362 protein-coding genes, 4 tRNA genes, 9 pseudogenes and 1 riboswitch (1 of these 376 running past the window's edge) are annotated in these 387,857 nt (G+C 68.9%); of the genes and pseudogenes, 166 read left to right on the top strand and 209 right to left on the bottom strand.

The features are described 5' to 3' along the window. On the top strand, positions 1-441 hold the 3' portion of the coding sequence (locus ACIBO2_RS22245; protein WP_397298787.1) for a phosphotransferase. The gene continues 186 nt to the left of window position 1, outside the view; only the last 441 of its 627 coding nucleotides appear in the window; its start codon lies beyond the left edge, outside the window; its stop codon occupies positions 439-441. A 226-nt stretch (positions 442-667) separates the two neighbouring features. Here ACIBO2_RS22245 and ACIBO2_RS22250 read toward each other — a convergent pair whose 3' ends face one another. After that, on the bottom strand, positions 668-1,330 hold the full coding sequence (locus ACIBO2_RS22250; protein ID WP_358558157.1) for a helix-turn-helix domain-containing protein: 663 nt from the start codon (positions 1,328-1,330) through the stop codon (positions 668-670). A 49-nt stretch (positions 1,331-1,379) separates the two neighbouring features. Between ACIBO2_RS22250 and ACIBO2_RS22255 the strand changes: the two genes are divergently transcribed. Further along, positions 1,380-1,871 (top strand): VOC family protein, encoded by a 492-nt coding sequence (locus ACIBO2_RS22255; RefSeq protein ID WP_358558154.1) that lies wholly within the window; start codon positions 1,380-1,382, stop codon positions 1,869-1,871. A 197-nt stretch (positions 1,872-2,068) separates the two neighbouring features. Then, a complete protein-coding gene (locus ACIBO2_RS22260; RefSeq protein ID WP_397298790.1) occupies positions 2,069-3,214 on the top strand; it encodes an alpha/beta fold hydrolase in 1,146 nt (381 codons plus the stop codon). Here the strand turns inward: ACIBO2_RS22260 and ACIBO2_RS22265 are convergent. Both ACIBO2_RS22265 and ACIBO2_RS22270 read right to left on the bottom strand, forming a co-directional pair. After that, a complete protein-coding gene (locus ACIBO2_RS22265) occupies positions 3,172-3,678 on the bottom strand; it encodes a GNAT family N-acetyltransferase (protein WP_397298793.1) in 507 nt (168 codons plus the stop codon). The two genes, ACIBO2_RS22260 and ACIBO2_RS22265, sit on opposite strands and share 43 nt — an antisense overlap. A 212-nt stretch (positions 3,679-3,890) precedes the next feature. Beyond that, entirely contained in the window at positions 3,891-4,571 is a 681-nt protein-coding gene (locus ACIBO2_RS22270; RefSeq protein ID WP_397298796.1) for a class I SAM-dependent methyltransferase, read from the bottom strand. Positions 4,572-4,665: 94 nt separating this feature from the next. Between ACIBO2_RS22270 and ACIBO2_RS22275 the strand changes: the two genes are divergently transcribed. Then, positions 4,666-5,466 (top strand): class I SAM-dependent methyltransferase, encoded by an 801-nt coding sequence (locus ACIBO2_RS22275; RefSeq protein ID WP_397298799.1) that lies wholly within the window; start codon positions 4,666-4,668, stop codon positions 5,464-5,466. A gap of 53 nt (positions 5,467-5,519) precedes the next feature. Here ACIBO2_RS22275 and ACIBO2_RS22280 read toward each other — a convergent pair whose 3' ends face one another. Further along, positions 5,520-6,509 carry a GlxA family transcriptional regulator gene (locus ACIBO2_RS22280; RefSeq protein ID WP_397298802.1) on the bottom strand — a complete coding sequence of 330 codons (990 nt, stop codon included), beginning with the start codon at positions 6,507-6,509 and terminating at the stop codon, positions 5,520-5,522. Positions 6,510-6,570: 61 nt separating this feature from the next. Between ACIBO2_RS22280 and ACIBO2_RS22285 the strand changes: the two genes are divergently transcribed. The 3 genes and pseudogenes from ACIBO2_RS22285 to ACIBO2_RS22295 all read left to right on the top strand — a co-directional run bounded on the left by ACIBO2_RS22285 (position 6,571) and on the right by ACIBO2_RS22295 (position 7,869). Further along, positions 6,571-7,308, top strand: coding sequence for an HD domain-containing protein (locus ACIBO2_RS22285; protein ID WP_397298805.1), 738 nt, complete (start codon positions 6,571-6,573; stop codon positions 7,306-7,308). Between the two features lie 68 nt (positions 7,309-7,376). After that, positions 7,377-7,667, top strand: a pseudogene (locus tag ACIBO2_RS22290) (methyltransferase domain-containing protein); the annotation flags it as partial. Positions 7,668-7,710: 43 nt separating this feature from the next. Beyond that, positions 7,711-7,869 (top strand): hypothetical protein, encoded by a 159-nt coding sequence (locus ACIBO2_RS22295; protein ID WP_397299908.1) that lies wholly within the window; start codon positions 7,711-7,713, stop codon positions 7,867-7,869. A gap of 61 nt (positions 7,870-7,930) precedes the next feature. Here ACIBO2_RS22295 and ACIBO2_RS22300 read toward each other — a convergent pair whose 3' ends face one another. Genes ACIBO2_RS22300 through ACIBO2_RS22310 form a run of 3 tightly spaced genes read right to left on the bottom strand, consistent with a single transcriptional unit; the run spans position 7,931 to position 11,294 of the window. Next, positions 7,931-8,671 carry a succinate dehydrogenase/fumarate reductase iron-sulfur subunit gene (locus ACIBO2_RS22300; RefSeq protein ID WP_358558130.1) on the bottom strand — a complete coding sequence of 247 codons (741 nt, stop codon included), beginning with the start codon at positions 8,669-8,671 and terminating at the stop codon, positions 7,931-7,933. Next, a complete protein-coding gene (locus tag ACIBO2_RS22305) occupies positions 8,668-10,590 on the bottom strand; it encodes a fumarate reductase/succinate dehydrogenase flavoprotein subunit (RefSeq protein ID WP_397298809.1) in 1,923 nt (640 codons plus the stop codon). Before ACIBO2_RS22305 ends, ACIBO2_RS22300 begins: the two co-directional genes overlap by 4 nt. Beyond that, entirely contained in the window at positions 10,587-11,294 is a 708-nt protein-coding gene (locus tag ACIBO2_RS22310; RefSeq protein WP_358558124.1) for a succinate dehydrogenase cytochrome b subunit, read from the bottom strand. The genes ACIBO2_RS22305 and ACIBO2_RS22310 overlap by 4 nt, the downstream gene beginning before the upstream one ends. A 176-nt stretch (positions 11,295-11,470) precedes the next feature. Here ACIBO2_RS22310 and ACIBO2_RS22315 point away from each other — a divergent pair, with 176 nt between their 5' ends. The 9 genes from ACIBO2_RS22315 (at position 11,471) to ACIBO2_RS22355 (ending at position 20,458) form a co-directional block, all read left to right on the top strand. Beyond that, on the top strand, positions 11,471-12,400 hold the full coding sequence (locus ACIBO2_RS22315; protein WP_358558121.1) for a LysR substrate-binding domain-containing protein: 930 nt from the start codon (positions 11,471-11,473) through the stop codon (positions 12,398-12,400). Between the two features lie 34 nt (positions 12,401-12,434). Beyond that, complete coding sequence (locus tag ACIBO2_RS22320; protein ID WP_358558118.1) at positions 12,435-13,571, top strand: SpoIIE family protein phosphatase; 1,137 nt, start codon at positions 12,435-12,437, stop codon at positions 13,569-13,571. Then, positions 13,568-14,722: an ATP-binding protein gene (locus ACIBO2_RS22325; protein ID WP_358558115.1), complete on the top strand. Its 1,155-nt coding sequence runs from the start codon at positions 13,568-13,570 to the stop codon at positions 14,720-14,722. The genes ACIBO2_RS22320 and ACIBO2_RS22325 overlap by 4 nt, the downstream gene beginning before the upstream one ends. Continuing rightward, positions 14,712-15,164 (top strand): response regulator, encoded by a 453-nt coding sequence (locus ACIBO2_RS22330; RefSeq protein ID WP_358558112.1) that lies wholly within the window; start codon positions 14,712-14,714, stop codon positions 15,162-15,164. The genes ACIBO2_RS22325 and ACIBO2_RS22330 overlap by 11 nt, the downstream gene beginning before the upstream one ends. Before the next feature lie 195 nt (positions 15,165-15,359). Further along, positions 15,360-16,145 carry a hypothetical protein gene (locus tag ACIBO2_RS22335; RefSeq protein WP_225300741.1) on the top strand — a complete coding sequence of 262 codons (786 nt, stop codon included), beginning with the start codon at positions 15,360-15,362 and terminating at the stop codon, positions 16,143-16,145. A gap of 25 nt (positions 16,146-16,170) precedes the next feature. Beyond that, positions 16,171-18,060 (top strand): fumarate reductase/succinate dehydrogenase flavoprotein subunit, encoded by a 1,890-nt coding sequence (locus ACIBO2_RS22340; protein WP_358558109.1) that lies wholly within the window; start codon positions 16,171-16,173, stop codon positions 18,058-18,060. Continuing rightward, the gene (locus tag ACIBO2_RS22345; protein ID WP_225300743.1) at positions 18,057-18,809 is read left to right on the top strand and encodes a succinate dehydrogenase/fumarate reductase iron-sulfur subunit; all 753 of its coding nucleotides are present in this window, start codon (positions 18,057-18,059) and stop codon (positions 18,807-18,809) included. The genes ACIBO2_RS22340 and ACIBO2_RS22345 overlap by 4 nt, the downstream gene beginning before the upstream one ends. Positions 18,810-18,929: 120 nt before the next feature. Further along, on the top strand, positions 18,930-19,628 hold the full coding sequence (locus ACIBO2_RS22350) for a helix-turn-helix domain-containing protein (protein WP_358558106.1): 699 nt from the start codon (positions 18,930-18,932) through the stop codon (positions 19,626-19,628). Between the two features lie 11 nt (positions 19,629-19,639). Continuing rightward, the gene (locus tag ACIBO2_RS22355; RefSeq protein ID WP_358558103.1) at positions 19,640-20,458 is read left to right on the top strand and encodes an oxidoreductase; all 819 of its coding nucleotides are present in this window, start codon (positions 19,640-19,642) and stop codon (positions 20,456-20,458) included. 7 nt (positions 20,459-20,465) lie between these two features. Here ACIBO2_RS22355 and ACIBO2_RS22360 read toward each other — a convergent pair whose 3' ends face one another. Further along, complete coding sequence (locus tag ACIBO2_RS22360) at positions 20,466-20,825, bottom strand: hypothetical protein (protein WP_397298815.1); 360 nt, start codon at positions 20,823-20,825, stop codon at positions 20,466-20,468. A gap of 356 nt (positions 20,826-21,181) precedes the next feature. Continuing rightward, positions 21,182-21,562: an IS200/IS605 family transposase gene (tnpA, locus tag ACIBO2_RS22365; RefSeq protein ID WP_397298818.1), complete on the bottom strand. Its 381-nt coding sequence runs from the start codon at positions 21,560-21,562 to the stop codon at positions 21,182-21,184. A gap of 103 nt (positions 21,563-21,665) precedes the next feature. On the opposite strand from tnpA, the gene ACIBO2_RS22370 reads away from it, so the two are divergent. Then, on the top strand, positions 21,666-23,012 hold the full coding sequence (locus tag ACIBO2_RS22370; RefSeq protein ID WP_397299886.1) for an RNA-guided endonuclease InsQ/TnpB family protein: 1,347 nt from the start codon (positions 21,666-21,668) through the stop codon (positions 23,010-23,012). A gap of 39 nt (positions 23,013-23,051) precedes the next feature. Here the strand turns inward: ACIBO2_RS22370 and ACIBO2_RS22375 are convergent, their stop codons facing one another. The 12 genes from ACIBO2_RS22375 to ACIBO2_RS22430 all read right to left on the bottom strand — a co-directional run bounded on the left by ACIBO2_RS22375 (position 23,052) and on the right by ACIBO2_RS22430 (position 39,603). Beyond that, entirely contained in the window at positions 23,052-24,389 is a 1,338-nt protein-coding gene (locus ACIBO2_RS22375; RefSeq protein ID WP_358541438.1) for a hypothetical protein, read from the bottom strand. 74 nt (positions 24,390-24,463) lie between these two features. Further along, positions 24,464-26,161 (bottom strand): hypothetical protein, encoded by a 1,698-nt coding sequence (locus ACIBO2_RS22380; protein WP_397298822.1) that lies wholly within the window; start codon positions 26,159-26,161, stop codon positions 24,464-24,466. Between the two features lie 64 nt (positions 26,162-26,225). After that, entirely contained in the window at positions 26,226-26,618 is a 393-nt protein-coding gene (locus tag ACIBO2_RS22385; RefSeq protein WP_358541444.1) for a (deoxy)nucleoside triphosphate pyrophosphohydrolase, read from the bottom strand. A gap of 42 nt (positions 26,619-26,660) precedes the next feature. Then, positions 26,661-27,761 carry a bifunctional lytic transglycosylase/C40 family peptidase gene (locus ACIBO2_RS22390; protein WP_358541447.1) on the bottom strand — a complete coding sequence of 367 codons (1,101 nt, stop codon included), beginning with the start codon at positions 27,759-27,761 and terminating at the stop codon, positions 26,661-26,663. Further along, positions 27,758-28,387 carry a hypothetical protein gene (locus ACIBO2_RS22395; protein WP_357944126.1) on the bottom strand — a complete coding sequence of 210 codons (630 nt, stop codon included), beginning with the start codon at positions 28,385-28,387 and terminating at the stop codon, positions 27,758-27,760. Before ACIBO2_RS22395 ends, ACIBO2_RS22390 begins: the two co-directional genes overlap by 4 nt. Before the next feature lie 2 nt (positions 28,388-28,389). Then, a complete protein-coding gene (locus ACIBO2_RS22400; RefSeq protein WP_358541449.1) occupies positions 28,390-30,687 on the bottom strand; it encodes a type IV secretion system protein in 2,298 nt (765 codons plus the stop codon). Next, positions 30,684-33,164 (bottom strand): ATP-binding protein, encoded by a 2,481-nt coding sequence (locus tag ACIBO2_RS22405; RefSeq protein WP_358541452.1) that lies wholly within the window; start codon positions 33,162-33,164, stop codon positions 30,684-30,686. The genes ACIBO2_RS22400 and ACIBO2_RS22405 overlap by 4 nt, the downstream gene beginning before the upstream one ends. Before the next feature lie 47 nt (positions 33,165-33,211). Next, positions 33,212-36,052 carry a TcpE family conjugal transfer membrane protein gene (locus ACIBO2_RS22410; protein WP_397298828.1) on the bottom strand — a complete coding sequence of 947 codons (2,841 nt, stop codon included), beginning with the start codon at positions 36,050-36,052 and terminating at the stop codon, positions 33,212-33,214. 56 nt (positions 36,053-36,108) lie between these two features. Next, positions 36,109-36,354, bottom strand: coding sequence for a hypothetical protein (locus ACIBO2_RS22415; RefSeq protein WP_357652102.1), 246 nt, complete (start codon positions 36,352-36,354; stop codon positions 36,109-36,111). An 81-nt stretch (positions 36,355-36,435) separates the two neighbouring features. Continuing rightward, on the bottom strand, positions 36,436-37,185 hold the full coding sequence (locus ACIBO2_RS22420; protein WP_358541458.1) for a conjugal transfer protein: 750 nt from the start codon (positions 37,183-37,185) through the stop codon (positions 36,436-36,438). Between the two features lie 629 nt (positions 37,186-37,814). Continuing rightward, positions 37,815-38,114, bottom strand: coding sequence for a hypothetical protein (locus tag ACIBO2_RS22425; protein WP_358541460.1), 300 nt, complete (start codon positions 38,112-38,114; stop codon positions 37,815-37,817). A gap of 166 nt (positions 38,115-38,280) precedes the next feature. Beyond that, positions 38,281-39,603 (bottom strand): helix-turn-helix transcriptional regulator, encoded by a 1,323-nt coding sequence (locus tag ACIBO2_RS22430; RefSeq protein WP_358541464.1) that lies wholly within the window; start codon positions 39,601-39,603, stop codon positions 38,281-38,283. A 171-nt stretch (positions 39,604-39,774) separates the two neighbouring features. Between ACIBO2_RS22430 and ACIBO2_RS22435 the strand changes: the two genes are divergently transcribed. Next, positions 39,775-39,990, top strand: coding sequence for a hypothetical protein (locus ACIBO2_RS22435; RefSeq protein WP_358541467.1), 216 nt, complete (start codon positions 39,775-39,777; stop codon positions 39,988-39,990). Beyond that, on the top strand, positions 39,987-40,337 hold the full coding sequence (locus ACIBO2_RS22440) for a hypothetical protein (protein WP_397298833.1): 351 nt from the start codon (positions 39,987-39,989) through the stop codon (positions 40,335-40,337). The genes ACIBO2_RS22435 and ACIBO2_RS22440 overlap by 4 nt, the downstream gene beginning before the upstream one ends. A 56-nt stretch (positions 40,338-40,393) precedes the next feature. Here ACIBO2_RS22440 and ACIBO2_RS22445 read toward each other — a convergent pair whose 3' ends face one another. From ACIBO2_RS22445 to ACIBO2_RS22465, 5 genes and pseudogenes are all read right to left on the bottom strand, one after another. Continuing rightward, positions 40,394-41,812: an ATP-binding protein gene (locus tag ACIBO2_RS22445; RefSeq protein ID WP_397298836.1), complete on the bottom strand. Its 1,419-nt coding sequence runs from the start codon at positions 41,810-41,812 to the stop codon at positions 40,394-40,396. 245 nt (positions 41,813-42,057) lie between these two features. Continuing rightward, positions 42,058-43,563: an ATP-binding protein gene (locus tag ACIBO2_RS22450; protein WP_397298840.1), complete on the bottom strand. Its 1,506-nt coding sequence runs from the start codon at positions 43,561-43,563 to the stop codon at positions 42,058-42,060. 221 nt (positions 43,564-43,784) lie between these two features. Next, entirely contained in the window at positions 43,785-43,931 is a 147-nt protein-coding gene (locus ACIBO2_RS22455; protein WP_397299911.1) for a hypothetical protein, read from the bottom strand. A 65-nt stretch (positions 43,932-43,996) separates the two neighbouring features. Continuing rightward, positions 43,997-44,203, bottom strand: a pseudogene (locus tag ACIBO2_RS22460) (PIN domain-containing protein); the annotation flags it as partial. Continuing rightward, a complete protein-coding gene (locus ACIBO2_RS22465) occupies positions 44,200-44,433 on the bottom strand; it encodes a FitA-like ribbon-helix-helix domain-containing protein (RefSeq protein WP_397298843.1) in 234 nt (77 codons plus the stop codon). The gene ACIBO2_RS22465 and the pseudogene ACIBO2_RS22460, both read right to left, overlap by 4 nt. Positions 44,434-44,628: 195 nt before the next feature. Here ACIBO2_RS22465 and ACIBO2_RS22470 point away from each other — a divergent pair, with 195 nt between their 5' ends. Next, positions 44,629-44,904 (top strand): IS66 family transposase zinc-finger binding domain-containing protein, encoded by a 276-nt coding sequence (locus tag ACIBO2_RS22470; protein WP_358541484.1) that lies wholly within the window; start codon positions 44,629-44,631, stop codon positions 44,902-44,904. A 109-nt stretch (positions 44,905-45,013) separates the two neighbouring features. Here ACIBO2_RS22470 and ychF read toward each other — a convergent pair whose 3' ends face one another. Both ychF and ACIBO2_RS22480 read right to left on the bottom strand, forming a co-directional pair. Continuing rightward, positions 45,014-46,090, bottom strand: a complete 1,077-nt coding sequence (ychF, locus tag ACIBO2_RS22475; RefSeq protein ID WP_357944103.1) for a redox-regulated ATPase YchF — start codon at positions 46,088-46,090, stop codon at positions 45,014-45,016. Between the two features lie 11 nt (positions 46,091-46,101). Beyond that, positions 46,102-46,875: a hypothetical protein gene (locus ACIBO2_RS22480; RefSeq protein ID WP_358541487.1), complete on the bottom strand. Its 774-nt coding sequence runs from the start codon at positions 46,873-46,875 to the stop codon at positions 46,102-46,104. A 164-nt stretch (positions 46,876-47,039) separates the two neighbouring features. On the opposite strand from ACIBO2_RS22480, the gene ACIBO2_RS22485 reads away from it, so the two are divergent. Beyond that, positions 47,040-48,242: a DNA recombination protein RmuC gene (locus ACIBO2_RS22485; protein ID WP_397299889.1), complete on the top strand. Its 1,203-nt coding sequence runs from the start codon at positions 47,040-47,042 to the stop codon at positions 48,240-48,242. Positions 48,243-48,256: 14 nt separating this feature from the next. After that, entirely contained in the window at positions 48,257-48,766 is a 510-nt protein-coding gene (locus tag ACIBO2_RS22490) for a DUF6542 domain-containing protein (RefSeq protein ID WP_357944099.1), read from the top strand. A 97-nt stretch (positions 48,767-48,863) separates the two neighbouring features. Here the strand turns inward: ACIBO2_RS22490 and ACIBO2_RS22495 are convergent, their stop codons facing one another. Next, on the bottom strand, positions 48,864-49,829 hold the full coding sequence (locus ACIBO2_RS22495; protein ID WP_358541493.1) for a 4-hydroxy-3-methylbut-2-enyl diphosphate reductase: 966 nt from the start codon (positions 49,827-49,829) through the stop codon (positions 48,864-48,866). A 98-nt stretch (positions 49,830-49,927) separates the two neighbouring features. Here ACIBO2_RS22495 and ACIBO2_RS22500 point away from each other — a divergent pair, with 98 nt between their 5' ends. Both ACIBO2_RS22500 and xseA read left to right on the top strand, forming a co-directional pair. After that, positions 49,928-51,088, top strand: a complete 1,161-nt coding sequence (locus ACIBO2_RS22500; RefSeq protein ID WP_358541497.1) for a hypothetical protein — start codon at positions 49,928-49,930, stop codon at positions 51,086-51,088. Between the two features lie 27 nt (positions 51,089-51,115). Then, the gene (gene xseA, locus ACIBO2_RS22505; RefSeq protein ID WP_358541501.1) at positions 51,116-52,366 is read left to right on the top strand and encodes an exodeoxyribonuclease VII large subunit; all 1,251 of its coding nucleotides are present in this window, start codon (positions 51,116-51,118) and stop codon (positions 52,364-52,366) included. Positions 52,367-52,377: 11 nt separating this feature from the next. Here xseA and ACIBO2_RS22510 read toward each other — a convergent pair whose 3' ends face one another. Continuing rightward, positions 52,378-52,968, bottom strand: coding sequence for a helix-turn-helix domain-containing protein (locus tag ACIBO2_RS22510; protein ID WP_358541505.1), 591 nt, complete (start codon positions 52,966-52,968; stop codon positions 52,378-52,380). An 88-nt stretch (positions 52,969-53,056) separates the two neighbouring features. Between ACIBO2_RS22510 and ACIBO2_RS22515 the strand changes: the two genes are divergently transcribed. Next, entirely contained in the window at positions 53,057-53,467 is a 411-nt protein-coding gene (locus ACIBO2_RS22515) for a nitroreductase family deazaflavin-dependent oxidoreductase (protein WP_358541508.1), read from the top strand. A gap of 44 nt (positions 53,468-53,511) precedes the next feature. On the opposite strand, the gene ACIBO2_RS22520 is transcribed toward ACIBO2_RS22515, so the two are convergent. From ACIBO2_RS22520 to ACIBO2_RS22530, 3 genes are all read right to left on the bottom strand, one after another. Further along, positions 53,512-53,778 (bottom strand): exodeoxyribonuclease VII small subunit, encoded by a 267-nt coding sequence (locus ACIBO2_RS22520; protein WP_358541511.1) that lies wholly within the window; start codon positions 53,776-53,778, stop codon positions 53,512-53,514. A gap of 91 nt (positions 53,779-53,869) precedes the next feature. Further along, positions 53,870-54,406, bottom strand: coding sequence for a DUF4245 domain-containing protein (locus tag ACIBO2_RS22525; RefSeq protein WP_397298852.1), 537 nt, complete (start codon positions 54,404-54,406; stop codon positions 53,870-53,872). Between the two features lie 119 nt (positions 54,407-54,525). Then, positions 54,526-55,125: a TetR/AcrR family transcriptional regulator gene (locus ACIBO2_RS22530; RefSeq protein WP_397298855.1), complete on the bottom strand. Its 600-nt coding sequence runs from the start codon at positions 55,123-55,125 to the stop codon at positions 54,526-54,528. Positions 55,126-55,207: 82 nt separating this feature from the next. On the opposite strand from ACIBO2_RS22530, the gene glpX reads away from it, so the two are divergent. Beyond that, positions 55,208-56,242 carry a class II fructose-bisphosphatase gene (gene glpX, locus ACIBO2_RS22535; RefSeq protein WP_358541520.1) on the top strand — a complete coding sequence of 345 codons (1,035 nt, stop codon included), beginning with the start codon at positions 55,208-55,210 and terminating at the stop codon, positions 56,240-56,242. Between the two features lie 52 nt (positions 56,243-56,294). Here the strand turns inward: glpX and ACIBO2_RS22540 are convergent, their stop codons facing one another. Both ACIBO2_RS22540 and ACIBO2_RS22545 read right to left on the bottom strand, forming a co-directional pair. Next, complete coding sequence (locus ACIBO2_RS22540; protein ID WP_358541523.1) at positions 56,295-56,945, bottom strand: DUF1707 domain-containing protein; 651 nt, start codon at positions 56,943-56,945, stop codon at positions 56,295-56,297. Between the two features lie 86 nt (positions 56,946-57,031). After that, on the bottom strand, positions 57,032-57,583 hold the full coding sequence (locus ACIBO2_RS22545; protein WP_358541526.1) for a TetR/AcrR family transcriptional regulator: 552 nt from the start codon (positions 57,581-57,583) through the stop codon (positions 57,032-57,034). A gap of 73 nt (positions 57,584-57,656) precedes the next feature. On the opposite strand from ACIBO2_RS22545, the gene ACIBO2_RS22550 reads away from it, so the two are divergent. The 3 genes from ACIBO2_RS22550 to ACIBO2_RS22560 all read left to right on the top strand — a co-directional run bounded on the left by ACIBO2_RS22550 (position 57,657) and on the right by ACIBO2_RS22560 (position 60,502). After that, complete coding sequence (locus tag ACIBO2_RS22550; protein WP_397298861.1) at positions 57,657-58,364, top strand: SDR family oxidoreductase; 708 nt, start codon at positions 57,657-57,659, stop codon at positions 58,362-58,364. Next, positions 58,361-59,239 carry an SDR family NAD(P)-dependent oxidoreductase gene (locus ACIBO2_RS22555; RefSeq protein WP_397298864.1) on the top strand — a complete coding sequence of 293 codons (879 nt, stop codon included), beginning with the start codon at positions 58,361-58,363 and terminating at the stop codon, positions 59,237-59,239. Before ACIBO2_RS22550 ends, ACIBO2_RS22555 begins: the two co-directional genes overlap by 4 nt. A gap of 102 nt (positions 59,240-59,341) precedes the next feature. Beyond that, the gene (locus ACIBO2_RS22560) at positions 59,342-60,502 is read left to right on the top strand and encodes an MFS transporter (protein ID WP_358541535.1); all 1,161 of its coding nucleotides are present in this window, start codon (positions 59,342-59,344) and stop codon (positions 60,500-60,502) included. A 3-nt stretch (positions 60,503-60,505) separates the two neighbouring features. Here ACIBO2_RS22560 and ACIBO2_RS22565 read toward each other — a convergent pair whose 3' ends face one another. The 3 genes from ACIBO2_RS22565 to ACIBO2_RS22575 all read right to left on the bottom strand — a co-directional run bounded on the left by ACIBO2_RS22565 (position 60,506) and on the right by ACIBO2_RS22575 (position 63,746). Next, a complete protein-coding gene (locus ACIBO2_RS22565) occupies positions 60,506-61,306 on the bottom strand; it encodes a TIM barrel protein (RefSeq protein WP_397298868.1) in 801 nt (266 codons plus the stop codon). A gap of 67 nt (positions 61,307-61,373) precedes the next feature. Next, complete coding sequence (locus ACIBO2_RS22570) at positions 61,374-62,312, bottom strand: Gfo/Idh/MocA family oxidoreductase (RefSeq protein ID WP_358541540.1); 939 nt, start codon at positions 62,310-62,312, stop codon at positions 61,374-61,376. A 48-nt stretch (positions 62,313-62,360) separates the two neighbouring features. Next, entirely contained in the window at positions 62,361-63,746 is a 1,386-nt protein-coding gene (locus ACIBO2_RS22575; RefSeq protein ID WP_358541543.1) for a PLP-dependent aminotransferase family protein, read from the bottom strand. Between the two features lie 68 nt (positions 63,747-63,814). Between ACIBO2_RS22575 and ACIBO2_RS22580 the strand changes: the two genes are divergently transcribed. Then, positions 63,815-64,678 carry a DMT family transporter gene (locus ACIBO2_RS22580; protein WP_397298872.1) on the top strand — a complete coding sequence of 288 codons (864 nt, stop codon included), beginning with the start codon at positions 63,815-63,817 and terminating at the stop codon, positions 64,676-64,678. A 233-nt stretch (positions 64,679-64,911) separates the two neighbouring features. Beyond that, a complete protein-coding gene (locus ACIBO2_RS22585; protein ID WP_358448808.1) occupies positions 64,912-66,564 on the top strand; it encodes a fumarate hydratase in 1,653 nt (550 codons plus the stop codon). Between the two features lie 178 nt (positions 66,565-66,742). On the opposite strand, the gene ACIBO2_RS22590 is transcribed toward ACIBO2_RS22585, so the two are convergent. Further along, complete coding sequence (locus ACIBO2_RS22590) at positions 66,743-66,931, bottom strand: DUF5999 family protein (protein WP_214639679.1); 189 nt, start codon at positions 66,929-66,931, stop codon at positions 66,743-66,745. Positions 66,932-67,695: 764 nt separating this feature from the next. Between ACIBO2_RS22590 and ACIBO2_RS22595 the strand changes: the two genes are divergently transcribed. The 3 genes from ACIBO2_RS22595 to ACIBO2_RS22605 all read left to right on the top strand — a co-directional run bounded on the left by ACIBO2_RS22595 (position 67,696) and on the right by ACIBO2_RS22605 (position 72,265). Continuing rightward, a complete protein-coding gene (locus ACIBO2_RS22595) occupies positions 67,696-68,805 on the top strand; it encodes a serine/threonine-protein kinase (protein WP_397298876.1) in 1,110 nt (369 codons plus the stop codon). A gap of 35 nt (positions 68,806-68,840) precedes the next feature. Beyond that, on the top strand, positions 68,841-70,748 hold the full coding sequence (locus tag ACIBO2_RS22600) for a serine/threonine-protein kinase (RefSeq protein WP_358541552.1): 1,908 nt from the start codon (positions 68,841-68,843) through the stop codon (positions 70,746-70,748). 125 nt (positions 70,749-70,873) lie between these two features. Beyond that, positions 70,874-72,265 (top strand): class II fumarate hydratase, encoded by a 1,392-nt coding sequence (locus ACIBO2_RS22605; RefSeq protein ID WP_397298879.1) that lies wholly within the window; start codon positions 70,874-70,876, stop codon positions 72,263-72,265. A gap of 84 nt (positions 72,266-72,349) precedes the next feature. On the opposite strand, the gene trpD is transcribed toward ACIBO2_RS22605, so the two are convergent. Next, on the bottom strand, positions 72,350-73,387 hold the full coding sequence (trpD, locus tag ACIBO2_RS22610) for an anthranilate phosphoribosyltransferase (RefSeq protein WP_358541556.1): 1,038 nt from the start codon (positions 73,385-73,387) through the stop codon (positions 72,350-72,352). Positions 73,388-73,647: 260 nt separating this feature from the next. Between trpD and ACIBO2_RS22615 the strand changes: the two genes are divergently transcribed. From ACIBO2_RS22615 to ACIBO2_RS22635, 5 genes are read left to right on the top strand one after another with little or no spacing between them, the layout of a single operon-like run. Then, entirely contained in the window at positions 73,648-74,400 is a 753-nt protein-coding gene (locus tag ACIBO2_RS22615; RefSeq protein WP_397298883.1) for an SDR family NAD(P)-dependent oxidoreductase, read from the top strand. Further along, entirely contained in the window at positions 74,400-76,259 is a 1,860-nt protein-coding gene (locus tag ACIBO2_RS22620; protein WP_358541561.1) for a helix-turn-helix domain-containing protein, read from the top strand. Before ACIBO2_RS22615 ends, ACIBO2_RS22620 begins: the two co-directional genes overlap by 1 nt. A 30-nt stretch (positions 76,260-76,289) precedes the next feature. After that, positions 76,290-77,561: an MFS transporter gene (locus ACIBO2_RS22625; RefSeq protein ID WP_358541563.1), complete on the top strand. Its 1,272-nt coding sequence runs from the start codon at positions 76,290-76,292 to the stop codon at positions 77,559-77,561. Continuing rightward, positions 77,558-78,556 carry an alpha/beta fold hydrolase gene (locus ACIBO2_RS22630; RefSeq protein WP_397298888.1) on the top strand — a complete coding sequence of 333 codons (999 nt, stop codon included), beginning with the start codon at positions 77,558-77,560 and terminating at the stop codon, positions 78,554-78,556. The genes ACIBO2_RS22625 and ACIBO2_RS22630 overlap by 4 nt, the downstream gene beginning before the upstream one ends. Continuing rightward, complete coding sequence (locus ACIBO2_RS22635; RefSeq protein ID WP_397298891.1) at positions 78,556-79,686, top strand: alpha/beta hydrolase family protein; 1,131 nt, start codon at positions 78,556-78,558, stop codon at positions 79,684-79,686. Before ACIBO2_RS22630 ends, ACIBO2_RS22635 begins: the two co-directional genes overlap by 1 nt. Here ACIBO2_RS22635 and ACIBO2_RS22640 read toward each other — a convergent pair. Both ACIBO2_RS22640 and ACIBO2_RS22645 read right to left on the bottom strand, forming a co-directional pair. After that, positions 79,676-81,673 (bottom strand): glycosyltransferase family 2 protein, encoded by a 1,998-nt coding sequence (locus ACIBO2_RS22640; protein WP_358541570.1) that lies wholly within the window; start codon positions 81,671-81,673, stop codon positions 79,676-79,678. The two genes, ACIBO2_RS22635 and ACIBO2_RS22640, sit on opposite strands and share 11 nt — an antisense overlap. Before the next feature lie 70 nt (positions 81,674-81,743). Next, positions 81,744-82,379 carry a lytic transglycosylase domain-containing protein gene (locus ACIBO2_RS22645; protein ID WP_358541572.1) on the bottom strand — a complete coding sequence of 212 codons (636 nt, stop codon included), beginning with the start codon at positions 82,377-82,379 and terminating at the stop codon, positions 81,744-81,746. Positions 82,380-82,732: 353 nt separating this feature from the next. Between ACIBO2_RS22645 and ACIBO2_RS22650 the strand changes: the two genes are divergently transcribed. From ACIBO2_RS22650 to ACIBO2_RS22660, 3 genes are read left to right on the top strand one after another with little or no spacing between them, the layout of a single operon-like run. Then, positions 82,733-83,407, top strand: coding sequence for a response regulator transcription factor (locus ACIBO2_RS22650; protein ID WP_358448785.1), 675 nt, complete (start codon positions 82,733-82,735; stop codon positions 83,405-83,407). Beyond that, positions 83,404-84,816, top strand: a complete 1,413-nt coding sequence (locus ACIBO2_RS22655; RefSeq protein WP_397298896.1) for an ATP-binding protein — start codon at positions 83,404-83,406, stop codon at positions 84,814-84,816. The genes ACIBO2_RS22650 and ACIBO2_RS22655 overlap by 4 nt, the downstream gene beginning before the upstream one ends. Beyond that, positions 84,809-85,321, top strand: coding sequence for a hypothetical protein (locus ACIBO2_RS22660; protein ID WP_358541577.1), 513 nt, complete (start codon positions 84,809-84,811; stop codon positions 85,319-85,321). Before ACIBO2_RS22655 ends, ACIBO2_RS22660 begins: the two co-directional genes overlap by 8 nt. Before the next feature lie 3 nt (positions 85,322-85,324). Here the strand turns inward: ACIBO2_RS22660 and ACIBO2_RS22665 are convergent, their stop codons facing one another. The 12 genes from ACIBO2_RS22665 to ACIBO2_RS22720 form a co-directional block, all read right to left on the bottom strand. Beyond that, complete coding sequence (locus ACIBO2_RS22665) at positions 85,325-86,644, bottom strand: PhoH family protein (RefSeq protein ID WP_357944034.1); 1,320 nt, start codon at positions 86,642-86,644, stop codon at positions 85,325-85,327. A 207-nt stretch (positions 86,645-86,851) separates the two neighbouring features. Continuing rightward, positions 86,852-87,613 (bottom strand): isoprenyl transferase, encoded by a 762-nt coding sequence (locus ACIBO2_RS22670; RefSeq protein WP_214639665.1) that lies wholly within the window; start codon positions 87,611-87,613, stop codon positions 86,852-86,854. A gap of 82 nt (positions 87,614-87,695) precedes the next feature. Beyond that, positions 87,696-88,211: a hypothetical protein gene (locus ACIBO2_RS22675; RefSeq protein ID WP_358541580.1), complete on the bottom strand. Its 516-nt coding sequence runs from the start codon at positions 88,209-88,211 to the stop codon at positions 87,696-87,698. A gap of 19 nt (positions 88,212-88,230) precedes the next feature. Then, on the bottom strand, positions 88,231-89,064 hold the full coding sequence (locus ACIBO2_RS22680) for an amidohydrolase family protein (RefSeq protein ID WP_358541582.1): 834 nt from the start codon (positions 89,062-89,064) through the stop codon (positions 88,231-88,233). 157 nt (positions 89,065-89,221) lie between these two features. Then, entirely contained in the window at positions 89,222-89,704 is a 483-nt protein-coding gene (locus ACIBO2_RS22685) for a hypothetical protein (RefSeq protein ID WP_358541584.1), read from the bottom strand. Then, complete coding sequence (locus ACIBO2_RS22690; protein WP_397298901.1) at positions 89,701-90,609, bottom strand: DUF692 family multinuclear iron-containing protein; 909 nt, start codon at positions 90,607-90,609, stop codon at positions 89,701-89,703. Before ACIBO2_RS22690 ends, ACIBO2_RS22685 begins: the two co-directional genes overlap by 4 nt. A gap of 106 nt (positions 90,610-90,715) precedes the next feature. Beyond that, positions 90,716-91,666 (bottom strand): TIGR04222 domain-containing membrane protein, encoded by a 951-nt coding sequence (locus tag ACIBO2_RS22695; protein WP_397298904.1) that lies wholly within the window; start codon positions 91,664-91,666, stop codon positions 90,716-90,718. Between the two features lie 380 nt (positions 91,667-92,046). Continuing rightward, positions 92,047-93,840 carry a phosphoenolpyruvate carboxykinase (GTP) gene (locus ACIBO2_RS22700; RefSeq protein WP_397298907.1) on the bottom strand — a complete coding sequence of 598 codons (1,794 nt, stop codon included), beginning with the start codon at positions 93,838-93,840 and terminating at the stop codon, positions 92,047-92,049. 250 nt (positions 93,841-94,090) lie between these two features. Continuing rightward, the gene (locus ACIBO2_RS22705; protein WP_358541593.1) at positions 94,091-94,612 is read right to left on the bottom strand and encodes a hypothetical protein; all 522 of its coding nucleotides are present in this window, start codon (positions 94,610-94,612) and stop codon (positions 94,091-94,093) included. Positions 94,613-94,681: 69 nt separating this feature from the next. Beyond that, on the bottom strand, positions 94,682-95,827 hold the full coding sequence (locus tag ACIBO2_RS22710) for a C40 family peptidase (protein ID WP_358541595.1): 1,146 nt from the start codon (positions 95,825-95,827) through the stop codon (positions 94,682-94,684). A 134-nt stretch (positions 95,828-95,961) separates the two neighbouring features. Further along, positions 95,962-96,462: a transcription elongation factor GreA gene (greA, locus tag ACIBO2_RS22715; RefSeq protein ID WP_225296428.1), complete on the bottom strand. Its 501-nt coding sequence runs from the start codon at positions 96,460-96,462 to the stop codon at positions 95,962-95,964. A gap of 105 nt (positions 96,463-96,567) precedes the next feature. Further along, positions 96,568-96,990, bottom strand: coding sequence for a DUF4307 domain-containing protein (locus tag ACIBO2_RS22720; RefSeq protein ID WP_358541597.1), 423 nt, complete (start codon positions 96,988-96,990; stop codon positions 96,568-96,570). Positions 96,991-97,124: 134 nt separating this feature from the next. Here ACIBO2_RS22720 and mca point away from each other — a divergent pair, with 134 nt between their 5' ends. The 3 genes from mca to ACIBO2_RS22735 all read left to right on the top strand — a co-directional run bounded on the left by mca (position 97,125) and on the right by ACIBO2_RS22735 (position 98,532). Beyond that, on the top strand, positions 97,125-98,009 hold the full coding sequence (mca, locus tag ACIBO2_RS22725) for a mycothiol conjugate amidase Mca (protein ID WP_357944021.1): 885 nt from the start codon (positions 97,125-97,127) through the stop codon (positions 98,007-98,009). 64 nt (positions 98,010-98,073) lie between these two features. Further along, positions 98,074-98,238, top strand: coding sequence for a hypothetical protein (locus tag ACIBO2_RS22730; protein WP_358448767.1), 165 nt, complete (start codon positions 98,074-98,076; stop codon positions 98,236-98,238). Beyond that, the gene (locus ACIBO2_RS22735; protein ID WP_358541600.1) at positions 98,239-98,532 is read left to right on the top strand and encodes a GNAT family N-acetyltransferase; all 294 of its coding nucleotides are present in this window, start codon (positions 98,239-98,241) and stop codon (positions 98,530-98,532) included. 28 nt (positions 98,533-98,560) lie between these two features. Here ACIBO2_RS22735 and ACIBO2_RS22740 read toward each other — a convergent pair whose 3' ends face one another. Next, a complete protein-coding gene (locus ACIBO2_RS22740; protein ID WP_358541602.1) occupies positions 98,561-99,712 on the bottom strand; it encodes a hypothetical protein in 1,152 nt (383 codons plus the stop codon). Between the two features lie 160 nt (positions 99,713-99,872). Here ACIBO2_RS22740 and ACIBO2_RS22745 point away from each other — a divergent pair, with 160 nt between their 5' ends. Genes ACIBO2_RS22745 through ACIBO2_RS22755 form a run of 3 tightly spaced genes read left to right on the top strand, consistent with a single transcriptional unit; the run spans position 99,873 to position 102,427 of the window. After that, complete coding sequence (locus ACIBO2_RS22745) at positions 99,873-100,166, top strand: hypothetical protein (protein ID WP_358541604.1); 294 nt, start codon at positions 99,873-99,875, stop codon at positions 100,164-100,166. Next, positions 100,163-100,432, top strand: a complete 270-nt coding sequence (locus ACIBO2_RS22750; RefSeq protein WP_358541606.1) for a hypothetical protein — start codon at positions 100,163-100,165, stop codon at positions 100,430-100,432. Before ACIBO2_RS22745 ends, ACIBO2_RS22750 begins: the two co-directional genes overlap by 4 nt. Positions 100,433-100,456: 24 nt before the next feature. Continuing rightward, the gene (locus tag ACIBO2_RS22755) at positions 100,457-102,427 is read left to right on the top strand and encodes a thioredoxin domain-containing protein (protein WP_358541609.1); all 1,971 of its coding nucleotides are present in this window, start codon (positions 100,457-100,459) and stop codon (positions 102,425-102,427) included. A gap of 72 nt (positions 102,428-102,499) precedes the next feature. Here ACIBO2_RS22755 and ACIBO2_RS22760 read toward each other — a convergent pair whose 3' ends face one another. Then, positions 102,500-104,623 (bottom strand): transglycosylase domain-containing protein, encoded by a 2,124-nt coding sequence (locus ACIBO2_RS22760; RefSeq protein ID WP_397298915.1) that lies wholly within the window; start codon positions 104,621-104,623, stop codon positions 102,500-102,502. 125 nt (positions 104,624-104,748) lie between these two features. Further along, positions 104,749-105,228: an Lrp/AsnC family transcriptional regulator gene (locus tag ACIBO2_RS22765; RefSeq protein ID WP_357944009.1), complete on the bottom strand. Its 480-nt coding sequence runs from the start codon at positions 105,226-105,228 to the stop codon at positions 104,749-104,751. A 103-nt stretch (positions 105,229-105,331) separates the two neighbouring features. Here ACIBO2_RS22765 and hppD point away from each other — a divergent pair, with 103 nt between their 5' ends. Together hppD and ACIBO2_RS22775 are read left to right on the top strand one after the other, a co-directional pair. Next, positions 105,332-106,441: a 4-hydroxyphenylpyruvate dioxygenase gene (gene hppD / locus ACIBO2_RS22770; protein WP_358541614.1), complete on the top strand. Its 1,110-nt coding sequence runs from the start codon at positions 105,332-105,334 to the stop codon at positions 106,439-106,441. Positions 106,442-106,610: 169 nt separating this feature from the next. Beyond that, positions 106,611-108,023, top strand: coding sequence for a M1 family metallopeptidase (locus tag ACIBO2_RS22775; RefSeq protein ID WP_397298920.1), 1,413 nt, complete (start codon positions 106,611-106,613; stop codon positions 108,021-108,023). 93 nt (positions 108,024-108,116) lie between these two features. Here ACIBO2_RS22775 and ACIBO2_RS22780 read toward each other — a convergent pair whose 3' ends face one another. After that, positions 108,117-109,301 carry an FIST N-terminal domain-containing protein gene (locus tag ACIBO2_RS22780; protein ID WP_358542257.1) on the bottom strand — a complete coding sequence of 395 codons (1,185 nt, stop codon included), beginning with the start codon at positions 109,299-109,301 and terminating at the stop codon, positions 108,117-108,119. A 171-nt stretch (positions 109,302-109,472) separates the two neighbouring features. On the opposite strand from ACIBO2_RS22780, the gene ACIBO2_RS22785 reads away from it, so the two are divergent. The 3 genes from ACIBO2_RS22785 to ACIBO2_RS22795 all read left to right on the top strand — a co-directional run bounded on the left by ACIBO2_RS22785 (position 109,473) and on the right by ACIBO2_RS22795 (position 113,647). Then, positions 109,473-110,864, top strand: a complete 1,392-nt coding sequence (locus tag ACIBO2_RS22785; protein WP_358541618.1) for a sigma 54-interacting transcriptional regulator — start codon at positions 109,473-109,475, stop codon at positions 110,862-110,864. A gap of 62 nt (positions 110,865-110,926) precedes the next feature. Then, complete coding sequence (locus tag ACIBO2_RS22790) at positions 110,927-111,661, top strand: hypothetical protein (protein WP_358541621.1); 735 nt, start codon at positions 110,927-110,929, stop codon at positions 111,659-111,661. Positions 111,662-111,691: 30 nt separating this feature from the next. Further along, entirely contained in the window at positions 111,692-113,647 is a 1,956-nt protein-coding gene (locus ACIBO2_RS22795) for a hypothetical protein (RefSeq protein WP_358542259.1), read from the top strand. Positions 113,648-113,658: 11 nt separating this feature from the next. Here the strand turns inward: ACIBO2_RS22795 and ACIBO2_RS22800 are convergent, their stop codons facing one another. Further along, the gene (locus tag ACIBO2_RS22800) at positions 113,659-114,081 is read right to left on the bottom strand and encodes a DUF6292 family protein (RefSeq protein WP_358541623.1); all 423 of its coding nucleotides are present in this window, start codon (positions 114,079-114,081) and stop codon (positions 113,659-113,661) included. A gap of 140 nt (positions 114,082-114,221) precedes the next feature. On the opposite strand from ACIBO2_RS22800, the gene ACIBO2_RS22805 reads away from it, so the two are divergent. Together ACIBO2_RS22805 and ACIBO2_RS22810 are read left to right on the top strand one after the other, a co-directional pair. Further along, positions 114,222-114,347: a hypothetical protein gene (locus ACIBO2_RS22805; RefSeq protein ID WP_263655728.1), complete on the top strand. Its 126-nt coding sequence runs from the start codon at positions 114,222-114,224 to the stop codon at positions 114,345-114,347. Positions 114,348-114,357: 10 nt separating this feature from the next. Further along, positions 114,358-114,789: a hypothetical protein gene (locus ACIBO2_RS22810; protein ID WP_397298926.1), complete on the top strand. Its 432-nt coding sequence runs from the start codon at positions 114,358-114,360 to the stop codon at positions 114,787-114,789. Between the two features lie 16 nt (positions 114,790-114,805). Here ACIBO2_RS22810 and ACIBO2_RS22815 read toward each other — a convergent pair whose 3' ends face one another. Both ACIBO2_RS22815 and ACIBO2_RS22820 read right to left on the bottom strand, forming a co-directional pair. Then, positions 114,806-115,945 carry a cystathionine gamma-synthase gene (locus tag ACIBO2_RS22815; protein WP_358541627.1) on the bottom strand — a complete coding sequence of 380 codons (1,140 nt, stop codon included), beginning with the start codon at positions 115,943-115,945 and terminating at the stop codon, positions 114,806-114,808. Positions 115,946-116,064: 119 nt separating this feature from the next. After that, entirely contained in the window at positions 116,065-116,274 is a 210-nt protein-coding gene (locus ACIBO2_RS22820) for a hypothetical protein (protein WP_358541630.1), read from the bottom strand. 587 nt (positions 116,275-116,861) lie between these two features. On the opposite strand from ACIBO2_RS22820, the pseudogene ACIBO2_RS22825 reads away from it, so the two are divergent. Next, positions 116,862-117,128 (top strand): annotated as a pseudogene (locus ACIBO2_RS22825) (histidine kinase); the annotation flags it as partial. Positions 117,129-117,404: 276 nt separating this feature from the next. Here the strand turns inward: ACIBO2_RS22825 and ACIBO2_RS22830 are convergent. Next, complete coding sequence (locus ACIBO2_RS22830; protein ID WP_397298930.1) at positions 117,405-120,881, bottom strand: BTAD domain-containing putative transcriptional regulator; 3,477 nt, start codon at positions 120,879-120,881, stop codon at positions 117,405-117,407. Positions 120,882-120,944: 63 nt separating this feature from the next. Between ACIBO2_RS22830 and ACIBO2_RS22835 the strand changes: the two genes are divergently transcribed. Beyond that, positions 120,945-121,802 (top strand): NAD(P)-dependent oxidoreductase, encoded by an 858-nt coding sequence (locus ACIBO2_RS22835; RefSeq protein WP_397298933.1) that lies wholly within the window; start codon positions 120,945-120,947, stop codon positions 121,800-121,802. A 183-nt stretch (positions 121,803-121,985) separates the two neighbouring features. Here ACIBO2_RS22835 and ACIBO2_RS22840 read toward each other — a convergent pair whose 3' ends face one another. Continuing rightward, complete coding sequence (locus ACIBO2_RS22840; protein ID WP_358541638.1) at positions 121,986-123,356, bottom strand: cystathionine beta-synthase; 1,371 nt, start codon at positions 123,354-123,356, stop codon at positions 121,986-121,988. Positions 123,357-123,485: 129 nt separating this feature from the next. Here ACIBO2_RS22840 and ACIBO2_RS22845 point away from each other — a divergent pair, with 129 nt between their 5' ends. The 3 genes from ACIBO2_RS22845 (at position 123,486) to ACIBO2_RS22855 (ending at position 127,158) form a co-directional block, all read left to right on the top strand. Continuing rightward, positions 123,486-124,469, top strand: a complete 984-nt coding sequence (locus ACIBO2_RS22845; RefSeq protein ID WP_397298937.1) for an SGNH/GDSL hydrolase family protein — start codon at positions 123,486-123,488, stop codon at positions 124,467-124,469. A 58-nt stretch (positions 124,470-124,527) separates the two neighbouring features. Beyond that, positions 124,528-125,871 carry a PQQ-binding-like beta-propeller repeat protein gene (locus ACIBO2_RS22850; RefSeq protein WP_358541644.1) on the top strand — a complete coding sequence of 448 codons (1,344 nt, stop codon included), beginning with the start codon at positions 124,528-124,530 and terminating at the stop codon, positions 125,869-125,871. A 69-nt stretch (positions 125,872-125,940) separates the two neighbouring features. Further along, positions 125,941-127,158: an acetyl-CoA C-acetyltransferase gene (locus ACIBO2_RS22855; RefSeq protein WP_397298940.1), complete on the top strand. Its 1,218-nt coding sequence runs from the start codon at positions 125,941-125,943 to the stop codon at positions 127,156-127,158. Positions 127,159-127,262: 104 nt separating this feature from the next. Here ACIBO2_RS22855 and ACIBO2_RS22860 read toward each other — a convergent pair whose 3' ends face one another. From ACIBO2_RS22860 to ACIBO2_RS22950, 19 genes are all read right to left on the bottom strand, one after another. Further along, positions 127,263-127,673: a PPOX class F420-dependent oxidoreductase gene (locus ACIBO2_RS22860; RefSeq protein ID WP_358541649.1), complete on the bottom strand. Its 411-nt coding sequence runs from the start codon at positions 127,671-127,673 to the stop codon at positions 127,263-127,265. Positions 127,674-127,734: 61 nt separating this feature from the next. Beyond that, complete coding sequence (locus tag ACIBO2_RS22865; RefSeq protein WP_357943976.1) at positions 127,735-127,968, bottom strand: DUF4287 domain-containing protein; 234 nt, start codon at positions 127,966-127,968, stop codon at positions 127,735-127,737. Positions 127,969-128,135: 167 nt separating this feature from the next. After that, positions 128,136-128,924 (bottom strand): Bax inhibitor-1/YccA family protein, encoded by a 789-nt coding sequence (locus tag ACIBO2_RS22870; protein ID WP_358541652.1) that lies wholly within the window; start codon positions 128,922-128,924, stop codon positions 128,136-128,138. A 170-nt stretch (positions 128,925-129,094) separates the two neighbouring features. Then, positions 129,095-129,167: transfer RNA gene (locus ACIBO2_RS22875), tRNA-Leu, on the bottom strand. 49 nt (positions 129,168-129,216) lie between these two features. Next, on the bottom strand, positions 129,217-129,741 hold the full coding sequence (locus ACIBO2_RS22880) for a peptide deformylase (RefSeq protein WP_358541655.1): 525 nt from the start codon (positions 129,739-129,741) through the stop codon (positions 129,217-129,219). Continuing rightward, the gene (locus ACIBO2_RS22885; RefSeq protein ID WP_357943970.1) at positions 129,738-130,250 is read right to left on the bottom strand and encodes an ACT domain-containing protein; all 513 of its coding nucleotides are present in this window, start codon (positions 130,248-130,250) and stop codon (positions 129,738-129,740) included. Before ACIBO2_RS22885 ends, ACIBO2_RS22880 begins: the two co-directional genes overlap by 4 nt. Positions 130,251-130,343: 93 nt before the next feature. Next, positions 130,344-131,660: an NAD(P)/FAD-dependent oxidoreductase gene (locus ACIBO2_RS22890; protein WP_358541658.1), complete on the bottom strand. Its 1,317-nt coding sequence runs from the start codon at positions 131,658-131,660 to the stop codon at positions 130,344-130,346. Between the two features lie 95 nt (positions 131,661-131,755). Beyond that, positions 131,756-132,550 (bottom strand): uracil-DNA glycosylase, encoded by a 795-nt coding sequence (locus ACIBO2_RS22895; RefSeq protein WP_397298947.1) that lies wholly within the window; start codon positions 132,548-132,550, stop codon positions 131,756-131,758. Between the two features lie 18 nt (positions 132,551-132,568). After that, the gene (locus ACIBO2_RS22900) at positions 132,569-133,420 is read right to left on the bottom strand and encodes a hypothetical protein (protein ID WP_358541664.1); all 852 of its coding nucleotides are present in this window, start codon (positions 133,418-133,420) and stop codon (positions 132,569-132,571) included. Continuing rightward, positions 133,417-133,743, bottom strand: a complete 327-nt coding sequence (locus ACIBO2_RS22905) for a PadR family transcriptional regulator (protein ID WP_358444342.1) — start codon at positions 133,741-133,743, stop codon at positions 133,417-133,419. The genes ACIBO2_RS22900 and ACIBO2_RS22905 overlap by 4 nt, the downstream gene beginning before the upstream one ends. Positions 133,744-133,837: 94 nt before the next feature. Then, on the bottom strand, positions 133,838-135,280 hold the full coding sequence (locus tag ACIBO2_RS22910; protein WP_397298950.1) for a hypothetical protein: 1,443 nt from the start codon (positions 135,278-135,280) through the stop codon (positions 133,838-133,840). Between the two features lie 177 nt (positions 135,281-135,457). Continuing rightward, a complete protein-coding gene (locus tag ACIBO2_RS22915) occupies positions 135,458-136,402 on the bottom strand; it encodes an exopolyphosphatase (RefSeq protein ID WP_397298953.1) in 945 nt (314 codons plus the stop codon). Further along, a complete protein-coding gene (locus tag ACIBO2_RS22920; protein ID WP_358444350.1) occupies positions 136,393-136,881 on the bottom strand; it encodes a DUF501 domain-containing protein in 489 nt (162 codons plus the stop codon). Before ACIBO2_RS22920 ends, ACIBO2_RS22915 begins: the two co-directional genes overlap by 10 nt. Before the next feature lie 111 nt (positions 136,882-136,992). Then, positions 136,993-137,385: a septum formation initiator family protein gene (locus ACIBO2_RS22925; RefSeq protein WP_357943959.1), complete on the bottom strand. Its 393-nt coding sequence runs from the start codon at positions 137,383-137,385 to the stop codon at positions 136,993-136,995. A gap of 110 nt (positions 137,386-137,495) precedes the next feature. Continuing rightward, entirely contained in the window at positions 137,496-138,773 is a 1,278-nt protein-coding gene (gene eno / locus ACIBO2_RS22930; protein WP_358541673.1) for a phosphopyruvate hydratase, read from the bottom strand. A 42-nt stretch (positions 138,774-138,815) separates the two neighbouring features. Further along, positions 138,816-139,754, bottom strand: a complete 939-nt coding sequence (locus ACIBO2_RS22935) for a MazG family protein (protein WP_358541676.1) — start codon at positions 139,752-139,754, stop codon at positions 138,816-138,818. A 2-nt stretch (positions 139,755-139,756) separates the two neighbouring features. Further along, a complete protein-coding gene (locus ACIBO2_RS22940; protein WP_358541679.1) occupies positions 139,757-140,374 on the bottom strand; it encodes a SurA N-terminal domain-containing protein in 618 nt (205 codons plus the stop codon). 27 nt (positions 140,375-140,401) lie between these two features. Further along, positions 140,402-143,890, bottom strand: coding sequence for a transcription-repair coupling factor (mfd, locus tag ACIBO2_RS22945; protein ID WP_358542261.1), 3,489 nt, complete (start codon positions 143,888-143,890; stop codon positions 140,402-140,404). Positions 143,891-144,031: 141 nt separating this feature from the next. Beyond that, the gene (locus ACIBO2_RS22950) at positions 144,032-144,415 is read right to left on the bottom strand and encodes a signal peptidase I (RefSeq protein ID WP_358541682.1); all 384 of its coding nucleotides are present in this window, start codon (positions 144,413-144,415) and stop codon (positions 144,032-144,034) included. Between the two features lie 62 nt (positions 144,416-144,477). Between ACIBO2_RS22950 and ACIBO2_RS22955 the strand changes: the two genes are divergently transcribed. The 3 genes from ACIBO2_RS22955 (at position 144,478) to ACIBO2_RS22965 (ending at position 147,638) form a co-directional block, all read left to right on the top strand. After that, the gene (locus tag ACIBO2_RS22955; protein WP_358541684.1) at positions 144,478-145,194 is read left to right on the top strand and encodes a methyltransferase domain-containing protein; all 717 of its coding nucleotides are present in this window, start codon (positions 144,478-144,480) and stop codon (positions 145,192-145,194) included. Positions 145,195-145,545: 351 nt separating this feature from the next. Then, positions 145,546-146,760: an adenylyl-sulfate kinase gene (gene cysC / locus ACIBO2_RS22960; protein WP_358541687.1), complete on the top strand. Its 1,215-nt coding sequence runs from the start codon at positions 145,546-145,548 to the stop codon at positions 146,758-146,760. Then, complete coding sequence (locus ACIBO2_RS22965; RefSeq protein WP_358541690.1) at positions 146,757-147,638, top strand: sulfite exporter TauE/SafE family protein; 882 nt, start codon at positions 146,757-146,759, stop codon at positions 147,636-147,638. Before cysC ends, ACIBO2_RS22965 begins: the two co-directional genes overlap by 4 nt. Here the strand turns inward: ACIBO2_RS22965 and ACIBO2_RS22970 are convergent. Further along, positions 147,583-148,626 carry a hypothetical protein gene (locus ACIBO2_RS22970; RefSeq protein WP_358541693.1) on the bottom strand — a complete coding sequence of 348 codons (1,044 nt, stop codon included), beginning with the start codon at positions 148,624-148,626 and terminating at the stop codon, positions 147,583-147,585. The genes ACIBO2_RS22965 and ACIBO2_RS22970 overlap by 56 nt on opposite strands. Positions 148,627-148,973: 347 nt before the next feature. Between ACIBO2_RS22970 and ACIBO2_RS22975 the strand changes: the two genes are divergently transcribed. From ACIBO2_RS22975 to ACIBO2_RS23000, 6 genes are all read left to right on the top strand, one after another. Further along, on the top strand, positions 148,974-150,266 hold the full coding sequence (locus ACIBO2_RS22975; protein WP_397298961.1) for a YveK family protein: 1,293 nt from the start codon (positions 148,974-148,976) through the stop codon (positions 150,264-150,266). Next, a complete protein-coding gene (locus tag ACIBO2_RS22980; RefSeq protein ID WP_397298964.1) occupies positions 150,263-151,540 on the top strand; it encodes a hypothetical protein in 1,278 nt (425 codons plus the stop codon). The genes ACIBO2_RS22975 and ACIBO2_RS22980 overlap by 4 nt, the downstream gene beginning before the upstream one ends. Further along, positions 151,537-152,442 carry a hypothetical protein gene (locus ACIBO2_RS22985; RefSeq protein WP_397298967.1) on the top strand — a complete coding sequence of 302 codons (906 nt, stop codon included), beginning with the start codon at positions 151,537-151,539 and terminating at the stop codon, positions 152,440-152,442. Before ACIBO2_RS22980 ends, ACIBO2_RS22985 begins: the two co-directional genes overlap by 4 nt. 5 nt (positions 152,443-152,447) lie before the next feature. After that, complete coding sequence (locus ACIBO2_RS22990; RefSeq protein ID WP_358542264.1) at positions 152,448-153,293, top strand: sulfotransferase domain-containing protein; 846 nt, start codon at positions 152,448-152,450, stop codon at positions 153,291-153,293. Then, the gene (locus ACIBO2_RS22995; protein WP_358541704.1) at positions 153,281-154,552 is read left to right on the top strand and encodes a polysaccharide biosynthesis C-terminal domain-containing protein; all 1,272 of its coding nucleotides are present in this window, start codon (positions 153,281-153,283) and stop codon (positions 154,550-154,552) included. The genes ACIBO2_RS22990 and ACIBO2_RS22995 overlap by 13 nt, the downstream gene beginning before the upstream one ends. 173 nt (positions 154,553-154,725) lie before the next feature. After that, positions 154,726-155,622, top strand: a complete 897-nt coding sequence (locus ACIBO2_RS23000) for a sulfotransferase (RefSeq protein WP_358541706.1) — start codon at positions 154,726-154,728, stop codon at positions 155,620-155,622. Between the two features lie 436 nt (positions 155,623-156,058). On the opposite strand, the gene ACIBO2_RS23005 is transcribed toward ACIBO2_RS23000, so the two are convergent. From ACIBO2_RS23005 to ACIBO2_RS23060, 12 genes are all read right to left on the bottom strand, one after another. Beyond that, positions 156,059-156,916, bottom strand: coding sequence for a WecB/TagA/CpsF family glycosyltransferase (locus tag ACIBO2_RS23005; RefSeq protein WP_397298971.1), 858 nt, complete (start codon positions 156,914-156,916; stop codon positions 156,059-156,061). Positions 156,917-157,452: 536 nt separating this feature from the next. Then, complete coding sequence (locus tag ACIBO2_RS23010) at positions 157,453-158,373, bottom strand: glycosyltransferase family 2 protein (RefSeq protein ID WP_397298974.1); 921 nt, start codon at positions 158,371-158,373, stop codon at positions 157,453-157,455. A gap of 274 nt (positions 158,374-158,647) precedes the next feature. After that, positions 158,648-159,556: a sulfotransferase gene (locus ACIBO2_RS23015; RefSeq protein WP_397298977.1), complete on the bottom strand. Its 909-nt coding sequence runs from the start codon at positions 159,554-159,556 to the stop codon at positions 158,648-158,650. Between the two features lie 356 nt (positions 159,557-159,912). Beyond that, a complete protein-coding gene (gene cysN, locus ACIBO2_RS23020) occupies positions 159,913-161,175 on the bottom strand; it encodes a sulfate adenylyltransferase subunit CysN (RefSeq protein ID WP_357943927.1) in 1,263 nt (420 codons plus the stop codon). Between the two features lie 4 nt (positions 161,176-161,179). Continuing rightward, on the bottom strand, positions 161,180-162,094 hold the full coding sequence (gene cysD, locus ACIBO2_RS23025) for a sulfate adenylyltransferase subunit CysD (RefSeq protein ID WP_357943925.1): 915 nt from the start codon (positions 162,092-162,094) through the stop codon (positions 161,180-161,182). Positions 162,095-162,112: 18 nt separating this feature from the next. Beyond that, positions 162,113-162,877 (bottom strand): 3'(2'),5'-bisphosphate nucleotidase CysQ, encoded by a 765-nt coding sequence (locus ACIBO2_RS23030; protein ID WP_358541720.1) that lies wholly within the window; start codon positions 162,875-162,877, stop codon positions 162,113-162,115. Continuing rightward, positions 162,877-164,229 (bottom strand): sugar transferase, encoded by a 1,353-nt coding sequence (locus ACIBO2_RS23035; protein WP_358542267.1) that lies wholly within the window; start codon positions 164,227-164,229, stop codon positions 162,877-162,879. Before ACIBO2_RS23035 ends, ACIBO2_RS23030 begins: the two co-directional genes overlap by 1 nt. Before the next feature lie 199 nt (positions 164,230-164,428). After that, positions 164,429-165,013, bottom strand: a complete 585-nt coding sequence (pth, locus tag ACIBO2_RS23040) for an aminoacyl-tRNA hydrolase (protein WP_357943921.1) — start codon at positions 165,011-165,013, stop codon at positions 164,429-164,431. 91 nt (positions 165,014-165,104) lie between these two features. Beyond that, the gene (locus ACIBO2_RS23045; protein WP_358541724.1) at positions 165,105-165,719 is read right to left on the bottom strand and encodes a 50S ribosomal protein L25/general stress protein Ctc; all 615 of its coding nucleotides are present in this window, start codon (positions 165,717-165,719) and stop codon (positions 165,105-165,107) included. Between the two features lie 92 nt (positions 165,720-165,811). After that, positions 165,812-166,789, bottom strand: a complete 978-nt coding sequence (locus ACIBO2_RS23050) for a ribose-phosphate diphosphokinase (RefSeq protein ID WP_357943919.1) — start codon at positions 166,787-166,789, stop codon at positions 165,812-165,814. Positions 166,790-166,853: 64 nt separating this feature from the next. Further along, positions 166,854-168,305: a bifunctional UDP-N-acetylglucosamine diphosphorylase/glucosamine-1-phosphate N-acetyltransferase GlmU gene (glmU, locus tag ACIBO2_RS23055; RefSeq protein ID WP_358541727.1), complete on the bottom strand. Its 1,452-nt coding sequence runs from the start codon at positions 168,303-168,305 to the stop codon at positions 166,854-166,856. Positions 168,306-168,424: 119 nt separating this feature from the next. Further along, positions 168,425-168,496 (bottom strand) — tRNA-Gln (locus ACIBO2_RS23060). A 232-nt stretch (positions 168,497-168,728) separates the two neighbouring features. On the opposite strand from ACIBO2_RS23060, the gene ACIBO2_RS23065 reads away from it, so the two are divergent. The 4 genes from ACIBO2_RS23065 (at position 168,729) to ACIBO2_RS23080 (ending at position 173,568) form a co-directional block, all read left to right on the top strand. Beyond that, positions 168,729-169,667, top strand: a complete 939-nt coding sequence (locus ACIBO2_RS23065) for an acyl-CoA desaturase (RefSeq protein WP_358541729.1) — start codon at positions 168,729-168,731, stop codon at positions 169,665-169,667. A 67-nt stretch (positions 169,668-169,734) separates the two neighbouring features. Next, on the top strand, positions 169,735-170,628 hold the full coding sequence (locus ACIBO2_RS23070; RefSeq protein ID WP_397298984.1) for a TetR/AcrR family transcriptional regulator: 894 nt from the start codon (positions 169,735-169,737) through the stop codon (positions 170,626-170,628). A 53-nt stretch (positions 170,629-170,681) separates the two neighbouring features. After that, positions 170,682-172,742 (top strand): RNA degradosome polyphosphate kinase, encoded by a 2,061-nt coding sequence (locus tag ACIBO2_RS23075; RefSeq protein WP_358541732.1) that lies wholly within the window; start codon positions 170,682-170,684, stop codon positions 172,740-172,742. After that, positions 172,735-173,568 (top strand): NUDIX hydrolase, encoded by an 834-nt coding sequence (locus tag ACIBO2_RS23080; RefSeq protein ID WP_358541734.1) that lies wholly within the window; start codon positions 172,735-172,737, stop codon positions 173,566-173,568. Before ACIBO2_RS23075 ends, ACIBO2_RS23080 begins: the two co-directional genes overlap by 8 nt. 20 nt (positions 173,569-173,588) lie before the next feature. Here the strand turns inward: ACIBO2_RS23080 and ACIBO2_RS23085 are convergent, their stop codons facing one another. The 4 genes from ACIBO2_RS23085 to ACIBO2_RS23100 are packed head-to-tail and all read right to left on the bottom strand — an operon-like array spanning position 173,589 to position 177,424. Further along, positions 173,589-174,764, bottom strand: a complete 1,176-nt coding sequence (locus ACIBO2_RS23085; RefSeq protein WP_358541737.1) for a cytochrome P450 — start codon at positions 174,762-174,764, stop codon at positions 173,589-173,591. Beyond that, the gene (locus ACIBO2_RS23090) at positions 174,761-176,251 is read right to left on the bottom strand and encodes a CYTH and CHAD domain-containing protein (RefSeq protein ID WP_358541740.1); all 1,491 of its coding nucleotides are present in this window, start codon (positions 176,249-176,251) and stop codon (positions 174,761-174,763) included. Before ACIBO2_RS23090 ends, ACIBO2_RS23085 begins: the two co-directional genes overlap by 4 nt. A 53-nt stretch (positions 176,252-176,304) precedes the next feature. Continuing rightward, positions 176,305-176,640 (bottom strand): glyoxalase, encoded by a 336-nt coding sequence (locus tag ACIBO2_RS23095; protein WP_358541742.1) that lies wholly within the window; start codon positions 176,638-176,640, stop codon positions 176,305-176,307. A gap of 13 nt (positions 176,641-176,653) precedes the next feature. Then, complete coding sequence (locus ACIBO2_RS23100) at positions 176,654-177,424, bottom strand: trans-aconitate 2-methyltransferase (RefSeq protein ID WP_397298990.1); 771 nt, start codon at positions 177,422-177,424, stop codon at positions 176,654-176,656. A gap of 108 nt (positions 177,425-177,532) precedes the next feature. Here ACIBO2_RS23100 and ACIBO2_RS23105 point away from each other — a divergent pair, with 108 nt between their 5' ends. Further along, entirely contained in the window at positions 177,533-178,033 is a 501-nt protein-coding gene (locus ACIBO2_RS23105) for a MarR family transcriptional regulator (protein ID WP_358541748.1), read from the top strand. Positions 178,034-178,057: 24 nt separating this feature from the next. Here ACIBO2_RS23105 and ACIBO2_RS23110 read toward each other — a convergent pair whose 3' ends face one another. Then, entirely contained in the window at positions 178,058-179,857 is a 1,800-nt protein-coding gene (locus ACIBO2_RS23110) for an ABC-F family ATP-binding cassette domain-containing protein (RefSeq protein ID WP_358541751.1), read from the bottom strand. Positions 179,858-180,242: 385 nt separating this feature from the next. Here ACIBO2_RS23110 and ACIBO2_RS23115 point away from each other — a divergent pair, with 385 nt between their 5' ends. Continuing rightward, a complete protein-coding gene (locus ACIBO2_RS23115) occupies positions 180,243-181,832 on the top strand; it encodes an FAD-dependent monooxygenase (protein WP_397298995.1) in 1,590 nt (529 codons plus the stop codon). A gap of 270 nt (positions 181,833-182,102) precedes the next feature. On the opposite strand, the gene ACIBO2_RS23120 is transcribed toward ACIBO2_RS23115, so the two are convergent. Then, on the bottom strand, positions 182,103-183,005 hold the full coding sequence (locus ACIBO2_RS23120) for a 4-(cytidine 5'-diphospho)-2-C-methyl-D-erythritol kinase (protein WP_397298998.1): 903 nt from the start codon (positions 183,003-183,005) through the stop codon (positions 182,103-182,105). Positions 183,006-183,386: 381 nt separating this feature from the next. Between ACIBO2_RS23120 and ACIBO2_RS23125 the strand changes: the two genes are divergently transcribed. Both ACIBO2_RS23125 and ACIBO2_RS23130 read left to right on the top strand, forming a co-directional pair. Beyond that, positions 183,387-183,845 (top strand): hypothetical protein, encoded by a 459-nt coding sequence (locus tag ACIBO2_RS23125; RefSeq protein ID WP_358541759.1) that lies wholly within the window; start codon positions 183,387-183,389, stop codon positions 183,843-183,845. A 203-nt stretch (positions 183,846-184,048) separates the two neighbouring features. Next, positions 184,049-184,408, top strand: a complete 360-nt coding sequence (locus ACIBO2_RS23130) for a hypothetical protein (RefSeq protein WP_358541762.1) — start codon at positions 184,049-184,051, stop codon at positions 184,406-184,408. A gap of 84 nt (positions 184,409-184,492) precedes the next feature. Here the strand turns inward: ACIBO2_RS23130 and ACIBO2_RS23135 are convergent, their stop codons facing one another. After that, positions 184,493-184,810 carry a hypothetical protein gene (locus ACIBO2_RS23135; RefSeq protein WP_358541765.1) on the bottom strand — a complete coding sequence of 106 codons (318 nt, stop codon included), beginning with the start codon at positions 184,808-184,810 and terminating at the stop codon, positions 184,493-184,495. A 277-nt stretch (positions 184,811-185,087) separates the two neighbouring features. After that, positions 185,088-185,339: a hypothetical protein gene (locus tag ACIBO2_RS23140; protein ID WP_397299003.1), complete on the bottom strand. Its 252-nt coding sequence runs from the start codon at positions 185,337-185,339 to the stop codon at positions 185,088-185,090. A gap of 344 nt (positions 185,340-185,683) precedes the next feature. Here ACIBO2_RS23140 and ACIBO2_RS23145 point away from each other — a divergent pair, with 344 nt between their 5' ends. The 3 genes and pseudogenes from ACIBO2_RS23145 (at position 185,684) to tnpB (ending at position 188,535) form a co-directional block, all read left to right on the top strand. Beyond that, a complete protein-coding gene (locus tag ACIBO2_RS23145; RefSeq protein WP_358541770.1) occupies positions 185,684-186,391 on the top strand; it encodes an arginase family protein in 708 nt (235 codons plus the stop codon). 87 nt (positions 186,392-186,478) lie between these two features. After that, positions 186,479-187,054 (top strand): annotated as a pseudogene (locus ACIBO2_RS23150) (IS607 family transposase). After that, entirely contained in the window at positions 187,051-188,535 is a 1,485-nt protein-coding gene (gene tnpB, locus ACIBO2_RS23155) for an IS607 family element RNA-guided endonuclease TnpB (RefSeq protein WP_397299006.1), read from the top strand. Before ACIBO2_RS23150 ends, tnpB begins: the two are co-directional and overlap by 4 nt. Before the next feature lie 210 nt (positions 188,536-188,745). On the opposite strand, the gene ACIBO2_RS23160 is transcribed toward tnpB, so the two are convergent. Together ACIBO2_RS23160 and rsmA are read right to left on the bottom strand one after the other, a co-directional pair. Continuing rightward, positions 188,746-189,354 carry an NlpC/P60 family protein gene (locus ACIBO2_RS23160; protein ID WP_358541775.1) on the bottom strand — a complete coding sequence of 203 codons (609 nt, stop codon included), beginning with the start codon at positions 189,352-189,354 and terminating at the stop codon, positions 188,746-188,748. A 1,035-nt stretch (positions 189,355-190,389) separates the two neighbouring features. Next, the gene (gene rsmA, locus ACIBO2_RS23165; protein WP_358541778.1) at positions 190,390-191,253 is read right to left on the bottom strand and encodes a 16S rRNA (adenine(1518)-N(6)/adenine(1519)-N(6))-dimethyltransferase RsmA; all 864 of its coding nucleotides are present in this window, start codon (positions 191,251-191,253) and stop codon (positions 190,390-190,392) included. Between the two features lie 71 nt (positions 191,254-191,324). Here rsmA and ACIBO2_RS23170 point away from each other — a divergent pair, with 71 nt between their 5' ends. Both ACIBO2_RS23170 and ACIBO2_RS23175 read left to right on the top strand, forming a co-directional pair. Continuing rightward, positions 191,325-193,316, top strand: a complete 1,992-nt coding sequence (locus ACIBO2_RS23170) for a serine/threonine-protein kinase (RefSeq protein ID WP_397299009.1) — start codon at positions 191,325-191,327, stop codon at positions 193,314-193,316. Positions 193,317-193,318: 2 nt separating this feature from the next. Further along, positions 193,319-194,512, top strand: a complete 1,194-nt coding sequence (locus tag ACIBO2_RS23175) for a hypothetical protein (RefSeq protein WP_358542272.1) — start codon at positions 193,319-193,321, stop codon at positions 194,510-194,512. 112 nt (positions 194,513-194,624) lie between these two features. On the opposite strand, the gene ACIBO2_RS23180 is transcribed toward ACIBO2_RS23175, so the two are convergent. Continuing rightward, the gene (locus ACIBO2_RS23180; protein WP_358541784.1) at positions 194,625-195,482 is read right to left on the bottom strand and encodes a ubiquitin-like domain-containing protein; all 858 of its coding nucleotides are present in this window, start codon (positions 195,480-195,482) and stop codon (positions 194,625-194,627) included. A 142-nt stretch (positions 195,483-195,624) separates the two neighbouring features. After that, complete coding sequence (locus tag ACIBO2_RS23185; RefSeq protein WP_358541787.1) at positions 195,625-196,479, bottom strand: TatD family hydrolase; 855 nt, start codon at positions 196,477-196,479, stop codon at positions 195,625-195,627. A gap of 19 nt (positions 196,480-196,498) precedes the next feature. Between ACIBO2_RS23185 and ACIBO2_RS23190 the strand changes: the two genes are divergently transcribed. Then, a complete protein-coding gene (locus ACIBO2_RS23190; RefSeq protein WP_397299013.1) occupies positions 196,499-199,858 on the top strand; it encodes a BTAD domain-containing putative transcriptional regulator in 3,360 nt (1,119 codons plus the stop codon). Between the two features lie 24 nt (positions 199,859-199,882). After that, entirely contained in the window at positions 199,883-201,106 is a 1,224-nt protein-coding gene (locus ACIBO2_RS23195; protein ID WP_397299016.1) for an FAD-dependent monooxygenase, read from the top strand. On the opposite strand, the gene metG is transcribed toward ACIBO2_RS23195, so the two are convergent. Both metG and ACIBO2_RS23205 read right to left on the bottom strand, forming a co-directional pair. After that, positions 201,051-202,832, bottom strand: coding sequence for a methionine--tRNA ligase (gene metG, locus ACIBO2_RS23200; RefSeq protein WP_397299018.1), 1,782 nt, complete (start codon positions 202,830-202,832; stop codon positions 201,051-201,053). The two genes, ACIBO2_RS23195 and metG, sit on opposite strands and share 56 nt — an antisense overlap. A gap of 62 nt (positions 202,833-202,894) precedes the next feature. Further along, positions 202,895-204,118: a glycosyltransferase family 2 protein gene (locus tag ACIBO2_RS23205; protein ID WP_358541794.1), complete on the bottom strand. Its 1,224-nt coding sequence runs from the start codon at positions 204,116-204,118 to the stop codon at positions 202,895-202,897. A 99-nt stretch (positions 204,119-204,217) separates the two neighbouring features. Between ACIBO2_RS23205 and ACIBO2_RS23210 the strand changes: the two genes are divergently transcribed. Beyond that, entirely contained in the window at positions 204,218-205,762 is a 1,545-nt protein-coding gene (locus tag ACIBO2_RS23210) for a hypothetical protein (protein ID WP_358541796.1), read from the top strand. On the opposite strand, the gene ACIBO2_RS23215 is transcribed toward ACIBO2_RS23210, so the two are convergent. Then, entirely contained in the window at positions 205,698-207,284 is a 1,587-nt protein-coding gene (locus ACIBO2_RS23215; RefSeq protein WP_397299022.1) for a dolichyl-phosphate-mannose--protein mannosyltransferase, read from the bottom strand. The genes ACIBO2_RS23210 and ACIBO2_RS23215 overlap by 65 nt on opposite strands. Positions 207,285-207,294: 10 nt before the next feature. After that, entirely contained in the window at positions 207,295-208,143 is an 849-nt protein-coding gene (gene rsmI / locus ACIBO2_RS23220) for a 16S rRNA (cytidine(1402)-2'-O)-methyltransferase (protein WP_397299025.1), read from the bottom strand. A 189-nt stretch (positions 208,144-208,332) separates the two neighbouring features. Between rsmI and ACIBO2_RS23225 the strand changes: the two genes are divergently transcribed. Continuing rightward, positions 208,333-209,868 carry a phospholipid carrier-dependent glycosyltransferase gene (locus tag ACIBO2_RS23225; protein ID WP_358541803.1) on the top strand — a complete coding sequence of 512 codons (1,536 nt, stop codon included), beginning with the start codon at positions 208,333-208,335 and terminating at the stop codon, positions 209,866-209,868. Positions 209,869-209,981: 113 nt separating this feature from the next. Further along, complete coding sequence (locus ACIBO2_RS23230; protein ID WP_358541805.1) at positions 209,982-211,166, top strand: hypothetical protein; 1,185 nt, start codon at positions 209,982-209,984, stop codon at positions 211,164-211,166. Between the two features lie 124 nt (positions 211,167-211,290). On the opposite strand, the gene ACIBO2_RS23235 is transcribed toward ACIBO2_RS23230, so the two are convergent. After that, positions 211,291-211,689: a MerR family transcriptional regulator gene (locus tag ACIBO2_RS23235; protein WP_358541807.1), complete on the bottom strand. Its 399-nt coding sequence runs from the start codon at positions 211,687-211,689 to the stop codon at positions 211,291-211,293. A 53-nt stretch (positions 211,690-211,742) separates the two neighbouring features. Between ACIBO2_RS23235 and ACIBO2_RS23240 the strand changes: the two genes are divergently transcribed. Further along, positions 211,743-212,531, top strand: coding sequence for an MBL fold metallo-hydrolase (locus ACIBO2_RS23240; protein WP_358541809.1), 789 nt, complete (start codon positions 211,743-211,745; stop codon positions 212,529-212,531). 371 nt (positions 212,532-212,902) lie between these two features. Then, on the top strand, positions 212,903-213,775 hold the full coding sequence (locus tag ACIBO2_RS23245; RefSeq protein ID WP_358541813.1) for a Scr1 family TA system antitoxin-like transcriptional regulator: 873 nt from the start codon (positions 212,903-212,905) through the stop codon (positions 213,773-213,775). A 100-nt stretch (positions 213,776-213,875) separates the two neighbouring features. Here the strand turns inward: ACIBO2_RS23245 and ACIBO2_RS23250 are convergent, their stop codons facing one another. After that, a complete protein-coding gene (locus tag ACIBO2_RS23250) occupies positions 213,876-214,091 on the bottom strand; it encodes a DUF397 domain-containing protein (RefSeq protein ID WP_357943849.1) in 216 nt (71 codons plus the stop codon). A gap of 231 nt (positions 214,092-214,322) precedes the next feature. Here ACIBO2_RS23250 and ACIBO2_RS23255 point away from each other — a divergent pair, with 231 nt between their 5' ends. From ACIBO2_RS23255 to ACIBO2_RS23270, 4 genes are all read left to right on the top strand, one after another. Beyond that, the gene (locus tag ACIBO2_RS23255) at positions 214,323-215,126 is read left to right on the top strand and encodes a BTAD domain-containing putative transcriptional regulator (RefSeq protein WP_397299029.1); all 804 of its coding nucleotides are present in this window, start codon (positions 214,323-214,325) and stop codon (positions 215,124-215,126) included. 26 nt (positions 215,127-215,152) lie between these two features. Beyond that, the gene (locus tag ACIBO2_RS23260; protein WP_358541818.1) at positions 215,153-215,638 is read left to right on the top strand and encodes a MarR family winged helix-turn-helix transcriptional regulator; all 486 of its coding nucleotides are present in this window, start codon (positions 215,153-215,155) and stop codon (positions 215,636-215,638) included. 78 nt (positions 215,639-215,716) lie between these two features. Further along, complete coding sequence (locus ACIBO2_RS23265) at positions 215,717-217,177, top strand: DHA2 family efflux MFS transporter permease subunit (protein ID WP_397299033.1); 1,461 nt, start codon at positions 215,717-215,719, stop codon at positions 217,175-217,177. Positions 217,178-217,265: 88 nt separating this feature from the next. Continuing rightward, positions 217,266-218,159 carry an aminoglycoside phosphotransferase family protein gene (locus ACIBO2_RS23270; RefSeq protein WP_397299036.1) on the top strand — a complete coding sequence of 298 codons (894 nt, stop codon included), beginning with the start codon at positions 217,266-217,268 and terminating at the stop codon, positions 218,157-218,159. Here ACIBO2_RS23270 and ACIBO2_RS23275 read toward each other — a convergent pair. The 14 genes from ACIBO2_RS23275 to ACIBO2_RS23340 all read right to left on the bottom strand — a co-directional run bounded on the left by ACIBO2_RS23275 (position 218,156) and on the right by ACIBO2_RS23340 (position 227,492). Beyond that, the gene (locus ACIBO2_RS23275; protein ID WP_358541825.1) at positions 218,156-218,479 is read right to left on the bottom strand and encodes a gas vesicle protein K; all 324 of its coding nucleotides are present in this window, start codon (positions 218,477-218,479) and stop codon (positions 218,156-218,158) included. The two genes, ACIBO2_RS23270 and ACIBO2_RS23275, sit on opposite strands and share 4 nt — an antisense overlap. Next, entirely contained in the window at positions 218,469-218,678 is a 210-nt protein-coding gene (locus ACIBO2_RS23280; RefSeq protein WP_225296244.1) for a gas vesicle protein, read from the bottom strand. The genes ACIBO2_RS23275 and ACIBO2_RS23280 overlap by 11 nt, the downstream gene beginning before the upstream one ends. After that, positions 218,668-219,477 carry a GvpL/GvpF family gas vesicle protein gene (locus tag ACIBO2_RS23285; protein ID WP_358541828.1) on the bottom strand — a complete coding sequence of 270 codons (810 nt, stop codon included), beginning with the start codon at positions 219,475-219,477 and terminating at the stop codon, positions 218,668-218,670. Before ACIBO2_RS23285 ends, ACIBO2_RS23280 begins: the two co-directional genes overlap by 11 nt. Then, entirely contained in the window at positions 219,474-219,851 is a 378-nt protein-coding gene (locus tag ACIBO2_RS23290; RefSeq protein WP_358542275.1) for a gas vesicle protein GvpJ, read from the bottom strand. Before ACIBO2_RS23290 ends, ACIBO2_RS23285 begins: the two co-directional genes overlap by 4 nt. Before the next feature lie 17 nt (positions 219,852-219,868). Next, complete coding sequence (gene gvpO, locus ACIBO2_RS23295) at positions 219,869-220,258, bottom strand: gas vesicle protein GvpO (protein ID WP_358541830.1); 390 nt, start codon at positions 220,256-220,258, stop codon at positions 219,869-219,871. A gap of 4 nt (positions 220,259-220,262) precedes the next feature. Then, complete coding sequence (locus ACIBO2_RS23300; protein WP_358541833.1) at positions 220,263-220,535, bottom strand: gas vesicle protein GvpG; 273 nt, start codon at positions 220,533-220,535, stop codon at positions 220,263-220,265. 6 nt (positions 220,536-220,541) lie between these two features. Next, positions 220,542-221,342 (bottom strand): GvpL/GvpF family gas vesicle protein, encoded by an 801-nt coding sequence (locus ACIBO2_RS23305; RefSeq protein ID WP_397299042.1) that lies wholly within the window; start codon positions 221,340-221,342, stop codon positions 220,542-220,544. A 1-nt stretch (position 221,343) separates the two neighbouring features. Further along, a complete protein-coding gene (gvpJ, locus tag ACIBO2_RS23310) occupies positions 221,344-221,739 on the bottom strand; it encodes a gas vesicle protein GvpJ (protein ID WP_358541839.1) in 396 nt (131 codons plus the stop codon). A gap of 131 nt (positions 221,740-221,870) precedes the next feature. Beyond that, a complete protein-coding gene (locus ACIBO2_RS23315; RefSeq protein ID WP_397299045.1) occupies positions 221,871-222,908 on the bottom strand; it encodes an SRPBCC family protein in 1,038 nt (345 codons plus the stop codon). Between the two features lie 173 nt (positions 222,909-223,081). Continuing rightward, positions 223,082-223,561, bottom strand: coding sequence for a hypothetical protein (locus tag ACIBO2_RS23320; RefSeq protein WP_358541844.1), 480 nt, complete (start codon positions 223,559-223,561; stop codon positions 223,082-223,084). Between the two features lie 215 nt (positions 223,562-223,776). Continuing rightward, positions 223,777-224,292: a hypothetical protein gene (locus ACIBO2_RS23325; RefSeq protein WP_358541847.1), complete on the bottom strand. Its 516-nt coding sequence runs from the start codon at positions 224,290-224,292 to the stop codon at positions 223,777-223,779. A 60-nt stretch (positions 224,293-224,352) separates the two neighbouring features. Then, complete coding sequence (locus ACIBO2_RS23330) at positions 224,353-225,726, bottom strand: cytochrome (protein WP_358541850.1); 1,374 nt, start codon at positions 225,724-225,726, stop codon at positions 224,353-224,355. A gap of 170 nt (positions 225,727-225,896) precedes the next feature. Continuing rightward, complete coding sequence (locus ACIBO2_RS23335; RefSeq protein WP_397299048.1) at positions 225,897-226,505, bottom strand: dihydrofolate reductase family protein; 609 nt, start codon at positions 226,503-226,505, stop codon at positions 225,897-225,899. Positions 226,506-226,652: 147 nt separating this feature from the next. Then, entirely contained in the window at positions 226,653-227,492 is an 840-nt protein-coding gene (locus ACIBO2_RS23340) for an NAD(P)H-binding protein (RefSeq protein WP_397299051.1), read from the bottom strand. A 173-nt stretch (positions 227,493-227,665) separates the two neighbouring features. Here ACIBO2_RS23340 and ACIBO2_RS23345 point away from each other — a divergent pair, with 173 nt between their 5' ends. Continuing rightward, positions 227,666-228,529, top strand: coding sequence for a pentapeptide repeat-containing protein (locus tag ACIBO2_RS23345; protein ID WP_397299054.1), 864 nt, complete (start codon positions 227,666-227,668; stop codon positions 228,527-228,529). On the opposite strand, the gene ACIBO2_RS23350 is transcribed toward ACIBO2_RS23345, so the two are convergent. Then, entirely contained in the window at positions 228,495-228,887 is a 393-nt protein-coding gene (locus ACIBO2_RS23350; RefSeq protein WP_358541861.1) for a hypothetical protein, read from the bottom strand. The genes ACIBO2_RS23345 and ACIBO2_RS23350 overlap by 35 nt on opposite strands. A gap of 67 nt (positions 228,888-228,954) precedes the next feature. Continuing rightward, complete coding sequence (locus ACIBO2_RS23355) at positions 228,955-230,217, bottom strand: SMI1/KNR4 family protein (protein WP_397299057.1); 1,263 nt, start codon at positions 230,215-230,217, stop codon at positions 228,955-228,957. A 151-nt stretch (positions 230,218-230,368) separates the two neighbouring features. Between ACIBO2_RS23355 and ACIBO2_RS23360 the strand changes: the two genes are divergently transcribed. Together ACIBO2_RS23360 and ACIBO2_RS23365 are read left to right on the top strand one after the other, a co-directional pair. Next, positions 230,369-231,925, top strand: a complete 1,557-nt coding sequence (locus ACIBO2_RS23360; RefSeq protein ID WP_358541866.1) for a serine/threonine-protein kinase — start codon at positions 230,369-230,371, stop codon at positions 231,923-231,925. Between the two features lie 70 nt (positions 231,926-231,995). Further along, positions 231,996-232,337 carry an NUDIX domain-containing protein gene (locus ACIBO2_RS23365; protein WP_397299061.1) on the top strand — a complete coding sequence of 114 codons (342 nt, stop codon included), beginning with the start codon at positions 231,996-231,998 and terminating at the stop codon, positions 232,335-232,337. A 274-nt stretch (positions 232,338-232,611) separates the two neighbouring features. On the opposite strand, the gene ACIBO2_RS23370 is transcribed toward ACIBO2_RS23365, so the two are convergent. After that, positions 232,612-232,902 (bottom strand): hypothetical protein, encoded by a 291-nt coding sequence (locus tag ACIBO2_RS23370; protein ID WP_397299063.1) that lies wholly within the window; start codon positions 232,900-232,902, stop codon positions 232,612-232,614. An 81-nt stretch (positions 232,903-232,983) separates the two neighbouring features. After that, positions 232,984-234,009, bottom strand: coding sequence for a helix-turn-helix domain-containing protein (locus tag ACIBO2_RS23375; protein WP_397299066.1), 1,026 nt, complete (start codon positions 234,007-234,009; stop codon positions 232,984-232,986). Between the two features lie 175 nt (positions 234,010-234,184). Between ACIBO2_RS23375 and ACIBO2_RS23380 the strand changes: the two genes are divergently transcribed. Further along, positions 234,185-235,042, top strand: coding sequence for a polysaccharide deacetylase family protein (locus tag ACIBO2_RS23380; RefSeq protein ID WP_358541876.1), 858 nt, complete (start codon positions 234,185-234,187; stop codon positions 235,040-235,042). Between the two features lie 26 nt (positions 235,043-235,068). On the opposite strand, the gene ACIBO2_RS23385 is transcribed toward ACIBO2_RS23380, so the two are convergent. From ACIBO2_RS23385 to ACIBO2_RS23405, 5 genes are all read right to left on the bottom strand, one after another. After that, positions 235,069-235,800, bottom strand: coding sequence for a hypothetical protein (locus tag ACIBO2_RS23385; RefSeq protein ID WP_397299069.1), 732 nt, complete (start codon positions 235,798-235,800; stop codon positions 235,069-235,071). A 34-nt stretch (positions 235,801-235,834) separates the two neighbouring features. Continuing rightward, positions 235,835-236,950 (bottom strand): NAD(P)/FAD-dependent oxidoreductase, encoded by a 1,116-nt coding sequence (locus ACIBO2_RS23390; RefSeq protein WP_358541880.1) that lies wholly within the window; start codon positions 236,948-236,950, stop codon positions 235,835-235,837. A gap of 81 nt (positions 236,951-237,031) precedes the next feature. Continuing rightward, the gene (locus tag ACIBO2_RS23395) at positions 237,032-238,201 is read right to left on the bottom strand and encodes an MFS transporter (protein WP_397299071.1); all 1,170 of its coding nucleotides are present in this window, start codon (positions 238,199-238,201) and stop codon (positions 237,032-237,034) included. A 109-nt stretch (positions 238,202-238,310) separates the two neighbouring features. Then, entirely contained in the window at positions 238,311-239,108 is a 798-nt protein-coding gene (locus tag ACIBO2_RS23400; RefSeq protein ID WP_397299073.1) for an ArsR/SmtB family transcription factor, read from the bottom strand. A gap of 45 nt (positions 239,109-239,153) precedes the next feature. After that, a complete protein-coding gene (locus tag ACIBO2_RS23405; protein ID WP_397299076.1) occupies positions 239,154-240,341 on the bottom strand; it encodes an MFS transporter in 1,188 nt (395 codons plus the stop codon). Between the two features lie 79 nt (positions 240,342-240,420). Here ACIBO2_RS23405 and ACIBO2_RS23410 point away from each other — a divergent pair. Continuing rightward, positions 240,421-240,744, top strand: a pseudogene (locus ACIBO2_RS23410) (LysR substrate-binding domain-containing protein); the annotation flags it as partial. A gap of 42 nt (positions 240,745-240,786) precedes the next feature. On the opposite strand, the gene ACIBO2_RS23415 reads toward ACIBO2_RS23410, so the two are convergent. From ACIBO2_RS23415 to ACIBO2_RS23425, 3 genes are all read right to left on the bottom strand, one after another. Beyond that, complete coding sequence (locus ACIBO2_RS23415; protein WP_358541891.1) at positions 240,787-241,260, bottom strand: hypothetical protein; 474 nt, start codon at positions 241,258-241,260, stop codon at positions 240,787-240,789. A 64-nt stretch (positions 241,261-241,324) separates the two neighbouring features. Continuing rightward, the gene (locus tag ACIBO2_RS23420) at positions 241,325-241,984 is read right to left on the bottom strand and encodes a TetR/AcrR family transcriptional regulator (RefSeq protein WP_397299079.1); all 660 of its coding nucleotides are present in this window, start codon (positions 241,982-241,984) and stop codon (positions 241,325-241,327) included. Continuing rightward, on the bottom strand, positions 241,981-242,880 hold the full coding sequence (locus tag ACIBO2_RS23425; protein WP_397299082.1) for an alpha/beta fold hydrolase: 900 nt from the start codon (positions 242,878-242,880) through the stop codon (positions 241,981-241,983). The genes ACIBO2_RS23420 and ACIBO2_RS23425 overlap by 4 nt, the downstream gene beginning before the upstream one ends. A 253-nt stretch (positions 242,881-243,133) precedes the next feature. Here ACIBO2_RS23425 and ACIBO2_RS23430 point away from each other — a divergent pair, with 253 nt between their 5' ends. The 3 genes from ACIBO2_RS23430 to ACIBO2_RS23440 all read left to right on the top strand — a co-directional run bounded on the left by ACIBO2_RS23430 (position 243,134) and on the right by ACIBO2_RS23440 (position 245,132). Next, positions 243,134-243,484 carry a hypothetical protein gene (locus ACIBO2_RS23430; RefSeq protein WP_358541898.1) on the top strand — a complete coding sequence of 117 codons (351 nt, stop codon included), beginning with the start codon at positions 243,134-243,136 and terminating at the stop codon, positions 243,482-243,484. 113 nt (positions 243,485-243,597) lie between these two features. Further along, the gene (locus ACIBO2_RS23435) at positions 243,598-244,161 is read left to right on the top strand and encodes a hypothetical protein (protein WP_358541900.1); all 564 of its coding nucleotides are present in this window, start codon (positions 243,598-243,600) and stop codon (positions 244,159-244,161) included. 131 nt (positions 244,162-244,292) lie between these two features. Then, on the top strand, positions 244,293-245,132 hold the full coding sequence (locus ACIBO2_RS23440; RefSeq protein WP_358541903.1) for a hypothetical protein: 840 nt from the start codon (positions 244,293-244,295) through the stop codon (positions 245,130-245,132). 106 nt (positions 245,133-245,238) lie between these two features. Here ACIBO2_RS23440 and ACIBO2_RS23445 read toward each other — a convergent pair whose 3' ends face one another. From ACIBO2_RS23445 to ACIBO2_RS23455, 3 genes are all read right to left on the bottom strand, one after another. Further along, a complete protein-coding gene (locus ACIBO2_RS23445) occupies positions 245,239-246,111 on the bottom strand; it encodes a phosphotransferase enzyme family protein (protein WP_397299087.1) in 873 nt (290 codons plus the stop codon). Positions 246,112-246,153: 42 nt separating this feature from the next. Continuing rightward, positions 246,154-247,065 carry an aminoglycoside phosphotransferase family protein gene (locus ACIBO2_RS23450; protein ID WP_397299090.1) on the bottom strand — a complete coding sequence of 304 codons (912 nt, stop codon included), beginning with the start codon at positions 247,063-247,065 and terminating at the stop codon, positions 246,154-246,156. A gap of 99 nt (positions 247,066-247,164) precedes the next feature. Continuing rightward, complete coding sequence (locus tag ACIBO2_RS23455) at positions 247,165-247,665, bottom strand: MarR family winged helix-turn-helix transcriptional regulator (RefSeq protein WP_397299093.1); 501 nt, start codon at positions 247,663-247,665, stop codon at positions 247,165-247,167. 220 nt (positions 247,666-247,885) lie between these two features. Between ACIBO2_RS23455 and ACIBO2_RS23460 the strand changes: the two genes are divergently transcribed. Both ACIBO2_RS23460 and ACIBO2_RS23465 read left to right on the top strand, forming a co-directional pair. Next, entirely contained in the window at positions 247,886-249,040 is a 1,155-nt protein-coding gene (locus tag ACIBO2_RS23460; protein WP_358541914.1) for a cytochrome P450, read from the top strand. A 126-nt stretch (positions 249,041-249,166) separates the two neighbouring features. Beyond that, positions 249,167-250,531 (top strand): erythromycin esterase family protein, encoded by a 1,365-nt coding sequence (locus tag ACIBO2_RS23465; protein ID WP_397299097.1) that lies wholly within the window; start codon positions 249,167-249,169, stop codon positions 250,529-250,531. 185 nt (positions 250,532-250,716) lie between these two features. On the opposite strand, the gene ACIBO2_RS23470 is transcribed toward ACIBO2_RS23465, so the two are convergent. From ACIBO2_RS23470 to ACIBO2_RS23480, 3 genes are read right to left on the bottom strand one after another with little or no spacing between them, the layout of a single operon-like run. Next, on the bottom strand, positions 250,717-251,304 hold the full coding sequence (locus ACIBO2_RS23470; RefSeq protein WP_397299100.1) for a dihydrofolate reductase family protein: 588 nt from the start codon (positions 251,302-251,304) through the stop codon (positions 250,717-250,719). A gap of 4 nt (positions 251,305-251,308) precedes the next feature. Next, the gene (locus ACIBO2_RS23475; protein WP_397299103.1) at positions 251,309-251,911 is read right to left on the bottom strand and encodes a dihydrofolate reductase family protein; all 603 of its coding nucleotides are present in this window, start codon (positions 251,909-251,911) and stop codon (positions 251,309-251,311) included. A gap of 9 nt (positions 251,912-251,920) precedes the next feature. Further along, on the bottom strand, positions 251,921-252,496 hold the full coding sequence (locus tag ACIBO2_RS23480; RefSeq protein WP_397299106.1) for a YceI family protein: 576 nt from the start codon (positions 252,494-252,496) through the stop codon (positions 251,921-251,923). 207 nt (positions 252,497-252,703) lie between these two features. On the opposite strand from ACIBO2_RS23480, the gene ACIBO2_RS23485 reads away from it, so the two are divergent. After that, positions 252,704-253,777 carry a helix-turn-helix transcriptional regulator gene (locus ACIBO2_RS23485; protein WP_397299109.1) on the top strand — a complete coding sequence of 358 codons (1,074 nt, stop codon included), beginning with the start codon at positions 252,704-252,706 and terminating at the stop codon, positions 253,775-253,777. Between the two features lie 522 nt (positions 253,778-254,299). On the opposite strand, the gene ACIBO2_RS23490 is transcribed toward ACIBO2_RS23485, so the two are convergent. The 3 genes from ACIBO2_RS23490 to ACIBO2_RS23500 form a co-directional block, all read right to left on the bottom strand. Continuing rightward, positions 254,300-254,872 carry a GNAT family N-acetyltransferase gene (locus ACIBO2_RS23490; protein WP_358541936.1) on the bottom strand — a complete coding sequence of 191 codons (573 nt, stop codon included), beginning with the start codon at positions 254,870-254,872 and terminating at the stop codon, positions 254,300-254,302. A 77-nt stretch (positions 254,873-254,949) separates the two neighbouring features. Then, the gene (locus ACIBO2_RS23495; RefSeq protein WP_397299113.1) at positions 254,950-255,453 is read right to left on the bottom strand and encodes an NUDIX hydrolase; all 504 of its coding nucleotides are present in this window, start codon (positions 255,451-255,453) and stop codon (positions 254,950-254,952) included. A 43-nt stretch (positions 255,454-255,496) separates the two neighbouring features. Further along, positions 255,497-256,153 carry a helix-turn-helix domain-containing protein gene (locus ACIBO2_RS23500; protein ID WP_358541942.1) on the bottom strand — a complete coding sequence of 219 codons (657 nt, stop codon included), beginning with the start codon at positions 256,151-256,153 and terminating at the stop codon, positions 255,497-255,499. A gap of 141 nt (positions 256,154-256,294) precedes the next feature. Between ACIBO2_RS23500 and ACIBO2_RS23505 the strand changes: the two genes are divergently transcribed. Beyond that, positions 256,295-257,890 carry an FAD-dependent oxidoreductase gene (locus ACIBO2_RS23505; protein ID WP_397299116.1) on the top strand — a complete coding sequence of 532 codons (1,596 nt, stop codon included), beginning with the start codon at positions 256,295-256,297 and terminating at the stop codon, positions 257,888-257,890. Between the two features lie 111 nt (positions 257,891-258,001). Then, positions 258,002-258,145, top strand: a complete 144-nt coding sequence (locus ACIBO2_RS23510; protein WP_358541947.1) for a hypothetical protein — start codon at positions 258,002-258,004, stop codon at positions 258,143-258,145. Between the two features lie 214 nt (positions 258,146-258,359). Here ACIBO2_RS23510 and ACIBO2_RS23515 read toward each other — a convergent pair whose 3' ends face one another. Then, on the bottom strand, positions 258,360-258,761 hold the full coding sequence (locus tag ACIBO2_RS23515) for a VOC family protein (RefSeq protein ID WP_397299119.1): 402 nt from the start codon (positions 258,759-258,761) through the stop codon (positions 258,360-258,362). A 120-nt stretch (positions 258,762-258,881) separates the two neighbouring features. Here ACIBO2_RS23515 and ACIBO2_RS23520 point away from each other — a divergent pair, with 120 nt between their 5' ends. From ACIBO2_RS23520 to ACIBO2_RS23530, 3 genes are all read left to right on the top strand, one after another. Beyond that, positions 258,882-259,529 (top strand): TetR/AcrR family transcriptional regulator, encoded by a 648-nt coding sequence (locus ACIBO2_RS23520; RefSeq protein WP_358541952.1) that lies wholly within the window; start codon positions 258,882-258,884, stop codon positions 259,527-259,529. Between the two features lie 89 nt (positions 259,530-259,618). Next, a complete protein-coding gene (locus ACIBO2_RS23525) occupies positions 259,619-260,173 on the top strand; it encodes a dihydrofolate reductase family protein (RefSeq protein WP_397299123.1) in 555 nt (184 codons plus the stop codon). A gap of 76 nt (positions 260,174-260,249) precedes the next feature. Further along, positions 260,250-261,422 (top strand): PQQ-binding-like beta-propeller repeat protein, encoded by a 1,173-nt coding sequence (locus ACIBO2_RS23530; protein WP_397299126.1) that lies wholly within the window; start codon positions 260,250-260,252, stop codon positions 261,420-261,422. An 84-nt stretch (positions 261,423-261,506) separates the two neighbouring features. Here the strand turns inward: ACIBO2_RS23530 and ACIBO2_RS23535 are convergent, their stop codons facing one another. The 3 genes from ACIBO2_RS23535 to ACIBO2_RS23545 form a co-directional block, all read right to left on the bottom strand. Continuing rightward, positions 261,507-262,424: a lytic transglycosylase domain-containing protein gene (locus ACIBO2_RS23535; RefSeq protein WP_358541960.1), complete on the bottom strand. Its 918-nt coding sequence runs from the start codon at positions 262,422-262,424 to the stop codon at positions 261,507-261,509. A gap of 173 nt (positions 262,425-262,597) precedes the next feature. Next, complete coding sequence (locus ACIBO2_RS23540) at positions 262,598-262,948, bottom strand: hypothetical protein (RefSeq protein WP_358541963.1); 351 nt, start codon at positions 262,946-262,948, stop codon at positions 262,598-262,600. A gap of 5 nt (positions 262,949-262,953) precedes the next feature. Continuing rightward, on the bottom strand, positions 262,954-263,259 hold the full coding sequence (locus tag ACIBO2_RS23545) for a hypothetical protein (RefSeq protein ID WP_397299130.1): 306 nt from the start codon (positions 263,257-263,259) through the stop codon (positions 262,954-262,956). A gap of 217 nt (positions 263,260-263,476) precedes the next feature. On the opposite strand from ACIBO2_RS23545, the gene ACIBO2_RS23550 reads away from it, so the two are divergent. Beyond that, complete coding sequence (locus ACIBO2_RS23550; protein ID WP_358541969.1) at positions 263,477-263,725, top strand: hypothetical protein; 249 nt, start codon at positions 263,477-263,479, stop codon at positions 263,723-263,725. Positions 263,726-263,866: 141 nt separating this feature from the next. On the opposite strand, the gene ACIBO2_RS23555 is transcribed toward ACIBO2_RS23550, so the two are convergent. Next, the gene (locus ACIBO2_RS23555) at positions 263,867-264,574 is read right to left on the bottom strand and encodes an MBL fold metallo-hydrolase (protein ID WP_397299133.1); all 708 of its coding nucleotides are present in this window, start codon (positions 264,572-264,574) and stop codon (positions 263,867-263,869) included. Between the two features lie 44 nt (positions 264,575-264,618). Between ACIBO2_RS23555 and ACIBO2_RS23560 the strand changes: the two genes are divergently transcribed. After that, positions 264,619-265,626, top strand: a complete 1,008-nt coding sequence (locus ACIBO2_RS23560; RefSeq protein WP_397299136.1) for a LysR family transcriptional regulator — start codon at positions 264,619-264,621, stop codon at positions 265,624-265,626. Positions 265,627-265,704: 78 nt separating this feature from the next. Here ACIBO2_RS23560 and ACIBO2_RS23565 read toward each other — a convergent pair whose 3' ends face one another. The 3 genes from ACIBO2_RS23565 to ACIBO2_RS23575 all read right to left on the bottom strand — a co-directional run bounded on the left by ACIBO2_RS23565 (position 265,705) and on the right by ACIBO2_RS23575 (position 267,999). Further along, the gene (locus tag ACIBO2_RS23565) at positions 265,705-266,523 is read right to left on the bottom strand and encodes a MerR family transcriptional regulator (RefSeq protein ID WP_358541975.1); all 819 of its coding nucleotides are present in this window, start codon (positions 266,521-266,523) and stop codon (positions 265,705-265,707) included. A gap of 28 nt (positions 266,524-266,551) precedes the next feature. Beyond that, the gene (locus ACIBO2_RS23570) at positions 266,552-267,058 is read right to left on the bottom strand and encodes a VOC family protein (protein WP_358541977.1); all 507 of its coding nucleotides are present in this window, start codon (positions 267,056-267,058) and stop codon (positions 266,552-266,554) included. Positions 267,059-267,132: 74 nt separating this feature from the next. After that, entirely contained in the window at positions 267,133-267,999 is an 867-nt protein-coding gene (locus ACIBO2_RS23575) for a type II CAAX endopeptidase family protein (protein ID WP_358541979.1), read from the bottom strand. Between the two features lie 45 nt (positions 268,000-268,044). Between ACIBO2_RS23575 and ACIBO2_RS23580 the strand changes: the two genes are divergently transcribed. After that, positions 268,045-268,692, top strand: a complete 648-nt coding sequence (locus ACIBO2_RS23580) for a TetR/AcrR family transcriptional regulator (protein ID WP_397299140.1) — start codon at positions 268,045-268,047, stop codon at positions 268,690-268,692. Between the two features lie 57 nt (positions 268,693-268,749). On the opposite strand, the gene ACIBO2_RS23585 is transcribed toward ACIBO2_RS23580, so the two are convergent. Next, on the bottom strand, positions 268,750-269,394 hold the full coding sequence (locus tag ACIBO2_RS23585) for a TetR/AcrR family transcriptional regulator (protein WP_397299143.1): 645 nt from the start codon (positions 269,392-269,394) through the stop codon (positions 268,750-268,752). Between the two features lie 102 nt (positions 269,395-269,496). Between ACIBO2_RS23585 and ACIBO2_RS23590 the strand changes: the two genes are divergently transcribed. The 6 genes from ACIBO2_RS23590 to ACIBO2_RS23615 all read left to right on the top strand — a co-directional run bounded on the left by ACIBO2_RS23590 (position 269,497) and on the right by ACIBO2_RS23615 (position 274,068). Further along, complete coding sequence (locus tag ACIBO2_RS23590; RefSeq protein WP_397299146.1) at positions 269,497-269,838, top strand: NADPH-dependent FMN reductase; 342 nt, start codon at positions 269,497-269,499, stop codon at positions 269,836-269,838. Then, a complete protein-coding gene (locus ACIBO2_RS23595; protein ID WP_358541988.1) occupies positions 269,835-270,956 on the top strand; it encodes an erythromycin esterase family protein in 1,122 nt (373 codons plus the stop codon). Before ACIBO2_RS23590 ends, ACIBO2_RS23595 begins: the two co-directional genes overlap by 4 nt. Positions 270,957-271,022: 66 nt before the next feature. Next, complete coding sequence (locus ACIBO2_RS23600; RefSeq protein WP_397299149.1) at positions 271,023-271,535, top strand: NUDIX hydrolase; 513 nt, start codon at positions 271,023-271,025, stop codon at positions 271,533-271,535. 230 nt (positions 271,536-271,765) lie between these two features. Then, positions 271,766-271,894, top strand: a complete 129-nt coding sequence (locus ACIBO2_RS23605) for a hypothetical protein (RefSeq protein WP_397299152.1) — start codon at positions 271,766-271,768, stop codon at positions 271,892-271,894. Continuing rightward, positions 271,891-272,658, top strand: coding sequence for an SDR family NAD(P)-dependent oxidoreductase (locus ACIBO2_RS23610; RefSeq protein WP_358541994.1), 768 nt, complete (start codon positions 271,891-271,893; stop codon positions 272,656-272,658). Before ACIBO2_RS23605 ends, ACIBO2_RS23610 begins: the two co-directional genes overlap by 4 nt. Before the next feature lie 133 nt (positions 272,659-272,791). After that, a riboswitch (ZMP/ZTP riboswitch) is annotated at positions 272,792-272,876 on the top strand. Between the two features lie 34 nt (positions 272,877-272,910). Next, the gene (locus ACIBO2_RS23615; protein ID WP_397299156.1) at positions 272,911-274,068 is read left to right on the top strand and encodes a phosphoribosylaminoimidazolecarboxamide formyltransferase; all 1,158 of its coding nucleotides are present in this window, start codon (positions 272,911-272,913) and stop codon (positions 274,066-274,068) included. A 134-nt stretch (positions 274,069-274,202) separates the two neighbouring features. Here ACIBO2_RS23615 and ACIBO2_RS23620 read toward each other — a convergent pair whose 3' ends face one another. Further along, on the bottom strand, positions 274,203-275,699 hold the full coding sequence (locus ACIBO2_RS23620; protein WP_397299158.1) for an FAD-dependent monooxygenase: 1,497 nt from the start codon (positions 275,697-275,699) through the stop codon (positions 274,203-274,205). A gap of 79 nt (positions 275,700-275,778) precedes the next feature. Then, entirely contained in the window at positions 275,779-276,381 is a 603-nt protein-coding gene (locus ACIBO2_RS23625) for a TetR family transcriptional regulator (RefSeq protein ID WP_397299161.1), read from the bottom strand. A 155-nt stretch (positions 276,382-276,536) separates the two neighbouring features. Between ACIBO2_RS23625 and ACIBO2_RS23630 the strand changes: the two genes are divergently transcribed. Beyond that, entirely contained in the window at positions 276,537-276,977 is a 441-nt protein-coding gene (locus ACIBO2_RS23630) for a hypothetical protein (protein ID WP_397299163.1), read from the top strand. A 279-nt stretch (positions 276,978-277,256) separates the two neighbouring features. On the opposite strand, the gene ACIBO2_RS23635 is transcribed toward ACIBO2_RS23630, so the two are convergent. After that, entirely contained in the window at positions 277,257-277,982 is a 726-nt protein-coding gene (locus tag ACIBO2_RS23635; protein ID WP_397299166.1) for a GntR family transcriptional regulator, read from the bottom strand. Between the two features lie 137 nt (positions 277,983-278,119). On the opposite strand from ACIBO2_RS23635, the gene ACIBO2_RS23640 reads away from it, so the two are divergent. The 5 genes from ACIBO2_RS23640 to ACIBO2_RS23660 all read left to right on the top strand — a co-directional run bounded on the left by ACIBO2_RS23640 (position 278,120) and on the right by ACIBO2_RS23660 (position 283,275). Beyond that, on the top strand, positions 278,120-279,217 hold the full coding sequence (locus ACIBO2_RS23640; RefSeq protein ID WP_358542009.1) for an ABC transporter permease: 1,098 nt from the start codon (positions 278,120-278,122) through the stop codon (positions 279,215-279,217). After that, positions 279,214-279,993, top strand: a complete 780-nt coding sequence (locus tag ACIBO2_RS23645; protein ID WP_358542012.1) for an ATP-binding cassette domain-containing protein — start codon at positions 279,214-279,216, stop codon at positions 279,991-279,993. Before ACIBO2_RS23640 ends, ACIBO2_RS23645 begins: the two co-directional genes overlap by 4 nt. Before the next feature lie 168 nt (positions 279,994-280,161). Beyond that, positions 280,162-281,007, top strand: a complete 846-nt coding sequence (locus ACIBO2_RS23650) for a sugar ABC transporter substrate-binding protein (RefSeq protein ID WP_358542015.1) — start codon at positions 280,162-280,164, stop codon at positions 281,005-281,007. 47 nt (positions 281,008-281,054) lie between these two features. Continuing rightward, positions 281,055-282,236: an aldose epimerase family protein gene (locus ACIBO2_RS23655; protein WP_397299171.1), complete on the top strand. Its 1,182-nt coding sequence runs from the start codon at positions 281,055-281,057 to the stop codon at positions 282,234-282,236. Positions 282,237-282,597: 361 nt separating this feature from the next. Then, positions 282,598-283,275 (top strand): hypothetical protein, encoded by a 678-nt coding sequence (locus tag ACIBO2_RS23660; protein ID WP_358542020.1) that lies wholly within the window; start codon positions 282,598-282,600, stop codon positions 283,273-283,275. Positions 283,276-283,524: 249 nt separating this feature from the next. Here ACIBO2_RS23660 and ACIBO2_RS23665 read toward each other — a convergent pair whose 3' ends face one another. Next, on the bottom strand, positions 283,525-283,989 hold the full coding sequence (locus ACIBO2_RS23665) for an NUDIX pyrophosphatase (protein WP_397299174.1): 465 nt from the start codon (positions 283,987-283,989) through the stop codon (positions 283,525-283,527). Between the two features lie 389 nt (positions 283,990-284,378). On the opposite strand from ACIBO2_RS23665, the gene ACIBO2_RS23670 reads away from it, so the two are divergent. Beyond that, on the top strand, positions 284,379-284,870 hold the full coding sequence (locus ACIBO2_RS23670; RefSeq protein WP_358542026.1) for a hypothetical protein: 492 nt from the start codon (positions 284,379-284,381) through the stop codon (positions 284,868-284,870). 283 nt (positions 284,871-285,153) lie between these two features. On the opposite strand, the gene ACIBO2_RS23675 is transcribed toward ACIBO2_RS23670, so the two are convergent. Next, entirely contained in the window at positions 285,154-285,468 is a 315-nt protein-coding gene (locus ACIBO2_RS23675) for a helix-turn-helix transcriptional regulator (RefSeq protein WP_358542029.1), read from the bottom strand. 72 nt (positions 285,469-285,540) lie between these two features. Here ACIBO2_RS23675 and ACIBO2_RS23680 point away from each other — a divergent pair, with 72 nt between their 5' ends. Beyond that, entirely contained in the window at positions 285,541-285,786 is a 246-nt protein-coding gene (locus tag ACIBO2_RS23680; protein WP_397299177.1) for a hypothetical protein, read from the top strand. A 366-nt stretch (positions 285,787-286,152) separates the two neighbouring features. Then, complete coding sequence (locus ACIBO2_RS23685; RefSeq protein WP_397299179.1) at positions 286,153-287,796, top strand: hypothetical protein; 1,644 nt, start codon at positions 286,153-286,155, stop codon at positions 287,794-287,796. Positions 287,797-288,040: 244 nt separating this feature from the next. On the opposite strand, the gene ACIBO2_RS23690 is transcribed toward ACIBO2_RS23685, so the two are convergent. From ACIBO2_RS23690 to galU, 7 genes are all read right to left on the bottom strand, one after another. Then, positions 288,041-288,117 (bottom strand) — tRNA-Ala (locus tag ACIBO2_RS23690). A gap of 49 nt (positions 288,118-288,166) precedes the next feature. Next, positions 288,167-288,760 (bottom strand): hypothetical protein, encoded by a 594-nt coding sequence (locus ACIBO2_RS23695; RefSeq protein WP_358542035.1) that lies wholly within the window; start codon positions 288,758-288,760, stop codon positions 288,167-288,169. Between the two features lie 124 nt (positions 288,761-288,884). After that, a complete protein-coding gene (locus ACIBO2_RS23700) occupies positions 288,885-289,538 on the bottom strand; it encodes a GNAT family N-acetyltransferase (protein ID WP_397299896.1) in 654 nt (217 codons plus the stop codon). 56 nt (positions 289,539-289,594) lie between these two features. Continuing rightward, positions 289,595-290,113 carry a MogA/MoaB family molybdenum cofactor biosynthesis protein gene (locus tag ACIBO2_RS23705; RefSeq protein ID WP_358542040.1) on the bottom strand — a complete coding sequence of 173 codons (519 nt, stop codon included), beginning with the start codon at positions 290,111-290,113 and terminating at the stop codon, positions 289,595-289,597. After that, a complete protein-coding gene (moaC, locus tag ACIBO2_RS23710; RefSeq protein WP_225296114.1) occupies positions 290,101-290,568 on the bottom strand; it encodes a cyclic pyranopterin monophosphate synthase MoaC in 468 nt (155 codons plus the stop codon). The genes ACIBO2_RS23705 and moaC overlap by 13 nt, the downstream gene beginning before the upstream one ends. Further along, a complete protein-coding gene (gene glp, locus ACIBO2_RS23715; protein ID WP_358542043.1) occupies positions 290,565-291,752 on the bottom strand; it encodes a gephyrin-like molybdotransferase Glp in 1,188 nt (395 codons plus the stop codon). Before glp ends, moaC begins: the two co-directional genes overlap by 4 nt. Further along, entirely contained in the window at positions 291,739-292,641 is a 903-nt protein-coding gene (gene galU / locus ACIBO2_RS23720; protein WP_357943683.1) for a UTP--glucose-1-phosphate uridylyltransferase GalU, read from the bottom strand. Before galU ends, glp begins: the two co-directional genes overlap by 14 nt. 24 nt (positions 292,642-292,665) lie before the next feature. Here galU and ACIBO2_RS23725 point away from each other — a divergent pair, with 24 nt between their 5' ends. The 3 genes from ACIBO2_RS23725 (at position 292,666) to ACIBO2_RS23735 (ending at position 295,151) form a co-directional block, all read left to right on the top strand. After that, on the top strand, positions 292,666-293,235 hold the full coding sequence (locus ACIBO2_RS23725) for a 5-formyltetrahydrofolate cyclo-ligase (protein ID WP_397299185.1): 570 nt from the start codon (positions 292,666-292,668) through the stop codon (positions 293,233-293,235). A gap of 24 nt (positions 293,236-293,259) precedes the next feature. Next, positions 293,260-294,765, top strand: a complete 1,506-nt coding sequence (locus ACIBO2_RS23730; protein ID WP_358542046.1) for a potassium/proton antiporter — start codon at positions 293,260-293,262, stop codon at positions 294,763-294,765. Positions 294,766-294,833: 68 nt separating this feature from the next. Then, complete coding sequence (locus ACIBO2_RS23735) at positions 294,834-295,151, top strand: FmdB family zinc ribbon protein (protein ID WP_358542049.1); 318 nt, start codon at positions 294,834-294,836, stop codon at positions 295,149-295,151. Here the strand turns inward: ACIBO2_RS23735 and ACIBO2_RS23740 are convergent. Then, complete coding sequence (locus ACIBO2_RS23740) at positions 295,148-297,121, bottom strand: DHA2 family efflux MFS transporter permease subunit (protein ID WP_358542052.1); 1,974 nt, start codon at positions 297,119-297,121, stop codon at positions 295,148-295,150. The two genes, ACIBO2_RS23735 and ACIBO2_RS23740, sit on opposite strands and share 4 nt — an antisense overlap. 109 nt (positions 297,122-297,230) lie before the next feature. Here ACIBO2_RS23740 and ACIBO2_RS23745 point away from each other — a divergent pair, with 109 nt between their 5' ends. Together ACIBO2_RS23745 and ACIBO2_RS23750 are read left to right on the top strand one after the other, a co-directional pair. Continuing rightward, positions 297,231-298,037 (top strand): S-methyl-5'-thioadenosine phosphorylase, encoded by an 807-nt coding sequence (locus tag ACIBO2_RS23745; protein ID WP_358542055.1) that lies wholly within the window; start codon positions 297,231-297,233, stop codon positions 298,035-298,037. 419 nt (positions 298,038-298,456) lie between these two features. Further along, positions 298,457-298,903 carry a flagellar biosynthesis protein FlgA gene (locus ACIBO2_RS23750; protein WP_397299191.1) on the top strand — a complete coding sequence of 149 codons (447 nt, stop codon included), beginning with the start codon at positions 298,457-298,459 and terminating at the stop codon, positions 298,901-298,903. Between the two features lie 57 nt (positions 298,904-298,960). On the opposite strand, the gene ACIBO2_RS23755 is transcribed toward ACIBO2_RS23750, so the two are convergent. Further along, positions 298,961-299,980 (bottom strand): D-alanyl-D-alanine carboxypeptidase family protein, encoded by a 1,020-nt coding sequence (locus ACIBO2_RS23755; protein ID WP_397299193.1) that lies wholly within the window; start codon positions 299,978-299,980, stop codon positions 298,961-298,963. Between the two features lie 1,256 nt (positions 299,981-301,236). Between ACIBO2_RS23755 and ACIBO2_RS23760 the strand changes: the two genes are divergently transcribed. The 5 genes and pseudogenes from ACIBO2_RS23760 to fxsT form a co-directional block, all read left to right on the top strand. Next, positions 301,237-301,309 (top strand) — tRNA-Arg (locus ACIBO2_RS23760). 412 nt (positions 301,310-301,721) lie between these two features. Then, positions 301,722-303,050, top strand: a complete 1,329-nt coding sequence (locus ACIBO2_RS23765) for an IS630 family transposase (protein ID WP_397299196.1) — start codon at positions 301,722-301,724, stop codon at positions 303,048-303,050. A gap of 250 nt (positions 303,051-303,300) precedes the next feature. After that, positions 303,301-303,735, top strand: a complete 435-nt coding sequence (locus ACIBO2_RS23770; protein WP_358542066.1) for a hypothetical protein — start codon at positions 303,301-303,303, stop codon at positions 303,733-303,735. Positions 303,736-304,528: 793 nt separating this feature from the next. After that, complete coding sequence (locus ACIBO2_RS23775; RefSeq protein WP_397299199.1) at positions 304,529-307,915, top strand: CHAT domain-containing protein; 3,387 nt, start codon at positions 304,529-304,531, stop codon at positions 307,913-307,915. Between the two features lie 1,243 nt (positions 307,916-309,158). Beyond that, a pseudogene (fxsT, locus tag ACIBO2_RS23780) lies at positions 309,159-311,270 on the top strand (FxSxx-COOH system tetratricopeptide repeat protein); the annotation flags it as partial. 33 nt (positions 311,271-311,303) lie between these two features. On the opposite strand, the gene ACIBO2_RS23785 reads toward fxsT, so the two are convergent. Next, complete coding sequence (locus tag ACIBO2_RS23785) at positions 311,304-313,163, bottom strand: tetratricopeptide repeat protein (RefSeq protein ID WP_358542072.1); 1,860 nt, start codon at positions 313,161-313,163, stop codon at positions 311,304-311,306. Next, on the bottom strand, positions 313,160-314,341 hold the full coding sequence (locus ACIBO2_RS23790; protein ID WP_358542074.1) for a CHAT domain-containing protein: 1,182 nt from the start codon (positions 314,339-314,341) through the stop codon (positions 313,160-313,162). The genes ACIBO2_RS23785 and ACIBO2_RS23790 overlap by 4 nt, the downstream gene beginning before the upstream one ends. 337 nt (positions 314,342-314,678) lie before the next feature. Here ACIBO2_RS23790 and ACIBO2_RS23795 point away from each other — a divergent pair, with 337 nt between their 5' ends. From ACIBO2_RS23795 to ACIBO2_RS23805, 3 genes and pseudogenes are all read left to right on the top strand, one after another. Next, on the top strand, positions 314,679-315,452 hold the full coding sequence (locus ACIBO2_RS23795; RefSeq protein WP_358542077.1) for a hypothetical protein: 774 nt from the start codon (positions 314,679-314,681) through the stop codon (positions 315,450-315,452). 131 nt (positions 315,453-315,583) lie between these two features. Further along, positions 315,584-316,959 (top strand): annotated as a pseudogene (locus ACIBO2_RS23800) (IS1380 family transposase). A 485-nt stretch (positions 316,960-317,444) separates the two neighbouring features. Beyond that, the gene (locus tag ACIBO2_RS23805; RefSeq protein ID WP_397299204.1) at positions 317,445-320,978 is read left to right on the top strand and encodes an NB-ARC domain-containing protein; all 3,534 of its coding nucleotides are present in this window, start codon (positions 317,445-317,447) and stop codon (positions 320,976-320,978) included. Between the two features lie 205 nt (positions 320,979-321,183). Here ACIBO2_RS23805 and ACIBO2_RS23810 read toward each other — a convergent pair whose 3' ends face one another. Next, entirely contained in the window at positions 321,184-321,972 is a 789-nt protein-coding gene (locus tag ACIBO2_RS23810) for a hypothetical protein (protein ID WP_397299207.1), read from the bottom strand. A gap of 259 nt (positions 321,973-322,231) precedes the next feature. Beyond that, a complete protein-coding gene (locus ACIBO2_RS23815; RefSeq protein WP_397299210.1) occupies positions 322,232-323,410 on the bottom strand; it encodes a lactonase family protein in 1,179 nt (392 codons plus the stop codon). Positions 323,411-323,747: 337 nt separating this feature from the next. Here ACIBO2_RS23815 and ACIBO2_RS23820 point away from each other — a divergent pair, with 337 nt between their 5' ends. The 3 genes from ACIBO2_RS23820 (at position 323,748) to ACIBO2_RS23830 (ending at position 326,811) form a co-directional block, all read left to right on the top strand. Continuing rightward, complete coding sequence (locus tag ACIBO2_RS23820) at positions 323,748-324,443, top strand: hypothetical protein (protein WP_397299213.1); 696 nt, start codon at positions 323,748-323,750, stop codon at positions 324,441-324,443. Continuing rightward, on the top strand, positions 324,440-325,309 hold the full coding sequence (locus ACIBO2_RS23825; RefSeq protein ID WP_358542090.1) for a LysR family transcriptional regulator: 870 nt from the start codon (positions 324,440-324,442) through the stop codon (positions 325,307-325,309). The genes ACIBO2_RS23820 and ACIBO2_RS23825 overlap by 4 nt, the downstream gene beginning before the upstream one ends. A gap of 491 nt (positions 325,310-325,800) precedes the next feature. Continuing rightward, the gene (locus ACIBO2_RS23830; protein ID WP_397299217.1) at positions 325,801-326,811 is read left to right on the top strand and encodes an aldo/keto reductase; all 1,011 of its coding nucleotides are present in this window, start codon (positions 325,801-325,803) and stop codon (positions 326,809-326,811) included. A 6-nt stretch (positions 326,812-326,817) separates the two neighbouring features. Here ACIBO2_RS23830 and ACIBO2_RS23835 read toward each other — a convergent pair whose 3' ends face one another. From ACIBO2_RS23835 to ACIBO2_RS23845, 3 genes are all read right to left on the bottom strand, one after another. Then, positions 326,818-327,483 (bottom strand): transposase, encoded by a 666-nt coding sequence (locus ACIBO2_RS23835; protein ID WP_397299220.1) that lies wholly within the window; start codon positions 327,481-327,483, stop codon positions 326,818-326,820. Then, the gene (locus ACIBO2_RS23840) at positions 327,365-327,811 is read right to left on the bottom strand and encodes a transposase (RefSeq protein ID WP_358542096.1); all 447 of its coding nucleotides are present in this window, start codon (positions 327,809-327,811) and stop codon (positions 327,365-327,367) included. Before ACIBO2_RS23840 ends, ACIBO2_RS23835 begins: the two co-directional genes overlap by 119 nt. 86 nt (positions 327,812-327,897) lie before the next feature. Next, positions 327,898-328,491, bottom strand: coding sequence for a TetR/AcrR family transcriptional regulator (locus ACIBO2_RS23845; protein ID WP_397299223.1), 594 nt, complete (start codon positions 328,489-328,491; stop codon positions 327,898-327,900). Between the two features lie 85 nt (positions 328,492-328,576). Between ACIBO2_RS23845 and ACIBO2_RS23850 the strand changes: the two genes are divergently transcribed. From ACIBO2_RS23850 to ACIBO2_RS23860, 3 genes are read left to right on the top strand one after another with little or no spacing between them, the layout of a single operon-like run. Beyond that, positions 328,577-329,803: an amidohydrolase family protein gene (locus ACIBO2_RS23850; protein ID WP_397299226.1), complete on the top strand. Its 1,227-nt coding sequence runs from the start codon at positions 328,577-328,579 to the stop codon at positions 329,801-329,803. Beyond that, positions 329,800-330,654 carry an alpha/beta hydrolase gene (locus ACIBO2_RS23855; RefSeq protein WP_397299229.1) on the top strand — a complete coding sequence of 285 codons (855 nt, stop codon included), beginning with the start codon at positions 329,800-329,802 and terminating at the stop codon, positions 330,652-330,654. The genes ACIBO2_RS23850 and ACIBO2_RS23855 overlap by 4 nt, the downstream gene beginning before the upstream one ends. Beyond that, positions 330,644-331,942 (top strand): NAD(P)/FAD-dependent oxidoreductase, encoded by a 1,299-nt coding sequence (locus ACIBO2_RS23860; protein ID WP_397299232.1) that lies wholly within the window; start codon positions 330,644-330,646, stop codon positions 331,940-331,942. Before ACIBO2_RS23855 ends, ACIBO2_RS23860 begins: the two co-directional genes overlap by 11 nt. 386 nt (positions 331,943-332,328) lie before the next feature. On the opposite strand, the gene ACIBO2_RS23865 is transcribed toward ACIBO2_RS23860, so the two are convergent. The 10 genes from ACIBO2_RS23865 to ACIBO2_RS23910 form a co-directional block, all read right to left on the bottom strand. Then, positions 332,329-333,756 (bottom strand): aldehyde dehydrogenase family protein, encoded by a 1,428-nt coding sequence (locus ACIBO2_RS23865; RefSeq protein ID WP_358542108.1) that lies wholly within the window; start codon positions 333,754-333,756, stop codon positions 332,329-332,331. Positions 333,757-333,786: 30 nt separating this feature from the next. Then, positions 333,787-335,337, bottom strand: a complete 1,551-nt coding sequence (locus ACIBO2_RS23870) for a GMC family oxidoreductase (protein ID WP_397299236.1) — start codon at positions 335,335-335,337, stop codon at positions 333,787-333,789. 24 nt (positions 335,338-335,361) lie between these two features. Beyond that, positions 335,362-336,489, bottom strand: a complete 1,128-nt coding sequence (menC, locus tag ACIBO2_RS23875) for an o-succinylbenzoate synthase (protein ID WP_397299239.1) — start codon at positions 336,487-336,489, stop codon at positions 335,362-335,364. Between the two features lie 2 nt (positions 336,490-336,491). Further along, positions 336,492-337,286, bottom strand: a complete 795-nt coding sequence (locus ACIBO2_RS23880) for a GNAT family N-acetyltransferase (protein WP_358542114.1) — start codon at positions 337,284-337,286, stop codon at positions 336,492-336,494. Beyond that, positions 337,283-340,597, bottom strand: a complete 3,315-nt coding sequence (locus ACIBO2_RS23885; RefSeq protein WP_397299242.1) for a serine hydrolase — start codon at positions 340,595-340,597, stop codon at positions 337,283-337,285. Before ACIBO2_RS23885 ends, ACIBO2_RS23880 begins: the two co-directional genes overlap by 4 nt. After that, positions 340,594-341,394 (bottom strand): ABC transporter ATP-binding protein, encoded by an 801-nt coding sequence (locus ACIBO2_RS23890; protein ID WP_397299245.1) that lies wholly within the window; start codon positions 341,392-341,394, stop codon positions 340,594-340,596. The genes ACIBO2_RS23885 and ACIBO2_RS23890 overlap by 4 nt, the downstream gene beginning before the upstream one ends. Beyond that, positions 341,391-343,250, bottom strand: a complete 1,860-nt coding sequence (locus tag ACIBO2_RS23895) for a dipeptide/oligopeptide/nickel ABC transporter permease/ATP-binding protein (protein WP_397299248.1) — start codon at positions 343,248-343,250, stop codon at positions 341,391-341,393. The genes ACIBO2_RS23890 and ACIBO2_RS23895 overlap by 4 nt, the downstream gene beginning before the upstream one ends. Before the next feature lie 14 nt (positions 343,251-343,264). Then, positions 343,265-344,293, bottom strand: a complete 1,029-nt coding sequence (locus ACIBO2_RS23900) for an ABC transporter permease (RefSeq protein ID WP_397299251.1) — start codon at positions 344,291-344,293, stop codon at positions 343,265-343,267. Beyond that, the gene (locus tag ACIBO2_RS23905) at positions 344,290-345,837 is read right to left on the bottom strand and encodes an ABC transporter substrate-binding protein (RefSeq protein WP_358542127.1); all 1,548 of its coding nucleotides are present in this window, start codon (positions 345,835-345,837) and stop codon (positions 344,290-344,292) included. Before ACIBO2_RS23905 ends, ACIBO2_RS23900 begins: the two co-directional genes overlap by 4 nt. Positions 345,838-345,990: 153 nt before the next feature. Continuing rightward, on the bottom strand, positions 345,991-347,619 hold the full coding sequence (locus ACIBO2_RS23910; protein ID WP_358542129.1) for a helix-turn-helix domain-containing protein: 1,629 nt from the start codon (positions 347,617-347,619) through the stop codon (positions 345,991-345,993). 114 nt (positions 347,620-347,733) lie between these two features. Between ACIBO2_RS23910 and ACIBO2_RS23915 the strand changes: the two genes are divergently transcribed. Beyond that, entirely contained in the window at positions 347,734-348,579 is an 846-nt protein-coding gene (locus ACIBO2_RS23915) for a M55 family metallopeptidase (RefSeq protein WP_358542131.1), read from the top strand. Here the strand turns inward: ACIBO2_RS23915 and ACIBO2_RS23920 are convergent. Further along, entirely contained in the window at positions 348,555-349,742 is a 1,188-nt protein-coding gene (locus ACIBO2_RS23920; RefSeq protein WP_397299256.1) for a M20 family metallopeptidase, read from the bottom strand. The genes ACIBO2_RS23915 and ACIBO2_RS23920 overlap by 25 nt on opposite strands. Further along, complete coding sequence (locus ACIBO2_RS23925; RefSeq protein ID WP_358542136.1) at positions 349,739-350,782, bottom strand: serine hydrolase domain-containing protein; 1,044 nt, start codon at positions 350,780-350,782, stop codon at positions 349,739-349,741. The genes ACIBO2_RS23920 and ACIBO2_RS23925 overlap by 4 nt, the downstream gene beginning before the upstream one ends. A 187-nt stretch (positions 350,783-350,969) precedes the next feature. On the opposite strand from ACIBO2_RS23925, the gene speB reads away from it, so the two are divergent. After that, complete coding sequence (speB, locus tag ACIBO2_RS23930) at positions 350,970-351,953, top strand: agmatinase (protein ID WP_225301984.1); 984 nt, start codon at positions 350,970-350,972, stop codon at positions 351,951-351,953. Between the two features lie 53 nt (positions 351,954-352,006). Here the strand turns inward: speB and ACIBO2_RS23935 are convergent. Both ACIBO2_RS23935 and ACIBO2_RS23940 read right to left on the bottom strand, forming a co-directional pair. Beyond that, a pseudogene (locus ACIBO2_RS23935) lies at positions 352,007-352,147 on the bottom strand (Hsp70 family protein); the annotation flags it as partial. A 311-nt stretch (positions 352,148-352,458) separates the two neighbouring features. Beyond that, positions 352,459-352,824 (bottom strand): annotated as a pseudogene (locus tag ACIBO2_RS23940) (transposase); the annotation flags it as partial. Positions 352,825-352,878: 54 nt separating this feature from the next. Here ACIBO2_RS23940 and ACIBO2_RS23945 point away from each other — a divergent pair. From ACIBO2_RS23945 to prfH, 3 genes are all read left to right on the top strand, one after another. Continuing rightward, the gene (locus ACIBO2_RS23945; protein WP_397299258.1) at positions 352,879-353,118 is read left to right on the top strand and encodes a hypothetical protein; all 240 of its coding nucleotides are present in this window, start codon (positions 352,879-352,881) and stop codon (positions 353,116-353,118) included. Between the two features lie 274 nt (positions 353,119-353,392). After that, the gene (locus ACIBO2_RS23950; RefSeq protein WP_397299261.1) at positions 353,393-354,556 is read left to right on the top strand and encodes an RNA ligase RtcB family protein; all 1,164 of its coding nucleotides are present in this window, start codon (positions 353,393-353,395) and stop codon (positions 354,554-354,556) included. Beyond that, on the top strand, positions 354,553-355,245 hold the full coding sequence (gene prfH / locus ACIBO2_RS23955) for a peptide chain release factor H (RefSeq protein ID WP_358542143.1): 693 nt from the start codon (positions 354,553-354,555) through the stop codon (positions 355,243-355,245). The genes ACIBO2_RS23950 and prfH overlap by 4 nt, the downstream gene beginning before the upstream one ends. Positions 355,246-355,277: 32 nt before the next feature. Here prfH and ACIBO2_RS23960 read toward each other — a convergent pair whose 3' ends face one another. Next, positions 355,278-355,823, bottom strand: a complete 546-nt coding sequence (locus tag ACIBO2_RS23960; protein ID WP_397299264.1) for an FAD-dependent oxidoreductase — start codon at positions 355,821-355,823, stop codon at positions 355,278-355,280. A gap of 24 nt (positions 355,824-355,847) precedes the next feature. On the opposite strand from ACIBO2_RS23960, the gene ACIBO2_RS23965 reads away from it, so the two are divergent. Then, positions 355,848-356,045, top strand: coding sequence for a thiamine pyrophosphate-dependent enzyme (locus ACIBO2_RS23965; protein WP_397299267.1), 198 nt, complete (start codon positions 355,848-355,850; stop codon positions 356,043-356,045). Positions 356,046-356,078: 33 nt separating this feature from the next. On the opposite strand, the gene ACIBO2_RS23970 is transcribed toward ACIBO2_RS23965, so the two are convergent. The 4 genes from ACIBO2_RS23970 to ACIBO2_RS23985 all read right to left on the bottom strand — a co-directional run bounded on the left by ACIBO2_RS23970 (position 356,079) and on the right by ACIBO2_RS23985 (position 363,934). Next, positions 356,079-358,982, bottom strand: a complete 2,904-nt coding sequence (locus ACIBO2_RS23970; RefSeq protein WP_358542148.1) for a BTAD domain-containing putative transcriptional regulator — start codon at positions 358,980-358,982, stop codon at positions 356,079-356,081. Positions 358,983-359,085: 103 nt separating this feature from the next. Further along, a complete protein-coding gene (locus ACIBO2_RS23975; RefSeq protein WP_358542151.1) occupies positions 359,086-359,421 on the bottom strand; it encodes a hypothetical protein in 336 nt (111 codons plus the stop codon). 127 nt (positions 359,422-359,548) lie between these two features. Then, complete coding sequence (locus tag ACIBO2_RS23980; RefSeq protein ID WP_397299271.1) at positions 359,549-360,931, bottom strand: NAD(P)/FAD-dependent oxidoreductase; 1,383 nt, start codon at positions 360,929-360,931, stop codon at positions 359,549-359,551. A 168-nt stretch (positions 360,932-361,099) separates the two neighbouring features. Beyond that, positions 361,100-363,934, bottom strand: coding sequence for a BTAD domain-containing putative transcriptional regulator (locus ACIBO2_RS23985; protein ID WP_358542155.1), 2,835 nt, complete (start codon positions 363,932-363,934; stop codon positions 361,100-361,102). Positions 363,935-364,062: 128 nt separating this feature from the next. Between ACIBO2_RS23985 and ACIBO2_RS23990 the strand changes: the two genes are divergently transcribed. Next, entirely contained in the window at positions 364,063-365,019 is a 957-nt protein-coding gene (locus ACIBO2_RS23990) for a cyclase family protein (protein ID WP_358542158.1), read from the top strand. A gap of 51 nt (positions 365,020-365,070) precedes the next feature. Here ACIBO2_RS23990 and ACIBO2_RS23995 read toward each other — a convergent pair whose 3' ends face one another. The 3 genes from ACIBO2_RS23995 to ACIBO2_RS24005 form a co-directional block, all read right to left on the bottom strand. Continuing rightward, positions 365,071-365,577: a pyridoxamine 5'-phosphate oxidase family protein gene (locus ACIBO2_RS23995; RefSeq protein WP_358542160.1), complete on the bottom strand. Its 507-nt coding sequence runs from the start codon at positions 365,575-365,577 to the stop codon at positions 365,071-365,073. 73 nt (positions 365,578-365,650) lie between these two features. Then, complete coding sequence (locus tag ACIBO2_RS24000) at positions 365,651-366,076, bottom strand: VOC family protein (RefSeq protein WP_358542279.1); 426 nt, start codon at positions 366,074-366,076, stop codon at positions 365,651-365,653. A gap of 155 nt (positions 366,077-366,231) precedes the next feature. Further along, entirely contained in the window at positions 366,232-367,530 is a 1,299-nt protein-coding gene (locus ACIBO2_RS24005; protein WP_358542162.1) for an MFS transporter, read from the bottom strand. Between the two features lie 46 nt (positions 367,531-367,576). Here ACIBO2_RS24005 and ACIBO2_RS24010 point away from each other — a divergent pair, with 46 nt between their 5' ends. From ACIBO2_RS24010 to ACIBO2_RS24025, 4 genes are all read left to right on the top strand, one after another. After that, the gene (locus tag ACIBO2_RS24010) at positions 367,577-368,476 is read left to right on the top strand and encodes a LysR family transcriptional regulator (protein ID WP_358542164.1); all 900 of its coding nucleotides are present in this window, start codon (positions 367,577-367,579) and stop codon (positions 368,474-368,476) included. 43 nt (positions 368,477-368,519) lie between these two features. Next, entirely contained in the window at positions 368,520-369,509 is a 990-nt protein-coding gene (locus tag ACIBO2_RS24015) for an alpha/beta hydrolase fold domain-containing protein (RefSeq protein ID WP_358542166.1), read from the top strand. A gap of 36 nt (positions 369,510-369,545) precedes the next feature. Next, positions 369,546-370,271 (top strand): WYL domain-containing protein, encoded by a 726-nt coding sequence (locus tag ACIBO2_RS24020; RefSeq protein WP_358542168.1) that lies wholly within the window; start codon positions 369,546-369,548, stop codon positions 370,269-370,271. Between the two features lie 120 nt (positions 370,272-370,391). Beyond that, positions 370,392-371,042: a hypothetical protein gene (locus ACIBO2_RS24025; RefSeq protein WP_358542170.1), complete on the top strand. Its 651-nt coding sequence runs from the start codon at positions 370,392-370,394 to the stop codon at positions 371,040-371,042. On the opposite strand, the gene ACIBO2_RS24030 is transcribed toward ACIBO2_RS24025, so the two are convergent. The 3 genes from ACIBO2_RS24030 to ACIBO2_RS24040 form a co-directional block, all read right to left on the bottom strand. Continuing rightward, positions 371,039-373,693 carry a M48 family metalloprotease gene (locus tag ACIBO2_RS24030; RefSeq protein ID WP_358542173.1) on the bottom strand — a complete coding sequence of 885 codons (2,655 nt, stop codon included), beginning with the start codon at positions 373,691-373,693 and terminating at the stop codon, positions 371,039-371,041. The genes ACIBO2_RS24025 and ACIBO2_RS24030 overlap by 4 nt on opposite strands. Beyond that, positions 373,690-374,172, bottom strand: a complete 483-nt coding sequence (locus ACIBO2_RS24035; RefSeq protein ID WP_358542175.1) for a hypothetical protein — start codon at positions 374,170-374,172, stop codon at positions 373,690-373,692. Before ACIBO2_RS24035 ends, ACIBO2_RS24030 begins: the two co-directional genes overlap by 4 nt. 188 nt (positions 374,173-374,360) lie before the next feature. Then, complete coding sequence (locus ACIBO2_RS24040) at positions 374,361-376,727, bottom strand: hypothetical protein (protein ID WP_397299279.1); 2,367 nt, start codon at positions 376,725-376,727, stop codon at positions 374,361-374,363. A gap of 718 nt (positions 376,728-377,445) precedes the next feature. On the opposite strand from ACIBO2_RS24040, the gene ACIBO2_RS24045 reads away from it, so the two are divergent. Continuing rightward, positions 377,446-377,865, top strand: a complete 420-nt coding sequence (locus ACIBO2_RS24045; RefSeq protein WP_358542179.1) for a DoxX family protein — start codon at positions 377,446-377,448, stop codon at positions 377,863-377,865. Positions 377,866-377,976: 111 nt separating this feature from the next. Here the strand turns inward: ACIBO2_RS24045 and ACIBO2_RS24050 are convergent, their stop codons facing one another. The 3 genes from ACIBO2_RS24050 to ACIBO2_RS24060 are packed head-to-tail and all read right to left on the bottom strand — an operon-like array spanning position 377,977 to position 379,756. Further along, on the bottom strand, positions 377,977-379,158 hold the full coding sequence (locus ACIBO2_RS24050) for a serine/threonine-protein kinase (protein WP_358542182.1): 1,182 nt from the start codon (positions 379,156-379,158) through the stop codon (positions 377,977-377,979). A gap of 14 nt (positions 379,159-379,172) precedes the next feature. Beyond that, positions 379,173-379,394 (bottom strand): hypothetical protein, encoded by a 222-nt coding sequence (locus tag ACIBO2_RS24055; protein ID WP_358542184.1) that lies wholly within the window; start codon positions 379,392-379,394, stop codon positions 379,173-379,175. Then, entirely contained in the window at positions 379,391-379,756 is a 366-nt protein-coding gene (locus tag ACIBO2_RS24060; RefSeq protein ID WP_358178760.1) for an STAS domain-containing protein, read from the bottom strand. The genes ACIBO2_RS24055 and ACIBO2_RS24060 overlap by 4 nt, the downstream gene beginning before the upstream one ends. Before the next feature lie 224 nt (positions 379,757-379,980). Here ACIBO2_RS24060 and ACIBO2_RS24065 point away from each other — a divergent pair, with 224 nt between their 5' ends. Further along, a complete protein-coding gene (locus ACIBO2_RS24065) occupies positions 379,981-380,238 on the top strand; it encodes a hypothetical protein (protein ID WP_358542190.1) in 258 nt (85 codons plus the stop codon). Between the two features lie 72 nt (positions 380,239-380,310). On the opposite strand, the gene ACIBO2_RS24070 is transcribed toward ACIBO2_RS24065, so the two are convergent. Together ACIBO2_RS24070 and ACIBO2_RS24075 are read right to left on the bottom strand one after the other, a co-directional pair. Beyond that, positions 380,311-380,568 (bottom strand): lipopolysaccharide assembly protein LapA domain-containing protein, encoded by a 258-nt coding sequence (locus ACIBO2_RS24070; protein WP_397299283.1) that lies wholly within the window; start codon positions 380,566-380,568, stop codon positions 380,311-380,313. Positions 380,569-381,034: 466 nt separating this feature from the next. After that, positions 381,035-381,328 (bottom strand): hypothetical protein, encoded by a 294-nt coding sequence (locus ACIBO2_RS24075; RefSeq protein WP_358542196.1) that lies wholly within the window; start codon positions 381,326-381,328, stop codon positions 381,035-381,037. Between the two features lie 385 nt (positions 381,329-381,713). Here ACIBO2_RS24075 and ACIBO2_RS24080 point away from each other — a divergent pair, with 385 nt between their 5' ends. The 7 genes from ACIBO2_RS24080 to ACIBO2_RS24110 all read left to right on the top strand — a co-directional run bounded on the left by ACIBO2_RS24080 (position 381,714) and on the right by ACIBO2_RS24110 (position 387,083). After that, positions 381,714-382,025, top strand: coding sequence for a UBP-type zinc finger domain-containing protein (locus ACIBO2_RS24080; protein WP_364007124.1), 312 nt, complete (start codon positions 381,714-381,716; stop codon positions 382,023-382,025). Positions 382,026-382,125: 100 nt separating this feature from the next. After that, a complete protein-coding gene (locus ACIBO2_RS24085; RefSeq protein ID WP_358542202.1) occupies positions 382,126-383,094 on the top strand; it encodes an acyl-CoA desaturase in 969 nt (322 codons plus the stop codon). 165 nt (positions 383,095-383,259) lie between these two features. Next, positions 383,260-383,433 (top strand): CsbD family protein, encoded by a 174-nt coding sequence (locus ACIBO2_RS24090; protein ID WP_358542205.1) that lies wholly within the window; start codon positions 383,260-383,262, stop codon positions 383,431-383,433. A gap of 110 nt (positions 383,434-383,543) precedes the next feature. Continuing rightward, entirely contained in the window at positions 383,544-383,741 is a 198-nt protein-coding gene (locus ACIBO2_RS24095) for a hypothetical protein (RefSeq protein ID WP_357943573.1), read from the top strand. A gap of 98 nt (positions 383,742-383,839) precedes the next feature. Continuing rightward, positions 383,840-384,814, top strand: a complete 975-nt coding sequence (locus tag ACIBO2_RS24100; RefSeq protein ID WP_397299288.1) for a LysR family transcriptional regulator — start codon at positions 383,840-383,842, stop codon at positions 384,812-384,814. A gap of 217 nt (positions 384,815-385,031) precedes the next feature. Then, a complete protein-coding gene (locus tag ACIBO2_RS24105) occupies positions 385,032-385,328 on the top strand; it encodes a GlsB/YeaQ/YmgE family stress response membrane protein (RefSeq protein WP_358542211.1) in 297 nt (98 codons plus the stop codon). Between the two features lie 177 nt (positions 385,329-385,505). Further along, positions 385,506-387,083: an SMI1/KNR4 family protein gene (locus ACIBO2_RS24110; protein ID WP_397299290.1), complete on the top strand. Its 1,578-nt coding sequence runs from the start codon at positions 385,506-385,508 to the stop codon at positions 387,081-387,083. A gap of 33 nt (positions 387,084-387,116) precedes the next feature. Here the strand turns inward: ACIBO2_RS24110 and ACIBO2_RS24115 are convergent. Further along, positions 387,117-387,857, bottom strand: a 741-nt coding sequence (locus ACIBO2_RS24115) for a benzoate/H(+) symporter BenE family transporter (RefSeq protein ID WP_397299292.1), incomplete at its 5' end; no start/stop codon positions are given.

Here is a 387,857-nt window from a genome sequence, read left to right on the forward strand (position 1 = left end):
GGGGCGCACGGCCAGGACCTGCTCGACGAGGGCCGCGTGACCGAGGTCCTCGCCGGATGCGGGCGGACGCTGGCCCGCATCCACCGGCTGGGGATCGTGCACGGCGACTACGGGCCGCAGAACCTGCTGTTCGACCCGGCCACGTTCGAGACGGCGGCGATCCTCGACTGGGAGTGGGCGCACCCGGGCGAGCCGATCGAGGACCTCGCGTGGTGCGAGTGGATCGTGCGCATGCACCACGCGGAGCACGTACCGCTCCTGCCGTCCTTCTTCGACGCGTACGGCGGCCCAGTGCCGTCCTGGCCGGACCGTCACGCGGCCATGGTGGCGCGCTGCCGTGCCCTGCTCGACTTCACCGGCCGGTGGGAGCCGGGCGGCGACGGCGAGAAACTGTGGCGCGAGCGCCTCGACATCACCGCCTCCTGGACCGGCGCCGCCTGACGCCGATGCGGGCGGGCATCAGGGCGGCGGGCAGCCCGTCAGAGCGATGGCCGTCGCCGGTCGTCGCAGCGCAAGGTCGGCGGGCGACCGGTCCGAGCAAGCGCGGTCGCCAGTCGTCGCAGCGCAACGGCGGTGTCGGTTTCCGAAGTCGAGTGCACAGATGCGCGAAGTGGTTTGCCCGCCGGCAGGGCGTGCGTGACTGCTCCTCCCGCAGTCGCAGACGCCGTCACTGTGGCGGGGCGGCGGAGGTGGTCGCTGGCCCGGTGGCGAGCAGGCGGGTGAGGGTAATGGTGAGCCAGCGTTCGTAGGCGTCGGCGTCCCAGCCGATCATCTGGCGGGCCAGCAGGTACGTCTCGGCGTGCACCAGGACGGCGGTGGTGTCGGTCAACCAATCCAGGTCATGGCCGGCGGGCAGGAGGGCGTCGTGGGCCATCTTGGCCCAGAAGGCGCGCATGTTGTCGCGGGTGGCCTGGCGGCCGGCCTGGGAGGCGGCGGCCAGGTCCGGTTCGGCGGCGGCGGCCTGCAGGGCGACGGCCAGCAGGCCGCCGGCGCGTTCGTTCATCTGGCGGCAGCCGCCGGCCAGGGCGGCGATGCGCTGCTCGGCGGTGGGGGCGGTGCCGGCGCGGGTGTACCAATCGCGGCCGGTGATGTCGACGGGGGCGGTGTCGCCGGCGAAGGCGACGTCGACGCAGCGTTTCAGGAGCGCGGCCTTGGTGCCGAAGCGCACGTAGACGGTGCGCTCGCCCACCTGGGCCAGCTCGGCGACGGCGGTCAGGGTCGTGGCGGCATACCCGTTGCGGAGGAACAGCGTGGTGGCGGCGGTCAGGATCTTGTCCTCGGTCTCGGCGACGCGGGCGGCGCGCAGATCGCGCTTGACGGGGTCCGACATGCAGTGCAGTATAACTGCATCAATGCAGCGAGACTGCAATGGGGGGATCATGTCGAACATCCCAGCACTCGATGGAGTGCACCACCTCAAGCTCCCGGTCAGCGATCTGGAACGTTCCTTGCATTGGTATCGGTCCCGGCTCGGCTACGAGATCGGCATCGAGTTCACCGAGCAGGGGGTGCTCATGGGCTACGCCCTCGACCATCCACGCGGCGGCCCGATGCTGGCATTGCGCCTGGACCCGGACCGGGCCAAGGCCGCCGCCGGGTTCGACTACTTCGCCATCGGCGTGCCAGGAAAAGCCGCCCTCGAGGAGCTCGCCGCGCGCCTGACCGCGCGCGGCGACGCCCACGCGGGGGTGCACGAGGCCACGATCGGCTGGATCCTGCCGCACCTGCACGACCCCGACGGGCACGAGGTGCGCTTCTACACCACTGAGCACCACACCGAGCCCGGCCCGGAGGGGCTGCGGGTGGACAACCCGCGCGAGAGCGCCGCGGCGCGCGAGACCGGGCGGCGGCAAGGCAACGAGCAGCGGTGAGGCAAGCCGCCTCACTGTCTCTGATCCACGCTCCTGGCGGGCATCACCACTGGTCATGGGCGCTGTTCTGCCCCGCCGGACGGCCTCGCTGAGCCGTACGGGTTCATCGATCGTGATGAGGCCGGATAGTGCCTCGGAGAGGTCTACTTGGTTGGAGGGGGAGGTGCGGGCTCAGGTCCGCGGTGGAGGGGGTTTCGGTGAAACAGGTGGTCAGGTTCGCGGCCACGCCGCATGGCCGGGTGGCGTACTCGGTGGTGGGCAGCGGGCCGCCACTGGTGTTCCTGCCTGGCTGGGTGTCGCATCTGGGTGTGCTGTGGGAGGTGGTCACGCATCGGCGGTTCGTCGAGACGCTGGCCCGCCGCTACACCGTCGTACGGTTCGACAAACCCGGCTGTGGGCTGTCGGACCGCGGGCGGCAGGTGTTCTCGCTGGACTCGGAGCTGGAGGTCCTGGGCGCGCTGGTCGGGCATTTAGGGCTCAGGCGGTACGTGCTGCTCGGGTCGTGTGACGGTGGGCAGGTGGCGGCGGCGTTCGCCGCGCGCAATCCGGACGCCGTCAGCGCGCTGCTGATCTACGGGAGCTGCGCGCGGGGATACGACCTGGCACCGCAGGAGGTCCGCCGGTCGGTGTTGTCGCTGGTACGGGCGCACTGGGGGCTCGGCTCCCGTGTCTTGGCCGACATCTGGTTCCCCCACGCGTCGGCCGACGTGGTCACCGACTTCGTCCGGCTGCAGCGGGCTGCAGCCACGGCCGACACCGCGGCGGACCTGCTGGAGATGTTCTACGGGATCGAGGTCGAGAGTGAGCTGCCGCAGATCCGGGTGCCCACGCTGGTGCTGCACCGCCGAGGTGGCCGGGCGGTGCGTTTCGAGCTGGGCCGGGAGTTGGCCGCGTTGATCCCCGGCGCGCAACTCGCCACGCTGGAAGGGCGGCTGCAGCCCATCTACGCCGAGGGCGGCGACATCGCGGCCGCGGCGATTCTGGCGTTTCTGCACGATCAGATCGGCCGGGTGCCGATCGGTGTCACGCTCACCGATCGCGAGATGCAGGTCGCGGCGCTGATCGCGGAAGGGCTGACCAACGCCGAGATCGCCCGGGTGCTGGGGGTGTCGGCGCGTACGGTGGACGCGTACGTGGAGTGCCAGGACCTCACCGTCGCGCACACGAGTACGGAACAAGACGCACGGGAGCGCAGAGAACTCTGGACAATCCGGTGCTTCACCGTCCTCTGCCTAGATCCCCGAAAGCCCGGGACATCCACGCACACGACTTCGGAAGGTGGCAGGCGGCCAGCGGCCGGTCAGAGCAAGCTCAGCCGCCAGTCGTTGCAGCGCATCGGATGACCGACCGGGTACTCGAAGTCGACCTCCCCGACGAAGGTGAACCCGGCCTTGCGGCAGATCGCGTTGGACGCCGGATGTTCCACCGATGGGTAGGCGTGCAGGTGCCGGTGCCTGCCCTCCGCCCGAGCCTTGGTCGCGATGGCGATGGCGGCCGCCGTCGCGATGCCCCGCCCCTGAAACTCCGGCAAGATCCCCCATCCCGTCTCATAAACGGTCTCACCCTGCCATTCCCGCTCCCAGAAGCCGATCGAGCCGACCGTCTCCAGCTCAGGCTCGACGACCACGCTGAACATGGCGCCCAGTCCCGGATCATCCAGCTTGAGGTAGCGCTCGTGCCGCCCGACCACCTCTTCCTCGGTCTCGGGACCGCCCAGGTGCTCGGTCATCTCGGGAGCGTTGAGGCGGCGCAGCAACCCAAGGTCGCCCTGCGACCAGGGCTCAAGTCGGACAAAAGGTATCTCCATCCCGCGGATGGTACTGAACGAGTCTGACAATCACCGCGCAAACCTTGCGACGTCCGGACCCATCTTGCGGATAACCGATTACCTTCGCCGACGGGAGCGTTGAAGACGCTCCTTGCCGCGCCGGCCGAAGACAGCATCTGGGATGCGCCGAGATGGGGCTGCAGTGCCGGCCGACAAGCCGCAGGCGCGACGGTTCTGCGAGCGATTCGGGATCACATCGCTGGGGCGGCCGGAGGAGGCGCACCACCGGCTGACGCTCGCAGGGAGTACATGAGCGGGACCCTGGGCGCGCCCTCCGGCAGGCGGTAGCCGGTGTGGTCGCCGGACATCGTGGCGAAGCGGCGGAAGAGGGTGTGGTCGTACTCGTGCAGAAACTCCACCCGCAGGCCCGCCGCCGCCACCGCGCTGACGACGTCGCCGATGCTGTGCTGGAACTGCACGGAGGTGTGGGACTCGATCAGCCGGCCACCGGTGTAGGTGTACGGCTCCTCCCAGACGTGCGGACCCCGGTCGAAGTAGTCGTAGGCGATCGTCGTACCGGTCTCCTCATCAAGGACTTGGGGAAAGGGGTGGAATTCCGCGAGGTAGAGGAATCCGCCCGGTTCCAGCAGCGCGGCGACCGCCTCCGCCCAGCGGGTGAGCTCGGGCAGCCACACCAGGGCACCGAGGCCGGTGTAGACGATGTCGTAGGTCTCGCCGAGCGCCTCGACCGCGTCGTACACGTCGGCGGTGACGAACCTCGCCGGCAGGCCGCAGTCGGCGGCGATGGCCCTGGCCTGCTCGATGGCGGCGTCGGAGAAGTCGAGCCCGGTCACCTCGGCGCCGAGCCTGGCCCAGGAGAGCGTGTCCAGGCCGAGGTGGCACTGCAGGTGCGCCAAACGGCGGCCGGACACGTCGCCGACCTCCGCGACCTCGAATGGTCTCAGGACGCTCCGGCCGTGGGCCTTGAAGATGGCAGCTGTGTCGCCGCACTGTCAGCATTGGAGAATGTCCCGCGATCTTCGGCTGATGCGAGCCACCTTCGACAGGGCCGCTGACTCCTATCAGGACGCCCGCCCCGACTACCCGGCCGAGCTGTATTCCGACCTGCTGGCGATCACGGCGATCACGCCACCCGCGCACCTGCTCGAAGTCGGATGCGGTCCGGGGAAAGCCACGCTGCCATTGGCGCGGATGGGCTTCCGGATCACCGCGGTCGAACTCGGCGAAGCTCTGGCGGCGGAGGCACGGCACCGCCTCGCCGAATTCGCCGACGTTTCCGTGATCACGTCGTCATTCGAAGACTGGGAGCCGCCGACAGGAGTCCGCTTCGATCTCGTGTACGCGGCCACGGCGTGGAAATGGGTGGACCCGGCGGTCAAGTACGCGAAAGCAGCCGAGCTGCTCGCCCCGGGCGGCCATTTGGCCGTGTGGAACGCCGACCACGCGTTCCCGGCAGATTTCGACCCGTTCTTCACCGAGATCCAGAAGGTCTATGACGAGATCGCCGAAGGTGATGGCAGCCCGTGGCCGCCGCCACTGCCTGAGAACCAGCCCGACCCCATCGCCACCGAGTGCGATGCCTCCGGACACTTCACAGTGGTCGGAACAAGACTCTACGTATGGGCATTGCGCTACACGGTAGACGAATACATCGCGCTGCTCGACACGTTCTCCGGCCACATCGCCATGGACCCGGCCAAGCGGGAACACCTCTACCGTGAGATACGCCGCCTCCTCGCCGCACGCCCGGACGGACGACTCGTCCGCCACTGGTCGGTCGGCCTCACCATCGGCCGACGCCTGTGACCTGGAGCTAGCCACTACGCCATGACCAGGAGAAAACCCCCTGCGGACTTGGGTCATCCTCCTCGGGTGGTGAAACGCTCCCGATAGGCCGCCGGCGTGACGCCGAAGCGTTGTTTGAACAGCCGGTGGAGCGTCTCGACCGAGCCGAGCCCGACCGCGTTCGCGATGGCTCTGAGCCCGTTGCCGGTGTGGACGAGTTGCCGCGCGACGGCGTCGACGCGGACCGACTCCACATACTGCGCGGGCGTCACCCCGACCTGCTGACGGAAGACTCGCGAGAAGTGCCGGACGCTGAGGTTCGTCCGGAGCGCGAGCGCGTCGTTGGACAGGTCCTCGGTGAGGTGATCCGGAATCCACGCCTGCAGCCGGGCGATCTGCGCGTCAGTGGCCGAGGAGTACGCCAGAAGCTCGCTGAACTGGCTCTGACCACCCGGTCGCCGCATGTACATGACGAGCCATCGGGCGACACGACGGGCCAACTCGTCATTGTGGTCGTGGGCGACCAGGGCGAGCGCGAGGTCTATCCCCGTGGACACGCCGGCCGACGTCCAGATGTGCTCGTCACGCACGTAGATCGCGTCAGGCTCGACGGTCACCTCGGGGTGGTCGGCGGCGAGCTGACCCGCCGTCGCCCAGTGCGTCGTCGCCCGCCGCCCGTCGAGCAATCCGGCGGCGGCCAGCATGTGCGCTCCCGCGCAGACCGAGGCTACTCGGGACGCGCCGTGAGCGCCGGAGGCCGCCAACCACTGGACAAGCGACTCTGCCTCCAGCGCCTTGACCCCACTCTCATCGAATGCCAGGCCGCCAGGCACGACGAGAGTCCCGATCTCGCGAGGCAGTTCCTTCCAGGAGACGTCGGCGGCGATCGAGGTGCCTCCGGCACAGCGCACGAGCCCAGGCTGGGGCCCGGCGACCAGTGTCTTGTAGCCGGGGACGTCCTTGTTCAGCAGGCGATCAGCGGTGGAGAACACCTCGAGCGGTCCGGCGACGTCAAGAAGCTCGACGCCGTCGAACACGGCGACCACGACGAGGTGAGGGGTCATGGCGCCAAGTCTGCAGGATCACCGGGATGTCCGTGGTGACAAGAACATGTCACATCCGGCCGTGGCCCAGCGACACGACCGTGGCCCGGCGACGCGGCCATGGCCCGGCGACGCGGCCGTGTCCGAATATGACATACCAACGTCCTTGCGGCCATCGGTCGCGCCCGCCGACGATGGTGCTCGTTCGATTCCTCTGACGAACGGACCCATCCGAATGATCCCCGCGTTTCCTCAAACCCCCACGACCCGGGCGGCCGCCGACCTCGCCGCCGAGGCAGCACCCGCTTACCTGCTCAATCACAGTTACCGCACGTACCTCTTCGGACGGTGCATCGTTTCCGAGCCCGAAGTCGACGAGGAGGCGGCCTTCGTCGCGGCGATGATCCACGACCTCGGCCTCACCGACACCTACGCCGCCGAGAGCGAGTTCGGACGCGTCGGCGCCGATCTCGCGTGCCGCTTCCTCGAAGGGCGCGGATGGGACCTGGAGCGCATCCACCTGGTCGAGGAGGCGATCCTGCGGCACACCAACCTCGTGGCCGAGCAGTTGCCCGTGTTCCGGTTGGTCCAGGCGGGGGCGACCGTCGACGTCGCCGGACTCGGCTGGGAAGGGCTCGCGTCCGATGATCTCGCCGGCATCTTGGCGGCCTATCCGCGGCTCGATTTCGCATCGAGCATGCGAAACAGCTTCCTCGATGAGGTCCACCGGCATCCGGAGGGCGCCTTCGCCCACCTCGAACAGACCGTCGCGCTCTCCGACCGATTCGGCGGCAACCCGATCGACACTCTGAGAGCGTGAACGCCCGTGCACCGGATCTTGACACGCTCTCCCCGGAAACCGCACACCGACCTGCTTGGCTGATGGTCATGACGACCGTCGCGTACTTGGACCAACTAGCCGCCAGCGCCCCCGGCCGCGCGTACAAGCGGGACCTGCTGACCATGATGGACCTGCGGCCCGGCCAGACCGTGCTCGACATAGGCTGCGGCCCCGGCACCGACCTGGCCGACCTCTCCGACGGCGTGACCTCTTCGGGTACGGTGATCGGCCTCGACCACGACCCGGCCATGGCGGACCAGGCCCGGCTACGGCTGGCCGACCGTACCAACGTGGAGATCCGCGTCGGCGACGCCCACGCGATGCCACTCGACGACGGCACCGTCGACCGGGCGCGTACGGACGGCGACGGCGTTCAGCCCGGTGATCCGGGACCTGGAGACGGCCGAGCAGCTCTTCGGCCTGCGCCGCACCCTCTCCAGGGCTGTGCAGGCGGGCTACCTGGACGACTCCGCCGACCTCGGCTCCGGGCCCTTCCTGGTCAGTTGCCCGCTGTTCATGGTGGTGGCCGACGCACCTTGACGGCGTCAACACGCACAGGCGGGCGGGCCGTACAAAAACAAGTAGTACGGCCCGCAGCCCTCTACTTGGCGTTCGCCTTGAGGTAGTCGCTGTTCATCTGCGCGATCGTGTCCAGAGGGATCCCCTTGGGACACACAGCGGTGCACTCACCCGTGTTCGTGCACCCCCCGAACCCCTCCGCGTCCATCTGGTCCACCATCGCCTTGGCCCGCGTCAGCCGCTCCGGCTGGCCCTGGGGAAGCAGCGAGAGGTGGGTGATCTTGGCGGCTGTGAAGAGCGACGCCGACCCGTTCGGGCAGGCCGCCACGCAGGCCCCGCACCCGATGCAGGTGGCGGCGTCGAAGGCGTCGTCGGCGTCCTCCTTGCGTACCGGGATGCTGTGGGCGTCGGGCGCCGACCCCGCCGGGACCGAGACGAAACCGCCCGCCTGGATGATGCGGTCGAACGCCGACCGGTCCACCACCAGGTCCTTCACCACCGGGAACGGTGCCGCGCGCCACGGCTCGATGGTGATGGTGGCGCCGTCCTCGAAGTGGCGCATGTGGAGCTGGCAGGTGGTGGTGGCGCGCTGCTCGCCGTGCGCCACGCCGTTGATGACCATGCCGCACATGCCGCAGATGCCCTCGCGGCAGTCGTGGTCGAAGGCCACCGGGTCGTCGCCCGAGAGGATGAGGCGCTCGTTGAGTACGTCGAGCATCTCCAGGAAGGACATGTCCGGGGAGACGTCTTCGACCCGATAAGTAGTCATCTTGCCGGGAGCTGACGGGCCGCTCTGGCGCCAGACCTTCAAAGTCAAGTTCACTTGTAGCTCCGCTGGGTCATCTTGACGTACTCGTACTCGAGCGTTTCCTTGTGCAGCACCGGTCCGTCCCCGGAGAACTCCCAGGCCGACACGTGTGCGAAGTGCTCGTCATCGCGCAGGGCCTCGCCGTCGGCGTCCTGCGACTCGGCGCGGAAGTGGCCGCCGCACGACTCGGTGCGGATCAGCGCGTCCAGGCACATGAGCTCGGCCAGGTCGAAGAAGTCCGCGACCCGCCCGGCCTTCTCCAGGACCTGGTTCAGCTCCTCGGCGGTGCCCGAGACCTTGACGTCCCGCCAGAACTCCTCGCGCAGCTCCGGGATGCGTTCCAGCGCCTTGCGCAGCGACTCCTCGGTGCGCTCCATGCCGCAGTAATCCCACATGAGCTTGCCCAGCTCGCGGTGGAAGGAGTCGGGGGTGCGCGTGCCGTTCACCGCGAGCAGCCGGTCGATCTTGGTACGTACCTTGATCTCGGCCTCGGCCACGGCGTCCTCGGAGACCTCTCCGAACGGCCCGGCCGCCAGGTAGTCGCCGAGCGTGGTGGGCAGCACGAAGTAGCCGTCGGCCAGGCCCTGCATCAGCGCCGAGGCACCGAGGCGGTTGGCGCCGTGGTCGGAGAAGTTGGCCTCGCCGATCACGAACAGGCCGGGGATCGTGGACTGCAGGTCGTAGTCCACCCACAGGCCGCCCATGGTGTAATGAACGGCCGGGTAGATGCGCATCGGCGCCTCGTAGGGGTTCTCGCCCGTGATGCGCTCGTACATCTCGAAGAGGTTGCCGTACTTCTTCTCCACGGCGTCCCGGCCGAGACGGTTGATCGCGTCGGCGAAGTCCAGGTAGACCCCGAGCCCGCCGGGTCCGACGCCGCGGCCCTCGTCGCAGACGTTCTTGGCGGCGCGGGAGGCGATGTCCCGGGGGACGAGGTTCCCGAAAGCCGGATAAATCCGCTCCAGGTAGTAATCGCGTTCGTCCTCAGGAATGTCGCCGGGCGCCCGGGAGTCACCGCCGACGAGCGGCACCCACACGCGGCCGTCGTTGCGCAGCGACTCCGACATCAGCGTCAGCTTCGACTGGTACTCGCCCGACACCGGGATGCAGGTCGGGTGGATCTGGGTGTAGCAGGGGTTGGCGAAGTACGCGCCGCGCTCGTGTGCCCGCCAGATCGCCGTGGTGTTGCAGCCCTTGGCGTTCGTGGACAGGAAGAACACGTTCCCGTAGCCGCCGGAGGCCAGCACGACGGCATCGGCCACGTGCCGCTCGATCTCCCCGGTGACCATGTCGCGGACGATGATCCCGCGCGCCCGGCCGTCGTCGACGATCACGTCGAGCATCTCGTGCCGGGTGAACATCTCCACGGTCCCGGCCGCGATCTGCCGCTCCAGGGCCTGGTAGGCGCCGAGCAGCAGTTGCTGGCCCGTCTGGCCGCGCGCGTAGAACGTACGCGACACCTGCGCGCCGCCGAACGAGCGGGTGTCCAGCAGCCCGCCGTACTCGCGGGCGAACGGGACGCCCTGGGCGACCGCCTGGTCGATGATGTTCACGGAGACCTGGGCGAGACGGTAGACGTTCGACTCGCGGGCCCGGAAGTCACCGCCCTTTACCGTGTCGTAGAAAAGGCGATAAATCGAGTCACCGTCGCCGCGGTAGTTCTTCGCGGCGTTGATCCCGCCCTGCGCGGCGATGGAGTGCGCGCGACGCGGCGTGTCCTGATAGCAGAACGACTTGACGTTGTAGCCCAGCTCCCCCAGCGTCGCGGCGGCGGAACCGCCCGCCAGGCCGGTGCCGACCACGATCACGTTGAGCTTGCGCTTGTTGGCCGGGTTGACGAGCTTGGCGGCGAACTTCCGCTTCTCCCACCGCTCCTCGATGGGGCCGGCGGGCGCCTTGGCGTCCTGGATCTCCGGGCCTTCGGTGTACTTCACTTGATCACTCCGAACGTGACGGCGAGCGGCGGCGCGAGGAAGCCGATGACCAGGACCGCGGACACCAGCGCCGCGACCGGGCGAAGGGCCTTGAAACGGGTGGCCCAGCCGAGGGTCTGGAACATGCTCCAGATGCCGTGCCGCAGGTGCAGGCCGACCATGACGACGGCCACGACGTAGAAGAGCGTGACCCACCAGCGCGACAGGTCGAACCCGGCGATCAGCCGGTCGGCCGGCGCGGCGTCGTACCCCTTGGGGTTGACCACGCCGAAGCTCAGGTCGAGCAGGTGCCAGACCAGGAAGAGCAGGATCGTGACGCCGCCCCACCGCATGATGTGCGTGGTGTAGCCCTTGGCCTGCGACTTCTTGGCCACGTACTTCACCGGCCGAGCCTGACGGGCTCGCCGCGCCAGCGAGATCGCGGCCCACATGTGCAGGACCACCGCGACGACGAGGCCGGCCTCCAGGAGCGTCAGCACCGTCCGGTACGGCGCGAGCGGCTCCAGCAGCGTGCGGAGCGCCTCGGCGTACTCGTTGAAGGAGTCCTTGCCGAGGAAGATCTTGAGGTTGCCCAGCATGTGGAGGATCAAGAAGAGCACCATCGCGGCGCCCGTGACGGCCATGATGGCCTTCTTGCCGTTGGACGAGCGCAGGAATCCGCCGCGCTTTCCGCTGGGGGTCGGCTTTTTCGGCGTGGGCTTCAAGACTGGCGCGGTAGCGGCGCCTCGCTCAATCGTGGCTGTCACGTGTTCCGACGCTAGATATCCAGCCATGATCCGTCCAAGTCATGACGGGCCTGGTTTCCATAGCCTTCGGCTATGATGCTTGGTTTGTACGGCCGGCGTAAGGAAATCCCACGAGCCGGTGCGAGGAAAATCACATGCAGCTGCAACAGCTCGCCTACTTCGTCGCTGTCGCGGAGACCAGGCACTTCACCCAGGCCGCCGAGCGGATGCGGGTCGCCCAGCCGTCACTCAGCAAGCAGATCAAGGCATTGGAGAGCGACCTCGGCGCCCCGCTGTTCTCCAGGGCGCGCGGCAACGTCACCCTGACCCCGGCGGGAGAGGCGCTGCTGCCACTCGCCCGCCGGATGCTGGCCGATGCCGGCACCGCCCGGCAGGAGGTGGCCGAGCTCGCCGGACTGCGCAGGGGCCGGGTCCGGCTCGGCGCCACCCCGTCACTGTGCGCCGGGCTGCTGGCCGACGCCCTGGCCCGCTTCCACCTCGCCTATCCGGGCATCGAGCTGCTGGTCGAGGAGGACGGCTCACGCGACCTGGTCAGGGCGCTGGCCCGCGGGCAGCTCGACCTGTCCCTCATCATCACGCCGCTGCAGGGCGACGACCCGTCCCTGGTGACCGAGGAGATCCTGCGCGAGAACCTGGTCGTGGTGACGCCCTCTCACCAGCCGGAACGCAAGCCGTACCTGCGCATGGAGGATCTGCGCGGCCGGGGGATGGTGATGTTCAGGCGCGGCTACGACCTGCGCGAGGCGACGCTGGCGGCCTGCCGCCAGGCCGGGTTCGAGCCCAGGTTCGCGGTGGAGGGCGGCGAGATGGACGCCGTCCTGCGGTTCGTGGAGGCGGGGCTGGGGCTGGCCGTGGTGCCGTCCATGGTGCTCGACGGGCGGCCGGGGCTGACCGGCACTCCCCTGGCGCCACCGGGACTGAGCCGCACCATCGCGCTGGCCCACCGCAAGGACGTGGAGCCGACCAGGGCGGCGCAGGCCTTCCGTACGACCCTGCTCTCCTTCGTCGTCGAAGCCGGACATGAGCACACGCTTCCGCAAGGGGTAGAGCTCATCGCAGAATAATCCCCAACAGCCCGACTTCTATGAAGAGGCGCGTGTGACGGCAACTCTCAACGAAACGCTGACGCTGCTCCTCATCGAGGACGACGCCGGTGACGCGTTCCTCGTCGAGGAGCTCCTGAAGCAGGCCGAGGCACCGCCGCGCATCACCTGGGTACGCAGCCTGGCCGAGGGCAAGGCCAAGCTCGACTCCCGGATCCAGTGCGTACTCGTCGACCTCACACTCCCCGACGCCACCGGTCTGGAGGCGCTGGAGCAGGTGCTGGGGGCGGCGCCGCACGCGGCCGTACTGGTGCTCACCGGGCTGCGCGACGCCCACGTGGGGGTCGCCGCGGTCCAGGCCGGAGCGCAGGACTACCTCGTCAAGCAGGACGTCGACGCGCGGCTGCTGGCCAGGGCCATCCGCTACGCCATGGAGCGCAAGCGGGCCGATCTGGCGCAGCTCAGGCTGGTCGCGGCCGAGCTGACGGCCAAGGAGAACGCCCGGCTGGAGAGCGGCCTGCTGCCCGTCGCCCTGCTGCGCACCGACGCGCTGGAGCACACCACCCGCTACCTGCCGGGCAGCCAGGGGTCGCTGCTGGCCGGCGACTTCTTCGACACCGTGCAGACGCCCGACGGCGCGGTGCACGTCGTGGTCGGCGACGTCTGCGGGCACGGTCCCGACGAGGCCGCGCTCGGCGTGGCGCTGCGCATCGCCTGGCGCACGCTCGTGCTCGCCGGGCAGACCGGCGAGCGACTGCTGCGTACGCTCGACGCCGTCCTGCGCGCCGAACGCCAGGCCCCGGAGATCTTCACCACCCTGTGCATGGCGACCATCACGCCCGACTTGCGCAACGCCAGGATGCGGGTGGTCGGACACCCGCCGCCCGTCCTCGTCCGTGACGGAGTCGTCGGCGTGGTCCCCGGCGCGCCCTCCGGGCCGCCGCTCGGCATCTTCTCCGACGCCGAATGGACCGTCCTCGACGTGCCACTGGGCGAGGAATGGTCCATGATGCTCTACACCGACGGCCTGATCGAGGCCGCGGTGGGCGAGCAAAAGGAGCTGCTCGGCGTGGACGGCCTGGTCGACCTGGTACGCGAGCACGGCTCGATCGATCTCGACCGGCTCATCAGGCACGTGGGCACGCTCAGCGACGACCTCGCCGTGGTGCGCGTCAGCAGGAGGTCGCAGTGAGCATCCATCCGCTGCCCCCGCCGAAGCCGGCGACGGGCGTCGGCAGACTCCCGGTGGGCCGCTGGTTTCTCGCCGTCGGCGTGGTAACCGCTGTGGTGTTCGTGCTGGGGTCCACGCTGATCATGAAGCTGGTCGCCGACGTACGGGAGCGGGGTCTGCGGCCCGACGTCGCGGTCCAGCTCGACCGGCTGAACGTGGCCCTGGTCGTCCTGCTGGCCGTGCTGGCCGCGGTGGGGATCGGGCTGCTGTTCATCATCCGCTACGCCGTACTCAAGCCCATCGCCCAGCTGACCGACCAGGTGCGCAAGGTCGCGGCGGGCGACTTCGACCACCGGCTGAGTGTGGCGCGGCCGGCGGAGCTGGCCGAGCTGTCGAGCCACGTCGACTCCATGCGCGCGCGCATCGTGTCGGCCTGGCGGCGGGCCGAGGAGCAGTCCGACGAGCTGCGCAGGTCCAACGGGGAGCTGGAGCAGTTCGCCTACGTCGCCAGTCACGACCTGCAGGAGCCGCTGCGCAAGGTGGCCAGCTTCACGCAGATGCTGGAGCAGCGCTACGGCGACCGGCTCGACGACCGGGCCAAGGAGTACATCCGCTACGCGGTCGACGGCGCCAAGCGCATGCAACTGCTCATCAACGACCTGCTCGACTTCTCCAGGGTGGGCCGGGTCACCGGCGAGCGGGTGGTCACCGACACGGACGCGGCGCTCACCACGGCCCTGGACAACCTGTCGGCCGCGATCGAGGACACCGGTACGGTCGTCACCCGCGACGCCCTGCCCAAGGTCGTCGGAAACCGTGGCCAGCTCACCCAGCTCTTCCAGAACCTGATCGAGAACGCCGTCAAGTTCCGCTCCGACCTGCCGCCGCAGGTGCACATCGGCGTCAAGCGGGCCGGGCGGATGTGGGAGTTCAGCTGCTCGGACAACGGGATCGGGGTGGAGGCCAAGTACGCCGACCGCATCTTCCTGATCTTCCAGCGCCTGCATCCACGGGACGTCTATCCAGGGACCGGCATCGGGCTCGCGCTCTGCCGCAAGATCGTCGAGTATCACGGCGGCCAGCTCTGGCTGGATGGCGAGGGCAAGGCTGAGGGGAAGGGCGCGACGTTCCGCTGGACGCTGCCCGCGGCTGGAGATGAAAATGGCGACTGACTGGCGGCCGATCGAGGTGCTCCTGGTCGAGGACGACCAGGGTGACGTGCTCCTCACCAAAGAGGCGTTCGACTTCAACAAGGTCCGCAACCGCCTGCACGTGGTCAACGACGGCGAGCAGGCGATGGCGTTCCTGCGCCGGGAGGACGGCTACCAGGACGCGCCGACGCCGGACCTCATCCTGCTCGACCTGAACCTGCCCCGGATGGGCGGCTTGGAGGTGCTGAGCGAGGTGAAGGCCGACGCCGGGCTGCGCACGATCCCCGTGGTGATCCTGACGACCTCGGAGGCGGAGGAGGACATCCTGCACAGCTATCGGCTGCACGCGAATGCGTACGTCTCCAAGCCGGTAGATTTTGAGCAATTTATCCGAGTTGTCCGCCAAATAGATGATTTTTTCGTGACTGTGGTTAAGCTCCCGAGCAAAGGGCAGCCCACGTGACAGGGGTACGTGACAGGAATCACAGCGAGTCATCGAAAAAGTGAGTGACCCTCCTCACAAATCCCGAGGCGGTCGTCGTAACGTATCCCCCACCAAAGCGCTCTGCGAGCGGAGGCCCTGCCCCGCCGTGCACGCGCCAAGCGAACGACCCGGATTCCCTGCGAGCAGGGTCCGCGGGAGGTGGAGAGGTCCGCGATGACCCAAACGACGCCCGATGCTCCTGTCAGAAGGCAGCGTGCGCAGATAAAGGTGCGCACGCTGCGCACCGACAGATGGTGGCTGGCCCCGCTGCTGACGTTCCTGGCACTCAGTGCCTTCCTCGTCTATGGCGTGTGGGCGATCTTCGACGGCAGCTACTACCTCGACCCGTACATCGCCCCGTTCTCGTCGCCGTGTCTGACGACCTCGTGTGCCGAGGGCGCGCGGCTGTTCGGCTGGGCGCCGATCGGTGACTGGTACACGCTGCCGCCCGGTCTGCTGATCCTCGGCCTGCCCGGCGGGTTCCGGCTGACCTGCTACTACTACCGAAAGTCCTACTACCGGTCCTTCTGGCTGTCGCCGCCCGCGTGCGCCGTTCAGGAGCCGCACGGCAAGTACAGCGGTGAGACGCGCTTCCCGCTGATCATGCAGAACATCCACCGGTACTTCTTCTACGCGGCCATCGTCATCGGCGCGATCCTGAGCTACGACGCGATCCTGGCGGTCGTCCACAAGCCGCTCGGCCTGGGCTCGTGGATCCTGATCGCCAACGCCGTCCTGATCGTCGCCTACACGCTGTCGTGCCATTCGTGCCGGCACATCACCGCGGGCCGGCTCAACCACTTCTCCCGGCACCCGCTTCGCTACCGGGCCTGGACGTTCGTCTCCAAGCTCAACGCCAAGCACCAGCCACTCGCGTGGGCCTCGATGTTCTCCGTCATGGGCGCCGACCTCTATGTCCGCCTGGTCGCCAAGGGCATCATCGCCTTCCCGTTCGCTTAAGGCCCTTTCTGTTAGGACAATTTCTGTGGACATCGAGCGTCACGAATACGACGTCGTCGTCATCGGCGCGGGCGGCGCCGGGCTGCGGGCCGCCATCGAGGCCCGGCAGCAGGGCAAGCGGACGGCGATCGTCTGCAAGTCGCTGTTCGGCAAGGCCCACACGGTCATGGCCGAGGGCGGCGCCGCCGCCGCGATGGGCAACGTCAACTCAGACGACAACTGGATGGTGCACTTCCGTGACACCATGCGGGGCGGCAAGTTCCTGAACAACTGGCGGATGGCCGAACTCCACGCCAAGGAGGCCCCCGACCGGGTCTGGGAGCTGGAGGCGTGGGGCGCGCTGTTCGACCGCACCAAGGACGGCAAGATCAGCCAGCGTAACTTCGGCGGGCACGAGTACCCCCGGCTGGCCCACGTCGGCGACCGCACCGGGCTGGAGCTGATCCGCACGCTGCAGCAGCGCGTCGTCGCGCTCCAGCAGGAGGACTTCGAGACGCACGGCGATCACGAGGCCTACATCAAGGTCTTCGCCGAATGTACGGTCACGCGCCTGCTCAAGGACGGCGACCGCATCTCGGGTGGCTTCGGCTACTGGCGCGAGTCCGGAAATTTCGTGGTCTTCGATGCGCCCGCCGTCGTGCTCGCGACCGGCGGCATCGGCAAGTCCTACGTGGTCACTTCCAACTCCTGGGAGTACACCGGTGACGGCCACGCCCTGGCCCTGCTGGCCGGCGCGAAGCTGATCAATATGGAGTTCATCCAGTTCCACCCCACGGGGATGGTCTGGCCGCCGTCCGTGCGCGGCATCCTCGTCACCGAGTCGGTCCGCGGCGACGGCGGCGTGCTGCGCAACTCCGACGGCGAGCGCTTCATGTTCAACTACATCCCCGAGGTGTTCAAGGACAAGTACGCCACCAGCGAGGAGGAGGGCGACCGCTGGTACACCGACCAGGCCAACAACCGCCGTCCCCCGGAGCTGCTGCCGCGTGACGAGGTGGCCCGGGCGATCAACTCCGAGGTGAAGGCGGGGCGCGGCTCTCCCCAGGGCGGTGTCTTCCTCGACGTGTCCAGCCGGCTGCCGGCCGAGGAGATCAAGCGGCGACTGCCGTCGATGCACCACCAGTTCAAGGAGCTGGCCGACGTCGACATCACCGCCGAGCCCATGCAGGTGGGCCCGACCTGCCACTACATCATGGGCGGCGTCGAGGTCGACGCCGACACCGGCGCGGCGGCCGTGCCGGGGCTCTTCGCCGCGGGCGAGGTCTCGGGCGGCATGCACGGCTCCAACCGCCTGGGCGGCAACTCGCTGTCCGACCTGCTGGTCTTCGGCCGCCGAGCGGGCGCCGGAGCGGCCGCGTACATCGACGGCCTGCCCGCCAGGCCCCAGGTGGCCCAGGAGCTCGTGGAGGAGGCGCACGCCGAGGCGCTGGCGCCGCTGGGCCGCTCCGGCGAGAACCCCTACGAGGTGCACCACGAGCTCCAGCGGACGATGAACGAGCTCGTCGGCATCATCCGCAAGGCCGAAGAGGTCTCCGAGGCCCTGGAGGCCGTGGAGAAGCTCAAGGAGCGCGTGCAGCTGGTCGGCGCGGCCGGCTCGCGGATCTACAACCCCGGCTGGCACCTCGCGATCGACCTGCGCAACATGGTCCTCGTCTCGGAGTGCGTGGCGCGGGCCGCGCTGCTGCGCGAGGAGAGCCGCGGCGGGCACACCCGCGACGACTTCCCCGGCATGAACCCGGCCTGGCGCCGCAAGCTGCTCGTCTGCTCGACGGAGGACGGCTCGTCCGTCTCGGTCGAGGAGAAGGTGCAGCCTACGATGGCCGACCACCTGATCAAGCTGTTCGACCGGGACGAGCTGGCGAAATACCTCACCGACGAAGAGATGACCGAGTTCGACGGGATCGCAAAGTCATGAGCTACAAGGCAAAGTTCAAGGTATGGCGCGGTGAGGGCGGTGAGGGCAAGCTCGAGGACTTCACCGTCGAGGTGAACGAGGGCGAGGTCGTCCTCGACATCATCCACCGTCTGCAGGCCACGCAGGCGCCGGACCTGGCGGTCCGCTGGAACTGCAAGGCTGGCAAGTGCGGCTCCTGCTCGATGGAGATCAACGGCAAGCCCCGGCTGGGCTGCATGACGCGGATGTCCACCTTCACCGAGGACGAGACGATCACCGTCACGCCGATGCGTACGTTCCCCGTCATCAAGGACCTCGTCACCGACGTCTCGTTCAACTACGAAAAAGCACGCGAAATCCCGTCCTTCACCCCGCCGGAGGGTGTGCGGCCGGGCGAATACCGGATGAAGCAGGTCGACGTCGAGCGGTCCCAGGAGTTCCGCAAGTGCATCGAATGCTTCATGTGCAACAACATCTGCCACGTCATCCGCGACCACGAGGAGAACAAGCCCGCCTTCGCCGGGCCGCGCTTCCTCATGCGCATCGCGGAGCTCGACATGCACCCGTACGACGTGGCGGACCGGCAGGAATCAGCCCAGGAGGAGCACGGGCTGGGCTACTGCAACATCACCAAGTGCTGCACCGAGGTCTGCCCCGAGCACATCAAGATCACTGACAACGCGCTCATCCCGATGAAGGAGCGCGTGGCCGATCGCAAGTACGACCCGATCGTGTGGCTGGGCAACAAGATCTTCAAGCGCGCCAAGTAGCGTCGTACCCGTACTGAAAAAGGCCGGTGAGGGCTCCCCTCACCGGCCTTTTTCATGAGGCCGGATGACTTTTTGACTTCTTTTGCTAAGCTGGTCAACAAGTCAGATGGAGGTCGCACGATGGCACTGGGAAGACCGAGCGAGGCGGCCGACCGCGCCGACCGGATCCTCGACGCGGCGGCCGAGCTGACCGTGCGCCTCGGCGTTCGCAAGGTGACGATCGACGACATCGCCCAGCGGGCCGGCATCGGCAAGGGCACCGTCTACCTGCACTGGCGTACCAAACAGCAGCTCTTCGAGGCCCTGTTCGTGCGCGAGGCCATCATCTACATCGAGACGCTGCTGCAGGAGTTGCGCCGTGACCCGGCCGTGGTGCTGCCTCACCGCATGCTCAGCACCCTGTTCTTGGTGAGCTGCCGCCGGCCGATGCTGCGGGCGCTCCTCACCGGCAATCTGCCGCTCCTTCAGGGCAGGATGGCCGACAGCGCGACGCGCAGCCACGAACTGCTCGCCACCGCGCGCTTCCACGAGGTGATGATCCGTCACGGTCTGCTCCGCGACGACGTCGAGCACCTGATCTACGGCCTGACCGCGACGCAGGCGAGCTTCTACCTCCTGGGCACCGTGATCACGGTGCCCGACGAGCCGGACCCCGAGGCCAAGGCCAGGGTGCTCGCGCACATCGTGCGGCACGCGTACGAGCCGGCCGAGCAGCCGGACGCACAGGTGATCGCGGCCGCCGCCGCGGAGATCATCGCCGCCTCGGAAGCCCTGATACCGCCCTACCGGGAGTGGCTCTACGCCGCGTACCCCAGATGAAAGGTCGTTCCATGGCAGCCAAGATCTGCCTCGTCACAGGCGCTTCGGCCGGCATCGGCCGCGCCACCGCACTCGAACTGCTGCGCGCCGGCCACACGGTGTACGGCGTGGCCCGGCGCGTCGACCGGATGGAGGACATCCGCAAGGCCGGCGGCCACACCCTCGCGATGGACGTCACCAAGGAGGAGGACCTGCGACGCGTCGTCGACACCGTCCTCGCCGAGCAGTCGCGCATCGACGTGCTGGTCAACAACGCCGGCGTCGGCGTGTACGGGGCCGCCGAGGACGTGCCGCTCGACACCGCGCGTCACCAGTTCGAGGTCAACATGTTCGGGCCCGCCCGGCTGATCCAGCTGGTCCTGCCGGGGATGCGCGAGCGCCGCTCCGGCACGATCGTCAACGTCTCCTCGATCGCCGGGGTGATCTCCCTCCCACTCGGCGCCTGGTACCACGCCTCGAAGCACGCCCTGGAAGGCTATTCCGACACCCTGCGCCAGGAGGTCGGCCGCTTCGGCATCAAGGTGGTGGTCGTCCAGCCCGGCCTCATCAAGACGGAATTCGAGTCGAGCACGCCCCACGACCTGAGGGAGATCTCCGGCAAAGGCGCCTACGCCTCCGTCGCGAACGCGATGGCGGACCGCGCGGAAGCCGCTTTCGCCGGGAAGAACAAGGCCTCGGACCCCTCGGTGGTCGCCCAGACCATTCGCACGGCCATCGACGCCAAGGCCCCCAAGCCGCGGTACGCCGTCGGCTACATGGGCAAGCTCCTGCTGAGAATCCACCGGCTGCTCCCGGACCGCGCCTTCGACAAACTCGTCACCCGTACGTGACGCTGCTTCACCAGCAGCGCATGTCCGTCCAGGTGCGGTCATACATGCCGTCCAGGTGGATGATCACCTGGTTCGCGGCAGAAGTCTCGCCCGGCTCGTCAAACGGCGTCCAGGCCGTGATCTCGAAGTCATCGAGGTCTCCGTCGGGGTCCTCGATCTTCGCCTGGCGGTAGTACTTCAGCACCTCCTCGACGGGCCGGTCGGTGAAGACCTCGAAACGGATGGTGTAGAAGCAGTCGCCGGAGTCGCCGGTCACCTTCACTTGCGGGTCGATGTACCCGAAGTCCGCTCCGGGCGGCGGCGGGTACTCCTGGATGCGGTCCACCATGCGCGCCAGCAGATAGTCGTTGAGCCAAACGGGCGCCATGACCATCGCCCCGACTAACACGAACGGCACCAACGACAAACCCAGGCAACCGATCCGCCGAGCTACGCGTGAATGTCCTGACTTTTCCGATAATGCGGGTTCAGCCGCGGCTGGGGGAGTCGACATGGATGACATACTCGCGTACCGCGCGAAAAACGGGTCATCGAGCGGTCAGGGCGGCGAGTCGCGTGCCGAATCCGACGGCCGGACGCCACAGTCGCGAGATCGTACGACCGCGTTACCGAAGGTCCGCAGAAAGCCTCGGCCTTCAGGCCGGGAATGTATGCGGTCCCCCCTTTGAGGGATGGCCCGCCGTAGGCGGGGCATCCCGGAGCGCGGAGCGCGGATGTGGGACCTCAGGTGGGGCGGCGCTGCTGTTCGATATACGCCTTGATGATCGATAGGGGCGCTCCGCCACAGGAGGCGGCGAAGTAGCTGGGTGACCAGAAGGGGCCGTGCATGATGGCGCAGTTGACGCCGCCGGTGAACTCCTTGCGCAGGTAGTGCGAGGAGACGCCCTTCAACGAGTTGACGAGTTTGCTGATCGCGACCTTGGGCGGGTACTGGACGAGCAGGTGGACGTGGTCGTGTTCGCCGTTGAACTCGCGCAGTTCGGCCTCGAAACTGTCGCACACCTCGATCATGACGTCTTCGCAGCGGCGCAGCATCGCGTCGTCGAACACGTTTCTGCGATATTTGGTGACAAAGACCAGATGGACATGCATCGCGGAAACCACGTGTCTGCCTCGTCAATATTCCGCTTCCTGGCTCATAGACCAGATGATAATGTGTTCGAGTCGGTGAGACGTGAGCATCCCGAGGGAGAAGGGGGTGTTGCGCATGTTGGCGGGCCGGAAGTATCGCCTGGAGTTCGACTCCGGGCAGGCCGCGTTCGCCGAAAGGCTGGGCGGCATCTGCCGGGCCGTGTGGAACACCGGTCTCCAACAGCGGCGGGATTACCGGCGGCGCGGGCAGTGGATCACCTATGCCGAGCAGTGCGGGCAGCTCGCCGAGGCGAAGAAGGACCCATACTGCGACTGGCTCGCCGACGCCCCCGCCCAGGTGATCCAGCAGACCCTCAAAGACCTGGACCAAGCGTGCCGCACGCACGGCACGTGGAAGGTGCGCTGGAAGTCGAAGGCGAAGTGGCGGCCCTCGTTTCGCTTCCCCACCGCGAAACACCTGCCCGTAGAGCGGATCGGCCGTAAGTGGGGGCGAGTCTTCCTGCCCAAGTTCGGGTGGGCGCGGTTTCGGATGTCGCGCCCGCTCGGGGGAAGCGTCAAGTCCGCAACCGTGTCCCGGGACGGCGAACACTGGTTCATCAGCTTCCTGGTCGAGGATGGGATCGCGGAGCGTGGGGAACATGCCTGCCCTGGATGGGTGGGGGTGGACCGGGGGGTGGTCACGGCCGCCGTGACGTCGGACGGGGAGTTCTTCGACCGCCGCCACGCCGGAACCGGCGGGGTCTCCTCCCGGCAGCCGCCACAGGAGACGAAACGGGAGACGAAACAGGACCGGCAAGACGACCTCGGGTATGTCACACCCGGCGAAGCGGAACGGTATCTACGTATGCAACGCCGACTCGCCCGCACGCAGAAGGGATCGAAGCGGCGCAAGAAGGTCAGGGCCGCGATGAGTGAGATCATGCGGCGGGTGCGGTGGCGGCGCGCTGACTTCAACGCCCAGGCCGCGCACCGGCTCACCCGCGCCTACGGGCACGTTGTCATCGAAGACCTGAACACCAAGGCCATGAGCACGGCCGTCAAGCCCAAGCCCGACCCCGACCGGCCGGGCAGGTTCCTACGCAACGGCGCGGCGGCGAAATCCGGGCTCAACACGGCGATTCTCGACAAGGGCTGGTACGGCCTGGAAGTCGCTCTCCGCGCCAAGGCGCGCTACACCGGCAGCGTCATCCATAAGATCAACCCTGCGTACACGTCCCAGACGTGCCCGGAACCTGCGTGCGAGAAGGTGGACGGGAAGAGCCGCAAGAGCCAAGCGATCTTCTCCTGCACTTCCTGCGGGCACAGCGAGCACGCCGACATCGTCGGGGCGAGGAACATCAAGAGCAAAGGACAGGCGGCCGGGCTGGTCGTCTCAGGGCGTGGAGACCCACCCGGGTCCGCGAAACGTCAAGCACCCCGCTCCACAGCGCGGGCCGCGCAAGCGGCACGAGCTGCCGCATAGCGGCACGGGAATCCCCATCCCTTCAGGGCGGGGAGCAGGTCAAGAGCGACGTCCCCAGCGGCGCTTGGGCTTCTGCGGAGGCAGCGGCTGGATGGCGGTCACATCGGCGGGCGCCCCATCGGCGGCCAGCCCTTCGAGTGTGGGCCCTTCGAGGGTAGGCCCTCCGGCACCAGGCCCTTCGGCACCAGGTCGAGGCTGGCCAATGCTCTGCCACGGCTCGGCGTCGCCGGTCTCGGCGGCTGAGGCGGCGCCCAGCGGGCGCTCAGGCGAGTCTTCGTACGGACCGGCACCACCGGGCGGGATGTCCGCGGGCGGCTGCTCAGCAGGGACCAGAGCCTCGAACGGGGCCCGGTACGACTCCCCCTGGGGCTCGGGACGACTGAAGGCATCGAAGTCGGACTTGGCCGGCTCCTGGCTGAACGTGTCGAACTCGTCCGGATGCAGCACCATGGGCTCGCCCGCCGCCATGGGCGGCTGCGCGGGCTGGCCGTACATGTTCGGGTCCTGATAGACCGCGCCGTACTGGACCTGTCCCCCCGGATAGGTCTGTACGGGGACGAAGCTGATAATCGGCGCATACGCCGTACCGCCCGGATAACCGGGCGCCGCGAAACCGGCAGTGGCATAACCGGGGCCCGCCGGATAGCCCATCCCGCCCGGTCCACCGGGGGCTCCCGGGAAGCCGGGCTGACCAGGGCCGCCCTGTGGACCCGCCTTGCGTACGGCCGCCGCGTGGGCCATCCGGCGCAGCCGCCCCTCGAAGATGAGCACCGCGAACAGCACCAGCAGCACCAGTACGAGCGCCGGGATGCTGAGCTGCTGCGTCAGCGTCCGCTGGTCGTACTCGGGGGCCGCGTTACGCAGTTCGAGCGGGACCGACTCCTCCGTCGAGCTCTCCGTCAGACTCGGCGACGGCGTCGTCGAAGGGGTCTCGACGGGCGCCACGGTGGGCAGGACGACGTCCGTGTCCGTGGGCTCGGGCGTGGACGAGGTGGTGGTCGCGGTCGGCACCTCCACGTTCTGCGACGGCAACGACTGCAGCTGCGAGGGCGTGGTCTTGGGCGTGCTGGGGGTCGAGCTCGGCGTCTTCGACTGCTTCGGGGTGCTCGTCTTCGTCGTCGTCTTCGTGGGCGCGGTGACGGTCTTGGTGATCGTCGTTTCCGGGTCCGGAGTGGGGGTGTCCAGCGTCGTGGTGACCGTGACGGTGGTCTCCGGCGTGATGTCGCACACCTCGCCCGCTTCACAGGGCTCGACGGCGGGGTCGTAGGCGACCGCGGAGGCGCTCGCGCTCTGGAGGACGAAGGGAACCGCACCGGCACCCGTCAGCCCTAAGGCCAGGATCAGTGCGGACACGGCCGTCGCTCGCGTACGTGCCACCTGTGCCCTCCGCGCAGTCCCGGAACCATGGTCAAGGGAATCCTAGCCGGGTAAAAGTAACAGTAAAGACGGAATTACAACACCTTTCGTCGCAATCGCGCCCGTTGTGCCCTGGCGACCAGCCACAGCGCACCGAGCAGCACCGCGATCCCGCCCGCGACCCATGGCAGCCCGCGTACGCCTGCCAGGGGATTCACCCGCTCGGCCGGTTGAAAGCGGTTACCCGTAATGGCGAATGGCAAGGGCGGCCCAACTTCTTCTGCCGATGTCATGGCCCCCCAACCGGTGCCCGCACCGGCGCCGAAACCCGGAGCACCAAGTCCGGGAGTGCCGCCTTGTGGGGCTTGTGGGGTGCCGCCTTGTGGGGTGCTCACTTCTGGAGCCCCGGCTCTGGGCGTGCCGCCGACGACTCCTGAAGTGCCGCCGACTCCCGGCGTGCCGAGCCCCGATGTCGGCGGCGGGAGGACCTGGGGCAGGCTCAGTGCGGGCCCGCGCCGCAGCTCAGGCGCCGGGACCTGGACGGCCGTCCCGTTCGGTACGGGGCTGGACGCGTGCGCATGACCGGCTGAGACCATCCGCAGATGGGACTTCGCGGTATGCCCGTTTCCAGGGCGTACCCTTCCGGCGACCGCCGTCTTGTCTGGGCGAGCGTCCTTGGCGCCGTGTTCGACGCGTACCGCTCGGCCGCTCAGCGTGACGTCACCACGCGGGATCTCGACGAACGTCCCCGCGCTGTCATCGCCGGACTCCCCGCGGCCGCTCGCCCCGACAGGCACGCTCACTGGGGCCTTGACAAAGGTCGTGGTCGAGCCGACGACGGTCGCGACACCGCCGCCCGCCGTGTCACGCGCTCGAGCCGCCGCCGTGAGTACGACCTCCTTCGGCCCGTGCGGCACGGTGAGCAGCACGTCCACGAACCGATCCCCCGCCGCATCACCCAACGCACACACCCGCGCCACGGGGACCACGCCCGGAGCCACCCCGCCCGCCGCGACTGCGCCCCCTGGGCGCGTCCCGCCGGGCGCGGTCCCATCCGACCCGCTCACGCCGTGCCCCGCCACACCTTGCGCCATCGCACCCGACGCGTTGACCACTGGCGCGGTCGGCACCAGCGCGGTCCTCAGCGACGGGGCCGGCGCCGACGACGGCCCGGACGCCAGGACGCCTCGCGACGTCGCCGCCTCGGCGACCGGTCGCCCATCCACCGACGCCTGTCCGTCAGTCGCCTCACCAGCGACCAGGGCGTTCAGCGCGGCAGTCCGAGCCGCCAGAGCACCGCCCGGGGTAGCCTGCCCGCCCGCAACCCGCCCATCGCTAGCCGGCCCACCCGAAACCGCCTGTCCACCCGAAACCGCCTGCCCGCCCGGAATCGCCAGCCCACCCGGGGCTGCCTGCCCACCCGGAATCGCTCGCCCCTCAACCGCCTGATCCCCCGGCCCACCCACGATTCCCGGAGCCGTGTCCAGCAACCCACCAGCAGGCAAGCTGGGGCACGTCATCGACGTCAGCGCGTTCGCCGGGCTGGTCGCCACCGCGAGCCGGGCGTCGCTGCCCATCCCCTCCAGGCTCACCCGAAACCGCAGCGCATCCCCCGTACGTACCCATCGCCCGATCCCGCCGGCATCGCCCAGTCGCTCGAAGACCAGCGCGATCCCAGCCCCGCCAGCGGCCCTGAAGACCTCGGCCGCCACGGGCTCGCACTGGATGCCCGCCAAAACCGACGCCCCCGCGAAGGCCAGTGCCCCCGCCACGATCCAGCCATGTCTGACCACGTCGCCTCCCCTCAGGCCGCGTGACATTACACTCAGTAATCGTTATGTCACCCAGGGGAGATGGTTAACCCTGTCGGAGCAGATCTTCCACGGCTTCCATGACCGGCAGATCCGCCCCGAGCCAGGCCACGTCGTAATACTCGCCAGGTCCGAGCCACCGCAGCGCCAGATGCTCCTTGGCCTCCGGTACGCCCGAGGCCAGGGAGGCCAGCCAGGCCCGCATGACGTACCCCTCGGACAGCGGCCAGTCGCCGCCCACCCGCGCGCCCACCGACACGGTCACGCCAAGCTCCTCGCGGCACTCCCGGATCAGCGCCTCGATCTCGCTCTCGCCGGGATCCACCTTGCCGCCCGGGAACTCCCACCCGCCGGCGAGGGCGGGCGGCTCGGCCCGCTGCGCGGCGAGTACGCGCCCATCCGAGGAGACGATCGCCGCCGCCACCACGATCACCGTCATACCGCCACCACGACCATCATCACGCCGTCACCACGATCACTGTCATAGTGCGGCATTCTGCAGCTTCTTGAGCTGTTCGAGCACGTCGGGGTTCTGTAACGGACGGGTGAAACCCATAATATTGCCGCGCGCTTGATACGTCGTCACCTTGATCGGCCCGCACAGCGTGCAGCGGGCCTCCACCATCTTGCCCTTCGACACGATCATTCCGACGTGCCCGGGGTTGTCCGGCCCCGTGCCCGGCCCGGCGTTGAAGAACACCAGGTCGCCCGCCTGCTCGTCACCCTGCGGGATCTTCACGCCGAACGGCCACTGCCCGAACGTGGTCCGCGGGATCGACAGCCCGGCCGCCCGGTAGGCGGCGTAGATGATGCCCGAGCAGTCGAAGGCGTCGGGTCCGGTCCCGCCCCACAGGTACGGCTTGCCGCGCTGGGCCAGCGCGAACTCCAGGATCTTGGCCACCACGTCACTCGGCGCGGCCTCGACCAGCGGATCGTCGCAGGCCTCGTCGGCCTGCGGCGGCACCTCGACGTCACCGGACTTGGCGTAGCCCTTGGCGATCTGCTCGACCTGGTCGACGTACCACCAGGCGCGGTTGTAGATGAACAGCGCCTGGCGTACCTTCTCCGGAGCGCCGTTGCGCTTGAGCATCTTCGCGGCGCCCAGGATCGCGTCGGCGGGGTTGTAGATGTCAGCCACGCCGTCACCGTCGCCGTCGGAGGCGTACCCGTTGAACTTCGACGACATCGCGATCCGCGCCTTGCCGCCCCACGTGCCGATCAGGAACTGCATCGGCCCGGCCGCGCCCGCGTAGTTGGTGCCGCTCTTGACGCCCGCCATGTTCGAGCGGCCGTGGTCGGTCTCGCGCTTGCCGACGGCGGCCAGGATGTTCCACTGGACGCCGATCTTCGTGCCGAACTTCTTGTAGAGCTCCAGATAGTCGGCCGGAATGTCGGAGGCGCCGGTGTCGGACACCTCCTGTACGGGCGTGTCGCCGTTGACGCAGTCGGTACGGGCGGTGCTCCCGCTGCCGAGGAACGACGGGATCGAGGTCATGAGCATCGGCGACATGATGACGACGGCGAGAAGCAGCACCCCGGCGGCTCCAAGCGCCAGGGCGACGCGAGCGCGGGAGGTGTTCACCCTTGGGTGTCTCCGTCCTGGCCCGCGTCGGCGGGTTGCAGGTCGAAGACCCGCCAGTCGGCGCCCATCTGACTCACGGTGACCGCGTAGTCGTCCACGACCTGCTTGTTGCCGCTCTTGGCGGTGATCTGCTGCGTGCCGGTCACCACGAAGATGACGGACGACTTCTCGACCTGCCTGATCTCCTTCATCTTGGCCGTCCCCGCCGCCACGAGTTCGTCGGCGCGGTCGCGCTCGACGGTGCCGGGCGAGGTGCGCGTCCTGGCGAGCACGTTGCCGAACTCGGCCGTGGTGAACACCTTGACCCGATCCACATAGGCCGAGGGCTCCTCGTCGTAGCGGAACGTTCCGTACGCGGCGGTGAACCGCTCGGCCAGGTCGGACGCCGCGGCGAGCTGCTCCTTGGTCATCGGCAGGTAGGAGTAGATGTCGAACGGCTTGCCGCTGGCGGTCGCCAGCGGCTTGCTCGGCGCGGCCGGTGAGACGGTCGTGGTGTGGCCGGCGGGCGCCTTCCCTGCGTCCGGTTCGCCGGAGTCCGGCCACATTGTCAGGTAGATGCCGACGGCGGCGATGACCACCACGATGGCGGCGAAGGCGACGCCCCGCCTGTCACCCGGCTGCGCCATGATCAGTCCCTGTCCGGATTGCTGGGCTTGAGCCAGAAGGGCACGGACGGCTCGCCCTCACCGGAGCCGCCGCCACGGCGGCTGCTCGGCAGCCAGAGCGGCGGCGCCTCCGAGGAGCGGCCCTTCGGCTCGTCGGCCGGACGCCGACCACCTGAACCGCCGCCCCCGAACATCCCGCCGCCCGACGACCCACGACTCGCCGACCGGGACCCGCCAGAACCGCCGGAACCCCCCGAACCGCCCGAGCCACCCGAACGACCGGAGCCACTCAGCCAGGACCCACCCGACCCTGACCCGCCCGACCTGGAGCCGCCAGAACCGCCGGAACCACCGAACCGCGTGCCACCCGACCTGGAGCCACCGGAGCCGCCCGCGCCACGCCGTGACGCCCAGCCACCCCCGGAACCTCCACCGAACCAGCCACCTCCACCGGCCCCGCCACTCCCCGCACCGGCGCTCCCGGCACCGGCGTTCCCAGGACCGGCGGCGGACCCGCCTGACGGCCGCGCTCCACCAGGCGACGGAGTGCCACGAGTGCGGGTCGGCGTGCCGCTCAGGTTGAGCGGCGGCGCGGCCCCGGCCCGCGGTGCGGGAACCTGCCGGCCCGCGGCCTTCCCGTCCTGCTTGTCGGTGTTCAGCGGCGCCGCCGTGGCGGGGACCCGGGTGCCGGACGCGGCCACGCCCTCCGCGCTCTCCTGCCCACGGGCCCGCCCCTGGGCGACCGTGGACGCCGCCGCCGCGGTGCCCGCCGACGCGCCCATCGCGGCCGCCTGGATGAGCGGCTCGGCCTTACGCGCACCCCAGCGGCCGATCCTGGCCGCCGCCACCGGCGGCAGCGCCGAGGACGACCGCTCGAGTACGGAGGAGGACGCGGCGTCGCCGAGCATGCGCGTGGTCAGCGTGTGCCCGTTCATCGAGGCGAACAGGTGCTGGAACGGCCGCCGGTAGAAGAACACCGCGATCGTCAGCAGCGCCATGAACAGGATCTGCAGCCCCCACGGCATGGCGGTCGAGATGATCAGCGCATAGCCGTACACCAGCACGCCGAGCACGAGCGCGAGCACGGCCTGCCGGAGCAGCGTGCCGATCAGCATCTCCACCCAGCGCATGGCGATGATCCGCCCGCTGCCCGGATGCACGCCGATCAGCAGGAACACCGGCCCGAGTATGAGCAACAGCAGGAAGCCGACCTTCAGCACCAGCAGCGAGACCGCGACCAGGAAGATGAGCACCCCGGCGACCAGGGCGGCGATCAGCGCGCCGATGGCCACGCCGAGCCTGCTGGTCCAGTCACGGCCGGAGAAGATCATGTAGCGGGAGTCGTTCTTCAGCTTCTCGGCGATCTCGGCGTACTTGGCCTGATGCGCGCCGACGTCCGGCGCCGGTTGGTTGGCCGTCGCGGCGGGGATCGACTGGGTCTCCAGCATCGTACGGCCGAAGTCGCGCACGATCGGCTGGTTGGGGTCGGCGGTGCCGAACAGGCCCATCAGCCACGGCTTGCAGACCAGCGTGGACCACAGCGCCTCGGCGTTCTGGTCGACCCCGGGCGTGCCGGTCTGGCCGTAGCCGCCCGCCTTGACCTGCGGGTTCGTCTGGCCGGGGCCGGGCAGGCAGGAGGCGCCGCCCGCGCCGGGCAGGCCGGAGAAGGCGGAGTTGACGACCTCGCCGGTCTTGTCCGTGACGATCGTGCCGAGGCCGGTGAAGTCGCCGGGCCGACTGAAGAACCAGGTCGCGACCGTGACCGCGAGCACCATCCAGATCACGCCTTCGGCGGTGGTGGTGGCCCGCTTGCGGATCAGTCCGTACCAGGCCAGCCAGATGGCGCCGAGGATGACCAGCGGCCGGAGCAACGGCCAGTACATCGCGTTGGACAGGTTCGTCACGATGTCATCGACCACGTCCTTGATGGACTGCAGCGGCCCTTCCGTGGCCGCTGCCTGGTAGGTGGTGATGGTCACCCGGTCGATCGCCTTGGCCCACAGGAAGATCGTGTTGGCCCAGGTGTTGCCGAGCACCGCGGCGAAGTCGGAGCAGCCCAGGTCATAGGTGTGCCAGAACTGGCCGCTCATGCCGAACTGGGCGTAGTTGGTGGTCGGCGCGGCCGTGGCGCCGCCCTCGGGCGCGGGCGGCTGCATCATGCCGTCGGAGCCGCTGCCGATCACCTCGGGCGCGAGCGCGCCGGACAGGTCACACGGGGCCGCGGCGGCGGGTGAGAGCGAGCCCACCACGATCGGCACCACGAGGATGCCCACGAGCAGGGCCAGAGCGAGCGCGAGCCGCCTGGGTAGCCGGATCTTCATGACCGCACCTCCTGCGCTCTGCCGCCCACTCCCCCTTGAAGATCATGATGCCCGTTGTCGCTGGGTTTGTCGTGTGTCGGATTGGTGTCGAGCCAGCGGAGCAGGTCTTCGGAGATCAGGTCTACTCCGATGCGGCCCGCCCTGCCATCCAGATCACGGAAAATGCATTCGCCGTTGCCGAGCGATCTCAGCACCGCCTTGTGCTCTTCCGATGCCTCCACGCCCAGCAGGGACATCACGTGATCGACCTCCACCCGCTCGGTGGACCTGAACGCGAAGACCGAGGACAGACAGTTGGTGACCTGCTCGTTCAGCAGGTCGCCGGCATTCTGTGAGACGAGCACCAGCGCGGTGTTGCGAGAACGACCCATGCGGCTGACCTCCGGCACCAGCTTCGCACCCTCGGGCGTGGACGTGATCGCCCATGCCTCGTCCAAGAAGATCGCCTTGGGCGCGCGGCGGTCCAGGCTGTTCATCAGCCGCCGGGCGAACTGGGAGACCAGGTAGAGCAGTGCTACCGACAGCCGCTGCTCATAGGAGTAGTCGTCGCGGCCCGTCGCCACGTCGGGCAGCGTCAGGCCGCCGAGCGTGAACACGGTCGTCCAGCCCTCGGTGTCGACCTGGTCGCCTCCTGAGGGATCGAAGCAGAGTTTGGCCAGCCGCATCTCCGACATGGAGCGGAGTACGGCGCCGAGGTTCTTGGAGGCGGCGTCCGTGGACTGCTCCAGGAACTCCACCACCTTGCCGAGCGACGGGTCCACGCCGTTGGAGACAGCCGCGACGGCCTGGATCATCGCCGACTCGCGTTCCTCCGACATCCGGGGCAGCAGCAGGCGCAGCGTCTCGGTGGCCATGGTCTTCTTGGCCGCGATGTCGTCGCCGAACGAGAACGGGTCGAGCAGACCGGGCGCCGCCGAGCCGAGCGGGATGACGCGGGCCTTGCGCTCGCGCTTCTGCAGCAGCTGCACCAGCGACTCGGCGTCGCCCTTGGGGTCGATCACGGCGACGGTGACGCCGCGCAGCGCCATCTGGTAGATCATCAGCAGCGCGAGCGTGGTCTTGCCGCCACCGGGCTCGCCAGTGATCGCGATGGCCGTCGGCCGGTTGCGGGTGGCCGCGACCAGCGGGTCGAAGTGCACGATGCTGCGGGCCCTGCCGACGGTCTCCCCGATGTACGGCCCGAGCCAGCCCTCGCTGCCGTCGCCCAGCCGGTCGCCCAGGTCCACGGTCGCCGTGGCCATGCCGCCGGCGATCGTCCGCAGCGGCTGCCGCTGGGCGTAGGCGTTGACCCTGACCTTCTCGCCCGGCAGCGCCTCGCAGAACAGCGAGAACTGGTCGCCCGTCGAGCTGACCACGTCGATGCCCATGTCACGGTAGTGCTCGACGACCGCTTCGACCCGTTGTACGCACAGGTCCTCGGTCGGGGCCGACACGATCAGCCGGTGCCAGCCGTACACGAAGGGCAGCCGCTCCTTCGTGATGCCGTGCTCCAGCATGCGGGCCGCGTCGATCTGCTCGGCGAGCGCGAGCGGCGCCTCCGCGCCGGCCTCGCGGATGTGGATGTCCATGTCGCGCGCGTGCGCGAGCTTGCGCGCGACGTCCTTCGACGCCTTGACCGGCGGGATCAGCCGCATCCTCGACGAGATCTCGACGGGGAAGGGCAACTGGTCGGCGAAGTGCAGCCACGGCTCGCCGTCCGGGAACGGCATGATGTCCGGGAAACGGGCGAACGACAACTGCGCCACATAGGAGTCGCCCTGCGGCTGCACGATACGCAGCAGCGACCTGCCGTTGTGGATCTCTCCCTCGACCAGCGACTCGATCTCGCCCTTGCCCCAGCGCCGCTTCGGGCTCGCCGACGGCGGCGGATCGCCGAGCGCGCCCGCGGCCGAGTGCTGGAACAGCCACGCCACCTCCACAGAAGTGGCGTGCCTGGCGTAGAGGGCGCTGGAGGCGAGTGCCCGGCCCAGCCGTTCGGCCTGCTCGGTCCATCTGCCGATCTCGCCGTCCGGCACATGGTCGTCCTCGAGCCCGAGTGCCTTCTCCGTACGCTGATAGAAACCGAACAACTGCCCCAGCACGCCCGCGCCCACCTGCTTGCCCCGGGGACCGAGGCGGACACCGATGTAGACCTCCTTGGACCAGAAGTCCTTGGCCCAGACGTGCCGGTACATCTCCTCCAGATAATCGCGCCAGCCCGACCCTTCGTCGGAGGTGGCGTTGAGCGCCATCGCCCATTCGGCCGCGGGATAGGTGCGGTGCGCGACCCTCAGGTGTACCTCGGCGTCGGGCATCCGGATCGTGGCCAGCGCGATCGTGATGTTGGTGGCCAGCGCCTCACGCTCTTCGGGCGTGACGAACTCGTAGCTGATCGTCGGAAGTCGGAAATACGCCCATGCGCAGGTGTTGGTGAGCAGGATGCGGTCGTCGAAATAACGGACCGCCAGGCGCTGATGCGCTCGGGACCCCCTGCTCATGCCGCCCCCTCGGCGCATGAACAAGTCAGACCTGCTCGCATGTTCACTTATCGCTCACCGATTCTCGTGCCCGGGGGGTCACTCGCCAACTCCTCTTCGCTCGGACGGACCGTCTGTGCCGCAAAGCCCGCGACCACGACCCCGGCGAGGGCGAGGTAGGCCCGCCGCCCGGCCGCGCGCAACTGCCCAGGATCGACCACCCCGTCGCCGCCCGGCGCCAGGTCGTCCTCCCAGGGGACCCTGACGATGGCCCGGCACCTGCCGCTGGCCACCGACTCCGCCTGCTCGACATCGGCCATCGAACGCCTGCTCACGCCGTTGACCACCATGACCGCCCGCCTGCGCAGGTCCGCGCAGCCGTGCCCGTCGAGCCACTCGTACGTCATCGCCACCGCCTCGGGCGCCTCCTCACTCGCGGGGACCACCAGGACCAGCTGGTCGGCGTACGGAAGCACGCGAGCCGCGAGCGCGGCGGCCGGGTCCATGACGGCCAGCTTGTAGTGCCGGTCGAGCAGGTGCATGGCCTGGCCCAGCCGGTGATCGGAGAACAGCGTCCGGTCGGACAGCCGCTGCTCGGCCTCCGCGTCGGTGTCGGCGCCGATCACCTCGAGGCCCGACCCGGTGCGGGTGGTGTAGCCCCGCATGGTCAGGTAACCGCTGACCCGCTCCAGCCCCGCCAGCAGCGAGGCCAGCGTCTCGGGGGTCTCCGGGTCGATCCTGCTGGTCAGGGTGTTGCCACCGATGTTGGCGTCGATGGCCACGACCCGGTCGTCGCGATATTGGGCGAAGGTGTGCCCCAGCATCAGCGCGGTCGTGCTCTGCCCGGCGCCACCGGTGCAGCCGAGCACCACGACGCGGCGACTGCCGCCGAACACCGCCCGCGTCCGGGCCTCGTCGATCTCCGATCCGTCGGTCCGCACGCTGCCGCCGCCGACGACCACCTGCGCGATCCGCCGCCAGCCACCGGAGTCGCGACCGACCACGGACTCGACCCGCCGCACCCGCTCGCCCGGCGTGGGCCCCTGGGTGATCTGCCTGGCCGCGGGCGGCCGCACGACCTGCTCGCTCTGCCCGCTCTCGAACGGCCCGATGCCCGCTGCCTCGTCCGCGTACGACCTGTTGGCCGCTGCCTCGTCCGCATACGCCCTGTTGGCCGCTGCCTCGTCCGCATACGCCCTGTTGGCCGCTGCCTCGTCCGCATACGTCCCGCTGTCGCGGTCGCTTGCCGACGCGGCTCGCTCGCCCTTCGCGGAGCCGGTCCCTTGACGGCCTCGCTCGCTCTTCGCCGGGCCGTTCTCCTGACGGACCCGCTCGCTCTTGGCGGGGCCGATCTCGTGGACGGAGGCGGTGGTCTCGGGCCCTTGGAGGGCCGCGGTGGTCGCGGACTCGTCGCGTCCCACGGGAGCCGTCCCGGCCTTCTGGGCCTCGTCGTCGCGCGTCACCGGCCGGATGAACCGCACCGGCTTGCTGTCGGGGCTGAGCGGCGGCCACAGCCGTTGCACATCCGGGAACACCAGCGGCGGGCTCTGCCTGGGCGGCTTCCCCTTCCTGTGCTGATCCCGCGCCACCTCATCCGCCCCGGCCGCACGCACCTCCTCGGGACCGGCCACACGCACCTCATCCGCCCCGGCCGCACGCACGTCCCCGGAACCGGCCACACGCACCTCGTCCGCCCCGGTCGCGCGCATGTCCCCGGGACCGGTCGCACGCACCTCTTCGGGGTCGGCGCCGTCGCCTCGCCGCGATCCCTCACTCCGGCCCACTCGCGAGGACCCGCCCGCCTCCGCCACTCCACCAGCCACGGCCTCACGAGCCGCGGCTTCGGTGTGCGGCGCCTCAGCGCTGGTCACGTCTTCGGAGGGAGTCACGTCAGCGGAGGTCACGTGAGCGCGCGCTGCCTCAGCGCGGGCCGCGTCGGAGGGGGCTACCTCAGAGGGAGCCGCCTCAGTGCGGGCCGCCTCAGCGCGGGTCGCCTCGCTGGACGCCGTCGTGTCGGCGCTCGCCGCCAGCCTGCGCAGCCGCCGCAGCGCCTCCGTGTCGATCGGCTTCCCGGCCTCTCGGGCGACGTCTTCGCGGCCCTCATCCCCCTGTACGGCGATCAGCGGCCGCTCTGTAGGCCGTGAACCGCTGTCAGCGGTCTTGCCCACCCTCGGCCCCACACCCGATGTCTTGTCCGCCGACGAGCCCGCCTTGGCCGGCCGTGAGCCCATCGCGAGTGTCTTGTCCGGGAGCACGGAGGGCTCAGGCTGGAGTACGGGCGGCTGGACCGCGAGCTCGGTGCCCAGGGCGGGCGCGGTGCCGCGGCGCGTGACCGAACCCCAGCCGGGTCGGGCGGGCCTGGGCTCGGCGACCGGGGCCTGGGCGGCCGCCGCGGCGGCGGCTGCGACCGCGGGGCGGACCTGGCGCGGGCCGGTAACCGGCTCGGCGCCGACGGCTCGCCTGGGCTCGGTGGCGAACTCCAGCGCGGCGCGGCGCTTGCGCTGGGGCTGGCGTGCCTTGCGCGGCGCCTTGACCCGCTTGGGCGTGACCCGCCAGACGCGTCCCGCGAAGGTGACCGTCTCGGGCTCGGAAGTCGGCGCCATCCGGCACCAGGCCCGCGGCTCGCCCACGTAGCGCAGTTGCGACTGCAGGAGCTCGGTCAAACGCTTGCTCTCGATCACCGGGCGGGTGGACAGCCAGGTGACTACACCCGGTGGCACCAGGTAAAGCACATGCCATGGTGCGGCGAAAGGGATGTGCAGGAGCATGAGGAGCAGGGACCATGGAGCCAGCACGCCGACGAACACGCCGATCCACACGATCGGGAGGGGCATCGGCAGCCGTAGGTCGTACAGCTTGTAGAGCCGCTTCTCAATTCGCCAAATATTGGTATACGTGGGCAGGTCCACGCGGTCCTCCTCTCCACCCGCTCGTACAATGACCGCCCTTGAGCGGTCTCAACCCTTTACTTGATGCCCAGTGCTCCCGCGATCGCCTTCGCCGTCACCTCGATGATGTTGGGCACGTAGAAGATCACGCCGATGGCGATGGCCAGGATGAGGAACTGCACGAACCTCGTGATCTCGCGCGTGAAGAGGAAGAAGAGCGCGACCACGGAGACGACGACAAGGAAGAGCGGGGCGAAGAAGGCCCGCAGGAAGTTGGCGAGCCCCTCGGAGTCGATGCCGGTGGGGGCGGGCGTTGGCGTCATTTCGATCAGGTTGAGCACTATCGTTTTCAAGATCACTTCTTTGTCCTCCCGGGGGTACCGATCAACAGGGCGTTCGTGCGTCTACCCAACGGCCCGACCGGCACCGCGGATGTCGTCGACGTACCATTTGTCGCCCTGCTTCTCGACGGTGAGGCGATATGCCTGCTCCAGGCGGGCGCCGACCGCGTTGGCGTCGGCGGCGTCCGGTTCGGCCGACGGCGTCGCGCCGCTCGGCACGCTCCACACCACGACCACCTGGATCTCTCGAGTGGCGCCCCCCACAGGCACCACGATGTCCTTGAGCTCGGCGAAGGTGAAGGCGCCGCCGAAACTCGTGATGCTCTTGCCCTGGGCGACATAGCGCTGCAATCCCGTCGTGTCGCCTGAGCCGTAGTTCTTGAAGAAGTCTTCCATCTGCGGCTTGAGCTCGGCGGCGACGGCGTCGTCGTTCTCGGGCTTGGCGAGCTGGGGCAGATCCGCCCGGCCGGGCGCGGGCAGTATGGCGGGCCGGCCGGAGACGACGAAGCTGCCGCCGTCGGCCGAGTAGTAGATCGGGACCGACAGCATCATCCGGCGGGAGCCCGACTGGAAGGCCACGGTGACGATCGCGTCGCTGGCGCTGGTGGCCTCGATGTCGTACGGCTGGATCGCGACGGCGGCCAGCTTGCCGTTGCCGTCCCAGCCCATCTGCTGATCCATGCCGTCCGCCAGGAACGCGGCCAGCTTGCCCGCCCTGCTCTGCGCGTCGGCGGGAGTGAAATTCAGATAGACGCCGGCGAACTGGGCCGCGAACGCCATGCCGCGGTCGGCCGGGAATCCGTGATTGGCCACGGGCGCCTCATTCGGAGCCGCCGCGCCACTCTGAGTAAACCTCTCAAATGGGGCACGGACCCCATTAACCACGATAACTATGATAAGCGCCCAAAGAACGATTCGGCCGGTCCACACCAGCCATCTCCCGCCGGCGCCAGACCAGCCGCCACGGCGCGGCCTGCGGGCAGGCGACACGTCGAAGTCGGCCATGTCATGGCGAGCCGAAAGCTCGGGGTCGCCAGGGATCCGAGGACCCTGCTGGACGGTTGACCTACGAGCCATCACGCCTCCGCTCGCGCCGATCCCCCGGGCTGGCGCGGTGTCGTCCGTTGCCGATCCCCATCATCCGCGGTGAAGCAGTCACCCTACCGGTCTCCGCCATTGTTCCAGGAAAGCCACGCCCATGCTGCAGGCATCGCCGTCCATGGGCAAACCAGGTTGTGTATGCCACGCTGGAGTGCCAACTCTTGTCACTTCCCCTGCCAAATGGGCATTTGACCAGGCCAGAGGCCGGTAATGGCATAGCCCTGCGGCCATGGATTCCTGTCCAAACCAGCCATGGACTCTCTTTGACCTGCGGAATTGGTATAACACGCGAACGGCCGCATGCCCGCCAAGGGGCCTGCGGCCTGGCGCGTGGCGCGCCCTCAGGCGGGCTCTGGGCCCTGTCCCAAGTCGCGCGGTCTCCTGCTACGCAGATCGACCACTGTGGGCGCCACCGACCGCTCCAGCGAACCACGCAGGCCTTCGAGCATCGTGGCGGCGTCCTGCCCACGCACCCGCATGGCGAGCTCTTCGCGCTCGTCCACTTTCCTGCGCAAGTACGCCTCGCGATTGACGCGCAGACCGTACATGAGCTCGACCCGCAACAGTGCGAGCTCCTCTTCGAGGCTGATGCCCGCCAGCGAAGGTGCGGGACGTCGTTTCCGGATGATGCGACGGATCATGAGGGCCCTCCCGAGTCAGCGTAAACGCTGTGACGATTCGACGCGTAGGGGCCCAAAGTGGTTGACAGCTCACTTATCTAAGAATCAGGCGTCGAAGCAGACCTCCCGGCCGCGGTTCGTCTGTCCGCGGCCGGTTATCCACCAGCGGGGCATCGTCGGGTCCGGCTCAGGCTGACCGGGCACCCACCGTCAGGGCGCGCAGTTCCCGTGCCGAAGGCAGGGCGCGGGCCTTCTCCGGCAAGCCGTCGATGATCAGACGGGCCGCTGAGATCACTCGGGTATCGTGTCGCGTGGGGGGTAGTGCGTCGAGGAGTCGCAACGCCTGATGCGTGCCCTCGACGGGATCCGTTCGAGCGTGGAGCGCGGCACCGTGGAGCGCGAGCAGGGTCGCTGTGCGATGCCCCGCCGGGTAGAGACTCTCGGCCGTACGGCGGGCATCCTCGGCGCGCTTGGCGTCCCCCGCGAGAGTGTGGATCAGCGTTCGGTCGTACCACAGCGCACGGCCTTGATGTGGGTCTGCCGAGGAAGACAGCCGCTCGTATGCCTCCTCACTGCGGCGTAGCGCGGTGATCGCCTCAGCGTGACGCCCGATCATTGAAAGGATCATGGCCTCGACTGCGAGAGCGGACACGAGTGGCGCGTTGGGGGCATCTCCCGCGAGACGACGTGCTTCGCGCGCCACGAGAAGCACGCTGTCGAGATCCTCGCCCGGATCATATAGCCGGTAACTCGCTTCCCAGCTTCTCAGCAACGACGCCAGGAGGTCATCACCGGACCGTTCGCTCAACTGCCGGGCTTGTGCCCACCAGCGCTGCGCCTCGCGGCGGTTGCCCAGGTCGAACCACTTGCCACCGATCAGGGCCGCGTGACGCGCGGCGGCATGGGAGAGGTCACGCTGCACGGCATCGGGTTGAGCACGGCCCAGATGCGGAGCCATGTCGGTGTAGTCGACCGCGAGCGCGGCGAGAACGGCGGCGGCCGGCTCGAAGCGTGCTCGCTGCGCGTGGACATCGGCGGCATGTTCCCAGTCGTCGATCATCCCCTGTGACACGCTCGCGCCCGGCACCGGCCGTTGCGCAACAGCCAATGCGTCAGTCAACGAGGTCAGCACAGGAGCCAGCACACCTACAGCGGCGATGGCAGCCGCGTCCCGCATCAGTCGTCTGCGCTCCACATCCTCACCCTCATCCCGTGTTGAGGCGTTTCCTTGGACGGTACCCCTGCGCAGCCGATCGGTATCGGCCATGGCCGCACGAAGCGCGTGGGCCACCAGTTCGCCCCCGGCGCCGAGTTCGGCGTCAAGGGCCGTGATCGCCTCGACGGGCGGGCGGTTCTTCCCCTGCTCCCACTTGGCGATCAATGAGTAGTCCCATCGAATCCGCCCGGCAAGGTCACGCAGGCTCAGTTCGTGCCGTTCGCGCCATGCCCGCAGAGCACAGCCGAACTCCTGCCAGGTCGTTGAAATCGTCGATGTCGATTGTCTGATCACGGCTGCCTCGCGATCCGTTGCACGCGTTGCACCGACCCCAGAGCAACGCTACGTGTCTTGTCCAACACGCTGAGTCGCTTCAACTATGGCACCAGTCAGCGCTACGTAAAGCGGAACCCCGCAGGCGGGCAGGCCATACGGGGTTCCTTGATCGCAAAGGAGTTGCGATCCATGGACGATGCTAAGACCGCTACGCCCGAACCGACGATTCCCGGTTGGCGGCTGATCCTCAGCGACAGGGGCCGCTTCTGGGCCGTCCGCCGTGAGGCGTTCCCTCCGGACGCGTTGCGCGCAGGGGCGGAGCCCACTGTGGACGCCGACACCTTCGACGCGCTGAAGGTCGAGGTCGCCCGGCAGGAAGAGATCGCCGAACGGGTGGACTCATGATCCGGCGACGCCCTGCCCGCGCCCCCGGCCGCCACCGTAAGGGCCAGGCTCACACGAAGGCGTACCGCCGCCTGTGGGATGGCCCGGCCCCCGCCGAGGCCGAACTACTCGATCAGGCATGGCCCGGCTGGAGCGTGCTCTACAGTCTCGGCAACCGCCGTTTCTACGCCATAGCGGCCTGGCCGGCACCGAGCCCGTTGATCGTCGAAGACGACACTCCAGAGGGCTTGGAGGAGCGGATGCGCGAGGCAGAGTCGGCCTTCACCTGGTACGCGCCCCCCATCCCTCCCCAGAGCAGGCACGTCCGAAGACCGGCCACTCTGGAGCTCAGCTGCCATAGAGGATGAGCAGATCGACCAGGGGGAGGCCGTCACGGCGGTCGGCCAGGGTGGCGATCCGCCGCTCACAGCGGCCAAGCGGTCAGCAATTCGCCAGGGCCGTAGGCGGCATCGAGCCCCGGGCAGTCGACTCCGCTGCGCGAGACAGCCACGACCGGAACGGGTTCGTCGGTGAGCGCGGCGCGGTGCCGGTGGAGGGCTGCCAGGTCGTGCCGGTCGAACGGGGATTGCTCCAACCACTTGATGGAGCCGACGAAGAGCGGTTCCTTGGCGATGGGGGCGCGGTCCGCCCCGACGATGTCGATCTCGATGTCGTTGGTGCGCGTCCAGTAGCCGCCCACCACAGGGGCCCCGGGCAGCCGGTCGTCCGGCAGTATCCGGGCGAGCGCCTCGCGGACGAGCGACTCGACCGCCCGGCCGCGCCAGCTGGTCCAGTTGTCCCGGATCCGCGCCAAGGCCAGATCTCCCCGTCCCCGCTCGATCTCCTGCATGGAAGGACCGAGTAGATGCAGCCAAAACCGCAGGTACGGATCCGTCACCCGGTAGCGGCGATCCTTCGACGGGCGCAAGGACACGGGCAGCTCCGCGGCGATGATCCGCTTGTTTGCGAGCAGTTCCAGCGCTCGCTGCAGCGGCGTGGCGCCGATCCCGCCGACCGCGCGGGCGATGTTGGCGAAGGTACGCTCGCCACTACCGATCGCCGCCAGCACCGCGCGGGCCTGAGCCTGCGGCGGGAACTCCGCGGCCAGCGAGCGCTCGGCGGACACCAGCAATGCCGAGACCGGATCGTTCAGCGCCTCGCCGAGGAAGTCCCACAATCCCGCGCCGTGCGGCCACTCCGCGCAGATCAGCGGCAGCCCGCCGGTGACCAGCGCGGCGTCGAAGGCTTCGGCCGGGCTCAGTCCCAGCATCCGCCCGACCTCGGCGGGGTTCAGCGGCCCGAGCACCATCTCCCGGCCACGCTGGTGGAAAGGGCGTCCGTAGCTGTTCAGCGCCTCCATCATCGACAGATCTGAGCCGATGAGGACCAGCAGCACCGGCTTGGTCTCCAGTCCCCGGTCCCAGGCCCGCTGCAGCATCCCCTCAAAGGCGCCATCGGCATCCATCAGGTACGGCACCTCGTCGATGACCAGGACGCTGACCCGGTCGGCGGGCAGCGCCGCGGCCAATACATCGAACGCCGTATCCCAGCTCTCCGGCCGCGCGGCGGCCACCAACTGCGCGAGAGGCAGCGTCGACGCCCGGGCGTCCCGGGCCAGCCGCGCCAGATCGACCTCCGCCGACGCACCAGTGGCCGCATAGAACAAGAACGGTGCCCCGGCACGCTCCACGAACTGCTCGACCAGCCGCGACTTGCCCACGCGGCGTCGTCCGCGCAGCATCACGCATCGACCGGGCCGCTCCCCTCCGATCCCAGCCGCCACCTTCCGCAGCTCTCGCTCCAGCGTCGCCAGCTCCTGCCGACGCCCTACGAAATCCACCACGCCCACTCACCTACTCCCTCAGCGCTCTCGGCGCATGTTAGTAACATTAATGTTAGTAACATCAATGTTAGCAATGTCGTATCGGCGCGGGAAAGCGCCAGAGGCCCGACATCGCGAAGCCGGACCCCATCTGACCTGCGTACTTACAGAAGGCGGCGTCGTGGAATCGCGCCTGAACCCTGGAGCGGAACTCGCCCGTTAAGGCACCCGCGCTTGCCTCGCCCGAAGACTGATCGCTCTTGGAGTCAGTCGCCGTAGAGGGTGAGCAGATCAACCAGGAGGAGGTCGTCACGGCGGTCGGCCAGGTCGACTAGGTCGGGGTGGAAGCCATGCAGGGAGTACAGGGCCAGAGTGGTGGCGGCGGTGTCGTACCCCTGATCTGCGAGCAGGCCACGAATGCGTTCCAGGCGCTCCAGGTCACCGGTCCCCCGGCGGGCGACCGTCGCCTTGGCCTCACCGAGGAGCGCGATCCTCGCCCGGGGGGCCTGCGGGCCCTCGCCGGCGGCCAGGGCGATGACGTCGACCTCATGCTTCGTGCGGGCGGCCTGGTCGGCGACCTCGGTGGTGCCGACTGGACCGGGCAGTCCACCGGGCAGCAGGGTGGAGGCGTATCGGCGAGTGAAGGCACGGGCCAGGTCCTCGAAGTGCGGTCCGAGGATCTTGGAGTTGAAGGTCGGAGCGGCCTGCTGCCACACCTGCTCGGCGAATCCCTGCTCGACGGCGGCGGCCTGCGGGAGAGTGATGAGCTGGTTGAAGCGGATAACGGGGTCGGCGAGGGTGATGACGGGGTGCCTGGAGCGGAGGATGTCCTGTTCCCGCCGGATGTAGCCGGTGGATTCCAGCACTCCGAGGGGGTGAGCGACGGCGTTGCGCGGGCGCTCCAGGGCAGCACCGATCTTGCTGGGGGTGGTGGCGCCCCGCGCGATCGCGGTGAGGATGTCGTAGTACAGGGTGTGCTGCGTGATCCTCGGGTCCTCGCGCAGCAAGTGCTCGGTCTCGGTGCGCGAGTACACCGCACGCCCCGGATCGAGCAGCGTCCGGGTCAGCCAGGCGTCGAAGCCGTCGTCCGGATGCGGACGGGCAGCCACCGACCGGTAGCCCGGGGCCCCGCCGAGGACCGCGTGCACCTTCAGCGCGGTCAACGGGTCATCGATCCGCCAGAAGGCCCGGCTGTCCCGATAGCCGAAGGCACCCAGTCGCAGATCGACCACCGCACGTCCGCGCAGCGGATTGGTCCCCGAGAGCAGTTCGTGCATGACACTCATCGCGGAGCCGCACAGGATCAATCGCGGGCCCGGCCCGGCACCGGGCAGGGCGCCGCGCTGGCGCTCGTCGTAGAGCTGCTGCAGCAGTCCCGGGATTTCGGGCGAGTGCTGGAGCAGGTACGGCAACTCGTCGATCACCAGGAGCGGGTGCGACGAACGGGCGGTCACATCAAGGGCGTTGGACAGGACGTCACGCCAGTCGGTCAGGCGCAGGCTCCCCGGCCGCAGACCGGCGTGGGTGGCGACCGCGTCACTGAACCGCTGGATCGCGGGCAGCCGCCCTTCCTCTCGCACGGCTGTGACATACAGGCCGCCGACCTGCTGGGACAAGGCCTGCAGAAGGTACGACTTCCCATGCCGCCGCCGCCCGGACACGATGCCGAGCCGCATCGCCGGGTCCGGATCGGTGAGGAACTCCGCGAGCAGGCCCCACTCCCGGTCCCGATCGACGACGTCATCCGGCTTGGTCGGCAGGCTCGTCTTCACTGCCCCTCCAGCATCTCGACTGCGACGGAATTCGTCTAAGTCTACTTCGACGCAATCCGTCGTACTGGGATTCACCCCTGAGCCGCGACAGCCGGGGTCGGAGGTCCGGCGGGATGCCGCGACCGAGGGAAACCCTCGGCTTCAAGGGCCCATCGCACCCACCGAGCCCGCGCGCTTCGGGGGCAGACTCGGGCAGCGTCGGGCCCAGCGAGGGAGCCGGCTCAGTCTGCCCTGGGGTCGAGCAGTTCGATTCCCGTCTGCACGAAGTCCTTGATGTTGCGGGTCGCGCACGCGGCCTTGTGGGACCGGCAGATCGCAGCGATCTGGGCGTCTGCCGTGCTGATGGGCAATCCGGCCTGTTCGCGCACACGAGGACGTCGGCGTAGTGCGCTGCCGCCTCTTCGTCGAACGACAGCACTGCCCTGGTCTCCCGGTAGGGCTGCAGCGCGAATTCGATCGTCGCGCTTTGCGCCGACCTGCGCTTGCTGTCTGGGAGACCACGCACGCCGGCCAGAAGCTCGGCGAGCGTGACGGAGGTGATGGCCACATCGCCGGCGAGAGACTCCAGCCATGCCACGACGCGGGCATCGGGCTTCGGTCGGAAGATCTCCGAGATGACGTTCGTGTCAAGGACGATCACTCGAAGTCCACCGCTCGCGCGACGTCGCTGCGCTCAGGGATAACAAGATCGCCGATCCCGCCAGCCTCCTGCGCGGCCCGCATGAGCGCCAGGCCGATGTGGGGCCGGCGCGCGGCCTTCGTAAGGATGTCGCGGACCTCGGCTTCCATGGAGCGGCCATGCTCCTTCGCCTGAACGGCGAGCTGCTTCTTTACGGACTCCTCGAGCCCGCGGACGACGATGGATGACATCAGAACCACCTCCTCAGCCGATATCAGTCATGATCGCACTCGGGTCGTATCAACCAACAGTGAATCGGCTGACCGCCGCGCGGGCCCCTCTCAGTGGCGAGCGACCGGACTCAGGAACCGACTCCGCGCGCGACCAGCCACTCCCGTGCGCTTCTGGCCGTGGAGCGGAGCTGCGGATGCTCCTGCACGAGTGAGGTGGAAGACCACATCCCCGCCGCGTGCAGCGGATGCGGGAAACCGCTGTCGGCCGAGGAGAGTGTCGGCTATTCGCGCCGTCAGGTACGTGACATTCCCCTGGTCACCATGACGGTGACCGAGCACCGGGCGCATCGCTGCCGGTGTGGCGGGTGCGGCCACCTCACCGGCGCGGACCTGCCGCGGACGGTGGCGGGCGCGCCGTCGTCGTACGGGCCGAACCTCCGCGCGCTGGCTGCCTACCTGCTGGTGTTCCAGCTCACCGAAGCAGCGTAGCCGCTAACCCCGCGCGCTGACCGAAGTCAGCACGCTGCGGACTCTGCGCCGACCGCAAAGGCCGCCCAACCCACTCCGCCACAGGTCAGACGGACTTTCGCCACACGTATTAGACGTTGAAGCGGAACTCCACCACGTCTCCGTCGCGCATGACGTAGTCCTTGCCCTCGATGCGGGCCTTGCCCACCGAGCGGGCGCTGGCGATGGAGCCCGCCTCGACCAGATCGTCGAACGAGACGACCTCGGCCTTGATGAAGCCGCGCTGGAAGTCGGTGTGGATCACGCCGGCGGCCTCGGGCGCGGTGGCGCCCTTACGGATCGTCCAGGCCCTGGTCTCCTTGGGGCCGGCCGTCAGGTAGGTCTGCAGGCCGAGCGTCTCGAAGCCCACTCTCGCCAGCTGCGACAGGCCGGACTCCTCCTGGCCCACCGATTGCAGCAGCTCCAGCGCCTCCTCGTCGTCGAGCTCGACCAGCTCCGACTCGATCTTGGCGTCGAGGAAGACCGCCTCGGCCGGGGCGACCAGGGTGGACAGCTGCTCCCTGAGCGCGGAGTCGATCAGCTCGTCGGCGTCGAGGTTGAACACGTAGAGGAACGGCTTGGCCGTCAGCAGGTGGAGCTCGCGCAGCTCCTCGCGGTCGAGGCCGCTCTCGAAGATGGTCTTGCCGGTCTCGAGCACGGCCAGAGCGGCCTCCGCGGCCTCCAGGGCGGCCTTCTTGTCCTTGTTGTGGCGCGCCTCCTTCTGCAGGCGCGGCACGGCCTTCTCGACGGTCTGCAGGTCGGCCATGATCAACTCGGTGTTGATGGTCTCGATGTCGCGCTTGGGGGAGATCTCGCCGTCGACGTGCGTGACGTCGGGGTCGGTGAAGACCCGGATCACCTGGCAGATCGCGTCGGTGTCGCGGATGTTGGCGAGGAACTGGTTGCCCCGCCCCTGCCCCTCCGAGGCGCCCTTGACCAGGCCGGCGATGTCGACGAACTCCACCTTGGCGGGCAGCACCTTCGCCGAGGAGAAGATCTCGGCCAGCTTGGGCAGCCGGTCGTCGGGCACGCCCACGATGCCCACGTTGGGCTCGATGGTGGCGAACGGGTAGTTCGCGGCTAGGGCGTTGCCGGTCTTGGTCAACGCGTTGAACAGCGTGGACTTGCCTACGTTGGGCAAACCGACAATGCCGATGGAGAGGCTCACGTTCGCTGAGTTTACTTGCTCACAAGACTCAGGCAGGTCACGGGCCGATAGGCGCCCCGAGCCTCCAGGTAGCGCTCGGAGCTGCCCGGGCAGCTCGCGGCGGACTCGGCGAAGGCGGTCACCCGGGCCCAGGCCCTCGGCGACGCGCAGGCGACCCGGTCGATCGCCGACCTGGTCACGGCGCCGGGGCCCGGCTCGGCCACGCACATCCCCCGGCCGAGCACCTTGCCGCCGCGGCCCAGGCAGATCACGGCGTCGCCGGACGGTGTGCCGGGTGCCGGACCGTCCAAAGTCAGCGTGTCGAGCGTGGTCACGGGGCAGCTCGACGGCGAACGGACGAGAGCGACGGCTCTGCCGTACCAGCCTGATCCCGCACACGGCCGCTCGCGGCCGTCGAGCGCGACGCAGTCGCCCGGTCTGAGCACTCCCCCGCCACCGCCCGGCGCGCCGGGGTGCGGTTCGAGGAAGTTGCGTACGCAGGCGGCGCGCCCTCCGTCGATGCGCAGAACGTCGTCGACGTCGTCGGGGCAGGCGCCCGGCCCCGGCGGGTCTGCGGACAAGGCGACCACCTCGGCGTCGCCGCCGTTGCAGGGCGTCAGGTCGTAGCGTTCGGCGGATCGGCGTACGCACGCGCCGGCCTCCCACCGCAGCGCCGGCCGGGGGTTCTGGGCGGCGACGGGGCGCGGGGAGCCGGCGCGGACGACCACCACCGCCAGCGCGACCACGCCGGCCGCCACGGCGAGCGCCGCCACGAGCGACAGCGTCGGCCGCCATCGGGTAATCATACAAGTACTGTGGGTGACTGATGATGAGGCGCACAAGCGGAATGCCCAAGCGTGTCGGAGAGATCCGCGATCGATGACCTGCCATCATCGTTGGAGTGGACAGCGAAGGAGTGGATGTCGTCTCGCTTCTCATCGGCCTCGCCGTTGGGTTGGCCATCGGGTTCATGATCGCCCGCACCCGGGCGGCGGTGCGGCTGGCCGAGTCCGACGCCAAGGCCAGATCGGCCGCCGACAAGCTCGTCTACGTCGAGGAGCAGCTCGCCGAGCGCTTCCAGGCGCTGTCCACCCGGGCGCTCGACGTCAACAACCTCCGCTTCCTGGAGCTGGCCGAGACCCGGCTGGCCGCCAGCCGCGCCGAGGCCAGCGGCGACCTCGACCAGCGCAGGCAGGCGGTCGAGCACCTCGTCGAGCCGCTGAAGGACGCGCTCACGCGGGTGGAGGCCCAGCTGCGCGACACCGAGTCGGCCCAGCGCGCCGGCCGGGCCGAGCTGGCCAAGCAGATGGAGTTCGTCCGGCAGAGCAGCGCGGAGCTGCGTTCGCAGACCATGGCGCTGGTCCGGGCGCTGCAACGGCCCGAGGCGCGTGGCCGGTGGGGCGAGCTGCAGCTGCGCAGGGTCGCCGAGATCGCCGGGATGCAGCGCTACTGCGACTTCGACGAGCAGGTCACCGAGGGCGCCATGCGGCCCGACATGATCGTGCGGCTGGCCGGCGGCAAGAACATCGTGATCGACTCCAAGGTGTCACTGGCCGCCTATCTGGAGGCCGCGGAGGCGTCCGACGACTCGCTGGCCACCGTGCGGCTCGACGCGCACGCCAGACACGTACGCGAGCACGTCGACCGGCTGGCCGCCAAGACGTACTGGCAGGGGTTCAACCCGTCGCCGGAGTTCGTGGTGCTGTTCATCCCCGGCGAGGCGTTCCTGGCGCCCGCGCTGGAGCGGGATCCGGCGCTGCTGGAGTACGCGATGACGCGCCGCGTGCACATCGCCACCCCGACCACGCTGATCACGATGCTGCGCACCGCCCAGTACGCCTGGCAGCAGGCCGCGCTGAGCGAGAACGCGCGCGCGGTGTTCGAGCTGGGCAAGGAGCTGTACGAGCGGCTCTCGTCGTTGGGAAGGAATGTCGAGTCCCTGGGCAAGTCCCTGACCCGGGCCGTCGAGGCATACAACAAGACTGTGGGATCGCTCGAAAGCCGCGTGCTGGTCAGCGCGCGCAAGCTGCACGATCTGGGCGTCGTCGACCGCGAACTCGACGCTCCGGAGATGCTGGAGGGCCTGCCCAGGCCGCTGGCCTCGCCCGAACTGCTGGAAACCTCGTCTCTGATCTCGCACGCGAACGGTAAGTTGGCCAACGGGTCGCAGTAAGGGGGCGGGGGCCAATGAGTGAGAGAGGCAAGCGATCAGCCGTCAGGCTGACCGCTCGCGGTGCCATCGCGCTCGCCTTGATCGCCACACTGGCGGCCTATGTCGTGGCCGCCGTGATCAACCTGCCGATCGTGGTCGGGCCGGTGTTCGTGGTGGCGAGCCTGCTCGGCGTGCTCCTGGTCAACCCGCGCGAGCTGTTGTCGCTGGTGGTGACGCCGCCGCTGGTGTTCTTCGTCGCGACGTTCTTCGTCGAGCTGGGCCGGGCGTTCGGCGCGCTGTCGATCATGCAGTCGCTCTTGGTCGGTCTGTTCAGCTCGTTGTCGCGTGGGGCGCCCTGGCTGTTCGCGGGCTCGGCGATCGTGCTGGTCGTCGCCTGGCGTCGCGGGCTGCGCGACAACGTACGGGATCTGCGCGAGGAGCTGCGGGCGGGCGCCGAAGCGCCGCGCCCGCGCCAGTCGTTCGTACCGGAGCCTGAGGGCTACTTCGAGCCCAAGGTGTACGGCACGGCGCGCACCGAGGAGTAACCCGGGCGCCGGGAACTGACCAAGCCGCCGGGAACGCCGAGCGCCCGACCAGGCCCGGACCCGCCGGACACGCCGACGAGGTTGAGTGCGTCCGAGGTCAGGAGGCTCGAAGGTCCTTGCGGAGCTCGTGCGGCAGTGCGAAGCGCACGCTCTCGTGGACCGGCTCGACCTCCGCGACGTCGTCGAACCCGTGCTCGGCCAGCCGGGCCAGCACCTCGGCGACCAGCTCTTCCGGCACCGAGGCGCCACTGGTCACGCCGACCGTGGTCACGCCCTCGAGCCACTCGTCACGGATGAAGGTGGCGTTGTCGACCAGGTAGGAGGCGTCGGCGCCGTAATCCTTGGCCACCTCGACCAGGCGCTTGGAGTTGGAGGAGTTTTCCGACCCGACCACGATGACCAGCTGCGACTCGGCGGCGATCTCCTTGACCGCGACCTGGCGGTTCTGCGTCGCGTAGCAGATGTCGTCGCTGGGCGGGTCGATCAGCGTGGGGAAGCGTTCCTTGAGCTTGGCCACCGTCTCGTTGGTCTCATCGACCGAGAGCGTGGTCTGCGACAGCCAGACCAGCTTGGACGGGTCCTTGACCTGGATCCGGTCGACGGAGTCGAGGCCGTCGACGAGCTGGATGTGGTCGGGCGCCTCACCGGCGGTGCCCTCGACCTCTTCGTGCCCCTCGTGCCCGATCAGCAGGATGTCGTATTCCTGGCCAGCGAACCTCTTTGCCTCGTTATGCACCTTGGTGACCAGCGGGCAGGTAGCGTCGATCGTGCGCAATCCGCGTTGCCTGGCCTCGTTGTGCACCGCGGGTGAGACACCGTGGGCCGAGAACACCACGATCTCGCCCTCGGGCACTTCTTCGGTCTCCTCGACGAAGATCGCGCCTCTGGCCTCCAGCGTCTTGACCACGTGTGTGTTGTGGACGATCTGCTTACGCACGTAGACGGGCGCACCGTACTGCTCCAGTGCTTTCTCGACCGCCACCACGGCTCGATCGACTCCGGCGCAGTAGCCGCGTGGCCGGGCTACGAGGACTCGGCGGGAAGTGGGGGTCTGGGGCTCCATACTTCTTATGCTACGTGGAGCGGCCAACAGGCCCGCGCGTGCGTGGTTGCCCGCCGTGCCAGACTGGCCGTCCAATACAGACCTCCCAGGGAGACGTCATGTCCCTCAGCGACGTGATACGCAACATCACGAAGACCATCACCAACAAGGACGAGCTGAAGGAGAAGGCCAAAGACCTTCCCCTCCTCGTGATCCAGACCACTTTGAGCGCGGCCGGTCAGGCGCTGCTGCTCGTCGACCGGATGAAGAACTCGATCAAGGGAATCGGCGGCAAGGAGGACAAGGAGGCGGACCACGACTCCCGCCCGTCCGCCGCCGACCAGGTGACGCCGCCCGTGACCGCGGACGAGGAGGTGGCGAAGCCCGCTCGCAAGGAGCCGGTCATCTTCGCGCCGCGCCCCACGCCGTCCGACACCCCCGCGTCCAACGGCTCCCCCAAGACCAAGCCGGACCCGGTCATCTTCGCCCCGGCGGCCAAGCCGAAGCCCGAGGCCACCACCACCGAGACCGCCGCAGAGGCTGCTGCCGCGCCCGCCCCGGTGACCGCCCCCGAGCCGGTGGCCGCGACCGTTGAGCCCGCTGTCGCGCCCGAGCCCAAGACCGTGCCGGAGCCCGCGTCCGCCACCGTCGAGCCCGCTGTCGCCCCCGAGCCGGTGGCCGCGTCTGAGGCCGCGACCGTTGAGCCCGCTGTCGCGCCCGAGCCCAGCGCCGTCCCTGAGCCCATCGCCGTCCCTGAGCCCAAGATCGCGCCCGAGCCCGAGGCCGCCACCGTCGAGCCCGCTGTCGCCGCCGAGCCGGTGGCCGGAGCGGAGCCGGTCGCCGCGCCGGAGGCCGTCGAGGTCAAGCCCGCGCGGGCCACCAAGCCGCGTACCCCTGCCAAGCCCCGGGCCGCCGCCAAGCCGAAGGCCGCCCCCAAGGCCAAGGCCGCCACGGAGACGGCGACCGCCACCGAGGCAGAGGCGACCACCGAGGCGGAGGCAAGCCCCAAGGCAAAGGCCACCCCCAAGCCGAAGGCGACTCCCAAGGCGAAGGCCACCGCCGAGGCAGTGGCAGTCACCGAGACGAAGGCCGCCACCGACCTGGCCGAGCCGCTGCCCGGCTACTCCGAGCTGACCGTCGCCTCCCTGCGCGCCAGGATGCGCGGCAAGTCGGCCGAGCAGATCACCGAGCTCATCGCGTACGAGCAGGCCACGAGCGGGCGGCCCGAGGTTGTCCGGATGTTCGAGAACCGCCTGGTCAAGCTGCGGGCCGGGGAATAAGTCGTCCTGGCACCGTAGTCTTCCGCCATGACCTCGAAGACCTCGCCCGAGTCTCCGCTGCCGATCCGCACCGTCCTGCAGATGGTGGGCGGCTGGATCGGCAAGCTGGGCACGGTCTGGGTCGAGGGCCAGATCACCGATCTGAGCGCGCGTGGCGGCACGGTGTTCATGACGCTGCGCGACCCGGTGGCCAACGTGTCGGCCCGGGTCACCGCCCCGCGCGGCGTCTACGAAGCGACCATGCCCCGCCCGGCCGACGGCGCGCGGGTCGTGGTGCACGTCAAGCCCGACTTCTGGGTCAACAAGGGCTCGTTCGCCTTCACCGCGCTGGAGATCAGGCCGATCGGCGTGGGCGAGCTGCTCGCGCGGCTCGAACGGCTGCGCCAGCTGCTGGCCGCCGAGGGCCTGTTCAACGCCGACAGGAAGCGGCGGCTGCCGTTCCTGCCCGGCACGGTCGGGCTGATCTGTGGCCGCGACTCGGCGGCGGAGCGCGACGTGCTGGAAAACTCCAGGCGCCGCTGGCCGGCCGTGCGGTTCAAGGTCGAGGAAGTGGCCGTACAGGGCCCGTACGCCGTGGGCGAGGTCACCGAGGCGCTGCGTAAGTTCGACGCGGACGCCGAGATCGAGGTGATCGTCATCGCCCGTGGCGGCGGCTCCCTGGAAGACCTCCTGCCGTTCTCCGACGAGACGCTGGTGCGCTCCGTGGCCGCCTGCCGCACTCCTGTCGTGAGCGCGATCGGCCACGAGCAGGACAGTCCGCTGCTCGACCTGGTGGCCGATGTGCGGGCCTCGACACCGACCGACGCCGCCAAGAAGGTGGTGCCCGACGTGGGCGAGCAGCTAACACTGGTGCGGCAGCTGCGCGACAGGGGTCGCAGGGTGCTCGGCGGCTGGCTCGACCGGGAGATGTCCTGGCTGACGTCGGCGCGCTCCCGGCCCTCGCTGGCCGACCCGGTGCGCGAGCTCGAACGCCGGGCCGAGCAGGTCGAGGCGCTCCGCGACCGGACCAGACGCTCGCTGGGTGGCTCGCTCGACCGCGCGGAGGACTCGCTGTCGCATCTCCGCGCCCGGCTCGTCGCCCTTTCACCCGCCGCCACGCTCGAACGCGGCTACGCCATCGTCCAGGATCCGTCCGGGGAGGTCGTCCGGCTGGCCAAGGACGTGGCTCCCGGCTCCCTACTGACGATCCGGCTCAGCGACGACCGCCTGACTGTCCGTACGGAAGATCCCACCAAACCCCGCAAGCCTCGCAAGAAGGCTTCCGACGAAACCGCCTGAAACGGCTTGCCTCATGTCCTGATCGCCTGGGTCAGGGTGTCGAATCCGGCCTTGATCTCCTCGATCGACATGCCACGTTCGTCCCGCTGGTATCGGAGCAGATGGGCGTTGATCGGCGCCAGCAGCGCGTCGGCCAGGAAACTCGCGCCTTCCGGGCGTACCTGGGCGAGGAGCCCGGCCAGGTGAGTGTGATGCGCCCGGTACGCCCCACTCAGCTGCGCGGTCGGCGGCCCGAGCAGCAGGAACAGGTCCATCTGCGCCACCACCCGATCGATCAGCGCGTGCAGGAACGCCCTGATCCGCTCGGCAGGAGGCGCGCCCGGCCCGATCGGCGGCGGCCCGTGCAGGAAGTCCTCTTGGAAGCGCCGCTCGCGGTCGTCGATCAGCGCCAGCACCAGCCCCGCCCGATCCCCGAAGCGACGGTAGACGGTGCCGACTCCCACGCACGCCTCACGGGCGACCTCGTCGAGGGAGAGCCGGCCGATACACCCGTCGGCGACCATCTTGGCGGCCACCTCGATGATCTTCTGCCTGTTGCGGGCCGCGTCAGCCCGTTCGGGCTGGGGCTGCCCGATGATCGGCAGGGATCGGCGCTCGCACACAGACTGAGCATAAACGTGGTAAACGGAAATTTCTCCGGCTAGGCTTTGGCTGCCATAAATGGAGAAATTTCCGATTCGAGGAGCGATCATGGCGAACGACTTCAACGAGCAGATCATCGCCGAGTTCCGTGCCAACAAGGGCAAGGTCGGGGGCATGTTCGAGGGTGCCAACCTGGTGCTTCTGACGACCACGGGCGCCAAGAGCGGCAAGCGCACGACCAGCCCGGTGATGTACTTCGAGGACGGTGACCGCTACATCGTGATCGCCTCGTACGCCGGCGCGGACCGCCACCCGGCGTGGTACCACAACCTGGTCGCCAACCCCGAGGTGACCGCCGAGATCGGGACGGAGACGTACGAGCTCACGGCCGAGGTCGTGGGCGAGGAAGAGCGCGACAGGCTCTATGCCCACGTGGTCTCGATCGCCCCGGGTTTCGCGGAGTATCAGGAGAAGACCACCCGCCGCATCCCGGTAGTGGCCCTCCACCGCTCCGCCTGACGAGCATCAGCGGCCAGAACGAGCGTCGTCCGACTGCGGGGTGGCTAGAACGGGGCGTCGTCCGACTGATTGGTGGTGGGGTCGGCGCGGCGGGCCATGGCGGCGGCGAGCTTCACCCGGGCGCCCTGCAGCCACTCCTCGCAGATGGCGGCCAGCTTCTCGCCGCGCTCCCACAGCTCGATCGACTGCTCCAGGGTGAGCCCGCCCGTCTCCAGGCGGCGCACCACCTCGGTCAGCTCCTCGCGGGCCTGCTCGTATGAGGGTGCCTTCTCTTCTGCCACGGGCACCACCCTAGGGTCAGGCACCGACATCCCGCGCCCTGGCCCGCCGAGGAGCCCCGGCGAGGAGCGGCTCAGCCCATCGCCACGCGTCAGCCCTTCGCCTCCGAGTCGGGGGTGCGGGTCAGCTCGTCGGCTTCGGTCGCTGCTGCAGGATGGCGGCCAGTTCGCCCAGTTCGGTCCAGTCGGCGGTGCCGGTGACGACCAGTGTGACCTCGGGCAACACCCGGATCAGCGAGCGCTGTTTCTTGTCCTCGCGGAAGCGCTGCTCCCAGGGCTGCCCGGCCACCTGCTGAGTGCCCACGGCCCGGTTGGAGTTGGCCATCCGGTCGGCGAACCCGGCGGCCGGCTTCTCGTCGCTCTGCACGAACATGGCGTGCTGCCTCTTGGCCGTCGCATAGCCCAGGTAGAGGACCTTGGCCCCGCCGGAGCCCTTGGCGATCCTGTTGCTGTTGGGGATCCAGCCCGCCGGGTCCTTCGCGGGCGCCCACACCTGGTAGGGCACGTCATGCCCGAAGTTGGCGACGGTGATGGAGTAGTCGAGCTTGGGGATGTGCTCCTCCCGGCTCTGCGGCGTGACCAGCAGAAACAGCCCTACCCCCACAAGACAGACGAGCAGGGCTACCGCGTAGCCGTAGAAACCTTCCGTGAACCGTCGCACAACTGGCGAGATTACCCGCTGGTGGTGCCGCCCGACGAAGTGGCCAGGCGGATCTACCCGCCGCCCGACCGAACGGGCGGGCGGATCTACCCGCCGCCCGACCGAACGGGCGGGCGGATCTACTCGCCGCCCGACGAAGCGGCCGGGCGGATCTGGCCGATGATGGCGAGCACGTCCTCGGCCAGCGCGGGGTCGTCCGACAGCACCACCTCGGAGACGGCGGCCGCGAGCGCGCCCGTGAGGACGACCACCAGCGCCCCCTGGTCCTCGAACAGCGCGGCGTTGCGCTCGGCCCATTTGCGCAGCCGGGCACGCATGACGAGCTCGAAGCCGGGCGGCCCGTCGCCGCGCAGGAACAGCGCGGCGAGCTCGCGTTCCTCGATGCACCCGTCGAGGTAGGCGCGGGCGGCGCGGATGAAGACCCGCATCGGGTCGTTCTCTCCTTCGGCGCGAGCCTCGCGGGCGGCCTGCTTGGTCCGCTGGGCCTGCCTGCCCTGCCACTCCTCGAACAGCGTGAGGTAGAGGTCGGCCTTGCCGGAGAAGTGGTGGTAGAGGCTGCCCACGCTGGCATCGGCCTTGGCCACCACATCGGTCACTCCGGCCTCGGCGAAACCCTTGGAGACGAAGACGTCTCTGGCGGCCTTGAGTAGCGCGCTGCGCGTGGCCGCGCCTCGCCCGGAGGTGCGGGCTGTCGCCGGTTGTTCCACATCGCTGCTCATGGCAGGCACATTATCCTCCGGTGACCGGGGATACAGGGACAACTACGATCGAGACAGTTTGTCCACGAGGAGGCCCTTCATCATGTCCGATCAGACGTCCGTACCCGCAGCGCTGGCCACGGGAGAGCGCGCCCCTGATCGCAACCTGGCCCTGGAACTCGTACGCGTCACCGAGGCGGCCGCGATGGCGGCGGCCCGCTGGGTGGGCCGGGGCGACAAGAACGGCGCCGACGGCGCCGCGGTCAACGCGATGCGCCAGCTGATCAACACCGTGTCGATGAACGGGGTGGTGGTCATCGGGGAAGGCGAGAAGGACCACGCCCCGATGCTGTTCAACGGCGAGCGCGTCGGCGACGGCAGCGGCGCCGACTGCGACGTGGCCGTGGACCCGATCGACGGCACCCGGCTGACGGCGCTCGGCATGCCGGACGCGGTGTCGGTGATCGCGGTGAGCGAACGCGGCTCGATGTACGACCCGTCGGCCGTGTTCTACATGGAGAAGCTGGTCACCGGCCCCGACGCCGCTGACGTGGTCGACATCGAGGCTCCGGTGGCCACGAACATCCAGGCGGTCGCCAGGGCCAAGGGCTGTTCGGCATCCGACGTGACGGTCGTCGTACTCGATCGCCCGCGGCACGAGCAGATGGTCAAGGAGATCAGGGAGACCGGGGCGCGGATCAAGTTCATCGTCGACGGCGACGTGGCGGGCGCGATCATGGCGGCCCGCGCCGACACCGGCATCGACCTGATGCTGGGCATCGGCGGCACGCCCGAGGGCATCGTGGCCGCGTGCGCGCTCAAGTGCCTGGGCGGCGTCATCCAGGGCAAGCTGTGGCCGCGCGACGACGCCGAGCGGCGCAAGGCGCTCGACGCCGGACACGACCTCGGCCAGGTGCTGACCACGAACGACCTGGTGCGTTCGGAGGATGTGTTCTTCGCGGCGACGGGCATCACGCAGGGCGAGCTCATGCAGGGCGTACGGTTCAGGGGCGGGGTGGCGCTGACGCACTCGCTGGTGATGCGCGGGCGTTCGGGCACCATCCGCAAGGTGGACAGCGAGCACCAGCTCACGAAGCTGCGCGCCTACAGCGCGATCAACTTCGACACGGCAGGATAGGGACCGGTTAGGGATAGGGCCGGTTAGGGATAGGGCCGGTTAGGGATAGGGATCAGCGGCGGCGCTTGCGGCGGGGCGGCTCTTTGACCTTGACGTCGCCCGCGAAGTTCGTGGTGCGTACCTCGACCACCGGCGCTTCGGGCTCGGTCGGCTGCTTGGTCAGCCGGACCGTGTTGCCCTTGGCGACGCGGATCACCTCAAGGCCCTCGGGCACGTGGATCTCCAGGCCACCGAAGACCAGCGTCGCGTTGATGATGACGCGCCGGTTCTGCAGGATGGCTTCGCGGAGGTCCAGCTTGGTGGTGCCGAACATGGCGGTCACGCTCAGCTCGGCGGGCACCACCCAGCGTCCGCCGCGCTGCTCCTGCTTGAAGAACGCCGACACCGGCCTGCCGTCGAGGTTCAGCGGTTGCTGATCCGCCGGCAGCAGGTCGGCCGTCACCGCGGCGAGCTCGCCCAGCGTCCGGGCCGCGTAGACGACGCCGAGCCGTTCCTCCAACTCGTCGAGCATGAGGCGGCCGTCGGCGTGGGCGTCCTGGAGCACCTGGACGAACCGCTCGCGATCGTCGTCGGAGGCGCGTAGTTCGTCCGGGCGTGGGCCGCTGTCGCCCTCTTTGGGGCGGCGTGCCGAGACCCATTCCTCGGCCAGCCGTTCTCCGACTTCTTGCAGGCGTGGCAACCAGGATCCCGGGCGTTCATTCACACTTCTGACGATATCCGGCAGTCGGCCACTTCGCTCGCGCCTCGGTCGCCGCGCCAGCCGAAAGTGCCTCGAAAGTCAGCCGAGAATCAGCCGAGCCGCGCGACCAGGGCCGCGATCTCCTCCGCGAGCCTCTCGTCGACTTCGGCGTGGCGGTTGAGCAGGCGGTACCACATGGCGCCGAAGATCAGATCGACCGCGAGCTCCACGTCCACGTCGGCCGGGAGCGCGCCGCGTTCCAGCACCGAGCGCAATGCCTGCCGGCGCGGGCCGATGAGCTTGTCCCGCAGCTCCGCGGCGAACCGGGGGTCGGCCTGGGCGTCGGCCATGAGACCCACGACCACCCGCCCGGCCACGCCATGGGCCACCGCGAACGTCTCGCGCAGGAACGCGACCAGGTCCGCCCCCGCGTCCCCGCTCATGGGCGGGGGCCGCATCTCGGCTCCCACCAGGTCGGTCATCGCCTCCAGCAGCACCTCGCGCTTGGTCGGCCACCAGCGGTAGAGGGTCTGCCTGCCGACGCCCGCCGCGGCGGCGACGCCCTTCAGGGTGACATTCGGGTATCCGTCGCGCTCGCACAGGTCGAGCGCGGCCTTGAGGATCGCCTTCCTGGCCACCTCGCTACGCGGTCTGCCTACCATGCCCGCCACTTTACAAGACACGATGCCTCGATATAGTTTCGAGGCAAGATGTCTTGAATTAGGAGGAAACACGATGCGAGTCGTGATCATTGGCGGCACCACGGGCATCGGGCTGGCTACGGCGGCCCGGCTGGCGGCCGACGGCGCCGAGGTGGTCATCACCGGCCGGTCCGCCGAGCGGGTGGCGGACGCGGTGAAGCTGCTCGGCGACCGGGCCTCGGGCGAGGCCGTGGACGCCCGTGACACCGAGGCGATGCGCGATCTCTTCGCCCGTACCGGTGCCATCGACCACCTGATCATCACCGTGACCGGCCGCGGGCCCGCCGGGCCGCTGCGCTCACTGACGCGGGAGGCGCTGGTCGAGGCCGTACAGAACAAGCTGATCCCGCACCTGCTGGCCGCGCAGGCCGCTCTGGACGTACTCGATCCCGAGGGTTCGATCACGTTCGTGACCGCGGCGTCGGCGGGCTCGGCCTTCCCCGGCGTCTCCGCCCTGGCGGCGGTGAACGGCGCGATCGAGGCCGCGGTGCCCGGCCTGGCGGTCGAGCTCGGCCCGATCCGGGTGAACGCCGTCTCCCCCGGCGTGATCGACACCGAGTGGTGGTCCGGGCTCCCCGACGACGCGCGGGAGGCCCTGTTCGCCCACGCGGCGGGGAGCTCGCCGGTCGGCCGGGTGGGCCGGCCGGAGGACGTGGCGGCAACGATCGCCTACGTGGTGGGCAACTCCTTCGTCACCGGAACGGTGCTGACCGTCGACGGAGGGGGCAGGCTCAAGGCATGAGGACGGTCCTGATCACCGGCGCGACGGACGGGCTCGGGCGGGAGCTGGCGCGACGGCTCGCCACCGACGACCGGGTCATCGTGCACGGACGCGACCCGGAGCGGGTACGGCGGGCGCGGGCCGACGCGGAGCGGGCCGACCCGGAGCGAGCCGACGCGGAGCGAACGCGGGCCGACGTGGGAGGCACCGGCGAAGGCGTGCTGGCTGATGCGGGCGGCACCACCGAAGGCGTGCTGGCCGACCTGGCCGACCTGCGCCAGGTGGACCGGCTGGCCGACGAGGTGCTCGGCCGGTTCGACCGGCTCGACGTGCTGGTCAACAACGCCGGGATGGGCGGCGGTCCGCCCGGCTCCGGCCGCGCGGAGAGCCAGGACGGCATCGAGCTCCGCTTCGCGGTCAACTACCTGGCCGGATACCACCTGACCCGGCGGCTGCTCCCGCTGCTCGTCAGGTCGGCGCCGTCGAAGGTGGTGAACGTCGCCTCGGCCGGGCAACAGGCGATCGACTTCGCCGACCCGATGCTGACCCACGGCTACGGGCGCCAGCGCGCCTACAGCCAGAGCAAGCTCGCGCAGATCATGTTCACCTTCGACCTGGCCGAGGAGCTGGCCGGGCAGGGCGTGACGGTCAACGCCCTGCACCCGGCCACGTACATGGACACCACGATGGTCCGTGAAGCGGGTGCGCCGGTGATGAGCACGGTCGACGAGGGCGTGGCGGCGACGCGGCAGTTGATCGACGGGCTCGACGGCGTGAGTGGGCGTTACTTCAACGGGCTGCGGGAGAGCCGGGCCGACGCCCAGGCATACGATCTCGCGGCGCGGAAGCGGTTGCGCGAGCTCAGCGACGATCTCGTACGGCGAGCACTGGGCTGATCCGCGAGCCACCACCGTCCCAGGGCCGTGGGATGGTGGCGAAAGAGCTGGCCAAGCGGCTAACCTGACCCCGCCTCACGTTCCCCCCATCAGGAGGCCGCCGTGCCGACTCCTCGTGATCGCCAGGCCCGCATAGCCACGTTCGTCGTGTACGCGGTGCAGGGCCTCTCGTTCATCACGCTGCTCGCCCAGGTCGCGAACCTGCAGACCAAACACCGGCTCGACGAGGGCGCCCTGACGATCCTGCTGCTCATCGTGCCGATATTCGCCGGGCTGGGTAGCGTGGGCGCCGGGTGGTTCGCCTCGCGCAAGGGGAGCAAGCCGCTGCTCCGCCTCGCACAGCCGGTCGTGGCCGTCGCCGTGGTGCTCATCAGCCTCGCGCCGAGCGTGCCGCTGCTGGTGCTCGCGTTGCTGCTGTTCGGCCTCGGGCTCGGCGCGGTCGACGCGGGCATCAACATGCAGGGCGTGGCGGTCGAACGTCGTTACGGGCGGGCCGTGCTGAACGGTTTCCACTGTATGTGGAGCGTGTTCAGCACGGCCGGGGCGCTGTGGGCATCGGTCGCGGCCGAGCTTCCCTTGATCGTCACGATGACGGTTCCGATGGTCGTGGCGGTGGCGGGCTCCCTGTACGCCGGGCCACAGTTGTGCACCGTCGAGGAGGAGAAGGTCGAGGAGAGCGCCGCGACGGCCGCCGGCGGGTTCCCGTGGAAGCCGATCATCCCGCTCTGCCTGGCGATGGCCTTCCTGTACGTCGGAGACGCCTCCGTCTCGAACTTCAGCACCGTCTACATGCAGCAGGTGCTGACCGCGACCCCCGCGGTCGTCCCGCTGGCCTACGCCGCCTACCAGGCCACCACGCTGCTGATCAGGCTCGGCGGCGACGTCGCCGTCAGGAAGTACGGACCGGCGGCGATCGTCAGGATCGGCGGCGGGATCGCCACCCTCGGTTTCCTGGGCATCGTCCTGGCGCCCAACCAGCCGCTGGCCATCCTGGCGTTCGGCCTGACCGGGGTGGGGCTGTCGGTGATCGCGCCGCAGTCGTTCTCGGCGGCGGGGCGGCTCGACCCGGCGGGGACGGGGGTGGCCATCGCGCGGGTCAACATGTTCAACTACGTCGGCTTCATCGTAGGCGCGGCGCTGGTCGGCGGCATCGCCAGCGCCAGCGACATGCAGGTGGCGTTCGCCGCGCCGCTGGTGCTGTCCGCCGTGATCATCGTCCTGGCCAGGGGCTTCGAGCCGCGACGGGTCAAAGAGGCCGCATGACAGTCAGCCGACCCCTAGGTAGGCGAGGCTACGCCGTACGTCGTGGACCGGCTCGTCCCCCGGACCGGACAGGACCACGTCCTGCTCCATGACGTACCAGCCCTGGTAGCCGCTGCTCTCAAGGCCGGAGACGATGCCCGTGATGTCCACATCGCCCTGCCCGAGCGGCCGGTAGACGCCCGCCCGCACGGCCTGCGTGTACGTGAGCTCGCCGCGGGCGACCTGCCGGGCGAGCGACGCGTCGACGTCCTTGAGATGGACGTGCGCGACGCGGCCGGGATCGGCCGCGGCCAGGGCGGCCGGGTCGGTTCCGCCGATCAGCAGGTGACCGGTGTCGAGGCAGAGCGGGATCGAGCTGCCGCCGAGCACCCGGTCGACCTCCTCGCGGGTCTCGATCATGGTGCCGACGTGCGGGTGGAGGGACGCTCCACGGCCGTACGCCGCGGCGATCCGGTCGAGGTTGGCCAGCAGCGTCGCCCAGCCCTTCTCGTCGAGGACCGGCCGGGTGTCGTAACCGTCGGCGCCGGTGGCCGCCGCCAGGACGAGCATGCCCGGCGGGTCGGGGGGCAGCCCGGGGAGCGGGTCGTGACCCGGATCGTGCAGCACCACGGGCACGAACCCGCCCGCGACGCTCAGGCCGTACTCCTCGATGAGAGCGGGTGTCAGGAAGCCGTCCGGGCCCAGCTCGGTCGCGGTGAGGCCGAGGTCGCGCATCTCGGCGAGCACCCGCTCGGGCGGGAGCTGGAAGCCCCAGCCGGGCACCTCGCACACGCCCCACGAGATGGGCGCTCCAGCCAGGTTCATGACGCTACCTCCACCACTCCGACGGGCACGCTCACCGCGCCACCTCCACCACTTGCGACAGACGAGCTCACCGCGTCACCTCCGCGACCTCGACGGGGCGGTGTTCGCGGCGGGAGAGCTCGGCGGCCTCGGCGACGTACAGGGCCGCCAGGGCGTCTTCGATGGAGCACAGGCTCACGTCGCTGCGCAGGAAGCAGTCGATCTCGGCGGCGTACGCGTCGGCGAAGCGGGTGACGAAGTCGGGCCACGGCTCCCCTGGCGGTTGCAGGCCCTCCGAGCTGCTCAGGGGCGCGCGCGGCCCGAGGCCGACGGCCCGGGTGCCCTTCGTGCCGGCCAGTTCCATGCGCACGTCGTAGCCGGCGCCGTTGTAGCGGGAGCCCTGCAGGGTGGCCAGCGTGCCGTCGTCGAGCGTGAGCAGCGCGGCGCTGGTGTCGATGTCGCCCGCCGCGCCGAAGAAGGCGGCGCCCCGGTTCGCGCCGGTCGCGTAGACGGACACCACCTCGCGTCCTGTCACCCAGCGCAGGATGTCGAAGTCGTGGATGTGGCAGTCGCGGTAGAGACCACCGGACAACGGGATGTACTCGGCGGGCGGCGGCGCCGGATCCGCGGTGATGAGGTGAACCCGGTGCAACTCCCCCAATTCGCCACCGCGCAGCGCCATCGCCGCGTCGATGTAACCGGGGTCGAACCTGCGCTGGAAGCCGATCTGCACCCGGTTGCCCCGACTGGCCGCGAGCACCTCCACGGTCTCCTTGACGCTTCCCGCGACCGGCTTCTCGCAGAACACCGGGATGCCCAGCCCGCACGCCTTCAGCAGCAGCTCGGCGTGCGTGCTGGTCGGTGAGGCGATGACCAGCGCGTCCGCCTCGAAGGGGTCGCCCGGCCTGCCGTACGGCGACTCACGGACGGGATCCGAGACGATCAGCTCGTCCACCAGCGGATGTGCGGCCAGGGTGGCCGCGTGAAACGCGCCGATCCTGCCCAAGCCCAGCAGTCCCACGCGCATGGCGCCTCCAATGAGATGGGGATTTCTTTCTAAGCGCGACCTTCTCCATCAGTCAATATTTTGTCCTGACATTCTGACCTTTAAGCCTTGGATGACCGCCGCGGCACGGTGGGCCGGGAGGCGGGCGAAGCCGACCACGACCCCGGGCGGTCCGGGTGTGAGGCGTGTCGGGCCGACCGGGTCGGCGGCCAGGCCCAGCTCGCGCGCCGGCCGTACGAAGGCGTCCTCGTCCGAGCCCGGCGGCAGGTCCAGATAGGCGTGCAGGCCCGCCGCGATGCCCCGGACACGCACTTCGGGCAGGTGCTCGGCCACGGCCTTGACCAAAGCGTCCCTGCGGCGCCGGTACTCCCGGCGCATCCGGCGCAGATGCTTGTCGTAGCCGCCGGTACGCAGGAAGTGGGCCAGGGCGTACTGGTCGATGACCGGCGAGCCCAGATCCAGCTCGCCTCTGGCCTGCCGCATGGACTCGGCCAGCTCGGCGGGGGCCGCCACCCAGCCGAGCCGCAGCCCGGGGGCCAGCGCCTTGCTGACGCTGCCGGACAGGATCACCCGGGCGGGAGCGAGGCCCTGCAGACAGCCGACGGGGTCGCGGTCGAAGCGGAACTCGGCGTCGTAGTCGTCCTCCAGCACGACCCCGCCACTCTCGGCGGCCCACTCCATGAGAGCGGCCCGCCGCGCCGGGGAGAGCACGACGCCGGTGGGGTACTGGTGGGCGGGAGTGATCAGGACCGCGTCCGCGCCGCGCGCCCGCAGTTCCGTCACGACGAGGCCCTGGTCGTCCACCGGGACGGGGACGAGCTCGGCGCCCGCCCGCAGGAGGAGGGGGACCTGGCGGTGGCTGTTCGGGTCCTCGACGGCCAGCCGCAGGCCGCGGGTCCCCTGGGTGAGCACGTGGAGCGCCAGGCTGATCCCCTGGGCCACCCCGCCGACGATCACCAGGTTGTCGGCGCGTACGTCCGCCGCCCGGACCCGCCGCAGGTAACCGGCCAGCTCGTCGCGCAGCTCCGGGACGCCGCCGGGGTCGCCGTAGTCGAACACGTCCGAGGGCATCGTGGTGAGCACGTGGCGTACGGAGGCCAGCCACCGCTCCCGGGGAAAGCAGCCGAGGTCGGGAGAGGTGGGGCGGTGGCCGTAGTGGGGGCTGTAGACCGGGCCACTCGCGGGGACCACGTCCATCGCCGAGCGGGCCGAGGTGGGGGCCACCTGGGTGCCCGCGCCGACGCGGGAGATCAGGAAGCCCTCGGCCACCAGCTGCTCGTACGCCTCGACCACGACGCCCCGCGAGACCTGGAGGTCGGCGGCCAGGTCGCGGCTGGCGGGCAGCCGGGTGCCCGGAGTGAGGCGGCCCTGCCGGATGGACGCGCGAATCTCCGCCGCGATCTGCCCGGCAATGCCCCCTTGATCACGATTTATCGTGACATGTAGGTCAGCCACATTGGTCCATCCTTTTAGCGGGACATTGGACTGCTGCTATGAGCCATTGTGTCCCTAGTCTCCTTTTTATGAGAAGCGGAGTCGCCGGCGCCGCCACCGCCATGTTCCTCATGGGGACGCTGGCGGGCGTGTCCGGCCTGATCCAGGACTACCCCGTGTACGGCGGGCAGGCGGTGCGCTACCTGGTCGCGGCGGTGATCTGGCTCGTCGTCATCCGGGTGCTCGGCCTGCGGTTCGTCCGGCTGACGTGGCGCGAGACGCTGTTGCTCGTCGGCCTGACGCTGCTCGGGCTGGTGCTGTTCAACATGTGCGTGATCGAGTCGACCCGTACCTCCGGCCCCGCGCTGGTCGGGACCGTGCTGGGCACCGTGCCGCTCGCCCTGGCCTTGCTCGGCGGCCGCCCCGCGCCCCGGCTGCTGACCGGCGCGGTGGTCGTGGTGGCGGGCGCGACGCTGGCCACCGGGCTAGGCAGCGGCGACCTGCCCGGCCTGCTGTGGGCGCTGGGCGCGTTGGTGGGCGAGGTCAGCTTCTCGATGCTGGCCATCCCGCTGCTGCCGAAGCTGGGGGCGATCCGGCTGTCGGCGTACTCGACGGTGCTGGCCGTCCCCATGCTGGCCACGATCGGCCTGGTCAAGGAGGGCACCGGCATGCTCAGGACACCGACCACGGCACAGGCCCTCGGCTTCGTCTACCTGGCGGTGGTGGTGACCGTCCTGGCCTTCTTCCTCTGGTACACCGCACTGCCCAAGCTCGGCCCGGGCCACGCGGGCCTGTTCGCCGGCCTCATCCCGGTCGGGGCGATCACCACCGGCCTCGCTTTGGGCATCGCCACCCCAACGGTCTTCGACCTACTGGGCGCCTCATTGGTGATCGCGGGCATCCTGGTCGGGCTGACCACCACGAGGAAACGGGAACCGGTTCACATCGGCTAAGACCACCCAGATGGCCGACATCACGCACGTCACGGCGCCCGGCCACCTCCACCGGAGGAGCGTGCCCCTGGACAGGGCCCAGCTTGGGCGGCGGGTGGGGCTCACCGGGGCCGGCCGTAAAGAGCGTGAAGAGCCTGAAGGCCATGTGAGACGGCGCCCAGCCACCTCCGCCGGGGCGGCCGTAAAAAAGACTGGTAGAAAAGATAGGCTCTGTGCGGCGAATGGGGAGGATCATGGGCGAGTTCGATTACAGCGAGTTGCTGCCGCTGGGGGCCGACGAGACGCAATACCGGCTCATCACGCCGGACGGCGTGCGGCGGGTCGAGGCCGCCGGGCGCAGCTTCCTCGAAGTGGAGCCCGAGGCGCTGCGGCTGCTCACCGAGACCGCGATCCACGACATCTCCCACTTCCTCCGTCCTTCGCACCTCGCCCAGCTGCGGAAGATCGTCGACGACCCCGAGTCCAGCGGCAACGACCGGTTCGTCGCGCTCGACCTGCTGAAGAACGCCTCCATCTCGGCCGGCGGCGTCCTGCCCATGTGCCAGGACACCGGCACCGCCATCGTCATGGGCAAGCGCGGCCGCCACGTCCTCACCGACGGGCGCGACGCCGAGCACATCTCGCGCGGCGTCTACGACGCCTACACGCGCCTCAACCTGCGCTACTCGCAGATGGCGCCGCTGAGCATGTGGGAGGAGAAGAACACCGGCAGCAACCTGCCCGCCCAGATCGAGCTGTACGCCGAGGACCCCTACGGCCACGCGGACGAGTACAAACTGCTGTTCATGGCCAAGGGCGGCGGATCGGCCAACAAGTCGTTCCTGTACCAGGAGACCAAGGCCGTCCTCAACGAGAAGCGGATGCTCGCCTTCCTGGAGGAGAAGATCCGCTCGCTCGGCACCGCGGCCTGCCCGCCGTACCACCTGGCGATCGTGGTCGGCGGCACGTCGGCCGAGTACGCGCTGAAGACGGCCAAGTATGCCAGCGCCCGCTACCTCGACTCGATCCCCACCTCCGGCTCCCCCTCCGCCCACGGCTTCCGCGACCTGGAGCTGGAGGCCAAGGTCTTCGAGCTGACGCAGAAGCTCGGCATCGGCGCCCAGTTCGGCGGCAAGTACTTCTGCCACGACGTACGCGTGATCCGCCTGCCCCGGCACGGCGCGTCCTGCCCGGTGGCCATCGCGGTGTCCTGCTCGGCCGACCGGCAGGCCCTGGCCAAGATCACGCCGGAGGGCGTCTTCCTGGAGCAACTGGAGACCGATCCGGCCCGCTTCCTGCCGGAGACCACCGACGAGCACCTCTCGGACGACGTCGTCACCATCAACCTCAACCGGCCCATGCCGGAGGTCCTGGCCGAGCTGTCGAAATATCCGGTGAAGACGCGGCTCTCACTGACCGGCCCGCTCGTGGTCGCCCGCGACATCGCGCACGCGAAGATCGCCGACCTGCTCGACGCGGGCGGCGAGATGCCGCAGTACCTGAAGGATCACGCCGTCTACTACGCGGGCCCGGCCAAGACGCCGGAGGGCTACGCGTCGGGTTCGTTCGGCCCCACTACCGCCGGGCGAATGGACTCCTACGTTGAGCGTTTCCAGGCCGCCGGCGGCTCGATGGTGATGCTGGCCAAGGGCAACCGGTCGAAGCAGGTGACCGACGCCTGCAGGGAGCACGGAGGCTTCTACCTGGGGTCCATCGGCGGGCCCGCGGCCAGGCTGGCCCAGGACTGCATCAAGAAGGTGGAGGTCCTGGAATATCCGGAGCTGGGGATGGAGGCGGTGTGGAAGATCGAAGTGGTCGATTTCCCCGCGTTCATCGTCGTCGACGACAAGGGTGATGACTTCTTCACCGATCGCACCGGGCCGGTCCTGTCGATCGGCCGCCGCTGACGCTCTCCGCGAACCGGTCGCCGAAAGGATGCCGGGTGAGCCGTCTCCGGCCGCTCGGCACCGACGGTCGGATGACGCTCAGGCGGCACCCGTCAGGTGAAGCTCAGACGACACCCGTCGTGTGACACTCAGACGGCACTGGTCAGGTGGCACTCAGACGGCACTGGTCATTAACGGATCAAGCGGCCACGAGACCGCGGTGGGGCGCGACCACGGAGCCGTCTGGAAGGAGCAACCCGGTGTCCTCGAACAGCACCACGCCATTGCACAGCAGGCTCCAGCCCTGATCAGGGTGAGCCGAGATCACGTGTGAAGCCTCACGGTCGGGTGAGTCGGCGGTGGGACAAAGCGGGTAGTGACTGCACATCGTGCACCTCTCAGGTGGCGCTCCTGTTGTGGGTTTCAAAAGGGCAGCTGTCGCCCCGACGGCGTGCGAAGGTCCAGTGCGGGTGCGACCGGCCTCTTTGCCGGTCGGCGACGAACCTGACTCTGGCGCATCCTCATCACGTCCCTCAACGAACTCGTCTCGGTTATTGGTTCCGGTAAGCACCAGGGCGTTTGTCCCCAGTGTGACCGCCGCCACTGACAGTTTCGGCCGCCTCCGGGTTCATCCGATCCCCTTAACTTCAGTCTGCCCCTGGGCCCTTACGACACCCTTACAAACTGCTGACGGCTGCGTCAGACCCCTATGAGCAACCCTGCCGGACGCCTGCGAACTTCTTGCGGGCATCGCGCACAATCCTGGTGACCAACTTGGGCCGGATGCCATATCCGCAGGTCAGCGACCAGAGGCAGATTCGGACTGACGCCCTGCCGAGGCCCTGGGGGCACGACAAGGGCGAGCTCGGCGGCCGTAGATCTTGGCGCGTTCCCGAAGCGGGCGGGGGTGCGAAGCCGGGGTGTGGGGCCGGGGAGCCGCTGGCGGACGCTGGTCATCGAGCGCGTTTACCACCATCATGGGAACGCCGCTGGTGTTCGACGCCTGGGAGCACGCCTACTCCCTTATCAACCGGACCGATGTGGACGGCAGGTTTGCTGACGTCACGAGTCAGACCAGTTGACTTAACTTCGCAACATTTTATCGGCCCCGCCTCTACTGGTCGGTTTAGACAAATAGGTAAGCTGCCTGCCATGCGTGCGCCCTCCGGTTACCTACTAGCCGCGCGCTACCGGCTTCTGGAGCCGGTCGGCCGCGGCGGCATGGGTACCGTTTGGCGAGCGCACGATGAGCTGCTCGACCGGGACGTGGCGGTCAAGGAGGTCCGGCTGCCGGCCGTGCTCGACGAGGAGCTGCGGGCCGAGCTGTGCGCCCGCACCGAGCGCGAGGGCCGGGCGACCGCGATGGTCGCGCACCCGTCGGTCATCACCGTGTTCGACGTGGTCACCGAGGACGACCGGCCGTGGATCGTGATGGAGCTGCTTCAGGCCAGGTCCCTTGAGCAGCTGATCCTTGAGGGCGGACCGCTCCATCCCCGCAAGGCGGCCGAGATCGGGCGGCAGATCCTCGGGGCGCTGCGGGCCGTACACGCCAAGGGGATCCTGCACCGCGACGTGAAGCCCAGCAACGTGCTGGTGATGGAGGACCGCGCGGTCCTGACGGACTTCGGGCTGGCCGCACTGGAAGGTGACGTTTCTATTACCCAGGCGGGCATCGTGCTGGGTTCGGCGGGATACATCGCTCCAGAACGGGTGCTGGGGTCGAAGGCCAGTCCGGCCGGTGATCTGTGGTCGCTCGGCGCGACCCTCTACACCGCCGTCGAGGGCCGGGGGCTGCACGGGCGCCGTACTGCCGCCGCCGCGCTGGCCGCGCTCACCAGCGGCGAGCCGATCCCGATGACGAAGGCCGGGCCGCTGGCGCCGGTTCTCGACGCGCTGCTGCGCATCGACCCGCAGACCAGGCTCGACTCCGTACGCGCCTCGTTGATGCTGGCCAGGGTCGCGGCGGGCGGCTCCGCGGAGGAGCCGCTGGCCCCGAGCAGATCGGTACGGCCGGCGCCGGTGATCACCACTCCCTCTTTCGCGCGCCGGCCCGCGCACCGCGGGCTGCACCGAGCGGAGGCGACCGCGGCCGCTTTGGCGGTCCCGCCACCACATCAGGAACGTAAACCGGGCGAAGGCGTCCATCGGAAACGGGGCGAACCCCGACCTACACCATCCGCTTATGCCCGTTTCAAAGCGACGGTGATAAAGTTGTGCCTTCCTCGACGGTTCTGGCCAAGAGAACTTCGCAAGCGAGGGTAAAGCACTTCCCAAGCGAGAATCGATATCTTCTTCTCATGCCGGAACAGCAGACACGCCTGCTCGCGGAGCGCTACGAGCTCATCGCGCCCCTCGGCCGAGGGACCATGGGCACCGTATGGCGCGCCCGCGACCGCGCGCTCGGGCGCGAGGTGGCGGTCAAGGAAATCCGCCAGGACCCGGGTCTCACCGAGGAACAGCGGTCTGAGCTGCGCGAGCGCATGGTCCGGGAGGGGCGCATCGCCGCCCGGATCCAGCACCCGTCCGTCGCCGCCATCCACGACGTGCTCATCCACGACAGCAGCCCGTGGATCATCATGGAGCTCATCGAGGCCCGCTCCCTGGAGCAGGTGATCGACGAAGAGGGCCCGCTGCCGCCCCGGCTGGTGGCGGAGATCGGCGTCGACCTGCTCGGCGCGCTGCGCGCGGCGCACTCCCAGGGCATCACGCATCGCGACGTCAAGCCCGGCAACGTGCTCATCACCGAGAACGGCCGCGTGGTGCTGACCGACTTCGGCATCGCCAAGGCCGAGGGCGACTCCCGGCTCACCAAGACCGGCATGGTCATCGGCTCGCCCGGATACACGGCGCCGGAGCGGGCCAGGGGCGAATACACCGGGCCCGAGTCCGACGTCTGGTCGCTGGGCGCGACGCTGTACTTCGCGGTCGAGGGCCGTCCCGCGTACGAGCGGTCCACGATCGCGGAGACGCTCGCCGCGCTGCTGAGCGAGAACGCCGACCCGCCGACCCAGGCCGGGCAGCTGCGGCCGGTGCTGACCGGGCTGCTGGACAAGGACCACAAGCGGCGACTGTCGGCGGCCAAGGCGGAGACCTTGCTCAGGATGATCGCCGACACGCCCACGAGCGAGATGCCGGCGATCACGGCGGAGGCCCTGATCGCCCAGGAGGCCGGCGTGCCCGACTCGAACGACACGGCGCCCGCCGTACAGCCTCCCAAGGCGGCTGGCCCGTGGGGTCCCCCACCCGCCGCCCCCGGCCGAGGAGCTCCAGCCGGTCGGGATGCGCGGACCCCGCACGCCGCGACGGGCCCGAGCGGAATGACGCCGGGCGAAGCGGGTTCTAGCGGCCAGGCGCCGGGCGGGGCGTTCGGTCCCGGCGGGCAAGCCGGTCCGCGCGGGCAGGGGCCGATGGGCGGGCCGCAGGGGCCCGGGCCCGGTCCGAACGCGTTCGGCACGCCCCCGCAGGGCCCCCAGACAGGAGCACAGGCCGCGCGGGCAGGCGGGGCGCCTGGCGCGCAGGCCGCCGGTCCGGCGACCGGAGCGCGGCCACACAGCCCTGCGGGTGCCCCTCCCGGATCTCCCGGGTCTTCCGGATCCACGGGCGCGCCATCCGGCCCTGTGGGCGGCCCGCACGGCTCCACGGGCGCTCCGTCCGGGCCCGGTGGCCCTCAGCGTGGTGCCGGAGGAGCTGGCGCCCCGACCGGGCCTCGTCCGAGCGGTGCGTACGACCCCGAGCGGACCATCAGCGTGGCGCGTCCGAAGACCCCCATGCCCCAGGACCCGTCGCGGCGTGGCTCCGACGAGCAGAGCACCGTCACCACCCGCATCCACCACCCTCCGGGACAGCAGGTCTACCCGGTGCCGCCGCCCCAGCAGAGCCCGCGGGGCCCCCAGCCCGGACCGCCGCCCGGCGGCCCGCAGGCAGGGCCGCCCTACATGGGACCGCAGGCCGGACCCCCCATGGGACCGATGGGGCCGCAGCAAGGGCCGCCGACCGGCCCGCACCCGGGCCCGCCGCGCCCGGCGGGGCAGTCGGGGCAGGAGCGCCAGGCCGGGCAGGGGCTCGGAACGGACCTGTTCGCCATCGCGAAGGAGCCCGAGCAGAGCCCCACGGGCAACCGCAACGGGATGCTGGTCCTGATGGCTGTGGCCGCGGCCGCCGCCGTGGTGATCGCCGTCCTCATCGTGGCGCTGCTGTCCAGCTGAGCCGAGACAACCGCGTCCTGTCGAGCTGAGCCGACACGACCTCACCCTGTCCGACTGAGCTGGCACGGCGTCGTCGTGGCGCCCCTTTCGGGCTGTTCCGGGATGCGTGAGCCAGACTGGGAGGCATGAGCGAGTTCCGCATTGAACATGACTCCATGGGTGAGGTGCGCGTTCCGGTCGGAGCCAGGTGGCGCGCGCAGACGCAGCGGGCGGTGGAGAACTTCCCGGTGTCCGGACGGCCACTGGAGCCGTCGCATATCGCCGCGCTCGGCCTGATCAAGGCGGTCGCCGCCGAGGTCAACGGCGAGCTCGGCGTGCTGGAGAAGGACGTGTCCGAGGCCATCGCCCAGGCCGCGGCCGACGTCGCGGAGAACGAGCACGACGATCACTTCCCGATCGACGTCTTCCAGACCGGTTCCGGCACCTCCTCCAACATGAACGCCAACGAGGTCGTCGCGACGCTGGCCGAGGAGCGGCTGGGCCGTCCCGTACACCCGAACGACCACGTCAACGCCTCGCAGTCGTCCAACGACGTGTTCCCGACGTCGATCCACGTGGCGGCGGCGACGGAGGTGACCTACCACCTGCTGCCCTCCCTGGAACACCTGGCGGCGGCACTGCGGGCCAAGGCGATCCAGTTCGACCAGGTGGTGAAGTCCGGGCGGACGCACCTCATGGACGCCACGCCTGTGACCCTGGGGCAGGAGTTCGGCGGCTACGCCACGCAGATCGAGCACGGCACCGTACGGGTGAAGACGGCGCTCGGCCACGTGCTGGAGCTGCCGCTGGGCGGTACGGCGGTGGGCACCGGCATCAACACCCCGCCGGGCTTCGCGAAGCTGGCGATCGAGAAGCTGCGTGAGGCGACCGGGATCCCGTTCAGGGAGGCGATGGACCACTTCGAGGCGCAGAGCGCGCAGGACTCCATCGTCGAGCTGTCGGGGCAGCTGAAGGTGGTCGCGGTCTCGCTCAACAAGATCGCCAACGATCTGCGGTGGATGGGCTCCGGGCCGCGCGCCGGGCTGGGCGAGATCAACCTGCCCGACCTGCAGCCGGGCTCGTCCATCATGCCCGGCAAGGTCAACCCGGTGATCCCCGAGGCGACGGCCATGGTCGCGGCGCAGGTGATCGGCAACGACGCCGCGATCACGTTCGCGGGCGCGTCGGGCAGCTTCGAGCTGAACGTGCAACTGCCGGTCATCGCGCGGAACATCCTGGAGTCGATCCGGCTGCTGGCCAACGTCTCACGGCTGCTGGCCGACCGGTGCGTGTCGGGGATCACGGCGAACGTGCCACGGCTGCGGGAGTACGCGGAGTCGTCGCCGTCGATCGTCACGCCGTTGAACCGGTACGTGGGCTATGAGGAGGCGGCGAAGATCGCCAAACAGGCGTTGGCCGAGCGCAAGACGATCCGTGAGGTGGTCATCGAACGCGGCCACGTGTCGGCCGGCCGGCTCACGGAGGAACAACTCGATGCCCTGCTGGACGTACTCTCCATGACCCGGCCCGCCGAGTGACGACAGCCCTCAGACCATCCGCCGAGTGACGACGGGCCTCAGACCGCCCGCCAAGTGATGGCAGCCCGCCGAGCGATGGCGGCCTCAGGCCGCTCTGTGGGTGGCCTGGGCCCAGCGGGTGAGCAGGGTCTCGGCGGCCCCTGAGTCGACGGCGTCCGCTGCCCGCTTGTAGGCGTGGCCGAGGGCCCCGGTGAGGTCGGCGGCGGGCGGTGTGCCGTCGGCCGCGACCAGGGCGGCGGCCGCGTTCAGCAGGACGATGTCGCGGACCGGCCCCCGCTCGCCCGCGAGGACCGCCCGTGCCACCGCCGCGTTGTGCGCCGCGTCGCCGCCGGCCAGGTCCGATGGGCGGGCTCGTGGGATCGACAGGTCCGCCGGGTCGAAGCGGGTCTGGGTGACCGTGCCCTTGCGGACGAGCCAGATGGCCGAGGGTCCGGAGGTGGTCAGCTCGTCGAGGCCGTCGTCGCCGCGGAAGACGAGCGAGGAGCCGCCGCGCTCCGCGAGGACGCCCGCGATGACCGGCGCCAGGTCGGGGTGGAAGACGCCGACCGCCTGGGCGGCCGGGAGGGCGGGGTTGGTGAGGGGGCCGAGGAAGTTGAAGACCGTGGGCACCCCCAACTCCCGCCGCGCCCCCGAGGTGCGTCTCAGCGCCGGATGGAAGGTGGGCGCGAAGCAGAACGTGATGCCGACCTCCTCCACGACCCGTGCGACGCCGGCCGGAGACAGGTCGATGACCACGCCGAGCTCTTCCAGCAGGTCAGCGGCTCCGGTGGTCGAGGAGGCGGCCCGGCCGCCGTGCTTGACGACCTTGGCCCCGGCCGCCGCCGCCACGATGGCCGCCATGGTCGAGACGTTGACCGTGTTGGCCCGGTCGCCGCCGGTGCCGACCAGGTCGACCGGGTCGCCGGGGATCCTGATGGCCGCCGATCTGGCGAGCATGCCGTCGGCCAGGCCCGACACCTCCGCCACCGTCTCGCCCTTGGCGCGCATGGCGATGGCGAACGCGGCGATCTGGGCGTCCGTGGCGGCGCCCGACATGATCTGGTCCATGGCCCAGGCGGCCTGGCCCGAGGTGAGCGAGGTGCCGTCGAGGAGAGTGCTGAGCAGCGCTGGCCAGGTTGTCACTGGACGCCCTTTCGTCTGAGGTGCTCGACAAGGGGGTCCTGACATGACGACGGCCGCCTCGTCGAGGCGGCCGGGGTGCGTATGCGCTAGGAGGACCGCCTAGAAGGCGGGCCACCAGGAGTACGAATACGCGTGCATGGGAGAAACCGTACCAGGCAGGCGGGTGCCGTGGCTGCCGAGACACACCACATAAGGGGCCAGCGATCTATGTCGTGGACACCCATGCCGCCCTCGGCCCGCGAGCGCTTAGGCTCGGAGACATGGCGAACGAGCTGACGGGGCGGACGGCGCTGGTCACGGGGGGCGGAGCCGGCATCGGGGCCGCCTGCGCGAGACGGCTGGCCGCCGGCGGGGCGAAGGTGCTGGTCGTCGACCGGAGCGCGGAGTCGGCGGAGAAGGTGGCCGCCGAGGTCGGCGGGGTGCCGGTGGTGGCCGACCTGAGCGATCCGGAGTTCGTCGGCGTGCTGCCGGACGGGCCCGTCGACATCGTGGTCAACAACGCGGGGTTCCAGCACATGGCGCCGATCGAGGAGTTCCCGCCCGAGGTGTTCGCCACGATGCTGCGGGTCATGGTCGAGGCGCCGTTCCGGATCGCGCGGCACGTGCTGCCGGGCATGTACGCGCGGGAGTGGGGGCGGTTCGTCAGCATCTCCTCGGTGCACGGGTTGCGGGCTTCGCCGTACAAGTCGGCGTACACGGCGGCCAAGCATGGGCTGGAGGGGTTCTCCAAGGCCCTCGCGCTCGAAGGGGCGCCCCATGGGGTGACCTCCACCTGCGTGTGCCCCGCCTACGTACGGACCGGGCTGGTCGAGGGCCAGATCGCCGACCAGGCGAAGATGCACGGCATCGACCCGGGCGAGGTGGTCGAGGACATCATGCTGCAGCCCGCGGCGATCAAGCGGCTGATCGAGCCCGACGAGGTGGCCGAACTGGTCGCCTACCTGTGCGGCCCCGCCGGGTCGTTCATCACCGGCGTCTCCGTGCCCCTCGACGGCGGCTGGACGGCACGCTAGTGAGCAGACGCTTTCTGGAGCTGCTTGCCAGGGAAGCGTCGGCAGTCGAGTTCGAGGGGCCGATCATCCAGGCCCGGGCCGAAGGTGCCGACGCGGCGACCGTCGAGGAGCTGGAGCTGGCCAAGGTCGACGCCCTCAAGGTGCGCGCCCTCCTGAAACGCCGGGCCAGGCGCGAAGCCGAGCTGTCGGCCCTCTACGACACCGCCAACGACCTGGCCGCGCTGCGCGACCTCGACGCGGTGCTGGAAGCGATCGTGCACCGGGCCAGGCAGCTGCTCGCGACCGACACCGCCTACCTCACGCTGCACGATCCGGCCCGCGGCGACACGTACATGCAGGTGACCGACGGCTCGATCTCGGCCAAGTTCCGGGCGCTCAGGCTGGCGATGGGGGCGGGGCTCGGCGGGCTGGTGGCGCAGAGCGCCACGCCGTACGCGACCGCCGACTACTTCGACGACGCCCGCTTCCACCACAAGAACCACATCGACGAGGCCGTCACCGAGGAGGGCCTGGTCGCGATCCTCGGTGTGCCGTTGCGGCTGGGGCAGCGGGTGATCGGCGTGCTGTTCGCGGCCAACCGCAGCCGCCGGCCGTTCCTGCAGGAAGAGGTGTCGCTGCTGGCGAGCCTGGCGGCGCACGCGGCCGTCGCGATCGACAACGCCAGGCTGCTGCAGGAGACCAGGAACGCCCTCGAAGAGCTGTCCACCGCGCACCGCACCGTCAGGGAGCACGGCCAGGCCGTCGAGCGGGCCGCGCTGGCCCACGACCGGATGACCTCCCTGGTGCTGCGCGGCGGCGGCATCGAGGACGTGGCCGCCGTGGTGACGGACGTGCTCGGCGGCTCGCTGGCCGTACTCGACGACCTGGGGCGGCCGATCACCGGAGACGTCGGTGAGCTGGACGCGGGCGTGTTCGAGGCCGCGCAGGCGTCCAGGGCGCTGGGCCGTACCGTGCGCAAGGCGGATCTGCTGATCGCCTCGGTGGACGTCGGCGGTGAGCCGCTCTGCACGCTGATCCTGCGCAGCGACGACGCCGACGAGCGCATCCTGGAGCGGGCGGCGCTGGTCTGCGCGCTGCTGCTGCTGTTCCGCCGGAGCGTGGCCGAGGCGGAGGGCCGGGTGCGGGGCGAGCTGCTCGACGACCTGATCTCCAGGCCCGGCTCCCCCGGCCTGGCCGACCGGGCCCGCCGGCTGGGCGTGGACCTGACCGCGCCGCACGTCGTGGTCGTGGTCCGGCATGACGGGCAGCGCGAGCGGGCCGCATTCTGGGCGTCGTCGCAGGCCGCCGTACGTCATGGGCTGGCCGCGGGGCGAGCCGACGAGGTCGTGCTGCTACTTCCCGGCGGCGACGCGGGCGCCATCGCGCAGCGCGTCGCGGCCGAGCTGAGCACGTCGCTGCACACGCCCGCCACGGCCGGAGCCTCGCGCAAGAGCGACGTGGCCGCCGCCTACCAGGAGGCCAGGCGCTGCGCGGAGGCGCTCATCGCGCTGGGCCGGGCGGGTGACGGCGCGAGCGCGAGCGAGCTGGGCTTCGTCGGCCTGCTGGTCGGCGACGGCCGCGACGTGCGCGGCTTCGTCGGCTCGGTGCTCGGCCCGGTGGTCGAGTACGACGCCCGCCGGGGCACCGTCCTGGCCGACACGCTCGCCGCCTACTTCGGCTCGGGCGGCTCGCCCTCCCGTACGGCCGAGGCCATGCACATCCACGTCAACACCGTCACCCAGCGGCTCGACCGCGTCGGCAAGCTCCTGGGCGACGGCTGGCTGGAGCCGGAGCGTGCGCTGGAGATCCAGCTCGCCCTCCGCCTGCACCGACTCGGCCACACATCAGCGCCACAGACTGTGGGTCGCGACGCCATATGAGTGACGCCGGTCACTCCCTAGCGTGACGGCATGGCCACTTCCATCAAGAAGATCGTCGCCGCGAGCCTGATCGGCACCACCATCGAGTGGTACGACTTCTTCCTGTACGGCTCGGCAGCCGCCCTCGTCTTCAACAAGCTCTTCTTTCCCGACGCCGACCCTCTGACCGGGACGCTCCTGGCGTTCCTCACCTACGCCGTCGGGTTCATCGCCCGCCCGCTCGGCGGCCTGATCTTCGGCCACTTCGGCGACCGGCTCGGCCGCAAGCAGTTGCTGGTGGTCAGCCTGCTGCTGATGGGCGCCGCCACGTTCCTGATCGGCTGCCTGCCGACGTACGCGGGCGTGGGCGCCGCCGCGCCGCTGCTGCTGACCCTGCTCCGGCTGGTGCAGGGCTTCGCGCTGGGCGGCGAGTGGGGCGGCGCGGTGCTGATCGTCTCCGAGCACGGCGACGCGGCGCGGCGCGGCTTCTGGGCCTCCTGGCCGCAGGCCGGCGCGCCGGGCGGCAACCTGCTGGCCACCGGCGTGCTGGCGGTGCTGGCCGCCACGCAGTCGGACGAGGCGTTCCTGGCGTGGGGCTGGCGGGTGCCGTTCCTGCTGTCGGGCGTGCTGGTGCTGATCGGCCTGTGGATCCGGCTGTCGATCAGCGAGTCGCCGGTGTTCCAGCAGGCCGAGCCGGAGGAGACCGCGCCGATCATCGGGGTGCTGCGCCACCACTGGCGCGACGTCGTCGTCGCGATCGGCGCGCGGCTGGCCGAGAACATCTCGTTCTACCTGCTCACGGTCTTCGTCATCACCTACGCAAAGGCGAACAAGATCGAGAACACCACCGTGCTCAACGCCGTGCTGATCGCCTCGGCCATCCACTTCGTCACGATCCCGATGTGGGGCGCGCTGTCGGACCGGATCGGCCGCCGCCCGATGTACCTGGCCGGGGCGGCCGGCATCGGGCTGTGGATCTTCGCGTTCTTCCCGCTCATCGACACCGGCAACTTCCTGGCCATCACGCTGGCCATCACCGTGGGCCTGCTCTTCCACGGCATGATGTACGGCCCGCAGGCGGCCTTCTTCGCCGAGCTGTTCGGCACCAGGATGCGCTACACCGGGGTGTCGATCGGCGCCCAGCTGTCGGCCATCGTGGCCGGGGCGCTGGCCCCGATCATCGCGGTCGCGCTGCTGAAGGGCTACGGCAGCAGCCTGCCGATCTCCGTCTACCTCGGCCTGGCGGCCGTCCTCACCCTGGTCGCCGTCTACGCCGCCAGGGAGACCCAGGGCCGCGACCTGGCGGAGAAGGTGAACGCGTGAAGGTCACCACGCCTCGCCTCACCCAGCACGTCCTGACCGTGGCGGGCCGGGACAGCGGCGAGCCCGTGCTGTTCGTGCACGGCAACGTCTCCTCCGGCGCGTTCTGGCGGGACACCATGGCCGCGCTGCCCGAGGCGTACCGGCCGCTCGCGGTGGACCTGCGCGGGTTCGGCGAGACCGATCCCGAGCCGGTGGACGCCACGCGGGGCCTGCGCGACTACTCCGACGACCTGAGCGAGCTGATCGACCGGCTGGGCCTGGAGCGGGTCCACCTGGTCGGCTGGAGCATGGGCGGCGGCATCGTCCTGCGGCTGCTGCGCGAGCGTCCCGGCCTGGTCAGGAGCGTCACGCTGGTCAACCCCGTCTCGCCGTACGGCTACGGCGGCACGGAGGGCGCGGACGGCCGGCTCACCCACGCCGACGGCACCGGAGCGGGCGCCGGGGCCGCCAACCCCGACTTCGTGTCCCGCCTCGAGGCGGGCGACATGACGGACGAATCCCCCACGTCCCCTCGCTCGGTGTTCCGGACCACGTATGTGAAGAATCCGGTCCCCGACGAGGACTTCTACGTCCGCTCCATGCTCACCACCCGCGTCGGCGAGGCCCACTACCCGGGCGACCCTGTCGGCTCGGCGCAGTGGCCGGGCGTCGCGCCGGGCAAGCACGGCGTGCTCAACGCCCTGGCCCCCACCCATTTCCGGCTCGACGACCTGCACGAGATCGACCCCAAGCCGCCCATCCTGTGGATCAGAGGCGCCGATGACGTGATCGTCTCCGACACCTCGCTGTTCGACCTGGCCCATCTCGGCCAGTTGGGCGTGGTGCCCGGCTCGCCCGGCACCACCGCGCAGCCCATGGTGACCCAGACCAGGGCCGTGCTCGACCGCTACGGCCGTTACCGGGAGGCCGTGCTGACGGAGTGCGGCCACAGCCCGCACCTGGAGCGTCCCGAAGACTTCCAGCGCCTGCTGGCCGACCATCTCGCGGAGTCCTGATGTTAGTCGCGTTAACCCTGGTGGCCAGCCTGCTGACCCCTGCCCAAGGTCTTATGGTGCCGGGCGCCGAGCACACCATCAGCGCCCGGCTCGACGACCTGACCACGGCGGGCACCGTCAGCACGGGCCACACCGACCCGGCCGACTGGGCCGGGCTGCACTCGGCGGCCACCGTCAACCCCACCGGCGTCCCCGGCGTCCAGATCGACGGCTACTTCCCCGACACCTCGGCCACCAACACCAACCAGGGCTGGAACCACGACGCCCAGTTCGTCATCAGGCTTCCCGAGAACTGGAACGGCGGCCTGGTCGTCACCGGCACCCCGGGCAACAGGGAGCAGTACGCCAACGACTTCACGATCTCCGACTGGGTCCTGTCGAAGGGCTACGCGTTCGCCGCCACGGACAAGGGCAACACCGGCCTGGAGTTCTACGCCGACGGCCGCCACCCGGGAGACGCGATCGCCGAGTGGAACGAGCGCGTCACCCAGCTCACACTGGCCGCCAAGGCCGTCGTCAGGCAGCGGTACGGCCACCAGCCCCGGCGCACGTTCATGGCCGGCATCTCCAACGGCGGCTACCTCGTCCGCTGGCAGCTGGAGAACCGCGGTTGGCTCTACGACGGCGGCGTCGACTGGGAGGGCACGCTCTGGCGGGTCAAGGGCGACAACCTGCTCAACTTCCTGCCCCAGGCGCTGAAGGGGTCGCCGGAGCAGGCCGGCTTCGCCGCGGGCTCGGAGTTCCTGTGGCCCTTCCACCGGCAGTACTACTGGGAGCTCACCCAGCGGCTCTACCAGAAGGAGCTCGACCCCTCCTACGAGGGCGCCCCGGCGGACTACGACTACGACGCGCGCAAGCCGTACGCGGCCGTCGCCAAGATCGCGCTGACCGGCCGAATCACCAAGCCGCTCATCACGATCCACGGCACACTCGACTCGCTGCTGCCGATCTCGCGTGATTCCGACGTCTACGCCAAGATGGTCGGCCCGCACCGGCCGTTCCGCTATCACCGGGTCGAGGGCGGCAATCACCTCGACAGCCTGGTGGACGTCTACCCCGACAAGCTGAAGCCGATGCTGCCGGTCTTCAGAGACTCCTTCACCGAGCTGGAGGACTGGGTCAGTCCCTGAGGTAGCGATGCCTGCCCGCGCGCGCCAGCCGGACGATGTGCCGCGCGCCGGGCAGGCGCCGGCCGATCCGGTGCAGCAGCGTGTCCGTGCCCATCGCCGAGCGCCGCTCGGGGTCCACGGCGGCCGACGGCCGCACCTCGATCCTGCCCCTGCGCACCTCCAGCCCGAACCGCAGACCGATCTCGTCGTCGGCGGTACGCAGCGAGGAGAGCCAGGCCCCGGGACCGAGGCTGTCCTTTCCCGGCATCATCCGCTTGACCGGCACCTTGGCCACCAACTGGCCGGCGATCTTGCCCGGCACCCCCGGCTCGACCAGCGCGGGCGCGCTCACCTCACGTGGCCGCCGCGCGGTGTTGCGCAGCACCAGCTCCAGCGCGGGACCGCCGCTCGGCGGCACGTACGGCACGGGCAGCACGACGTACAGATGTCCCTCCTGCCGCCGGATGATCACGCCGGGCGACACCAGCGCGATCGACTCCGAGAACGAGCGCGGCTCGACGGCCAGCCCGAGCTCGCCCGCATCGCTCCAGCAAGGCACCACCAGGCGCATCCTGGGCCGCTGAGCGAGCACGCCGAGGCAGTTCAGCGGGCCGTCCGGGCGGCGGACCCGGCTCCTGGCCTGGTGCGCGCCGCCGAACATGCGTACGTGCACCTCCCACTGGCCAGCCTTGAGCGGCTCGCCGTGCGCCGCGGCCGTCACGTCGACCCTGGCCTCGCCGACGATCCGTACGCGGACGTGGCGGCGCCCGTCCTGGACCCGTTCGACCCGGTAGGCGACCGGCAGGTAGTGGATGACGCTCGTCTCGCTGTGCCGTACGTACACCTCGATGCGGGCCCGCTCGATGGCGGCGGTGACGTCCAGGACGCTGTCGGGCAGCAGCCTGGCGTCGACCGATCGGGGTGGCTGCCAGAGCAGCCGCTCACCGTCCGTACGGAACCTGGTGGGCCACCCGTCACCGCCCAGGACCTCCACGGACAGGCCGAGCACCAGCACCTGCGCGTCCCAGCGGACTTCGCTCAGGTCCGCCCGCAGCCCGGCCCGCCCGGAGGAGTTGGCCAGGACGACGAGCTGGTCCAGCCGCCCGGTACGGACGAAGGTGGCCACGGCCCGCAGCTGGACCGGCAGGTAGCGGTCGAGGCGCTCGGGGAAGCTGTCGAGCACGAGCTGCCTGATCAACCTGAAGTGCATGCCCCGGTCCACGGACGAGGCGAAGAACCGGCTGCTCAGCAACGGCTTGAGCACGGTGGTGCGCAGCCAGTGGCCGTACATGCGGTCGCGCTGGCGCCCGTCGCTCACGTAGGCGTCGATGTCGGCGAGCAGGATCCGCAGCTCGGCCACGGTGGTGCGCGGGTCCTCCACGACCTCCTCGCGCTCGCCGATGTGGCAGCAGATCTGATCGGCCAGCACGGCGACGACCTTGGCCTGTAGGTAGGCCCGTACGGCGAACGCCTGCTCGGCCACCTGCCCGCCGGGCACGGCGAAGCCCAACTCGTGCTCCTCCAGGAAGGCGCGGCGGTAGAGCTTGTGCGGGGTGAGCAGGCTGAGCAGCCGGTCGCGCAGGAGATCGGCGCGCCCCCGGCTGCGCACGAACGCGGTCACCGGTGGCCCCACGTCCCGCACCAGGCGGCCGACCAGCACGTCGGCGTCGGTCTCCACGGCCCGGTCGTACATGCTCAGCAGGGCGCCGCGCTCCAGCCGGTCGCCCTGGTCCATCAGGTAGATGTAGTCGCCCTTGGCGGCGGCCATGCCGACGTTGCGGCCGCGCATCGGTGAGCCGGTGTGGGGCAGGTGCAGCACCCGGACGTTCCTGCGGACCGCGGCGACAGTGTCGAGCCGCTCCGCGATCCCGTCCATGGAACCGTCGTCCACGAAGATCACTTCATAGTCGTCCGCGGGCATGCTCTGCTCCAGGACGGAGCGGATGCACGCGTCGGCACGACTTCCCGGGTTGTGGACATTAACGATCACACTGACCTTCACACCCATGTGGTCAGCGTGCGCCGACCTATCTCATGGGGCGCGGCGGCTTGCCGATTGCAGAAGAAAAGATGGTTCGTTAATACCATCCGCTGGCCTGCGAGTGCCCCCAGGCGGCGCAGGGCGTGCCGTAGCGGCCCTTGATGTAGCCGAGCCCCCACTTGATCTGCGTGGCCGCGTTGGTCTGCCAGTCGCCGCCCGCGCTGGCCATCTTGCTGCCGGGCAGGGACTGCGGGATGCCGTAGGCGCCGGAGTAGCGGTTCATGGCCCGCTCGTTCCAGCCGCTCTCCTTCTGCCAGAGCGACTCCAGGCAGCCCCACTGGTCGGCACCGAAGCCAGCCCCGGACAGCATCTGCTTGGCGACGGCCTTGTTGCTGCCCGGCGAGGGGTTGCTGCCCGGCGGGAAGTTGGCCGGCGGGAACCCGTCGCCGCCCGGTGACTTCTTCTTGACCACGATCCAGTCGAGGTCGTCGGGCTTGCCGCCCTTGCGGCTCTCCTTGAGCTTGCGCGCCTGGTAGGCCTTGACCCCCGCCTCCTTGAGCGCGTCGCTGTCGGGGTCGGGCGCGTAGAGGTCGCCGCTGGCGATCCGGCCGAAGTCTTCCGCCGAGATGGGCGTGGGCGGCGTGTTGGCGTTCTGGATCGCTCGGTAGGCGACGAAGGCACCGCCGCCACAGACGACCACGACGGACAACCCGATGACCACCACGCGCTTCACTGTCCGCGAGGACGAACGGGCCGGTCGACGTGCCGAGCGGGGGGTTTCCGGCGCGGGGCGCTCACTCAACTGCGGACCAGGGCTCACGACCCATGAGCTTGCCCTGTCATGGGGGGTGGTCCGCAACCGAAACGGGATATCCGATTGGCGCCACATTTACTAACAGGCTGGTTGGCGCCCAGATTTACCAGCGGTGTGATTTTCATCACATCATCCGGCCCGCCCTTCGGGCGCCCGTCACCGAAGGGAGGGCCGCTTCTAGCGTGCCTGGCGTTGTTTTGGGTCTTGTGCGCGCCATGTCACAGTTTCATGACAGAACGCAGATAGTCGCAGCTGGGAAGAATAATGTCCGCGTGGCTGGCATCCTCCTCGTCGAAGACGACCCCTCCGTCCGCACGGCTCTAGAGCTGGCGCTGACCAGGCAGGGGCACTCCGTCACGTCGTACGCGACCGGCGAGGAAGCCCTCGACCACGTCCGGTCCCGCCGCCCCGAGATCGCGATCCTCGACGTCATGCTGCCCGGCATGGACGGGGTCGAGGTGTGCCGGCGCATCCGCCGACTCGACCAGCTCCCGGTCATCCTGCTCACCGCGCGCGGCGACGACCTGGACGTGGTGGTCGGGCTGGAGGCGGGCGCCGACGACTACGTGGTCAAACCGGTCGAACCCCGGGTCCTGGACGCCCGCATCCGCGCCATCCTGCGCCGGGCCGAGTCCGCCGCCTCCGACCGGATCTCCTTCGGCGACCTCATGATCGACCGGGGCGCGCTGAAGGTCACGCTCGCCAGCAAGGAGATCCACCTGACGCCGACCGAGCTGCGGCTGCTGCTGGAGCTCGTACGGCATCCCGGCCAGGTGCTCAACCGGCGCTACCTGCTGCGGGCCGTCTGGGACCACACGCACGTGGCCGACTCGCGCCTGGTCGACGCCTGCGTACAGCGGGTACGCGCGAAGATCGAACCGAGACCGGCGGAGCCGGTGTTCATCCACACCGTGCGCGGGTTCGGTTACCGGTTCAGCCCTCCGTGATCCCGCTGCCCACCGGGCTGCGCGCGCGCCTGGTCATCACGTTCACCCTGGTCGCCGTCACCGCCTCCTTCCTGGTCGCCACCATCGGCTTCGAGCTGGCCAAGTCGGCGCTGATCAAACGGGCCGAGGACACCTCCATCGACCTGGTGACCAGAGAGCTGGGCCGCATCACCTTCCCGGTCGGCACGCTCCGGCAGGGCGAGGCCCCGCCCACCACCAAGAACCTGGAGAACGTCGCCCAGTCCCTCAACGGCCCCGGCCGCAGCGTCGTCGTCGAGTACAAGAACCTGGCCTACGCCGAGGGCCCGCTGAACATGAACGACGTGCCCAACGAGCTGTACGGCCGCGCCAAGCGGAACGTCGTCACCCAGCGCACCCTCATCCACGACGAGCTCTGGCTCATCGTCGGCGCCGAGGTCTACCGCAGCACCGACGGTGGACCCGAGGCCACCGGCCTGCGGGCCTTCGTGTTCTTCCCGCTGCGCGACGACGAGCGCCAGCTGTCCACGCTCAGGGGCAAGCTCACCCAGGGCGGCGCGGTCATCCTGCTGATCGCCCTGGTCGTGGCCTTACTGTCGGCCAGGCAGGTGCTGCTGCCCGTCAGGCGGCTCAGCGCCGCCGCGCAGGCGCTCGGTCAGGGCCGCCTGGACACGCGCCTGCCCGTACACGGTCAGGACGAGCTGGCCGAGCTCACCTCCAGGTTCAACGACGCGGCGGCGGCGCTGGAGCTCAGCGTGTCGGAGCTGCGCTCGCTGGAGGCGCTGTCGCGCCGCTTCGTCGCCGACGTCTCGCACGAGCTGCGCACCCCGCTCACCGCGATGACCGCCGTGGCCGACATGCTCTCCGAGGAGGCCGAGCGGCTGCCCAGCGAGCCCGCGGAGGCGGTACGGCTGGTGCTGCGGGAGATCGAGCGGCTGCGCGGCCTGGTCGAGCACCTCATCGAGATCAGCCGCTTCGACGCGGGCACGGCGACGCTCAACCTGGAGCCGGTCAACGTCTGCGACGCCATCCACGACTGCCTGGAGGTACGCGGCTGGAGCGAGCAGGTGGAGGTGCACACCTCCCGCATCCTGACGGTCAACCTCGACCCGAGGAGGTTCGACGTCATCGTGGCCAACCTGGTCGGCAACGCGCTCAAGCACGGACTGCCGCCCGTGGTGGTCAACGCCAGGGCCACCAAGAACGGGCTGGAGGTCAAGGTACGCGACCACGGCAAGGGCATCCCGGTCGAGGCGATGCCCCATGTGTTCGACCGCTTCTTCAAGGCCGGCGCGGGGCGGGCGCGCAGCCAGGGCAGCGGTCTGGGTCTGGCCATCGCGCGAGCCAACGTACACCTGCACGGCGGCACCATCTCGGTGCGCCGGCAGGAGCCGGGCACGCTCTTCACCGTCTGGCTGCCTCATGGCTGACCGTCGGGCCCTCGTGGCCGCGCTCCTCGCTCTCTTCGCGGTGGCCGGCTGTGGCATCTCCCCCACGGACGTCGAAGAACGGGCCGCGCCGCCGGTCATCGAGGTGCCGCCGCCGTCGAAGACCATCTACCTGCTCAAGAACGGCAAGCTGACGCTGGAACCCGCCGACGTAGACTCCGACACGGTCAGCAGCCTGCTCACCGCCCTGTTCGACGCCTCCGGGATGCCGCTCGGCGACCGGGACACCGCCCTGCGCGGCTTCACCTTCGAGCGCATCGAGGACTCGCTGAACCCCATCCAGCGCGACGAGATCCAGCTGCCGCGCACCTCGACACTGACCGTCTTCATCAGGGGCGAGGGCACGCTCAGCAAACTGGCCAAGGCCCAGATCGTCTGTACGGCCCAGCAGGACGCCGCGTTCGAGCAGGTCAAGATCATCCACCAGTACCCGGACGACCGCCCCTCCAAGACGGAGGGACGGTTCATCTGCGGCGACCTGAAGTGACCTCTACAGGGTGATGTCCTCCAGCATCTCGGTCACCAGCGCGGCGATCGGCGAGCGCTCCGACCTGGTCAGCGTCACGTGCGCGAACAGCGGGTGGCCCTTCAGCTTCTCCACCACCGCCACGACGCCGTCGTGCCGGCCGACCCGCAGGTTGTCACGCTGGGCGATGTCGTGGGTGAGCACCACCCGCGAGTTGGCGCCGATCCTGCTCAGCACGGTCAGCAGCACCCCGCGCTCCAGCGACTGCGCCTCGTCCACGATCACGAACGCGTCGTGCAGCGACCGGCCGCGGATGTGCGTGAGCGGCAGCACCTCCAGCATGCCGCGGTCGAGCACCTCTTCGATCACCTCGGGAGAGCTGACCGCGCCCAGGGTGTCGAAGACCGCCTGGGCCCACGGGCCCATCTTCTCGCCCTCGGAGCCGGGCAGGTAGCCGAGCTCCTGGCCGCCGACTGCGTACAGGGGGCGGAAGACGACGACCTTGCGGTGCTGGCGGCGCTCCAGCACGGCCTCCAGACCCGCGCACAGTGCCAGCGCCGACTTGCCGGTGCCCGCGCGCCCGCCCAGCGAGACGATCCCGATCTCCGGGTCCATCAGCAGGTCGAGCGCGATGCGCTGCTCCGCGGAGCGGCCGTGCAGGCCGAACACCTCCCGGTCGCCGCGCACCAGCCGCACCGACTTGTCCGGCAGCACGCGGCCGAGTGCCGAGCCCTTGGCCGACAGCATCCGCAGGCCCGTGTGCGTCGGCAGGTCTCTGGCCTCCTCCAGATCCGCCGTGCCGTGCTCGAAGAGTGTTCCCACGTCCTCCGTGGTCACCTGGACCTCGGCCATCCCGGTCCAGCCCGACTCGACCACCAGCTCGGCGCGGTATTCCTCCGCGGACAAGCCGATCGAGGCGGCCTTGACCCTCATGGGCAGGTCCTTGGAGACCAGCACGACATCGCAGCCCTCGGCGGCGAGCGAGCGCGCCACGGTCAGGATGCGGGTGTCATTGTCGCCAAGGCGGAACCCCACGGGCAGGATGGATGGATCACTGTGGTTGAGCTCAACCCTGATCGTGCCGTCTCCCGTGGGCATCGGCTCGTCCAGCCGGCCGTACTGAACTCGTAGATCGTCGAGGTAGCGCAAAGCTTTCCTCGCGAAATAGCCGAGTTCGGGGTGGTGTCGCTTGCCCTCCAGTTCGGTGATGACCACGATCGGGAGGACCACGTCGTGCTCCGCGAACCGGGTCATGGCCGCCGGGTCCGCTAGCAGGACCGAGGTGTCCAGCACGTACGTGCGCTTGGCCGGGTTGATCGAAGGGTTGCTCGAGGACACTGCCACACGTTCTCCCCCGGGCGCCCATCGAGACGGGCACCCTGCAGACGAGGTGGGAACCGGACCGGACCCGCGTCCCCGACCACGATCTGCCGGCGGCGCCGGATTCCGGCCCCCCGCGGCAGGTGTTGGTGCAAAGGCGGGCCCTCTCCGGAGTGTCCGGCCTGTGGCCGGACACTTATCACGTTACGTCCTGGATACCCAGTTGTCCGGTCAGGAACCGTAACGTCGGTGTCTCGCGGCGTAATCGCGCAGCGCCCGCAGGAAGTCCACCCTGCGGAAGTCGGGCCAATATGCCTCATGGAAGTAGAACTCTGAGTGAGCGCTCTGCCACAGCATGAAGCCCGACAGGCGTTGCTCGCCTGAGGTCCGGATGAGAAGATCCGGGTCGGGTTGGCCGCGAGTGTAGAGATGCTCCGCGATGTGCTCGACATCGAGTACCTCGACGAGGTCCTCGATGCTGGCACCCTTGCTGGCGTGCTCCTGGAGGAGTGAGCGCACCGCATCGGCAATCTCACGCCTTCCTCCATACCCAACTGCAACGTTCACAATCAGGCCGGGACGGTGCGATGTGACTTCTTTTGCGTTTTTGAGGACATTCGCCGTGCGGTCGGGGAGCAGATCCAGCGCGCCGACCGGGCTGATCCGCCAGCCCGCCTCCACCAGTTCCCGCGTCACGTCCTCGATGATGCGCAGGAGCGGCTCCAGCTCCTCGCTCGGCCGGTTGAGGTTGTCGTTGGACAGCATCCAGATGGTGACCACCTCGACGCCGGTCTCGCGGCACCAGGTGACCAGCTCGGCTATCTTGTCGGCACCCTTGCGGTGACCGCTCGCGACATCACGCATGCCCATGGCCCGCGCCCAGCGCCGGTTGCCGTCGATGATGACCCCCACGTGCCGGGGGACGCTGTCCTTCGACAGCTTGGTCTCCAGCCGGTGCTCGTACAGCCGGTAGACCAGATCGCGCAGGCCCACGGAGTCCTCCCCATCGGTGCCGTGCCTATGGTCGAATGACCCAACAGGCAATTATCACCGCGTTTCACCCCAGCCTGCCCCCTCAACCGGAATCCCGGCCGCCCAGGCAGTCCTCCGCCTCGTCGACCAGACCGTGTACGAACGCGGCCAACTCGGACGATGTCAGGACCGCCCGCATCCCCACGCCGCTGGAGCCCCAGGCTTCGACGTAAGCCCTGCGGGTCACCCGCCACTCGCCCTGTGCGGGTAGCCAGATGGGGATGGTCCTGAGCTGGCAGCGTAGCTCCCCGCCGTTCACCGCGCCGGACCTCGCGCGATATCGGAACCAGAACAGCTCGCTCCCGCCTTCGTCGCCGGGGAACCTGTCATCAGGATCCGGCCATTTGCCCGCTTCGCCGTTTTCCTGCGCCTCGCGTGCCCGGCTGACGCCGCGCGCCAGCCGTTCCAGCAGCCAGCCGCACCGCTCGCCGACGATCCCGTACGGCGCGCCGTCGCGGCGGAGTTCCAGGGTGATCTCGTAGGGCATGCCGACGCTGTCCGTGCACGCGACGGGCGTGACGGTCAGGTATGAGCCGTCAACACAGCGGAGTCCTCCCATGTCAAGAGGGTATCCCCCGTCAAACTCCGCCAAACCCGTAGAAATACCCAGCTGTACCACCGAATACCTGGTCTCGATCGGTGCCGCCGAGCAGGGCCGTCGCCACCTCCCAGACCGTCCGGTAGTCGGCCGCCAGCAGGGCCACAGGCCAGTCGCTGCCGTACATCAGCCGCTCGGGCCCGAACGCCTCCACCGCGTGCTCCACGTACGGCCTGAGGTCCTCCACGGTCCACTCCTGGTGGTCCGCCTCGGTGACCAGCCCCGAGACCTTGGCGTACACGTTGGGGCACGCGGCGGCCCGGGTGAGCTGGGCGGCCCACGGCTCCCACTCATGGTCCTTGATCCGCGGCTTGGACAGGTGGTCGATGACGATCTTCAGATTCGGCTGCCGCTCGGCGAGGGTGACCACGTGGTCGAGGTGGCGCGGCAGCAGCGACGGCACATCGAGGGTCAGACCGGCGTCGGCCAGCAGTCCCAGCGACTCCAGGACGCGCTCTTGGACCACCCAGTCGGGGTCGGGCTCGTCGTGGATGAGGTGGCGGACACCGGAAAACTTCGGATGTCTCCCGTAGCGATCGATGGCCGCCGCGGCCTCCTCAGGGCGCTCCAGCGGCACCCAGCCGACGACCGCGGCGATGAAGTCGTGCGCCTCGGCCTGGGCCAGCATGGCGTCGGTGTCCTCGTAGCAGTCGGCGGCCTGCACCAGGACCGTGGCTTCTATGCCGATGGCGGCGAGCTCCGGCCGCAGGTCCTCGGGGGCGTAGGTGCGGTGCAAGGGGCCTAGGTCGGGGGTCAGCCAGGTGTACCAGCCGGTCTCGACATTCCAGAAATGCTGGTGCGCATCCACTATCACCCGACAAAACCTAGGATGTCTGGACATCCCAGATCAAGAGCCACCGACCACACGGGCGACCACCGACCACGCGGACGCCCACCGCACCGGTACCGACCACGCGAGCGCCCACCGCACCGGTACCGACCACGTGGCTGGGGACCCCACTCAGGGGGCGTCAGCTGCGCGGGCGCGAGCTTCGGCGACCGGTGAGCCCCATTCCGCGGCGGCGGGACGACCGGGGCCCTCGAAAGCGAGACCACCAGCCGCGCCCGGCCTGAGCGTGCGTCTGCCCGCGCCCGATCTTGGCGAGCAGCTCGGGCATCCAGCCGCGCCTGGACTGGGCGGGTGTCTCGGGCATCCGGCCGTGATCACGCAGCCAGGCGGCGAAGTCGTCGGCGTCCGCGCGGTAGCCCGGGGGCGGCGCCTCGCGCGCAGTGGCGTACGCGGCGAACTCCGCGATCAGGTCACCTCCGGCGGCCCGCGCGGCGTCGGGGCGGAGCCTGGCCACGATGCTTCGCCGCTTGCCGATCAAGCTCCCCGCCTGGACGCCGAGCCGTTCGGGATCGAAGCCGTCCGGCACGTCTCCCCCGGCGATCAGGGCCGCGACGAGCCTCGCCTGAGCGGCGGCCAGGCGCTGCCTGGCGGCTTCCGTGCTCATCGCGGACGGCCCACGCCGTCCTGGGACAGAACGGTCGCGTCCGAGGCCATGACGGCGCCGTCCCGGACCATGGCTGCGCCGTCCCGGGCCATGACTACGCTGCCTCGGGCCATGGTGGTCCTGATTCTGGCCAGCTCCGACGACAGCACCGCGTCGCTGGGGTACTCGTCGTCCCACTCCAGCAGCACGCCCGGCGGTGTGGTGCGGGCGCACAGCTCGGTCAGCAGGTCCAGGACGGGCTCGGGCGCCGCGGTGGTGTGGGTGTCGTGCCAAATCCCTTTGTGCTCATACCCGCCGGCCACGTGGACGTACGCGAGGTGATCCAGCGGTAGCGCGTCGAGTGCTTCCAGCGCCGACAGGCCGAGGTTGCGCTGGCTGGTGTAGAGGTTGGCCACGTCCACGAGCAGTTGTACGCCGGTGCGTGCCACCAGCTCGGCCAGGAACCGCGCCTCCGTCAGCTCGTCGCCCGGCCAGCCGAAGATGGCGGCCACGTTCTCCAGGGCCAGGGGTACCGGGAGGGCGGCCTGGGCCTGGCGGATGTTCTCCGTCACCACGTCCAGCGACTCTCGGGTGCGGGGGATCGGCAGCAGGTGACCGACCTCGTGCCCGCCGCCCCTGACGAACGCCAGGTGCTCGCTCACCAGCGGCGAGTCCAGAGCCTCCGCGCAGCCCGCCAGATGCGCGAGCCTGGCCGGGTCCGGCGGCTCCGCGCCGCCGACGCCCAGGGACACACCGTGCGGGATCACCGGCACGCCCTTGGCCCGCAGGACGCGCAGGGACTCGGGCAGCCGGGCCGGGGTGATGTTCTCGGCGACGACCTCCACGAAGTCGACGTCCGCCATCCGCTCGATCGTCAGGTCCAGCTCCCGCCGCCAGCCGATGCCCACGCCAAGAGCAACCCCCACGTCAGCCTCCTTCACCACCAGCCTCCTTCACCACCAGCCTCCTTAACGTCAAGCTCCCTAACGCCAAGCTCCTTAACGTCGGCTCCTTAACGTCGGCTCCTTAACGTCAACCGCCCCCGCAGCCCCCGCCGCCGCAACCGCCGCCCCCGCAACCAGAGGAGCCTCCGCAGCCCGACAAGCCGGAGTCGCCACCGGAACCGAAGTCGCCACCCGCGCCGAACGCGCCGCTCGATCCCGGATTGCCGCCACCGCAGACCCCGGCGGCGCAGCCAGAGCCCTCGTCGGCCTCGTGGGCGTTGAGCTCGGCCTCCAGGCTCGGGTCATGCAGCTCCCCTATCCCGTACAGGGCGACGGACAGGGACAACGCCTCGCCCCCGGAGCTCGCGGATCCCATGGGCGCCCACGCCTGCCTGGCCCGGCGCAGCTCGTCGTGCCCCGCCGAGCTCAGCGCGTCGCGCATGGCCCGCTGGTGCCTGGCCACCGCGATCAGTCCGGCGGCGCCGGTGAACGCGAAGACGAGGCCGCCGACGAAGGTGAACGGCCCCATCGACAGGAAGATCACCGCTGCCACCGAGAGCGCCGCGCCGGCCAGGGCCAGCCACGACAGCAGGCGCAAGCGGCGGAGCAGCGTCTGGACCGGCACCAGCGTCTCGCCGGGAACGAGCAGGCCGAGCCCGGTCAGGTGATGCCGGATCTCGTCCATCGCGACACCGCCGCCGATCTCGCGTCTGATCACGGGCGCGGAGACGCCCTTGGAGCCGGCGGCGACGGCGGCCAGCACCGCCTCCTCGACCGGGTGGCTCGCACGGGCGCCCGCGACCGCGTGCAGGTTGCCGCCGCGTGAGACGCGCAGTCCGCCGGACTTGGCCAGCAGCGCGATGGCGGTGTTCGCGACCCGGCGCGGGCCGCCGGCGAGGTAGGCGATCTCGTAATGGCCGAGCTCATGAACGCGGAAGTTCACGGCACGCACCCTGGCGTGCTCGCGCTTGATCGTGGCCGCGGTGGTCGCGATGACCAGCGCCAAGACCACGGACAGGACCAGGGGGATCAGATCCACTTGCGGCCTCCTCTCCGGTGCGACCGGGAGACGGACGATGCCGGGTATCCGATTGACGCCTAAGCCCGACATAAAGGTTCCCCCCCGCAGGACACCTTTCTGTGGCCTACCGGACGCCTGCCTGAGCCTCGCCAGCACCGCCCGGACACGCGACCGCGCCGGCCGTCACGAAGACGGCCGGCGCGGTCGATGCCGGTTGGTGCCAGCTGGTGCCCGGCTGGTTCCGTTCGGTGCCTGGCTGGTTCCGTTCGGTGCCTGGCTGGTTCCGTTCGGTGCCTGGCTGGTTCCGTTCAGTGCCTGGCTGGTTCCGTTCAGTGCCTGGCTGGTTCCGTTCAGTGCCGGCGAATCAGCTCACCCGGTGAATCAGCTCAGCCGACGAGTCAGCTCAGCCGGTCGAGGAGGGCGTTGTACTCCTCCCACAGCTCCTTGGGCAGGTGCGAGCCGAACTTGTCGAAGTGGGCCGGGATCAGCGCCGCCTCCTCGCGCCACACCTCGCGGTCGACCGTGAGCAGCGTACGCAGGTCCTCTTCCGCCAGGTCCAGGCCCTCGACGTCGAGCGCGTCCGGCAGCAGGCCGATCGGGCTGGACACGGCCTCGGCCTCGCCGTTGAGCCGGTCCACGATCCACTTGAGCACGCGGCTGTTCTCGCCGAAGCCGGGCCAGATGAACTTGCCGTCGGCGTTCTTGCGGAACCAGTTCACGTAGTAGATGCGCGGCAGCCTGGCGTTCTCGCGGCGGCCTATCTCCAGCCAGTGGGCGAAGTAGTCGCCCATGTTGTAGCCGCAGAACGGCAGCATCGCGAACGGGTCGTGACGCAGCTCACCGACCTTGCCCTCGGCGGCGGCGGTCTTCTCGGAGGCGACGTTGGCTCCGAGGAAGACGCCGTGCTCCCAGCTCAGCGACTCGGTGACCAGCGGCACCGCGGTGGCGCGGCGGCCGCCGAACAGGATCGCCGAGATGGGCACGCCCTTGGGGTCCTGCCATTCGGGGGCGATGGTCGGGCACTGCGCGGCGGGGGTGGTGAAGCGCGCGTTCGGATGGGCGGCGGGATCGTCGGACTCCGGCGTCCACGAGCGCCCCTTCCAGTCGGTCAGGTGCGCGGGCGGCTCGGCGGTGAGCCCCTCCCACCACACGTCCCCGTCGTCGGTCAGCGCGACGTTGGTGAAGATGCTGTTGCCCCAGAGCGTCTTGACCGCGTTGGCGTTGGTGACCTCGCCGGTGCCGGGCGCGACGCCGAAGAAGCCGGCCTCGGGGTTGATGGCGTGGAGGCGGCCGTCGTCGCCGAACCGCATCCAGGCGATGTCGTCACCGACCGTCTCGACCTTCCAGCCGGGGATCGTCGGCTGGAGCATGGCGAGGTTGGTCTTGCCGCAGGCGCTCGGGAACGCGGCCGCGATGTAGCGGGTCTCGCCCGAGGGCGGGGTCAGCTTGAGGATGAGCATGTGCTCGGCGAGCCAGCCCTCGTCGCGGGCCATGACGCTGGCGATGCGCAGGGCGTAGCACTTCTTGCCGAGCAGCGCGTTGCCGCCGTAGCCGGAGCCGTAGGACCAGATCTCGCGGCTCTCCGGGAAGTGGCTGATGTACTTGGTCGAGCTGCACGGCCACGGCACGTCCTCCTGGCCGTCGGCCAGCGGCGCGCCGACGGAGTGGACGGCCTTGACGAACTCGCCGCGCTCCTCGATCAGGCGCAGCGCCCGCTCCCCCATGCGGGTCATGACCCGCATGGAGACGGCCACGTACGGCGAGTCGGTGATCTCGACGCCGAGCTGGGAGATCTCCCCGCCCAGCGGTCCCATGCAGAACGGCACGACGTACATGGTCCGGCCGCGCATGCTGCCGGCGAACAGCTTGTCGAACGTCCGGCGCATCTCGGCGGGCGCGACCCAGTTGTTCGTCGGCCCGGCGTCCTCCTCGCGCTCGGAGCAGATGAACGTGCGGTCCTCGACCCGGGCCACGTCGGTCGGGTCGGACTTGGCGTAGAAACTGTTGGGCCGCTTGGCCAGGCGCGTGCACGTGCCCTGCTCGACGAGCAGGTTGGTCAGGCGCGTCCACTCCTCCTCCGAGCCATCGCACCACTCGATCCGGTCGGGCTGGGTCAATGCGGCGATCTGGTTCACCCAGGCGACCAATTCGGCATTGCTCGTCGGGGCGGGTACTTCCACGGAAACGGACACGGCGGCGGCTCCTCCACTCTTCAGGGCCCAAACATCATTCACGACGACGGCGCGAAAAAGCCAATTGGCATAGACCTATGCCTGGATCCGGCCGTCGCCGCAGGCTGCGGCCTCGATGATTGGGGGAGCCTACCCCGAAGAAGCGGTTTCAAAAGAAAGCGACCCGCCCACTGCCCGGCGAATGAAGTTGGTCTAAACCAATTTCGCAAGAGGTTTAGTCCATTCGCCGGAGAGTTTCTCCTGCGTACTCTCAGGAATTGACGTCAGGCCCGGCGGAGCGAACTCGGTCGACGTGTTGCAGCGCGTCTCGCAGTTCGGACAGCCAGGTGTCGGTGTGCTTTCCGACCAGTCGTACGCACCAGGCCAGCGCGTCGCTGCGGCTACGGGCCACGCCCGCGGCGACGAGCGTGTCGAGCACCTGGCGTTCCTGCTGTCGCAGGCGTGTCATGACGGGCACCGAAAGAGTGGTGAACATCACAGTGGTGTCGCCGCAGACGACACCCCAGGACACCTTCTGCCGGAACCGCCGCTCGGCCTCCTTGGCGATCTCGATGCGGCGCTCGCGCGTCTCTTCCCTGAACCGCCCGATGAGCCCCTCGATCAGGGCCGCCTGCTCGACGTCCGATCCCTCGGAGCTGGGCTCCGGCAGTGTGCCGAGCACCGCGATCTCCTCGCGGTCCAGGACGATCTCCGGCGCCTCGGTGAACCATTCCTCGGGCAACCGCCCGGTGAACCAGCCCTTGATCTGGGCCGCTGCTTCATCACTTGCCATGTAATTAGAATTACACGGTTGCGGGGAAAAAGCACGTACGGAAGGGCTGCCTCTTTATGAATGAAGCCGTCAGCGAACGCGGGCCGCGAGCATCGGGCTGACCCTGACGATCCCGGCCAGGTTCCGGGTGCTCATCGGGGCGATCTTGACCACGTCGCCGGTGCGCGGGGCCACCACCATCTTGCCGTCGCCCCAGTAGATCGCCACGTGCGAGATGTAGCCGGGATTGGTCGGGTCCAGGCGCCAGAAGATCAGGTCACCTGGCTGGATCTGGGCGAGGGGCACCTGCGGCCCGGCCATCCATTGCTGGTGCGTCACCCGCGGCATGCGCACGCCCGCCTGCGCGAAGGCCCACTGGACCAGGCCCGAGCAGTCGAACGTGTCAGGGCCTTCCGCACCCCACACGTACGGCCTGCCCAGCTTGGTGGCGGCGGCCCTGAGCGCGACGGTGATCTGCTCGCCGCTCATGAACGAGCCGGCCGCCCAGGTACGGACCTTGGCCTGCGCGGGGGGCAGCACCGGGTTGACCATGGCCGTCTGCGTGCCCTTGGGCAGCACCTTGAGCAGGGCCTTGCGCAGCTTGTCGGAATTGGCCTTGGGCGCGCTCACGATCAGCGCGTTGTCGCGCGGCAGGCCGAGCGTACGTCCGACCTCGCGGGAGACGACTGCGTCGACCGCCCCGAAGCCGGTCGTGGCGTAGGCCCCGATGCGCAGCGGCCCGGCGGGGCCGCGGACCCGGCTGTGCAGGCTGAGGCCCCCGTCGCTGCCGAGCACGAACGAGACCGCCACGTCGCCGGCCGCCACGTTGTTCCACAGCGCGTCGGAGGCCGCCGTGACCTTGGGCGTATAGGCGCGGAAGGTCGAGGGGTCCACCGCGAGGGTCTGCACCCGCTTGTCGTCGAGCATGATCGAGGCCGCGTCGGCCAGTTCGAGGGCGGTCACCCCTCGCAGCCGCGCCACCTTGCGCAGCAGTTCGTTGGTCAGCGGCTTGCGGGTGACCACGAAGAGGTTGGGCTTGTGTAATTGGCCGAGCGGCTTCACCGGCTGCGTCACCGATTGCGCGGTCTTGCCACTCTCGGCCGCAAGGGTCTGCTGGGGCGCGGGGCGGTGCTGCGGGCGTACGGCGGCCGCGGGCAGCTGGCCGCCCACCTGCCGCTGGCCCACCTGCGCGAGCAGCAGCAGGTCGGCGGTCAGCACCGCGACGAGCGAAACCACGATGAACGGGACCAGCTTGTGGTGGTCACGCCGCTTCCTGGAGCGGACCAGGAAGCTGAGATCCTGCCGAATACCGGAGGAACGCGAAAAATCCGCCGGACCGTCGTGGGCCCGGCGGGTTGTGTCTTCGGAAGTCAGTTGCCGATGTACGGAACGGCCTCGAGGATCTCGACGGTGTTCTGGCGACCGTTGGGCATGGAGTAGGTCGCCTTTTCGCCGATCTTTTTACCATTGATCGCCGCACCAAGGGGCGATTTCGGCGAGTACACGTCGATCGGGGCGCCGCTCTCCTCACGGGACGCCAGCAGGAAGGTCACCTCATCGTCGTCACGGACGAACCGGATCGTCACGGTCATGCCGGGGCCGACGACCCCTTCGGTCTTCGGTGCCTCTCCCACCTGGGCGTTGTCGATGATCTGCCGGAGGTGGAAGATGCGGGCCTCCATCTTGCCCTGCTCATCCTTGGCCGCGTGATAGCCGCCGTTCTCCTTCAGGTCACCTTCCTCACGGGCGGCCTCGATCTTCTTGGCGATGTCGACGCGCCCTGGGCCCGAGAGGTATTCGTACTCCGCCTTGAGACGGTCGTACGCCTCCTGCGTCAGCCATGTGACGTTCTCATCGCGAGAGTCGGCCACGGGTTCTCCTTGCTTGCCTAGGGGGCCCTGAGATCACTTGAGGTTGCGTGCGGTTGAATTGCGAAAGGCTAACAACTCAACAGCTCGTACGCTTCCTCAAACGTCTCATTCTACGAGATTGCAGTACTGGATGTGGACGGACGTGGCCTGGGCACTCGTGTCCAGGCGCTCCTTGAGCTGCTTACTACCCCCACCAGCCGGAATTCTTACTTCCCTGCTGCCCACTTCTGCGTGGTTGACATCTGTGGCCCTGATCCGGCATACGGCGACCCGGTCGGCCGGCTTGCTCACCTCGAAGGTGATCTCGGCCTCGTCCGGGCGATTGGCCTGGAACGACACCACCTGGGGGATGGCCCCGGTGTTGCCGCCGGTCATCGACCACATCACGTAGCCCCAGCCACCTGCGATGATGGCCACCAGCACGCCGATGACGACGTGCACGACGAAGCGGCCCCTGCGCTCAGGACGATCGGGGAAGTCGTCGGGTGTGCCGAGAACTGGACGGCTCTCGACATCTTCGGTGGCCATGGCGGAATCTCCCTGCACTCCCTCAGCGTTATCCGAGACAATTGTTCCCTGCGGGGGTCACGCCCTCGCGACTGCCCAGCTGAACCTAACCTCTCTGGGCGAGTGATCGGTCCAACTGAGGAGACATCGAGCCCGTGAGTGCACCGTTGAGACTGATGGCCGTCCATGCCCACCCCGACGACGAGTCGAGCAAGGGCGCCGCCACCATGGCGCGCTACGTCCGTGAAGGCGTTGACGTGCTGGTTTGTACGCTCACAGGCGGTGAGCGAGGCTCTGTGCTCAACCCCAAGATGGACCGGCCGGAGATCGTCGACAACATCGGCGAGGTCCGCAAAGCGGAAATGGCCCGCGCGCGGGAGATTCTTGGAGTTCAGCAGGAGTTCATGGGCTTCGTCGACTCCGGCCTGCCGGAGAACGAGGAGGAGGAGCTGCCCGAGGGCTGCTTCGCGGTGCAGAAGCTCGAAGACGCCTCCGCGCCCCTTGTCGCCGCCGTGCGCGCGTTCAGGCCGCACGTCATCGTCACCTACGACGACGACGGTGGCTACCCGCACCCCGACCACATCATGACCAACCGGGTCTCGGTGGAGGCGTTCGAGGCGGCCGGCGACCCCGACCGCTACCCGGGCACCGGCGACCCGTGGCAGCCGCTGAAGCTTTACTACCAAATGGGCTTCACCAAGGAGCGGTTCGAGGCGCTGCACGACGCGATGACCTCGCGCGGCATGGGCTCCCCCTACTCCGACTGGATCTCCCGCTGGGAGGACCGGCCCGCCAAGTGGCCGGTGACGACCCGGGTGCCCTGCGCGGACTACTTCGAGCTGCGCGACGAGGCGCTGCTCGCGCACGCCACCCAGGTCGACCCCGACGGCTTCTGGTTCGTCTGCCCGCGTGAGCTCCAGCAGGAGATCTGGCCGACCGAGGACTACCACCTGGCGCGTTCCCTGGTCGACACCGAGCTGCCGGAAGACGATCTGTTCGCCGGGATCCACGCCGACGAGGTCTCCGCCGCCTGCCACTGACCGCGATCCACGCCCGCCGCCTGCCGCTGACCGGAGCATGACCCCCCGGTGGCAGACTGGAGGAGTGATAACTCTCGCAGCGGGTGATGTGAGTCCGGGCCTGCTCGGCTTCGTCGTCGTCGCCCTCATCGGGGTCGCCCTGTACATCTTGATCAAATCGATGAACAAGCAGATGTCGAAGATCCAGGTGCCCCGGGCGGCCGACATCGACGACAAGAAGGCCGAATAGATGCCGGTCGAAATAGTCGACAACGCGGCGGAGAGCCGGTTCGAGATTCTCGTGGATGGCACGGTCGCCGGGTTCGCCGACTACCGCCTGCTGCCCACGAAGATCGTCTTCACGCACACCGAGGTGCTGCCCCAGCATGAGGGGCAGGGCCTGGCGGGCAAGCTGGTCGGGCACGCGCTCGACGCGAGCAGGGACACCGGCCTGCGAGTGGTGCCCCTCTGCCCGTACGTCGCCAAGTACATCCAGCGCCACCCCCAGTACAAGGATCTGGTCGACGACTCAGCCGCTGGGTGACCACGCGCTTTCAGCCGCTCAGGCGACGTCAGTCGCTGGGTGACCAGGCGCGTTCGAGGGCCTTGGGCAGGCCCCACCAGCCCAGCGGGGTGAGCACGTCCTCGGTGTCGACGATGCCCAGATAACCCCACAAGGTGACCACCGGCACGAACAGCCGCTCGGTCGCGTCGAGGTCGTCGGCGTCCTGGTCGTCGATGTCGATGTCCTCCGACTCGGCGATGAGCCGGGCCAGCCGCTCGGGCGAGGCGAGCACGCCGGGCCCCAGCCTGGTCAGGGCCGCCACCGCGGCCAGCCAGTCGGCGTGCTGGATGGCGCACAGGTTGGCCAGCACGGTGTCCTCGTGGCTGAGGTCACCGTCGATGTCCGCGAACTCCTCCAGGCTGTCGCCGGCCTCCGACAGGTCGGAGATGGGCCCGGCGATGCCGGCCGCCACCGACAGCCACAGCTCGCCGTCGTCCTCGGGCATCAGCCGGTCGTCGAGCCCAGCGCAGGCCCGCAGCACGTTCGCCGGGTAGCCGGGCAGGCCGAGCAGCTCACGCAGCAGCGCCCCGGCCCGCCGCAGCTCGTCGGCGGGCAGCTCGGGCGGCTTGGGCAGCTCGCCGACGATCCGCCGCAGCTCGGCCAGCGCGAACGCCTCCTCCTCATCCCACGCGGCGAACAACTCCTCGTCCTGCTCGTCACTGACCGCGAACCCGGGCACCCGGCCGTCAGGCTGCGGCTCGCTCAGCCAGCGCTCCTGAAGCTCCTCGTACGTCCTGCGGGCCCCCGAATCACCGGCGACCAGCGCGTCGGGGTCGATCTCCCCCGCGCTGACACGTTCCTCCAGATACCGCACGAGCAGCGAGAACATCTCCTCGGCCACCGGCCCGCGCTCGTCCTCCTCCGGCCAGACGAAGTAGCCGGGCGTCATCAGCATGGGCTCGGTGCCGGTCGACTCGACCCAGCGCTGCACGTCGCCGACCGTGGCGACACCCGACTCGATCGTGCTGAGTGTCGTCCTGGCCGACTCCCAGAACGCCAAGGAGAGCGGGTTGCCCGCGGCCATCAACGCGCGCCGCAGGTCGGGCAGCGCCACCAGCGCCACCCCGGAGGGCACGGCGAGCAAGGCGCGGGCCACGTCCCTGCGGGTGAGGGCGGCGGCGGGGCGGCCGGCATGCGTGCACACGAAGTCCAGATCCACGCTCCGTAACCTACGCCCCCGCCGTCCCCACCACACGTGTTGCCACCGACCCGACGAGCCGCTGCTGATCGGCGTCGGCTTCGCCGTGCCACCGGTGCCACGGGATTCCTGCGGACAACTGAGATCAGGACGTACGCTGAACAGCGTGAAAGGTGGTGTCATGAGCGCTCAGCCTGTCCACGGTGGCACAGCGGACCACCCCAGGGTGCCACGGACGATCGGCGGCATCTCCAGCGCGCTGCGGGGTGGCCGCCGTGCGCAGTTCTTCGCGGAGCTTCTGGAGGCTCAGCAGGGACCTGAGCTGGACGGCGTGCTCAACGCCTGGTGGGGACGGGCGATGCTCGACACCGACCCCAATCGTGACCGCGTTCGCGCGGCGGCCGAAGCAGGCACTCTGCCCACCACGACCATGGACAAGATCGTGCGCCGACGGCAGGAGCGCGGCGCGAAGTGAGCGAGGACGACAACCTACGGCCCGTGGTGCCGTCGGAGGTCGTGGCGGACACGCTCGCCGACCCGTCGGTCTCGGCGGAACTGTTCTCGACCGTGGCCGCACTCACTGTTGCCATCTGCCAGGACCCCTGGCTGACGGGAAGCGATCAAGTCGGCGCTGATCCCGACTGGCGGGAAATCCTCATCCCCAAGGGACACGGCATTGCCGAGTATCGGATCGACCGGAAGAATCAACAGGTGCTCCTCACCCGCATCGTCCTGTTCTGACGGCGTTGTGAGAGCCTTGGCCGTATGAACCGGCTAGCTGATGCAACGTCGCCGTATCTGCTTCAGCACGCTGACAATCCGGTCGACTGGTGGCCCTGGACGCCGGAGGCGTTCGAGGAAGCGCGCCGGCGCGATGTACCCGTTCTGTTGTCGGTCGGCTACTCAGCGTGTCACTGGTGTCACGTGATGGCGCACGAGAGTTTCGAGGACGCCGACACCGCGCGGCTGATGAACGAGCACTTCGTCAACGTCAAAGTGGACCGCGAGGAGCGGCCCGACGTCGACGCCGTCTACATGAGCGCCACCCAGGCCATGATCCACCAGGGCGGCTGGCCGATGACGGTGTTCGCCACGCCCGAGGGCCATCCGTTCTACTGCGGCACCTACTTCCCGCGGCTCCAGTTCCAGCGGCTGCTGCGTGGTGTGCGCGACGCGTGGGCCGGTGACCGGGCGAGCGTCACCGAGCAGGGGTCGAAGGTGGTCGAGGCGCTCAACGCGCACACGACGCTGCCCACCGGGCCGCTGCCCGGCGAGGAGACGCTGGCGCTGGCCGTACGGAATCTGCGGGAGTCGTTCGACAGGGTCCGCGGCGGGTTCGGCGGGGCGCCCAAGTTCCCGCCGTCGATGGTGCTGGAGTTCCTGCTGCGCTCCGGCGAGACCGAGATGAGCGGCCGCACGCTGGAGTCGATGGCGCGCGGCGGGATGTACGACCAGCTCGGCGGCGGTTTCGCGCGCTACAGCGTCGACGCGGGCTGGGTGGTGCCGCACTTCGAGAAGATGCTGTACGACAACGCGCTGCTGCTGCGGGTCTACACGCACTGGTGGAAGGCGAGCCGGGCGCCCCTCGCCCGGCGGGTGGCGCTGGAGACGGCGGAGTGGCTGCTGCGCGAGCTGCGTACCGCCGAGGGCGGTTTCGCCTCGGCGCTCGACGCCGACAGTGAGGGCGAGGAGGGCCGGTTCTACGTCTGGACGCCGGAGCAGCTGCGTGAGGTGCTCGGCGAGGAGGACGGGGAGTGGGCCACGCGGCTCTTCGAGGTGCGGGGGACGTTCGAGCACGGCACGTCGGTGCTACAGCTGCTCACCGACCCTGACACGGATGACGCGACGCGGTTCGACGACGTACGGGCGCGGTTGCTCGCCGCCAGGGAGCGGCGGGTCCGGCCTGGTCGTGATGACAAGGTCGTGGCCTCGTGGAACGGTCTGGTCATCGCCGCCCTGGCGGAGACCGGCACGGTGTTCGACCGGCCGGACCTGGTGGCGGCCGCCCGGCAGGCGGCGGAGCTGCTAGAAGACGTGCACATGGACGGCGGCAGGCTGCTGCGGACCTCGCGCGACGGGCGGGCGGGCCGCAATGCCGGAGTCCTGGAGGACTACGCGAACCTGGCCGAGGGGCTGATCGCCCTCTACGGCGTGACCGGGGAGACGCGCTGGCACCGGCTGGCGGGCTCGCTGCTCGACACCGTGCTCGACCGGTTCGGGGACGGCGAGGGCGGGTTCTACGACACGGCCGACGACGCAGAACGGCTGTTCCAGCGGCCGCAGGATCCCACCGACAACGCGACCCCGTCGGGACAGTACGCCGCGGCCGGGGCGCTGCTGTCCTACTCGGCGCTGACGGGGTCCACACGGCACCGTGAGGCCGCCTACGCGGCGCTGGGCACGGTGTCCGTGCTGGCCACGGGGCACGCGCGGTTCGCCGGCTGGGGGCTGGCTGTGGCGCGGGCGGCGCTCAGTGGTCCCGTCGAGGTGGCGGTCGTCGGGCCGATGGACGACCCGCGTACGCGGGCGCTGCACCGCGAGGCGTTGCTGGCCGACGTTCCCGGTCTGGTGGTCGCGCTGGGCGACGGCGAAGGCGTGCCACCGGGCGGGCCCGAGCTGCTGGAAGGCCGCGGGCCGGTCGGCGGCGCCCCCGCCGCGTACGTGTGCCGGGGCTTCACCTGCCGGATGCCCGTCACCACCCTGGAGGAGCTGCGGGCCGAGCTAGCCGATCGGTGACGGGCCTAGCCGACCAGTCACCGGCCCAACCGACCGGTGACCGATGACCGGCCTGGCCGACCCGCGATCGGCCTAGCCGACCGGCGACCGGCCGGTGTCGCTCCACCGACCGGTGTTGTTCTCGTCGGGTCCGGTCGTGGGGACGTCCGGCTGGCCGGTGGGCGGGCCGCCGGTGTCGTTCTGCCGCGGCGGATCCTGCTGGGTGTCCGGGCCCTGCGTGGTGGGCTGCTCCGTGCTCGGCTGCTCGGTGGCCTCAGGGGTGGGCGAGGACCACGGGTCGGGTGCCTGGGTGTGCTGCGGTTCCTGCGGCATGTCCTGGCGCTGATCGGGGCGGGCCCAGTCGTCGGAGCCATAGCCGTAGTTCGACGGCTCGGGGAACTCGATGACCGGCTTGCCCGCCATGGCCTCGGTCATGAACGCCCGCCAGACCTGGGCGGGCAGCTGCCCACCGAACTGCACCCCGTAGCCCGGGATCTCCACCGGCTTGTTGTCCTCGCGGAACATGTCGACGGCGACGGCGAGCTGCGGCGTGAAGCCGTTGAACCAGACCGCCTGGGAGTTGTCCGTGGTGCCCGTCTTGCCGGCCACCGGGCGGTCGTACAGCCTGGCCGCGGTGCCGGTGCCGTACTTGACGACCTGCTGCATCGCGTACGTGGTGTCGGCGGCGGCCTGTTCGCTGACCACCTGGGTGGACGCGCCCTTGATCACGTTCTTCTTGCTGTCGGGGGCGGTCACCGACTTCACGACGTGCGCCTCCATGTGGACGCCGCCGTTGGCGAAGGAGGAGAAGCCGGAGGCGTTCTGCACGGCGCTCAGCGAGGCGACGCCGAGCGGGAACGTGGCGGCCGCCTCGTGCTGCTTGAGCTGCGTCTCCGGGATGCCCGCCGCGACGGCGGTGGCGGCCACCTTGTCGAGGCCGACCTTCTGGCCGAGGTCGACGAAGGCGGTGTTGACGGAGTTCTGGGTGGCGCTGATCAGGTTGATCTCGCCGTACGAGCGGTCGCTGTCGTTGGGGATGGGCTTGCTGGCCGAGGCCACGCGCATCGGCGAGTTGCCGTTGACCCTGGTGGACAGGTCGAAGCCGTTGTTGAGCGCGGCGGCCAGCGTGTAGGGCTTGAAGGTGGAGCCGGCCATCACCTTGGCCGAGAAGGCGTTGTCGTACTCGGAGCGGTCGGGCCGCCCGCCGTAGAAGGCGACGACCTCGCCGGTGGCCGGATCGACGGCCGCGAGCCCGGTGCGCACCTTCTTGGGCGTCGAGTCGGGCAGCACGGTCTTGACCGCGTTCTCGGCCGCCTGCATGAGCTTCTTGTCGAACGTCGTGACGACCCTCAACCCGCCGCCGTTGATGTCCTCGTCGGTGTAGCCGCGCCGGTTGAGCTCGGCCGTGACCTGGTCGAGCATGTACTGGGCCTGGCCCTTGAGCTCGAACGGCTTCTTCGGCGCCTTGAGCACCGGGAACGTCTGGGCGGCGGCCTGCTCGGCGGTGAGCGTGCCCGTCTGCCGCATGGCGTCGATCACGGCCTGCCAGCGGGCCTCGGCGGCGTCGAGGTCGGCGCCCTTGGGGTCGGCGAAGCGGCTGGGCTGCTGGATCACCGCGGCCAGGTAGGCGCCCTCGGCCACGCTCAGCTTGCCGACGTCCTTGCCGAAGTACGCCTGCGCGGCCGCCTGGGCGCCGTTGGCGCCGCGGCCGAAGTAGATCGTGTTGAGGTACTGCTCAAGGACCCAGTCCTTGGACTTGGACTGGTCGACCTTGATGGAGATCATGATCTCCTTGAACTTGCGGGTGATGGACCGTTCCTGGCTGAGGCCGCTGTAGTAGTTGCGGACCAGCTGCTGGGTGATCGTCGAGCCGCCCTGGAGCTGCTGCCCGGAGATGGTGGACCACACGGCTCGCGCGGTGCCTTTGACCGAGACGCCGCCGTCTTGGTAGAAGGAGCGATTCTCGGCTGCTATCACCGCGTCACGTACGTGCTGGGGAACCTTGTCCAGCGGAACGTTCATGCGATCGATGCCCTTCTTGGCGAGCACGCTCTTGCCGTCGCGGTAGTAGATCACCGACCCCTGGGCCGTGGCGTCCTTCTGGGTGCTGTCGGGGATCGGGGTCATCGCCCACGCGACGGCGAAAAGCCCTATGGCCAAGAGGATCCCGGCGCCGAAAACGATCAACAGCCGTTTAAGGATTCGCCGCTTTCGCATGCCCTTTTCACCACCGATCCGCACCCAAAACCCCCGATCGCGCCTCGCCAAACCCCCGTCAGCTGGGCGAATGTCAAGGTTAAGCGATCGATAACGGTGCCTCGTCCCCTCCCGCGATAGTACGGCTAGCGCGTTTCGCGCTGGGGAACATTCGCCACCAATGGCAAAACGCGGTAGGGAACAGGTGTGTCGAGGGCGATGATCGAAGAAGTCCTGAGAACACCCTGAACTTCGACGATCTGGTCGATCACCCGCTGCAGATCGGCGTTCGTCCGCGCCACCACCCGGCAGAGCAGGTCGCTGCCGCCGGTGATCGTGTGGACCTCCAGCACCTCGGGGATGTGGGCCAGCCGGTGCGCCACCGGGTCGTGCCCGGCGACCTGCCTGATCTCCATGGTCACGAACGCGGTCACGTCGTAGCCGAGCGCCACCGGCGAGATGTCGGGCCCGAACCCGGTGATCACTCCCCTGGCGATCAGCCGGTCGAGCCGGGCCTGCACGGTGCCGCGGGCCACGCCCAGCCTGCGCGAGCACTCCAGCACGCCCAGGCGCGGCTCGGCGGCCAGGAGGGCGATCAGCCGGGCGTCCAGTTGGTCGATCGTCATGGTGTACAGATCTCCTGCCTTACGCGAGGGTAGGCCGTACATATTGTCTAGTCAAAAAAGTAGCTGTTGCGCAACTCGTCCAGAGAATCCAAGTATTGATGCTATGACTGATGTCTTTCCGGTTAACGGGATGCACGCCGTGGTGTTCGCCGTGGGCAACGCCAGGCAGGCGGCTCACTACTATTCGACCGCGTTCGGCATGCGGCTGGTGGCCTATCACGGGCCGGAGAACGGCAGCCGCGACGAGGCGGCCTATGTCCTGACCTCGGGAAGCGCCAGGTTCGAGTTCAGGGCCTCGATCCGGCCGGGGACCGACCTGGCCAGGCACGTCGCCGAGCACGGTGACGGGGTGATCGACCTGGCCATCGAGGTGCCGGACGTGGAGGCCGCCTATCGGCACGCCGTCGAGCAGGGGGCCCGCGGGCTGGCGGAGCCGTACACGCTGGAGGACGAGCGGGGCAAGGTGGTGCTCGCGGCGATCGCCACCTACGGCGAGACGCGGCACACGCTCGTCGACAGGACCAACTACAGCGGCGCCTACCTGCCCGGGTACGTGGCCGCCGAGCCGCTCGTCGCCCCGCCCACGACCAGGTCCGGACGGCTGTTCCAGGCCATCGACCACTGTGTGGGCAACGTCGAGCTGGGCCGGATGGACGAGTGGGTGGAGTTCTACAAGCATGTGATGGGCTTCACCAACATGGCGGAGTTCGTCGGTGACGACATCGCCACCGAGTACTCGGCGTTGATGTCCAAGGTCGTGGCCGACGGGAGCCGCAAGGTCAAGTTCCCGCTGAACGAGCCGGCCGTGAGCCGCAAGAAATCGCAGATCGACGAATATCTGGAGTTCTACCGCGGGCCGGGCGTACAGCACGTCGCGCTGGCCACCAACGACATCCTGACCACGGTCGACCACATGCGCGCGGCCGGGGTGAGCTTCCTGGACACCCCCGACTCCTACTACGACGACCCCGAGTTGCGCTCGCGCATCGGGCGGGTCAGGGTGCCGATCGAGGAGCTGAAGAAGCGCAAGATCCTGGTCGACCGCGACGAGGACGGCTACCTGCTGCAGATCTTTACCAAACCCGTGCAGGATCGGCCCACGGTCTTCTTCGAGCTCATCGAGCGGCACGGCTCGCTCGGGTTCGGCAAGGGCAACTTCAAGGCGTTGTTCGAGGCCATCGAGCGGGAGCAGGAGCGAAGAGGCAACCTTTAGCTCGCGCCGCCGTTGCCCTGACGGCGCAGGGGGAGTCTGCCCGACTTAGGCTGGATTCTGGTCGACCCGCGCCAGCAGGCTGCGCATGCCAAAGCCGCGAAGACGGTCGTGGTCGATGCCTGACTCCGCGTAGAATTCCTGTCACTTAGCGAAGGGAAGAGCGCAGCCTATGGGGTTTGACCAGCGCAGGGCCGCTTCGCTCGTGGCGCTTCTGAGCATCCTCGCCTGCGCGCCGTCCAACGGCGCCATGGCGCCCACAGCGGCCCGGCCGGTGAGCGGAGACACGGGCGCGCCCGGCATCGGCGACCCCGACTTCCCCCTTGACGGCAACGGCGGCTACGACGTCTCCCACTACGGCCTCGAGCTCGGCTACACGCCGAGCAGCAAGCGCCTCGACGGCGTGGCGACGATCAAGGCCACGACCACGCAGGCGCTCTCGCGGTTCGACCTCGACCTGTCCGGCCTCGACGTGAGCGAGGTCACGGTCAACGAGGAGAAGGCCATCTTCTCGCGCAACGGCACCGAGCTCGGTGTGCTGCCCGCCACGCCGCTGGGCAACAAGGCCGACTTCACCATCAAGGTGAGCTACTCCGGTGTGCCCAAACCGATCAAGGACTCCACCAACCTGGGCACGTTCGGCTTCGTCCCGACGCCCGACGGCGCGTTCGTGGCCTGTGAGCCCGACGGCGCCAAGACCTGGTATCCGGTCAACGACCACCCCGCCGACAAGGCGGCCTACGACTTCGCGATCACCGTGCCCGACGGCGTGACCGCGCTGGCCAACGGCGAGCAGGTCGGCGAGCCCACGACCGCCGACGGCAAGACCACCTTCCGGTGGCGCGAGCGGCATCCGATGGTGAGCTATCTCGCGACGGCCACGATCGGCAAGTTCGAGCTGCGCAAGGGCCGCACGCCGGGCGGCATCCCCAACCTCGCGGCGGTCGATCCCAAGCACCGCGCCTCGCTCGACGACCTCTACAACATCTCGGGCGAGGTCACCGACTACTGGAGCAAGGTCTTCGGGCCCTACCCCTTCTCCTCCACGGGCGGCATAGTCGACGACTTCTCGGCCGGCTACGCCCTGGAAAACCAGACCAAGCCGCTCTACGGCGGCTTCGAGCCCGACCAGAGCATCATCGCGCACGAGCTGGCCCACCAGTGGTTCGGCGACAGCGTGAGCATCAAGCGCTGGCGCGACCTGTGGCTCAACGAGGGCTTCGCCACCTATGCCGAGTGGCTCTGGGCCGAGCACAAGGGCACCAACACCGCCGACCGGCTCTTCCAGACCTTCTACAACCGCGCCGCGAGCGAGCCGATGTGGAAATATCCCCCGGGCCGGGCCCAGCCCAAAGACCTGTTCAACGACTCGGTCTATACCCGGGGCGGGCTGACCCTGCACGCCCTGCGCAAGGCCATCGGCGACGAGACCTTCTTCACGCTGCTGAAGACGTGGACGGCCGACCACAAATACGGCAACGTCACGACGGACGAGTTCATCGCGCTGGCGGAGAAGCTCTCGGGCAAGGATCTCAAGCCGCTGTTCGACGCCTGGCTCTTCCAGCCGACCAAGCCCGCCACCTGACCGCCTGACCGCCTGACCGGCTGACCGCGAGCCTCACGGGCTGACCGCGAGCCTCACGGGCTGACCGCGAGGCTCACGGGCTGAGCGCGAGGCTCACGGAGCGCCGGGCGTGCCCGTGGGGGCCGAGAAGACCAGGACGGACGCCGTGAAGCCGTGCACGTGGTTCTGGCCGCCCACCGGCCCGACCTCGCCGGCGGCGAAGAAGCCCGCGATCCCGATCGGCCCGAGCGTGTCGCGCAGCGCCACCGGATCGTGGTCGGCGGTGCCGAACATCGCCGACCCCCGGCCGTTGCAGGAGAACAGCAGCGCGCCGTCGATCCGGCCGAGCTCCTCCCGGTGCGCGTCGAGCAGGTCGTAGAGGTCCTCGTCCGCCGTGGCCGCGTCGCGCACGTGGAAGCGTACGGTCCTGCCGACGTCCACGACGTCGCCGATGGCCACGGCCTCGCGTTCCGGGTCGATGCCGATCACGCCTCTGATGAGGAAGTCGCCGCGTTCGTGCCGTTCGGCGTACTCGTCCATGGCCACGCCGATCTGCAGGCCGGCGGCGACCAGTTCGCGGTCGTCCTCGTCCAGCTCGCTGACGATGTCCTCCAGCCGGGCCAGGGCCGGTTGGCCGGCCAGCTCCAGCAGCAGGTTCTCCTCGGAGCGGGTGACGACCATGGTCGGGCCGATCGGCCGGCAGCCTTGGCTGACCACTGTGCTGACGCGTACGGAGCCGCTGAGCAGCACGCCGATGGCGCCCTCGGTGTAGACCTCGCCGTCGGCGAAGAGCCGGACCGACCCCCGGCCCCGCATCCCGTTGGCCAGCCCGCCGATCAGCGGCAGATTACCCAGCACGTCCACAGAACGTTCCACGAACGCGTCCGTGGGGAAGGTGTACGGATCGGCCAGCAGGATCGCCACGTGATCCTCCGCCGTCCGCTCCGGCAGCCCCACCACCACGAACCGGTCCTCGGCGGTCAGCGTCTCCAGCGCGAACGTGGTCAGCTCGGCCCCGTCCAGCGTGGCCGCCCACGCGCTCACGGCGGACGTCAGCTCGACCCCCTGCCCGTCACCGATCACGCCGGTGGCGCTGCAGCCGATCACGTGGGCCTCGGGGGCCAGCCTCATCGCGCTCTCCCCCGCCCTGGCGACCTCGTCCGGATCGTCGCCGCAGATGAAGAAGCACACCAGGTCCGCCTCGCCGCTGAGTCTCGACACGGCCTGACCGACAGCACGTTCTGCGGCCTCCACCAGGTCGGGACCCACGGCGAGGCCGTCGGCGAAGCGGCTCGTCATCACAGCCACGGATCTCGCCTCCTCAGCGGCTCGAAGTTCCCTAGGAACCGATTCTCCCCATTAAAGGAACAAGCACGCGCATGAACCGTCACGCAATAGTCAAGATCCGAAATCTCCGCCAGATGCGAAAGTGTCTGCCGCAGTGGTCCCAGGGGACGTAGTCTCGTTCCCGTGCATCAGCCTCTAAACATCCGCGAGCTGCGAGAGAGCGGTCACGTTCATCGCACCGTGAAAGCAGAGGTCCGCGAAAACCTGCTGGCCAAGCTGCGGGCAGGTGAGCCCCGTTTTCCAGGCATCGTGGGCTTCGACGACTCCGTCCTGCCCCACTTGGAGCGGGCGCTACTCGCCGGGCACGACCTCGTCCTGCTCGGTGAGCGGGGCCAGGGCAAGACCCGACTCATCCGCACCGTCACCGGGCTGCTCGACGAGTGGACCCCGGTGGTCGACGGCTGCGAGATCAACGACCATCCGTACGCGCCGGCCTGTACGCGCTGCATCGCGCTGGCGCGGGAGCTGGGCGACGAGCTGCCCGTGGCGTGGAAGCATCGCGACGAGCGCTATGGCGAGAAGCTCGCGACCCCCGACACCTCCGTCGGCGACCTGATCGGCGACGTGGACCCGATCAAGATCGCCGAAGGCCGGACGCTCGGCGACCCGGAGACCGTCCACTACGGGCTGGTGCCGCGCACCAACCGGGGCGTGTTCTCCGTCAACGAGCTGCCCGACCTGGCCGAGCGCATCCAGGTGTCGCTGCTGAACGTGCTGGAGGAGCGCGACATCCAGGTGCGCGGCTACAACCTGCGCCTGCCGCTCGACATCCTGCTCATCGCCAGCGCCAACCCCGAGGACTACACCAACAGGGGCCGGATCATCACCCCGCTGAAGGACCGCTTCGGCGCCGAGATCCGTACCCATTATCCGCTGACGGTCGAGGACGAGCTGGTGCTCATCCGCCAGGAGTCCATGCCGGACATCGGCGCGGACCTCCCCGAGCACCTGGTGGAGGTGATCGCCCGGTTCACCCGCCTGGTCCGCGAGTCCACCGCGGTCGACGCCCGTTCCGGCGTGTCGGCGCGGTTCTCGATCGCGGCCGCCGAGACCGCCATGGCTTCCGCCGTACGCAGGGGGGCGATCGCCGGCGAGGAGCAGGCCGTCGCCCGCGTCTGCGACCTGGCCAGCGTCGTCCACAGCCTGCGCGGCAAGGTGGAGTTCGAGGTCAGCGAAGAGGGCAGGGAGACCGAGATCCTCGCCCACCTGCTCCGCCGGGCCACGGCCGAGACGTTCAGGAGCCGGTTGGGCGGCATGGACCTGTCGCCGCTGACGGACAAGTTCGCCGAGGGCAACCAGGTGGAGTCCGGAGAGCTGATCCCGGCCGCCGAGCTGCTGCGCCGCATCGGCCCGGTCAGCGGCCTGGCGAAGGTCATGTCGCGGCTGGGCATGGGTGAGGGCGAGGAGTCTCCGGGGCACGCGGCGGCCGCGCTGGAGTTCGCCCTGGAGGGCCTGTATCTCATGCGCCGCCTGTCCAAGGACGACGTGGACGGGGTCTCCGTCTACCGGACGTGAACATTCGGGCGGTCTCACACGTCGAACGTGATAATTGATCACGCTGTCGGGGGAGACCGCCCATGCGTCTGCTTGTCTGTGCCACCGCCCTGAGCGCCACCGCCTTGTGCGCTTTCGCCGTACCCGCCAATGCCGCGGACACCACGATCGTGTACGGGTACGCCTGGGCGGCCGGCGCGACCGAAATCCGCATCACGCCCATGACCGCCACGTACCGCAAGCCGCTCCACACCTTCAAGGCCGTCTCCGGCGCCAAGGAGGTGCGGCTCGACTACGCCAAGGCGGCGTTCCGGCGGGTGACCGTCGCCTGCGACCTCAAGGAGACCGAGGGGCGTGTGGCGATCGACCGCAAGGGTCTGGGCACCACCGTCTGCAAGGCCGACGCCTTGACCGACAAGCTGGCGTCCGGGCCCGCGCCGGTCCGCGTCGAGTATCGCGGTACCGAGGCCGTCAAGATCAATGAAGTGCTCGCCAAGTGGCCCTCGCCGCGCACCGTCCGCGGCACGGTCAAGCGGGTGGACGACACGACGGTCCTGTTCACCGGGGCGGGCAGGACGCTCAAGCTCGGCTACACGAACCTGATGTCGTTCGCCAGGACCACCAAGCGCTGCGGCGACGGCTGGCTGGCCGGCAAGCCGGTCAACGCCGACAAGCACGGCCTCGGCAAGAAGGCGTGCCAGAGCCGCTACTTCACCAAAGCCCTCAAGTCGGTCAAGCATCCGGTGCTCGTACAGGTCGATTACGTGCCGGATGTCAACGAACTCTCCGGTGTGCGTGAGGTCTTCGGGGACGCGTAGCCCCCGTTCTCGGGTTAGCGTGTGTTCGTGATGGCCTACCGCTATGGCGAGTACAACGATGGCCCCGACCCCCTCGCCCCGCCGTACGACGTGCGCGCCGCGCTCGACGAGATGGGCGACGCCATCCTGTCCGGCTCCACCCCCGTGCACGCCCTGCGCGACCTGCTCAAGCGCGGGCTGCCCGGGGCCCAGGACCGCCGGGGTCTCGACGACATGCTCAGAGAGGTACGACGGCGCCGCAGGGACCTGCGCGAGAGCGGCCGACTCGACGGCACGCTGGAGCGGGCCCGGGCGCTCCTCGACAAGGCCATCGGCCAGGAACGGGCCGAGCTGTTCCCCGACCCGTCCGACGACGCGCGGCTGCGCGAGAGCGAGCTCGACTCGCTGCCCGACGACACGGCCAGCGCGATCCAGCAGCTGACCCCCTACGAGTGGCGCTCCGCCGCCGCCCGGCAGACCTTCGAGGAGCTGCGCGACCTGCTGCGCCGCGAAGTGCTCGACAGCCAGTTCAGAGGGCTGCGCGACGCGCTGGCCCAGCCGGACCCGGCGGCGATGGAGCGCGTCCGGCAGATGATGTCGGACCTCAACGACATGCTCGACAAGGACGCCAGAGGTCAGCACACCCAGCAGGACTTCGATGCGTTCATGAAGGAATACGGCGATCTCTTCCCGGAGAAGCCGCGCGACCTCGACGAGCTGGTCGACGTCCTGGCCCGGCGGGCCGCCGCGACCCAGCGCATGCTCGCCTCGATGACCCCGGCCCAGCGCGAGGAGCTGGCCAACCTGATGAGCCAGACGCTCGACCAGGCGGGGCTGTCCGACGAGATGCGCCGGCTCGGCGAGTCCCTCCAGGCCCGCCGGCCCGACCTGGCCTGGGACACCCCCGAACGGCTGACCGGTGAGGAGCCGCTGGGCATGGGCGACGCCGTCACCGCCCTGGAGGAGCTGGCCGACCTCTCACAGCTGGAGACCTCGCTCCGCCAGGACTATCCGGGCGCCAGGCTCGACGACGTCGACGAGTCCGCGGTCCGCCGCGCACTCGGCCGCTCCGCGGTCGACGACCTGGAGGCACTCAAGCGGATCGAACGCGAGCTGGAGGAGCAGGGCTACCTCCTGCGCCGCCGGGGCAAGCTGGAGCTCACCCCCAAGGCCGTCAGGAGGCTCGGCGAGACGGCGCTGCGCCGGGTGTTCGCCTCGCTCGACGCGGGCCGGCGCGGCGACCACGACCAGCGCGACGCGGGCTCGGCCGGGGAGCTGACCGGCTCGTCACGGCCCTGGCGCTTCGGCGACGAGCAGCCGATCGACGTGGTCCGCACGCTGGTCAACGGCGTCCGCAACGGCGGCGTCCAGTCCGAATCAGGCGCCGTACGCCTGTCGGTCGACGACTTCGAGGTGGCCGAGACCGAGCGGCGCAGCGCGGCGGCCGTCTGCCTGCTGGTCGACCTGTCCTACTCGATGGCCCTGCGCGGGACCTGGGCGGCGGCCAAGCAGACCGCGCTCGCCCTTCAGGCGCTGGTCGCCTCCAAGTTCCCGCAGGACGCGGTGCAGATCATCGGGTTCTCCAACTACGCGCGGGTGCTGCAGCCGGACGAGCTGGCCGGGCTCGACTGGGACATGGTCCAGGGGACGAACCTGCACCACGCCCTGCTCATCGCCGGCCGGCACCTGGATCGCCACCCCGACTTCGAGCCGGTCGTGCTCGTGGTCACCGACGGCGAGCCGACGGCTCACCTGATGCGCAACGGGCACTCGGCCTTCGAGTGGCCGCCGTCGCCCGAGACGCTGGAGCTCACGCTGGCCGAGGTGGACAAGATGACGCGGCGGCGGGCGACGCTCAACATCTTCATGCTGGCCGGCGACGACCGCCTCAAGGAGTTCGTGGACGAGGTGGCGCGGCGCAACGGCGGTCGCGTGTTCTCCCCCAGCGCGGATCGGCTGGGTGAATACGTGGTGAGCGACTTCCTACGGGTGCGCAGGTCTCGCTGAACGCTGGGCGCTCAGGCGTCGACGAGGGGCGCGTAGAAGTCGAGGGCGACGTCGAAGCCGTCGCGGCAGTTGCGGTGCGAGCGGTAGCAGGGGCGCCAGGCGGAGCTGGCGCCCACGCCCGTGCGGGCGTCGCTCAGCGCCGACGGCACGCGCTCGGGCCGGGGCAGCAGGCCACCCCCCAGGTAACGGACACCGTCGAGCTGGGTGTGCTCACCGCGGCCGCCGGAGACGAAGCCGCCGAGCCGCCACCCGCTCTCCTCGTCCCACACCAGCGCGCTGCCGTCCGCCAGACGGACGGTCGCGCCACGCGGCTCACAGGGGCCCTCCCACCAGTCGGCGACCTCGGCTCCGAGCAGGTCGACGACCCGCTGCACGTAGCCGGTCGGCTGCTGCAGCCACTCGTCGGTATACGGCTCGACATGCCTGATGGCCACGGACGGCACCCCCTTGTGCCCAAACGGTAAGGAAAAAGCGACGGTGGTCAACCATACCGGCGCTGAACTTATTCCGTTGCCAGAGCGTCTAGTCATTACGGACGATATTTACGTCCGACACGGGGAAGGAGGGGGGCTCCATGATTGCCATGATTCTTCTGATCGTGCTCATGGTGGTCGCGATCGCGGCCACCGAGCTGATCATGCGCTGCTCCTCAGAGGGTAAACAGAGTGTCGAGTCCACGGGCGAGATCGTCGGGGACTAGTCTCCTACGCATGTCGCCCCTGCTTCTCTGGCTGCACATCGGCTTCGCGATCTTCACGATCGGCCCGCTCACGGCGGCCACCATGGCCGCTCCGCGGGCCATCCGCGGCAAGAACGTGCCCGTCCTGCAGAACATCCAGCGGACCACCCGGATCTACAGCATCGGTTCGCTGGGCGTGCTGATCTTCGGGCTGGCCGTCGGCATGTCGATCGGCGGCGGCGTGCTCGGCAAGTGGTACATGACGGCCTCGATGACGCTGTTCATCGTGGCCGTCGTGCTGCTCGTCATCATCGACCGCGACCTGCGCGCCGCCGTCAAGGTCCTCGAAACCGAGACCCCGGACGACGCGAAGGTGCAGAACGGCAGGATCGCCGCCATCAGCGGGCTGCTGTCTCTGATCTGGCTGGTGATCCTGTTCCTGATGGTCGTACCGGGTTCCTGACCGAACGACCGGGCTCCTAGCCGAGCGCCTGCGTGAGGTCGGCGAGCAGGTCGTCGACCGTCTCGATGCCGACCGACAGCCGCACCAGGTCGGCGGGCACCTCCAGCGGCGAGCCGGCCGCCGAGGCGTGCGTCATCCTGCCCGGGTGCTCGATGAGCGACTCGACGCCGCCCAGCGACTCGCCCAGCGTGAACAGCTTCGCCCGGTTGCAGACCTCGACCGCCTCGGCCTCGCCACCCGCGACGCGGAACGACACCATGCCGCCGAACCGCTTCATCTGCTTGGCGGCCACCTCGTGCCCGGGGTGGTCACCCATGCCCGGGTAGAGCACCTGCGTCACGCGCGGGTGCGCGAGCAGCAGATCGACGATCCGCTCGGCGTTGTCGCAGTGGCGGTCCATCCGTACACCCAGGGTCTTGAGCCCGCGCAGCGTCAGCCAGGCGTCGAACGGCCCGGCCACCGCGCCCATCGCGTTCTGGTGGAAGGCCAGCTCCGCGCCGACCGACTCATCGGCCGCGATCAGCGCGCCGCCGACCACGTCGGAGTGGCCGCCGACGTACTTGGTGGTGGAATGCACGACCACGTCCGCGCCCAGCGCGAGGGGCTGCTGCAGGTAGGGCGAGGCGAAGGTGTTGTCGACGACCAGCAGCGCCCCGTTGTCGTGGGCCAGCTGGGCGAGCGCGGCGAGGTCGGCGATGCCGAGCAGCGGGTTCGTCGGCGTCTCCACCCAGATGATCCGTGTCTTCTGGGTCATCGCCGCGGCCACGGCGTCGAGATCGCCGAGCGGCACCGGATCGTAGTGCAGGCCCCAGCGCTCACCGACCTTCGCGAACAGCCGGTACGTACCCCCGTAGGCGTCGTTGGGGATGACGACGTGGTCCTGGGGCTTGCAGAGAGCGCGCAGCAGGGTGTCCTCGGCCGCCAGGCCCGACGCGAACGCCAGCCCGCGCGCACCGCCCTCGACCGCGGCCAGCGCCTCTTCGAGCGCGGTCCTGGTCGGGTTGGCCGAGCGACTGTACTCATATCCGGAACGCAGGCCACCCACACCGTCCTGCTTGTAGGTGGACGTCGCGTAGATCGGCGGCACGACCGCGCCGGTAAGCGGGTCAGGCTCCTGACCTGCGTGGATCGCCAGGGTTTCGAAACCGTTCGTCATAGGCCCACGGTAACGGAAGCGGCCCGCGGCCCGTTCCCCAACGGACCGCGGGCCGAGGCGGGCGCCGTCCCCAACCGCGCCCGCGTGGCTCGCGCGTCATGCCCCGCGCGAACCGGGTCTCAGGCCGCTTGAGGCTTCTTCCTGTCGCCACCTGCCCGCGATGCCAGCGGAATGACATCGGCGTCACGTGCGGGCACCTGGATGTGGCGGCCGCTGCCACCCTCCGCGTGCTCCCCGTTGATGCGGGAGAGCAGCACCGGGTCGGCCAGCGCCAGCAGCAGACCCACGACCAGACCGGCACCCAGTAGCACGAATCCAAGGACAATCATTTTCCCGTCCCCCTTCCGGACATACATCAGCATCGTCGACGGCCCCCGCCGCCGCCTCCACTGAAGGGCCGGTCCTCGGCGAGCCTCCTCAGCCGAACGGTCGATGCCCGCCATCCGACTTGCGGCTTAGGCTCCTAGGGGTGGGGGAAGCCAAGCACGTCGTCTATTGGATCCGCCGGCTGAGCGACATCGCGGCGATCGGCTGGCTGGCCATGATGCTCCTCATGGACCTCGCCATAGCCGCCACCAGGGGCGGCGTCCAGTGGCTCGTACCGATCTGCGGGGTCGTGGGTGTCGCGGCCGCCATCCTGCGACGCCGTTTCCGGGTCGAGACGTTCGTCGTCATGCTGGCCCTCTCGCTCGCCTCCTCGCTGGTGATCGCCGTCAGCGGGTTCGTGGGCGTGCCCGGCGCGGCGGAGACCGGCGCGCTGATGATCCTGGCGATCGGCGTGCTGCGCCACGTCGAGCCGGTCCGGCGGGCCGCGGTGCTCGGGGGCGCCGCGCTGGTCGTCCTCATGGCGGAGGGCAGCTCACGCGATCCCCAGAACAAGCTGGCCTTCTCGTTCATCCTCTTCACCGCGTGGACGATGATCGCCGCCGTCGGCGGCTACCTCCGCTTCCAGCAGGAGCGCCGCAAGGAGGCCGTCCATTCCGTACGGCGTGCGGAACGCCTGGAGCTGGCCAGGGAGCTGCACGACCTGGTCGCCCACCACATCACCGGCATCGTCGTACAGGCCCAGGCCGCCCGCACGGTCGCCGACCTGAAGCCCGACGCCGTGCTGCCCGCCCTCGACGCCATCGCCAGCGCCGGGACGGACGCGCTCACCTCGATGCGCCGCCTGGTCACCGTGCTGCGGGCCGAGGACGAGGCCGCCAGGACCCCCGGCACGTCACTGTCCGATCTGCGGCTGCTGACGGAACGGTTCTCGGAGAACGGGCCGCGAGTCGCGTTCGAGATCGGGTCCGGCATCGACGACCACACCCTGGCGCCGGAGGTCATGACGACGGTCCACCGGGTGCTGCGGGAGGCGCTCACCAACATCCGCAAGCACGCGCCGGGGGCCAGTTGGGTCGAGGCCGAGCTGCGCCGGTTCGACCAGCTCGTGATGCTGCGCATCCGCAACTTCGGCTCAGCCGCCGATCCCCGGCTCTCGCGCCTGGGCGGCGGGTTCGGGCTGGTCGGGATGGCCGAGCGGGTGGAGGCACTGGGCGGCCGCCTCTACGCCGGGCCCGGTTCCGACGGGGCCTGGGAAGTGGTCGCGGAGTTTCCCGCGTCCTGAGGCGTGCGCCGCGTCGAACTCCGCGCCCATCGCCGCGCGCAGCCTGGCGGTGATCCGGTCGACGTCGGCCCGCTCGGGGGCGGGCAGCGGCACGCCCACCGCCTCCCTGAGCGCGGCTGCCACGCCGAGCATCCCGGCCGCCTCCCGGTACTGCCCGGAACGACTCCATCGGTCCTGTCGTCCCGCCCTGGTCCGCTCGGCCGTGAGCGACAGCGCGCCTGCCAGCCCTTCCAGGGCGAGCGCGACCGCTCTCGGGTCGCCGGTGGCCTGGGCCGCCTCGTAGCCCTGCCGCTGCCTGGCCAGCGCCGTCGCGGCGTCGCCGCGCTGCTCGGCGGCGAACCCCAGCTCGGCCAGAACGAACGCGATGCCGGGCGTCCCCCGCACCTCGCGCAGCCAGCCGAGCCACGGCGTCAGGAGCCCTTCCGCCCGTACGTAGTCGCCCTGCCGCCTGGCGCTCAGTGCCAGCCCGAGCACGGCATGCTCCTCCGCGGCCTTGTAGGACTGCTCCACGGCCAGCAGTCTGGCCCGCTCGTGGAAGTGGTCGGCCCGCTCGTACCGGCCCGCCAGGAGCGCCACACGGCCCAGCCCGGCCAGTTTGAACGCGACCTCGAAGCCGAGCTCCTCCGCCAGCCGCAACTGCTCCTCGCGCAACCTGGCGGCCTCGGCGTAGTCACCCCGTATCTCGGCCAGCCGGTCGAGCGCGTCCATGGCCTCCAACCGCCCCCACGCGTCACCCAGCTCGACGAACAGCTCCAGACTCCGCCGCCCGTCCCGCTCCATCGCGGCCATGTCCCCCCGGCCGACGGCCAGCTTCGCGCGCAGACTGAGCGCGGCGGCGATCCCCCAACGGTCGCCGAGCGCCTCGTACGCGGCCAGTGCCCGGCTCGCCGCCGCCTCGTGCGCACCATGATCGCCGTACGCCCAGCGCACGTGGGTCAGGAACCAGTCGGCCAGTGCCCGCCCCCGGGCGTCGAGCCCGGCCACCCGCACCGGCGGCGCCACCTCCCCGACGGACAACGCCATCCCCGCCAGCCACGCCGACGCCACAGCCGCCTGACCGGCGGTCAGATCAGTGACGGGCACGGCCGAGGTGACTCCGGGCCCCGGGGTGGCGCTGGACGCCGGGTCGGCGTTGGACAGGGCGGTGGCCAGGGAGCGGCGGGCCTCACCCATGCGGCCACGTAGGAACCAGTACCAGGCCAGCGCGTTGACCAGGCGGAGCGGCTCCGGACCCGACAGGGCGAGCCGCAGGTTGGCGGTCTCGGCGTCCAGGCGTTCGAGCCACTGTCTCTGCCTCGGGCCGCGCAGGTCCGCCCGTTCGGCCAGCGCCGTGTAGTAGCGGGCGTGACGTGCGGCGATCCGCCGGTGCTCACCCGCCTCCGCCAGACGCTCGGCGCAGTAGACCCCGACGGACTCCAGCAGCCGGTACCTGGGCCCGGCGGACACCACCACCAGCGAGCGATCGACCAGACGAGCCAGCACGTCCACCACGTCCACGCCGGGCTCGGCGCAGACCACCTCGGCCGCCTCCAGCGCGCACCCGTCCGCGTGTACGGCCAGCCGCCGCAGCACGACCCGCTCGTGGTCGGACAGCAGGTCCCAGCTCCAGTCGATCACCGCCCGGAGCGTGCGCTGACGTGAGGGAGCGTCACGCATGCCGGAGCTGAGCAGGCGGAACCGGTCGTCGAGCCGCTCGGCCACCTCCCGCGTGCCCAACGCCCGCACCCGTGTCGCGGCCAGCTCCAGCGCGAGCGGCAGGCCGTCGAGCCGCCGACAGATGGTCGCGATCGCCTCACCCACCTCGTTCGACTCACTCGCCCTGCTGGTGGCATCTGTGGGGGTGGCGTTCGGCTCGTTCGACTTACCCGGCCCGCTGGTCGCGTCCGCGGTGGTGGCGTTCGGCTCGTTCAGCTTGATTCCGGCGCGGATGGTGAAGAGGCGTACGGCGTCGGGCTCGGTCAGCGGCGGTACGACATGCATGCGCTCGCCGGTCACCCGGAGCGGTTCCCGGCTGGTCGCCAGGATCCGCAGCCCTGGGGCGGCCCGTAGCAGTGCGGAGATCAGCTCCGCCGCTTCCTCCACCAGGTGTTCGCAGTTGTCGAACACGAGCAACGCGCGCTTGGTGGCCAGGGCGGTCGCCAGCCTCGGCGGCAGTGGCGCGGCGTCGTCGTCACGTACGCCGAGCACGTCCGCGACCGCCTCGGCCACATCCGTGATCCCACCCAGCTCCACCAGCCACACCCCGTCGGGGAAGGCGGGGCTCTCGTCGGGGAAGGCAGCACTTGCGCCAGGGAAGGCGGCGCTGTCGTCAGGAAAGGCGGTGCTTTCGTCAGGGAAGACGGCGCTGTCGTCAGGGAAGGCGGTGCCTTCGTCGAGGAGGGAACGGGCGGTTTCCAGGGCGAGGCGGGTCTTGCCGACGCCGCCAGGTCCGGTGAGCGTCACCAGGCGGGCGGCATCCAGGAGCTCGCGAGTCTGGGCGACTTCCACGTCCCTGCCGATCAGCTCCGTGAGCGGCGACGGCAGGTTGGAGCGGGGCGGCTGGGCAGCGGGCGGAGGGTCCCGCCGGACGAGCGAAGGATCCTGCCGAAGGATCGCCTCCTGGAGTGCCGCCAGCTCGGGCGTGGGGTCCAGGCCCAGCTCCTCCGCCAGCCGCTCGCGCAGCTCCCCGTAGCTGGCCAGGGCCTCGCTCTGCCGACCGGCCCGGTACAGGGCCGTCATGTGCTGGGCGCGCAGGCGCTCGCGCAACGGGTGCCGGGAGACCAGGTCGGCCAGGTCGACGCCCTCGCCCAGGGCGAGCCGTACCTCCGCCTGCTCTTCGAGAGCGGCCAGGCGCAGCTCCTCCAGACGTGCGATCTCCGGACGGAGGAACTCCTCGTCGGCGAGGTCGGCGTACGCGGGACCGCGCCACAGACTCAGCGCCTCGTGAAGCTGGGCGGCCCGCTCACGCGGATCCGCGGCACGCTCGCCGACGAGCTCACGGAACCGGTCCGCGTCCAGCGCGACACCGGGGTGCCCCGCCTCCCGCCAACCCCCGGCCCGAGAGGGGTCGGCGAACGCCAGGCGGTAGCCGGCCGGAGTGTGGACGATCAAGCCGGGGTCACCCAAGGCGCGTCGGAGCTGGGAGACGCGCGCCTGGAGGGTGCCGACGGGATTGCGAGAGGGCCGCTCCCCCCACAGGTCGTTGATCAGCCGGTCCATCGAGACCGGCCCGCCCCCGTGAGCCAGGAGGTCGGCCAGCAACGCCCGCATCCTGGGCTCCGTCACCTGGATCGGGCGGCCGTCGTCCGTCCAGGCCGCCAGCGGCCCGAGCACCCCGAAACTCACCACGTCAGAGACAACCCATAGCGAGGCGGAAGGATTTCCGTAGGGGGACGTCCCATGGTGGGGCTCATGAGTCGAGTGACAGTGATCGGAATGGGCCCGATGGGGTCGAAGATGGCGGAGACGTTCCTCGCGGCGGGCCACGAGGTGACCGTCTGGAACCGAACGAGGAGCAAGACGGACCCGCTCGTGGCCAGAGGCGCCCGGCGAGCGGACGAGGCGGCCGAAGGCGAGCTGCTGGTCATCAGCCAGGTGAGCTACCAGGCCATGTACGACAGTTTGGGCGACGCGCGGCTGGACGGGAAGGTGCTGGTCAACCTCAGCTCGGGCACCCCGGAGGAGTTGCGCGCGGCGGCGGAGTGGGTGGCCGGGCGAGGCGGCACGCTCGTCACCGGAGGGATCATGGTGCCGCCGCCGGGCATCGGCCTGCCCATGGCGTACACCTTCTACAGCGGCCCGAAGGAGGCCGTCGACCGGCACGCCAAGACGCTCAAGGCGCTGGCCACGATCACCTATGTGGGCGAGGACCAGGGCCTGGCGATGATGTACTACCAGGCGCAGCTGCTGATCTTCTGGTCCAGCCTGACCAGCTACATGCACGCGCTCGCGCTGCTCGGCACGGCGGGGGTGCCGCCCCGGGACTTCCTGCCGTTCGCCAGGGAGACGTTCACGCAGCTCGGGGGCGACGGGCCGATGGGGTTCGCCAAGATCCTGGCCGAGGAGGCCGAGGCCCGGGTGTATCCGGGCGAGCTCAACTCCCTGCACATGCAGGCGGTCGGCATCGGCCACGCCGTCCACGCGCTGAAGGACGCCGGGCTGGAGACCACGGTGCCCAACGCCCTCAAGGAGCTGTTCGAGCGCGCCGACGCCGAGGGACGCGGCTCGGAGGGGCTCGGCACCGTGATCGAGTCGATCAGAAAGCCCTAGCCCACCGACGTTCGCCGGGGGGTCCGTGCTTTCCTCTTCCCCGAAGGGGGATCCCCTCCAAGGGACCCCAGCCACGACGGACCGTCACGAGCATCGAGACGGTCCGTGGCCACCGCGCCAGTGGTGGAGGCCGTAGTGACTGCGAGGCCGTAGTGACTGCGAGGCCGTAGTGACTGCGAGGCCCTAGTGGTTGGCGAGGAAGGCGAGCAGGTCCTGGCGGGTCAGTAGCCCGGCCGGCTTGCCCTCTTCGAGCACCACCGCGGCGTCCGCCTTCTCCAGCGCCTCCACCGCGCGCGCCACCGACTCGCCGCTGCCGATCATCGGCAGCGGCGACGACATGTGCTCGGCGATCGTGTCCTCGGAGGAGAGCCGGCCGCGGTAGAGGGCTTCGAGCAGGTCGCGCTCGACGATGGAGCCGACCACCTCGGCCGCCATGACCGGCGGCTCCTCCTTCATCACCGGAAGCTGCGACACCGAGTATTCGCGCATGATGGCGATGGCCGTACCGACCGACTCGTGCGGGTGCACGTGCACGAACTCCGGCAGGCCCACCCCCTTACGAGCCAGTACGTCACGGACCAGCCCCTCCTCGGAAGAGGTGGTCAGGAAGCCGTAGTCGGCCATCCAGTCGTCGTTGAAGATCTTGGACAGGTAGCCGCGCCCGCCGTCGGGCAGGAGGACGACCACCACGTCCTCGGGCCCCGCCTTGGCCGCCACCTCCAGCGCCGCGACCACGGCCATCCCGCACGAGCCGCCGACCAGCAGGGCCTCTTCGCGGGCGAGCCGCCGGGTCATGTTGAAGGAGTCCTTGTCGGACACCGCGATGATCTCGTCGCAGATCTTCGTGTCGTAGGTGGCCGGCCAGATGTCCTCGCCGACGCCCTCCACCAGGTAGGGACGCCCCGAACCGCCCGAGTAGACGGAACCCTCGGGGTCGGCCCCGATGATCTTCACGCGGCCGTCGGAGATCTCCTTGAGGTAGCGGCCGGTGCCGCTGATCGTGCCCCCGGTGCCGATGCCCGCCACGAAGTGGGTGACCCGGCCCTCGGTCTGCTCCCACACCTCGGGACCGGTCGAGTAGTAGTGGGAGTCGGGGTTGTTGACGTTGGAGTATTGGTCGGGCTTCCAGGCGTTGGGCACCTCGCGGGCCAGCCGGTCGGACACCGAGTAGTAAGAGTCGGGGTGGTCGGGCGACACGGCGGTCGGGCAGACCACGACGTCGGCGCCATAGGCGCGCAGCACGGCGATCTTGTCCTGGGCCACCTTGTCGGGCACCACGAACAGGCACTTGTAGCCACGCTGCTGGGCCACGATGGCCAGGCCCACGCCCGTGTTGCCGGACGTCGGCTCGACGATCACGCCACCGGGCCGGAGCTCCCCCGACGCCTCCGCCGCGTCGATCATGCGGACCGCGATGCGATCCTTGACCGAGCCGCCCGGGTTGAAGTACTCGACTTTGGCGAGCACCTGGGCGGGTAGGCCGGCGGAGACCTTGTGCATCCTGACGAGCGGGGTGTTGCCCATGAGCTCGACCAGGGAATCGTAAACGCGCACCGAGGTGTTCACCTTCTTTGCCGAAGCTTGGTCAGCTTGCCGAGGGCCGAGCTCCCGTGGGGGTGGCGGGCACTCGGCTAGTTTTCAAGGCAAACGCTACCGCCGTGTTCGGCTGAGGGGAGCACGCACGTGGTCTGGGCAGCGGGCACGGCGCGGGCAGCGCGCAAGATCGCGACGGCGGCGGCACTCGGCGGCGGCGGGCTGACGGCCCTCGGCGCCACCGCGTACGGCCTGCTGATGGCCGAAAGCCTGTTGGCCAGGAAGGTGATCGGCCGCCCCCACGGCATGGAGGGGCCGCCGTCCGACGGCGTCTACGGCGACTTCCCCGGCACCCCGGTCTCCATGGTCCTGCTGGGTGATTCCCTCTCCGTCGGCCTGGGGATGACCGATCCGGCCGGGACCCCGGGCGTGTTGCTCGCTCACGGCCTGGCCTCAGTCGCCGAGCGCCCCGTACGCCTTCACGTGGTCGGCAAGTCGGGAGCCCCGTCGGCCGAGCTCGCCGACCAGGTCGACCGGGCGCTGACGGCGGATCCCCAGCTGGCCGTGATCTTCGTCGGCGCGAACGACGTCACCACCCAGACCCCGCCCGCGGTGGCCGTACGCCACCTGAGCAAGGCCGTGCGCCGGCTGCGCGAGGCGGGCGCCGAGGTGGTCGTGGGCACCTGTCCCGACCTCGGCACCGTACGGCCCATCGCGCAGCCGCTGCGCTGGGTGACGCGGCGCTGGAGCCGCCAGCTGGCCGCGGCCCAGACGGTCGCGGTGGTCGACGCGGGCGGGCGTACGGTCTCGTTCGCCGACGTCCTGGGGCCGGATTTCGCGACAAATCCGGGCGAGATGTTCGGACCCGATCGTTTCCACCCATCTGCCCGAGGTTACGCACAGGCAGCTTACGCAGTGCTACCTTCTGTATGCGCTGCGTTGGGATTGTGGCCAGAGCCTCGACCCGCGCGCGGCGAAGGACTGCAACCGATTTACCTCGCGGCGGCTACGGCCGCGGAGGAGCCCGGCACCGAGGTCTCCGCGACCACGGTCGCCGGGCGGGCGACGGGTCTCCACGGCAAGTGGGCGACGTTGTTCCGCCGCCGGCTGGGAGAGTCGCCCAACGACGCCTGATCCCGGTAACCCTCCGCACCGAAGCCGTCACTCCTCGTCCCTTTGGAGTGGATTGCTCGTGCTTCGGCCCCTCGCGAACGCCGCCCTCACTCTCGCCGGAATCCTGGCCCTGGCCGGCTGTTCCGACAGCGGCGCGGCCACGGCCCACTTCCCGACCTGGCACAACGACGAGATCGACGCGGTCAGCCGGATGTCGGCCGCGGGCGGGGTCGTCACCACCACCTCCATGAAGCCCGACGGCTCGCTGGAAACGGTCGCCGTCGACCTCACCCACGGCAACAAGCTCTGGGCCCAGCCGGCCACCATGGCGGGCCGCCTGCCCGGCATGGGGGTCTCCGCGCCCGCCATCGTCGAGACCGCCCCCGGCCAGGCCGTCGTCGTGGCGGTCGACCCGGTCAAGAAGGGCCGCTGGAACGCCACCGTCGTCGCCCGCGACGCGCGCACCGGCGCGAAGAAGTGGACGCGGCCGGTGCATTCGACGTTCGGCCCCCAGCGCTGCGGGAGCTACATCTGCCTGTCGGAGCACACCGCGCTGTCCACCGCCCGCGTGGTGGTGCTCGACCCGGCCAGCGGCAAGCAGATGTGGAAGCTGCCCGGCATCGCCGAGGTCGAGTGGTCCGATCCCGACCGGGTGCTGCTGCTCCGCCTGGCCGCCAACCCCATGATCGAGTCGTACGAGCTCAAGACCGGCAAGCTGCAGTGGCAGCAGCCGATCGAGCAGGCGCTCGGCCCCGGCATCGACATGTCGGGCGGGTGGGCCTTCGGCGCGACCAGCGACAACCTGATCGGCTACGTCGCCCCCTACACCAACCCGCGGACGAAGAAGGCCTCCACCTTCGGCCTGTTCTCCATCAAGATCGGCGACGGCACGATCAACTGGATGCGTCCCTCGGTCGTCCGCGTCTACCCCAGCGGCAGCCCCGGCTACGCCCCCGTCGTACGCCCGGTCGACCAGCAGGGCACCTACGGCGGCTTCGCCCGGCTCGACTCCGAGAGCGGCCGGGTCATCGGCCAGATCCCCGCCTCCGAGGTGCCCGGCTCCGGCTGGTGGCTGGCCTTCCCCGACCGCATGGAGAAGCTCGGCTTCCTCAAGCACGACGCCAAGGGCGCCGCCTTCGACCTGACGACGGGCGGGCCGGTCCCGGTCGAGGACCAGCGCGGCTGGTCCTTCTGCGTCACGGACCCCAAGCCGCTCCCGCTCCGCGGCCAGGCCCCCGGCTTCTACTCGATAGCCGCCGTCTGCGAGTACGACCTCGCGACCGGCAAGCGGCTCGCCTCCACGACGACCCCGCCCCCCTGGTTCACCGGCAGCCAGGACGGGTGGCGCCTCTGGCGTGACGAGAAGGGCGCCGTCCACGCCGTCAACGACGGCACGGCCACGGCACCCGGCATGTACGGCTGACGCCCCACCCACCGTGCTCCGCCACCAGGACTGGAATATAGTTCTAAAGGCCGACACAGGAGGATGAAGATGGCTGAAGCTGTGATCGTCGCTACCGCTCGCTCGCCCATAGGGCGGGCCTTCAAGGGTTCGATGAAGGACATACGTCCTGACGATCTCACCGTGCAGATGATCCAGGCCGCGCTCGCCAAGGTGCCGCAGCTCGACCCGACGACGATCGACGACCTCATGCTCGGCTGCGGCCTGCCCGGCGGTGAGCAGGGCTTCAACATGGCCCGCGTGGTGTCGGTGCTGCTCGGCCTCGACAACGTGCCGGGCACCACGGTCACCCGCTACTGTTCGTCGTCGCTGCAGACCACCCGGATGGCCTTCCACGCGATCAAGGCGGGCGAGGGCGACGTGTTCGTGTCCGCGGGCGTGGAGATGGTGTCGCGGTTCGTGAAGGGCAACTCCGACTCGCTGCCCGAGACCCAGAACCCGGTCTTCAACGACGCCATCGGGCGCAGCAAGACCTCCGCCGAGGGCGGGCACAGCTGGCACGACCCGCGCGAGGACGACACGATCCCCGACGTCTACATCGCGATGGGCCAGACCGCCGAGAACCTCGCCCAGATCAAGGGCGTCACCCGGCGCGACCAGGACGAGTTCGGCGTCCGCTCCCAGAACCTGGCCGAGAAGGCGCTGGCCGACGGCTTCTGGCAGAAGGACATCACCCCGGTGACGCTCCCTGACGGCACCGTGGTCAGCAAGGACGACGGGCCGCGGGCCGGGACCACCTACGAGGGGGTGGCCGGGTTGAAGCCGGTCTTCCGCCCCGACGGCACGGTCACGGCCGGCAACTGCTGCCCGCTGAACGACGGCGCCGCCGCCGTCATCGTGATGAGCGACACGCGGGCGGCCGAGCTGGGCATCACGCCGCTGGCGCGCATCGTCTCCACCGGCGTCACCGGCCTGTCCCCCGAGATCATGGGTCTCGGCCCGGTCGAGGCGTCGAAGCAGGCGCTGGCCCGCGCGGGGATGGCGATCGACGACGTCGACCTGGTGGAGATCAACGAGGCGTTCGCGGCGCAGGTCATCCCGTCCTACCGGGATCTGGGCATCGACCTCGACCGCCTCAACGTCAACGGCGGCGCGATCGCCGTCGGGCACCCGTTCGGCATGACGGGCGCGCGCATCACCTCCACGCTGATCAACAGCCTCCGCCACCACGACAAGTCGATCGGCTTGGAGACCATGTGCGTGGGCGGCGGGCAGGGCATGGCGATGGTCCTCGAACGCCTTTCCTAAGTCTCACGACCGGGCGTTCGGCGCCCGGGTCAGTGGGCGCCAACCGCCATACGGGTTGGCGCCCACCCAGGAACTCGCGTCAGCCGGGGTAGTCCGGACCGGCCTCAGCCGTGGCGGTCCGGGCCCGCCTTGGTCGGGGTCACACGGACCAGGACCCGCTTGTCGCGGACCATCGCCGCCTCGTAGTCCGGCCAGTCAGGATGCTCGCCCGAGATCCCCCGGTAGTAGGCGATCAGGTGATCCATGGCCTCCGGGAGGGAGATGATCTCCGCCTCGCCCTCCACCTGGATCCAGTTTCCGTAGAAGGCGTCCGTGAAGGCGCAGATCGTCACCTTGTTGTCGCGCCGGATGTTGCGCGTCTTGGCGGCCGTCTCCCTGGTGCTGATGACGAGGTAGCCCTCGTCGTCCACTCCCACCGACACCGGGGACATCTGCGGGCGGCCGTCGCCGTGCTTGGTGAGCAGCACCGCGCGGTGGTTGTCTCGCAGGAAGTCGCGTGCCTTGTCTAGGTCCATCCACCCATGATTCCGCGCCCGTACCGAGGGCACGGGCGCGGGTCGGGTCGGAGTGTGGGCTCTACAGGAAGCCCATACGGTTATGGCGGTACCGCTCGTGTTCGTGCACGATGGCGGCGGCGTAGCCATGGGACAGCCCGTGCTCGTCGGCGAGCCAGTTGGCCCGCTCGTCACACCTCAGGAAGGACGGGCCGTTGTCGATGGCTTGAAACCACTCGGGGAGTTCGCGTCCCGTTATCGTTGGGACCCTTGCGATCAGCTTCGTCTGCGTCTCCGGTGAGTGGTTCAAGGACATGGGCACCTCCACGGATTAAGGTCCTTTGCTCGACACTGCAACACGTCCCCCCGAATGACAAGCCCCAACCTCCGAGGTTTTTGTAACGGCGGGTAGATTTTCGGTCGCGCAAAGAGAAGGACCCCGCCGGATCGACGGGGTCCAGGCGGGGTCCGGGAGGCGAACGGTCAGTCGCTACGCGTGAATATGCTGATGAACCGGAGCACCTCGAGGTAGATCCACACCAGGGTCAGCGTCAGCCCGAAGGCGCACTGCCAGGCGAACTTCTCCGGGGCGCCCTGCCGGACGCCCTCCTCGACCGCGTTGAAGTCGAGCAGCAGGAAGAAGCAGCCGAGCAGGATCATCGCGACGCTGAAGATCCACCCGATCGGGGAGTCGGTGCGCAGCCCGAGGCCGCCCGGGACGAAGAGCCCGACGATCAGGTTGACGAGCACCAGAGCGATGGCCGCGAAGCCCGCGGCCACCACGAACCGAATGAACTTCGGTGTCACCCTGACGACGCGCAGCGCGTAGACGGTCAGGACTCCGCCGAAAGCGAACGCGGTGCCGAGCACCGCCTGGAGGACGATCCCGTTGTAGAGGGATTCGTAGGCGCTGCTGATCGCGCCGAGGAAGATCCCTTCGAACGCGGCGTAGCTGAGGATCAACGCCGGGTTGGTGCTCATCCTGAACGAGGCGATCAGCCCCAGGACGAGCGCCACGATGGCCGCGCCGATGGCGACGCCCACGGGGACATTGAGGTACCAGGCGGCGGCCGCGGCCACGACGAGCGCGCCCAGGGTCATGAAACCGCGCACCACGACGTCGTCGATCGTCATCGTCCGGTGGGCGGTCGGTGCCGGGGGCGCGTACGACGGGGAGTCGTACATGTTCTGCAGTTGTCCGGGGGTGGGCGTCGCGCCCTGCCACCCGCCGGCCTGCCTGGACCGGTTGAAAACGGGGTTCTTGCTCTCCATCGCTGCCTCCTGTGCGCCGAGCTTATTGGACGCGGCGTCACCTAGGTCAACACGCACTCAGATCTATGTGGTTTCGAGACTTCAGCAGGAGGACAACGAACGGATCCGTTCCTGAGTTCCCGCGGTTACTGAGGGTTGTTTAGTGAGGCATTTCCTCTGGTAGATGCGGGTGCCCCCGGCGGGATTCGAACCCGCACTACAACCCTTTTAAGGGGTTTGCCTCTGCCTTTGGGCTACGGGGGCGCCGCAATCATACGAAACGGACCATGCTTCCGAGGAGCACAACTTCGTATCAGGCGTCACAACTGTGAAGTCTGCGGTGAAGTGATAGGGCTCCTGACACTCTGTCCAGGAACAGAACGCCGTCGAGATGGTCCAGTTGATGCTGAATGCACCTAGCTTCGAATGCATCCGCCTCGATGGTGACGGGATCTCCCGTGCCAGGCAAGCTGCCGAGCACTGTGATACGCGTCGCTCGCCGTACGTCAGCCGTCAAACCCGCGATCGAGGCGCAGCCTTCCCGCCCGACGCACCAGTGAGACGCCTCAGCGAGCCGTGGATTGACCACCACGAGCTCGCCGGCCCACGACCTACCCCTTGGGTGCCCGGCGGCGTCAAAGGCGATCAGCCGCCAGCTCAGCCCGATCTGGGGGGCGGCCAGGCCCGCGGTCCCCGGCTCGCCGCGCAGAGTGGCGAGGAGATCGGCCGCCGCGGCCACCACGCGAGGGTCGGTGGGATCCACTTGCCGGGCCCGGGCGGACAGGAGCGGGTGCGGAGCGTCGAGCACTCCGCGGGCGATCCCGTCCGGCGGGGTCACAACAGGTCCGGTTCAACGGGCCGGAAGGTGATCTCGGACTCGAGGCCCGAGCCGACCGTGGCCAGCCCGCGCATCAGCCCGGCCACGTCGACCTCCTCGGGCAGCTCGACGTCGGCGATGAGGACGTACAGCCGGCCGGTGAGCCGGGTGCTCATGCCGGTGATGTTGCCGCCCACCGAGGCGAGCTCGGCGCTGATGGCCGAGATGATGCCCGGCCGGTCCGGGCCGTGGACGGTCAGGACGTAACCGAGCCCGGTCGGCCGGCCGCCGAAGTAGCGGCGGGCCTCGACGGCCGAGGCGGTCACCACCAGGTCCGGCGCGCACAGGTGCTTGGTGAGCTCGTCGGCGCTCAGGTCGCCCGAGACCAGCAGCATCATCGCGACATGGCCGCCGAGCAGCGTCATGGTCGAGTCCTGGATGTTCGCCCCGCAGTCGGCGAGCGAGCCGGTGACCGCGGCGATCACGCCGGGCCGGTCCACGCCGAGCACCGTCACCGCTGAGAGCCCCACTCGTGGATCCCCTCTCGATTGAGACCGAGAATATTGAGTCAAGAATGCCGAAACGCCCCGATGCGGCCGCACCGGGGCGCTGCTGTACGCGGGCTAGCGGCGGGTCGTCGCCACGGCGGCTCTGAACCCGTCGCGCGGGTGCTCCATCTCGCCCAGTGAGATGGTCTCCCGCTTGAAGAACAGGGCCAGAGTCCAGTCGACGACGACACGGACCTTGCGGTTCAGCGTCGGCACCCGCGACAGATGGTAAGTGCGGTGCATGAACCACGCAGGGAATCCGCGAAGCTTGACTCCATAGACGTTCGCTACCCCCTGGTGCAGGCCGAGACCGGCGACCGATCCGACATACTTGTGGCGGTAGTCGACCAGTTCCTGCCCCCGGAGGTGGCGGACCAGGTTGTCGGCGAGCACCTTGGCCTGGCGTACGGCGTGCTGAGCGTTGGGCGCGCAATACTGGCCGGGGTTGGTCACGTCGGGGACACCCGCCGCGTCACCGGCGGCGAAGGCGTCCGTGACGCCCGCGACCGTCAGTTTCGTCGTGGTCTTGATCCGGCCGCGCTCGTCGAGGGGCAGGCCGCCGTCGTTGACCACCGGGCTGGGCTTGACGCCCGCGGTCCACACGAGGGTGTCGGCGTCGAACTTCGAGCCGTCGGAGAGCACCACGTGGCCGCCCTCGCAGGACTCCAGGCGCGTGTCGAGCTTCACGTCGATGCCGCGCTCGCGCAGCTGCTCCAGCGTCCACTTGCCCATCTCGGGGCCGACCTCGGGCAGCACCCGGTTCGTGGCCTCCACCAGCACCCAGCGGATGTCGGAGGGCTTGATGTTGCGGTAGTAGCGGGTCGAGTCCTTGGCCATGTCCTCGAGCTCGGCCAACGCCTCGACGCCCGCGAAGCCCGCGCCGACGACGACGAAGGTGAGCGCCCGGCGGCGCGCCTCCAGGTCCTCGGTCGACTCGGCCACGTCGAGCAGGTGCAGGACCCGGTTGCGCAGCGCGATGGCCTCGCCCACGTTCTTGAACCCGATGCCGATGTCGGTCAGGCCGGGGATCGGCAGCGTCCGCGAGATCGAGCCGGCGGCCATCACGATCACGTCGTAGGCGATCTCGCGCGGCTCGCCCTCGACCGGCTGGAAGGTGACGGACCGCTCGCCGTGGTCGACGGCGGTGACGCTGCCGTTGAGCACGCGCACCTTGGGCAGGACCCGGCGCAGCGGGGCGACCACGTGCCGCGGGGAGAGGTTGCCCGCCGCCGCCTCGGGCAGGAACGGCTGGTAGGTCATGTACGAGTGGGGGTCGATGATGGTGATGCGCACCTGGCCGTCGCGCAGCTCCGAGCGGAGCGTGCGCTGTAGCCGCAATGCCGTGTAGAGGCCGACGTAACCGCCGCCGACGATCAGAATGTGCTTGTTCATCCTCGGTTCCCCATCCCATGGGAGCGCTTGTGAAACTATTCACAAGGCTACGTCAAGGGCACCCCATAAAGCCAATCCCCAGGTGGTGCTACGCGTCACACCCCCAGCGCCCTGGCTCTGACGAAGACGTCGTCGAGCATCTGGGCGGTCACCCTGCCGGTGAAGGTGTTCTGCTGGCTGGGGTGATAGCAGCCCATGAGGGTCACCGGCGCCTGCCCGTAGGAGACCTGGACCTCGACGCCATGCCCGAACGGTGGCCTGACACGCGGCAGCGTGTAGCCCGTGTCCCTCAGTGCGGGCCACATGGCCTGCCAGGCGAACCCGCCCAGCGCGACGACCACCCGCACGCTCGGCGCGGTCAGCGTCAGCTCCCGCGACAGCCACGGCGAACACGTGGCCCGCTCCTCGGGCGTGGGCTTGTTCGCGGGTGGCGCGCACCGCACTGAGGCCACCACCCGGGCGCCGATCAGCCGCTGCCCGTCACCGGCGTGCGTGCTCGTCTCCTGTACGGCCAGTCCGGCACGGTACAGGGAGGCGAACAGCCAGTCTCCGCTGCGGTCACCCGTGAAGATCCGCCCGGTCCTGTTGCCCCCGTGCGCGGCCGGGGCCAGGCCGACGAGCAGGACGCGCGGCCGGTCGTCGCCCCATCCGGCGACAGGCCGCCCCCAGTAGGTCTCCTCCGCGAACGCGCGCCGCTTCACCTCGGCCACTTCCTCGCGCCATTCCACCAGGCGCGGGCAGGCCCGGCAGACGGACTGCGCGGCCGTGAGCTCCGCCAGGGTGCTGCCGGCGGCGGCGATGCGGCGCACGTCCGCGGGGTCGTGGGCGACCGGGGTGTCAGCGGTCGCCGGGTCGCCGGGCCAACCGGTGCCTGGAGGTACGAAGCTCATGGCACCGATGGTGCCCGATCACTTGGTGGCCGAGGGACTCGGGCTGGGGCACGGGGCGGCGGTCTGCGTCTCGGGAGCGACCTCGACCAGCGGCAGCGGGTAGCGGTTGAGAATCGGCTCGCCGCATGAGCGGTCGACCATGTAGCCGTGCTCCTCGGGGCGGGTGATGATCGGGTTGCCGTCCTGGTCGTACAGGTAGACGTCGGTCAGTGGGGTGCCGTCCTTGGCGTACGGCTTGATGTTGTAAAACCCGTCCGACCGCGCCATGTTCCGCACGATCACGGGGGCGTCGGCCACCGCGTAGTCGACCGGCGAGGACGACTCGACCTCCTGCGCCGCCACGAACCCGGCGGCCAGCGCGAGCACGGCCGCCAGATTGACGGCGAAGGCGGTCGTCGCCGCCAGCCGTCCCCTCGACCGCCTGCCCAGCCAGACCGAGGCCCAGACGCACACGGCCAGCACCACCCAGTCCGTCAGGGTCCGCGGCACGAGCCGGCCATCGATGGCCACACTCAGCAGCACCATGGCCACCAGGTAGCCGCGCAGCACCCACCACCCGGGCCGTAACTCGGGCAGGAAGCCCGTGAGGCCCCGGTAGGGCGCCTGTCGCAGGAGCCGGGAATGCACGGTCGCCATCCGCTCCTTCGTCCGGCGGCGGGGCTTCCGGCCGCTCTCCGGCCGGCCCCCGTAGGCGGCCACGAGCTCCTCGGCGTAGGCGGCGGGCGGCCCCAGCCGCTCTTCCAGCGGCACGTCGGACTCGGCCGCGATCTCCGCCAGGTGGTCGTCCAGGTCTTCGAGCAGTTCCTCGCGCTCCGGGTGATCGGCCACGGCATCCCGTACGGCCTGCGCGTACTGTTCGGGCGTGATCATGCTTGCCCCTCCTTGAGCAGGGAGGCCATGGTGGCCGCGAAAGAGGTCCAGGTCTTGGCCGACGAGGCGTACATGCTCCTGCCGACCTCGTTGAGCCCGTAGTACTTGCGGTGGGGCCCCTCGTCGGAGGCCACCACATAGGAGTTGAGCGCGCCGGCCTTGAACAGGCGGCGCAGCGTGCCGTACACGGAGGCGTCTCCGACGTCGTCGAGCCCCGCTTCCCTCAGCCTGCGCACGACGTCGTAGCCGTAGCCATCACGTTCGTCGAGCACGGCGAGGACCGCCAGATCGAGCACGCCCTTGAGCAGCTGGCTACTATCCACGCGATGCACACTACTCCGCAAAGCGCAGTAGTGGCAAACAGAAAAACCGGGCGGCGCCACGAGGGCACCACCCGGTTCAACTCAACTCAACTGATCAGGCACCCTTCGGGCAGCTCACCGAGAAGCTGGTGGAAGCAGAAGCCGAGCCGGGGCTGGTGACAACGAGCTGGACGGAACCCTTGGTCTCGCTGGCGCTCTGCGCACCCGCGATGCCCCAGGTCACGTCGACGCTGCCGTTGACCTGACGCTCAAGGTCCGGGTTCTCCCGCTTGCCGTCGATCACCCAGTAGTACTTGACGGTGGTCGGGGCGGTGCTGGAGATCGTCGCCTTGAAGTCGACGCCGGGGCCGCGCTTGTCGGCGCAGAACTCGTTGCGCTGGCCGGAGACCGAGAGGCTGGAAACCGAGACCTTCGGCTTCGGGGCCTCGCAGGCGGCGTAGGACTGGCTGATCGAGTCGTTGTTCCGCGGACCGGAGACAGCCAGGGTCACCCGGCCACCCTTCGTCGCGGAGCCGGAGAGAACGCGGTCGGACAGCTCGACGGTACGCGAGCCCTCACGGCCGAACCCGACCTCACCACGGTCAACGGACTGGCCGTTGACGTACCACGTGTACTCGACCCGCGCGCGGCCGGTCGAGTTGATGGTGGCGTGCGCGCCGACCTTGCAGCCGTCGTTGTTGGTCGCGGTCACCAGGTTGGTGGCCGACACCCGCGTCGAGGGAGCCTCGTCCCTGCACCAGACCTTGTAGTAGGCCTGGTCCGAGGAGGAGCCGCCGCGCCCGACGACCTGCAGGGTGGCGTAGCCCCGCTGGCTCTCACGCGGCGAGTAGCCGAAGGAGACGGTCTTCGAGTGGTAGACCTTCGTCCGGCCGTAGTCGACGACGCGACCGTTCAGCACCCAGCGGTACTTGACCCACGTCGGGTCGTTGACCTTGATCCGGCCAAGGAAGTTGACCTTGTCGCCGGGGGTACAGGGCCCGACGTACGAGCTCGGGTCGGCCCAGGCGCTGACCGAGATCCTCTTGCCGCTGCTCAGCTGATCCTTGTCGACGACGACGGCGTCCTGGCAGGTGACCGAGAAGTAGCCCTTCTTGGAGGTCACCTTGCGCGGACCGAGGACCTGCACGGCCTCCCAGCCCTTGACGTCCTCGTTGAAGGTGAGCGTCTGGCCGATCTTGACCGACTTGGTGCCGTGGCCCTTGAGCTTCAGCACCTTGACCTTGCCCTTGGAGCCGTCTCCGTGGAGCCAGCGGTAGGCGAGTTCGGTCTTGCCGTCGAGCTTGACGTTGATGTTGGCCGAGATGTCGACCTTCACCGGGCAGGAACCGTCGGTGTCGCGGCTCGACGCCTTGGGCGTGGACACCGAGACCTTGGGCCTGGCCTTGGTGGAGGTCGCCGCGGCGCCGGCCTTGCCCGCGGTGGCCTGGGTGGACGCCTGCGCGGGAGCGGCTGCCAGCCCCGCGACCATGGCGCCCAGCACGGCGGCGGAGGCGCCGAACGCCGCCGCCTTACGCGCTAATGGACGAGATGAGTTCATGTGAGAGTGCTCCATTCCGTTAGGGAAAAGATGCGCTCCGGGAACGGTCGCCACGCCGACACCACCCGTGTCCGGCAATATGACAAAGCCCCCGCAATGCCCCTTTACCTAAGCATAAAACTGATTGCACACTCAACACAGCCGAATCCCAGATTTGTCCGATTTTCCCCGGAAAAATCAGACCATGGAGTAGGCGATTCCGTCGAGGATGTCGTGTTCACTTACGACGACCTGCGGAAACTCGAAACGCCGCACGATGCGGTCCAGAATCAGGGCACCCACGCCAATCACGTCAACTCGACCTGGGTGCATCACTGGAATCTGTGAACGCTCACTATGGGTCATCGCGAGCAGCCGTCGCGTCACCTCGTGGACCTGCTCGGCGGCCATCCGCGAGTGATGGATCCGCTCCGAATCGTAGGCGGGCAGGTCCAGCGCGATGCCCGCCACCGTCGTGACGGAGCCGGCCAGACCCACCAGCGTGTGCGCCTCGTGGACGGGCACCGCCTCGGCGACCCGGTCGAGCGCGGCCTCGATGTCGGCCACGACGGCCTCCAGCGCCTGCGCCGGCGGCGGATCGCCCGCGTCGCGCAGGTGCCGCTCCGTCAGTCGTACGCAGCCGATGTCGACCGACAGCGCGCCGATGACGTGCTCGGAGCCGACCACGAACTCGGTCGAGCCGCCCCCGATGTCGACGACCAGGTACGGCGGAAGCGGCCCCTGCGGCACCCCGGTCTCCCGCGACAGCCGGACCAGCCCCCTGGTCGCGCCGACGAACGACAGCTCGGCCTCCTCCGCGCCCGTCACCACCTCGGGCTCCACCCCGAAGATCTCGCGCACCCCGTCGACGAACTCCTGCCTGTTGGCGGCGTCGCGCGTCGCGCTGGTCGCCACCACCCGGGTCGCCGTGGCGCCGTGCTGGTCGATGAGCTTGCGGTAGGTGCGCATCGCGGCGAACGTCCGCTCCAGCGCCTCGGGAGCCAGCCGCCCCGTCTGGTCGACCCCCTCGCCCAGTCGTACGATCTCCATCCGCCGCTCGATCTCGGTGAGGTCGTTGTCGCCGACGTCGGCGATCAGCAGGCGTACGGAGTTGGTGCCGCAGTCAATGGCGGCTACACGCATGGTCCGTCACTCCACCACTCGGGGAGGGCATCCAGCGCCTCCCGGCCGAACGGGTTGGATCCGGGCACGGCCAGCTCGTGCGCGACGAGCGCGTGCAGGCACTTCACCCGCAGCGGCATGCCGCCGGTGCTCTGCATGTCACGCGGCAGCGGCTCCGTGCCCTGCTCCTGCGCCGCCTTGTCGCGCCTGGCCACGTAGTCGTCGTGGGCGGCCTGGTAGGCGGCGGCCAGCTCCGGGTCGGTGGCCAGCCTGGCCTGCATCTCGCGCATCAGCCCCGAGCCTTCGAGCGTGCCGATCGCGGAGGCCGCCTTGGGACAGGTCAGGTAGTAGAGCGTGGGAAACGGCGAGCCGTCGGGCAGCCTCGGCGCGGTCTCCACCACGTCGGGGTTGCCGCACGGGCAGCGGTGCGCCACCTCGCGCAGCCCTCTCGGCGGGCGGCCCAGCTGCCGCTGCACCGCGTCGACGTCTCTGCTGTCCAACGCTCTCCCCTCACACACCACCGACGCTCCCCCGCGCCGGTGCTCATCCAGCCTTACGGCTCGCGGCTCCGGCCCGAGTCAGTGCCTTGCGGCCCTGGCTTGAGTCGGTGCTCATCCGGCCTTGCGGCCCTGGCCCGTGTCGGCGGCCTCGACCGATTCCCACAGCGTTTGGTACCACGGCGGCGTCGCGGCGGGCTGCTTGACCGTCGTCGTGGTCTTGTCCGGCTTGGCGTCCATGACCACGTAGCACTTCTCGCCCGGCCCGCAGTAGTGAAGCCGTTCCTTGGCCGTCCGCTTGATCCAGTTGGGATCGCGGATCCGCTGCGCCTGCTCGGCCAGCGCCTGGCGGTCGGCCTCGACCCGCGCCTTCTCCGCCCGCAACTCCGCGATGCCGCGGCGCTGCGCGATGTACTCGCGTACAGGGTAGGCAAGGCTCATCGCGATCGCGCACACCACGATCGCCAGGATGGCGGCCCGCCCGGTCAGCTGCGGCCTCTTAGCCAACGGTTCACACCTCCGTGTCCAGTTCGGTGGCCGAACTTAGCGGATGGTGCTATTTGCACCCTTCTGACCGGCTCGCGGCATACCCGCCATGCCGCGAGCCGTACCCGAAACTAGCGCTGGAAACGCGGAAAAGCGCCGCGACCCGCGTAGCGAGCGGCGTCGTCGAGAATTTCCTCGATGCGCAGGAGCTGGTTGTACTTGGCCACGCGGTCCGAGCGGGCGGGCGCGCCGGTCTTGATCTGGCCGCAGTTGACCGCCACGGCCAGGTCGGCGATCGTCGTGTCCTCGGTCTCGCCGGAGCGGTGGCTCATCATGCAGCGGTAGCCGCTGCGGTGGGCCAGGTCGACCGCGTCGAGGGTCTCGGACAGGGTGCCGATCTGGTTGACCTTGACCAGCAGCGCGTTGGCGGTGCCTTCGGCGATGCCGCGGCCGAGCCGCTCCGGGTTGGTCACGAACAGGTCGTCGCCGACCAGCTGGACCTTGTCGCCGATGGCCTCGGTGATGGCCTTCCAGCCGGCCCAGTCCTCCTCGTCGAGCGGGTCCTCGATCGAGACGAGCGGGTAGTTGTCGACCAGGTCCGCGTAGAAGGCGATGAGCTCCTGGGCCGAGACACCCTTGCCGTCGATCGTGTAGACGCCGTCCTTGTGGAACTCGGAGGCGGCCACGTCGAGCGCGAGGGCGACGTCGTCGCCCGGCGTGTAGCCGGCCCGCTCGATGGCGACCAGGATCAGGTCGAGCGCGTCGCGGTTGGACGGCAGGTTGGGCGCGAAGCCGCCCTCGTCGCCCAGCCCCGTGGCGTAGCCCTTCTCCTTCAGCACGCCCTTGAGCGCGTGGTAGACCTCGGTGCCCATGCGCACGGCCTCGCGGAACGTGCTCGCGCCGATCGGCGCGATCATGAACTCCTGGATGTCGACGTTGGTGTCGGCGTGGGCGCCGCCGTTGAGGATGTTCATCATCGGCACGGGCAGCAGATGGGCGTTGGGACCGCCCAGGTAACGGAACAGCGGCAGCTCGGCGCTGTCCGCGGCGGCCTTGGCCACGGCCAGCGAGACGCCCAGGATGGCGTTGGCGCCCAGCTTGGCCTTGTTGGGCGTCCCGTCCAGATCGATCATGATCTGGTCGATGATGCGCTGGTCCTCGGCCTCGATGCCGTTGATCTCTTCGAAGATCTCGTCGGTGACGGCGAGCACGGCCTTCTCCACGCCCTTGCCGCCGTAACGCTCGTCTCCGTCACGCAGCTCCACGGCCTCGAACTGGCCGGTCGACGCGCCGCTGGGCACCGCCGCGCGCCCCCTGCCGCCGTCGTCGAGGATCACCTCGACCTCGACGGTCGGGTTGCCCCGGGAGTCGAGGATCTCGCGCGCGTATACGACCTCGATGGTAGCCACGGGTTTGCGCTCCTAAATCGAAAGGCAATATGCCTTCAGAGCCTATCGGTGCTCCGACTCCCAGCGGAGCACGCGGTCACGGTAGTCGCGAGCGGCGGCGCGGAGCTCGGCTTCGGCGTCGATTCCCGCGTCCTGTGCACGGCGGACGAGGTCGAACAGCTCACGCCCCACACCCTGCGAGATGGCGGCGGCCAGCCCGTCCGGCGCGCCCCCGCGCTCGGCCCGGCGCACCAGCTGGGCGGCCAGCGACAGCGCGGGCTGCCCCATCGGCACCCCGTCGAGCACCGACGGACTCTCGTCCTTCGCCGCCCGCTCGGCCGCCTTGATCGCCTCCCAGTTGTCGTTCACCTCGTCGGCGGTCTCCGCCCGCACCGAGCCGAACACGTGCGGATGCCGCCGCACCAGCTTCTCGACGATCCCCTCGGCCACGTCGTCCATGTCGAACCCGTCGGCCACCCGCGCGTGGAAGACCACCTGCAGCAGCAGATCGCCCAGCTCCTCACGCAGCGCCGGGTAGTCGCCCCGCTCGATCGTCTCCAGCACCTCGTAGGCCTCTTCGAGCAGGTACGGGACCAAGGTCTCGTGCGTCTGCTTGCGGTCCCACGGGCACTCGGCGCGCAACCGCTCCATCACCGCGACCAGGTCGAGCACCCGCGCGCCCGGCAGGTCGTAGGAGCCCGGCACGACCTCGATCAGCGGCGGCTCGGCCATCGCGACGGCCGCGTGGCCGACCGCCCGCATGAAGTCCTCGGAGTCCTCGGCGGCCAGCCAGACCACCGACTCCGTCACCGCCCGCCGCGCCAGGTCGGCGGGGACAGGCGTGATGACGGCCACCTCGACCCCGGCCTCGGCCAGGTAGGGCAGTTGCGGATGATCCGCGGACCCGGTCAGCACGCGGCCCGAGCCGAACGCCTGCCACGCCTGGTGGCTCAGCAGACCCGGCGCGACCCGCGGCGAGGTGGTGACGATGATCAGCGGCACGGCTAGCCCTGCGACTGCTGCTGTTGCTGTTGCTCGCCCTGGCCGGCCTGCTCGGTCGTCGCCGACGGCTTGCCGAAGCGGCCGGCGTCGACGAAGCCCTGCTGACTGATCGTGCCGTAGCGCGGGCTGAAAACCGGGGCGATCGCGTTGTAGGCGACCTTGAACTTCTCCACGGCCTGCTGGTTCTGCGGCCCGCCGAGCTTCTCCAGCACCTTGTTCACGCCGAGCGCCGCCCGCAGGTAACCGCGCGGGTCGGCCGGGGAGACGCCCTTGGACAGCAGGTTCATCTCGGCCGACTGCTGCTCGCCCTTGTCCTGGGCCGCGGCGTCGATCTCCGAGTCGCTGACCTGTACGCCGAACTTGTCGGCCAGCTGCTGCTGCCGGCTCTGCTCCGCCATCCTGGACAGAACGAACTGGTTGACCGACACACCGAGCTGCGACGGCTCGATGTTGACCTTCCGCAGCGCGGCCTCGTACTCCTGGACGTTCTTGTTCAGATCGCGCGACGAGATCCGCTCACTGCCCACGACGGCCGCGGCTCCGGCCTCCATAGGCGAGGAGCAGGCGGTCAGCGCGACACCCACCACGGCAGCGGCCACAGCCACTCGAATCGACTTCACGTGCGTCCTTTCCCGACAAAACCGCGGCTAGCTTACCCTCGCGGGCTCCAAGAACATGGCCTCGACCAGGTCACCGCACCATTTGAGCAGGTCGAGGTCACGCAACGGCTGCCCGCCCAGGGGCTTGGTCTTCGGCGCGGGCACCAGCAGCGTCTCCGCCGCCTGCTTGTAGATGGCCTTCTTGTACAGGCGGTCGAGGCGTACCTGCTGCGACTCCCGCAGCCTGACCGGACCGAACTTGATGTTCTGGCCCTGCAGTGTGACATCGGTGAGCCCGGCCTGGCGGGCGCTGATGCGGAAGCGGGCGACGGCCAGGAGGTTCTCCACCTCGACGGGCGGCTTGCCGTATCTGTCCGTCAGCTCGGCGCGCACCTCGTCGATGTGGATCTCGGCGGAGATGGTGGCGATCCGCTTGTACGCCTCCAGGCGCAGACGTTCGGAGGTGACGTAGTCGTGCGGGATGTGCGCGTTGATCGGCAGCTCGACCTTGACGTCGGGGTGCTCCTCCGTCACCTCCGCGCCCGACAGCTTGGCCTTCTGCTCCTGCACGGCCTCGGCCATGAGCCGGACATACAGGTCGAAGCCGACGCCCGCGATGAAGCCCGACTGCTCGGCGCCGAGCACGTTGCCCGCGCCGCGGATCTCCAGGTCCTTCATCGCGACGTACATGCCCGCGCCCATCTCGGTGTGCTGTGAGATCGTCGCCAGCCGCTCGTGGGCGGTCTCGGTGAGCGGCTTCTCCGGCGGGTAGAGGAAGTAGGCGTAACCCCGCTCCCTGCCTCGCCCGACGCGGCCCCTGAGCTGGTGCAGCTGCGAGAGGCCGTAGTTGTCGGCCCGGTCGACGATCAGCGTGTTGGCGTTGGGCACGTCGAGCCCGGACTCCACGATCGTGGTGCAGACCAGCAGGTCGTACTCGCGTTCCCAGAAGCCGACCATGATCTTTTCGAGCTGGTGCTCGTTCATCTGCCCGTGCGCCACCGCGATGCGCGCCTCGGGCACCAGCTCCCTGATCCGGGCGGCGACCCGGTTGATCGAGGCCACCCGGTTGTGCACGAAGAAGATCTGGCCGTCGCGCATCAGCTCGCGCCTGATGGCGGCCCCGATCTGCTTCTCGTCGTACGGCCCCACGAAGGTGAGGATCGGGTGCCGTTCCTCCGGCGGAGTGAGGATGGTCGACATCTCCCTGATGCCGGTCAGGCCCATCTCCAGCGTGCGCGGGATCGGCGTGGCCGACATGGCCAGCACGTCGACCTGGGTGCGCAGGTGCTTCATGGCCTCCTTGTGCTCGACGCCGAACCGCTGCTCCTCGTCGATGATGATCAGCCCCAGGTCCTTGAACCGGACCTCCGGGCTGAGCAGCCGGTGGGTGCCGATCACCAGGTCCACGGCGCCGGTGCGCAGGCCCTCCAGAGTGCCCTTGACCTCGCCGTCGGTCTGGAAGCGGGAGACCGCCCTGAGCGAGACGGGAAAGCTGGAGAAGCGCTCGGTGAACGTCGACATGTGCTGCTGCACCAGCAGCGTCGTCGGCACCAGCACGGCGACCTGCTTGCCGTCTTGGAGTGCCTTGAACGCCGCCCGCACCGCGATCTCGGTCTTGCCGTAGCCGACGTCGCCGCAGATCAGCCGGTCCATCGGGACGCCGCGCTCCATGTCGCGCTTGACCTCGTCGATGGCCTCCAGCTGGTCGCCGGTCTCGACGTACGGGAAGGCGTCCTCCATCTCCCGCTGCCACGGGGAGTCGGCGGCGAAGGCGTGACCGGGCGAGGCCATGCGGGCGGAGTAGAGGCGGATGAGCTCGCCCGCGATCTCCTTGACCGCCTTCTTCGCCCTGGTCTTGGCCTTGGCCCAGTCGGCGCCGCCCATCCGGTTGAGCGTCGGGGCCTCGCCGCCCACGTAGCGGGTGACCTCGTCCAGCTGATCCGTGGGGACGTAGAGGCGGTCGCCCTTGGCGTACTCGATGACCAGGTATTCGCGCGTCGCGCCCTGGACCGTGCGCTGCACCATCTCGATGTAGCGGCCGACGCCGTGCTGCTCGTGCACCACGTTGTCGCCGATCTTGAGCTGGAGCGGGTCGACCATGTTGCGGCGGCGGGAGGGCAGGCGGCGCATGTCCTTGGTGGACGCCTTCTGGCCGACGAGGTCGAGGTGGGTGAGCACGGCCAGGTTGGGGGTGATGAACCCGTGCTCGATCAACCCCGTCGAGACATGGACGACCTTCGCCTCAGGCGACTTATCCAGATATTTCACCAACCGGGCGGGAACGTCCACGCCCTTGAGGACCTCGACCATCCGCTCGGCCGGGCCGTGCCCCTCGCTCAGCAGCACGACCGCCTTGTCCTCGGCCAGCCAGCCCTTGACGTCTTCGAGCGCCTTCCTGGTGTCGCCCCGGTATGCCTCGGAGTCCTGCGCGTCCAGCTCGACCCCGGCCCCGAACGGCGCCATCGTCCACCACGCCTGCCCCAGCACGTCGGCGTGACCGCGGATGTCGTCGAGCGAGCGGAACGCCGCCGCCCCGAGGTCGATCGGCGCCTCGCCACCGGCCGCCGCGTTGATCCACGACGCCTCCAGGAACTCCTGCGAGGTACGTACGAGCTCCTCGGCCCGGCCCCTGATCCGCTCGGGATCGCAGACGAACACCGCGGCGTTGCCGGGCAGGTGATCGAGCAGCAGGTCCATCTCCCCGGCCAGCACGGGCGCGAACGCCTCCATGCCCTCGACCGGCGTCCCCTCGGCGAGCTGGTCGAGCACCTCGAGCAGCGCCGGGTGCTCCCGGCCCAGCTCGCGCGCCCGCTCCCTGACCTCCGCGGTGAGCAGCAGCTCGCGGCACGGCGGCGCGAACAGCCCGCCGTCCGCCGCCTCCAGCGAGCGCTGGTCGGCCACCTTGAACCAGCGGATCTCCTCGACCGTGTCGCCCCAGAACTCCAGCCGCAGCGGATGCTCCTCGGTCGGCGGGAACACGTCGAGCAACCCGCCGCGTACCGCCACCTCGCCGCGCTTCTCCACCATGTCGACCCGGTGGTAGCCGTTGTCGACCAGCCGCCGTACGACCCCGTCGAGGTCGGCGTCGTCGCCCGCGCGCAGGCGGGTCGGCTCCAGGTCGCCCAGGCCCTTGACGATCGGCTGGAGCAGCGCCCTGACCGGCGCGACCACCACGCTGAGGGGCCCGGCCGCCTGGTCGTCCTTGACCGGGTGCGCGAGCCTCCTGAGCACGGCCAGCCGCTGCCCCACGGTGTCGCTGCGCGGGGAGAGCCGCTCGTGCGGCAGCGTCTCCCAGGCCGGGAAGACGGCCACCGAGCTGGGCTCCATCAGGCTGGTCAGCGCGCTCGCCAGGTCCTCCGCCTCGCGGCCGGTGGCGGTGATGGCCAGCACGGTCCGCTGATCGTGCCCGGCCAGCGCGGCCACCCCGAACGGCCGCAGCGCGGACGGCGCCACCAGCGCGATGTCGCCGCCCTCTTCGAGAGCGGCGGTCAGCTTGGGATCGGTGACGACAAGATCAAGCAGCCCGGACAGACTCATTTTCGACAGCCCCACGACGATTACCCCCAGCCGGCGGGCATGGGGGTTGTGCTACAAGCCTATTCGCATCTACGCCACGCCCCCGTCCGGCTCCGGGACCTTGCCTGGCTCCAGGAGTTTGTCCGGCTGCGGGACCTCGTACTACTCCAGGACCTTGTCCGGCTGCGGGACCTTGTAGCCCGGGACGGACGGCCAGCGGACCGTCAGGACCACCGACTCCTCCTCCGCGCGCCAGGAGTGGTCCACGCCCTTGCCCCAGACCACGTAGTCGCCCCGCTCGGCGAGCAGCACGCTCCTGCCCGGTAGTTCGACGCGGAAGCGACCCGAGATGAGAATGAGCAGCGCCGTACGCTCCTCGCCGCGCACCCACTCGGCGCGTTCGTCACCCGGGGAGTGGGTGCCCCATTTGATCTCCACCCCGTCGCTGTGTCTCGGGTCGCCGTAGGGTTTGAAATGGCCCAGGAGCCAGCCATGGTCCGTCGCGGCGTCGACATTCGCGTTGCCCACGTACACGAGATCACTCACGGCGCAGGACGCTAGCAGGGAAATGGCTTACTAATTGGCGTCGATTGATTACTCTGGGTGACATGTCTGAGGTGCGGTCGGTAGCCCCAAGGGGCGATCTCTTTGGTCAGCGCATCCGCGAGCAGTGGGCCGGACGGCTCGGCAGGCGGCTCGACGTGCTCGTCGCCGGATGCGCGCACGACGAGCCACTGGTCCTGGACCGGATCGACACCAGGGCCACCGGCGTCGACGAGGACCTGCCCCCGATCAGGAGAGTGGTCGGCGAGCGAGCCGATCTCGCCATGTGGTCACTGGGCGACCTGCGCTGCGTCCCGCTGCCCCCGAGGTCGGTGGATGTGATCCAGCTGTCGTTCCTGCTGGAGCGCATTCAGCACGCCGAACTGGTCTTCGACCGGCTGCTGCAGGCGCTGCGCCCCGGCGGGCTCATCCTGCTGCGCATGCGCGACCGGAAATCCGCCTACGGCCTGCTCGACCGGATCACCCCGTGGTGGCTGCGGCGGCTCATCTGGCGGCACCTGGTGTCGGCGGGCACACCGGGCCCGCTACCGGCCGTCTACGGGCCGGTGACCTCGCGCGACGGGATCCACACCTTCTGCCTCACTCGCGGGCTTATGATCACCGACGACCACACGGCGACCAGCGGTCCGGCCATGGGGCGTATCGGACGGATGGCTGTCAGGATGACGGCCAAGCTGACCCGCGACCGGTTTCCGGCTACGCATGATGAGATCGCCATGGTGATCAAAAAGCCGCAGAATCACTTCGCTCGGCTCATCTAGCCCCCTGTGGTTCGTCACGACCGTCTCGGGCACCGTGACGGTCCGTGGTGGCCGACGTCCCTTGAGGTGGGACACCCCCTCCGGGGGCGAAGAAGAAGACGGCACGTCGTGGCCGAGGCCCTCATGGAGGGCTCCACTCCGGGGAGCGGCAGAAGTTCCCGTGGAGGGACGGTCCCGTCGCAGGCGCGGAAGCAAGCGGCCCGCCATGACAAAGTCCTCACGAAGAGACACCCCCATAGTGGGAGCGGAATGTCTGGTGAAGGTTCGGGGACATCGCACTAGCGACACACTTGTACCAAAGGCTAGACTCCTTTCCTACCAAGTCAATCGGAATAGTTGGGATGGCAGACCGTGGAGTGGACCCCAGGGGCGTACGAGCTGGCCGACCTGGAGCTGCTGCTCTCCGGCGCGTTCCAGCCGCTGAGCGGGTTCCTTGGGCACGACGACCTGCACACGGTGCATGAGCGCGGCACCCTCGCCGATGGCACCCCGTGGCCGGCTCCCGTCACGCTCCATCTTCCGGAAGCGGCCATCCCCGGCACCGAGGTCACGCTGCTCGACCCTGAGGGCGTGCCGCTGGCCGTGCTCACCGTCGCCGAGCGCGAGCCCGACGGCCTGGCCTCCGGTCCGGTGAAGGGTCTGGGCGCCCCGGAGCACGGGCCGTTCGCCCGGCTTCGCCGTACTCCGGCGCAGATACGCGAAGAGCTCGACGGGCGGGCGGCGCTCGCCGTCACCATGCGGGGGCCGCTCGACGACCTCACCGAGATCGTCGCCACCGCCAAGGAGCTCGACGCGGTGATCGTGCTGCTCCCCCTCTCGTACGGCGAGACGGGCCCGGCTGTCGTACGCGCCGCGCTGCGCGCCAAGGAGCAACTGCCCGAGGGCACCCTGGTGGTCTCGGTGCCGCTGGCGCCGCGCGCGGAGCCCGAGATCGACCTGGAGCTGCGCGAGCACGTCGCCACCGCCTACGGCGCGACCGAGCACCTGGCGGGCCCCGAGCCGGTGCGCATCCCCGGACCGCCGCACCGGCGCGGGCTCGTGGTCTTCTTCACCGGTCTGTCCGGCTCCGGCAAGTCCACGATCGCCCGCGGCCTGCGCGACTCGCTGCTCGAACTGGGCAGCCGCCCGGTCACCTACCTCGACGGCGACGTGGTACGCCACCTGCTGTCCAAGGGCCTGACGTTCTCCAAGGACGACCGCGATCTCAACATCCGGCGCATCGGCTTCGTCGCCGCCGAGGCCGCGCGCCACGGCGGGCTGGCGATCTGCGCCCCCATCGCCCCCTACGCCGCCACCCGCGAGGAGGTGCGCGAGATGGTCGAGTCGGTCGGGGCCGACTTCCTGCTCGTGCACGTGGCGACCCCACTGGAGGAGTGTGAGCGCCGCGACCGCAAGGGCCTGTACGCCAAGGCCCGCGCCGGGCTCATCCCCGAGTTCACCGGTATCTCCGACCCCTATGAGGAGCCGGACGACGCCGATCTGATCATCGACACGACGCACATCTCTATCGAGGCGGCCGTCACCCAGGTGCTGGGGGCGCTGCGGAGCGGAGGCTGGGTTCGTTGATCGACTTCCCCCTGATCGCCGGGTCCTTTCTGGTCGCGATCGTCGTCGGGCTCACCGGCATGGGCGGCGGCGCGCTCATGACGCCGATGATGATGCTGTTCTTCAACGTCCCGCCGCTGGCCGCGGTCTCCAGCGACCTGGTCGCCTCCGCCGTGATGAAACCCGTCGGCAGCGCCGTACACCTGCGCAGGGGCACGGTCAACCTGCGCCTGGTCGGCTGGCTCTGCGTGGGGTCGGTGCCGGCGGCGTTCTGCGGGGTGTTCATCGCGCGCGCGTTCGCGGTCGGCGACGGTGTGAAGTACGCGCTCGGCGTGGCGCTGCTACTCGCCGTCGCGGGTCTGGTCGCCAAGACGTGGCTGGCCGGGAAGGGTGGCACGTCGAGCGCCCGCGACATTGTCGTGCGCCCAATCCCGACCGTACTGGTCGGTACGGTAGGCGGACTCGTCGTCGGCATCTCCTCGGTCGGCTCGGGCTCCCTGATCATCGTGGCCCTGCTGGCTCTCTATCCGGCGCTCAAGGCCAACCAGCTCGTCGGCACCGACCTGGTGCAGGCGGTGCCGCTCGTCGCCTCGGCCGCGCTCGGCCACCTGCTCTTCGGCGACTTCCAGCTCACTCTGACGGTCTCGCTGCTCATCGGCTCGATCCCGGGCGTCTACCTCGGCGCCCGGATCTCCTCCAGGGCGCCGGGCGGCCTCATCAGGGCGCTGCTCGGGATCGTTCTGCTCGCCTCCGCGCTCAAGCTGCTCGACGTGAACAACACGGTGACGGTGTGGGCGCTGGCGGGCGCCGCGGTCGCGACCGTCGCGGGCTGGCGCTGGCGCGTCAGGGCCGCGGCACGGGCGTCGAGTGAAAGTAGGGATCTCGCGCGAGCTCGCTGAACGCCCGCCCGGCGGCGGGATCGGAGTCGAAGCTCGTGTCGCCGCGCGGCGCGTGCGGCGAGTCGAAGTAGATCAGCGCCTTGATCTGCGGATAGCGCTGAATCTGCGTACGCACCGACTCGAAGAACGAGCGCTTGGCCGCACGGTCGTCGGCTCGCTCGAACACGCCCCATTCCGCGACCATGACCGGCTTGCCGGGAAAGCGCCACTGCATCCACCGGTAGAACCCCGGCCACTGGTCGAAGTCGGGCCGGGTCTTGTTGACCAGGCCGTCGAAGTCACGGACCCGGCTGTCGGCGTAGGGGTCGAGGGCCACCCAGTCGACCACGTCGTCACCCGGATAGAGCTGCTCGAACCAGGGCTTGGCCGCCCAGTTGGGCGCGCCCATGTAGGTCATGACCGTGACCGCGTTCTTGACGCCCTCGTCGCGCAGCCTGAGCACGACATGGCGATACATGGCCGCGTAGTCGGTGGCCTGCATGCCCGAGCCGGGCGCGGCGTCGACGTCGTTCTCCGGCTCGTGGTGGAGGGTGAGGAAGAACCGCTCGGGAAAGGTGCGCCGGATGTAGTCGGCCAGCCGGTCGATCCTGCGGTCGATGGCACCACGGGCGATCTGCGCCCAGGTGTAGTCGAGCGACGGCTTCCAGTTGATCAGCAGCAGCCTGGGCCGGACCGGGTCGCGGGCCAGCGCGACCTCCTCGCTGGTCGGAAACTCCTCCTTGCCCCGGTGATAGACGTGCAGCACGTCGGCGGTGCCACCGATGCGGGATTCGGCGCCGTGGAGCGACCTTTCGATGCCCGCGCCGGTGAAGACCTCCGGGGCGATCCCCCACCAAGCACCGCAAGATGGAATAAGCCGGGCAGTGACGGCGCAGGCCGGCGAGGTCTCCGCGTTCGGCCTGGCGCTCGGCTGGGCGACCTGCGCCGGACTCCCCGCACCCTGCACAGCTGAGCAGCCCGCGAGCACGGCGACGACCAACAGCGCCACACCTTTGACGCTGATATTTACCGCTTTATGAGAAATTCCCCACCGGTTCAAGGCCGTTCAACCCCCTCAACCAAGGACCCCCGTCCTATCAAACCTGAACCATGCCATGCCATTCCCAGAACTTCAGCCGGAGCGGGTGTATCGCCAGGTCAGCAACCATCCGACCGGTCCTCAATTTCGCATTATTTCGGGCTATCGTGGGGCGAATTGCTGGCCGTACCAGAGAAAATCTTCTGGATTCAGCCTGGGTAATATCTGTCCGGCCTATAGTGGGCGGACGCCGCGACTTGTGACGCACAGTCGCCGATCGGCGACACCGCGCACACACTCGAAGGAGATCCGCTCCAATGAGCCTGTCGCCGGACTTCCCGGGCCGCCGCCACGCCAGCGACCTGGCGGACCATCTGTCGCTGGTGCGCAGGCGCTGGCTGCTGTTCCTGGGGTTCCTGCTGGCCGGCGGCACGGCGGGGCTGGCGCTGCTGCGGTTCACCCCGGCCGCCTACACCGCGACCACCCAGGTCCTGGTCGCGCCCGTGGGCGTCCAGGACCAGAACAACCAGGTGACCAACCGGCAGCGCGAGCCGCTCAATCTCGACACCGAGGCGCAGATCGCCCAGTCGTCCGTGGTGGCCGACAAGGCCGCCAAAGAGCTCAAGACGGGCACGCCCGAGCCCGTCGAGGTCTCAGTGCCGCCCAACTCGGCCGTGCTGTGGATCTCCGTCACCGCCGCCGACCCCGCCGTCGCGGCGGCCCAGTCGCGGGCGTACGCGCAGGCGTACCTGGCCAACCGCACCGAGAACGCGCAGGCGACGATGACCGCGCAGCAGAAGGCGATGCTGGTCAAGCTCAAGCAGGTCAACACCGCGCTCGACACCGTGATCAAGGAGCTCGCCCTGACGAGCAAGGGCAGCATCGAGCACACGATCGCCGCGCACCGACAGAGCGTGCTCAACCGGCAGGCCTACAGCCTCACGCTCAAGTACGACGCGCTGCGGACCGTCGCCATCACTCCCGGGTCGGTCATCAGCCAGGCCACGCCGCCGACCGTGCCGAGCTCGCCCAGCCTGCCGCTCTACCTCGGCACCGGGCTCATGATCGGCCTGCTCCTCGGCACGGCCACCGCCTACGCCCGCGACCGGCTCGACACCCGGTTGCGCACCGCCGCCGACGTCGAGCGGCTGACCGGGCTGCCCGTCCTCGGCGACCTGTCGGACCCGCTGCGCCAAGGCCTGCCGCACGACCTGGCCTCGTCCGTGATCGCCGCCTGTCCGGGCAAGCGGCTGCTGGTCAGGGCGATCCCGGCGGAGCTCGGCGCGACGCCGGTGGTCGGGCCGCTGGCCGTAACCGCCCCGCTGTCGTTGCTGACCGGCTCCGACGTGGGCGACCTGGCCCGGGCCGACGCGGCCTTGCTGCTGGTGGGGCTGCGCCGGGCCACCTCGGCACAGGTGGCCGCCGCCGTACGCCATCTGGGCAGGCACAACGTACCGATCATCGGTGTGGTGACGACGAGGGACCTGACCCCGAGGCCCGAGCCGGTCGAGGGCAACCCGCTCGGCAAGCTGGTCGCCAGCGGCGAGCTGGAGTCCGGCGAGGCGGCGCCCATGACCTCGCTCCCCCGCCCGCCGGGCACCTCGGCATGAGAGGTCCGGCGTGGCCGATCGGCGCGCTTCTCATCGGCTATCCCGTGTGGTGGGCGCTCGGCTTCGGCGGCCTGTCGGTGATCGTCCTGGCGGTGCCCATGGCCGTCGTGCTCTGGCGGCGCCGGCCGATCCGGGTGCCGCGCGGGTTCGGGCTGTGGCTGCTGCTCCTGGCCGGTTACACGGTGAGCGCGCTGATGCTGGCCGACATGCCGCCCGACACGTACGGGGCGTTCAACGCCGGGCGGGTCATCGGCTACCTCATACGGTTCGCGCTCTACGCGGCGCTGTTGATCATGGTTCTCTATCTGGGCAACCTGACCGAGCGGGAGCTGCCGCAGCTCAGGCTCGTACGGATGCTCGGGGTGCTGTTCGTCACGACCGTGGCGGGCGGGCTGCTCGGCGTGTTCTTCCCCCGGCTGGAGTTCACCTCGCCGTTGGAGATGGTGCTGCCGGGGTGGATCAGCGACAACGCCTTCGTCCAGAACCTCATTCACCCGACGGCCGCCCAGACCCAGAAGGTGCTCGGCTACGCCTCGCCGCGCCCCGAGGCGCCGTTCGAGTGGGCCAACGCGTGGGGCAGCAACGTGTCGGTGCTGCTCATCTGGTTCGTGGTCGGCTGGTGGGTCTACGGCGGGGGCGGCCGCAAGGCGGTGGCCTTCGCGTTGACCGCCGTGGCCGCCATCCCGATCGTCTACTCGCTCAACCGCGGCCTCTGGATCGGCCTCGGGCTGGCCGGGCTCTACCTGATCGTCCGGGTCGGCGGACGCACCAGGCTGGCCCTGTGCGCCACGGCGGTGGCGGCGACGCTGGCGTTCGCGCTCAGCCCGCTCGCCTCGCTGGTCGGCCAGCGCCTGGACAACCCGCACTCCAACGACATCAGGGCCTTCACCGTGTCGGCGACCATCTCGGCGGCCACGCACTCGCCGATCATCGGCTACGGCAACACCCGCAACGCCATGGGCAACCACCGCACGATCACCACCGGCAAGACCGAGTGGTGCGGCGGCTGCGGCCATCCGCCGCTGGGCAGCGACGGGCAGCTCTGGCTGCTGATCATCACCCAGGGTTTCGTGGGGGCGGCGCTGTATGTGGCGTTCTTCCTGGGCGCGATCCGGCGCCACTGGCCCGACCGCAGCCCGATCGGGCTCGCGGGGGTGCTCGTCATGATCCTCGTGCTGCTCTACATGTTCGTGTACGACGGCCTGGTCACGCCGCTCAGCCTCTACCTCATCTCCTTCGCCCTCCTGTGGCGTAACACCGGGGAGACCGCGTGAACGACGCGAAGGTGCGGCTGCGCTACCTCGACCAGACCGTGCGGGCGCTCTACCCCGGCCCCGGGTCGCCGCGCGCCTACAGCGTGCTGCCGCACCGGCTGCTGCCGCGCCGCCTGGCCCCCCGGCGCCGATGGCACGGGCTGCTGGGCCGGCCGGTCATGGTGCCGGTCGAGGGCTCGATCGAGACGTACCTGAGCGACATTCTCGGCGTCCCCGTCGAGACCGTCCTCCACGTACGCCCGGCTCGCCGGGCCAACCGCAAGCCCATCCTGGAGGCGTACGGCGAGGGCTCCCGCCTGGCCTTCGTGAAGATCGGTGACACCCCGCGCGCCCGCGAACTGGTCGACGGCGAGGCCGCCACGCTCAAGAAGCTGAGCGGTCTGGCGCTCAAGACGGTCGTCGCGCCGACCGTGCTGCGCCACGAGCGCTGGGGCGAGTACTCGGTCCTGGTCCTCTCGCCGCTGCCGATCAGGCGCGGCCGGGTCCCCGCCGCCCTGCTCACCGAGGCCGTCAAGGAGATCGCGGGCACCGGTGGCTCCGAGGGAGCGGCCTGGCACGGCGACCTGTCGCCCTGGAACGTCGCCCCTTCCGGTGACGGGCGGCTGCTCGTCTGGGACTGGGAGCGCTACGCGGTCGGCGTGCCCTACGGGTTCGACGCCGTGCACCACTTCTTCCAGCGCGCGCTGCGGCGGATGGACCCGGCCACGGCCGCGCGGGCCTGCCTGGCGCAGGCCGTACCCGTGCTCGCCCCGCTCGGGCTGTCGGCGGCGCAGGCCAGGCGGACGGCCCTGCACTACCTCATCACGCTGGCCGACCGGCACGCCGCCGACGGCCACGAACCCCTCGGGCCACCGGACACATGGCTCAACCCCCTCGTCGATCACCAGGAGCCGCTGACGTGAACACGATGAAGCAGTCGGTCCTGTCCGTCTCCCGGACCACCGGGAGGTTCACGTCGAGCGTACGGATGCTGCCGTCGTTCCTGATCGCCGGAGCGCAGCGGTGCGGCACCACGTCGCTCTACCGGGCTCTGGCGCGGCACCCGCTGCTGCTCAAACCGGTGCTGCACAAGGGTGTTCACTACTTCGACGCCGACTACGGGCGGGGTCTGTCCTGGTACCAGGGTCACTTTCCGCTCCGGGTGGCCGCCGCGCGGCTCGCTCGCCGCCACGGTACGCATCCGCAGGCGTTCGAGTCCTCGCCTTACTACCTGTTCCATCCGCTGGCCGGGGAGCGTATCGCGGCCGACCTGCCCGGGGTCAGGCTCATCGTGCTGGTGCGCGACCCCGTCGAGCGGGCGTGCTCCGCGCACGCCCACGAGCTGGCCAGGGGCTACGAGACCGAGTCCGACTTCGAACGGGCTCTGGAGCTGGAGGAGCGGCGACTGGCGGGCGCCGAGCAGAGCATCCGCGAACGGCCCCACATCGTCCACCACGCGCACCGCCACCACGCCTACCTGGCGCGCGGGCGCTACGCGGAGCAACTCGACCGGCTGGAGCCGCTGTTCGGCCGCGAACACGTCCTGGTGCTCGACAGCCACCGCTTCTTCGCCGAACCGGAACGCGCCTACGACCGCGTCCTGGACTTCCTCGGCCTGCCCCACCTGGGCTACCCGGTCTTCGAACGCCACAACGGGCGGCCGCTGCCCCGGCCGCTGCCCGATTCGGTCAGGCAGCGGCTCAAGGACCATTTCGAGGCGTACGACACGCGGCTGGCCCGCTGGCTGGGCGGTGAGCCGTCGTGGCGTCGCTGACCACGGGGCCGCTCGGTCAGGTGGCCAGGGGCGGCATCGCGGGCATCGCCGGGGCCGTCATCAGCGCGGGGGCCCAGTTCCTGCTGGTCGTGGTGGTCACCAGGGCGTTCAGCGCGCACCAGGCGGGCACCTTCTTCACCGCCACCGCTCTGGCCCTCATGGTGGCCGGTGTGGCCAAGCTCGACGCGGGCAACGGCCTCATCTATTTCATCGCCCGCGCCAAGACCTACGGCTACCACGGCATTTCCGGATATATCCGGGCGGCCCTGGTACCGGCGGTCCTGCTCGCCACCGCTTGCGGAGCGCTCCTCTACCCGCGACTCGGCCTGCTGGCGGCGGCCCTGCCCGTGATGGTCGCCGCCGACCTCCTGCTCGCCGCCACCCGCGGCTTCGGCGCCATGCGGCCCACCGTGCTGCTCGACGGGATGGCGTTGCCGACGCTCCAGTTCCTGCTCGTCGCCGCGGCGGCCGTCGCCGCCAGGCCGCAGTGGCTGCCGTTCCTCTGGGCGCTGCCGTACGTGCCGGTGGCGCTGCTCGCCGCGATCCAGCTGCGCGAACGGCTGCCGCGTACGCCGTACCTGCCGGGTACCGCCCGCGACCTGTGGCTTTACACGGCGCCGCGTTCGGCGGCGGGTGCCATCCAGGCGGTGTTCCAGCGGCTCGACATCGTGGTCGTCGCGCTGCTCGGCGGCCCGGTCCAGGCGGCCGTCTACACCGCCGCCACCCGGTTCAAGGTCGTCGGCCAGCTCGCCAACCAGGGGCTGGCGCAGGCCGTGCAGCCGCGCCTGGTCAGGGCGCTGGCCGACGGCGAGATGGGGCGGGCGCGGGAGCTGTACCAGGCGGCGACGATCTGGCTGGTGCTGCTCACCTGGCCGATCTGGCTCGGGTACGCCGCGCTGGCGCCGTGGCTGCTGCGCCTGTTCGGGCCGGGTTACGGCGCCGCCGTGCCGGTGGCGCTGGTGCTGGCCGGCACGATGATGCTGGCGACCGCGTGCGGCATGGTCGACGTCGTACTGACCGCCGCCGGACACACCACGGCCAGCCTGCTCAACCTGGTGGCGGCCATCGCCTGCACGGTCGCGCTGGACGTGGCGCTCATCCCGGCCCACGGCGCGTTCGGCGCGGTGCTCGGCTGGGCGGGCGGGATGATCGCCAAGAACCTGCTCCCGCTCTGGCAACTGCACCACCGCTACGGCCTGCACCCCTTCGGCCGCCACAGCCTCCCCGCACTCCGCTTCCGCTCCTGGACCACAGCGTGACCGGCCGCACCCCGCGCTCCGCGAGCGCGCCCTTCTCGCACTCCAGGACCACGGCATGAGCGGCCCCGTCCCGCGCCTGGCGAGCGCGCCCTTCCCGCGCTCCAGGACTGCGACATGAGCGGCCTCGTCCCGCGCCTCGCCAGCGCGCCCTTCCCGCAGTCCTCGCTTGTGGCATGAGCGGTCCCATCCTGGTGACGGGCCTGCCCAGGAGTGGCACGAGCTGGACGGGCAAAATGCTGGCGGCCGGGGGCGACCTCGTCTACGTCAACGAGCCGCTCAACCCCCAGCACCCGCCCGGCCGCTGTCCCGGCGTCCTGCGGGCCCAGGTCACCCACCGCTTCCAGTACATCTGCGACGACAACACCGCCGACTGGCTGCCCGCCTTCCGCGACACGGTCGCGCTTCGGTACCGCTACCTGGCCGAACTGCGTACCAACCGCTCGCCGTACGATCTGGCCCGCATGACCCGCTACGGCACGGCCTTCACCCTCGGCCGCCTGCTGGGACGACGGGCCCTGCTCGATGACCCGTTCGCGGTGCTCTCAGCGGGCTGGTTCGCCAAGCGGCTGGGCTGCAAGGTGATCGCGCTCACCCGGGACCCGGTGGCGTTCGTGGCCAGCTGGCAGCGCCTGGGCTGGACCGTCTACTTCCACGAGCTCCTCGAACAACCCCTGCTCGTCCGCGACCACCCCGAGCTCCTCGACCTCCGCGCCCTGATCGGCTCCCAGGACCGCATCGCCAAGGCGGCGGCGCTGTGGCGGGTCACTCAGGCGATCCTCGCCCGCACCCCCGGCATCCTGCTGACCTCCTACGACGAACTGGCCTCCGCACCGGTCCCGGGCTTCCGGCAGCTGTACGAGTACGCGGGCCTCGCCTGGTCGCCCACGGCCGAGCGCCGCATCACCCGAGCATGCACGGCCCCCGTCGGCGCGGGGAGCGCTTTCGCCTGGTCGGGCCTGTCCCGCACGGCCTTCCGGCCCATGAACTCACGCCGCGCGCTCGAAACGGCCACCCTCGGCCTGACACGAGCGGAAGCGACCCGCGTACGGGAGCTCACCTCCGCCGGATGAGCCACCGGCCAGCTCGTCGCGCCGGAACCGTGGCGCGTCGCCGCCCAGCACCACCTCGGCCCATCGGAGGCCGGTCGGCGTCGGCTCCGCTGGCCAGCCACCGCTCCTGCCACCGGCCCTGTCACCGGGCGGGTCCGGGCAGTTCGGGTGGTTTCGGGTCGTGTCTGAGCATGTCTGGGCGCGCGTGTCTGGGCATGTCCGGGCGCGCGTGTCTGGGCAGTTCTGGTCGGGCGTGGGCGTCTCTGGGGATGTCTGGGCTGGTCCAAGATGGCCCGGTCGAGTCCGGGCGGGTCCGGGCGGGTCTGCGCGGATCCAAGATGGCCTGGTCGGGTTCGAACGGGTCTGCGCGGGTCTGAACCCGACCTAAGACCGCCCTGAAACGGTCTGTGCGGGTCCGGACAGGTCCCTGAGGAGGCGAGACCATCGCCTAGCCGACCTATTCGCCTGCGCTCCCCGACGAGTCGCGTGCGCCTTCCGACGAGTCGTGGGCACTTCCCGACGAGTCGTGGGCACTTCCCGACGAGGCCCGTGCTCTCAGGCAATCACCCAGCAACCGGGCCGCGAACGGCAGGTCGTCGACCAGGTAGCGCCTGGCGAGTCGACCGGGCTCGCTCACCAGCCGAAACGCCCACTCCAACCCCGCACCTCGCATCCACTCGGGCGCCCTGGGCACCGTGCCGGCGGCGAACGCGATCGCCGACCCGCACCCCACGAACCACGCCCCCGGCAGATCCTGGCTCAGCCGCGCGATCAGCCGGTCCTGCCGCGGAAACCCGAGCCCGACGAACACCATCTTCGGCTCCGCCCCCACGACCTTCCGCCGCACCCGCTCACGCTCACCAGCACCGCTCTCGAACCGGTAGGGCGGCGCGTCCACGCCGCAGACCTGAAGCGTGGGATAGCAGGCGGTGAGCTCATGAGCGGCGGACGCGGCCACGCCCGGCGGGCCGCCCAGGAGATAGACGGGCCACCCACGGCGAGCGGCCAGCTTGCTCAACGACCAGATCAGGTCGGCCCCAGTGACCCGCTCGGGTATCGGCGTGCCGAGCAGCCGCGACGCCCACACCAGCGGCATCCCATCGGCCACGACGAGGTCAGCGGAGTTGACGAGGTGACGGAGTTTGACGTCCTTCGCGACGGCGCGGCAGATGTCGACGTTCGGCGTCACGATCCGCCCACCCCTCCCCGCGCCCAGCTCACCATCGACGTGCTCGACGACCTGGCGCTCGGTCAGCGGATCGACGGCAACACCCCCGACCAGCACCCGCACCGGCCTCGCCTGCTCGCCAACCATCCCCGGCCCCTCTCCCCACACCCCGTGAACCCCACCCGTGTCAAACCCCGGTATCCGGACCCCGTGTGACGGAGTCGACATCGGGGCTCCCTGCAACAAGCCCCACACCAGCACGCCTTGCACCGAGCCCCGCCCCAGCACCCCTTACATCGAGCCCCGCGCTGGCATACCTTGCACCGAGCCCCGCGCTGGCACGCCTTGCGCCGCGCCCTGTGTCGGGAGTCCATGCGTCGCGCCCTGTGCCGGGACTTCATGCGTCGCGCCCTGTGCCGGGACTTCATGCGTCGCGCCCCGCGCAGGGGCTCTCTGTAACGACGCTCGCCGTTATGACGCCCGCCGAGACCGCGCCCTCCGAGATGGCGCGCACTGTAACGGCGCCCGCGATGACCACGCCCGTGGCGCCCGCCGAGACCATGCCCGCCGTAGCGACGCCCGAGATAACGACGCCCGCCGTAAGACACGCATTGTAACGACGTCCGCTGTGAACACACCTGTGGTGACCACACCTGCGGTGACCACTTCCGCCGTGACGGCGCTCAAATGCCGTGCCCCCGATCGTGGAGCAGGGCGAGCACCGCCGGCGCGGAGATCAGCCCTGCGGCGACGGCGAGGGCGATCGGGGCGCGTGGTTCGGCGATGCGCTCGGCGAACGTGCGCAGGGCCCAGCGACCGGCCTCACGACGCCGCCCCAGTGCGGCGTGGTGGAAGGCGAGCTGGCCGTAGACCCGCGCCGCGCCGCGCGGATCCACGGCCAGTTCGGGGTGCCGGGCGAGCATCCACTCCAGCCCGGCGATGCGGTCGGCCCAGCAGGCGACATAGTGGGAATTGCCCCAACGGATACGTACAAGTGGGCGATCGACATTCGCGATCGGATGCCGCTTGGCCGCGCGCAGGGCCAGGTCCCAGTCCTCGTTCTGGCCGGCCGGGGCGCTCTCGTCCACCCAGAGGGCCCCGCGCTTGAACAAGAACGTCGACGAGTGCACCATCACCATGCGCGAACGCACCAGGTCGGCCGCCGTGACCGTGTCGCTGCCCGCGAGCCTCGGCACCCGACGTAGGCCGTACTCGACCTCGATGCCGCAACTGACGAACTCCGCGCCATCCTCGATCGCCTGCTGCTGCGCGGCGAGTTTGCCCGGCAGCCACACGTCATCGTCGTCGCAGAAGGCGATCAGATCGGTGTCGCACGCGGAGATGCCGGTGTTGCGCGCACCCGGCAGCCCGGCGCTGAGGGCGTTGGGCAGGACGAGCACGCGGTGGCGGGCGTTCGTGGCGACGCCCGGCGTCACCACATCGGCCACCTGCCCGGCGACTGCGATGGGATCGCCACCGTCGACGACGATGACCAACGAGATCCGGCCGGGGTAGTCCTGGGTCAGGACGGCTCGGGCGGCCGCCCGCAGTTGTTCGGGCCGGTCACCCCGAGTGGGAATCACCACGCCGACGGACGCACTCATGCGATCCCCACTTCGAGAGGTACGGCCCACGCCACGGCGTCGGCAACCCATTCACGCGGCCCGACCACACGACGCTCGACCGCAAAAGACCCGCCTACCTGAGGCCGGGCCGCGCGGGACCCCGCCCCCTGAGACCCGACCACCGAAAGCCCGACCACCGAAAGCCCGTCCGCACGAGACCCGACCACCCAAGGTCCGTCCACACAAGACCCGACCGCGCGAGACCCGACCACCCAAGGTCCGTCTGCACCAGGCCCGACCGCGCGAGACCCGCTCATGCCGCCGCCTCCCCATACCCGTACCGCGACCTGAGCGGCCAGGTGAGTGCCGCGACCAGGTGCCGATGGTGGCGCGGGAGGCCGGAGTGCCACGCGTCGTCCCGTCGCAGTTCGACCGGGCCGACGGTGAAGCGCATGGGGTTGCCCGAGGCGGTGTGGGCGGTGGTCAGGTGGGCGGTCGTGCCGGTCAGGAACGGCAGCGCCGTGCCCAGGCCCAGGATGTCGGCCAATGTCGCCAGAGCGGCCGCTGGGTCGGCCAGGAGGTCCTCGTAGCGAAGCCTCGTCACCGGGACCCCGCGGGCGGCGAGGAGGTCCAGGGCGAGGTTCTGGGCCGTCCAGTGGGCTGCTGTGCGGGCGGGGCCCCAGCGGGTCATCGGGCGGCCGTCCTCGGGGCGTTCGACGGTCTTGCGCCAGGAGTGGGCGACGGCCCGCGGGTCTCTGACCACGTGGACCACATGCACGTCCACCCCGGCCGCCGCCAGGCAGAAGGCCAGGGAGGCGTGTTTGCCGGAGTCGATCACGACCGTCGCGCCGGCGGTCTTGGCCGCGGCGTTGTAGAGGCGCTGGTAGGTGCTGGCGTACTCCGCCAGCTCCGGGTGGCCGATGCGGGGGATCCTGCGGGTACGGTCGACGCGGTGCCGCAGGGTGAGGACGCGTTCGGCCAGAGCCCGCGTCCATCCGCCGAACGCGGTCTCGCCGACCTCGCGCCAGAACGGGCAGGCCGGGAAGGGCTCGCCACAGCCGCATGGCTCGCCGGCCAGTACGCCTCGGGCCCAGAGGTGTACGACCTCGCCGAGGGGTGCCACGCCGGGGATCTCGCCGAGCAGTCTCTCGAGCAGCGTGGTGCCGCTACGGCCGAGGCCGCCCAGGTAGACCACCCGGTAGGCGGTCGAACGGTGCGTCACGGGGGAATGGCCTTCACGTCACGGATACGGAACGTGGAGAGGCTAGCGCGGAGAGTAATCATCGCATCCGCGAAACGACAAAGGATCTACCTAAGCCCCCGAGCCACCTGCGCCAATCCGTCACAGCCCGGCGGACACCCGCGTCAGCCCCTCAGCCACGGGCGCGCAAATGCGGGCGCCCGGCCCACCGGACGCCCGTACCGAACCTCTTAGCCGCAGGCGCGCCGACGCGGACGTCCAGCCCGCTGGAACGCCTGCGCCAACTCCTCATCCACGGGCACGCAGACGCGGGCGCCCGGCCACAGGACGCCCGCGCGCACACCCAGCCCGCTGGACGCCCGTCATGAATCAGTCGGCTACCGCAGGTCCATGATCATGCCGGCCCCGACGGTCGCGTTCGTGGACTCGTCCACCAGGATGAACCCACCGGTCAACCGGTTACGCGAGTAGTCGTCCACGAACAACGGCTGGGTGATCCGCAACGACACCCGCCCGATCTCGTTGAGCGACAGCGAGGTGGCCGTCTCGTCGCGGTGCAGCGTGTTGACGTCGAGCCGATAGTGCAGGTCACGGACGAGCGCCCGAGCGGTCCGCGTCGTGTGCTTGATCACGAGCTTGGAGCGCGGCGCCAGCTTGGCGCTGTCGGCCATCCAGCAGATCATGGCGTCGATCTCCTGCGCGACCTGCGGCTGGTTGTTGGGCCGGGCGATCATGTCGCCGCGCGAGATGTCGATATCGTCCTCGAAGCGGAGCGTCACCGACATGGGCGGGAACGCCTCTTCCACCGGCCCGTCGAAGGTGTCGATCGAGGCGATCCGGGTGGCCAGGCCCGAGGGGAGGTGGACGACCTCGTCACCGGGCTTGAGCACGCCGCCCGCCACCTGCCCCGCGTAGCCGCGGTAGTCGTGGAAGGCGTGGTCGGTGGCCCGCTGCGGGCGGATCACGTATTGGACGGGGAAGCGCACGTCGACCAGGTTGCGGTCGGAGGCGATGTGGACGTTCTCCAGGTGGTGCAGCAGGGACGAGCCGTGATACCAGGGCATGTTCTCGGACCGCGAGACCACGTTGTCGCCGTTGAGCGCCGAGATGGGGATGAAGGTCAGGTCGGCCACGTTGAGCTTCGAGGCGAAGGCCGTGAACTCCTCGCGGATCTCCTCGAAGCGCTCCTCCGAGTAGTCGACCAGGTCCATCTTGTTGACGGCCAGGACCAGGTGGGGCACCCGCAGGAGCGTGGTCAGGAAGGCGTGCCGCCTCGACTGCTCAAGGACGCCCTTGCGCGCGTCGATGAGGATGATCGCCAGGTCGGCGGTGGAGGCGCCGGTGACCATGTTGCGGGTGTACTGGATGTGGCCGGGTGTGTCGGCGATGATGAACTTGCGGCGCGGCGTCGCGAAGTAGCGGTAGGCCACGTCGATCGTGATGCCCTGCTCCCGCTCGGCCCGCAGGCCGTCGGTGAGCAGCGACAGGTCGGTGTATTCGGTGCCGCGGTCGCGCGAGGTGCGCTCGACCGCCTCCAGCTGGTCCTCGAAGATCGCCTTGGAGTCGAAGAGCAGGCGGCCGATCAGGGTGGACTTGCCGTCGTCGACACTTCCCGCGGTCGCGAAACGCAGAATGTCCATGGGTTTAGAAGTAGCCTTCCCGCTTGCGATCCTCCATGGCGGCCTCCGAGGCGCGGTCGTCGGCCCTGGTGGCCCCGCGCTCGGTGATCCGGGTGACCGCGATCTCCTCGATGATCTCCTCGACCGTGGCGGCCGTGGACTGCACGGCCCCGGTGCAGGTCATGTCGCCCACTGTGCGATAGCGCACCACCGCCTCGAACAGCGGCTCGTCATCGCCCCGCTTGACGACCTCGGAGTCGGGCAGCAGCATGCCGTCACGCTCGAAGACCTTGCGGGTGTGGGAGAAGTAGATGGACGGGATCTCGATGCCCTCGCGCCGGATGTAGTCCCAGATGTCGAGCTCGGTCCAGTTGGACAGCGGGAAGACCCGGATGTGCTCGCCCTTGCGGATCCGCGCGTTGTAGAGGTTCCACAGCTCGGGGCGCTGGTTCTTGGGGTCCCACTGGCCGAAGTCGTCGCGGAAGGAGAAGACCCGCTCCTTGGCGCGGGCCTTCTCTTCGTCACGCCGGGCACCGCCGAAGACGGCGTCGAACTCCTGGTCCTCGATCGCGTCGAGCAGCGTGGTGGTCTGCAGGCGGTTGCGCGAGGCGCGGCGGCCCGTCTCCTCGACCACGCGCCCGGCGTCGATCGAATCCTGCACGCTGGCCACGACCAGGCGGGCGCCCAGCTCCTCGGAACGGCGGTCACGGAACTCGATGACCTCGTCGAAGTTGTGGCCGGTGTCGACGTGCATCAGCGGGAACGGGATCGGTGCCGGCCAGAACGCCTTCTCGGCGATCCGCAGCATGACGATGGAGTCCTTGCCGCCCGAGAAGAGCAGACAGGGGCGCTCGAACTCCGCCGCCACTTCACGCATGATGTGAATGGCCTCGGCTTCGAGTACGTCGAGCTGCGACGTCGTGTAGTCGCGCTGGAGCATAGGGGCTTCCTCCGGCCTTCAGCGATGCAGGTCCCGAATCCCGGCGAGCAGGGCAGACGCCAAGTCAGGTAGGGAAACAAGGATATCCGGTAGTGAGGGGTCGGCTTGGTTGTAGGTCAGCGGCGAGCCGTCGATGCGGCTGGCGTGGGCCCCGGCCGCCTGCGCGACAGCGACGGGCGCGGCCGAATCCCACTCGTACTGGCCGCCGGCGTGCACGTACGCCTCGACCTCTCCGGTGAGCACGGCGGAGATCTTCGCCCCGGCCGACCCGATCGGCACGAGGTCGGCGCCGACCAGATAGGCCAGCTTCTGCACGAACTCGGGCGGCCTGGTGCGGCTGACCGCGATGCGGAAGCGGCCCTTGTCGAAGGTGGGCAGCGTGGGCGGCTCGGCGGTGTTGAGCGTGCGGCCCTGGGCGGGCAGCGCCACCGCGCCCGCGCTCAGCGCGCCCCGCTCCCAGAGCGCCACGTGGACGGCCCAGTCGGACCGGCCCTCCTCGGAGAACTCGCGGGTGCCGTCGAGCGGGTCGACGATCCACACCCGTGAGGCGCTCTGCCTGCGTGGGTCGAGGCGTTCCTCGCGGGTGGCCTCCTCGGAGAGCACGCAGTCGCTCGGCCGCAGCCGGGCCAGCGACTCCATCAGGAAGACGTGCGCGCTGCGGTCACCCTCGGCCCGCAACGCGGACGCGTCAGCGAACCCGGTGCGCCGGCGAACCTCCAGCAACCGCTCGCCAGCCTCCGTCGCCAGATCGGCAGCGAGGGCATGGTCGTCCCGAATCGTCATCAATAAGCTCCTTGCCCGCGGGCGACGGCCGACCAGGTTTTCCAAAGAATCTGTAGATCCAGCATGAGAGACCAGTTCTCCACGTAACGCAGGTCGAGGCGGACCGATTCCTCCCAGGACAAGTCGGATCTTCCGCTGACTTGCCATAGCCCGGTCAAACCAGGTCGGACCAGCAGCCTCCGGCGGACGTCGTCGCCGTAGCGGGCGACCTCTTCCGGCAGCGGCGGGCGCGGCCCGACCAGCGACATGTGCCCGAGCACGACGTTGATGAGCTGCGGCAGCTCGTCGAGCGAGTGCCGCCGCATCAGCGTGCCGAGCGGCGTCACCCGGGGATCGTTGCGGACCTTGAACAGCACACCGTCACTGTCGCTGACGAGGGTGATCTTCTGCTGCTCCGAACCGCGCCGCATCGTGCGGAACTTCACGATCATGAAGGGCCGGCCGTCCTTGCCGACCCTGATCTGCTTGAACAGCGCCGCCCCGGGACTGCTCACGCGTACGGCCAGCGCCAGCCCGCCCAGCAACGGAGCCAGGCACACCAGCAGCAGGGCGGCCACCACCCGGTCGAATCCGTTCTTGACCAGCTGCCTGACCCCCGCCAGCTCGGGGTGCTCGACGTGCAGCAGCGGCAGACCGGCGGCCGGTCGGATCATCGTGCGCGGCCCGGCCACGTCCATCAGCGCCGGGGCGACCACCAGGTCGGTGCGGGTGCGCTCCAGCCGCCAGGCCAGCCGCCGCAGCGCCTGGCCGTCCATCTCGGGGCAGGCGAGCACGGCCACGGTGTCGGCGCCGGACTGGTCGACCACGATCGACACGTCACTGAAGCCACCCGCGACGGGCACCTCCCCGACCCGCTCACCGGGCGCGTCGTCGGGCAGGCAGGCGGCCACGACCTCCATGCCGTGATAGGGCTCCCTGCGGAACAGGTGGACCAGCTCGGCGATGGCGGAGGCGTGCCCGACGGCCACCACCTTGCGCATGCACGCGCCCGCGGCCCGGCGCCGGTGGAGCGAGCGGCGCAGGGCGTACCTGCAGAAAAGAGTGAGGAGTGTCACCAGCGGCAGGGCGAGGACCACGTAGCCGCGGGCGATGTCGGTCTTGGTCACGTAGGAGCCGATGGCCGTCGCGGCGGTCAGCGCGACGCCGCACTGTACGACGCGGCGGAACTCCTCGGAGCCGATGCCGAGCATGCGCGGCTCGTAGGCCCGGTTGAAGGCGACCGTGCAGATCCACAGCACCGGCAGGGCCATGCTGACCACGAGGTACGGCGCGGCGTAAGCGGTGAAACCGCCGAACCTGGCGAAGAACGCGAACCCGGACGCCACCCCCGCGCACAGGAAGTCGCCGAGCATGGTGCGCACACGGTAGGCGCGTATCCAGGGGGGCAGGTGCGGACTGAGCCGCCCGGACCTGGCGTGGCCGGACCGGACAGCGGTCAGCAGCCCATCGCCGTCGCGCACGAATCCTCCACGTGACCGATGATCAACGGACAGTCACCAGATCGTAGCGCTGAGCGACGCGTGGGAAACCGCGAACGCCTCTATGCGATGGTCAGCGAGGAGGGCCGGAAATGTGCAGATCGGCGCGGTGGAACTCGTTCTGCGTGGTCTCGAGCCCACGCTCCATCAGCGACTCCACCACGTCGGCCGCCCGGTCGACCAGGAAGCCCAGGTCCTTGCGCTCGGCCGTGGCGAAGTCCTTGAGCACGTAGGCGGCTGGGTCCATGCGGCCGGGCGGGCGCCCGATGCCGAAGCGGACCCGCAGGTAGTCGCGGGTGCCGAGCACCTTGGTGATCGACTTGAGCCCGTTGTGGCCGTTGTCGCCGCCGCCGAACTTGGCGCGCAGCGCGCCGTAGGGGACGTCGAGCTCGTCGTGGACCACGATCAGCCGGTCGGGGCCGAGCTTGTAGAAGTCGGACAGTGCCTTGAGCGGGCCGCCCGACAGGTTCATGTACGTCAGCGGCTTGGCCAGCACCGCGCGACTGGACTCCAGGACCTCGGCCCGGCTCCGGTGCGCCTTGAACCGCCCGCCGGCCCTGGCGGCCAGCTCGTCGAGCACCATGAAGCCCGCGTTGTGCCTGTTGCCGGCGTATTCGGCGCCCGGATTGCCGAGCCCGACGATCAACCAGCGGTCCATATGCCTTCCCTTAACGTGCCTTCCTTAAGGGTGTCTCCCTCAAGCGAAACGGGGCAGCCGGCCGGCTGCCCCGTCGCCGAACAGCGGTGTGTTACTCGCCGGCTTCCTCAGTGACCGTGGCGGTCGCGGCGGCCTCAGCAGCCTCGGCCTCGGCCTCCGTGGGCTCCTCGACCGGCTTGGCGATGACCTGAAGGATGACGGTCTCACCCTCGGCGATCAGCGTGGAGCCCTCGGGCAGCTTGAGGTCGGCGGCGGTGACCACGGTGCCGATCACCAGACCCTCGACGTCGACCTCGACGCCGGTCGGGATGTGGGTGGCCTCGGCCTCGACCGAGACGGAGACGAGCTGCTGGTCAAGCAGGCCCTCGGAGTTGACGGCGCCGACCGTGGTGACCGGGATGTCGACGGTGACCTTCTCGCCCCGCTTGACCAGGAGCAGGTCGACGTGCTCGACGAAGCCCTTGATCGGGTCGCGCTGAACGCCCTTGGGCAGCGCGAGCTCGTCGACGCCGTCGCCCTTGAGGTGGATCAGCACGTTGGCGGTGCGCAGCGCGAGGAGCACCTCGTGGCCGGGCAGCGTCAGGTGCTTGGGGTCGGTGCCGTGGCCGTAGAGGACCGCGGGCACCTTGTTGTCACGACGGATCTTGCGAGCGGCGCCCTTGCCGAACGTGGTGCGCGGCTCGGCGGCGATACGTACTTCAGACACGACATCTCCTAGGGATGCTTTGCGGGATTTGCGTTCCCCCTCACCCGCCCTAGCGGAAGGCGTTACGAACGCAACCGTAAAAGTCTACCGGCTCAGGTGTCGCCCTCGAACAGGCTGGTGACCGACCCGTCGGTGAAGACCTCGGTGATCGCGCGCGCGATCAGCGGCGCGATCGACAGGACCGTGAGCTTGTCGAACCTGTTGGCCTGGGACAACGGCAGGGTGTTGGTGACGATGACCTCGGAGATCCGGGAGTTCTTCAGCCGGTCGACCGCGGGATCGGAGAACACCGCGTGGGTCGCGGCGGTGATCACGTTGGTGGCGCCCTGCTCGTAGAGGGCGTCGGCGGCCTTGCAGATGGTGCCCGCGGTGTCGATCATGTCGTCGATCAGCACGCAGGTGCGCCCCCGCACCTTGCCGACGACCTCGTTGACCTTCACCGAGTTGGCCACGTCGAGGTCGCGGCGCTTGTGGATGAAGGCCAGCGGCGTGCCGAGCGTGTCGGCCCAGCGCTCCGACAGCCGGACCCGGCCGGTGTCGGGCGAGACGATCGTGGTGTTGGCCAGGTCGAGCCGGTTCTTCAGGTAGCTCTCCAGCACCGGCATGGCGAACAGGTGGTCGACCGGGCCGTCGAAGAAGCCCTGGATCTGCGAGGTGTGCAGGTCTATCGACATGAGCCGGTCGGCGCCCGCGGTCTTGAACAGGTCGGCCATCAGCCTGGCCGTGATCGGCTCGCGGCCGCGGCTCTTCTTGTCCTGCCTGGCGTAGCCGAAGAACGGCATGACCACGGTGATGCGCTTGGCGGAGGCCCGCTTCAGCGCGTCGACCATGATGAGCTGCTCCATGATCCACTGGTTGATGGGCCCGGTGTGGCTCTGGATCACGAAGGCGTCGCAGCCGCGGACGGATTCGAGGTAGCGGGCGTAGATCTCGCCGTTGGCGAAGTCGATCAGCTTGGTGGGCGTGAGGGAGACGCCGACGTGCTCGGCGACCTCCTCGGCGAGCTCCGGGTAGGCCCGGCCGGAGAAGAGCATGAGGTTCTTCTCGCCCGGCTGCTTGATGCTGGTCATGAGATCTCCTTCGCCGGTCTCGTGACCACGGTGCGGTTGTTACTGATGACCTCGGCAAGCTCGGTCATTTGCCACTCTCCTGCTGTTCTTGCTCGGCCAACGCCTTTTCGGCCGCCGCAGCCGACTTCGTGCCCGCGCGCCTGCGCAAGACCCATTTCTCGATGTTGCGCTGTCGCGCCCTGGCCACGCCGATCGCGCCCGGAGGGACGTCGCCGTCGATGACCGAACCGGCCGCGGTGTACGCGCCGTCGCCCACGGTCACGGGGGCGACGAGCATGGAGTCGCAGCCGACGAACGCGCCGTCGCGCACCGTGCTGCGATGTTTGTTGACGCCGTCGTAGTTGACGAAGATCACGGCCGCGCCGATGTTGACGTCCTCGCCGATCGTGGCGTCGCCCGCGTACGACAGGTGCGGCACCTTCGACCGGTCGCCGACCTGGGTGTTCTTCATCTCGACGAAGGTGCCCGCCTTGGACTTGTGCCCGAGCACGGTGCCGGGGCGCAGGTAGGCGTAGGGGCCGACGTTCGCTTCCGGGCCGACCACGGCGTGGTCGCAGACCGCGTTGCGCACGACCGCGCCCGCGCCGACCTTGGTGTCGGTGAGCGTGGAGCCCGGCCCGACCTCCGCTCCGGCCTCGATGACGGTATGGCCGTGCAGTTGCGTGCCGGGGTGGACGACCGCGTCGGGCTCGATCTCGACGCCGACGTCGATCCACGTGCTGGCCGGGTCGATGATCGTGACTCCGGCGCGCATGTGGCCGTCGAGCAGCCGCTGGTTGAGCACCTTGCGGGCGATGGCCAGCTGCACCCGGTCGTTGACGCCCTCGACCTCGGTGAAGTCGGCGGCGGCGTGCGCGCCGACCCGGTGGCCGTCCTCCCGCAGGATGGCCAGCACGTCGGTGAGGTATTCCTCGCTCTGCGAGTTGTCGGTGGAGACCCGCTTGACGGCGTCGGCGAGCAACAGCCCGTCGAAGGCGTAGATGCCGGAGTTCATCTCCGTGATGGCGCGCTGCTCCGGGGTGGCGTCCTTCTCCTCCACGATCTCCAGGACGGCGCCGCCGGAGTCGCGGATGATGCGCCCGTAGCCGGTCGGGTCGGGCACCTCGGCCGTCAGCACGGTGACCGCGTTGCCGTCACCCGCGTGCCGGTGGAGCAGCTCGGCGAGGGTCTCCGTACGCAGCAGCGGCACGTCTCCATAGGTGACGAGGACGGTGCCGGCGATCGTGCCGAGCTCTTCGAGCACGGTGCGGACGGCGTGGCCGGTGCCGCGCTGCTCACGCTGGACGACGGCGCGCGCGTCGGGGCTCGTCTCCGCCAGGTGCGCGCCGACCCGTTCGGAGGCATGGCCGATGACGACGATGAGCCGTTCGGGACCGAGGTCTCGAGCGGCGGCGAGCATGTGGTCGACCAGGGTGCGGCCGCACATCTCATGCAGGACTTTGGGGGTCTGGCTCTTCATCCGGGTGCCCTCGCCTGCGGCGAGGACGATGACTGCGGCCGGGCGCGGCACACTCACGGACTGGGGCTCCCTGTGGCTGGGCGGTTCGGGGCGGCAGCTGTCGCACCGCCACCCTCCCGACACCGTGAGGATACCCAACCGACACTCGCGCGCTAGCGGCGGGGAGTGCCTCCAAGCTCCCGGAAGAGGACTCGAACCCCTACAAAGTGGACCAAAACCACTTGTCCTGCCGATTAGACGATCCGGGACCAAATCGGACACCTGAGTGTCCGACGCACTCCTACGATACCGATCCTTGGCCCACGCGCGCGCCACATAACAGACCGCCCGAAAAGCCGCAAGATACAGAAGCTACTCCTCTCATAGGACAGAAGTCGCCTTCGCCACACTCGCCGCTTAGGTCTTACTAACTTACGATGGCGTAGGTTACGGTGGCGTAGCCAGGACATTCATCCTCATACATGTCGTGAGAGGTAGCCCATGACCGTTATCGCCGAGCGCACCTCCCCAGGACCGAAGCCCGACGTCGAACCCGAGCCCCGGACCAAGGCCGAACTCGTCACCTTCGCCCTCGTGGTGGGGCTCCCCCTCATCGCGATCGTGGCCGCGGTGCCGTTCGCGTGGGGATGGGGTCTCGGCTGGAGCGACATCGTCATCGCGTTCGTCTTCTACGTGGTGAGCGGGCTCGGCGTGACCGTCGGCCTGCACCGCTTCTTCACGCACGGCTCGTTCAAGGCCAAGCGACCTCTGAAGATCGCGCTGGGCATCGCGGGCAGCCTCTCGCTGGAGATGTCCGTGCTCGACTGGGTGGCCACGCACCGCAAGCACCACAAGTTCTCCGACAAGGAGGGCGACCCCCACTCGCCGTGGCGCTTCGGGCCCGGCTTCAAGTCGCTGTCCAAGGGTCTGCTGTACGCGCACATGGGCTGGATGTTCGACGCCGACCGCACCAACCGCGAGAAGTACGCCCCCGACCTGGTCAAGGACGACGACGTCGTCAAGCTGCACAAGTGGTTCGGCCCGCTGGCCCTCACCTCGCTCCTGCTGCCCGGCATCCTCGGCGGCCTGGTCACCTGGTCCTGGCAGGGCGCGCTGACCGCGCTGTTCTGGGGCTCGCTGGTCCGCATCGGCCTGCTGCACCACGTGACCTGGTCGATCAACTCGATCTGCCACGTGTTCGGTGAGGAGGACTTCCAGGTCCGCGACAAGTCGCGCAACGTGTGGTGGCTGGCCATCCCCTCCTTCGGCGAGTCGTGGCACAACCTGCACCACTCCGACCCCACCTGCGCCAGGCACGGCGCGCTCAAGGGTCAGATCGACCTCAGCGCCGGCGTCATCAGGATCTTCGAGCGGCTCGGCTGGGTCCACGACGTGCGCTGGCCGACCCCCGAACGCCTGGCGGCGAAGCGCATTGGCTGATTCCGGCTCGTTGATGACCGGTTCGTTGATGACGGGCTCTTCTTCGAGCACCGCCATTATGGAACCCGTGACCGAACCCAGATCTCGCAGGCGGATGACCGGCAGAGAGCGAAGAGAGCAGCTGATCCAGATCAGCCGCACCCTCTTCGCCGAGAAGGGGTTCGACGGGACCTCCATCGAGGAGATAGCGGCAACGGCCCAGGTCTCGAAGCCGGTGGTCTATGAACACTTCGGCGGCAAGGAGGGCGTCTACGCGGTCGTGGTCGACCGGGAGATGCAGAAGCTGCTCAGCATGATCACCGAGGCGCTCTCCGCCTCCCACTCGCTGATCAAGCTGGAGCGGGCGGCCCTGGCGCTGCTGCACTACATCGAGGAGAGCAGCGAGGGCTTCCGCATCCTGGTGCGCGACTCGCACGCCGCCTCGGGCACCGGCACGTTCGCGAGCCTGATCAGCGAGATCGCCAGCCAGGTCGAGGACGTACTCGCCGATGAGTTCGTCTCCCGCGGCTACGACCCCAAACTGGCGCCGATGTACGCGCAGATGCTCGTCGGCATGGTGGCCCTGACCGGCCAGTGGTGGCTCGACGTGCGCAAGCCGGGCCGCGAGGAGGTCGCCGCCCACGTGGTGAACCTGGCCTGGAACGGCCTGACCGGGCTCAACCCGCAGCCGGCCATCACGGCGACCGGACGCGCCCACCCCGTCGTCGCCGCGCCGCGCGCCAGCGAGAAGGAGCTGCGCGAGCTGGAGAAGGCCCGCGACAAGGAGCTCAAGGAGGCCGAGAAGGCCCGCCAGCGCGAGTTCAAAGAGGCGGAGAAGGCCAGGGTCCGCGAGCTGAAGGAGCGCGAGCGACTGCTGAAGGAGGCCGAGAAGGCCCGCGAGCGCGAGGAGAAACTGCGCCAGCGGGAGGCCCGGCTGGTCGAGCGCGCGGCCCGGTTGGAGCAACCTGACCAGGTGGAATAAGCCGTTGCCGCTTAGTTCACGTTCTGTTCAACCAAATGGGGCATATTTCTCATATGTCCGCGGAACCGCTTCATCCCGAGAGTGACCTTCCCCTGCCGCAGGAGAGGTTCCTCAACCGTGAGGAGAGCTGGCTACAGTTCAACGAACGCGTCCTGGAACTGGCTGAGGACTCCTCCCTCCCCCTCCTCGAACGCGTGCGCTTCCTGGCCATCTTCGCCAGCAACCTCGATGAGTTCTTCCGGGTACGCGTGGCCGGGCTGAAACGGCGGATGGCCACCGGACTACTGCTCAGGACGAAGAGCGGGCTGAAGCCGCGCGAGGAGCTGGCCCGGATCGCCGCGATCTCCGACACGCTGGCCAAGCGGCACGCGGCCGTCTTCCACGAGCAGGTCTGCCCGCAGCTGGCCACCGAGGGCATCGAGATCGTCAGATGGGACGACCTGGGCCGCGAGGAGCGCACGGAGCTGCGCAAGCTGTTCAGGGAGCGGATCCGGCCGGTGCTGACGCCGCTGGCCGTCGACCCCGCCCACCCATTTCCGTATATTTCTGGACTCAGCCTGAATCTGGCGGTCCTGGTGCGGAATCCGGTCGACGATCACACCGTGTTCGCCCGGGTCAAGGTGCCTTCGCAGCTGCCGAGGTTCGTCACCGCCTCCAAGGACAGGTTCGTCCCGCTGGAGGACGTCATCGCGGCCCATCTGGGCCAGCTGTTCAAGGGCATGGAGATCGTCCAGCACCACGCCTTCCGGGTGACCCGCAACGAGGACCTCGACGTGGACGAGGACATCACCGAGAACCTCATGCAGGCGCTGGAGCGGGAGCTGAAGAACCGCCGCTTCGGCCCGGCCGTGCGGCTGGAGGTCGAGGACACCATCACGCCCGAGGTGCTCGACCTGCTCGTCGAGGAGCTCGAAGTCGCGCCGCACGAGATCTACCAGCTCGCCGGGCCGCTCGACCTGACCGGGCTGCACGCCCTCGCCGACCTGGACCGGGCTGAGCTCAGCTACCGGCCGTTCGTCCCCGCCGAGGCCGTGCTGGCCGACGACGACATCTTCGCCGCGCTGCGCGAGCGGGACGTGCTCCTGCACCACCCGTACGACTCCTTCGCCACCAGCGTGCAGCGCTTCATCGAGGCGGCGGCCGAGGACCCGAACGTCCTGGCGATCAAGCAGACGCTCTACCGGACCAGCGGCGAGTCCCCGATCGTCGACGCGCTGATCGACGCGGCCGAGTCGGGCAAGCAGGTCGTCGTGGTGGTGGAGATCAAGGCCCGCTTCGACGAGCACGCCAACATCGAGTGGGCGCGCAAGCTGGAGAAGGCCGGCTGCCACGTCGTCTACGGCGTGGTCGGGCTCAAGACCCACTGCAAGCTGGCTCTGGTCGTCCGGCAGGAGCCGTCCGGCGAGCTGCGCCGCTACTGCCACATCGGAACGGGCAACTACAACCCCAAGACGGCCAGGCACTACGAGGACATCGGCCTGCTCACCGCGGACCCGCTGGTCGGCGAGGACATCACGGACCTGTTCATCCACCTGACCGGCTACTCCAACCACTCGGCCTACCGCAGGCTGCTCGTCGCCCCGCACTCGCTGCGCGGCGGCCTGATGGCCAGGATCGAGCGGGAGATCGCGCATCAGGAGGCGGGGCGTCCCGCGCGCATCAGGATCAAGACGAACTCCCTGGTCGACGAGCCGCTCATCGACGCCCTCTACCGGGCATCCCGGGCCGGCGTGCAGGTGGATCTGTGGGTGCGGGGTATCTGCACCCTCCGCCCTGGCATCCCGGACCTGTCGGAGAACATCCGCGTACGTTCGGTGCTGGGGCGTTTCCTGGAGCACTCCCGCATCTACGAGTTCGGCCTGGGCCGGCGGCCCGAGGTGTGGATCGGCAGCGCCGACCTGATGCGCCGCAACCTGGAACGCCGGGTCGAGGCCCTGGTCAAGGTGACCAGCCAGCAGCACCGGGCGTACCTCATCGACCTGATGGACCGCGCCACCGCCGACACGACGAGCGCGTGGCTGCTGAACTCCGACGGCACCTGGGTGCGGCATCCGGGCGAAGACCTGCAGAGCATCCTGATCGGCACCCGCCGCTGGAGGAGCGTTGATGACTGACCCGCTCCACGCGGCCGGAGCCGTGGTGTGGCGCGGTGACGAGCGCCACCCCGAGGTGGCCGTCATCCACCGCCCGGCCTACGACGACTGGACCTTTCCCAAGGGCAAGCTGAAGCAGGGCGAGCACGTGATCGCCGCCGCGCTGCGCGAGGTGCGCGAGGAGACCGGCCTGGTCACAACGCTCGGCCGCGCCCTGCCGCCCGTCCACTACCTGATCACGGACCGGCTCAAGCGGGTCGACTACTGGGCGGCCCAGGCCACGGACGAGAGCGTGGCGTTCGCCCCCGGCGACGAGGTGGACGAGCTGCGCTGGCTGCCGCTCGACCGCGCCCGCGAGCTGCTGACCTGGGAGTGGGACGCGGGACTGCTCCATTCGCTGGAGGCGGCGCCGCTGGCCACCGTCCCTCTTGTCCTGGTACGGCATGGCGCCGCGGGCTCCAGGCAGGCGTGGAAGGGTGATGACGCCCTGCGCCCCCTCGACACGGACGGCCAGGCTCAGGCGGAGACGATCGCCCGGGTGCTGCCCGCCTACCGGCCCGAGGTCCTGGTCAGCTCGCCCAGCCTCAGATGCGTACAGACGCTCCAGCCGTACGGCGGCGACATCAGGACCGAGCCGCTGCTCAGCGAGGAGGGTCAGGACGCCGACAAGACGCCCGCGCTGGTCGCGGAGCTCAGGACGGCGGCGGCGGTGTCCAGCCACGGCAAGGTGCTGCCTGACCTGATCCGCTCGCTCAGCGGCAAGGACGTGCAGCTGCGCAAGGGGGCGTTCGCCGTCCTGCACCGGCTGGGCGAGCGGGTCGTCAGCGTGGAGCGTTACCCGACCTGAAGGTCACCAGGCTCGGACGGTCACCAGGTGACGGGCAGTTCGGCGACGCCTTCGGTGATCCGGCCCTCGTTGCGGCGGAGCTGATCGAGCGGCACGGCCACGCGCAGGTCGGGAAAGCGCTGGTAGAGCCGGCTGAACACCCCTTCGAGCTCGACCCTGGCCAGGCTGGCGCCGATGCAGTAGCGCGGGCCGTACCCGAAGCTCAGGTGCGGGTCAGCGGACTTCCGGCCCACGTCGAAGGCGTCGGGGTCGGGGTAGATCCGCTCGTCCCTGTTGGCGGCGCCGGGCATGATCAGCACGGCCTCGCCTCGGCGGATCGTGACGTCGCCGATCTCGATGTCGCCGTGGGCGTAGCGGGGCAGGCCGTGCAGGCTGGGCGAGGCCATGCGCAGGATCTCCTCGACGGCGGCGGGCGCCCGTCCGGGATCGGCCTTGAGCAGCGCGAGCTGGTCGGGGTTGGCCTCCAGGAACAGTACGCCGTAGTCGATGCGGTTGACCGTGGTCTCGTGCCCGGCGAACAGCAGTCCGCCGGCCAGCTGCGCCACCCTGCCGTCGTCGTCCAGGACCCCGGCCAGGTCCGACAGGACGTCCTCGCCGGGCTCGTGCCGTTTGCGCTCGATGAGCCCGGCCATGTACGCGCCCAGCTCCTCGCGCGCCGCCATCCCCTTGGCCTCGTCCGCGACGTCGCCCATCCGGCTGGAGACGCCGCTGAAGTAGTCCCGGTCCTCGAAGGGGACGCCGAGCAGCTGGCAGATGACCAGCACGGGCAGCGGGAAGGACAGCTCGGCGTGCAGGTCGGCGGGCGGCGTCAGAGTGGCTATGTGGTCCAGCCGCTCGTCCACCAGGGTGCCCACGTGGTCGCTGAGGGCCTTCATCCGGCGGGCGGAGAAGGAGGGCATGAACAGCCGGCGCATCCGCTCGTTGTCGGCCTTCTCGGTCGCGCTCTCGCCCTGGGGCCCGCCGAGCAGCGCGGAGCCGGAGACGCGGGCGGCCTTCTCCGGCTCGGGGTGCGAGCGTCCGAGCCGGGGGTCGGCGAACAGCTTGCGGGCGTCCTCGTAGCCGCTGACCAGCCAGATCTCATCGCCCACCCGGGTGCGTACCCTGGTGATGCCCTTCTCGGCCCGCAGCTCCCGATAGGCCGCGGGGACCTCCAGGGCGTCCTGTCGTTCGAAGGGTATGACTGGTAAGTCACTCATAGTAGTTTCCTAATGGCTCGCGCCGTCTCGGCCCAGACCTTGGGGAAGTCCGCGTGTGCTCGCTCCGCCGTGCCGCGTTCGAGGCCGATGAGCAGGCCGTAGGTGAAGGTGTCCTCACCCGCCTGCCGCGCGGCCTCCGCCTCCTTGGCCAGCGTCTCCTGCGCCACCACGCCGTCCTGATGGGTGCCGAGCACCTCCTGTACGGCCGCGGCGTGCTTGGCCAGCTTGACCATGCTCTTGCCGAGCGTGGGCTGGAGGGCCTCGGCGGTGTAGCGGGCGCGTTTGGCCGCCTTGCGGACATCGTGCATGGCGAGCTCGCGGCGGTCGAGGTCCGGGATCGCCTGGGCGGTGTCGTAGATCTTGGCCACCCGGTCCCAGTTCTCGGCGGCCACGTCGCTGAGCTTGTCGTGCGCCGGCTCCGCCGCGGCCTTGGTCAGCTTCGGGCCGGCCGTCAACGCGTCGAGGGCGTCGAGCAGCGCGTAGTAGCGCTCGCCGCTGAGGGTGTCCTTGATGCGCTCGTACGCCTCCAGCTCGCGGGCGTGCAGGTCGTCGCCGAGCCTGGCCAGGATGCGGCCGGTGACCAGCTCGGGGGCCAGCGCCGCCAGCTCGCGGGCGAACCTGGCCCTGATCACTTCCAGGTCACGCGCCTCGCCGAGCACTGTGGCCAGCCAGCGCAGCTCGTCCTGGACCCGCTTCGTGCCGGTGATGATGCCGCCGAACGCCCTGAGCGCGCTCCGCAGCCGCCGGGAGGCGACGCGCATCTGGTGGACGGCGTCATGTTCCGCTCGCCGTACGCGGGGATCTTGTGAGAGGAGGGCCGTCACCTGGCCCGCCAGGTAGTCCATGACGGTCTGGCCGGCCGAGCCGTCCTTCGTGGGGGCATGGGCGACAGATGGTGGTTCGAGGAGTCTGGCGAGCTTGCTGGCCGACTCCGACGGGGTGGCGCCGGCCTTCCTGAGCCGTTTGCCGACCTTGGCGAGCAGGGCTTGGTCGCCTTCCAGCAGCTCCGCCTCGACCTCGCGCCACCGTACGACCCGCGGCCCGCCTGCTGATTCTTCGGCGTCGAAGACCGTGCCCTTGACGCGGTCGTCGGCGATCTCGACGAGCCCGGTCGGGCCGTCGTGCAGCAGCGTCACGGTCCGGCGGGTGTCGAGCTCGGCCACCACCTGGAGCTCCGCGCCGCGGGTGTAGGCACGGACGAGCTCGGCCAGCTCGGCGGGCACTATCTTCGTGCTCCGGGTGAGCGGGTGGGTGATCTCCTGGCGTACGCCCTTGGCCTTGGGCAGCTTCAGATGCCAGCCGGCGTCGTCACCGCCGCGTCTTCGCCGGAGTGTGATGCCCCGGGTGGCCAGCCGCAGATCGGGCGTGTCGTAGTAGAGCGCCACGAGCTGGTAACTCTTCGGGCCCGAGATCTCTGCCAGCTTGCTCAGGTCGGGTATCGCGTAGTCGGAGGGGACGTCGAACTTGTCCTCAATTTCGATGCCCACAGCACCTCACAGCCTTGGCCGATTTGGACAATCATGCCACCGCTGGACGAACTTCACACGCCTTGGAGGAGCTCGATTCGGTTCCCCACCGGGTCCATGAGGTAGATCCGGCGGTAGCCGGGGAGCAGGTCGTCGGGTGGTTCCGTGCTGAAGGCGCCGAGGTCGTCCACCAGGAACGCCGGGTGCGCCTTCCTGGCGGGCCGAAAGTCGTCCTCGATGCCGAGATGCACCTCAACCCCCCGGCCACGGAACCAGACCCCGCCGCGTTTGTCCAGCTCAGGGGGTTTTGGCACCTCCTGGAGCCCGAGGACTCCGCCGTAGAACTCCCTCAGCAGCGGCTCACTCCCCGCGGGCGCGGCGAGCTGGACGTGGTGCAGGCCGATGATCATTTCTGCGCCCGGATCATTTCTGTGCCACCACGAAGACGCGCCGGAACGGGAACGGCGTCCCGTACGGCCTGGCCGGATAGACCTCGTCGAGCCGCTCCCCCAGCTCGGCGGTGAACTTCTTCTGCTCGTCGGGGTCCAGCCGGTCGAAGATCGGGCGCAGGGCGGTGCCGGAGATCCAGTTCAGTACCGCGTTGTCGCCGTTGTCGCTCTGGAGGAGGTGGACGTATGTCGTCTCCCAGGCGTCGACCCGGCAGCCGCTCAGGAAGTCGACGTAGTCGATGGGGTCGTCCACCGGGCGGCCCCGGTTGAGGTCGCCGAGCCGATCGGACCACTCGGGCGCGGCGCAGAGCTCGCGGATCGCCACGTGGCTGGGGGCGTCGAAGTTGCCGGGCACCTGGAAGGCCAGCCAGCCGCCGGGGTTGAGCGCGTCGACCCAGTGCTCCAGCACGTCGCGGTGCGTCGGCACCCATTGCAGGACGGCGTTGGAGACCAGCACGTCCACCGGCCGGTCGGGCCGCCACGTGGTGACATCGGAGACCCAGAACCGCTGCTGCTGGTGCCGGCGAGCCTCGGTGATCATGGCTGGGGAGGCGTCGAAGCCTTCCACGGTAGCCTGGGGCCATCGGCGGGCGAGTTCGAGGGTGAGTTCGCCGGTGCCGCAGCCGGCGTCCACGACATAATCAGGACTGTCGGCGCCGATTCTGGCGGTCAGCTCGAAGAACGGGCGTGATCGCTCGTCGGTGTACCTGGCGTATATGGTGGGATCCCAGATATCTCTCGACATAGAGATAATTGATATCGAGATATGTATCTCGATGTCAAGACAGTACACTCTGACCATGACGCAGGATGCGCTCCCCCCGACCTGGCGATCTCGTGGCAAGGCGGTGGCATGAACGAGGAGCCGCAGGACGAGGTCGACCGGCTGGTGGCGGCCTGGCGGTCAGAGCGTCCGGACCTCGACGTCGAGCCCCTTCAGGTGCTGTCGCGGGTGTCGCGCCTGGCCAAACATCTCGATCGGGCCAGGCGGGCGGCGTTCGCCGAGCACGCTCTGGAGCCTTGGGAGTTCGACGTGCTGACGGCGCTGCGGCGCGCCGGCAAGCCGTACGAGCTGAGCCCCGGCGCCCTGATCCGGGCCACCCTGGTCACGTCGGGCACGATGACGAACCGCATCGACCGGCTCGCCCAGGCGGGCCTGGTGCGACGCCGGCCGGATCCGGAGGATCGGCGAGGGGTGCTGGTGTCGCTGACGGACAGCGGGCTGGCGCGGGTGGACGCGGCGTTCGCCGGGCTGTTGCGGCGCGAGCACGACCTCCTCGCCGGCCTGCCCCTGACCGACCAACGCACCCTCTCCGCCCTGCTCCGCACCCTCCTCGCCCCGTTCGATTCCTAACGTTGCGTTGCGGTTGAGGCTGCTTCAGTCGCTCAGGCGGTCGGCGAGTTCGAGCCACTCAGCCTCGACCGTGTCCTTCTGGTCGAGGATGTCCCTGAGCTGGGTGTCCAGGGAGCCCAGTTTGGCGTAGTCGCTGGCCGCGTCCGCCATGGCCGCGTGGAGCTTGGCCTCCTGGTCGCCCAGCCGGTCGAGCTGGCGTTCGAGGCGGTTGAGCTCCTTGCGCAGCTCGCGTTCTTCCTTGGCCGACATGCCCTCCTGAGGGGCCGCCGGCTGAATCGGTGCGGGAGCCGACGACTGGGGTGAGGTCGTTCGGGCGGTCAGGGCGGTGCCTTGGGCCCGGCGGGACAGGTATTCGTCCACGCCTCCCGGAAGGAAGGAGAGCTTGCCGTTGCCCAAGAGCGCCACACATTTGTCCGTGACGCGTTCGAGGAAGTAGCGGTCGTGGCTCACCAGGATAAGAGTGCCGGGCCAGCCGTCGAGAAGGTCTTCGAGCTCGTTCAGCGTCTCGATGTCGAGATCGTTGGTCGGCTCGTCGAGCAGCAGCACGTTGGGGTCGTCCATGAGGAGCCTGAGCAGTTGCAGCCGCCGCCGCTCGCCACCCGACAGGTCGCCGACGACCTTCCACTGCGCCTCGCCCTTGAAGCCCAGGCGTTCGAGCAGCTGGGAGGCGGACCACTCCTTCTTGCCGACCTGGATGTACTTGCGGATCTCCTCGACCGTCTCCAGCACCCGGCGGGTGGGGTCGAGCTCGGCCAGCTCCTGCGACAGGTGCGCCAGGCGTACCGTCTTGCCCCTGATCATCCGCCCCGAGTCCTGCTGGACCGAGTCGGCGAGCAGCCGGAGCACGGACGACTTGCCGGAGCCGTTGACGCCGATCAGCCCGACCCGGTCGCCCGGCCCGAACTGCCAGGTGCAGTCGTCGAGCACCAGCGGCCCGCTGCCGGGGCCACCGGCGTGCAGGGTGACGTCTTCGAGGTCGTAGACGGTCTTGCCGAGCCGGACCGCCGCGAACCTCAGCAGCTCCACGCTCTCCCGCGCCGGCGGCTCGTCGGCGATCAGCGCCTGCGCGGCCTCGATCCGGAACTTCGGCTTCGACGTGCGGGCGGGCGGGCCGCGCCGCAGCCAGGCGATCTCCTTGCGCATCAGGTTCTGGCGGCGTTCCTCGGCGGCCTGGGCGATGCGCGCCCGCTCCGCCTTCGCGAGCACGTAAGCGGCGTAACCGCCCTCATATCGCTCGACCCGACCGTCCACGACCTCCCAGGTCCTGGTGGAGACCGCGTCGAGGAACCACCGGTCGTGCGTCACGACCACCAGCGCGCTCTTGCGTCCGGCCAGATGACCGGCCAGCCAGGCGATGGCCTCGATGTCGAGATGGTTCGTGGGCTCGTCGAGCATGATCAGGTCGTGCTCGTCGATGAGCAGCTGGGCGAGCGCGGTGCGCCGCCGTTCGCCACCGGACAGATCCCCCGCCTTGGCGTCGAGATCGAGATCACCGATGAGATTGCCGAGAATCTCGCGGACGCCCTGATCCCCCGCCCACTCGTGCTCAGCCTTCTCACCCAGCACGATCTCCCGGATGGGCATCGCCGGATCGAGCGCGTCATGCTGCGACAGCACGCCCACCCGCAGCCCCCGGGTATGGGTGACCCGGCCGCTGTCCGGGCGTACGTCTGCCGCGATCACCGACAGCAGTGTGGTCTTGCCGCCGCCGTTACGTCCGACGACACCTATGCGCTCGCCGACCTCGACCCCGAGGGAGACGTCGTTGAGCAGCGGTTTGGGCCCGTAGGCATGGGAAACAGACTCGAGATTTACCAGATTCATGGCCCTACCAGGGTATCGGCCTCAAGGGCGCTGTGGTGACGGCACCAGGCCGACCCCACACCCACCGCCGACCCCGCGATACCCGCACGCCCCGAGACCGGCGCGGCGCTCAGATCACCGTTGCGCTGTCGCAGGGGCCGTGAGAGATCCTCCCGTGCCGTTCTGGTCCGTCTACAGCGGGCGAAAAGACAAAGGAACGGAGTGCCTGCTCCGTTCCGCTCCTAACGTATAGCGCCCCCGGGGGCTTGCGGCAAGACCCCGGTCGTCCCGCAGAATCGGCGGCCGAGGCCAGAACCTGCGGAAATAGGAGTAGCCAAGTGCGTGTGTCGATGTCGATGACCGGGTCGTGCGGGGCCGCGACGAAAGACCGCGCGGGGCGTGGCCGATGATGGACGTCGACGTGATCATCGTGGGCGCGGGCCCGTCCGGCCTGATGCTGGCCGGTGAGCTGCGCCTTGCCGGAGTGCGTCCGCTGGTACTGGAGCGGCACCCGCAGCCCGGAGAAACCCACAAGGCCAACGGTCTCGGCGGGCAGATCCTGCGACTGCTGCGCTATCGAGGCCTGCTTGACCGGTTCGAAGCAGCCACTACCGGCCCCAGTCCGGCTCCCAAGTTCCCATTCGGCGGTGTGTATCTGGACTGCACGAACCTGGCCGATCCCCCGCTGCAGGGGCTGCATCTCCCGCAGCGGCGACTCGAGCGCCTGCTCGACGAACGCGCCCGCGAACTCGGTGCCGACATACGCCGCGGACACGAGGTGGTCGGGGTCAGCCAGGACGACGCCACGGTGACCGCGGACGTGCGCGGCCCGGACGGGCCGTACCAGGTGACCGCCCGATACCTGGTGGGCTGCGACGGCCCGCGCAGCCGGGTCCGCGGCGGGGCGGGCATCCCGTTCCCCGGCACCACCTATCCAGAGGTCAACCGGCTGGGTCAGGTCACCATGCCCGATTCGGTGACCCGGCTCGCCAACGGCGACCTCGACGTACCGGGGCTGGGCACGATCCGTGCGGGTTTCACGCGAACAGACGGCGGTGTCTTCGCGTTCGGGACGCTCAACGCCGAGGTTCTGCTCGTCTTCACCACCGAAGAGGAGCTCACCGAAGTCGACGATGACGTGGCGATGACCCTGACCGAGTTCCAGGGCAGCATCCGCCGGGTGCTCGGCGGGGATCTCCCTCTGGGAGAAGTGCATCGACTGTCGCGCTGGCAATTTCAGGCTCGGCAGGCCGAGCGGTACCGCAACGGACGGATCCTGCTGGCCGGCGACGCGGCCCACCTGCTCCCCGCCACGGGCGCGGCACTCAACCTCGGCATGCTCGACACGGTCAACCTCGCCTGGAAGCTGGCCGCCGACATCCACGGCTGGGCGCCGACGGGCCTGCTGGAGACGTATCACGACGAACGCCACCTCGCCGGCGTACGCGCACTGCTACAGACCCAAGCTCAAGTGGCACTGCGGCGCGGAAACAACCCGGCCGCCGAAGCACTTCGAAAAGTCTTCGAGGAACTGCTCGTCGACGAACAGCCCTTGCGCCGCATGTCAGCCCTTATCGCCGGCGCCGACACGCGCTATCCGCTGCCCAACCCCAACCAACACGCCTTGACCGGCACCTTCGCCCCCGACCTCACCCTGCACACCGACCAGGGCACGACCAGCGTCGCGGAGCTCATGCACACCGCACGGCCCGTCCTCCTCGACCTCGCCGACCGCCCGGACCTCCGCGAGACCGCGCAACGCTGGCGGCACCGCGTGGACATCCACACCGCCAAAACCGATCACCACCGACCCGCCGACGCCCTTTTGATCCGCCCGGACGCCCACATCGCCTGGGCCGCGACCATCGACGAACCCGCCGACACCGCCGTGCTCGGGCTGCGAGAAGCGCTCTCCGACTGGTTCGGCGCACCCCTGAAACACAGGTACCGATCACCGATCGACTCTCCTGACCGGCCAGCTCTCCTGACCGGCTAACGCTCCTGATCGCCACGGAAACAGGCTGACGACAAAGAGCACCGGGGCGGCGGTTTATCCGACCGCTATAGCGCGCGGCACAGGCATCCGCCTCTCGCCCCTGGCTCCCGACCTGAGAAAGTCATTACCAACAGCCCCGGACCAGCCCCGGACCAGCAGCCGCCCAGGAGCGGGCCTGCATCCGCCAACCTAAGGGCTGGAGGAGCAGGCTCTGGGTGTCCTGGCCATCGAGATCGAGCGACCAACGAACCGCCCGGCCGAACGATGACCTCAGACCACCACGGCGCCTGGGACAGGGCCGTGAGCGGGGATCGCGGTGCGGGTGACGCCGGACGTGGTGAGGGCGGCGGCCAGGCGGTCGGCGTGGGCGGCGTCGGTCGCGAGGAAGGCGCAGGTCGGACCGGAGCCGGAGACGATCGCGCCGAGCGCGCCGTACTGGCGACCGGCTTCGAGGGTGTCGGCCAGCTGAGGGCGGAGCGTCAGGGCGGCGGGCTGGAGGTCATTGGTGAGGTACGCGCCCAGCTTGCGGGCGTCCCCGGCGCCGAGCGCCTCCAGCAGGGGGTCGCTCAGCTGCGGCCAGGGGATCTCCGCACCGGTCGCGGCACGGAGCCGGTCGCACTCGGCATAGACGGCGGCCGTCGACAGCCCGCCCTCCGCCACCGCGAACACCCAGTGAAACCGGCCACCGGTCGGCAGCTCGCTGAGCTGCTCACCCCGCCCGATCCCCACCGCCGTGCCTCCGAGCAGCGAGAAGGGTACGTCACTTCCCAGGTCGCCGGCGATCTCCATGAGGTCGTCGAACGGCAGGCCGAGCCCCCACAACTCGTTGCACGCCACCAGAGCCCCCGCCGCGTCCGCGCTCCCCCCGGCCATGCCACCGGCCACGGGGATGGCCTTGTGGATCACCAACGCCGCGCCATAGGTGCGGCCCGCGTGCTTGGCCAGGGCTCTCGCGGCCTGAATCGCCAGGTTCTCGTTATCGATCGGGACCCGGTCCGCCCAGTTGCCCCCCACCGTGACGCTGATCGACTCGGACTCGTTGGCGACCACTTCGTCGAAGATCGATACGGCGTGGAAGACGTTGATCAGGTCGTGATAGCCGTCTTCCCGAAGCGGTCCGACGGATAGCTGCACGTTGACCTTCGCGGGCACCCGTACGGTAACCGAACTCATCGATCTTCTGTCACTTTCGTCGTTTGCCGAGGTTGAGGACTCTTCTCGAGCTTGTCGAGGGCTCTCGAGCCTATAGGGGCTCGCTTCCCGCTCACATGATTCTCGGCAGAAGTGGTGACCCCTGTACGGGACCGATGCAACACCAGTACCCGAGGGGGCGATTCTCCGGCGCTGCGGACGCCAGCGGCTACGGTGCCAGATGCCAGTGCGCTGAGGGCTCCTCCGGCCCGCCTGGCGGAATGTCGCACGAGTGCCGCATACGAGAGCAGCTACGCGATCATGCGGGCTGCAGCCACCATGCAAGCGACATCTGATCAACTATCGACATCGGAACGGACAAGGCCGGCTGCCAGACTCTGCCTCTCAGCGTGAGGAAGAACGATGCCATCGATCGTCTTCGGGACATTCGCCGTGATCGCAGTGATCGTGGCCGTGGTGTTGTTCCTCGTGTTGCGGCGAAAGCCGCACACCCGGGTCGGGGCGTACGTCAGCGCGATGTTCCTCCTCCTGGGTGCGGGGCTGCTCGCCATGGGCTCCATCTCGTTCGCGAGCATGGAATCCGCCGCGCTGCGAATCTTCACACCAGAGGAGCGTGCGGTCGCGGTGCCGTGCAACGCGGCGGTCTTGGGGATTGAGGAGACGTCCAACAAGTTCAACGGACGTTACATCTGGCTGCTGCGGCTTCGCGTGACCCCTCAGGCCGGCAGCCCGTACGAGATCGAGCGCACGGCCCGGCTCACCTCGTCCATGGGGGAACACCTGGAGCGGGGGAACGTCGTGCTGTCGTGCCTGGTGGACCCCACCGACCACACCCGGATCGAGATCTCGGCCCTGGCCTGAGCCGTCCATGCGGGAGCCGCAGCCGACTCAGTACCCAGCATCTGGCGCAATGTCCTGCCACTCTGACGAGAGCACGTCGAGAAGCACGCGTGGCAAGATCGGGATAGCGTGGCGCCCGCTGGAGGAGGTCGGCGATGTTCGATGCGCCCAGACATCACCTTCAACCATCGCGCCGACAGAACGTTCTTTGAGAAGGAGGAGGCGTGACAGTGGCACAAGTACTGGTGGTCGGCCTCGATCCCGCCAAGATCCAGGGCTGGGACCCGGAGCCAGTTCAGGCGGCGATGGCACGCGGTCAGGCCCGTTTCGACGATCATGGTATCGAGGCCGACTGGTGCCTGTTGGCACTCGACGAGAACCCCGAAGGAGCGATCGTGGAGGCGCTGACCCGCAAAGACTACGTCTGCGTGGTGATCGGGGGCGGCATCCGCAAGCACGAGCCGTTACTCGAACTCTTCGAGAAGGCGGTCAACCTGGTCCGACAGCACGCGCCCGACGCGGCCATCGCCTTCAACAGCAGCCCCGATGACTGCGCCGACGCGGCTCTGCGGTGGCTGCGCTAGCGGCAAGCCAACCTCGCCGACACCATGCTCCGTGTCCTGCCCGTCTTGGGCACCCACCACCACACCGTCGACCTGGTTCAATGATCAGCGTGGGCGGCTGAGGGCAGCCTCAGCCAGATCCGTCCATTCCTCGGCCGAGGAGTGGGGCACGACCACCCAGTCCTTCATCACCCTGCCCTGCTCCGAGGGGTCGAACAGGGACGCCCCGGCCAGCTGGAGCGCGGCTGCGTGTTCGGGGGTGTCCCTGACCAGCCGGAACACCATCGCGCCGTCGCGCTGCAGGCTCGCGAACACCTTCCCGGCCTGATCTTTGAGCGCGGGACTCCCCATCATCCTGGAGATCCGTACACCCAGGTCGGCAAGCTCGGCGCCGACCTGCTTGAAATCCTCTTCCGCGCTCATCGTCTGTCGGTCCCGAACTCCATGGCGTCGTGGTCGAGCTCATCGTGGTCGGGGCTCTTCCCGCCTGACGCGATCGTCTCGGCCCCGCCTTCCGGCAACACGGCGATCAGGCTAGTCGTCCCAGCGGCACCGATCAAGGCCGGGTACGGGGTGCCGACCGTGCCGAATCCCGCCGCTGGTCCTCGACTATGCGATAGATCACCGTCCGCGACTCGGCGGCAGCGTTCGGTGGTCAAGTGCGGGGAGAAGCTGTCGCACACCGATGGCGATGCGCTTCTCAGCCTGATGGAGTGAGCGCAGGCAGCCACAGCGTGCGCTCGACGATCCAACGCCGGAGGTAGCACCAGGGACCGGCTTGGCCCCAGGGCCGAAACACGATCTTGAGGGTTGGCTGGAGGTGCTCATCGGCCCACACGACCAGCTCGCCACCATAAGCGGTACCGGCCCACACGACCAGCTCGCCACCATAAGCGGTGCCGACCCAGAGCAGGGTGAGTTGCGGGTTGAGCAGGTGCAACCGGGTGAGCACCTCGCGGGCGGTCGCGGTCCCGGGTGTGTTCAGTTGACCGGCCGAAAACCGTCCAGCCCCTCATGCGGCCTGGCAGACGACGTGTCACTACATCGTTGATTCGCTGCTCGGCGGGACACCACTCGGAAGGCACAGACCGCGCGAAGCATGGCGGCAAGTGACTCGACCCGGCCGGCGTTAGATTGGGGGAAATAAGGGCTTTTGGAGAGAAAGGGGGCATTTTGTCGGAAGTGACGGTTGTTGAGGTGCCGCAGTGGCGGGGGTCGGGGTCTGCTACGGCGGAGCGGCTTCGGGAGGGGGCCCAGTTGGTGGCCGGGATGGTGCCTGCGACGCGGCGACTGCGTGTGCAAGTCGATGATGATCTGGTCATCACGGCTTCTCGAATGCGGGCGGTGATGTCGCAAGTGGGCGAGGGGCTCATGGTCACTGCTGGAGGTGATTGCGGGGTCGAGTTGGAGCCGGTGGCGGCGGCTCGGCGAACGTACGGGGATCGGCTGGTTGTCGTCTGGTTCGATGCTCATGGGGATCTCAATACGCCGGCCGACTCACCGTCTGGGGCGTTTCACGGGATGGTGCTGCGGGCCCTCACCGGTGAAGGACCGGAGGGGCTGGTGCCCGAGGAACTGGTCCGTCCGTGGCAGATCGTGCTCGCCGGGGTGCGAGATCTCGATCCGGCCGAGGGTGCGTTCGTTGAGGCGAGTGGGGTGTGCCACCTGGGCATGCCGGACTCCGCGACGCTGGTCGATGCGATCGCTTCAGCTGGTTTCGATCGGGAGCGGGGCGACTTTCCGAAGGAGCGTGCATTCGAGGAGAAGGTCGTCTACCTACATATCGATCTTGATGTGCTGGATCCGGAAGTGTTCGCCAGCGTGGGGACGCCGGCCCCGGGCGGGATGCGACCTGATGGGTTGCTTGGACTGGTCAGCGCGGTGGCGGAGCGGTTCGAAGTGGCAGGGCTGGGGATCGTGGAGTATGAGCCGGGCAGGCCCGAGGATCAGGAGTTGCTCGCGCCTCTGGTCGAGAAGTTGGTCAAAGTCTGCGCTCGTGCTTAAGGAGCCGGGCCGCACCCGGTGAATCGGGGGGCTTCCGGCTGTTGCTTAATGCCTCATCATTGGTCACCAATCATCTATATTGATCTCGTGAGGTTGTCCGATTGGGCCGCTCGTGAGGGCGTGCACTATCAAACCGCTTGGCGGTGGGCGAAGGCCGGGAAGATGCCCGTGCCAGTGTCGCAGTCTCCGACCGGGGTGTGGTTCGTGCACTAGCCCGAGCGGCCCGCGGGCGGCCGTGTGGTGGCGTAGTGCCGTGTTTCCTCCTCCGACCAGAAGACCGACCTTGACCGGCAGGTCGCCCGCGTGGTCACCGAGGCCGCCGGACGCGGCCTGGCCGTGGGTGAGGTCGTGACCGAGATCGGGTCGGGGCTGAACGGCGAGCGGCGCAAGCTGCACCGTGTGCTCGCTGATCCGGATGCCCAGGTGATCGTGGTCGAGCATAAGGACCGACTTGCCCGGTTCGGTGTCGAGCATCTGCAAGCCGCGCTCGCTGCGACAGGCCGGGAGTTGGTCGTCCTCGATCCGGAGGAGAGCACCGACGACCTGGTGCGGGACATGACCGAGGTGCTCACGTCGATGTGCGCCCGTCTGTATGGGCAGCGGGCGGCGAAGAACCGTGCCGAGCGTGCGGTGGCGGTGGCGACCAGCGAAGACGCCGAGTGAGCGAGAGGGCCGAACAGGCGCCGGAGAAGAAGCGGCGCACGTTCGAGCCGCAGCCCGGTTTCGTGGTGCAGGCCTACCGGTTCGCCCTGGACCCGAACAGCATCCAGGAGCAAGCGCTGCGATCGCACTGCGGGGCCGCCCGTGCCGCGTTCAACTGGGCCGTTTCTTGGGTTCGTGCGTCGTGGTCCCAGCGGGCCGCCGAACAGACCTACGGGGTCGGCGAGGATGAGCTGACCGAGTGGCGACCGTGGTCGCTGCCGTCTCTACGCAAAGTGTTCAACACGGTCAAGCACACTGATCCGCGCTTCGCCGACTGGTGGAGCGAGAACTCCAAGGAGGCCTACAACACCGGCCTGGCCGGCGCCGCGGCGGCGTTCGACAACTACGCCACGTCGAAGAACGGCAAGCGCAAAGGGCGTCGGATGGGCAAGCCCCGGCGCAAGTCCAAGCACAAGGCCAGGCCGGCCTGCCGGTTCACCACCGGCACGATCCGGCTCGAGCCCGACCGCAGGCATGTGACCCTGCCCCGGCTCGGGACGATCCGCACCCACGAGTCCACCCGCAAGCTCCAGCGCCGCGTCGGTAACGGCAGCGCCCGCATCCTGTCCGCCACCGTCCGGCACGAGCGGGGCCGGTGGTTGGCGTCCTTCCAGGTCGAGGTCGAGCGCGAGACACAACGCGTGACGCGGCCCGATGATGCTGTGGGCGTTGACCTCGGCGTGAAGCACCTGGCGGTGACGGCCGACAGTCTGGGCGAGATCCGCTACGAGCCGAACCCGGCCCACTACGACATCGCGCTGAAGACCCTGAAGCGCCTGTCGCGCCGTGTCTCCCGCCGACAGGGCCCGGACCGGCGCACCGGGCAGGCCCCATCGAAGCGGTGGCGGAAGGCCGGCGAGCAGCGCAACAAGGTGCACCACCGGGTCGGGAACCTTCGCGCCGACGCCCTGCGCAAACTGACCACCCGCATCACCGGCGAGTACGGCACCGTGGTCGTCGAAGACCTCAACGTCGCCGGGATGCTCAAGAACCGTCGCCTGGCACGGAAGATCGCCGACGCCGGGTTCGGGGAGATCCGGCGCCAACTCACCTACAAGAGCGGCTGGAACAACGGACGCACCGTGGTCGCGGACCGCTGGTTTCCCTCCTCCAAGACCTGCTCGGGCTGCGGCGCGGTGAAAGCCAAGCTGCCGCTGCACGTCCGAGTCTTCACCTGCGACGCCTGCGACCTGGTCATAGACCGGGACGAGAACGCCGCACGCAACCTCGCCGCCCTCGCGGCGGACTGCACCACTGGTACCGGAGTGGCCGGAGACCAGAGCGCGCCAGCGCCGAACCCTCGTGGAGCCGACCAGAAGACCCGCACCACCACCCGCAGCCATCAGGCCGCGGGTGGGCGGGCAGGTGGCGCGATCCCGCAGCAGCGGAAGGAAACGAGAGACCTTCATCAGGACGCTACAACCCAGCTTGGGCTGTCGTGACACCGTCAAGGACCTTCCCGGCCGAAAGGCCGGGATTGCTGAGAGCCGTTGAGGCTTTCAGCAACGGATGGGTGCGGCCGGAACAGGAACTCGTCCTCGTGCGGTGGTGAGGGCCGGGGTGGCTCGGTGGCTGCGGCCCGGGCACGAAAGCCGACCCTCGTGCGGTGGTGGGGGCCAGGAGTGGCTCGGGGGTGCTGTTGGCTGTCGGGATCAGCCTGGGCGTACGGCGCCTCGGTATAGGGGGCGATAGTAGGTGGAGGTTAGGAACGGGGTTCTTCTGACCACGTCGCCGGTTTTGGGGGCGTGGATCATTACGCCGCCACCGAGGTTGAGGCCAACATGTGTGGGGTCGCCGGTGCCGCCACCGAAGAAGACCAGGTCGCCCTTGCGTAGCTCGCCGAGTGTGACTCTGCGGCCCTGGCGGAACTGGGTGCCTGTGTAGTGGCCGAGCCTTATGCCAGCTTTGGACCAGGCGTAGAGGGTCAGGCCGCTGCAGTCGAAGCCCTTGGTGTGGGCTCCCCTGCCTACGCCTGTGGTGGGGCCCGACGGCGTGCCGCCGCCCCACGAGAACGGGGTGCCCAACTGGTCGATGGCGGCTGCCACCGCGATGTCGCCCTTGGTCCGGGGCTTGGTCCCGGGCTTGATCCCAGGCTTGGTGGGTCTTGGCTTGGGCGGCGTGTCTCCGGGGTCTCCGGGGTCTCCGGGGATTGTGGCCGGGGGGTTGGGGGCGGGGCAGGCTTCTGGGGGTAGGGGGATGAGGACGTAGATGGGCTGCTGGTCCGCGCCACCGGGAAGGTCGGCGCCATCAGAATGGTCCACGCCCTCAGGAGGCGGGGCCAAGAGTGTCATTGACGGGACGTCCTGGGGGAGCCTCGTATCGTGTCCGCTGTTCGCGGGACTTGTATTGCGCCCGCCGTTTACGAGGCTCCTATTGCGTCCATCGCTCACGGGGCTCGTATCACGCGCGCCGTTCACGGGTTTGGTGGGTAGGGCGATCAAGTGGAAGCACTGGATGGTCGGTGGCTTGAGTGAGGTCGCGCTGGTGCTCGCGGCGGCAGCCATGTTGGGGAATGCGAGAAGCGCCGCGAGGGTGCCTCCTCCGACCGCGAGCCCGGTAAGAGCAGGGCGGAGGGTCAGGGCGGGGCGAGGATCCAGGGCAGAGCGGGTGTTCAGAGCGGGGCCGGTGGTCACAGCGGTGTTCGCAGCATGGCTGGTGTTCGCGCTGGTGTTCAGGGCGGGGCTGGCGGCTGAGCTGGAGCGGATGTTCAGGCCGGAGTGGGTGGCTGGGCTGGAGCGGATTCCCAGGTCGGGGTGAGGGGTCGGGGCGGGGCTGGTGGCCGGGCTCAAGCGAGTGCCCAGACCAGAGTGAAGGGGCAGGCCGAAGCGGCGGGGCAGGGCGGAGCGGGGGGTCATGTGGGCCTCCTGCGACGTGCGGAACGGAGGCCCCAGGATCTTGCGATCGGGCTTGGGGGCGGGGAGCCGAGCGGGGTTCTGTGGATAACCGGGGTTGTGGAGGCGACTCTCTGTGGATAACTGGGGTGGCCGGGGGTGGCTTTTGTGGCTTCCAGGACCCGAAGTCCGATCGCCTAAGCACGCGGGCCCCTTGGGCGCGAGTCCCCCTCGGGAGCGGGATGATGATAATCCCAGTGGTGTCCCACCCAGTGGTGGATCAACGATCTCGTTGTGCGTTTCCTACGTGGGCGAACAGGGCTGAGCGGGTGAGAAAGTACACCGCCCTGCGGGACGTCATCCGGATCCCCCACACGCGGGGATCTCCTCGGGCACGGATCCCCACAGACGCGGATCCCCTCAAGCGCGCGATCGACCGGGGCTTGCGAGCCGTACCCGCTCGACCTACGAGGGCTTGGCCTCGGCGATTCGGGCGAAGGCTGTTACGTCGAGTTGCTCACCCCGCGCGGACGGGTCCACCCCGGCCGCCCGCAAGGCGGTTTCGGCCTCCGCGGGGCTGCCGGCCCAGGATGCCAGCGCGGCCCGCAGCGTCTTGCGGCGCTGTGCGAACGCGGCGTCGATCACCGCGAACACCTCCTCGCGCGAAGCTGAGGTCTCAGGCGGGTCCCGGCGGGCCATGGAGACGAGGCCGGAATCCACGTTCGGTGCGGGCCAGAAAACCGTCCGCCCCACCGGGCCCGCTCGCCGTACGTCCGCGTACCAGGCGGCCTTCACCGACGGCACTCCGTACACCTTCGACCCGGGGCCGGCCGCCAGGCGGTCGGCCACTTCCGACTGGACCATCACGAGGCCCTTGCGCAGTGACGGCAGCACTTGCAGCAGGTGCAGGACCACCGGGACCGCGACGTTGTACGGGAGGTTCGCGACCAGGGCGGTGGGCGTGTGGCCCAGCAGGTCGGCGGAGGTGATGCGCATGGCGTCGGCCTCCACGACCGTGAGCTTGTCGCCGAGGCCACGGCCCGCCACGGTCAGCGGGAGCTGGCCCGCGAGTACGGGGTCGATCTCGACGGCCACCACGTGCTGGGCCTCGGGGAGCAGTGCGAGGGTGAGTGAGCCGAGGCCGGGGCCCACCTCTATGATCACGTCGTCTGGGGCCAGTGCGGCCACTCTGACGATGCGCCGCACGGTTCCCGCGTCGATCACGAAGTTTTGGCCTAGCTTTTTCGTCGGACGAAGATTTAGCTTATCCGCCAAAATACGTATTTCTGCAGGGCCCAACAGGCTCATCATCCAACCAGTCTCCCGCATCGAAGAACCTGCGATGGCGGATGGGGGCACCACAGGGGAGGATGGGCGTGGAACAGGAAGGGACGTCCTTGATGGAGCCAACGGGCGCCGCGCCGCTCCGCCCGACGGATCTGCGGGAAATCGGCCCGTACCGGCTGCTCGGCCGACTCGGCGAGGGCGGCATGGGTACGGTGTTCCTGGCCAGGGCACCGACGGGGCGGTTTGTCGCGGTCAAGGTGGTGAAGGCCGAGTTCGCCAACCAGCAAGGGTTCGCGGACCGCTTTCACGCCGAGGTGGAGAACGCGCGACGGGTGGCATCGTTCTGTACGGCCCAGGTGCTGGACAACGGCAACACTGGCGACAGCCGCCCGTACATGGTGACCGAATACATCGGCGGCACCCCGCTGTCGGACCAGATCGCCAAGTACGGCGCGCTGGACCCGGGGCCGCTGCACGGCGTCGCGCTGGGAGTCGCGGCGGCGCTGGCGGCGATCCACGTCGCCGGGCTGGTGCACAGGGATCTCAAGCCGGCCAATGTCATATTGTCGCTGTCCGGGCCGCGAGTGATCGACTTCGGCATCGCCAGGGCGCTCGACAGGGAGACCGGGTTCACCATGTCCGGTGAGCTGCTGGGCAGTCCCGGCTGGTGGGCGCCCGAGCAGGTACGCGGGGAAACGGTCACTCCCGCCGTCGACATCTTCGCCTGGGGCTGCCTGATCGCGTACGCCGGTAATGGGCGCCACCCGTTCGGGCGCGGCGACCCCATCACACTCGCGACGCGTGTACTGAACGCGCCGCCGGACCTGGGCGCTCTGCCCGCGCCGCTCGATGAGCTGGTCCGGCGGGCTACCGACATGGATCCGGCTCAGCGGCCCACCGCCCAGGACCTGCTGATCGCCCTGGTCGGAGGCACTGCGCCCGCCCCCGCGGCGACATCGACGGCACCGGCGGTCGATCCGCCGACTCTGGTGGCTCCCGGGCTGCTCGACGACTGGGAGCCGCCGCAGAACGTGGTGAACGAGCCCGACATTACGGCCACGTTCGCCACGCCGCCGCCCAGCGACACCACGGCCAAGGGACCGGCCGTGGCGAACGACCCTTCCCAGCCGCCATCTCGGCCGGAGGCGACGCCGGGGTCACAGCAGGGCTCACAGCCTGGGTCACAGGCGGGAGCGCAGGCGGGGGCGCAGGCGGGAGCGCAGAGGCAGCAAGTGCCTCAGCCGCAGCAGGCGTTCCAGGCACAGTCGTCGCCAGGGCAGGAGCAGCCCGATCTGCAGGAGTTGGCTCGCCGGGAGGAGCAGGCGGCTCGCGAGGAACTGGCGCGCTGGGAGGTGCCCACCCCCCAGCAGCCGACCGCCAAGAAAGCGCTGCTCAAGAAGCCGAGTGCAAAGAAGGAGCAGGCCCGCTTACCCGAGCAGACGCAGCAGCCGGACCAGGCTCAGGTTCAGGTCCAAGCCCAGGCTCAGGTCCGTCAGGAGGAGCTGAACGTACAGGGTCGCCAGACGAATCCGGGGCTCCAGGCAGAGGCGCTGTCCACGGACGACACCCAGGCCCCAGCCCCCGGACGGTCCCTGAGCACCCGGTGGCTCATCGCGGCCGCCGCGGCCGTGGCGGCCATCGCCGTCACCTTCGCCGTCCTCATCGTGACCTCCAGCCGCAACACCACGCTGCCCGTCCAGTCGCAGACCCAGACGGCGTCCGCCTCGGCGCGGCCCAACGACCTCGGTCACCGGTTCGCCCTCGGCAAGTCCTTCGACGACCCGCAGCTCATCGTGGCGGCGGCCCCGCAGTGCGGTCTGAAGGAGTACGAGGGCAAGACCCAGACCCTGGGCCAGTTGTGCGTGGTCCGCTGGACGATGCTGAACCCCGGAGGCGAGCGCCAGGAGATCGGCGACCCGATCGTCTCGCTGCTCGACGACAAGGGCGGACGTCACGACCCGGTGGAGCCCGCGTTCCCGGCCGCGATCACCGCGGGTGACCGCATCGACAACGCGTTCGTGTTCGACCTGCCGCTGTACCGCAAACCGGTGCAACTCCTCGCGACCAGGCTCAAGAACGGTAACCAGATCGAGGTCCGGTTGTGAAGATGATCGGTGCGGCGCTTCTGGCGTTGGCCGTCCTCATAGGCGGCATGAGCACCGCGGCGACAGCCGCTGCCAAGAAGGCCGCGTGCGCGGGTACGAGCGACTTCGACGGCGACGGCGTGGAGGACGTGGCGGTCGGCGATCCGTTCGCCGACGGTGGCAAGGGTGCGGTGTACATCCTCTCCGGGGACAAGGTGATCCCCGTGCCAGTGCCCGCCATCGAGGGCGACGCGCTCGGCTGGTCGGTGACGCTGGCCAAGATCGACCCCGGCAACGCCTGCGCCGACCTGGTGGTGGGCGCGCCCTACGCCGATGTGGACGGTGTCAGGGACGCGGGTGCGGTCTATGTCGTGTACGGCGGGAACAGCAAGGGACCGGAACGCCTGACGGCTGCCGAGCCGCAGCGCAACGCCCACTTCGGCTGGTCTTTGGCCGCGAGGGGCGACGTGGTGGCGATCGGCGCGCCGTACGAGGACCAGGCCCAGATCGCCGACGCGGGCTCCGTCTACGTACGCCAGGGCCTGGGTCGGCTTATCCGGATAAATCAGGACTCGGTGGAGGTGCCGGGCAACGGCGAGGTGGGCGACCAGTTCGGCTGGTCGGTGGCGGTCGGACCGGGCAACAGCCTGCTCGTCGGCGTCCCGTACGAGAACGACGACGGCGCCGGCCGCCAGGTCGACCAGGGCAAGTCCGACTCGGGGGCCGCGGTCCGCATCGACAACGCGCTGGCGCCGAGGCTCTCGGGGGCCAAGCTCGACTCGCCCACCAAGGAGGCCGGAGACAGGTACGGCTACGCGGTGGCCTACGCCGAGGGGTCCGGCTTCGCGGTGACCGCGCCGGGCCGTGGCTACGTCCAGCTCTACGACCAGGCCATGCGCCCGACAAGGCGGGTGGGGCAGGCCGCCGGGTTCGGCTTCTCGCTGGCCGCCTCGGCCGACGGCAGGGTGGCCGTCGGCTCACCCTATGAGGGAGCGGTACGGGTGCTGTCGCTCAAGAACGAGGCCGAGGACAAGAGGCTCCCGACATCGGACGGCCTGTTCGGCTGGTCCCTGGCCTACAGCGGCAACAAGCTCTACATCGGCCAGCCCGACGCCGTCCCGACCGGCAAGGTCATGGTGCTGGCCCGCAACTCCGACGAGCTGCGGCCGCTCCAACCGCCCAAGGGAGCCGACTTCGGCACATCGATCGCCGGTTGATCCAGCCGACTTCCCCAGCGTCCCGAACGGCCGACCGCCGACCGGCCGAACCCAGCCGGGGCCTGGGGAAACGGCCGGAGCCTGGGGAAACGGCCGGAGCCTGGGGAAGTGGTCAGCCGAACAGCCGGGCCCCGCACTCCCGCCACTGCCCCTGCCACCGCCCGCCGACCAGCTGGTAAAGGAGCTGTGCCCGATAGGTCTGCTCCTCCGGCGGCCAGGTGTGCGGTAGCCCGGTGCCGCCGACGGCCGTCCACATGGCCTGGCTGAACCCGTACATCCCGTAATAGGGCCCGGCGGGGTTGACCGCCAGCGGGTCGCCGTTCGACATGCACTGAGCCAGCGCCGCCCAGTCGAGCGCCGCCACGGCCGCCGGCACGACCACGGTGTGCGGCGGCGCGGGCGGGCTGACCCTGATGACGGTCCCCTGTGCCGGGAAACTGTCGAGCGGCGGGCGCACCCGGTAGCCGGGTCGCACCGGAATGCGGCGTTGCCTGAGCACCTCGCGGATGGTCCGGCCGGTGGTCGTGGTCGCCATCCGGAGGCCGCCCGCCTCGACGTACACCTCACGCCGCGTGTACACCGAGAGCGACATCCCGGACAGCGGCACATGCTTGGTCGGCGGGGCCGACAGCCGGCCGCCCGCCGGGCTGATGTCGAGCTCGGCCAGCGCGTCGCCCACGTTCGTGGCGGTCACCAGGCGACGGGTGGTGCGCCCGTCGAGGGTCAGCGTGATCGGGCGGGCGTGGCGTACCACGATCCGCGTTCCGTCGGCGATCTCCTCCTGTCCGGCCGGGCGTACGGAGTCGCCGAACCCCACCGAAACCCCTGCCTCGCCGAGGAGTTCCTGCACCGAGCCGGCGAAGCTGCGCAGCGCCATCGGCTTGCCGTCGACGACCAGCACCACGCTCTTGACCAGCGCCGCGACGGTCCCGATGCCGCCCACGGCCACAACCGCGAGCAGGCAGATCACCGGTGTCCACGGTGATCGCCAGGCAATACGAGGGCGCGGGGCGCGCCTCTTTCCGCGCACGGACTACCTCCGGTAGTGGCTTCGGGCGGCACGACGCTAGTGGCGCCCGCGCCGCCGCCTCTACCGGTTCACGGAAAGATGGTCACCACTCTCCGAAGACCGTGACTCCATTGACACTGATGGCCTCGCACAGCTCATCCGGATGGACCCCCTTGACCTCCGCGAGACAGCGCAGAGTGAGGGGAATGAGGTAGGGCGCGTTGGGCTTGCCCCGATAGGGCACCGGCGGCAGGTAGGGGGCGTCGGTCTCGACGAGCATGAGCTCCGTCGGCGCCACCCGTGCCGCCTCGCGCAGGTAGGAGGCGTTCTTGTAGGTAACCGGCCCGGAAAAAGACATGAAATATCCGGCTTCGGCGCACTTTTTGGCCATTTCGGGGTCGCCCGAGAAGCTGTGGAACACCACCACCGGCGGCGCACCCACCTCGGCCAGCACCTTCAGCACGTCGTCGTGCGCGTCACGGTCGTGGATGACCAGCGCCTTACCGGTGCGCTTGGCGATCTCGATGTGCGCACGGAAGCTCGCGTGCTGGTCCTCTTTGGTCGCCCAGTCGCGGTAGTAGTCGAGCCCGGTCTCCCCCACCGCCCGCACCTCGTCGCGCCCGGCAAGCGCCTCGATCTCGGCCAGCGTCTCGGGCGTGGCCGCGTGCGCCTCGTTGGGGTGGATGGCGACGCCAGCGTAGATCCCCTCGTGCTCGGCCGCCGCCTCGGCGTTCCACCGGGAGGAGGGCAGGTCGTAGCCGATCGTGACGAGCCGGGTCACGCCGACGGCACGCGAGTCGTCAAGGATGCTCCGTACGCTCGCCGAAGCCGCCTGCGCCGCCTGTGCCACGGGATCGCCCGAGGACGCCTGCCGGTTGCCGACCATGATGTCGAGGTGGCAGTGACTGTCGAACACCGGTGCGGACAGGGGCTCGGGCGGGCTGGGAATCTTGCTCACGCCCTCTAAAGTAACGTCCATGCGCTTCGGCATTCTCGGCAGCACCCGTGCCTGGCGCGCGGACGGCGCAGAGGTGCCACTCGGCGGCCGGTCCCGGCGAGCACTGCTGGCCCTGCTGCTCATCCGGCCCGGCGAGGTCGTCCCCTATGACCGGCTCATCGACGTCCTGTACGGCGAGCAGCCGCCCAAGAACGCCCAGCACGCCCTGCACTCCCAGGTGTCGAGGCTGCGCGGCGACGGCATCATGGTCGAGCGGGCGGCCACGGGCTACCGGCTGGCCGTCGATCCCGGCGACGTCGACGCGCACCGGTTCCTGCGGCTGGCCGAGGAGGGGCGGCAGGCGCTCGACATCGATCCCGGCCGGGCCGCCGCGTTGCTGGGCGAGGCGCTGTCCCTGTGGCGCGGCCCCGCGCTCGCCGACCTCGACGCGACGCACGCCGTACCCCTCGAAGAGCGGCACCTGGCCGCCCAGGAGGACCGGATCGAGGCCGACCTGCGGCGCGGCGCACAGCGGGCGGCGATCCCGGAGCTCGGCGAGCTGATCGACCGCCACCCGCTGCGCGAGCGGCTACGCGGCCAGCTCATGCGGGCGCTCAGCGCGGACGGCCGGCCGGCCGAGGCACTGGTCGCCTACGAGCAGGCCAGGCGGCTGCTGGCCGACGAGCTGGGCACCGATCCCTCGCCCGAGCTGTCCGGACTACACCAGCGCCTGCTACGCGGCGAACTCGCCCACCTGGCCCCGCCCAGCGCGCAGACCACACCCGCACAGCCCGCCGCCCGACCAGCCGAGCAGCGGCTGACCGAACAGGGGCCGATTGGACAGGGGCCGACTGGACAGGGGTGGGCCGAACAAAACGGCAGGTCGGGGATACCGGCCCGGCTAACCACGTTGGTCGGCCGAGCCTACGACCTGGCCGCGGTCGACACACTGCTCGACTCAGCCCGCCTGGTGACGCTGCTGGGGCCGGGCGGCGCGGGCAAGACGCGGCTGGCGGTCGAGGTCGCCGGGCGGCGCCCCGACGCCTGCCTCGCCGAGCTGGCCGCCCTCACCGAGGGCGCCGACCTCCCGCGCGCGCTGCTCGCGGCACTGGGCATCCGCGAAGGCGGGCTGCTCGGCCCCCGGTCCACCGCCTCCGACGACTTCTTCAGCCGGCTGGTCACCGTACTGGCCGACCGGCCGTTGCTGCTGGTCCTGGACAACTGCGAGCACCTGATCGCGGACACCGCCGCGCTGGCCGAACGGCTGCTCGAAGCCTGTCCCCACCTGCGCGTCCTGGCGACCAGCCGCGAGCCGCTGGGCATCACGGCCGAGCACCTCTGGCCGGTTCGCCCGCTGGCCGAGGCGGACGCTGTCCGGCTGTTCACCGACCGGGCGAAGGCGGTTCGACCGGATTTCGTGGCTGACGAGGCGGTCGGCGAGATCTGCGCGGCGGTCGACGGCCTGCCGCTGGCCATCGAGTTGGCCGCCGCCCGCGTACGCACGCATGAGACCCGCGAGCTGGCCCGACGCCTCGGCACCGACCGTTTCAAGCTGCTGTCGCGCGGCAGCCGCACCGCCGACGCCCGGCACCAGACGCTGCGCGCGGTCGTCGCCTGGAGCTGGGAGCTGCTCACCGAGGGCGAACGCGCGATGGCCGCGCGGCTCACGGTGTTCGCGGGCGGCGCGACGGCCGGGGCCGCCGCCGAGGTGTGCGGCCTGCCCGACGCCGAGGACCTGCTCGACTCGCTCGCCGACAAGTCACTGGTGACCGTCACGGACGGCCGCTACGGCATGCTGGAGACCATCCGCGCCTTCTGCGCGGAAGAACTGACCGGCGAACCTTCCGTACGGCGTGCGCACGCGAGCTACTTCCTCGCCCTCGCCGAGCGGGCCGACCCGCACCTGCGCGCGGCCGAGCAGCTCGCCTGGCTGGAGTCGCTGTCCGCCGAGCACGACAACCTCCGGACGGCCCTGAGCTGGGCGGCCGAGGCGGGCGATGTGCGGCTCGGCATGCGGCTGCTGGCGGCGCAGTCCACCTACCTGTGGATGCGCGGGATGCGCGGCACGGCCACGGCTCCGGCCATTGAATTGCTCAACCAGGCGGAGCCGGATCCGGACCTCGGCGACGCGTACGTGCTCTGCCTGCTGACCACGGCCAGCGACGAAGCGGCCGGCGAGCTGTGGACCCGCCACTCCGCCGTGGCCGACGCGATCGTGTCGACGGGCGAGGGGGCACGCGAGTATCCCATTCTCACGTTCCTGTGGCCGATGATCACGTCAGCCATGCACGCGCCCGAGGCGACGCTCGCGGTGATCTCCAGGGCCGCGCACAGCCCTGACCCGTGGGAACGCGCGATGTCCCGGTTCATGTGGGCCTATTCGCTGATGGCCCGGGGCGAGCACGCCCAGGCGCAGGCCGATCTGGTCTCGGCGCTCGACGACCTGCGCGCGCTCGGCGACCGGTGGGGCTCGATGCTCGCGCTCGACGCGCTGGCCATGATGGCGGGCATGCACGGCAGCCGGGAGGTCGCGCTGGCCCACACCGACGAGGCGATCGCGCTGGCCGAGGAGCTGGGCGCGACCGAGGACCTGGCCGATCTGCTGTGCAACCGGGGCGACCTCAACCTGCGCGCCGGGCCGGCCGCCGCCAGGGCCGACTACGAGCGGGCCGCCGAGCTGGCCCGGCGCGTGGGCGTGCCGACGAACGTTGCCTCCGCGCTGCGCGGGCTCGGCGACCTGGCGCTGGAGGAGGGCGACCTGGTCAGGGCCCGGGAGCTCTACGAGGGGGCGCTGCGGCGCTCGGATCCCGGGTGGCTCAGGAGCACCGGCAACAGGGTCCGGATCCTGCTCGGGCTGGGCCGCCTCGCGGAGGCCGCCGGCGACCGCGACACGGCCAGGGCCTCATACCGGCAGGCCGTGGAGGTCGCGGTCGCGACGGGCCCGGCGCCGGAGAGCGCCGGCGCGTTCGAGTCGCTCGCCCGGCTCGCACTCACCGACCTCGGCGCGGGCGACAGACGACCCGACCTCAGCACGGGCGACAGGCGACCCGACCTCAGCACGGGCGACAGGCGACCCGACCTCAGCGCGGGCGACGGGCAGCCCGGCCCTGGCGACTCGCGAGCGGCCACTGGCGGCGCGTGGATGGCCGCCAAGCTGCTGGGGGCCGCCACCGTGATGCTCGGCGGGACCCATCCCGTGACCCCCGCCGCCGCGGACGTCTCCGCCCGCGCGCGGGCCATCCTGGGCGAGGAGGCATACGAGCGGGCCTGGACCGAGGGCGCGACGCTCACCCACGCCCAAGCGGCCCTCCTGGCGGGCGTGTCCGAGGCGGCGATCGCCGCCTCACCGTTGCGACTGATCAGCGCTCTGCCCGGTGAGCTCGGGGTGAGCCCGCGGTGAGCGCGCCCGGCGAAGCTCGTCGGCATGGACATCCTGATCTCCGGCGCCAGCGTCGCCGGCCCCGCCCTGGCCTACTGGCTGAACCGCTCCGGACACTCCACCACGATCGTCGAGCGGGCGCCCGCCCTGCGCGAGGGCGGCTACTCCGTCGACTTCCGCGGCGACGTCCACCTGACCGTGCTCCGCAAGATGGGCATACTCGGCGAAATCCAGCGGCAGCAGACCAACATGGGCGCCATGTGGAACGTCAACGAGGCGGGCAAGAAGCTGAGCGCCCTGCCGGCCGACCTGTTCGCCGGCGACGTCGAGATCCTGCGCGGCGACCTGGCCAAGATCCTCTATGAGCTCACCAGGGACCGCACCGAGTACATCTTCCACGACTCCATCGCCGCGCTCGACGAGGACGCCGACGGTGTCACGGTCACGTTCGAGCGGGGTCCGAGCAGGCGCTTCGACCTGGTGGTCGGCGCCGACGGCCTGCATTCGAAGGTGCGTGAGCTGGCCTTCGGCCCCGAAGGGGAGTTCATCTCGTACCTGGGCCTGTACTGCGCGGTCTTCACGACGGAGAACTTCCTCGGCCTCGACCACAGCGGCCACGCCTACAACACACCGGGCAAGATGGTCGCCCTCTACAGCTCCAGGCAGAACACCGAGGCCAAGGCCATGTTCTGGTTCGGCTCGCCGGAGCTGACCTATGACCGCCACGACACCCGCCGGCAGCAGGAACTGCTGGAACGGGCGATGGCGGGTGTCGGCTGGGAGGCTCCCCGGCTGCTGCGCGACATGCGGCGGGCCGACGACTTCTACTTCGACGCCATCGCCCAGGTGCGCATGGACCGCTGGTCACACGGCCGAATCGTGCTGCTCGGCGACGCCGCCTGGTGCCCCTCGCCGCTGTCGGGCATGGGCACCGGGCTCGCCATGGTGGGCGCGTACGTGCTCGCGGGCGAGCTGGCGGCGGCCCGCGACCATCGGACCGCCTTCGCCGGGTACGAGGCGGCCATGCGCGACTACGTCCTCACCTGCCAGAAGTCCGGCGAGGGGGTCAGCAAGTTCATGGTGCCGGAGACCAGGTTCATGCGGTGGTTCATGAACCAGAACTACAAGCTGATGCCATATCTGCCCTTTACCGGGCTGATGGCGCGGACCGCACGAAAGACGGCCAGCGCCATCACGCTCAAGGACTATGACCTCAGTCGGCCAGCCGGGCCAGCTCCTCGTCCACGACCTTCGGGTCGAGCTTCTTGAACAGCGGCACGGGCGGCGCGAGCGGCGTGCCCGGCTTGATCTGCCGGTGCTCCCACTGGGCCGCCCCGTTGTAGTCGCCGGTGATCACCGGGTAGGGGGTGCCGCCGTCCTCGTCGACGTCGTGCATCTCCGGCATGCCGGACCAGACGCCCTCGCCACCGAGCATCGCGTGGACCTTGTTGGACGAGCCGGGCAGGAACGGCGTGAGCATCGTCTTGGCGTCGTCGACCACCTGGAGGGCGACGTGCAGGATCGACTTCTGCCGCTCCGCGTCGTCCTTGAGCTTCCACGGCTCCTGCTCGGCCAGGTAGCGGTTGGCGTCGCGGACCACGTCGAACGCCTCGGTGATGGCGTTCTTGAACCGCGAGCGGTTGAGCTCCGCCCCGACGGGCCCGAAGGCGTTGCGCGAGCGCTCCAGCAGCGCCCGGTCGGCGTCGGTCAGCTCACCGGCCTCGGGGATCGAGCCGAAGTTCTTGGCCGCCATGGAGATCGACCGGTTGACCAGGTTGCCCCACGCGGCGACGAGTTCGCCGTTGTTGCGGTTGACGAACTCCTGCCAGGTGAAGTCGGTGTCCTGGTTTTCCGGACCGGCCACGGCGATGTAGTAGCGCAGCGCGTCGGCGTCGTAGCGGGCCAGGAAGTCGCGGACGTAGATGACGACCTGCCGCGAGGAGGAGAACTTCTTGCCCTCCATGGTCAGGAACTCGCTGGAGACCACCTCGGACGGCACGTTGAGCGCGCCCAGCGCCCCCGGCGAGCCGCCCCTGGCGCCCTGGCCGCTGTAGCCGAACAGCATCGCGGGCCAGATCTCGGCGTGGAAGACGATGTTGTCCTTGCCCATGAAGTAATAGCCACGGGCGTCGGGATTCTGCCACCACTGGCGCCACGCGTCGGGGTCGCCGGAACGCTTGGCCCACTCGATGGAGGCGGACAGGTATCCGATGACGGCGTCGAACCAGACGTAGAGCCGCTTGTTGGGCTGGTCGCGCCAGCCGTCGAGCGGGATCGGCACGCCCCAGTCGAGGTCGCGGCTGATCGCCCGCGGCTGCAGGTCACCGAGCAGGTTGAGGGCGAACTTGAGCACGTTGGGCCGCCACTCGCCCTGCTTGGACTGCAGGTAGGAGCCGAGCACCTCGGCGAAGGCGGGCAGGTCGAGCATGAAGTGCTCGGTCTCGGTGAAGATCGGCGTCTCGCCGTTGATCCGGCTCTTGGGGTTGATGAGCTGGATCGGGTCGAGCTGGTTGCCGCAGTTGTCGCACTGGTCGCCGCGGGCACCGTCGTAGCCGCAGATAGGGCAGGTGCCCTCGATGTAACGGTCGGGCAGGGTGCGTCCGGTGGACGGGGAGATCGCGCCCATCGTGGTCTTGGGGAAGATGTAGCCGTTGTCGTAGAGGCCCTTGAAGATCGCCTGCGTGACGGCGTAGTGATTCTTCGTCGTCGTGCGGGTGAACAGGTCGTAGGACAGCCCCAGGCCGGTCAGGTCTTCGGCGATCACCCGGTTGTAGCGGTCGGCGAGCTCGCGGGCGGTCACGCCCTCCTTGTCGGCCTGCACCTGGATGGGCGTGCCGTGCTCGTCGGTGCCGGACACCATCAGCACCTTGTTGCCCGCCATCCGCTGGTAGCGGCTGAAGACGTCGGACGGCACGCCGAATCCGGATACGTGCCCGATGTGGCGAGGGCCGTTAGCGTACGGCCACGCTACGGCGGTCAAGATGTGCTGGGACATAGGGCCAAGCCTACGGTGCGACCACGGTCGCCTCGTACCGAACACCGGCACGAGGCGGATGATCAACGCGTCTTGGACTCCTCGCGGGACACGGCCTCGGCCGCCTCCTCGGCCACCTTGGCGGCGGCGTCGATCGAGCTCTCGCGGGTGCGGCGGATGCCCAGGATGCTGATGAAAAGCGCCGCGAAGATGGTCTGGAAACTCATGATGAGCGCCGTCGCGGAGGGCACGACGATGCGCAGCGACTCGCGCGGGTCGAGCGAGCCGAAGCTGCGGACCTGCCAGTGCACCAGCGACATCACCAGGCCGACGAGACCGGCCAGGGCCAGCAACCCGCCGACCACCAGGCCCTTCTCCAGGGTGACGATGTCGATGAGCCTGCGCACGCGTGGCGACTCGGGCAGGAAGCCCTCCTCGGCCGCGTAGACCTTGGTGAACAGCGCGAACAACGCCGCCTGGAAGCCGATCACCACCGCCGCCGACGCGCCGACCAGGGTGTCGACGTCGAAGGCCAGCTCACCGATCTCGACCGGGCCGAACGTCAGCGCCGTGCCCGCGACCAGGCCGATGATCATCAGCAGGATGCCGGGATAGAAGAACAGCCACTTGGGGCTGTACAGCAGCAGGAAGCGCAGGTGGCGCCAGCCGTCACGCCAGGAGCGCAGGTGCGGCGGCCGGGAGCGGCCGTCGGGCGACAGCGTGGTGGGCACCTCACGCACGTCGAGGCCGGACAGGGTGGAGCGGACGACCATCTCGGAGGCGAACTCCATGCCGCCCGTCTGCAGCTGGAGCCGCAGGATCGAGTCGCGCCTGAACCCGCGCAGGCCGCAGTGGAAGTCGCCGATGGCCGACGGGAAGAACAGCCGGCCGATGAACGACAGCACCGGGTTGCCCAGGTAGCGGTGGAGCGGAGGCATGGCGCCGGGGGCGATGCCTCCCTTGAACCGGTTGCCCATCACGAGATCGGCACCGTCGCGCAGTTGTTCGACGAATGGGAGCAACGAGGTGAAGTCGTAGGAGTCGTCGGCGTCGCCCATCATGACGTATTTGCCACGCGCGGCACGGATGCCGCCCATGAGGGCGTTGCCGTAACCCTTCTCATCGATGTGGACGACACGCGCACCGGCGTCACGGGCGAGCTGCTGCGAGCCGTCCGTGCTGCCGTTGTCGGCGATCAGGACCTCGCCCTCGATGCCGTGCTCTTCCATGCACGCCAGTGCCTTGCGCACACAGACTTCCACGGTCTCCGCCTCGTTGAGGCAGGGCATGACCACCGTCAGTTCCACGTCTCAACCCTTCAGTTAAGGCTCTTCCAGCCCACCATCATGCCCTGTGCCCGAGGATGGTCGGGTCAAGTCCTAAAAACGACTGGCATTCTTTACAGCATGGTGAGCGCTGCGGAGATGACCCCTGTGGACCCCTCCGCCCCTGGCCGGATAGCGCGCGCATGGGCGTTCGTCGGCCGTCATCGGGTGTTCGCCGCCGCATTCGCCATTGGCGGGGTGCTGCGGCTGATAACCATGCTCGGCTACGGCCCGGCGATGTGGTTCAACGACTCTTACGAGTACGTATCCGTGGCGCTGCACCCCCGGCCGCACCCGATCCGGCCCGACGGTTACGGATTCTGGCTGCTGCTGCTCAAGCCGTTCCACAGTTTCACCCTCGTGACCATGTCCCAGCACCTGATGGGCCTGGCCACGGGCGCGCTCATCTATGCGCTGGTGCGCGCGAAGTTCGGGCTGCCGAAGTGGGGGGCGACGCTGGCGGCCGTCCCGGTGCTGTTCGACGCCTACCAGATCCAGCTCGAACAGCTCATCATGTCCGACACGCTGTTCACGCTGCTGGTCGTGGGCGTGATCACGATCGTTCTGTGGAACCGGCGGATGTCGTGGAAGCTGGGCGTCGTCGTCGGGCTGCTGCTCGCGCTCACCGCGCTCACCCGCTCGATCGGCCTGCCGATCCTCGCCCTGGTCGTCGCCTATCTGCTCATCAAGCGGACCGGGTGGAAGGCGATCGTGGCCGTGATCATGGCCTGCGCGGTCCCGGTCCTCGCCTACATGGGGTGGTTCTCAACAAACTTCGGTAAATTCGCGATGACCAACAGCGACGGGCTCATCCTTTACATGCGCACGGCGATTTTCGCCGATTGCAACAAGATGCATATCGACAAATATCGGGAGCTCCAGATGCTGCTCCTGTGCATCAACGATCCGGTCAATCAGCGCAAGGACTACGCGCAGTGGTATCTCTGGGGCCAGGGCAACGGCGACGGCCAGGGCACGGGTGAGGTGCTGCACCGCTGGGGCGCGGGCAAGAAGTTCACCGACATCACCAACGAGGCCGCCAGCGCGTTCGCCACGCGGGCGATCACCTCGCAGCCCGGCGACTACCTGAAGGTCGTGGCGCGCGACTTCTTCCGCGCCTTCAACTGGGGCCGGCCGCGCTTCCCGGACGAGAAGACGTACAACATGTATCGCTTCATCCCGTTCTACGAGCTGGATGACAGCGGCAACCCCAAGCGACTGCCCCAGTGGCCCTCCTATCAGGGCCGTACGGACACCGACGCCTACACCTACGAGCAGGGCCCGCCCGAGACGAAGATCGTCGCGCCCTTCGCGCAGATCATGAGCGGCTACCAGCAGGTGGTCTACCTGCCCGGCATCGTGCTGGGCGGCGTGATGCTGATCGGCCTGTACGGCACGGTGGTCCGCTGGCGCCGGTTCGGCGGGCCGGTGATCCTGCCCTGGCTCGGGGCGTTCGGCCTGCTGCTCGCGCCCGCCGCGACGGCGGAGTTCGACTACCGCTACGTCCTGCCGGCGGTCCCCCTGGCCTGCATCGCCGCGGCGATCACGCTGCGCCGCGGCGTCACTTTGGCGCGGGTACGACCCAAGCCCGCGTCAGCATCCGAGCCCACCACTGTGCCTGCGTGAGCGTCTCGGCGACCAGCACCGGGTAGAGCCACCAGAAGTTGATCAGGACGATCAGCGTGAACGCCCCCACGACCGCGGCCCCCACCGCCCGGCGCGCGGGTGGGGCGCTCTCCTTCCCGATCACCAGCCCCGCGACCAGGACGAGCGCCAGCACCATGAACGGCACCACGGGGATCATGTAGAAGAGATACATCGTCCGCTGGTCGGCGATGGCGTAGTAGAACCACGGCAGCCAGCCGGCGGCGAAGGTCAGCAGCACCGCCCCGGCCCGCCAGTCGCGCGTGGCGACGTACCAGGCGATGAGTCCCAGCAGGGCGAGCATGGCGGCGTACCAGAGGGCGGGCGTGCCCACCCCGAGCACCGCCTGCGAGCACTTGTCCGCCCCGCACGCCGAAGGCGGCAGGTCCGTCGGGTAGAAGAAGGAGACCGGCCGGAACAGGGCCGGCCACGTCCACGGATCCGACATGTACGGGTGATAGTCGTGCAGCCCGGTGTGGTAGCCGAGCACCTGCACCTGGTACTTCAGCCACGATCGCACCGAGTCGACGACGAAGAACAGCGGCCCCGACGAAGTCGCCTGGTCCCAGTTGCGCCCGTAGCCGCCCGCGGTGACGAACCAGCCCGCCCACGAGGCCACGAAGGTCAGCGCGGGCACCAGCCCGAGCGCGGCCAGCCCAGACGGCACGTCCTTGGCGAAGGCGCCGGAGTAGGGATTGCGCAGCCCGACGGCCCGCCTGGCCCCCATGTCCCACAGCAGGCTCATGACCGCGAACGCGACCAGGAAGAACACCCCTGACCACTTCACCGCGCAGGCCGCCCCCAGGCAGAGGCCCGCGGCGATCCGCCACGGCCGCAGACCGAGCGGTGGCCCGGTCGGGGTGAGCGGCGAGTTGTCGTACCAGTCGGCCAGCCGTTGCCGTGACCAGTCGCGGTCGACCACCAGGCAGGCGAACCCGGCCAGCACCCAGAACATCAGGAAGATGTCCAGCAGCGCCGTACGCGACAGCACCAGGTGCAGGCCGTCCAGCGAGAGCAGCAGCCCGCCCAGGCAGCCCAGCATCGTCGAGCGAGTCATCCGCCGCGCCAGCCGGGCCAGGATGAGGATCGACAGCGTCCCGACCACGGCCGCGGCGAACCGCCAGCCGAACGGGTTCACGCCGAACAGCCACTCCCCCAGCCCGATCATCCACTTGCCCAGCGGCGGGTGGGCGACGAACGAGGCGCAGTCGGTCGTGTTCGGGCAGTGCTTGAAAATGTCGAGGTTGCCGGCCATCAGCCGGTGGTCGGCCTCGGGGTTCTTGGAGTCGCCCAGCGTGACCCGCTCGACGCCGAACCTGAGCAGCGAGTAGGCGTCCTTGAGGTAGTACGTCTCGTCGAAGACGATGGCCCTCGGCTCGCTTAATCTGACGAATCTCAGTATTCCGCCGAAGAGGGCGACCGCGATCGGCCCCAGCCACCCCCAGAGGGCGCCCCCTTGCATGGGCGGGACCAGCCGCTGTGCGGAAATCCCCCATTTCTTCACGATGCGCACCCTATGGGGTGGACGATCTCCTGTGAACCGCGTCGTAGAGCTCCCGCTTGGGCAGACCCGCCTCCTTGGCCACGTCGGCCACGGCCGCCTTACGCTGCTCCCCGTCGGCCACGCGGCGGTCCACCTCGGCGACCAGTGACTCGATATCGGGCTCGGTGTCGGCCGCGACGTGACCGGCGACCACGACGGTGATCTCACCCTTGACGCCCGCCGCCGCCCACGCGGCCAGCTCGCCCAGGCCGCCGCGCCGTACCTCTTCGTAGGTCTTCGTGAGCTCGCGGCAGACGGCGGCCTTCCGTTCCTGACCGAAGGCCTCCGCCATCGCCTCCAGCGCGCTCTGGAGCCGGTGGGGCGCCTCGAAGAACACCATCGTGCGCTCCTCCTTCGCCAGCGCCGAAAGGCGGCGAGCGCGCTCTCCAGGCTTGCGCGGCGGGAAGCCCTCGAAGCAGAAGCGGTCGCTGGCCAGGCCGGAGACGGCCAGCGCGGTGGTGACGGCGCTCGGGCCCGGCAGGGCGGTGACCGTGATGCCCTCCTCGACCGCGAGGTGCGTCAGGCGGTAGCCGGGGTCGGACACACCCGGCATGCCCGCGTCGGTGATGACCACCACCGTCTGCCCCTGCTTGAGCATCTCGACCAGCTCCGCCGCGCGTCCGGCCTCGTTGGCGTCGTAGTAGGAGACCACCCGCCCGCGGATCTCCACGCCGAGGTCGCCCGCCAGCCTGCGCAGGCGCCTGGTGTCCTCGGCCGCCACCACGTCGGCGTTCTCGAGCACCTCGCGCAGCCGCGGCGAAACGTCGCCCGCCTGCCCGATGGGGGCTCCTGCCAGCACCAACCTGCCCTTTACTGTCACCCGGCCATTGTGGCAGGGCATCCCGATAAGACCCTGTTTCCTGGGTAAGCACTGGCTTGAGGCCCGTACGATGTCCGAATGGCGGTGACCGATTTCCCGTACGAAACCTTTGGCCAGTCAAGTGGCCAACCGGCGGCGGACGAGAGCAGTCCCGGGGGGCGATCCATCCGAGATCGGATGGTCCCGCCGATGCGTGGCAGCGTGTTGTGGGGCTGGTTGGGGCCGCTGTTCATCACCATCTTCGGTGGCGTGCTGCGCTTCATGGGGCTCGGCCACCCCAAGGCCGTCGTCTTCGACGAGACCTATTACGCCAAGGACGGCTATTCGCTGATCACGTGGCTCGTGGAGCGGGTCACGATCAAGGATGCCGACAAGGCACTCATCGCCGGCAACACCGACATCTTTCAGAAGTGCACGGAGGCGACGCTCGACAAGTGCGCCTCCTACGTGGTCCACCCGCCCCTGGGCAAGTGGATGATCGGCGTGGGCGAGTGGCTGTTCGGCATGAACCCCTACGGCTGGCGGTTCGCCGCGGCGGTGATCGGGACGCTGTCGATCCTGGTCCTGGCCCGCGTGGCCCGCCGGATGACTCGCTCGACCCTGCTCGGCTGCTTCGCCGGGCTCCTGCTGGCCCTCGACGGGCTGCACTTCGTGCTGTCGCGTACGGCACTGCTGGACATCTTCCTGATGTTCTGGGTGCTGGCCGGGTTCGCCTGCCTGGTGGTCGACCGCGACCGGGCGCGGGAGCGGCTGGTCGACTGGTACGAGACGTCGCCGCTGTCGCCGCAGGGGCCCTGGCTGGGGCTGCGGCCGTGGCGGATCGCCGCGGGCCTGTGCCTCGGTGCCGCCATGGGGGTCAAGTGGTCAGGGGTGTTCTTCCTGGCCGCCTTCGCGGTCATGAGCCTGCTGTGGGACTTCGGCGCGCGGCGGGCCGTCGGCCTGCGCAATCCCTACTCCGGCGCTTTCTCCAAGGACGTGCCGACCGGCCTGGTCGCCTTCGCGCTGGTCCCGTTCGTGACGTACATGGCCACCTGGACCGGCTGGTTCGTCAGCGCGGCCGGCTACGGCCGCAACTGGGACCAGGCCACCTCCTCGGGCCCGATCTACTTCGTCATCGACTCGATGCGGTCGTGGGTGCAGTACCAGTGGCAGGTCTTCTCCTTCCACAGCGGGCTGGCGACCTCACATCCCTACATGTCGGATCCGTGGCAGTGGCCGCTGCTGCTGCGCCCGGTCGCCTTCTACTACGAGGGCAACAAGGGCGGCGCCTGCGGCGCCAAGGACTGCGCCGAGGCCGTGCTCGGCGTGGGCACCCCGGTGATCTGGTTCGGCGCGCTGGCCGCGCTGATCGCCCTGATCGCCTGGTACGTCGCCACGCGGGACTGGCGGGCGGGCGCGGTGCTGCTGGCCTACGCGATGGGCTGGCTGCCCTGGTTCTACTTCGCGATCACCGAGAACCGCACGATGTTCCTGTTCTACGCGGTGCCGATGGTGCCGTTCATGGTGCTGGCCATCACGCTGTGCGCGGGTTTGCTGATAGGCCCCTCAGCGAAGACACCGGGTGGGGCTGTACCGTTGAGGCGTACGCTCGGGGCTGCGGCCGTCGGCGCGTTCGCACTACTGGCACTGATCAACTTCTGGTGGCTGCATCCGGTTTTGTCCGCCGAGCTGATCCCCTACACCGAGTGGAAGGCACGGATGCTCTTCGACAAGCGGTGGATTTGACCCGGTCACAGTTCCATATTTACTAATTTCATAGGGTAGTCGCAGTGCAAGACCCAATACGCACCGGTTTCGGTCATCGTCAGGCCCGGGGTCGATACGGCAAACTTCGAGGCATGAGTGCACCAGACGTCACCGCCCTGCTCGCCGAGTTGGAGCGCTCCGAGCCGGACCTGGCCGAAGAGGCCAGGACCGCTGTGGAGTGGTTGACGGGCGGGGAGCCGCTGGAGACGGTTACGCAGCTCGACGTCTGCGAGTTCCTCTGGTACACACTGCCGCTCAAGGTCGGTGGCGACCATGAGCGGCTGGCCCGCGCGCTCGGGCGGCTGCTGCAGGTCGGCGGGCTGGAGCGCTATGCCGGGTTGTGCGAGTCGCCCCTCACGACCAAGATCCTGCGCACCTACGCCCGTGAGGGCGAGGACGCGGGCACCAACGCCTACCAGGTGGCGCTCGAGGCCACCGGCGTGCTCCCGCCCGACGTGCCCGACCTCCAATGGAGCATGATCATGGGCCCCGAGGAGCTGGGCGCGCACGTCGCCTGCTCCGCGGCGCTGGAGCTGGCGATCGTCTCGGGCGACGACGTCGATCCCGGCGCGCTGACCAAGCGCTGGCTCACCGCGCCCCGGACCGAGCTGGGCGGCGACAGCTGGCTGCATCGCGTACACGGCGAACGGCTCAACCGCTGGGTGCTCGGCCGCGGCCCGGCCCGGCGCGAGCTGGCCCAGCCGTTCGAGGTGCGACTGCACGCTCCCGTCTCGGTCCAGCAGCTGCCCGCGCTGCACGGCCTGCTGTCGCTGGCCGCCTCCGAAGGCAGCCTCCCCATGCGCCTGGCCCCCTCACCGGAGGCACTCCGGCTGCGCGAGCTGGCCGAACGCGAGCTGGGCGCGATCAGCCGCTCCGGCGTCCGGCTGTCGATCACCGACTACGGCCGGCAGCTGCTCGACTCCCCCGAGGCCATGTGGGACGCGGTCACCAAGCTGCTCCTGGCCAGGGGCGAGCACGAGTTCGAGCTCTCGGCGCGTGAGGCCGCGCTCATGCTGCTCGCCGACGGCGCGCTGATGTCGCCCTCCGAGCTGCGCGAGCGGGTGGCCGAGGTGGTCGGCGGCGAGGGCTGGCATCCCGCCACCAGCCTTGAGGACGTCGCCACACCGGTGACCGACCTGGTCGCCCAGCTCAAGGCGCTCGGCCTGGCCTTCGCCGACGACCTCGCCGTACGAGTGACCCGCTCCGGCCAACTCGCCGCCCTGGCCGCCCTCCGCGCCCACGCCCTGAGACCGAGGCAGTACGTGAGCGCAGGCTGACCACCACGGACCCTCTTCGTCCGCTCCCCGAAGGGGGATTCCTCCTATCTCCCCCGAAGGACCCCAGCCGCCACGGGACCGTCACAGGGTCCGAGACGGTCGTGTGACGGACCTCCCTGGGCGCCTACGGGACGCTGACGCGGCGGATGGCCCGCTTGAAGTCCGGACACTCCACGAACGGGTCGTGGTCGCACACCGCCGCGTGGCGCAGGCTGTCGCGCAGCCGGGTGAGTTGCGCGATCCGCTCGTCCACCTCGCGCTCCTTGGCGGCCATCCGTTCGCGCAACACGGCGTCGGACGGCCCGGCCCGCAGGAACGCGGCGATCTCGGTGAGCGTGAACCCGGCGTCACGCGCGCAGGTGACCAGTGCCAGGCGTTCGAGCGTCTCCGGCACGTACGTGCGGCGCAGGCCGTTGCGCCCGTCGGCCGTGATGAGCCCCTTGCGCTCGTAGAACCGCAGTGCCGACGGCGCCAGGCCGGACCGCCGCGCCACCTCACCGATGTCGAGCAACGTCTCGTCCACGGCCCGCTCCTTGACTTGACTTGAACCGCGCTTCAAGTCGCAGTCTAGGGCACATGACAATCCATCACCTGAATCTCGGCTCGATGCGCGAGATCGATTCGACCGAGTCCCTGCCCTCCGCGCCCGCCGTCTGCCACGCCCTGCTGGTCGAGACCCCCGACTCGGGGCTGGTCCTGGTGGAGGCGGGGCTGGGGCTGGACGACGTGACGCGCCCCGGCGAGCTTCTCGAAGCCGAGTGGGTCGAGCTGGTCGGGCCCGAGCTCCGGCCGGCGGAGACCGCCGTCCAGCAGATCGCCGCCCTCGGCTACGACCCGGCGGACGTACGGCACATCCTGCTGACCCACCTGGACGTCGACCACAGCGGCGGGCTGCCCGACTTCCCGCAGGCCGAGGTGCACGTCATGGCGGCCGAGCTGCAGGCGGCGCTGACGGAGGCGCCGAACCGCCGCTATCGCCCCGGCCATTGGGCGCACGGCCCGCGCTGGGTCACCTACCCCGGCACCGGGGACATCTGGTACGGGGTCGAGGGGGTGCGGCCTTCGACGTTCTCGCCGGACTTCCTGATGATGCCGCTCGCCGGGCACACAGTGGGCCATGCGGGCGTGGCGGTCAGGGACGGCGACCGGTGGCTGCTGCACGCCGGTGACGCCTACTTCTACCACCGCGAGCTGTCGGCAGACGACCCGCGACCGCATCCGCTGATGGACATCGTGCAGCTCGACTCGCAGGTGGACGAGGGGTCGCGGCTGACGAGCCAGGCCCGGCTGCGCGAACTGGCGAACGTGCACGGGGTGGAGGTGTTCTCCGCGCACGACCCGTGGGAGCTGCACCGGATGAGTTGAGATCTGGTCAGTTGTCGTAGGGCGCGCTCTACTGGGCATGAACCGGTTGTCGCCCGCGCGCGTACCTCTGGCTGCCCGGCCACCGCGGCGCGCAGAACGCGGTGGCCGGGCTCCGAGCCCGGCGCGCGCCACCATCTCGCTCTCACCGAAGCCGGTCGCGCCCCCTCTGAATCACTGTGAATCACACCGCTACCCCGCCGAGGTGAGCGCGCCCGCGCGTGGACCAGCCATCTCTCCCCCAAACAGGGCAGGACCGGGCACCGCCCACCGGTTTGACGTGTGCGACATTAGCTGATTTAGTGCATCATCAATTGGCATCAAACTGGTTCGTAGAGAATGGTGCGCCGGATGCTGTCGAGGGTGCGGAGCGGATGAACGGTGACGGCGCGGAACAGCGCACCAAGCGAGAACGTCTGGCCACAGAGCTGCGGCGCCTGCGTGACCTGGCCGGGATCTCCGGGCGCGACCTGGCCCACCGGGTCGGCATCAGCCAGTCCAAGGTCTCCCGCATCGAGTCAGGGACCGTGATCCCCTCGCTGCCGGAGGTGACGGCATGGGGCGAGGCGGTGGAGGCGTCGAGTCAGACCCGGGAATGGCTGACCGACCTGACCGAGGCGGCCTTCACCGAGATGCACAGCTGGCGGGCCGCCCTCCAGCGGCAGGCGCACCTTCAGGACGAGATTCGGGAGCAGGAGGACCAGGCACAGCTGGTGCGGGGATTCCAGCCCACCGTCATTCCGGGGTTGTTGCAGACCGCCGAGTATGCCCGGCGCATCTTCGCGTTGTTCGACCCGCCATACACCGAGGGCAATCTGTCCATGGCCGTCGCGGCTCGTTTGCAGCGGCAGCTCGCCCTGTATGAGGAAAGCCGGCGTTTCGAATTCCTCATTACCGAGGCGGCGCTGCGGTGCCGTCCTGGATCGGCCAAACTCCTGCTCGCCCAATTGGACCGGATAGCCTCGCTGAGCACGCTGGAGAACGTCTCCATCGGCTTGATACCGCACAACACAGAAGCACTTGTCTGCCCCCCGCACGGTTTCACCCTCTACGAGAGCGACGGCAGCGCGGCGGACACTTTTGTGGAGATAGAAGTCGCGCACGTGAGGCTGAGCGCCGGCCACGCCGACGACATCGCGGTCTATCAGCGGCAGTGGTCCTTGCTGACCCAGATGGCGGTCTTCGGCGACGAGGCGCGGGAGTTCCTCGCCACGATCAGCGCCGACGTCCGCGCCGCGGATCGGTGACCCCGCCTTGCGCACGGCCGTCCGCCCATCCCCGGGGAGCGGGCACCTCGCGCACTCCCCGAGGCCGCCCGGGAGGTCGCGAACCGGACATGGACCAGGATCACCTCAGGTCGAACTCGCCCGCGTACACCCCGGCGAGGAACGCGCCCCACTCCTCACCGCTGAAATAGAGAACAGGCCCCTCGGGGTCCTTGGAGTCGCGCACCGCGACCACGTTCTCGCCCAGCGCGACCTCTACGCAGCCGCCGCCGTTGTCGCTGAACGTCGCCTTGAACCATTCGGCGCGCCGCGACCGGCCTTCCTTGGCAGTACCCATTATTTCTCTCCTGTCCGTCCGGGGAGACATGTGCCGCCCGCTGTCTGGTCGGCCTGGGTATCGGCTCGGTGCCGCGCCGTCGGTCAGCCATAGGGATTCTATGAACGCCGTTAGTCATATCCAATACACGTAGTACGAAGGAGTGGACCGATGCAGTTTCGATTGTTGAACGGCGTGGAGGCTTACCGGGACGGTGTGCGGGTTTATGTCGGTGACCGAAAACAACGTTTGATGCTGGCTTTGCTCCTGCTCGCCGGAACCCGGCCGGTCACCATGGAGGAGCTGATCGACAAGATCTGGGGCGCGGAGCCGATAAACAGCGCGCGCAAGGTCATCCAGCATTATGCGAGCGACCTGCGTGCTCATTTGGGACATTCCAGCGGGCCGAAATTGGGCGACATGCTGCCCAAGTACCAGAACGGCTACCGGCTGCTGGCCGACCGGAACCAGGTCGACGTCTACCGCTTCCGCGACCTGGTGAACGAGGCGCGGCCGCTGATCGGGCGTGACGACGCGCAGGCCGTACCGATCCTGCGTGACGCCCTTCGGCAGTGGGGCACCCGCGGCCTACGGCCCGGCGAGCCGCTCAGCGGCCTGACCGGCCAGTCCGCGGCGAACGCCCGCGCCAAGCTGCAGGCGGAGCACCGAGCCGCGGTGATCGACTGCCTGGAGGCCGAGCTGCGGCTCGGGCACCACGCGCTGCTCGTCCCCGAGATCCTGGACCTGGCCACCGCCGGGCCGCCCGACGAGCAGCTGACCGGCCTGCTCATGCTGGCCTGCCACCGCGCCGGCCGACCGGCCGAAGCGCTGGGCGCGTTCGCCGCCCTGCGCAAGCGGCTGGCCGACGAGCTCGGGGCCGATCCGGGCGCGGAGATCGAGCGCCTCCATCAGCGCATCCTCAGCCAGGACCCGGCCCTCGGTGATTCGCCGGGATTCGCGCCCTCCGGGGCACCCGGCGAGGCCGACAAGAGCGCCGTCCGCCGCGTGGCCGAAGCCGCCAGGAAGGGCGACGCGAAGCATCGGGATAATCCATAACGGAACTAATTGCTAAACTGGACGACATGACTGCCATGGCCCCTTCCCGCACCGCGCCGGACCTGTCGTACCTGCTGGACCACACCGGCCACATCCTGAGGACCCGGATGGCGGCGGCGCTGGCGGAGATCGGGCTGACGGCGCGGATGCACTGCGTGCTCGTGCACGCTCTGGAAGAGGAGCGCACGCAGATCCAGCTCGCCGAGCTCGGCGACATGGACAAGACCACGATGGTGGTCACCGTCGATGCCCTGGAGAAGGCGGGCCTGGCCGAGCGCCGCCCGTCCAGCACGGACCGGCGGGCCCGGATCATCGCCGTCACCGAGAAGGGCGCGGAGGTCGCCAAGCAGAGCCAGGCCATCGTCGATGGCGTCCACCGGGCGGCCCTCGCCTCGCTGCCCGAGGACGAGGCCGAGGTGCTGCTGCGGGCCATGAATCGCCTGGCGACTGGGCATCTGGCCACACCCGCCGAGGCGCCGCAAGGGGTTCGAAGGGCTCGGCAGAAGGGCTAAAAAGGTCCGAGGCATATCGTCTGCAACGGGACTATCTGTTATGGTTCCTCTTGTTCGCCTTTCGAGCAGGAGATGGCCATGTCATATACCGCACCTTCCCCCCAACCATCGCGCTGGCTGGCGCTCATAGTGCTGTCCGCCGCGATGCTGATGACGGTCCTGGACGGCAGCATCGTGACCGTCGCGATGCCGGCCATGCAGCGGGATCTGGGCTTCTCGCCCGCCGGGCTCAGCTGGATCGTCAACGCGTACGGGATCGCTTTCGGCGGATTGCTGCTCCTGGCCGGACGACTGGGTGACCTCATCGGCCGTAAAAGCATGTTCCTGGCCGGAAACGCGGTCTTCACCGCCGCTTCGCTGCTGGCCGGCGCGGCGACCGGGCCCGGCCTGCTGATCGCCGCCCGGTTCGTCCAGGGCGTGGGCAGCGCGATGGCCTCCGCGGTCGTTCTCGGGATCCTGGTGACGTTGTTCACCGAGCCCGCGGAACGCGCCAAGGCGATCGGCATCTTCAGCTTCACCGGCGCCGCCGGCGCCTCGATCGGCCAGGTTCTGGGCGGGGTCATCACCGATGCGCTCAGCTGGCACTGGATCTTCTTCATCAACCTGCCGATCGGCCTGGCCACCATCGCGCTGGCGATCCGGGCGCTGCCGGGCGACCGCGGGGCCGGACTCGCCGCCGGGGCCGACGTCATCGGCGCCGTCCTGGTCACCAGCGGTCTGATGCTGGGCATCTACACGGTGGTCAAGATCGAGGAGTACGGCTGGCTCGCCGCGCACACCCTCGGCCTCGGCGCGGTATCCCTCGCTCTGCTCGCCGCCTTCGTCATCCGTCAGGCGACCGCCAGAACGCCGCTGATGCCCCTGCGGATCTTCCGTTCGCGTACCGTCTCGGGCGCCAACCTGGTCCAGATGCTGGCGCTGTCGGCCATGTTCGCCTTCCAGATCATTGTCGCGCTCTTCATGCAGAAGGTCCTCGGCTACAGCGCGCTCGGCACCGGCCTGGCGATGCTGCCCGCGGCGGTGGCCATCGGCGCCGTGTCGCTGTTCGTCTCCGCCCGGCTCAACACCCGCTTCGGCGCCCGCCGCGTCCTGCTGGTCGGCCTGGCGCTCCTGTTCGCGGCGATGGGCTGGCTCACCCGCGTCCCGGTGACCGCGAACTACGTCACCGACCTGCTCCCGGTCATGCTGCTCATCGCCGGTGGCGGCCTGGTCCTGCCGGCGCTGACCACGCTCGGCATGTCCGGCGCCAAGGCCGACGACGCGGGCCTGGCCTCGGGGCTGTTCAACACCACCCAGCAGGTCGGCATGGCGATCGGTGTCGCGGTGCTGTCCACGCTGGCCGCCTCCCGTACCGAGGATCTGCTGTCCGCCGGGCAGAGTCAGGCGGTCGCGCTGACCGGCGGCTATCACGTGGCCTTCACCATCTCCGCCGCGCTGCTCGTGGCCGCCTTCATCGTGGCGCTGACCGTGCTGCGCCGGCCCGAACGGGACACCACCGCCACCACCGCTGAGGACCCCGCTGTACTCACCTCAGCCTGACTTTCGCCGGCAACGGCCGGGCCGGTCCCGGCCGTTGCCGGCGTAACTCCGTTGCGACGGTCAAGGCGGTTCACCAAGAATGACGGCGATGAGAGCGACCAAAATGCACGCCGACGAGATCGAGACCGACGTCGCCCTCGTGCGCCGCCTGCTCGCCGGGCAGTTCCCACGCTGGGCCGAGCTGCCGATCGCGCCGGTCGACTCGTACGGAACCGATCACGACATCTACCGCCTCGGTGACCACTTGGTCGCTCGGCTTCCGCGCATCGGGTGGGCCACCAAGCAGGCGGCGAAGGAGGCGGAGTGGCTGCCCAAGCTCGCGCCGCACCTGCCCCTCGCGCTTCCGGTGCAACTGGCCATGGGGCGGCCGGCCGAGGGCTATCCCTACGACTGGTCGGTGTACGAGTGGCTGCCCGGCGCGAACGCCAACGGCACGATCGACGACCTGGACCAGGCAGCCGTCGACCTCGCGGCGTTCGTGACCGCGCTCCGTCAGGTCACCACGGCCGGTGCGCCCCCGCGCTCCCCGCACAGCCGAGGCGGACCGCTCGCGGAGAGCGACACGTCTGTTCGTCAGGCGATCGCCCAGCTCGGCGACCGAATCGACGGCGACGCCACGCTCCGCTCGTGGCAGGAGTCGCTCGACGCCCCGGCCTGGGACGGCCCGGAGGTCTGGCTGCACGGCGATCTGCTGCCGGGCAACCTGCTCGTCGTCGACGGCCGTCTGTCGGCGGTCATCGACTTCGGCGGCCTCAACGTGGGCGACCCCGCCTGCGACCTCCAGCCCGCGTGGAACGTGTTCGCCGGTGAGAGTCGACGCCGATTCCGGCGCGAACTCGGCGTCGATGACGCCTCCTGGGTGCGCGGCCGCGGCTGGGCGCTCGCTCAGGCGGTGATGGCGCTGCCGTACTACTGGGAGACCAACCCCGGCATGATCCGCCAGGCATCCCATGCGCTGGCGCAGGTCCTCGCCGACAGCTAGTCCCGGGGAAGCAGCGTTCCGAGCGGTCCGAGGTCGATGTTGAGGTCGGAGGGCGATAGACCGAATTTGTCGCACATTTCGGTCATTGCCGCTTCCAGTCGCATCAAGGTCACGCCGAGTGCCTCGATCTGTTCGTCCGACAGGTCCCCTTGCTCCATCCGGCGCACACACTGACGCTCCACGAGTTGACGTACGAGCTCGACCAGGGTGAGCACCAGACGCGACAGGTCGCGCTCCACCGCCTCGGCGTCGGTCTCGATGCGCAGCCGTCTCGACGGCACCTTCCGCACCGATGACGCCTTTTCCAGGTCATTCCTCATCGGTGCTCCGGACCGACATGATCAGTGCGCGTACGGAGATGCGCACCAGGTCGATGTCCGCGATGGACAGGACGAGGTCCCCGCTCACCACGACCCCGCCCGCCAGCAGCCGGTCGAGAAGGTCCACCAGCGCCACGCGTTCGGGCGGCAGCCGGTCCTCCCGGGCGAGCACGGCGCCGCGGGGCTCATCAAGCGTCATCGCCGGTCCCCCCTCCCGGCCTCTCCGGTGTCTCGGCGAAGGCGGCGAAGGAGTACGGCGCCCACGGACCGGTGAGCTCCACGTCGATTCCCTCGCCCCGCAGCCCGTCGACGACCCGCGCGAACTCCGCGCCGCGGTCGAGATCGACCAGGTAGGCGCCGTTGAGGATCATCCACTCCGCGCGGCCGGACAGCTGCGGGTCCTGGGGGCGATGCCGCTGGCTGGCGACCGCCACGGACTTGAGGACGTCATGGATGTGCTCCCCACGCGCGGCGGCCTGGCGCCAGGTCTCCTCACGGCTGCGCAGACTCGCCTGCCGCTTCTTGAGGTACGCCAGTCCCGGACTGGTCGCGCTCTCCGCCCCCGTTTCGGCGGGCGGCGGCGCGGCCGGATCGACGTACGCTTTCACCCCCCACTCCTGCCGGTCGGCGATCCGCCCGAGTGTCTCGGCGAAATCGTCATGCCGCCGGTCCAGGAGCTCCCGGATCTGGTCCTCGCCGCTGTAGACCGTGACCAGACGGACCGGGGCCGTCGGCGTCGTCCGCGCCACCGCCTCCACCACGCGATGGTGCGCCCGAGCGGTCTCGCCCAGCCAGTCCAGGTCTTCCATGGACCGCCGCAGCGGCTCTTCGCCGAACCGGTCCAGCGGGACCGTGCTCACGTACGCGACGAGACCGGCGTGCGTGATCGCGCGCACCCCCTCGCCGGCCACACCCTTCAAGTCTTCGGGAAGGGTGACACCCTCGTCGCGGGTGACCGCGTACAGGTAAGTGCCCGCGTCATTCATCACACTCGTCATTCATCATGCTCGTCCACTTCGGCTGCTCGCTCATCGACGTACTCGACCTCCGCGGTCGGTCCGCGCGGCAGTGCGGCGCCCTCCTCCGCGGCGGCGAGCCGTCGCCGGAGCCTGCGGTTCTCCTCGCGCAGCTCCTGATCCTGCCCTCTGAGCCATGGGTCGTGCTCCCACCAGTCGATCCCCATCTCCCTGGCGGTGTCGACCGAGGCGATGATCAGCCGGAGCTTGATGGTCAGCAGCTCGATGTCCAGGAGGTTCACGCGGATGTCTCCCGCGATCACGATGCCTCGGTCGAGTACCCGTTCCAGGATGTCGCCGAGGTTCGCCGGCTCGTGGTTGGACAGCCGCCCGGCGGGGGCGTTGGACTGGCGCATCACAGAGCCGGGCTCGGTCATCGCGAACCGCCCTCCGCGTTGGTGCCGCTGCCCCGCCGGTACCGCTGGATCCGCCGGTAGGACAGCAGATTTCCCTCCGGGTCCAATTCGGCCTCGTAGAGCGCGAGAATGTCGCCGGAGGAGGGAATGCGGTGGTCTTCCAGGACCTCCACGTTCACCACCCAGCCGCGCTCGACCGGCTTCACCATCGTGATGCCTTCCGGCTCACCCGCGACCAGATCGGCGATGTGCTCCAAACCGGCTTCGCCGACGTCCGCCACTGACAGGCCGCGTGGGCGGCGTTTCTGACGTGGTTCCGTCCGTCTCTCGTCGGGTTCCTCCCCTGAGCGCCTTGGTGCCTGGCTGCCGGCCGGCCGCTCTTCGCGGACACTGCGCCTGACAGGCATGCGATCACCCCTCCTCTTCCTCTTCCTCACCTGTCGGCACGACAGCCTGGCCGGGCTCGCCGATCATCGATTCGAGCGTCTGCTTCATCGCCAGCGCCTCTTCCTCCTCGGAGATCAGGCCGGCGGCCCTGGACTGCTCGATCTCCTCCAGCCGGCGCCTGACCACCGCAGGGTCATGCGTCTGCCGCTCCACCTGCTCCTGTATCAGCTCGCCGAGCCGGATCACCCCTTTGACCGGCGCGAGCGGCCAGCCGAAGATCAGGCCGATCAGCCCCATCCGTCATCACTCCTGAGTCCGCGCGGTGATGAAGTCGTACGGTGCCAGCGGGCCCAATATGCGCATCTCAACCCGGCCGGACCAGCGATCGGCGAACTCGTTCACCACCCGCTCCAGCTCCTCCTGCCGGTCCGTCTCCATGAGTACGGCCACGTGAACGGCGTCCTGTTCGTGAGAGGGCTCCCGGATGACGGTGAGGGCGGCGAGCGGGCTCACCTCCTCGGTCAGCGACTGCGTGTCGGCTTCGCGTTTGGCCACGACCGACTGGTTGATCAGCTCTCCGAGCCGGATCCGCGCGTTCCGCGTCAGATCCTCCGATTGCCCCTGGATCTGCTCACGCAACTGCTCGGCCTCCGGGACCTCGCTCAGCACCTCACGGAACAGCGTTTGGCCGACGTAGCGTCCTTTGATGACGTACTCGGCCCGTCCCTCCAGCTCATCCAGCGCGCTGCGGAACTCATCGTGGTGCGGCGTCAGCAGCTCCTCGACGACGGATTCCTCGTTCGTCATCACCGAGCCGAAGCGGAGCGGGATGACGGGCACCTCGGCGGCGGTGGCATCGAGCAGGGCCCCATGCCGGAACAGGTCGTCGGGGGTGCCGAGCGGGCGGTCGAGCGCGACGTCGCTCACCAGAGCGGCGATCTCGCCGTGCCGGATCAGCCTGATCTCCGCAGATTCGTCCCCTACGCCCTGCGCATCGCTGGACACCTCGACGTCCTCGGGTACGAGACCGTAGATGTAGATGCCGGTCTTCTTGGTGACCTGCTCGGGAACATCCTGACCGGCGGCCTTCGCGGATTGCGCCATTTCACCGCTCCTCTCGCTCTTGCCGCCGGCTGCGCGTCTCTTGTTTCTCGCCGAGCTCGCCGACGAAGTCGCTCAGCTTCTCCCCTGCCGCTTCCAGGGCTCCTTGGGCGACGTTCTTGCCCTTGCCCTGCGTCATGTTCTGCATGATCTCGGGCAGCCCTTCTCCCCCGGACTCCTCGAGGTCCAGCCGGTTCACGGCCTCGGCGTAGCGCAAGTAGGTGTCCACGCTGGCCACGACGATGCGCGCGTCGATCGTCAGCAGCTCGATGCCCACGAGTGAGACCCGGACGTAGGCGTCGATGACCAGACCTTTGTCGAGGATCGTGTCGATGACGTCGGCCAGGCCCGACGGAGACGGACGGTCGGCTATTCCGCCTGTCGCGGGTTGCACGGTCATTACTTCTCCCTCGGTCTTGGCGGACGCCGCCCGCCGCTCTTCGGGGACGCTGCCCCGCCGCTCTTCGAGGACGCTGTCCCGCCGGTCTCTGGCGACGCTGCCCCGCCGGTCTTCGCGGACGCCGTCCCGGGTTACGTCGTCCGGGTACCGGCTCTGCGCCGAACCGGCCGCGCCGGTGGCTCCTTGGCGCGCCCCCGTCTCCGAGAGGCCGCGCGAGGCGGCTCTTCTTCCTCCTCCTCCTCTTCCTCTTCTTCTTCCTCCGGCTCCTCCTCTTCTTCCTCTTCTTCCTCTTCTTCCTCGGGCTCTTCCTCCTCCTCGTACTCGTCCTCCGGCAGTTCCTCTTCCTCTTCTCCCGCTTCCGCTTCTCCCACTTCCTCTTCTCCCGCTTCCGCTTCTCCCGCTTCCGCTTCTCCCGCTTCCGCTTCTTCCTCCGGCTCCTCTTCCGGCCGTTCCTCTTCCTCCTCCTGCGCGGCTTCCTCCTCCTGGACCGCGGTCTCGTGGTCCTTGACGACTTCACCGTCGTGGATCACACCGCGCCAGCCGCCGGAGGCGATCTCCTCGGGATGCAGCATGGTCTGCGTCATGACATGCCGCCTGAAGTGCTTGAACTCCAGCCGTGCACGCCTGCCCGGCGCACGCCAGACATTGCCGACGTGCTCCACCAGTCCGCGCGGGTGATATTCGAGTACGAGCAGGACCCGGGTCAGGTTGGGGGTTATGGCATGGAAGCTCACAGCGCCGTCGACGTAGCCCTTGGGTCCCTTGGATCGCCAGATGATCCGTTCGTCGGGCACCTGCTCGACGATGTCCGACTCCCAGTTGCGATGGGACAAGAAGACCTGTGTCTTCCACGACAGCTTCTCGTCGCTCTCGCTCTCTACGTGCTCCACCTTCTTCATGAAGGTCGGGAAGTCCTGGAACTGCGTCCACTGGTTGTAGACGACCCGTACGGGAGCGCCGATGTCGAGCGTTTCGGCGATGTTGACGAACCGTAGCTTCTTGGTCCCCTTGCCCATGCCGCCGAACAGGCCCTTGAGTGCCCCCTTGGCCGCGCCACCCAGCATCGAACCTTTGACGGACTTGCCGCCAGATTCATCCGATCCGGTGAGCGCGCTGAACAGGCCGGAAACTCCGCCGCCTGCCGCCGGATCGGCGAGCCGGCCCGCCATGTCCTCGACCTTGTCACTTACGGACTGCAGCGCTCGCTCGATGAAGGCCTGTGCGAGGTTTTTGAGCTCCTGGGTGAGCGCCTCGGTCGGCAGGGCCTCCGCGACCTTCTTGACGTCTGTCGGCAGGGCCTCAGTGACCTTCTTGATGGGCCGAGCCTTCGATACCTGAGCCATCAAGCTCGCCTCCGTGTCCTCGTGACCGGTCGCGCGGCGCGGGCGGGCTCGGCCTTGGGCTTCCTTCTCCGTGGTGCCGGCTTGGGCGGTTCCTCCTCTGGCGCCTCTTCCTCTTCCTCCTCGTAGCCCTCTTCGTAGTCCTCTTCGTCTTCGGCCGTTTCCTCAGGCGTGCCCGGATGGCGCAGACCCTCGGCCCGCTCGTGCAGCCTCGAGGTCAGCGATTCGAGCTGCCTGCTCGTCATGGCCACGGCTGCCGCCTTGCCGACGTCCATCAGCTCGCCACGCAGGCGGCCGGTGAGCTTGTCCATCTCGGGCGACGAACCGAGCATCTTGATCCCCTGCGACAGCAGGCCTCCCTGGCCGCGCAACCGGCTGAGCACCCCGGCCACGGCCAACGTGGTCGCCCAACGCAGCTTGTGGCGTCGGCCGAGGTAGTAGCCCGCGGCGATGGCCAGCCCCATCTGAACTTTGTCTTTCATGACCAGCGCTCCTTGCCCTCCCGACTCGCCTGGAACAACCGGTCTCCACCTGCCCCACAAAAAAGACAAACAAACACATGATCGGAGAAAACGGACACGCGAGGCGAATCGGGTGCCAGAGGCCCGCAGGGGCCGCGCAAGGAGCGCGATGTGAACTTCGTACAGATATGGTCAATAATTCGCTTTTTACAGCGATTTGCACGCTTTCCGTGCGGCTAGAGAACCCGCTCCGCTCGCCGCCGGACCCGCATGCCCGCGACCAGCATGACGGTCGCGCTGCTGTACCCGAGCATCGGCAGCAGGCGCCACACCAACCACGGCAGCACCCCCGCCGAGCCTGCGCAGCCGAGCATCATGACGTACGACATCGCCATGAACGCCCAGTCCAGCGCGACCACCGCCGCGACCAGAGCGGCCAGCACCCCCGCCAACGCGCCGAGCCGCCGCCCCGCCCAGGCGGAGACCGCGGTCGCCAGCAAGACGCTCAGCGTCGGCAGACCGTTCAGGGCCAGACCCCCCTCGAACGAGTACGCCACGGGCTCACGGAGATGGAGCCACATCCATTCGAGCTCGGACCACACCTCCGCCAGGCCGAACGGAAGAGGGCCATAGCCGACGCAGCCGATCGCCGCCTCGGCCTTGAAGAGCATCGGCAGCCACAGGACCAGGAAGCTCAAGACGCAGGCCGCCAGTGCGGCCAGCCACCATCGCAGGTAACGCCACCGGGGCATGGGTCGCCTTCCTACGCCACATGATCGACTACGGGAGTGCGCCGCCTACCCTAATGGGGACTATTTCCGTGATCCGCGCAGCCCGCGCAGGAAACGCCACAGCGCGGAGCGGGGCGGCTCCTCATCCACGGTGACCGTATCCGCCGACGCTGCCGGTTCGGTGTTCGCCGGGGCGTGGGCGAGTTCGTACTCGACCGGCAGGGACCGCAGCGCCCGCATGAAGGGGGAGGAACGCCACGGGAGCTGGTCGGCGGGCAGCGCGAGCCGCAGCCTGTCGAGGCGATCGAAAAGCCGCTCCACGGCGATGGTGGTGATGCGGGTGGCCAGCAGCCGAGCGAGGCAGGCGTGCGGCCCCGCGCCCCATGCCAGGTGGGCGCGGGTGCTGCGGATGGCATCCCGGTCGATCGCGCTGCCGAACAACGGATCGCTGTGGGCGCCGGCGACGGACAACATGACGGGATCACCCGCGGCGATGACGAAGCGCCCCAGCCGCACATCCGCCGTCGGGAAGCGGAACGTGAGGTTGGCCATCGGCGGGTTGGCCAGCGCGACCCGGTTCACGGTCTCCTCGATCGTCCCCGCGGACAGGCCCGACCGCACCTCCGGATTGGTCATCACCTCGAGGATCGTGTTGCAGATCAGACCCCCGGTCATGTCGCCGACGACCCCCGGCAGCATGAGGAGCTCCCGGGACAGCCCTTCGACGGTGAAGTCGGGATTGGCCGCGAGCATGTAGGAAGGCAGGTCGTTCCCGGGGCGGCTCATCTTGGCGGTGGACAGCTCCATCATCGCGGCGAACAACCGCTGCGAGGCCGCGGCCGCCTCGGGACCGGCGTCCAGCACCCGCCAGGTGTCCATGACCACGTCATCGCCACGCGCGGTCTCGAAGCCGAAGAGCCGGTTGGCGACCATCAACGGGAGCGGTCGTGCGTACTGTGCGGACAGATCCGCCCATCCGGTACGGGATTCGCCTTCTGCCAGCAAACTGATGAGGTCGTCGGCATATCGCCTGATCGCATCTTCCAGCAGTTGCGCCTGAGGGTGGCCGCGGTCCTGGAAGGGCGCGAGCGCCGAGGTCCACGTGTCGCGGAGCCGGTGCAGCGTCATCCCGTCCTGGAAGGCCACGCTGTTGAGCTCGAACGCGGGAAGCACGGGCCAGTCCGGTGGCAACGCGCCTTCCACCCTCGCCCGCCAGTTGTCCAGGCGCTTGCTCCAGATGTCGCCCTCGTTCTTCATGACCCGCAGCACTTCGGCGTACCCGAGGACCAGCCACACGGGCACCCCGAGCAGGTCCACCGGCGCGACCGGCCCGTACTTGGCGCGCAGGCGGTCATGGACGAGCGCGGGATCCGCGTCGTAGTCCCTGGTGAGCAGCGGTTCTACGGATACCGACGCCAGTGGTTCAGGGGTCGATGGGGTCCACGCGCCAGGCATCAAGGTGATGCACGACCTCTCTCTCGGTCCACTGCTTCTGTGAGAGCGGTCGCATCCCGGCGCCCACGTGGAAGACCAAATTGGGGGTTTTGCATCACCACGCGGGCGCGAAAGGGACACTTTCCGGAAAAATCACAGCACAGTACGTGACGAGGGAGATCTGACTTCTGCTATGCGACAGAGCCGTAGGAGGGCTTGCCCGCCCACTCGTAGGTGACGTAGATGACGCCGGCGTCGGTGGTGGTCGACCCGGTGACCTTCAGCCCAGCCGGCGCGGTGCCTTCGGCGAAGAGCCGCTTGCCCTGGCCGAGGACGACGGGGAAGATCAGCAGCCGATACTCGTCGACCAGCTCGGCCTCCTGCAGCGTACGCATCAGGTCGCTGCTGCCCTGCACGAGGATCTCGCCGTCGGTGCGCCGCTTGAGCTCGGCGACCGTCTGGGCGGCCTTGCCCACCAAGACCTGGGTGTTGCGCCACTCGGCGGTCATCGGCGTCCTGGTGGTGACGTATTTCGGCATGCTGTTGATCTTGGCGCCGCCCTCCTCGTCCGGCACGTTGGGCCAGTACGAGGCGAGGATCTCATACGACCTGCGGCCCAGCAGCATCCCGTCCGCCCGCTCGAGCTGGTCGTTCATGATGCGGCCGAACCCCTCGTCCACGTGCGGGGGCAGCCATCCGCCGTGCTGGAAGCCGTGGGAATCGTCCTCGCCGACACCGCCGGGGCCCTGCATGACACCGTCCAACGACACGAACGTCGAAACGACCAGCCTGCTCGCCATCTGTCTCACTCCTTTGAGGGCTGGGCGGGTCCGTCCGGTCCCGCCGTCTTCACCTGCCTTCAGCGTGGCGCGACCCGTTTACGGAATCCTTAAGGCTTCCCTACCGTCGGACGGCAGCCCAGCCCGCTCGCCGGCTCGCTCGCTCGCTCAGCGAAAGTCGTCGGTGTGGTCGAAGGCCCAGTCTCGGAATGTACGCGCCGGAGTTCCGGTGACCTCTTCCACGGTGGAGGTGATCAGTGCTGAGTGAGGCCGCGTTTCGGCACTGGCCAGCAGGGCCTCTACCAGGGCCGGCGGCCTGCCGTCCGCGAGCATCTGCTGCCGAGCGATCTCTACGGGCACCTTCTCGAAACGCAACGGGCGGCCGATCGCCTCCCCGATGGCGTGTACCTGCTCGGTCCTGCTCACCACCTGTGGACCGGTCAGCACGTATGTCGCACCCGCGTACCCATCCTCGATCAGCACACGTACCGCCACGGCGGCGATGTCTCGCGGATCGATCACCGCGGTGGCGGCGATGTCAGGACCACGCACGACACCCGCGCCACGGATCTGCTCGGCCCACCCACGAGTGTTGGAAGCGATGGTGTTCGCCCGCAGGATCGTCCACTGTGGACCGGACTCCTCGATCAGGCGCTCCATGTCGGCGTGGAGCTGGTTGATCGGGTCGCTCTGCCGCTCGGCCTCGTCGTTCACCCCCGACGAGGAGAGGTAGACGACGCGTCGGGCCCGCTCTTGGACCACGTCGAGTACGGCGGAGGCACCGTCCGCGGTGAGGAAGGGCCAGATCAGGAACACCGTCTCGACCTCCGCCAGCGCCCCCTTCAGAGTGCTCGGCCTGGACAGATCACCTTCGACCACCTCAACCCCCTCAGGGAGCCGAGACTGCTGACCGCCTCTCACCAGCGCCCGCACAGGGGCGCCGGCGGACACAAGCTGGGCGATAACCTGCCGTCCGACGTTGCCGGTGGCACCGGTCACAAGAATCATGCCTCGGTCAGCCGGGCCATTTGCGGAAATATTCCGACTCGGGGATGGGTGGTGCGTCGCTTGCGCCAGGCCGCGTCACCCCTTTGTACGGGTTCCGCAGGCCGTTTTGTCGGATCGGGCTGCGAGACTCCGCGCATGCGTGATCACGAGCTCCCAGAACGCCGGCGGCCGACATGAGCGCGTCCGAGCGGTTCAGCCTCCAGCCGAGCCCGGACAAGTGGCAGCCCGCGTGGCTCGCCCGCGGAACACTACGTGCGCAGCGTTTCAACCTTCCTGCCGGAGTGTCCAGTGTGACCTTCGACAAGACGCTGCTGGTGGGCGTGGACTTCTCCGGGATTGGCTTCGTCTCCTTCAGCGCTCACGGCAGCCGGTTCGAAAGCTGCGACTTCTCCGGCACCACCTTCGAACAACTGTCGATGGGGGCCACCGCCGTGCGCGGGTCGTGGAACCGCGCCCGTTGGCCGCAGTCGGTCTTCCGCGACTGCGTGTTCCGCCGCACCCGATTCGCGCCGCTCACCTTCTTCGGCAACGTCCGGTTCGAGAGGTGCGTGTTCGACGGGTCCCGGCTGAGGGACCAGACGTCCACGTCCGAAGCCGAATTCGTCGACTGCGTCTTTCTCGGCCGCGTGCGGGATGTCAACTTCTGGGGCCGTCCGACCCACGACCAGGCGGCACTGGGCAGGGACCGCAATGACTTCACCGGGAACGACTTCACCGGCGCGGAGCTCGACGGCGTCGCCTTCCAACACATCGACCTGCGGGCCCAGCGTTTTCCCGGCCTGCCCGGCTACGCGCTCCTCGACCGGGTCAGCGCGCGGGTGGAGGCGGCACTGCCTGTGGTGGAGCGCTGGCCGGACCCACGTCACCGGGAGAAGGCCCGCTTCAGCTTGGAGTTCCTCGCGGAGAGGGCTCTCAAGTACAACGACGACCACCGGCTGGTGAGCCCTTCGGAGCTGGGCCGGAAACTGCCGCCCGCGCTCCGCGAGGAGCTGTTCGAGGCGCTCAGACGCACGACCAGCGGTACATCCCCTGGTTGAGCCGTACCGCCTCGCGAGCCAGGTCCCGCAGGCCGGTGATGCGTTCGACCTCGAACTCGTCGAGCAGTTCCGCCTCGGCGTACTCGCGCAGCCGCGCATCGTCCACGGCGGCGAGCGCGGCGGTGGTCTCGGGCGCCGCCAGTTCGACGCCCGCCGATTCACCGTCGTCGATGACGACCTTGCTGTCACCGAACTCGCTGAGGTCACGTCCGCTCAGCTCGGCGGCCAGCGTGTCGAGCTCGTCGAGCCAGCCTTTGCAGTCGACGTACGGCAGATTCAACGCCGCCGGCCCACCGGACAGGGCCAGCCGGGCGGACTGCTCGGAGTCCACGGTGAAGTAATCGACGAGAACACCCATAGTGCGCGACTCTACCGATCACGCCCGCACCGGGCGCATCGATCGTCTCAGGCGCTCAGAGGAGGTCTCAGTTGAGCCCTCCGTCGACTACCTTCGGCTTCCAGTAGCCGATGGATCCGCCCTTCTCCAGGGCGTCGGCGGTGGTCTTCAGCAGGGCGTAGAAGGAGCGGATCCGGACGCCTCCAGGCGTGAAGTTCATGGAACCCTCGTGATCGGTTTCGCCGATGTCCTTACGCGCCGAGTCGACCACCAGATGGTCGCCCCCTCCGTCGGCGTCGACAGGGATCATTCGCCCGTCCCACCATTCCGATCGTGGATCGGAGAATTCCCCATCACCTTCCTCCTCGCCGTCGATGTCGCACAGCTCTCGCCACGTGTCACGCATTTCCCGGACGCTCATGTTCGAGTTGCCCAGGAAGCCGAAGGGCCAAGTGTCCTTGAGGTAGACGGCTCCGTCATGCCGCAGCAGTGAGGCCCGCAGAGCGTCGGGGAATCGCATTCCCATATACGCCTCCGCGGCCGCGATGGTTTTCGCGTTTCCGGGCTTACCGAGCGTGCGATAACTCCGGGGAGCGTTGGTCTTCAGCCAGTCCTCGATGCGCTGCCACTGCCGGTCCACTGCCCCCTTGACCTTCGCGTCGATTTTCCGTACGCGCGGTTCGGCGCCCACGGGCCGGCAGTCCGCGTCGGGACGGACCTGCGTTTCCTCACTCTCCGCCGACTGCTGGGACACGTAATCGGCGTCCGGACCGTGCTCCTCCTCGTTTCCGGCGAACGTGCAGGCCGTACCGCTGTCCGAGGTGCTCTCAAGGCATGGCCCCCAACTCACGTCAGATGAGGGCTCGGAGAAGACCGCGGATTCAAGGACTTGAGTACCGAGAGCCAGCATGAGAATCGCGAATCCGGCGACGGCCCAACGAGTCAGGCGGCGACGGGTGGCATCGTCCAGCGGCTCCCTTGGCTCGCCGCGTTCGAAGAACCTGGTGAACTCGGGGCGGTCGAAGAGGGAGGGCTTTTCGGCGCCATAGCGCTGGAGATCCGCAGCGGTGGGAGTGCCGAGGATCGGAGCCGGCGGCCACTGCGCTTTCTCGCTCTGGGCCGGAACCGAACCCCCGGTCGGAACCGAACCCCCGGCCGGAACCGAACCCCCGGTCGGAACCGAACCCCCGGTCGGAACCGAACCCCGGGTCGGAATCGAAAAGGAATCGGAAGCCACCTCCTCCCGCTGGACCGGGCCCCGTCGAGAGCGCGCGATCACCACGACCGCCGCTGCCGCTACGGCCGCCAAAAGCGCGAGCCATAGCCCACGGGATGTGATCAATCGCCGCATGTCCGGCACATTACCCGGAATTGATCTAGACGGATGCCGACTCCGCTCGCGGTCGCCCCTCCGACGATCACGCTCCGAGGGCGAGCGCACACACCCGGGCACCTGTCATTAGGATCATTGCCGTTGCGATGATCCGGCGAGCGGAGCCTCGATGAGTGACCCCGGCGGCTTCGGCCCCCTGGTGAAGGACGAGCGCGAGGCGATCGGTCCGTACCGGATCGTGGGCCGGATGGGCGCCGGCGGCATGGGCGTGGTCTATGCGGGGGTCGCGGACGACGGAGCCCGGGTCGCGGTCAAGGTCATCCATCCGGGATTAGCCGCCGATCCGCAGTTTCTTGCCCGCTTCGTCCGCGAGGTCGATCTCCTGTCCCGGGTACGCGGGCGCTGCACGGTCTCGGTGGTGGCCTCCGACACCGCCGCGATGCCTCCCTGGCTGGCCACCGAGTTCGTCCCCGGCCCGACGATCAGTACGTACGTGCAGGAGAACGCGCCACTGCCGCCGGACGAGCTGCTCTCGTTCGGCGTGGACATCGCCGAAGCGCTCACCGACATCCACCATGCCGGCATCGTGCACCGCGACCTCAAACCCGGGAACGTGATCCTCTCCGACTCCGGCGCGAAGGTCCTCGACTTCGGCATCGCCCGAGCCCTCGACGAGAGCGGCCTCACGGGCACCGGCGCGCTGATCGGTACACCCGGCTGGATCAGCCCGGAGCAGTACCGGGGTGACGAGGCGGACGCCGCCGCCGACGTCTTCGCCTGGGGCGCGCTGATGGCGTACGCCTCGACGGGGCGCCCGCCGTTCGGCACCGGAGCCCCCGACGTCCTCGCCTACCGCGTCATGAGCGTCGATCCCGACCTGTCCGGGGTGCCCACGCAGGTCCGCGACCTGGTACGAAGCGCGCTCGCCAAGGGCAGGACGGCCCGGCCCACCGCGGCCGAGCTGCTCGCCCAGCTCACCGCCCTCAAATCGGGCACGACCCCACTCACGGCGGGCACGATCGTCATGCCGCCCCCATCCAGGTCGGGCACGACCCCCACGCCACCCCCACCGAGGTCGGGCACGGTCGTCATGCCGCCGCCGGTATCACCGCCGGCCAATCGCGTGCCGTGGTGGCCGGCCGCCGCCGCCCTGGCGACGGTCGTGGCCATCGGCGCGCTGGTCTGGGTGGGCTCAGAGGGGATACCGGCGGCACTCCGGAGCCTGAGCGACCCTCCCACGTCCACACCCGCGGAGAACCTGACGCCGGACACGAGCGCGACCCCGACCCCCGAGGAGACGACGGAGGCCCCGACCCCGACTCCCGAGGAGACGACCAGCACGAGCGAGACCCCTGAGGAGACGGAGACCCCCGAGGAAACGCCCGCCACAACGGAGAAGGCGAGCGCGTCCCCCACCACACATCGCTCGGCCACCGGCGTCCCGTGCGCGTCCGCGAGCTCGATCCTGCGGCAGGCCGCCACGCTGAACGGCGGCCTGCCGCAGGACGCCAGGGTCGCCCGCAAGCGGTGCGTGGGCTACTGGGTGGCGGCCGAACTCGACTCCCCGAGCGTCGGCGGCATCGACCTGATCGCGAAGCGGAACGCGACCCGATTCGTCAACGCCGAGATCGGCAGTGACTTCTGCTCGCTGGAGAACGAGTCGGCACTCCTCAAGAGCGCGCCAAACGCCATCAGAGCCTTCCTCTGCCCCAACGGCTTCGGCTGACGGGCTCCGCCAGAGACCCGAAGGAGATCAGGTTGCATCCCGTGCTCGTACGGAGGATGGGGTGGGCCGCTTGATCGCGCGTCCCAGCGCCCGCGTCGTGCTCATCGACGCCGCCGATCGGCTCCTGCTGTTCTCCAGCCGCAACCGGCTCGACGGCACCGTTCGCTGGTACACCCCCGGCGGCGGACTCCAACCCGGCGAGACGCATCAGGACGCGGCACTGCGCGAGCTGTACAAGGACGAGCATCACCGGCCACCGCTGGTGGACAGCGCAAGAGCTGACCGAAACCGCCGACCTCCTGCGACCCGCCGGGCTACCGCACCTGCTGACCGCCCTTCTCGCCGACGGCCCGCCCCGCGACCCGGTCCTTGTCGACGGCTGACGTCTCCCGGCTACCGCCTGACGACGTGATCGAACCCGCCCCAGCAGCTCCAGCAGCGGCGTGCGCTCGGCTTCTGACAGTCGCCGCCTTTCTCTGCCTGGCCGCGCTGACGGTCTTCCTCATCACCGGCAGGCAGGATCGTCCTGGGGCCTGAGGCCGAAGACCGCCTTCCCCGGCACCCGCCGGCCGCGCAGCGCGTCGGCCGCCTCGGCGAAGCGAGTCCCCAGGCCGCGACCAGGTGCGGTCCGCCGACCGTCTCCACGATGATGTCGACAGGCTCCTTGACGTCGTCCAGCCCCACGATCACCTCATCGGCACCCACGTCGGCGAGGCCGTCGCCGCGCGCGAGGGATCCGACGGAGGCGATGACGTGCGCCCCGGCGCGCGCGGCAGGACGATCCCGGCCGCGTCGAGGCCCAGCGGTGCCCCTGCCGCGACGTGTCCAGACTGGGCGTTGTTGAGGTCCGCGTAGTTGAGCGAGGCGTGCAGCACCTCGACGAGCACCTGTCCGGGACGGGCGATCGGGTCGGCGATCTCCCCGAAGCCGACGCCTGAAGGAGCGGACGGTTCGACGATGAGTGCGCGCGTGGACATGGACATCTCCCTATCGGTGGAGCCGTGGTGACAGATAGGAAGATAGCAGATTGTTTTGTAGCGTACTATCTTCTTATGGACTTATGTTGGGCCGCTCGCGCGGATGGCGGCCGGTCCGTGGCCGTACCAGCGGCGGATGGCTCGCCGCAAGGCCCGGGGGTCGGTGAAGCCGACCCGTGCGGCGATGGACTCCACGCTGAGCGTGGTTTCCCGCAGCAGGCGGTCCACTCGTCGCTGGCGCAGCTTCTCCAGCTCCTCTCGCCAGCTGCTCCCCTCGTCGCGCAGGCGGCGTTGGAGTGTACGGGGGCTCATGGCCAGTCGCCGGGCCACCTGGTCAAGGCCCGGCGGGCCGTCGGCGACCGCGGACTCGAGCGCGGCGTGGAAGCGGTCGAGCCAGCCCCGCACCGGACGGGCGGCCGCGGTGGACAGTTGCGCGTGGTTGTCCAGGATCGCGGCGAGCGCGGGGTCGGCGCGTGGCAGGGGCGTGTCGATGTCGGCCTCGGCGAACGTGATCGACGGGTGGGCGGCCTCGTACTCGACATGCCTGGTGTCGTACAGCGCGACCAGGCGTTCGGGGGCGGTCGCCGGGCGGCGCGGCAGCCCCACCCACGCCGGTGTGAGCCGCCGACCGGCCCCCGAGCCGGCCAGCATGAGCAGCATGTACGGCACGAACTCCGCGATCATCGCGTATTCGGGGTAGTCGCGGTAAGGACCCTCCCAAGCGACGGTCATCCCGCCCTCGTGGTGGGTGACCGTGAGCCGGTCGGCCGGGTCGGCGATGGCAGTGAAGCGACGGCCGGCCAGGCGAAACGCGTCGCCGAGGGAGCTCGACACCGAGAACAGGTAATCCCACACACCCAGCGCGCCCGGTCGCCACAGCTCCATGACCTTGTCGCTGCCGCCCGCCTCCCACACCGGGCCGGAGACCAGTTCCCAGATCCGCAGGATGGTGGCGGTGGGGATGCGGATCCCATCCTCATCCAGTACGGCCAGGCCGGGTACGCCGACCAGGCGCGACCGATCCAGGCCCGTCGCGATGCCCGCACGGACCAGCAGGCGGGCCAGGTGGGGCGAGACGGTGCCCTTCACCGCGCTGTCGTCGTGCATCGCGTGATCCATCTCCCAGGGACGGTGCCGACACCCTTGGTATGACATAACCGAAAAGCGGGATATGTCGCAACGGAGATGGCGCCTTCGGCCCTCCTCGTGACGCCTCCAGCCCTCCTGACCCGCGGCTCCGGCTTCTACCTTCGTGGACAGGAAGCCCCCTGGGAGGAACGCAATGCAGAACACCCTGTTCGACTACAGCCCGATCGTCGACCGCGAACCGATCCGCTGGCCGGGCGGTGCCCGCGTCGCCTTCTACGTGGGCCTGAACGTCGAGCACTTCGTGATCGACCGCCCCTCCACCAGCATCAACGAGGCGACCGCGACTCTCGTACCGGATCCGCTCAACTACGGCTGGCGCGACTACGGACCGCGGGTGGCGATCTGGCGCGTCATGGAGGTACTCGACCGGCACGGCATCCGAGCGAGCGTGCTGCTCAACGCCGACGTGTGCGAGCGGTACCCCCAGATCGTCGAGGCGGGCAACGCCCGCGGCTGGGCGTGGCTCGCCCACGGCAAGAACAACTCCACCCTCCAGGCCGACGTCGACGACGAGCGCGCCTACCTGACCGAGGTCGTCGACACCATCGAGAAGGCCACGGGGCGGCGGCCGCGCGGCTGGCTGGGTCCCGCGCTCACCGAGACGTTCCAGACGCCGTCCCTGCTCGCCGAACTCGGCCTGAGCTACGTGCTGGACTGGACCAACGACGACCAGCCGTACCGGCTGAACGTCCCGGGAATGCTGAGCGTGCCGTACTCACTCGAACTCAACGACCTGGGCATCTTCACCATGCACGGCAGGAGCGGCGGCGACTTCGTGCAGATGGTCAAGGACCAGGTCGACCAGCTCTGTGCCGAATCCGCGGAGAGCGGGCGCGTCATGGCGCTGGCGCTGCACCCGTTCGTCATCGGCCAGGCGTTCCGGGCGAAGTACCTCGACCAGGCGCTCGAGTACGTCGCCAGCCGCCCCGACGTATGGCTGACGACCAGCGACGAGATCGCCGAGCACTACACCGGGTTCCCAGGACGCTGAGTCCGAGGTTGAGAGGGAGCGGGGGGTCAGCGGAAGTCGGTGGTCACCTTGGCGGGATCCGGCGCCTTGACCGACACCTTCGCACCCCATCCGCTGTAGCGGCTGTCCACGGCGATCATGGCCTGTCGCCCGGTCTCCGTAGCCGTGAACTTGCTCTGCACCCTGCTCACCAGACCCCCCGAGGTGAGCGTGAGGGTGTAGTCGACCTTCGTGCTGTCGAACGAGTTGTCCGCCTTCGCGCCCGCCCACCAGGCCGAGACCTGCTTGAGGTCCTTGAAGGTGATCGTGCCGGTGATGGAGTTCTTCGTCGACTTGCCGTGCTTGATCAGCGCGGCCAAGGTCTTGGGCTCGGCCGGGTTGACAATCTGGCCGTAGGAGTCGGGCACGCCGTACCTCTTGACCTTGTACCAGGTCTTGCCCTCCGGGAGCACCATGGGCATGACACCGCCGGTGTGGTACGTGATATTGCCGATGCCGACGGCCCTTTGCCGTCCGTAGGTGTCGTCGTCCCAGTGGATGTTGATGTCGAACGCGGCGACGCCCTTCTTGTCGAACTGGAAGACGCCCTTGCGGTCCTGGACCTCGCTCTCCTCTGTGCCGTTCGACCAGGCGACGGTTTCGGTGAAGCGCACGCCGTGCCCGGGTACGAGCTGGGCCTTCAGCGCGCTGACGGGGTCCATGGTCGCCGCCTGAGCGGGGATGGCAACCGCCGATAAGGCGGCTGATAGGGCGGCGCCGGCCGCCAATGCAGTGATCATCTTCTTCATGGTCAGCGATGATGCCGGAGGCGGATCACAAACGGGGCACGGTCGGCGCAGCGGGAAACGAACCGTCTCCGAACAGAACGCGCGCCGCCAAAGCCCGACCGGCGCGACCACGCAGCAACGTCACCACCGCCTCTGCCGCGGCCGGAGATCGGATACCGGCGAACACACGGCGCAGCAACAGGCGACCTCGGAACCGGGCCCGCAACACGCCCCCGTCGTACTGGCTCAAGACGCTTTGATCGCCGGTACGCAGGTACCCGGCGGCGACCGCCGCGGCCCATTCGGACATGCGTAAACAGGGGTCCAACCCGCCGGCCGTCAGCGGCGACACCGCGCCCGCCGCGTCGCCGACGAGCAGCCCGGCGGGGCACGCCAGCCGTCGCAGCACACCACCGACCGGGATCGGACCGCCTCGACGCTCGACCGGACCGGTCGGCGCCGCACGGCCGGGCGCGTTCGCGGCGAAAGCGTCCAGCAGGTGGCGGATGCCGGTGCGCATCGCGGCCGGATATCCCGCGACGCCGACATGCGCGTGCCGGCCATCGTCGATGACCCATCCCAGGTACCCCGGGGCGACCCGGGGGTCCAGCACGCAGTGGAACGCCGGGGTGGCCGTGCCGGGCGCGATCGGGTGCACGATCTCGGCACCGAGCAGGGAGCTCCGGTTGACATCGAGGCCGAGGTCACGGGCCACCCGGGAGCGGGCGCCGTCCGCGCCGACGATGAACCGGGCCGTCACCGGGTCCGCATCTGCGAACCGCACCAAACCCCTCGCTGCGCCGACATACCGTACGCCCAGCAGCACCCGCGCTCCCGCCGACTCAGCGGCGCGCCGCGCGTGCTCGTAGACGGCCGCCATGTCGGCCACGCGGTACTCGTCGCGGTCACTGGTGAGCCGGATCGGTGCCCGCCGCGAGGGCGGATACAGCAGCACATCCCGGATACCCGGCCCGAGCAGATGGTCCGGCAGGTCGAAGTCGTCGAGGGTGCGCCGTACGAAGATCCCCGTCGTACGGATGCCCGCTGACAGCGACCTGCGGCGGTCGACCACCAGCACCTTCAGTTCCCGTCGCGCGAGCGAGCGGGCTGTGCGCAGCCCGGCCAGACCCGCACCCACGACCAGTACATCGACGGCCTGCATACCTGCGACGGTAGGCGCGGCACCTCACCCATACACCCGTTTGCACGCTACCTGCCCCGTATCTCCACGCGGCCGCCACACTCAGCGGGTTTTGGCGTATAGGGATACCGCCATGAGGAGAGCGGCCAGCCCGCCGCAGATCATCACGGTGGAGACCGAGAAGGCGTCGACGACGCGCCCGCCGACGAACGCGCCGAGGGCGAACGTCGCCTGGAAAGAGGAGGTGAAGACGACCGTGGCGGCTTCGGGCGTGTGCGGGGCGGCGGTGATGAACGAGGCCTGCGAGCAGACGGGCACGCCTCCGTAGGCCAGGCCCCAGACCACGAGCAGCACCACGGCGCCGACGGTCGTGCCGCCGACCGAGGGCAGTAGCAGGGTGGTGGCCGCGATCAGGCAGCCGCAGGTCACGAAGGCGGCTCGCAGATGTGTGGCGGTGGCCTTGCCGGCCAGGAAATTACCGGCGATTCCGGCGATGCCGTACGCCAGCAGGACGGCGCTGACCGCCACGGGAGACAGGCCGGTGACGTTCTGGAGGAACGGCGTGACGTAGGTGTAGGTGCCGAAGTGGGCCAAGACGATAAGGAAGGTGGCCAGCAGGGCGATGCCGGCGCCCCGGGCGCGTAGCAGGTCGAGCAGGACGCGCGGGCTGGTGACCTGGTGGGCCGGCAGCGGCGGCAGCAGCATCACCAGGGCGGCGAGGACCAGGATGGCCAGCGCGGCCAGGACCAGGAACGCGGTTCGCCAGCCGGCGAGGTCGCCGATGAAGGTTCCCGCCGGTACGCCGAGCACGGAGCCCAGCGGCACGGCGGAGAAGATCACCGCGGTGGCGGTGCCGACGGCGTGCGGCGGCACCAGACGGCCGGCCAGCCCCGCCCCGATCGACCAGAAGCCGCCGATGGTGAGGCCGACGAGCACTCTGGAGATCAGCATCACCCAGTAGGAGGTCGCCACGGCGGCCAGCACGTCGGCCACGGCGAGCACCGCCATGAGGACGCAAAGCATCACCCGGCGGTCCAGGCGCGCGGTGGTCAGCGTGACGGCGGGTGCGGCGACCGCGGCGACGATGCCGGGCAGGGCCATGGTCAGCCCCGTGGTGCCGTCGGAGATGCCGAAGTCGGCGCCGATGGCGGTCAGCAGGCCGATGGGCAGGATTTCGCTGGTGACGATGGCGAAGATGCCCAGCATGAGTGAGGTGACCGCGAGCCAGCTGATGAGGGGCGGGCGGGGCGGGGCGAGGGTGGTGGTTGACATGGTTCCCGTTCAGGCAGGTGCATGTGGACTGGGACACCCACCCAAGCAGTCATGAAGCCTCTGACACTGGCACGTTTCAGACTCAACCATCACCTTTGCGGCTTCGGCCTCAGGCGTGCGCGCTGTTCATCTCCCATGGCGCCTGCGGGAGGACCTCGCCGGTCTCCAGCAGCGACTTGAGGTTCGCCAGCACGGCCGGCCACCCGTCCGAGATGCCGGTGAGCATCTCCTGGTTGGGGAGGTTCTCGTGGGCCACGGTGAGGCGGACGATGTCCTGGTGGGGTTCGACGAGAAAGGTGACGACCGACGGCTCTCTCGGCGCTTCGGTGTCGGGGGCGTCGTCGAAGGTGATGACCAGGCGCGTCGGGGGTTCGGCCTTGATCACTCGGCCGACGACGTCGATGACGCCTGATCCGTCGGCGCGCCGGTGCTCCCAGGTCGAGCCCGGCTGCCAGTCCGAAACGTTGGCGTGTCCCCAGTACCGCGCCGTCAGGTCCGCGTCGGTCAGGGCTTGCCACACCTGCTCGGCGTTCGCGCGGATGTAGGTGACATAGACGTAGGTGGGTACTTCGGTCATGGCGTACTCCTCTGCCTGGTTCTTGATGGCACTGATCGCTTGCAGGCGGGGCTTGTCGAAGCCCGAGATCCAGCGCTCCTCGATCTCATGGATCGGCGTCGGGTTGAGGTAGTGCAGCCGCTCCCGTCCGCGTCGTACGACGGTGACGAGGTTGGCCCGCTCAAGGATGTCGAGATGCTGGGTCGCCGACTGGCGCGCCATGTTCAGGCGGTCGCACAGCTCGCTCAGTGTCTGACCGTTGTGCTCGCGCAGACGGTCGAGCAGGAGTCGTCGGGTGGGGTCGGCCAGCGCTTTGAAGACCGAATCCATCGCTCTCGCTTCGAGGCTCACGCTCCATTATGCAGGTATTTGCCTGCATAATGTCAATGGCGGCTCTCACCTCACCGCCGGAGCCCGCCCACGCGCGTCCGTTCGGCCGTACCACCAGGTGAGGCCGGCCGCGGCCACGACGAACACGGCCCCCAGGGGCGGGAGAAGCGCGGCTCCGGCGGCGTCGAGCGCGATCCCGCCGGCCGCGCCGGACAACGAGACCGCCAGATACAGCGCGGACTGATTCAGCGAGGCGACCATCGGCTGCGTGCCCGCCGGGGCGTACCCCATGATCAGGTGCTGCTGCGGCGTCGTGACGGTGAAGGAGAACACGCCGCAGGCCGCGACCGCCGGCAGCGCCATCGCGTACGAGAAGCGCAGCGCGGGCACCAAGAGGAAGACGGCGGCGAGGAGCAGCGTGCCGGCGATCACGACGCGGCGGGGCCCGCGACGGTCGGTGAAGTGCCCGGCCACCAGGTTCCCCACCGTGCCGCCCACCCCGAACACCAGCAGCAACACGGCCAATCGGCCACCCTGACCACCGGTGGCCGGCTCGTACACGGCGCTGAGGTACGTGTAGGGGACATAGATCCCGGTGAAAGCCACGACCGTGGTGACGAGCACGCCGAGCACCCGCCGGTCGGCGAGCGGGGCGAGCCGCTGCCGCAGCCCGCCGGCCGGGCCATGGCCGACGTCGGGCAGGCGGCCGGCGATGACCAGGACCACGACCGCGGCCAACGCCGTGACCAGCCACATCGTGGCCCGCCAGCCGAGCGCCGCGCCCACCGCGGTGCCCAGCGGAGCGCCGAGTGCCAGGGACGACGTGAGTCCGAGCATGACGATCGCGATGGCCCGGCCGCGGCGCTCCTCCCCGGCGAGCGCCGCCGCGGTCGCGCTGGCGGTCGCCGCGTAGAGCGACGCGCCGCCCGCGGCGACCACCCGCGCCACCAGCACCAGGCCGTACGAAGGCGCCAGCGCGGTGATCACGTTGCCCACGGCGAACAGCACCAGCCCGGCGGGCAGCACCACGCGCCGCGACCAGCCCGCGGTCAGCGTGGCCAGCACCGGGGCCAGCACGGCGTAGGCGATGGAGAAGACCGTGACGAGCTGGCCGGCCGCGGCCACGCCGACGTCCAGCGACCGGGCGATCTCGGGGAGGATGCCGGCGATGACGAAGGCGTCCGTGCCCACGGCGAAGGTCCCGAACGCCAGGATCGCCGGGTACCCTTGCCATCCCCCGGTGAGCCTTCTCATGCTTCCCCAGCCGGCTCGGCGCGCGCGGCGTTCCGGACCGTGAGGCCGCGCCGACCAGGGCGAGTTCCCGCCTCCGTACGCGACTACCGCCCGGCGCGACGGTGAGCTCCCGCACCACGGGCTCGTGACCGCGTCCCAGCACAGCGCCATGGACATGACGCAGATCTTCAAGCTGGTCGAGCTGGGGAGCATCGTCTGGTTCCTCCCGGCCTCGATCGCACGACGCTACCCGCGGCCCGAGATCGCCTACCGCGCCGTCGCCGACCTTGAGCCGGTCACGCTGTCCGTCGCCTGGCCACAGGAGGCACGCTCGGCGGCCGTCGCCGCCTTCGTCCGTACGGCCACGGCGGTCGCGGAAACCGCTCGCGCGGAGACGGAGGTGCCGCAGCGGGTGGCCACCTGATCACAGGAGCTGTCCGGCACGAGCTGGTCGGCAACTCCTGATCTACGCGGGAAGCCACGACGGCCACCACGGCAGCACGCAGTCACCTTGCGTACCCTCGGTGGCCACGTCGTACAGAACCATCGCTACCGGCCCAGCGGCCGAGACGGCGACGGTAAGAGCCAGCAGGATGAGTTCCAGCCAGATGCGGCCGGCCAGCCAGGGAAGCCGGGCCAGCAGCTGGAATGGCAGCGCGACAAGTGCCGACATCGCGGAAATGACCGGGAAGAGGATAGTCCGGCTCAAGTCCCAGAAGAGTCCGGCAAACTTTTCCCCCGAACTCAGGTCGCCAAGACAGTAGAGCGTCGACCCGGCCACCAAGCGAATATCGAAGAGGGTGCCAAATGTCGCGCATGCTACGGCGATGATCAGCGGGAACGCGCACCCCGTCATCCAGCGCAGGTCACCGGCAGGCGGCGTTCTTCGATCGATCACGTCGCAATACAAGCAGCCATCTATGCGCACAATGCGCAGCAAATGTAAGGATCCGGTGCAGCAGGTTTCACCGATGGTTCCCGGGCCGTGCCGCTGTCGAGACGCCTCAGCGCATGCGGGTGGACTGTTCGAAGCCACTCAGTATCGCGGTGAGCCCCGGCTCGAAGTGGTCGTCGAGGGTGGTGGCGTCGGCGGCTTCGGCGAGCAGGTTGTAGTCGGGGCTGCCGGGCTGGGGTTTGCGGCTGCGCTGGTCGGCGCCGAGCTTGGTCACGGCGATGGCGAGGGTGTGGCCGATGGTGAACTCTCGCAGGCAGCGGATGATGCGCAAACCCTGCGCCGGGGGGATGCCGGCGTCGCTGAGCTTGGTGAGCATCTTCACGCCGGTGTCGATGGAGGCTGGTGAGCGTACCGGGCGGGTGGCGAACAGCGGCACGGCGTGGGGGTGGCGCAGGAGTGTGTCGCGCAGCCGCAGGCAGTAGTTCTGGGCTAGTTCGCGCCAGGGGCCGTCCCAGGGCAGAGTGTTGACATTGACCTCGGTGAACAGCGTCTCGGCGACGCCGTCGAAGAGGTCCTCCTGGTCGTCGTAGTGACGGTAGACGGCCATCGGGTCGAAGCCGACGGCGGTGCCGAGTTTGCGCATGGAGAATTTGCGCAGGCCATGGGCGTCGATGAGGGCGAGCGCGGCGGCGGCGAGGTATTCGCGGGTGAGCGTGGGCCGGGTGGGCGGCTCTGGCAACCTGACCGGTGGGCTGGGGTCGGCCGTCATGGCTGGAAGCCCTCCAAGATCTTCGTGAGCGTCGTGGTGAATTCGTGCGGGTGCTGCATGAATGGGACATGGCCGCCGGGGAACTCCTGGCAGGGTATGCCAAGGCGCTCAGACAACAGGTGTGCGGGCGCGTGGTACGGCTTGCCGACACTGTCGCGGCCGGTGGCCAGGCACCAGGGCGCCGTGGTGGCGGCCGGCGCGGTCAGGTCTGGCTGGTAGTCGAAGCAGAACGCGGGCAGTTCGCGGCGCAGGGTCAGCTCGGCGTTGCGGAGCTGGCGGGTCATCACGTCCGGCGTACGTCGGGTGATCTTTCGTGCCAGGCCGTCGGCGGCGAGCATGAGGTGAGTGGCGGCGGCGATCGTGGCTTGGCCTGATGGCGACAGGAACACGCGCGGCGGGTCCGGTAGCGTCATCGCGCCGAAAGCGGCGTAGGCGCGCATCAGGTGACCGTCTCGGGCGAGGCAGCCGATGTGTTCGATCTCGCGCCGTTCGGGGCTGTCGGGAGCGAGGAGTTGTACCAGCGGCGGCTCGTGCACCACCGCGCCCAGGAGGCGGTCCGGGTGCCCGATCACCATCTCCAGGGCGATGATCGCGCCCCCGCTGTTGCCGAAGACATAGGCGCGTTCCATGCCGTAGTGATCGAGGACGGCGACCGCGTCGTCAGCCTGCCGGGCAACCGTGATCGAGGCGCCGGGATCGGTGAACGGGCTGCGCGAGTTGCCGCGCCGGTCGTAGGCGATCACGGTGAAGCTCCGGGCCAGGAGCGGGATCACGTCCGCGTACATGCCGGCGTCGCCGCCGCCTCCGGAGATCAGTAGGAGCGGGGGTCCGTCGCCGGTCCGCTCGACATGCAACCGCGCTCCGGGCGCCTCCACCTCATCTACACTGTAGTTCATGTCTACAGTGTAGATGGAGTCCAGCCGTCTCAAGAACGGCCCTGAGTGGGGTGTTCAGGAGAGGGGATGACCTGGCGAAATAGGCGAACCCAAAGATCGCTGTGACGGGTTTGGTGTTCGATGATCCCGGAAATGAAAGCCGTGCTTTCCCGAGCCGTCAGCATGCTCAGCCTCAAGAACGAGCGACTTCGCGCGCCAACTCCGACGTCGGGAAGCTCCAAGCCCTCCCACTCGCCCCAGGAGGAATGCCACGATGACGCACTGGTTCCGCAGCCACTGGGCCGACGAGGACACCTGGTTCTACATCGAGGCCGACGACGACGGCTGGGTGACCCGGCAGATCGAATTCCGCGGCCCCGACGAGCAGCCTTTCGCCGCCGCCTCCCTGGCTGAATGGCAGACGGCTTTCGAGAGCGGAGAAGTGGCACGATACGGAGCTTTCTACGACCGCATAGCCGAGCAACCCGTCCATGAATGGGAAGGCCACAACCCCGAGCCGCTGACTCTCGATGCTTTCGACCAAGCGTGGGCAAGGGCCCACGACAGCCTCAGCGGTCCGGATTACGGAACCAGCCCGCTTCGGGTTCGTGATTTCGGGACCTGAGAAGAACCTCGCCCGGCCGCGATGTGCGGGTGTTGTGGAGATTCCGGGCAATTGCGGTTACGGCACCGTCGGCGCTGTCATGATCTCGGTGGCCCCCACCGACGGGATTTACGATGTCTCGCTCACTCGCGCTGCTGGCCGCCTCGCTCTGCGTGGGCGGTCTCGCGGCTCTGGTGTACTTCCACGACTCTGACCTCGTGCTTTTAAGGGAACATCTGCACCATCCGTTCGCGCTCGGCGTGCTGGCCTGCCTCCTGATGGCGTTGGCCGCCGTCGGGCTGCGGTGGAGGTGGTTACGCGTCGTGATCGTCCTCCTTGCCGGGCTGGGCGCGAGTGTCGCGCTGTTCGGGGGGTTGCTCGCCATTGGGTTCTCCTCTGCCGAGGAGGTCGGCTTCGTCGACGGACCGCCCCCGTACAGGATCCGGCTCCAGCGGTCGATGGCGGGTCTCGGGCCGGACATGGTGATGTCGCTCAGCGTCCGCAATGACGGCGGGTTGCTCAGCAGGGAGTGGCATCTCGGCTGCTTCAACGACGACGTCCCCGACGACACCTTCGACTCGGTCAAATGGACGGGGCCGAGTTCGGTTGAGATACGGGTGGCCGACGGGCGGACGTTCCCTGTGGCCTTGGATCCCGACTCGGGCCGGCCCCAGACCACCGCCACTCTCAATTGTTAGTGGCGGCTTCACAAGCCGCAGGCAGCACAGCTCTCCGATTCAGGGCATGCCCATCGAGGCCGATGGGTTTGACAGTTGATCTCGTATGCACGAGATTGTTCGTCCCTCCGACTAATTTCCAGGGGATCGTAATGAAGCGGACCGTCGTGGGTGCAATCCTGATCGCGGGACTGGCACAGCTCGTCGCCACCCCCGCGCAGGCAGCGCCAAAGATCGACCCGGTAAAAGCGCTCCAAGCCGCATTGACCCGCGGTAAGGGCGTCAACATCGTGTCCACCGCAAAGGTTGACCACGGTCGCGGCTTCTACTACACCGTGGACGTGGACGGCACGGTCGGGTTCGGACCGCAAGGCGAGACCGCCGCTGATACGTCCCAGCACCTGCGGTTCAGCAAGACGATGATGAGCGGCCTGAAGAAACTCGGCATGGCGGACGACGCCGCCCTGGAAGAGATGCCCCTGAGGGTGATCTCGTCAGGCTACGACGACTACGTCTCAGGCCCCCAGTTCGCCGACGCGCTGCCACAGGGCACGAACTGGGTGCGCTACTCCGCCACCGATCAGCCTGTCAGCAACCCGCCGCTGGAGGTCTTGGAGCCCGCCACGCTCAAGGCGCTGCTGGCCCACCGCACGTCCTGGCGGGACGGGTTGGTGAAGGGCACGATCAAGGCCGACAAGCTGGTTAAGGTATCCAGTTCCTTCGCCTCTCGCTTCCGTGGCTACTCCATCAGCAAGCCCGTCAGCACCATCTCCTACACCCTCCGGCTGAGTGCGGCCGGACTGGTGGAACGGGTTACGGCCAGGGGCATCCTGCACCACTGGAAGGGTTCCCTGCTCCGCATCGAGTCGGACACCCGCTACTCCGGCTGGGGACGGGAGGTCACCGTTCTGCTGCCGCTGAGAGGCGAGGTGCTCGACCAGGAGCAACTCGAGGACAAGGTGCCCTACCAGGTGCCTGGCGCCTGGAATTAGCCCCGCGTCCTGCCGCCGGTGCTCAGGTGCCGGGGTGGGCGGTGGTCCAGCCGTGTTCGATCAGGTTGAAGATTGCGTTGGCGGCCTGTTCGGGGGCCGGGTGCCGTCAGGGGCGTAGCCGGTGGAACAGCTCTACCCGGGCGCGGTGGTATTCGATGTCCGCCTCGTCATGCGTCACCCCCTTGTGGAAGTAGGCGTACTCCCTGCGGAGCTTGTGCCTGACGAGCTGAGCGAGCGACTCCTCGTCCAGGCGGGCTGCCGTGCCGCCCGCCTCGTGGTACGCGGCCACGAACTCCTCACTCGGCCCGACCAGGTCGTCGCCCCATTCCAGGGCGGCGGCGGCCAGCTCCAGCTCAGGGGCGCCGACGAAGGTCTCGTCCCAATCGAGAACCGCCACTATCCGGCCGCCCCTGGCCAGGGTGTTGCCGGTGTAGTAGTCGCCGTGCAGGGGGTGGCGCACGGGGTGCTCGGCGTGGAAGGCGGCCAGCCAGCGGTCCAGATCGGGGTCGTCCAGTTCGGCGGCGTCTTGAGGCGGATCGCCGTACAGGCCGGACTCCTGGAAGGCGGGCACCGGGCGCGGACCGGGGCGGAAGCCGGCCAGGGAGCTGTGCAGCCTGGCCAGCAGACGGGCACCGGCCGCGCGTTGGGCCGGGATGTCGGAGTCCGGCCAGGCGCCCTCGACGTACGGCCAGCAGGAGATCGGGCGGCCATCCACGACGATGACCGTCGCCCCGTCGGCGGTCGGCAGCGGGGCGACCGCCTCGGGGAGGCCGGCGGCGGCGTGCCGGGCGATCGCGTGGCACCACTCCGACTCGGCGGCGCCGCGCCACACCGGGCCGACGCGGATGACGTGCCCGTCGAGGCGGTAGGCGGCGGATTCCTCTCCGCCGTGCAACCGCTCGCCCTCCCCTGTGACGCCCCAGGTCAGGGCCGCGGCTTCGCGGATCTCACGGGTAAGGGGCGTCTTGACGTAGATCATCCGTACTTCCGTTCGGCTTGCGGGCAGGGGCGTGGCGTGACATCACCGGTGCAGCAGAGTCATGCCAAGGGCGACCTGGGCCGGTTCCAGCGCGGTCTTGCCGTCCTCGATGTCCCACAAGGCGTTCTGCAGGATGCGGCCAAGTGTCCACCCGGTCGCCCGGTGCCGGTCCAGGCCGAGCACCTCGGTAAGGAGGTCGAACCGGCGCAGGACCATACGGGTCACGTCGCCGGTCGCCACCACCGCCTCCTCCCATCGGCTGTCCAGCGCCGGCCACAAGTCGAACCCGGGGTCGCCGGCCAGCGGTTCGGGGTCGATGGCCAGCCATGGTTCCCGCTGCCCGGCGAGGACGTTGTCGTAGTGCAGGTCCCAGTGCAGCAGGCGGTCGCCGGATTCGCCGACCAATTCGGCCACGGCGGACGCGCAGGCGCGTACCAGCTGCTGCTCGACCGGGTCGCGCAACGCCGGTACAGCCCGTGGAGCCTGGTCCAGCATGGCGGCGGCGATGTCGGACAGATGCCGCAGACCGGGCGGGGCGGGCACCGCGACCAGGCGCGCCATCAGTTCGGCGAGGATCCGCATGGCGGCATCGTCATCAACCACCGATGACAGCGGCCGGGCCGCGTCCAGCCGCTCCAGCAACATGGTGCCGGTGTCGGGGTCGTGGTCGAGCAGGAGCACGATGCCGTTGCCGTTCCATACCCGCAGACCGAGCGTGGCGCCGGCGTTGTCTTCGCTGGCTTGCTGGAATTTCAGCACCGCGGGAGCGCCATCCGCGCGGATCACCGGCAGCACAAGCGAGGCCATGCCGTGTGCCGCGGGGCCGTCCGGCCGCAGTGTCCAGCGATCGAGGAAGTCCGCCACCAGCCGGGGCAATTCGGCGATCCAGGCACGGGCGGTCGGGCTGTTGTTGCCGTACGACGCGGCGAACGCGTCAGGGATGGACATGCTCATGTGTCTCCTTCGTAGGTTGTTCGGGATACGAAGGAGGCCATGGGGGTGCCCGACTTCCGGGCAAGCGTCAAAACATGCGTCCACCCTAGCCAAGCACGATCATGTTCGGCCCTGGAGCGTGGCTTGGAGTCGGTGGATCTCGGCGGCGGTGCTGCGCTCGGCCGTTTTCATGAAGCGGACGATGGTGCCGAGCTCCGCGTCGTCGAAGTCGCCGAGGTCGTCTCGCGTACGGGCGATCAGTCCTGCGTAGGCGGCGCTGACCCGGTCGAGGCCTTCCTGGGTGGGTTCGATGAGCACCCGCCTGCGGTCGTGGGGGTCGGCCACCCGTCGGACGCAGCCTGCGGCGACGAGTCGGTCGATCATGCGCGAGGCCGATCCGGTGGTGAGGTTCACGTGTTTGGCCAGGACGCCGGGTGTTGTCGGACCGTGACGGCCCAGCACGAACAGGCATTGCACGTCGGTGTCGGTGACGCCCAGCCGCCCGGCGACAAGGCTGTTGAGCTGAACGACCAAGATCGCCCAGCTGGGCACCACGTCCGTGGTGACCTCGGCAAGTAGCGCCTCCCTGCCCGCCGCCGGCTCCGCCATCGCGACACCCATCCCTTCCATTTCACTGCGTCGTGCAGCGAAGTTTGTGGTAGATTCACTGCGTGGCGCAGTTACTGTGCTACGCAGTCATTCTATCTCATCGCCTCATAGATCGATTCCGTTCAGGCGTACGGCCGCCGTCGTTCTGACCGCGACCGTCAGCATGACGACCCCGGCGATCGGCCAGGACGCCTGCCTCACCATCCGATTCGGACCACCCCATGGAGACTCGATGACCGACGCGCCCCGTGCCACCGTCGACCCGTTCGCCGTCACCGTCCGCGGGATCGGCGAACCCCATCCCGTCCGCGCCGCCCTGCGCGCCACCGGTCCCATCGTCCAGGCCGACGCCCCAGCCGGCGGCCCGGTATGGATCATCACCGACGACGCCCTCGCCCGCGAAGCCCTCGTACACCCCCACATCGTGAAAGACCCCGCCTACGCACCGGCGCACTGGGACCCGCGTACCGCAGGTCTGGAACCGACTGCCGCCGCGCAGCCGTCGCTGACCACCTTCGACGGCCCGGCGCACACGCGGCTGCGCCGAGCGCACGCCCCGCTCTTCACCGCCCGGCGGATGCAGGACTATGCCGAACGGATCACCCGGTTCGCCCGCGATCAGCTCACCGAGCTCGCCGCGACCGGTGAAACGGTCGACCTGATGGCCGACTTCACCACTCGGTTCCCCCTCACCGTGGTCTGCGATGTGCTCGGCGTACCACTCGACCGGATCGACCAGGCCATCACGGCCTGCCGGGGCATGCACAGCGCCGATCCCCAGGAGGTGGAGGCGGCGATGGCCGGCTTCGGACAGCTGGCCGCCGCCGCGCTCAGCGAGGGCCGACCCGGCCTCGCCACCGAGCTACGCGAACGGGTCCCCGACGAACTCACCGAGGAACAACTGCACTACCTGATCTTCACACTGATCTACGCCGGGCAGCTGACCACCGACCCATCGCTGGGGTTCCTGCTCGCCCACGTCTTCGACTCCGACGGCTCTTCAGCGCGGGAGATCACGGTCGAGGAGTTCGTCAAGGAGACGCTGCGCCTGCACGCGCCCGCACCCTTCAGCCTCTGGCGGTTCACCTCCGCCGACATCGATCTCGCCGGAGTACGGCTCCCCGCCCACTCCCCCGTGCTCATCGACATCCAGGGCATCAACACCCATCCCGGCCGATCGATCGGGCCTGACCTCACCTTCGGCGCCGGTCCCCACTACTGCACCGGCGCGCAACTGGCCCAACTCGAACTGAGCGCGGTCGTATCGGTCGTACGGGCCGACTTCCCCGACGCACACCTCGCGGTGCCGATCTCCGAGTTGCAGCAGGTCGACTTCGGCGGCATACAGGGGAGCCGACTGACCGCTCTCCCGGTGAACCTGCGGTGAAATAGACAGCCGTATTTTTGTGCCGGTGTCCCGCGGGGCATCGTCAGCGGACTGTCGCTGTACTGTCAGCGCTCCCGCCGAGGCTTACCCCCGTCAACAACACGCACTCATGCGACGGGACACCATATGCACACCAAGACCTGGGGCGGCGCACTCGTTCTCGGCCTCGCGCTCACCACCGCCATCGGCCCCGCCGCGACCGCCGACGCCGACAGCCCGGCCGCTGTCGTGGCGGCGCTCAACGCCGTGGCCAAGCCCCTCGCCTCCACCTCGCCCCAGGGTGGCCTGCGCGACCTGGACGCGTTCGGCGCGATGGTGGCGGGCGCGAAGGTGGTCGGTGTCGGAGAGGCCACGCACAGCACCGCCGAGTTCTACACGCTCAACCACCGGCTGTTCCGCTACCTGGTGACGGAGAAGGGGTTCACCACCTTCGCCCGGGAGCTGAGCTGGAGCACCGCTGTACGGCTGAACGACTACGTCCTGCACGCCAAGGGCGACCCACGGCAGATCCTGCACGACGAGGTCACCGGCCCTTACGTCCTGTTCAACAACCGCGAGTTCCTCGGCCTGATCACCTGGATGCGCTCCTACAACACCACCCACCAGGCGAAGGTCCAGTTCATGGGCGCCGACCTGCTCTACCCCGGCGACGTCCTGTTCGACAAGGTCCTCGGTTACGTCGCCGAGCACCACCCCGACCTGACACCCGAGTTCACCAAGCTGTACGAGGGGCTACGGCCCACCACCCCGAACGCCGGCCAGTACATGGGCATCGCCCTGTCCCAGCCACTGGAGACCCGCAAGGACAACGCCCGCCGCGCCACCGAGGCCCTCAAACTCCTCCAGCAGCAGAAGCCCGGCGGCGACGACTACCAGTGGGCGGTGCAGCACGCCCGCGCCTTGTCGCAGACCTTCACCGACTTCGCCTTCGACCAGGCCACCGCCGAGGGACGCCGGCAGGCGCAGGAATACCGGGACACCACGCTGGCCGACAACGTCGTCTGGTGGAACAAGACGACCGGCCACAAGATCCAGATGTCCGGCCTGAACGCGCACATCAGCTACACCCCGATCGACACCATGTTCGTCCCCGCCCCGATGGGCGGCGTCCTGCGCGAACGCCTCGGCAACCGCTTCGTCACCGTCGGCACCAGCTTCGACCAGGGCGGCTACAACTTCACCCTCGACAAGGGTGAGTGCCCGGCCGGCTCCACCCCAGCCGAGCGCCTCCTGACCTGCAAGGGCTCGGTCACAGCGGCCGACAGCGACTACAACGAGTACGTCCTGGACCAGGTCCGCTACCGCGACTTCATCCTCGACACCCGCGCCGCACCACAGGCGGCCAGAACCTGGCTCGCCGAGCCCCGCCCCACCCGCCTGATCGGCGGCGGCTTCTGGTCACCCGACCAGGCCACCAAGGCCGCCCTCGGCCAGTCCTTCGACATCTTGATCCACCTGCACAAGGTCAAGGCCGCCGCACTGCTGCCGTGACGCCTCCGGGGAGACAGGCGAGACACACCCGCTCGTCTCCCCAGCCCGGCATTGGCGTCGCCGTAGGGTGGCCGCGGACTTCGATGGCTATCTGGGGTTGCCAAGCGTGCTGGTGGACCGGGAGTCGTTCGCGCTCGCCGATCTACGCAACGAGCTCACACGCTGACGTCGCACAACTTCGCGGGTCACGGGTGGCGGATGCGGTAGCGCAGGTGCATGACGTGCTGTGTGACTTCCTCGACCTGCGGCGTGGTCAACCGGCGGACCGGGTCGAGTTCGATGTGCTCGGCCGGCAGGTCGTCGAACAGCCGGCGTCCCTGCCCGAGCAGGACCGGTACGACGTGTAGTTCCAGCTCGTCCAGCTGCCCTGCCCGCAGCAGCGCCTGCGCCGCCCCGGCACCGTGCACCATCACGTCGCCGTCGCCGGCTGCCGCGCGGGCCTGTGCGGCGCACTCGTTTACGTCGGTGACGTAGCGGACGCTGCCTGGTGGCGGGTCGTCCGGGACGTCGTGGGTCAGGATGAAGATCGGGACGCCGTCGTGATGGTCGCCCTGCCAGCGGTCGGCGTGTTCGTAGGTGCGGCGGCCGGCGATGAGGGCGCGGCTGGCCAGCGCCTCGGCGTACACCTGCCGGCTGGGTCCCGGGTCGTTGCGCCGGTCGAGCCAGTTGAAAAGCCGGAACCCGCCGATTCCCATCGGGGTGTCCAGGCTGTCCTGCGGCCCGGTGACGTAACCATCCAGGGACATGGTCATGTACAGCCGGATGAGCGCCATCGCCTCAGCCCTCCGTCCGCACGCGGTAGCGCAGGTGCGCCACACCCGGCCCGTCCACGGCACGGAGCAGTTCGAGCTCGATGTGGTCGGGCGGCATGTCCTCGAAGAGCGGTTCACCCTGTCCGATCAGGACCGGGATCAGGTGAATCTGCAGCTCGTCGAGGACGCCGGCGGCAAGTGCCAGCCGAGCGGTGCGGGCTCCATGGACCAGTACGTCCTTGTCACCGGCCGCCTCCTTGGCCATGTTCATCGCGGCCGTGACGTCGCTCACATAGGTGACTCCGGGCCATTGCAGTTCGGGATCGGGCTGACGGCGGCTCAGGACGAAGATCGGCACGCCATCGTGGTGGTCGCCGCCCCAGCCGTCGGCGAGCTCGAACGTCCGCCGGCCGACGACGACCGCCCCGGTGGCCATGGCCTCGTCCGTGACCTCACGATTCGCGCCCGCCAGGTGGTCGAGGTCTGTCCTGTGATCGGCGTCGGCATCCGGCAGAAACCACTCATGCAGCCGATGCCCTTTGTCACCGAGCCCGTTGCCCGGCGCCACGTTCGGCCCGGCGATGAACCCGTCCACCGACATCGACATGTACAGCACAGTCTTACTCACGTTTCCGTCCTAATCAGTGTTGGCGAGTTGCCTTGCGGCAGACTCGGTGGCCGTGAACTCGATCTCGATGGCGATCTCGATGGTGTCGGCGACCACGACGTTGCCGGCGCCGAAGCCGAGCTGGATGTCGACGCCGAACGCGGCGCGGCTGATGGTGGTGCTCGCCGAGAACCCGGTCCGCTCCGCGCCGGACGGATCGTCGACGACGCCGAGGAACTCGGCCTCCATCTCGACGGTCCTGGTGACACCGTGCAGGGTCAACTCGCCCACCAGGATGAAGGTCTCGCCGTCGAAGCCGCGGACCTCGGTCGAGGTGAACTCGATCTGCGGGTACTTCTCCACGTCCAGGAAATCGGCCGACCGGATGTGCTGGTCGCGCTGTTCGTTGCCGGTGCGCACCGAGGCGGGGTCGATGAGGGCGGTCACCCGGCCGCCGCCCTCGCCGACGCTCAGCGCCGCCGAGGCGAGCGCGAATCGTCCTCTGACCTTGCCGACGCCCATGTGGCGGACCTTGAACGAGATGTCGGAATGAACGGGATCGCCGACCCAAGTACCGGCGGCGAGGGTGGTATCGACGGTGATCATGGCGTACGGGACCCCCTGTGCTGCCCGGCCTGCCCGGGCGGATACTGATCTGTGCGACCAGCATGCGAGATCGTGGAGCCGGGTTGTATCCCAGATTTCTGGGATGATGCCGTCGATCGCCATAAGCTCCCGATCGTGGTCAACGCATCTGCGGCGCATGCGCGCGTCCGCGACGAAATCGTCAGGCTGGTTCACCGAGGGTTACCCGTGCCGGACTTCGCGCGGGCCGTCGGCGACGCCTTGGGCCGGGCCGTGCCCGCCGAAGGCACCTGCCTGATGACGACCGACCCGGCGACCATGCTCCCGACCGCCGAGTTCGTGGAGAACGGCCTGCCCGCGGCAGAGCTGCTCCGGCTCGTGGAGATCGAGGTGCGTGAGCCGGACTTCAACAAGTGGTCACAGCTCGCCCACGCCGGCCGCCCGGCCGGCAGTCTGAGCGAAGCCACCGCCGGTGACCTCGACCGTAGCCTGCGCCAGCGGGAGATCCGCCGCCCCGGGGGATTCTCCGATGAGTTGCGGGTGGTGCTCGCCGGCGGCACGGGGGCATGGGGGCAGCTGACCGTGTTCCGGGAGGCGAAGCGCCCGTACTTCTCCTTGGCCGAGGTGGAGTTCGTATCGTCGATCGCCCCTCTGATCACTGATGGACTACGGCGGGGCCTGTTGCTCGGTGACGCGCAGGCCGGTGACGACGACGTCGGTCTGCTGATCCTCGACGCCGATGACGGCGTACGCATGTCCAACAAGTCAGCGGATCGTTGGCTGGACGAGCTGGGCACCGGTGACAGAGCGGGCGCTCGGCTGCCGCTGGTGATCTCCGCGGTCGCTCGCCAGACCCGTTCCCTCTGCGGCCCGGCGACGAGTGCGGCACCTGCGCCGACCGATCTCCGGCCGGCTAGGGCCCGAGCGCGCACCCGGGCCGGTCAGTGGCTGATCGTCCGCGGCTCGCTGCTGAATGACGGTCCGGAACCGCAGGTCGCGGTGATGCTGGAAGTCGCTCGCCCCGCCGAGATGGCGCCCCTGATGGTCGATGCGTACGGCTTTACCGACAGCGAGCGCCGGGTCACCGAGCTGGTGGCCATGGGCTTGTCCACCAAGCAGATCGCCGGCCGGCTGCAGGTGTCGTCATACACCGTGCAGGACCACCTGAAGTCGATCTTCGCCAAGTCGGGCACCGGTTCACGCGGCGACCTGATCGCCCGGCTGTTCCTCGATCACTATGCCGCCTCCTTGACGTCAGGAGTCGCGCCGCCGACCGCATCCGATCGAAGGGCCCTGGCGTAAGTTTGATCGTTCCGCGAACAGCGTGATTTGTGCGGTAGGAAAGCATCGTGACTAACGATCAACGACATAGTCGGCGGCGGGTCCCCTTACGCGTTATCCGGTCCGTGGGAATCATGGCAAATGTCCTGGCGATTGGCGCGGGGTTCGGCGCGGCATCTTCGGAGCGCCCTTGGGTGCCGTCGGCGCATGCGTCAAGCGGCCGGGAGTGATGGGTTTGCTCGCGAGATTGACCGTGCCGGTCGGCGCCGCCGTACAGATGGTCGTGCTCCCGCCCGGCAGGAATGAGGTGATCGAGGCCATCGGAAGACGATCGTATGGACGGGGGCTGCCGCGATTATTGGCTTCATCCTTGTCCGTTTCTTCCTCGTTGAGCGACGTCGGCGCACCGTGACGACCGCAGAGTCTCCGTAGGGAAGCTGAGCACCCGCGCTGACCCCTATGGATGGGCAGTGATCGCAGCGGAGGCTGGGCCGCCCGGCGGCCCGAGCCAGTGGACGGAGTCACCGTACGCACCCCTCACGGTCAGTTGACTACACGGCGGTACCGAATTTCAGTGAGCGCGAAGCCGCGTGTCTCGTCCTGTTTGACGGAACCGTCACTGTGCCAGCCGTTGCTTTCGTAGAAGCGCCGAGCGCGTACGTTGGCCTCCAGCACCCACAAGGTGGCCTTCTCATAGCCGGCCTGCGCCATGGTTTCCAACGCCATCGTCATGAGTTGCCTGCCGACGCCGGCACCCCAGAACTCGGGTGCCAGATAGATCGTGGTGATCTCCGCGACGGTCGCGGAATTCTCATCCCGATCTCGTGTGGGGCCAAACCCGGTGAAGCCCGCAACGGAGCCGTCGAATTCGGCTACCAGGATTCCTTCCCAGGGCCACGACGTTTTGGCCAACAGACGCTCCCAGCCGGGTTGCCGTTGGGAGGAAGTCATCCCGTCAAGATATTGCTGGGGTACCAAGCCCTGGTAGGCCGCTTGCCAGGATCGCACGTGGATAACAGCGATCGCCTCGCTGTCAGCGAGTTCAGCTGGTCGAATGCGCATCAAAAGGTCATAGCACTCCCCGTCCATCGCCGTCGACAGGCTGAATTGCCGCAAACTGATAGATCGTCTGCTGTCGCTGCTACGACTTGAAGGGAGCGGCCTTCATCCTGGGTGCCGTCAGGGGACAGGACCTATGTACGCAGGGCGCGCGGCTCGCCTGACGGACGTCCCTCTGCGGCCAGTACATCGGCCAATAACTCCGAAAGTCCCACAGGCCGCAGAGTCTCTGTGCTGGCGACAAGCTCGGCCAAGGACCACCATCGGTGGTCGACGATTCCCTGCTGTTCCTCCGGCTCCAGGTAGGCGCGGGTAACGGCCTGCGTGCCACGCGCCCGCGCCAGAAAGTACCGCTCGTGCATGTGTACGGGCTCGCCGCCCCACCGGACGTCCGCGTCGAGAGTCCATAGGCACGGCCCCCACTCGACCTCCGTCACTCCTGTCTCCTCCAGCAGTTCTCTACAGGCGGCCTGAAGGAAGTCTTCGTCCTCCGCCAATCCTCCGCCTGGGGGCACCCAGAAAAACTCCTGGACCGGAGAGCCAGGGACGACGATGACGCCGTTGTACCTGTGCCGGATCATCAGAATCCGATCGTCCTGATCCAGCAGCACAATCCGGGCACCTCGTCGGGTCCGCATCACTTGCTCCCATCCGGCGTAGCTACCGGCAACGCTCCCATAACTAGGAAGCGGCTGGGCGGTGTGCCTGTCGCTCCACGGCGTCGAGTGCGGGCGTAAGTGGTGCGAGCGTGGTGCGCAGCAGGTCCGCCAGCGAGCCGGACGGCACGACGAGCCCGCCGGCCGTGACGGAGGCGGCAGTGGTGTGCAGCCACTGTTCGATCGCGACGCGGACCGCGGCGGCCACACTGGCCGCGAGCACACGGGCGGTTCGCGGGTCGATATCGCCGAGGCGTCTGGTGATCGCGTCGGTGAGGGGGTGTTCGAGCGCGCTGGTGGTATCGGAGAATGCCTCGCGCAGCGCGGGACGAGTGGTGATCATCAGCAGCGCCTCGCGACTGGGTACGCCCGGATCCGTGTACTGATCCACGATCGCCTCGGTGATCGCGGCGGCCAGGCCGACGTCGTCGGGCCGGTCAGCCACTGCCGCCGCGACCCGCGCTTCCCGTTCGCTGTTGATGGCGGCGACGATCGCCTGTTCGCGGCTGGAGAAGTAGTTGTTGTAGGTCCGGGCTGAGACGCCGACGGCCTCGGCGATGTCGTCGACGCGCACGTTGTCCGGTCCACGCTCAAGGGCCAGCCGCAATGCCGCCGCACTCAACGCCTCCCGGGTGGCCTGCTTCTTCTGCTCACGCAACCCGGTTCGTCTTGTCGTCACCATTTCAGCATCCCAGCTTGAGTGCGTGCGCGCAAATTTGCGTGCACGCACTTTTATGCCTAGCCTCGCGTCTCATCACCATGCGAGTCCCATGCGAGTCCCCTCCGAGTCCCATTGCGAGTCTCATGCGAGCGAAGGAGCAACATGATCACAGATGTCGTCATCGCCGGCGGCGGCCCGAACGGGCTGATGCTGGCCTGCGAACTGAGCCTCGCAGGAGTCCGGCCGCTCGTGCTGGAGCGGCTACCTGAGCCCAGCCAGGAGCCCAAAGCGAACGGACTGCTCGGCCAGGTCGTGAAGATGCTCGACCACCGCGGGTTGCACGAACGTCTCAGCGGCAGCCCGGAACCACCGCGACCGAACTCCGCGTACTTCATGTTCGGCGCGATGGGCCTTGACCTGAGCCTGCTGGCGGACAGCCCCGTCTACGCCCTGCCGGTGCCGCAGCGACGCATAGTGCAGGTCCTGGAGGATCGAGCGATCGAGCTGGGGGTGGAAATCCGGCGGGGACACGAGGTCGTGGGCCTGTCACAGGACGACGACGCCGTCGCCGTCGACATCACGAGCCCGGACGGGGAGTACCATCTGCGGGCCCGATACCTGATCGGTGCCGACGGAGCCCACAGCGCCACGCGCAAGCTGTCCGGCATCGGATTCCCTGGCGTCACCTACGACCGGATGACCGTCCGCTCGGCGCACGCAACCGTCCCCGCGGACTGGGTCGACCCCGCCAACGGCGCGCTGAACGTGCCCGGATACGGCCCCGTCATACCGTTCCTGCCCCACCGCACCGAGCAGGGCGGGTTCTCGTACGCGCCGATGCCCGGCCATCCACCGCTGGTCACCACTACCGAGTGGGACCAGCCCGCGACTGACGCCGCGATGAGCCTGGAGGAGTTGCGGGCGAGCATCCGCCGCGTGCTCGGCGTCGACGTACCACTCGGACCGCCCAACGGCGAAGGGCCGCACGCCTTGCGCCGGCTGACCGGCGGCAACACCCGGGTCGCCGAACGGTTCGCCCACGGCCGGGTGTTCCTGATCGGTGACGCCGCCCACGTGTACGCCGCCACCGGGGGCGGCCCCGGGCTCAACCTCGGACTGCAGGACGCGATCAATCTCGGCTGGAAGCTCGCCGCCGAGATCCGAGGAAGCGCTCCGCCCGGACTGCTGAGCACGTACGAGACGGAGCGGCGATCGGCCGCGCACCGCATGGTGTTGAACGCCCAGGCGCAGTCGGCGCTGATCGCCCCCGGCAGTGACGTCACCGGACTGCGCGAAGTGTTCAGCGAACTGCTCCGCGACCCGAACACGGTACGGCGCCTGGCCGAACTCACCGCGGGCGCCGACGTCCGCTACGACATGAGCGAAGACGTGGCCGAAGACATAGGCGAAGACGTGGGCGAAAACATGGGCGGACCCAAGCCGCACCCGCTGATCGGCCGCTTCGCCCCGAACCTGGAGCTGCACACCCCCACCGGGCCGGTCCGGCTGGCCGAGCTGACCAGAACCGCACGCCCCCTGCTGCTCGACCTGACCGAAGGAGCATCGCTGGCGCGGACACCTGCCCTGCGACACGACCAGGTCGACATCGTCACCGCGCACCCCCAGCCCCACGCGCCCACCGCCCTGCTCCTTCGCCCGGACTGCTACGTGGCCTGGGCTTCCGCATCACCCCAACCAGATTCCGCGGAGATGGAATCGCTCCGGGCGGCCTTGCAGCGGTGGTTCGGCCCCATGTGACCCACACGGGCGCCGGGCGACACGCGGCATCGTGGGCACGGACGGCCACCGCCGAGATCGAAAACTCGACTCTTCACGCTGCGCATTCGTTTTACGAACTTCGGTGGCGGGGTGAACGCGGCGAACAACTGGAACTTCACCGCCACGGCCGTCTGCCTGCAGGAGGTGGCAGTGGTGCCGGCCCTAGGAATGTGGGTGGGCGATCACACGAACAACTGCGCCACCGGCAACGTCATCGATCACAGCGGCAAGTAGGCGCATTTCCTGCGGGCCAGAAGAAGCGCGCGGCCATGGAGCCGGGCGCCGGGCCGGCTCGGCGCCGCAAACGCGTTCGCCGCCGCCACCGATCCCATCAGCCAACTCGCGGACGTGCCGGCGGACGACCTACGTACGGAACTCCTTCGCGGCGCGAGCGCGATCCTCGATCCCGCACCGATCGCCGAGCCTTAGACGCAGCAGGGAGCCTCTTTCATGGGGTCGGGTCAGCGGCGTTCGGGGCGGCCCATTCGACGAACTGGACGATCACGCCGTTGGGGTCGGTGACCTGGAACAGGGCTTCGCCCCAGGGCTCCTGGCGCAGCGGCATGGTGATCTGCGCCCCGGCGTCGCGTAGCCGCTTCTCCTGCTGGGCCAGGCCGCCGGCGAGGGTGAAGGCGATGATCAGACCGCTGGCACGCTGGTCGCGCTGCTCGGGCGGCAGCACCTCGATGCCGCGGGCGAGCAGGACGATGTCGACCGCGTCGTCGCGCGACAGGGAGGCGAAGCCGTCGGCGGCCTGCTGGATGGTGTAGCCCAGGTAAGTGGTGAAGAACGCCTGGGAGGCGGCGACGTCGTCGACGGTCAGTGAGACGGTGGAAGCGATGAACTGCACGGGATCTCCTCTGGCGGGTGGGCTTGATGTTCCATCGTCATAAACTTACGACGGAGGTAAAGTTAGTCCAAGGCGTCCAAGGGTGTCAACATAAAGATGCTACGAGGATAAGATTGCGTCATGGATACCCAGAGTCCCACCCCGGCCGCCGGGCTGCGCGAGACCAAGAAGCACGAGACGCGGCAGCTCATCTCCGACCACGCGACCCGGCTGTTCATCGCCCAGGGCTTCGAGCAGACGACCATCGCCGAGATCGCCGCCGTCGCCCGCGTCGCCAAGAAGACCGTCACCAACTACTTCCCGCGCAAGGAAGACCTGGCCCTGGACCATCAGGAGGCGTTCGCCACCTCCCTGGCCCACGCCGTCACCGCACGACGCCCAGGGGAGTCAGCGCTGGCCGCGCTGCGCCGCGCGTTCGCCGACGCCGTGGCCGTCCAGGACCCGGTCGCCGGATTCTCCGGCCAGGAGTTCGCCCGCATGATCGCCGACAGCCCCACCCTGACCGTCTGCCTGCGCGGCCTGCACGACCAGCGCGAACACCACCTCGCCCAGGTGCTCGCCGACGTCACCGCCGCTCAGCCCGGCGACATCACCGTGCAGACCGCCGCCGCCCTGCTGGGCACCGTCCACCGCGTGCTGTTTCACCGCATCCAGACCCTCACCCTCGCCGGACACCCCAACGACCAGATCGCCCACACCATCGCCGCCGAAGCCGGCCAAGCCTTCGACTTGCTGGAGCCCGCCCTGGCCACCTACGCCTCCGCCTGATGTGAGTGCTGTTGGCCCGGCCTGCGATGAGTTTTAGCGCTCCATCGGGTCTCCACTCCGGACGATCTCTACGACCAAGGAGGAATTTCATGGGCAAGGTCATCTACTGGATGAACACCTCGATGGACGGCTACATCGAGGACCCCAAGGGCGGCATGGACTTCATGGACCCGGACGAGGACTTTCGCCAGGCGGCGAACGACCACGTCCGCCGGATCGCGGCGTTCCTGTTCGGGAGGCGGCTGTATGAGGCGATGGAAAAGCCCTGGACGCAGGACCTCGGCAAGGAAGGTGCCCCGGCCCTCGAGCGGGAGTTCGCCCAATTCTACAAGGAGACGCCGCGGTACGTCTTCTCCGACACCCTCCAGACCGTCCCCGAAGGGGTCACGATCGTCCGTCGCAAGGACGCCGTGTCCGCGGTGACGCGTCTCAAGCAGGAGATCGACGGCACCCTCCAATTCGGCGGCCCCGAGCTGGCCGTCTCCCTGCTGGACCTGATCGACGAGTTCTGGGTGTACGCGCTCCCCGTGATCGTCGGGGGCGGCAAGCCGTACCTGCCCGTGGGGGAAAAGCTGCGGCTGCGCCTGGTCGAGCACCGTTCCTTCGCCTCAGGAACCATGTTCCGGCGCTACGTACGGTCCTGACCGGCCCAGAGGCGGACCCACGAGGCGGCGTTCGGTTTTGCCGCATTGATCGCATTAAAGGGCCATGCTGGGCCTTATGCGGTTGATCCAGATCGTGTCATGTGCCGTCGTCAGCATCCTGCTGCTCGGTTTCGTCGGCTGGCCGGGCGAGACCATGACGCCGATGGGGGACTCCTCCCATCCCTGGCGCCCGGCGGGGTGGGGGACGCCAGGGATAGACGTCGTCGGTAGGGCTCCCTTCGCGGCCGAGGTCTACGGTGACGTGGCGGTGCGCTCGCGGTGGGGCCTGCGTACCGCAGGACTGGTCGGAGAGCGGATCACGGACGGATCCACGGCCTGGCGGTACGAGAACGGCTGGGCCGACGACTCGCTGGATCCCGTCCGGGTGGACGATCGCCGGGTCGCGGCCGTCTGGCGGGACGGCCGGGTCAGCCTCATCGACGTGCCGGACGGCCGCATCGTCTGGCAGGCCGACCTGCCGCCAGGCCCTGACCACGAGGCCAACCGGGCCTACGACGAGGAATGGGGGGCGGCCTGGGACATCTCCATGGCCACGGACGGCTCCGTTCCCCTCGTGGTGGCCCTGCACGAGGGCCGGCTCGACGTACTGGACGGCCGCACAGGCGCGATCCGCTGGTCCTACCCGTCTGATTCGTCCGCTTCCTGCGCCACAGGAGTCTCCAGCCTTGAAGCCCGCGGCGCGGGCGAGACCGTGCTCGTCTTCCAGGACTGCGCGGGCGAGGAGTCGAACGTCGCGCTCAGTGCCGCGGACGGCAGGCGGCTGTGGGGGTTCGACGGTGGAGAGCTGTGGCACGCGCGTGCGCTCGGCGCCGACCGCCTGGCGTCGGTGGACGCCGGCGGCGCTCTGATCGTCCGCAGGGTCCAGGACGGGAAGATCCTCTGGCGCGCCCCGTCGGCGGGGCTCAAGAACAACCCCTACGGGGAGGCGATGGGGGTGTCGGACAAACTGGTGACCGTACGCTCGGAGACCGAGGTGACCGCATACCGGATCGCCGACGGCGAGGTCGCCTGGCGCCGTACCCTGGGCGACGTGTGGAGCCGCACCGTGCTGACGGACGGCGTGGACACCTACGTCGCCGAAGACGCGACGACGCTCGTCAAGCTCGACGCCCGCACGGGACGCATCGTCGACCGGCACCGCTTCGAGGACCACATCACCCCGCAATGGATACGCGACGGACTGGCCGGGATCGGCGTGGGCACCGGCGGCGACGCGGTGATCGGCTGACTCGTCCCGAAAGCCCTGACAATCTGCGAGAGATGCAAGTTGGGACGTACCCCACCGGCTCGGGTCTCGGTCTTCGAGACTCGGTCAGCGGGGACCGGTGAGACGGACGTCGCCCTGCGCGGACAGGACGAAGACCTGCCAGTTGTAGTACGCGTAGAAGCTGCGCGAGTCGCGCTTGATCTGGCGTGCGTGCGCCAGGACGGCATCCACGTACCGGGTGTCGTGGTTGTAGGCGAACACCGCACGCCGGTAATCTCGCGGCGCCCCCGACGCCTTGAGGTAGTTGGCCGCGGCGAGCACCGCGTCATGCGCGTCCTGGACGTTGCCGCCCAGCCCGTACTGCCGCCACGTGCCCGGCATGAACTGCATGGGCCCCTGCGCCCCGGCGGAGCTCGCCGACCTGACCCGTCCGAACTTCGTCTCGACGAGCATGATCGCCGCGAGCACCTCCCACTCGACGCCGAACCGTTTCTCGGCCCGCACCATGTAGCCACGCAAGCGCTCGGCGGGCTGCGGCTCCACCAGGCGCATCCTCTTGCGCTGTGCCGCACTGATCGGACGCGCCAGGGACAGCAGCTTCGCGATGGCCGTGGTGTTGTCGCGTGCCTCAGCGGCCAGCCCCTTGGGCAGACGCCTGACGACCCCCTGGGTCAGCGCCGTACTGCGGGCCATCGCCCGGTAGATGCGCTGCTGATGAAGAGCGAGCAACACGACGTCCTGCGGCGGCCGCTCCTGCGCCCCCTTGGTCCAGCTGTCGATCGCCTCGTTCAGCGCGGTGGTCGTCTTCTTCAGGGCATCGGCCAGCTTGACGGGGTCGCTGGGAATGCGGACATCAGGCGCAGGCACCCCCATGGCCCCCGCCTCCGGAGAGGGCGTCTGGGTGGCACTCGGAGCGGTGGCCTGGGCGGGCCGCTCCGGTGCCGCCGATCCGTCCGCCTCACCACCACATCCCGCGAGGACGGCAACGACGGACGCCGCGATCATGACGTGGACCGATCTCATGATGCCCTACCGTATCGCCCGGATCATCTGCAGGACGGGACGCCGCCGCGCACCACCCGCGCCAGAGCCAACCGCGAAGGAGGTCCTCGGAAGATCGCTTCCCGGGATCGGGTTTCCCGCATCTGATGGTCCTCGCCAGGTGCTCGATGTTAAGTACCTAGGGATTCAGCGCTTCACCTGCCGATTGTCTGAGCGGCGGGCGGGGGTTTGATGGTGAGCTTCATTCCCCAATCCGAGTAGCGGACATCTTCGACGAAGCCGAACCATCCCTGCCCGCCGGTTGCGCCCTTCAGCTTGTCTCCTTCGGGCTGACGCCACTTGGACCAGGCCCGGCGTACGAGACCGTCTTCGCCGATCCACAGCCGCCAGTCGATCTTCCACTCACCATGATCGTCTTTAACGCCCACGCGCAGATCGGGCGCGACGTCCCACAGTTGACGAAAGGTGATCGACCCTTGACGAAGGGTCGTAGGTGAGCCGTCGTAGGTGCCTGAGGCTTTTGTGGTCGTCGTGGTCGCGAGCACGGCTGTCAGCAGATATCGCGAACGCCTGCCTTCCGCACCTGGAAGTCCCATAGGTCGGTCGCGACCACCTTGCCGTTGCCGAATCCGACGACGCCCTTCGTGGGCTTGAAGCGCTCCCAGCCCGAGCCCGAGTTGAATGTGGTGTATCGAAATGTGGTGTATCGAAATGTGGTGTATCGAGTGGTCCGCACCCCGTGCCCTTTGACCAGTTGACGCTGGATCGCCGCAGCCGGGTCATCGGTCGTGGCCGCATCGGAAGCGGGCGCGCCAACGAGGGCCGGTCCGGCCAGGGTGAGGACCACGACCGCCATCCATCGCCTCATCGGGTTCTCCTCACGATGGGCCCGTACTTTTGCCGACATGGGCCGAAGCGCTGACCTTCGCAGAGGGGAGGTCTCGCCGTGATCACGGGAGTGTCCCGCACGAGGACCACGGGCTGGCCACAAGTCCGATCCACGGCCACCAGCACGCTCAGCAAGCGGAGCAGATACCCAGCGACGGTTACAGCGGGTTCCCTGGCAGTTAGATGTGATCAACGCCATCATGGGCATCGTGACTCCGACACCTGGCGCGTTACAGGACGGCGACTTGTTTAAAGCGCCCATCCCTGATGAGTTCTTCCCCATCAAGTCGTACGCTGACTCGCTGGACGAGCCCACCTTTACCGAGCAGGTCGTGGCATGGCTGCCTGTCCTCGCCGGAGTGGCGGCTGGGGTCGTTCTCGGCGTCGTAATCACCCTGATCATTCTTCGGCGCGCTGCTGGATCGTCGAACTGACCGCGCGGATCGGCACCGGCGTGGTCGCCGTGATGGACCAGGTCCGTAGGGCGCCACCCGTTGAAGTGGCGCTCGCCGAATGGCTCGCGCTTCTGCCCCGAGCGGGGCGCTCCTCAAGAAGCGCCAAGTCATGGCCCTAGGTCAGGTCCCCAGGTCGGAGACGGCCGCCGCAGCTGCGGTGAGAGCAGCGTGGGCGTGGGGAAAAGGCTCGCCGTGGCCGACGCAGGCGAGTTGCGCGTCGATCCGGGCAAGTCTGCGGAAGGAGCGGAGCATCTCGGCGTGGTCAAGGTTGAACACGCCGGGCATGATCTGCCCGTTGACGTGCGCGACGGTGTCTCCGGTGAACAGCACGCCGAATCGCGGCAGGTGGAGGGCGATGCTGCCGTCGGTGTGACCGGGTGTGTGGATCACCTGTGCGCCGCCGCCGAAATCGATCACGTCGCCGTCCTCCAGTTCGCGGTCCACCCTGCAGGCCGGTGCAGGGGGCAGCAGGTGGGCGCCGAGGCTGCGGTGGAGAGCGGCCTCCTCGTCCGTGAACCGCGGAGCGGGGGCGGGCTTGTCGCCGCGGATCACCGGTGCCTCCAGGCAGTGGGCCAGCACGATGACGTCTCCCCAGCGACTGATCTCGGCCGCGCCGCCGCAGTGATCCTCGTGGAAATGGGTGAGCACGACGCGCTTGACGTCGCTGGTACGGAAGCCCAGCTTTTCGATCGCGGCCGCGATATCGCCGCCGGAGGTGGCGATCCCGGTGTCGACCAGGGTGAGTTCGCCGCCGTCGTTCCACAGATACGCCTGGCCGAACTCCAGCAGGAGCAGGTGCAGCTCGGAACGGAGTTCCACGGTTTTCATCTCGTGCCCCTTCGGTAGGACAACAGCAAACCCGCGGCCGGCCGGTGACGTCCAACAACGATTTCCATCGGATTGACAACCAACGGTTTCCAATCCAGGCTCGGCACGTGGAAGCGGACATCGAGGGCCTGCGCGCGTTCGTCGTCACCGCGGAAGAGCTGCACTTCGGGCGGGCCGGCGGGAGGCTGTTCATCACCCAGCAGGCACTGTCGAAAAGGATCCGCCGGTTGGAGGAGGCTCTGGCGGTTCCGCTGTTCCGGCGAACCACCCGCGCGGTAGAGCTGACCGAGGCGGGACGGCTGCTGCTGCCGCGCGCGAGCGAGGCGGTGTCCGCCTTCGACCGGGCCGTGCAGACGGTCCGCGTAGTGGACGACCCCCTGCGAGTGGACGTCTACGACGAACGATTCACGCCGCTGCGGATGGTGCGCCGGGTGTGTGCGCGCGACTCACGCGTGCGGATCGAGCTGAGTATGCGCCAAGGGCTGTCCGTGGCGTTGCCGGCACTGCGGCGGCAGGAGATCGATGCCGCGTTCGGCCGGGTCCACGACGCGTCGGCACCGTGGCCGGCCGAGCTGGCGTACAAGTTGGTGCACTTGGAGCCGCTGCACGCATTCGTACCCGAGGATCATCGATTGGCCGACAGAAGCGTGCTGCGGCCGGCCGACCTGCGCGAGGCGGGCATCGCGATGCCCGACCCAGCGGGCGCGGCCGAGTGGCGGCATTATCTGAGACGGCTGGCCCACCGGTTCGGCGTGCCGTTGCGGTTCAACGCGCCGGCCATCGGTCAACGACATCTGGTGGAACAGTTCTTGGCGGAGAAGGCGGCGGTGGGGTTGGGTGAGATGAGTATCGACCCGGCCGGCAGCGGTCTGCGCCGTATCCCGGTCGTCGACCCGATGCCCCTGATGCCCTGGTCGGTGGTCTGGCACCAACGCAACCCCCGCCCCCTGCTGCGAGCCTTTCTACGACAACTGCGCCCATCCACGCTGCCTTCGCCGTCCGATCCGACGGTATGGCTGCCGGAGATCGATCTGACCCCCATGCGGCCCTGACCGGCAGGGCGGGCGGCTTGGTCCCGCGCCCCAGCCCACGTGTCTCGATCGTCACTTGATGACGCGGGCGCGGGTGCGTCAGGTCCAAGTCGCCGAATCCGGGTCGATGCCTCGATCGCGGGCGTTGGCGTCGATGATGTCACGGAGCCAGATGGTCAGGCCTGGCTCGATGGCGTCGTGGTATGCCGTGAACCCGGGATCGGCGGCGTACTTCCTTCCCAGGCAAACATGCATCGAAAGGGTGCAGTCGAAGTACGCGTCAATGGAGGCCCTGTGTCGTTCCGCCAACGCGTTGGCTTCGGCACTGCCTGGCCTGACGCCGGCGCGCTTGGCTTCCGCCAGGTCGTGCTCGAGCGTTGCGATGTTGTCGGCGATCCGCTGCCAGTCCTCGGGGGTCATACCCGCGGCGCGCTCGGCGTACTGTGCCCATTGAACTGTGTCGCCCCATCGGTCACGTGCGTCCGCGACCAGTGACGGCTTCCAGCGCTGCCCGAAGATCGCGACTTGTTCCTCCGCGGAGAGCAGGATGCCGGCGTGTGCGGCTTCGATCATGCGGTCGACCGCGTCGACCATTGCCTGCAAGCGGGAGATGCGATCGAGGAGCTGGGTGCGCTGTTGTCTCAGCGGCACGGTCATATCGACCGTCGGAGCATCGAGAAGTTCACCGATGTCGTCGAGCGACAGGCCGAGCTCGCGGTAGATGAGCACCCGGTGGATGCGTGCGATATCGGCCGCGGAGTAGAGCCGGTAACCGCCGGTGGTTCGCCCGGACGGGCGGACGAGCCCGATCGCGTCCCAATGATGGAGGGTGCGGACGGTGACTTTCACGTGCGATGCCGCGGCCCCGACGGTCAGCCCGCCGGGCCCCGCGGCATCGTCCATCGCGGCGTTGGTCACGCCGTCGAGTCTGACATGCGCGGCGGTTTCACCCTTTGGGGAGGGTGAAGCCGTTTGCTTCGAGGTAGCGTGCCTCGGCGCTGTCGGGGTCGAGGGGACGGGCCGCGGTCATGATCACGCGAGCGTTCTCCGGCGTGATGACTTCCAGTTCTACGGTGTTCCACGGAGTCTGTCGTGGACCCGTCGTGCATCCGGGCACCAGCGCGGTGCACGCCCGCGCGATCTCGTCGACCTGGCTCAGCACGCAACTGAAGCCGATGCTCACCGTTGAAGGGGCCGGCAGGACGTCGGTCGGGACGAGCAGAGTGTCCTGGAACGCCCACCGTCGAAGGTGCGTGACCTGGCCCGGGACCGTGAACAGGTCGATGAAACCGAGCCCGCGGGTCCAGAAATTCACGGACGCGGCCAGGTCCGGCGTCGGCACGGTGACGAACATCGGCATGCCGTAGATGCCCCGGTAAATCTCGGGTGGCGTCGCGTCGGGCCCGGGCGGAGGGACAGGGCTGATATCGAATGCCTCGTAGTACTCGGTCATGCGCTCATCGTGGAGCCTGACGCAAGGTCAGGGTCAAATCCGGATCAGCATGCAGATAGATCGAGCGACGGGCGTTACAGCATGCCCAGAAGTACGGGGCCGGCGTTCATGGCACCGTGGACAACGAGGATGGGCCACATCAGTCGGTATCGGCTCCACAGATAGCCGAGGAACAACCCCTGCACTCCTTGATTGACGAAGGCCGAGGAGAGGTCCGCAGGAAGGTGTCCCGTGCCTTGGATGCCGACATGCCAGGCCGCCCAGAGCAGGGAAGTCAGCACGATGGCGGGCCGGCGACCGATGATGTGCTCCCATCGGGTCTGCAGCCAGCGCCGGTAGAAGACCTCTTCGAGCAGGCTGTTGACGCTGAACACCACGACGATGGTGAGCACCAGCGTGACGGGATCGACCCTCGCCGCGTAGTCGCTGGGCGGCACGGCCAGCGGACCTGTGTAGGTGAGAACGAGCCAGGCGGTCACCGCTGCGATGGGGCCGTAGTGACGCCAGGCCGCGAGCCGCTCATGGATCTGGCCGCGATCCGCGCAATCGCGCCGTGACAGCCAGAACAGCAGTGCGGGTACGGCGAGCAGCAGGATGAGCTTCAGCAGCGTGTGGGCAGGTTCACCGCCGCCCGACAACCATAACCCCGCCGCGAAGAGCGTGGCTGAGACCAAGAGGAGGATGGCCTGGAGGTAAAGGCCGCCGCGTGCCGGCGCGGCGCCGGCGGGCGTCGCCTTGGGGGGCAGCAGCCGTATGAGCACCAGTCCGGTGAGGGCCGGGATCCAGCGGTGCCACATGGGCACGGTGCCGGCGTGGTCGGCCGAGTAGCGGATGCCGGTGTTGCCGTTCAGTGCCAGCCATAGTGCCGCTCCGGCGATCAGGGCCAGGCCGGCCACCAGAATGCTCAGGCCCAGCGTCGGTTGCCATGCTTTATTTCGCACGCCTGTACTTTATAGGAGACCGTACAGGTGTGCTGTAATAGAGGCATGCCGAAGATCGTGGACCACGAGCAGCGGCGCGAGGAACTCACCCGGATCGTGTGGGGCATCATCAGCCGGGATGGAATCGAAGGGGCCACCGTCCGCAAGGTCGCCGAGGCGGCAGGCGTCTCAGTCGGCGGGTTGCGCCACTATTTCGACAATCAGCGCGGCCTGCTCAGCTTCGCGGCGCAGGCGGTCGCCAGAAGCGTCACCAAGCGCATCACCGGCCACCTCGACGCGGACCTTCCAGGCATGCGGCGCGCCCAGCTCATCCTCGAAGAGCTCCTTCCGCTCGATGACAACCGCCGCGTCGAGGTGGACGTATGGCTGGCATGCCTGGTGCGCTCGCATGTGGATGAGTCCCTGGCGGAGTTGCGTGACGCGAGTTGGCCAGGGGAACGCCACATCTGCCGCCTGGCGATCGCCTCTTGCCACGGCCTGCCGCTACCCGATCGCGCGGGACAGGAGTTCGCCGACACCGAGCTGGAAGGCCAGGCCACGCGCCTCCACGTGTTCGTGGACGGGCTGACACTCCAGACAGCGACCTTCCCGCACAACTTCACGCCTCAAGCCATACGTCGAATCGTGCACGACGAACTGCGCCTCCTCACCGAGGCGCCGTCCAGGTCGCCGCGGCCCGGCACCGACCGCTGACGGGTCGAGCACTACCTCCCGCATTTGGACTGATCGTTTCCCGTCCCGATCACTGCCTCACGAGCCGTGCGCGGCCCGTTCCGCATAGCCGTACAGGAAGGTCAAAACGCCTGCGGTGACCATCTCTCGGAGCGCGTCCTCGTTGTGGAGATCCGCCCGGTCGGTGAGGTTGTCGGCGGAGATGAGCAGCATCAGGTGCCCGGCCGCGCGAGCGGGGTCGTCGATCGTGAGGTCGCCGCGCCCGGCGATCCTGCGCAGGCGTTCGGCCAGTTCACGTCGGGTACGGCCGGGGCCGGTCTCCTGCCAGAGCTTGAGCGCGGCCGGCGGGATGTGCTCAATCTCGGCGTTGACCTGGCGGATGAGCGCGAAGTGCGGGGCCAGGTCGGAGGTCAGCACGCCGAGCCAGGCCAGTCCGAAGTCGATCAGGTCGCTCTCGAGATCGATCACCTTGGTCAGATGGCGGTCGATGATGTCGACCATGGCGTCCGCGACCCGCTGCGTGCTCTCCTGCATCACCGCCTGGAACAACTCGGCCTTGTCGGTGAAGTGGTTGTAGATGGTGCGGTTGGACACCCCCGCCTCGACGGCGATCGCGTCCAGCCCGGCGCGCGTGTAGCCGTCGCGGGCGAACAACGTCAGCGCCCCGGCCATGATCGCCCGGCGCTTGTCCGGCTGGCCGACCGGCTTCTTTCTCTCGGTCACGCTCCCCGAGCCTAGCCGATTACACCGATGTTTGCATTGACTACGCCGATCGGCGTAACGTCTACACCGATCGGTGCAACGCCTATTGTTGAGGAGACGTCAATGACCAAGATCGGCATCATTGTCGGCAGCACGCGCCCCGGCCGCCGTGGCCGCGCCGTCGCCGAGTGGAACGACAAGGCGGCCGGCTTCGTCGGCTACGGCCTGCATGGCGCGACCCGCGCGGTCGAGCACCTCCGGTTGATCCTGGCCGAGCTGAAGGTCGCCACCGTACGCAGCCAGGTGGCGCTGTCCCTGCACCACGACTTCACCTTCTCCGCCCCCACCGAGCCGGGCGACTTCACTCCTGGCCCGCACCAGCACTCCGCCCTCACTGCCTTGCTGAACGACGTCGTCGCCTGGTCGCGGGCGCTCGAACCGATCCGTGAAGGAGTTCCGGCATGACCGCCTTGACGACCGAGACCGCGCTCGACGACCTGGCCGACGCGATCGCCACCGGCACGACCGTCGCCGGACTCGGCGAGTCCACCAGATTCGCTCACGAGACCTTCGAGGTGCGTGACCAGCTCTTCCGCCGCCTCGTCCGCAGGCACGGCTTCCGTGCGCTGGCCGTACAAGACCACGTCTCCGTCGGGGCGACCCTCGACGCGTACGTCACCGGGGGCACGGGCACGGCGCGGTCCGCCCTGGCCAGTGCCTGGCGGCCCTGGCGCACCGCCGAAATGGCCGCGGCGCTGGAGTGGATCCGCGCCTTCAACCAGGACCACCCGGACGACCCGGTTCGGATCTTCGGCGTCAAGCCCGCCCAGGCACAGCCCGCCGACTACGACGTCATCATGGAGCACGTTCGCCGTGCCGCCCCGCACCGGCTGGCCGAACTGGCCGTACACCTGGAGCCGATCCGTACCGCGCATGAGATCGACGAGCACGTGCAGCGGGCCAGGGGCCTGCACCCGGGCCGCCCCTTCGCCGAACACGCCCGCGACGCACTCGCGATCGTCGAGCAGTCGCCCGGCGACTCCGCCCTGGAGCGGATGCTCCTCATCGTGGACTTCCACCAGCGCAGCGTCGCCGGACGCGACAACTATGCCGGCGACGCCCAGACCTGGGCCGATACGATCGTCGACCACCAGCACCGGACCGGCCGCCGCGTGGCCTACTGGGACGGCATCGCGCACACCTCGGCGGCTCCGGCGACCCTGGGCCTGGCGCCTCAACGCGGCCCCCAGCCCACGGTCGGCAGTGTGCTGCGCGACCACTACGGCCCGCGCTACGTCTCTGCGGCGATCGGCTTCCACCACGGCGACCTCGGTGCCGTCACCATCCCGGAACCGGCCTCCGACTGGCTCGACGCCCGCCTCGGCGCCACGGACGAGCCCGCCCACTGGCTCGACCTGCGTGACGACGGATGGGACGGGCCGATGAAAGCACGCGTCATCAGCGGCGTTTACCACCCCTCCAGGGACGCGGCCGAACACCTCGCCGTCGCCTCCCTGCCCGATGCGTTCGACGTGCTCGTCCACCTGCGCCAAGTGTCCCCCGTGCACTGGTTGACGACGTAGAGGTGCGCCGAGAGAAGATCGCTTCCCAGCGCCCATGGTTGCAGGGACCGCCTTATGATCTCGTTCATGAGCGAAACGATCTTCCGGTCAACCGCTCGCGTGCTGCTGGTAGATGCCGTCGATCGGCTCCTGGTCTACCGCGGGCTGCTGCTTCAGGTTGAGGAGCCTTTCTACGCCTGGTTCACGCCGGGGGGCGCCGTTGATCCTGGTGAAAACCTGCACCAAACCGCCGCTCGCGAGCTTCGAGAGGAACTGGGCTATGCCATCGCCCCCTCGACTCTTGGACCGGTCGTCGCCACCAGTTCGGGAACATGGTCACTGGGCGGTGAGACGTTCAGCTCAGTGGATTCCTACTTCTTTCTTCGCGTCGGCGAGCTGGAGGTGGATACCTCCGGCATGGACGATGAAGAACGGCGGGTGACTGACCGTTTCGAGTGGTGGACGGTTTCGCAGCTGAGGTCGGCGGCCGAGCTTGTCGTTCCAGCGGGCCTGGCCACGCTGATGGAGCTCCTGCTGCCGGGGGATCTTCCACCTCAGCCGGTCGCGCTGCCGTGGCATTTGCCCGGCGACAACGTCTGAATGAGCGTGACTTCCCGTCCCTCGGGGGTTCACGAGTACAGCTGACCTGCGGCGCGAGACCTACTTCGAGGATCGATCTCCGCGGAGAGCGCGAGGGTGAGGCGCCCGTTGACGCGCCACTCGTCGCTAACTAACTTGAGTTCAGTTTGTTTCTGAGGTTCGGACCAGGAAGAGAGCAGTGCGTGAGCGGAACGGAGTCGGGCGCCGGGCCAGCGGTGGGAGGAACGCTCATGCGTGCTCTGCAGTACATCGAGATCGGAAGGCCGTCGGAACTCACCCGAGTGCCGCGGCCGGCGGCCGGCCCCGGACAGGTCGTGCCGCGGGTGCCGGCGGCGGGCGTGCGCGGCGCCGCACGATGACGCACTGGAGAGCGAGGTTCGACGACCGGGTGGCCGTGGTCACCGGCGCCGCATCGGGACTGGGGCTGGCGGTGGCCGAGCGGCTTGCGGAGGAGGGGGCCCACGTCGCGCTGCTGGACGTCGACGCGGCCGGCCTGGAGGAGGTGGCCGCGACACTCCCTCGCGGCGTGCCGTACGTCGTCGACGTGAGCAGCGCCGCCCAGGTGCGCGAGGCCTTCGCCGCGGTGGTGGCCGCACACGGTGGCGTGGACCTGCTGTTCAACAACGCCGGGGTGGTCGGCGAGCAGACACCGGTGCACCTCACAACCGACGAGACCTGGGCACGGGTCATGGGCATCAACGCTGATGGTGCCTTCTACGTGCTGCGCTCGGCGTTGGAAGCCATGGTCGCCTCCCGAGGCGGTGCGGTCGTGAACACCTCGTCGAGCTCGGGTCTGTCCGGCAAGCGCAACATGGCGCCGTACAGCTTCAGCAAGGCCGGGCTGGTCGGACTCACGCGCTCCGCCGCGATCGAGTACGCCGACCGGGGCATCCGGGTCAACGCGATCGCGCCCACGGCTGTGCGCACCCCGCTGGTCGAGGCGCACATCGCGCAGGCGCCCGACCCGGAGGCCATGGAGCGGTCGCTGACCACGCAGACGCCCATCCCCGGGCTCCCGACGCCCGAGGATGTGGCTGCGGTCGTCGCCTTCCTGCTCTCGGACGAGGCCCGTTGGATCACCGGGCTGACCGTCCCCGTCGACGGCGGCTACCACGCCATCTGACGGCCTGCTCCCGTCCTGCGGGCGCTCTGCCACGCGATTGGCAAACAATCTGAATCGAATCGGATGGCCGACTGTGGCGCGGCCGTGTTTGCTCTGGTGGCGCAAATTCGTCCGAACGGGTGTGGTTAAGATCGTGTCTGGCCGCGACTGGCGAGGGTGGACAACCACCGGGGAGCGTCCGCATTCTCGCGTGAGCGTCGACCGCCTGGGCGCCTGCGTCAGTGATGTTCAACTGACACAGGAGGTCGTGACGTGGACCTGCGCTACGGAATGAATCCGCAGCAGCGATCGGCTATCGCCGCACCGGTGGATCCTGGCCGTTGGCCGATCAGGGTGCTGCATGGCAGCCCGTCCTACATCAACATGCTCGACGCGCTGAACAGCTGGCAACTGGTGAGCGAGGCGAGTAACGCGCTGGACAGACCGGCAGCGGCGTCCTTCAAACACGTATCGCCCGCCGGAGCGGCAGTCGCCGGGCCCGTGGACGAGGTCACCGCCGAACTCAATGGCGTCGACCGCGCCGCTGTCGGAGCGCTCACGAGCGCCTACCTGCGAGCCCGCGACGCTGATCCCAAATCCTCCTACGGCGACTTCGTCGCGGTCTCGCAGCCTGTCGATGCCGAACTCGCCGAGTTGCTGACCCGGCTGGTCTGCGACGGCGTCATCGCCCCCGGGTACGCTCCGGGCACCGTGGCGGCGCTCAGCCAGAAGAAGGGTGGCCGGTTCCTGGTCATGGAAGCGGACCCGGCCTACGTCCCGCCGCGGCGGGAGGCGCGGGAGGTGTTCGGGTTGCGGCTGACCCAGGAGCGCGATGAGGTTGTGCTCTCGGCCGCGCTTCTGGACGACGTCGTGTGCGGGACGCTACCGGCCACCGCGGCCGAGGACCTGCTGTTGGGCTTGATCGTTCTGCGCTACACCCAGTCCAACTCCGTGTGTTATCTGCGTGGTGGCGCCACGTTGGGTATCGGTGCCGGTCAGCAATCGCGTGTGGATTGCACCCGCTTGGCCGGCGCGAAGGTCGATACCTGGTGGCTGCGGCGCCATCCGATAGTGCACGCGCTCGCGTTCCGGCCGGACGTCCGGCTTCAGGATCGGATCAACTGGCAGATCCGCTTCATCGAGGGCGACCTGACCGCGGAGGAGAAGCTGCGCCTGTCGGGGGCGCTCTCCTCGCCGATGCCTGAGCTGACGAACGAGCAGCGCACATCGTGGCTCGCGGCCCTGGACGAGGTGGCGTTCGTCTCCGACGGCGCCCTGCCCTTCCGCGACAACGTCGACCATGCCTACCGCCACGGCGTCCGCTATATCGCCGAGCCGGGTGGTTCGATTCGGTCCGCGGAGGTACAGGACGCCTGCCGGGAGCACCAGATCGCGCTCGCCCGTACCGGCCTTCGACTGTTCCACCATTGACGATGCATGGCCTCAGGTCACCTTGTCGCAGCACCCAGCCCGGAGTCGGGGTCGGCATGCCCAGCAACAGGAAAAACTCACGATCGCAAAAGCCCAGCTCAGGTGCTCACCTAGGACGAGGTGCGCCCATCCGGTCATCCCAGCCATCGTTGGATCGCCGTCCGGAGCGATGCGCGGGACTCCTCGTCCGGCTGCGGGACGTCGGAGGCCCATGCCACATATCCGTCGGGCCGCAGCAGCAGCGCCGAACACGGTACAGCGGAGCCGGGCAGTGCTGCGGTCGCGGGGTACCCCCAGTCGCCGCCGGTGAAGTCGATCAGGTGCGGGCGGGCGTCCCTGGTCAGCTCAGCGAGCCGGACACCGTCTTTGAGGTCCAGGTCGGGAGCCCACCGACCGGCCAGTGGATGGTTAACGCCCACGTCGTAGCGGATCTCGGCGCCCGACATCAGGTCGGCGATACGGCGGACATTGCGCGGGTCGCCGAGGAATTCGGTGAACAGCGCGCGCAGGCCGCTGACCGCGCTGCCCGGGGCGATCAGCGCGGACTGGGCGCGCGAGGACATGACCACCCGCTCGGCGACCGGGCGTCGCTCGGACTCGTAGGTGTCGAGGAGGCCGGTGGGGGCTGCGCCGCGCACGTCGGCCGCGAGTTTCCAGCCGAGGTTGACCGCGTCTTGCAGGCCGAGGTTGAGCCCGGGCCCGCCGATCGCCGAGTGCACGTGGGCGGCGTCGCCGACCAGCAGCACCCGGCCGTGTCGGAAACGCTCGGCCAGGCGGGTGTTGCCGCCGTTCAGCTTGCGCATCAAGTGCGGCCCTTGGCCGTCGGGCGGGCCGAAAGCGATGTCGACACCGAGCACGCGGCGGGCACTGGCCCGCAGTTCCGCGAGCGTGAGCGGCCCCTCGGCGTCCTGTCCGTTCCACTCCGTGGTGGAGATCAGCGGCGCGGGGGCGCCCAGCAGGGGCGCGTACACGAACAACCCGTGCTCGGTCCGGTGGTGCAGCAACGGCGGGATGGGTCCGTACCCGGGAATGTCGAGCCCACCGGTGACCGGATCGACGAGCTCGGCCGGCACGGCGGCGTGCGCGGTGCGCGCGATCGTCTCGTCGGTCGTCACACCGGGAAAGGCGATCCCGGCCAGCTTGCGCGCGATGCTGTGCCCGCCGTCGGCACCGATCAGGTAGCGCGTTTCGATCGTGTACGGCCCGGCCGGCCCGCTGACCTGGAGGGTCACACCATCCGCGTCCTGGGTGAATCCGGTGAGCTCGTGGCCGCGCCGGATCTCAACATGGAGCTCGACGGCCCGTTCCTCCAGCATCTGCTCGATCCTGAGCTGCGGGACCTGGAGGAGGTAGAGGGGGTTGTCGTCCAGCACACTCAGGTCGAGGGGCAGCGCGCCGAAGACGAATCCGGGAGCGGGCCGGGGTGGGTCCTGGTTTCCGGTGAGTCGCTCGTACAGGCCTCGCCGGTCGAGCATCCGTACCACCTGGCCGACCAGGCCATTGGCGCGGTTCTCCTGGGTGCGCTCCGGCAGGCGCTCCAGGACCAGGGGGCGGACTCCGGCCAGGCTGAGCTCGCAGGCCAGCATCAGGCCGTTGGGCCCGGCTCCGGCGATGACGACATCGGTGACCATGGCGCTCCTTCGGGCATGACGGATCGACCGGCGACAGGCCGGCTGATCCTCGATAGGAAAATGGGGAAGGTCTGGGAAATCAGGGCGTGGGCAGGCCGGCGGCGACCTGGCCGAAGGCGTCGCGCAACAGCTCCTCGAACGGCGCCGGCGCATCGCCGTGGAGCCACAGATGGATGGCCGCGAGTATGGCGGCGCCGACCGCGCCGGCGACCAGATGCGGATACAGATCACGATCGATATCGGTGCCGGTGCGCTCGGCGACCGCCGCGGCCAGCGCATCCACCGCGGCCATGTGGGCCTTGAGGAACTCGCCCCGGTGCTCCGGATGCTGGGTCATCAGCTTGACCCCGGCGATCCAGCGCTCGTCGGCCGGGCGCTCGTCCTCTTGCATGCCAAGTGCGAACCGGGCGAACACGGCGTTGGTGATGGCCTCCCACAGGGGTTCGCCGTCCGGCCTCGACCGCAGCTCCTCAGCGATCTGGACCGCTCGGTCGAAGTGCCTGGCCGTGATCGCCTCGCCCTTGCTGGAGAAGTAGTTGTTGAACGTACGGTGCGAGACACCCGCCTCGGCGGCGATGTCCTCCACCTTGACGTTGTCGAAGCCACGCTCGACGGCCAGCTTGATCGCCGCCCAGCTCAGCGCGATCCGGGTTTCTTCCTTCTTGCGCTCTCTCAGCCCCATGCGCACAACCTACCAAAATTTGCGACTCGCGCAAAGATGCGAGCCGCGTAAAAATGCGTGACTCGCATGCATGCCGTGGCCTTGCTCGACATCCCCTCCTCGCGCCGCCGAATCGAGCGGCTCAGCCACGCGCACTCGCTCGCCCGGCACCTCGAATGACTTCCTCACCGGTCTGGTTAACGCATGGCCAGCTGGACACGTCGGCGGCATCGGTCGCTACGTCCCGCCGCGGCAGGAGGCGCCCGCCCGCCAATATCGGGAAGGACCTCGGCCTGGTCGCCAAGGGCAGCGCCACCTGGCCCGGCACCCGCGAGGTGACGCTCACCGTGCGGAACAGGGGCCGCGGCCTGGCCATCGTCACCTACTGCGGGGACGGCCTCGCCGAGCGGCTCAGCCAAAGGCTGTGGGTGAACGGGCGCCTGGTCAAGGGCCCCACCCACTGCTCCTTCCCGCCGGGGGCCGGGTACCTCGACATGGGCAAACGAACGCGCAGTGAGAAGACGACAACGGTCAGGGTCCGGCTGGAGACGTCCATCCCCGAGTACCTGCGGCGCCCTGGAACGCTGACGGTGGCCGTTTATGACGGCGACCTATGACAGGGCGTGATCGTGCCATGCGGTAACCGGCTCAGGGGCATGGTCGGCACCAGCGTCCTCAGCCGGTGACGGTGATGGCGAGGCTGCCGGAGTGAGAAGATGCCTACCGGACGAGGCGACTGCAGTCACCGGCGCAGTAGACGTGCGCACGAGCTACCGGATGAAGCTCGACGAAGGTGCCGACGGTCGCGAACCCAGGGCGATGATCACGGGGAATCCGCAGCCGAAGGCCCAGCGAATGTCGACGGCTTCCGTAGCTCATGAGCACCGACAGCGGGGCTAACCCTGAGGGGGAAGCTCCAGTGTTCCAGAGGCGAAGACGTCGTCGATCCGTTTCATCGCCGTGGTCAAGTGTGCTCGCATCGCTTCCGCGGCGGCATCCGGATCCCTTTGCGCGATGGCCTTGGCGATGGCGACGTGCTCGGGCTTGGTCGCCGCGGCCTGCTGGGCGTGGTGGTAGAGCCGGTACATGTGCAGGTGGCTGCGCAGATGGACCAGCGAATCGCGTAGCCACGGGTTGCCGCTCAGCTTGGCGATGGTGTCGTGAAAGGTGGCGTCGTAGATCATGTCGAGCCGAATGGCGGTGCTGTCCTGGCCACCCGAGCCGCCACTGCGCGCGAACGCCTTGAGCGCCGTGGCCTCGTCGGTCGAGGTGTGCCGGGCAGCGGCGGCAGCCGCGGCGGGCTCGACCAGCAGCCGGAAGTCGATCAGAGCCCGGAGATCGTTCAGTCCGATCAGCGGCGCCACCGTGTAGCTGCGTCGGGGCTCCTTGACGACCAGGCCTTGGGCCTCCAGGCGAGCCAGCGCCTCGCGGACCGGCGTCGGGGACACTCCCAAGGTGCGCGCCATGCTGTCGATGTTGAGCCGCGACCCGGGCTCCAGGGCATGGTTCATGAGCATGTCAATGAGCACCTCGTGAACGTCGTTCACGAGGGGCTGCCGCGTGCTCAGGCGCTGCGCGGCTTGCGTGGCGTTCAGCGCGTGCGTCAGGCCGGTCTGTTCCACGGATCTCCAGGCTCTCATCGCTGAGCGAAGCGTAGTCACGATCCCATTACGTGTCGATCCTATAGGAAATCAAAAATTGACTATAGGGATCGCTGTGCTTATGGTGTGCCCATCGGGGCCAGAGAAGGAGAGTTCAGGTGACTGAACACGGCCACGAGGCGTTCGCCCCGGTGAACGAGGTGCACCCGGCCGAGCCGGGCCTGCCCGCTCGAACGCCCCCCTTTAGATACCACCGCCTCACCCTGGCCTTGGCCGTCCTGGGCATCGGGCCGGCGGCGATCCTCGCCCTTCTGGTGGTCGTGCTCAGCTTGTTGTCCGATGTCTTCCTGTCCCTGGAGAACATCGGAAACGTACTGAAGCAGTCGGCCGTCATCTGCGTCCTGGCCCTGGGACAACTCCTCGTCGTCGTGACGCGGGGGATCGACCTGTCCGTAGGCTCCAACCTCTCCCTCAGTGCCGTCGTCGGCGCCCTGGTCTGGCGTGACCACGGCTCGGCCACCCTCGCGGTGCTGGCAACGCTGCTCACCGGCACGTTCATCGGGCTCGCGAACGGGCTGCTGTACGTCAAGGGGAGGCTGCCGCACCCGTTCATCCCGACGCTGGCGATGCTCGCGGCGGCGGCGGGGCTCGCCCTCTACTTGTCCCACAGTGAGACCATCCAGGGCGCTCCACCGATCGTGGACGAGATCGGCGCCGGCCGGATCGCGGCCATTCCCGGGGGCGGCGAGGTCGGCTGGTTTCCGGCCGCGGCCGTCGTCGTGATCGTGGTCGCCCTCCTGCTGGCTCTCGTCACCCGCCGCCTGATCTGGGGACGTTGGATCTACGCCGTCGGCGGCAATCCGGAGGCAGCCGTCCGGAACGGGATCCCGGTGCCTTCGGTGCTGATCTCGGTGTACGTCGTGTGCGGCCTCCTCGCCGCGGTCGCGGCGCTGCTCACGATGGGCAAGGGCGATGCCGGATCGCCGACCGCCGGCGCTCTGGCCGAACTCGACGCGATCGCGGCCGTCATCATCGGCGGTGCGAGCTTCCTCGGAGGGCGGGGCACGGTGCTCAACGCCCTCACCGGCGCCCTCATCATCGCGGTGCTGCGCAACGGCCTCAACCTGCTCGGGATCGACCCGAACTGGCAGTACATGGCAACCGGCGTGGTGATCGTGGTCGCCGTCGAGTTGGACGTCATGCGCGGCCACCTCGAGCGCCGCTTCCGCAGCCTGCAGGCGGTGAGTGCCGCATGAACGACGTTCTCGCCACGGCACCGGTGCTGCGGGTGCGGGCGGCGTGCAAGCGGTTCGGCGCGGTCATCGCGCTGGACGGCGTGACGTTCGACGTCGCTCCGAGCGAGGTGCTCGCGCTCCTCGGCGACAACGGCGCCGGGAAGTCCACGCTGATCAAGGCGATCAGCGGCGTGCATCGGCTGGATTCCGGCTCCATCACTCTGGACGGGGTCGACATCACGGCCGCCAACGCCATGGCGGTGCGGGCGCATGGGGTCGAGACCGTCTACCAGGACCTCGCACTGTTCGACAACCTCGACCCCGCGGCGAACTTCTTCGCCGGCCGTGAGCTCGCCGGACCCAGCTGGCTGCCGCGGAGCCTGCGCGTGATGCGGCGCCGGAAGATGGCCGATCGGACGCGGGAGCTACTCGACCGGTTACAGGTCACGCTGCCCGATCTGGAGGCGACGGTCGCCCTGATGTCCGGCGGTCAGCGGCAGGCGGTGGCAGTGGCACGAGCCGTCGCGTTCTCATCCCGGCTCGTGATCCTGGACGAGCCCACTGCGGCGCTCGGCCTACGCGAATCGGCACGAGTGCTGGATCTTGTACGCCGGCTCAAGGATGACGGGGTGGCCGTGATCCTCATCTCCCACAGCATGGACCACGTCATGGCCGTGGCGGACCGGGCACTGGTGCTGCGCCGAGGCCGGGCCGTAGGGGAAACCGTGCCCACACCGGACAACCACGAACAGCTCGTGGCCTGGATCGTCGGCGCCGCCGGCAGCCGGGCCATCTGACCTCGTCATCCCGCTACACCAAGCCAACGGGAGTTCGCTATGAGAGCGCGACAGATCCTCGTGGTGTGCATCAGTGCCCTTGCCCTTGCCCCCGCTGGCTGCGGCAGCACCGGCCCCTCGACCTCGGCGGTTTCCACCGCCTCCGCTTCAGCCTCGGCTGGTGGAGCGGTGAAGGTCGCCTTCATCACGAAATTCTCGGTGGCGTTCTTCACCGCCATGGAGGACTCGGCGAAGGCGTACGCGGCCAAGAACGGCGGAGTCGACGTCACGTACTTCAGCTGCAAGTCCCCCTCCGACGTGGCGTGCCAGACCGCGCAGATCGAGGACGCCGTCGCCAAGGGCTTCCAGGCGATCGTCATCACACCCATGGGACCCGAGGTGATCCCGGCGATGAACGCCGCCGCCGACAAGGGCGTCAAGGTCATCCTTGCCGACAACAACCTCGAGGCCTTCACCAAGAAGACGGCGGTCGCCGCGACCGACAACGTCAAGGGCGGCCAGGCGGCGGGAGTGTACCTGAAGTCGTTGCTCAAGCCGGGCGACACGATCGGGTTGATGGAGGGGGTGCGCGGCGTTCCCGCGCTGGAGGCGCGGATCAAGGGCGTCAAAGACGCGCTCGAAGGGACCGGTGTCAAGGTCATCATCGGCGGAGCGGAGACGAAGTGCGACTCCGCCAAGGGAGCCACCGTCGCCGAGGACCTGCTCACCCGTGCCCCCGACCTGACCGCGATCTACTCCGCCTGTGACGACCCCGCGATCGCCGCGGCGAAGGTCGCCAAGCAGAAGGGCAAGAAAGTCCTCGTGATGGGGTACGACGGGCTTCCCGACGCCGCCAAGGCGATCCAGGCGGGCGACATGTCAGCCACCATCGCCCAGTTCCCCGGCAAGATGGCCGCCCTCGGGGTGGAGGCAGCCGTGAACGCGGTCCAGGGCAAGTCCGTCGAGCCGTTCATCGACACCGGCACCGAGCTGGTCACCAAGGACAACGCCGCGAAATTCCTCACTTTCCAGTGAGGCGACAGACGCGGACGTAGATCAGCGCATCCGAAAGGAGATCGTCCATGCCCACCAGTACCCTCATCCGAAACAGCTTCGCCGCTGCCTTCAGGGTTGTCCTCGTGGCCGTGGTCGCTCTGGCGCTGAGCCTGGTGGCCGTGCCCCCCGCACAGGCCGCGGGCGGCGGGCCGAGCATCACCAAGAAGTACTTCGGGACCCTGTCCGGCGGCAAGAAGATCGACATCTACACGCTGCGGAACTCCAACGGGATGCGGGTGAAGATCCTCACCTACGGTGGCATCCTCCAGTCGATCGAGGTCCCAGACAGTCGGGGCAGGTTGGCCGACGTGGCTCTCGGGTTCGACAAACTGTCCGACTACGTCAAGCAGAGTCCGTACTTCGGCTGTATCACCGGCCGGTACGCCAACCGCATCGCCAAGGGCCGGTTCACCCTGGACGGCAAGACGTACCAGCTGGCCACCAACGACGGCCCCAACCACCTGCACGGCGGCAACAAGGGCTTCGACAAGCGGGTCTGGCAGGCCGAACCGTTCAGACGGCACAACAGCGTGGGGCTCGCGCTGACCTACACCAGCCCGAACGGCGAGGAGCACTACCCGGGGACGCTGCGTGCCAAGGTCGTCTACACGCTGACCGACGACAACCAGATCCGGATGGACTACCGCGCCACCACCAGCAGGCCCACGGTCGTCAACCTCACCAACCACACCTATTTCAACCTGCGCGGTGAGGGCAACGGCAGGATCCTCGGCCACGAGATGCGGATCAACGCCTCTCACTACACGCCGGTCGACAAGACGCTCATCCCCACCGGAAAGATCGCCCGGCTGGGCGGGACGCCACTGGACTTCCGCGAGCCCACCGCCATCGGCGACCGCATCAACAGCAAGAACCAGCAGATCGTGCGAGGCGGCGGGTACGACCACAACTACGTACTCGACAGCCGCGGACATGGCCTCGACCTGGCGGCCAAGGTCGTCGAGCCGGAAAGCGGACGCGTGCTCGAGGTCATCACCGACCAGCCGGGCCTGCAGTTCTACTCCGGCAACTTCCTGGACGGCACGCTGCGGGGCACCAGCGGCCACCTCTACCCGAAGCGATCCGGCTTCGCCCTGGAGTCGCAGCACTTCCCGGATTCTCCCAACCACAAGAACTTCCCCTCGACCGTCCTGCGGCCGGGCGACGTCTACCGGACGACGACGATCTACGCGTTCTCCACGATGTGACAGCCGCGTGAAACGAACACCTCCATCCCCCGCCGATCTCATGAGGCAGGACCATGAAAGACATCCATCCCAAGGTCGAGGAGGCCCTCGACACACTCAACCTGAACCGCGTCGCACGGCGTCGCCGCGACATCGGTCGGCTCTTCCTAGGTGCCAGCACCGCCTTGACCCACTTTGATACAGGCCTAGACGGAAGTCATGCGTTCCTGAACCAAAGACGGAAGCCCGACCACCGACGGCATTTCTAGCGTGACCGGACCGGTGACGACCCGGACCTCTGGACCCCCACGCGCAAAAGATCCTCATGCCCGCACTCTCCACTCCTGGCGCACTCCCGCGGCTTCGGCACCGCTGGGCGGGCGTGGCCGGCCTGCTGGTACTGTCCCCGATCAGCGCGGAGTACCTCATCGGCTACGGCGACAGCACTGATCGGCCGCTGGAGCTGCTGGCGGGCCTGCTCATCCTCGCGCCGCTCTACGGAACCGTCGCGGTGCTGGCCCGTGAGATCACTCGACGCACCGGTCGTGGCTGGCCGACGATCCTGCTGTTGAGCGCGGCCTTCGGGGTGATCCAGGCCGGCTTGATCGATCAGACCCTGTTCGACAATGAGTTCGACGCCGATGACCCCGGCTGGGCGACCCAGGCGCTGGTCACTCTCATCCCGGGCCTGGGAGCCGATGCGGCGAGCTTGCTGAACTATGTCGGGGGGCATGTGATCTTGAGTTTCGCCGCTCCGATCGCGGTGGTCGAATCCTGTGCCCCGCGCATCGCCGACCGGCGGTGGCTGAGCACTGTCGGCGTCGGCGTCATGGTGCTGCTGTGGGCGCTGGGCGCCACGCTGATCTTCAACGACACCGGAGCGGACTCCACCGCCAGCCCGGCGCAGCTGATCGGCGCCGCCGTGGCCGCCATTGCCCTGATCGCCGCCGCCTTCGCCATCCGGCCTGCGAGGACCCGGTCGCCTGCGAAGGCGCCGTCGTGGTGGCTGGTCGGCGGTGTCACAGGGGCCGCATACGTCGGTGAACTCATCGGCCAGTAGGGGTTCACGAGTAGGGCTGGCCAGGAGCGCAATGGGGGTCACGAAGATCGCTTCCCGAAGGGGAAATGATCGTTTCCCGTACTTGCCGCGTCACTCTGCCGCCGCCCGATGCTCATCGACGGGGGAAAGACGAGTGGATGGGTGTTCATGGGGGCTGGCCGGGCGGGCAGAGGCGGTGGCACATCACGTCTCAACTAAGCGAGTTCGATTTGAGGCCAACCGGCCACGCTTACTGCAGTACTTCGCCTGCTATGGCGCGCCCGACAGGTCCCCACGGTGAATCCGCTGGTCGAGTTCCCACAGCGCTGTCTTGTCGTCGTCGTAACGCAGCAACTCGTATGCGGCCTGATACGGCAACCACTTCGTGTCTCGATGCTCCGAGGAGAGCACCATCTGGGCCTTTTCTCGGGTGACGTCACAGGCGAAGAAGTGCTTGGGCACGATATAGACGTTCTCGGGCCAGAGCCTGCTCGCCGCAAAGCAGCTCTTCTCTACTCCGCTTACCATGTCGAGCTTGAACAGCGGTACTGCCGCAGGTAGGCCGGTCTCCTCGGCGAACTCGCGACGGGCCGCGCTCTCCAGATCCTCGTCTTCCTCGACACCGCCGGCCACGCTCTGCCAATGGGAATCATCCGCTCTCTGGAAGAGAGCGTATTCCGGCATACCTGCTGTTTTCCGAAAAGGAAAAACGAGCACGGTGTAGGGCTGGCGCATATGGCGTGTCCGATCTAAGAGGCAATGTCTTGAATGCGCCGAACAGCGGGAGAGTGACAGCTCAGCGATTACTCCCTGACGATGGACGGTCTCTTCTCTCCCGGCCCACAGGCCGCCAGACCTTCCACTTTGCTTCGCTGGCGGGCCGCTCGTCCTCAACAAGCAGTTTGCGATCCTACTGGGCCGGGCGCGGCACCGCTGTCGAGCCATCCGGCAGGTCTGTGGTCGCGAAGCAGAGCTGCGCTCGGCTGTGAGGGGCCTGTTGCAGATGTGTCTCTTCACGCGAACTGCAAAGCCATCTACAGTTACGTTCTGCAGGCACTGTGTGACTCTTTGAAGTCGCAGACTTTCTGCGGGTTGCGCACGGCGCCAGTACGTGGAGGTCGGGCATGACGTTGGGCGAAGCATCGCTGCTGGAGCGGCTGGCTGCGGACGAGAAGTCCGTCCGCGGCCAGCTTGAGTCGTTGCGTGAGCAGGTGGCGGCCCTGGAAGAGCAGTTGAAGGACCTGGCCACCGCCCAGAGGATAGTCGCGCCGATACTGGCCGGGCATTCCCAGCCTGAGCAGCCGCTTCCCGACGGAACACCTGATGCCCCGACGCACGCCTCGTCGGCGGGAGCCGCGCCGACGCCGAAACCGGTCGCCGGGCTCGACAAGCAGGTCGTTGTGATCATGGCGAGCTCCGGACGGACGATGCGCGCCAAGGAAGTGGCTCAAGCGCTGGGCGAGCCCGACGTGCGGGGGCGGGTGGAGACGACCCGGGCACGGCTCAAGCGGCTGACGGCGCTGGGCTGGCTGACCCAGCATGAGCCGGGCCTGTTCTCCATCGCCGCGGGCATCAATGGCCACGCGCTGGGGGGAGTCGCCAACGACGAGGCATAGAGCAACAGACACATCGCAGGTCAGGCGCTCAACGACGACGGTCGTGCGGGCGCCGGGCCAGACGAGCAGGGTGCCGCCGAGATTAGGCCCTCGGCGGCACCCGAGGTTGCGTGAGCACCCTCCAGGTTCTAACTGACAGTGTCTCGCGCACTCCCGAGAGTAACTCGAATGGGGGCCTTTGGGGAGGCGTCGAGCCTGGATTTCGCCTGCCCTGCGATCGGCAGGGCCGGGGCGGGAAGGATCGACGATGCCCTCATCAGGGCGAGAAGGAGTCCAGCGCGGGTCAGCTTCCGCCCGTCCTGGCGGGCGAAGCAGGCCACAACCGGACGGCCAGGCCGACCTCAAGTTGGGCGATGGTGGCCACGTCCGGCCAGCAACGCCCGGCGGCCACGTCGTTGACGGTCTGCCGGTTCACCCCACTGATCTCGGCCAGCCGACGGAAGCTCAGCCTTCGCTCGGCCATCACTGCTTGCAGAGCTGCGGCGATGGCCTGGACGACGGCAGCGGCCGGATGGCCGGACAGATCCGCGTGGGGCCAGTTCTCCGGGTCGTCGGCCAACTCCCGGGGAGAGCGGGAACGCCCGCGTCCTCCGACCATGACAAACGACTCCTTTCGGTAGATGTCGTCGCCCTCCGTAACGGCAGGTTGTCCTGTCGCTATGGACGGGGTATGACCCTCGACGCGGAAACCTCGGCGAAGATCACCGGCTACCGGCCGCAGCAGGCCCTGCCGGAATGGGAACAGATTGCCGGGCACGTGCGGATGTTGGTCGCCGCCAGCGCCGACCGCTCCCCTACCGAGTGCAGCGGCTGCTCACCGCGACCACCCATCTGGCCGTGTGGTGTCACCGCTCCGGCCTGCCGGATGACCTGGAAGTGTGGCTGCGGCACGAGACGATCGACGCGTTCGTCCTGACCGGCTGCACCGACCTGGCCCCGAGCTCGGCGCAGACCTACCGCAGCTGGTTGCGGCACATGCGCGCCACGCTGGCCTGGCTGGAACGCGGTGAACAGGCGCCGCCACCGATGAAAGCCCCCAAGACGGTCAGCCCGCCATACTCGCCGGCCCAGCTCGGCCGCCTTCGCGGCTGGGCCGAACGCCTGCCCGGCCAGGCCAGAGGCGACGCGCTGGCGTTGATGGCGCTCGCCTGCGGCTGCGGCCTGACCTCTGGAGAATTGGCCGCCGTCCGCACCGGGCATCTGCGCCGCCTGGCCTGCGCGCGGTCGTGGTCGCCGTCCCCGGCACCGAGCGTACGCCCGACTGCTGGACAACTCCGGCATCATGCCGCTGATCGACGCCGAACTCGGCCCGAGGCCCGGCCCGCCCGGGCTGCCCATCGCCGCGGTGCTGACCTGCCTGCTGCTGTCCATCAACCACACCGGCAAGGCCACTCTCATCGAGGCCTGGCGGATCGCCGCGTTCTGTCTGACCGCCGCCGCACGCCACAGGCTCGGCCTGCCCGACATCAACCCCGAAGACATCCACCAAGTGCTCGCCTCCTCCCGCCGCTTCTACCGGCCCTTCGACCGGCTGACCACCATGCTGGATCCGGCCCGCCACGATCGGCGCGCCCGCCTACCCCAGCAACAGGCCGACGCGCTGGCCACCGCCTGGGAGGATGACGACCCCGAACACTCGCGCAAGCGGGAACTGCTGCAGGACATCGTCACCGCGCTGGTGCTCACCCCGGTGCGCTGGGCCAAAGGCCAGGGATACCTCCGCCACTTCCGCGGCGATGTCGGCATCGACACCACCGCCACCCCGGTCTTCGCCCGCCCACCCCGCGCCCGCCGCTCCACCGGCGAACTGATCGCCTCCACCGAGATCACCGCAGGCTGGCACCACTCGGCCGGAAACGGCCCACCCGAGTACGGCTACAGCGCCACCCTCACCGTCGCCGCCCGCACCCGCTCGGTTCTCGGGTCTTTTCCGCAACTGGCGCTCGGCCTGGTCCTGGACACCCCGCACAAACGCATCGGCGCCAACGCCATCACCACCCTCAAACCCCTGGCCACCCTCGGCTTTCCCACCGCCTTCGCCGCCGTCGACCGCGCCTACACCGACCAGCAACCCGCCCACTTCGCCCGGCCCGCACGCGAACTCGGCTACAAGCTCGCACTCGACTACAAAGTGGATCAACGGGGAGTGCAGGGCAGCGCCCACGGCGCGCTGCTCATCGACGGTCACCTGGCCTGCCCGCTGATACCCGGCCGACTCGCGCAGGCCACCACCGGCCTGAACGACGCCGCCATCCGCACCCCATTGGAAGAACTCACCGCGTTGATCGCCGCGCGAGAGCCGTACTTGCTGCGTCTCAAACAGAGCGCGAACGCAGACCGCGCCATCCGCTTGCAGTGTCCGGCAGCAGGAACCTCCCCGTCGGTCGCCTGCCCCCGCTTCGACCAACTCCACCAGCGCGGGCCCAGTCGGCCCGCCGCGGTCGACCTGACCGATGCCCGGCAGCGAGCCGCCCACCCTGCGGCCAAACCCCGCGTCTTGCCCCCAACCCCCGACCACAAGACCGGCGAACTGCCGAGGATCTGCCACCAGCACACCATCACCGTCCGCAAGGACGACCTCGGCCACCTCGACAAGTTCCGCCAGGACTTGGCCTACCTCAGTCCCGCCTGGATCGGAACCTACAAGTCTGCCCGCGCCAACACCGAGGGCCTCAACGGCAGACTCAAGGGACACGACCTCGACCTCAGCGACCCCAAGAACCGGCTCGCCCACGGACGCGTCGCCCAAACGATTCTGGTCGCGCTGCTCGTCACCGTCGCCAACGACCACTTCCTCGACCAGTGGCGCCACATCCACGAGCCCCAAGACGAGCCCGTCACGCTCGCCGACCCCTCGAAGACTCCAGCCGAGCCCTTCAGCAGCGCTCCACCTGAAGGCCAGAGCAGACCACCACCCGCCCCATAAGCCGCATAACCCGCCATCCCACTGCAGCGCCCAGCCCACCGTCGGCTTCGCCATGCCCAACGGCCGGATCTCGGTCTTCCACCAGCGCCCTGACACCACCCGGGCCTTCCCGGACACCTGCTCCACAGCCCCCAAAACGGGACGAACCCGATTCGGAAACCCCTGAAACGACAAGATCCCGCCCGATCTCGATGATCAGACGGGATCCCGTCAACTTCAGTCCAGCCGCCTCAAGAACGGCCCCTGGTGGAGATGAGGGGATTCGAACCCCTGACCCCTTCGATGCGAACGAAGTGCGCTACCGGACTGCGCTACATCCCCATGGACTTGACCAGATTAGCAAACCCCCGGCACTCCTCGCGCCACACATTCAGTCCCCCACCGCTCGCCGCGGCGGCTCCGCGTACTGATCGAACAGTACGTCCCCCTGCCGGGCCGCCAGGTCGATGATCTCGGCCTGTGCCTGTTCGGCCGCCAGCTCCGCCGCCCGCTGCTGCTCGCGCAGCCGGCGGGCGCGGGCCGTACGGGCCTGGGCCGCGCGATCGCGCCGTTCGCGGTCCACCTGCACCGCGATCCGGAGGAAGGCCATGTACGCCAGCATGATGACCCCGGCGGGCGCGACGCTCCACCAGGGGATCACCTTGACCGCGGCGGTGACGACAGAGGCGATCACGAGCAGGGCGGTGAAGAAGAGCAGTCGCCGGCGCCGGGCCACGATGATCGCGCGGCGCCTGGCCCGGAACTGCCGTGGGTCGACGCGTTCGAACTCGCCCGTGTAGTCCTCGGGCTGCTCCACCAGATCGTCGGGCTGCTGCTGGGACAGGTCCGGTAGCTGGTGTTCGCCGGTGTAGTACTCCTCGAGCTCCACCAGCTCGGCGAGGTTGGTCTTGTCCCTGCGCAACCACATCGGAACCAGGACACACAGCCACATAACGACGATGGCCAGGTAGAGGAGGATGCTCACAGCCACCTCCGGGCAGCACAAAGACGCCTGGCTGCTGGCGGCGTCTTCGATGTGCTCACGTCACGCACCGTAAGACCGCGTGTCACTAATTGACGAGCATTCGGTGCGGTGTGTCGCGAGATCGTCAAACCTCTTCTACTGGAGACCCACCGTGAGCGGCTGACTCACGCGCGCGACGCCACTGTACGAGCAAGCCCCCGGGTACGTCCTCGACGGTCAACGCGTAACAAATGTGATCGCGCCAGGCTCCATCGATGTGAAGTTGGCGACGCCGTATGCCTTCTTCCCTGAATCCCAGCTTCTCAACCACCCTGCGGCTGGCTTGGTTCTCGGGGCGGATGTTCGCCTCCAGCCGGTGCAGGCCGGTGGTGAAGAAGCAGTGGTCGACGGCCATCGCGAGCGCGGTCGGGGTGATTCCCTGACCGGCCAGCGCGCCGTCGATCCAGTAGCCCACCTGTGCGGAGCGGGCCGAGCCCCAGACGATGGCGCCGATGGTCAGCTGTCCCGCGAACCGGCCACCGTACGTGACGACCCACGGCAGCGCGAGGCCCTGCCTGGCCTCGCGGCGCAGGGTGCCGACCATGGAGATGTACGGGCCGAGACCCGTTCGGAACAGCGGAGTCTCCGGATTGCTGGGCTCCCAGGGACGCAACCACTCGGCGTTGCGCAGCCGCGTCTCTCGCCACACACGTACGTCGGCCAGTCGCAGCGGTCGCAGGCCCACCGGGCCTTCGTTGAGAACCGCCGGCCAGCCACGAAGTCGATCCACATCTCTCATCATCCCCCTATCGGGCACGATGTCGCCACGGATCAGCAGCGGTGACTCTCCGCACACTAAGGGCGGGGGTGGTCGCCGCCCCGAATCTGATCGACCGCATGCTGAAGGACGGGCGCGAGTACGGCCACACCATCCCGTACGCCGCCGGAGGATCCGGGCAGATTGACGATCAACGTGTCGCCCGCCTGGCCCGCCAAACCACGGGAAAGGATCGAGGTTGGGACTTTGTCGCGGTTCGCCTGGCGGATGGCCTCCGCTATCCCGGGAATCTCGCGGGTGATCACCCGAGCCGTCATCTCCGGCGTCAGATCGGTCGGTGTCAGCCCGGTCCCACCGGTTGTCACAATCACCGCGTACCCCGCCGAAACGCCGTCGCGGAGTGCGGCCTCGACCGGCTCACCATCGGGCACCACGATGGGCCCCTCCACGGCGCACCCAGCGTCCGAAAGCAACGAAACCAGGAGCGGTCCCGATTTATCGGCGTAAATCCCGGCTGATGCGCGGTTCGACACGGTCACCACCAACGCCCGGATCACCGCATCGGGGATCACCGCGTCAGGCGTCACCGCGTCCACAACCCGGTCTTCCCGCCCACCTTCTCCTCCACCCGCACATCGGTGATCACCGCGGCCGGATCGACCGCCTTGACCATGTCGATCAACGCGAGCGCCGCCACGGACACCGCCGTCAGCGCCTCCATCTCGACCCCGGTACGGTCGGCCGTCTTCACCCGGCAGGTGATGGCGACCCCCCAATCCTCGACGTCGAGCGACACCTTGACCCCGTGCAACGCGATCGGATGGCAGAGCGGGATCAGGTCGGGCGTCCGCTTGGCGCCCATGATGCCGGCGATCCTCGCCACGCCGAGCGCGTCGCCCTTGGGCACCTCACCCGACCGCAGCAGCTCCACCACCGCGGCCGACAGCAGCACCCGTCCGGTGGCCGTGGCCGAACGCGCCCCGACCTCCTTGCCGGACACGTCGACCATGCGCGCGGCGCCCGTCTCATCGAGATGGGTGAATTCCGTCAAAACCGGGTCACCTCCACCACAGCGCCGGCCGGCACCTCGGTCACGTCCTCGGGTACGACGATCAGCGCGTTGGCCGAGGCCAGCGCGGCCAGCTGGTGCGAGCCCTGCCCGCGTACGGGCGAGACGGTGCCGTCGGACGACAGCACACCGCGCAGGTATGACCGCCGCCCCGACGGTGACCGCAACGGCCCGGTGACCCGGGCGGAGACCGTCTCCGGCGGCTCCACGGGCAGGCCGCGCATCTTCTGCAGCGCCGGCCGTACGAAGAGCAGGAAGGAGACGAACGACGAGACCGGATTGCCGGGCAGCGCGAAGATCGGCACCTGGTCCTCGCCCACGACGCCGAAACCCTGCGGCATGCCGGGCTGCATCGCGACCTTCTCGAAGTTGACCGTGCCGAGCGGGGTGAGCGCCTCCTTGACCGGTTCGTACGCGCCCATCGAGACGCCGCCGCTGGTCACGATCGCGTCGGCGCGGATGAGCTGCGCGTCGAGCTGGTCGAGGAAGGCGGCCGGGTCGTCGCCGACGGTGGTCGCGCGGAAGCCCTCGGCGCCGGACTCGCGTACAGCGGCGGTCAGGGTCACGCTGTTGGAGTCCCAGATCTGGCCCGGGCCGAGGGGCATGCCGGGTTCGACCAGTTCGGCGCCGGTCGACAGGACCACGACGCGAGGGCGCGGCCGTACCATGACGCGGCGGCGGCCCACCCCGGCGATGATGCCGAGCTGCGCGGGCCCGATCACCGTGCCCGGTTTGAGGACGACTTCACCGGCTTGTACGTCCTCGCCCGCCCGGCGGATGGCGTTGCCGACCGTGGGGGCGCGGTCGATCGTGACGGAGACCGTACCGCCATCCGTCCATTCCACCGGCACGACGGCGTCGGCGCCGGCAGGCACGGGCGCCCCTGTCATGATGCGGACGGCATGCCCGGGACCGACCGCCCGCAGCTCGCTCGACCCGGCGGCCACGTCGTCGATCACCGGAAGGGTGACCGGGACATCCGCGACATCCTGGGCACGTACCGCGTAGCCATCCATGGCCGAGTTGTCGAACGGCGGCAGCGGCACCGGCGAGGAGACCTCCTCGGCCAGGGTCGCGCCGAGGGCCTGCTCCAGGTCGAGTTCGAGTGGGGCCAGCGGACGCACGGTGGCCAGGATCTCGGCCAGGTGGGCGTCAACTGATTTCATCGAGGAACTCCCGCAACCACGGCACGAACTCGGGCGCCAGGTCGGGCCGGTCGGCCGCGAACTTCACGACTGTGCGTAGATAGTCGAGTTTGTCGCCGGTGTCGTAGCGACGGCCGCGGAACAGCACGCCGTGGACCGGCCCGCCCTCCTCCGTGCCGCGTGCGGCCAGCGTGCGGAGCGCGTCGGTGAGCTGGATCTCGTTGCCGCGGCCCGGCGGGGTGTTCTCGAGTACCTCGAAGACCGCCGGATCGATCACGTAACGCCCGATGATCGCCCAGTTTGAGGGCGCCTCGTCCACCGGCGGCTTCTCGACGAGGTCGGTCACCCGTACGACGTCGGACTCGGAGGTGGCCTCGATCGTGGCCACGCCGTACAGCGAGACCTGCTCCTTGGGCACCTCCATCAGCGCGATCACGCTGCCGCCGTAGGTGTTGCGCACCTGGATCATGCGGTCGAGCAGCTTGTCGCGGTGGTCGATGAGGTCGTCACCGAGCAGGCAGGCGAACGGGTTGTCGCCGACGTGCTGCTTGGCGCAGAGGACCGCGTGGCCGAGCCCCTTCGGCTCGCCCTGGCGTACGTAGTGCAGGGTCGCCAGGGAGGCCGGCTCGCGGACCTGGGACAACCGATGCTCGTCGCCCTTGGCCTCCAGCACCTCCTCCAGCTCGAACGCCCGGTCGAAGTGGTCCTCGATCGACCGCTTGTTCTTGCCGGTGACCATGAGGAGATCGAGGAGCCCGGCGGAGGCCGCCTCCTCAACGACATACTGGATCGCGGGCTTGTCGACGATGGGCAACATCTCCTTAGGTGTCGCCTTCGTCGCTGGTAGGAATCGGGTGCCCAGACCTGCGGCGGGCACGACGGCTTTCGTCACAGGGTCGAAGTCAGCCATGAGTAGACCCTAGTGGAGGTATCTGTGGACAAGATGAAACTGCGCCGCGAGCTGCTCTCAGCGCGTAGCTTCCTCTCCCCGGAGCAGTTGCGGATAAACGCCTCGAAGGTCCGCGAAACACTGCTCGATCAGCCGTGGGTACAGATGGCCGGGCTGGTGGCCTGCTACTGGTCCATCGGCTCGGAGCCGGGGACACACGGGCTGGTGTTCGCGCTGTGGAAGCACGGCGCGACCGTGATGCTGCCCGTACTGCGGGAGGACGACGACCTCGACTGGGCGGTTTATGACGGCCCCGACACGCTCGCGCCCGGCCGCTTCGGGATCATGGAGCCGGTCGACACCCGGCGCGGCGTCGACGCGGTCCGCACGGCCGCCCTCGTGATCGTCCCCGCTCTCGCCGTGGACAGGCACTCGGGGGTACGGCTCGGCCGTGGCGGCGGCTCGTACGACCGCGCCCTGTCCAGAGTGGGGCCGAACGTCCCGACTGTCGCTCTGCTCCATGACGGTGAGCTGATCGACGACGTGCCGGCCGAACCGCACGATCAGCAGGTCCGCTGGGCGATCACACCCAGCGGACTCACTAGGCTTATGTGAAGGAAACACACAGGAGGGGGCCAGATGACGCTAGATGTCTGGCTTCTCCTTGGTGCCGCGATCGTCATCGCGGCCATCGCCTCCGTTCGCATCGCGCATCGCAGCGGCCTGCCCAGCCTCCTGCTCTTCCTCGGCCTGGGTCTGGTCCTGGGCGAGGCCGGGTTCGGCATCCCGTTCGACAATCCGGAGTTGGCCCAGCAGATTGGCCTGAGCGCGCTGGCGGTGATCCTGGCCGAGGGTGGTCTGACCACGAGCTGGAGCCACGTGCGCCGCTCGGTGCCGCTGGCCCTGATCCTGGCCACCCTGGGGGTGGCGGTCAGCATCCTGGTGGTGGCGGTGGCCGTACAGGGGCTGCTGGGATTCGGCCTGAACTCCGCGCTGATCCTCGGCGCGGTGCTGGCCTCCACCGACGCGGCCGCCGTGTTCTCGGTGCTGCGGCGGTTGCCGCTGCCGCCGCGCCTGGCCGGCGTGCTGGAGGCGGAGTCGGGCTTCAACGACGCGCCCACGGTGATCGCGGTGGTGCTGCTGAGCGCCGCCACTCAATCGCCGCCGTCGCTCGGCGCGTTCCTGATGCGGACCGGGACCGAGCTGCTCATCGGCGCGGCGGTCGGCCTCGCCATCGGGCCCGCCGGCGCCTACACCCTGCGCCGCGTCGCCCTGCCCGCCTCGGGCCTGTATCCGATCGCCGTCCTGGCGCTGACCTTCGTCTCGTACGGCGGCGCGGTGCTGCTGCACGGCTCGGGCTTCCTGGCCGTCTACCTGACGGCGCTGATCCTGGGCAACTCGCGGCTGCCGCACCGGGCGGCGACCAGGGGGTTCGCGGAAGGGGCCGCCTGGCTGGCGCAGATCGGGCTGTTCGTGATGCTCGGGCTGCTGGCCGACCCGAAGGAGATGCCGTCGGCGATCGTGCAGGGCCTCATCGCGGGAACGGTCCTGGTGCTCCTGGCCAGGCCACTGTCGGTGATGGTCAGCGCGCTGGCGGCCCGGCTGCTGCGCCTCGGCCGGACGAACTGGCGCGAACAGGCGTTCCTGTCATGGGCCGGCCTGCGCGGAGCCGTCCCCATCGTGCTGGCGACCATCCCCTGGGCGGCCGGGGTCGCGGGCTCGAAGGACATCTTCAACGAGGTCTTCGTGATCGTGATGGTGTTCACACTGCTGCAGGGACCGACGCTGCCGTTCGTGGCCAGGATCCTCGGCGTGGCCGCCCCCGGAGAGGCGCACGACCTGGAGGTGGAGTCGGCGCCGCTGGAGGAGCTGAAGGCCGACCTGCTGCAGATCAAGGTGCCACCTGGATCCCAGCTGCACGGCGTCGAGATCTTCGAGCTGCGCCTGCCGGCCGGGGCCGCCGTCACGCTCATCGTCCGCGACGGCAAATCGTTCGTACCCTCGGCCACCACCCGGGTCCGGGCGGACGACCAGCTGCTCGTGGTCGCCACCGCGGCCTGCCGCGACGAGGTCGAGAGCCGCATGCGGGCCGTCAGCCGCCGGGGCAAGCTGGCCGGATGGTACGGAGAACGCGGTTCGGAATAGTCGTTTGACCTAATCGGTTACCATTAGCAGTCGCATCGCTCGAGTGCCAGAACTTGAAGGAGGAGCGCGTGCCGACCTACCAGTACGCCTGCAACGACTGCGGTGAGCAGCTCGAAGTCGTTCAGAAGTTTACCGACGATGCGCTGACGGTCTGCCCGGCCTGCGAGGGTAACCTGCGCAAGGTGTTCTCCGCCGTCGGGATCGTGTTCAAGGGATCGGGCTTCTACCGTACGGACAACCGGGCCAGTTCGACTGGTTCGTCCACCTCCTCCTCTTCGTCCTCGTCCAACGGGAAGTCGAGCGAGAGCAAGCCCGCCGAGTCCAAGCCGGCCGAGTCGAAGTCCACCACGACTCCGGCCCCCGCGGCCGCTTCCGCCACCTCCTAGCGCCCTTTACGCTGCTGGCGTGGGCAATCGGCGTTGACGCCGAGCAGGGCCGGGGCGACTCGTTCGACGAGTTGCTCCAGTTGGGGATGCGCGCCCCAGTCCGCGACGAGTCTGCTCAATCCCTCACTCGAGCAGCGCAGCAGCCTCAGCGCGGCCCGCTGGCCGTCTTCTGTGAGCCGTAGCGAGTCGCCGTCCGGCGACCGTTCGACAAGGCCGTCCGTTATCAGCTGGTTGGCATAGGGACGGCCTTGTTCGCGGCTGACGTTCGCCCGCGCCGCCAGGTCCGCGGCCTTGACCCAGCCTTCGCCACCGAGCCTGGCCACGATCCAGACGCCCTGCGGTGGTACGCCGGTCAAACCGGCCAAGTCGCCCACCCGTTCGTAGAAGCCCCTGCGCAGGTTGGCGTCCGCCAGGCGTACGAGACCTCGCTCGACCTCGGCCAGCGACGACCGCTCCGCCGACGTGGCGCCCAACCCTTCACCCAGGTCGGTCGCCTTGGTCGTCTCCCTGAGGCGTTGCTGCGGAATCAGCCAGCTGAGCAGAAAGGCGACGAACATCACCGGCGCCGCCACCCGAAAGACAGCGGCGATCGCGTCAGCGTAGACGTGCAGGAACTCCGCGACGAGCTGGCCCGGCAGCCGCTGAATGGTGGTGGGATCCTGCTGGACCCGCGCCGGATCGAAGCCCGGCGGCAATCTGGTCCTGGCCAGCAACCCGCGCAGATCGGCGTCGAGCCGGGCGGTGAAGACCGCGCCGAGCGTGGCGACGCCGAACGAGCCGCCGATCATCCGGAAGAACGTCGCCCCCGACGTGGCCACGCCGAGGTCCTTGAAGTCGACCGCGTTCTGCACGATGATCACCAGCACCTGCATGGTCATCCCCAGCCCCACGCCCAGGACCAGCAGGTATAGACCCAGCGCCGACAGACTCGTGTGCTCGGTCACCATGGAGAGCAGGAACATCCCGACCGTCGCCACCCCCGTGCCCGCGATGGGCAGGAAGCGGTATTTGCCGGTCCTCGTGATGATCTGACCGCTCACGATGGACATCGTGAACATCCCCGCCATCATCGGCAGCAGATAGACCCCGGACAACGTCGCGCTGACCCCGTGAACCACCTGCAGATAGAGCGGAAGGTACGCGAGCGCGCCGAACATCCCGAACCCCACCACGAACCCGACGAACGCCGTCATCGAGAACGCCCTCTTCCTGAACAGCCCGAGCGGCAGAACCGGCTCGGCCGCCCGCCGCTCGGCGAGCACCCACCCAGCGAGCAGGGCGACGGCCGCCACCGCCAGCCCAATGATCATCGGGCTCACGGCGGCACCGCCGGTGGCGATCAGGACCAGGCAGGACGTGGCGCCGCCGAGCAGCACGACACCGACATAGTCGATCTTGTGTTTGGTCCGCGTCTGATCCCCCGGCAGCGCCGTGGCGATCACGAACAGCGCGACCGCGCCGATGGGCAGGTTGATGTAGAACACCCAGTGCCAGCTGAGATGATCGACGAACAGGCCGCCGAGCAGCGGCCCCACGATGCTGGACACCGCGAAGACCCCGCCGAAGAACCCCTGGTATTTCCCCCTGTCGCGGGGCGAAACGACGTCGCCGACGATCGCCTGGGCCAGCACCATGAGCCCGCCGCCGCCCAGACCCTGGATCGAGCGGAAGAAGATGAGCTCGCTCATGTTCTGGCTCAGGCCGCAGAGCGCCGAGCCGATGAGAAAGATGACGATCGCCGCGACGAACAGCCTCTTACGGCCATACTGGTCACCCAGCTTGCCCCAGAGCGGCGTGGAGACCGTCGAGGCGAGCAGGTAGGCCGTCACCACCCACGACAGCTGCTCCAGGCCGCCGAGGTCGCTCACGATCGTCGGCAGGGCTGTCGCCACGATCGTCTGGTCGAGCGCCGCGAGCAGCAGACCGAGCATGAGCGCGACGATGATGAGGACGAGGCCCTTTTGCCGCATGCGAAGATACTACTCTTCGCACTTGTGTGCTAACGCAGTGAAGTAAGTTATCCACAGAACGCCATTCAGCCCCTGCTTCCCCTCCACCAATGCCGCTAATCTCGGCGCCATGCTCACTCGTGCAGACATCGGCGTCATCGGCGGCTCGGGCTTTTACTCCCTGCTCGACGACGCGGAAGAGATAGAGGTCGCCACCCCCTACGGGCCGCCCAGCGACGTGGTCACGGTCGGACGGATCGGCTCACGCTCCGTGGCGTTCATCCCCAGACACGGGCGGGATCACCGCTTTCCACCCCACCGCATCCCCTACCGGGCCAACCTCTGGGCCCTCCGCTCACTCGGCGTCCGCCAGGTGCTCGCACCCAGCGCCGTGGGCTCGCTCCAGGTCGAGCACGGGCCGGGCGCGATCGTGATCCCCGATCAGCTCATCGACCGTACATCAGGACGGGTCCAGACCTTCTACGACATCGACGGCGCGGCGCACGTGTCCTTCGCCGACCCCTACTGCCCTTCGGGGCGCTCCGTGGCCGTGACGGCCGCTCGGGCGGGCGGCTGGGCCACGGTAGATGGCGGCACCCTGGTGGTGATCGAGGGCCCGCGCTTCTCGACCCGGGCGGAGTCGCGCTGGTTCGCGGGCAACGGGTGGACGATCGTCGGCATGACCGGCTTTCCTGAGGCGATTCTGGCTCGGGAGCTGGCGCTCTGTTACACGTCGCTGTCGTTGGTGACCGACCACGACGCCGGGGTGGAGGCCGGCGAAGGGGTGACGCATGAGGAGGTGCTGGAGTTCTTCGCCCGGAATGTGACGCGGATGCGGGGGCTGGTGGCGGAGGCGGTGCAGGGGCTGCCTAGTGAGCGATCGTGTCCGTGTGGGTCGGCGTTGGACGGCATCAAGCTGCCGTTCGAGCTGCCGTGAGTGGGGGCCTTGCGGGCGGCTGGCCGGGGCTCGCGCGCCCCAGTTCGGCGGGTCAGTCTGAGCGGCTCGGGGGGCTCGCGCATGCCGGTTCGGCGGGGCAGCCTGAACGGCTCGGGGAGCTCGGGCGGCCCGGTTCGACGGGGCAACCTGGGCGGCTCGGTGGGCTCGGGCAGCTCGGTTCGCTGGGGCGTCCTGGTTCGGCGGGGCGGCCTGAACGGGCCGGAGGGCTCGCGCGTGCCGGTTCGGCGGGGCGGCCTGAACGGCTCAGCCGACTCGGCGGGCCCGGGCGGCTCGGAGGGCTCGGGCGCCTTGGGCGGGTTGGGCGTCGTCGGCGGCGGCTTGCCGCGGCGATGGCAGCTGGCATCGGCGTCCTTTCCGCATATATCGCCCTACGCCCTACTCACGCCCCCTCCGTACTGGTGGCAACCCATGACCTCTCCCCCGGCATCCTCAAACCGGGCGACCTCCGCCCGGCCGCCCTCAACCCACCCCCGTCCGGCGCCATCCGCTCGGGCGCCGTCGGCCGCGTGCTGGCCGGGTCCATGCGCCGCGGCGAGCCCCTCACCGACGTACGACTGCTCCACTCACTCCCGCTGCCGCCCGGCACGGTGGCCGCGCCGGTGCGCATCGCCGACGCCGACACGGCTCAGCTGATCGCCCCAGGCTCGACGATCGGCGTCCTGGCGGCTTGGGAGGGCCAACCGGCCCAACTGGTCGCCGACGACGTCACCGTCGTGACCATCCCCAAGGCCGACGACGACCACGGCGCCTTGATCGTGCTGGCCACCACCCCGTCACAGGCAAGCCAGCTGGCCGCCGCCCAGGCAGGCGGCCGCCTGTCCATCACCATCAAGCCCCACCCGTAGCAACCGTCACCGACCGCGCCACAGCGGACTTCGCCTCGAGAACGTCGCTTAGAGAACTTAGAGAACCGAATCCTTCTTGGGGTCGTACTCCCAATGCCACGGCTCGAACGGGCTGCTGTAGGCCCAGGACGGATGGAACCACCCATACTTCTTGGAGTTGTTCTCCATCCAGACGAACTCCACTGACCGGAACCGCTCCACCCCACCACAAAGGTCAACGGCCAGCCCGAGACCGTGGTTGCTCCGCCCCGGCACCGCCGCGAACCCCGGCCGCCGATAGTAAACCGACTGCTGCTCAGCCAGGCTGCGGTACGCGTCGGTCACACACATCTGCTTACCGAACCGCTTCCGATAAGCCTCATTCAAGCTGACGAAGGCGATCGTCGCATCAGCCCTGAGGCTCTGCCCCTTCTGCTGCAACGGACACAACATCGCCTTCGGGATCAACCCGTTGGGATAGGAGTTGGCCGTCGCCGCCCGCAACGGATTGCACCCCAGTGCCGCCCGCCCGACCTTGTCGACCTTGATGCCCATCTTCACCAGCGCCGCGGTCAACGACTTCACGATCTTGTCCGACCGCTGCCTGAGCGTGTCGATCTCCACCGCCATCTGCGCCTCGGCCAACAGATTAGACGCCCGCAACTCCTGCGCCTCGCCGGCCAGCCGCTCCGTCTCCTTGTAAAGCGTGCTGGTCTGCTCAACCACCTGCTGCCGATTCGCCACGATATGAGCGGTATTGGTCATGGCCCGCAACGTCCCGGCGTCAGCATCACCGGACAGGAACGGCGCAACCCCATCACCACCGACAGGCTGCTCGTACAACAACTCCGCCATCTGCGCCACCGGCTGCCGAATCACGGCAAGCTTCCTCTCCGCCTCCTGCAGCGTGGTGAGCGTCGCTGTCAGCTTCTTCTCGGATGCGGCGATGTCGCTACGACGCTTCTCCAGCGCCTTGGTCGCGTCCTCAAGCTCCTTGGCCGACTTCTCGGCCTCCCTGCGAAGCTCGGTAAGGTTCGCCGGATCTCGCCGTTCGGCGTGGGCAGGCGTAGCCGCAGGCAGGATGACCAGGGAAGTCATGGCCATGGCAACCGCGATCAGACCCGCTGACCGAGGGGATGGCACCGTCGACTCCTCCGTTTGCAACTCTGTTACCAGGGTCCGGCACGCACGTTACTACAGCCCCCCGAGTGCCCGGACCGAAGTCAGAAGAGCTGTTATGACCGCGAAAGAACCACTTTGTACGTCCAACCGCCTTCACGGCTGCCTTCATGGGCTTGTCGTCCCAGGTAGGACGGGTACATCACGGACAGATCAGCCCACCCGTGCGGCCGGTGCATCCTCACGGGCATATGGCTCAGTGGGGCATGTGATGACCCTGAGGGTGGTGAGGCGGTCACATCTGGCATCCATCGGGGGTAGGTGGCGAGGCAGGCGGCTGCCGCACTACTCACGGTCGGATCGACACGCACTCGGTTTCACATGCAAGCGGGGCCGCGCACACTCAGACGAGGCCAAGCACAGTCGGAACAGCACCATCTTCAGCGAAGGCATCAAGCAGGCCACGACCACTCCCAAACAACCACCTCCCCGCCTTCACTCCCTCCCTCGCTTCCCCCTTCGGTCACCTCTCGCTTGGGCTCGGTCACTTCCCGATTGAGCCCCGCCACCTCTCGCTTGGGACCGGTCGCCTCCCGCTTGGGCTCGGTCACCTCTCCCATGGGGCCAGCCGCCTCCCGCTTGAGTCCGGTCGCCTCCCGCTTGGGCCGCCGCTCATGTTCCCGACACGACTTCCAAAGCCACGTATCCACCCACTCCCCCGCACACGCCCGCTCCGTACGCACAGGCTCAGCCGCAGCACCTCGCTCCACGACGACAGGCGCAGGAGAGGGCATCACCACCCCTGCCTCGCCCCCCTGCGGCTTCTGCTTCGACATGGCATCGCGCACAGCCGCCGGCACCACCCCCTCGTACCACCGCTCAGGCCGAGCAGGCGCAGGCATCAAAACCGGCTCAAACCCCACCCACCCCCCAACCCCAGCCCGCATCCCCCGCTGCGCCGCCGCCCTCTCATAGCCGGTGAGCTCCCCCGCCAACAACCCCCCAGCAAGAATCCCCGGCGCCAACACAGCCGCAATCAACACCACAGGCCGCCTACGCACCTGACTACGTCGCCTTCTGGTCACAGACCCGACGCTATCGACGCGGGATGCGCAACAATCTGATCGCTTGCCATGCCTTTACTGCAGCTCAGAGCACCCATGACCCACCCCGCCAAACTCACCGCCGCCCCGCGTCCCACACACTGCCGTAGTTTCGCTAGGCTTACGGGGTCCGCCTCCGTAGCTCAGGGGATAGAGCACCGCTCTCCTAAAGCGGGTGCCGCAGGTTCGAATCCTGCCGGGGGCACTCTTCATGACCAGGCTTTTCGCCCTCTGACCTGCGGCTACTCGGCCGCAAGCCTTTTGCTTGCCAGGGCCTGGATAGGCTGCCGAAGGCATCCATACGCAGCCGTAGGACCTTGATCAGGGGACATATGGGGGATGATCTTGAAGGCATTTCCCGAGGTCAACTACAGATCGACAGTGAAGATGTCGCAGCTGCGCTGCTCGCCTCCCTGGAGCCGACGCACACCTGCATCGAGAGGTCTCTTCGGCTGACGGAACCGATCGAGGCTGCGGCCGGCCATCGCCGACGCATGCCTGAACTCGTGGCAGCGTTACCCGGGCGTCGGTAGCTGTCAAACCGTGGTCGTTCGTCATGGAGTCCTACTAGTGTAATGCGCCTGAAATTCGCCGGATAAGTTTCTATGCTGGCATGTATGACGCATCGAGGACCGGCCGCGGTGGAGATCCACTTGACGGAAGCCGAACGGGCTCGGCTGATCGGCATGTCGGTGGAATCGCCGAGGCAGGCGATTCGGGCGAAGATCGTGTTGGCGTGTGCGGTGCCGGAGGCCAGTAACGCGCAGGTGGCGCGGGATCTGGGGATAGCCGTGGGTACGGTGCGCAAGTGGCGTGCCGCCTTTGCCCGTGGCGGGCTGGATGCGTTGATGGATGAGGTCCGGACCGGGCGGCCCAAGGCGGAGTTGACGATCACCGATCACGAGCGGGCGGTTTTGCAGCGGTGGGCGCGGCGGGCGAAGTCCTCACAAGTCCTGGCGATGCGCTCGAAGATTGTGCTGGCCTGCGCGGAGGGCAAGGACAACCAGCGGATCGCCGAGCAGTTGCGGGTGCACCCGGACACGGTCTCGAAGTGGCGTCATCGGTTTTTGCGCATGCGGCTGGATGGACTGGTCGATGAGCAGCGTCCGGGCCGGCCGCCTTCGATCAGCTTGGATCAGGTCGAACAGGTGGTGGTGGCCACCTTGGAGGAGACGCCGAAGAAGGCCACGCACTGGTCACGGACCTCGATGGCCAAGCGCAGCGGGCTGAGCAAATCGACGATCGGCCGGATCTGGCGTGACTTCGGGCTCAAGCCGCACTTGGCCGAGACGTTCAAGCTGTCGACGGATCCGCTGTTCGTGGAGAAGGTCGTCGATGTTGTCGGCCTTTACCACAACCCGCCCGAGCGGGCGGTGGTGCTGTGTGTGGATGAGAAGTCCCAGATCCAGGCCCTGGACCGCTCCCAGCCGGTGCTGCCGATGATGCCGGGCATGCCCGAGCGACGCACCCATGACTACATCCGCAACGGGATCACCAGCTTGTTCGCCGCGTTCGACATCAAAGATGGAACCGTCATCGGCGAACTGCACCGCCAGCACCGAGCCACCGAGTTCAAGAAGTTTCTGATCACGATCGACAAGACGGTGCCGGCTGAGCTGGATGTCCATCTGATCTGCGACAACTACGGCACCCACAAGACACCGGCGATCAAGGCGTGGCTGGCCCGCCACTCCCGCTTCCACATGCACTTCACCCCGACCGGCTCCTCCTGGATCAACCAGGTCGAGCGGTGGTTCGGCTTCTTGACCGACCAGCTCATCCGGCGCGGCGTGCACAAAAGTGTCCAGTCCCTGGAAACCGATATCCGCGACTGGATCAGCCAATGGAACGACAACCCTCAGCCGTTCGTGTGGAAGAAGACCGCCGAAGAGATCCTCGAATCCCTCGCTCGATATTGCCGACGAATTTCAGACGCGGGACACTAGCGTGATAGACGAATTCCAACGGCATGAGTCGCGCCCGCATAGGGTGCGGCTCATCGCCGCTTCCATCGCACTATTTTTGCCGCTGGGGTGCTCCTCTGGCAGCGACGCCCCTGCCACACCTCCGGCTCAAGGCGGCAGCGCGTCGTCAGACTGGTTGAGCCGTCGTGTCGGGAGCGGCCCGCTACGATCGTCGCCTCCGACCGGATACATCCTTCGCAAGGACAAGGGGCAGACCTTCACCGATGGGTGGATGACGCTCTACAACACCGGTGACGCCCCGGTGACCATACGCAGCGTGAGGTCCAGCATGAAGGGAAGTGGCCTACGCCAGGTCGGTGTGATGGTGGCCGACCCCAACCGCAGACCCGCAATGTTCCAGGCCGTAGATGGATTCCCACCTCAGGCCCTGCCCTTCAAGAACGCGAAATTAGGTCCCATCAAGCCCGCCGAAGGCTACGTCCTCCCGCCCATCCCGCCGGAAGGAGGTGCGCAGAAGAAGAAGGGTTACCAGCTACTGATCGGCATTCAGGTAACCCAGCCGTCGGGCCGCAGTTCGCGAACCCACGTGGAGATCGAATACATATACAAGGGTCGTGCCTACACCGACCGCTGGGTCAACACGATTGCCGTCTGCACTCCCGCTACCGGGCCACTTTGTCCCCAGGAGTATGGGGAAAGTGGTTGAATTCCTGGGTCTCGCGTGCCGGGCGGCCAAGCAGACAGACCAGTGACAGGACGGGCTCTCTCGCCGAGGCTTCTATCAAGCCACACACGGCCAGCCGGCACACACCCTCGGGAGTGCTCCCCAAAAGACGCGACAGATCGTGCCGATGGCACCAGGAAGACCAAGGCCAGATAGAACAAGAGTCAACCTCAGGGGAGAACACCTCCTGCTCCTGCAACTTCATCCGCAGCCGGCCGAACACCAGCATCGCGATCATGCTGTGATCAGGGCGCGCGTCCAGGAGGTTGGAAAACGTCGGCAGGTACGGCCCGATGAACTCCCATTCCTCGTCCGTCAGTTGCCCTCGCGTCACAGACAAAGATCTACCGGTCCGGATGTCACCACGCGGGCAAATCGACAGATTGATCACAACCAGATACGCGCCCTAGCTTGTACTCGGCCATCTCGCTCCAGGACGCGCCGTCTCCCGCGGCATGAGGCGATATTGCGCTGTACCCGTATCTGGTGGCGGGTGCCGCACCTGAGCGCGGCAGCAGGTCCACATCGGTTGAGGAGTGGCCTCGGGGAGGCCGCGTCGCTCACGCAGAGCCGGCCACATCGGCAGAACCTTCATCCAGGCATGGAGCCGCTGGCCGGATGGTCATAGTCGTCACGCGTACGACCCCCGAGATCGTCTGAGGGGAGACATACGTACGATGACCATCTGACCCCATCGTAGACTTCCACGTCGCCCTGCTCGTTGAATCTCACATCACCTGGTTCGAAAGCGGCGTCGGCACTCATGATGGTCAGTATGCATCCGTCCGGCATTCCGGCTCACGATCCGCTCAGATTCGCGGAAGAAGCCAGGGAAAGGTTCGCCGCGAGGGGGGCACGGGCCGACGCGGATAAGGCGGTGGAGTTGTATCGCTGGGCGCTTCCTCGCGCCGTCGACCAGTACTCCCTGATCGTCATCGGGTTGCACCTGGTCGACATCCTGTCCAGGCGTTTTGAGCATTTCGGGGACCGCGCCGACATCGATGAGGCCATCACCCTCGCCACCCAACTGTTTGACGATTCGACCGACGACGGCGATCGGGCGGCCATTCTGGGGGACCTCGGTAACGCACTCCGCACCCGTTTCGCCGGCACCGGCGATCCCCTCGATCTCGATCGGGGAATCGACACCTTGATGTGTGCGATCTCCACGGTTCCCGACGGCGATCCAGCTCGTCGCCTGATCCTGATCAACGCGGCAGACGCGCTGCGCACCCGCTTCCAACATGCGGGCGACCACAGCGATCTTACCGAAGCGGTCCGCCTCGCGCGCGAGGCCAACCAGCTGATCACCCCAGACGACGCGCATGCCGCCTCGCTGCGCAATGGTTTGGCCGTGCTGCTTGTCACGAGGTTCGAGCATCTGGGCGACCCGGCCGATCTAGATGAGGCCATCGCGATACACCGGCGAAATATCGCGACCCATCCGAGCTCGTCGGTGGTGGCACTGATCAATCTCGCGCTCGCGTTGCTGAGCCAGTTCGAACAGACGCCTCAAGCCGACATCGACGAGGCCGTACGGCTCGGACGGCAGGCTATGAAGTGTCCCGCATCGCCCGATCAGCGGGCGGCCGCGCTGGCGGCTGTAGGGATGTGTCTGTCGGCGCGCTTCGCCCGCTTTCGGCGGAGCGATGACCTGGACGAGTCCATCGAGCTGCTACGCGCTGCCGTTGACGGCTGCGCGGCTAATAGCCGCGACTTCCCCAGCCACTGCTCGAATCTCGCCGACGCGTTGTGGACCAGGTTCATCGTCCGGGGGAGCCGGGGAGATCTGGATGACGCCGTGGCGGCGGGTCGTGCCGCGATCGGAGCCTGCCCCCAGAATGCTCCCGGTCGCGTTTCCTACCTCACCAATCTCGGCAACGCCCTACGCACCCGGCACGCGTACACGGGCAGCATCCCTGACCTGCGCGAGGCGATCGCCTGTGACGAGGAGGCGGTCGAGGCGCTGCCGCCGGGACACCCGGGACTCGCCGCCCGCCTGACCAATCTCGCCATCTCGCTGAGCGCCAGGTTCGAGCACGAGGCCAATCCCGTGGCGCTGGAACTTGCGATCGAGGTGATGCGCGACGCGGTGGACCACACTCCGGCGGGTGACTCTGACCGCTCCACAAGGTTGTCGAACCTCCTGGTCATGCTGACCAGCAAGGTCGAGCGTGAAGGCGATACGACGGCTCTGCGTGAGACGCTGACGGTGGGACGCAAAGCCCTCTCCAGCGCTGCGAGCTCTGCCCAGGGCGCCGCCGTTTCGTCGAACCTTGCACGAGCGCTGGTAGTTGGGTTCAAGACCACAGGATCGGCCGCCGACCTCGATGAGGCGATAGCACTGTACCGATCCGCGGTGGCCGGGCTGGACAGCGAGATCCATGCGGTGACTGCACAGCTGGGCTTGGCCGCGGCGCTGCATCTGAACGCGAACACGCGCGGCGACGACACCAGCTATGAGGAAGCCGTGGCCTTATGGCAAGCGATATCTACTCAGCTCACGGCGCCCGCATCGGCCCGCCTGCAGGCGGCGCGAGCTTGGGGTTCGGCTACAGCGGCCCGCGAGGACTGGGCACGGGCCGCCGAAGGCTACGCCGTGGCCACGGACCTGCTGCCGCTCGCGGCCTGGCGTGGCCTCGACCAGGTCAGCAGGGAACAACATCTGGTCGACGCAGGGACTGTCGCCGCTGACGCGGCCGCCTGCGCTCTCCACCTGGGCAGGCCGGAGTGGGCCGTCGAGCTGCTGGAGGGCGGCAGAGGTGTTCTGTGGGAGCAGGTTGTCGCGCAACGCGGCGACCTGTCCCGGCTACGCGAAGCCCACCCCAGGCTCGCCGACCAGCTGGATCTCCTTCGTGAACGTCTGGACTACGGCGGTCCTGCGGACGGGATCGGTCCGTTGAGGTTGGATGGCGTGACCGTGACCGGTGCGGCAGCCCGAGACGACCGCATGCGGGCAGCATTGGACTGGGACGCGACCCTGACGGAGATACGCGGGCATGAGGGATTCCGGCACTTCCTCGTGCGGGTTCCGCTTGCGGAGCTGATGCCGCCACCGGGCACTGCGCCCGTCGTGATCGTTAACGTCAGCGGCTACGGGTGCCATGCTCTGGTGGTCTCTGCGGACGTCACGGTCGTGGACCTGCCAGATCTGTTGGCAGACGAAGTCGCGACCCGGGCCACGAGCCTGCTCACGGTCCTCGACCGGCTCCGGAGGGGGGCTCTACCGCCCCGCGTGGGTGCTGGCCCGCTGCAGCACGTCGTGTTCACCGTCATGGAGTGGCTGTGGGATACCGTGACGGAGCCGATCCTAAGCTCGCTCGGGTATGAGACGGTGAGCGACGACGTCTGGCCGCACCTGCACTGGTGTCTTGTAGGACGGCTCGCCGTCCTACCCGTCCACGCGGCTGGATACCAGCGGCCCGGTTCGGGTCGCGATCGGACCGTTCTCGACCGGGTCGTGTCCTCGTACGTCCCCTCACTCCGCGCCCTGAGTCGCGCCCGCCGGGCCGTCTCCACGGTGGATCGGCGGGCGCTGGTCGTGGCGGTTCCCGACGCGCCGGACATGCCGGAACTGCCGGATGCCACGGCCGAAGCCGAAGTCGTCACCCGACACCTGTCATGTGAGTACAGCCGCTTGGTCGGTTCGGCGGCGTCACGTGAGAGCGTCCTCGCTGACCTCGGCCGGTCCGCCTACGCGCATTTCGCCTGCCATGGCGTGCAGGACCTGAGCAGGCCGTCCGAGGGCGCGATCGTTCTGCACGACGGCGCACTGACGATCTTCGACATCGCCCGCCTGCGACTCGACGATGCCGAGATGATCTTCGTATCGGCATGCCGCACCGCGTCCGCCGGCACTCTGCTGCCCAACGAAGCGATCCACCTCGCCGCAGCCCTCCAGGTCGCGGGATATCGACATGTCATCGCGACCCTTTGGGCGATAGGCGAGCGCTCGGCCATCGTCGTGGCCGAGCAGGTCTACACGATGGTCGCCGCTCCCGGACGGCTGGAGCCTGATCGCGCCGCGTGGGCGCTCAACCGGGCGGTCCGCTCACTCCGGGAATCGGCTCCAGGCACGCCGACCGCGTGGCTGCCCTATGTTCACCTCGGACCGTGCGGCTCGTCGTTGGAGAGCGGTCGCGAGCGTCTGTCCGACGCATAATGACCCTTAGGAAGGGTGCCTCAGAAGGAGGGATACCGTGGGCGAACCCGATTCGCGGCGCTTCTGCGATCCAGGCATCCTTGAGCGGCTTCCCGCAGACGCACAACCGTATCTGCTCCGCTGGCTGGTACAGAGCGGCACCAGACTACGCTACGCGGGTTGGGGCGCCTCAGGGAACTCGGGCGCCGCTGTACTCGCGGTCTACGCGCGCCAGGAAGGTGACGGCCCCCGTAAGCTCATCCTGAAGTTCTGTCCGCCCGACCGCGAGTTGCTGCAGCAACCGGGCCGGGAGCGAATGGCGAGGCAGTCCTCGTCCCCCGAGTTCGTCGAGAAACACCTCGTCACCACACCCGACACATATCCAGCAATCGGCACGCCCCGAAACGGGTGGATCCTCTTCCAGGAGATCGCGGGTGGTGATCTCGAACGTTTCCGGCCGCTGACGGCCGCCTTCGACGAACATCCCGGCGCCCCTTTCGCCAAGGCGACGCCGGTGTGCGGCGCGGCGGTCGGCCTCCTGCTCGCAGAGTGGAACCCACGCGCACAGGTGAACGAGGCCGACGCCGGCGTCTTCGGTCTCCTCCAGTCGATGCTCGGCCGTCGCCTCGAAGCCGATGGCAAGCTCACGAAATGGGCGGAGCGGCACCCTGGCCCCCGGACCTCGTCGCTTCAGGTGTCAAGCGGCAAGAGCCTGCTCGACCCGATCTCGCTTGTCCGCGACCCGGCCATCCTCGGAGAACGACGTATCTCGCTACTCACTGGCAAACGCCATGGCGATCTACACCCAGGCAACATCATCGTCACCTATCCAGAGTTCGACCCCACCAGCTGCCGGTTCATCGACCTGTCCCGCTTTGAGTCTTCGGGACCACTCTCGTACGACCCGGTCCATCTGCTGCTGTCAATCGTTTCCCGGCTCCTGTTCACGTTGGGGGACGATCAGCGCATGGCACTCGCGGAGTTGCTCGTCGACCCGGAGAACGGGCCGCACGATCGAGTGACACAAGGACTGTGCGGTCTCATCGCGGCCGTCGAACAGCAATGCACCGCTTGGGAAGTCGTCCGTGACTTCGCCGCGGAATGGCGAGAACAGCGACTCGTCGCTGTTCTCGCCAGTGCGCTGATCTACTTGACGCGCCGATCGGTTCGGGATGAGGACCGGCCGTGGTTCTACTCTCTCGCGGCGCACGCCGCCACCGCACTCACGGGCGCCTCTGTCATGCCTTTCCATGGGGCCGCGACCATGGTGCACGAACAGCACACCACCCGCAGCAGGCTTGACTGGAACGTGCCACGCCGTCTTACTTACCTCGTACCCCGGACGGGGCCCCTGCGCAAGGTGCGTCACCTGTTGCGTACGAAAAGACGGGTCGTGATCCACGGCAGCCCCGGGACTGGGAAGACAACGCTCGCCACCGAGTACGTCAGCCGGTATCTCGGCGACTACGATCACGTGGCCTGGGTCCAGGGCGCCGAGACAGGGGTGCTGGTGCAACAGCTCGTGGAGGTCTGTCTCCACTTGGGGCATCCGATTCCCGCTGGACCAGCGGTGAGCCCCGCCTCGCTCATGAGAACTCTGGCCCGCGATGGGCGCTGGCTTCTCGTTGTCGACGACGTGACCGACCTTGAGAAGGCCGAGCAAGTCCTCCCACGCGATAACTCATGGTGCGTGCTGCTCACTTCACGCAGCCCGTACTGGTCACAGCTAGTTCCCTCGGTCCCTCTGGGAGACTTCACCCGCGCGGAGTCCATCAGCCTGCTGACCAGGAGAATCCCGGAGATCGGCCCCAGCGACGCCGATCAGCTGGCCGAGGCGCTCGACGACCTGCCACTAGCTGTGGATCAGGCCGCCGAGTCGCTGCAGGGGTCGTCCATCACGCCCCACGAGTACGTCGAACTTCTCGGCGTGCGCGCGGGAGAACTGCTCCACCACGGTCGGGTGGTGTCCTACCCGCTGTCGCTGACCGCGACCTGGACGCTGGCCCTCGACTTTCTCCACGCCACAGACCCGGCGGCCGTCCAGTTGTTGGAGGTGTGCGCGGCGCTCGGCACCGCACCTGTCCCTATCACGGTGTTCATCAAGGGCGCCTCCCATCTACCTGACGCGCTCGCCGAACGGTCCCGCGATCGCTTGCGCCTGGATCAGGTCGTCCGGGCGGCGGCGACAACCGGCCTGATCCACGTGGAAGACGGCTGCCTCCAGATGCACCGCCTCTTCCACGCGTTCCTGCGATCGCACAAGCCATGCCCGCCCGACCATGAGGTGCGGAGCGCGCTCGCCGCGGCGAACCCCGGCAATCCCCGTGAACCGGCCACGTGGCCGCTCTATCACCGATTGTTTCCCCACATACTGGCACTTCCGATGGGTGATGGCGACGAACCGGCCGTGTGCAAGCTCCTGCTCGACACAGTCCAGTGGCTGACCGTCACCGGCAATGCGCTCACGGCCCGTGACGTCGCCACCGACACCCGAGACCGCTGGAGCGCCGCTCTCGGCCACACGGCCGAACCGGTGCTGGCTGCGACAAGCCGACTCGCGCAGGCTCACTTCCATCTCGGAGAGCACAGACTGGCCCGCCAGCTCGACGAACGGGTGTACGAGCGACTTCGCCTGACCAAGGGCGACGACGATCCTGGCACCATCGCGGCAGGGCACGACCTCGCCATCGACCTGACTCTCGAGGCCGCCACCGATCCACTCCTCGGACCCAAGCTCGCGTCGCGCGCCCGCGATTTGCATCTGAAGACTGTCGAGCGGCGCCGACACGCGCTCGGCGAGAATCATCCAGACACACAGATCTCCCGCTTCAACCTGTCCGTCGAGCATCGCCGATCCGGAGAGTTCACTGAAGCAGCCCCCCTTAGCCGGGACGCGTTCCGGCTGCTCCGGGATGTGCTCGGCCCAGACCACCCCGATACTTTGCACTGCGCGCACGGTCACGCGCTCGACCTGCGTACCCTCGGCAGGGCCGAAGAGGCCCTGAAGCTCGATGAGGATACGTTCGAACGGCGCCGCGCTGTTCTGGGCGAGGAGCACCAGGACACGCTCCTGTCGGCAATCAGCTACGCCAAGGACTTACGCCTGGCGCGACGCTTCCCAGAAGCCCGCCGGATTGACGCCGCCGCGCGTGCGGCGCTGCTCCGGCTCTTCGGCCGCGATCATCCGGACACCTTGCGTGCCGCCTACGGGCTCGGGCTCGACTTGCGGGCGATCGGCGAGGCCTCACTCGCACTCGAGCTGAACGAGGAAACCCTCCGGCTGCGCAGGGAGATCCTCGGGGAGCAGCACCTGGACACTCTACGGTCGTACGACAGCCTCGCACGTGATCTACGGGCCGCCGGGCAGGGCGAGCGTGCTGAGGAACTGGCCCGCCGCGCACACGCGGGGTTAGAGCGGTTGATCGGACCCTTGCGACCTCGCCGCGAAATGGGCGTCGAGCCGCTTCCGAATGCTCGTGAGCCGCTCGGCGAGCTCCAAATCGACGTCGGCAAGGCGGGACAGATCGCCGCGAAGGGCGAGCTGGGACGTCCAGAGGACGGCCCGGCCGCTCTCTAGGATTTCAACGGCGCGCGCAGGGTCGCCGGAGGCGACGATCGTGGCGGCGGCGTCGCAGGCAAGGTCGGACCAGCCGGCCAGAGCATATTCGCGATCAGCACGGGCGGTACCGTGCCATGCAAGCAGCGGCAGCAGCAGCACGGCTGCGGCGTATCCGCTAGCGGCGTCTGGCCAGCGCCCTTCGACGGCGTTGATACGCCCCCGGGCGGCCCCGGCGATGATCCGAGTTGACACACGTGCGGTCTTCGCCATCGTGGCCTCGGCGAGTGCCGCATCGGCCGCCGTGATGTCTCCTGGTCCCGGGTTAGTCGTCAATAGTGTGGCCAGATTGACCAGTAGGCCCGCGCGGTCGGGATCCCCGAGCGCGACGAGATCAACCGCTCGGGCGGCAAGCTTCCTAGCTTCAGAGCGGCTTTCCGCGATGTGCACCAGGCCGAGCGCGAGATTCGACAGCCGGGCCGGCAGCAATGGGTCATCGTCACCGCTCTCGGCGACTGCCCGCCGATACGCGGCGATGCTCTCCGCGAGGTCGGTGGCCGATCCTGTCAGCCTGTAGCGATGATCGAAGGCGATCGCGAGGTTCGTCAGCCGCCCGGCCAGTGCAGGTTGCTCCTGGTCCGTCGCTGCCACCGCTCGTCTCGCCGCCTCGATGGCGGCGTCGACATCAGCTGGCTCCTCGCTCCGGATGAAGCGGGTCGTCAGGGCGCCAGAGAGATTGATGAGATAGCGGCCATGATCGGAGTTGTCTGGCGGAACCAGGTCCACGGCCCTGACAACCGCACGAATCGCCTCGTCGAGATCCGCGGACTCCCCGTTGTACTCGAACCTGGCGTGCAGGGCGCTAGCCAGGTTGGACAGGCACCGAGCCTCGTCCTGCGGCCCCTGCTCCCGCGTCGCCACTGCACGCCGCCCCACTGCGACGGCCTCGTCCAAGACATCGCGGTCACCCGTTGTCTCGAACCGGGTCATGAGGGCCGCGCAGAGGTTCGACTGGAAACGGGCCTGGAGAGGGCTGCCCGGCGTGGTTACGTCGATCGCCGCGCGCTGGTGGCCGATCGCCGCGTCAAGGTCGGCGGCCTCGCCGGTCCGTGCGAACCTCATCCGCAGCATGGCACCCAGGTTGGCGTGCGCCCGCCCAGAGTTGGAGGCGCGCTCACCAAGAACGCGCAAGCCGAGTCCCGCGACTTGAATAGCCTCGTCGAGGTCGCCAACGCCTCCGGTCCGCTCATACCGGGTGCGCAGCGCGCTCGACAGGTTTACGAGGATCTTCCCGAACCTGTTCGCCGGAGCAGGCAGAGTGACCGCGGTCCGCTGCACACTGATTGAGTTGTCCAGGTCGTCATCCCCCCCACCCGCCTCATACCGGGCTCGCAACGCAATCCCCAGATTCGAAAGCCGGACCGCGAGTTCGGGATCGTGGCCATCGGTTTCGTGCGTGGCGAGCGCGGCCGCCTCGACGGCCTCATCGAGGTCGATCGGATCACCATGTCCTTCGTAGCGGTCCTGAAGGACCACGCCCAGGTTGGTCAGAGCGAGTGTACGCAGCCGGGGCTCGTCGCGAGCGAGCCACACCGCCGTACGCAGCGCCGTCACGGCCTGGTCGATGTCTTCTCGACGATGCTCGACGAGGTAACGCCCGTGTAGGTCCATCGCGTGATCGTTCCAGCCGGCGGCGTCGAGATTCATCATCATGGCCCCACATGAACGAACGGCACCCACAGACTCGGCCGTGTGGGCAGGCCGGCGCGGAACGCCCGGATCACTTGGTGCAGGGCGACGGCCGCGTTCTCTGGGTCGAAGTACCCACTGCGGGTGAGTGCCAAGTAGAGGGCGTGCACGAGGGGTGCGGTCACAGAGTCATCCACCGCCCACAGCGTCGCGATCACATGCCGATAGCCGGTATAGCGGAGAACAGCGGCCAAAGTGATCGCCTCGTCGGGCAGCGTGGTGCCGCCGGTCGCGGTCTTGCAGGCCGAGAGGAAGGCGAAATCGCCCTTGCGATCCTCTTCTGCGAGGTCGGTCACGGTCAGTCGTCCGTCGTAAACGATCAGCCCGCCTCGTGAGGGCGTGGTCAAGTCCTGAGTGGCGTGGCAGCTCAGATGCGCCCATCGGTGACGGGCCAACTCGGCGCGCACGTTGGCTTTGGTCGCGTCATCCCCGTGCAGCAGGGTGTGGCGCCCAGCGAACAGCTTCCGGAGCGCGTCGGTCTCCTTCACGACACCCGGAAGTGGAGGCTGCCCCGGAGTCTCGGGGAGAGAGACGATGAGCAGGCGGTCGTCATCCTCTGGCGAAACCGCAGGCGGCGTTTCGGCGAGAATCCGCAGGGTTGGCGTATAGGAGGAGACCGCACGGTCCATGACCCAGCCACCCGGGCCGCCTGCCGCGTGCAGCGGCAGCAGGGTCAGCGGGCCGGTGGGACACCACCAGAGCCTTGGCCACCGGCCTTCCGATGGCCCACTGAGCCTCTGTGCGTCGAGTACTGGACGCGCTACCGTCTCCCAGAGCCACGCGAGAGTATCGGTCAGCACGCCTTCCATCCGCTCTCGTGCCACCATCGCCTCGGGAGACCGAGAGGCGAGGTGCGCGTCCCCAACCGCCTGCAGGTACGCCCGCATGCGCGCCATCGCCGACTCCCGGCTGAGCCCGGGCAACTCCACCGACCGTACCCCTGCCCGACTGACCATCAGGGCATCGCACCGCCACTGACTGACATTCACGATGACGACGGTGCCGTCTGACGTCGCCTCAGCCAGGTCGCCGATCGACGGCGATTCGAGGAAATCGGTGAATTCCGGCAACTCACGAACCTGCTCCAGGAGACTGTCCCACTCCCGGGCGAGCGCCATCCGTTCATCAACGCCGATTGTCACTCAGAGATGCTAGCGGTGTTGTTTCGAGGAGAACATAGAGATTGACAGGCCAAGCCGATGAGTTCGGCCACCGGGCGCAGGCGTCGAGGCCACACCAACACGTAGTTTGCTGTTTCCGAGATGAAGCTGACCAGCTCATACAGACGGTCCGTGATGAATTCCATCGTCGAACCCCGTCACGTCCCAGGGTCGCGGCCTCCACCACCGACCATATCGGCCGCGCCCGTAACTCCGACAGTCGGACGACACCCGGCATCATCGTCTTTTGCCGTACAAGCCTGCTATGCCAAGCTGGAGTGCGCTCCATTCCCTTGAGAAGCGAAGATCTGGAAACGCGATGATCGTTGGCGTCATCTCTAGTCTCATTGCGAGCGTGCTCGCCGGGATTGGCGGTTTAGCGTGGCGCAATCGCAAGAATCTAGCCGTCCTGACTGTGATCCTTATGCCGCTGGGGACGATCAGGGTCTCGTTGAGCGTCCTGCTGCGTATCAAGGTGGGCGACCAGTACGTCCTGTTTCACACGCCGTACACCCCGGGTTCCTACGGGCCTCCGGGCGGCGTCTTCAAGTTCCACCACTCGGCACAGCACGTCCTAGATCGTTTCTCCTTCCGAGAGGAGTTGCGCGTGGCTCACGCTGGCGTTATGCAACGTGACCTACGCGGATTCGTGCCCGCACGTCGGCTTGCGCCTTTCCTGCGCTGGTTCCACCAAGGATCCGGCCGGGAGTCGGCCACCGAGTGTCTGCGCCGCGAGTTGCGTGAGGAGCTTTCCGAAATCGGCCATCCTGAGTTGGCGGCGGAGGTGGAAAGCATGGGGTTCCAGTTCGTGCGCAGAGTCGCGGAGCCGCCTCGCAACGTGCCGGGCCGGGACTACCGGCAGGTGCGCCTGTTCGAGGTGTACGATCTGGAGCTTGTCGACGAGGCGGCCTCCCGTCTAAGGCGTCGCTTGCTCGATCACGCGCAGGATCCCGACGATCAGCAGGTGATCCTTGTGTCGGGACAGGACATCGTCAACGGGCGCTACGGCACGCTATTCATCGGCCCGCAATCAGCGTTCCTATTCGGCACGCGCCGCTATCGTCAGGACGTCCCGCCGATCGCTCGCGCCTGAGGTGCCTAACCTGCGGCTTTCACGGCGAATTTGAGCCGACCTGATCGTTCACATAAGAAAAGTGCCTTTGAGCTGGGAGGATCGGACTTGTCTAAGGCCCCGTCCATCCCAGATCAGAAGGCACTTTCCGAGTGAACTCTATCGCTTCTCGCCGCAAGATCACCGTGTCCGCCGACGGCCACAGGCTGGTCTCCCATGGTGGTGGTCTGCTGCTGATGCAGACGCTACGCATCACCGCACTGGACAAGGCCCTGTCACAGCAGCTGGAGCGGTGGCGGCTCAGTCGCACCGTCCACGACCCCGCAAAGATCCTCACCGACCTGGCTCTCACCCTGGCGCTCGGCGGGGGACTGCCTGGCCGACGTCGCCATGTTGCGCTCCCAGGCCGAGCTGTTCGGCCCGGTCGCCTCCGACCCGACCCTCTCGCGCCTGATCGACCGGCTCGCCGCCGATGAGGCCCGCGCACTGAAGGCCATCGGCGCCGCCCGCGCCACCGCCCGCCAGCGCGCCTGGCACCTGGCCGGCGCTCGCGCCCCGGGAAACGACGCTCAGCCCATGATCGTCGATCTCGACGCCACCATCGTGATCTCGCACTCCGACAAGCAGCACGCGCGGCACCGACCTGGAGGAAAGCTACGGCTTCCACCCGATGACCGCCTTCGCCGACCACCAAGGCGACGGCGGCGAGCCCCTGGCCCTGCTGCTGCGACCCGGCAACGCCGGCTCCAACACCGCCGCCGACCACATCCAGACCACCCGGCTCGCCCTGGCCCAGCTGCCCAAACACCTGCGGCGCAACGTGCTCATCCGCACCGACTCCGGCGGCGGCACCCGAGAGTTTCTCGCCTGGCTCACCCGCCCCGGACGTCGGCTGAAGTACTCCATCGGCTTCACCATCACCGACGACATCGCCGCCGCCATCGGCAAACTCCCGACCACCGCCTGGACCCCCGCCTACAACGCCGACCGCCAACCGCGGCCCGGCGCCTGGGTCGCCGAGCTCACCGGCCTGCTGGAGCTGACCGGCCGGCCCAAAGGCATGCGGGTCATCGCCCGCAAAGAACGCCCGCACCCCGGCGCCCAGCTGCGCTTCACCGATCTGGACGGACACCGCTTCACCTGCTTCGTCACCGGCACCCCCGGCGGCCAGCTCGCCGACCTGGAACTCCGCCACCGCCGCCGAACCCGCGCCGGGGACCGCATCCGCGCCGCCAAGGACACCGGCCTGCGCAACCTGCCCCTGCCCGACTTCACCCAGAACCAGATCTGGCTCAAGATCGTCGCCCTGGCCTGCGAACTGCTCGCCTGGATGCAGATGCTCGCACTGCACGGCACCGACGCCCGCCGCTACGAGCCCAAACGCCTGCGGCTGCGCCTGTTCGCCGTGGTCGGCCGCCTGGTGCACGGAGGCCGCCGCCTGCATCTCCGCATACCGACACGATGGCCCTGGGCCCGCCAGATCATCACCGCCCTGGCACGCCTGCACGCCCTACCGGCACCAACCTGACCAGCACCAACCCGCCCCACGACCAGGAAAGGAAACCCCGTGGGCCCGTGGAACCCCGCCCACCCGGCGCGACAGCCGGGCACCCACGCTGACCACAGCGAGGAAATCGACCTCCAGCCGAAGACTTCAGCCGACCAACTCCAGGCCGAGAAAGATCGAGGCTAGAAGCAGGGGCCGCTGCGCCTTTGATCACGCGCGAGTGGTCCCGGCACAGAAGCGATCAACGAGCCGCCGGTTGCGGTTCGGGGTTGCAATGCTTCGTTTCAGGGCCAGAGATCAGGCCAGGCCACCCGAACCCCCGCAGGTCTATGACCTGGTCGCATAGCATTCACGATACGCAATGTCCGCATATGAGCAGATTCGATCTATTTCTCATATCATCAAGCGCCTGCGCCGTCTTTGCCGTACAAGATATGATGCGCTACCTGTGTATCGTGCACATGGCCAGGTGATCGATGGTACGTCCCAAGAACAGACTTCCAAGCTTGCTGCTGGTCGTCACCACCCTTCTCGGGATCGTGATAGGTCTGCCGGTCAATGTGGTCAGCGATTATCTTCCGGCCGCCGTGGTCGGCTATAAGGGCATCTGGATAGCAGGTCTCCTCATTCTGGCCCTGCTGATCGGATGTCTGACCTGGGCAATCCCACGGTTGCAGGAACGACGTCCCGTCGGAGCACTGTTCAGCGTACCGGTGCGGGAATCCTGGATGGACCGGCCCGAACTGGAGGCGGTCATCACGGAATTGACGAAGGAGCCGAAGAGGTTCGCGCCTCTGCGTCGAATCGCTCAGAAGGTTCGCCGGCATATTTTCCCACCCGTGGGTAAGCGCGTACTCATCGCTTCATGGGGCGAGCCGGAGGATCCGGGAAGTACTACGAACAGTGTGAGTGTCGTGGGAATCTTCGGCCATGGGGGCGCCGGCAAAACCAGCCTGGCCACGGCTTCATGTTATAGCCCCGGCGTTCGCCGCTATTTCAAAGGTGGAATAGTCTGGATAACCTTGGGCCGCGACAAAGGCGGACTGGATCTGGTGGAGCGCATCAATGACGCGGTCGCTGAAATAAGCGAGGTGCGTCCGATGACCTCTGATCCGGAGCAGGCGAGCCACTGTCTGAAGCGAGCCCTCGCGGATCGCAAGATGACCCTGCTGGTCGTCGACGACGTATGGGACGACCGGGAGCTGGAGTTGTTCCTGCCCAATGAACCGACGTATCGCCTGCTGTTCACCACCCGGCTGCGTGCTCTGGTGCCTCCTTACGCCTGCCCCGTGAGCGTCGAGGATCTGTTCGAGGGCACGGCGTCCCAAATTCTCCGCGACGGCCTGCCGGTGCTGCCGGTGGGCGCGGAAGGCGAATTGCTCGATGTCGCAGGCCGTCTGCCGTTGCTGCTGAGCTTGGTGAACCGGCGCCTGCGGGAGGAGGTGGCGCGAGGCGGAGACATCAGCCTCGCAGTCGACCAGGCGATCGGACGGCTGCGCGAGAAAGGCCCGTCCGTCTTCGACATGCGGTCTCGAACCGTCCGCAAAAGGTTGGTCGCCGACACCATGGAATACAGCCTCTGCATTCTTGAACCTCAGGAGCGAGAGCGGTTCCTGGAGCTGTCCATTTTTCCGGAGAACACGGACGTACCCATCGAGATTGTCGAGCTTCTCTGGTCCGGGACCGGCGGACTCGCACCCCCGCAGACGGTTCAGCTCTGTGAGCGCTTGGAGGAGCTATCGCTGGTGTCGAGGAAGTGGAACTCCGGGCGCCAGCTTCTCGCTCTGCACGCGACCGTCCGGGCCTACGCTCGTGTGACGCTGACCGCGGAGGGGGTGGTCCGCTGCAACACCCGTCTGCTGGAGTCCCTCCCGGTCTCCTCAGCCGCGTCCGAAAAGCGTCGATGGTGGTCGTTGCCCGTCGGCGCGGACTACTTCTGGGACAACCTTGTTTATCATTTCAAGGAGGCCGCGCTGGCGCACGAAGTCGAGAAAGTCGTCTGTGACCTGCGATGGCTCAGCGGCAGGATGGCTCGATCCGGTGTCTCTGCGGCCGAAAAGGACCTGTCGGAGCTGCGGACGCCTCTCGCGGACAAGCTTTGCAGCGTCATTCTGCAGAACGTTCATCTCTTCGACCCGGCCGATCCCGCCGAGGTCGTGGCGGCAACGCTGCTGACCCGCCTGGATGACATGCCCGAGTTATCCAAGGGGATTAAAGAGTATGTGGAGTCGTCGGCGGCATGGCACCTGAACATGCGATGGCCGTTTCCCGACCAATCCCCTGATCCCTGGCTGGCCGTACGAGGGCACAGGTCCAGCGTGGCCGCCATCGCCATTGCCTCCGGGGGATCCTGGTTCGCGTCGGCGGGTTTGGACGGGGTGCTCAGCAAATGGAGTGTGGAGGGGCTTCAGCAGACGACATTGATCGCCCAGAGCTCCGGAATGACGTCAGTGGCCATAGCGCCCACGGAAAAATGGATGGTGGCCGGCGACAGCGAAGGTGTCGTACACGTGGTCGCGGCCGATGGCGGCGATGTCGTGTCGCTGCGAGGCCATCAGGAGGCGATCAATTCGGTCGCCATTTCTCACGACGGCTCGTGGTTCGCGTCCGCGGGAAACGACGGAAGCATTCTGCTATGGGGAGTCGACGGCTCTCGCCACGGCCGTCTGTACGCCCGCAGGGGCGAGGTGCAGGCCGTGGCCATTCCGGAGATGGGGCCATGGCTGGCCTCGGCGGATTCGGACGGCGCGGTGCGGCTGTGGGACGCAAAGGGCGGCATCAGCCGGGTGATCTTCGGCCGTTCCCGGCGGCTGCGGGATTTAGCGATATCGCCCGACGGACAATGGCTCGCCGCGGCCGGCGACTTGGGCGTTGTCCAGCTCTGGGACTCCGACGGACGGGAACGGGCTTTTCTGCAGGGACATCGGGGCGTGGTGCGCACGGTGGCCATAGCGCCTGACGGTGAGTGGCTCGTGTCCGGAGGACTGGACGGGACTCTTCGTCTCTGGACGGCTGACGCGACGAGAAGTCGTGTCACCGAGTGCGACGGCGGCGGTGTGTCGGCGCTGGCCGTTGAGCCCCACGGTGCCTGGCTCGTGTCGGGAGGGCTGGACGGCAGCCTCCAGATCTGGAACAGCGAAGCTCTCTGGCGAAGGGGATCCGCCAGCCATGGCGTAGATGTCAGGTCGGTCGCTGTTTCGCCCGACGGGACCTGGCTGGCGTCCGCCTGCAGTGACGGTTCCGTCCGTCTCTGGGATGCGAACGGAGTTTCGCGAGAGCTGCTGGGGCGGCATGGCCGCTGGATCAGTCAGGTCGCCATCGCCGCAGACGGCACCTGGTTCGCGTCTGCGGGATGGGACGGCCGGGTGTGTCTCTGGGACCGGGACGGTTCCCAGAGAGGAATGCTGCCTGGACATCGAGGCGGTGCGACCGCCGTCGCGATCGCGCCGGATGGGTCATGGCTCGCCGCTGCTGACTGGAGCGGCTCGGTGCGCGTCTGGGATGTGGGCTGCCGGGAGGTTCGCCGTGTGCTGACCGGTAGCCGGCTGTGGGTGAGCTCCATCGCGATCGCACCCGATGGCGGCTGGTGGGTGACGGCTGCAGAGGACGGTGCGCTGCTTTTGTGGGAGGCGGATGGCTCGTCCCGTGGCGAGCTGCGCGGACATCGGAGCGGAATCCGCTCGGTGGCGATCGCGCCCGACGGCTCATGGCTCGTCTCGGCCGACACGAACGGTGAGATGCGGCTATGGGACGCAAAGGGCTGCCTCAGACGCGTGCTCTCAGAAGGTGGCGGCGCCATAGAGAGCGTCGCCATCTCGTTCGACGGCTCGCTGATCGCTGCGGCCTATTCGGATGGCCTGGTCCGTTTGTGGGATCCGCATCGCGCCAGCAGCCTGGTCGTGGTCCGGCTCTCCGGACCGTTGCGTTCGTGCGCATGGTTTCCTGACACCCTCACCCTGTGCGTAACCGGCGCGATGGGCATGTACTGCTTCACGGCCAAAGGACCGTCGGCGAGTGGCGAGCGGCAGCCGCTGGCGTGAACGCGACGCAAGGCCGGATGCTGGATGATCTTGGTGGCGCTTTCCCAGGCCACTCAGGGATTTGTTGGCCTCCACGTCGTAGCTGCGCCGACCGTTCTTAGGTTTGAGACCATGCAGCCCCTCGTCGTCTTCGGCGCGACAGCTCCTCTGCCAATGATCCCACCAGTGATTGGTTTGGTCCCGCGGTTGACAGGCACGATCGGACTCATCCCCAGTCGCAGGAGTAGCCGTAGTGACTCGTGCCCACCGGGTGGCCCGCGGGGAGCGGCTCGCCGGTGAGCGGCGGTATCTCGACCGCGTCCCAGTCGAGTAGGCCGTCGGCGGTGAAATGCTCGCCGAGGTTGATCGAGCCGGCGAACCGCCCGTCCGAATAGGTGAAGAGGCTAAGTTCTACGCCGAAGGGAGGTTCTTCCACCTCCGCCACCACCGGAGCCATGAGCCATGAGCAGGCCCAGCGCACCTCGTCCGGATGAGTGGTGACGACGGACTCGGAATGGAGGAACGAGCCTGACCCCGCCTCCAGACGGAGCTCGTAGTACGAGAAGGGAGGTTCCTTCTCCAGTGCGTCGATGCCGCCAGCGCCATCGGCCCAGGCGTTCAGGGTGGCGACTCCGGCGCGCGCGGCGGGATTGCCGGGATCCGCTTCCAGCACTCGCACGTAGAGGGCGTGTGCTTCGTCCCGCCTGCGAGCGAGGGTGTGGTCGTCCTCGCCCTGCGCGATCGCGTGGTCATCATCGATCCGCCAGTAGGCGATCTGCTGGACGAGCCGCCCGGCGAGCATGACGGCGGCGAGCTGATCGTCGGGGCGGGCGCGCAAGGCGGCGCGGAGCCACGGCTCCTCCGGCCAAGCAGCGAGGAACTCCCCGTCCATGATGCCTTCCCGAGAGTCGGTCCTGAGCATGCACAGCAGGCGGCCTAGCTCGCGAGCGGCGTCCGGATCCCCCGCAGTCGCCGCGGCCCGCAGCCTCGTGACCAGCTCTTCAGTGATCGCCATGGCACGCCATGCTAGCCGGATCACCATAGTTCGATCGTAGGTTCGAGAGAGTCGTCCCCTGCCGGAACGCGGTCGACCGCCTGACAAGGAACGTGATCAGGTCGTGGGCCCATAGTGAGCTGTAATGATCAGGCCGATTCTCCTGCCTGTGTCCGGGCGCGGGTCTGAGCCATGCGGTAGGAGCTGGTACTGGTGTGTGCCGACAGTGATGCACAGATCGTCGGTAGCGGCGATCCGCGCATCACGGTCGGGCTGATCCCTACTGCGGGATAGCTGCGGGAACCGGCCGTACGGCGAGCGACTGGCTCAGCGGGCGCTTCCCACCGGTGCTGAACGGCGATCCGGGAGCCTGCTTCAGCGTGCCGCCGGATCCGATCGCGAACGCGACCACCTGGCTCGTGTCCTGGATGTTGGCGAAGATGTCCCGGCCGTCCGGTGTGATCGCGACCGCCGCGGTGCCGGCAGTGGGGGCGGGCGAGTCGGCGGTCGGCGTGAGCGAGCCGTCCGCGTGGATCGTGAAGCCGAGCAGACCGCCGGGGGGCGAGCCGGTGTCGAGGTTGGCGCAGACGTACAGGTGCTGCCCATCGGGCGTGACCTTGAGACCGACCGGGAACGGCACGGAGACCGGCAACCCGGGCACGGGTTTCAACGAGCCATCCTTACCGACCCGGAAACCCTGCACGTTCTGCGCGACGTTCGAGGTCACGTACAACAGGCCGCCGTCCGGGCTCATCGTGATCCCGTAGTTGGCCGGCCCGGCCTTCGCCACGTCCTGCGGGGGTCCGAGCGAGCCGTCCGGCAGCACGGCGTATCTGGTGATGGGCCGCGCCGGGCTGTCTTCGGTCTCGTCCGCGTCCGCGTACGAGAGGTAGAGGAAGCGCCCGTCGGGGGACAGCACCGTCTGCTTCGGGTGGTCTGAGGTGGTGCGGAATACGGCGAACCGGCTGGGGGTGCCATCGACTCCGATGCGGTACGCCGAAATGGTCCGGTCGGCGGTATCAGTGACGTACAGGGTGCGGCCGTTGGGCGCGACCGTCGCCCCCCACGGCTCCTTCCCGGTCTCGACGAGCAGCGGGTGCGGCTGGAGCGCGCCCCGCACTCCCACTCGGAACACCGCCAGCGTGCTCGAGTCGCTGTTGACGACGTACGCGGTGGCCCCATTCGGGGTGAGTGCTATGCCCCGCGGGGTGCAGCCGGGGCCTGTGCCCTCCAGGGTGCAACCGCCGGTGGACACGGGCGTGCCCAGTGGCGACAGGGTGCCCCCCGGGCCGATCGCCAGGGACGAGACATCGCCGGAGACCGCGTTGGTGACGTAGAGCACGCCGCCGGAGGGTGGCAACACCGGGTACGCGGCGGCCGGGGACGGGGCGAGAGCAGGGACGCAGAGCAGTGCGGCGGCCAGGACGGCAGCACGCGCTCTCCTGAATACGGATGACACGAACGTCTCCTTCATCACTCCTTGAACCTGATTTGTCGACACCCTCATAGGCGTTCCACCGGGGTGCCATACCGTTCCATGGGCTTCCACCGTCCCTACAGAGGTAGCGGCCGACGGTTCGGCGGAACGTGGCGAGAAACGCGCTCGGTGACAACCGGCGCTGGCGGTCTTGCCTCTACCTGGCACAGCGCCTTGCCCGCTCGTAGTCGTGCAGTCGGTCCACGACGCGCCCCGTTTCCATGTGGACATTGAGACCGACGACGTCATGAGCGTGAGCTCATGACGTCTGCGTGATCAGGTATTGGAGCTCATGCCGCCGTCCCCGCATAGTGGGCGCATGACGCCTTCCTTGCAGGTCGCGGTCATCGGCGACTATGACAAGACATACACCCCGCACGTGGCTACCGATGATGCGCTGCGCCACGCCGCCGACCACCTCGGGATCGAGATCGAGGTCCGCTGGCTGGCCACCGAGCCGCTCGAAGCGGACCTGTCCGCCGTCCGCGCCGCAGACGTGCTGTGGTGCGCTCCAGGGAGCCCGTACCGCAGCCTGCGCGGCGCACTGGCGGCGCTCCGGCACGGCCGCGAGCACGGCGTCCCCACTCTGGGGACATGCGGCGGCTGCCAGCACATCATTCTCGAGTACGCCCGCCACGTGCTCGGGTTCGAGGACGCGCAGCACGCCGAGTACGACCCTTACGCCTCCAGCCTGTTCGTCACCGAGTTGGCCTGCTCGCTCGCCGGCCGGACCATGCCCGTCACGTTCACACCCGGCTCCCTGGTGGCCGACGTGTACGGGCGCGAGGAGGCCAAGGAGCAGTACTACTGCAACTTCGGCCTCAATCCCGCTTACCAGAGCGCCCTGCACGTGGGCGGACTACGGGTGACGGGCGTGGACGACACCGGCGAGGCCCGGGTACTGGAGATTCCCGGCCACCCGTACTATCTGGCCACGCTGTTCGTGCCGCAGACGAGCTCGTGGCCCGGGCGCCCACACCCGCTGGTCGTGGGGCTGCTGCGCGCGGCGCTATGACGTTCACGCAGCTCAGGATCCTCCAGGCGGTCGCGCGTACCGGCAACATGACCCGCGCGGCCGAGGAGCTGAACACCACGCAGTCTGCGGTCAGCCACGCCGTGCGCGGCCTGGAGAGGGAGCTGGGGCTGGCCCTCCTCATCAGGAGCGGCCACGGGGTGAGCCTGACCGCGGCCGGGCGGGCCGTCTGCCGTCGCGCCGCGCACATCCTCACCCAGCTCGAAGCCCTAGAGCAGGAGGCGGCCGCGGCGCGCGGGGACGGCCGCGGCAGCCTGCGCGTCGGCGCCATCCCCAGCGCCAACGCCCGCCTGCTGCCGCAGATCCTGCGAACGTTCGGCGAAGCGCATCCAGACGTGCGGCTCACCGTGATCGAGGGGTCGGACGGGGAGGTACTCGACTGGCTGCAGACCGGGGCCGCCGACATCGGCACCCTGACGGCCGGGGTTGTCTCCGCCAGCGTGCCCGATCTGGTCATGCGCCCGCTGGCCACCGACCAGATGCTGGCCGCCCTACCCAGCGGCCACGACCTGGCCGTACGCCACAGCGTGCCGGTCGCGGACCTGGCCCGGCAGCCGTTCATCATGTCGACGGGCGGATGCGAGCCGCTCATCACGGCACTCGCGCAGGAAGCAGGTGTGAGCCTGCGCTGCCACTATCGAGTCCGCGACACCAACAGCATCCTCGCCATGGTCGCCGAAGGGCTCGGGGTGAGCATCCTGCCCGAGCTCTCCCTACCCGCTCACCACGCTGGCGTTCACACCATCCCTCTCGAACCGGCCTCCGTGCGCACTATCCTGCTGGCCTTCCCGGCCGACCCGCTCCCTGCGGCTACCGCACTCCTTGAGCATGCGCTCGAAACGGTCTGAAGCACGCTGGCGCTCTCACCCCAAGCCCTCAGCGCTTCTACTTCTCAGCGACATCGTCTTCAGCAGCCAGAGCCGGCTTGGTGGCGAGGTCCACCTCGTCGGGAGAGCCCGCCCCCCTTGCGCCGCGTCGCCCTTCTTGATCGCGCTGGTGTCATCGGCGATCAGCACCCCGTCTGGCCAGCCCAGACGTCCAGCACATAGGAGCGCAGGGCATCGGCATCCCATGGGTGATTTTGCTGGTGAGTAGCAGCAGCGTTTGTCGGTCAGTTTGGACAGCACTCGGGGGTTGATCGGGCCCGGAATGTCGGTGAGAAGTAGCAGCACCCGGAGGCTCGGCTTCTCACCTAGCGTGTTCATGCAACTGCTGACAGGGACGGTGGCTGGCGTGGAGGGGCCAGCACTCCGGGCGCATGGTGAAACCTGACAGGGCGCGCATGCCCCACGCCTCCGAATTTGCGTTAGAGGGCACTCCAACTCCTAGGTTCGGAAGCGTGCGATACATCAAACTTGGAACGACCGGACTGGAAGTCTCCGCCATCGCCCTCGGCTGCATGAGCTTCGGCGAGCCGGACCGGGGCGGCGAGCCCTGGTCGCTGGGCGCGGACGCCAGCCGGGACATCATCAAGCAGGCCCTCGAGAGTGGCGTCAACTTCCTCGACACAGCCAATGGGTACAGCGCCGGAAGCAGCGAGGAGATCGTCGGCCAGGCCGTCAAGGACTTCACCCGGCGCGAGGAGGTCGTTCTCTCCACCAAGGTCTGGATGCGGATGCGCCCCGGCCCGAACGGCGCCGGGCTGTCCCGCAAGGCGATCTTCGCCGAGCTCGACGCCTCCCTGAAGCGCCTGGGGACCGACTACATCGACCTGTACCAGATCCACCGCTGGGACTACGACACCCCGATCGAGGAAACCCTCGAGGCGCTACATGACGCGGTCAAGTCCGGGAAGGTCCGCTACATCGGAGCCTCTTCCATGTACGCCTGGCAGTTCGCCAAGGCCTTGTACCTGGCTGACCTGAACGGCTGGACCCGGTTCGTGTCGATGCAGGACCACTACAACCTCATCCACCGAGAAGCAGAGCGGGAGATGCTCCCACTCTGCGCCGACCAGGGCATCGGCGTGATCCCGTGGAGCCCGCTGGCGCGGGGCAGGCTGACGCGGGCCCGGGACACAGCGACGGCGCGTGCCGGGACCGACGAGGGCGGCAAGATCCTCTACCGTGACGAGGACCAGGCAGTGGCCGAGCGCGTCCACGAGATCGCGGGCAAGCGGGGTCTGTCCCCGGCCCAGGTCGCCCTGGCCTGGGTCATGCGCAACCCGGTGGTGACCTCGCCCATCGTCGGGGTCACCAAGCCGGCCCAGCTGGCCGACGCGGTCGCCGCGGTGGACGTCGAACTCGACGAAGACGAGGCCGCCTACTTGGAGGAGCCCTACCAGCCACACGAGGTCGCCTACCTGGAGGAGTCCTTCTACAAGTCGCGCCCTGTGGCGGGCTCCCGGTAGTCCGGGCTACCGTCGGGGGCCATGGCCGCCTTGGGCGGCATCGTGCGGGCCGCCCGGGCGGGGCAGGTTGGTGACCAGGTACCAGGTGGACACATCCGGGAGCGTTGCGGGGTCGGTGGTGGCGATCACCAGCCGGGTGGGGGCATCGGGACCCCATGCGTCCAAGGTGGCCTCGGCCGCCCACCAGGTGCGGGTGCGCCCGTCGCGGAAGCGGCGCCGGACCGGCCGCCAATCTCCCGGGTTCTCCGGGCCGCCCCAGGTCAGCACGCGGGCCGCATCGCGCGGGGTGGGCGGATCGTCGGCCCGTCCCCACCTGCCGTGGGTGGCGCGCACGCCCAGCACAAACGGCAGGCCCGCCGTCTCCAGCGCGGCCCGGAAGGCGTCGATGTCGCCGTAGCCGCAATCACCCGGCAGACGAAGCCGTTCTCGGCCGCGCGCCCGGCCAGATCGGCGGCCAGCCACCATTTGGTGTGAAAGGCTGGGTCTTTCCTGCCGCGGGGCAACCGCCCGGCCGGGGTGTAGGGCTCGGCGAACACCGGGTAGTAGACCCCGTTCATCGGCCCACACCGCCGTCACCGTGACGATCCCGTTGTCGGTCTTCCCCACCCGGCCCAGGTATTGGCGGGCGACGAACGCGGTGGCGGTGCCGTCCTTGCGGTCCCCCGCTGTCATCGACCACCAGCACCCCGCCCGGCTGCGGGCGGGTGGCCGGATCGGCCAGCAGCAACTCCAGTCGCCGTCCGTTGACCGTGTCGGGATCCCAGCACGATTCGGACACGAAGTACTGCAGCCGCTGCACCGCCGCGTCCTTGCCGCCGACCACCGGCTCGGCCCCGGCCAGGGCGGTCAGCCTCTTGTTGCGCTCCCGCGGCGCCAGCAGACCGCTCAGATACTCGCGAAACCCGCGCCGCTGCGCCAGGTGCGTGAACAGCTCATCGAAGTGGGCCGCGAACTGCTCCAACGGCCCCGGTGCGGGAGGGCAAGGCGCCAGCCTGGACATCACCGGCCTCCTCTACGGCGAAGAACCGTATCCTCTATCCCTGCCCACCAAGATCCAAAGGACTACCGTTATGTAGCGACACGCTACTAGCGTGTCCGTGGAACGGCTTGGTCCTTGCTCATGCGCAGGATCAAGGCGACCGCGTCCTCCGAGTGAGCTGTTGGAGTCAGAAGCTCCTGTAAGAGCAGGCCACGCATCGCGGCAATGGTGACGGTGGCCAAAGTCAGCGCTTCCTTGGTGTCGAGCCCTTCGCGTTCCGCGAGTGAGGCCAGAATCTTGGTCAGGTCGTCGAGCGAGTCGATGAACTCACGAAAGTTCTCTGGGCTGTAAGCGGCCAGTCCTACGACGTGAAAGAAGCCGCGGACACGCGACAGCTGCTCCGGGCGAGTGTAGGTCTGCCAGATCGCCACGACGAGGTCGTCGAAGGTGCCTTGCTGGGCGGCCTCGAACAGTGCCTCGTTGTCACGGGATCGTTGCGCCTTGAGCATGGCTGCCAGGACGCCTGGGAGCGACCCGAAGTGGTATCGCAGGAGGGCGTGGCTGGTCCCGGCCCGGACAGCGATCTCACGGAGTGACACCTCCGGCGAGGGAAGGGTCTCCTCGAAGGCGTCGAGAAGCCGAGCCAGGAGGCGCTGGCGTGCGTCGCCGGTGCGTTCCGTGTTTGACAGGATCACTCCCACAGTTTATCCATTGGAAAAGACTGGCGGTGCCGTGCTGCTTCACACATGGTCGCAGTCAGCTCGCAGGCGGCGGAGGGAACGACTCGTGGGACCTTTTCAGGTAGTCGGCGCGGCGGTCGTCGACGGGTCGGGTCGCGACCCCGTCGACGTCGACGTCACCGTCGAAGACGGGCGTATCGCCCAGCTGGGTGCCTCCAGGGCACACGGCGAGCGCCTTGATGCCGGGGGACTGACGATGACGCCTGGCCTGATCGACGCTCACGTCCACTTGGGCTTGTCGAGCCCGATCCAGCCGCAGTTCTCGTTTCGGTTCAGTGCCGCGGAGATCGCGGCAGACATCTTCGCCACGGCCGGCGCGACGCTCGAGGCCGGCTTCACGACCGTTCGGGATACCGGCGGGATCGACGGCGGCGTCGTCACCACGATCGCCAAGGGCAAAGTCAGGGGACCGCGCGTGCTGTCGTGCGGACCTGTTCAGTGCCAGATCGGTGGGCACGGCTACTACGGAGCCGAGTGGGAACCCACCGAGCTGTGGAGCAGCCACCACCTACCCGGCCTGTGCGCCCTGTCCACGATGTCCGGCAACGCCGACGAGCTGCGGCACAACGTGCGCGAGGCCTTCCGTCGCGGAGCCTCCTTCCTGAAGCTCTGCGTGACCGGCGGAGTGGTTGGCGCGCACGACCGGCTGACCGACACCCAGTTCACCGTCGAGGAGATCGCTGTCGCTGTCCAGGAAGCCGCAGCGCGGGGCACCTACGTGACTGTTCACGCCCACAACAACGACGGCATCCGGAACGCGGTCGAGGCCGGGGTGCGTTGTGTCGAGCACGGCACCGACCTCGATGCGTCCACGGCCACCCTGATGGCCACTCGCGAGGTCGCCCTCGTGCCCACGTTTGCCGTCATTGAGCAACTGCTGCACGACACCGCTGGGGCGGGCCTCGACGAATCGACCCGCGATCGTGTGATGGGTGTTCGTGAGCGGATGACCGAAGCGCTCGCTGTCGCCAAGGAGGCCGGAGTGCGGATCGGGCTGGGTTCCGATCTCATCGGCCCGGCTCAGGACCGCCGAGGCGAAGAACTCACGTTGCGCGCAGAGCTCGAAACACCGATGGAAGCTCTCGTGGCGGCCACCAAGACCAACGCCGAGATCCTCGGCCTGTCCGGCCAAGTCGGTGTCATCGCTCCCGGCGCGCAGGCAGACCTCGTGTTGTGGAACGGCAACCCGGTCGAAGACCCGGAGCTGTTCGCTGATCCCGCCAATGCCGTCCTCGTTCTCAAGGCCGGCCGAGTTGTGAAGGACCTTCGATGAGCACCATGTGGCACGGCTGCCTCGCCGACACCGACTACTTCGAGATGCGCTCCAGCGGTGGGCACGACTACGGCGTCTGGGTCACCACACCACCGGGCTACGACCCCACCACGACGCGAGCACCTGCCGTGTATGTGCTCGACGGCAACTGGGCCGTGGGCATGACGGCTCCGCTCATCGTCACCCAGGCGGACCCCATGCAGCGGATCCAGCCCTACATCCAGGTCAGCGTCGGCTACGCGGGCGAAGACGCACAGCACTGGGATCGGCTGCGCAACAGAGACCTCGTGCCACCCGGCGAGCCCATCGCCAAGGAGCTCATCGATGCCGTAGAGATGGGAGTTCGAGCGGGTGCGAGGACACGCGAGGAATCCGACGCCTACCTCACCGAACTGCGCGACACCCACGCCGATGCGTTCCTGAGCTTCCTCACCGCGGAACTGCACCCGCGGGTCGAACGCGACTACGGCACAGCCGCGAGCGGTCACGGCCTCTTCGGCTACTCCTACGGTGGACTCTTCAGTCTCTACACCTGGCTCACCGGAAGCACGCTCTTCGAGAGCATCGGAGCGGGCAGCCCCGGTGTCGTCAGTGAAGACAGTCAGGTCTTCGCGCGGCTCGAAGAAATGGGCGACAGCCTGCCTGCCGCCAAGCTTCACCTGACCGTCAACGACCGAGAGCTTCTCGGAGACCTGGCCGTCTACCAGAACCTCACGAAGAACACGGCCACCGTCCTGCACCGCTTGACCGCCCGCGGCGGAGCCGTCACCAGCGCGGTCCTGCGCGAAACGCACGTTACCGGCCTGCAGGCCTCGTTCCTCAGCTACCTTAGGACCTGCCGTGCCCGGTGAGCGCCTGAGTACCGATGTGGTCGTGATCGGGGCAGGGGTGATCGGTTCGTCGATCGCCCTTGAGCTTGCACGTGCGGGGCACCGGGTTATCGCGCTCGATCGGGCCCCAGGGGCTGGACAGGGGTCGACCTCGGCATCGAGTGCGATCGTTCGGTTCAACTTCTCCACCACCGCCGGGGTGACGATGGCGTGGGAGGCGCATTTCGGCTGGCTCGACTGGGCCGGCCACCTCGGGCACGATGTCGGCGACCTCGCAATGTTCCGCAAGACTGGGCTGGTCATGCTGGACGTCGAGGCGGCTCCGCGTACGTCATGGCTTCCGTTGTTCGATGAGATCGGTGTTCCCTACGAGGAATGGGACAGCGCGACCTTGGCCGAGCGCGTTCCAGGTATCGACGTCGGCTGCTATTGGCCGCCGAAGCGGCTCGACGACGAGGAATTCTGGGAGGACGCGAAACACTCGCTCGGTGGCGTGTACACCCCGGATGCCGGTTACGTCTCGGACCCGAGCCTTGCCGCCGTAAACCTCGCCTCCGCGGCCTCGGCCTGCGGGGCGGAGTTCCGCTTCCGCAGCACGGTGACAGCGGTGGAGAAGGCCGGCGGGCGCGTGACGTCAGTGCGACTGTCGGACGGCACCCGGATTCCCTGTGCCGTCGTGGTCAACGCGGCCGGTCCGTGGTCGGGCGCGTTGAATCGGTTGGCCGGCGTGGGTTCCGACTTCACGGTCGCTGTGCGCCCTATGAGGCAGGAAGTAGCGCACGTGCCGGCCCTGGAGGGCTATGGAGGGCCCGTGGTGGCGGACATGGATCTGGGCACTTATTTCCGCGGCGAAGTAGGAGGGGAGCTGCTCGTCGGCGGAACGGAACCGGAGTGTGATCCGATGCAGTGGACCGACGACCCGGACGCCGTCGACATCCACCCGACGGCCGCAGTCTTCGAGGCTCAGGTGATGCGGGCCGCGCGGCGGTTGCCCGGTCTGGCGGTGCCCAACCGGGCGCGCGGCGTGGTGGGCGTTTACGACGTCGCCGACGATTGGACTCCGATCTACGACCGCACCGAACTCGAGGGCTTCTACCTCGCGATCGGAACGAGCGGCAACCAGTTCAAGAACGCGCCGGTCGTGGGACAGCTGATGACGGAGCTGATCAACCAGGTGGAGAACGGCGTCGACCACGACGTGCTGCCCGTCCGGTTCCGGGCCCCGCGCACCGGCCTGGAGATCGACCTGGGTGCGTTCTCTCGTAAGCGCAACCGGAACACCGCGAACTCGGGCACGGTGATGGGCTGAGCCGGAACTCGGTCGAGGCGTTGCGTCCGGGCGACCTTGATGCCCAGATGCAACGCCAGTTCGCAGGTCCCACGCGCCAGACGTACCCGCTGGCGCAGGTGTCAGGGGCGAACGCGGTCTCGGCGCCGGCCCCCCGTAACCCCGAGCACCGACATCGCCAGGCATCCCGACGCGGTCATCGCCGCGAGCTTGCCGGAACGTGTGAGCATGTTCTTCCTCTGGGAGAGATCAAGGAACGGATCGCGGGCGGGCACTCCCAGCCCCGTGATCGCATCCTGTCCCACCGCCGGACATGAGTAGCCCCTACTCATATTCGGCTCTCCGGAGTGGGCCCTTGCTCAGGCCGCCACGACCGGCGCGACCCCTGCCTGGAGCACGGCCCCGTACTACCCGTGGTTCGTGGACGGCGAGTAGAGCATCGACACCGGGCGGGTGGCGGCGTCGAACGACGCCGCTGCCCCCGTCGCACCCATCCCGCTGACCCCCCACGGCTCGTAGACCATGTTGACGCCACCGTGTTGCCACTCGTTGATCCACACGAGAGCGGCGTTGATCTCCCTGCAGCGCCGCAGGTTCTCGGGGGTCGAGGAATAGACCGTCGCCGCGAGTCCGAAGCTTGTGGTGTTGGCCAGGTCGATGGCTTCGGCGAAGGAGTCGACCACGGTGACGGGGGCGACCGGCCCGAAGGTCTCCTCTTTCATGATGCGCATGTCCGAGGTGACCTCGGTCAGCACCGTCGCGGGGTAGAAGTATCCAGGCCGGTCTGGTTGCCCGCCACCGCAGAGCAGCGTCGCCCCGCGGTCGACGGCTTCGTGGACGTGGTCGTGCACGATCCTCCTCTGGGTGTCGTCGACCAGTGGTCCCAGGCCCGGGGAGTAGGGGTCGTCGCTCATCGTCCAGCCTTCGGCTTCGGCCACGAGGGCGGCGATGAACTCGTCCGCGACCGCGCGGTGCACGTAGATCCGCTCCGACGATGTGCAGATCTGTCCGCTGTTGAGGAACGTCGACGTCGCGACCGCCTTGGCGGTGGCGGCCACGTCGACGTCGGCGTCGACGAGGACGGGGTCGTTCCCTCCCAGTTCCAGGATCGTTCGCTGAAGGCGCTTGGCCGCGGCGACGGCGACGCTGCGGCCCGCCTCGACAGACCCGGTGAAGTGCACCAGCTTGACCGCCTCGTGCTCGGCCAAGGGCTTGCCGGCGCGCGCGTCGCCCAGGAGAAGGTTCACCACGCCTGCCGGAAGGTCGCACAGCTCCACGAGCCGGGCCGCGGACAGCGGCGCCTTCTCCGAGGGCTTGATCACCACTGTGTTGCCGGCGGCGAGCAGGGGGCCGAGGGCTCCCAGGATCGAGGTCACCGTGAAGTTCCAGGGCACGAGGAGTGCCAGCACGCCCAGCGGCTCACGGATGACCACTGTCCGTCCGGACTCGCCCGGAGCTGTGACGTCGGCGACGAACGGATAGGACCGCGCCCGCTCGATGCCGAGCCGGAACGAGGCGATTCCGCCCGCGATGAACTGCTCGGCGAGCGGGACAGGCTTGCCCATCTCCCGGTTCTCGAGTTCCGCCAGCTCGCGCACATGCCGTTCGAGGAGGTCGGCGGTGCGGCTCAGCCGGCCGAGGCGGTCCTCGAGGTCGAGCCTCGCCCAGCCCGCGTGCGCGGCCTGCGCCGACTCCACCGCCGCCGCGGCGTCGGCGGCCGATCCGGCCGGAATCAGTGCGACGACCTGTTCGGTGGCCGGGTTGACGACGCTGCGGAGTTCCGGGTCCGCGGCTTCGACCGGGGTGCCGTCGATGATGTTGCTCAGGCGCTTCATCTGCTCATTCCTTCTGGATCGAAGTCGGCTTCAGTGGAGCCTGCGGGCCATGTGCTCGCCGAACATCACACAGGCGAGATGGGTGTTGGCGCGTGGGACGAAGGGGAAGACGGAGGCATCGACGACTCGGAGACCCTCGAAACCGAGGACCTCGCACCGGGGGTCGACGACCGTCTCCGGCGCGTTCGGATCTCCCATCCGGCACGTGCTCGTCGCGTGCTGCGTGTCGACCACGCTGGCGCGCAGGTAGTCGCGCAGTCGCCCTGGTGTGTCCAGGGCATCGCGCAGCGACGAATTGACCCGCCAGAGATCGCCGTCGGCGATCTCCACGAAGCTGGAGTGGGCCACCAGGTCGCCGAGGAGCCTGATGCCCGCTTCCAGGCGGTCGATGTCGCGCTCGTCCGACAACATGTTCAGCGCCACCCGGGGCTGCGCGCTCGGGTCGGCGCTTCGAAGCTTCAGCGTTCCGCGCGAGTAGGTCCGGTTGACGAACACCCCGACGGCACCGGCGCCGGCGCGCACTTCGGCCGCCGCCATAGCCAGCGCGTTCTGGTTGAGGGCGACCAGCATCATGTCGTTCCCGCCGGGCACGGTGCCGCTGCTGTAGCGCACGCAGCAGTTCGTGTGCCGGTCGGCGGGGCCGGCCGAGGCCGCTTCGGTGAGCGGGATGCCTATCAGGGCCATCGGATGGTCCTGGAGCCCACGGCCCACCGGCAGATCGGCACGGATCTCGATGCCCAGCCGTCGGAGGTCATCGGCGGGGCCGATGCCCGAGCGCATGAGGATCGAGGGCGAGGCCGTGGCGCCCGCGCTGAGCGCGACCTGGTTCGCGTGGAAGGCCGATCCGTTGGCCAGCCGGACGCCGACTGCCCGAGCACGTTCGAAGAGAACCACGTCGACCAGGCTGTCGCCGCGGATGGTGAGGCCCGGGTTGTCGCGACGTGGCTCCAGGTAAGCGTCGTGGCACGAGACCCGTCGACGGTCGATCGAGTTGATGGGGTAGGGAGAGACGCCGGTCGCGCCGGGTGCGTTGACGTCCGGGGCCCACCCGAAACCCGAGGCGAGCGCTGCCGCGCGGAGCGCCTGGTCGACCGAGCCCCACGTGTCGACCGGGGCCCGGTAGACGGGGATCGGGCCGGCGGTGCCGTGGTAGTCCTCGTCGCCGAAGCCGGCGTCGGACTCCAGGGCGACGAAGTCCGCCATGACCTCCGCGGACGACCATCCGGTGCAACCGGAGGCCGCCCACTCGTCGAAGTCCTCGATGGGCGGCCGGATCGCGATCTGCCCGTTCACCGTCGAGCTTCCGCCGAGGCCCTTGCCTCGCCAGTACAGGTAGGGCTCCTGGGCCTCGGTCCTGGTGGCCAGATGCCCGTCCCACAAGAACGCGTTGTAGTCGGAGTTCAGGATCGCGTTCAACGGATTCGGCGACCTCCATGCCTCCGGAAGCTGCGAGGCCGCGTAGTCCCGGCCGGCCTCGAGCAGCAGCACCCGCTGTCCCGCGTCGGCGAGCCGTGCCGCGAGTGCCGAGCCGGACGAGCCCGCTCCGACGACGATGGTGTCGTAGCTGCCTGCTGATCCCATCTGGCCTGATCCTTGGTCTCGTCGCTAGGCGGTGAGGTCGAGCGTGTGAACGGTCATCTCGCCGAGTGCCGCGGGAAGGGGTTCGACGCCGAACCCGGGTCCGCCGGGGATCGACACCGCGCCGTCCTTCATGACGATCGGCTCGGTGATGTCCTGGGCGTAGAACCGATCCGAGCCCGAGATGTCGCCGGGCAGCGTGAAGCCCGGGAGCCCGGCCAGCGCCGCGTTGGCGGCTCGGCCGATGCCGGTTTCGAGCATGCCGCCGCACCAGACCGCGACGCCGTGCGCCAGCGCGAGGTCGTGGATGCGTGCCGCCTCGAGGTATCCCCCCACTCTTCCAGGCTTGATGTTGATGACACTCGCCGCCCCCAGCGCGATCGCGTCGGCGGCCGACCGCGCGTCGACGATCGACTCGTCCAGGCAGATCGGCGTGGTGAGCAGGCCCGCGAGCAGAGCGTGTTGCCGCAGGTCCTCCTCGCCCAGCGGCTGTTCGATCAGCAGCAGATCGAAGGGGTCGAGTCTGCGCAGCTGCTGGGCATCGGAGAGACGGTAGGCGGTGTTCGCGTCGACCTGCAGCGCGATGTCGCCGAACCGCTCGCGCACCGCCTTGACCGGCTCGAGGTCCCACCCGGGCTGGATCTTGAGTTTGATGCGCGCGTAGCCCTGGTCGACGAAGTCGGCCACCCGGCCGAGCAGGTCGGGAATCGACTTCTCAATGCCGACGCTGACCCCCGAGGGCACCGAGGCGCGGGTCACACCGAGCTGCGCTGCGAACGACATGTTCCGAAGCCGCAGCTGGGCATCCAGGATCGCCATCTCCAGAGCGCCCTTGGCCATGCGGTGGCCGACCACGTGCTCAAGTGCCGCGCCGACCGTCGATGCCGACACGGCGTGACCCGCGGCCTGCCACTCGAACAGCGCGGGCACGAGGAATCGCCGCAGGACCTCTCGTGCTCCCTCAAGGTATTCCGGCGAGTAGAACGGCTCGGCGAGGGCGACACACTCACCCCACCCTGTCACGGTGGCGCCGTGGTCTGAGGCCGTGACCCGGATCAGGAGCGGAAGGCGCTCCGTCTGGGTGGAGAACGAGGTGGTGAACGGGTGGATCAGCGGCATCCGGACCGTGATGAGCTCGACACGCTCGATGTGCATTCTCAGGTGCTCCTCGTGAGGCAGTAGTGACCCCGGCGGTCGAAATCGACGACGACCCAGCCTTCTTCCAGCAGCCCACCCAGCGCCCGTCGTAGCGCGAGCCGCCATGAGATCGCGAGCTCGGGTTCGTGGCGCCTTAGAGCCTCGATGTCCGAGGGGATCTCCACGACGCATCGGGTCAGCGACTCCGCCCGGCCGAGGTCGAGCTGGGGTCGCCGGTCCACGGACCTCAGTACGGCGGGGCCGTGCTTCTTCTCGGCTCGTGAGGGCGCCGTGGCCTGCCCGATGTGCCAGGCCACCATGATCCGGTCGCTGTGCTGGCCCTGGTTGAGCCCGTCACCCATCGGTCCGTAGAAGTCGGGCAGGTAGACCTCGACCTCACAGCCGAGCTTGTGGAGGTTGAAGTACGCGTTCCGGGCCACCAGGGGGTCATAGGTCCACGTCACGCGAGTGACACCCCGGGCCAGGCACCAGTCGCGCTGGTGGTGCTTGAGGGCTCTGCCCCATCCTGTGCCCGCCGCGTCTGGTCGCACGCCGGCGATGTGGGAGTGCAGGGCATTCTCCCGGGGCGAGTAGAAGAACCCGACGCAGACCGCCATGAGCTCATGGCCGCGGAAACCACCGGCGACGTAGTTGCCCGCGTGCGCGAACGCCGTGAGGAGCTCCGGGCTGACATGCGACTGGGTGTTTTGGACCTTCCAGATCTGCGCCACGAGCTCGGAGGCGGCAGACATCTCCTCCGGGCGGTGAAGCAGCCGCAACTCCATGGAGGTCGAGCTCGGCGCCTGGGTCGTCATGAGCGCTCCTGCCGCAGGAAGCGGGATCCGTTGTAGACGCCGCCGGCGACGGGCCGGAACTGCTTCTCCCCCGCGAGCTCAGCGGTGGTGTAGGCGTAGCCGCCCGGGATGTTCGAGGCATGCAGCGCGACGAACTCCGGCTCTGCTGCCGTGCCGTCGCGCACATGCCCCTTCCGCTCCCACAGTGTCAGTCTGAGACCGTCCGCGTCGGGGGCCACCTCCGCGCGATAGCCGGCGCACTCCCAGGCGCCCTCCAGCGGTTCGGGCGGGCGTGTCATGTCGGCCCGGACCCGGACCGGGGGCAGACTGCCGTCGATCGACGACGTGACGTCCGCGAACAGCTCGTAGAAGAGACCATCCGGTTGACCACCGCTGGTCAGCAACGCCACCGCGTAGTTCGTACCGGGGATCAAGCGCAGGTATGAACGTTGGCCGATCGTGCCGCCGTCATGGCCGTATACGAAGGTTCCCCGCCAGTCCTCGAGGAACCAGCCCAGTCCCCAGCCTTGGACGGTGGCGACGCTCTGTCTCAGATCGACATGCTCGATGGTCATCAGGCGAGCGCTGCCGGCTGACAGCAGACGAACGCCTTCCCGGGTCACCCCTCCGCGCAGTGACATCTCCGCGAACGTCAGCAGGTCGCCGACGCTCGCCACGATCAGGCCCGCGGGTCCCATGGATCGGGTGATCGACCACTGGGGCACCGGGGCCGACTCGTCGCCGAAGCCGGCGTGGCCGGTCGCCGTGGCGAACTTGGGTGCGTCCTCGCTCAGGGTGATGGTGTGCCGCAGGCCCATCGGCTTGATCAAATAGTGGAGCAGCGCCTCGTCCCACGTCATGTCGCGGAGCACCTCGACGATGCGGCCCGCGACGACGAAGCCGGCATTGCAGTAGGAGAACCTCTCTCCAAGCGGGTGGATGTGGGAGACGGCGGCGAGGTGCTCCACGTACCGCGCGACGCAGTCGTCTCCCCTCCCGGTGTCGGTGAAGACGTCCCCGTCGATGCCGCTGGTGTGGTTGAGCAACGCCCGTACCGTCACCGAGGGCGACTCGTCATCGGCCAGCCTGAAGTCCGGCAGGATTTCGCGCACGGGAGCGTCGAGATCGAGCAGCCCCTCGTCGACGAGCTGCATGACGAGCATCGTCGTCCAGACCTTCGTGATCGACCCGATCTGAAAGACGGCGTCGTCGATGACGGGTTCCCGGGTCGAGACGTTCAGGACCCCGGAGCTGACCGTGATGCGGTCGAAGACCGTTCCGCTCCGATCGAGCTGCACGATGCCGAGTTGCGCCCCGACGACTCCGTGCCGTTCTCGGAGGAGGTCCAGACGGCGGCGCCAGTAGTGCTCCCCACGTGGGGCCGGCGACAGCGCGGCCGGCCGTGCGGCGGCGCGGGTGTGCAGCTCGACCCATTCCACGACCCGGGCGTGGTAGTCGACGCGGTGATCGACCTCGCCGTCGGCGATGAAGAGGTGGCTGCCTCCTGGATAGACCACCAGGCGAGTCGGCACACCCTGGATCCGCAGTGCCGAGAACCACTGCTGCGCCTGTCCGATCGGGCAGGTGTTGTCGTTCTCGCCGTGCAGCACCAGCGTGGGTGTCTTCACCTGCTCGACGCGTGCGATCGGAGAGCTCTCGATGAGCCGGACCACGTCTGTCGGCGCGGCACCTGCGGTCGCCGAGGCGAAGAAGCCTTCCGGCAGCAGTCGCTGACCGGCGATGGAGGCGAAGTCGCAGATCAGGCCGCCGGCCACCGCGGCCGCGAACCGGTCGGTGTGGGCGGTGAGGGCGCAGGTCGCGACGCCGCCGTAGCTATAGCCGGCGACAGCGAGCCGCTCGGGGTCGGCGATCCCCTCGGCGATCAACTGGTCGATCGGCTCGATGAAGTCCGCCAGATCAGCTCGTCCCCAGCCGCCGTCGACGGCTCGGTAGAACTCCTCGCCGTACCCGTCGGATCCACGGGGGTTGAGCGTGAGGACACGCCACCCGCGTGCGGCGAGGAGCTGTTGGTACAGATGGATCTCGTCGGCCACACCGGCCCAGGCGTTGTGCGGCCCACCGTGGATGTCGAGCAGGAGCGGAGCGGTTCCGGTCGTGTCCGGTGCCGCCATCAGCCACCCGTGGACGACGACGCCATCGCTGATCGTGAACTCTCGTGGCTCCGGTCGACAGAGCTGGACCCCGGGGAGGCTCTCTTCCATCAGCGAGGTGAGGACCTCGACTTCGCCGGTGACGAGGTCGACGATCGCGACCTCGGCGAACGACTCAGGAGTGGTCAGGACGATCGCGGCACGAGGTGCCTCGGCGGCCACCGAGAGCGCGGAGACGACCTGATGCGGCTCCGCGACGATCGGCCTGCCCTCTCCGCCATCCGGACCGACCCCGTACAGATGGGTCCAGCCACGGTCACGCAGGCAGAAGACGATCTCGCTGCCGTTGTGGCTTTGCGCCGGGTGGCCACCTGGGTAGCCCGTCGCGCCCGGCAGCACATTGCGGTCCAGCCCAGCCGTGATGTCGGTGTCGGGCCTGCCGTCGCCGTACAGCCGGAGAAGCCGGGCATGACCTGCCACCATCGCGGGTGATCCCACGGCGAGCAGCGACGCGCCGTCGCGAGCCCACATGACCGGACCGGTCACTCCTGTGGCCTGTCCGAGCACCTGCACCGGAGCGAGCGGGTCGTCGACCTCGACCGCGTAGGCGCGGCGTTCGAGCTCGACGTCCGCGCGGTGGGCCATGGAGGCCGTGAATGCGAGGCGGTCGCCGTCGGGCGACCATGCCGGGCCGTCCGCGTCGTAGTCGCCGTCGGTGACCTGTCTGATCTGCCTGGATCCCAGGTCCATCACGAAGATCTGGCGGCGGACACTGCCGATCCAGCCGATCTCGTCCGCCTTCTGGTCGAGCGTGTCGATGACGATGGGCGCAGCGGCGTCGCCGGGCGCGCGGTTCACGGGTGCGGAGAACGCGACCCGGCGACCGTCCCGGCTGACGGCCGCGGCCCCGGCCCCCAGCGGCAGCTCGGTCAACCGCGTCGGCTCACCCATGTGCGGCAGGAGATGCAACTGCGGGAATCCGTCGACATCGCGCAGGAACATGATCCCCGTTGGGACGATGCGAGGTGCTCGATCCGTCGGCCCGTGGGTCAGCGGCTGTGGCTGAGAGCCGCGGGAAACCGCCCACAGCGAGGTCTCCGTGCGGTGGTCTGCCGCCTGGCGCCGCGTGAAGACGACCGTTCTTCCATCCGCCGTGATCGCAGTCTCGGGAACGGTGACGACCTGACGGACGTCATCGAGACTGAACAGGCGAGAGTTCATGGAGTGGTTCCTTTGCCGAAGAGAGGGGTGCCGATCCGGGGGACGGCACGGACCAGCTCACGTGTGTAGGGATGTTCGGGGTGGTCGATCACCTCGGTCGCTGATCCGGCCTCGACGACCTCCCCGTCCTTCATGACTGCGACGTCGTCGCACAGCTGCCTGACCACAGCGAGGTTGTGGCTGATGAAGAGAACCGTCAGATCGAGGTCCCGCTGGACGCGCATCAGCAGATTCAGCACGGTCCCCTGCACCGAGACGTCCAGCGCCGAAGTGATCTCGTCAGCGAGCAGCACCTGGGGCTCGGCGGCCAGCGCCCGCGCGATCGCGACGCGTTGACGTTGGCCCCCCGACAACTGCATGGGCAGATCGTCGGCACGGGCCGGGTCGAGCTCGACCATCTCGAGAAGTGCGGCCACCTCGCCGCGCCGCTGAGCGCGATCGCGTCGCGTGGATCTTCCGCGTACGGCAAGCGCCTCCTCGATCGAGGCGCCGATGGACATCCTTGGGTTCAGGCAGGAGTTGGCGTCCTGGAAGATCAGCTGCACGGTGCGGCGAACGGACGCGGCGCTCCCCCGGGCACCGACGACATCGGTGCCGTCGACCAGGATGCGGCCCGTATGCGCCTCGTGCAGGCCGACGACGGCGCGAGCCAGCGTCGACTTGCCCGAACCTGACTCGCCCACCAACCCGACCGTCCGGCCGCTCGGCACGTGGAGACTCACCCCACGGACCGCCTGATGGGCGGCGGGTCCGTGCCCGTACCTGACTCCCACGTTCTCGAAGGCGAGGTCGCTCACACCGACCCCTCCCTTACGGCGTCGAGGGGAAACTCGGCATCCTCGGTGATCGTGGCGAACTCGGTGCCCGGGACGGCGTCCATGTGCGGCACCGCCGCCACCAGCGCCCGGGTGTAGGGATGCGCCGCGCGTCCGCTCGCGAGATCCTCGGTGCTCAGGCTCTCCACGATGGCTCCCCGGTACATGACCAGGACCCGCGTGCAGAATGACGAGACCAGCGAAATGTCATGCGAGACGAACATGACGGCCGTCCCATGCTCACGGTTCACCCTCCGCAAGAGCGCCAGGACCTCCCGCTGCACCGTGACGTCGAGGGCCGTTGTCGGCTCGTCGGCTATGACCAGCGCCGGTTCGCCCATGAGCCCCATCGCGATCGTGGCTCGTTGCCGCATGCCACCCGAGAACTCGTGGGGATACTGGCGGGCGCGGCGAGCCGGGTCGGAGAGCCGTACCGCGGCAAGCCGGTCGACCGCACGCCGGCGTGCCTCGCGCCGGCTGAGGCCGCCGTGCAGCAGACCGACCTCCGCGACCTGCGTACCGACGTGAAGGGCGGGGTTGAGCGAGGTCGAGGGATCTTGGAAGACGAATGCCAGCCGCGTACCGAGCTGTTGGGCCAGCGACTTGGAACGCGGTCTGCCGGGCACCTTGCCCCTGACGACCAGTTCCGTGCCGTCGAACTGGACCGATGACGCCGTCACGTGAAGTGGCTCTTCCAGGAGTGACGCGACCGCCATGCAGGTCAGTGACTTCCCCGAGCCCGACTCACCGACGATGCCGACGATCTCCCCTCGATCGATGTCGAAGCTGACGCCACGAACCGGCGTCGCCCATCCATCCCCCCGGGGCGCCTCCACGCGCAAGCCGCGTACGCGGAGCACGGGGTCCTCCGCGACCTGCGGGACCGGTGCCGCCGCCGTCGAGCCGGTGGTCTTCCGCCGCCGGCGGCGGCCGGAGGGCCGGTGCAGCCCGAATGCCTGGGCGAGCACCTCGCCGGCGAGCGCGAACGTCACGCCGGCGAACACGATGGCGGCGCCTAGCCCCAGAGACGGAGCGGGGTTCACGTAGATGGCTCCCATGCTCTCGTTGAGCATGCGGCCCCAGTCGTAGTCCGGCGCCTGTACGCCGAGGCCCAGGAAGGACAGCCCCGTCGCCGCGACCAGCGCGGTGCCGGCGCCGATGCTGGCGTTGACGATGAGCGGGTCTCGCACGTTGGGCAGAACGTGCCGTACCAGGATCCGTGCTCGGCTGACGCCGAGGATGCGAGCGGCGGCCACGAAGTCACGCCCGGTCACCGACGCACCGAGGGTCTGAGTGAGCCGGGCGTAGGACGGCGCCATGGCCAGGCCGATCGCCAGTGTGACACTGGTGGCGCCCACACCGAGGGTGATCGACACGACGATGGCGAGCAGGAGAGCCGGAAAGGCGAGTGCCACGCCGATGGCGCTGTTGACCAACCGCCCCAGCCGCCGGGGCGCGATCGTCGGCAGCAGGCCGATGACCACACCGACGAACACGCCGAGGGCGGCCGACAGGACGGCGGTGACGATCGAGAGCCGGGTCGCGGTCAGCACCCGCGCGAGAACGTCCCGGCCACCCGCGTCGGTACCGAGGAGGTGGTCCGCGCTGGGCTTCGCGGACAGTTGGGTCAGATCGGCCTGCCGCGCGGCCTCGCCCCACAGCACCGGTCCGAACACCGCGAAGAACGCGATCACCATCAGGGCGGCCAGCGCGCCGATGCCGAGGGGAGAACGCAGGACGGTCAGGAAGCTGCGGCGAGACGAGACCGCCATGGGCATCGGCTCGCCCACCGCCGTCGCGGCGGCCGGCCCCGCCAGCGCGGAGTCAGGAGTGGACATGCTTGTCACCGCCATCACGTGTCTTTCAGCGCTGAACGCGGGTCAAGGCAGACCAGGACGATGTCGATCAAGAGGTTGGAAACGAGGACGATCAAGCCGTAGACGATGACGATCCCCTGCGCGAGCGGAAAGTCCTTGCTCCGCACCGCGTCCACGATCGTGAGCCCGAGTCCGGGCCACGAAAAGATGGTCTCGATCAGCACCGTGCCCGCGACGAGGGAGCCGAGCACGATTCCGGCGACGGTGAGCGAGGAGGTCACCAGGTTCGGCAGAGCGTGGCGGAAGTACAGGCGCCACCTCGACATGCGCTTCGCCCGCGCCGTCCGGATGTAGTCCTGCTCGAACACGGTGAGCGCCTCGACCCGGACGATCCTCGAGACGCCCGCGGCGACCGCGATCGACAGTGCCAGGACGGGCAGCACGTACGAGCTCGGATCGGTTCGGCCCGCCACGGGCAGCAAATGGCTCTGAACGGCGAAGAAGTACACCAGAGCGACTCCCATGAGGAACTCGGGGATGACGGCGAACAGGCCGCTCGCCGAGGTGTAGGCCAGGTCGACGGTGGGTCTGCGGCCGCCTCGGGTGAGCGCGGCGACGACGATGCCGAGCGGGATCGACACCAGGAGCGCCAGCGCCAGCGACAGGAACGCGAGTTCCAGGGTCGCCGGCAGGCGCTGCTCGATGATCGTGGTCACCGGCAGGTGAAGGGAGAAAGAGTCTCCGAGATCCCACGTGAGCAGCCCCTTCCAGAAGTTCAGGTACTGCGTCCACAGCGGGTCGTTCAGTCCCAGGCTTTCGCGTTGTGCCTCCACGACCGCGGCCGTCGCGTTGATTCCGAGGGCATTGCGGACCGGGTCTCCTGGGATCAGCCGGACCATCAGGAAGACGACGGTCACCAGGGTGACCACCGAATACGCGAGCCGCACCAGCCGCCGCACGATGAAGGCCCCCAGTCGCCCACCTCTGCCCCGGAACGTTCCGGTCGCGGAATCCGGTCCCGCCCCGGTTCCCGTCAGCAGGGTGACGGTCGGTTCCGTGGTCACTTCAGCACGCGGATCGCGGAGCCGCCGACGGGCAGGTAGAGCGCCGTCGCGCCATTGAAGTACATCTTGTACGGCGTGACGGACACCGGTATGAGGTCAGCGCTTGTCATCAGGGTCTTCTCCGCCTCCGCCCAGGCCTTGCAGGCATCGTCACCGGTCCGGCCGGCGGCCGCGGCGACGCTGCGGTTGTAGTCCTTGTTGTCGATGGAGGCGAAGTTTGTCCCCGCAGGGGCGGCAGGTCCGGAGAGGTACTGCGGGAAGATGGCCGGTGTGCCCGTCTGGAGGTTGAGCCCCAGCGATGCCGTCCAGCCCGACGGGTCTTTGGCCGCGAAGGTCCGGCTGATGATGTAATTCTCGTCACCACCGTCGAGTTTCACGGCGGCGCCGGCGGTCTCCCACTGCTTCGCGACGTATTCCGCGGCGGCGCTGCCCGTGTCCGTGGAGTTGTCGTAGACAAGTGTGATGTCGACCGGCTTGCCCACCGCGCGCAGGGCCTGGCCGGCGGCGTCCGGGTCGTGGGAAGGCAGGTTGCCCTGGACGGTGTCGTAGGCGCACCGGCTCGGGCGTACGGAGAGCAGCGATTTCGCCCGTTCGCCCTTGCCGCCGGTCAGAATCTTCGCGAGGGTGTCGAGGTCGATCGCCTGGGTCAGTGCGCGCCGTACGGCGGCCTCAGCGGTCGGGAGACCTTGATGGTGGTTGTAGACGATCATTCCGGACATGGCCGGCGACGGCTGCGACTTGAGAGCGGCGAGGCGTTCCTCGTCCTTGCCGCTCACTATGGCCGCGTTGAGTTGACCGGACAGCAGCAGGTTCGCTCTGGTCGACGGGCTCGGCACGATCTTGGTCGTCACGGTCTTCGGCATCCCCGGCGTGTTCGAGGTGCTGTTCTTGGGGCCCCACGTGTAGCCCTCTCGGCGGGTCATCGTGATCGAGTCTCCGGCCACGACGCGATCGATGGCGAACGGGCCGGTGCCGTGGCTCCCCGCGGAGAGGCTCTTGGGGTCCTTCAGGCCGCGCTCGCACACCAGCTGCTGCGAGCCGATGTCGTACAGCATGAAGGGCCGCGGCTTGGAGGTGGTGACGGTGAGAACGTTCCCCTTCGCGCTCGCCTTGGCATCTGCCGGCACGACGGATTCCAGGCGCGGCGACTTGTTGGCGGGGTCGACGATCCAGTTGAGGTTGTCAGCGGCGGTCTGCGCGGTGAACGGCGTGCCGTCGGCGCAGGTGATGGCGTCGTTCAGGGTGTAGGTGACCTTGGTCGGGCTTTCGGTCCAGCTCTTCGCCAGGAAGGGCGCGGGCTTGGCCGTCTCAGCGTCGAGGAAGATCAGCGTGTCGTAGGAGTACATTCCGACGATCTGCGCGTTGACGAGGTTGGTGACGAGCGGATTCAGGTCGCCTGGGTCGGAGTCGATCGCGAACGCGAACGTGCCGTCCGTCGCGAAGCCCGCCTGGCCCCCGTCCGAGGCCGAGCCCGAGCCGCCGCAAGCCGCAAGAGCTGGCAGAGCGATGAGGAGGGCTGCGAAAGCAGCGGCGCGTCGATTCATGGCAGGCCCGCCTTAAGGTCCGAGTCGGGGTGTGACGTTGAACACCAAGACTCACCCGCCTGGTCGGAGAGGCGCATCGTACGTCCGCCTGATCTGCGTGCACGGACCTTGGACGATCGACCAACCCGGGACCGGCTGACGCGGTCCCGGTCGCTACGCGGGTGGCCGCGGCGATCGCCGACCGGGGCCGAGGCGGAGTTGCAGCATCAGAGCGAATCGTTCGTCGGGGTCGGCCAGATCCACGCCGCCGATCGTCTCGATCCGGCCGAGCCGGTATCGGAACGTGTTCTTGTGCACGTGGACGGCTCGTGCCGCGGCGGCGACGTCCCCGAAGTGCTCGAGCCAGCTCTGGAGTGTCGGCACCAGCTGGGTGTCGTGTTCGGTGTCGTAGTCCTCCAGGTCGGCGAGCGGGCCGGTCAGTTCGATGCGGTCGGCTGCCATCAGGTCGCCGAGGCGGAGCAGGAGGTACTCGATCGCCACGTCCGCCAGTGACGCGACGCGTCTGCCCGCGCGCGGATTGGAGCTCAGCACCCGCATCGCGGCATCGGCATCGCGCCGGGATGAGCCGAGTTCGCTGACGTCCTCGACGATGCCGCCGAGTCCGGCGCAGAACTCGGTGGTGGTGTCCAGACGGGCGATGAACTCGGCGGCCAGGTCCTTCATGGCGGCCAGCGCCGGGGCGGCCGCGGCACGCACGGGGACGACGGCGTAGACCGCGCCGCCGAGTTGGGCGACGATGGCACGCGGATAGGTGGGCCTGAGGTGTGTCCGAAATGCGGAGGCCGTTCGCTGGATGTCGGCCGCCGTGCGGACCTCGTCGTCGGACTGCAGCGGCCCCAGGACCAGGACGCAGGCCGGCGACGAACCGAAGGCCAGCTGCTGCGCGGCTTCGCGCGCGCCGGTCCCTCCCTCAAGGAGCATGGACAGCAGGGCGACTCCGAGTCGTTGGGAGGCATCGGCGCTGACGCGGGCACGCAGCATCTCGAGCGCGATCACCCGTGCTGCCTCGATCATGGCGGTTTCCCGCTCGGGGGTGAGCGGCCCTGCCACGGCGGCCCAGATGGAGCCGAGAAGCTCATTGCCCGCCTGGACCCTCATCGCCGCCCGAGGACGGGTGCCGGGGGCGGGGTTCTGCATGAACACCGGTCGCTCCGAGGCGTACACGCGGCGGAACATGCCCTGTTCTCTCTGGTATTCGCTGTAGATCTGCGGCACCTGGAGGCCGAGGATCGTCAGGCGGCGCGGCTCGTCGGCGCCGGCCTGGTCGGCCGAGAAGGCGACCACCCGCGACGACAGATCCTCGATGGTGACCGGGGCGTCGAGGAGAGCCGACAGCGAGTTCGCCAGGGCGAACAGGTCTCGGTCCGCATCGCCGCCGACAGCGGGCGCCCCATCGGCACCGAGATGCAGAGCGCCGCTCAGCAACGTCGCCACCTGGATCCACGATGCGCCCTGCACCAGGCCGAAGACGGACACCTTGCCGCGCTCCGCCTCGCGGGCGACCTCCTCGTCGACGGCCAGCGGCTCCCGGATCACGAGGGCCGTGGCCCTGGCTTCGCCCAGCGCTCTGACCAGGGTGACCAAGCTGTCGTCAGCCGCCACGCCGACGCCCAGCACCACTGCGTCCGGCGGGACGTCGGGTTGGTCCAGAGGATCGTGAAGGATGACGGTCGTCACGGCACGAGCCGGCTGACGTGGCCCCGCCTTGATGGTCAGCAGTGTCGAGCCGAGCCGCTCGACCACCCGCCCCAGGTCCGCTGGACTGCTCGTACCGCCTTGCATTGTGTGATCGTACATCTGTGTCCGATTTGATTCGGTCGATCGACCCAGTGTTGGCGCGAAAGCCTCGACAACAATGGGAGTGACGCGTGGCACCGACGAAGGAGCAGCTCAGCGATGAAGGCGTACATCTCCGTCGACATGGAGGGCGTCGCCGGCATCGCGACCCTCGACCAGATCGTGCGCGGCGGGTACGGCTACCCACGAGCCCAGGAGCTCATGACCGAGGAGGCCAATGCCGCGATCGCGGGCGCCTTCGACGGCGGAGCGACGAGCGTGCTCGTGAACGACTCCCACGGGACGATGGACAACCTGATCCACGAGCGCCTCGACCCGAGGGCGCGGCTGGTCTTCGGGCAGCCCAAGGCCCAGTGCATGGCCGAGGGCCTGACCGAGGACTGCGCCGTGGCGCTCTTCGTGGGCTACCACGCGCCGGCCGGCACGCCCGGGCTCTTGGCGCACACCTTCTCCGCCTACTTCGGTGAGGTCAGAGTCAACGGATCACCGGTGTCGGAGGCCGAGGTCAATGCCCTGTACGCGGCATCGCTCGGTGTCCCGGTGGGCCTGGTCACCGGCGATGACGTCATCGGCGCGATCGCGACCGAGATCTTCCCCGAGGCCACGATCGTGACCGTGAAGAAGACACACGGATTCTCGGCCACGGACTCCGTCGCGCCGAGCGTGGCGAGGAACCTGGTGCGGGAAGGGGCCGCCGATGCCGTGGCCCGCGCGTCGGCACTTAGCTGTCCGCCGCCGCCCCCGTCGTTCGAGGTCGAGGTCGACCTGCCCTCGCCGGTGGCCGCCGAGCTCGCCGCCTGCATCCCCGGCTGCACCCGGACGGCCGACCGGACGGTGTCGACAGTCCTCACGGCGTCGGCGGATCTCCTCGGATTCATCACAGTCCTGTACGAACTCGCGGCGAGCAGCGAGCGCGCGCGTCAGGTGCTCTCCGCCCGCCGTTGAGGCCCGGCGCTCCTACCTGTGAGTTCTTCGATGAGGGTGGTGAGCAGTCGCGTACGCGGGAGGATCCACGCGATCTCCGCGTGCTCGTCGCGGGCGTGGGCGCCGCCGCCGACGGCACCGAGCCCGTCCAGGGTGGGCACTCCCATACCCGCGGTGAAGTTCCCGTCCGATGCGCCGCCGACCGTCATCTCCTCCAGCGGAGGATGGCCGAGGCGGCGTGCGATTCGTTGTGCCTGGCTGAACAGCGCCGCCGCCGCGCTCCGTTCCATGGGCGGCCGGTTGATTCCGCCCCGCACCCGGATTTCCGCCGGGACGAGAACGGGCGTGACCTCGCGGATCGCCCGGTCCACGCGGTGCTGCTCCTCGGCGGTGCCGGCCCGGACGTCGACAGCCACGGTGGCCGTCGCGGGCACGGTGTTGGGCGTCGTGCCCGCGCTCATCACCGTCGGGGTGACGGTCGTACCGGCCGCCGGGTCAGCGAGCTGGGCGATCGCCAGCACCACCTCGGCGATCGCGATGGTCGCGTTCGCGCCCTTCTCCGGATCGAGACCGCTGTGCGCGGCACGACCGAGCACTTCGATCCGGTAGAGGGACACGCCTTTGCGCCCCGTCTTCAGTGCGCCGCCGGGGCCGGCCGCCTCCAGCACGAGGGCTGCCCGGCAGCGGCCTGCTTCCTGCTCGATCAGTGCCCGTGATGTCGTGGACCCCAGCTCCTCATCGCCCGTGATGAGAAGGGTCACCTGGTCGAGGACGCCGGTGCCGCGGCATCGCCGCAGCCACGCGAGAGCGTGGATCGCCTGGACGAGGCCGAGTTTCATGTCGAAGCAGCCCGGGCCACTGACGACGCCGGCAGTTTCGGTGTAGGGCAGCTCGTCCAACGTGCCGAGCGGCCATACGGTGTCGTGGTGCCCGAGGAGCATGACCTTCGGATCGGCCCCGCGCAGCAGGACATGGTCGACTCCGTCGACGCACAGGATCTCTGGCCGACGCCCCAAGCGCTCATGAACCAAGTCCGCGACCACCCGCGCGGAGCGGCCGACCGCGTCCAGGTCCGTCGACGGCGACTCGGTACGAACGAGTCTGCTCAGATCCTCGAGGAGGAGCGACAGGTTCCCGGACGCCTCCGGCCCGGTGGAATCCTCGGGTGTCGGCTTTTTCCTCATGAGCCGGCAGAGTTCGCGAGCCGGGTGCGCAGGAACGCGGCGAGCAGGTCCGCGGAGTGGTCGTCGAGGTTGGTGAGGACGACGACGGTCATCGCGGTCGCCGGATCGTGGCCGGCGAACGATTGGAATCCGGGCAGTTCGCCGTTGTGGCCCCACATGCCGTCGAAGTTCGCGATGCCGAGGCCGTAGGTGAAGGTGCTGTCGGGCACCGGGTGGGTGCGCATGAGTTCACGCCGGGTCTGCTCCTGGAGGAGGTCGCCGCGCACCGATGCCTCGATGAGCAGTCTCAAGTCGCCCACGGTGGACACCGCGTTACCGGCGGTCCACGCCCAGGACGGGTTGACGCGCGTCGCGTCGACGAGTTCGCCGTCCCGGCGGTGGTACCCACGCAGCCGAGGATCCGGCAGGGCGGCGGCGTCGTGCGTCAGCGGCGGGAGCTCGGTCTCCCTCATGCCGAGGGGGTCGAAGACCAGCCGGCGCGCGACGTCCTCGACTCGTGCGCCGGTTACGTGCTCGATGAGCATTCCCAGCATGATGTAGCCGGCGTTGCAGTACGCCCAGGAGGTGCCGGGCTCGAACTGCTGCGGGTTCCGCAGGGCGACTTTGAGCAGCTCGGAGGGAGTCCAGAGCCGGTCGGGCTCGAGGAGCAGACCGGCGACGAACTCCTCCGAGGTGTAGTCGGGCAGGCCCGAGGTCATGTCGAGGAGACGGCGAACGGTGACTCCTCGCGGGACCTGTGGCTCTGCCAGATGGACCTCTATCTCATCGTCCAAGGAGAGGTCTCCGGCTTCCGCCAGGCGTAGGACGATCAGCGCCACGATGGTCTTCGTGAGGCTCCCGATCCTCATGCGGCTGCCGGCGGTGAGCCGCACCCCGGTGGCCAGATCGCAGACGCCCAGCGCACGGGTCCAACTGCCGTACGACGGACCGCTCACGTGGACGACGGCACCCGGGATGCCCAATCGCCGGCGCTCTCCGTCCAAGGCGCCGAGCAGGTCTGGAGTCGAGGACGCATACGCATCCGATGCATTCTCAGGCAAGCGGAATCCTCACTCGTGGGTGTTATGCCGACCTTCGCATCATTGTCCTCACCAGGTATCGGCGCATTGTGCCGAAGGCCGGAAGCGGCGCGAATCCCTCGTGCGATCGACCGAATGCCCGGGAGAGAGCTCTGACTACTGTGAGGCCCAGAAGACGGGGGCCGGTCACCTTGGGAGGAGAATCGCGTTGTCGAGCGTTGAGAAGGACGAGCTCGCGGAGTCCGGCGACACAGGGATCGTCGGACCGCCCGATTCCATCAGGCAGCTCCCGCGTTTCGCGGGGCCCTCCACGTTCGCCCGCCTGCCGCGGCTCGACGAGGTCTCCCGGGCCGACGTCGCGATCTTCGGCGTGCCGTTCGATGCCGGTACCACCTACCGGCCAGGCGCACGATTCGGCCCGGAGGCCATTCGCGCCGGCTCCAAACTCCTGAGGCCCTACCACCTCGGGCTCGAGATCGAGCCGTGGTCGAGGTTGCAGATCGCCGACGCCGGTGACGTCGGCGTGACTCCCTTCGACATCGCCGAGGCGGTGAGTCAGATCGAGTCGGCCGCTCAGCGGCTCTACCGAAGTGCTGACCGGATCATCACTCTGGGCGGCGACCACACCGTCGCCCTCCCGATGCTGCGAGCCGCCCATCGGCACCACGGCCCCGTGGCACTCATCCACTTCGACGCCCATCTCGACACCTGGGACAACATGTTCGGTGCGCGGCTCACTCACGGCACTCCGTTCCGCCGGGCCACCGAGGAGCGACTGCTGGCGGTGAACCACTGCGCCCATGTGGGCATCCGCCACACAACCCCGGCCGCCAAGGATCTGGAGGACGACAGGGAGCTGGGATTCGCGACGATCTCCACACTCGACGTCGCGCGGCGCGGCATCGAGCACGCCGCCGACCGGCTCCGGGAGAGAGTGGCTGATCGGCCGGTCTACATCAGCATCGACATCGACGTGCTCGATCCCGCCCATGCGCCCGCGACCGGCACCCCTGAGCCCGGCGGACTGAGCACTCGGGAGCTTCAGCTGCTGCTGTACTCCCTCGCGGACCTCGACATCGTCGGTGCGGATGTCGTCGAGGTCTCACCCGCCTACGACCACGCTCAGATCACCGCGCTGGCCGCCGCCGGTCTCACGTTCGACCTCCTGGCCATGGTTGCCCGGGGAAGGTAGTCATCGGAACGGCCCCAGTCCGGGCCGCGATCTCGATGGCGGGCACGCCGCCTGTCAGCGCTCTTGGCGAACGCGACCACCGAAGGGGTCGTCCGCGAGCCCTTGGTGTTGGTGACAACGGTCGGCTCACCGCCTTCCAGCACGCACACGACCGAGTTCGTCGTGCCCAGGTCGATACCGACGGGTCGGGTCATCACCGGCCTCCTTCCTTGCGGCCCTCCTCCTCATGGCACCAGATCCGCCTTGCGCGGTTCACCGCCACCACAGGCGCGCCGTGGGCCAGCCGAGCCGCGGCACCTCACGCGTATCACGGCCGCGTCTTCTCGGGACGGCAGGTCCTCCCAACCCTCCAGCAAGTGCCGCCGTACCCCACTCCGCACCGCGTCCTGCGGTATCCAGAACACCCGCCGACTCGTCACTCTGCGATCCCTCTCGACGTACATCGACACGCACATTCAATAGGGAATGGATGTTGCCGCCGTAGGTGAACTGGTCCACGATGGCCGCCCGCGCCGTCCTCGCTGGAGACGACGTCGATGCCGAGGATCTCGCGGTGGCCGTCGGCGTTGACGCCGGTCGCGACCAGCGCGTGCACGTTGACCGTCCGCCCGCCCTCACGCACCTTCTGTGTGAGTGCGTCGATCCAGACGAACGTGTACGGCCCGGCATCCAACGGCCGGTTACGGAACTCGCTCACCATCTGATCCAGCTCCCGGGCCATCACGCTGACCTGCGACTTCGACAGCTTGGTCACCCCGAGTTGCTCGGCCAGCCGTTCCACCCGCCGGGTCGAGACGCCCAGCAGGTACGGGGTCGCCACCACCGAGGCCAGCGCCCGTTCGGCGCGCCGCTGCCGCTCCAGCAGTCGATCTTCCCTCACGGGTATCAAGGTGACGAATAGGTTTGAAACCCGTACACCACTCCCATGGCCGCTAACCAGCGAAGACATCGTCTTGCTGCCGAAACGATCGCTGTCGCAGGAGACCGACAAACGCTGTCACTTGTCACCGACAGCACCACATGTGGCGCCGTTCAGCAGATGCTCGAACCGATAGGCCTTGACGTGCCCGCTGTGATCGGCCAACTGCCGGGAATTCTTCCGCGGCACATCAGCCAGCAGGCTCCGGAACAGGTCAGGAAAGGCCGCGCGGCTCAGGCCGGGTGAACATCGGCCCAGTAAGTGTGCGCTCATCCGCCATGGCCTCAGCGTGTCGACCCCAGCGTGTCGACCGCAGCGCACCCGCGCGTCGGTGGGTAAGGATGCGTGCGGACACGCAAGCCCGTACGGCCGAAAACCGTTTGCCCCGATTGGCGGGCTCAGGGGAATGTGGTGTCCATGAGGCTCTGACGGACAGCACCCCCTCTTTCGAGATGCCACGGCGCTCACTCGCCGCCGTGATGCCGCACGCCCATACCCCTGTTCAGCGAAGAGAGCGTCCTTGTCTCAGCACCCTTTCCCCACGGCCACGGTCACCGTGTTCGCCTCCCCCACCAGCTGGATCGAGTCCGATGCCGTCGCGCAATGCCATCAGGTGGCCGCCCTCGACGGCATGACGCACGTCGCCGCCATGCCAGACCTGCACCCCGGCAAGGGCGCCCCCATCGGCGCCGCCATGGCGTCGACCATCCTGTACCCGTTCCTGGTGGGCTCCGACATCGGTTGCGGGATCGCCGTGTTCCCCGTCAAGCTCAAGCGTGCCGTGCCCGAGAAGCTCGCCGCCCGGTTCCCCGACCTCGATCGCGCGCTCGACCCTGAGCAGGATGCCGACGACCCGGCCTGGGCGGTTGTGAAGGGCGATATTCCCGCCGGTCACGTCGAAGGTCTCGGGACGGTCGGCCGAGGTAACCACTTCGTCGAGCTGGCGCGAATCGGGACCGTCTTCGAGCCGGACCACGCGAGCCGACTCGGGCTCGCCGCCGATGACCTGGTTCTCATCGTCCACAGCGGTTCCCGAGGGTTGGGCGAACGGATCCTGCGCGCGCACACCGAGGTCCACGGCGCGGGCCCCGCCCCTGATCCCGAGACCTACCTGGCAATGCATGACGACGCCGTACGCTGGGGATCACTCAACCGGCGGCTGCTGGCCGCCCGGGTCGCCCATGCCCTGGGGGCCGAGCCCACCGAGCCGATCATCGACCAATGCCACAACCTGGTCGAAATCCGCGACGGGATCTACCTGCACCGCAAGGGAGCGGCGCCGGGTGACGGCCGCGACGTGCTCATCGCCGGTACGCGCGGCACCCCTTCCTACCTCGTGGCCGCCCACGCCGGGCCGGGCGCCGGCCATTCCGTGGCGCACGGCGCCGGTCGCAAGATGTCCCGTGCCGACGCCCTGCGCCGCGGGCGGGCCAAGCACACGGTCGAAGAACTGCGCCGCACACCGGTGGGATCGCTGGTGGTGTGCGGCGACCGCCAGTTGCTCTTCGAGGAGGCGCCGACGGCGTACAAGCGCATCGAGCAAGTGATCGCCGACCTCGTCGAGCACGACCTGGCCACGCCCGTGGCCACCACGATCCCGCTGGTCACCTACAAGACGCCCGACCTCGGGTCGGCGCCCCAGAGGGCCGGCCGGGAGCAGCGCCGCAAGCGGGGGCGGCGGTGAGCGACCAGGCGGTGAGCGACCATCTGACAGTGAGCGTCCACCTGCTCCTGTCGGCCGGGCGCGGCCCACAGGAGTGTGCCTGGGCGCTGGCCCGGCTGCTGCACCGCCTGGAAGCCGACGCCACCCAGCAGAATCTGGAGACTCACCGGGCCCATATCGCTCCCGGTGACCGGCCCGGCACCTACCGATCGGTCCTCATCCGGATCGCGGGAGACGGCTCCGAGGCGTTCGCCGCCTCATGGACCGGAACTCTGTGCTGGCAGGCGCCCAGCCCCTACCGGGTCAACACCGGCCGGAAGAACTGGTACGTCATCTCCCAACCGTGCCAGGTCGACGCCCCGCGTACGACGTTCGCGGAAGGAGACGTCGACATCGTCGCCTGCCGCACCGGCGGCCCCGGCGGTCAACATCGCAACAAGGCCAGCACGGCAGTACGAGCGACCCACCGGCCCACGGGGCTCGTCGTCGTTGTCGACACCGAGCGGCAGTTCACCCTCAATCGCCGGATCGCCATGCGGCTGCTGCGGGAGCGCATAGAGCATGGCGACGAGGCGGCGGAGCGCGCCGTCATCGCCGCCCGGTGGCGTGTCCACGATGAGCTCGTACGCGGTAATCCCACCCGCGTCGAACGCCCGGAACCGTCGAAGCAGGACCTGATCCCGCAGGTGCGGACACGCCGGCGGCGGTGACAGTCCACCCCGGTCACGCCCACCGCTCTGGGTCAGGTGGAGATCGACAACCTCGGATCGACCAGGCGCTCGTTGCGCGGGTGGTGGATGTTGAGCTGCGGCCGCAACATCGCGAGCTGTCCTCTGAGTGAGAGCATTTCGGAGTCGTTCCACAGCTCCTTCGCGCCGAGCCCGGTGCAGTTGATGATCACCTTCTGCGTCAAGGACGTGAGCACGTCCGCGCTGTTGATGAATCTCCGATTCACGAACGTGACGCCGCGCGCCCTCAGGTCGCGTTCCAGCCTGGGTATGAAGATGGGCGGTTCGACGAGCAACGTCCGGTACCTGCATCCGGAAGTGTTGTGCCCCTCGAACGGCAGACGCCGCAGGTATTCGCGCTGCGGCAACAGCCCTGGCACGCGGTCGTGCACCACCTCGATACCTGAGGTGGCGTTGACGCTGTAGTTGTCACACTCGGAGACGCCGAAGCCCTTGCCGATGCAGGCCTTGAACATCGTGTAGGCGGTTCTGATGATGTATTGGAACCTGCCGGTCAAGGGCCGCGACGGGTTCCTGTGCGGCGCCGTGTGGGCCTCCATTCGCACTACTTCAGCGATCCCAGGGTGCCACCGAAGCCCCACGTCCTGCTCAACCAATGGGACTTCGTCAAGCTGGCCAACAGCCTCGGCGTCCGGTCCACCCACTCCGTCGACACTGCGGCGGAGCTCGACCAGGCGCTCGCCACCGTGAAGACATCCACGGCCCCGGCGCTGATCGTCGCGAAGGTCAACCCGCGCGGCCTGCCGGCGCGGTTGCCCTGACCCGCGCGGCCGCTGGACAGGCTGCCGGCCCACCTATGAGCGGATCGTGAGCAGGCTCACCAGGAGGGTGGTCAGTTTCGCCAGGGACAGTTCGCGTCCCCGGGCCGTCAGGCGTTCGTACTCGTCCTGCGGGAGGGCTTCGCGTACGGCGGCGGCCTCGCGGGGGCCGTCCATCGGGTCCATCAACTCGGGGGAGAAGCCCACCCGGCGGCCGACCGCCGCCACACCGCCCATCAGCACGGCTGCCTGCTCGGCCTGCCCGGTCAGTACGAGGGCGTGGGCGGCGGTGTGGATGAGCACAAGCCTGGAGGTGACGTCCTGGTGACGGTCGAGCGCGTTCAGGATGCCGGCGGCGATCTCCAGAGCACGCCGGCCGTCACCACGATCGCACGCGGTCTTCATGGCGGCCCACGCGGCGGAGCCGGCCGCCCAGTCGTGGCCGCAGGAGTCAGCAGTCGTGATGGCTTCGGCCAGGATCGCGGCAGCGGCCGGAAGATCTCCTAGAACGCGGGCGAGCGTGCCCTGAACCATCAGCGCCTCGGCCACCAGCCAGTCCTCGCCGGCCCGCCGGGCGAGTTCGACCGCGCTGCGGGCGAGCGCCGGAGCGTCAACGGGCATTCCGGCGAGTACGCCGAAGTGCGTCTGGTAGACCCGCGCGGAAGCCTCGACCACCAGGTCACCGGCCTCCCGTGCCTCCTGCTCCGCCAGCACGACGGACTCGTACGCCCGCACCGGATTCCCGGCCAGATAGCTGAGCCCGCTGACGGCGAGCCGGGCCCTCCCCCGGACCGCCGGCTCGGCGTGCGGCGCCGCGGCGAAAGCCTTCGACATCCAGGACAGGCCTTCGGCGATGTGGCCCATGCGGTACCAGAACCAGTACAGGGCTCCGCCCAATCGCAGCGCGTAGTCGCCGTCACCGGCGGCCAGCGCGGAGGCGAAGGCGGCGCGGAACTCCGGCTGCTCCCGGGTCAGCCGGCCCAGCAGCACGGCCGCCTGAGGGCCGTGGAGCCTGCGCTCGGCGCTCTCCGCCTGGGCCAGGACCCAGGCACGGTGCCGTTGCTGGGTCCGCGCGAGGTCGTCCAGGTCGAGTTCGCGCAGCGCGTACTGACGCAGCGTCTCCAGCAACCGGTAGCGGCGTGGAGCGGTCCCGGGCTCGACACCGACCAGCGACTTGCGGACCAGGGCCGACAAGGGAGGCAGCACGGGAGTCTGGCCTCCGACCACGCCGGCGGCGTCGAGGTCGAACCCGGCGGCGAACACGCTCAGCCGGTGGAAGAGCCGCCGTTCTTCGGGTTCGAGCAGCCGGTGGCTCCAGGCGATCGTGGACTCCAGCGCACGATGCCGGGCGGGCAGGTCGAGAGGGCCGCCGACCAGGATGCCGAAGCGGTTTTCCAAGGCGTCGGCGATCTGGCCGATGGAGAGCATCCGGCATTGCGCGGCGGCCAGTTCGATGGCGAGCGGAATGCCGTCGAGGCCGGCGCAGAGCCCGGGGATCCGGTCGAGGTCGTCCACGTCGGGGGACCATGTGGACAGCTCGGCAGCTCGTTCCCGGAAGAGTTCGGCGCCATCGCCGTCAGGGTCGAGCGGCCGTACCTCGTAGACCGCCTCGCCCTCGACGCCCAGCGCTTCGCGGCTGGTGGCCAGCACTCGCAGGCCGCCGCAGCGGCTCAGCAGCACACCGGTCAGGGTGGTGACCGCGTCCAGCAGGTGTTCGCAGTTGTCGAGGACCAGCAGCAGCCGCCGTCCGGCGAGCACGGCTGACAGGTCTTCGGCCGAGGATGCCCCGGGGATGCCGACGGCGGTGCCGATCGTGGCGGGCAGCAGCTCGGGTGAGGTGAGGCCGGCCAGTTCGACCAGCCACGGCCCGTCGGTGCTGTCGGTACGGGCTCTGGCCGTCTCCAGCGCGAGGCGGGTCTTGCCCACTCCGCCCGGGCCGGTGAGGGTGACCAGCCGGTACTCGGTCAGCAGACGCTCCACGGTGGCGATGTCGTCTGTACGTCCGACGAGGCTGGACAAGGCGAACGGCAGGTTACCGGCGGGCGCCGCCGCCGGACGGTTGTCAGAGGCGACGGAGGCGGTGCGGGGCCCGGTAGCGGCGGGAGTGGCGCCGCCGACGTGAGCGCCGGCGGTTCCGGCGGAGCGGGCGGGCGGCGGGTCGAGCCGGGGGTCCTGGGCGAGCACCGCGGACTCCAGGTCGCATAACGCGGGTCCGGGGTCGATGCCCAGCTCGTCAGCGAGCCGTCGCCGTGCCGTGCGCAGCGCCGCCATCGCATCAGCTTGCCGCCCAGACCGGTACAGGGCGAGGACGAGCAGCTCCCAGCCGCGTTCGCGCAGCGGTTGCTCGGCCACCAGGGCCTCCAGCTCGCCGACCGCCGCGGCGTGCCTGCCCAGGTCGATGGTGGCGGCCAGCCGGTCCTCGTACGCGGCCGCACGCAGGTCCTCCAGCCGGGCCGCTTCCGTGAAGGCGAAACCGGCCCCGCCGAAGTCCGCGTAGGCGGGACCACGCCACAGCTCCAGCGCCTCGGTGAGCACTTCCACGGCGGGGCCCGGTCTGCCGCCGTCCAACGCCCGCCGCCCCGCCATGGCGAGGTCGGCGAAGCGCTCGGCGTCCACCGCGGCCGGATCCGTCCGCAGCGCGTACCCCATCCCCTCACGGACCAGCAGCCGGGGCGGAGCGCCGGCCGGGCGTTCCGGCTCCAGGGCCCGGCGCAGCTGGGAGATGTACGCGTGGAGGGTCGTCGGTGAGGAGGGTGGTGAGCCTTCCCACGCCTGGGACGTGATCCGCTCGGCGGAGACCATCCTGCCCCCGGCGATCAGCAGGACAGCGAGGATTGCCCGCTGTCGTAGACCCCCCAGGCCGACCGCCTGTCCCGCCAGCTCGGCCCGGAGCGGACCGAGCACCCCGAACCGCACGATATCGGGAGCGACCCCACCCATCGGCCTCCCTCTCGCACGTTATGAAGATCTCCTGCGAGAGTAATCGAAGGGCTGCGGCCCAGGAAGGGGCGGGAACGGGTGCCTGGTGCGGCTGTGGAGACGGTCAGCTCGAGCAGGTGGCCGTGACCGAGACGTACCGGCGGACGGCGTCTCCGTTCGTGGCCGTCACCGTGAGCATGTCGCGGCTGAAAGCATCGGAGTCCGTGTCCAGGCTGGTCGAGACCGACACTCCGGTGACGGCGGTGATCTTGATCGTCCCGGTCAGCATCGTGGGGGCGTACGAAGGGCACATGACCAGGAAGGATCTGGTGGCGCCGGGCTCGACCCAGACCGCGTTGCCCGCGCCGGCCGTCGCCGCCGAGGCCGGAGCCGCGATGGCCGTCAGCCCACCGGCCACGGCGGTCGCCAGGATGATGCCCGCGGTGATGTTCTTGAACATGATGATGTCCTTTCGGGTTTCGGATGCCGAGGCTCGGAATGAGCCCCGACTCAGGTTTCGGATGCCGAGGCTCGGGATGAGCCCCGACTCGGGTTTCGGATGCCGAGGCTCGGGATGAGCCGCGACTTCATTGACCGGCCGGGATCTGCTCCCGGGCCGGAAGTCGGAGGTGTCCCGGGCCGCCGCCGGACCGCGGCCGGAGCACGCGGGCCAGGACACCGGGCGACAACAGGAGCTGTGGAGGGGCCTGCAGGTTGGCGACGCTCAGGAAGGCGTGCCCGACCACCGGGTCCGCTGCCGCGGCCACGTGGAGGCGGGCGATGTAGCGGTTGAGCAGCTTCACGCGCAGCGGGCGTGGCGCCTCGACGGACGGGAACCGCAGATCACCACCGACCGACAGGTCCCAGGGCACGTCGATGATCCGCGCCGCCCGCTCGAAGAAGCGGCGGGCCAGGCCGTCGCGCCGGCCGTCCGCCAAGCACTCACGCAGGGCGACGGCCTCGCAGGCGGCCACCGTCATGCCCTGCCCGTAGCTGGGATTGAACTGGCACAGGGCATCGCCGAACACCACATAGCCCTCGGGGAAACGGCCCATCCGTTCGTAGCGGCGCCGGATGCTCACGGGAATGCGCATCCGCCGCGGCTCCCCCAGCGGTTCCAGGCGCTTCAGGAGGCGGTGCAGGTCCGGGACCGGAAGCCGGGCGGCGAACCCGTGGTACCCGTCCGGGTCGACGGGTGGGACGTCGTCGCCCATGCCGAACAGGGTGACGAGCCAGCGGTCTCCCTCGCCGCTGAGTGCGACCCCACCCCTGGGGACCGACGCGCTGTGCCCCACCACCATGGCGGCGAAGTCGGCGTCGCCCGGCCGCCGGCGGTACTCACGCGAGACGTACTGCAGCCCGGAGTCGACACGTTCCTCCGGCGCGGGCTCGTATCCCAGCCGGCGCAGCCACTCCGCGCCCCGGTTTCCCCGGCCCACGGCGTTCACCACGAGATCGGCCGCCATGTCCTCGGGCCGGTGCCCCGAACGCTGGAGGCGTACTCCGGTGACCGCGCCGTCCCCGCCGGCGATCGGCTCGACCACCTCGCAGCGTTCGTGGATCATCACGCCGGGAAGATTCGCGACGCGGGACCGCAGGTACCGTTCGAGTTCCGGCCGGCTCACCGTCAGGCCGCGCAGCCGCGAAGGCGCGGGGTGCAGCAGCCGGCCGTCGTTGTACCAGCGGACGTCGTCCTGGATGTCGCAGGCGGTGGCGCCCGCGGCGACCAGGTCCGCGGGCAGCCCGGGGAACAGCTCCTCGAGGATCTCGCAGCCCCGGGACAGCAGCCCGTGCGCGTGATGCCCCTGCGGCACACCCCGCCGGGGGACACCCTGGACGGGCAATGCGTCGCGGTCGATCACCGTGACCCGGTCGAACGTCTCGCGCAGCACCCTGGCCGCCAGGAGCCCGCCGATCCCCGCTCCCGCGACGACGGCGTGTCCGGTAGGCGGGTGTCCGATGCTTGTCATGGCGCCACCGCAGTACGGATCATCCGCTTGATCATGATTCACCTCGTTGTTCGGCCGCCCGGACCAGGCGGCGCCGCGTTCACAACAACGAGAGTGGGCCGGCCTGCTTCGAGGCCGGTGGGAACCGGCTTTCCCAGCGACTTCCAAGGCTCACTTGGAACGCCCCGATCAGCGAATGAGTGAGGTGAGCAGGGCGCTCGCGTCCCGCCGGGACATCGCGCGCCCGTGGGCCGCGTGACGTTCGTACTCCTGCGGCGGAAGTGCCCCGCGTACGGCGGCGGCCTCGCGCGGCCCGTCCAACGGGTCCATCAGCTCCGGGGAGACGCCGGCTCGCTTGCCAATGGCCTCCACGGCCCCCATGAGCACGGCCGCGTGCTCGGCCTGCCCGGTCAGCGCGAGGGCGCGGGCCGCGCTGTGCACCGTCACCAGCCAGAAGGAGATGTCTCCGTAACGGTCCATCGTGGCCAGGATGTCCGCCGCGATGGCCAGTGCCCGAGCGCCGTCCCCGCGGTCCGAGGCCGTCTTCATCTCGCACCAGGCCGCCCCGTCCGCCGCCCAGTCGTGGCCACTGGCGCGAGCGGCGCCGATGGCCTTCTGGAAGACGCTGTCGGCGCCCGGCAGATCCCCCAGCAGCCGCAGGACCATGCCCTGGATCATGAGCGTTTCCGCTTCCAGCCAGTCCAGGCCGCTGCGCCGGGCCACCTCGACGGCCTCGCGGGCGAGAGCCTCGGCGTCGAGCGCCGCCCCGGTCAGCAGCCCCAGGTAGGCGGCGTACGCGGTCGCGAGCGCCTCCGTCACCGGGTCGCCCGCCTGACGGGCCTCCCCCATCGCCGAACGGGCCGCCTGGTACGCCTGTGGCGGCTGTCCGGCCAGGTAGTGCAGTCCCACGACCGCGAACCGGGCACGCGCCCGCACATCCGCGCCGGCTCGCGGGGCCGCCGCGAACGCCTCGGACAGCCAGGCCAGGCCCTCCGCGACATGACCCATGCGGAACCAGAACCAGAACAGCGCGCCGCCCAGCCGTAGCGCGTACTCGCCGTCACCTGCCGCCAGCGACGAGGCGAACGCGGCCCGGAACTCAGCCTGATCGCGGGTCAGCCCGTTCAGCAACGCCGCTCCCTGCGGGCCGCGGAGATGACGTTCGGCGTTCTCGGCCCGGGCCAGAACCCAGGCGCGGTGGCGTTCCCGTGCCCGGGCCAGCTCATCGGCGGAGAGCGAGGCCAGGGCGTACTGGCGCAAGGTCTCCAGCATCCGGTAGCGGCGTGGCGCCGTGCCGGTTTCCGCGGTGACCAGCGATTTGCGGACCAACCCCAGCAGCGGCGCCAGGACGGGATCGACCCCTCCCACAGCGGCGGCCGCCTCCAGGTCGAAGCCGGCTTCGAACACGCCGAGCCGGTGGAAGAGCCGGCGTTCGGCCGGCTGCAGCAGTTGATCGCTCCAGGCGACCGTGTCCAGTAGCGTGCGATGACGGTCCGGCCGTCCGGCTGATCCGTCCACCAGCAAGGTGAAGCGGTCCGCTACGGCATCGGCTATCTGGGCCACGGACAGCGCCCGGCTCTGCGCGGCGGCGAGTTCGATGGCCAGCGGGATGCCGTCGAGCCGTACGCACAGGGCGGCGATCCTTTCCCTGTCGCCCGGCTCGGCCGCCCAGCCGGGCGAGACGGCCGCCGCACGGCGCAGGAACAGGTCCGCGGCCTCCGTGGCGGCATCCAGCGGCGGTACTTCGTAGACCGTCTCACCCGAGATGCCCAGGGGTTCGCGGCTGGTGCACAGCATCCGTACGGTGCCGCAGCGGGTCAGCAGGGTGTGGACCAGCATGGCGGCGGGGACCAGCAGATGCTCGCAGTTGTCCAGGACGATCAGCATGTCACGGTCGGCGATCATCCCGGCCAGCTGATCGGGGGACGCCGCGGTGGGCAGCCCAAGGGCGGCGGCCATGGTCCCGGTGAGCAGTTCGGGCGCGTGCAGACCGGCCAGTTCCACGAGCCAGGGCCCGTCGGCGTCGGTACGGGCGCGTGCGACCTCCAAGGCCAGGCGGGTCTTGCCGACCCCGCCCGGGCCGGTGAGCGTGACCAGCCGGTGCCCGTCCAGCAGGGACGCGATGGCCGTGAGGTCGCCGCCGCGGCCGACGAAGCTGGACAGTGCGAACGGCAGATTGCCCGAAGGCTGCGCCGAAGCCGCGGCCGGAGGGTATGACATGCGGGTGGGCTCAGCCGGCACCGGGGCCAGCCGCGGGTCCTGGGCGAGTACGGCCGCCTCCAGGTCGCGCAGGCCGCGTCCCGGGTCGATGCCCAGTTCGTCGGCCAGCCTTCCGCGTACCGCTCGAAGGGTGGCGAGCGCGTCGGCCTGCCGTCCTGACCGGTATAAGGCGAGGACGAGCAGCTCCCAGCCGCGCTCCCGCAGCGGTTGCTCGGCGATCACCGCCTCCAGCTCGCCCACGGCGGCGGCGTGCTCCCCCGACGCGATGACGGCCGCGAGCCAGTCCTCGCGGATGGTGGCCCGCAGATCCTCCAGCCGGGTCGCGTCGGGCACCGCGAAGGCGGCTCCGCCGAAGTCGGCATAGGCCGGACCTCGCCACAGCGCGAGCGCCTGTCCGAGCAGGTCGGCGGCGAGTCTCGGCTCGCCACCGTCCAGCGCGCGCCGGCCACGAGCGGCCAGATCGGTGAAGCGCTCGGCGTCAACCGCGGCGGGTACTGCCCGAAGGGCGTATCCGGGCCCCTCACGCACCAGCAACCGGGCCGGGGCGCCGGGCGCTCTTTCCGGCTCCAGGGTCCTGCGCAGATCGGCGACGTATCCATGGAGTGTCGTCAGGGAGGGAGGTCGCGAACCCTCCCACACTTCGGACAGGATCCGCTCCGCCGAGACGCTCCTGCCCCGCGCGATCAGCAGCAGCGCCAGCACGGCCCGCTGGCGAGGTCCGCCAAGCCCTGCCGGGCGACCGCCGACCTCGGCCCGGAGCGGCCCGAGAACACCGAATCTCACGTCCTCGGCCACCACGCTCACCAGCAGACCTCCCGCCGCACCAAACGCGCTGTGAGAATATCTTCCGCATCCTGAAGCGCCGCAAAACTCGCGTGTCGGGCGGCTCCTGCGCTGCCTCGAACCACGTGACCGGAGGAGTTGATGCTGGGATGACGGCAGAGCGACCGATGCCCACACAGGACGACGTGCTCGGGTACTTCAACACGCTGTCGAACTGGGGACGGTGGGGCGACGACGACGAGCTCGGCACCCTGAACCACATCACCGACGACGTCCGGCTGGCGGCGGCTCGGGCCGTGCGCCACGGCAGGAGTGTGTCGTGCGCGTGGGAGGTCGCCGTACCGGAAGACATGGAGCGGTCGACGACGGCGTGCCCGTGCGCCGCCGACATGCCGGGTGCCGAGAACATGCCGGTGCCCGCATTCCACAACGACCGGCGCTGGGGCTTCTCGAACGAGCGGCTCGGCATCATGTTCCACGGCAACACCGTCACCCACATCGACTCGCCGTGTCACATCTTCTGGGACGGCACGATGTACAACGGGCGGTCGCACTCGCTGGTCGACGCCGCGACGGGATCGGCGTGGGCGGCCGTCACCGCGGCGGCGAACGGGATCATCACGCGTGGCGTCCTGCTGGACATCGCGAGGGTCCGCGATGTGCCGTGGCTGGAACCGGGTCAGGGTGTGTATCCCGACGACCTCGAGGAGGCCGAGCGTCGCCAGGGTGTGCGGGTGCGATCGGGCGATGCGGTACTCCTGCGGACCGGCTACGGCCGCGTCCGGCACGAGGCCGGTGCGGCCGGCGGTTTCACGCAGGCCGGCTGGCACGCGTCCTGCCTGCCGTGGCTGCATGAACGGGGAGTGGCGCTGATCGGCGCTGACACCCCCCAGGACGTTCAGCCGTCGGGGTACGAAGACGTGTTGATGCCGGTTCACGCCGTGAGCCTCGTCGCGATGGGTCTGTGGCTGCTCGACAACTGCGACCTGGAGGCGTGCGCGACGACGGCCGCCGAGCTCGGCCAGTGGGACTTCCACCTCGCGGTCGCGCCGGTCCGCTTCGCCGGTACGTCCGGCAGCCCAGTCAACCCGATCGCGACATTCTGACCCCGGTTCACGAGGGGGGCGATGCCACTGTCTGGCCGCCCCCTCCCCCGCTCAGCCGCGCTGACGCTCCTCCCGCTGTCGGAGCAGTTCCTCGACCGCGCTCGGCAGGGTCGTCTCGAAGTCGATCAGCTTCGCCCACGTCGGGGTCACGACGATCCGGACCATGCCGTCGTGGTAGAGCGAACGCACCTCCGCCTCCCACACAACCCGTTGCTCGGGCGTCATCTCATAGGTGCTGGTCTCCTGGAGATACTCGTCCGGGATGCCATCGACGAAGTCCAGCTCGGCCCGGCCCCGGATGAGCAAGATCTTGGGCGGGTGCACCTCGGTGTCGATCGTCAGGGCGACCATCGGGTTGTTGCGTAGGGCCAGGAGCTTCGGCGCGTTCTTCGCCGTGCACATGACGATCTCCGAGCCGTTCCAGGCGAACGCGATCGGGACATTACGGGGCGTGCCATCGTTGGCGACGTAGGCCAAGCGGGTCAGGTCGCGGGCCAGCAGTTCCTGGCTGATCGGTCGGTTCAGAACCTCGGTGACTTCGTTCGATCGCACGGTCATCTCTTTCATTGTCGTTTTCTTGGTCCGTCCAACGGATCGTTCTGGTTGGTCGCAGGTCGGCCGCGACGGGCTGTCAGCTGAGCTGCTCGCCCAGCGCGACGATGATCCCCTCGGGGCCGCGGACGTAGCAGAGCCGGTAGCTGTCCTCGTACTGGGCCAGCTCACCGATGAGTTCGGCGCCGTGAGTGCGCAGGCGGGCAACGACGTCCTCGATGTCGTCGACGGCGAACATGACACGATGCATGCCCAGCGTGTTGTGCGGCGGGTTGTGCGGTGTGGCGCCGATCGCCGCGGGGGTGAGGTATTTCGCCAGTTCCAGCCGGCCGTAGCCGTCTGGGGTCCGCATCATCGCGATGTCGCAGCGGACGCCGTCGAGTCCGACGGTGCGGTCCGCCCAGAGGCCCTCGATCTGCCCTTTGCCCTCCAACTCCATGCCGAGTTCTACGAAGAACGCAATGGCCGCCTCAAGGTTGTCGACGACAATGCCGACGTTGTCCATCCGCTGGAGCGTCATGGTGGTTCTCCTTCTTCGTTGCGCGGCCCGTTGTGGCCACTGGTGTACCTGGGACGGAGCCAGCACCACGTTCTCGACGCTGCGAAGCGTGCTGAGTTCTGGCTCCTGCTTCTGGACCCGGACGGCACCGATTTCACCTGTTACGCGGCGTGATCTAAGGAAGGCCTGCGCGATTCAACCGGCGTGGAGCCGTCAGCCGGGCTGGTCCGACGGAGCGACTGAACCGGATCCGACAGCCGCAGACCTGGGCTGAGGGCCGCGGTGACGGCGAGCGCCGCCACGGCCATCAGGCCCATCGCCGCGCCCGCGGGTACGTACTGCGCGATCAGGCCGGCCAGCGTGGCGCCGATCGCCTGCATCGCCTTCATTCCGCTGACGTGCAGGCCCAGTGCCTGGCCGCGGACGTCCTCGCCGGTCAGCGCGATCAGGCGCTCCTGCAGCAGCAGCGTGGAGGCGAAGCCGACCGAGGCCACCGCCGCGGCGCCGGCCAAGACCGGCGTGCCGAGCGGCAGCGCGAACAGCAGGTACGGAGCCGCGAGCAGGAACCGCAACGGGGTGACGAACCGCCCTCGCGCCCCCGGCGGCACGAACCGCCCGGCCGCCAGATCGCCGAACAGCATCCCCAGCGCCGCTGCCACGAACAATACGGCAGCCGCCCCCGGCGCGTACGGTACGAACAGCGCCTCGCAGCCCACCACCAGCCCGTTGGGCACCCACATCGACAGATAGACGGCCCGGCGGGCACGCGTGGACAGCAGGTGACGATTGACCCGCCAGGTGGCCGCGACGGACGGACGCCCGACCGACCGCGCCGGCCGGGCGCCGAGCCCGCACCGCAGCACCAGCGCGGCGACGAAAGCCAGCGCCGCACCGATGGCCAGCGTCATGCGCGGCGACACCACTGCCAGCAGGACGCCACCGACCGCGAACCCGGCGATCTGCATCGCGCCGACCGAGATGTTGAGCACCGAGCGGCCGAGCACGTACCCGTCCGGCGGCACGATGTCGCTGAGCAGCCCGTACCGGACGCCACTGCCGATCGAGTTGACCAGGCCCAGCGCGAGGATGACCGCGAACATCGCCCACAACGGCATGCCCGGCGCGGCCAGCGCCGCGCTGGCCGCGCCGCCGGCGAGCGCGGTCAGTGTCAGCGCCGTACGCGGCCGCACCCGGTCGGCCACCGACAGCAGCAGGGTGGCGCCGGCCAACTCGGCGAACGACGGCCCGAACATGCCCAGCGCCGCCAGCAGCGCCGAGTCCGTACGGGCGTACACCAGCGTGGCGAGCGCCAGCCCGTTCAGCGTGGTCGAGGCCACCTGCGCGCACGAGGCCGCGAACAGCGGCGTGAACTCGGGCGTGCGGAACAGTTCCCGGTACGTGTACATATCGGCGACCCTCCAGGTGATCTCACCGCCGAGTCTGCCCATGAGGTGCCACATGCGTCTAATGCCACTATTGGCGAAAATCCATAGATACCCTTGATGAATGCTCGATATCGTCCGGCTGCGCGTCCTGGCCGCGGTCGCCGCCCACGGCTCGGTCACCGAAGCCGCCAAGGCCCTGCACTACTCGCAGCCTTCGATCAGCCACCACCTGGCGCGACTGGAGACGGCGACCGGCGCCAGGCTCATCCAGCGCGTGGGGCGCGGCATCCGGCTCACCCCCGAAGGAGAACTGCTCGCCCGCCGGGCCACGGAGATCGTCGGCCGGGTCGACGCCGCCGACGCCGAACTGGCCGCCCAGCTCGGGCTGCGCACCGGCCGGGTCCGAATCGTCGCCTTCAGCTCCGCCCTGAGCGTCCTGGTCCCCCCGGCGGCCGTGGCTCTGCGCGAGTCGTACCCGAACATCGAACTGCACCTCGGCGACGCCCATCCCACGGCCGCCCGCCGGATGCTGCGCGAGGGATCGGCTGACCTGGCCATCATGTTCTCGTACGAGGACACGATGCCGGACGACGGCATCCGCTACTCCTACCTGCTCGACGACCCGGTGTACCTGCTCAGCCGCGAGCCCGGGCAGACCCTCACCGACCACCGGGACTCGGCCTGGATCGCCGGGTGCCCGAACTGCCGCGGCGACCTCGTCCGGATCTGCGAGGACGCCGGGTTCACCCCCCGCATCGCCTACAGCAGCGACGACATCCTCGTCCAGCAGGCCTTCGTCGCCGCCGGGCTGGGCGTCACCACCATGCCGGGACTGGCTCTGCGCACCCACCACGCGGACGGAGTCAAGGCCACCGAGCTGGCCGCCGCGCGGCGCCGGATCCACCTGGCGGCGTTCGGCGAGCCACCCGACCCGCCCGCCACCACCGCCTTCATCACCGCCCTGCGCACCACTCTCGACGAGCGCCCCTTGAAGAAGGCTGTGAGCGACATCACGCGTTGACCGTGACATAAGGGTGTCGCGGCGTGGCGGCATGGTTGGCCGCATGAACGTACCCACAATTCATCTGCTCGGCCTGGATCTCGACGAGTTGGCTGAGACCCGTGCCGTCAATGACCGCATGGAGAAGCTGCTCGACGGCCAGGTGCCGCTGCATGTCCAGGACGACCCCGTGGCGGCTCGTGAGTTTCAGCGCGCGGGCGGAGGCGGGTTCCCCACCCTCGCGACGGTTCCCGAGGCGAGTTGGCGGACCGTGACCACCTCCGACGGCGGCCGGCTCCGGCTCCGGGCCTTCCTCCCTCCGGACGGGCGCACACCGGAGGGCGTGTTCCTGCACTTCCACGGCGGCGGCGGGGTGATCGGCTCGGCGGACGGGCAGGATCCGCGCCTTCGCGATGTGGCCGCCAACTGCGGTGTGGCGGTGCTCAGCGTCGAGTACCGGCTGGCCCCGGAGCATCCTTACCCGGCGGGCAACGACGACGCCGAGCAGGCGGCGCTCTGGCTGGTGGCGAACTCCGCCGCCGAGTTCGGCACGCGGCGGTTGCTCATCGGCGGCGAGTCGGGCGGCGCGCGGCTGGCCGTCACCACGCTTCTGCGGCTGCGTGACCGGTACGGCGTGGCACCCGCCGAGGCGTTCCTGGCCGCGCAGCTCTCCTTCGGCGGCTACGACGTGGGTCACGGCACACCCAGCGGCCGCGCGTCGGGCGATCGAAACCGGCTGATCAACAGGCCGATCCTGGAATGGTTCCGGAGCAAGCAGTTTCCGGGACTGTCGCCCGACAAACGACTCGACCCTGACATCTCACCCCTCTATGGCGACTTGCGTGGTCTGCCGCTCGCGCGGTTCACGGTGGGAACAGCCGATCCCCTGCTCGACGACACACTGTTCATGGCGGCCCGCTGGGCGGCGGCGGGCAACGCGGCCGAACTGGTGGTGGCGGAGGAGGGCTGGCACGGGTTCACCTTGCATCCCACGACGCTGGCCCAGCGGGAGTTGGCGGCCCAGGAGGAGTTCCTACGCAGATGTCTGGCCTAACCTGGTACGCGTCCGTGCCTGTGACCCGATGACGCGATGAACCGTACCGAACGCCTCTATGCCCTGGTAGACGAGCTGCGCGCGACCGCGCCCCGGCCGCGCACCGTGGGCTGGCTGGCGGACCGGTTCGGGGTGTCGCGGCGTACCATCCAGCGCGATCTACAGGCGCTGATGGAGGCCAGGGTGCCAGTACGTGCGGAGGCCGGGCCGCGCGGGGGCTGGTTCATCGACCGCGACACCGCTCTGCCGCCGATCAACCTCACCGCCGCGGAGGCGCTGGCGGTGGCCGCGGCGCTGGCCGGGGCCGAGCAGACGACGCCGTTCTCGGCCGCGGGGCCGGCCGCCATGCGCAAGCTAGCGGCCGCACTGAGCGAGTCCGCCGTGGAGGAAGTGCGCGCCCTGACCGAACGCATCCATGTGCTGCCCGCCCGCACCGCCTCAGGCGTACTTCCGGTGGTTGAGCAGGCGGTGGCCCGTCGGCGAGTGGTCTGGATCCGATACGCCGACTCGGCGGGGCGGGAAAGCGAGCGCGAGGTGGAGCCGGGCGGCCTGCTCACCGCCTCGGGCTCGTGGTATCTGATCGGCTGGTGCCGCAGCCGCCGAGCTGGACGAGGCTTCCGCCTGGATCGCATCCTTGCCGCCGAACTGCGGGACGAGCCCTGCCCAGCCCGTACGGTGCCATCCTTGGACCACACGCTGGCCGAACGCGTCCGGCGGGCCGAAACGCTACGGACCCTCAGCCGGAGTACGACGCCCTCGTGATCCAGGCCCTCGCCCGCCCGAAGACGACGGTGATGTTTCCGTAGCGGAGACTATTCGCAGCGTATGCGCGCGTTTATCGTTCGGAGCCTGGCGAAAGCGAACCAACAAACTGGGGGCTCCATGTCAGCGCGTTTACGACTGGCCGTGGTGACCATTCTCGCCGTCACATGGATCGGCGGAGGAGGCGCGAACGGAGCCGAGGCGGGGGTGAAAGCCGACGGCCTCCAGGAGGACATCGGGACGGCCGTCTACGCGGTCAATCGATTCTGGTCGGATCACTGGTCCGACTATTTCCCCGGCAGATATTCGCCGCCCCGCGTCCTGGGCTCCTACGACGGGCGCAGCCCGAACCGGCCCGCGTGCTCGGGATACAAGATGCTGCCCTACAACGCCTCCTACTGCACGACCCAGCATTTCATCGCCTGGGACATCAACCTGATGAGGATGAGCTACACCTACGGCGACGGGCTCGTCTACCAGGTCATCTCCCACGAATGGAGCCACTCCATCCAAAATCGTATGCCGCCCGGATATCTGGTGCCGCAGGTCGAACTGCAGGCGGACTGCATGGGAGGGGCGGCACTCGCGGGGGCGTCGAGGGACGGCACACTCACGTGGGAGCGGGGCGACAGCCGAGAGATCGCGGCGACGCTGCGGGGGCTGTCGGGTGACACGCCGTGGACGAACCCCCGCGATCACGGCAGCGCCACCGAACGGATCAACGCGTTCAACACCGGCGTCCGGTACGGCGTCAGGGCGTGCCTGGCCTAGCTTGTCCGCGGAACGACGCTTGTCCGCAGATCGACCTGGTGTTCGCCCCCGACGAGTACGCAGTAGTGCAGCACTCTGGTGACTACTTTGGTGACCATGTCCGCGCGACCCCTGTCCAGCCAGACGTATCCGGCCTGGGCCATCGCCCGCAGGGCGGGGTCGTCGGACGAGGCGACATGGTTGATGAGCCCGGCCGCCAGCACGTAGTAGCGCTGGTCGGTGTTGAGCGCGTCGCGCACTCCCGGGCTGGCGAACACGCCCAATGCGTGGCGACAGGCGTCGAGCTGCGGAACCGAGCCCGGCTTGATCGGCTGGTCGGCCGCCTCCATGACCGCCCGCTGCCAGGTCATGCGCGCCGCGGGGATGGCCCCGACGGTCAGCCGCCAGTTCAGCAGGGCGCCGTAGACGCCGGCCGCCAGGGCGAGCGTCATCACGATCGTCGCGCTCGCCACGACCGGGCGGTTGACGCTGCGACGCGGTTCTGAGACAGGCGGTCGCCTCCGGGCTCTGAGGAGGCTGCCGCACCCGGCGAGCAGAAGACCGGGGTAGATCGCGTACGTGTACGTGAGGGTGGCGTAGTTGCCGATCGTCACCTGGAGCGGTGCGCCCTGCGCGAAGCAGGCGCCCGCCCGCTCCCACCCGCATTCGGCTACGGCGACATGGCCGAGGATCACCAGGGCCATCGGAACGGCCGCCGTCAGAAGCATGATCCCCGCATGAGCCACGGCCCACGCTCCCGAGCCGCGACCGCCGACCAGGATCCCGGCCGCCAGCGCGGCCAGCGCCAGCAGGCCCACGGCCACGCCCATGGTCACGTAGACGGCCTCGAGGAACTGCCCCGTACCCCTCTGCCGGCTGGCCACGGTGAGCATGGGTTGCAGCGCGAAACCGCCTACCGCCATGAGGCAGCAGGCCACGGCGAACGGCAGGAATGCCCGTACGAGGTGGGCGGACAGGCGCTGGAGCGGGACGGGCGCGGCGTCGTCTAGATGAAGCCGCAGGCCGCTCCCCGGTGCCGGCCGCGCTCGCGTCCCGGCCGCCACTAGGTAGGCGCAGGCCAGCGCGATGGTGAGCACCAGTGGGGTATATCTGACCATCGTCACCAGCGTCACCACCAGCAGGTCCCACGTGACACCGGCCTGGACGACAGCGGCGATGCCATAGAACCAGAAACCCAGCCACGGACCGATCACCACCGCCGACACCACCACGGCCGCCAGGGTGATCGTCCGAGGGTGGGTGGAGCCGGCCAGCCAGGCCGAGGAGCAGGCCTTGGCCCAGGAGAGGAACGCCCTGATGATCAGCAGAAGCACGAGACAGTAGGTGAGTCCGATCAGCGGGTTCGCGAAGGCGAGGGTCCAGATCCACACCTCCGCGCGGATCATGGCCGCGTACTGGCCGGCGATGACGCCCACCGTGAAGCTGGCCGAGGCCCACCACAGACTCATCCGCGAACCATGTCCCGCGAGCCGCCCGGTGCTCGCCCTCCAGACGGCCACGACGAGGACGCCCGAGATGAGCAGCCCGAACATGAGCCCGGGCATGAAGTAGCGGGCCTCGATCACCCCCTCGGTGTCGAGCTGGGAATAGGAGTGGTAGACGGGTGCGAAACCCAGGCCCGCCAGCGAGCCCGCGCTGAACATCTCCCACTGGTCCAGGCGCAGGAGCCGGCCCGGCTCGTTCAGTACGTCCAGGCGATAGCGCCGGGCGGGATGGCTGGTGAAGAAGCGCAGCGGCCCCGGGTAGCGCCGGTTCGACGAGGCGGTCTCGATCGCCGCGGCCATCGTCTCCTGTCGTTCGGCGGTGTCGCCCGCCCTGACGTCCGCGTGATGCTCGCGGGCGCGAAGTACCGCGGTCCTGGCCAGCCACAGCACCAGGGTCATCACCGCCAGCCTGGCGCACTGCGTAAGCAGACCGCCGGGAACCCAGATCGCCGTGGCGACCAACGCGGGCACGCAGGCCGTCAGCAGGAACGACCACCAGATCGCCACCGTGAAGTGCGCGATACCGACGTCGCGGTTGCGAATGTGCGCCAGTTCGTGCCGCAGGACCGCCTCGGTAACAGCGGGCGTCGTCGCGTGCGCGAGGACCAGCCCCATGCTCAGCACCACCATGTGGCGTCGCGGCAGGCCGAGCGCGCGTCCGGTGACTTCTCCCCTTCCCGGATCCACCAGCAACCGGACGTTCTTGCCGGGAGCCTCCTCCTCGGCGATGGCGGTGAACGTACGTACCAGGTTCGCGTGGGCTTCGCCGTCACTCACCTCCGCGAGGGCCATGAGTCCGCGGCGGAAGGCCCACAGCGGGTGAAGCGCGTAGAGCAGCAGGGCGAACAGCGCGGGCACGACGAGCGACCCGATCGGCAGGAGTGCCTCGCCCGCCGTCACTGCCGCGGCGCACTCGCCGTACCTGTCCACAAGGAGGGTCGGTTCGACCGAGCCCACGCCGGAGCGCAGCGAGGACAGGCACTCCGCGTGCCGGACGTGCTCGGGCAGATAGGCGACGCGTAGCCGGAGCTCGAACAGGAACAGGGCGAGATAGAGGGAGCAGGCGATCGTCGCGGTGATCAGGATGAGGAACCGGGACGTAGTCGACGACGGCAGCGTGAACGGATTCAGCCTGCGGCCTGACACCATCTCCCCCGCCGTGGTCACCTCTCGCCCGACAAGTGGCCGAAGGTCGCCTGTCGCAGGCGGAGGGCGGTGGCCTTGTCCACGCCCAGCGCGAGCGCGATCTCCTCGACCGCTTGCGCGGTCTCCTTCACCTGAGCGGGGTCGAGAACGGGAACAACGGTCTCAGAGCCGGCGATCGGCGCCGGGCGCGAAGGGAAGAGCTTGTTCCGCACGCTCTTGGAGACCTGTTTCGAGGTACGTTCGACGGCCTGCGTGAGCGTGTTGGTCGCCGCGCCGGTCAGGACGGTCAGGACGATGGGCGTCAGGAGCGTCACCGCGTCCGCGAGCGAGAACCCGAGAAGGTCGTCACCGCCGCCGCGGAAGGCTCGCCGGGGGTTTCTCCGGGTGGCCTGGGCGATCGCCGGAAAGTATTCCGCCTCTTTGGGGGCGGCCTCGGCGACAATGGCGCGAGCGATGTCGTCGAAGCGACGAACGGCCCCGTTCTCCGATTCCAACGCCATATCCGTCCTTACCGAATGAATGGCCAGAGTCACCGCATGTTAACTACCGTTCCGGCAGGAACACCAGAAAGAAAAGTTCCGGCCGGCGTGGTACGTGTTGCGCGTCAAGTCCAAAAGTAATTCCGATTCGGGCGGAAATGATGCGCTATGTCCGGCTGGGCAGCCAAGGAGGGCCGCCCGCAAGACCTTTATGTGCTCGGGCAGTCGAACGCGCCCTTGGGCCCCCAGGTGGTCCTGAGGTCGTTGGTGTCGCGCTGCCCGCACTCCATCACGATGGATGGTCCCGTAGGCGTCGCGCGGAGCATCAGGAACCGCTTCTGGAGAGGCGCGGGAACCGCGGTCGCCCATGGATCCTTGACGAAACGGATGATCCCTGTCGCGCCCCGAAGCCCGGACTCTCCTCCGATGCGGTAGCGGAAATGGCTGGCCACTGATCCCCTCCCGCAGCCGGCCGGCCCGTTCTCCCGGCACACGGTGTTGATTCCCGACACCATGGTGACGAGACCGTCATAGGCGATCGGTCCTCGCCAGTTGTCGTACCAGGGATCATTGGTGGTCTTGTACAGGTCCAGGTAACGGTGGGTGTAGTCATCGCCGGCGCTGTTGGGCGGGCTGCTCGGCAGCGCGTGCGCGGAGTAGAAGAGCGTCACGCCGGCGAAGTCGGTGGGAAATCGCTCTTTGAGGACGGACGTGGTCGAGATGTCGCCACCGCTGACCACCGTGAACGACGCGGGGCAGGCGGCGCTGTCCTTGGCCGCGACGAGAAAGTCCCGCAGGCGCTCCCCCCTGCCGGACCAGAAGACCACGGTGCGATCGTCGGCACTTTGAGCCAGTTGCGCGCACGCCTTTTCGAGCAACTCCGAGTCGCTGGTCACGAACGTGCCCATGGGATGGACGGACGTCGCCGATCCCGGCGGCGGGAACCAGATGACGTGAGCCTTGTCCATGGGGAACTCGGTCACGAGGTCCTCTCCGAGCCGGAGGCTGTAGTTGTCAGTGGGGTCGCCGATGACCAGTGCTTTGTCAGCGGGGACACAGCGGCCGGATTCACCCGCCCGGATGATGTTGGCCTGTCGAGCGAACGCCGCGAACATGCGCGCCTGGTACGGGTTGTCGAAGGAGATCTGATGGTAGAGCGGATGGGCCTGCATATCTTCGGAGGTAGCGCCCATACCGAGGATGGGCAGCCCGCCGTCGCCAAGGGTCTTCAGGGCCTCGAGTGTCTGCTGTCTGCTCTCGCCAAGCCCGATGACACCAAGGACGGTCTCGGTTGACTGCCGCACCACCTGCTGAGCGATCTGAGGCGCTTGGGCGTAGTCCTTGCCGGCCTCCCGGATGTCGACGATGACGAAGACGTTGCCCGAGAGCTGATCCTTCGTTCGCGGATTGCCCTCGGCGAGTTCGTTCATCTTCCGTTGCGCCAGTCGGATGCCGTGCAGTTCTGGGATCACGCCGTTGTAGGCGACTCCGGCGTCGAAGGCGCCCGCGACACCGGAGCCCAGGTAGACGATTCTCTTGATCGTGTATCTCATGTCGGGGTTCTTACTGGCCAGGCCCCTGACTCGGGTGTTCTCGGCGTCGATCGCCTGCTTGTCGGCGTTGTAGAGACGGGTCGCCTCCTGAGAGGAGAGCAGGCCGACCGGCGTGGCCGCCGTCGCCGCATGACCAGCGGTCTCGCCGAGACAGGTCTCATCCCTGGACCAGGGCCAGAATTGGAAAAGCCGCGCGGCGCCGAAATAGCCGCCAACGGTGGGGATCACGATCTGCAGGACAGCGACGGCGACAACCAGGGCGGAGCTTCTCAGCCGCACCGGAATCTTGTACGCGCCGGCGAGCTTCTCCGCGGTGGCACCCGCCGCTATGTCCCTCGTCGTCACCTGAAGCTCGGTGTCTCCGTGCAGGATGAGACGGAGCGTGGCCTCGGCGAGATTCGGCGCACCCGCGGCCTGACCGGATCGAGCGAAAATCACGGTGATGTGTCGCGCCTTGGTGTCCTCTATCGCCTGCCGAACGAGATCAGCCAGCTCGTCGCCGTTCTTGATGAACACCATGAATCCGCTCTGCCGGCGTCGCCGCCAAGGAGACAGACGCGGGGTGAACGCCGCGTCCAGATCGCACAGGAGCGCGCGGAGGAGCACGCCTTCCTTCTTCTGCTCGTCGCTGCCGCGCATGATGGTCGCGGCCTGCTCGAAAAAATCCTCGTGGCTCGCCCCGGCGAATTTCGCGAACCAGTTGCGGCGCATGCGACGTCGCCATGCCCCGCCGAACCGCAGCTGTTCGAACCAGCCCGCGAACACGATGACGAAGCCGACCAATCGGATCCACCAAAGAACCGGATCAGGCGCGCCCGGAAGTTGGATGAACCGGCACAGGAAAGGGTGCAGCTTTCTGAAGGCGCAATCCTGCGGATCCATTCCGGCGCAGGCATCCGACTCAAGCGCCCTGAAGACGTTGTATTGGGGGAAGCGAAGCGTGCCCCACCCTCTCGGAGCTGTCAGCCCTGTCGCGATCTGCCGCGCCACACGAGCCCGCTCATCCACCACCGCGTGCGGCACCAGTGGTGTCTTGCCGAGCCGCAGCCGGTTTGTCAGGGCGTCGATGAGTACCGTGGGCGCCAAAGTGGCCGGACCGCCCGCGGCTCCCTCATGAATTCCTATGAGCAGGCGGCCCCGCCACTTCCTGCGGCGAAGCACCTTTGCGAAGACGGCTTTGGCGAAGTCGTCGAAGATCTGCTCCCGGCTGGTCATGTAGAGAAGTATTTTCCGGCAAGCGCCTGTGGCGGGTAAGAGAGGTCAAGCTGCAACACAGATGTAACGGGCACGGCCATTTCAAGATCGGCCCCTACCGTTAGAACAAGAGAGCGGCCAATAGCGATAAAGGCGGCCCTCAACTCGAATAGCCGCTATTACCCGAAATGTAGCTAAAGGTCACATGCCCGGCTTCGGCTGCGGACGGCCATCATCTGGGCCCGCCAGGCGCGGTGGAACAGGCCACCCTGGCCCCGACCCGGTCACGCAGGGGTGAAAATTTCACTGACCGGCCGAGTCAGCGCGGGTATCCGACCACATGAGGCGTTTGCCGACCGCTGAGGGCGCCTTTTTCCGAGGACCGATGTTGACAGTTCACGATCACCTTCCAGAAACTCGTTGGGAGCGCTCCCAATGTCCTTCCAGCGGATCATGCCATGGCACGGCATCGCGGCCGCCCTCCGCCGGGCCGGCTGCCGACATGCCATGAACCCGCTTGTCGATCTCTTTCTGAAAGGGATGCGCCATGGAGCTTCTGGCCAAGAATCAGGGACTGGTCCTGGCCCTGTACCGGTTCGTGGTGGGTCTGCTGTTCGCCTGCCACGGCGCCGCGACCCTCTTCAACGTGCTGGGCGGGCCGCACGGCCAGGCACCCGGCTTCGGGCAGTGGCCCGGGTGGTGGGCCGCGGTCATTGAACTGGCCGGCGGGATCTTCGTCCTGCTCGGGCTGGGCACCCGCACCGCCGCCATCGTCTGCTCCGGCACCATGGCGTACGCCTACTTCGTGGTCCACCAACCCCAGGCGTTGTTCCCGATCCAGAACGGCGGCGAACCGGCCGTCCTCTTCTGCTGGTCGTTCCTGATCATCGCCGTCTTCGGGCCAGGACGCTGGGCACTGGCCACGCTGCTGCCCTCGCGAACTCTGGAGTACGACAGCGGCAGATGACGGCCTGCCGATCCCTGAGCAGCCCCGGGTTGGTTGGAGGCTCCCAAAACGAAGGCTGGGAGCCATGCCCGCACTGGGGAAGTACCCCCCGAGAACTGCGTGATCGCGCCATCAAGATGGCCTGCGTGAGGAGACCGGAGGTAAGGCCGGCGTCTGCCGGCTCAGGGCCGTGCATGCCCAACTGAGCGCGGCGGAGGCCGCCATCGTTGGGGGGATGCGGTCTGCGGGCGTGTAGCTGAGCCACTGGTCAATGAGCCGGCTCAGGCACTCGGGTACGAGCGGGTTGTAGCGGTCAACGGGTTCGGGCCGGGTTCCGGCCCGCATCAGGTGGTGCACCTGCAGCGGATCGGTGCCGGCGTCGGTTTCGCGTCGCAGCGGGGCCAGGCCGGTCAGCAGCCAGTAGGCCAGGGCACCGACGCCGTACAGATCGGACAGACTGCTGGGGGCGGCGTCGGTGACGCCGAGTTGCTCGGGGCTGGCGAACCATTTGGTGCCGCCGGGCAGGACCGTCGACACGCTTTTGCCGGCCTGGTGCAGTTGTGACATTCCCCAGTCGATGATCTTGATGGTGGCGGGGCCGTCCAGGACGATGTTCTGCGGCTTGATGTCGAGGTGGATGATGTCGCTCAGGGCGGCGGCCTGCAACCCGGCCAGCACCTGGCCCAGGATCCGCAGGCTCCACCTCAGGGAGACGTCGGCGCCTGGCCTGCCGTGGAGGTGGAGGTTGAGGCTGCCTGGCTGGTAGAGGGGCGAGATGAGGTAGACCGCCTGGGATCTGGGATCCTGGCCGGCGTCGATGATCTGCCCGATGTGCCGGTGGTGCAGGCGCATGCTCCGTGCCTCCCGTAGGAAGGTGCGAAACCGCTGGGGGTCGTTGTGGGCCTGGTGGAACACCTTGGCCACGACGGTGGTGGCGGGGTCGGCGAGCTCGTAGGCCTGGTACAGGCTGGCCATGGCGCTGGCGTCGGCGTTCAAGGGCGCGTAGATCCGCCAGCGGTCGTTGAGCACCATGATCGGCGCGGGGCCGGCAGCGAGTGCGGGCGCCGGCTGCGTGACCTGGCCTGCCTGGGCCCGGCGCGGGGGCGGATGCCGGCATCGCACTCGTTCTAGCTTGGCCGCGGCGATGATCTGCTCGGCGTCGGTGCGGGCCTGGGCGAGGATCGCGGCGGCTTGGATCCGGGCTTCGCCCAGCACCTGATGGCGTAGCCGAACCAGCTCGGCCGTCGCCTCAACGGGAAGGCAAGGGCGCGGCCCGGCGGTCATCCTGGTGGCAGCGGCGGCGAGAACAGACATGTGCCGACGACGTCTCAGCGCGCTGCCGCGGAGCCGAACCCGGCCCTGCCTCGGCCCGGGGTGCCGTACATCGGGAAGCTGTGGTCCGGGCCGGTGAGGCGCAGCACTCTGGCCAGGTGCGAGCGGGGGGCGGCCAGGCCGAGGACGATGTCCAACTCGTCGCACAGGCGGACGACAGTGGCGGTGGCGGGGACGAGCCACAGACCTGTCCCGATGCGGGGATGGAGGGCCGTCATGAGGTGCTCCGATCCTGTAGGCGAAGACCGGCCGTCTGGTGCCAGCCGGTGAGCTGGAACAGGCGTCGCAGCTGCGGGGAGGGCGAGCGCAACGTCAGAGCATGGCCGTCGCGCATACCGGCGGCGGCGGCGACCAGGGCGCGCAGTCCGCCGACGTCGCAGAACACCAGGCCGCTCAGGTCGACGCAGAAGCCGCCGCCGCCCGCCAGCGCGGCCAGTGCCCCGGTCAGGGCCGGTAGGGTGGCGTGGTCGAGCTCACCTTCGATCCGCAGGCCCACGGGATCGACCAGCGGCGTGATGCGCAAGAGCCGATCGGCGAGCGTGTCAGGGGTGCGTGCGCCGAGTGTGTCCGCGGTATTCATGCTGGCTCCTACGGGCGGGGAGTGCGGGATAAGGTGGCCGCGGGTGTGAGGCGGTCATGAACACGTTGCGGAGGGGCGGCGTGAGCGGAGCCGTCTGGTGCGATGGTCTGATCATCTGGCGGGCTCGACCAGGTGGAAAGCGGCAATCGGCACAAGGCTTATCATCAGCCGTGATCATTGGGGCGGATCGCGGTCGGAGCTCAAGGACGGCATGGTGAATGGCGTTGACTGCTCAACCTCCGCTGCCGCCGGATCAGAACGACGGCGTGGATCAGGCGCTGACCGACGTCTTGATGGCGATCGGTACCGCTTCGCGCGCCCTCGCCTTTCAGCACGCGATGCGCATGGCCTGTCGTGGTGACCGGCAGCGGCTGGCCGCCTGTCTGGAGACGATGACGCCTGGTCGGCTCGCCGAGGTGGCCGCCGCCTCCCGATTGCTGAGCGCCGCGGCCGAGCAGACGCTCGCCAGGAGGAACCCGTAGCGCTCGGGCAGTGTCCCGCCAAGACGTGTGATCAGGAGGCGTGGTCGCCGGGGCGGGGAAAGTGTCCGCCGGTCAGCGGTTCTGACGGCGTCGCCGGCTGGCCAGACGCCGGAGTTGGGTGATGCGAGCGGTGCCGAGCACAAGAGTGAGCAGGACCCCGCTGAGCATGGCGATCCGCATCGCGACCGCGAGCGGCAGCGTGCCGTGCAGGCCGAGGAAGGACACCTGCGTGGCGGTGGTGTTCTGCAGCATGAACACGATGAAGGCGACGGACACGAGCGTGGCGACCCACACACCCGCCCAGGCCACGCTGGTACGGGTGACGGGCACCGGCCTGGAGTTCTCGGCGCTTGAGCCCGGGCCCGCGGGGCGCTCGGCCGGCGCCGATAAGCTTTCGCCTTGAGGCACATCGGCTTCAGCCGTCTCAGCAGATGGCCCGGATCTGGTGCGGAAGCGGTGCAGGATGTCCATGACAACCCTTTCGGTGAGCCGGCCTGGCAGGCACCTCTAATGCGGCGGGATGTCGTCGTTTCCGGATACCTCGAATCTACGTCACTCACCCGGCACGCCAAGCGGGCGCTCACCAGAGCGGCCGGCCAGGCGGTCAACGCCGCCAGGTCCCGTTCCGGGCCTTCGGTCATGCGGGATGCGAATCCCGGGTACCCGGGACGCCGGCAGCTCCTTTGCCGCCCGCTCGATATTTGAAGGCCGGAATAAAAAATGCCCGCGCCATGACGCGAGAATATTCTCGCACGCCACAGCACAGGCTTAGCTTTCCGCGATGTTCAGTTGATGATCAGCTCTTGTCGCGAATCACATCGTAGTTGGAGAACTCGATCGGGCCCTCGCACAGTTTGGCCATGTGCGCGTTGAACCGGTCGGTTTCCGGCAGCTTGCTGTTGCTCTGGGCCTCCTCGTAGGAGGAGAACTCCACGATGGCCACGTAGTGATCGGGTCGATCGCGGCGCTTCGCCACGACCTCGCGCTTTACATAGTGCTTGCCCTTGGCCTGCGTCCGCCACTCGTTCATGAGCGACTCGACTTCGCCGGCACGCTTGGTATCGAATTCCAGAATCTGTACGAAGCTCATAAGAGCCTCCCTTTTCTTTGGCTTGCATTCCTCATTCAATACCCATCCGCAATAAATAGCAAGGGAAATTTCGCACAACTGAGCGAATTCCACTCTCGGCATAAGATGGCAGGAGGTTTCGCACCGCTGAATTCTCCGGCCGATTTCGCTGTCCGGCGGGCCTCGAAGTCGCGATCCGGCAGGTCAAGCCGATCCGGTGGCCTCTTGAAAGATCTCTCCGCCCCTGGCAGGGCAGACATGGCGCGGCCGACGTGCTCGCAGGTGGCTATCGCCGCAGCTGATGAGGCGAGCTGGGATTGCGTGTTTCCGCCGGACGGCTGAGCACTTTGACTGGTGAGTGACCAGCTGGCGCACCTTGCGTCGCTGTCACCGTGAGGGGGTCGCGATGACCCTGGACGCACAGGGCATGGACGCGACCGACCGTGCAGGCCTGAACGGTCAGGCGCCCCGCTGCGATCACATCGACCAGCTTCCCACCGTGCGGTATGGACCGCCCGAATGCAAGGAATGCCTGGCCCTCGGCCAGACCTGGACACGCCTGCTGGTGTGCCTGACCTGCGGTTGGGTGGCCTGTTCCGACGATTCGCAGGGCGGTCACGCCAAGGCCCACTACCAGGAGACCGACCATCCGGTGGCCGCCACTCTGGGGCCCAGGTCGACCTGGCGCTGGTGCTACGTGCACCGGCGGACGGTATAGATGAGGAGAAGGCTACTTCATGACTGTTTCCGAACGACCGGTTTCCGAACGACCGGTTTCCGAACGACCGGTTTCTGAACGACCGGTTTCCGAACGACCGGTGAAACGTCGGCAGGACTACGACGGCACCTCGCCGTTCCCCGGGGCCGGAGAGCACGTGCCGGCCGGGCGGGCGCAGACGGCACTGACCGCGTCGATCGTGATCGCGCCGTTCGCCGCGCTCGGCGCGGTGATCTACCTGGCGTGGGGGCAGGGGGTCGCGCTCACCGACATGCTTCTGGCCGCGGGCTTCTACGTGGTGACCGGGCTCGGGGTGACGGTCGGTTTCCATCGGCTGCTCACCCACGGCTCGTTCACCGCCCGGCCATGGCTGCGCGTGACGCTGGCGGTCGCGGGGTCGATGGGCTTCCAGGGCAACGTGATCGACTGGGTGGCGGTGCACCGCCGCCATCACGCCTTCACCGACCGACCGGGCGATCCCCATTCGCCCTACCGGTACGGGACCGGCCTGCGTGGGCAGCTTCGGGGGCTTGCCCACGCCCATCTGGGCTGGCTGTTCGCCGACGATCAGACTCCGGCCGAGCGTTACGCCCCGGACCTGCTGGCCGATCCTGCCATGACCCGGGTGGCCCGCGCCTTCCCCGCGCTGTGCGTGGTGTCGCTGGCACTGCCGTTCCTGGCCGGGTGGGCGATCACCGGCACCCTGTACGGCGGCCTGACCGCCTTCCTGTGGGCCGGGCTGATCCGCATCGCGTTGCTGCAGCACGTCACCTGGAGCGTCAACTCGCTGTGCCACCTCATCGGCAGCCGGCCGTTCAAGACCCGCAACCACGACCGGGCGACGAACCTGTGGCCGCTGGCCCTGCTGTCGTTCGGCGAGAGCTGGCACAACGGCCATCACAGCGAGCCGACCTGCGCCCGTCACGGTCTCGACCGGGGCCAGATCGACCTGTCCAGCGGGGTGATCCGCCTGTTCGAGCGGCTGGGCTGGGCAAGTGACGTGCACTGGCCCGACCCCGAACGCCTCCGGCACCGCCGTACCGGCCCGCTCTCACCGGCCGGAGACTGACCGATTCCCCGTCAATTCCGCTGCCGCCGAATCCCGGATACGCCCAGCGCTCATCGGTTCCGGTGATAACCGGCGCCGCCATTGCTCGTTTCCTCCCATCAGGCTGGGACGGACACTGGGCTTCCAAGCCGCCTGACCGCGGCACAGCAGTGAAGGAAGATCACGATGAGTCTGCGTTGGGAAATCAGCAACAAGGTCCAGGTCCTCAAGGGCAGGGTCAGGCAACTCTTCGGCCGCCTCACCGGCGACCGGCGCCAGCAGAGCGCGGGCAAGAGCGATCAGGTCGCAGGCAATCTGAAGCAGGCCGGCGGAAAGATCTGGGACGCCTTCAAACGCTGACCCTCCGCTTCGACAACCGCTCGGCGGCTACGGAGTCGAAGTCGGATGCCGGCGAGCTCCGCGATGACCCCGTCCACCCCCGTGCAAGCACGAAGATGGAGGTAGAACCGATGCGCGTAGCATCAGGAGCGCTGATCCTTTGGCTGATCGTCGGTGCCGTCGCCGCAGGCCAGCGCAACTACTACACGGGGCCGGTGGAGAACTGCAATCAGGTGGCCACTATCGCGGTGACGATCCTGGCCGGCCCCCTCAACTACTTCGGCATGAAGCCGCAGATCGCCTGCCAGACACCTCAGCCCAGCAAGTAGGGCCCGGCTCGCCTCCAGAAGTTCACCCGCCCACGAGGAACCTAGAGTGGGAGACGACAGTCCGCATCGGCGCCGCCTGGGCAGAGAGGGTGGCGAGCATGGAATTACGGCAGCTACGCTATTTCGTGACGCTGGCCGAGGAGCTGCATTTCGGCCGCGCGGCCGCCCGCGAGCACATCGTGCAGTCGGCACTGAGTCAGCAGATCCAGCGGCTCGAACGCGAGCTGGACGTGCGACTGCTGGACCGCAGCACCCACCACGTCGACCTGACCCCGGCCGGCGCGGCCTTCCTCGTCGAAGCGCGCCAGATCCTCGATCACGTCAGCCGAGCCGCGCAGGTCGCGCGCACCGCCGCCGCCTCGGCGCCCACGCTGCGCGTCGGCATCATCGACGCCGGCTACGACACCATGCCGCAGATCCTGCGCGAGCTCCAGCGCAACCATCCCGGCATCACGATCCACCAGGTCGAGGCGGGCACCCCAGAGCAGTACCGGCAACTGGCCGACGGCCGCCTGGACATCGCCATCGGACACGCCTCCCAGACCCCGGCCGAGGTGACCTCCAAGCTCATCAGGCTCGATCCGCTCGGCGTGCTGGTACCCGACGACCACCGCTTCGCCGACCTCGACGGCGTGCCCGTCGCCGCCCTCGCCGACGAGCTGCTACTGCTCGGCGAGGAATCGCAGACGCCGGAGCTCAATCAGTTCGTCCTCGCGCTGTGCCGCTCGGCCGGGTTGACGCCCACCCTCTACGAGGGCACCGTCGAAAGCTCCCGGGCCGCCGCCGACCTCGTACTCCAGCATCGCTGCGTGCACTGTGTCCCTTCCTCGTTCCGCTCCTCCAACCGGCCCGGCACCACCTGGCGGCCTTTGGCCGACCCCGCGACGCACTACCCCTGGTCGCTGCTGTGGCACGACGCCAACCCTTCCCCGCACATCGCCATCGTCATCGAGATCGCCCGGCGGCTGGCCGAACGGCTCGACTGGCTGGAGCCCGTCGCCCTGGCCGCCGAGCCGGCATCCGGCGAAGGTGCTCCGGCAGCCACCGGCCGCCGCAGCGATGATCCGTTGTGACGCGCCGGGCTCAACCCTGGTCGCGCCGCACCCTGGTGATCGGTCCTGGAGATTAATCCTTCACATATCGCCGGTTTCTGCCCCATTACGCAGGGTGTTGGCTGGAAGTGTTCGACGGTCGGTGCCGCCAATCATGCGATGGCCGGCCTCCTGCTTCGACCGGTCCGGAAGACCGATCCCGCGCAGACATCGACGCACCGCCACAGGGAGTTCGGTCATGGGCATCATCGCTTGGATCATCCTCGGACTGGTCGCCGGACTGCTGGCCAGAATGCTGGTCCCCGGCAAAGACCAGCAAGGCTTGATCATCACCCTCGTACTCGGCGTCGCCGGCGCGCTGCTCGGCGGTTTCGTGGCCACCAAGGTGTTCCACGTCTCGGGCATCCAGGGATTCTTCAACCTGTCCACCTGGGTCTGCGCCATCGTCGGCGCGGCAGTCCTGCTGCTCGTCTACAACCTGATCACCGGCCGGCGCACTGGCCGTCGTTCGGGCCGCTGGGCCAGCCGACGATGACCCCGCCCAGCACGCCTCTCACCTCTCCCCCGTGCTCACACGCCTGCCGCAGCGGGGGTGACTGCCCAAGCGCGCAGGCCGAGGATGTCCACAGGGTGGCCGGGCCACGAGCCCGCAGGGCCTGGTAAGGCGATCTCAGCGAGACAGCGGCCGGGTGCAATGCAGCACAATCCAAGCATGGATCTTGCCGCCCTGGCCGCCGTCATCGGCCCGCCGCCCCCTGCCGCCTTTCCCGTCGACTGGCCCGGCGTTGAACAGTGGCTCGGTCTCCGGCTTCCCGACGACTACAAAGAGTTCGCCGAGAGGTACGGACCTGTGCTGGTCGGGGAGTGGATCTGGGTCGTGGTGCCCCATGACTCCTACCGCGGCGGCGCTTTCCGACAATACGACCAGCGGCAAGGGGTGCAACGCGCCATCCGTGCCGGCGACCCGCCGGCTCACCCATACGCCTTTCATCCCGAACCGGGCGGGCTCCTGGTCTGGGGTGAGTCGCGCGGAGGCGAGTACCACTTCTGGGACACCTCGGTCTCCGCCGACCCGAACGACTGGCCGACCAGGATCTTCACCCAGCATGGGCCGAATGAGACGTGGCGGCTGGTGGACGCACCCATGACGGAGGTGCTCGCCGCACGGGTGAGCGGCAGTCCGGATCTGGGAGAGGCCCTGCCCGCGGTGTCGCCTCCGTACGCCTGGGACTTCGCCCCGCTCGTGCTGAAGGACGCGCCTGAGCGGGCCTCCTTCCCGGGCACGCCGCTCGCGCTCGAGGTCGCCGGGCAGGCGGCGAGGGTCGAGGCGGTCACGGGCATGCCCGAGGACTATGCCGCGCTTGTCGGCGAGTACGGCGGTGGGAGGCTGGCCGGCGTACTGCGACTGCTTGCTCCGGGGGCGCCGAAGGGCTTCGACCTGGATGCGGAGGAGGCCGTGGTGAGCGAGCGGTTGCGCTCGCGGCGGGCCGCGGGCGAGCGGGTGGTCCCGTCACCGATCGCGCCCGAGCCGGGCGGGTTGCGGTTGTGGGGGGTGTTCGACGGAGGTGAGACGTGCTGGTGGCTTCCCGTCAGCGGTGAGCCGGACGAGTGGCCGGTGGTGCTGCTGGATGCCGACGGGCTGGGGTGGCAGCGGCTGCCGTACGGCGCGTCGGGGTTCCTCGACCGGTGGCTGGACGGGCGGCTGGACCTGCCCGTGCTGTCGGTGTCGGCGGTGCCGCGTCCGCGCGTGCTGTTCCCGCCGGGCGTCGACCCCGCACCTCCCGCCACGCCCGCAGAAGAGGGGCCGCGAGACGCGCTGGCGCAGTTGGCGACGATCATCGGCGAGCCGCGGACCGGTGGCCACACCTATGACTGGCCGCGGATCGAGCAGTCGCTCGGCGTACGGCTTCCGAGCGACTACAAGCGGTTGTTCGCGGCGTACGGGACGATCGGGATCAACGGCATCATGATCGGGCAGCCGGAGGACCTCCAGCCGCAGCACGAAGAGCAGGTCGAATATCTCGACTGGGACGAAGACGAGGCGATGCCCGTACATCCCGCGCCGGGAGGGCTGCTGTGGTGCGCGAACACCGAAGGCCGCGACTGCATCTGGTGGGACACCGGCGATCCGGACCCCGACCGGTGGACGATGGTCTGGGACGTCGAATTCGACCGGCACACCTTCCCCGGCACCCTCACGGAGCTAGTGATCGCCGACCTGACGAGCAGGCTGGCCGCACCGCTCACCGGCCTGAATCCGTCAGCTGACGGGCCCATGATGTGGTTCTGAGGGGCGAGAACGGATCGGTCGTCGAGTGTTCCACTATGACGGCTGATCGACCGACATACCAGCCATCCGGGCCTCGGTTTCCGCCGTGGATGATGATCGCCGTTCCACCGGTGGTCGCCTGTGCAGCAGGAGTGCGGTCAGGCCGCCCGCGACCAAGCCCCAGAACGCCGCGCCGATGCCCAGGATCGTCATCCCCGATGCTGTGACCACGAAAGTGACCACCGCCGCCTCCCGCCCCTCCGGCTCGGTCACCGCGCCCGCCAGCGACGAGCCGAGCGCCGGTAGCAACGCGAGTCCGGCCACCGCGATGACCAGTACGGGTGGGGACAGCAGCACCAGAGCCATGGCCAGGCCGGCGCCGAGGCCGAGCGTCAGCTGCCCGGCGCCGAGGGCCACCGTCGCGATCCACCGGCGACCGGGGTCAGGGTGGGTGTCCGGGCCGGCGGTCAGTGCCGCGGTGATCGCGGCCAGGTTGATGGCGTGACCGCCGAACGGTGCCGCCGCCGCGCTCGCCAGACCGGTCGCGACGAGGACCGGGCGCAGGGGCGGCTTGTACCCGTATGTCGCCATGACCGCCATACCGGGGACGTTCTGCGCGGCCATGGTGACGAGAAACAGCGGGATGGCGATGCTCACCACTACGGACAGGTTCAGCGTCGGGGCGGTCAGCTCGACCATGGGCCGCAGCGACGCGCCGGACAGGCCGTTGCCGGGCCCGTGCACCGCGATGGCGATGACCGCCACGACGAGCGCGCCCGGAACGGCCCATTGCCG

It is taken from the genome of Nonomuraea sp. NPDC050022, from assembly GCF_044460705.1.
GTDB lineage: Bacteria > Actinomycetota > Actinomycetes > Streptosporangiales > Streptosporangiaceae > Nonomuraea.

Bases quoted from the DNA above. Each gene is read 5' to 3' on its own strand.
- ACIBO2_RS23765 (WP_397299196.1), top strand. From the start codon at position 301,722: ATGACGCATCGAGGACCGGCCGCGGTGGAGATCCACTTGACGGAAGCC.
- ACIBO2_RS22765 (WP_357944009.1), bottom strand. From the start codon at position 105,228: ATGACGATCGACCAACTGGACGCCCGGCTGATCGCCCTCCTGGCCGCC.
- ACIBO2_RS23905 (WP_358542127.1), bottom strand. From the start codon at position 345,837: ATGAATCGACGCGCCGCTGCTTTCGCAGCCCTCCTCATCGCTCTGCCA.
- ACIBO2_RS22895 (WP_397298947.1), bottom strand. From the start codon at position 132,550: ATGAGCTTCGTACCTCCAGGCACCGGTTGGCCCGGCGACCCGGCGACC.
- ACIBO2_RS23700 (WP_397299896.1), bottom strand. From the start codon at position 289,538: ATGAGAGATGTGGATCGACTTCGTGGCTGGCCGGCGGTTCTCAACGAA.
- ACIBO2_RS23300 (WP_358541833.1), bottom strand. From the start codon at position 220,535: ATGGGGCTGATCGGCCTGATCTTCGGCTGGCCGCTCGCGCCGGTCAAA.
- ACIBO2_RS23770 (WP_358542066.1), top strand. From the start codon at position 303,301: ATGACGCTCTACAACACCGGTGACGCCCCGGTGACCATACGCAGCGTG.
- ACIBO2_RS23095 (WP_358541742.1), bottom strand. From the start codon at position 176,640: ATGATCATCGGCCTGCACCACGTCCAGCTCGCCGCGCCCGCGGGGAGT.
- ACIBO2_RS23230 (WP_358541805.1), top strand. From the start codon at position 209,982: ATGAGTGCACCAGACGTCACCGCCCTGCTCGCCGAGTTGGAGCGCTCC.
- ACIBO2_RS23315 (WP_397299045.1), bottom strand. From the start codon at position 222,908: ATGGCGGGCCGGCTCGCCGATCCGGCGGCAGGCGGCGGAGTTTCCGGC.
- ACIBO2_RS24075 (WP_358542196.1), bottom strand. From the start codon at position 381,328: ATGAGCTTCGTACAGATTCTGGAATTCGATACCAAGCGTGCCGGCGAA.
- ACIBO2_RS22615 (WP_397298883.1), top strand. From the start codon at position 73,648: ATGGCGAACGAGCTGACGGGGCGGACGGCGCTGGTCACGGGGGGCGGA.
- hppD (WP_358541614.1), top strand. From the start codon at position 105,332: ATGACTGATGTCTTTCCGGTTAACGGGATGCACGCCGTGGTGTTCGCC.
- ACIBO2_RS23625 (WP_397299161.1), bottom strand. From the start codon at position 276,381: ATGGGGCTGAGAGAGCGCAAGAAGGAAGAAACCCGGATCGCGCTGAGC.
- ACIBO2_RS23885 (WP_397299242.1), bottom strand. From the start codon at position 340,597: ATGAACTCTCGCCTGTTCAGTCTCGATGACGTCCGTCAGGTCGTCACC.
- ACIBO2_RS23250 (WP_357943849.1), bottom strand. From the start codon at position 214,091: ATGGGTACTGCCAAGGAAGGCCGGTCGCGGCGCGCCGAATGGTTCAAG.
- ACIBO2_RS23945 (WP_397299258.1), top strand. From the start codon at position 352,879: ATGGCCGCTAACCAGCGAAGACATCGTCTTGCTGCCGAAACGATCGCT.
- ACIBO2_RS22315 (WP_358558121.1), top strand. From the start codon at position 11,471: ATGCAGCTGCAACAGCTCGCCTACTTCGTCGCTGTCGCGGAGACCAGG.
- ACIBO2_RS23110 (WP_358541751.1), bottom strand. From the start codon at position 179,857: ATGAATCTGGTAAATCTCGAGTCTGTTTCCCATGCCTACGGGCCCAAA.
- ACIBO2_RS24050 (WP_358542182.1), bottom strand. From the start codon at position 379,158: ATGTCTGTTCTCGCCGCCGCTGCCACCAGGATGACCGCCGGGCCGCGC.
- ACIBO2_RS22355 (WP_358558103.1), top strand. From the start codon at position 19,640: ATGGCAGCCAAGATCTGCCTCGTCACAGGCGCTTCGGCCGGCATCGGC.
- ACIBO2_RS23835 (WP_397299220.1), bottom strand. From the start codon at position 327,483: ATGACAGCGGGGGACCGCAAGGACGGCACCGCCACCGCGTTCGTCGCC.
- ACIBO2_RS22400 (WP_358541449.1), bottom strand. From the start codon at position 30,687: ATGAAGATCCGGCTACCCAGGCGGCTCGCGCTCGCTCTGGCCCTGCTC.
- ACIBO2_RS23535 (WP_358541960.1), bottom strand. From the start codon at position 262,424: ATGAGATCGGTCCACGTCATGATCGCGGCGTCCGTCGTTGCCGTCCTC.
- ACIBO2_RS24045 (WP_358542179.1), top strand. From the start codon at position 377,446: ATGGAGCTTCTGGCCAAGAATCAGGGACTGGTCCTGGCCCTGTACCGG.
- ACIBO2_RS23375 (WP_397299066.1), bottom strand. From the start codon at position 234,009: ATGCACGACGACAGCGCGGTGAAGGGCACCGTCTCGCCCCACCTGGCC.
- ACIBO2_RS22890 (WP_358541658.1), bottom strand. From the start codon at position 131,660: ATGAACAAGCACATTCTGATCGTCGGCGGCGGTTACGTCGGCCTCTAC.
- ACIBO2_RS23360 (WP_358541866.1), top strand. From the start codon at position 230,369: ATGAGTGACCCCGGCGGCTTCGGCCCCCTGGTGAAGGACGAGCGCGAG.
- ACIBO2_RS23005 (WP_397298971.1), bottom strand. From the start codon at position 156,916: ATGGTTGGCGAGCAGGCGAGGCCGGTGCGGGTGCTGGTCGGGGGTGTT.
- ACIBO2_RS24015 (WP_358542166.1), top strand. From the start codon at position 368,520: ATGAACGTACCCACAATTCATCTGCTCGGCCTGGATCTCGACGAGTTG.
- glp (WP_358542043.1), bottom strand. From the start codon at position 291,752: ATGAAATCAGTTGACGCCCACCTGGCCGAGATCCTGGCCACCGTGCGT.
- ACIBO2_RS23895 (WP_397299248.1), bottom strand. From the start codon at position 343,250: ATGTCCACTCCTGACTCCGCGCTGGCGGGGCCGGCCGCCGCGACGGCG.
- ACIBO2_RS23390 (WP_358541880.1), bottom strand. From the start codon at position 236,950: ATGCAGGCCGTCGATGTACTGGTCGTGGGTGCGGGTCTGGCCGGGCTG.
- ACIBO2_RS23865 (WP_358542108.1), bottom strand. From the start codon at position 333,756: ATGAAGCGCCTGAGCAACATCATCGACGGCACCCCGGTCGAAGCCGCG.
- ACIBO2_RS23665 (WP_397299174.1), bottom strand. From the start codon at position 283,989: ATGCGCCAGCCCTACACCGTGCTCGTTTTTCCTTTTCGGAAAACAGCA.
- ACIBO2_RS23500 (WP_358541942.1), bottom strand. From the start codon at position 256,153: ATGGTGACGACAAGACGAACCGGGTTGCGTGAGCAGAAGAAGCAGGCC.
- ACIBO2_RS22415 (WP_357652102.1), bottom strand. From the start codon at position 36,354: ATGACGCCAACGCCCGCCCCCACCGGCATCGACTCCGAGGGGCTCGCC.
- ACIBO2_RS23425 (WP_397299082.1), bottom strand. From the start codon at position 242,880: ATGAACTACAGTGTAGATGAGGTGGAGGCGCCCGGAGCGCGGTTGCAT.
- ACIBO2_RS22745 (WP_358541604.1), top strand. From the start codon at position 99,873: ATGAGCGCTCAGCCTGTCCACGGTGGCACAGCGGACCACCCCAGGGTG.
- ACIBO2_RS23275 (WP_358541825.1), bottom strand. From the start codon at position 218,479: ATGAGGAATGACCTGGAAAAGGCGTCATCGGTGCGGAAGGTGCCGTCG.
- ACIBO2_RS22250 (WP_358558157.1), bottom strand. From the start codon at position 1,330: ATGTCGGACCCCGTCAAGCGCGATCTGCGCGCCGCCCGCGTCGCCGAG.
- ACIBO2_RS23455 (WP_397299093.1), bottom strand. From the start codon at position 247,665: ATGGGTGTCGCGATGGCGGAGCCGGCGGCGGGCAGGGAGGCGCTACTT.
- ACIBO2_RS22685 (WP_358541584.1), bottom strand. From the start codon at position 89,704: ATGAGCACGGAAGCCGCCAGGCAGCGCCTGGCCGCCGCTCAGGCGAGG.
- ACIBO2_RS23795 (WP_358542077.1), top strand. From the start codon at position 314,679: ATGATCGTTGGCGTCATCTCTAGTCTCATTGCGAGCGTGCTCGCCGGG.
- ACIBO2_RS24005 (WP_358542162.1), bottom strand. From the start codon at position 367,530: ATGTGGCACCTCATGGGCAGACTCGGCGGTGAGATCACCTGGAGGGTC.
- ACIBO2_RS23505 (WP_397299116.1), top strand. From the start codon at position 256,295: ATGATCACAGATGTCGTCATCGCCGGCGGCGGCCCGAACGGGCTGATG.
- ACIBO2_RS23125 (WP_358541759.1), top strand. From the start codon at position 183,387: ATGCCATCGATCGTCTTCGGGACATTCGCCGTGATCGCAGTGATCGTG.
- ACIBO2_RS23520 (WP_358541952.1), top strand. From the start codon at position 258,882: ATGGATACCCAGAGTCCCACCCCGGCCGCCGGGCTGCGCGAGACCAAG.
- ACIBO2_RS23980 (WP_397299271.1), bottom strand. From the start codon at position 360,931: ATGACAAGCATCGGACACCCGCCTACCGGACACGCCGTCGTCGCGGGA.
- ACIBO2_RS22500 (WP_358541497.1), top strand. From the start codon at position 49,928: ATGTCCCTCAGCGACGTGATACGCAACATCACGAAGACCATCACCAAC.
- ACIBO2_RS23745 (WP_358542055.1), top strand. From the start codon at position 297,231: ATGCTCACTCGTGCAGACATCGGCGTCATCGGCGGCTCGGGCTTTTAC.
- ACIBO2_RS23270 (WP_397299036.1), top strand. From the start codon at position 217,266: ATGAGAGCGACCAAAATGCACGCCGACGAGATCGAGACCGACGTCGCC.
- ACIBO2_RS23555 (WP_397299133.1), bottom strand. From the start codon at position 264,574: ATGAAAACCGTGGAACTCCGTTCCGAGCTGCACCTGCTCCTGCTGGAG.
- ACIBO2_RS22720 (WP_358541597.1), bottom strand. From the start codon at position 96,990: ATGGCCACCGAAGATGTCGAGAGCCGTCCAGTTCTCGGCACACCCGAC.
- xseA (WP_358541501.1), top strand. From the start codon at position 51,116: ATGACCTCGAAGACCTCGCCCGAGTCTCCGCTGCCGATCCGCACCGTC.
- ACIBO2_RS23240 (WP_358541809.1), top strand. From the start codon at position 211,743: ATGACAATCCATCACCTGAATCTCGGCTCGATGCGCGAGATCGATTCG.
- ACIBO2_RS22495 (WP_358541493.1), bottom strand. From the start codon at position 49,829: ATGGAGCCCCAGACCCCCACTTCCCGCCGAGTCCTCGTAGCCCGGCCA.
- ACIBO2_RS24110 (WP_397299290.1), top strand. From the start codon at position 385,506: ATGGATCTTGCCGCCCTGGCCGCCGTCATCGGCCCGCCGCCCCCTGCC.
- ACIBO2_RS23170 (WP_397299009.1), top strand. From the start codon at position 191,325: ATGGAGCCAACGGGCGCCGCGCCGCTCCGCCCGACGGATCTGCGGGAA.
- ACIBO2_RS22870 (WP_358541652.1), bottom strand. From the start codon at position 128,924: ATGGAGAGCAAGAACCCCGTTTTCAACCGGTCCAGGCAGGCCGGCGGG.
- ACIBO2_RS23755 (WP_397299193.1), bottom strand. From the start codon at position 299,980: ATGACTTCCCTGGTCATCCTGCCTGCGGCTACGCCTGCCCACGCCGAA.
- ACIBO2_RS23680 (WP_397299177.1), top strand. From the start codon at position 285,541: ATGACCCTCGACGCGGAAACCTCGGCGAAGATCACCGGCTACCGGCCG.
- ACIBO2_RS23785 (WP_358542072.1), bottom strand. From the start codon at position 313,163: ATGATGATGAATCTCGACGCCGCCGGCTGGAACGATCACGCGATGGAC.
- ACIBO2_RS23195 (WP_397299016.1), top strand. From the start codon at position 199,883: ATGGACATCCTGATCTCCGGCGCCAGCGTCGCCGGCCCCGCCCTGGCC.
- ACIBO2_RS22265 (WP_397298793.1), bottom strand. From the start codon at position 3,678: ATGGAGATACCTTTTGTCCGACTTGAGCCCTGGTCGCAGGGCGACCTT.
- ACIBO2_RS22350 (WP_358558106.1), top strand. From the start codon at position 18,930: ATGGCACTGGGAAGACCGAGCGAGGCGGCCGACCGCGCCGACCGGATC.
- ACIBO2_RS22370 (WP_397299886.1), top strand. From the start codon at position 21,666: ATGTTGGCGGGCCGGAAGTATCGCCTGGAGTTCGACTCCGGGCAGGCC.
- ACIBO2_RS23370 (WP_397299063.1), bottom strand. From the start codon at position 232,902: ATGTCCACGCGCGCACTCATCGTCGAACCGTCCGCTCCTTCAGGCGTC.
- ACIBO2_RS23305 (WP_397299042.1), bottom strand. From the start codon at position 221,342: ATGGCGCAATCCGCGAAGGCCGCCGGTCAGGATGTTCCCGAGCAGGTC.
- ACIBO2_RS23870 (WP_397299236.1), bottom strand. From the start codon at position 335,337: ATGGGATCAGCAGGCAGCTACGACACCATCGTCGTCGGAGCGGGCTCG.
- ACIBO2_RS23655 (WP_397299171.1), top strand. From the start codon at position 281,055: ATGCCCACCAGTACCCTCATCCGAAACAGCTTCGCCGCTGCCTTCAGG.
- ACIBO2_RS23245 (WP_358541813.1), top strand. From the start codon at position 212,903: ATGAACGGTGACGGCGCGGAACAGCGCACCAAGCGAGAACGTCTGGCC.
- ACIBO2_RS23175 (WP_358542272.1), top strand. From the start codon at position 193,319: ATGATCGGTGCGGCGCTTCTGGCGTTGGCCGTCCTCATAGGCGGCATG.
- ACIBO2_RS24060 (WP_358178760.1), bottom strand. From the start codon at position 379,756: ATGAATACCGCGGACACACTCGGCGCACGCACCCCTGACACGCTCGCC.
- ACIBO2_RS22570 (WP_358541540.1), bottom strand. From the start codon at position 62,312: ATGCGCGTGGGACTGCTGGGCTTGGGCAGGATCGGCGCGTTTCACGCG.
- mfd (WP_358542261.1), bottom strand. From the start codon at position 143,890: ATGAGTCTGTCCGGGCTGCTTGATCTTGTCGTCACCGATCCCAAGCTG.
- ACIBO2_RS23990 (WP_358542158.1), top strand. From the start codon at position 364,063: ATGACGGCAGAGCGACCGATGCCCACACAGGACGACGTGCTCGGGTAC.
- ACIBO2_RS23285 (WP_358541828.1), bottom strand. From the start codon at position 219,477: ATGACGAGTGTGATGAATGACGCGGGCACTTACCTGTACGCGGTCACC.
- ACIBO2_RS22755 (WP_358541609.1), top strand. From the start codon at position 100,457: ATGAACCGGCTAGCTGATGCAACGTCGCCGTATCTGCTTCAGCACGCT.
- ACIBO2_RS22425 (WP_358541460.1), bottom strand. From the start codon at position 38,114: ATGATCCGTCGCATCATCCGGAAACGACGTCCCGCACCTTCGCTGGCG.
- ACIBO2_RS22790 (WP_358541621.1), top strand. From the start codon at position 110,927: ATGCGTCTGCTTGTCTGTGCCACCGCCCTGAGCGCCACCGCCTTGTGC.
- ACIBO2_RS22780 (WP_358542257.1), bottom strand. From the start codon at position 109,301: ATGACGAGCCGCTTCGCCGACGGCCTCGCCGTGGGTCCCGACCTGGTG.
- rsmA (WP_358541778.1), bottom strand. From the start codon at position 191,253: ATGCGGGAGACTGGTTGGATGATGAGCCTGTTGGGCCCTGCAGAAATA.
- ACIBO2_RS22480 (WP_358541487.1), bottom strand. From the start codon at position 46,875: ATGATTACCCGATGGCGGCCGACGCTGTCGCTCGTGGCGGCGCTCGCC.
- ACIBO2_RS22660 (WP_358541577.1), top strand. From the start codon at position 84,809: ATGGCTGACCGTCGGGCCCTCGTGGCCGCGCTCCTCGCTCTCTTCGCG.
- ACIBO2_RS22565 (WP_397298868.1), bottom strand. From the start codon at position 61,306: ATGAACCTGGCTGGAGCGCCCATCTCGTGGGGCGTGTGCGAGGTGCCC.
- ACIBO2_RS22835 (WP_397298933.1), top strand. From the start codon at position 120,945: ATGAGTCGAGTGACAGTGATCGGAATGGGCCCGATGGGGTCGAAGATG.
- metG (WP_397299018.1), bottom strand. From the start codon at position 202,832: ATGTCCCAGCACATCTTGACCGCCGTAGCGTGGCCGTACGCTAACGGC.
- ACIBO2_RS23600 (WP_397299149.1), top strand. From the start codon at position 271,023: ATGAGCGAAACGATCTTCCGGTCAACCGCTCGCGTGCTGCTGGTAGAT.
- ACIBO2_RS22490 (WP_357944099.1), top strand. From the start codon at position 48,257: ATGAGTGAGAGAGGCAAGCGATCAGCCGTCAGGCTGACCGCTCGCGGT.
- ACIBO2_RS23495 (WP_397299113.1), bottom strand. From the start codon at position 255,453: ATGCGGACCCGACGAGGTGCCCGGATTGTGCTGCTGGATCAGGACGAT.
- ACIBO2_RS23385 (WP_397299069.1), bottom strand. From the start codon at position 235,800: ATGATCACTGCATTGGCGGCCGGCGCCGCCCTATCAGCCGCCTTATCG.
- ACIBO2_RS22405 (WP_358541452.1), bottom strand. From the start codon at position 33,164: ATGAGCAGGGGGTCCCGAGCGCATCAGCGCCTGGCGGTCCGTTATTTC.
- ACIBO2_RS22550 (WP_397298861.1), top strand. From the start codon at position 57,657: ATGCGAGTCGTGATCATTGGCGGCACCACGGGCATCGGGCTGGCTACG.
- menC (WP_397299239.1), bottom strand. From the start codon at position 336,489: ATGCACATCGAGCGTGTCGAGCTCATCACGGTCCGGATGCCGCTGATC.
- ACIBO2_RS22735 (WP_358541600.1), top strand. From the start codon at position 98,239: ATGCCGGTCGAAATAGTCGACAACGCGGCGGAGAGCCGGTTCGAGATT.
- ACIBO2_RS22345 (WP_225300743.1), top strand. From the start codon at position 18,057: ATGAGCTACAAGGCAAAGTTCAAGGTATGGCGCGGTGAGGGCGGTGAG.
- ACIBO2_RS22865 (WP_357943976.1), bottom strand. From the start codon at position 127,968: ATGTCCTTGAACCACTCACCGGAGACGCAGACGAAGCTGATCGCAAGG.
- ACIBO2_RS23545 (WP_397299130.1), bottom strand. From the start codon at position 263,259: ATGGCGGTCGTGGTCCTCACCCTGGCCGGACCGGCCCTCGTTGGCGCG.
- ACIBO2_RS23190 (WP_397299013.1), top strand. From the start codon at position 196,499: ATGCGCTTCGGCATTCTCGGCAGCACCCGTGCCTGGCGCGCGGACGGC.
- ACIBO2_RS22760 (WP_397298915.1), bottom strand. From the start codon at position 104,623: ATGCGAAAGCGGCGAATCCTTAAACGGCTGTTGATCGTTTTCGGCGCC.
- ACIBO2_RS23320 (WP_358541844.1), bottom strand. From the start codon at position 223,561: ATGAAAGACAAAGTTCAGATGGGGCTGGCCATCGCCGCGGGCTACTAC.
- ACIBO2_RS24105 (WP_358542211.1), top strand. From the start codon at position 385,032: ATGGGCATCATCGCTTGGATCATCCTCGGACTGGTCGCCGGACTGCTG.
- ACIBO2_RS23355 (WP_397299057.1), bottom strand. From the start codon at position 230,217: ATGCGGCGATTGATCACATCCCGTGGGCTATGGCTCGCGCTTTTGGCG.
- ACIBO2_RS24095 (WP_357943573.1), top strand. From the start codon at position 383,544: ATGCGCGTAGCATCAGGAGCGCTGATCCTTTGGCTGATCGTCGGTGCC.
- cysN (WP_357943927.1), bottom strand. From the start codon at position 161,175: ATGGACATTCTGCGTTTCGCGACCGCGGGAAGTGTCGACGACGGCAAG.
- ACIBO2_RS22530 (WP_397298855.1), bottom strand. From the start codon at position 55,125: ATGAGCAGCGATGTGGAACAACCGGCGACAGCCCGCACCTCCGGGCGA.
- ACIBO2_RS23530 (WP_397299126.1), top strand. From the start codon at position 260,250: ATGCGGTTGATCCAGATCGTGTCATGTGCCGTCGTCAGCATCCTGCTG.
- ACIBO2_RS22605 (WP_397298879.1), top strand. From the start codon at position 70,874: ATGAGCGAGTTCCGCATTGAACATGACTCCATGGGTGAGGTGCGCGTT.
- ACIBO2_RS23380 (WP_358541876.1), top strand. From the start codon at position 234,185: ATGCAGAACACCCTGTTCGACTACAGCCCGATCGTCGACCGCGAACCG.
- ACIBO2_RS22635 (WP_397298891.1), top strand. From the start codon at position 78,556: ATGTTAGTCGCGTTAACCCTGGTGGCCAGCCTGCTGACCCCTGCCCAA.
- ACIBO2_RS23740 (WP_358542052.1), bottom strand. From the start codon at position 297,121: ATGCGGCAAAAGGGCCTCGTCCTCATCATCGTCGCGCTCATGCTCGGT.
- ACIBO2_RS24025 (WP_358542170.1), top strand. From the start codon at position 370,392: ATGTCAGCGCGTTTACGACTGGCCGTGGTGACCATTCTCGCCGTCACA.
- ACIBO2_RS22815 (WP_358541627.1), bottom strand. From the start codon at position 115,945: ATGACGAACGGTTTCGAAACCCTGGCGATCCACGCAGGTCAGGAGCCT.
- ACIBO2_RS23280 (WP_225296244.1), bottom strand. From the start codon at position 218,678: ATGACGCTTGATGAGCCCCGCGGCGCCGTGCTCGCCCGGGAGGACCGG.
- ACIBO2_RS23855 (WP_397299229.1), top strand. From the start codon at position 329,800: ATGAGCACCATGTGGCACGGCTGCCTCGCCGACACCGACTACTTCGAG.
- ACIBO2_RS23260 (WP_358541818.1), top strand. From the start codon at position 215,153: ATGACTGCCATGGCCCCTTCCCGCACCGCGCCGGACCTGTCGTACCTG.
- ACIBO2_RS23135 (WP_358541765.1), bottom strand. From the start codon at position 184,810: ATGAGCGCGGAAGAGGATTTCAAGCAGGTCGGCGCCGAGCTTGCCGAC.
- ACIBO2_RS23820 (WP_397299213.1), top strand. From the start codon at position 323,748: ATGACGCCTTCCTTGCAGGTCGCGGTCATCGGCGACTATGACAAGACA.
- ACIBO2_RS22980 (WP_397298964.1), top strand. From the start codon at position 150,263: ATGAGAGGTCCGGCGTGGCCGATCGGCGCGCTTCTCATCGGCTATCCC.
- ACIBO2_RS22795 (WP_358542259.1), top strand. From the start codon at position 111,692: ATGGCCTACCGCTATGGCGAGTACAACGATGGCCCCGACCCCCTCGCC.
- ACIBO2_RS22280 (WP_397298802.1), bottom strand. From the start codon at position 6,509: ATGACCCCTCACCTCGTCGTGGTCGCCGTGTTCGACGGCGTCGAGCTT.
- ACIBO2_RS23225 (WP_358541803.1), top strand. From the start codon at position 208,333: ATGCGTGGCAGCGTGTTGTGGGGCTGGTTGGGGCCGCTGTTCATCACC.
- ACIBO2_RS23460 (WP_358541914.1), top strand. From the start codon at position 247,886: ATGACCGACGCGCCCCGTGCCACCGTCGACCCGTTCGCCGTCACCGTC.
- ACIBO2_RS23450 (WP_397299090.1), bottom strand. From the start codon at position 247,065: ATGAGCATGTCCATCCCTGACGCGTTCGCCGCGTCGTACGGCAACAAC.
- gvpJ (WP_358541839.1), bottom strand. From the start codon at position 221,739: ATGACCGTGCAACCCGCGACAGGCGGAATAGCCGACCGTCCGTCTCCG.
- ACIBO2_RS23525 (WP_397299123.1), top strand. From the start codon at position 259,619: ATGGGCAAGGTCATCTACTGGATGAACACCTCGATGGACGGCTACATC.
- ACIBO2_RS23570 (WP_358541977.1), bottom strand. From the start codon at position 267,058: ATGACCGAGTACTACGAGGCATTCGATATCAGCCCTGTCCCTCCGCCC.
- ACIBO2_RS22275 (WP_397298799.1), top strand. From the start codon at position 4,666: ATGTCCCGCGATCTTCGGCTGATGCGAGCCACCTTCGACAGGGCCGCT.
- ACIBO2_RS23080 (WP_358541734.1), top strand. From the start codon at position 172,735: ATGACTGACCCGCTCCACGCGGCCGGAGCCGTGGTGTGGCGCGGTGAC.
- ACIBO2_RS24100 (WP_397299288.1), top strand. From the start codon at position 383,840: ATGGAATTACGGCAGCTACGCTATTTCGTGACGCTGGCCGAGGAGCTG.
- ACIBO2_RS23880 (WP_358542114.1), bottom strand. From the start codon at position 337,286: ATGACGACCCAGGCGCCGAGCTCGACCTCCATGGAGTTGCGGCTGCTT.
- ACIBO2_RS22395 (WP_357944126.1), bottom strand. From the start codon at position 28,387: ATGGCGCAGCCGGGTGACAGGCGGGGCGTCGCCTTCGCCGCCATCGTG.
- ACIBO2_RS22385 (WP_358541444.1), bottom strand. From the start codon at position 26,618: ATGACGGTGATCGTGGTGGCGGCGGCGATCGTCTCCTCGGATGGGCGC.
- glpX (WP_358541520.1), top strand. From the start codon at position 55,208: ATGTCCGATCAGACGTCCGTACCCGCAGCGCTGGCCACGGGAGAGCGC.
- ACIBO2_RS24090 (WP_358542205.1), top strand. From the start codon at position 383,260: ATGAGTCTGCGTTGGGAAATCAGCAACAAGGTCCAGGTCCTCAAGGGC.
- ACIBO2_RS23810 (WP_397299207.1), bottom strand. From the start codon at position 321,972: ATGGCGATCACTGAAGAGCTGGTCACGAGGCTGCGGGCCGCGGCGACT.
- ACIBO2_RS23775 (WP_397299199.1), top strand. From the start codon at position 304,529: ATGCATCCGTCCGGCATTCCGGCTCACGATCCGCTCAGATTCGCGGAA.
- ACIBO2_RS23480 (WP_397299106.1), bottom strand. From the start codon at position 252,496: ATGATCACCGTCGATACCACCCTCGCCGCCGGTACTTGGGTCGGCGAT.
- ACIBO2_RS22555 (WP_397298864.1), top strand. From the start codon at position 58,361: ATGAGGACGGTCCTGATCACCGGCGCGACGGACGGGCTCGGGCGGGAG.
- ACIBO2_RS22360 (WP_397298815.1), bottom strand. From the start codon at position 20,825: ATGGCGCCCGTTTGGCTCAACGACTATCTGCTGGCGCGCATGGTGGAC.
- ACIBO2_RS23405 (WP_397299076.1), bottom strand. From the start codon at position 240,341: ATGAGAAGGCTCACCGGGGGATGGCAAGGGTACCCGGCGATCCTGGCG.
- ACIBO2_RS23445 (WP_397299087.1), bottom strand. From the start codon at position 246,111: ATGATCTACGTCAAGACGCCCCTTACCCGTGAGATCCGCGAAGCCGCG.
- ACIBO2_RS22860 (WP_358541649.1), bottom strand. From the start codon at position 127,673: ATGGACCTAGACAAGGCACGCGACTTCCTGCGAGACAACCACCGCGCG.
- ACIBO2_RS22955 (WP_358541684.1), top strand. From the start codon at position 144,478: ATGTCTGAGGTGCGGTCGGTAGCCCCAAGGGGCGATCTCTTTGGTCAG.
- ACIBO2_RS24055 (WP_358542184.1), bottom strand. From the start codon at position 379,394: ATGACGGCCCTCCATCCCCGCATCGGGACAGGTCTGTGGCTCGTCCCC.
- ACIBO2_RS23970 (WP_358542148.1), bottom strand. From the start codon at position 358,982: ATGGGTGGGGTCGCTCCCGATATCGTGCGGTTCGGGGTGCTCGGTCCG.
- pth (WP_357943921.1), bottom strand. From the start codon at position 165,013: ATGGACCGCTGGTTGATCGTCGGGCTCGGCAATCCGGGCGCCGAATAC.
- ACIBO2_RS23910 (WP_358542129.1), bottom strand. From the start codon at position 347,619: ATGCAAGGCGGTACGAGCAGTCCAGCGGACCTGGGGCGGGTGGTCGAG.
- ACIBO2_RS22805 (WP_263655728.1), top strand. From the start codon at position 114,222: ATGATTGCCATGATTCTTCTGATCGTGCTCATGGTGGTCGCGATCGCG.
- ACIBO2_RS23065 (WP_358541729.1), top strand. From the start codon at position 168,729: ATGACCGTTATCGCCGAGCGCACCTCCCCAGGACCGAAGCCCGACGTC.
- ACIBO2_RS22705 (WP_358541593.1), bottom strand. From the start codon at position 94,612: ATGGCAAGTGATGAAGCAGCGGCCCAGATCAAGGGCTGGTTCACCGGG.
- ACIBO2_RS22855 (WP_397298940.1), top strand. From the start codon at position 125,941: ATGGCTGAAGCTGTGATCGTCGCTACCGCTCGCTCGCCCATAGGGCGG.
- ACIBO2_RS22775 (WP_397298920.1), top strand. From the start codon at position 106,611: ATGGGGTTTGACCAGCGCAGGGCCGCTTCGCTCGTGGCGCTTCTGAGC.
- ACIBO2_RS22600 (WP_358541552.1), top strand. From the start codon at position 68,841: ATGCCGGAACAGCAGACACGCCTGCTCGCGGAGCGCTACGAGCTCATC.
- ACIBO2_RS22580 (WP_397298872.1), top strand. From the start codon at position 63,815: ATGAGAAGCGGAGTCGCCGGCGCCGCCACCGCCATGTTCCTCATGGGG.
- ACIBO2_RS22585 (WP_358448808.1), top strand. From the start codon at position 64,912: ATGGGCGAGTTCGATTACAGCGAGTTGCTGCCGCTGGGGGCCGACGAG.
- ACIBO2_RS23085 (WP_358541737.1), bottom strand. From the start codon at position 174,764: ATGAGTGACTTACCAGTCATACCCTTCGAACGACAGGACGCCCTGGAG.
- ACIBO2_RS23290 (WP_358542275.1), bottom strand. From the start codon at position 219,851: ATGCGCCAGTCCAACGCCCCCGCCGGGCGGCTGTCCAACCACGAGCCG.
- ACIBO2_RS22975 (WP_397298961.1), top strand. From the start codon at position 148,974: ATGAGCCTGTCGCCGGACTTCCCGGGCCGCCGCCACGCCAGCGACCTG.
- ACIBO2_RS23685 (WP_397299179.1), top strand. From the start codon at position 286,153: ATGCCGCTGATCGACGCCGAACTCGGCCCGAGGCCCGGCCCGCCCGGG.
- ACIBO2_RS23340 (WP_397299051.1), bottom strand. From the start codon at position 227,492: ATGATTCTTGTGACCGGTGCCACCGGCAACGTCGGACGGCAGGTTATC.
- ACIBO2_RS22520 (WP_358541511.1), bottom strand. From the start codon at position 53,778: ATGTCGGTGCCTGACCCTAGGGTGGTGCCCGTGGCAGAAGAGAAGGCA.
- ACIBO2_RS23050 (WP_357943919.1), bottom strand. From the start codon at position 166,789: ATGACCAGCATCAAGCAGCCGGGCGAGAAGAACCTCATGCTCTTCTCC.
- ACIBO2_RS23075 (WP_358541732.1), top strand. From the start codon at position 170,682: ATGTCCGCGGAACCGCTTCATCCCGAGAGTGACCTTCCCCTGCCGCAG.
- ACIBO2_RS23210 (WP_358541796.1), top strand. From the start codon at position 204,218: ATGGTGAGCGCTGCGGAGATGACCCCTGTGGACCCCTCCGCCCCTGGC.
- ACIBO2_RS23115 (WP_397298995.1), top strand. From the start codon at position 180,243: ATGATGGACGTCGACGTGATCATCGTGGGCGCGGGCCCGTCCGGCCTG.
- ACIBO2_RS23030 (WP_358541720.1), bottom strand. From the start codon at position 162,877: ATGACGATTCGGGACGACCATGCCCTCGCTGCCGATCTGGCGACGGAG.
- ACIBO2_RS22820 (WP_358541630.1), bottom strand. From the start codon at position 116,274: ATGATTGTCCTTGGATTCGTGCTACTGGGTGCCGGTCTGGTCGTGGGT.
- ACIBO2_RS22335 (WP_225300741.1), top strand. From the start codon at position 15,360: ATGACCCAAACGACGCCCGATGCTCCTGTCAGAAGGCAGCGTGCGCAG.
- ACIBO2_RS23995 (WP_358542160.1), bottom strand. From the start codon at position 365,577: ATGACCGTGCGATCGAACGAAGTCACCGAGGTTCTGAACCGACCGATC.
- ACIBO2_RS23960 (WP_397299264.1), bottom strand. From the start codon at position 355,823: ATGGAGGCCCACACGGCGCCGCACAGGAACCCGTCGCGGCCCTTGACC.
- ACIBO2_RS23325 (WP_358541847.1), bottom strand. From the start codon at position 224,292: ATGCCCCGGTGGCGTTACCTGCGATGGTGGCTGGCCGCACTGGCGGCC.
- ACIBO2_RS23255 (WP_397299029.1), top strand. From the start codon at position 214,323: ATGCTGGCTTTGCTCCTGCTCGCCGGAACCCGGCCGGTCACCATGGAG.
- ACIBO2_RS23465 (WP_397299097.1), top strand. From the start codon at position 249,167: ATGCACACCAAGACCTGGGGCGGCGCACTCGTTCTCGGCCTCGCGCTC.
- ACIBO2_RS24035 (WP_358542175.1), bottom strand. From the start codon at position 374,172: ATGGCGTTGGAATCGGAGAACGGGGCCGTTCGTCGCTTCGACGACATC.
- ACIBO2_RS23825 (WP_358542090.1), top strand. From the start codon at position 324,440: ATGACGTTCACGCAGCTCAGGATCCTCCAGGCGGTCGCGCGTACCGGC.
- ACIBO2_RS22440 (WP_397298833.1), top strand. From the start codon at position 39,987: ATGATCCGGCGACGCCCTGCCCGCGCCCCCGGCCGCCACCGTAAGGGC.
- ACIBO2_RS23920 (WP_397299256.1), bottom strand. From the start codon at position 349,742: ATGAGGAAAAAGCCGACACCCGAGGATTCCACCGGGCCGGAGGCGTCC.
- ACIBO2_RS23595 (WP_358541988.1), top strand. From the start codon at position 269,835: ATGACCGCCTTGACGACCGAGACCGCGCTCGACGACCTGGCCGACGCG.
- ACIBO2_RS22640 (WP_358541570.1), bottom strand. From the start codon at position 81,673: ATGGGTGTGAAGGTCAGTGTGATCGTTAATGTCCACAACCCGGGAAGT.
- ACIBO2_RS23100 (WP_397298990.1), bottom strand. From the start codon at position 177,424: ATGTCGAGAGATATCTGGGATCCCACCATATACGCCAGGTACACCGAC.
- ACIBO2_RS22465 (WP_397298843.1), bottom strand. From the start codon at position 44,433: ATGTCATCCATCGTCGTCCGCGGGCTCGAGGAGTCCGTAAAGAAGCAG.
- ACIBO2_RS22255 (WP_358558154.1), top strand. From the start codon at position 1,380: ATGTCGAACATCCCAGCACTCGATGGAGTGCACCACCTCAAGCTCCCG.
- ACIBO2_RS23670 (WP_358542026.1), top strand. From the start codon at position 284,379: ATGACGTTGGGCGAAGCATCGCTGCTGGAGCGGCTGGCTGCGGACGAG.
- ACIBO2_RS23840 (WP_358542096.1), bottom strand. From the start codon at position 327,811: ATGTCCAGGCTGGCGCCTTGCCCTCCCGCACCGGGGCCGTTGGAGCAG.
- ACIBO2_RS24080 (WP_364007124.1), top strand. From the start codon at position 381,714: ATGACCCTGGACGCACAGGGCATGGACGCGACCGACCGTGCAGGCCTG.
- ACIBO2_RS23590 (WP_397299146.1), top strand. From the start codon at position 269,497: ATGACCAAGATCGGCATCATTGTCGGCAGCACGCGCCCCGGCCGCCGT.
- ACIBO2_RS23120 (WP_397298998.1), bottom strand. From the start codon at position 183,005: ATGAGTTCGGTTACCGTACGGGTGCCCGCGAAGGTCAACGTGCAGCTA.
- ACIBO2_RS23730 (WP_358542046.1), top strand. From the start codon at position 293,260: ATGACGCTAGATGTCTGGCTTCTCCTTGGTGCCGCGATCGTCATCGCG.
- ACIBO2_RS22625 (WP_358541563.1), top strand. From the start codon at position 76,290: ATGGCCACTTCCATCAAGAAGATCGTCGCCGCGAGCCTGATCGGCACC.
- ACIBO2_RS22330 (WP_358558112.1), top strand. From the start codon at position 14,712: ATGGCGACTGACTGGCGGCCGATCGAGGTGCTCCTGGTCGAGGACGAC.
- ACIBO2_RS24010 (WP_358542164.1), top strand. From the start codon at position 367,577: ATGCTCGATATCGTCCGGCTGCGCGTCCTGGCCGCGGTCGCCGCCCAC.
- ACIBO2_RS23335 (WP_397299048.1), bottom strand. From the start codon at position 226,505: ATGGCGAGCAGGCTGGTCGTTTCGACGTTCGTGTCGTTGGACGGTGTC.
- ACIBO2_RS22810 (WP_397298926.1), top strand. From the start codon at position 114,358: ATGTCGCCCCTGCTTCTCTGGCTGCACATCGGCTTCGCGATCTTCACG.
- ACIBO2_RS24020 (WP_358542168.1), top strand. From the start codon at position 369,546: ATGAACCGTACCGAACGCCTCTATGCCCTGGTAGACGAGCTGCGCGCG.
- ACIBO2_RS23265 (WP_397299033.1), top strand. From the start codon at position 215,717: ATGTCATATACCGCACCTTCCCCCCAACCATCGCGCTGGCTGGCGCTC.
- ACIBO2_RS23630 (WP_397299163.1), top strand. From the start codon at position 276,537: ATGACTTCCTCACCGGTCTGGTTAACGCATGGCCAGCTGGACACGTCG.
- ACIBO2_RS24000 (WP_358542279.1), bottom strand. From the start codon at position 366,076: ATGGACAACGTCGGCATTGTCGTCGACAACCTTGAGGCGGCCATTGCG.
- ACIBO2_RS23470 (WP_397299100.1), bottom strand. From the start codon at position 251,304: ATGGCGCTCATCCGGCTGTACATGACCATGTCCCTGGATGGTTACGTC.
- cysD (WP_357943925.1), bottom strand. From the start codon at position 162,094: ATGCTCCAGCGCGACTACACGACGTCGCAGCTCGACGTACTCGAAGCC.
- ACIBO2_RS23010 (WP_397298974.1), bottom strand. From the start codon at position 158,373: ATGAGTGCGTCCGTCGGCGTGGTGATTCCCACTCGGGGTGACCGGCCC.
- ACIBO2_RS23395 (WP_397299071.1), bottom strand. From the start codon at position 238,201: ATGTCAACCACCACCCTCGCCCCGCCCCGCCCGCCCCTCATCAGCTGG.
- ACIBO2_RS22590 (WP_214639679.1), bottom strand. From the start codon at position 66,931: ATGTGCAGTCACTACCCGCTTTGTCCCACCGCCGACTCACCCGACCGT.
- ACIBO2_RS22675 (WP_358541580.1), bottom strand. From the start codon at position 88,211: ATGGGAGGACTCCGCTGTGTTGACGGCTCATACCTGACCGTCACGCCC.
- ACIBO2_RS23645 (WP_358542012.1), top strand. From the start codon at position 279,214: ATGAACGACGTTCTCGCCACGGCACCGGTGCTGCGGGTGCGGGCGGCG.
- galU (WP_357943683.1), bottom strand. From the start codon at position 292,641: ATGGCTGACTTCGACCCTGTGACGAAAGCCGTCGTGCCCGCCGCAGGT.
- ACIBO2_RS23440 (WP_358541903.1), top strand. From the start codon at position 244,293: ATGAAGCGGACCGTCGTGGGTGCAATCCTGATCGCGGGACTGGCACAG.
- ACIBO2_RS23915 (WP_358542131.1), top strand. From the start codon at position 347,734: ATGAAGGCGTACATCTCCGTCGACATGGAGGGCGTCGCCGGCATCGCG.
- ACIBO2_RS23435 (WP_358541900.1), top strand. From the start codon at position 243,598: ATGTCTCGCTCACTCGCGCTGCTGGCCGCCTCGCTCTGCGTGGGCGGT.
- ACIBO2_RS23345 (WP_397299054.1), top strand. From the start codon at position 227,666: ATGAGCGCGTCCGAGCGGTTCAGCCTCCAGCCGAGCCCGGACAAGTGG.
- ACIBO2_RS22545 (WP_358541526.1), bottom strand. From the start codon at position 57,583: ATGGTAGGCAGACCGCGTAGCGAGGTGGCCAGGAAGGCGATCCTCAAG.
- gvpO (WP_358541830.1), bottom strand. From the start codon at position 220,258: ATGCCTGTCAGGCGCAGTGTCCGCGAAGAGCGGCCGGCCGGCAGCCAG.
- ACIBO2_RS23330 (WP_358541850.1), bottom strand. From the start codon at position 225,726: ATGCCTGGCGCGTGGACCCCATCGACCCCTGAACCACTGGCGTCGGTA.
- ACIBO2_RS22915 (WP_397298953.1), bottom strand. From the start codon at position 136,402: ATGCGTGTAGCCGCCATTGACTGCGGCACCAACTCCGTACGCCTGCTG.
- ACIBO2_RS22990 (WP_358542264.1), top strand. From the start codon at position 152,448: ATGAAGCAGTCGGTCCTGTCCGTCTCCCGGACCACCGGGAGGTTCACG.
- ACIBO2_RS23105 (WP_358541748.1), top strand. From the start codon at position 177,533: ATGAACGAGGAGCCGCAGGACGAGGTCGACCGGCTGGTGGCGGCCTGG.
- ACIBO2_RS23420 (WP_397299079.1), bottom strand. From the start codon at position 241,984: ATGACGGCCGACCCCAGCCCACCGGTCAGGTTGCCAGAGCCGCCCACC.
- ACIBO2_RS23975 (WP_358542151.1), bottom strand. From the start codon at position 359,421: ATGTTCAAGAACATCACCGCGGGCATCATCCTGGCGACCGCCGTGGCC.
- ACIBO2_RS23000 (WP_358541706.1), top strand. From the start codon at position 154,726: ATGAGCGGTCCCATCCTGGTGACGGGCCTGCCCAGGAGTGGCACGAGC.
- ACIBO2_RS23605 (WP_397299152.1), top strand. From the start codon at position 271,766: ATGCGTGCTCTGCAGTACATCGAGATCGGAAGGCCGTCGGAACTCACC.
- ACIBO2_RS22595 (WP_397298876.1), top strand. From the start codon at position 67,696: ATGCGTGCGCCCTCCGGTTACCTACTAGCCGCGCGCTACCGGCTTCTG.
- ACIBO2_RS22910 (WP_397298950.1), bottom strand. From the start codon at position 135,280: ATGAACTCATCTCGTCCATTAGCGCGTAAGGCGGCGGCGTTCGGCGCC.
- ACIBO2_RS23350 (WP_358541861.1), bottom strand. From the start codon at position 228,887: ATGGGTGTTCTCGTCGATTACTTCACCGTGGACTCCGAGCAGTCCGCC.
- ACIBO2_RS23610 (WP_358541994.1), top strand. From the start codon at position 271,891: ATGACGCACTGGAGAGCGAGGTTCGACGACCGGGTGGCCGTGGTCACC.
- ACIBO2_RS23430 (WP_358541898.1), top strand. From the start codon at position 243,134: ATGACGCACTGGTTCCGCAGCCACTGGGCCGACGAGGACACCTGGTTC.
- ACIBO2_RS23580 (WP_397299140.1), top strand. From the start codon at position 268,045: ATGCCGAAGATCGTGGACCACGAGCAGCGGCGCGAGGAACTCACCCGG.
- ACIBO2_RS22900 (WP_358541664.1), bottom strand. From the start codon at position 133,420: ATGATCACGCCCGAACAGTACGCGCAGGCCGTACGGGATGCCGTGGCC.
- ACIBO2_RS22485 (WP_397299889.1), top strand. From the start codon at position 47,040: ATGATCGCCCGCACCCGGGCGGCGGTGCGGCTGGCCGAGTCCGACGCC.
- ACIBO2_RS23675 (WP_358542029.1), bottom strand. From the start codon at position 285,468: ATGGTCGGAGGACGCGGGCGTTCCCGCTCTCCCCGGGAGTTGGCCGAC.
- ACIBO2_RS22515 (WP_358541508.1), top strand. From the start codon at position 53,057: ATGGCGAACGACTTCAACGAGCAGATCATCGCCGAGTTCCGTGCCAAC.
- ACIBO2_RS23035 (WP_358542267.1), bottom strand. From the start codon at position 164,229: ATGCTCGGCGACTTCCTGTGCGCGGGGGTGGCGTCCGGGTTCGCGTTC.
- ACIBO2_RS22435 (WP_358541467.1), top strand. From the start codon at position 39,775: ATGGACGATGCTAAGACCGCTACGCCCGAACCGACGATTCCCGGTTGG.
- ACIBO2_RS23620 (WP_397299158.1), bottom strand. From the start codon at position 275,699: ATGGTCACCGATGTCGTCATCGCCGGAGCCGGGCCCAACGGCCTGATG.